The sequence below is a fragment of the Pseudoalteromonas ulvae UL12 genome (assembly GCF_014925405.1).
In the GTDB taxonomy this organism is placed as follows: domain Bacteria; phylum Pseudomonadota; class Gammaproteobacteria; order Enterobacterales; family Alteromonadaceae; genus Pseudoalteromonas; species Pseudoalteromonas ulvae.
Window position 1 is genome coordinate 115,343 of the sequence record NZ_AQHJ01000028.1, and the last position, 347,636, is coordinate 462,978.

Consider the following 347,636-nt stretch of genomic DNA (forward strand, 5'->3'; position numbering starts at 1 on the left):
GGTCGGTTAACGGCCAAAGAAAACATCGAGTACTTTGCGCGACTGCATGGCATGAGTAAAAAAGATGTCAAAGCACGCTGTGCTGATTTGTTCGATATGCTGGATATGCACAGCTTCATTGATAAACGCGCAGAACATTTATCAACAGGCATGAAACAAAAAACCAATATTGCCCGCGCCGTGGTGCACTTTCCAGAAGTGGTTGTGTTAGATGAGCCAACAACAGGCCTTGATATTATGACTACACAAACGGTGATTAAATTTATTCAAGGGCTTAAAGAGCAGGGCACCCCGGTTATTTTCTCTACTCATCATTTAGATGAAGTTGCGCTGTTATGTGAACGAGTGACTGTGATTAATCAAGGCGAAAGTTGCTTCAGTGGTTCACTCGCTGAATTTAAACAACAAGGGCAAAGTGACACTTTGAACCAAGCGTTTTTAAATATTTTGCAGGAGCCAAGTCATGTTTGAAGTCTTTCTGAAGGAACTGCGCGAACTACTTCGTGATAAAAAAACCTTACTGTTTGTTGTGGCGCTGCCAGTCCTCGTTTTTCCAATAATATTTGGTTTAATGGGCTTTTTAATGAGTCAAGCGACCTTAGAAGCCGAACAAAAAGTCCATACCTATGCCATTGCTAATGAAGCGTATGCACCTGAATTTGCAAAAGAGCTGTTTTATCACAAGAGCTTTGAACAAAGTAAAGAACAATTCGAAACCATCGAGCAAATGAAACAGGCTGTGCGCGATGGAAAAATTGATGTGGGTATCATGATCCCCATCGAACCACGTGAAAAGCTTGCAAGTGGCGAACAAAGCACTTGGCAGGTTATTTACAATGATGCCTCTTCGATCAATTTTATTTTTTCAAGGATAAAAGAAGCTATTGAGAATTTTTCTGGCACATTACAGGCCGAACAGTTTTCGTTGCTTGGTGTGCAAGAGCAGGCTCAAGTTGCGCTACTTAAACCGATTGAAATAGAAAAAGTCGATACCGCCAATAAACGAGAGAATTTAGGTGAAAAACTGGGGGCGTTAATCCCATATCTACTGATCCCCTTGGTGCTTGCCGGTGCAAGCTATCCTGCCATTGATTTGGGCGCGGGTGAAAAAGAGCGCGGTACACTCGAAACGCTCTTACTGACACCTGTCACTCGTACCGAATTAGTACTTGGTAAATTTCTCACCGTATTGACTAGCTCTTTAGCAACGGCGTCCATTACTGTGATCAGTATGGGAGTTTGGATGAGTGTGATCAGCCATTTTGTTGAGCTCAAAGCCCTTAAAGAAGCGGTGGGTAATATCGGTGTGGTTGATTTAAGTTTAATTTTACTGTTACTCATTCCATTGGCGGCGGTGTTTTCATCTATTGTGTTGGCTATTTCTATTTATGCGCGTACCTTTAAAGAAGCCCAAAATTACATGGGACCTCTATCGATGTTAGCCTTTATGCCACTGATTGTTGCCATGATGCCTAATATGGAATTAACGTTTAAAACCGCGATGATCCCAGTAACCAACGTGGCTTTGGCAATTAAAGAGCTGCTTAAAGGAACGGTAGATTACTCATTAGTTGGAATGATTTTCTTAGCAACACTGGTGTTAGCAGGCGCATTAATGGCGTTTTGTGTGCATTGGTTTAAGAAAGAGTCAGTGCTGTTTAGATAAGCTTATTCGGTTATGAATATTAAGGGCAATAATTGTATTGCCCTTTTTTGTACCCATAATTTACAAAGTGATAGTAACTTGTTATGTTGTTGTTCCCAATAAGTGTTCAATATACGAAAGGATACACATGAAATTATCACTCATTGCAGCTGTTGCATTGACTTTACTTGGTTCTACACACGTAACGGCGGAGCAAATCACACCATCATTTAATAATTTGACCTATCAAGTTCATTGCTTTAATGCTCAAGGTGCTCTCTGGACGAGCGTTGCTTATAGTGAAAGAGCTAAAAGCAGATTGGTGAGCAGATGTACTCGTAGTGGTGCCTGGTATATCGTTACTGTCGACGGTGCGATTATTCCAGACTAGGATCAGTTCGCACAGTAAAAACCAGTTCATTTTTGAGCTGGTTTTTTTGTGTCTAAATTTTATTAAGGCGTAATAAATGATAAGCTAACTGCTATGTATATAAGGCCTTGAATCATGACTAAAACCGATAAAAAACGTGACACTCAAATAATAAAACAACTTAAATCAGTCTGTAATGAATTTAAACATTCAATCAATGAATTTGAATATATCAGTCATGAGGTAAATTTTAAGCAGCTTAATCAATCACTGAATATCAGTATTTATTTAAGCAACGATTCGGCAATTTCAGCACTTAATTTATCGGAGCAGAAACACGCTGTTTCTATGGTTGTCTCATCACTTAAAGAAATTGCAATTACATTAACAGATCCTGCCAAACAAATTCATTGGCGGGTTAAATCGGAGCGATGATGAAACAATTTTTATCTCAACCTTGGGCGGGTTGTTTCAGCTTAATGCTACTAGTTACTGCTTCTGGTTGCAAAACCTTGCTGCCTTCACAGGTTACGCCTATTTATGTTGCTGGCCTAACCTTTCAAAATGTCGCCAATAGCGATGCACTGAACGTAAAACTCCGTGTTTTAACAACAAATGGCCAAGTAGCTTGCAATAAAATTGAAGTGAACTCAACTTGTGGGACTGGTTTTCCTGCCAAATATTATCAAGCAGGCGAACTAGAGTTAAGCTGGCAAATGGCAGGGCGCAGTTACGCCGAACACTTTGTGATCCCAATCCCAACTGATGCAGAGAAAAACCAACGATATACTGCTGTGGTGCTATTCACCAATAATGGTCAATATGATGTACGTTTGACAAAAAACAACATTCTTTAACCGTTTAACCACAATAAATCGAGTGAAAAACATGCAGTGACTCCTAATAGTTGGACAAACTACTAGGGGTCTTTAATAGTTGGACAAGCCACATCAACCCAGTTAATTCCCCTATTTTAGCAAGACTGAATATTGCGCCAGAAAACTGGTTAACGCTTACGACCCAATTTACCAAAGTATTTCATGGTGCAGTGGGTCGGCCTAAAAAGCTTTATAACTATTGTGCGAACTTAGAATTAAAGCGTCGAGCTAATTATCACCAATGTGAAAAGTTACTGGCTTAACATTTAGAGCACCTAGCTACCCCCTTTAATAAGCCTTAATAACGTAAAAACCTTAACACGGTGGGTTAGCTGTGTCTTTTTGGCACTGTTTAGGTCAAATCCCCTATGCTTTGCAGTGCAAAGCCCATATTATCCATTCGACTTTGTGAACTAAGCGGTATCTCAGAGGTGTTTTTTTAATGGCTGGAAATAATTTAAAATGGGTGTAATTTAAAATGGGTGTCACTGTTCGTTCACTTATTTTAGAACAGGTTTTGGGGGATTAGATAATGGGAGTGAATAGGTATTTAGTTAACATCGTTCTAGGAAGTTCATTGCTATCGGGGTGTGCTCCGCAAGATCACAGTTTGCATTTGGAAACACTGTCGAACATAAACTCTGAAACTCATTATTATTTACACCGTCAACTTAGAAACATTGGAACTGAAAGTTACATCGCTACTGGAAAAATAGATAAAGGCTTTATTAATTGCTTGGAAAATGTGGTTGATGAAAGGAATGCCTGTGGTACAGATAAGGAGTACTTTTTAGTTCTACATAGTTCCAGTATATATTACTACAGCATTCGAACTATTAAGGATAAAATAGTAAGGATATCACCAATGAGAAAAGCTGATGTTGGTTTTAAAGGTGGTGGTGCAATGTACAGAGCTTCTTGTGATTTGAAGTTACTGCTTCAAACATCTAGTGAGTAGTTTAGGTGATTTCGGCTAGCTCAAAACGCTAGCCTATGCCTTTGGCAATGCGTTGGGGAATAGTATTGTTGGGAAATTAAGTCAGCCTAAGCAGCAAAACCCAGCTGAGCAGCAGCGTGCTCAAGAACAACAAAATATCAGAAAACAAGGTGCAACAGCATTTGAGCCAGATATCGGTAAATTCTCACCAATTACAGATCCTGATGCCTCTAGATAAAGCAAAACCAAAAATACATGACACCCATCAATATCTCATTGAAAAACCACAATAGTGGGTCTAATTTTTATTAATCACTTCATTTTTTGGTGGCTACTTTTTGCAAAAAAAAAGGGGCACAAGCATACCTGCAGGCCTGTGGTAATGCATGTTTAATAACAAAAAAGCCGAGTGAAAACACTCGGCTTTTTAATGTCAGTCTGTGCGATTAACCACGAATTTTAGCGATTAATTCAGCAACGACAGTGTCGATATCAAATAACTCTGCAGTCTGGCCATCACGGCTCTTATATTCGACCTGATTGTTATCAAGATTACGCTCGCCAATGACTAACGTATGCGGAATACCAACTAACTCCATGTCATTGAACATCACACCTGGGCGCTCTTTGCGATCGTCAAATAATACGTCGATGCCTGCAGCGGTCAATTCTTGATAAATGCGCTCAGCAATGTCTGGAATACGATGAGATTTGTGCATGTTCATTGGCACAATAGCAAGCTGGAATGGCGCAATACTCTGTGGCCATACAATACCGTTGCTATCGTTATGTTGCTCAATGGTCGCTGCGACAATACGCGATACACCAATACCATAACAACCCATAGTCATAATTTGGTTTTTACCTTCTTCGTTTAGCACTCCGGCTTTCATTGCTTCTGAGTACTTAGTGCCTAACTGGAAGATATGACCCACTTCAATGCCACGTTTGATTGACAAAGTCCCTTGACCACATGGGCTAAGATCACCCTCGACCACGTTACGTAAGTCGGCGACTTCATACTGAGTCACATCGCGGTCAAAGTTAATCCCTGAGTAGTGCTCACCATCTTTATTGGCACCTGCGACAAAGTCAGCCAAAATGCTGGCTGAACGGTCAACGATCACAGGAATTGATAATCCAACCGGTCCTAATGAACCCGGTGCGGCACCTAGTTGTGCAATGATGTCTTCATCTTTTGCAAATTCAAGCGGGCTATCACAAAGCGCGTGTTTTTCAGCTTTAAGTTCGTTTAATTCATGATCGCCACGCACAACAAGTGCCACTAAACCACGCTGACCGTCTTCATTGGGTGTACCGTACACAATCAATGTTTTGACGCAGCGGTGTGGTTTTACACCATGTTTCTTTTTCAGTTCATCAATTGTTTTTGCTTCTGGTGTTGCAAAAGTATTGAGATCTTTACTTGGCTCTGGACGCGCCTCAGTAGGCATCACAGCTTCAGCTTTTTCGATATTTGCAGCGTAATCGCTGCCGGAACTAAATGCGATTGCATCTTCGCCCGATTCCGCCAATACGTGGAATTCGTGAGAGACACTGCCACCAATTGAACCTGTGTCGGCAATAACAGGGCGGTACTCTAAACCAATTCGCTCGAAGATATTGCAATATGCTTGGTGCATAACACGATAAGTCGCATCTAAACACGCATCACTTAAATGGAAAGAGTAAGCGTCTTTCATGGTAAATTCGCGCGCGCGCATCACACCAAAACGTGGACGTACTTCATCACGTACTTTTGTTTGAACTTGGAATAAATTTAGAGGTAATTGTTTGTAACTACTGATTTCTTTACGAACAAACTCAGTGATCACTTCTTCATGGGTTGGACCTAAAGCAAACTCACGATTGTGGCGATCTTTGATGCGTAGTAGCTCAGGTCCAAATTGCTCCCAGCGCCCCGATTCAACCCATAAGTCAGCAGGTTGGATCACTGGCATCAGCATTTCAATGGCGCCGGCTTTTTCCATTTCATCACGCACAATGGCTTCTACTTTACGTAATACGCGTAAGCCTGATGGTAGCCACGTATATAAACCTGACGCTAAACGACGGATCATACCCGCACGTAACATAAGTTGATGGCTGACTATTTCAGCATCGGAAGGAGTTTCTTTTAAAGTGGCGAGTATATATTGGCTAGTACGCATTGTTATTCCGTATTGTTATTGCTGGACAATGTTTAATTTAATGGCGCTAGTGTAGCAGCGCTTTTAGTTGCAAAAAAGCTTAACTATCGCTTTGCTTGCTAATTTCTATCACAGTGTTGAGATTGCCTTCAATTTCCCATTTGATATTGAAGCAATGCAAGCTCATACCGTATTGCTGCATACCTTGTTTGCTTTTTTTATAAGCAGGGCGCGGATCTTGTTTAAGGACACTGGTAATAAATCCTTGCAGCTCAGGAAAGTCATGTTGATGCTGACAAAACGCGAGTGCTTGTTGACTGAATTCGACGTTTAACTCAGTTTCAGGGCGATCGTCGGCAAAGCCACCTTGCGCATCTGGCAGGCTATCTGAATAAGGTAAATAGGGCTTAATATCGACAATAGGTGTGCCATCGAGTAAATCGATGCCTGATAGTAGCAATACTAATTGACCGTTTTTATATTCAATCCCTTCGAGTTTAACCGCACTCATGCCAATGGCATTGGGACGAAAAGTCGCACGTGTTGCAAACACACCTTTTTTTTCATTGCCGCCTAGGCGGGGCGGGCGCACAAGCGGTGACCAGCCTTTATCAGCAGTTTCGTGAAAACGAAATAACAGCCAAACATGGCTAAATTCATCCAACCCGCGGACAAATTCTTCGCGATTGAAATTAGGCGCAAAAATGAGTTTGGCCTGTGCTTGTGGGATTAAGCGCGGTTGACGAGGAATGGCAAATTTTTGTTTGTAGGGAGATTGGATATAACCAATCGGTTCAATCTGATACTGCGTCATTGCTCGGCCTTGCGTTGAAATAAGCCGAGCATTTTAAACCGTGCATTTAACAAAGGCTATCTTTTTACAATGGGTTGCTGCAAATCACCCCAGTTCTTGTAACAAGGACTCTGCTTGAATAGAAATTTCTTTCATTTTAATCGCATAGGCTTCAAGGCGCTTTTCTTCGTCGGTTTTGGCAACAAAAGAAGGCACTTCTACCGGATAACCGGCTTGATCGGTGGCAACAAAGTTAATAATACAGTGGTTTGTTTCGTTCATGCTTTGTGTTTTAGGATCACCGCATTTCACACTGATAAAAATCTGCATACTGGTTTTGCCTGTATGGGCTATTTTAGCGGACACCTCAACAATTTGACCCACTAATATTGGGCGATGAAAGCGAATGGTGCCCGTTGAAATGGTGACGCAGTAATGACCACTCCAACCCGCTGCACAGGCATAACCGGCTTGGTCAATCCACTTCATAACCACGCCACCGTGAACCTTACCACCAAAATTAACATCGGTTGGTTCGGCTAAAAATCGAAATACCATCGAAGACTGTTTCATATACATTGCTCATTATTGGTTTTGTCCGCTCAAACTAACACAGAAAGCGAAAAATGATGTGACATTGATTAGTTAGAGTATTGAACACATTACTAAAAAAGTAAAAAGGGGCGTTCGCCCCCTGCAATTTAGGATTCTTTTAGTATGAAGGTGTCTTCACACCTTTACCTTACATATTCGGGTAGTTTGGTCCACCAGCTCCTTCTGGGGTGACCCAAGTAATATTTTGACTAGGATCTTTGATATCACAGGTTTTACAGTGAATGCAGTTTTGACTGTTTATCACAAACTCAGATTGACCTTCGACTTCTTGAATTTCGTACACGCCAGCTGGGCAGTAGCGCTGTGCTGGTTCATCAAACTGGGCTAAGTTAACACTTAGTGGGATCTCGGCATTAGCAAGTTGCAAGTGACAAGGTTGTGACTCTTCGTGATTGGTATTAGATAAAAACACTGATGATAATTTATCGAAACTGATCACACCATCTGGTTTTGGGTAGCTAATGGATCTGGCTTGCTCTTTATTGAGTAATGTATCGTGATCGGCCACATTATCTTTAAAATTGAAAGGCAGTTTTCCAGCAAAAATGTTTTGATCAAGAGTGTTGTAAGCCCCACCAACAAATTTACCTAACTTATGCATTACCGGGCCAAAATTACGTGAGCTGTGGAGCTCTTCAAATAACCAAGATGATTTAAAAGCAGCAGTAAACTCAATTAAATCAGTATTCGCTTGGTTGTTTTTAAGTGCGTTCAATACGGTATCTGCGGCGATGATCCCAGATTTCATTGCGGTGTGATTGCCTTTAATTTTGGCAAAGTTCAGCGTACCAGCATCACAGCCGATTAACAGCCCACCAGGAAAGTGCATTTTAGGCAGCGAGTTTAAACCACCTTTGGCAATAGCACGCGCGCCATAAGCGATACGCTTACCGTTTTGTAGTACTGATTTAAATACTGGGTGATGTTTCATTCGTTGGAATTCATCAAACGGGCTTAAGTAAGGATTGCTGTAATTTAAATCAACAATCAGGCCGACGACCACTTGATTATCCTCAGCATGGTACATAAACGCACCGCCATTGGTGTCGTTATCTAAAGGCCAGCCTGTCCCATGGACCACTTTTCCTTCTTGATGTTGCTCGCTTGGCACTTGCCAAATTTCTTTAAAGCCTAAGCCGTAGTGCTGAGGAGATTGCCCTGCATCAAGTTTGAATTGATTGATTAATTGTTTGCCTAAGTGACCGCGACAGCCTTCAGCAAATAAGGTGTATTTTGCGCGCAGCTCCATACCAGGCATGTAACCGTCTTTTTCTTTGCCGTCTTTATCTAGCCCCATATCGCCGGTAATGATGCCTTTGAGCACGTTGTCTTCAATAATTAACGAATGCGCAGAAAAGCCTGGAAAAATTTCAACCCCTAAAGCTTCAGCTTGTTCTGCCAGCCAGCGACACACATTACCCATAGAGACAATGTAATTCCCCTTATTGTGGAAAGTCTTTGGAATCGCATAGTTGGGAATACGGGTGGCTTTGTGATCGTTATTAAACCAATAAATGTCATCTTCAGAGACAGACGTAGTAATTGGCGCATTGAGAGATTGCCAATCAGGCAGGAGTTCGTCGAGTGCCCGAGTTTCAAATACCGCTCCTGATAAAATATGGGCGCCGACTTCAGAGCCTTTTTCGACCACACAAATCATTAACTCTTGTTGTTGCTCTTTTGCTTGTTGGGCTAATCGGATAGCCGCACTTAGCCCAGCTGGGCCAGCGCCTACTATGACGACATCAAACTCCATGGTTTCGCGCTCAACCATAACTACCTCTTATTATTCTGTGACGGTGACGTAAATAACTATGAACAGCTATTAATGTGTAAATATAGCAGTAAGACTATTTTAGGTTGACGTTTACGTCAACAGGAAGTACGCTAATCCCATAAAAAATGTTAATAACTTTATAACTGATTGTTGATTTAGCCTATTGTAACAGTCAGTAACGGAGCGAATATGAAAATTCTCGTGCCAATCAAGCGAGTCATCGATTACAACGTCAAAGCAAGAGTCAAAGCCGATAAGTCAGACATCGATTTAGCCAATGTTAAAATGGCCATGAACCCTTTTTGTGAAATTGCAGTAGAAGAAGCAATTCGAATTAAAGAAGCAGGTAACGCGACAGAAGTCGTGGTTGTGTCAATTGGAGATAAAGCATGTCATGAGCAATTGCGCACTGCGCTGGCTCTGGGGGCTGATCGCGCTATTCATATCGATACTGATCAAAAGCTCGACTCGCTGCATATCGCTAAGTTGCTCAATAAACTGGTTGAGCAAGAAAATCCAGAATTAGTTATTTTGGGTAAACAGTCTATTGATTCAGATAATAACCAAACAGGTCAAATGCTGGCCGCATTAAGCAAACGCCCTCAAGGGACATTTGCTTCTGAGGTTGTAATCAGCGAGGGCAAAGTAAATGTTACTCGTGAAGTCGACGGCGGATTACAAACCGTGTCATTAAGCCTGCCTGCAATTGTCACCACAGATTTACGCTTAAACGAACCTCGTTATGCTTCATTACCGAACATTATGAAAGCTAAGCGTAAGCCACTTGAAACGGTCGCAGCAGACAGCTTTGGTGTTGATTTAAGCCCACGTTTTGAGTTGCTACAAGTTGAAGAGCCCGCTCAGCGTCAAGGGGGAGTAATCGTTGACGATGTGGCTCAGTTAGTTGAAAAATTAAAAAATGAGGCGAAGGTAATCTCATGAAATCATTAGTGATCGCAGAGCATGAAAATGCCATTTTAAAACCTGAAACGTCTAAAACCATTCATGCGGCTTTAAAAGTCGGCCACAGTGTTGATGTACTTGTTGTCGGCGACGGTGTGCCAGCTTTAGCTCAGCAAGTGGCCGCCATTGCCGGGGTAAACCGTGTACTTTTAGCTGATAATAGCGTGTATGCGCATCAATTAGCAGAAAATACGGCTGATTTAGTCGTGTCACTTGCCAGTGACTATAGCCACATATTTGCAGCTGCGACGACAACAGGTAAAAATACGTTGCCACGTGTTGCAGCTTTACTTGATAAAAGCCAGCTCTCTGAAATTATTGATGTGGTTGATGCAGATACATTCAAACGCCCAATTTATGCAGGTAATGGCATTGCAACGGTTAAATCATTGGAAGACGTAAAAGTGATTTCAGTGCGTGCCAGTGCTTTTGAATTGCAAGGCGAGCAGGCCCCTTGTGAAGTACAGACAATCGATGCAGCCATCGAATCGAGTAACAGCGCGTTTGTCTCAATTAGCCAAACCGAATCGGTTCGTCCTGAGCTTACTGCTGCACCTGTGATTATCTCAGGCGGTCGTGGCATGCAAAATGGTGAAAACTTTGCACTGCTAGAAGGCATTGCTGATAAACTCGGAGCTGCCATTGGGGCATCACGTGCCGCAGTTGACGCTGGTTTTGTGCCTAACGACATGCAAGTAGGTCAAACAGGTAAAATAGTGGCGCCGGATTTATATATTGCGGTTGGGATCAGTGGGGCAATTCAGCATTTAGCTGGGATGAAAGATTCAAAAGTGATTGTTGCAATCAATAAAGATCCTGACGCACCTATTTTCCAAGTGGCTGATTACGGGTTAGTTGCCGATTTATTTGAAGTGCTGCCAGCGCTCGAACAAGCGTTATAAAAATAATAACAATTTCTGGTTGTAAAGCCGCGTTTCAGTAATGATCGCGGCTTTTTTTATCCCAATAGTCCACCGCATAGCTGCAGATAAAAAATTCAACACACCCTATATTTTGTTTACTGCTGATAGGTTTTTATTCTTCGGTATAAATACGGCATAATCCCACTTTGTTATACATATAAAAATACAAGCAACAAATAGTCACCTCACAGCTTATAGGCACACAAAAAGGTTTAATTATGAAGAACCAGGCGCGATTGAATCTAAATACCATGGTGTTCAAAAATGGTCATTAATCCACATCTACCACTGGTGTACCATCATGATTACTCCTTTGATTTTGATGTGGCGCATCGCTTTGTGATGAGTAAATTTGCAGATTTATACCAGAATTTGCTTCATAGCGGCCATATACAGCAAAACCTATTTACGCCAGAGCGGGCAACCCTTGCTTGTCTTGAGGCGGTTCATTGCCCGCAATATCTCCATGATTTAACCCACAACTTACTTGATGCCAAAGCGCAGCGGCGCATTGGGTTACCTTGGTCAGCAGAACTCATGGCTCGCACGTTTACCGAAGCGCAAGGTACTTTGCACACCGCCCAATTGGCCCTTAAACATGGGGTAGCTTGTCATTTAGCGGGTGGGACGCACCATGCACATAGTGATTTTGGTTCTGGGTACTGCATGGTTAACGACTTAGCCTATACCGCCACCGCTTTGATAGAGCAAAAGTTAGCGACGAATGTGCTGATATTCGATCTCGATGTCCATCAAGGGGATGGTACCGCAGCTATTTTGCAGCACAATCCGTATGTGTTTACCTGCTCAATTCATTGCGAAAAGAATTTCCCATTTCGAAAAATCAGCAGTGACTGTGATATTGGCTTGCCCATTGGCCTGCAGGATCGCCAATATATCGAAATAGTCGCAAGCACCTTAACGAGTTTAATTCGCGATTTAAACCCAAGCATTGTGCTTTACGATGCCGGAGTCGATATTTGGCAACATGATAGCTTAGGTAAGCTGGACATCTCTTGGCAGGGGATTGAGCAACGGGATCGAACCGTACTTACTCTTTGCCAGCAGTTTGGCGTGCCTGTTGCGACTGTGATCGGCGGCGGTTATGACAAAGATCATGCACGTTTAGCAGAGCGTCACAGTATCGTGATTAAACAAGCTGCAATAATATAATGATGAATTATTGCAGCGAAGTGGCGGTGCGTTAAAGGTTATTCCGTATCTGCGTCTGATTTTTTTTCTGTGCGTAAACGGTTACGATAATTACCTCTGGCATAAGCTTGTAGATCGGTCACAGTATCACTCTCATCGATGATTTCACGACCAATTAACGTCTCTATGGCATCTTCTAATGAAACAATCCCTGATGTCTGTCCATATTGATCTTCAACTAAAAATAAGTGCATGTTGTTTTTGATAAACATGTCGAGCAACTTTTGTACGGGCACCTTTTCTGATACACGCATTAGCGGATCGAGGTATTCTTTAATTGGGGTCTCGCCAAGCCCTGAGCGTTCAGCCTCGAATAAATGTGTACGCAAGACTTTTCCTTTAATATCATCGATACTCTCGCCATAAACAGGAATACGCGAAAACTGACGGGTTTTATCTAAATTCAAGGCTTCAGTAATGGTGAGATCTTGATGAAGCATATGTACCACGGTTCTCGGGGTGAGAATGTGCTCGGTTTTAATGTCTCTAAGTGATAGTAAGTTAGAAATATATTCATTTTCTTGTGAAAACAAAGTGCCGCCTTTGTGACTCAAAGAAGCTAGGGCAATAATCTCTTCACGGGTCACTTCGTTGCCTTTATTTTGACTAAATAACCGAGTAATTCCCGTTGCAAGCCAAACCAAAGGGTAAACCAGTTTAATTAACCAAGAGATGATATAAGACGCAGGTGTCGCTAATGTACGCCAAAAAGTCGCACCTAATGTTTTAGGGATAATCTCAGAAAAATATAAAATCACGAGGGTAAGTAATACCGCAATGAGGGTTTCCCATTGTTCGCCAAAAATACGAATGGCTTGGGCACCAACGCCGGCTGCGCCCATGGTATGGGCGAACGTATTGAGGATCAGAATGCTCGATAATGACTCATCTAAATTATCTCTTACTTTGCTGATCACTTTACCCGAGCGTGGGTTGGACGCTGAAACTTGTTCGACGTAGCTCGGTGTAATGGAAAGTAAGACCGCTTCTAAAATTGAGCATAAGAATGAGATGCCAATTGCGATTGATAAATATAAAAACAACAGTGTCATGTAATGCGCCGTTAAAGGTAATTTACTGATGTCATTACAACATAGTCAACACGCTTAATCTAATGCTTTAGCAAGGAATAAATGGGGGGCTGTTTGTATTATGAGCACATACTCTGCAACGAATTAAAATGGTAATGAAATGGGAGAGGATACAGAGTCGTGTCATGTCAAATTTGGATAATAGATCATCTTTTTTTGAGATAGAATGCAAATTATTGTGTTTATTTCAGTATTTTAACACCTGTTGTCACTATATACTCTTAATCGCAAGCGTGATGATCCATCACATACCAGCAAGTAAGCTTATTAATGGAATTAACTATGTATCTGATTGTTAAACATACCCATCTGACCCTCATTGCTTTGACCTTTATCTTTTTTCTGATCAACTTTGCGCTGACATTAAAAGGCTCTGACAAAGTAAATAACAAAATCCTCAAGATAGGGCCTCATATTTTATATACGCTGTTTGTATGTACCTTTATTTATTTAGTGATGGTAAACCCTTTAAATTTATACCCAATTACAAATGGTTGGGCGAGCTCAAAACTGGCAGGCTTCGTTTTTTATGTGTTATCGATTACGTTGGCATTAAAATGGGCCAAAAAAACAATTTGGCGGATTGTCGGCTTTGTCAGTGCGGTGTTTTGGTTAGCTATGACTGGGCGTTTAGCGTTTGCTCATCATTTAAAAGTAAAAGGTGCTAATGAGCACACAACCAGCTTAATTGAATATGGTCAAACGGTACTCAGTGCCATTTGTTAATACAATTAGCTGTAACTGAAAACAGTTATGATTAAGATGACAAATAAAGATTAATAGCGCGCGTAGGAATATGCGCGCTTTTTTGTTGTAACGCCCTTATGTTTTGCAAAATGGGAGTCGATGTAAGAGCCAAGACAATTAACCTTTCCTCAAAATTACCAGAGCAGTCGGGTTTGATACTCATTGAGCAGTGACTAACTTTATTTCAATAAAATAGGCTGCAACCAGCTTTCGCCTATGCCTAAGCATGGCTTGCTCGACTTCCTGTCGCGCATTATTCATCAAATGGATTTTTTCAGGTTTGATTTAAGGGAAAATTTATTGGCATCGGTGTTCTTTCTTTATATAGCGACAGAGTCTGTTTGTGATTCGTACAATCAATGATTTCTAAACAGAAGTTACTCAATTCCTCACTAATTTTGGTACCGACTTTGTATTATTTATAATATAAGCTATTGAAAATTAACAGTGTATTTATATTTTTTTAAGTATTTTTCTATGTATGCGTGTATATACAGTGTTGGTGAGTTTCTCGTATAGTCAAGAAAACGAGCGATTGGGTCGTTTTCATCCCAAAGCAATTTCAGCTTTAAAGGCAGAAAACTTTTTGTATCAATATGTTATCCAATATGATAAAAATTCCTAAAGTAGAAACTCGAGACGGTTCACGGCAGAAAAACGACCCAATCGCTCGATATTAAATTGTTCTGATGGAATTGGAAACCCTAGATATTATAGCGTACACAGGATTTTTTACTGTATATTTAATCAGTATAAAATGGCTTGTTTTAAGTGCTATAAAATCTAACAAAGAAACTTGACGGGACTATACTTTATTTCAATCCCTAAAGCTTAGCACTAATGCTGTTGAAACCAGCGGGGTTTACAAACAGACATTAGTGCTAAGCTTTAGGATATGAAGTCTCGCTCAAGTGCCATTTTCCTTCGAGTTTTCCAATCTACGCAGCCAAAACGACTAAAGTCTGGCTGCCACAGAACAAGTCAATGAAATACGACTCCGCAAGTTTTTCATTTTCTTTTGCAAACAACGCAAAGAAACTGCCAAACTTGCTGCACGTATTATTGAAGCGTTATGTTGCAAAGCAAGTATGGAGTAAATGGCATTTATTTAGTGCCTTAAAATCGATATGGAATTGATTGGAACAATATTTGGATTTTGGCTTTTTATCTTCAGCAAAATGTACCGTGAGGCATGGATTCACGAGTATCAAAAATCTAACGTTATTTTCAAATTTCTTCAAATACTCTCTGCTGTTGTTTCAACAATCATAGGTTTGTTGGTGCCAATTTATATTATATCTTTGATCTTGTGGTGGTAGTGTTGCAACATAACAAGCTAATAAACAAGGACAAAAAACAGTTTGCTGTTTTCGTACCTCAACATTTTAGCAATCAATTTTTTGCCTGTTATTAGGGCGTTAAGTGCCTCATCAGGCTTGGTCACAAACTCTAGGAATTCATATAGAAATGAAAAATAATGAACGGATTATCCAATACTTTGATCTTGGCTTAAGTGGTAAAACCTTAGCAAGAGATATTCCTCATTCAATGGCTTCTCCTAGAACATTAGATGAATTAATGAATGAACTTTCTCAGTTACGTGAACTTAATAAAGCGAGAAAGAAAGTGACTGCAGGGTCTAAATTAGAGTTCAGACTTGAAGATATGGAAGAATTGGATAATTGTTGGATTCTACTTATTAACGTTGTTGATACAGAAGCTGCTCACCCTGTAACTCAGTTGCTAGGGGGAGATGATAGTGACAGAGAAGTAACTGAATTAAGTGAAGATCGTGGACTAGAGTCTTCGTCTCACTTAATTATATTAAAAGACCAAACGGCTGCTAATAAGCATTTGGCTCTATTTGAAAAAAGCTCCTCTTTGCCTTTTGCAAAAGCAGGTTCTTTCCTTAATCATTTATTTAAAGTTTCTGCTAGGCATAATAATAACGATTATAAAAAACCTCATCCGTCTGGTGAGGAAGGTAAAACAATTAACGTATTTTGCAACATTAGTTTTCTCGCTCATCCATCAGATGAATTCCGTCAAGAACTAGATAGCGGTCAAATAAACGGTATTAAAATCACGAGTGATATGGATGTGATTCGAGGGTATGACTCAAATACACATTCTGAGTTAATTGGAGCCGACATCAAAATGAAAGTAGGACGTTTAGATGTTTTACTTAATGGCGGTAATTGGGGGCACTTACAAAAAGCGCTGCAACATGCAGATACTTTAAACTCTCCATTTGTAAGAGTTTCATTTACTGACGAATCAGGTTCAGGGCATACTGCTACACTTAGTACTGATACAGGAAATCTTTGGCAAGCAGATAAATATGTCAAAAAATGTAAAATAGAAGGGTTCGGAAATGCACTTAGAACGTCTTTTCCTAATATCCATGATGGTATTAAAAACAAAATGATAGAGTTAATACAATGAGAATCTTAGCTCAGTTTAAACTTATTGCTTATCAGTTCACTAGACCGTTTTCATATCTTAAAATAAAGCATGAAGACAAATGGGTTTATGATTGGGCTGCTCCTTTAATATTTACCATTTTAACACTCGTAGTTTCGTACTTTTATATTCCACTTGAAGATATCATCGGAGATGGTGGGTTAATTAGCGAATTAACTTCTTTTATTGCTAATCTTCCCGGTTTCTTCATTGCCGCACTAGCTGCTGTCGCTACCTTTAATAAACATGATATTGACCAGTTAATGGCAAACCCGCCAAAAATAGAAATAATGCATCACGGTAGTTCGTTGATGGTTGATATGACTAGACGACGCTTCCTTTGTGTTCTTTTTTCATATTTAACTGCTATCAGTATATTTTTGGTTATTGGTGCAAAGATAGGTTTGGCTTTGACAATTACAAGTGAATATCATCTTGTAATGTCATGGGTTGGTTTTACATTGTTTACTTTTATACTTTGGCAAATGATATTAGCAACGATTCTAGGCTTATATTACCTAGGTGAAAGATTACATACACCGCAATAAAAGGCACTTAACAAGAGACTATGGCGTCAATAGCTAATTTTAAACTTTTGGCGCTTCCCACATAACTCCGTCTCTGAGCATCGAATTTAAGATCACAATCATCTTCCTGACACACGCAATAAGCGCTACTTTTTTCGGTTTCCCAGCAGCAACTAATCGCTGATAAGTTGATTTAAAAACAGGGTTTGATTGGATGGCTGACATCATCGCCATGTATAAAACGGTGCGTACTTGATGCCGCCCACCTTGAATTTTTCGAAGCCCTTTATAGCGGCCACTTTCGCGATTCATAGGCGCAACGCCAACCAATGCACCGGCTTCTTTATTCGACATATAGCCAAGCTCAGGTAAGTTACTGATGATGGAGGCAGCGGCAATTTTACCAATGCCTTTCATGCTTTGTAGGATCGTGTTTTTGGCTGAATATTCAGGGCATGATTCAATGAGTTTTAGAATTTTATTTTCAATTTTTTCAATCTGATTTTTAAAGGCTGTTAAAATAGGTTTGATGGTTGAAATCAGCTCTTTTGGTAAAATTTGCAGGCGGTTTTTTTCCATCGTTTGCATGACTAACAGCTGATTTCTTCTGGCAACCAAATCACTCATAATCTGCATGATGTCAGGCTTTAGGGTGGAGAGTGTGGGTTTAATTGCTTCGCCATAATGTGCAATCAACTGTGCATCTAGCTTGTCGGTTTTAGCGCGTTGACCAATGGCGCCAGCAAAGCGTTTTATGTGTATTGGGTTGGCAATGACAAAGGGTAAATTGGCCTTTGCACATGCAATAATAAAGGGCATTTCAAGGCGGCCAGTGGCTTCAATAATGATGCGGTTTGGAGAGTGTATTTTGATTTTTTTAATAGCCTCTGCAATCCCTTTTTCATCGTTCTTAACGGTGAAATAGATATCAAGAGGGCGAATATAAATATCGAGTTGAAATTTGCCGGTATCGACACCGACATTAATGTTTTGATTAGTATTTGTTTTCATAATAAGCTAACTCTTGCTTGCATAATGCGGGTTCGAGACCCAGTAGACTATTCGAGTGTGATGCTTGGAGTCTTTTGTGGCGTTCATTCTTGTTATCGGTCTCTCAACAGAGGATCCATCGCTTAATCGAACTACCACAAAAGAGAGCTTTAGTTGCAGCTAAAGCCTGGGTCTCACAATACCCGAACTCGGTTTAAAAGAATAATTTGATGGGTTTATTATCCATACAAGCCAATTAAGCGGGACTAAAAACAGTTTGCTCGGTTTCGCTTCGCTACACATTTTAGCAAACAATTTTTAGCCCCTTATTGGGGCGTTATGTGTAAAGAGAGTATCGAGAATGGATTTTCAAACTATACCAATAATTAGAATATTTGATGAAGAGAGGGCCAAAGAATTTTATTTGGGTTTTTTGGGTATGACCTTAGATTGGGAGCACCGATTTGAGCAGGACTACCCAATTTATATTCAGGCTTCAAAAGGAAATCTCGTTCTTCATCTTAGTGAGCATTCTGGTGATTGTACGCCGGGCAGCAAAGTCTTTGTAAATGTCAGCGATCTTGATGCATTGTTCCAAGAAATAACTTCACGGCCTTATAAATACAGCAAGCCCTCAATTGAGCAGGCACCTTGGGGTGGTCGTTGTTTTACGGTCATTGATCCATTTTCAAACAAAGTATTGTTCAATGAGCAGAAAAACACATAACGCCTCGTTAAGAGGCAAATAACAGTTGGCTTTTGCTCCTGCGTCGCTTATTTTAGCCAACATATTATTTGCCTCTTAACGAGGCGTTATATGCAAAGGAAGTAACTGTGTTTGATTGGTTTACCCAGCTTTTAGTTCGAGTATTCATCGAATTCTTTATCAACACAGTTTGTTACTACATTGGATGGCCAATTTGTCGTATTTTTACGTTGGGTAAATACCCAAAAGAGTACCCTCATGAAGAGGGATTGTTTAAGGGCTTCGTTTTTTACAATGATGTAGTTATTGTTGGTTTTATAACTTTACTTGTATGCGTTGGTATTTTCATTTCTTAGCCAATTTGCATATAACAAGTCATTAAAGAAAGACTCGTCACGGCTTGCTCGAGTTCCTTCGTCACAAAAGTTTAGCAAGCCTAAACTCGCTTCTTAATGAAGCGTTACATGCCTATTTGCCCTCACAATGTGCCTCAATCCTCATTGTATAATTGGTTGGTAAAGTGAAAGGAATCTTTGACTTTGTTGTCAATTTATTAGATTTACGGGAATAAGAATGAGCAAAGATGTTAAACAACAAAGTAATCCATTTTCCACTGGAGGTGGTGGAGTTAATTTTGAAACTAGGGTTCAAGCAGCTTTTGCTATTTCATTATTAACGCATTCTTGCGTACCTTGCTTATCACAAAACATGAGAGCTAAAGAACTAAAATTTCAAAATAAATATGATGGTTCTAACACGGATGACTTTGTCTTAGTTGCGTCAGATAAATTAAGTAATGAAAGCAGACTTTATGCTCAGATTAAGCACGAAATAACTATAAGTGAATCTCAGGAGTCAATGTTCGCAGAAGTTATTAACAGTGCATGGAAAGACTTTAAAGATACTGAATTTAACCCTGAAAGTGACTCGATTGCATTGATAACTGGACCACTTTCCAAACTGGATATTAACAATACACTTCCAATATTGGAGTGGGCTAAATACTCATCAAGCTCTGCGGACTTTATAAAAAAATCGAAAACTAAAGGTTTCACGAGTGAAGCAAAAGTTAAAAGGTTAAACATCTTCAGGTCCCAATTAATCAATGCTAATGAAGGAAAGGAAGTTAATGATGATGAATTGTGGAAATTTCTGCGAGTCTTTTATTTAGTCTCCTTTGATTTAGATGCTAAATACTCAATAGTTGCCAATTTACTTTGTTCACTAATTCAATGTTATTCAGATAAATCTCCATCACTTGTTTTATCTAAAGTAGTTACTTGCGTTCAAGAATTTAACCAGAATGCTGGAGTTTTAACTCTTGAGAATACTCCGAAGGACGTAACCGAATTGTTTCAAGTTTTGGTCAATGTGGATTTTGAAAATGACTTCTTGAAATTCAAGGAGCGTGGCAGCTACATTTATGGAGGCATATCGAACACAATTAATGGCTTCCATATTGATAGGTATGAAGATTTAGTAAAATTATCAGAAGCTTTTAATGATAGTGATTTTCTATTTGTAACAGGTGTTAGAGGTGCCGGAAAGTCAGGTATTGTAAAAGATTTTATTTCAACTAAAGGCAAGGATGTGCCTGTTTTTTACCTAAGAGCTGAAGATTTAGATCGAAGCCACCTTAATGACGTTTTTGCATCTATCGGCATGAATTCAACTTTAGGGCAAATTGAAGGGTATTTTTCATTACTTCAAGAAAAGATTCTGGTAATTGAGTCTTTAGAAAAAGTTCTGGAGCTTAATTATCAAGACGCATTCATTGATTTACTTCAGTTTATAAGACAACAAACCGGTTGGACTATTATTGCTACAGGACGTGATTATGCCTATCAACAACTCACCTTTAACTTTTTACAACCTAGTGGCCTCAAATTTAGTAGCGTAAACATAGAAGGACTCACGCAAGAGCAAGTTGAACAGGTTTGTAAAAATATTCCAGAATTCAATGAATTAATATCAAATAGCTCTTTAGTAGACATACTCAAGATCCCTTTTTTCATTGAAATTGCAGTAAGAGCAATTGGTAATGGCGCACAATTTAAATCAGGCGATACAGAGGTAGAGTTTAGAAACACCGTATGGTCTACGGTTATTTCTAGAGAGCAAGATCGCAAGTCGGGTATGCCAGTAAAGCGTAAAACGACATTCATTGATATCGCCAAGCAGAGAGCGAAAAAAATGGTGTTTGGAATCTCTGCTAATGAATTCGATCCTGAAGTTATCTCTAAGCTGGAAGAGGATAACCTGATTTACCGAGATCAAAGATCTTCAACTATAAGCTTGCCCCACGATGTGTTGGAAGATTGGGCATTAGAAGAGTTCATTGAGGCTGAATATATAACTAATTTTCATGATGTCGCAAGTTTCTTATCGGCTATAGGTAGCGAACCAGCAATAAGTAGGGCGTTTAGATTATGGTTATATAGAAGATTAAAATTTGATGAGTCAACTAATGAATTTGTAGCAAATATATTAGGTGCCGATGATGTCGAAAGCTTTTGGAAAGATGAAACCATCGCAGCGATCTTACAGCATGATGCACCAGAAACATTTTTATATTTGATGAGGTTTCAACTACTTAAAGATGATTGCGCTTTATTGATTCGCTTTTGCTTTATCCTAAGGATAACTTGCCAAAGACCAAATTCTCGCTTTACTAATTTACTGAAACAGGATGAAAAGTCTGGAATATTACAATCTTTGTTTCTTCTCCCATATGGTCAAGGTTGGGGAGCACTATTTAAGTTTATTTTTGAAGTCAGAACAGATTTAAGCAAATCCACTCTCAATCATATCGCTGAATTAATCAACGAATGGTGCGGCATAATTAACATCTACGACGACTTTCCTGAAGATTCAAGAACGGTTGGCTTGTTGGCTATATGGCTATTGAAACCTTTAAAAGATGCCTATCGAAGCAAAGAACAAAGAAAAAATATACTCAGCGCTTTATTAAAAGTTTCCCCAGCAATTGAAGTAGAATTTGATGAATTAATGGCGCAAGATGTTTTCATCTCTAAAATCAAACCTCGAAGACTGAGTTATGTTGATGAGTTAACAAGGTTAGCGCTTGTAGGGACAAATGTTCCGATGCTATGTAAGTTTCGCCCTGACTTCATCGTTAAGTTATCAATGCATGAATGGTTGTTGCAAAAGCCAGAGGAAGATGACTATGGCTATGCAGGATATGGGCGCATAGATGTAGAAGAATCATTCGGACTAGATCGAGAGAGGGAATTTTTTCCAGCCAGCGGAGCGAAGGGGCCGTTTACGTACCTACTTCAACACCACCCGAGAAAAGCTTTAGATTTTATAATTGAGTTGTGTAACGTAACAGCGCAGAAATATGCAGAATCTGAGTTTGGTGCACCTTCGGATAATGAGCAAGATCAGTTTTTCACTAATGAAGTAGCTGTTAGAGAAGTGGAACTGAAGCTTAATGATGGAGCAACAATTAAGCAATATGCCTCTCCTCATTTATGGAAAGGATACAGGGGGCAATCTACATTACCTTACTTGCTACAGTGTGCGCTAATGGCATTGGAGAACTGGTTAGTAGAGTATGTAAGTGGAAGTGGTGAAAATAACCAAATTGATTGGATATATGATTACTTATTGCGAAATAGCAACTCTGTGATGATTACATCTGTTTTATCATCAGTGGCAACAGGTTTCCCTAGTAAAATAAATAAAGCAGCCTTTCCCTTACTAAATACTGCTGATTTGTATTATCTAGACTTGATTCGTATGACGGCTGAAATGGGTGGGAGTACGCCGAACTGGTTTGGTTTAGATAGAGGTGTAATGTCTAAAACTTATAACGAGGAAAGAAGAGAGGCAGCACTCAGACCTTGGAGGAAGGAATCATTAGAGACTTTATTAACTAGATTACAGTTTGATGCAGAACTAAGGGAAGATGTTCTTGAAATTGTTGATGGATTAATAAGTGAAGCAACTGTTCGCAATGAGAAAAGTCTTCGATATCTTGTGCATCGAGTTGATACAAGAACCTGGGAGGCTGTTGAAGATAAGGATAACAATCGAGTTTTGCTTCAAAGTTCGACTGAACTCCCTGAAGATTTAAAGCAAGATCAACAGGAATTCAATAAGAGGCATGCTGTTGACAACTCCGTAACTAGCTTACATTTATGGGCAAGGAAATTATTTGAAGAAAAGCTATTTAAAGAAGAATATTTTGCTTCGTATCAGGATGCATTAAACACTGCAAAAAACTTACTGGACTCTCTTCAAAATAACAAAATTCCTAATTTTGCTGAAATGGCGGTTGGGACAATTACAACTGTAGCTGCGGTTTGTATTCGTGATGATCTTTACAATTTAAGCGATGAAAACAAAGAATGGTGTTTAGGAGTCATCCTTGAAGCAATATTTATGCATGCCGATATTATGGAAGGGACAACAGCTCATGATAAGACGGATTATTATGGCTCTGGTGCTTGTGCTTTTGTGTTACCGAAGTTACTTGAACTAGATCTGGATTTAGAGCAAAAAGAACATTTGAAATACGCTTTAGCCACAGCGTTAACACATGAAAACCTCAATGTTTGTGCTTATGCCGCTAAAGGTGTGAGAGATTTTCTCTGGTCAATAGATTATGAGTTGGCGTCCTATTGTTTAAATGGAGTTGTCGAGTATGCTAGGTTTCGTAAAGAAGAGAGTATGGCTCGAAGGTTTTTCCATTTACAGGAAGATGAACTGGATGAGGCACACCAACATTGGATTACCCTGATTACAAACTTTAGAAATAATCTGATAAATGGGAATTTTAACCTCAATGTTGACGAAATTTCTTTAATAAGCCACTCACCATGGTTTATACACCTTTCTACTTTAATGATTCCGTTTGGTAATGAAGATGATAAACAAATAGCTCTTTTTAAGAAGATAGTTGAACTTGCTTTTGAATCGGAGTACGCCGACTACAGAACAGATGACGACCAAAAAATACAACACGAAATAATAAAAGAGATACAGGATTGTTTGACGGAACATATTGTTCAATTAAGAAATCGCAACTTTGAACCATTTAAAGACCTTTTAATTTCAGGCTGTTCTAAGGCTCCTAGCTTTATATATTCCTTGAAATTATCTTTTGATGTGGCAATGGAAAAGGAAGGTGACTTTGATTCAGTTTGGTCACTATGGAATATCCTCGCGCCAGAAGCTCACATCATAGCTTTAAAAGATGTGAATGATCCATACATTGGTTTGCAAAATGATTTAAATAAGCTGTTACGGGGAATGTTGTATGCAGACTCCCTGTGGCAAGGCCACCCAAGCGAGCAAACAGATATGGAAAGAGGGGCTGGTCATTTGCTCGAGTTTGCAAGGCAATCGGCAAGCAATAGCCATGTATTTGAAGCCCTATCTTCCTTAATTTACAACTTTCATGATATCTTTTTTGATAAAGGCATTCAGGTATTAGCTGAAAAGTTTTCCAATAATTCACAACTAATAGTTAAGCAAATCAATACTGCATACTATTTGGAAATGTCAATTGGAAGGTATTTACAGATTGAGAACAGGGGAGCACTTAGTCGTAAAATGTATGATATTTGCCTGCTCTTATTGACTGGTATTGTTGAAACAGGTTCAGCAAGAGCTTATTACTTAAGAGAGCACTTGATAAGATCGAGAAAAATACATGTTTGATGGTATATACCTGGCATGTAACAAGCGGCTGCACCGGACAAATTTCCGCTGTCACCTTTTGTGCAAAAACGCGCACAAAAGCCGCCATCAAAAATTTGCTCGGTGAGCCGGGCGTTAGCAGTTTTATGCTGAATTTGGTTTTGACTGTTTACGGTTATAGGAGATTAAAATGATTGAAAAAGATTCTATATTGATGATTGCAGGTGATTTAGTAAATGAAATTTGCCCTGAAGAATCAATTGTATTTGAAGGGATTAAGGAGTCTTTGTTGGAAGATATTTTAAATGATAAGGATAATTCTGATATTGGAAATACTGGCTTTGGTGATTTCTCTGAAGCAATTTCAACAGTGTTGACTGTGTTCATAACAGCTGCTGCAATTCAGCTAGCTAAAGAAGGAATAAAGTTAACTAAGCACTCATTAAAATTATGGATTAAACAAAACCAAAATAAAATTATTGTTGATGAAAGAAAGAAAGATGGGGTGTTACTACAAGCAATAAAAAATTACCTTAATGAAAAGTAACCAGGTTAGTTTGTTTTTACTTTTTCATAATTTTTTATCTTTGATATTGAAAACACTATTTATCATTATATTCATTATGAGTAATTTAGTTGGTTTGTTTGTTGAAAGTGAAATAAAACTTGGTGATGGTTATATTCAAAAACTAACTGAAGCAGGAGGTGAGATGATTCTTAAGTTTTTTAAAGAATCGCCAAATGAAGCCGTTCTTTATTTTACTTTATATACATTAGTTACAACTTTCTTAATATCCATTGTTATTTTGTGGGTTTCAAAGGTTAGTTCATTTCAAGTTAATACGTTAGAACTAAAAAATTTAATAAATAAATTTAAATATGAATTCGAAATTTCTAGCTGGATTTCAGTAAAAGTAAGTAGAAATAATACATGTAGTAAATTTTATACCCTGTTTGTATCGTTGAAGGACTTAGCTGCTCCTCAATATGAGCTGATAAACTTTAAGATATACCATGAAAAATGCCATTTAGTGAGCTTTGATAGCTTCCTCAGTGTTTTTGATAAATCGTTATGTTTGATCGTAACTTGTATTTTTTCAATGCTAACGTCTGGTTATGTTGAAGTCTTATTTGGTTTACAAGAAACGTTGTGGAACCCTATTATAATTATTGTGTCCTTTGCTGTTGCTGCTGCATTTATATCACATTTTGTTTTTTATCCTACAAGATTTAAGGAATTTCTCTGCGATTTATATGCTTTTATTTGTACTGGGAGATATGCATCAAACTCCTATGAAAAAGGTAGATTAGACAAACTTTTACATCCAAGTTCAGTGAAACGATCGAAGTTTATTCTAGGGAGCAGGGGCGGATTCATTTTGTTTTTAATATGTATCGAAATCTTTTATTGGACATTGATTTATTCTTTGGTTTTTAGCCATTTGGAGTTTTTTAATTTTATTTTACCTCCTCTTTATTTTTTTAGTTTTTTATATTTTATCAGTTGGCTTTGGCTTTTTAATATCTGCAGGAGTTAGATGTGAAAAAAATATTTATTACAACTTTTCGAATGTTCTCTGGTTTTTTTTCATTTATATCATTGATAATGTTGTCTTTGTTGGTGCTCAATTCATTTGATTTGTTTATTACCTTTTTTTTCTTGATCTTTTTCTTAACTTCACTTGGAAATGTTTTCATAAACAGGTGGTATTACTTAGCTATAGAGTATTGCTTCATGATTTATTTATTACTCTCAATGTCTTGGGCCTATAATGTTTTAAAAGACTTTGATGATGATAACTTTAATGATGAAATGCTAATTAATATTATAAAACGATTTACATCCACTGATGATATGCTTTCTTATTTATCTAGCTCATGGGGAATATTTATGATCGCTATCGTAATTCTTTCATCTCTATATTTTATGAGATATAAGTATTTCATTAATTGACTCGGCTATATTTGACTAATTCAAACTGCTAACAAGTTGCTTAAACGGACAAAAAACAGCTGGCTTTTGCTCGTTCCTCGCTAATTTTAGCCAGCTATTTTATTGCCGCTTAAGGTGGTGTTAGGCATACAAGGAGAGTTCTGTTGTACATCAAAATTTCTTTAATAACTTCCATATTAATTCTTTCAGGCTGTGCAATGATGAAAGATTACGTAGCATCAACGGAACCTAACTCCCCACAAGTTATAATTAAAAGGCAGCTAGAAACTCCTATGTTAGGTTCAACTACCTATATTTATGAGGTTAGTAATGACAGAAAGTGCAATGGAGACTCTTCTACACCAGATACTCGTTTCATGGTTTTAGATGAAGGTAATCCGTTGGTGTCAGAATTCAATTCAAAAGGTGTTAATGTTAAAGCTAATGAACCAATATCTTTGCTTTTACACTCTATTGCAGGAATAGCTAAACAATGCTCAGTAATCGTAAAATTTACTCCCGAGACTAATTTTGATTATCAAATTCAATTATCTGGAGTTTTACAATCTCCAAGACCTACAGTGTGTAAAGCCGAGATATTCGGTATAAGTAAAACTACTAATTTGGTTAAGCCGCTTCCATTGGAATATCATAAGGTATGTAATGGTTAAACGGTATGCCTAACAAGCTAATAAATAAGGACAAAAAACAGTTGGCTGTTTTCGTTCCTCAACATTTTAGCCAACAGTTTTTTGCCCATTATTAGGGCGTTATATTAAAAAACCAACAACGGTACATCACGCAGGTGAAGTGTTTAGTGATATATGGTTTATTAAAAGTGGTTTAGCCAGATCATGTTTTAGTGATATGAATGGCAAAGATCATACTTGGCAGCTATATTTTCGCGGAAAAAGTAAACATGGTTTAAACCACTTTATGGACGATAGTATAAGCTTTTCTGAAAAAACAGGGTCAATGCTTAACTTTGAAATTCTTGAAGATTCGGTTTTTTATGTAGCGTCTCTGGAAGAGCTTGATAAGTTTATATCACAAGAAAAAAAATGGGAGCGTTTAGCGAGAATATGGATACATGACACCTATTATTCCGCAACATACAAACGTGTCCTTTCTCTCATGTCAGAGACTGCTGCCGAAAGATATGATCGTTTACTTGACGAATACCCTCTTATATTTAATGAAGTTAAGTCATATCATATAGCCTCTTATCTCGGTGTCGCTCCCCAGACATTGAGTAAATTAAAAAATGAATCTAAGTGAATGAATTTTAGTATTCAGTTGTTTACCATGTGTTTTTCAATGGAGATTAACAATGAATACCTTACAAAAATTTAAAAGCCAACATGAACAAAGCTCCCTGTTTTACATTGGCAACATCTGGAGTGTAATTAGCGCCACTGAGCCTAACGTTATGCATACATGGGGAACATCATGATAGAACTTACGCAGATAGGTGCACAACTCATCTTTATTGGAATTGTCTTTTTCCTTGCCGGTTTAATACAAGGAGCATTGATACCAACTGTAAAAAATTCCCGTATGGCTCTTTCTGGTCACTTGACTGCTGTTCAGTGCGGAATGGCCCTGGCGATCTTTGGTGTTATCTGGTCGCTGATTGAGCTGCCTTTATCTTTAGAAATTTTTGTGGCTTATGGTTCAGCATTGGGGTTCATACTTATTTGGCTGGGAATAACTATTGCGTCGGTAACAGGTGCAAGTAAAGCGCTTCCAATCGCTGGCGTTGGATTTTCAGCAACCGTCACTACCGAATTTACGGTTAAGATTATGGTACGTACTGGGTCACTACTATCACTAATCGCCTGTACTTTGTTGGCTTTTGGATTACTGCCAATACTTCGGTAATCGTAATGGATGTATAACAACGCCATCCAAACGACCTCCTTCCGTCTCGCTTTTTGGGATTGGTGTAAATTTAATATAACAAGAGACTATGGCGTCAATAGCTAATTTTAAACTTTTGGCGCTTCCCACATCACCCCGTCTCTGAGCATCGAATTTAAGATCACAATCATCTTCCTGACACACGCAATAAGCGCTACTTTTTTTGGTTTCCCAGCAGCAACTAATCGCTGATAAGTTGATTTAAAAACAGGGTTTGATTGGATGGCTGACATCATCGCCATGTATAAAACGGTGCGCACTTGATGTCGCCCACCTTGAATTTTCCGAAGCCCTTTATAGCGGCCACTTTCACGATTCATAGGTGCAACGCCAACCAATGCACCGGCTTCTTTATTCGACATATAGCCAAGCTCAGGTAAGTTGCTGATGATGGAAGCAGCGGCAATTTTACCAATGCCTTTCATGCTTTGCAGAATCGTGTTTTTGGCTGAATATTCAGGGCATGATTCAATGAGTTTTAGAATTTTATTTTCAATTTTTTCAATCTGATTTTTAAAGGCTGCTAAAATAGGCTTGATGGTTGAAATCAGCTCTTTTGGTAAAATTTGCAGGCGGTTTTTTTCCATCGTTTGCATGACTAACAGCTGATTTCTTCTGGCAACCAAATCACTCATAATCTGCATGATGTCAGGCTTTAGGGTGGAGAGTGTGGGTTTAATTGCTTCGCCATAATGTGCAATCAACTGTGCATCTAGCTTGTCGGTTTTAGCGCGTTGACCAATGGCACCAGCAAAGCGTTTTATGTGTATTGGGTTGGCAATGACAAAGGGTAAATTGGCCTTTGCACATGCAATAATAAAGGGCATTTCAAGGCGGCCAGTGGCTTCAATAATGATACGTTTTGGAGAGTGAATTTTGATTTTTTTAATTGCCTCAGCAATCCCTTTTTCATCGTTCTTAACGGTGAAATAGATATCAAGAGGGCGAATATAAATATCGAGTTGAAATTTGCCGGTATCGACACCGACATTAATGTTTTGATTAGTATTTGTTTTCATAATAAGCTAACTCTTGCTTGCATAATGCGGGTTCGAGACCCAGTAGACTATTCGAGTGTGATGCTTGGAGTCTTTTGTGGCGTTCATTCTTGTTATCGGTCTCTCAACAGAGGATCCATCGCTTAATCGAACTACCACAAAAGAGAGCTTTAGTTGCAGCTAAAGCCTGGGTCTCACATTACCCGAACTTGGTTTAAAAGAATAATTAGATGGGTTTATTATCCATACAAGTTGCTTAAACGGAATAAAAACAGTTGGTTATCGCTGCGCGATTTTAACCAACCATTTTTATCCGCTTAGCAAGGCGTTAGCTACCTAAAGGAGTCTTACCTTGCTCTTCGCTGTTTTATTTATTCCTTGTTTAATTTGGGTATTGATAGATCAAAGAATAAAGAGAAAGCTTTGGAACAATCGTGGTGGCGATAAACTTAGAGTTTTTAAAACACGCTATAGCTCATATAAGGAATTCAATAGCACCTTTAATCTACTGTTATATTTTAACCTTTTCGATTCTAAAGTTATGGCTCAAGTTCGAAACCCAGAGCAAAAGAGGTTACTGAAAAAGTTAAAGGTAAATACCGTTATAGCATTGGTAAATATGGTTATAGTATTCGCAGCCATCGACATTGCTCGTGCATACGGTAGCTAACAAGGAGTTTACATGAATACTTGGATTTTCATTGCAGGAATAATCGCTTTGTTTACATCCTGCGTACATATCTTCGCGGGACAAATTGATCCTGTTAGACCTTTTCTTAAATCAGATTTGGCAGACATCCCTAAAGCAACGCTGCTAGCCTGTTGGCATATGGTATCAGCTATTCTTGTTCTTTGTGGGCTTGTATTAACTTTCGTTGGTTGGTTTAACTTAGACTCATTTCAAAATGTGGTCATCGGAATATCTGTATCCTTCATCACGTTTTCATTTGTATTTATTGGTGTCGGTTGGTACTTTTTCAAACTTAAATCGTTTATAAAATTACCTCAATGGATGTTACTTTTACCTATTGGCGTTTTAGGCGTAATCGGGGTCATGTCATCATAACAATAGCAAAAGACTAGGCATCAATACCTTTTTGAAAAACCACAATAGAGGCTCTAATTTTAATTAATCACTTCATGTTTTGTTGGCTCACATGGCAGCTTTTGATCACATAGCACCTCGGCCAAATAATACTGCTGGAATGGTTTTTAGCAGTATTTTGATGTCGAGCCATAAAGAAAGGTTATTAATATAAAATAAGTCCAGTCGTATCCAATGATCAAAGTTTGCATTGTCTCGAGCACTGATCTGCCAAAGCCCTGTGATCCCTGGTTTTAGTTCTCGGCGGATCACATGCCATTGACTCATGTTTTTATCTTCATAAACAGGTAAGGGGCGTGGGCCAACTAAACTCATATCGCCAATCAGTACGTTAATCAACTGGGGGAGTTCATCCAAACTGCTTTTACGAATAAAATGGCCAAAAGGGGTGATCCTTGGGTCATCATTCATTTTAAACGCAGGGCCATCTCGCTCATTTTGAATGAGTAAAGCCGCTTTTAATTGCTCTGCATCAACCACCATAGAGCGGAATTTATACATTTTAAATGGCACACCGCCTTTACCTGCTCTAATTTGCGTAAACATAACAGGACCTGGCATTAACAACTTAATGCCAATAGCAGCCAAAATAAACAATGGCGATAATAGGATGATTAAAAAACCAGCACCAAGAAAATCCATTGTTTGTTTCCACCAAGGAGATTTAATTGTGAAATGAGGCTGTAAATTTTGTACCACATAGGGTTTATTATCTTTCATAAATTGTCTTTATTGTGGCGCAAACGTGACGGCAAAACCTTGCCCAATACTGCGGATCACATGACCTTTGGCCAAGATTTTTATATCTAAACTCGAACCTGAGTTCAGCTCGGTTAATGGCAGGGTAAACTCAAATTCAATCTCTGTTTCGTCATCTATTTGTCTATCGCTGATAATAAAAGCACCTGAAGAAGAGATATTCAATGTTTGGGCACTGAGCGTGTGCATTTCATCGGCTTGTTTGATTGATAGCTGTGCATTGAGTAACAAAGGTAGTCTTTCTTGTACGCGTTTATTGGCTATCTTGTTCATTGCTGGGGGGCGAGGCAAGCTGTCTGGATAGACGTTGATACTATGCTTAAACTCAGATAATAGCTCAAATTCTTGAGCAATACGGGTTAAGAAAGATTTCGCCCCTTCAAGTGGTGTATTAAATAAATAGATGGCCAAATGAGTCTCGTCAAAAAAGCCAATTTCATCAATGACACGGTTGAGCTTGGTCAGGTGTTTGACGAGAGCTTCACATAATGGGCAATAAATACCCGTTGGCAGCGCAAATAATACTAAAGAAAACGGGTTACTCAGTCGATCGGCTCTGATTTTTTCTTTATTCAACATGTGCTGGAACTCTGCAACAGATAACACGCTAGGGATATTGTTTCGGATATGTTCCTTTTTTGAGGCAAAAAACTGTTGCAGCAATAACCCTAATGACCCCGTTGTTTGCATTGAAGCTAGCCTATAAATATATAATTTTCATAGCAAGTATAGCCAAACATTCGTTTCACGGATGTATTCATACATTTTTCATGTATAAAAAAACGCTATGTAAAAAACGGTCTTTTCCTTTTAAATTATTGATTGTTAGTTTTTTCAGTTAAGCAAAGTAAAGTGCATATGGACTTGAGCCACTTTCACTTTGTAAGCATGAATGGTTTTATTTTGTAGAGATTTTCGCGGGGGATTAATAAATACGCTGCAATTGATATTGCAGCGTATGCTGTGAACCAAAAATTACTTTTTAAAGACTTATCCTATTAAGCGCAGCTAATCGAGTTTACAGTGTCTAATCGGTTCAATAGGCTAGACAGAAAAAGCTTTTACAGCGCCAATCAAATCACGGGATTCAGTGGATGCGTGTTTTGCTTTGTTTTTCACGCCAACTAAGGAGTCGCTTAACTCCATCGCATTGCCATTAATTGAAGTGATACTGCTTGAGATCCTTTCAGATAGGTTTGTTTGAATGTTGGCAGAATTGGCAATCATTCTAATTTGAGAATCAAGGTTATTGATTGCCTCATTGAGGTTTTCAAAGCTATTGAGCATGGAACTGGCGTTTGTTTCAACCTCATTGACAGTGGTGTGACTGTCGCTTACCAATGTATTGGCTTCTAATACGGCCGATTGTATATCGTTGATAGTCGCTTGAATACTGGTTGTGGAGTCAGCGGTGCGCTGGGATAGATTTCTGACTTCATCAGCAACCACGGCAAAACCTCTACCAGCTTCACCAGCACGAGCGGCTTCGATTGCAGCGTTAAGTGCAAGTAAGTTTGTTTGCTCTGAAATAGCGCGTATTTCACCACTAATATTGTCAATCGATTTAGCCATTTCATTCAATGATTGTACGTTTTTTAATGCGTTATCTAACGAACGTTTTAAATTCAAAATCGAGGAATTACTTGATTTTAATCGTTCTTCATTTTCTTTGCTGACTGAATTGGCCGCTTTGCTCATATCAACGCAAAACTGTGCATTTGTTTGAATATCATTCGAGCTTGAAATTAGCTCAGTCACTGCTGAGGCGACTTCATTGACTGCATGGGCATTTGCACTTACTAATTCACTTGATGAGTCAATCACACCCTCAATATTTTGTACGTCGGTATTTAATGCATTGCTTAAAGTGCCGGTTTTGACTGCAAGTAGATTGAGAGCACTGACTGCGTCTGTGAGGTTTTTAGCCAAGGTATTAAAACACCAGCAAAAACTGTCTTGTGAGAAATTAATCCGTAAATCCCCTTGCTCTAACTTTTTAGCGGTCGCGATATAGGCAAGCGTGTATTTTTGCAGGTTTTTACCAATTCTATACATAGTAATTAAAGGAATAGATAAAACAACAAGTAGTACCAGCATATCACCAAGGGTAATGTCTGTTTTAAAAACAAATTTTTCGATAAAAATATACAAGCCAACAGAAAGCAGCGTTGCTAAACCACAACTAGCGAGCATTAATTCTGGTAGTTTTAAAGAAAAAGGCTCTTTAATATTGGAATTCATAGTACTAATCCTATTATGGTTCTTTGCAAAAACTGGTTAGAGTCCGAATGTGATGTAGTGATGGATAATCAATGGACACAAGTTTGTTAATTGAAATGTTATTCAAGTTAAAAATTATATTAGATTTTAGGAATTTGCCACTTCCTTGGTGTGTTTAAATTTATTTAAGTTGCGAGTAGTTCTCAAATTTGACCATTTTGAAATTCATATTCGCTTCTTATTTGTGATTTCATCAATTTGGTTACACGAATGCTTGAAGTTATTGATTGGTGCAAATTTAATTGGATAGAGCAAAGATAGCCTATATGGATGATAGTTATATCTTTAAGAGAGGCGAATAGTAATCTAACTAATCAGGTGTATTGTGGATAATGTTATTCACATGGATTAAGAAGTTGGCTGTACCGCTTCTGTACTGTTCGAAGTACAAATCGAATCACAATAAAAAGGCAAATAGTCGAGATCAGCTTAAATAGGCATCAATGGTTGTTGACTGCCTATTATTTGCTGTTTAGTAAGATATTTTGTGTGACTTCAGAGCAACACGGTTGCCCACTTTACCTGTGGCGCGTCAAAATCAATCAAACAACCATGTCAGGGCCGAATTTTTATCGTCAAAATATTTAGCTTCACCACTGATAAACCAATTAGCAATTTTAGCCATGACTTCTTGCCAAGATTTATGACCATAAATGGCGATTTTACCAAAATCATTATTGTGTTTGAGTCCGAGCTTTAAATCATCCCAAGCAGCGCGTAGTTCCCAGCCTGTTAGTTCATGGGCATCAATCAGTACATTGACTTTTGGGTGATCTAAGCCGCAAATGGCACTTTCAAGGATGGGAGTAATTCTCTGATAATCTTGAAGGGTGAGGGTACCGATTATTTTCAACGATAAAAAGATGTCTTCACCGTGGCGCTCTAAACCGATATTTAAACCGTGGGTTATTTTCGACATAACAGATCTTGCTCTAATTGAATTTTTGTTTGTGAAGCTTAGCAGAGCAAATATTCGCGGCGTTGATCTGACGCAAGATCCTTTAACTACAGGCAAAAAAAATCGGCATTAAAGCCGATTTTTCATGTGTTATGTGGGGTTTAGTAAGTTGCACTGCCTTTGGTACGTGGGAATGCAATGACATCACGAACGTTACCCATACCCGTTACATACGCTACTAAACGCTCGAAGCCTAGGCCAAAACCTGAGTGAGGCACAGTGCCGTATTTACGTAAATCGCGGTACCAAGAGTAATCTTCTTTATCCAGACCCATTTCTTCAAGACGTGCATCTAATACATCCAAACGCTCTTCACGTTGTGAACCACCGATGATTTCGCCAATGCCTGGGGCAACAACGTCCATGGCCGCAACCGTTTTACCGTCTTCATTTTGACGCATGTAGAAAGCTTTAATGTCTTTCGGATAGTTTTTGATTACAACAGGTGCTTCAAAGTGAACTTCTGCTAAGTAGCGTTCGTGTTCAGATTGTAAGTCAACACCCCATTCAACTGGGAACTCAAATTTCTTACCACAGTTTTTAAGGATTTCGATGGCATCAGTATAATCAACTTGCGCAAAATCTTTTTCTACAAAGCTTTCAAGACGTGAAATAGCTGTTTTTTCGATACGCTGCGCAAAAAACTCCATGTCATCACGACGTTCAGTCAATACAGCATTAAATACATACTTCAGCATGTCTTCAGCTAATTTAGCGATGTCGTTTAAGTCAGCAAAGGCGACTTCTGGTTCAACCATCCAAAATTCCGCTAAATGACGCGATGTATTTGAGTTTTCTGCACGGAATGTTGGGCCAAAGGTGTAAATGTTTGACATAGCAGAACAGTAAGTTTCACCATTTAATTGACCTGATACCGTTAAGAATGCTTCTTTACCGAAGAAATCTTCGCTGTAATCAACATTGCCTTTGTCATCACGAGGCAGGTTTTGCATGTCTAACGTTGATACTCGGAACATTTCACCTGCACCTTCACAGTCACTGGCTGTGATGATAGGGGTGCTTATCCAGAAAAATCCACGCTCGTGATAAAAACGATGGATAGCTTGCGATAAACAGTTACGTACGCGGGTAACTGCACCAATCATGTTAGTGCGTGGGCGTAAGTGGGCATGTTCACGTAAGTATTCAATACTGTGACGTTTTGCTGCCATCGGGTAAGTATCTGGATTTTCGACCATGCCGACGATTTTAACTTCATCAGCTTGGATCTCAAATGATTGACCTTGCCCTTCTGATGGAACTAATTTACCGGTTACTTCAACAGAGCAACCAGCAGTCAACGTCGTTACTTCATTGTAATTATTGAGCGAATTAGGCACTACAGCTTGAATAGGATCAAAACAAGAACCGTCATGAACGGCTAAGAAAGAAATACCTGCTTTTGAGTCGCGACGAGTGCGGATCCAGCCTTTTACTGTGACCTGACTATCGACTGCAACTGCGCCTTTTAATAGCTGTGCTATTGCGAAATGGCTCATTTTCACTCCAATGATTAACGTTGCCTGTAAAATAATGCAAATTGAAAAAAATGACATACCAAAGGCATGTCAATAAAAAGGTATCTTACCCTCGAACGGTTGAGAAAAAAACATTTAAAGTGCATTTTAACTATTAATGCTTGAATTTTAAACAGTTATAAGCTGATATATGCCTTAGAAGCTGAAAATCATCGATGTGCATATTTTAAGGGGTCAACGTGCAAGAACGCCGTAAGATAAAACTCGACCCACTCAAGATAACCATCAGATGGTTAACTTTGTTATGCTGGTTGGTTTTTTTGGCTGCGCTGGTGGCTTTTCATTATGCGCGACCAGAAATTGAATACGGTCTTATTCGTTACTTTGATTTAAGTGTTCGTAGTACCTGGTTAGGCACTCCCAGAGATGTGTTAATTTTGCTGTTATATGTGTGCAGTGGCTTAAGTCTGGTGACCATTTTCTTGAATCGCTTTCGTGCGAGGCGACAAAGTGATAATCTGCGGATTAATTTGATCAGTTTATTGATTATTTCTATTTCATTTCTTTTAGTTGTCATTTTATAACATGAAACAAGTTTTTATATTACGTGGGCTACCTGGTAGTGGCAAAAGCTTTTACGCAGAGCAATTAACAGATGAGCTAGTTAAGGGAGATGAGAATCAATTCTTAATTTGTTCTACGGATGATTATTTTTATCAAGAGGGAAGCTATCAGTTTGATAAATTTAAATTACCTGAGTATCACAGCCTCAATCTAGCGCGCTTTATCCGTGGATTGGCCCAAGAAATTCCTCTGGTGATTTTAGATAATACCAATATCAAAAAATGGGAATTTTTACCCTACTTAGAAGTCGCCCATGCGATGGGTTATCAGGTTAAAGAAGTCATTGTTGGTGATATAAAAGATAAATCATTACAGCACCTTTATAGCCAGCGAAACAGCCACGGTGTGGCACTTAAAACCATTAGTAAAATGGCCTATATGTTTGAATGGTAAAAAGAATGCATCAATAATAAACTGATGCATTCCTCTGTCATTTAACGCGTTATGAGGCTAACACGGTATAAATGGCCTGACTGAGCTTTTCTATATCTGGTTGTTTACTGATATAGGGAGGCATTAAATAAATTAGCTTGCCAAAAGGGCGGATCCAAACGCCTAATTCGATAAATCGTTTTTGGATGTCAGCAACATCAACGATATGATCCACCTCAACAACCCCAATAGCACCTAAAACACGCACATTAGTGACGCACTTTAACTCACGACAAGGCGCAAGAGCCACATTCAGCCAGTCATTGATCTGTGATACTTGCTTTAAGCAATCGGTACTTTGCAATAATTGGATACTGGCACACGCAACAGCGCAAGCCAGTGGATTACCCATAAATGTTGGGCCATGCATTAACACTCCGGCTTCGCCTTCGCTGATCCCTATGGCGATTTTGTCTGTGGTTAACGTGGCCGATAACGTCATGTAGCCACCTGTTAATGCTTTGCCGATACATAAAATATCTGGTTCGATTTGCGCATGCTCAACAGCAAACCATTTTCCTGTCCGGCCAAAGCCTGTGGCAATTTCGTCGCAAATCAATAAGATATGATACTGATCACACAAATGTCGAACGGCTTTTAAATATTCAGGGTGATAAAAGTTCATGCCACCTGCATTTTGCACGATAGGTTCAATAATGAAGGCAGCAATGTCTTGATGGTGCTGGTTAAAATACGTTTCAAGAATAGAGACTTCATTGTGATCAAATTCTTCACCAAATTGACTCTGTGGAGCAGGTACAAAGACGTGTTGAGGTAAAAAACCTTGATAAAGGCTATGCATCGAGTTAACAGGATCGCAGACACTCATCGCTGCAAAGGTATCGCCGTGATAGCCTTTGTGGGGCGTCATCAGTTGATTTTTTCCGGTGATCCCTTGGCTTAACCAATATTGTAAGGCCATTTTTATCGCCACCTCAACACTGACTGAGCCACTGTCAGCTAAGAATACCTTGTTGAGTGAGGGAGGGGTGATCGCCACTAATTTTTTGCAAAGCTCGACAGCCGGTGCGTGAGTAATGCCACCAAACATGATATGGCTCATATCTTTTAGCTGTTCGTTCACTGCGGCGTTCAAAACTGGGTGGTTATAACCATGGACTGCGCTCCACCAAGAGGCCATTCCATCAATGAGTTTTTCACCTGATTCGAGGTATATAAAATTTTGCTCTGCATGGGTGACCGGGTAAACAGGTAAGGGCGCGGTCATAGACGTATACGGGTGCCAAATATGATTTTTATCAAAATTGAGGTCGATAGGTTGTTTTTTGCTCATATGTAAACTTGGTTTGCTGCGTAAATGTTGACAATCAAAGGTTGCTCCGTAGACTAACCCAATAAGTGCGATAGAGACAAACTAAAAGAGAACACTATGCAACCTGCCGTTATTCGTCATGACTGGACTGTCAGCCAAGTTAAAGAATTATTCGAACAACCTTTTAACGATTTATTATTTCAAGCTGCATCAATTCATCGTCAAAATTTCAAGCCAAACGAAGTTCAAATTTCGACCTTATTGTCTATTAAAACAGGAGCTTGCCCTGAAGACTGTAAATACTGTCCACAATCGGGTCATTATAAAACAGATCTTGAACGTGAACGTTTAATGGAAGTTGAAAAAGTCATCGAGCAAGCCAAGCTTGCCAAAAGCAAAGGTGCAACCCGTTTTTGTATGGGCGCAGCTTGGTCAGATCCTAAAGATCGTGACATGCCATATATTGAACAAATGGTTAAAGGTGTCAAAGAGCTCGGTTTAGAGACGTGTATGACGCTTGGCATGCTTGATAACCAAAAAGCACACAACTTAAAACAAGCAGGGCTCGATTACTACAATCATAATCTTGATACATCAGCTGAATATTATGAGCAAATTATCACGACCCGTACTTATCAAGATCGTCTCGATACGATTGATCATGTTCGTGACGCCGGTATGAAAGTATGTTCAGGTGGTATTGTCGGGATGGGCGAAGAAGCTAAAGACCGATTTGGTCTGTTAATGAGCTTGGCAAATTTACCGCAACAACCTGAAAGTGTGCCTATTAACATGTTGGTAAAAGTCAAAGGGACGCCACTTGAAAATGTAGAAGATTTAGAGCACTTTGATTTTATCCGCACGATAGCTGTGGCGCGTATTATGATGCCAAAAAGCTATGTGCGATTATCAGCAGGGCGAACCGCAATGAATGAGCAAATGCAGTCAATGTGTTTTTTTGCGGGTGCAAATTCGATTTTTTATGGTGATAAACTCCTCACAACCGAAAACCCAGAAGCTGATGCGGATATGCAATTGCTTAAAAAGCTCGGCATGAAACCTGAAGAGCGCCAAGATTATTCTGATGAAGCCTATGAGGCGTCTTTATCGTCAGCCATTGCTGATAAAGAAACCGCTGGTCTTTTTTACGAAGCGCAGTAAATGGCTTTTGATTATATTGCTGAGCAATTGTGCGAACGCAAATCACAAGCGCTCTTTCGTGAGCGCTTTTTAATAAGCAACACACAAGATTGTCGGATGACGGTTGATGGTGTCAGTTATTTAAATTTTGCCAGTAACAATTATTTAGGCTTAAGCAGTGCCTTGCCAAACACCAGCCAAGCAGGTAGCCACAGTTCTCCATTAGTGACAGGCTATGTGCAAGCGCATGCGGATTTAGAAACATACTTAGCCAGTGAGCTAGGTTTTGAAGCGTGTTTGTTATTTAGCTCAGGTTTTAGTGCCAATAGTAGTGTGCTTAAAACCTTGATGTCTCATGCTGAGAGTGAAATTTTTCAAGATAAACTCAACCATGCAAGTTTAATTGACGGAGGCTTAGCTGCAAAAGCGGCTATGACTCGCTTTAATCACAACGATCTATCCCATCTTTCGCGGCGTTTATTAAAATCAAAAGCCAAGCATAAACTCATTGTTTCAGAAGGTGTCTTTTCGATGGACGGTGATACCGCACCTATCGAAGCGTTATCGGCACTTGCAAAACAACATGATGCATGGCTAATGATTGATGATGCACATGGCTTTGGTGTACTCGGACAGCATGGTAAAGGCAGTTGTTATCTTGATGAAGGTATTAAACCAGATCTGTTGATTCTAACTTTTGGCAAGGCGGTCGCAAGCAGCGGTGCTTGTGTACTTTGTAGCCGCGAAGTGCGCGATTATTTGATTCAATTTAATCGAGATTATATTTATTCAACAGCTATGTCCCCTATGGTGGCTGAGATCACCTTGCAGCACATTCAACGCCTGTTTCACGCAGATGATTTACGTCATAAACTGACAAGTAATATTCGCTATTTTAAACAACTGTGTAATGAGCACAATATTGCTTTAATGTCCTCTTCGACGGCGATTCAACCTGTTGTCATTGGTGATGCGGATACAACCTTAACGGTTGCCAATGAATTAAAAAAGCGAGGTTTTTGGGTCGGGGCGATTCGCCCGCCAACCGTTGCTTATAATACCGCACGTTTACGGATCACTTTAACAGCGTCGCACAGCCAAGCCGATATTATGTCATTAGTTAATCAGTTGAAGCAGTTATTATGAGCGCTGTTGTTATAAACACCCAAAAGCTAAAAGCTCAGACGCAACTTAAGTTTTCTAACGCTGCAGCCAATTATGCACACAATGCCCAAGTCCAGCAGCAAAGTTCACAGCAGTTATTTGAATTTGTGCAATCGCACCCAACGGGGATTTGTCTCGACTTAGGATCGGGGCCAGGTGTCAATTGTGATATGTTACGAACGTATTTTCCTCATGTCATCGCGATGGATTTAAGTTTTAATATGTTAAGTACCTTCGAACAAGGCATTGAGGTAACACGTTGCTGTGCTGATATGGATAGCTTACCGTTCCAGTCATCCTCTTTAGAGGCGGTGTTTAGTAACTTTGCGAGCCAGTGGTCGAGTGATTTTTCATCATTAATCAATGAACTGTATCGAGTATTAAAACCAGGTGGACGAGTATATTTAACAAATGTACTGTCGGGTTCATTAGATGAAATTCGCATGGCGTGGCAAGCGATTGATTCAGAGCCTCATATCAATGAATTTTTATCGGTCGAGCATTTCTATGCTATTGCAGAGCAATCTGCTTTTAACGTTAAGCATTTGGATCATCAGGTTCATCAGCAGTATTTTGTCCGACCCATTGATGCATTGCGTTCGATTAAAGCCATTGGCGCAAACACTAAGCTGAGTCACGCATCCTCGGGTCTAATGGGCAAACAGCAGTATCAGAATTTATTACAGGCTTACCCTGCAACGGATCGCGGGTGTGCGGTCAGTTATCATGTCGGATATATGGTATTAGAGAAATGAAACAATTTTTTATTACAGGCACAGATACAGAAGTAGGCAAAACACACATCAGTTGTTTATTACTTAAATTTATTCAAAATTACGGCCATCGTGCCTTGGGGTTTAAACCGATTGCAGCCGGTGCTGAAGAAGCCTTTGGGCAATGGGTTAATGATGATGCGCTGTCGTTACTCGAAAGCAGTAATGTTAATGTGCCATACAATACCGTTAATCCATTTGTTTTTGCTGAGCCCATCGCGCCCCATATAGCGGCAAAAAATACTGGTAAAACAATCACGCTGGCAAGTTTGTCGGCAAGTTATCGTGCAATTAAAGCCACAGATGCTGATTATTTACTTACAGAAGGCGCGGGGGGCTGGGCATTACCCATCAATGATACTGATTATTTGTACGATTGGGTTAAAGCCGAGAACTTACCAGTTATATTAGTGGTGGGGTTAAAACTCGGGTGTTTAAACCATGCGTTATTGACGCAGGCTCATATGCAGCAATTAGGCATTAATTGTGTGGGTTGGATTGCCAATCATATTGATAACACTATGCTCGAGCAACAAGCCAATATCGCGTCACTAAAAGAGCGCCTAACCATGCCATTATTAGCCATCGCCCCTTATGCTGATGAGCAAGCGAAATTGCAAGTTCATGATGTTTTATTAGATGCCCTCAAACTGCGCTAACGCCACCTAAAATAAGCATTTATTTACTGTGTGTTTAGTTTAAATTTATTTATTTGAATGCTTTCGATTGTGCTTGAGTCTCTGTAAAGACTGAGGCACACTCACGCAAAATTCCCGGGGTTATTCATCGCCAGTCATGACATTTTGTAACACAAATCTGTCTAAACTGACTTGGCTTTACTGTTTACACCCCAATATCAAAGTTAATCGATGTTGCGAAAGTGCACGTATCGATTACTAGGTATATTGCTTAACTATGAGGTTACTATGAAACGCGTTGTTCTTTTTTTAATTACTAACTTAGCTGTAATGCTAGTGTTAGGAATTGTGTTATCGATATTAATGAGCGTCTTTGGTATTGATAACCGTAGTCTGGGTGGGATCTTAATGATTTCAACTGTGTTTGGTTTTGGTGGTTCGTTTATTTCTTTGTTTATGTCAAAGTGGATGGCGAAAAAATCAACTGGGGCGTTGGTGATTGAACAACCGCGTAATGAAACAGAGAAGTGGTTAATTGATACAGTGGCAGCGCAGGCAAAAAAAGCAAACATTGCGATGCCAGAAGTAGCCATTTATGACAGCCCTGAAATGAATGCTTTTGCTACCGGTCCAAGCAAAAATAATTCGTTGGTCGCGGTGAGCACTGGCTTGCTCCACAGTATGAATGCCGATGAGGCAGAAGCCGTTTTAGCCCATGAAGTATCGCATATTGCCAATGGTGATATGGTGACGTTGACGCTTATTCAAGGTGTTGTTAATACCTTTGTTATCTTTATTTCAAAAGTGTTAGCGGGCATAGTCGATAATTTCTTAAATAGTTCTGAAGAAGAGAATTCAGGCCCATCATGGACTTATTTTATATTCGATATGATTTTCCAAATTGTATTTGGTATTTTAGCATCGGTGGTCGTGGCTTACTTTAGTCGTAAACGTGAATTTGCCGCAGATAAAGGCGCGGCTGATTTAGTGGGCGCTCATAAAATGCGTGCAGCGCTTGAGCGTTTACAAGCAAATCATCCTTCGCAGTTACAGGGTTCGATGATGGCATTTGGTATTGCATCAGGCAAAGGCGTTGCGGATTTCTTCTCATCTCACCCGCCGCTTGAAGAGCGAATCAACGCATTACGCTAATTTTTGAATAGTTGATAAATGAAAAGCGCTGTAAAAACAGCGCTTTTTTTTGTTTCAGAAACTGATCCATTTGGTTATAGGTGATCACCTATCATCTAGTTATAGTGGATAATTACATTTGTTCCAGTTAATTCTACAATTAATCTGATTATTTATTTTCTGACTGCGTACGTGCGAGTGCATTGGGTAACAAAACCTCTACTACTTCACGGGCGTCTAAGGTATAGCGAATACCATCAAACATTACTGAGGTTTTTTCGTTGATACTGGTGATGCCAGTGAGTGTCCAACCTTCACCTCTTTTTGGGCAATAAACAGTGGTAGTTGGTTGAATTACTTTAAATGTATCAGTCATTTAAAACTCCATAAACACTAAATTGGTGTGTGAATTACTTGGGTATTTTGCTACTCAGCGGCGGATTAAAATGTTAGGCTTATATTTGAATTTACCAACCATAATACCACGCATAAATAGGGAAGGTTGCATTAATGATTAAACAACCTGACTTTGTGACCAAACGCTTAAAACTGTTGCCAATTTCACATCGCCATGCAGCCTCTTTATGGCCAATATTATCACACCCCATGGTTCGTCAGTACAACGATATTCCTGAGTTTGTGGATAAAACGGAGTTTCGTGATTATTTACAAACAGATATTGAACTTTGGTATCAAGGCCACGGAGGACGTTGGGTGATTGATTTCCAAGGGCTGATTATTGGGAGTTGTGGCTTGTATCCATTAAATGATGAATGTAGCCATTTACAGCTGAGTTTTGAATTATCACCTGATTATTGGCGACAAGGTTTAATGTACGAAGCCTGTAGCAGACTGTTAGAAGTATCTTTTTCTGAGTTAAATATCCCTAACAGACCCATTTTTGCACGCTGTAAAGCGCAAAATGTGCAAAGTATTACTTTACTTGAAAAGCTAGGGTTTAAATATGCAACTCAGACAGAGCAATATCATGAATACACAAAGTAAACAGAGAGAACACATCATACTTATATTTATTAATAAATATATCGCATCGATAGAGTAAAAAATAAAGAAGGCTTATCAAAATAGGTGGGAATAGATAGTCGAATAAGGTCACTCGTCGCGAAAGTTCACCACGAGTAACCAAGTCGTTTATTTATACAAACGCGGTATTTGTGTTAACCAATTATATGGATCGTCACAGCGACCGTTTTGAATATCAGAATACAATTGATAGAGCTTTTTCGTAACTGGGCCAACCTGTCCATCGGCGACTTGAATAATAGTATTATCTTCAAAGATGTATTCACCTACAGCAGACACAACAGCCGCAGTACCAAAACCGCCAGCTTCGACAATTTCACCTGAGCGCACATCGGCAATAAAATCATCAATCATGATGGTTTCTTGCTTGATTTCACAGCCTAAATGTTCGCCTAGCGCTAACACCGATTGCGACGTAATTGATTTTAAGATTGTATCAGTAAATGTTGGGATGATCAGCGTGCCATCTTTTCGGACATGAAAGTGATTCATGGCGCCAGCTTCTTCAATTTGTTGATTATTGGCATCTAAATACAACACCTGCGCAGCACCAAATTCTTTCGCTGCGGTGGCGGCTCTCAGCGATGCCGCGTAATTTCCTGATGCTTTGGCTGCACCTGTGCCACCACTGACGGCGCGGTGATATTTTTTAGACACTAATAATCGAATTGCACTATTGTTGCCATCTGGGTAGTACGCGCCACTTGGACTTATTACGACACAATAGGTGTATGCATTGGCACTGCGCACAGATAAATTATCTTCAGTCGCGAACATAAATGGGCGAATATAAAAACATGCTCCCTCTTGGCGAGGAAACCAAAGGCGTTCAACATCAATTAACGCTTCAATCGCTTGTTTTTGCATCTCAGCTGGAACATGAGGCATGCATAAAATACTGGCTGAGGTATTTAAGCGTTCGATGTTTTTATCGAGTCGAAACGTATAGATTTCATCGTTTGGGTGAAGAAATGCTTTTGCTCCTTCAAAAATGGATTGACCATAATGTAGCGCCATTGCACCCGGTGATATCGGTAACGGGCCAAAAGATGTGACCCGAGGATTTTGCCATTGTCCATCAGCGTAATCCATTACAAACATATGATCGGTTCTGATGCGACCGAAGCCGATGTTTTCTGTTGGTTGATAGGGCGTTGAACGGCGCTGTGAGGCTGATTTTAGTTGATATTTTATTTCCACTGGGGCTACCTAGACTGTCTGATGATGCTTTTTTATTGACGATAAATATATCGCTGAAGACTCAATTGACACAAAAAGCATGTTGTAAACGTTAATATGCATGCATAATGTATTTGTTTTATACAAAATGCAAACCTTCTATGTTTTATCCTTTTAACGGTGTGATTTGCGCTGATTGCTCACTAAAGCTAAGCCTGTTAAACGCGTATTAATAGTCGCAAATACCGCCTAGTTACGCTAAAATCCCAGCAATTTAAAAATACAGTAATAAGTCCACATAGTTTATGCGGCGGGGGATACACCTATCTTAAGTACAGCAAATATCACCATGCAATTTGGTGCTAAGCCTTTATTCGAAAATATCTCAGTTAAATTTGGTGAAGGGAATCGTTACGGTTTAATTGGCGCCAATGGTTGCGGTAAATCAACGTTTATGAAGATATTAAGTGGTGAACTTGAGCCTTCTGCTGGTAATGTCAGTGCCGATCCCAACGAACGTGTCGCTAAACTAAATCAGGATCAATTTGCTTATGAGCAATATTCTGTCATCGATACCGTGATTATGGGTCATAAAGAGTTATGGGACGTTAAACAAGAACGTGACCGTATTTATTCACTTCCTGAAATGACTGAAGAAGATGGCATGCGAGTCGCCGATCTCGAAACTGAGTTTGCTGAAATGGACGGTTACTCAGCTGAAGCCAAAGCAGGTGAGTTGCTCTTAGGTGTTGGTATCGATGTTGCCCAGCATTATGGTTTGATGTCAGAGATCGCACCAGGATGGAAATTACGAGTGTTACTCGCGCAAGTACTGTTTGCTGAACCCGATATTATGCTGCTTGATGAGCCAACCAATAACTTGGATATCTATGCAATCAAATGGTTAGAAGATATTTTGAACCAGCGTAATTGCACTATGATTATTATTTCTCATGACCGTCACTTTTTAAACTCAGTGTGTACACATATGGCGGATATCGATTACGGTGAGTTACGCTTGTATCCGGGTAATTATGATGAGTATATGTTTGCAGCGACACAAGCACGCGAGCGTTTATTATCTGATAATGCGAAGAAAAAAGCTCAAATATCTGAACTTCAGCAGTTTGTTTCACGTTTCTCTGCTAATGCATCAAAAGCAAAACAAGCAACCTCTCGAGCGAAACAAATTGATAAGATTCAATTAGCAGAAGTCAAAGCGTCAAGCCGTCAAAATCCGTTTATTCGTTTTGTTCAAGAAAAGCAGTTATTTCGTAATGCATTAGAACTTGATAATTTAACTCAAGGATTTGAAGGCACATTGTTCGATAACTTGACCGGGTTAGTCGAAGTTGGCGAGCGAATCGCAATTATTGGTGAAAATGGTGCGGGTAAAACCACATTGCTAAATACCTTAGCGGGTGTATTACCGCCTAAAGCTGGGGCATTTAAATGGTCAGAAAATTCAAATATTGGTTATTATGCGCAAGATCATGCTCATGATTTTGAAAAAGACCAAACATTGTTTGAATGGATGGAGCAATGGCAACAACCTGGTGATGACGAACAAGTTGTCCGTAGTTATTTAGGTCGTTTACTGTTTTCTCAAAATGATATCACTAAGTCAGTGAAAGTCATTTCAGGGGGAGAACAAGGTCGCATGTTATTTGGTAAGTTAATGATGCACAAACCAAATATTTTGCTAATGGATGAACCTACCAATCATATGGATATGGAATCAATCGAGTCTCTAAATACAGCCCTAGAAAACTATGAAGGCACACTGCTGTTTGTCTCTCATGACCGTCAATTTGTCTCGTCATTGGCAACCCGTATCTGGGAAATCAAAGACGGCAAAATAATTGACTTCCAAGGTACTTATGATGAATACCTTGCGACAAAAGAAGCGTAATGTATAACTGATATTCAAAAAGCCATGCAATAAGCATGGCTTTTTTGTTTCAGAGTCTTCGCCTTAACAAAGGGGGTGTGTATAATGCGCGCTTACCCTTTACAGTATCGTTTTAAAAATTTTTTCATGAGGAGTCGTTATGAAAGTTGGCATTATTATGGGTTCAAAATCGGATTGGCCGACCATGCAGCACGCTGCAGATATGTTAGACCGTTTTGGCATCGATTATGAAACTAAAGTTGTTTCAGCTCACCGTACTCCTCAATTATTAGCTGATTACGCATCATCTGCCGCAGAGCGCGGTATCAAAGTGATTATTGCCGGTGCCGGTGGCGCAGCGCATTTACCGGGTATGGCTGCCGCGTTTACTAGTTTGCCAGTGCTTGGTGTACCAGTAAAATCAAAAGCCCTAAACGGGGTTGATTCTTTACTATCTATCTGTCAAATGCCAAAAGGCGTGGCTGTTGGAACATTGGCTATTGGCGATCCTGGAGCTGCCAATGCAGGTTTACTTGCTGCGCAAATTTTGGGTTGTCAGCAACCTGAAATTTTTGCCAAGATTGAAGCGTTCCGTAAAGAACAAACTGAGACTGTCCTAGCTAATCCTGATCCTGCGATTTAATCATGAATGTTTTAATTTTAGGGGCCGGTCAGTTGGCTCGAATGATGAGCTTAGAAGGTGCACCCCTTGATCTGAATGTGCGTGCCTTTGATGTTGGCTCAAACCGAATTATTCATCCTGTCACACTCGATGAATATGAATTAACCCTTGAACAAGCGATTGCTGATGCGGATGTGATTACTGCTGAGTTTGAGCATATTCCTGATCCTGTGCTCGCGCTTTGCTGTCAAAGTGGCAAGTTTTACCCAGGTAAAGCTGCAATTAAAGCGGGCGGCGATCGTGCAATCGAAAAAGCATTGCTTGATAAAGGGAACGTACCATGTGCCCCTTATCAATTGATCACCGAAAAACAGCACCTCATTCATGCTGTTACAAAGCTTGGGAAACCATTAGTGATTAAAACTTGCCAAGCCGGTTACGATGGCAAAGGGCAATGGCGTTTAAAATCAGAAGACGAGATAACACAAATTTGGTCAGAAATGGCTGATTTTATTGCATCTGGCACTGAGCAGTTTCCACATACGATTATTGCTGAACAAATGATCCCTTTTGATCGTGAAGTATCAGTGATTGGTGCGCGTGACAAAGACGGTCGTTTTGCAATTTATCCTGTGACTGAAAATCAGCACACTAATGGCGTGCTAACCTTGTCTTTAGCTGGTTTCGTTGAGGCGTCTATCCAGCAACAAGCGGTCAGCGCATTCAAAAACTTAACCACTGAAATGGATTATGTGGGTGTCATGGCGATTGAGTTTTTTGATGTTGACGGCACCTTAATGGTCAATGAAATTGCGCCGCGAGTCCATAACTCTGGACACTGGACACAACAAGGCACGCCATGCAGTCAGTTCGAAAACCATATGCGAGCTGTTGCTGGACTTCCTTTAGGGGATGTGAGTTTGCAAAAACCAAGTGTGATGATTAATGTGCTCGGTCAGCCGAATATTCCACATCAAGTGCTGGCGATTGCTGATGTGAAAAGCCATTGGTACGGGAAAAGTCAAAAACCGGGCCGTAAAATGGGCCATATCAATGTTTCAGGTCACAATGCAGCTGAATTAGCCGATAAATTAATGCAGTTAACTGAGTTCTTGCCGGAGCAAGATTACCCAGGAGTGCGAGCCACTGCAGAGCGGTTAAAAACACTTTAATACTAGGACAACCTCTAAGCCGAACATAATTGTTCGGCTTTTTTATGAGTCATTCAATGGTCAATCATCGTATTACAATTCATAAAGCGAGTTATGTTTTATTGCTGGCTGTGTGTTTAACGCCAGTGATAGGATCGGGCACTGCATTAATGTTAGGGTTCTTATTCACCGCATTGTTTGGTAATCCTTTACGTGAACATGCCGCGAAACTGAGTAAATGGACATTAAAGTGCGCTGTCATTGGCTTGGGCTTTTCAGTGGATGTCAATCAAGTACTGCAAGTCGGACGTGACTCGATTGTCCTCACGCTAGTCAGTATTACCGCGATTATTGGTTTGGGCGAAATACTGACCCAATGGCTGAGAGTTGCACGAAATACTGGATTGTTAATCTCGTTTGGAACTGCGATTTGTGGCGGCTCAGCCATTGCCGCAATGGCGCCCGTTATTAAAGCAAAAGATGATGAAATTGCTGTAGCATTAGCCATTGTTTTTGCACTTAATGCGCTGGCTTTATTTATTTTTCCTGTTGTAGGTCATTATTTTAACTTGACTGAGCAACAATTTGCTTATTGGGCGGCGCTTGCCATACACGATACCAGCTCTGTTGTTGCAGCCTCTGCTTCATTTGGCGCGGCATCAGTGGCGCTCGCAACCACGATTAAATTAACACGTGCCATGTGGATTATTCCTTATACCGCTATCGCAGGGGTATTTTGGAAATCAGAAGAGCGGGCGAGTATTCCGCTATTTATTGTTGGATTTGTGCTTGCTGCTTTGATCAATAGCGAGTTTCCACAGTATCAGTCAGTGTGGTCGGCACTCAGTGCTGGTGCTAAACACATCTTAATTATGACGTTGTTTTTAATTGGTTCTGGCATGTCTTTACAGACCTTAAAGCAAGTCGGGCCAAAACCATTCCTAATGGCGATTATTTTATGGATAATAGTCAGCAGCTTAATGTTGTTGATGATTATCGATGGAGTCATTTAATGACGATGAAAAACAATAAAAGTGAATTAGAAAAAGTCACTCTTGAGCATCAAGCAGCGAAGCTGTTTATGACATTATACGAGGCACAATACGCCATCCCAATGCGCCATATTTGGCATAATCAACCGGCAAAGCCGGATGTCAGCTGTTATCGAAATGGCCACAAGTTGGACTTAGAAATTGCACATTTATATGGCTCAGAAACTGAGGCAATGGCGGTACTTGGTCGGTCGCTTTCAATAGAAATGGAGCAAGCTATTGCACAAATGGCAGAATCTGATTCTGCCATTCGCCTTAAAAACGCATTAGGAAGATTGCTCAATAATAAGGCAAATAAGAGATACGACAGTCAGCAAGTATGGTTGGTGATCCGCAATGCAAGTAGCTGCTGGACGCAAGACGACTTACAAAGTGCGCTTAGTGATATTCCCATAGCAGAACAGCATCCATTTAAAGAAATTTGGTTAATTGCTGATTTTTATGGCAACAATGGTTTAATAAAAATATTTTGAATAAAAATTGAACTTAGCTTGAATATCAGACTCTATATTATTGAAGCAATCATCCCCGATTGTTTTACCCTAAATTGCTAGCGCAGAGTATTCGGTCAGCCTTGAGCTGACCTTTTTTTATCTGAAACTCGACCAATTGACAGTTTTGCTTGCCCAATTCAATTGCTATTTGCTGTTTATATTTGTTTAATAAAGGCAATTTTAGCTGAGTATGAAGAAGCAATATGAAAAACAAATCGTTAGTCGCATTGGCCATCACCGCAAGTCTCACCCTCACCGCATGCCAAACAACACAGATCACACAAGCGACAGTGGCGCCAAGCGTCGAAGTCATTAATCAAGCCAATCCTAATCAAACAGCTGAGAAGAACATCACGTTAGAGCAAGCCATGGCGCATCCTGATTGGATTGCACGCTCGGCGGAGCGTAGCTATTGGGCGGCTGATTCAAGCTCGGTATTTTACGCTCAAAAACAAGCAGGCTCTGAGCTTCGAGATATTTTCCATCAACCTATTTCTGGTGAACAAGCGCATTTAGTTTCAGATGAAAAACGCCATCAGATTGGTAGTCGCAGTGCCGTATTCAACCAAGATAAGTCGCTTCAAGCATATGTGTTTAAGGGCAATGTATTTGTTAACAACATCAAAAAATCAACACTTACACAACTTACACGCAGTAATGAACGTGCCTCTGATTTACAGTTTTTAACTACGGGTGAGTTAGTTTATCGCCAAGGTAATGGCTTTTTTGCGGTGAATTTGACCAGTGGTTTTACCCAGCAATTAGTCCAATTAAATTTAGCTGATGAACCAAAAGGTGTCACAGAGCCCACGTCTTATATCGCCAAAGAGCAACACAAGCTGATTGATTTTGTGGCCTTAACTCATAAAAATAAAAAACAGCGTGCAGAGCAAGATAAGCAATTATCGGACACTAATTCGTCGGTATTTACCAATCAATTTTACTTAGGCAAAGGCCAAGAGCTGGTTTCTGCAAGTTTATCTCCAAACGGTCAACAAATGATTGTGGTGATCAAAGCTAAAAGTAGCTGGCGTGATGATTCAGATATTATGCCAAATTACATCACTCAAGATGCTGGGATTGAGTCTGTCCCTGCCAGACGCCGTGTTGCGGATGAAAAATCATCTGGTTCAACAGTGTTAATGCTGGATCTAGATAAAAAAACACAAACAGCACTTACTTTTGATACATTACCAGGTTTTGATGAAGACGTGCTGGCCAGTGTTAAATCTGAAAACTATGCGCGAGATGGCAAAACCTATAAAAGTGAGCGTAAAGCTCGCGATATTAATTTGATGATGGACTGGGGATGGAGCCAAACAGCCATTCAATGGAATGCTGCTGGTGATCAAGTCGCGCTGATGCTCGAAGCATGGGATAATAAAGACCGCTGGATAGCGACGGTTGATTTTGAAAACGCACGTTTTGTCTCACAACATCGTTTGCATGACACCGCATGGGTTAATTATACCTATAACGATTATGGCTGGTTAGCTGATAACTCAACTCTGTACTTCTTATCTGAAGAATCTGGATACAGCCATATTTACACCAAACAGTTAAATGGCAAACCACAACAGCATACACAAGGACAATTTGTAGTCTCTAATCTTACGTTAGATACGAAAAACAATCGTCTGATTTATAAAGCCAATAAAAAACACCCAGGTATCTATGAGGTGTATCAATTGGATTTAGCAAATAAAACGAGTACAGCACTGACCGAACTCAATGGTATGACAGATTATCAATTAAGCCCTGATAGTCAAAAACTGCTGTTAACCCATTCAAAACTTGTTTCACCTCCTGAGTTATTTGTGGCTAATGCAGAGCCTAATGCGCCGATAACACAATTAACAGACACAGTCACAGAGCAATTTAAACAAACCCAGTTAATTGCGCCAAAAATTGTTGCAGTACCATCGAGCCACACTAGCCAACCGATTTATGCAAAAGTGTACTACCCAGCAGACTATGTCCCTGGTGAGCAAGGTAAAAATCGAAAAGCTGTGATTTTTAATCATGGTGCGGGTTATTTGCAAAACTCTCATTTAGGGTGGTCTGGCTATTTTAGAGAGTTTATGTTCCATTCATTGCTCGCAAGTGAAGGGTATGTCGTAATGGACATGGATTACCGTGCATCGAAAGGTTACGGACGTGATTGGCGCACCGCTATTTATCGTCATATGGGTAAACCTGAAATTGAAGATTTAGCTGATGGTATTACGTGGATGGTTGATAACGTTAATGTCAACAAAGACGCGGTCGGCACCTATGGCGGATCTTATGGCGGGTTTATGACGTTTATGGCCTTAATGACACGTCCGGAACTCTTTCAAGCGGGGGCTGCGTTACGTCCTGTGAGTGACTGGGCCCATTACAATGCCCCTTATACCTCGAATATTTTGAATCACCCAGATGTTGATCCAATCGCGTATGAGCGAAGTTCACCTATTTATTTTGCACAAGGGCTAGAGGATCCATTATTAATTAACGCGCCTATGGTCGATGACAATGTATTCTTCCAAGATGTGGTTCGTCTTGTTCAGCGTTTTATCGAGCTTGAAAAAGAAGACTTCGAAACAGCTATTTATCCCGTTGAACCACACGGATTTCGTCAACCTTCAGGTTGGTTAGATGAATACCGTCGTATTTATAAATTGTTCAAAGAAAATCTATAGTAAAAACACCGCAACAACAAAAACGCCACATTAATTGTGGCGTTTTTGTTTCTTTAATAGAACAACCAGCCAATAACAGCTGCCAGCAAATGCTCCTAACAAATGGGATTCAATCGCCACTCGCGCATCAATTAAATCACTTAACTCTAAATTAGGTCCTTGTAAATGTTCAAACACGATTTTGCCCCATACGCCAAAAAATAGCAGATACCCCGAGCGATGACCTTTTTGTGTGTCTATGATAGCGCCAACGATAATCATGCCATGCAATACACCACTTAACCCGATATAAATGGCTGTTTGCGGATAAAACAAAAATAACCCTAAACTAATGCAAAGAGATAAACCGAATAATAATTGAGCATAAAAAGAGGGGCGATAGTATTCACCGTGCAATGCCCAAATTAAAGCGATGCCAGCACTGTTTAAAAGTAGGTGGTTGATATTTGAATGGACAAAGTGGCCAGTAATCATCCGCCACAATTGCCCTTGTTCAATTTGGTTGGTGTTGTATTGCAACAAAGTACCCAGATCAAGCAGCTGAAAAATCGCTGCAATAAGCAGTAATAACAACGGGCTGATTAGGTAGTGGCGCTGTATCGGGAGGTTCAACATTTTACTTATATACTTATAATTATTTTGCTTATTGTGCCAAGTTAGTTTTAATATGCCAACAAGATTAAAAACCGACAGACACCACATGCTTAGATTGACAGCTTTATTCATTACGACCCTAATGCCTTTTATCGCGCTTTCGGCGCCAAACTTGCCCAGAGAAGATCGTGAGCCAGAGGCCAAAACCGGTTTTGAACAAAAAACAACGGTTTCAGGAAAGAAGTATATGGTGGTCGCTGCCAACCCGTATGCGGCAAAAGCAGGCCAAGCCATACTAGCCAAAGGGGGCAGTGCGATTGATGCTGCGGTTGCTATTCAAGCCGTACTTACATTAGTTGAACCTCAGTCGTCTGGTATAGGTGGTGGCGCGTTCTTGATGCACTTTGATAAGGCAAAAAATCAACTGATCACTTACGATGGCAGAGAAACAGCCCCAAGCGCCGCGACATCATCATTGTTTTTAGATGCCAAAACCGGTCAAGCTGTTCCTTGGATAAAAGCGGTCGTAGGCGGGCGCTCGGTGGGAGTGCCCGGTGTGGTGGCTGCCATGAGCAAAGCCCATCAACAGCATGGTACTTTGTCTTGGGCTGAGTTATTTGAGCCGGCCATACAATTATCACAACAAGGGTTTACCGTTTCGCCGCGATTAGAGAAATTACTCAGTAAGAAATTCAACCCTGGTGTTCATCAAATAGCAGGCACAAAAGACTATTTTTTCCCAAATGGTGAAGCACTAAAAGCAGGAAGTTTGAAGAAAAACCCGCAATTAGCCGCTTTTTATCAACGTTTAGCCAAAGAAGGCGCAAAGGCTTTTTATCATGGAGATAATGCAGAAAAAATAGCTCACACTGTTCAGAATTCTGCGATTGCACCCGGTGTATTAACGGTGAGCGATATTAATCAGTATCAAGCGAAAACCCGCGAAGCGGTCTGTGCGCCATATCATCAATATAAAATTTGCTCTATGGGGCCGCCAAGCTCTGGTGGGGTTGCAGTCTTACAAATATTGAAACTCCTTGAACATAAGAACATCGGGCAATATCAACCAAATTCAAAAGAGGCATTACATTATTTTACTCAAGCATCGCGTCTTGCGTTTGCTGACAGAGATGTGTTTTTAGCGGATCCTGATTTTAACTCTATTGATGTGACACAACTTTTAACTCCAGAATATTTAAATACCCGTTCTAAACTGATTAAAGAACGGGATATGGGGCTTGCTGTAGCAGGGGATCCGGCTATCAAATTGACTAAAGTCACTGATGATGCCTATGAATTGCCTTCGACCAGTCATTTTTCAATTGTCGATGCGCAAGGTAATGCTGCTTCGATGACAACATCGATTGAGATGGCCTTTGGTTCAACGTTAATGGTCAATGGGTATCTATTAAATAATCAGTTAACCGATTTTGCGCTAAGCCCCGAAAAAAATGGCCAGCCATTAATTAATCGTGTTGAACCTAACAAGCGCCCGAGAAGTTCTATGTCTCCTGTGATTGTATTTAATCAAGACGGCAGCCTGCGTTTGATTATTGGCTCGCCTGGCGGCAGCCGAATTATCAATTACGTTGCCCATACGATGATTGCGGTACTTGATTGGCAATTACCGGTTCAAGAGGCAATTAACTTAGCCAAAATTACCAACAGAAATAAAGTCACCACCCTAGAAAAAGACACCGAGCTTGCAGAGTTAAGTGAATGGTTCAGCGAGAAAGGGCATACAGTACGCGTTGCAGATTTAAATTCTGGTTTACACGCAATTGAGCTCATAGACGGGCAATTACTTGGTGGAGCCGACCCTCGACGTGAAGGGGTGGCTTTATCAGAAATGAGCCATTAAATACAAAGCGGCATTGGCCGCTTTTTAATGAGCTGTTATGGCTGTAATGAGAATGTTAAAAAGCAGATTAAATTAATTTTCAGTGGTCAGCTTAGACGCTTTTTGCTTGTAATTTTATGATTAACAGCAATAATCATCGGTTATACTTTATAGTCGCAAATTAACTTGCTTGAGATCAAATGAATAATAAAGATACCAATAATTTTCTATATATCCCGCATTCAGGTCCTAAACTGATCGAAACGCCTTTATTGAACAAAGGCAGTGCATTTACTAAACGCGAGCGTGAAAGCTTCAACTTAGCGGGTCTGTTACCACCACGTTTTGAAACAATTGAAGAACAAGTTAAACGTTGTTATCAGCAGTATTCAAGTTTTACTGATAATCTAAATAAACATATCTATTTGCGTGCCATTCAAGATAACAATGAAACCTTGTATTACCGCTTAGTCCGCGATCATTTAGAAGAAATGATGCCAATTATTTATACGCCTACCGTGGGAGATGCGTGTGAGCAATTCTCTGATATCTACCGTAGCGCACGTGGCTTGTTTATTTCTTATGAAGATCGTCACAATATCGATGATATTTTACGTAATGCCACAAAAGGCAAAGTAAAAGTCATAGTAGTCACTGATGGTGAGCGGATCTTAGGTCTTGGCGACCAAGGGATCGGTGGAATGGGGATCCCAATTGGTAAGTTAGCGCTTTATACTGTGTGTGGTGGGATCAGCCCAGCCTATACCTTGCCTATGATGTTAGATGTCGGAACCAACAATGAAAAACTGTTGAACGACCCAATGTACATGGGCGCTCGTCATAAACGAATTAGCCAAGAAGAATATGATGAATTTTTAGATTTATTCATCAATGCAGTAAAACGTCGCTGGCCTAATGTATTACTTCAATTTGAAGACTTTGCTCAGCCTAATGCAATGCCACTGTTAAAACGTTACCGCAATGATATTTGTAGTTTTAATGATGACATTCAAGGCACTGCAGCGATAACTGTTGGTTCTTTACTTGCGGCGTGTCGCGTCAAAGGACAAAAACTCTCTGATCAAAAAGTCGTGTTTGTTGGCGCAGGCTCAGCAGGGTGTGGTATTGCGGAGCAGATCATCAGTCAAATGGTGTTTGAGGGAGCATCTGATGAACAAGCGCGTAGCCAAATTTTTATGGTTGACCGCTTTGGTTTATTAACCGATGGCATGGAAGGGCTGAGAGATTTCCAACAAGCGTTAACTCATACACCTGAGCAGCTTAGTGATTGGAGTTATAGTGGTGAATATGCGTCATTACTTGATGTTATGCACTGTGCAAAACCACAGATTTTAATTGGTGTATCTGGTCAGCCGGGTTTATTTACTGAGCAAGTCATTCGTGCCATGCACCAAGGCTGTGAAAAACCGATTATTTTCCCTTTAAGTAATCCTTCTAAACAAGTTGAAGCAGTCCCTCAAGACGTCATTACTTGGACACAAGGACAAGCGATTGTCGCAACGGGCAGTCCTTTTGAACCCGCTGAGTACGAAGGAAAAACATACCCAATTCCACAATGTAACAATAGTTATATTTTCCCAGGTATTGGTTTAGGGGTTATTGCATCTAAAGCAAAAATAATAACCGATGAAATGCTGATGGTATCAAGTGAAACATTAGCGTCATCATCACCTCTTGCCAATACAGGAAAAGGAAGTCTTTTGCCGGCTCTGACTAAAATTGAAGAATTAAGTAAAGAGATTGCTTTTGCGGTAGCGAAAAAAGCAATTGAGCAGGGGGTTGCACTGGAAATATCCGATGATGCAATTTGGGCTGCGATTAATCGTAACTACTGGATGCCGACTTACCGTGATTACAAACGAGTCAGCATTTAAGAGTTAAGATGTAAAAACGCCGCGTTAAGCGGCGTTTTTGTATTTTTTATAACACTAACGGATTTGTTTGGCGTTAAATTTTCACTTCAGTGACTTTTTTGTAGCCTTCTGATGTCAACTCGTCATTAACGCAATTTAGCACGTATGCTTTTAATTCTTCAGTCGCTGTGTCGTCTTCTTTTGCCCAGTTTAAACACATTTCAGTAAAATCTTTAACAAGCTCTTTTGGTGCTTCTGGTAATGTATCTTCAGCATAAACAGATGAAGATAAAGCAAGTAAGATGGCTAAAATAGAGTGTTTCATTCTTGTTCCTAAAAGTTAATTGAGCAAACACACTGTGTGTCTGTAAGACATTTTTAAAATAAATAGTCAGTGATTAACAGCAAATTAAATTTATCGTCAAGGTGAAAAATGAAACAATATTGCTAATCGCGACGTATAACAGAGTGTCTAGTTTGTAAATGACGGGTCTATGTTCTAAACATAAAGAGTGACTTTAAAAAGGAGCATCTTATATGCCTACAACAAATGCGTTAGATAAACACACCGAATTTGCACGTTGTTTAGCGTGTAACAAAGTTAATACGTTCTCTGCTTTTCACTGGCTTGCACTTGCGTTTAAAGATATGACACAAGCTCCCATTCTTAGCCTTGTCTACGGATTAATTTTTACTATCATCCCTGTTATTATCGTTTATTCCGTAGTTTTTACAGGTACTTACCTTGTAATTTTACCCGCAACAGTCGCGTTTGCATTGATTGGACCTGCTTTCGCTGTTGGTTTATATGATGTAGCCTGGGAACTTGAAAAAGGCCACACACCGACATTATCCCATTCCCTGAAGTCAATGTTTCGTAATCCAGTAGGAGAGTGGGGTTTTGCAATTGTGCTGATGGTGATAATGATCATTTGGATGAGGCTTGCTGCATTAGTGCATGCGCTTTATCCCAGTTACGCCAATCCGACTTTTGAAGAGCTCTCCGCATTTTTAACCTTAGGTTCAATTATTGGCGGCATTCTATTGGTGTCTGTTTTTGCAATTTCAGCGTTTACTCCACAAATAATGATGGAGCGGCGCGTCGATATAATGACAGCCGTTGTGTCTTCAATTCACGCAGTGAAAGTCAATTTTTCAGCCATGCTTGTATGGTCAATCTGCATCTTTGTCTTTATTGCTTTAGGGTTTGCGACCGGGGCTGCAGGTTTTATTGTTATTATGCCTTTGCTGAGTTATGCCAGCTGGCATGCATATATCGCAATTATAAAAACGAAAAAACCCCGTGGATACGAATAATCACTTGTAAGTAACTTATTCAAAGGCCTACATATTTGTAGGCCTTTTTTATGGCTTAGATATATACAATAAAATGGCAGGATATATAGAGTGGTCGATATGAATGAACTCTTAAACAGTTAAAAAGCGTTAAGTAAATTATCTAAAAAGGTTTTAGGATCTAGATTGCAACACAAGCGCAAGGTTATGAAACATAGCGACATAACAACGTAACTTAGTACAACAAGATGGCATAAATAAGTGAGAGAAAAAAACTTGTTTATTTTGTAATGGTTAAACCTCATATATGTATTTTCAACTGTGACGCAAACAGAGAAATCAAAAGTATCTAACCGATGAGTAAAAGTGAAGCTGTTTGAATTAGCAATAAACTATTGCTACACAAAGAATGCAGTGCATATAATAACTTTTGTTTAAATGAGATCCGAGTAGTGAGCAAACAATTTGGCGCGGCCGCTAATTACTCAGATACGAAGGACATTTAAATTTAAAACCGTTCCAGTTGTTATAATTTTTGACGGTCAAATGACTGGCTATTGAAAAGGCTGTTATATAGCAAATTTAAACAGAAATATTCGATAGCAGAGATCTCTTCAAATACTTTAACACTCTATTTAACATAACATTAATTATCAGCCATTAAGTGTAGGTTCTTTTCTATCCTCAAATACTGCGAATAAAACATATTCAGTATTACATGTTATGTCCAATACTAGACGGTATCGGACATTTTGTATGGTTACACAGCTTATTTTATCTTGTCGTAGGTTTTGATGCTTCAAAGCAGCTGTCAGTGTCATTAAAAACTAAATTAACCCCATTTGGTGATTGGCAAATACCGTTTAACTCTTTATTCTAATTTACAAATAATATGATGGTACTTAGGAATTTCATGAGCTCATTGATTGATAACGTGATTAGTAATCTATCTCAAGTGATAATTGGTAAAGAACAACAAATAAAATTGGCATTAACCTGTTTGCTTGCTCGGGGTCATTTATTAATAGAAGATTTACCTGGCATGGGCAAAACCACGTTATCACATGCATTAGCGTCGTCTTTAAATTTGAGTTATCAGCGTATCCAATTCACTAGCGATTTATTACCAGCTGATATTATTGGTTCGTCGATTTTTGATTTAAATGATAAAACATTTAGCTTTCATCAAGGCCCCTTGTTTAATCAAGTTATTTTAGCGGATGAAATAAATCGTGCGGGTCCAAAAACCCAAAGTGCTTTACTCGAAGCTATGGAAGAACAGCAAGTCAGTATTGATGGCCACAGTTACCCATTACCCAGTCCGTTTTTTGTTATTGCGACACAAAATCCCATTTATCAAGCCGGTACCTACCCATTACCTGAATCTCAACTTGATCGGTTTTTAATGAAAATATCATTGGGTTATCCTGACGTTGAAGCCGAAAGAAAAATTTTGCTTGGCCAAAATGTTGCTATAGAGCAATTAGCCAATATTTTAGAACACGATCAGTTTGAACAAATACAAGCGCAAATATCGCACATGACTGTTTCAAGTCCAGTCATCGATTATATTCTTGCGATTGTTAACTATACGCGTGAGCCCGGCCGATTTGCGATGCCACTGTCGCCACGAGCGAGCCTTGCGTTAATTAATGCAGCTAAAGCTTGGGCGTTTATTCACAATCGTGATTTTGTAACTCCTGATGATATTCAGGCTATTTTGCCAAGTGTGGTGCAGCATCGTTTAAGTTTAAATAGTCATCAACACGATTTGCAGCTGATAGAGCAAATCATGACTGAAGTCCCTGTTCCTTTATAATATGTTTGAGCATGTTAAGAGCAAGATTGATGCTCGAGTCAATCAACAATTAATTAAAAGACAGCACCACCTTAAAAAGTTAATGCTTAAACATAAAAATGTTTACGTACTCCCTTCCCGTCTAGGTTTGGCTTTTTTGTGTTTTGCTATCTTAGTCTTTTTACTGGGCAGTAATTATCAAAATAATATGATTATTATGACCAGCTACCTTCTTCTATCTTTATTGTTAGTCTCTGTCATACAAGGTTATTTGAATTTATCCAATACCGAAATCGAATATATTCAATGTCGCCCTGGAGATGTGCAATCTGGTTTTGAATTGTTACTATCGTTCAAAAACTTACGTACAGCTCAACAAATCAAGTTAGCAGCGCAGTGGTTAAATCCGGTTGACGCTTTTGATTGTTCTCATAGCGCAAAGACAATAAAGCTACAATTCACACCTTCAAAAAGAGGGATATACGCCCTACCGAGAATCAAAATAAGCAGCTCGTACCCTTTTGGTTTAATCACTATTTGGAGTTACCTTGTTTATCAAGATTCCACCTTTGTTTACCCCAATCAACGAACTCTATTAAATTATTCTCATACTCATGAACAACCGGATGAAGGCGATCACAGCAATCAAGCACAAGGTAGTGATGATTTCGACGGGATCAGAACGTATCAAAAAGGTGATAGTTTTTCGCGTATCTCTTGGAAACACTATGCCAAGCAACATGAACTGGTGAGCAAACAATTTAATCAACTAGGCAATGGGCATGTTATTTTTGATTTTGCTTTGTTGCCAGATGATTTTGAAACACGCCTTGAGTATTTGGCTTATTTGCTGCAACAAGCACAGCACGATGAATTAATCTATGGGTTAACACTTCCTCAACGTCATATTGGCGCAAATCATGGCCCCGAACATTTAGCTGAATGTTTAAAAGCACTCAGTGAGGTGTAAGATGAAGTTTAATACTGCGGTTTTACAATCAATAATTGTCTTTATTATCAGTCTAATATTGGCCAATTATTTATCTTCGATGTTGATAGCCCTTATATTGCTCATCACACTTTGGGGGTTTGCGTCGGCACTAGAACAAATCCCTAGGCCCAATACCACAGTGGGCAATTTGTTGGCTGTGGCCACGAGTTTTGTATTATTTGTCGATGTTGGACTCAGTGATACAGTCAATTTATTTGTCTCTATGCTGTTGGTTTCTGTCGCATTAAAACAGCTTATTGCTACAAGTAATAAACACCTTAAAATAATTGCTTTAGTTCATACATTTGTTATAGCAAGTGTCTTTTTATATCAGCAAAACCTCATGTTTTCATTGGTTAGCTTAGTTCTGATTACATTAGAGCTCACTGCGTTAAATATGCTAGGCCAAACAAAGAATATTCATTTGGTGAAATCATTAAAACTTGCTGCGGTAAGTGTTATATCCTGTTTGCCAATCACTTTGTTATGTTTTTTATTGATCCCAAAACTGCCGTCTTTTTGGGCGTTACCGGGCCCAAGCACTGCATCTACAGGCTTAAATGAAACGGTCAATCCGTTTGATATTGCAAAATTATCGCAATCCTCTGATCTGGTATTTCGCGCGACCTTTAATGACTCCCCGCCTACGACTCCAATGTATTGGCGTGCAATGATCCATGAACAATATTCTGATCGAGGTTGGACGTTAATGGAGCATACCGCTTCAAAACAGATTCCTACAACTCCAGCTGAGGCTCAAGCTCTGGGGTATGAAATTATTGCTGAAAAGTCCTCTTTACCTTGGCTTTATGCCCTAGATTATGGGCATTCATCGACATCTGGGATTATAAATCGCTACGACGGAATTCTGGCCAGAACGAGCAATCTATCGCAAACCATTAAATATCAGGCCCAAAGCAGCCCCCTATTTGACTCAGTACCTTCTTTAAATACATGGAGTCAAACGATTAATTTATCAATTAATCGTTTGGACAATAATCAAAGTCAATTACTGGCTAAACAATTAAAACGACAAGCCCGCACGGATGCCCATTTTTTTCAGATGTTGATGGACTACTTCGCATCACAGGGCTTTGTGTATACCCTAAGCCCGCCAGCTTTAAGAGGCTTAAATACCATCGATCAGTTTATGGTTGATTCTAAACAAGGGTTTTGTGGACACTATGCTAGCAGTGCGGCGTTCATATTTCGCAGCGCAGGGATCCCAGCTCGTGTTGTTTCTGGCTATTTAGGGGGTGAAAAAGTCGCAGGTGGTTACTTTAATATTTATCAATATGATGCACATGCGTGGACTGAGGTGTGGTTAGCAGGTAAAGGATGGACAATTTTTGATGCAACCGCTGTCGTTGCCCCAGACCGTTTGCTAGGTTCACTCTCTGAAAGTGACAGTCAACGCGACGCATTTATGAATAACCTTGAATTAAGTTGGCTTAGTTTACAACACTACCCGATGATCAACTGGCTGAGAACGAACATTGATCAACTTGATTTTATGTGGACGACTTGGGTACTCGGCTACGATAACTCAACACAAGCCTCTTTTTTACAAGATACATTGGGAGATATTTCCCCGTTTACCATCGCGATAACAGTTTTGGGGACTATAGGTTTGGTTTTTTTATCTTATTTTGGCTTAGTTTATTGGCAAAATCGGCCTGTCTATTTGACACCATTGGCCAAAGAATACCAACAACTACAACAGTGGGCTTTTGCCAATGCAACCCCCATTGAAGCCAATGATTTAACCCTTAAAGGCACCACTCCTTTGAAAATATTATCTTTGGTCAGTGAACAACATCCAACCAAGGGTCAGTATATCAAGGAGTTTGCTGCGATTTATTCGTCTGTTCGGTATCAAGATAAGACGTTGAGTAAATCACAGCGGCACCATATAACTAAATTAATTAAAACAATAACTAAAAAATAAGAGACTTTTATGAATGCTGTAATTATTGGCGTTATGCTAATGCTGACTTTAAGCCTACTTAGGATCAACGTCATCGTGGCAATGACCCTCAGTGCGCTCACTGCTGGACTTATTTCTGGAATGAGTTTGGTTGACACTTTAAACGCTTTTAATAGTGGTTTATCTGGTGGGGCTGAGATAGCACTGAGCTATGCGATGCTCGGCGCATTTGCAGTGGCGATTTCAAAGTCCGGTTTAACGCAAATCTTGGCCGAAAAACTCCTCGCCAATGTTGATAGGCACGATAACGCTGATGAAAAACGCAGTTTAAGTTACGTAATTTTAACGGTTATTTTATTATGCTCGATAGCGTCACAAAATATTATTCCAGTCCATATCGCATTTATCCCAATTTTAATCCCCCCTATTTTGGTGATCTTAAATACATTGGCGCTAGATCGCCGAGCCATAGCGTGTGTACTGACTTTTGGTTTAGCCACTTCGTATATGGTGCTACCGTATGGTTTTGGTGGTATTTACTTATACAGTATCTTGCACAAGAACTTGGCCGATAATGGTCTGGAAATTGTCAACACCGCGGTACCGCAAGCCATGATTATTCCAGCCATTGGCATGGTAGTTGGTTTATTAATTGCACTTTTATTTACTTATCGGCATAAAAGATATTATAAACAAAGCCTTATAACAGAACCGACACAGAAAAAAGTCGAAAATAAACAAAAAGTACTGTTTGTGGGTTTTATGGCGATTGGTCTGTCATTAGTTGCACAAAATTTAAGTGGTTCGATGATTTTAGGCGGCTTGACTGGCGTCGTTGTGTTTACTCTCTTTGGTGCAGTAAAATGGCACGAGAGCAATGATCTGTTCAGTAAAGGTGTCTCTATGATGGCGCTGATTGGTTTTATTATGATTTCTGCTCAGGGATTCTCAGAAGTCATCAAACAAACTGGCGATGTCGCCTCGCTGGTTGATGGTGCTGTGGCAATCATCGGAGACAACAAACCGCTAGCTGCGGCACTTATTCTATTGGTTGGACTATTAATTACCATGGGAATTGGCAGCTCATTCTCAACAGTGCCAATCATCGCCACCTTGTTTGTCCCTTTATGTATTGAACTAAACTTTTCTGTAATGGCGACCGCAGCACTTGTGGGTACGGCGGGTGCCCTTGGCGATGCAGGCTCCCCTGCTTCAGACTCAACCTTAGGGCCCACATCCGGCTTAAATGCAGATGGACAACATGACCATATTTGGGATTCAGTCGTGCCAACCTTTATTCACTTTAATATCCCTTTATTAGTGTTTGGTTGGATTGCAGCTATGGTGCTTTAAACTGTGATATATAAAAATGCCGCTTAATTAAGCGGCCTTTTTTCACTTGAACTTAGGTTATTTGAATCCGTTAAACATTCGCTCACAAACGACAGGAGTCGGTTTATGGTCGTCATCAACGGCAACAAAGGTAAAGCTGCCTGAAATAGCTTGGTGCTTGTCGTCTTTGTGCATTGTTTCAAGATAGATGTCGACTTGAATACGCAAACTCGTATTCCCAACATGAATGACCTTTGCGATTAATTCAGCAAACGTCCCCGCAGGAATTGCTTCTTTAAAATCGACCCGATCTGAGGATATTGTCACTAATGGTTTGCGGCAAAATCGCGTAGCAGCAATAAATGCGGCTTCATCCATCCAAGCTAATGCATCACCACCAAATAAAGTATTGTGATGATTGGTGCGGCTTGGAAAAACTGTTTTGGTAATTTTCGTTAATGATTCTTCAATGCGTTGTGCAATGATTAAATCTCTCTGTGCTTGAGTTTGTTCTGTCATTTATGGTTTATTCGCTAAGGTATCAATCATTAAAAGTTGTGGATCAAGGCGTTCTTGTAGCCAGTTAAATCGCCAGTCTAAATGTGGGCCGGTGACTCGGCCAGTTGCGCCGATTTCTGCAATCTTAGTGCCTTGGTTTACTTCTTGGCCTTTTTTAACATCCAGTGTATGTAAATGAATATAGGTCGACGTAATTCCATGACCATGGTCAAGAATTAACGTGCCGCCAGAATAGTACAAATCAGGATCAGCAAAGACGACTTTACCAGGAAGCGGTGCATACACAGGCGTGCCCGTTTTATTGGCGATATCTAAGCCATAATGGGGTCGCTTTGGTTCGCCATTGAAAAATCGTTGGCTGCCATACACGCCCGATATTCGACCTTGTGCTGGTTTAAGTACCGGACTTAAAAAATCAGTCCGATTTGATATGGTATTACGCGCTTCACGCACTGCACGGGCTTCTTGTGAAATCCGTTTTGAGACTGACTCTGGTGGAGAGACATATTTTTTAGCCACACCGGTTATTTTATCAATATTATATGAGCGGGCAGTAATCAAAAATGACTCGCTGTGAGACTTTCCTGCTTCATCTTGCCATTGTAAGGTATGTTGAAGGCTGCTATCTCGACCAAAACCAAATACAAAGGTGCCATCTTGGGTGAGTTTGAGTTCGTTGCCATTGAATTTGACTTGTTTGGCTCCGGGCAATTGCCCTGTGACTAACCCACCTTGTGTGAGCTGGCCTTTTAGCTCTAGTGCGTTACTCGATAACGCACAGCAAAGTAAGCTGGCAAACAAAACGCCGCGCTTAAGCATAGGCAATCGACCCTTTAGCGACACCTTCATAGGCCACAACTTTAAAATCACTGTTTGGATTTGCTTGTTTAAGTGCCGTTGCAAGATAATCAGCGATGCATTCAACGGTCGTATCACAGGGTAAAGTATGTGTGACAGACTGTTCAATCGAAAGCTCAAAATAACCTTGTGGCGCGGTGTAAGCACAACATAGATGTGAAGGTGACGAGTCAATGAACTTGAGCGCATCAGGCTCGATGATGTCTTCTTGGCTGACTAAATAAATATCTTCAAATGCTTCTGCCCACTGTTTTTGTAAACGAGGGCTTTTCATGCCATTTTCAAAAATTTCTATTTTCGAGCGGTGTCCATGCACGATGCGTTGGCAGTTGCCATCGTGTTTCTTTAATCCATGACTGTAATGATAATAAAAACTATCGATATTCTCTGGACGCAGGTTTATTTCTATTTTGTCGATGTTATTTGGTAACAGGGGCAAAATCGTATTGATTAAAAAAGCAGTCACAGTTTGCTGATTGATTTCATCAGCATCAATTGGGCAATAAGCTTGTGCAGGGCAACTCATGGCTAAGCGTTTGTTATCCGCATACATGAATGTCACGTTCGTTTGTTCGCCTTGTTGTTCAAGGCAAACATTTTTTGCCATGGGTAAAGCCAACTTATGATCTATATGCTCATCAATAATTTTTTTAACTTGTTTTTTTACTAACGCAAAATCTAATACCATCGATTCTTCGTTTAGGCTGCCGTGTAAGGTTAAATCAACAATCCAACTTTCACCTACCGCACCTCGTTGATGACAAAGATAAGAAAAATCAATTACCGTGAGATCGTTCACAAAAAGGATCATATTTATGCGTTATCCTATAAAAAAAATACTCGCATATTATAAAGATTTATTAGTAAAAAAGCACAATAAGCCTGTAGGTTTGTGATTTTTTACTAAAAAAGAATGATTAATTAACTGTTCGGAGTTGTTTAGCTTACATCTGTTCGCTAAAGTAACGGCAATTTTTACGCAAAGTAGAAGAATATGACTCAGAAAAATAGTTTTACAAAAGAAGAATTGGTCGCATGTGGACGCGGTGAGATGTTTGGTGAGGGAAACTGTCGCTTACCAAGTGATAACATGTTGATGATGGATCGCATCATTTCTATCACCGAAGATGGTGGCGAGCATGGCAAAGGTCAAATCGTTGCTGAACTCGATATCAATCCAGATTTATGGTTTTTCGATTGTCACTTTAAAGGTGATCCTGTGATGCCGGGTTGTTTAGGGCTCGATGCGATGTGGCAATTAGTTGGGTTCTTCCTAGGTTGGTCTGGCGGCCCAGGTTTAGGCCGTGCACTGGGTGTGGGTGAAGTAAAATTCACAGGGCAAATCTTACCTACAGCTAAAAAAGTAACATACCGTCTTGATATGAAACGTGTTATTAAGCGTAAATTATTCATGGGTATGGCGGACGGCACTGTTGAAGTCGATGGTCGCGTTATTTATGAAGCTAAAGATTTAAAAGTGGGTTTATTTCAAGATACAAGCAGCTTCTGATCAAGCCCACTGCTAGAACACTAAAAAACGCCCAACTGGGCGTTTTTGCTTTAAATTTTATACATGTTTCGATTTTCGATGGCTTCTCGCCATCCCCCGAGCCAATGAGATCTAGGATCTAAATTTTCGTAAGGGCACATTTCTTTTGAGCGCCCAGCTAATCCTGCTTTAAAACCTTGAGCATGTGCTCTTTCAAGACGATCTCTTTTTTGTCTCTTCATAGGTAACGTCCTCACCTTATTATTAATTTTGAACAGTGTGACTTAAGTCACGTTTTAACAAATAATTAATTGAATCGTTAAATTACTGTCAAAAAACAGGGTTAAAATAACGATAAATAAATAAGAAATACGTTTAAGCTTGTGTAGCATTAGCTACAAAATATTTAGAGCTCCACTTTGAGTTTAAAGTTCACAGGCAGATGAAAACTCCCCCTGCCTCACTCAAAGATAACGAGCCCGATATCAGAGATCAATAGTCTTTTTTGAGTTATTTTTAGACAAAATGCATGTTCTATTCAATTTCAGTCAATTAGAAAAATTCAAAACTAAAATAATCTAAAAAGCATTTTTTCATGCATATTTAGTCTTTAAAGCTGGCTAAGTAATTGCTTTGGATTTCGGGGGTAAAAGTGATCAGCTTGTTTACTGATTAAATCAAACTGTCGGGTGTTTTTATAAGGTAATTTCATAAATCCGGCGACGCCATAGTCAGTAATCGTTGCAATACTGGCCATTATTTTTTGTAAAATTGCATTAAATAGTTGCTCTTTACTTGGATCTAAAAGCCGATAGTAATGGTGTACTTTTAATCTATCAGGCAAAGATTCAACGATAATACAGCCGGTATGATGTATTTGGTTTAGTGCAAAAACCCCTTTTAATACCTCTTTGGGCAATGTCAGTTGTTCATCTGGATCTTTACCATCTTCAAAGTATGAATGAGGTCGAGTGAGTTCTGTCGCGGTTACATTCATTACCTGATAATGGATTTTCGGAAGCACCTCGAACTCTAACTGCCCTTGCTTGTTTCTTGGTAGTTGAATCGTTGTACGCGCATCAAATAAACAACACTTAAATAGGCCTTTTTGTACAATGCCTTGTGCAATTTTTACGGTATTATTAACCGCATCGGTAAAGGCTTTTTTTAAAGTTATATCATGTAAAATCAGGCTAGATTCAATAAACAGTTGCTCTTCTTTCCAGTGAAAACTTAATCCCCCTACGACTGGATATTTCGCTAACCGACTGATGGAGGCTAAAAACGCTTTTTCTGTGTCGCCCATGTCAATTAAAAATTCGCGGTAATAGCGCTCCAGTTGGGCGTCATTCACATCTTTTAGCACTAAGCCAGCATCTGCTTGGCGTAAAAATGACTTTCTGGAGCTATACACCACTGTATCAGGTCGGTTTGCGCTCTCTGCATGCCAAAATGGAACTGCGCTTTTGATATCGACTTGTGGTAATTGCGGCATATATGCTTTAGCCATGTTAGGCATGTTACGTAAAAAATAATCCCCAGCACCATCACGGATTGATTTGTCTTTTGAGAGCATGCCATCAATCACATTGGCTAACTCTTGTGGTAAACCTAAACTGGCTGCAGGGATAACCACATTACCAAAACGGCACGATTGCGCAGAAGCAAGTGCATATAGAGTTGACGCGACGCCTTGTTCATCAAAGCGAGGGGAAGATTTTAATCCGGCCATTTGCTCATCCCCGATGAAATAAACATCCCCCATCCTCGCGTTACTATGCTGAAGATCATGGGACATTAAATCCATAATATTCGATGCGATTGGATTGCCATGGCCATCTTCTTGAGCGTACACAGATGAGCCCCAATCAACCAGTGACAATTGTCGCTGTTGGTCATCCCAGACTAAATTTGACGGTTTGATATCACCATGCACCATAGGTGATAACGACATCCCGACTTTATGGTTACGTAAATCAAGTAATACACTGTGTAGTTTTAAAGCTAATGCAGTAATAAACTGTGGTGATAACCGACCATGTTTGAGCGAAAATTTTTCGAGATCTTCACCCGGCGCTCGGGCCATCATCAAAATCCCTTGTTTTTTGATCCGTTCAAACGCGTAAAAGCGTGGCACCAGTGGATTATCGATTTGCGATAACATATAGGCTTCATCTTCGAGCCTATCGCGCACTGCTTGCGCGAGGGTGATACGAGAGAATTTAAAGACCCATTGTTCACCTTTATGATCGCTGCCTGAAAAAACAAAACCAAATGCGCCAGAGCCAATCATTTCGACATGATCATACCCAAGTAAGCTAAGCTGCTTTTGACAAATTTTAAGCCATTGTTTGTGTTTTTTTGCATCATGGTGGGATAACAAATAGATAGATTGTTCTTCATTAATATAAAAATTATGAATTGTTTTGTTATCGGTCATGGTTTACTCGTTACAAATCAATAAAAAAGGCAGCTAAGCTGCCTGATTGTATAACACTTTTTATTGAGGATTCACCTTATAAACGAATGCCACCGTCTATTTCGACCACTCGGCCAGTGAAAAAATCGTTTTCAAAAATGTATTGTGCAGTATGAGCAATTTCATCTGCCTCACCAAAGCGCCCGACAGGCTTCATTGCAATCATGCGCTCTTTGGCTTCAGGTTTCATGGCATCGGTCATGGCGGTGCGAATAACACCTGGTGCGATAGCGCCTACTCGGATCCCATAGCGACCGAGTTCGCGCGCCCATGTCGTTGTCATTGCAACCACACCCGCTTTGGATGCAGAGTAATTTGTTTGCCCCATATTGCCAGAACGAGCGACACTCGACATATTAATAATGACGCCACCTTGGCCATTTTCAATCATGTGATGGGCTGCTTCACGCCCACACAAAAACACACCCGTTAAGTTAACATCAATGACAGACTGAAATTGTTCAAGGGACATTTTGCCAACAACTTTGCCTTCTTTCGCTTTAATAAACATACCATCGCGTAAAATACCTGCGTTGTTAATTAATCCATCGAGACTATTGAAGTCGGCATTAATTTTGGCGAAGGTTGCTTCAACCTCAGCTTCTTGACTGACATTTGCGACATACGTTTCAACGCGTGTATTAAATTGTGCTAAGAACTGCTTGGCTGCGGTTAATGCCGATTGTTGCATATCAACTAAGGCTAAGTTCGCCCCTAAATTAGCCAGACGTTCAGCCATGGCTAAACCTAGCCCTTGAGCACCCCCAGTTATCACGATGGTTTTGTTTTTTAGTTCCATAGTGAATTACCCTTGTTTAGAAAATAATTTAAAAATAGCTGAGAAATCTTGTCCGCCCATGCCTTGATTTTGCATGAGGTTATACATATTTTTTGCCAATGATCCCATCGGTGTGACTGATTGACTTTGCACAGCCGCCTCAATGGCTAAGCCCAAATCTTTCGCCATTAAGTCAACCATAAAGCCACCTTGGTAATTATTCGATGAAGGCACATTAGGGAGTACATCAGGGCATGGATTGTAAAGTTCTAATGTCCAGTTTCGACCTGAGCTTTGCAGCATAATTTCCGATAACACTTTTGGATCAAGGCCATTATCTATGCCCATTTGTAGTGCTTCACTGGTGCCAGCCATTAAGATGCTCAGCAACATGTTATTGCATATTTTTGCAACTTGCCCGGCGCCTGTCTCCCCTGCATGGAAGATATTTTTACCCATATCAGCGAGGATCACTTGTGCGCGTTCAAAATCGTCTGCAGAGCCGCCGACGATAAACGTTAATGTACCGTTTGTTGCACCGGCGACACCACCTGATACTGGCGCATCTACAAAGCAAATACCGGCTGCTGATAATTCTGATCCCACAGCTTTTGCTGTTGCTGCATCTATGGTACTACAGTCAATCACTAAACTCGCCTTAGACAAGTGATTGATGAGGCCTGTTTCACCAAGATACACGCTTTTTACATGCTTGCCCGCTGGCAGCATGCTGATAGTAATATCTTGATCGATAGCACATTGACTGATGTCTTGAGCAACGTGTGCGCCCAATTGACTAAGTGTATTTAATGCCACTTCAGACAAATCAAAGACTGTGACTTGGTGCCCTGCTTTGATCAGGTTGGCTGCCATTGGGCCGCCCATATTGCCTAAACCAATAAAACCTATCTTTGCCATAATATTTATTCCTTACCAAGCAACGCTAATGGGTGTGTGTCAGGTGTCCATGGCGACTGGAAAAAGTCTTCAATGACCTGAAGTGGAACCGCTGAACTATCAGGGTAGCGCCAATTGGGTTGACCGTCTTTATCAATTAATAACGCGCGCACGCCTTCTTGAAACTCACCGAATTGACCACATTTGACCGATAAACCCAGCTCCATTTTGAAACAATCAACCAAGGACATGTTTTTAGCACGTAGAAGCTGTTGTTCGATAAGACGAATGCTCAAAGGGCTGCCATGTTTAAGGCCTTTGATTGCTTTAGCTAACCAGGCATTTTGAGTATCTAAATTTCTCAATGCTTCTAGTTGCTCTTCAAGTTGGGTGAGCTCAAACACGGTTTTAAGCGTGGGCAAATTGGCTTTGATATTTGATGCAGGTGGTTTACCTGATTGCTTTTGTATTTTTAATAATACAGCGTCCAACTTTTGATGATTAAGTGGGATCGTTTGGCCCCATTTCGTCACAATCAATTCATCTAACAAGGTTTGTTTGAGGTCCGCTTTTACATAATAATCAGCCAGATTCACATACTTTGCGTCTTCAGCATTAATCGATGCACCTGTTAAACCCAAAAATAAACCTAAATGGTCTGGCATTTTGTTGAGGAAATAACTGCCACCAACATCAGGATACAAACCTATGGTAATTTCTGGCATGGCGATTCTGGATGTGTCTGTAACAACGCGATGGCTCGCACCCGCCATCAGCCCTAAACCACCGCCCATAATAATGCCATGTCCCCAAAGTAAAATTGGTTTTTCAAAGCGATGAATTAAATAATCAAGCTGATACTCAGCTGTAAAAAACTCTTCAACATAGTGCGCATTTTGTTGACTGCTCATGGCGTTGTATAAACTCACCACATCACCACCGGCACAAAACGCTTTGTCACCTGCACCTTCGAGGATCACCATCGAAATAGATTTATCTTCTTGCCAAGCAAGGAGCTGCGGCGTGAGTAACGCCACCATCTCTTTATTTAATGCATTGAGCGCTTTTTCACAGTTAAGAGTAGCGATACCTATTTTTTGATCTGTGATGGTATCGAGCTCACGAAATAATACCGCACTCATTAGCCGTTAACCCACTGTGGCGCACGCTTTTCTAAAAACGCGTTGACGCCTTCTTTTTGATCTTGGCTATCAAATAATGTCACAAACAGTTCACGCTCGAGTGGCAGTGCGCTGTTAATAGTACCATCACGGCCCTTTTGAATAAGGGCTTTACATGCAGTCACAGCAACAGGACTTTGTTGTTCAACATTTTTTGCCAGCTCTAATGCTTTTTCTAACGCTTGACCTGTTTCAACTACTTCCTCAACAAGACCAATCGCATGGGCTTTGTCTGCTTTTAAACGCTCACCACATAAAATCATGCGTTTTGCCCAGCCTTCGCCGACTAACCACGCTAAATTTTGCGTGCCGCCAGCACAGGGTAGCAAGCCAACTTTAGCTTCAGGCAATGCCATTTGTGCTTGTTGTTCAGCGATTCGAATATCACAAGCCAGTGCAACTTCAAGGCCTCCGCCCATCGCAAAACCATTTATGGCGGCAATCGACACCCCTCTAAAATTAGATAGCGTTTCAAATGCTTCACCAAACACCCGAGACATATCGGCGGCAATGCCTTTATCACCAGAAGCAAAGACATTTAAATCAGCACCAGCAGAGAAAAACTTTTCTCCTTCCCCAGTGATGATCAGTGAGTAAATTGATTTATCAGCATTAAGGGACAAAACGATTTCTTTAAGGCTTGCTAAAGTGTCTCGAGTCCAAGTATTTGCTGGCGGATTTGACATTGTTAACAATGCAATTGAACCACGTTTTTCTACTTTAATTTGAGCTGTCATCTTCTTTTCCTTATAAAATATCGCCTGCGCCTTGCGCAAGGAGTCTGCGGCCAACAATCAAGCGCATGATTTCGTTGGTCCCTTCTAAGATCTGGTGAACACGGACATCACGTAAATGTCTTTCAAGTGGATACTCTTTAATGTAACCATAGCCACCATGGATTTGCAGTGCATCATCACACACTTTAAAGCCAACATCGGTCGCAAACCGTTTAGCCATTGCACAGTAGGCCGTTTTCTCTGGATCGTTATTATCCAGTTTAAACGCTGCTAGCCTGACCATTTGACGGGCAGCTACTAATTCAGTGTTCATATCTGCCAGTTTAAATTGTAATGCTTGAAATGCAGCCAAGGGTTTACCGAATTGCTCACGCTCTTGCATGTAATTTTTAGCGGTATTGAGTGCTTGTTGCGCCGTGCCGATTGAGCAGGTTGCAATGTTAATACGGCCACCATCAAGGCCTTGCATGGCAAACTTAAAGCCTTCGCCTTCTTGTCCAAGTAAGTTTTCTTTAGCAACTTTGACATTTTCAAAGGTAATGAGACGGGTTGGTTGCGCGTTCCAGCCCATTTTTTCTTCCGCTTTACCGTAAATAACGCCCGGTGCATCTGCTGGCACAACAAAGGCAGAAATACCCGCTGCGCCTTCTCCACCAGTGCGGGCCATCACAACAAGGACTTCAGTTTCACCGGCGCCGGAAATAAACATTTTAGAACCATTGATCACGTAATGATCATCGGTGAGTTGTGCTTTTGTTTTTAACGAAGCTGCATCAGAGCCAGAGCCTGGCTCAGTTAAACAATACGAAGCTAATAGCTGGCCCATAACAAGTTGGTCGACATACTGCGCTTTAATCGCATCAGTGCCAAAGCTTGCAATCATCCAAGTGGCCATATTGTGAATCGTAAGCATTGCGGTGGTGGCGGTACAGCCCATGGATAGTTGTTCAAAAATGATGCTTGAATCTAGGCGAGATAACCCTAAGCCACCTGCATCTTCAGGGGTATAAAGACCACAAAAACCGAGCTCACCGGCTGCTTGAATAACAGATTTTGGAAAAATGTGTTCTTTATCCCAACGTGCAGCGTTTGGGGCGAGTTCTGTTTCTGCAAATTGTCGGGCGGTGTCTGCAAATGCAAGTTGATCGTCTGTTAAATTAAAGTCCATATCGACCTCTTTTTTATTCGGGTAATACAAAGGAGCAGTAAACTGCTCCTATCTTTTATTATTTCAAGTTAATGCTCATATTCGGGCCTGTGGCAATGTCGTCTTCAAACCAACGAGCGGTGACCGTTTTAGTCTCAGTGTAAAAACGGATCCCTTGTTTTCCATAAGTATGTTGATCGCCATAAAATGAGCCTTTCCAACCAGTAAACGAGAAGAAAGGAAGTGGCACAGGAATTGGCACATTAATTCCAACCTGACCGACTTCGATTTCGTGTTGGAATTTGCGTGCAGCGGCACCACAAGCGGTGAATAACGACGTGCCATTCCCATAAGGACTATTGTTGATAAGCGCGATGGCTTCATCGAGCGTATCCACACAAATACACGCCAACACAGGGCCAAATATTTCTTCTTTATACAAATCCATATCGGTTGTGACGTCAGTAAACAAAGTTGGTCCAACCCAATTTCCCTGCTCAAATCCTGCAACGGTAAAATCAGATCCATCTAGTAAACAGGTTGCACCTTGCGCTTTACCTGTTTCGATTAATGATAAAATGCGCGCTTTTGCTTGTGGCGTAGTTTGCGGACCATATGCGGCTTGCGGATCGTCCCAAACACCCGGTCGAACTTGCGTAAAGGCTTCTTTTAAATCATTGATCCATTCTTTGGTTTGGCCAACAAACACAGCCACTGAGATCCCCATACAACGCTGGCCTGCAGCGCCGACAGATGCGCCAACTAGATTGCTAATCAAACGCTCTTTTTTGGCATCCGGCATAATGACCATATGGTTTTTAGCGCCCACACACGCTTGAACTCGTTTTAAGTGCTCAGTGCCTTTTGAATAAATATAAGCACCCACACCACAAGAACCGACAAAAGAAATCGCTCGGATAGCAGGATGCTCTAAAATTTTGTCTACTTGCGGTTTGGTACCGTGCACAACTTGCAACACACCTTTTGGTGCGCCCGCTTCTTCAAACAATTCGACTAAGCGCATTGGCGTCAGTGGATCTTGTTCAGATGGTTTCAGAATAAAGGTATTACCACACACAATCGCGAGCGGGAACATCCAAAGCGGGATCATGGCTGGAAAGTTGAATGGCGTAATACCCGCGCACACACCTAAAGGTTGAGTGTATGAATAAGTGTCAATACCACGAGCAACATTTTCGACCGTTTCACCCATCATCATGGCGGGTGCATTAGCTGCTTGTTCAACAACTTCAATGCCGCGCCAAACATCGCCTTTTGCGTCTTCAAATGTTTTGCCTAATTCATGACAAATAATGGTGGCAATTTCATCATGATGTTCTTTTAATAACGCAGCGTAACGCATCATAATGCGCGCACGTTCTGAGACAGGGACATCTTTCCATGTCTTAAATGTTTCTTGTGCAGAAGCAATCGCGCGCTCCATTTCAGCGTCAGTGGTAGATGGCACTTGCGCTATCACTTCTTGTGTTGCTGGGTTCACCACATCAATCCACTGCTCTGATGTTGATTGAACCATTTGCCCTTCAATAAATAATGGAACTTTATGCATGTTAATCTTCTCCCCAAATAAAAAAGGCGCTTCTATTTTTAAATTATCGCGCCTTAGATTTGTTAAATTGTTTCAATCGCCATCGCAACCGCTTCACCACCACCAATACACAGTGAGGCAACGCCTGTTTTTAACCCTCTGTTTTTCAGAGCATGGATTAATGTCACTAAGATACGCGCACCACTGGCTCCAATTGGGTGACCCAACGCACACGCCCCGCCATTTACATTAACTTTGGCACTGTCGAGTCCCATTTCATTAATTGCGAGCATAGTGACCATGGCAAATGCTTCATTAATTTCCCACAAATCAACACTGTCTTTTGACCAACCTGCTTTTTCTAATACTGAGTTCATTGCGCCTACTGGTGCGATAGTAAATTCAGCTGGTTTTTGCGAGTGAGTAGCATGAGCAACAATGCGACACAGCGGCGTTAAGCCTTTTGCAGTCGCTTCAGATTCTTTCATTAATGTCAGCGCTGCTGCACCATCTGAAATTGAAGATGAATTGGCGGCTGTGATCGTTCCATCTTTTGCAAATGCAGGTCGTAATGCAGGGATCTTATCGATTTTTGCATTGCCTGGTTGCTCATCAATCGAAAATTCAACATCGCCTTTTCGTGTTTTAACGATAACTGGCGTTATTTCAGCGTGAAACGCGCCCGTTTCTATAGCTGATTGTGCTTTTTGCAGAGAGTTAATTGCAAATGCATCCATTTGCTCACGCGTAATAGCATAGTCGTTAGCTGTGGCCTGAGCAAAACAACCCATCGCTTTGTTTTCGTAAGCATCTTCTAAGCCATCGGCCATCATATGATCTTTTATTTCACCGTGGCCCATTCGAAAGCCACCACGTGCTTTGGGTAAAAAATAAGGGGCTGCCGACATATTTTCCATCCCACCGGCGATGGCAACATTAATCGAACCTGATTTGATTAAATCATGAGCAAACATCGCCGCCTTTAAGCCAGAGCCACATACTTTATTAATAGTCGTAGCACCTGTGCCAAGATTTAAGCCTGCTTTTAGCATCGCTTGGCGCGCTGGCGCTTGGCCGAGTCCCGCTGGTAAAACACAGCCCATAATGACTTCATCAATTGAATTAACAGCTAAACCAGATTTTTTTACGGCATCAGCAATGGCTGTGGCACCAAGCTCTGTTGCATGGGTCTCACTGAACATCCCCATAAAGCCACCCATTGGGGTGCGAGATGCGCTTACAATTACAATCGGATCGTGTACTGACATGAAAATATTCTCCTCGACATTAATGACATGAGAATACATAAAATTTACGTTTACGCCAACGTAAATGTAAAAAAGCAGTGAATTGGATGTAATGGATTACAGACTAAAGTGCCAATATATCTTGCCAGATAGCGACTTTATACAGGATACAAGACATTGGTCTAACCTGTGATGGTAAACTTAAATAAGAATGTTAATACGGTTTTAACACTCAAGCTTTACCTTTACGTAAACTTCACATATATTAGTTTCGTAATTTGAGGTGAACACATGAATCAAGATAACACAGAACAAACATTTAGCATTAGTGACTTGGCAAAAGAATTTGATATTACGACCCGTAGTATCCGCTTTTATGAAGACCAAGGACTGATTACACCACAGCGTAATGGTCAAACTCGTATCTATAGCAAACGCGATAAAGTCAGATTAAAACTGATTTTACGCGGAAAACGTTTAGGTTTTACCTTAGCTGAAACTGGCCGACTTTTTGAGCTGTATGACGCGGACAAGTCAAGTGCCAAACAGCTCGTCACTATGCTTGCTCTCATCGAAGATAAAAAAGCCCACTTAAGCCAACAAATGGACGATATTAAAGTCGTTTTAATGGAATTGGTCACTGCAGAGCGTCGCTGCCACGATACGCTTAAAAGTCTAGAAGATTAATACAAAGAGGTTCCCAAAATGAGCACTATCTCACTATATAAAGAAATGAATTTTGGCCTTGGTGAAACAGCCGACATGATCCGTGATCACGTAAATGGTTTTGCAACGGCAGAAATCGCCCCGTTAGCTGAGCAAACCGATATCGATAATAGTTTTCCAAATCAGTTGTGGCCAAAACTTGGTGAGATGGGATTACTTGGCTTAACCGTCAGTGAAGAATTTGGTGGTTCAGGTTTAGGTTATCTCGAACACGTTTTAGCAATGGAAGAGATTAGCCGCGCCAGTGCGTCGATTGGTTTAAGTTATGGTGCCCATTCAAATTTATGTGTTAACCAAATTTACCGAAACGGCAATCAAGCACAAAAAGAAAAGTACCTTCCTAAACTTATTTCGGGTGAGCACATTGGTGCTTTAGCGATGAGCGAACCCAATGCCGGCTCTGATGTGGTTTCGATGAAACTCAAAGCGGAAAAGCGCGGTGATAAGTACATATTAAATGGTAATAAAATGTGGATCACCAATGGTCCAGATGCCCATACTTATGTCATTTATGCCAAAACAGATTTAGAAGCAGGTCATAAAGGCATCACTGCATTTATTGTTGAGCGTGATTTCCCAGGGTTCACCCAAGCTCAAAAACTCGACAAATTAGGGATGCGCGGCTCAAATACCTGCGAATTAGTCTTCATTGATTGTGAAGTACCTGAAGAAAATATCTTAGGTGGCTTGAACAATGGCGTAAAAGTATTAATGAGTGGCTTGGATTACGAGCGCGTGGTGTTATCAGGTGGCTCTCTTGGCATTATGCAAGCGTGTATGGACATCGTGGTTCCTTATATTCACGAGCGCAAACAATTTGATACGCCTATCGGCCAATTTCAATTAATCCAAGGCAAAATCGCAGATATGTACACGCAAATGAATGCGGCGCGCTCGTATGTGTACACAGTTGCAAAATCTTGTGACCGCGGTGAAACAACTCGTAAAGATGCGGCGGGTGCGATTTTATATGCCGCAGAACTGGCCACTAAAATGGCCCTCGATGCCATTCAAATTTTAGGCGGTAATGGTTATATCAATGAATATGCGACTGGCCGATTACTGCGTGATGCAAAATTATATGAAATTGGTGCGGGTACCTCTGAAATTCGCAGAATGCTAATAGGTCGTGAGCTTTTCAACGAAAGCCGTTAAGGGATCGCCATGACAATTCTTACATCAAAAATAAATCCACTTGACGCGCAATTTTTGCAAAATAAAGCAAACATGCAGTCATTGGTTGACGATCTTCATTCTAAAGCCCATACCTTGACACAAGGTGGCGGTGAAGCATTAATCGCACGTCACGAAGGTCGCGGCAAAATGTTTGTCCGTGATCGTATCGATACCTTGTTGGACGAGGGTTCGCCTTTTTTAGAAATCTCACAATTTGCAGCATATGGCGTTTATGAACAAGATATACCGTGCGCAGGTGTGGTTGCAGGCATTGGCCGAGTAAAAGGCATTGAATGTATGATCATCGGTAACGATGCAACCGTAAAAGGTGGCACCTATTTTCCGTTGACGGTAAAAAAACACTTACGTGCACAAGAAATTGCTGAACGTTGTCATCTGCCTTGTATTTATTTAGTTGATTCAGGTGGGGCAAATCTGCCTGAACAAGATGAAGTGTTTCCTGATAAATTGCATTTTGGCCGTATTTTTTATAATCAAGCCAGAATGTCAGCCAAAGGGATCCCACAAATTGCTGTGGTGATGGGCTTGTGTACCGCAGGCGGTGCCTATGTCCCCGCTATGGCAGATGAAAGTATCATAGTCAAAGAACAAGGAACTATCTTTTTAGCTGGACCGCCATTAGTTAAAGCGGCCACGGGCGAGGAAGTGAGCGCTGAAGATTTAGGCGGCGCCGATGTGCACTGTAAAATCTCAGGCGTGGCCGATCATTATGCTGATAATGACGCGCATGCTTTGTCTATCGCCCGTCAGTGCATCGCACGGACAAATCATAAACCCCCTACTCGACCATTATTAAACGATATTAAAGAGCCAAGATTTTCAGCACAAGAAATCTACGGCATCGTCGGCACCGATCTTAAAAAACCGTTTGATGTTCGTGAAGTGATTGCCCGTGTGGTTGATGATTCATCATTTGATGAATTTAAACGTTATTTTGGTGAGACACTGGTCACCGGTTTTGCTTCCATTTACGGTCATCCTGTTGGCATAGTCGCCAATAACGGGATTTTATTTTCAGAGTCTGCGCAAAAAGGGGCTCATTTTATTCAATTGTGCTGCCAACGTAATATTCCACTGGTGTTTTTACAAAACATTACTGGTTTTATGGTTGGACAAAAATATGAAGCCGAAGGCATTGCAAAGCATGGTGCTAAAATGGTTACAGCCGTATCCTGTGCGCAAGTTCCTAAGTTCACGGTGTTAATCGGTGGCTCTTATGGCGCGGGTAATTACGGCATGTGCGGTCGAGCATTTGAACCGACCATGATGTGGATGTGGCCAAACGCGCGAATTTCAGTAATGGGCGGTGAACAAGCCGCGGGAGTCTTAACTCAGGTTAAACAAGATGGCTTAGCACGAAAAGGGCAAAGCATGTCTGATGAAGAAATAATTGATTTCAAAAAACCAATTATTGAGCAGTATGAACAGCAAGGCCACCCTTATTACGCCAGTGCGCGATTATGGGATGATGGCATTATCGATCCTGCTCATACCCGCCATGTTTTAGGGCTCGCGCTTAGCGCTGCAAGCAATGCCCCCAAAGAAGACACGCAGTTTGGCGTGTTTAGAATGTAAGGAACGCGATATGTCAGTGACACTCTCTATAACAAAATCAAATGTGGCCACTATCGAACTTGATCGCCAAGCGGTTCATAACGCGTTTGACGACACCACAATTGGGCAACTCATCGAAACGATTGAATATGCCAAGACCTTAGATATTCGTGCATTAGTGCTCAAAAGTGCAGGAAAACACTTTTCTGCTGGGGCTGATCTGGCCTGGATGAAATCGATGGCCGACAATTCTTTTGAAGACAATTTAGCCGATTCAAAACAATTGGCTAAATTGATGTCGTCGCTGCACTCTGTTGCCGTGCCGACTCTTTGTTTGGTTCAAGGGGCGGCCTTTGGTGGCGCGATTGGACTTATTGCCTGCTGTGACATTGCTATTTGTACTGACGATGCAAAGTTCTGTTTGAGTGAAGTTAAATTGGGTTTAATTCCTGCCGTGATTAGCCCATACGTCATTCAAGCAATCGGTGAGCGCCAAGCTCGTCGTTATTTTTTAACCGCCGAAGTATTTAAAGCGCCGCAAGCGCAGCAAATGGGGCTAATACAGATAATCGATAATGATTTAGAGTCAGCTGCAAATACAATCTTGCAAGCGATTATTGATAATGGTCCAGCGGCTGTTCGTGCTGCAAAGCAGCTTATCAGCGCCGTCGCAGGACAAGTCATTGATGAATCATTGACTGACTATACTGCACAGCAAATTGCGTCTATTCGTGTATCAGAGGAAGGTCAAGAAGGGTTAAGTGCCTTTTTTGCTAAACGAGCCCCGAGTTGGCAACAATAATTACAGTGATGACAGGTCCCTACTATGTTAAATAAAATTTTGATTGCTAATCGTGGTGAAATTGCGTGCCGAATCATAAAAACAGCCAAGCGCTTAGGCCTCAAAACGGTGGCTGTTTACTCAGATGCTGATGCTAACGCGTTGCATGTTAAACACGCGGACGAGGCTTATCATATTGGTCCATCGCCGAGCAAAGATTCATATTTAGTTGCTGATAAAATTCTTGATGTCGCCAAACGTGCTGGAGCTGATTGTGTGCACCCAGGGTATGGATTTTTATCAGAAAACGATGGCTTTGCTAATGCCTGTTTAGCCAACAATATCGCGTTTATTGGCCCGCCTGCAGATGCAATCACGGCGATGGGATCAAAATCGCGTTCTAAAGAAATCATGGCTGCGGCCAATGTTCCTTTAGTGCCCGGTTACTACGGTCAAAATCAAGATATCGAATTTTTAAAACAAGAAGCGATTAATATTGGCTTTCCTGTCCTGATTAAAGCCGCTTACGGTGGTGGTGGTAAAGGCATGCGAGTGGTCAATCATATTGATGAATTCGAATCAGCCTTATCCGGCGCTCAGCGTGAAGCGCAAGCTGGGTTTGGTAATGATTTGGTGTTACTGGAACGTTATGTCAATCAGCCTCGTCATGTCGAAGTGCAAGTGTTTGCTGATCAGCATGGCAACTGTATTTACTTAGGTGATCGTGATTGCTCTTTGCAACGTCGCCATCAAAAAGTGATTGAAGAAGCCCCTGCCCCAACTCTTTCTGATACATTAAGAAAAGAGATGGGTGAAGCTGCTGTGCGTTGTGCAAAAGCCATCAATTATGTCGGTGCAGGCACAGTAGAGTTTCTATTGTGTGGTGATGAATTTTTCTTTATGGAAATGAACACCCGCCTGCAAGTTGAACACCCTGTCACAGAAATGGTCACGGGAATTGATTTAGTTGAATGGCAAATCCGTGTTGCTTCAGGGCAAGCTTTGCTCTTGACGCAACAGCAAGTCTTACTGACAGGTCACGCACTCGAAGCGCGAATTTACGCAGAAGATCCAAATCAAGACTTTATCCCTTGCTCAGGCACCATTAAAGCAATGTTAACCCCTGAGTTGTCTCAACATATCCGGATTGATACTGGGGTCGAAACAGGTGCTGAAATCAGCAGCTTTTATGATCCGATGATCGCTAAACTAATCGTTTGGGATGAGACTCGAAAATTAGCCATCACTCGATTACAGCATGCCCTTGAGCAATTTCACCTTGCTGGTTTTCATTGTAATGTCAGCTTTTTACATCAATTAGCTTCTCACAAGGGCTTTACTGATGCTCAACCTGATACTCACTTTATCGCCAACCATATTGATGATTTGATCAACGACAGCCTGCAAACGTGCAACATCAGTAAGGTGATGGCAAGCTTGGTGTATTTACATCAGATACGCAATGCCGATTCTGGCGATGCCTGGGACACACAAGCGGGCTTTCGATTAAATCAACAACAAAAAATTGCCATTCCATTTAGCGAAAGCGAAGATGTTTATGCAGTTCATTTTGAACAAGGCTATACCCTACACATCAATGGCTTCTCATTTACTGCTTCGGCCTCAATTGATCAGCAACAAATAACAGCTTCAATTAATGGCGAAAAATACAGCGCTGATTTTTATTATGATGCTGCCAATCACACGATCGATTTAATGTATTTAGCGTTTAATCATCAGTATGCGTTTAAGCAAAAGCATTATATCAGCGAAACAAATAATCAATCAGCGTCATTAGCCGCGCCTCTTAATGGCACAGTCGTCAAACACTTAGTCCCGCTTGGTCAAGATGTCAGTGAAGGTGATGGCGTTGTGATTATTGAGGCAATGAAAATGGAGTACACATTAGCCGCTCCATTTGATGGTGTATTAACGAGTTATTGTTTTGGTGAAGGTGAGCTCGTGACTCACGGCGCTATGTTGGCGGTGGTCGAGCCCCATGAAGGAAATGACTAAATGCTTCCTAATAAAGTAAAGATTGTTGAAGTCGGCGCTCGAGATGGCCTGCAAAATGAGCAAAAAGTGTCGACCCAAGACAAGGTCAACCTCATCAATCAGTTAGCGCAATCAGGTGTGAGTTATATTGAAGCCGGTGCCTTTGTATCACCTAAGTGGGTGCCGCAAATGGCCGATTCAGCAGAAGTCATCAATGCATTGTCGGTTGATTCTGTCGAATTATCGGCTTTAACACCCAATTTAAAGGGAGCGCAGGCTGCACTTGACGCTGGGATTAAAGAGTTTGCTATTTTTACTGCTGCCAGTGAAGCGTTTTGTCAAAAAAACATTAACTGCTCGATTGATGAGAGTATTGAACGATTTAAACCTGTGATGGCGCTTGCAAAAGCCCATAACATTAAAGTGCGCGGGTATGTCAGTTGCGTGTTAGGTTGCCCATATCAAGGACATGTAGAATACGCCGATGTGTTGCGTGTGAGTCAATCCTTGCTTGCTCTGGGTTGTTACGAAGTTAGCTTAGGCGATACCATAGGTGTTGGCACCCCAGGTAAAGTGACAGAGTTACTTAGTTTGCTCAAACAACATATCCCAACGCAGCAGCTTGCGGTTCATTTTCATGATACTTACGGTCAAGCGTTAGCAAATATTTACGCGGCGTTGATGCAAGGGATTTCAACTGTTGACAGTGCAGTGGCAGGTCTTGGGGGTTGCCCTTATGCACAAGGTGCGTCAGGAAATGTTGCCACTGAGGATGTTGTATACTTACTGCAAGGACTTGGCATTGAGTGCGGAATTGATTTAGAAAGACTAGCGCGCGCAGGATGGCTTATTTGCGACGCTTTAAATAAAGCGCCATTAAGTCGGGTATCCAATGCCTTGCGCAGCAAATTAGATGCTTAATAATTATGTGTTTTAAGGGAGTTGGCCATGGCCGGTTTTGATAAAGTAGTAACAAGCTACGAGCAAGCAATGCACGGGCTTAAAGATGGCGATACTGTGATTGCCGGTGGTTTTGGCTTATGTGGTATTCCAGAAGGGTTAATCGCAGAAATTAAGCGTAAACAAACCAAAGATCTGACGGTAGTGTCCAATAACTGTGGGGTTGATGATTTTGGTTTAGGGATTTTGTTGCAAGACAAACAAATCAAAAAAATGATTGCATCTTATGTAGGTGAAAACGCACTATTTGAACAACAACTTCTCAGTGGTGAACTTGAAGTGGAACTGACTCCACAAGGGACATTAGCTGAAAAAATGCGTGCCGGTGGTGCGGGGATCCCAGCATTTTATACCGCTACAGGCTATGGTACGCCAGTCGCTGAAGGCAAAGAAGTAAAAGAATTTAATGGACGCCCTTATATTCTTGAAGAATCTATCACTGGTGAGTTCGCTATTGTAAAAGCGTGGAAAGCAGATCGTTATGGCAATCTTGTCTTTAGACATACAGCGATGAACTTTAACCCTATGGCTGCAACAGCAGGTAAAATCACTGTGGTAGAGGTTGAAGAAATAGTCGAGCCAGGTGAACTCTCACCATCAGAAATACATACGCCTGGTATTTATGTAAACAGAGTCATCAAAGGCAACTTTGAAAAACGTATCGAACGCGTTACAACTCGCGGCTAACTTGGAGAATTGAAATGGCATTAACTCGTGAACAAGTCGCCATGCGAGTGGCGCAAGAACTTCAAGATGGCTTTTATGTCAATTTAGGCATTGGTATTCCGACACTGGTCGCAAATTATGTACCCAAAGGTATTGAAGTGATGTTGCAATCAGAAAATGGCTTGTTAGGTATGGGTCCCTATCCAACTGAACAAGATGTTGATGCGGATATGATCAACGCGGGTAAAGAAACCGTTACAGCGGCAATTGGTGCTGCCATATTTAACAGTGCTGAAAGCTTTGCTATGATCAGAGGTGGTCATGTTGACCTCACTGTACTAGGCGCTTTTGAAGTCGACCAAAATGGGTCAATCGCCTCTTGGATGATCCCTAAAAAGTTAATCAAAGGTATGGGTGGTGCAATGGATTTAGTCGCTGGCGCCCAAAATATCATTGTGACTATGATGCATGCCAATAAACATGGCGAATCAAAATTATTAGAAAGCTGCGAGCTACCGCTGACAGGTGTTAATTGCGTTAAAAAAATTGTCACTGATTTAGCCGTTCTCGAAGTTAAAAATGGTGCGTTCCACCTGTTAGAACGTGCCCCTGGTGTCACTGTTGATGAAATCATCAGTAAAACAGCAGGTAAGTTAATTGTTGCAGGTGATATTCCAGAAATGGTTTTCGAGCAATAATTAAGAGTACCGTCCTCATTCCCAGTGTCTAAGATACTGAGAAACCCTCAAAATCCCTCGCAAGAGGGATTTTTTTTGCCTAATTTATGACGATAAAACCCGTTGAAACAATGCCACTGCATTTTGATACATAGTCATCGCGAGTGCTGGATCGTAACGCTCTCCTTCATCACGCATAAAAGCATGCTCAGCATTGACTTCGAGCCATTGAAAATTAAGCTCATGTTGTTGCAGTGCTTGATATATCTTGATGCGGCCTTCTTTTGGCACATGAGGATCTTGCTTACCCCATACAAAATGGATCTCGCCTTTAATTTCTGATAAACGCCGAAATGTTTGTTGATTTTCATTTGCGGGTAATGTATCACTGTGAAGATCGGTGGCATATAAACAAAATGCCGCTTTGATACGAGAATGGATCGCCGCTCGACATGCCAAATGGCCACCGATGCACACGCCGATCACGCCAATTTTGTTATTGGTATGAACTAACGTATCGTTGAAATCAATCATTGCTTGTAAGTCAGAATCATAACTCGTTAAATTTTTCGTCCATTTATCCTGATTACCCTTGTTTTTACCCTCATCATCATAACCAAGTACGGTCCCTATCGGGTTTAATTCATGAAACACTTCTGGCACAATAACGACAAATCCATGACTGGCAATAATGGCGGCGCTGCGTGAGATAGGTGCTGTTAACTGAAAAATTTCAGAATAAAAAATCACACTTGGGTAAATTCCTTGCACGCTGGGTTCGTAAATATAACAGCGCATACTCCCTGTTGCGGTTGTTAAATCAACCTTAGATGTTTTAACTTGCATAAACCTGCCTTATTAATAATTGTAAACCGATTTTAAACTGAATTATCAATCTACAAAATAACATAACTAATTGAACATCCGTTTTTTTTGAACTAATTTTATAGGGTAATTCTTAACAAGGATCAGAAATGGATAGCGAAAAGATAGTAAGTCGCCGTGATGCTTTAAAAAAAATGCTCTCGACATCCATTGCCGTGACAACAGCGTTTAAAGTCCCCTATGTTTTCGCTAAACAAAAGACGTCATTGCGCATTTTAGGAACACACGTCACTTTGCAAGAGCCTATTCGGCGCCAAGCAATGGAAGATTTAGGAATTGATCTGATTTTTGAGCCTAAAGGGAGCGCACAAGTTTTACAAAAAGCATCGATGAAACCCTCATCCTTTGATTTATACGAGCAATGGTCAAACAGTATACAAATTTTATGGCAAAGCGGCGCGATCCAACCAATTGAAAAGAAAAGAATTCAGTATTGGGATGAGATCAATCCTCTGACGAAATCGGGGAAAATCACCCCTGATGCTAATGAAGGGGCTGGTGACGCACCCTATAAGATTTTACATATTCAACCTGATGGTTCATTAGGGATCCCCCATACCGACCACATTAGCTTTTTGCCCTACGTGCACAATGTTGATTCATTTGGGTATAACACACAGCAGATCCCTGCTGGCGTCCCCTATCAAACCGAGAGCTGGGGCTGGTTACTTGATGAAAGCAATAAAGGCAAAGTGGCCATTATTAATGCTCCAACCATAGGGATATTTGATTTAGCTCTCGCTGCAAAAGCAAATGGTTTAGTGAGCTTTAATAACATAGGTGCAATGACCAAATCAGAGCTTGATTCACTGTTTTCTGTGTTGTATGACCTGAAAAAGCAAAAGCACTTCAGCGGCTTTTGGACATCTGTACCAGAATCCGTTGATTTTATGCAAACAGGAAGAGTGTCCATTGAAAGTATGTTCTCCCCGGCGGTATCTGCATTGAATGCTCAAAATATTCCAGTGGTATTTGCAGCCCCAAAAGAAGGCTACCGCGGTTGGCATGGGGTGATGTGTTTGTCATCAAAAACGCATGGTCGTGTAAAAGATGTTGCCTATGAATACATGAATTGGTGGTTGTCGGGTTGGCCCGGTGCGTTCATTGCGCGCCAAGGTTATTACATTTCTAATCCACAACGCTCTCGTAGTTTATTATCAGCAAATGAATGGAATTACTGGTATGAAGGACTTGCGGCAAATGAACACCTAAAAGGCCCGGATGGTTTAATTTCAGTGAAAAAAGGGAGTATTCGTACTGGAGGGAGTTATGAAACACGATTAAGCAATGTCGCCGTGTGGAATACCGTAATGCCGACTTATGAATATAGCTTACAAAAATGGTATGAATTTATCAGCTCCTAAGGATACCTGTGTTTAACTCAATTAAACTGCAAATTTATTCAATATTGAGTGTGTTAGTCTTCGCTTTATTAATACAAGTGTATTTGTCTTATACGAATCAGGGCTCATTCATCGCGGGAATAGATTTGACCGAACAAGCGGTTCAAAAAGTAAGTTTGGTGAGAGAAGTAGAACTCGGGGTACTCGATTTGCAACGCAATGTGCTGATTTATAAAGAAACGGCCAGTGATTCGATCATCAGTCGATTTGCGATAATTTTAGAAGAAGTTAAACAAGGGCTAACACAACTAGAAAAGCTGTCTAAAAACGATGTTGACTCCGTTAAGTATCGAGATTATTTGTTCAGAATGAAGCAACACCTTGATGACTATAATGAAAACTTTACTGCGGTGATTGATGGGCGCCGACAACGGGAAGAAATATTCAGCTCCGGCTTGTTGTCCGAAATGAAAAAACTTAAAACGTTAATTGATTTTCATTTTTTTGAGCAACCTGAACTGAGAACCCAGTTAAATAACCATCTAGCTCAGAGTCAAAATATCGCCCTGCTATATTTGCTTTCACAAGATTATCAAAACATTACCGCTTTTAATGAACACATTACGATGTCACTTGCCTTAATCAATGATCAAGACCTAGTCGACGTTGAACAACAACTCGATTTGATAAAAGCAAATTTTTCTAAATTGAGCCAAGTAACAAGAGGCTATGTTTTTTTAACGAATGTTGTGATGACAGGCTCTGCAAATGAGTTTCTTTATCTAAGTCAGCAATTGAATAAGTATGTTGCCACGCAATTAAACGAAACAAACCTACAAGTAAAGCAGACGCTTAATCGCGCACGTTTACGAAACAATGTCATTGCTATTCTCGGAATCGTCGTTGCGCTGTGTTGCGCTGTGTTCCTTGTCTATAGAATAATAAAGCCAATCAATTCAATCACTAAAATTTTTAAAAAGCTGTCTCTTGCAGAAGATATCGATCGTATTCCTGGCCTCAAACGTCATGACGAGATTGGATCGCTTGCCAAGGCAGCAGATGTTTTTAAAAACAATAATAAAAATACCGTTAAATTACTCGAACAAGCGAATGAGCTTAATTCTGAACTGCAGTCAGCCCGATTAAAAGCAGAAAAAGCGACAGAATTTAAGAGCATTTTTTTAGCGAATATGAGCCATGAGATTCGGACACCCATAAATGGTATTTCTGGGTTAATCGAGCTTTGTATGGATACTGAACTCACATTTGAACAACGCGAATATTTAGAAAAAGCCATTTATTCCACCGAATTGCTCATGAATTTAGTGAACGATATTTTAGACTTTTCAAAGGTCGAAGCAGGTAAACTCACTCTTGAATCTATTGAGTTTTCAATAGAATCAACGTTGGAAAATTTAGTGGCCAATATCTCGCCAAAAACATATGAAAAAAAACTGCATATCAATTGTGAGATTGACCCGCGTTTGCCGAAGGTTATGCTGGGCGACTCCTTAAGAATCAACCAAATATTATTCAATTTATGTACCAATGCCGTTAAGTTTACTGCGCATGGCAGCATCAAAATATCGGCTAAATGGTTAGGGCCGACAAGCCGTAATACAACACATTTTTTATTGACGGTCAGTGATACCGGTGTTGGATTAACAAAGCAACAGTGTAGCGATATTTTTAATTCCTTTACCCAAGCGGATGGTTCCATTAGTCGTAAATATGGCGGTACCGGATTGGGATTGAGTATTGTAAAACAATTGACTGAGTTGATGGGTGGGAAAATTTTTGTTGAATCTGAACTTGGCGTTGGCAGCCATTTTAATATTGAGTTGGAGCTACACACTCCCGATGCAAATAAACCTATTTTTAGTTTGGAGCAAATCCCCGAGCAAACTATATATTACATTCAATCTGAAGAGCTACTCTTACCTAACTATTTGAGGAAAATTTTAACACCAAAATTAGTCATTTCAGACTTAGCGGCTTTGGCTAAAGGCGACCTTACTGAACATGTTATCTTATTAGAAATCGATGATGACACATTAACTGAAACATTTTTTGAACAGCTTATTGCTGTGAGTAATCCCAATTTGTACATCATCTTTTTATGTGAGAACAATCAAGCCAGCTTTATTAGCCAACAAGCGATTCCATTTGAACACGTATGTTTAACCGTCCCTATTTTCCCAAGTAAATTGAGTAAAGCGCTCAACAGGCAATTAACAAAGCCATTATCTTCGCCAGTTATAGATTCACGCAGCGCGATTAAACAACCATTGAATATCTTATTAGTGGACGACAATCAAATAAACCTCATTGTCGCCGGTGAAATGCTCAAACAAATTGGCGTCAATGTAATGACGGCCGAGAATGGACAAATTGCTGTTGAAACAATTCAAAGCGGTGCACAATTTGATTTAATCTTAATGGATATTCAAATGCCCATTATGGATGGATATAGTGCCACAGAAACATTAAGGGAGTTGGGGTATACAAAAGAATCTCTCTTTATTTGTGGGTTATCAGCAAATGCAATGCAAGTTGATTACGATAAAGCGTTCAGTGCTGGGATGAATGAATACTTAACGAAACCCATCGTCAAACAAACACTGCTTGATATGCTACTTAAATACTTTCCTGAGGATCCTAACAGTCATTAATTGTGTGTTTTTTATTCTAACGACGTGAACTGCATAAGTTATTCGAACATTTTTGTAAAACAGATGTGACTTGAGTTTATATATCTGTTAAAAACTTAAACTAAGAATATTTTTTGTCGTAGGAATGAGGAATTCATATGTGTTCAATCTTTGGGGTATTAGATATAAAATCTGACCCAATCCAGCTTCGTACTCAAGCTATCGAAATGAGTAAATTATTACGCCATAGAGGACCTGATTGGTCAGGTGTCTATTCATCAGATAAAGCCATTTTAGTACACGAACGACTTGCAATCGTTGGCGTCTCGAGTGGTGCACAGCCATTATATAATCCTGAAAGAACCCATGTATTAGCCGTCAACGGGGAAATTTATAATCATAAAGAGTTAGCAAAATCATTAGAAATTGATTTTGAATTTCAGACAGAATCCGATTGTGAAGTCATTTTAGCCTTGTATAAACAAAAAGGGGCACAGTTTTTAGATGACTTAAACGGTATTTTTGCTTTTTGCCTGTATGATGAAGAGACAGATTCCTATTTAATTGGCCGTGACCATATTGGGATTATTCCCCTTTACACTGGCACAGATGAACATGGTAACTTTTATGTTGCTTCAGAATTAAAAGCGTTATCGCCTATTTGTAATCAGATCCAAGAATTTCCTCCGGGCCATTATTTATCCAGCCTTGATGGCCCGCTGACTCCATATTACCGACGTGATTGGCAAAGTTATTCGGCAGTTGCGAACAACGATGCTAAACCAGAAACCGTAAAAATCGCTCTTGAAGCTGCTGTTAAACGCCAACTAATGTGTGATGTACCTTATGGCGTCCTTCTTTCTGGTGGGTTAGATTCTTCAGTTATCTCAGCAATTACTCAACGTTTCGCTGCAAAGCGCATTGAAGATGACGATAACTCCAATGCTTGGTGGCCTCAGCTTCATTCATTTTCTGTGGGCCTTGAAGGTTCGCCAGATTTAGCTGCTGCTCAAAAAGTTGCGGATATGATAGGTACCGTTCACCACCCTATTCACTTTACTGTTCAACAAGGTATCGATGCGCTAAAAGAAGTGATTTATCATCTTGAAACGTATGATGTCACCACCATTAGAGCTTCGACACCGATGTATTTAATGGCCAGACAAATAAAAGCCATGGGCATCAAAATGGTGCTCTCGGGTGAAGGCGCGGATGAGTTGTTTGGTGGCTACTTATATTTCCATAAAGCACCCAATGCTCAAGAATTTCATGAAGAACTAAATCGTAAGGTATCAAAATTACATATGTTCGACTGCTTAAGAGCCAATAAATCGATGGCCGCTTGGGGAGTTGAAGCACGTGTACCATTCTTAGATAAAGAATTTGTTGATACAGCAATGCGTATTAATCCTGAAGCTAAACTTTGTGGTGCAAACGGTAAAATTGAAAAACATATTTTACGTGAAGCATTTGATGGCTATTTACCAGATGAAGTGCTTTGGCGCCAGAAAGAGCAATTTTCAGACGGCGTGGGTTATAACTGGATTGATTCTTTAAAAGAGTATGTTGCAGCTCAAGTGACAGATCAAATGCTCGATAATGCGGCGTTTAAATTCCCAATTAATACACCTGATAGCAAAGAAGCCTATTTTTATCGCTGCATTTTTGCGGAACATTTTCCAGGAGACGCATCGTCACATTGCGTTCCTCATGGTAAGTCAGTGGCTTGTTCTACTCCTGAAGCGCTTGCTTGGGATGCATCATTTGCAACCAATGCAGATCCATCCGGTCGTGCCGCGGGTGTACATAACGCCGCCTACGAAAAGAAATAATAATATTAGGTTCATAAAAAAGGCTAGAATACAAATCTAGCCTTTTTAACACACACTGATTATTTATTTTGATTTTTGTCGTTGTAAATCTTTTTGTGTTTGCTTGGCAACTTTTCGTTGTTTCAAGACTTCCTGTGCCTCATGGCCGATATGACCTTCGCCGCGGGCTTGGGCGAGCTCAATCTGTTTTTGACGCTCAGCGAAACGAGCACGCTGCTCATCGGTCACTTCATTGTGACAATGATGGCATGATACCCCTTCCATGTACTCTGGCTTGAGTTTTTCATCTTCCGTAATAGGCATGCGACATGCGTGACATTGGTCGTAAGAACCTTTTTGCAAATCATGATCAACGGCTACACGATTATCAAACACAAAACATTCACCTTGCCACATGGTCTCTTCTTTTGGCACTTCTTCAAGGTATTTTAAGATCCCACCTTCAAGGTGGTAAACTTCTTCAAAACCCTGCTCTTTCATATAAGCCGTTGATTTTTCACAGCGGATCCCACCGGTACAAAACATGGCTACTTTTTTATGTTTAGCTGGGTCTAAATTTTCCTCAGCCCACTTTGGAAACTCTCGAAATGTCTTTGTGTTTGGATCAACCGCATGCTGGAAAGTGCCAATTTCGATTTCATAATCGTTACGAGTATCTATCAGGATAACATCAGGATCTGAAATAAGTGCATTCCAGTCTTTTGGTTTAACGTAACTCCCAACCACTTTCAATGGATCAACCCCATCCACTCCCATGGTGACAATTTCTTTTTTCAATTTTACTTTTGTTCGATAAAACGGGCATTCATCATCGTATGATTCTTTACTGACGATATTATCTAAATTTGGTTGCTTATCGAGCCACGCGAGTAACGCATCAATGCCTGCTCGTTTGGCTGAAACCGTACCATTAATGCCTTCTGCGGCAATTAATAATGTCCCTCGTACTTCATTTTGCTCCATTACGTTTAACAGTGGCTGACGTAATGACTCGAAGTTTGGCAATGTCACAAATTTATAAAGTGCACAAACAACAAAGTGTTCAGCGGTAGCATTGTCTTTATGAATAGCTGTCATGGGTTTTCCTATTTTGCTTTTAAGTGCCTAAGAGGCGTTTACCGAAACGTAAATCCGGCGCATTTGGGTGGCGTATTTTGCCTAAAAAGATAAAATAAATCAAATTGGCTGTGAGCTGTTAAGATGTTGGTATATAATATCGCGCTTTTTTAATTTATGTTTTGGAGTTTTATTTTGTTATTTGAAGAGTTTGGTATTGATAAACGTTTGCTAACTCAATTGGCGCATCAAGGGATCAAACACCCGACAGATGTACAGCAACAAGCAATTCCCATTGCCATCTCTGGACAAGATTTATTTGTACAATCCAAAACAGGCTCAGGTAAAACCTTGGCTTTTTTAGTGCCACTTTTGCAACGGTTAATCAAACAACGAGCATTAAGTAAGCGCGATCCTCGTGCATTAATTATCACACCCACTCGAGAGTTGGCGAACCAAGTATTTTCGCAGTTGCGTTTATTAATTGCTGGTTCAAATATAAGTGCGACAAAAGTACTTGGTGGAGATAATTTCAACGATCAAATTAAATCATTGAAAAAAGACCCTCATATCATTGTTGGTACACCTGGCCGACTTGCTGATCATCTGAAACAGAAGTCTTTTTTTCTATCTGGGCTTGAATTATTAATCATTGATGAAGCTGACCGCATAATGGATTTAGGTTTCAAAGATGAAATTGACCTCATTAACCAACAAGCTGATCACCGTTTAAGACAGACTCTTTTATTTTCTGCCACATTAGAGCACAGCCAAATAGACGCGATTAGCCGTAATTTATTAAAATCGCCCAAGAAAGTGACTTTGAGTGAATCAAATGAACAACATGATGATATTACACAAAATATGTTTTTTGCGGATCATTTATCACATAAAGAAGCACTATTAAGTCATTTTTTAACTAAACAAAATGTTGGTCAATGCATTGTTTTTACAGCAACACGACAGGACACCTATCGGTTGAGTCAACTACTTGAAGAATCAGGGTTAAAAGCACAACCTTTAGCAGGTGATATGACACAAGCAAAACGCTTATCTATCATGGATGCGTTTTCACGAGGTCAATTTCAGGTGCTAGTCACAACAGATATTGCCTCTCGAGGTCTTGATTTACTAAATGTGACTCATGTGATTAATTTCGATCTACCGAAGCAAGCTGAGGAATATGTTCACCGCATTGGTCGTACAGGCCGAGCAGGCTTTAAAGGATTTGCTTATTCATTGGTTGGCCCAAAAGATTGGGATAGTTATTTAGCGATAAAATCTTTTTTACAACACGAGTTAACGTTTTTAACAGTTGATGGTTTAGCAGCTAAATTTAAAGGCATAAAACCGATAGACAAAAAGCCTGTCGTTAAAAATAAAGCGAGCACCGCTAACAGTAAAAAAACAAAGCCTGTTGCAAAGAAAAAACCAGTTAAAAAAATAATTGTTCAACCAATCGACATTGATGGCTCAGCCCCTCTTCGTCGCAAACCAAAACCGGAGTAAATCATGCCTTCTTTAGGAAAATTCAACCAATTAACGATTGAAGAGATCTGCCATGAAGGTGCCTATTTAAATGGGGCTGAATTAGGTGAAGTCTTTATTTCAGCGCACGAATTAACACCCGATGATCATGAAGGGCAAAGCATATCTGTTTTTGTTTATTTAGATTCACAAGGTGTTGCAACGGCAACGCGCAAAAAACCGTATGCTCAATTGGGTGATTTCACTTTATTGCGTGTTAAAGAAATAAATAGCACCGGTGCCTTTGTTGATATTGGTTTAGATAAAGATTTACTCGTCCCTTTTAATGAACAAAGCCCTAAAATGGAGCAAGGTCGTTCTTATGTTATCCACTTTTACCTCGATAAGGCGAGTGGAAGAATGTGTGGTTCGAGTAAACTCAATAAATTTTTAGATAAAACGCCTGCAACTTATGAATCATTACAAGAAGTAGATTTGATTATTGCAGGAAAAACAGACTTAGGTTACAAAGCGATTGTTAATCAAGCTCATTGGGGCATAATTTATCACGATCAAGTTTTTAAGCCTCTTTTCCCTGGTCAAGTATTTAAAGGATTCGTGCGCAAAGTTCGTGAAGATAATAAGCTCGATTTATTATTAGAAAAACCAGGCATGGCCAAGATAGATACGTTAAGCAACCAGATCCTGAGTGAACTTGAAAAAAATAATGGCTTTTTAGCACTCGGAGATAAATCAGATCCTGTTCTAATCAAAAAAACCTTCTCAACGAGCAAGGCCAATTATAAGAAAGCGATTGGCGGTCTCTATAAACAAGGTTTAATTGATATTGAAGCTACAAGTATAAAATTAAAAAAGGCTCTTTAGAGCCTTTTATAAAAAGTTTGTTTCCATACTTGCAATATCTAGAGGTAAAACACAACGTTGATACCTCTTCGCATACTTCTCAAACTCCTCAGTTCCGCTAAATTCAAGAGGAGCTAATCGAAAAACTTTATCTTTACACTCATCGTGAAAACTAGAAATATAAGTTTGGCACTCATCTAACGATGAACCATTTTTTTCTAGTTGTAGCTTTGTTGTTTCACAGTTGATTTGTAACTTGATTTTTGCAGCATTTGCAGCTTCAAACGAAGTCACTTTAGAAGTACTTAATTGGTTTAAAAAAGAATTATATTGCTCGTATTTCGCAGAGGCTGAGTATTCATTATACCCAAACGTAATGACGACTAAAATTAAGATAAACGCAGGTAAAAATTTCATAAATATGGCACTTAAAAAAATAATTATTGTTATATAAGAAACAATAATTGTGCCATATTTAAATTATAAATAAAGGTTAACTTTCATTTAGTGAGCGGTTTATCTCATTTAATGTTTGTGCAGGGTTGCTTGACTGAGTGATTGGGCGGCCAATGACTAAATAGTCACTGCCACTTTCTATCGCTTGTCTAGGTGTCATTATTCTTTTTTGATCGCCAGCATCACTCCCCGCAGGTCGGATACCAGGCGTGATCAGTTTAAACTCTTGACCAAACTGCGCTTTTAACGTTTGAGATTCTTGTGCTGAACACACAACTCCATCTAATCCAGACTCTTTAGCTAAATTAGCGAGATAAATAACTTGCTCGGCTGGTGATTTGTTCACTCCAAGGCGCTTTAACTCAGCTTCGTCCATACTTGTTAAAACGGTAACGGCAATTAATAGCGGTGCATTGTCACCAAATTCTTCTAATGCAGCTTTAGCTTTTTGCATCATTTCTGGACCGCCACTTGCGTGGACATTCACCATCCAAACGCCCATTTTTGCCGCCGCAGTAACTGCTTTTGCAACTGTATTTGGAATATCATGAAACTTTAGATCTAAAAAAATATCGAAACCTAAATCAATCAATTGCTGCACAAATTGAGGACCGAAATACGTAAACATTTCTTTGCCTACTTTCAAGCGACATTCATTCGGTGAAAGCTGCTTTACAAATTCAATTGCTGCATTTTGATCATCATAGTCTAAAGCAATTAAAACTTTAGGATCGTGTATATCTGACATAATTTACCTATTAAAATCCATCTAGCCCACGGCTAGGAATAATTGACTCCCAATGTTTGCAAGATGGGCAAGACCAATACAAAGTATGACTTGTGAACCCACAATGCTTACATTGAAATTCTGATTTAGTGGCTATATAGCTTTTAACCAAAGAGTTAATTTCATCAATCAAAGGGCCTACATCGACATTTTTTATCGCAAGCAAGTCAAGTAATGAACTAAACCCTCTGATATTTGGTTGCTTCTCTAGACTTGCAGTAAGAAATGAAATCGCTTTATCAGTTTGATCAACACTCACTAAATACTTGCAGTATTTTAATTTAATGAGAATCCCACCTCTGGCCACTTCTTTTTCAATTAGCTTATTGAAATCGCTGGCTAGATTAAGCTTATGATAGCAAATCTCTAAGTCATCGATGAACACGGGAGTGTATTGAGGTGACTGGACTAATAAATCACGCCAATAGGAAATTGCTTTGAGGTAATCTTGTTTGATGAAAGAGGCTTTTCCTAACTCATACAAGGGGCGCACTACGTTTGTATCTATGTTAATTATTTTTTTTATTAATTTTAATTGTTGCTTTTCAATAGCAAGTTCACAATAAAAATTGGCCACACCTAACTTCAATTGCTGTTTAGTAAATAAAGTAGGGAATTGTTCGAATATAGAAATCCCTTTTTTCCAGTCACTAGTTTGTTGATAAATATTGAAGAGAATTTCAAGAGCTTGAAGATTTTTTTGCTTAACGAGTACTAATAACTGCTCTTCAGCACAATCAAACATTCCTGCCATGACATAATCTTCGGCAAGAGCTATCTGTATTAATTCTTTTGTTGGATTATCTAAGGCAGGCTGTTTCAGTAATAGCTCATGAATTTTAATGGCGCGATCGAGTTCCCCTCGTCGTCGAAACATGGCAGCTAGAGTGAGATAATGTTCTACGGAATCAGCTGATACTTCAAGTAAGTTGATTAAGTATTCAAGTCCTTGGTCTTCTTCACGATCAAGAAGGTACTTTAAGCCTTTGTTATATTGGGAGGTGATTTCGCGACTTTGTTGATCGGCTTGATTTCTGGCGCTATTCCTACCCATAATCCAACCATAAGCAGCTGCAACAGGTAGTAATAAAAATAACAGTTCTATCATTTATTAACTGTCTTTTAATACAGAAAGCTTATTTTTTCGTTTTAGACGATAGTTATGCCATTTAAGTGAGGTAAACACTTTAAAGCTAATTAAAATCCCAACGATTATTCCAACTGAAAAGGCGATGCTAATTACAACAGCTAATGGAATATTTGTGCTAGCAACAATATAGTTTAGCGTAACGACCTGTGGGTTTTGAGTCCCCAATAAAAAAGCCAATACTAATATAGTTGCTATACATAGTACTTTAGTGATTCTGAACAACAGATAACTCCAGTACCTAAAATTAGTTATTCAAACTTTCGTTAACACGATCACGAAGTTCTTTTCCTGGCTTGAAATGAGGTACGTATTTACCTTGTAACTCAACAGTATCGCCTGTTTTAGGATTACGGCCTACTCTAGGAGCACGATAGTGTAATGAAAAACTACCAAAACCACGGATTTCAATACGCTGCGATTCAGACAAAGAATCAGCCATTTGCTCTAGAATTTCTTTTACTGCATTTTCAACATCTTTAGTTGGCAAGTTTGTATGTTGTTCTGCTAATTGTTCTATCAATTCTGACTTGGTCATGAAATGTCCTCAATGATCATAATAAGAAGGGCTTTCGCCCTTCCTAGATATTAGACTAATTTAGTCTTTTTGTGCATTTTTAAATGCTGCAGCCATTGCGTTTTCAAACTCTGGCTCTTCTTTCTTAAGCTTTTCTAGAACTTCTTTTTCTTCAGCTTCGAATAATGCTTTAACAGATAGGCTTAATGTACGATTCTTACGATCAACACCTACATATTTAGCTTCTAATTCGTCACCAACAGAAACTACAGAAGTTGCATCTTCAACACGCTCTTGAGCGATATCAGATACACGGATGTAGCCTTCAACACCTTCAGCGATTTCAATTGTTGCACCTTTAGCATCAACTTCAGTCACTTTACCTTTAACAATAGCACCTTTTTTGTTGCCGTCTAGGTAGTTGTTGAATGGGTCGCTTTCGATTTGCTTAACGCCTAAAGAAATACGCTCACGCTCTGGATCTACTTGTAGAACGATAGCTGTGATTTCGTCGCCTTTCTTATATTCACGTACAGCTTCTTCACCTGGAGCATTCCAAGAAATGTCTGAAAGGTGAACTAAGCCGTCGATTCCGCCATCTAAGCCAATGAAGATACCGAAGTCAGTGATTGACTTGATCTTACCAGTAACTTGATCGCCTTTATTTTGAAGACGAGCAAATTCTTGCCAAGGATTAGCAATACACTGCTTAAGACCTAGAGAAATACGACGACGTTCTTCATCGATCTCTAATACCATTACTTCAACAGTATCGCCTAAGCTAACAACTTTAGATGGGTGGATGTTTTTGTTTGTCCAATCCATTTCAGAAACGTGAACTAAACCTTCAACGCCTTCTTCAATTTCAACGAAACAACCATAGTCAGTAAGGTTAGTTACACGACCAGTAAGCTTTGAGCTCTCTGGGTAACGGCCAGCGATTGCTGCCCATGGATCTTCGCCTAACTGCTTAAGACCTAAAGAAACACGCGTTTTCTCTTTGTCGAATTTTAATACTTTAACAGCGATTTCATCGCCAACGTTTACGATTTCAGATGGGTGCTTAACACGTTTCCAAGCCATATCAGTGATATGTAAAAGACCGTCTACGCCACCTAAATCTACGAACGCACCGTAATCTGTAAGGTTCTTAACGATACCTTTAACTTCTTGACCTTCAACAAGGTTAGCAAGTAATTCATCACGCTCTTGTGAGTTTTCAGATTCGATAACTGCACGACGAGATACAACAACGTTATTACGTTTTTGATCAAGCTTAATTACTTTGAACTCTAACTCTTTGCCTTCAAGGTGAGTTGTGTCACGTACTGGACGAACATCAACAAGTGAACCAGGCAAGAACGCACGGATAGTATCAACTTCAACAGTGAAACCACCTTTAACTTTACCGTTGATAACACCAGTAACAGTTTCTTGTTCTTCACAAGCTTTCTCTAGGCGGATCCAAGCTTCGTGACGCTTCGCTTTCTCACGAGAAAGGATAGTTTCACCAAAGCCATCTTCAATTGCGTCTAGCGCTACATCTACTTCATCGCCTACAGCAACTTCTAGTTCACCAGCAGCATTTTTGAATTGCTCGGCAGGAATTGCACTTTCAGACTTAAGACCAGCGTCTACTAGTACGATGTTATTTTCGATTGAAATAACTGTACCTTTAACGATTGACCCTTGTTGAGCTTCAAAACCTTTTAAGCTTTCTTCAAATAACTGCGCAAAATTTTCTGACATACGAGATACGTCTCTAAATATAATTCCAATTAGCAACCTTGCCGCATGGGGTTGTTTATTTAGCGGTTACCATCCATAGCATTCGCTGTAAAATTAAATCGATTTAGTATATAAATCAAATATTTGTGTAAATACTTCTTCTGCATTCATTTCAGTGGTATCAACAACAATTGCATCCTCTGCAGGTACAAGTGGAGCGACACTTCTGTTCATATCGCGATCATCACGCGCTTGAATATCGTGCAGCAAGTCTTCGATTTTAACATCAAGACCTGATTCCTTCAACTCATGATAGCGACGATTTGCTCGCTCTTGTGCTGAAGCGGTTAAATAAATCTTTAGCATGGCATCAGGAAAAACAACTGTGCCCATATCACGACCGTCTGCGATGAGACCATTTGTACTTCTAAACGCACGTTGACGACGCAGTAATGCTTCTCTTACTCTTGGGAGTGCTGCAACTTTTGACGCCACGCCTCCGACTTTTTCATTGCGGATACGTTTGGTGACATCTTCACCTTCGAGTACTATTCTGCTCATTCCTTTTTCTGAATCAATCAAAAACTGAACATCTAAATTAGCAGCTAAAGGGACTAATGCACTTTCGTCACTGTCGGTAATATTATGATGAATAGCTGCAAGGGCGAGCACACGATAAATTGCACCACTGTCTAGAACGTCCCAGCCTAATTTCTCGGCTAATAAACGACAAACAGTCCCTTTTCCTGAGCCACTTGGACCATCAACTGTGATCACCGGTTCAATTGCCTGCATTTAAACCTCCATCAATGCATACAAAAATTGTCGCGCGCATTATAAGCGATAAACAAAAATTTATCGCTTATATTCCGATGTTTTTATAAATAAAATTAATTACTAATTGTTTCTAAAGTATCGAAATAGGTCGGAAATGTTTTATGTGTGCATTTAGGATCGTTGATAACTATGTCGTATCCACCGACAGCAACCATTGAAAAACACATAGCAATCCGATGGTCATTGTAAGTGTCTATTTCAGCAAGTTTGATTGTATTGGGTGGCGTGATCTCAATGTAATCGTGCCCTTCAATTACCTCTGCCCCTACTTTTCGCAGTTCAGTCGCCATTGCAGCGAGTCTATCGGTTTCTTTTACCCGCCAATTATAAATATTCCTAATGGCCGTTTTGCCTTTTGCAAACAGCGCAACAGTGGCTAATGTCATCGCCGCATCAGGAATTGCATTCGCATCAATATCTACGCCTTTTAGTGAGCCTTTCTCGACAACTAGTTTATCGGGATACCATGTTACTTTTGCACCAACAGCTTCCATTACTTTAGCAAAATCAATATCACCTTGAACACTGTTAGTGCCAACACCATTGATCTCTATCTCACCACCATTAATGGCTGCCGCAGCAACAAAATAAGAAGCAGAAGATGCATCTCCTTCAACCATAATTTGTTTTGGAGACTGATAGCTTTGTCCTGATTGAACATAAAAACTTTGGTAATCAGAATTAATCACCTCAACCCCAAAACGCTTCATTATGTTGATGGTAATATCAATATAGGGTTTAGAGACTAATTCACCTTTAATCTTGATGTGGGTGTCTTCGCTAAATAATGGCGCAGCCATTAATAACGCGGTTAAAAATTGGCTCGAAATACTGCCATCGATGACCACTTCCCCGCCTTTAATTGGTAAGCCAGTAATTTTTAATGGTGGGTAATCAGTCTCTGCAAGGTATTTGATATCTGCACCTAAGTGCATTAAAGCATCAACTAAATGACCGATTGGGCGTTCATTCATGCGAGGCTCACCAGTGAGCTCTGTGTTAATCGCACTGGCCGCTAACACCGCCGTCAAAGGTCGAAATGCAGTTCCGGCATTCCCAAGAAATAGTGGCTCGGTAGGTTGAGTGAATCGCCCTCCAGTACCTTGAACCCACGCTGTGGTTCTGTCTGGGTTAAGTTTAACATCTACGCCTAATGCGGCTAATGCTTCAAGCATTCGTCGAATGTCATCACTGTCGAGTAAATTATCAACTTGAGTCTCACCTTCGCACAAGGCCGCTAAAAGCAAAATGCGATTAGATAAACTTTTAGAACCTGGCAAAGTAACACAACCCGATACACCTTTAATGGCTTTTAAAAATAACTGTTCCATTAACTGTGCTCCTGTGCAAAGCGTGCCATAAATTCAACTAACGCAACCACGCCTTCATAGGGCATCGCATTATAAATACTGGCACGCATCCCACCGACTGAACGGTGTCCTTCAAGGGCTAACAAACCAGATTCTGACGCTTTTGATAAAAATACGGAATTTAGTGATTCATCGTTGAGCCAAAACGGAACATTCATTAATGAGCGAGAGCCACTTGCTACTTTATTTGAATAGAAATCGCTGCTATCAATGAAATCATATAATAACTTAGCTTTCTTTTTATTGAGCTCTTCTACGGCTTTCACTCCTCCTTGGTCTTCTATCCATGCAAACACTTCATTTGCTAGATACCAAGCGAACGTAGGTGGAGTATTAAACATGCTGCCTTGTTTCGCTTCTAAGGCATAATCAAGGATCCCTGGACGGGGTAAGCCTTCTCTTTCTAGAAGTGTTTTTTTAACAATAACAATACACAGTCCAGATGGACCAATATTTTTTTGAGCACCCGCATAAATTAAATCAAAATCTGACACGTTAATTTCACGGGACAAAATATTTGAAGACATGTCAGCAATAATCGGCGCTGTAGGATGTGTAGGAGCATCAAATAATTCAATCCCATCAATTGTCTCATTAGGACAATAATGGATATAAGAAGCTGTGTCTGGTAATTCCCACTCAGCAACAGGGATCACCGAAAACTCGGATTCACTGTCATTACGAATATCAATAGACACTGCATTTGTGAACTTACACGCTTCATCAAACGCGCCTTGCGACCAAATGCCGCTGTGACAATACACTGCGGGTGCATTATCTTGATGTAAATTAAGAGGTACTGCCGAAAATTGCCCTCGTCCACCACCGTGCATAAAGAGTACAGCATACTCTTCTGGGATATTCATTAGGCGACGTAGCCGTTCTTCGCTTTGCTTTGCAAGTGCTAAAAAAGGATCGCTGCGATGGCTTATCTCCATCACCGAAACCCCAATCCCTTGCCAATCTAAAAATTCTTGTTGTGCTTTTTGCATTACAGCAGGCGGTAAAGTTGCAGGCCCCGCACAAAAATTATAAACACTCATTCCCATTCCCCTCATTGTTTATAAAAATTAATATGGTTCAAATTTGTCATAACCAAACGATTTTACTAGAAAAAATTCAGAGATAAACGAAGGTGAAATATACAAATTTGAGTGATATTAACTCGATTTAAATGTGAAAAAAGCGGCTTTCGCCGCTTTTTTATCTGAACAAACGTTTATTCGTCTGTTGCTGTTGTCTCAGTCGTTGTTTCTTCGCCTTGCGCGTCTTCAACGACATCTTCAATATCTGCGACTTCTATTTCATCAATACGTTGTAAACCAACTACCTGTTCTTCGTCAATAGTTCGAATCAAAATAACACCTTGTGTATTTCGACCGACTGTAGAGACTTCCTGAACACGAGTTCGTACTAACGTACCACGATTTGAAATCAGCATGATTTCGTCGTTTTCGTTAACTTGTACGGCACCGACTACTTTACCATTACGTTCACTGACTTTAATCGATACAACACCTTGTGTTGCACGCGATTTAGATGGGTAATCTTCTAATAGTGTCCGTTTACCATAACCATTTTCTGTGACCGTTAAGATAGAGCCATCAGATTTTGGTACAATCAACGATACGACACGTTGACCATCAGCAAGTTTTATCCCGCGAACACCCGTTGCTGTGCGACCCATAGGGCGCACACCTTTGAACTTAATTTCTGGTTGACCATTTTCATCAAGAACAGGGTTACCATTTTCATCAAGTACAGGGCTTTCTTCAGACTCTTTAAAGCGAACCACTTTACCAGCGTCTGAGAACAGCATAATTTCATTACTGCCATCAGTGATATCTACACCAATTAAGCTATCACCTTCGTTTAAGTTAACGGCAATAATACCACTTGAACGTTGGCGACTATAGGCTGTGAGTGGTGTTTTCTTAACCGTACCAAACGCTGTCGCCATAAAGATGTATTTGTTTTCTTCATATTCACGTACAGGCAAGATAGCCGTAATACGTTCATCTGCTTCAAGAGGCAATAAGTTAATGATTGGCTTACCACGTGCAGCACGACTGGCCAGCGGTAACTGATATACTTTCAGCCAGTACAAACGTCCCGACGTCGAGAAACATAAAATAGTATCGTGTGTATTAGCAACCAGTAAACGCTCGATGAAATCTTCATCTTTCATCTTTGTTGCTGACTTGCCTTTACCGCCACGTCGTTGCGCTTCATAATCACTTAAAGGCTGATATTTAACATAACCTTCGTGTGATAACGTCACTACTACATCTTCTTCATTGATCAAGTCTTCTAAGCTGATGTCATGTGCAGCGGCGGTGATTACCGTGCGTCGTTCATCACCGTATTGCTCTTTGGCTAATTCAAGCTCTTCGCGGATAACTTCGAGTAAGCGCTCCGGTGATGACAAAATATGAAGTAGTTCAGCAATAAGTTCGAGTAGCTCTTGGTATTCACCTAAGATTTTCTCGTGCTCTAAACCTGTTAAGCGGTGTAGACGAAGCTCTAAAATAGCTTGAGCTTGTTGCGCTGATAAATAATATTGGCCATCTCGAATACCCAGTTCAGCATCAAGCCACTCTGGACGAGCGACATTTTCTTCACCGGTACGCTCAAGCATTGCCTGCACGTTACCCATTTCCCACGCTCGAGAAATTAACGCTTCTTTGGCTTCAGCTGGCGTTGGCGAGCGACGGATCAATTCGATAATTGGGTCTATATTTGCCAGTGCAATTGCTAGCCCTTCAAGAATATGCGCGCGATCACGTGCTTTACGTAAATCAAATACGGTTCTGCGTGTCACCACTTCGCGGCGGTGAACCACAAACGCATGTAGCATTTCTTTCAGGTTTAAAAGTTTGGGTTGGCCATTATCCAACGCAACCATATTAATACCAAACACGGTTTGCATTGACGTTTGCGCATAAAGGTTATTTAAAACGACTTCGCCGACTTCACCACGTTTAATTTCAACGACAATACGCATCCCATCTTTATCAGATTCGTCACGTAGTGCACTGATCCCTTCGATTTTTTTGTCTTTTACCAGCTCAGCAATTTTTTCAATTAATCGCGCTTTATTAACTTGATAAGGGAGTTCATCAACGATGATGGTTTCTTTCCCTTTCTCATCGGTCTGAACTTCAGCATTGGCACGAATATAAACTTTACCACGACCTGTTTTATAGGCTTGTTCAATGCCTTTTTTACCACTAATAATCGCTGCAGTTGGAAAGTCTGGGCCTGGAATATACTCAAGTAACTCATCAATCGTAATCTCTGGGTTATTGATAAGCGCTAAACAGCCATTAATCACTTCATTCAAGTTATGCGGTGGGATATTGGTCGCCATACCAACAGCAATACCAGAGGAGCCATTCACTAATAGATTAGGAATTTTTGTTGGTAAAACTGCTGGGATTTTTTCAGTTCCGTCGTAGTTGTCTACATAATCTACCGTTTCTTTTTCAAGGTCGGCTAACAACTCATGAGATACGCGAGCCATTCGAATTTCGGTATAACGCATTGCAGCAGCGGAGTCGCCATCGACAGAACCAAAGTTACCTTGGCCATCTACTAGCATATAACGAAGCGAGAACGGCTGAGCCATACGAACGATGGTATCATAAACAGCAGAATCACCATGAGGGTGGTATTTACCGATTACATCACCGACGACACGGGCAGATTTTTTATAAGGTTTGTTCCAATCATTCTTGAGTTCATTCATCGCAAACAGTACGCGGCGATGAACAGGCTTTAAGCCATCACGAACATCAGGTAAGGCTCGACCAACAATTACGCTCATTGCATAATCGAGGTAAGAACTTTTGAGTTCGTCTTCAATATTAACTGGAAGGATTTCATTGGCGTGATCAGTCATGTTGATTTCACTTCCTTCAGTCGACTAAAAATTGTTAATCATTATTGTTGTCGGTACCATGCTACCACATAAATATAAATTTTACAGGGCGTAAACAGGTGTGTTTTTGTCTTTTCACCTTATATAATGCGCTCAGATTAACGAGGAACCTTTTTATGACCGAACATCAAAATGTAGATTTAAGCGAAATTGCCAAGTTTGAAGCTGTTGCACAACATTGGTGGGATCTCAATGGTGATTTTAAACCTTTGCACGATATCAACCCGCTTAGACTTGACTTTATCATGGACAAAACGAATGGTTTATTTGATTTAACAACGTTAGATGTCGGTTGTGGTGGTGGAATTTTAAGTGAAAGTATGGCAAGAATGGGCGCGAAGGTAACAGGCATCGATATGGGTTTAGAGCCATTAAATGTCGCCAAACTTCACGCTATCGAAGCCGGAGTAAAGCTCGATTATCAGCAAACGACGGCTGAAGAATTTGCCGCACAACACCCTGCTCGCTTTGATGTCGTCACCTGTATGGAAATGCTAGAACACGTTCCTGAGCCTGAATCTGTGATTGCTTCTGTAGCCAATTTGGTCAAACCTGGCGGCCATGTGTTTTTTTCTACTCTAAATAAAACCATAAAGTCTTACTTGTTTGCGATATTAGGTGCAGAGAAGATTTTAAAAATGGTGCCTGATGGAACTCACGATCACGATAAATTTATCAGACCTGCACAGCTTATTGCTTGGGCTGAAGCGTACGGCTTAAAAGTCAGAGCTAGCAATGGCCTCAGTTATAATCCATTATCTGGCCAATATATGCTGGGATCAGATGTAAGCGTCAATTATATCCTTCACTTCGAGAAGCTGTAATGGCCATTTCATCCATCTTATTCGATTTAGACGGTACCTTGCTAGATACTGCCGATGATTTAGGGGCTGCGCTGAATCACGTATTAGCAAAATACCAATTCAAGCCTTTGACAGCAGATGAATATAAACAGCACGCCTCTAACGGTAGTGTCGCTTTACTCAAAGCCGGCTTTGGTGAACATTGGGACACGTTACCTCAAGCCAATCTGAAAACTGAATTTCTTGATTATTACCAAAACAATATAGCGGTCTATACCCGTTATTACCCAAGTATTGAACGATTATTGCAAACGTTAAATGAACAAGGCATTCCATGGGGCATCGTCACAAATAAACCGACTTACCTCACCTTGCCTTTATTAACACACTTTGCGCTCCTTAAAGAATCTGTATCTGTGGTGTGTGGCGATACCCTTACGGTTGCTAAACCTTCAGCTGAACCCATTTTATTAGCTTGCGAACAAATAGGCATCATAGCGGATAAGTGTCTATACCTTGGTGATGCGCAACGTGATATCGAAGCGGGTCAAAATGCGGGTATGAAAACAGCCATAGCCTCTTGGGGATATATCCCAAAAAATCTCGATTTATCGACATGGAACGCTGATTTAGTATTCACCGATGCTCAACAACTAATCAACCATATATAGTGTTTTTTTGATATTTCCATCACTATATATAGTTTTTGAGGATGCAAAGTATTGATTCGAAAACATGGCACAGCATCAAAAATGATCAACTAAATAAAAAAAAATAAATATTTATAAATTAACGATCATTTGTTGATTTTTAATTATTTCTAATGAATCAAAAGGCAAAAGGTTAGTGTCAACTAACCTTTTAATTTTATCGCCAACTTATCCACAATCTTGCTGAGATCTGTCCCTTGCAAATAAAATCATACCACTCTATCTTGTGATCCTACATTGAGTTGCACCCATATATAGTGTTTAAAAGCTAAACAACTTTATGCGCTTAATAAGTACACAGGCCTACCGCCTAAAACTAAAACAATAAATTTCGCTAACACCCTAGGAAATGCAGGCATATATATGAACCAACAGCTATCTGTGAGCAAACGTGATGGAAGAAAGGAATCCCTCGATCTTGATAAAATCCATCGTGTCATTACATGGGCCGCAGAAGGACTTAATAACGTCTCGGTCTCACAAGTTGAATTAAAATCTCATATCCAGTTTTATGACGGTATCCGTACTGAAGACATTCATGAAACAATCATTAAAGCAGCTGCAGATCAAATTTCGAAAGAAACTCCTGATTATCAGTTTTTAGCCGCTCGTTTAGCCATTTTTCACCTTCGCAAGAAAGCCTATGGTCAATTTGAGCCTCCTAAGCTGTACTCTCATGTAGTTAAAATGGTTGAAGACAAACGGTATGATGCGCATTTGCTTGCTGATTATACTGAGTCAGAATTCGAAGAACTTGAAAACGTCTTAGATCATGATCGCGATTTAACCTTTAGTTATGCCGCTGTGAAGCAACTTGAAGGTAAATATTTAGTTCAAAACCGCGTGACGGGCGAAATATATGAAAGTGCACAGTTCTTATATATCTTAGTTGCGGCCAGTTTGTTTGCGAAGTATCCAAAATCAAATCGTTTGGATTATATCAAACGTTTTTATGATGCTGTTTCAACGTTCAAAATCTCATTACCAACACCAATTATGGCTGGCGTTCGTACACCGACACGTCAATTTAGCTCATGTGTATTAATTGAATGCGGTGATAGCTTAGATTCAATCAATGCAACGTCTTCTGCAATTGTAAAATACGTCAGTCAACGTGCTGGTATTGGTATCAATGCAGGTCGGATCCGTGCACTTGGTAGCCCTATACGTAATGGTGAAGCTTATCACACAGGCTGTATTCCTTTTTATAAGCATTTTCAAACAGCGGTCAAAAGTTGCTCACAAGGTGGCGTGCGAGGTGGTGCAGCCACCCTTTTCTACCCGCTTTGGCATCTAGAAGTTGAAAACCTTTTAGTGCTTAAAAACAACCGTGGTGTGGATGATAATCGTGTTCGCCACTTAGATTATGGTGTGCAGTTCAACAAATTGATGTACAGCCGTTTAATCAAAGACGAATATATTACTTTATTCAGCCCATCGGACGTACCAGGTCTTTATGATGCATTTTTTGAAGATCAAGCAGAGTTTGATCGTCTTTATGTTCAATACGAGCAAGATGAGAGCATTCGTAAAAAACGCATTAAAGCGATTGAATTGTTTTCTATGTTCGCTCAAGAACGTGCCAGCACGGGTCGTATATACCTTCAAAACGTTGATCACTGTAATACACATAGTCCGTTTGACTCAAAAGTCGCCCCTATTCGCCAATCAAATCTATGCCTTGAGATAGCTTTACCAACTAAGCCGCTTCAGCATGTCATGGATGAAGAAGGTGAAATCGCATTATGTACACTCTCTGCTTTTAATCTAGGCGCAATCGAAGACTTATCAGAACTCGAAGAGTTAGCGGAGTTAGCAGTACGTGCTTTAGATAACCTACTTGATTACCAAGATTACCCTGTGCCTGCAGCTAGAAATGCAACCATGAATCGCCGTACTTTAGGCATAGGTGTTATTAACTACGCGTATTATTTAGCGAAAAATGGTAAGAAATACTCAGATGGCAGCGCGAATGCGTTAACGCATCAAACCTTTGAAGCGATTCAGTATTATTTAATGAAAGCTTCGAATGAGTTAGCTAAAGAAAAAGGCGCGTGTCCTAAATTCCATGAGACGACTTACTCTCAAGGGATCATGCCAATTGATACATACAAAAAAGATCTCGATGCTGTGTGCGCTGAACCACTCAAGCTAGATTGGGATGGACTACGCGAAAGTATTCAAGCACATGGTATGCGTAATTCGACTTTATCTGCACTGATGCCTTCTGAGACATCATCACAGATTTCAAATGCTACTAATGGTATTGAACCGCCACGTGGTCATGTGAGTGTCAAAGCCAGTAAAGATGGGATCTTAAAACAAGTCGTACCTGAATATGACAGACTAAAAGATCAATATGAATTACTCTGGGACATACCTTCTAACGATGGCTACTTACAGTTAGTTGGGATCATGCAAAAATTTGTTGACCAAACAATTTCTGCGAACACTAACTATGATCCGGGTAAGTTTGAAGGTGGCAAGGTACCAATGAAATTGTTACTAAAAGACCTGCTCACCGCCTATAAGTATGGGGTTAAAACACTTTATTATCATAATACTCGTGATGGTGCGGCCGATGCGCAAAACGAGATCACACCAGATGCAGATGATGATTGTGCCGGTGGTGCGTGTAAAATTTAACTAATTTTCAGGGCAAGCTCTCTTGCCCTGTTTCTGTTTGTCTTTGAGAAAATTTATGTCTTATTCAACTTTCAGCCGTAATCATAACGATCAACTAAAAGAACCGATGTTTTTCGGTCAGTCAGTCAATGTGTCACGCTACGACCAGCAAAAACACCCTATTTTTGAAAAACTAATCGAAAAACAACTTTCCTTTTTCTGGCGTCCAGAAGAGGTCGATGTCAGTAAAGACCGACTTGATTTTCAAGGCTTACCAGAACATGAAAAGCACATATTTTTAAGTAACTTAAAATATCAGACTTTACTAGATAGTATCCAAGGGCGTTCGCCAAATATTGCCCTATTACCGATCGTTTCATTGCCAGAACTCGAAACATGGATTGAGACATGGTCATTTAGTGAAACTATCCACAGCCGATCTTACACACACATAATCCGCAATGTGACCAAACAACCTGAGCTTATCTTCGATGATATTGTTAATAATGACCGTATTATTGAACGCGCTGATGAAGTCACTCGCTACTATGATGATTTAATTGAGTTCACCTCAATTTATAATCTATACGGTGAAGGCAAACACACATTAAATGGTGAAACAGTTGTCATTAATTTATTTGAGTTAAAGAAAAAACTGTATCGTGCCATTATGTCAGTCAATATTCTTGAAGCGATCCGTTTTTACGTCAGTTTTGCGTGCTCGTTTGCATTTGCAGAGCGTGAATTAATGGAAGGAAATGCGAAGATTATTAAGCTGATTGCTCGTGATGAAGCACTACACCTTTCAGGCACGCAACATATACTCAATATCATGCAAGAAGGCAGTGATGACCCTGAAATGTCTATCATTGCAGCGCAATTACGTGAAGAATCAATTGAGATGTTTAAAACTGCCGCTGAACAAGAAAAAGAATGGGCTGAGTACCTGTTCAAAGACGGTTCAATGATAGGTTTAAATAAAGACATCTTGTGCCAATATGTTGAATACATCACGAACGTACGCATGTCGGCAATTGGTCTTCCTCAACAATACTCAATCACCAGCAATCCAATTCCTTGGATAAATTCATGGTTAGTATCAGACAATGTACAAGTTGCACCACAAGAAGCTGAAATTAGCTCTTATTTAGTTGGCCAAATTGATTCTCAAGTTGAGGCCTCTGATTTTGGTGACTTCGACTTGTAATGAAACAAGTTAAAATTAGTAATACCGATCAGACTCTAGAGTATGAGTCTGATCGATACACCCTGCTCGAATTCTTAGAAACACAAAAAATTCCTGTGCAATACCAATGTCGGGAAGGATATTGTGGTGCATGCCGTTGTAAATTAACGTGCGGTGAAGTCGAATATCAACAAGAGCCTCTGGCTTTTATCCGCAAAGGTGAAATCTTGTTGTGTTGTTCAAAACCACTCGATGATGTCGAGCTGACACTGCCATTTATTTAATAAACTATGTCGCAACCTTGGGGTAAAGACGTTTCGTAATAACCTAAATCATTGCTGATTGTGAGTTTATTATGTTCAATAATCACAGACCAATCGAGCCGTTTAGAAATCTCTATTTGTAACTGATTTAAAAACTTTATATCGATAGCGATAACTTTGATGGCTCGTTTACGTAAATAACTTTTCATATTATCAAGCCATTCAGACTCTTTAGGTGTAATCAGTACCACTTTTTTTGCTAATTGGCAGGCTTTATCTAACCTTTTTTGTGAAGGGAAACCCACCTCTATCCATAAAGTATAATCGCCAATCTCATCTTGCAATCCAAGATCGGGATGGATAGGTTGATCATTTGTTTTTGACCAAAACGCACTTTCAAGTGGAAGAAGACAATAACCGATTAACTTTAAGAGAAAATGTTCGATATCTTCTTTAGGTAATAATGAGATTGTCACATCTTTATGTTCATATCTATGGTGATTCATATCAGAGACATCTAAATGCGCTTTAAAAACGATTTGTTTATTAGCCATGATTATACCTCTCATCACTGACTCTTTTTACAGTATAGAACATGTAGCAATTATCGAGCCGTTTAAATCCAACCCTAGTTAAAATATGTTATACCATAACAATTGTTGCTTTCTATTTTTATGCGATGTTACAATATATCAACTGTCAAAAAATGAAGTAATCCAATGAAACATACCCTACTCTACGCCACAATTATCAGTGCTTTAGGTCTATCTCACGCGCAAGCTGCTCAAATCAACGGTCAAGTATTAAACGAAAATAAACAGCCGGTATCAGGTGCGAGCATTCATATTCATGGAAAAGACAAAGCTGTTTACAGTGATGAGAATGGTCACTTTACGCTTAATATTGATGCACAAGGGCAATTACATATCTCAAAAGATGATTATATTGACCAACGTATCGCTATAAATGAGACTCAAAACACGCTAGTCGTCGAATTATTAAAATCATCAATTGAAACGGTAACTGTCTATGCGTCTGGATTACACAAAACAAATATGGACATGGCCTCCCCTGTTACTGTTTTAAGTGGTGATACACTAAAAAACAGATCTCAAGCCACGCTAGGTGAAACATTAAAGGGTTTACCCGGTGTCAACTCAACGTATTTCGGCCCTGTTTCATCATCACCGATTATCCGTGGTTTAGATGGCCCGCGTGTAAAAGTATTACAAAATGGTTTGGATAGCAGCGATGCATCGCGCATTGGTGCCGATCATGCTACAACCAATGAATCACTCACCGCACAGCAGATAGAAGTCTTACGAGGTCCGGCCACACTGTTATATGGCTCAGGTGCGATAGGCGGTGTTGTCAATATTGTTGATCAACGGATCCCAACAGATCAACTTGATGAATTTCAGGGAGCTGGCGAAATTCGCTATGATACCGTCTCTGAAGGCAAAACGGCTACTATTAATCTTGCCACAGGCAAAAATGGTTTTAATGTAAATCTGAATGCCTTAAGACGCCAATCAGAAGACTATAAAATTCCTTCAATGCACGTAGACGAACATCATGACGACCATGAAGAAACGCAAGGCGGTGAACATGACTCACATGAAGAATCACACGAAATTGTTGATAAAATCGAAAATACATTCATCGATTCCACAATATTTGATTTTGGGGCAAGTTATGTTGCTGAGCATTTAACTGTCGGCGTCTCATACGGGAATATCAATACTGAATATGGTATCCCTGGCCATGAGCATGGACATGAAGAACATGCACACGAAGGTCATGAAGATGAAGAGCATGACGAAGGAGAAGAAGCAGAACACAATGTTTATGCATTATTAGAGCAAGATCGTTGGCAGGCCCTCGCGGTCTACACGCCACATAATGATATAGTAGAAAAAGTAGAAGCCAAACTCGGCTATACCCAGTACCAACATGCTGAGATCGAAGGCGGAATAATTGGCACTATATTCAAAAATGATACCAATGAAGCACGAATTTCGGTAGAGCATACATTGGGGCAATGGCACGGTGTGGCTGGTTACCATTTTTATCGTTCAGACTATGAGGCATTAGGAGATGAAGCGTTTAGCCCATCTTCAAAAACGTCACAAAATGCTTTATTTGTCTTACAAGAACGCAAAGTTGGTGACATAACGATTGAACTAGGCGCGCGTTACGAACAATTCAAACTCGACGCAACAGATATCGAATTAGAACATGGGCATGACACACACTCTGAACATGAAGAGCACGGTGAAGAAGAGCATCATGAAGAAAGTAGTTACAATGAGACATTCGATAATTTGAGCCTCTCTGCAGGGCTCGTTTGGAATTTCGCTCCGGGATATTCGAGCTCATTTAATGTCACACATTCTGAGCGTGCTCCATCTTCTGCTGAGTTATTATCTAACGGTCTTCATATCTCAACCGGCACGTATGACTTGGGTCTTGGGTATGAAATTGAAGATGGCGAAATCCATTTCGAACCTGAAGATATCAAGCAAGAAACCGCCAACAACTTTGATTTAACTTTCAGAAAATTCTCTGGCGACTTTGGCTTTACTGTTAATTTATATTACAACCAAGTCGACAACTTTTATTTTCAACAAGCCACAGAATATGCTTTTGATAGCCATGACCATGAACTCGTTCATATTAGTGAAGCCGATGAAGATGCCGCTGCTGTTTATCAATACGCAAGCCAAGATGCGACTTTATATGGGTTAGAATATGATTTGCATTATGCAATTTCACCAGATGTTGTCCTAAAAGTATTTGGTGATCACAGCCAAGTGCAGTTTGATGATGATAGTTACTTACCGCGATTACCAGCCAATAAACTCGGCAGCGCTGTTAATTGGAATATTCAAGATATCAAGCTTACAGCGAGCGTCACACATTACTTTGAGCAAGATAAAATTGCTTTTAACGAATCAGTGACAGACTCTTATAGCTTAATTGATTTAGGCGCAGACTATCAATTCAACATCAATAAAGTTGATGCTAATTTATACGTAAACATTAATAACCTGACTGATGAATTAGCTTTCTCTCACAGTTCATTTATTAAAGACATTGCGCCGTTACCAGGGCGTAATATCGCCTTAGGGATCAGAGCCTATTTCTAAGCCTGATTTTAGTTATAAAAAAAGCCGCGAAAGCGGCTTTTTTTTGCGTTTAGTTATTAGATGATTTCTAGTAACTCAACATCAAACACGAGTGTTGAATAAGGTGCGATTGATGCACCAGCACCACGCTCGCCATAAGCAAGGTCGTGAGGTACATATAAACGCCATTTTGAACCAACAGCCATCATTTGTAATGCTTCAGTCCAACCTTTGATTACGCCACCGACAGGGAATTCAGCAGGCTGACCACGATCGTAAGAACTATCAAAAACAGTACCGTTGATTAACGTTCCGTGATAATGCGTACGAACAGTCGACTCAGCAGTTGGCTTTTCACCTTCACCAGTTGTAATCACTTCATACTGTAAACCAGATGCTGTAACCGTTACTTCTGGACGAAGTGCATTCTCAGCTAGGAAAGACTCGCCCTCTGCCGCTAAAACTTTTGCTTCTTCTTCGCGGCGTGCTTGAATTTGAGTATTAATTTCTTCAAAAGCAGCTTGAATAGCTGGGATTTCTACTTGGAAATCAGCACCTGTAAAGGCATCTTTCATACCTTCAAATACCGAGTTTAGGTTTAAACCTTCAAAAGGGTTACCTTTTAATTGCTCACCCATTTGTAAACCAATACCGTAGCTTGCTTTTTCAGCATTATTTGTAAATTTTTCTGACATAATTTCCACTGATTTATCGTGTAGTTAAAAAACGTAATCTTATCATAAATTCTCATCGGATTTTGCTTTGTTTAGCTCTAAAGTCATTAAAAACCTAACCACTTCAAAAACAATTGGCAGTGCAATGATGGTAAAGACAAAAAAGGGGCGATCTAATAAAGCAAAAAAATCAAAGCCAACCTCACTTTGAACCCATGTAAACACACCACTGGCAACGAGTGTTGTAAACCAAACACACATCCGAGGGTGACGTGTCTCATGTTTGAGAATGAGGTGACTGAATAGCGCCATATAAAGGCATATAAAACCTGAGGCTTGAAAATGCATAAAATCTAGCGTTAACGCCTCTGGGTACGCATCAAAAATCAGGCGGGTTACTACACCATAACCAGTGAAATACAACGCACTGGCAGCCAACCATTTGAGTAATTTAAGTGGATAGCCGTTCATAAACTTAACTCTCCTAAACGAAAAAAACCGCCATATAGGCGGTTTTGGGAATGAGGTGGCGGAGAGATAGGGATTTGAACCCTAGATAGGCTACAAACCTATGCCGGTTTTCAAGACCGGTGCATTCGACCACTCTGCCATCTCTCCGTTATGGGGCGCATAATAATCAGTTACGCCTTATCTGTAAAGTAAAAATTTGATTAAAACCAGTAATTAATAATATTGAGGAGGTGTTCGCGCAAAAATCGCACTAATCAAACAAATAATCAAACCACTAACGATGAAAAAACCGAGCTGGATACCTAATTGTAAATCGCCAAACAATCCATCATTAACACTATTAATGAATAACAAAGGAGAGACGCTTAACGAAAAAACAGTGAAACACACTTTAAATGCACGATTAAAACTAAAACGTTTACTCGCGGCCATTCTCCAAGTCAGCAAGATGATGATCGTACTTATCGCGATAAGGCTCACTTGTGTACTTTTAGAGTAAATAGCCAAGCCTGCTGTGAAGCTAGCACCAAACACACCCCAAATAGCCCATAGCAACCAATTTTCTTTTTCACGATAAAAAAGATTATTCATCTTGTTAGCCTCTTTTTTTATTTTTATTACCCCACCATAACAAAAAATGTACAATTTAAAAACTGACAAATCATATTTTTTGTACTAGCACTTATTTTGCATCTTTCTTAGTACTGATTAAACCTCTCGTGAGCCGAGATGCTAGAGTGCAACGACACTTAAAATAACAGCGCCAAGCTAACACAGGAAATAATTACAGCTAAAAGAAGATTCAATAACACCCCCTCTTTGACCATGTCAGCAATTTTTAGTTCACCGCTTGCAAAAACAATCGAGTTAGGCGCTGTCGCTACAGGCAAACAAAATGCACACGAACAACTAATCACCACAGGGATCATTAATAATTCAATCGGTAAATTAAGTGCTAACGCGGCTGAGGCAATAATTGGCATCAGTAAGGTCGCAGTGGCTGTATTTGATGTTATTTCTGTTAAAAATGAGACACATAATGTCATACCTAACAACATGAAAAAGACAGGTAATGCCCCTAGCAAACTCAAGTAATCACCTATAAGTTGACTTAGACCGCTGCTAACAAACGCACTGGCAATACATATTCCGCCAGCAAATAACAACAACATCCCCCAAGGGATCGTTTTTGCATGCTGCCATTGTAGTAACTTACTGCCTTTGCCATTGGAAGTGATAGCCATCAACATGACACCAAATAAAGCAACGGTTGAGTCGCCAACCTGTGGTAAGTCTAATGCATTTGACCACCCTCCAAACGGCTCTTTACGAAACACCCATAACAACGCGACAATTGTAAAAATAACGAGCACCCGTATTTCGGCTTTTTGCCACGAGCCACTTTCTGGTAAACAGATCTCGCTTGATAATTTAATCCCTCTCGTTAACCAAAGTGCGCATAAAGGTATCGAAATAATTACAATCGGAACGGCTACTTTCATCCATGAAACAAAACCATACTCTTTGCCTGTGAACTGCTCATAAACAGATGCAAAAATGACATTCGGAGGTGTGCCAATGATAGTTCCCACTCCACCTATCGATGCCGAGTAAGCTAAACCAAGTAAAAGTGCAATTTTAAATCGTGTATTGTCAGTGGTGACGCAAATAGCAAGCACGACAGGTAACAGCGCTACAACAGTTGCAGTGTTCGATATCCACATAGACAACAACGCAGCCGTGACCATAATGGAAAAGACAATCCTCTGCGCACTTTGTCCGCCAATGAGTTTAATTATATTAAATGCAAGTCTCTTATGTACTTGTGACTGCTCAATGGCAATGGCCAACATAAAAGCACCCATAAGTAGAATTATGACATGGTTACCCAGCGCACTAGCCGCTGTTTTATGGGTTATCACCCCTGCAAGTGGAAAAAGAACAAATGGAAGTAATGACGTTAATGGGATCTCAATGGCTTCGGTGATCCACCAATAACCAGTTAACGCTGTAATCGCAAGCGTGAAAACAATGGGTTGTTCAAGCCCAGCCAAAGAGGCCCATAAACCGATCACTAACGAGAATAAAAGCCCATAACAGATGTGAGACTTTACATAGTGCATTGGTCATTCAACCTTGCAATAATCGATTGGCTTTGTTTCCACAGGGTATCTGTCTTGAGCTCACTCATCGTAAAGTGTGTTGAGGCAAGATAACTCAAAGCATTGTCACCATGATGTTGATAGTCACAAATAGGCAAACTATCGAGGACTTGATACAAACCATCGGGTTCATTACACAGTAATGCGATATCACACCCAGCATCGAGAGCGAGCTTAGTTCGTGTGAGATAATCACCCATCTGAACAGCGCCTTGCATACCAAGATCATCAGAAAAAACCAAGCCGTTAAACTGTAGTTGCTGCCTTAAGACTGATTGTAACCAGTAAGTAGAAAAACAAGCTGGTTTATCATCACACTGTGAATAAATAACATGCGCTGGCATCACACCATCACAAAGATTTTGAGCCATTAACTGCGAAAACACGCTTAGGTCGTGTGAAAAAATGAGCGCTTTGTCTCGCTCATCAATCGGCATAGCGATATGAGAATCAGGCCCCACTGATCCGTGACCTGGAAAATGTTTCACTACATTTTTCATCCCACAGCGTCTCATTCCTGAAATAAATTGCGCTGCATAAACAGCTGCTTTATCAGGCTCTGAGGAAAAAGCGCGGTTTGTAATGACTTCAGAAATACCATTGATATCCAGAACAGGCGCAAAACTAAAATCAATGCCATGGGCGCGTAATTCTGCACTTAAAGTAAACCCTAGAGGTAAAAGGATCTCTTGTGTGCTTTTTCCTTGGGCAATTCCAGCATCTGCCATCGATGGAATCGCCGAAAATCCATGCCTGAATCGTTGCACGCGCCCACCTTCGTGATCAACACTGATCAGCAATGTTGGCGAAATAGCTTTGATTTGCTGTGTCAGTGCAATTAATTGTTCGTTATCTTCATAATTACGCGAAAATAAAATCACTCCAGCAACTAACGGATGTTGTAGTACTTCGACTTCGTGCTGCTCTAATGAAAGGCCATTAATACCAGTTAAAATAGGACCCATGATCGCCTCAAAAATGTGTGAAGAATTGCTCAGGTGTCAAGCGACGTATTTTTTTATGCTGAATTTCGGGTGTGCCTAAATACAGGAAACCAACCAGTTCATCTTCGTTTGTTAACCCCAACTCTTCTTTCACTATAGGACATTGTGCATAGTGACCAGTTCGCCAAACACCGCCCAACCCTTGTGCAAAAGCTGCTTGTTGCATGGCAAAAACCGCACAACCTGCAGATTGTACTTGTTCGATGCGGGGGACTTTATTATTTTGAGTATGTTTAGCGATGCAAATAATCACAAGTGGGGCTCTAAGAGCGAGTGATTTCGCACGTTCTATGTTTCTTTCATCTAAATTTGATGCAATTGCTGAGCGGTAAAATAATTCACCAAGACGATCACGTCCTTCGCCTTCAACCAGTATAAATTGCCATGGAGTAAGGGCGCCATGATCAGGCGCTAATAGCGCGGCTTGTTGAATAATAGAAAGCTGTTCGGGAGACGGTCCAGGCTGCGTTAATCTGGCATCTGATTGGCGGTGTAGCAATAATTCGAGAGCATGCATAATTTGTTATTCATAAAATTTTTCTTAAGAATAACAAATTATGATCCGAAATACAGTGTTAGGCTTTGATGAGTAAGCGCTTTATATAATAATCAGCGCTGGTCCAGCGTCCGCCGCCCGTAAAAAATAAACTTAGCAGCATCACAAAGTACATCGCTGAAAATTCGATACCATTATTGAGGATAACTGGCTGCCCATTTTGGTATAAATAGTCAGTGTTACCATACTCTTCGGTTATCTCTTTGATTTTAGAAAGACGTTTTTGAGTTTCGATACTATTTTCTAAGCTTTCAGCTGCACCTGGGATGGTGAGCCAATCATACACTTTAGCAGCACTGGTACTCGGATTCAGAGGTGTAATAGAAAACCAGCCATGATTCCAATGCACTGTCGTGGCAGCAACAACCATCGTAATCATCAGAGGAATAGTCACTAAACGAGTCATCAAACCAATTAACAACAACCATCCACCTAAAAACTCACTCCATCCAGCCATAAATGCTAATAAATCAGGAAAAGGTAAACCTAAGCCCCACTCTGTATTACCAAACCAATTAATCACATTGGGATCAGCTAATAATGCTTGACTAAGAGAGTGCCAGTCCCCACTCAAACCAAGTTTGCTATAACCCGCAATAATCAGTACAGGTGCAAGTATTAAACGCAATAACAGCGGGGCGATGCCATCCAACTGTTTGGCGTGAGTGATTAAAGTTGAATAATACAACTGAGCAGTTCGAAACATATAAAGGGCCTTTGAGGTCTAATTAATTCACATTAATAGACCTCAGCATAGAAGAAAATATTTCAATTTACCGTTAAATAGATCGCGCCACCATTAATGCTTCGTAAATCGCACGTTTTGCATCAATGGCTGATGCGAGTTTTGCACCACCAATAACATGGCAGGTTGCCTGATCTTTGAGCGATTGATACAGTTCATCATTAGACACTTGACCAATACATGCAATCACAGTGTCCACGTCTAAGAATCGCTGCTGTCCATTTTGTTCAATTTCTAATCCTTTCGCAGAATAACTAACATAGTTCGCATCAGCAATTTGTTCGACATTCTGCTGCTTGGCAACAGCACGATGGATCCAGCCGGTTGTTTTACCTAGGTCTGAACCAAAGCGCCCTGCACTGCGTTTTAGCATATAAATTTTTTCTAATGCTTGATGTGCATGAACCTGACCTTCAATTCCCCACTGAGATTTAAATTGAGCAATTGATTTGTTTTTTTGTTCAGTTAGAAATGCCACCATATCAAAGCCAATTCCACCTGCGCCTAAAATAGCCACTTTTTGGCCAATCTCCACTTCTCCACGGATGACTTCATCATACGCAACGATCTGTTTGTCGTCGCTACATGGAATTGTGGCTAGTCGTGGGCGGACACCTGTGGCAAATACTACATCTTGATAATCACTTAACATCGACTCCTGATAAGGAGTGTTTAAAGTGACTGTTACATTCAGTTTCGATAATTCCGATTTAAAATAACCAAGTGTATAGTTAAAATCTTCTTTGCCAGGTACTCGCATCGCGAGTTTGAACTGCCCACCCATCTCACTGGCTTGATCAATTAGTGTAACTTTATGGCCTTTTTCTGCTAAATAACAAGCACAGGCCATCCCTGCTGGTCCAGCACCGACCACAAGCACTTCTTTTGCGACAGACGTTTTTTCTAATGAATACTCTAATTCAAATCCTGCGCGAGGATTAACTAAACATGTCGCACGTTTTCCTTTAAAGACATTATCTAAACATCCCTGATTACACGCGATACAGATATTAATATTGTCACTTTGTTTATTTGCATATTTATTAAAAAAAGCCGGATCTGCAAGTAAGGGCCTGGCCATTGAAATTAAATCTGCTTTTTGCTCATTGAGTATTTGATTGGCAAGCTCTGGGGTATTAATTCGATTAACTGCAATCACGGGCACAGTGATGGATTCTTTTAAAAATTTTGACGCATCCTGAAAAGCACCTTGTGGCACCATGCTCGCAATAGTCGGGACTCGTGCTTCGTGCCAACCGATTCCGGTATTAAATATATCGACTCCAGCGGCTTGTAATGCTTGCGCTTGTTCCTTCACTTCTTCAAGTGTTGAGCCATCATCAACTAAATCTTGCACTGATAAACGAAAAACGATGATGAACTCGTCTGAGACTTGAGCTCTGACCGCTTTGACAGTTTCAACAGCAAAGCGCATTCTATTTTCATTGCTACCACCGTATTCATCAGTTCGTTTGTTAGTCCTAGGAGCCATAAATTCATTGATCAGGTAACCTTCAGAGCCCATGATTTCGACCCCATCATAACCCGCTTTTTGTGCTAATCTAGCCGATTTAGCAAAGCCATTGATCGTACTTTTAATGGCGCTGGCTGACATCGCTTTAGGTTTATACGGATTGATAGGTGCTTTTACTGCACTTGGAGCCTGATTAAATGGATGGTAAGCGTACCGTCCTGCATGCAGTAACTGTAAACAAATTTTCCCACCCGCTTGATGAACAGTATCAGTCACAGAACGATGTTTTATGACATCTAACCAACTATTAAATGTCGATGAGAAAGGTGTTAATTTACCTCTGAGTGTCGGGCTATAACCGCCAGTAATGATGAGGCCAACGCCGCCTTCAGCGCGTTCTTTATAAAACGCATTGAGTTTTTTTCGGTTACCCCATCCTTCTTCAAGCCCCGTATGCATTGAGCCCATGACTAAACGGTTTTTTAATTGGTTATTTTTTAGTTTTAATTGTTGTTCTAACACAATATGCCTTATTTATACTGGTCGTACCTGTAGCCAACATTAGCTTTTTTTAACCTGAAGTACAAGATAAACACTTCGTAACTATTTAGATTTAAGTTTAAGAATAAAATCGGTTACTATAAAGTTATAGATATATAGTTGTATCAAATCTACTTTAAGGACATGATTTTGATTAAAAAATTCTTCTTACTTATTTGGAATACATTAAACTTCTCACGACGTTTGATTCTAAACCTACTGTTTTTGGTGATTATAGTCAGCATCATTGTTGGCATTAATTCTGACGAAGGCAAAGTTAATATTGCGCAAGGATCAGCACTTGTCTTAAATTTATCGGGACAAATAGTTGAACAGGAAACATATATCGATCCTCTAGAAGCGGCATTAAACGATTCAATGGGTCAAAATGATCAACCCCCTGAAGTGCTATTAGATGATGTCATTAACGTCATTAATGATGCGGCTCATAACCCTAAAATATCGGTTTTAGTGCTTTCTTTACAGAATATGCAAAATGCACATCTCAATAAACTAAAAGAAATCAGTCTCGCACTTGAAAACTTTAAAGCTCAAGATAAAAAAATTATCGCCACTGGTGATGCTTACAGCCAAGCACAATATTATCTAGCCTCATTTGCAGATGAAATCTCAATGCATCCTTACGGTTGGGTCGGTGTTGAAGGTTATGCGATGTACCCTCTTTATTTCAAAGAAGCATTGGAAAAGCTGTCAGTGTCACAACATATTTTTCGTGTCGGCACCTTTAAGTCAGCGGTTGAACCTTTTATTCGTAACGATATGTCTGATGCTGCCAAAACAGCGAACCAAGAGTGGTTAGGTGCTTTATGGCAACAATATAAAACTGATGTGGCTAAGCAGCGTGGTTTTGAATTGTCGAATTTCGACGAATCAATGGCTCAGTTTTTAGACAAATTTGCAAAAGCAAATGGCGACTCAGGAGAATTTGCTCTAGCTAATGGTTGGGTTGATTCACTCAAAACAAAAGAAGAAATCCGCCAAGACTTAATCGCTCTGGTTGGCCTCAATGAAGAAGGTAAGTCATTTAAACAAGTCTCTTTTCAAGATTATTTGTCAACTATCAAAATGCCTTTCCCATTTGAAAACCCAATTACTGAAAAAGTGGCCGTTGTTGTTGCCAAAGGAAACATTGTTGATGGTAAGCGCAAAGCAGGTGAAATCGGTGGAGATTCAACTGCAGCCTTACTACGTAAAGCACGCTTAGATGAAAAAGTGAAAGCCGTTGTATTACGCATTGATTCAGGTGGCGGTAGTATGTTTGCCTCTGAGGTGATCCGTGCAGAAGTGTTAGCACTTAAAGACGCAGGTAAGCCAGTTATCGCATCGATGAGCTCTGTTGCAGCTTCTGGTGGTTATTGGATAGCATCAGCAGCAAATGAAATTTGGGCTGCACCCAGTACAATTACGGGTTCTATCGGGATCTTTGGCACTATCATGACCTTTGAAGACTCAATGGCGCGCTTAGGGGTGTATTCTGACGGTGTTTCAACCACTGAAATGGCGGGGTTCTCTCCTCTTCGCGAACTAAACCCACAATTGGGCAATATGATTCAAATGAGCATTGAACGTGGTTACAACCGCTTTTTAACGATCGTCGGTGAAGCACGAGGTCTGAGCATTGAAGAAGTCGATAAAATAGCTCAAGGTCGTGTCTGGATTGCTACACAAGCAAAAGAACTAGGATTAATTGATAATCTAGGGACTAAAAATGATGCAATTGAAGCCGCAGCTAAATTAGCCAGTCTTGAGTTTTATGACGTGATCACTGTTGAGCAAACTCTCACCCCGCAAGAGCAGTTTATGAAACAGTTACTTTCAAATGCTCATGTTAAAACGATGCTGGGTCACTCTGATACAGATTTTGAATTTAATACCGGCTTGCAATCAAATTTGAGATCGGTGATGTTGCGTTTGCAACAAGAAGTTAAATCCTTTGAGCAATATAACGACCCTAATGGCGTTTACGCTCGCTGCTTGGTCTGTAATTTAGCGCAATAACCCTCTATACTAGCCCAGTTATTAAACTGGGCTAGTACTATGAAAAAGAAACGAATTTATATCGCCTATACTGGCGGTACGATAGGAATGAAAAAGTCAGCACAAGGCTATATTCCCGCTGAAGGCTACCTCACTCAAACCGTGCAAAACAGTGCAGAGTTTAATCGTGATGAAATGCCATATTTTGACATTCACGAATACAGTCCATTGATTGATTCTTCCGACATGTCCCCTGCTCACTGGCAACTTATCGCTGACGACATTAAAACCAAGTACCAAGACTATGATGGCTTTGTGGTGTTGCATGGTACAGATACCATGGCCTACACAGCTTCAGCACTGTCTTTCATGTTCGAAAACTTAACTAAACCCGTGATCGTTACAGGCTCTCAAATTCCCTTGTCTCAACTGCGTTCTGATGGGCAAGTTAATTTATTAAACGCGATGTTTTTAGCCGCAAATTACCCTATCGCTGAAGTGAGCCTCTTTTTTAACAATCAACTGTTTCGTGGTAATCGTGCAACAAAAGTCCATTCCGACGGCTTTAATGCATTCGGATCTCCCAATTTTGATCCCCTAGCCCTGTCTGGTATCAATATTGAACTGATCAATGGTAGTTTGAGCCCTTTTATTGAGAGTGAATTAGAAGTCAGCGAAATCACACCTCAGCCTATCAGTGTGCTTTATTTATATCCTGGCATCAATACTGAAATCGTTCGCAGTATGTTGAATGATCCAGTTAAAGCCCTGATTATCATGAGTTTTGGTGTAGGAAACGCACCCCAAACACCCAGTTTATTGGCTGAATTAGAAGCGGCATCAAAACGTGGCGTAGTGATTATTAATTTAACCCAGTGCTTAAAAGGCAGTGTCAATATGGGTGGATATGCCACCGGAAACGCACTCTTAAACGTGGGCGTAATTTCAGGATATGATATGACGCTGGAAGCTTGTTTAACAAAGCTGCATTATTTATTTAGTAAGCAGCTTGAAGTAGAAACAATCCGGCATTTAATGCAAGATAATTTACGTGGTGAACTTGAACGCTAAAAACGAGTTCATTTTTAATGAAAAAGGCCATGATAATCATGGCCTTTTTTTATTAGCGAACTTTCGCGTCTATCTCGGCTAAATCGGTCAAATGGCATAGCTCACCTGCGTGAGTAACTAAACCATGTTCACCAAAATAGTCACGCTGAGCTTGCACTAAATGCCCATTACTCGGTGTCGATAGCGTTGCATAGTACGTTTGGCTTGCAGCTAAAACAGGAAATGCTAAACCGGTCGATAACGCAATAGCAGACACATTACGAAGTGCTTTCACTTCAGAATCTAGGCCATCTATAAACTCATTCCCTTGTGCAACTTGATCTAAATAATCTGCACGAATAATACAGCCTGCACGCCATGTTTGTAGCGTTTTAGATAAATCCACCTTCCACTGATGTGTACGTGAGGCGCCTTTAATTAAGGCCAAGCCTTGGCGATAACATAACAGACTCGCAAAATGAAATGCTTGTTTGAGTTCATCTAAATCTAAGTTCGCGACATCTGTTTGACGTGGTTTATAAGTCATTTCTTTTGCTGCGTGCGTAGAATAAGTATTGGTTAAATGTCGCGCTTGAACCGCAGCCACTAACGATGGTACCGCGATACCAAGCTCTAATGCATTTTGCGCTGTCCATAGACCGGTTCCTTTAGCGCCGACTTTATTATCTATCAAATCGACCAGAGGTTCATTATTACTAGTTTGCAGCTTAAGGATATGGCTAGAAATCGACAATAGGTAGCTGTTCAAGGACGTCTCTGACCATGAATCAAAAATCGCTGCGATTTCTTGCGGAGTTTTACCTGCGCCAAGACGTAATAAATGGTAAGTTTCAGCAATAAGTTGCATCAGTGCGTATTCGATACCGTTATGCACCATTTTCACAAAATGGCCACTGGCTGACTGGCCAACACGAGCAAAACAAGACTCACCTCTAAAATTAGCGGCTACCTTTTCTAATGCAGGTTCTACACGCTCCCAACCCCCTTCTGAGCCACTGGCCATCATTGCCGGGCCGTGACGTGCGCCTTCTGCACCACCAGAAATACCCATAGTAGCGAACTCAAATTTATTCTGATATTTGAGTTTACGAGCAATCCCATCTTTGTAGTTACTATTACCGCAGTCAACAATCAAATCAGCTGATTCAACACCCGCTTCAATGAGCTCTTCACACACACGGTCAACCAACTCACCAGCTGGTACTAATAATAGAATCGAGCGAGGGGTATCTAAGCGTTTAGTCATATCGGCTAAATCAGATACAATATGAAGTCTTTCTGATAGGCCTTCAGATTTAGCAATACTGAGCAGATCTTCACCCGCGTCTGGGTTTTTATCATAAGCAACTAAGGTTATCCCTTTTTCGATTAAATTGAGTGCTAGGTTTTTACCCATCACACCTAAACCAACTAAAGCGACCTGCATGTAAACTCCTCATCGACACAGTTGTAAAACCAAACAGAGTTTGGCTAGAAAATATAAATACGCATACTCTAAAGGCGCGCATTATAGGTCATTATACCTAGCTTTCAATGGACTGTTTAAAAATAAAATAAAATTCTAATCTATTAGTGACATTTGTCCGTGACTTTTGTTTAAAAATTGATTAAAGGAAATTTTGTATCTACAAGCTACCTCTCACTACTCGAATGACAATTTAGTGACATTTGATTATCCGATTGACCGAAGCTGACACCGGTGTCATAATCAAATTATAAATTTTAGATAAGTATTCATTTTTCAAACATTAAATCGAAAACTGAATCAATTTCATATTTTGCAACGTATCAACTGGAGAACATGATGCCAAGACGTACCAAAATCGTCGCTACACTCGGACCTGCAACAGATAGAGACAATAACTTAGAAAAAATTATCGAAGCTGGTGTCAATGTCGTTCGTTTAAACTTCTCTCATGGTGTTGCCCAAGATCATAAAGACCGTGCGCAAGCGGTTCGTGATATCGCTCAAAAACTTAAAAAGCACGTTGCTATCCTTGCCGACTTACAAGGTCCAAAAATCCGCGTATCAACTTTCAAAGAAGGCAAAGTCGTTTTAGAAGTTGGCGCTACATTTGTGCTTGACGCTGAAATGGCAAAAGGCGAAGGTGATGTAAATGCTGTTGGTATTGATTACAAAGAGCTCCCACAAGATGTCGCTAGCGGCGATTTATTACTCCTCAATGATGGCCTAATTCAACTCACTGTTGAACGTGTTGAAGGACAACGTGTTATTTGTAGTGTCACCATTGGCGGTGTGTTATCGAACAACAAAGGTATTAACCGTTTAGGTGGTGGTCTTACTGCACCAGCTTTTACTGCTAAAGATGAAGAGGATTTAATTACAGCCTCTGAAATTGGTGTCGACTATATTGCTGTATCTTTCCCGCGCAGTGGCGATGACATGCGCCATGTCCGCGCACTTGCTGTTAAAGCAGGCAGCAATGCACAGTTATTAGCTAAAATTGAGCGTGCTGAAGCCGTTTCTTCTGTTGAAGCAATTGATGACATTGTATTAGCGTCAGATGCGGTGATGGTTGCTCGTGGTGATTTAGGTGTTGAAATTGGTGATGCTGAACTAGTGGGTAAACAAAAGCTGATTATTAGTCGTGCCCGTTCATTAAACCGTGTGGTAATTACAGCCACACAAATGATGGAATCAATGATTGATAATCCTATGCCAACCCGTGCAGAAGTCATGGACGTTGCTAATGCAGTCATCGATGGGACGGATGCCGTGATGCTTTCAGCCGAAACAGCTGCTGGTGATTACCCGCTTGAAACTGTGATGGCGATGGCACGAGTGTGTGTCGGTGCAGAATCACAACCAGAAACCCACATTTCTAAGCATCGTTTAGATAGCATGTTTGCTGACACTTCTGAGACATTAGCGTTATCTGCCATGTATGCTGCCAATCACCTAAGCAGCGTCAAAGCAATTGTTGCGTTGACTGAATCAGGTAACACAGCAAAACTAATGTCGCGCATCAGCTCTGGGTTACCTATTTACTCATTATCTCGCCATGCGTCGACTCTTGGCCAAACTGCATTATATCGTGGTGTTTACCCAGTGTTTTTCGATTCAACACATTGCCACGATGACACTGTCACACAAGCACTTAACACTTTAAAAGATCAAGGTGCATTAAGTGTTGGTGATCAAGTCATTCTGACACATGGTGACTCGATGGAAACAGTTGGTGCAACCAATACGTTAAAAATTGTCACTGTAAAATAACAGCGACAATTAAAATAAAAAAGCGAGCTTAGCTCGCTTTTTTATTGTCTTTTTCTTATTATTTCAATTCTTTATAGTACGGAAAAAGACATTATGAGCATAAAACGTATCGGCTTACTTACTTCTGGTGGCGATGCACCGGGTATGAATGCGGCTATCCGTGCGATTACTCTCAAATGTATTAATGCTGGTTGGGACGTGATCGGAATTGAAGCAGGTTATAATGGTCTCTTTTCATTATCATCACGCCCCCTCACCCACCAAGATGTTGATAATATAATTCAGCGTGGTGGCACAATTTTAAAAACAGCGCGATGCCAAACCTTGAAAGAGGATAATGGACCCGAGCTGGCTGCACAGCAACTCGACAAATTGGCCATCGATGCGCTTATCGTCATTGGCGGTGATGGCAGCTTTCGTGGCGCAACACAGATTAATAAATTCTGGCCTAAACCCATTATTGGGATCCCCGGCACTATCGACAATGATATAAACGGCACAGATCAAACCATCGGATTTTGGACCGCGATTGAGACAGCGTTAAGTTGTATTGATAAAATTCGCGATACCGCTGATGCATTTGAACGTATTTTTGTTGTTGAAGTCATGGGCAGAGATTGCGGCTTTATTGCCATGGAGTCAGGGATTGCATGTGCCGCTGAGCAAATTATTTGTAAAGAAATTATCGAAAATGAGTCTGATTTCTTATCTAAACTGTATTCGTCTATTCAACACGCTGTCACATGGCAGCAAACACAAAGTTATGTGATTGTTGTTGCTGAAAATGCGCTATCCATCAGTGCACAAACGCTCGCACAAAACATTCAATCCAACACTGGCGTCGATACAAAAAGTGCAATCTTAGGTTATGTACAACGTGGTGGCGCACCCGTCGCGATGGACAGAGTATTAGCCACACAGTTAGGGATTGCAGCTGTGGATGCATTAGTGCAAGGCAAATCAGGCGTGATGATAGGAACGTTGAATAACACGCTCGTTGAAATACCTTTAGCAGATACGGGCTTGAAAAATACAGCAAATCAAGCCCTTATTAAGCGGTTAAAACAATTTAACTTTGACTTAACCGACTAACTCGCCAATGCCGATTTTACTTTGTCACGGTAACTTCGGCTGACTTTTAATTCTTGCCCATTCTCAAGTACTAATTGGTATTCCCCACTTACTTGAGTGACGAGTTTAGTGATCTGTTTAGTATTGACGATCGCACTGCGGTGTACGCGAACAAACAAATTTGGGTCAAGCTCTTGTTCAAGCTCTTTCATTGTTTTACGTAAAATATGAGTTTTACCATCAGAGCAATGTAAGCACATATAATCGCCTGCGGCGTCAACCCATTGGATGGTTGCTGCAGGGACACGAATAATTTCGCCTTGCTCTTTTACTGCGATTGATTCTGGATAGCGTTTATCGTCAAGCTTTGCGCCTGTGGCAAGTTTCTTTAAAATATCTTCACAGTCATTGCCTGTGATCCCTGCTACAAAACTGGCTAACTTTCTTTTATGAACCTGGTCTTGCTGTGTTTTTATGTGAGAGTGCACTTTGTCTACCGCCTGTTTTAATCGATTTTCATCAACGGGTTTAAGAATATAGTCCAGAGCATGAACATCGAAGGCCTTCACGGCATATTGATCAAACGCAGTAACAAACACGATAGCAGGGAGAATCATGTCAAAGTTAAGCAACGTTTTAACCACTTCAAAACCATTCATACCTGGCATTTGAATATCTAAAAAAATAAGGTCCACTTTTTGGCTTTTACAGACGTCAATCGCCTCGTTACCATTTTTACATAATGCGATTACGTCTAATTCAGGGTAATCCGTTAATCGAACGGCTAGCCCTTTGCGAGCTAGTGGCTCGTCATCAACGATAATCGTTTTTATGTTAGTCATGCTTTTTTGCCCTTTCATAAGGAACACGAATGTTAATTTTTAGCCCTTGCGGCTCATTATCAGCGAGCACAAAAGAATAATTGTTATCATAGAGCGTTTTAAGTCTATCTTTGGTGTTTGCTAAACCCACACCTGATAATTTTGCCAGCTCACCTGAGATAATATCAGTCCCTGGGCCATTGTCACTGACTTCGAGCAATAGTTCATTTGCAAAAACTTGTGCGCTAATTTGTATTTGCCCGCCTGTCTCAAGTGAGGCTATTGCATATTTAATTGAATTTTCAATCAAGGGCTGCAAGATCAAACTCGGTACCAACGCCCTATTTGCTTGTACACTGATGTCGACATCAACCGATAGTCTGTCTTCAAATCGCACTTTCTCTATCTCAAGATACAGCATTAGTGCATGAATTTCTTGTTCTAATGGTACTTTTTTGATCGGATCAGTATTGAGTGTATAACGCAGGAAGTCACTTAAACGCGAAACCATTTGATTGGCATTTTTGTTTTCTTCAACCAAAATTAATGTTGAAATTGCATTGAGGGTATTAAATAAAAAATGAGGGTTTAATTGATACCGCAGCATTTTTAGTTGCGCCTCATGGGCCATAGTGTTGGCTTTTAGCGCTTTTTGTTTTTCACTTTGCAGCAATTGATAGTACTTAACACCAAAGTACAAACCACTCCAACATAACACGATATAGACCGAGTCTAAACCTTGTTGAAAGTAATAAAACCATTCTGTTGGGCGATAACCATGACGATAAATCTCCCATAAGTTAAACTTTTGTACAACTGACCAAAGCGTACCGACTACGTACGATGCACTAAACACCACACCTAATAAAACGACGGGCTTTGCATTCCAAATTCGACGATAAAGGTAGCGCAATGGGATCGTCATCAAACAACCTGCATACGCATTCAAAATGATGACAAAGATATAGATATCACGCATTTCAAATACTTTAGAACCGATATAATTTAATAACGCATAACCTAACCAGCCTGCGACCTGTAAGACCCAGAAAAATTTATGTCGGTTTTCTACCAGTTGTTGCCAATTCAAAATATAAGACGATCTTGTTGAATGTTTTAAGCATTATAAAATGTTCCGTTAATAAAACACTGTTAATCATCTTGCTTTTATTGCACCTTAACGCAAACAAAAAAGGCGCCGAAGCGCCTTTTTTAAACTTATTGGACGTAACCTTAACCCAGTTTATCCGACACGACTTTATAAGTCGGATCTTCGATTACGTTATACTCAACTAAGTCTGATGCTTTTTCTAATAGTTGTATACAGTCTTGACTTAAATGTCTTAAATGAAGTTTTTTGCCCGCTTTTGTATAGCGTTCGGCTAACGTATCAATCGCATCAATCGCACTGTGATCGGCCACTCGGCTATGTTTGAATTCGATAATGACATCATTTGGATCATTTTTAATATCAAACAACTCCAAAAAGTTTTTAACTGAACCAAAGAATAACGGGCCATGTAATTCATACACTTTAGAGCCTTCTGAATCGATATAAGCCGATGTATAAATGTGTTTTGCATGCTGCCAAGCAAAAACTAACGCCGATACTATGACCCCGACACACACAGCAATCGCTAAATCTGTCACTACTGTCACACCTGAAACCAATACAATCACAAACGCATCTGATTTAGGCACTTTGTTCATTATACGTAAACTTGACCACTCAAAGGTACCTAACACCACCATAAACATTACCCCCACTAACGCAGCCAGTGGGATCATCTCGATTAGACTTGAGGTAAAAACAATGAAAACCAGTAACATCAGGGCTGCAGTGATGCCAGATAAGCGGCTACGACCACCGGAGTTAATATTAATCATTGATTGACCAATCATCGCACAGCCACCCATGGCGCCAAACACACCACACGTTACGTTCGCCGCACCTTGGCCAATACACTCTTTGTTACCATTACCACGAGTTTCTGTTATTTCGTCAATAAGAGTAAGCGTTAATAAAGATTCGATTAATCCTATAGCCGCTAAAACCAACGCATATGGGAAGATAATTTGTAATGTTTCAAAATTAAATGGCACATTTGGAATATGGAAAGTTGGTAAACCGCCAGCAAGGGTTGCACTGGCATCGCCAGTCATCCCGCGTAAAAAGTCAACAACAGTGCGTGCTTCAAGATCAAAACCAATTACGATACCTGTCACGACGACAATTGCAGCCAATGATGATGGAATAGCCGTCGTCAATTTTGGTAAAAAATGAATAATAGCCATAGTTAAAGCAACAAGGCCTAACATGATATACATTGCTTCCCCTTGCATCCATTGCATGATTCCGCTTTCATCTGGCGTTTTGAATTGTGACAATTGTGCTAAGAAAATCACAATCGCAAGGCCATTCACAAAGCCAAGCATAACCGGATGAGGCACCATTCGAATGAATTTACCAAGTTTAAAAATGCCGGCCATAATTTGCAGAAAGCCCATTAACAACACAGTTGCAAACAAGTACTCGACACCGTGGTCAATGACTAAACTCACCATTACGACCGCAAGCGCACCCGTTGCACCGGAGATCATGCCAGGGCGTCCACCAAAGATAGCGGTGATTAAACCAACAATAAAAGCCGCATATAAACCGACTAACGGATCAACATGTGCCACAAATGCAAAGGCAACAGCTTCAGGGACAAGTGCTAATGCAACTGTTAAACCTGAAAGTACATCATTTTTGGCCGATTTAGGTGCTCGACTCAGCAAATTAAACATTAATTATCCCGTTCCTGTTGGTTTTATCTAAAAAAATGGTTGCAAATTCTAGCAAAAATTCACTTTAGCTACAATTAAACCCTTGGTTTTAAGCTTAAAACAAAAATGGCAGGACACAATTTTAAATCGTGGTTCCTGCCATTTAAATGATTTGAATATTAGTTACAGAGGAAGTGCTGTGCTGCGTTTCACACACGTCATGGTGACATTAGAATGCACTTCTTGCACATAATCTAAACTCAGTAACTTATCGCGCACAAAATGCTCATAGCCTTCAATTCCTTTTGAGATGATCCGCAACATAAAGTCCATTGTGCCTGCCATACTGTAACATTCAGTGACTTCATCATAACTCATGATCAGCTCTTCAAATTGCGCTAATTGTGCACGGCCATGGCTCGATAAACGGACGTGGGCATACACCAGCATATCAAAACCCAGTAATTTCGGATCCAGTAATGCGACTTTATTGGTGATATACCCTTCTTGCTCTAATCGTGCAATGCGACGCCAACAAGGAGATTGTGACAAGCCAACCTTATCCGCAATTTCTGCGGTTGATAAACTTGCATCTTTTTGTAGTAAAGCCAAAATCTGGCGATCAACTTGATTCAATGACATTATTAATTCTTTATTTAATCAATTGTTAGTAAAATTATACAGACCAATTCAGTATTTGTCTGTCATTTTGTTTAAATTAACCAAACCGACCACTTAGATACGGGTTGGTTTGCCTTTCTTCCCCAATCGTAGTACTTGGTCCATGTCCAGGATAAACAATAAACTCGCCCGGTAATGTAAACAGCTGTGTTTTTATTGAATCAATCAGCTGGGCTTGATCCCCTTTTGGAAAATCAGTACGACCTATGGAGCCTTTAAATAACACATCGCCGACTATTACACTTTGGCTGGCATGATTGATGAAGACCACATGGCCAGGTGTATGACCTGGGCAATGGCGCACTGCTAATTGCTGCTCACCAAATAAGATTTCATCACCATGAGCTAACCAAGCATCAGGCAAAAAAGCCTCTATAGGTGAAAATCCAAACATCTGTGCTTGCTGTGGCAAGGCATCAAACCAAAACTTATCGTCTATATGCGGGCCTATCATTGTTACACCAAAATGCTCAGCCAGCACCTTCGCCGCTCCAACATGATCTAAATGGCCATGTGTCAGCAATATCCGTTCTAAATTGCAGTCATTTTTATCGACAAGATCAATCAATATTTGTGGATCCCCACCCGGATCAACCAAAACAGCTTGTTGAGTGACTGGGCAAATTAATAAACTGCTATTTTGGGCAAAAGCCGTCACAGGCTGAATGTTAATTTTTAACATATTAATACTCAAATAAGATAGGGTATTTCAAATACCCCTGATCATAATAAGGTGTTTGCTGATACAACCATGCTGCACGCTCTTTTGCCGATGCTGCAAACTTGGCATCATTGGCTAATTTATTTTTGAATTCTTGATTGAGCGCGGGATTATCAGCAAGCATTTGTGTCGCATACGGAATTAAGGCGTAATTTTCGACATACTCAGTACGCTGAAAAACAGTATTAAAAAAGCCCCACTGAAAAAATGAATCCACTGCGCTTGGGTGAAGCAAATGAGTCGCCAACTTACCCAGTGCCTGATCAGCGTCAACTACAAACCAACTAGTATCTATTTCTGTGGTCATACTGGTTTGATTAAAATCAGCACTGACCCGCATCCGCCCTTCAAATGGCAACGGATCAAACTGATAATCTGAAATAACGAATTGCGTTAGTGATAACGTGCTCGGTTTCGATACTTGTGAAACCTTCACGCCTTGTAATGTTAATTTGGCAACTATATCTTGATAATGTGATGGAATATAAAAACGCCTTGGAACATCTAATACCACTGCAGGCTCTTTTTGCCAAAATATAGGCAATTGCTTAAATGTTTCCGCTTTTCCTGTGTATTTTACTTCTTTTTGACCTGTTAATGAGCTGTCAAAATGGCTAAAACTAATCCCTTTAAAATCAAGGTAATCCGGATTTTTGCTATAAGTTCGGCGTCCAACTAGCTGACGAGGTAGTTGATTCTGCTCGGTTAAAACAGCTGTTTTAAGGTTTTTTTTGTGCTTGGCTAACGCGTTAATGGTCGCTTCAAGAAAAACATAAGTCCCTAATACTCGCTGCTTGTAAGGCTTTAAAGAATGATTTTCGACCAATATAGTTGGCAGATTACGTAAATCTCCCCAGCCATTCGAGAATCGTGGTGTTGCCACCCAGCCAGCTAAGCCTTCTTTTATATTTTGCTTGTTCATAACAAATACGAGCGGCCCTGGTATATGCCCCATTTCCTCTAGTGCAGTATCGATTTCAGGTTTTAAATAATCATCGAGCACTTGGGAAATTTTTGGAGAATCACTCGCAAAAGAAGGCATATATCCATAAGTCACGTCGTATTGATAATCAGCGCCATCGGTCACATGGACATCTATGTATAAATCGGGTTGATAGTGGTTCACCACCTTGACTAAGGCTGCGACTTCGGGCGTCTCGAGTTTAGTATAATCGCGATTTAGATTTAAATTTTTGGAATTACTCCGAAAGCCCATTATTGCAGGGCCTCGTTGATTAATTCGGTTATAGGCTGAGCTACGTTCATGCCCATCAACATTTAAAATAGGGATAAACAATAAGTTAACTTTCTTTAATAACGCTCGCTTTGATGATGTGGCAATGTCTCGTAACAACATAAAACCGGCATCTTTACCATCTATTTCACCACTATGAATACCAGCCTGAATTAATAATGTGGGTTTATTAACAGAAGGATTCTCGGCTGCTCTGAGCATTAAAATATCGCGATTTTGATCGCTTGTACCAATGGTTTCTATGCTAAAAATATCAGGGTGTTCAGTTGCTATTTTATTTAGATAAGCCATGGTTGTTGAGTAATCAGGGCTGCTTTGACCTTCAGACAACTCAAACTCGGTGACTAAAGGATGTGACGGCTGTATTAAATGTGCACTTTTTCCATTCCAAGGTAAATTAGGCGGTAAGTGAAAATCTGCGCTTAATGCAACAGATAAGGCTAATATTGATAGCATGAGTTTTATTCTCTTATAATTTATTATCTGCTTTAAGCTGGCGCAATGATTGATTAAAAAGTGATATACCATGCGCGCAACCTGCATATTTTTGGCTGCACACTAAATAGATTGGTTGTCTTGATAGGTAATCAACATGCTGAAATTTTACGTTGTCCATTTCGCCTGAGAACCAGTCATTGAGCAAACTTTTTGCGACTAATGGTTCAACGAGTAAAATATCTATCTCTGAAGCTAACAATCGTTTTAACCCTTCATAATCCGATTGTGATTCTACAATTGATAAGTATTGCTTATATTCATCAAATTGTTTTCCGTAACTATAACCATGTGTGAGGCCAATCTTATATTTGCGCAGCTGATCTAGGCGCTGAAACTGAATAAGCTTATCTCGCTTAAAGACTAAATCAGTCTCTAGGTAATCAATCGGCTGTGAATAAATCCAATCAAGTGCACTGCCTTCAGATTTATACCACATAAATGTAAACCCTTGTCCTTGTTCTATCTTAAGTTGCGTTTCAGGCCAACTCATAAACTCGAACTTCACTTTACGATGATGATGAGAAAAAACCGTTTCGACGATTTTTCCAAGCGTTCCTTTGTCATAACGTCGCCCATCAATATAAGGCGGGTAATTATCAACACTCAAAATAACTGATTTTGGCTCTTCAGCGTTTAATCCACATACCACAAATAATATAAGCATACTAATAACCGCTTTTTGCATGGACAATCCTTCCTAATACATAAAACACATGGGCTGATGCTCTTAGGGTAACAAAAATTATGATAAGCTCAACTAAACCTCTAATAACAATGATTTTTAACTATGAGTAAATCAATATTAATTACTGGCTGCTCTTCTGGTATTGGCCTTTATTGCGCCCAAGAGCTACATGCTCGAGGTTATCTTGTGGTGGCAAGTTGTCGCCAACTCGATGATGTGGCGCGTTTAAAGTCCTTAGGTTTGCACTGCGTTCAACTTGATTTAGCTTGTACGCAAAGCATTCATAAAGGGCTAAAAGAAGCACTTAGCATCACGAATGGACAGTTAGATGCCCTATTTAATAATGGCGCATATGGGCAACCTGGCGCAGTCGAGGATTTACCCACTGATGCGTTAAGACAACAATTTGAAGTAAACCTATTTGGCTGGCATGAGTTAACTTGTCAGGTTATTAAAGTCATGCGAAAGCAACCAAGTGGACGGATTATTCAAAATTCGTCAGTACTGGGGCTGGTATGTTTACCGTATCGTGGGGCATACAATGCAAGTAAATTTGCCTTAGAAGGGTTAACAGATACGCTTAGGTTAGAGCTTAAAAATACTGAAATACAAATTAGCTTAATAGAGCCAGGGCCGATTGAATCAAAATTCAGGGCCAATGCACTCATCGCTTTTACGAAAAATATCGATATCGAATCAAGCAGCCATAAGCAAAACTACTTAGCACAACAACAGCGTTTAGAGAGCCAAACTAAACCTCAGCCATTTACATTAGGGCCTGAAGCAGTCCTTAAGTCGCTAATACATGCTTTAGAGAGTAAACGAGCTAAGCCTCGCTATTATGTGACGTTTCCGACTTACCTTTTTGGTTATTTAAAACGTATTTTATCGACGAGAATGCTTGATAGGTTACTTAACAAATCAAAATAGTCGAATTTCAAACACAAAAAAGGGAACCTAAGTTCCCTTTTAACGTTTGCTTTCAATCAAAAGCTTACGCTGATAGACCTTCTTTTGCTTTAGCAACTAATGCTGCGAAAGCGATTTGGTCATATACTGCGATATCTGCAAGGATCTTACGATCGATTTCTACAGAAGTCTTTTTAAGACCGTTAATGAAACGGCTGTAAGAAAGACCATTTTGACGTGCAGCTGCGTTGATACGTGCAATCCATAATTGACGGAAAGTACGTTTCTTCGCACGACGGTCACGGTAAGCATATTGACCTGCTTTAGTAACCGCTTGGAATGCTACGCGGTAAACACGTGAACGTGCTCCGTAGTAACCTTTAGCTTGCTTTAAAACTTTCTTGTGACGTTGACGTGCGATAACACCGCGTTTAACTCTTGCCATGATTAAAAACTCCTATTAAGCGAATGGTAACATACGTGAAACTAAACCAACGTCACGTTTGTGAACCATTGTCTTAGGACGTAAGTGTGACTTACGCTTAGAAGATTTCTTAGTCAAGATATGACGAAGATGCGATTGCTTACGCTTGAAACCGCCAGAAGCAGTCTTTTTGAAACGCTTTGCAGCGCCACTGTGGCTTTTTAATTTATAGCCCATTGCAATTACTCCATGAGATTGCATTAATATTAAGTAAGCAGGCGGCTGAATTACTTCAACACTTTTAAGGCCTTACTTACTCCCTTATCCGGCGAATGCAATAAAACATTACTTTTTTGCCGGTTAAATCAGGTGTAACATTTCAGTTCGCTTGTAAACCTGATTTAAATTCGTTCACTAACTTATTTTTTCGCTACCGGAGCCATCATCATCACCATTTGGCGACCTTCAACTCTGTTAGGGAAAGACTCTACAGATGAGATGTCTTCTAAATCAGTTTTAATTCGGTTCAATAAAGCAATACCAATTTCTTGGTGAGCCATTTCACGGCCACGGAAACGGATAGTGATCTTGGCTTTATCGCCGCCTTCAAGGAATTTACGTAAACTACGTAATTTCACATTGTAGTCACCATCATCAGTACCAGGACGGAATTTGATTTCCTTAATCTGGATCTGCTTTTGTTTCTTCTTTTGCTCTTTTAGTTCTTTGCTTTTTTCGAAAATGAACTTGCCGTAGTCCATAACCTTACAAACAGGTGGCTCAGCATTGGGGCTGATTTCAACCAGATCAACTCCGGCTTCATCTGCCATAGCTTGTGCGTCACGTAAGGACACAATACCAGCTTGCTCGCCATCTATATCAATTAGCCTGACTTCTTTGCCTGTAATGTCTTCATTGATCCGATTTTTCTGAGTCGTTTGTTGACCCTTCTTTCCGCCTCTAATGATGCGTTCCTCCAAGAGATACTAAATTAAACAAAGCGCGTAATTGTATATTAATTGCGCGCTTTGCACTATTAAATTCTATTATTTATTTCTTCAGATAATTTGCTAATGAAATCATCTACTTTGAATTTACCTAAGTCTTCACCAGTACGAGTACGAACTGCAATCTCATTCTGCTCAACTTCTTTATCCCCTACTACTAATAAGTACGGAATACGCTTCAAAGTATGCTCCCTGATTTTAAAGCCTATCTTCTCATTTCTCAAGTCAGCACAGGCTCTAAATCCAAGTTTATTCAAATTTTCTACAATTTCGTGACAATAATCAGCTTGTTTGTCAGTAATATTCATTACGACAACTTGTTTTGGTGCTAACCACGTCGGAAATTGACCCGCATACTCTTCCGTTAAGATACCGATGAATCGTTCGATCGAACCCAAAATTGCACGGTGGATCATCACAGGCGTACGTCGTTCGTTATTTTCTGCAACATACGTTGCACCTAAACGACCTGGTAATGCAAAGTCGAGCTGCACTGTACCACATTGCCATGCACGATCTAGACAATCATATAAAGTGAATTCGATTTTAGGGCCATAAAACGCCCCTTCACCTGGTAGGTAATCAAATTCAATCTCATTAGCGGTTAATGCTTCAGCTAAGGCTTTTTCGGCTTTATCCCACATTTCGTCGTCACCAATGCGTTTTTCAGGACGCGTCGATAACTTAACAACGATTTTTTCAAAACCGAATGTTTCGTATGTGTCGTATACCATTTGGATACATGATGAGACTTCAGCCATAATTTGTTCTTCTGTACAGAAGATATGTGCATCATCTTGAGTAAAACCACGCACTCGCATCAGCCCGTGTAATGCACCTGATGGCTCATTACGGTGACAACAGCCAAACTCAGCCATGCGAAGTGGTAAATCACGGTATGATTTAAGACCTTGATTAAAAATCTGAACATGGCCAGGGCAATTCATTGGTTTGATTGCATACTCGCGTTTTTCAGACTCAGTCGTGAACATGCCATCTTTATATTTATCCCAGTGGCCTGATTTTTCCCACAAAGCACGGTCCATCATCATCGGACCTTTCACTTCTTCGTATTTATATTCGCGTAACTTTTCACGAACAAACTCTTCAAGTTCGCGATAAATGCTCCAGCCATCGTTATGCCAGAAAACCATTCCTGGTGCTTCTTCTTGCCAGTGCCATAAATCGAGTGCTTTACCGATTTTACGGTGGTCGCGTTTTTCAGCTTCTTCAAGACGCTTTAAATAGGCTGCTAATTGTTTTTTATCAGCCCAAGCAGTCCCATAAACACGTTGCAACATTTTATTGTCTGAATCACCGCGCCAGTAAGCACCCGCGACTTTCATAATTTTGAAATGATGACAGAACTTCATGTTTGGTACATGTGGACCACGACACATATCGATATATTCTTCGTGGTGATATAAGCCAGGCTTGTCATCACGGCTGATGTTGTCATCAAGAATTTCTATTTTGTATTCTTCACCACGTGCAGCAAAGGCATCGCGGGCTTCTTGCCAACTTACTACTTTCTTAACAACATCATAATTAGTTTTAGCAAGCTTAAGCATGTGTTTTTCAAGCGCATCAAGATCGTCTTGAGTTAATGAATGCTCCATGTCGATGTCATAATAAAAGCCATTGTCAATCGTTGGACCAATCGCCATTTTAACATCAGGATATAGTTGCTTAATTGCGTGCCCTAATAAATGCGCACAAGAATGACGAATAATTTCTAAACCGTCATCGTCTTTTGCTGTGATAATTTGTAATTGACTGTCTTCAGTAATGAGTTGACATGCATCAACACGTTCACCGTTAATTCGACCAGCGATGGTGGCTTTGGCAAGACCTGGGCCGATATCTGAAGCGACATCCATTACAGAGACAGCGTGTTCGAATTGACGTTGACTACCGTCAGGAAGAGTAATAATTGGCATGATATTTCCTTTCTACAGTGGTGATCCCTACAATGCATCACGTGTAGCAATAAAAATGATAAAAAAATACAACGCATAAAACGCTTTTACGAGTAAGCATTTGGCTGCACGTGTAGTTTACAAAACTACAAAAAATGCATTTTGTCTTTTTTATTCGATAATTACAAGATTAAATAAGGCAATATCAACAGCCTATTTTGACATCTGTCTGATTACTCGCATACTTGGGAGATGAACAACAAAAGACAAACCAATGGCTGAACCGATCCCATCTCCCACAACCCTGCGTATTGCTTCACTAAATTTATTCAATTATGCAGCCCCCCCCTTTAGTTATTATCATCCTGATGATCATTACACAGCCTTGCAATGGCAAGAAAAAAACGACTGGTTAGCTAAGCAATTAACAGCGCTCAACCCTGATGTCATTGGATTTGAAGAAGTCTTTAGTATTGAGGAACTTAAAATAATCTGTTTGACCCATGGATTACCTTACTTCGCCACGGTTACTTCACCAAAAATAGATGAAGACGATCCTTTTTTGTTTTTTCGCCCTGTTGTAGCTATAGCATCGAAATACCCGTTTGTGTCCACACACGCAGTAACCGCCAATCAATCTTTGTTGAGCGCCTTGAATCTTCCTACTGAATTTAAATTTAATCGCTTACCGATAAAAGCGTTGATAAACATACCGGATATGGGACCTACCTGTTTTTATATTGTCCATTTGAAATCCAAGCGCCCGACCCCTTTATCTCACTACACTGACAACCAATTTGAACCACATTCATATGCTAATGCGCTGATAAATGAAACAATTGGCCGATATCACAGTGATATGCAACGCACCTTAGAGTTAGCACTGCTCTTTAATGATGTAATTACAACACAGGCCAACCAACACGTTCACACCATAGTGATGGGCGATTTCAATGATCAAATCAATGCTGAGGGTTTAGGGTTTATTTTTAATTCAGTGCCTGATGATCCGAACCCAGAAGAAGCGACACTCGGGTTAAACGATTCCTACCCATTAATGACTCCTCGAACGCCTACTCATTATTACCGCGATGAAGGTAAAGTGCTTGATTATATTCTCACCGATAAAATGCTCAGCCACACAGATTCAAAATTTGTAATGCAATATCACGCCTTAGATCAACATATAGTCAATACATCACCTCAAACACAAAAAATTAGCAGTGATCATGCTTTGGTGTATATCGACATCGTTAAAAAATAAAATCTTCACGACAGTAAAAAGCATTCGATGATATACTGAAAAAAATTTTTTAGATTACCGGAATATACAATGAGAACATGTGGTGTAGAAATCAAGGGCAGCGAAATCCTGCTTTGTTTATTAAGCAAAGAAGACGATGTTTTTGATATTCGCGACGTGCGCCAAACACGCTTTACGTTATCTAACTCAAACGATGCTGAACAAGTTAAGAAGTTTCAGTTTGATTTTAAAAAGTTACTTGAAGATTACCAGGTTGATACTGTTGCAATCAAACAACGCCCACACAATGGCAAGTTTGCAGGTAGCGCAGTCGGTTTTAAAATGGAAACTGCGATTCAGCTGATTGACACGATCAATGTTGTATTATTGTCGGCCACTGACATCAAAGATCAACTAAAGCGTAACCCTTTACCAATTGACTTCGAATCAACTGGTCTTAAAAAATTCCAAGAATCAGCCTTTGTTTCGGCGTATGTCGAAATTATGGAACGAACATATCCCCGTTCACAGTCAGAAATCTAATTTTCTGATACTGATTAACTAAAGGCCGACTGGCCTTTTTTTTGTATCTGTAGCCTGTCATTTCGACTTTTATTATCGTTAGGCAATGGCAAAAAGAGGCGTTTTCGACTGTCGTTTTTGGGATTTAAGTATCAGGATTTATGCTAGGTTTAGTTCATCTGATTCAACAATTAACGACTCACTATAGATTGACTTGATCAATGTTATTTATCGTCAGCTGTTTTATCACTATTCGCTATTTCACTGCTTATTATCTTTTCAAACAAGATCTCGAAAATATCTTACGTTAAATAAAAAAACCGCTTAAACAACTTAAGCGGTTTTTAATAGACATCGTACTTATGTCATTACACAGATATAAATTTATTATTTAGTGTAAGCACGAGGTAATGCAGATTCTTTTGTATAACGCTCGGCAAGTTTATCTTGGCGAGATTGCGTGCTGTATTGCTCACCACCAATCCACATTTTTTCTACTTTAGAGCTTATTTCAAACGGATCGGCACTCCAAAGGACTAAATCTGCAGCTTTACCAACAGCGATTTGTCCTGCGTTAATACCAAATACATCGGCCACATTCGCAGTTACAGCTTTTAAAGCACCTTCTGGGCTCATGCCATTGGCAACTGCAATACCAGCATCATAACGAAGTTGATACATGTTGTGACTGGCATCGCCCCCAATTGTTAACAGAACTTTCACACCAGCTTTTTCAAGCACGCCAGCAGTGGTGAGTGATGAATTTAAAGAGTCAAAACTGCCTGGTAAATTCGCAACAACACTGATAATAACCGGTATGTTAGCTTGCGCTAATTGTTCAGCAATCACAGATGCGTCATGTGCGCCAGCAAAAACCATCTTTAACTTTTTAAACTGAGTGTTCAGTTTAATCAATTCAAGCATATCTTGCGCCCGTGACACTTCAACAATCAGTGGCTTATCACCAGATAACAACTCAGTTAAGATTGTTTCTTTTTTAGATGGCTCTTTGTCATCTTTGTCATCTTTTTTTGATTTTTTAGCGGCTTTTTCAAGCTTTTTCGCTTGGCCGTCTAAAGTATCAATCAACTCTTGTAAGCTGTAAGCGCGAGAGCCTTTGCTGCGTTCACCCAATTCAACTAACACGGCATTACGGGGCGTCAATACGCTGTCGAATTCACCCGACAAATCCACAACAGAAGTTAATCCTGCAAAAATTTCGTCTCCACCTGAAGGCGCAATCACGTCACGGGTAATGCCACCTTTACGTGCATACGGGATCAAGCTTGAACGCGGATTAAACGCTAAACTCGGATCAAAGGTAATATCCGCTTTCTTATCGCCGGCATCACGAGAAGCCGCCACAGCACCCACTTCGACTAACCCTAGCTGATTAAGCGAACTGATAATACCAGGGCTTAATATTTTCCCTTCAGCATCAATTATTTGCGTTGCGTTATGTGATTCAGGATTAATCGCAATAATTTTTCCTTCATCCATCACGACTGTGGCACCTTCAAGGATGCCTTGCTCAGTCACTGTGTAGACAGTTGCATTAGTAATGGCGACAGGTGCCGCAAATGCTGAAAAACCAGACAATAAGGCAACAGCTAAAACAGACTTTTTAAAACCATTCATTTTTATCATCTCCTTATCGCTGACCTAACATAAAGTCACTTTTAGCTTGGTATTTTTCATCATAACGATCAAATACTTTCGCACCATCAATAAATACTTGTTCGGCATGGGCATAAACACTGAACGGGTTTTGATTCCAAATCACCACATCCGCTTGTTTACCTGACTCTAAAGTACCTGTTTTGTCTAAAATACCGAGCGATTTTGCAGGATTAGCCGTGATCCAAGTAATGGCATCTTGTTCTTTAATGTCATAACCAATGTGATTGCCACTTGTCATCGCTTTAGCCGCTTCTTGGTTTAAGCGCTGAATAGTGGTGTCTGAATCAGAATGCACAATTGCACACGAGTTTTTAACCGCATCAACGATGGCTATGTTCTCATGTACCATATCGTAGGCTTCCATTTTAAAGCCCCACCAATCTGGCCAAAGTGCCGCACAGTTTTTATTTTCAGCCAGCAAATCTGCAATTTTGTACGCTTCAATACCGTGGTGGAAAGTGCCGGCGTGGTAACCAAACTCTTTTGATAAATCAATCATCATGGCCATTTCTTCGGCTTTATAACAATGATTGTGGATCATCACTTCACCATCTAACACACCTTTGAGGGTATCAAGCATTAAGTCACGCTTCGGTGCTTCTGGATTTTTGCCCGCGGCATAATCACGGTCGTATTTTTCCCACGCCATTTTATATTCAGTCGCAAGTACAAATGCATCGCGGTAGCCGGCCATATTACCCATACGCGTTTGAGGCGCCACATGACGGCTGCCATAAACACGTTTTGGATTTTCACCACACGCCATTTTTAAACCATACGGTGCATCTGGAAATTTCATCGCTTGCATCGTGTGTGCAGGTACATTTTTAAGCGTCACACCACGGCCACCAATTAAGTTGGCAGAGCCTGGTAGAATTTGCATTGTGGTAATACCACCTGCACGTGCCGTATTAAAACCTGGGTCTTGTGGCCAAACAGAGTGCTCAACCCACACTTCTGCGGTCACTGGACTCGTCATTTCGTTGCCATCTTGGTGAGATTCAACACCCGGGTTCGGATACGCCCCTAAATGAGAATGAACATCAATAATACCAGGCGTGACCCATTTACCTTTTGCATCAATCACCGTTGCGCCATCAGCTATTAAGTCTTGGCCGATTTGACTAATTTTACCGTCAACCAGTAACACATCAGCATCATCCAAACGCTCACCTGTACCAGTCAGTACGACGGCATTTTGGATTAATGTCTGTGAACTGGGTAAAGCTTGATACGTACTTGGATATGGGTTTTTATTGATTGTAACTTTTGGATCTTGAGGACCAGACTCATTACAGCCTACTAACGCTGCGCTGAGAGCAATCATCATCACCGATGGGGCAAAGTGTCGCATTATTGTTGTTCTCCTTTTTATAGATAACAACACTTTAGCGAAGTCTATACGAGAATGCGATTCTTTGGCGGCAAAATCACAAAGAATAAGGGTGAAATTATCCCTTATTCGCATAATGCGTTTTAAAGAGATAACGTCAAGGTTAACTGATTGTCACTATTTGAAAAACATTCAAATAATATCAATGCGGCATGTTCAATTTTAACGGGCAAATATCCTGTGTTTTTATCAACGAAACCAAAGCCTAAGCACTGAGCCAACAGACTGCGGATCACCCCTGCATGTGTGACGATTAACATGCGTTGACCCAAATGCTGTTGCACGTGGGTATGTATTGCTGAGTAGACCCGATGGTCAAAATCACGGGTGAGTTCACCATTGGGGATCGAGTGTAAATACGGATTCGCAAAGTATTGCTCCGCAGGGCTATTTTTCTGATTGAAAAGGCTAGAATATGGCAGACCTTCCCAATCTCCAAAATTAATTTCTTCCAGTGCAGGCTCAACTATCAAAGGGAGGTTATGTGTGGCTGCATACTCAGTTGCAAACTGTGAACAACGCACTAGTGAAGAGGTAATCACGACATCAAATTCTTTGTTACATACCGCTTGCTGCATCTGCATTAAACCATGCTCAGTAACAGGGTCGTCGGTGACCCCTCTTAAGCATGGCTCTCCAGATACTTGCCCGTGCCGAAGTAAATACACAAAAGTGTTCATTGCGCTTCCTTTAATGTTAAAGGCAACCCAGCAACAACCAGCGTTACCGTATCACACACTTCGGCTAATGCTTGGTTGAGCCAGCCCTGATAATCAGCAAATACGCGCGACAAAGGATTATCAGGCGTAATAGAAAAACCGACTTCATTACTGACCAAAATCACAGTACCAGAAAAGCCCTGTAACGATTCGATAAACTGCTGTTTTACCACATCAAACTGGCGCTCAAAATCTTTACGAAAGTGAGAGCCGTATTCGGTACTCTGATGTTGCAGTGAGACACTGTACAGCCAATTATTTAGCCAAAGTGTCATGCAATCTATTAATAAGGTCTGATTTTGATAACTTGGATCAGTTAAAATATTAGTCAGTTCAAGTGGGCACTCAATCGTTAACCAAGCATGAGGGCGCTGTTGCTGGTGGCGCGCGATTCGGTGCGTCATTTCTGTATCAAACGATTCTGCGGTAGCCACATACACCACGGGTGCCTTTGATTCTTTAGCTAACTTTTCAGCGAAACGACTTTTACCAGAACGTACGCCACCCAAGATTAAGTGCTTCATGTTACTCTCGATTATTTTTGCTTAGGGGCAGTTAATCTTTCGTGGTTAAGTTTTGTTCGAGATAAAAGCGTTTTTATCGCGACGAGCAGTGTGTAGCCTAGTCATTCTAAGCAAATACTGCTCAACAAAGAGAAATACGCTTTTAGCCGAACCCTTCGGGCAGCGTTTGTTGGGTATTTCTACTGCGTTATCGCTTTTTCGTGTAACTCGCTACACCACAAAAGCGCTTCCTTGTATAAATACCCAACAATTCGCTGCAAAAATCATCACGAAAGATCAATAGCCCCTAGTGTAACAAATATTGGCGATAAGAAATGTGCTCTAACACGGCCACATCGGAATTTTTACTTCATTCAGCGTTGATTCTTGCTGGTATGGCAATCTAGATTTCCCTACAATAGGGCAAACAAAACTCTGAGCGTTTTAATGTCACGTTACCAATCTATAATTGATCAAAAGACTAAACCTCTTGGATCACTCGGCCAATTAGAAAGCATCGCTTTAAAAATTGCACACAATCAACAAGCAGATACACTCACCCTCACAGCCCCTCACATGCTGGTGTTTGCTGGCGATCACGGGATCAGCCAACACAATATCAGCATCGCCCCAAGTGATGTCACTGCATTGATGATGAATAATTTTTTACAAGGTGGCGCGGCCATCAATTGTTTTGCTCGCACTTTAGGTTGGCAACTGCAAGTCATCGATTGTGGTACTTTGACTGATATTGACCATCCACAATTGATCAAAAATCGCTTAGATCGCCGCTGTGGTGATATCAGTATTGAGCCTGCGCTTACCCAAAGCCAATGGCAACAAACAGAAGCTTTTACTGAAGACTATATTAAAAAACTGAGTCAAACAGGCTGTAATATCGTGGGCTTTGGTGAAATGGGCATTGGCAATACCAGTCCCGCAGCCGCAATTGCGGCCTCACTATTAAATCGCAGTGCAACCGAGACGGTTGGGATTGGTACGGGTATTAATGATTCACAACTGGCTAAAAAACAGCAATTAGTACAACGTGCACTTGAGCGTTTTAACAAAAGTTTTTCTCACTCACCACTTGATACTCTGTTGCAGCTAGGCAGTTTTGAAATTGCGCACTTAGTGGCCGCCATGCTAAGTGCCAAGCATCATAACATGTTAATGATCATCGATGGTTTTATTGTCACTGCTGCTGCAATGCTTGCAATCAAAATCAATCCTGACTGCCAAAAATGGATGATTTTTGCTCATTGTTCAAAAGAGCAAGCCCATAAAGCCATGCTCGAATCACTAAATGAACTTCCCCTACTCGACTTGGGTTTACGTCTAGGTGAAGGGACAGGTGCAGCCCTCGCGTTACCTCTGATCCAATCCGCAGTGAGTTTTTATAATGATATGGCAAGTTTTAGCGATTTAGGTATAGAACTGTGACAGTTATAAAGCAGCAGTGGAGTGTATTTTTAATTGCTTTAGGTTTTTTGACTCGTATTCCTATCGGAAAAGTTGACTTCAGCCCAGATAAACTCAATCAAGCCAGCCGATACTTTGCCCTCGTTGGTTGTCTTATTGGTGTGATGTGCGCCGCCGTACTCTGGCTGGTTAACCAAATAGTGGATCTCCCCACTGCAATCTTTGTCTCTATGATAGCTGGGTTTTATCTCACTGGTGGTTTTCACGAAGATGGCCTCGCTGATGTTTGCGATGGCTTTGGCGGAGGCTACACCACGGAGCGAAAGCTCAGTATTATGAAAGACTCACGCTTAGGAACGTACGGTACGTTAGGGTTAGTGAGTGTGTTAGGGTTGAAATTTTTATTACTCTGCCAATTAACCAATCCTATGCTAGCCCTTATTTTAATGCACACATTAAGCCGGGCCACGGCAACATCTATCATTTATTCAGCACCTTATGCTACAGCCGATTTAAACACTAAAACAAAGCCCTTAGCCAATAATATGGATACACTGTCGTTATGGGTGATCGTACTGTCAACCTTGCTGGTATTAATGGTGCTGAATATCGTCTACCTCAATATTTTACAACTATTGATCATCATAAGTGTCTGTTTAGTTGCACGGCAGTTGCTTATCAAATGGTTTGAACATCATATTGCCGGTTACACAGGGGATTGTTTAGGCTTTGCTCAACTAGTTATCGAAGTTTTAGGGTACATCACTCTTATTATTGTATTAGGAAATTCACATGTCTGATAAAAACGAACGCCATAAAGCACGACAAGAAAAACTCAAACAAGCGGTCGATGATAAAATAGCCAAAGCACAAACAGTCAAAGGCTTATTAATTGTTATCACAGGTAATGGTAAAGGAAAATCAACATCGGGTTTTGGCACCGTAGCGCGAGGTGTCGGCCATGGGCTTAAATGTGCCGTCGCACAGTTTATCAAAGGAAATTGGGAATGCGGCGAACGTGAATTATTAACCCGTAACGGCGTTGACTTTCATGTCATGGGCACAGGTTTTACTTGGAATACTCAAGACAGAGAATCCGATACCCAAGCTGCTGAAGAAATATGGCTCGAATGTGAAAAAATGCTCCAAGATGACACTCTCGATTTAGTGTTACTCGATGAGCTGACATACATGATCACTTATGACTATGTGTCGTTAGAGCGTGTTATTACGGCTCTTAATAATCGCCCGCCGATGCAAAGTGTGGTGATCACCGGTCGTGCAGCCCACCGCGAATTAATTGAACTCGCCGACACGGTTTCAGAAGTGCGTAACGTTAAACATGCGTTTGATTCAGGTGTGAAAGCGTTAAAAGGTGTCGATTGGTAAACAGTGATTCCTTTTTCACTTCTTCACTCTATCTGTCACCTGGTGCTCTAAATTAAAATGTTTAGGGCACCCACCTCAAATTAATTCAAGTACTTTGTAATATCTAACTGACTATTTTTACACATAAAGCTTTTTAAGTGTGTCACCTTTTCACACTTACTTACACCTTGTAGCGGACTGTTAACAGGAATTCTCATCGTTTAATGCATACTTAACTCGTCAACTTACAAAAAGGACGAGTATCATGAACACCATCACTAAAGTCATTTGTTTTACCGCCACCACAATTGCTTGCCTTGCAAGTTTTACCAGCGAAGCACACGCTAAGAAGTTTGTTGCCGCAGATAGCAGCCCAAGTACACAACTTTGCATGGCCGTTGCCTCAAATAAGCCAATCAACTTAATTAAACGCATCAACGACTACTCGATGACACGAAAATCAGTCAGCAAAGTCGTCAAATGTAATAGCATGCCAATTGCAAGTTTTGCCAAAGTGTATGAACTTGATCGCACAGGTCGTTTATTGAAATATGAAAACGCCCCTTCAATTTCAATTAAAGATATAGCCATGTTAGACAAAGACAATATCGTCATTGCAGGTTCGCGCTAAATGCATCACTGTAAAAAAACCACTTTGAATAATCAAAGTGGTTTTTCTTTATTCACTGTTATTTCTGTGACAATGACAATTAAATCAAACCAGCGACTAAGCCAAATAGACCACCAAATACCCCACCCCAAACAACTAACCATCCTAAGTGAGTTTTAATCATAGTCTGAACCATTTCTTTGACCATTTGCGGGGTCAACTCAGCTAATCGAGCATCAATAATGTTGGCCACTTTTACTTGTAAATCCCCCATTACTTCAGGCTTGACGAGTTGGCTTTTGAGCATTTCATTAAATTCATCCGTTTGAGACATATCAATGATGGATGTTTTCATTTTAGCGATGAAGGGCTCTTTCATCGGTTGTAATGCTTCTGAACCGCCAAACATCGCGAGCATGCTGCCAAATTGAGATTGCTCAACCACTGCAACTAAATTATCGAATGCTGGACCTAAATCAATCTGCTCAATAATAGGCGATAATTCAAAATGATGCGCTTGACCATTTTGTTCACTCATAAATTTATTGATGTTCTCTTGAGTAAAAAACTGCTCCATTATCAACGTTTTTATCGCTGTTTTAAATTCTTCGAACTTAGCTGGGATCACCCCAGAACCATATAAAAAAGGCACTTTTTCGAATAACATGTGCACAGCTAACCAATTGGTAAACGCGCCAGATAACGCAAACAACCCAACGGTTAATAGCACTTTATGATCAATCCCATAGCCAATAAAAACTAATACACTGGCTAACAGATTCGTTATAACGCTTTTATTCACAGCAGCCTCTCATTGTTACGTACAAAACGCCTGTATTGTACGCGTTGCATGCTTTTTATCTCAAGCAGTTAATCTATAAATAATTGTTTAATAATTACAAGATGCTAGTCATTTAAAAGCCTGTTTAAAAACTATCCGTTTTGATTATTTTTGCCATACTTAGCTGTGTCTCCTGCACACCAACTTGTTCTTAAACTAAATAGCGAATTGATTATGTGGCACGCAATTTCAAAACATATTAGCGAACAACGAAATATCTCATTTAGTATCACACATAAAGAGCAGCTAAATTTAAGCTCAAACAGCATGACATTTAAAATTGGTGATGATAAACATCAATTTTTTGTCAAAATAGATACACCACAAAAACTCGAACAATTCGAAGCTGAAGCTTACAACCTTAAAGAGCTCACCCTTCACAGTGCGCTATTTATCCCCGACTGTGTATGTTATGGCTTAACGCTTAACCATAGTTTTATTGTCTTAGAATGGCTGACATTAACTAATCAGGCAGAAAATGACTGGTTTGAAATGGGTAAATCAGTGGCACTCATGCACAAAAAACATGAACAAGCCATGTATGGCTGGCCAGACGATAACTATTTAGGTCAAACCGTACAGACGAACCGCTGGCATAAGCATTGGGATATTTTCTTTGCTGAACAACGAATTGGCTGGCAACTACAATTATTAGCCGAAAAAGACTTCCACTTTTGTGATATTGACGAATTTATTGAACTGACCAAAGCCACCCTTCATTCACACGTCGTACAACCTTCCTTGCTCCATGGCGATTTATGGCGTGGCAATGTAGGATTTGTTGACGGTACCCCCGCCTTATTTGATCCAGCCTGTTATTTTGGTGATCGCGAAGCCGACATTGCCATGAGCCAATTATTTGGTGAGTTCCCAGCAGATTTTTATGAGGGTTACCAACACTCTTACCCGTTGAGCGCTTCGTATGAGCAGCGCAAACCTTTTTATCAGCTTTACCATATTTTGCAGCATGCCAATGCTTTTCAAGGTCATTATTTAATCGAAGCGAAAGAGAAAATAGCACAGTTAATCCACACTGCAGCAAGGTAAAACATGACAGATAGGCTACACTTAGATTACTGCAAAATGCACAATTAAGTTGGCTTTATGAAAGACCATAAAATGCAATCAATTAGTTGTCCGCACTGTGGACACCACGTATTTGTTGAAATTGACACCACCTGTGGTGATCAAGATTATTTTGAAGATTGTTCAGCTTGTTGCAACCCCATCCACCTCAACATGCATATTAATGATCTCCACAACACCATTGAACTACATGTAGATAGCGACGACGAACAAGTCTTTTAATGATTGAAGCCAATCAACTTGCGATTGGCTTTTATTAACGTGTTTAGCTTGTTAACGATTTTTCATATAACGTTCGATGGTTTCGACTATCGTATAAGTTTGTTGGTCGACTTCAATATTGACCCTATCACCTTGTGATAATAAACCTAAATTGGTCACTTCGAGTGTTTCAGGGATTAAATGTAAGTAAAAACCTTCTTCGGTCACTTCACCCACCGTTAAGCTCGCACCGTTTACTGATACAAACCCTTTATGCAGAATATATTTTAACCAGCGCGGATCTAATGTCAGGTAAAAATAACAGTTATCACCTGTGTGACTCACAACTTGTAATTGCGCCGTAGTATGAATATGCCCAGAGACAATATGACCGCCGAGTTCCGTACCAAACGTCACTGAGCGCTCTAAATTAACTTGAGTACCTTGCTTTAGCTCACCTAAATTAGTTAAACGCAGCGTTTCGTCAATGACATCAAAGTGCACTTGCCCAACGACATCTTTCATACCCAATTCATAATGTACAACCGTCAAGCAACAGCCATTAATCGCAATACTGGCACCAATATCGAGTTGTTGTAAATATTTCCCTGAAACCGATAAAACTAAACGTTTAACTCCTTCACTTTGCGTGACAGATACCACCGACGCTTTGGTTTGTACAATACCGGTAAACATTTTATTTTCCTTCTCTAAACCAATTTAGATTACAATCACGTTTTATTTTTTTGAGCAGTTATTATCATCATGAGATTCAGCCCATGGGAAGCCAAATATTTACTGAAGCTTGCCTTACCCGTTTTTATAGCCCAAGTCGTTCAGGTACTAATGGGCGTGGTCGATACTATCATGGCCGGCCAAGTCAGTCCCACTGATTTAGCTGCTTTATCGATAGCAACAGGCTTGTGGATCCCTATCATGTTGACGCTGCAAGGTATTTTACTTGCCCTTACAGGCATTGTTGCACACCACCATGGAGCCAACGACCAACACAGCATCCGCGAGCAATTACACCAAGCAATTTATCTGGCCCTTGTTTTAACGTGCTTAGGGCTAATAGTGATCACTTGGATTAGCATTCCCATTAGCTACATCGACATGGAACCCGCTGTCGCAGCAATGAGTTTAGATTACATAAACTTCGTCAAATACGGTTTGCCTGCTTATCTTATATTCTGCACATTTCGAAATGTCTCCGAAGGTAAGACACTCACTAAACCGGCACTCTATATCAGTGTATTAGGACTCGCAGTTAATATTCCGGCTAATTATATTTTCATTCATGGTCATTTTGGCATGCCTGCACTAGGTGGTGCAGGCTGTGGCGTGGCCACCGCGTTGGTTTTTTGGGCAATGGCAATAGGCATGATTACCTATACTTATTTTAGTAAAAAAATTAATGGCCGCTTTTTATTAAAACACCCGATGAAACCCAATCTCAATGCAATGTGGGTGATGTTCAAAATGGGGATCCCTATTTCGCTTGCGACCTTTTTTGAAGTCACGCTATTTGCATGTATTCCACTCTTTATTGCCAGTATGGGGGCGGTCGTGGTCTCGGGCCACCAAGTCGCAGCCAGTGTTTCAACCGTTCTATTTATGATGCCACTGAGCCTTTCTATGGCGATTTGTATACGGGTTGGGAATTTAGCTGGCCAACAAAATTTCACTGAAATGAAGCAAACCATTTTTACTAGCTTTATGCTCGCTATCGGCATCTCTGCAATCGTAGCCTCTATCACCTATCTTGGCCGTGATTTTATCAGTAGCATTTATTCTGATGATGCTGAGGTTATCGTATTAGCTTCTTCTATATTAGTGCTCGCGTGTTTTTATCAATTACCCGATGCGCTGCAAGTCGCAGCAAATGGCGTATTAAGAGGGCTAAAATACACAAAACCCATTTCATACATCACCTTCATCTCCTACTGGCTGATCGGCTTCAGTTTAGGCTACGTATTAGGTAGAACAGACTTGATTGTGCCTGCGATGGGCCCTCACGGATTTTGGCTCGGGATTATATTAGGCCTAACCGTGGCCGCTGTATTAATGCTCGTCACCGTCAAAAAGCGGATTAACAATGAGATTTATAACTAGCCTATTAACCTGTTTACTACTCAGTGGGTGCTCTGATTCACCCACTGATACCTATCAAACGTATCAGTCACGCTTACAAAATGTGCATGAGTTTAAACTTGCGCCTTTGCAACCCTTAAAACCTATCCATGTAAAAAGTCAGTGGCAGTCAAAGCAAACTGTCACCTTTAGTTTACTAGAACTCGGGAAAATCAATCACTGTAAACTGAGTCAGTTTATCGCACACCATAACTCACAGCTTGGAAAAGTCGCCCCACAAAGCGAGCAAATTAAATATCAAATCAACTTTATCCAACATGCGCCAGAATGCATTCAACAACTAGCTACTAATCAGATTAAAACTGAGTTAATAGCAATTGAGCAACAAAAAAGGGCTGATTTATATGGCCAATTTAAACACATGTTATTGGCAGAGCCAGAAACTAGCTCCCTGTTTAAATTAGGCAAAACTCTTAATATTAACGAAGCGGCTGGATTAAACGACACTCTAGAAGCCTTAACAACTTTGGCAAACCTAGATAAACAAATAAAAAATCAGCTGTTTAATACCATCGAACCTGCTGAATTAACAAAAGCGTTAGCACAATTAAATCGTAGCCAGTTTACCAGTCAATTAATTACCAGCATGCAGCAGCAGGTACATTTAAATCAGCAACTCACAGCGTCACTAGATAAGATTGATCTCCAAACCTTGTGTCCAATCGGAAAAAATCATCAGCAAGCCACCATTTTTGCTAATGTTTTTAGCCAATTTTATTTAAAACAATTACAAGGTTACCAAGCTCAATTGACCAAACAATTTCGTCAGCTTGAACCTTACCTAACAAGGCTTTGGCGAAACGAGCACAATCAATTAATTTCACCTGCATTGGTCAGGTTAATCGGTTCCGAAACTGAGCCAAACCTAGAACAACGACTCAGCACCAGTGCCAAACAGCATGTTCAGTGGTGGCAAACGTTCTTTAAACAATGCAATATTTCACCGAAATGAATAAAAAAACGGCAAACAAATCAAATTATTAAATTCAAGCTTGATCCTGATAACAACTCGCTATATATTAGCGCCTGTTCACAACACACCTTGAACAAGATTAAATAGTACGACCGTAGCTCAGTTGGGTGAGGTTGAACCGAAGCACAGCTTCGCAGTCAAGCGAAGTGGAGGTATGGATACCGACAGGATGTTGCTTCAGGGATGAATGTTTTACTAATGACACTATTGTACGACCGTAGCTCAGTTGGTTAGAGCACTACCTTGACATGGTAGGGGTCGGTGGTTCGAATCCACTCGGTCGTACCAACTCTTCACGAGTTAAAACCTGCAATACAACCGTAGCTCAGTTGGTTAGAGCACTACCTTGACATGGTAGGGGTCGGTGGTTCGAATCCACTCGGTCGTACCAACTCTTCACGAGTTAAAACCTGCAATACAACCGTAGCTCAGTTGGTTAGAGCACTACCTTGACATGGTAGGGGTCGGTGGTTCGAATCCACTCGGTCGTACCAACTCTTCACGAGTTAAAACCTGCAATACAACCGTAGCTCAGTTGGTTAGAGCACTACCTTGACATGGTAGGGGTCGGTGGTTCGAATCCACTCGGTCGTACCAACTCTTCACGAGTTAAAACCTGCAATACAACCGTAGCTCAGTTGGTTAGAGCACTACCTTGACATGGTAGGGGTCGGTGGTTCGAATCCACTCGGTCGTACCAACTCTTCACGAGTTAAAACCTGCAATACAACCGTAGCTCAGTTGGTTAGAGCACTACCTTGACATGGTAGGGGTCGGTGGTTCGAATCCACTCGGTCGTACCAACTCTTCACGAGTTAAAACCTGCAATACAACCGTAGCTCAGTTGGTTAGAGCACTACCTTGACATGGTAGGGGTCGGTGGTTCGAATCCACTCGGTCGTACCAACTCTTCACGAGTTAAAACCTGCAATACAACCGTAGCTCAGTTGGTTAGAGCACTACCTTGACATGGTAGGGGTCGGTGGTTCGAATCCACTCGGTCGTACCAACTCTTCACGAGTTAAAACCTGCAATACAACCGTAGCTCAGTTGGTTAGAGCACTACCTTGACATGGTAGGGGTCGGTGGTTCGAATCCACTCGGTCGTACCAACTCTTCACGAGTTAAAACCTGCAATACAACCGTAGCTCAGTTGGTTAGAGCACTACCTTGACATGGTAGGGGTCGGTGGTTCGAATCCACTCGGTCGTACCAACTCTTCACGAGTTAAAACCTGCAATACAACCGTAGCTCAGTTGGTTAGAGCACTACCTTGACATGGTAGGGGTCGGTGGTTCGAATCCACTCGGTTGTACCAAAACTTAAATAAATTCATACCCTTATATAGTTATTACCCTCGTACTTTGCGCCCAAAATAATAACTACTCATTAAAATTTATTCAACTGCTAGCTCAAATTACATCAAAAAACCGAACACTTCCTTTTTGTTAAAAATAAGAAAATTTAGAACATCTTCTGATTGTGCCCAAATGTGTGTCTTCGTGCCAATCAACCTTGTCCCTTATTGAATTTAATGACTACTTTCTGAATGAAGTTTATTTTTAAGTAGGTTTTCTGTTCTATTTTGTTCGTAAACACCATTTTTCATACTAGGCGTGACCATTGTTTTTAAATTGGCTATATGGCATTTCTTCACAAATAAATTCAAAGTCAATTCGAAGATGAATTATGTGGGCCCTTTGGTATTTCAACCGAATGGTTTGATATCGGCAATATCTAGCTCAAATTACGAGGAACTTCATCTTTAGAATTTTATACTCATTACGTTGACTAAATTAAAGGGCTAGATCCGCATCTAGCCCTTTTTAAACAGCCTGAGTTGAAAGACCCAAACTTTTTTATAAATCAATAAGGCTATTAATCTAAATCATCTTCCTCACTATCTAAATATTGATCATTATTAGGATTGTGAGCATCTGCCCAGTCGTCCATGTCTGCCTCATTATTCGGATTGTTAATATCAGACCATAAATCTAATTCATCGTCTGTCATTGTTGATGTATCTGGCATGACTCACTCCTTATTATTTATCGCCCTGATAGCGTTGATTGTTAGGGTTCAACTGATTTGAATGATTATCCTGCGCTTTTTGATAAGCCGGATTAGTCCCAGCGCTACCCTTATTAGGATTAGCCTGATTGGCTTTATGATCATTCGCTTTTTGTTGATTATTTTTAGACATTTTAGTCTCCTTAAAAATTAAAATTAATTTCGACTCAGGGACTCTCGCGGCTGCTCGAGCCCCTGCAATCGGCGTATATCTAATTTAAAGTTTTTATAAGCTCTATAATCACTTGGGCTACTTGGTACAGTTATTTTTTTACCAATGGGCGAAACCAATATAGGATGGCGTCCATAACTTACAAGCCAGCCTTTCTTTTTAACTAAGGTCTTAACCAACACATTAATGTTTTTATCCTTACTATATTTTTTCATCATGCACCCGCGCTCATTGCTAGAGGTAAGTGAATTGATTGATAGCGTTTAGAAAATGCTTCAGCATTAAAATTAATATACTTAAGAGCTTCTTCAACCCCTACTTCCAATACCGATGGGCTATAAGTCAACCCCTTGCATGCCCCCGCATTTTGATAAAACCGACCTTCAGGGTTAATCATTAAATAGGATTGCCACATGTCGTCGTTATCTTCAACAACAATCACATCAGCATGAACTTGATGCTTATGAACATAAGACTCGTATTGCCATTGCAACACGGTCATTTCTTTTGAATACACAGGCAATACACGCAATAACTTCCATTTATCAGGCTTTAACTGTGTAATAGTTTGAGTCAAATTTTCGCGCCAATTGTAGGCATTAACAACAGTATTAATCTTTACCTTCCCTTTAGGGTTTAAAGCGCGATACTGAGTGACAACATCCAAAACACGTGCTGGTGAGAGCCACGATTTTTTGCGGTCAACCCGGCCAATACTTTGCGCTATTAAATAATCGCCAGTGTCAAAACTAATACCAAGCATATCTAGATGAACAGCAATCTTCTTCAACATCACAGTTGAGAGCAAATGGCCATTCGTTATGATTGAGGTAGCAAAGCCCAGTTGCTTGGCAAACAAAATGGCATCGATAAAACGGCTACCCAACATTACGGGCTCTCCGCCAGCAAAATTAATCCGCACAGATTGATACTTAAGTGTTTGACGAAGACTATTATCTGCAAAAAAATAGTCTGCAAGCTTTAATAATAAAGAGTGAATATTCTCTGAGGCATGGTGTAACTCGGTATCGGAGCTATTATCTTGCCAGGTTGCATAGCAATAGCCACAGCGATAATTGCAGGCTTCGGTCATGTGAAAGTTGATGACCAATTCTTGAATATTTGTCATGTGAATCTCCATTTGTTGCTGACAAATACAGATTCACCTAGTGCATTGCACTAACAAGCTTTTAATTAAAAAAAATTTAAATTTTTTGAAAAATATCTAACAAGTCATTAAATTCTAATGCTTCTTGCTGCTGTTTTTGAATATGTTGCACCAATAAAGCAACTTCTTTATTGTCAGAGGGGAGCTGTTCTGCAATGAGCATTGCTTTGTTTAAATCGCCGTTTATATATGCCAGTAATAAATTATCAACGGGATCCATTAAAGCCGCTTGTGACAATAGCGCAGACAGTAAATTTAAATTTTTACCCAATGCTAACTGTGGCAGCACCTGAAATGGGTTAGGGAGTTTAGTCGTGAAAAGGTCTACGTCGCTTTCGAGGGAGGATACAAACGCTTTAGCTGAAGGGTTACACAATGCAACGCCCACTAACGAATTACTTTGACCGAATAACTGTTTGCTAATGACTGCGGCTCGTTGTCGAAACGCTTTATCCTCAAAAATCTTTTTTACATCTTTAGGATCAGAAAAAATAGCATTTAATAATAATGCATTAAACAGTACTGTCTGCTGGCCAATATCTAAATAAGTTGGGCTGCGTTGCGGCTTTGTTTCCTTTATCACTTTTATCAAGCCATTTCTAACCATTGAATTCGCTTTATCTTTAATATGCGAACTTGAAGAGGCAACGTTTATTCCAAAAAGGTGGCGAATCGCATCCGGTATTGTCATACCACTAGCCATTACAATACGCCTCTTCCATTAAATCACTCGCTCTCACTCTGTCTGATTGTTCAGCCGTTAAAGACACTTTGACGATTGCTTGCGCCAAATCAAACCAACTCGATCGTCTATAACGCCTATCCTTACATGATGGAGAATGTTTAATATATTGCTGCAGTACACCAATGCAATATCCCGCTCGCATTGCCTCTGACATCGATGTATGTAAAGCCGCATATTTGCCAACTTCTTGCTTACGGCTATATATTTCAATCACTTCACGACATGATGACTGTAAAAACGCAGTATCTTCTGATTGAAATAGTTGCTCCTTTGCATTTAAATCACCAAAGTGAAATACACACACAACCGCTAAACTTATTATTCTTTTTTTCATGTTTAATGTTCTCAAATTGACTGTGGCAGCACTGGGGCGGGTGTTTGGGCTTGTTCATCATTAAACGAACTTTGAGGAGCATCAATTAGTTCAGGCTCTTTATCTTTAACTAATGATGGTAATGGTGTCGCTGCGTAAATAGCGACAATACTAAACAAAACCGAAGTAAAAATTTCTAAGTCAGTGTTTCGTTCAAAAAACGCAACCCCTATCTCACCCTGCTCACTGATAACAAAATGCACAATATGAAAATAGATAAAGGTATAAATTAATTCAGCAACAGCGACGGCTAATGCAAAACGTTTTAAGCCTTGCCACCAAGTAAGCGCGACGTGCTGACAACGATTATAAAAACGCCACACTGTAGCAAGCAGCAAAATAAACAGCCCTATTTCTGCCAAATCAAGGTCAGCAATACCCGAGTTATACTCGAAAAAAGAAATAGGAATTAACAACAAGCTAGCAGCGGCCAGCAAACCAATAAACACATATAAAAAAAAGGTGATCAGGCCACGAACAAAATGTCCGAGTATTATATCGAGCGTATTAAGAAGGGGTTTCATCTTCATCCTTGAAAGTTAAAGTACAACTAAATCTATAAACGGGGGTATTTTGTCTGGTTTTAAAAACAAAAGCCAGTTTTAAATGTTTTAAAACATGGGGTTAAATATATTAGGGCTATTGCTCTGCTTAACAAGCCAAAATAAAACGAGTTGCAAGCCAACAAATTAACAATACAACATTTCAGTTGTATTTCATTGCGGCCTTAAATCCGTTGCCCAGCGAGTGGGCCGAACCATGGTTCTTGAAGTCACAGGTAATAATGCTGGTAACTCTATCCAGTAAGATTGGTCATCACTGGCTTTCACCTTCGCAAATTGGGTGTTTTTGTACGTCACTTTTTCTAAAATCCCTTGCACTATCGTATTCTCCCTTAAATATTTACACTGTTTACCTATATGCTGAAATGGGCTCTCTGACTTAGCTTCTATTAAATCAATTGCTTCCTGCCAATAACTAACTGACGAGCATGCACTTCCACCCCATTTAAATGTAATGTAGGCAATGTCGGCTGTTAAGTCCGGAAAACGTTTAATATCACCAAGAGTTTTAACTGAACGATTATCTTGCTCTGACAAATCTCGCTCTTGTTTTGCAAGCTTTGCCATTTCAATAAAATTGTTATTCTTTTTGTTAAGCAAAATATCTTTACATGACGATGTTTTGCAACTAATTGGTGGCGGTTTACTTGTATTATGTTTTACACCTTGCCCATCCGTCCACACATACCTTTGCGCATATAACGAACAGCTAAAACTGAATAAAATAATAACGAGCAATATATATTTCGGACTAATCGGCTTTAAATACTTTCTCACGGCTAATTTCTTTGTAACCTTCTTCTTATCAAAACATGCACTTTATATATTCTCTCACTGCGGTTAAATAAAGTCTCAGCATGGCTAGGTAGGTATTTATAAAACTCTCGCCAATTTACATTATTAAAAGCCACAGTAAACACCGTATTACCATCATCTCTTAGTAGTACACATTCAAAATCTTCACTCAGCAAACACATGCAGCTTTACATAATTAAAATGCATCAGCACAACCCCCTCAATCACTTTTAATAAATTGTAGATTACTGTTCATTACGTCAATTCAGATTCAACGTCTAAACATATAAATTAACCACTTTAATAAGATTCAAAAACAATTTTAAACACCTGCTCCTTTCACTGTTTTAATTATCGCCTCTAGATCTTCATGCCACTGGTTACTCGCTGCTGTACTTGATTTTACTAGGTGATTTTTATGCTTCTCGAGCTGTGACTTAATTGTGGCGATCCACTTATCATCATTTGGTTTAGCTTCTAATAATTGTTCAAATGCAAATAACATGCTTGAGAAAAACCACGTATATTTCGCGTATTCAGGATCATTTTCTCCTTTAGCAACGTAGTCACCGCTTGCAAGTTTAGGATGAGCGATACATAGTGCTAAATACTGCTGATAAATTCCATGCGCTTGTGCTGAAGCCGAAGTATTGCGCCCTACCTTAACTTGCCAGAAAGCAATAGACAAAGCCCCTATTGCCACAAATAAACTAATAATTGGTACCCAATTTTTCCAAGTCTCAATATTTAATAAAACGGCAAAACTTGTTTCAAAACATGTCATCTGTTTACTCCTGCTGGTTTAGTTTTAACGGCTCTATATTTTTTTATTTTTCTTGTGAAAGCTGCTAAGTCAATGTCTGCAGTACTAATTGATATTTGTTTGCTTCCATGAGCATGAGAGATTAAACGATCATAACGTTCTTTATAAGGTGCTTGTATCGTTGAGCCTCCAAACTCACCAATATTAGAAATAACGATATGTTGATACATATGATATTGAAGAGCAGCAGCCATATTATCGAAGGTGTTTACATCTTGGTTATGAGCAACCACTACAAATAAATCTGTGGTATTTCTTAAATCCGCGGCCAGCTTTATATCTGTCGCGTCATAACAAATAGCCCCACTAATTCTGAAAGGCCCTTCATCATACCCATGTAATTCTAAAATGTGCTGACAAGGCCTATAACCAGTAATACCAAGACCAAGCTCATCCTGAGTCATGTTTTCTTTACCTTGATCTCTAATCACCCATTGCCTTCCGCTTTCTCTATAATCAGGTATAAACCACCTAGCTACATTAACTAACTTTCCTTCATGATTAGTAAATACCAATCCGGCAAAAATAATAGCACCAGTTGTATCAGCAAGTCGTTTAATGAGATCTTGATCATCAATATGTACAGCTAATTCTGCAAAAACAATTAAGTCAGCAAACGGTTTAGTTTTTTCACATTGAGCTTGTGCTTTACTTTCTAAAGTTTTTAACGTTAATTTACAAACCGAAGATAAGTGCTCACGGTGCTTAGTCCTATAGACTGGATTATTAAGTTCAGGATCGGAAACATTAAAGTCCGACGACATAGGCAAAAGCTGCTGAACTGTTGCAATCCTAAAGTAGTTACGTTTGCTGGGTCTTGCAACTCTCGTTGGTAATGCAGGTAAAGAAGAAGAGTGACAAATAAGACTATTTAAATAGCTCAACCTTTTTCTTAAGCAAAATTCAAATGTTTCTAAGCACTCTATAGAGCGTACATCTAAATCACTCACAAATGTTGATTCGAATCCTGGCCACTGTAAGCAACGAATTAGTAAATCTGAAAACCAGTCTGTGACTGTAGAATATTCCCCGGTTAAAGTCTCAGGCGAATGCATCATACCCATGCGCCTTTTGAACCAACTTGTTTTCACTCCTTTATAAGCGACGATATCACCTTGCTTCCACCTGTTAGTTGTAAAGTCTGCACTACCAATTACTGAGGCTCTTAATATAATACCTATCCAATAAATGACCTTTTTACTTTCACTATCTTTATCTATCCATTCTGGAAACTCATATCTAGGGTCCTTAAATGGTACAGTTTCTTTTCGCTTAGATTCAGCAATATTAACTGACGGTCTCCACAACTCAGACCAACTTGTAACCGTATCCAATTTAATTTCTATTTCAGCCGGTGTGGCACCCAGTATCGGTGTATTTACAAAGTTCTTTTGTTGAGTAGCTTGTAATAAACTTAATGCTAACTTTATTAGCGCATGCTCAAACTCAAACCCATTTGAGTCAGAATGAATAACCTTGGATAAAAGCTGCTTTTTAGCTCTAGGCTGGGCACTTGATTGAGGAGCTGCCCAGTCAAATTTCTTAGTAAGCGCTTGAAGAGTTTTTCTTTTTTTAAGCTGTTTCCATATCGCATTCCAAAAGAGGCCGCCTCTCTTTGCGAAAACGTCCAACACCTTAGTTTTATTTACATCGTCAAAATCACACATTGACTTAATAAGAGAAGCAGCATAAATATCAAACTTTCCCGTCATTTGTGCTGAGATTTCATATAAAGCGCAGTGTTGATACTTAAACTTTGATTGAGCGCCAGCTAAAATAATGTGCAGCTCATTTTGGAGAGTCGAATTTGCATTTTCTTTGATAACTGGTTTATTAGTAGCTGCAAGTAACATTAATGCTTGTCTTTCAACAAATTTAGAACTTTTATTAGCGCTTGCAATAACTGCTAATGCATAGTTTGCAATCAAATCAATCACAGAGTCTGGTTTAATTGAACTTGGGTAGATTAACTTCTGAAATGTCAATATAAAATCAAGTCCACATCTAAATATGTCTGCCAGCAAATAATCCATCATTTGCGCTGTAATAGTGTCATTTATTTTTGCGCTATATGCATAACTACTACGAGAAAAAATAGCCTCAACTACTGGCTCAAATAAATCAGCTTCTGGGTGAATTTCCATTGCCTTTCTCAACACTAATGCGAGCGAAGGATCTTTCATCCAAGCTGTAATCAACTTTTTAGCTAACAGTTCTTCTCCACAATCAGCGTTTCTGATTCTGCGTTTATTTCTTACAATGCTTTCTAACCTATTTGCTGCAAATCGCTTTAATGTATCTGGTCGAATGTCATGATCGTAATTAGCTATTTGTAACAACGCAGAGTCATCATGAGAACTTTTTAAAAGAGGTAAACCTATATCTTCAATATCTAAAAAGCTCTCTAAAAGACCTGTCACTGAATCTAAAACATCACGATCAGCTGGCCCACTGAGCTCTCCTTGAACCATTTCAATCCGATTCGACATACTGCCACTATCGTCTAAATCTGAAAAAAGAGTCACCTTTGTTTTATCATTATTCAGTTTAAGATCAGCGCCGCCATACTTTTTCAAAAGATTATTTATACTTCTATTTAAAGCACGCCTTATGAAGCCTACAGATACGTTTTTAGCACTTATAACTAAACGTACATCATCCACATAGCGACAATAATCATGGACAAAAATCGAACTTTGAGGGCTTAGTTTGCCACCAATTAATTCACCCACCTTTTCATCAAATTCGATTAAAAATGCATTGGCAAAAAAACCTGCAGATACTAACCCCTGCGGTAAACCTTGCTCAACATTGCCTAGCTTTAAATCGGCAGCTAGTTTTAAATCGCGCTTTTCCCACTTCCAATCTGAAATGCGGTTAAACGCGTCCCAAAATCTCGTGCACTCTGGATTACCAAATTTTTTAGATATTCTTTTTAATCTATCTTTTAGCAAGTCTCTACAGATTGTGTTGTAGAACTTTGCTAAATCCAAATTAACAACGTAAACCTCTTCTGAAGAAGAAGCTTGATTTGAAACACTTCGTCCTAACTCCATTGGTCTTTTTAAGAAATTTTGATAATCAGTAAAAAACTTTCTGTATGTATCGCTATTTCCCCAACGAAACCAAGCTTGATCTTTGTTTTTCCAATCACATACCAGTCTATTGCCGTAGCTATACACCTTGTTACTTCTTGCTTGTGCAAAACTCTGATTTTTATCGCTGCAATTACCTTGCTCTGATTCAACCGCATCAGCCAGGCACAACATAGCAGCACTAGCCCATGTTTGATCTCTAATGGATATGTGAGCTAATGGTCTTATGGGTGGGTTTTCTTCTCGTTTATCAATACTTTTAGGATGCCAACCATCCTGATCAATAACCCATGTTTCACTTTTTGCAGCAGGTACCAACTCTAAAGGTTTAAGCTTGTTCTTAGTGATCTGCCTTTTCCATTCACTTACATTGTCTTCAATATTTAACGCTGATACATCTAACTCCAATGTATCTGCATACCAGTTAAATGCACGAATGTAATTATGTGTTTTTTTCCAAGCTTGAGTGAGCACTACTTCATCAGCAAGATATTCAATCGTTGGTTTTAGAGTACGGTATTTTGGGTTAATTAATTTCATGGCATCCCTGCATCAATTCTAATTAATGCTTTTTCAATGATAGCGTCGGTTAGGTGAAGTTTAGTGGTTTGTGCGTCAGTTAAACGGGCTTTAAGTTGGTATCATAGTGACATTAGTTCATCAACTTTGGTTACTATGCGGTGCTGTTCTTCTACTGGAGATAACAACAATGCCATTTTGTTCAAAATACCATTGTTCAATTTTATCATAGTAGTAACGATTGACTCATCACCTAAATACCCGCGGCCAATGACTTTACCGTCACGTAGTTTTACCTCTTGGCGTATTTGGGTAATGTCACCCCACCCTGCGGTTTTAACTGCGGGTAAAATAAACTTACTGATTATATCGGTTTCACTAAGCTTTCTTTTGTCCATAAACAACCTATCCCTACACATCAAACACACACTTGAGTAACTACAAGAGGAAAAAGTGAGTTAAATCATCAATTTTAAAGTGATTTTACAATTTTAGATGTTATACAAAATTAAAAATAGAAGCAAAAGATATACGATAAAATGTAATGGTCTGTAACAAACAAGAATTTGGTTTTTGTGTTAGCAAAAAATGATTGTTGGGCAAGAGCTGCTCAGATCATGCTCCAGATCTTACCAAAAGCACAACAGTTGATGGCTCGTGTATTTATCGTATCCCAAAGTGGATTAAAGTGACCACTAACAGCAAGCCTAGCTTGCCTAAATCTTATCAAACAATACATTATACTCATTCAGACCAATAAATGTGCAAGCTAAATTCGTTAGCATTATAGATATATGCTTTTTATTTTGAACTGGCTGATAGTGATGTACAGACCCATAAGTAAGCAGTTCAAGCTCACCATCACCCGCATAAACTGAGATTTGAGTAATCTTATTGGGTAACATTTCTTCAGTCCTCCTCTAGAAACAAGCTTTCAATCTCATCCCAATCAGGTAGTGAGTGTTTTTTCGGGGCCATTTGGAACTGTAAACCAACAGCATCAATTAGCCGTTCAAATATATCAAATGGACCCGTGAAGCGACCATTTTCGATTTCAGAAATAGTGGTTTTATTGATTTGTGTGGTCTGAGCGAATATTAGCGGTGAAAAGCCTAATGACTTTCTACATGTCTTTATTTGCTGGCCTATTTCTTTTCTTGTAGCTATATCGATCACATTTTTGTTGGCTATATAGCTAACATTTGTATTTCTAAATATATATTCGAATACGATCAACACAACCACGAAAAGTATCAGGATAAAAGAAATGACTTGTTAAGATTGGGCTTACGTCTTGCTTTGACTTATCTAACCGCGAGTTTTCCCCGCGGCACAGTTTTCATTATGATTGGCAAAATTGTTTGATTAAATCCAGCAATTAATTGTCTAGAACACGTAAAACTACCTCTTGCCCTTTCGCTTTTGTGATTTACCTTTGCTGCGGCGTGGATCGGGAGTGGGTTCAAAGTTGCCGTACTCATCATCATCGAACTTACTGGTTTTTTTAGTCGGTGGTTTAGGTGCAAATTCTGGGATGATTTCACGGAGCAAAGTGCGATTTAACAAGCGCTCTATTGCATTCAGTTGCTTTGCTTCATCGCTACTGAATAATGAAATCGCTAAACCCGCAGTTCCAGCACGGCCGGTGCGGCCAATACGGTGCACATAGTCCTCAGCTACGTATGGCAAATCAACATTAATAACACATGGTAATTGATGAACATCGATACCACGAGAAGCAATATCGGTTGCAACTAACACTCTAAGCTCACCATTTTTAAATCCATCAAGGGCATGGGTGCGAGCATGTTGGGTTCGATTGGCATGAATTGATGCACTATTGATCCCTACTTGGTTCAGTTGCTCTACCAGCGTATCAGCGCCCTGTTTGGTTCGACTAAATACCAATACTTGACGCCATTTATACTTTTTAAGTAAGTATATTAACACGTCACCTTTTTTCGATTTATCAACCGTATAGAGTGTCTGTTTTACCGTATCAACGGTACTGTTTACAGGGCTGGCCTCAACCATCTGTGGGTCATTAAGCATGCCCTCGGTTAACATTTTGATTTCATCTGAAAACGTTGCAGAAAAGAGCAGTGTTTGCCGCTTTTTAGGCAATAAAGTTTGGATACGTTTTATGTCATCAATAAAACCTAAATCCAACATGCGATCGGCTTCATCTAACACCAACACGTCAAGTTCATCAAAACATAAGGCGTCTTGGTTATATAAATCAATCAGGCGGCCAGGAGTGGCCACTAATAAATCAATGCCTTCGGCTAGCTGGGCAATCTGGGGTTCAATTCTTACACCGCCAAACACAGCGGCCGAACGAATAGCCAAATGACAACTGTATTGCTCCACACTTTTCGCCACTTGTGCCGCCAGCTCTCGGGTTGGCGTGATAATTAGCGCGCGCACTGATTTGGTTTGGGCTGCTGTGCCGGTTGATAACAGCTGCAGCAAAGGTAATGTAAAAGCAGCTGTTTTTCCTGTGCCAGTATTGGCCACTGCCATGACATCTCGTTGACTCAATACAACTGGAATTGCTTCAGCCTGTATTGGTGTCGGAGTCATATAACCCTGCTCTGTCACCGCTTGAACTAACTCATTTCCTAAACCTAACGCGTCAAATGACATATCTTCACTTTAATTTTGTAACAATACTGAGCGCTATTATGCCTGTATGCGCACAACAAGCCCTAATAATTTCTGAAAAGGATGTTAATCCAAGCGGATAATCTCTGTCGCGACATAAAGTCGCTGCTACCAAGAGCTAGACGATAATAAACATCGGTTCCAAGCCATTAATCATTTGGAGGAGCGGGTTTACCCCTCGAATTATTTAATCTGCAACAGCGTCAAATTAATAAAGCCGAATAACAGTCGCGACAAAAAGTCGCTGCTACCAAGGGCTAGACGATAATAAACAGCGTTTCCATGCCATTAATCATTTGTAGGAACGGGTTTACCTCGCGAATTGTTTAATCTGGAACAGCGTCAAATTAATAAACCCGAATAGCAGTCGCGACACAAAGTCGCAGCTACTAGGAGCGATACAAAGATAAGCATCAATTTTCAAAACATTATTCGTATGGATCTGCGGCTTAATCGCGCAAATTGTCGGGGATATCTAAAAAGTGATGATTTAACCAATTTTTAAACTCAATTTCATAGTTTAAATAAAAGTCGATGACTAACGCTAACACTTCCTCTTCCTCTAGTAATGTACAGGTTTCTTTTCGTTCTTCTCGAAGCAACGCTCTGAGTAATAACAGCCCTTTTTCTTCCATAAAGAAAAAGGTCAGCCATAATTTGCCACTCATATAATAGCGCGAGGTATCGTTAGCATCCCATTGCTCTTTCGAGTTTACAATGGTTTGAAAACTTTCATGTTGCATCAGTTGCTCATTTGTTTCATCAAAATCAATAGTCGCTTGATTGGCACCACTTTTGACCATAGATGAAAACAACTCAGCTAACCCTTCATTGATTGCCAGAGGCATGACACCAATTAAATGAAAATTGAGGCCATGGATTGCTTCGTGGAGGGCTGTTTCTATTGCTTGTTGTTCATTTTGATACTTTATAAACGCAGAATCACTGCCGTGAAAGAACAGCCCTTGCGAAGTACCTGGCACATAGTTGTCGATAAACATCGAGCCAAACGTGTCATAACTTGCTTGATCTGGCAGCATAATCATTTTCAGGTTGAGTTTACGCACAGCTCTGATATGAAAATGACTCCCATATAACTCATACACGTAAAAAAGCCTTGCTTGCAGCTCCTTAACAAATTCAGCTGTTAAATTTTTTGCATAAAGGGTGACACTAACATCATCATTAATCACAATGTGATGTGGTTGAAAATCGCTATCTAACGCTTCAATTTGTTGCTGCCATTGGGTTTGTTGTTCCAGAGCAAAATCCGAAGTGTCGCAGCGATAACTTTCTTGCTGGTTGTCTGTTGGCTTTGATAGCTTTGCAGTTAGAGTTGCTTTTTCATAATGCACTTTTTCTAAATCAGTCTCATGTTCTTCTTGCTTGTACTCAACGACTTGTACTGGGCTTAACTCAAAAGATAACCCATTGAGTTTGTTCTTAAAATTAATATATTGAAAGCGTATTACCAATGCACATATGACCAACAAAGAAATCGCAAACACTAACCAAATAAGCCGAGATCTTTTACGAGTTTGGGCACTTTTAGAATTCGGCATCAAGTAAAATCCTTTTAAATAAAAATAGATAAAGTAATAACTCGCTATTGAGCAATACAAACATATCCATAAACCAATCGCGTAATAAAAAGAGATATTCAGAAAACAAAAAGATAGCGACCCTACCCGCTACTTTACGTGCTCATTATTACAGATACAAACCCGACCACAAATAGTGTAAATACGCATTCTGCCCTCCCTGCAAAGCCCAATTATTTGACTCCCGCTCGTTGCTACGAGTTTCTATACACATCCAATTAGTATGATGTGTTCTAGCTGGTGTTTCAGATAAACAGCTGTCTTTGTTAATCATCATTACTAATTTTTTGCCAATTCATATACTTTTCATCCGCAATGGCGAGCATCGCTAAATCTTCTTCTGTATCGCCGTACGCATAAATCGTATCAAAGTCGCTTAAATCTAATCGTTGTTTTACTTTGTTCACTTTTTCTTGGTTGCTGCAATCGGCTTGTTTAAATGTGCCTGTAACAAAGCCATGCTTAACTTTGACCTGATTGCACAATAAAAGTAAGTCATGTTGCTTACACCAATGTGATAGATACACATCAAGCGAGGCCGAAACCACCACAACCACATCCCCTTTTTGTTGATGCATACGGATTTGAGCTAATGCGTTTTCGCGCAGATATTGCGGGATCACATCGTGAGAAAAACGACACCCCATCTTATCAACGTCACTAAACCGCCGCCCTGCTAACCCCAGAAAAGCGGTCAGTTTTCGTAATTTAACCGGACTAAATAAGCCTCGTTGATACAATAAATAACAAGGTATCACAATCAAATTACCTAACCATTTACGGTACGTTGGAGCACTAAAACGCAAAAATACACTAAACATTTCACGTTCAGTAATGGTGCCATCAAAATCAAATAATGCGAGATTAGGCTTGTGTGACGTCGTTGTCATTATGTGTTGATTCAAATAAGAAAACACCATACTAACCGATACAATGCCCAGACTAAATCGGTTTGTGCACTCTTACGCACTGTCTATTTTTAAAAACAAAAAAAAAGCACGCGTATATTGCTCACGTGCTTTTTTATCAATACTTGTCTTTGGCCGTTATTCAATCACTGACGCTGCCCGGTTGAGCCTGTCGTGTACCGCTAACCAAGCTTCATCGTTTGGTGGGTTTTCTAACCAAATTTCACTGACACCGAGGGTATCTGCCGCAGCAAGCTCACGAAACATGCGTTGACCATATTCTTTAGCATCAGTTGGCATACTAATTACAGTCAGTAATGGCGAGTCGGAAGTGACATCGAGTAAGCTTAAAACAGCAACCGGGGCCGTTACTTTTGTTACAGCAATGTGTAATTGTTCGCGTGACATCACTCTTAATAATGTATTAGGCTGATAATGCGCTTTTACATTACCCGGAACCGCCACATTATGTTTTAGAGGTTGCGTCACTGGCTGGCCAATCACGGCACTAATCTGCTCAGCCGATATCGGCCCGGCTCTTAATACTTGAACGGTCTCTGATGTTAAATCGACGATGGTTGATTCAAGGCCATGCTCACAATCGCCGCCATCAAGAACTGCGGCCAACTTGCCATTTAAGCCGTTCATTACATGCTCTGCGCACGTTGGGCTGAGTTTTTTGTAAGGGTTAGCCGAAGGAGCTGCGACCGCCAAATTATGCTCGGTCAGTAATGCTAATAATGATGGGTGAGCAGGAACGCGCAACCCTACCGTCGACAACCCCCCCGTGACAACATCGTTTACATCATCGGCTTTGTTAAGCAATACCGTCAGCGGACCAGGCCAAAAAGCCTCGGCTAATTTAAGCGCCACTTCTGGCACTGATTTCCCCCACGCCGGCAGTTGCGAAGCATCGGCTAAATGCACAATAAGCGGATGATTTTTGGGGCGCCCTTTTGCTTCGAATATTTTTGCCACGGCGTCAGGATTACGCGCATCCGCAGCTAATCCATACACAGTCTCTGTTGGCACAGCAACCAACTCGCCCTGTTCAATTAAGCGAGCAGCTTTGTCTAAATCAGCAGGTTGCTGCGCAGATAATACAACGGTTTTCATGGGTTACACCTTGGGCAAAAATCGGGCTGAGCATAAGCTTCAGCCACGGGATTCATTTGTGTATGGTCACAGTGACCACACATTGCAATACGGGTTTTAATTTTATCGGTTGCAGTATGACACAACTCACACGGCAAACCAGTTTCAAAGCTATCAGGCCAAAAACCAGGCGCTTGGCACGACGGGCACAAACACAATAATCGCTCGGCTAAATTATGCGCAGCTTTACTAATATGCACTTGCCGCGCAGGGCATTGATGGGCACGCAAATCATAACTTAACTTTACAGCGCCAAGTTCAAGCCATTGCTTGAGCTCACTGTGCACTTCATCAACCGTGAGGCCTTTTTTAACTGTGCTTAACTCATCGGTTAATTGTAATACTAAGCCTTGATTGTGTGGCACATCGTTCAAAAACTCTTGGGCATCTTCAAGCTGCTTGACATCAATGGTTTTGACTAAAATTGGCCCAGTAAAATGCCCTATCACCTGATAGCCATTTTTGGCGTCAACATAGGCGATTAATTCACGATTAAAGGTGCCAAATCCATAAGGCCCTGGGCCAAAACTGCCTTCGCTGCCAAGCCCTGCGTTAAAGCCTGTTAATTGAATGGCTAAGTGGGCTTTTTCGAGCGCGCATTCTTCTGGGCTTTTTAGCCGTGGAGGCTCCCCCGTGAAAGTGCCTAACGAGTCGGTATCAAATTGGGTTGTTAATTCGACTTTGGCGGCTAACACATGCGCAAATACAGGGGCGATTTGTTCAAGCTTACCGTGCAAAGTTAACAATGCAATGGGATCAACGATGCTCATAATTGCCTCATCAAATCAAAACCGTCTTAAAATGATTACAAAACAAAGAGTGCAAGCAACCAGTATAAAAAGGCGGTATTGTGCTAATTCCTAGCCGTTATGTAAAGCAGAGATTCAGCGCTTTGCTGCAAGTGATTCATTCACGTTTTGAATCGGCTTAATAACCAGTTTAATTTTAAACCGCTCATCGTCATCATTAATATCAACCCATAATCACCGCGATTAACCACTCATCACTTAAGCAAAAACAACTCACGTATTGTGGCCTATTGTTATCTCAACGACACGGCAAACAGCCACGTTAAACAACTCACTTAAATAGTAAAAAGGACAATATTATGAACACTTCAACTTTAGACATTACGCTTGCAACTTCATTAACAGCATTAGTTATTGGCGGTTTAGTTATCTCAGGTATGGCAAGCGCCTTAGTGGTAGGAACAATCGTTGGCGGCATGGTGGTATTAGCGACTCGTTAATCGTTAAGTTTTAGCTAAAGGAGATCCGCAATTTAACGATTCAGCAGTTCCAACCATTAAAAAGGCCCTGCCTATGCCAAAGATCAACACGCATAAACGCGAATAAAAAAGCACTTACCCTCTCAGGTTAAGTGCTTTTTTAGTGTCAACTTAATCGCCGTTGCCAAAAACAAGCATCACCCCACCTCGTTTCTTGTTGATACACCTGTTTATGGGTTTGGCTGTATTGCTCAAAATTTCTCTCTATATCATTATGATATACAGCCAATGGCTGGTTAGACTCTTGCTCAATCGCCGCATGAATGGCTTTTGCAGCAAAACAACCAGAACTCATCGCAAAGCCAATACCCATAGAAGATATCGGATCAAAAGAGGCCGCAGCATCTCCAATAGCAACAAAGTTATCTATAGTCACATTATCACTTAATTGTGAACTGGCATTGCGCAGCCATAATTTGTCACTCAAACTTTGACTGCCAGCAACACGTTTACTCATATGGAATGTTTTTGCTAATGCTGCATTCCAATTTTCATGTTTGTTCAATTGGTATTTTTTCACCAAATCCATATCAGTAAAAAATGTCACCACAGCGGTTTGATTGGGTAAATTTGCGCTATACCACCAGCCAAACTCTGTTGTTTCTATCAATTGATCATGTGTTAATGACAAACCAGATACATCCAAAAAGCAGCCAACACCGATTAAATCATCTTTTTTAAAGCGCTTTAATCCAAGTGATTTACTCACAGGCGCATTGCGGCCACTGGCATCAACTAAAAATTGTGTCTTTATCTGAATAGACCCCCGCACACTATGAGTAAGCTGCACTACCCAATGATTATCGGGCTGTTGCTCAAATTTAATATCTGCGCAATCAAGTAATACATGGCCACCAGCTTCTACAAAGTTATACAACAGCTTGGTATCAAATTCGAGACGTTGTAATTGATATGTCTCACCTGCCGCAGTGAACAAACTGCTGTGTTCATTGGCGGATTGGCTGCCCCAATAACTGGTTGTGCCATAATTTTCGCTGATGAATTCACTTTGCTGATTAATATCAGCCACATTTAAGTAATCCATAAACTCAAAAATGCTGGCGGTCACATGCTCACCGACGCGAGTATGTTGCAAGTCACTGTTATCGATGATCAATACTTCTTTATTGGCATGATTTCGTAAAGATAAGCCGCAGGCGGCCCCCGCAGGGCCAGCCCCAACAATCAGTACATCGACTTCATGTTGTTCCATTATTAACGCCTTACCGTTGAACCAGAGCGGGGTAAACCTAGCCCTTCTGAGCACACTTTAATCGGCGAGAATGCCCGCTCAGAAAAGTACTGAACCATCAGTTTGCCTTTTTCGCTTTTTTGCTCAATCACGTGTCGATTGTCATTGATAAAAAACACAGGTACCGAGGTACCATCGTCACTGGGGTTGCCCGTCAACTGACTTGTGGTGACTTCTTTGTATTCAAACAGCTCGTTATTGCGCTCTTGCTCAGTAAAATAAGGAAAGCCCTCATTTTGCGCGTTTTTATTTTTAATAAACGCCAATGCCGACCAATGCTCAACCATTTGCGTAAAGCTATTAATGCCCCGTTGATAATTAACTTGCTGCCCAGCACTGAGATTATTTTGCGCCTGACCCAATTGAGTGGTTTCACCCGTTAACACATCCCAAGGGCTTTGCGGTGGCCACCAATAACTATAATAAGTTGGCGTAAGCGGCTGAGGTTTTGAAGTCGTATTAGTGAGTGTCACCTGCTCTATCGAACCAAGTTGCAGTGTTTCTTCATTTAACGAACTTTGATCTCCGTTTTCCACTTGAGTGGTTGGAGTATTTAAATTGGCTTTGACCTCGGTCGATTCACTCTCGCCTTTAGCAAGGCTCAGTTGCCATGTTTGCGTGGTTTGCGTTCTTTGTTCTGTTTTCAATGTCGCTTTGTTAATTGAAGGCTCAGTGAAATTAACAGACTGCACAGTGCATTGGAAAAAGTCTGCCTGCCAAGGGCACGCCATGCGCTTGGTTAAATCACCCGGTTGGCAACCTCCCCCTTCACATTCGTCTCGACTAGGTGTCAAACCACTTTGGTTATACCCATTCAGTCCACCATCATGGGCAATAACATACGCAGATTCATATAAATTTGGGTTTTGTAAACTCCACGTCACTTCAATGCCTGGGCACATAGGTAAACCCACACAGTTACCTACACTGGCTTTATCAAGTGGGTGCACGGCAAATTCGGCCGGCTCTGGCGTATCTTCAAATCGACCTAACGCCCATTGACCCAGTAAAAATAATTGCGTCTCATCAAGGGCCATAAATTTTTCGACCGTAGTGTTACTAACAGAATTACTGCCTGAGTTCATCGGCATCATAGGTAATTCGCCGCCATTAGCATGGCTAAAAAGTGTTTCTTGTGGTTTTTCTACAGCCCCTATTTTTGGATCGGGTTTTCTAAAATAATCAAAATACGCTTGGCGTTTAGCACGATTAGCCTCTGAATTATCAGCAAAATTAAATTGATAACTAAAAAAGCCACTCATAGATTGCACGTTTGCAACCCACTGATAATTACTAATGCGTTCAATAATCGGCAAGATATCGCGCTTGTAATTGGCAATATAATCAAAATTAAAGTGACCATTGGCATATAAATCAGGGACTAAATTTTTATACCGCACCCCGATATCAAAAAACGTGTCATCTAAGCTCGAAATATTGACAATTTCTGGCGCAAAATCAGGCGAGCCAACCACCACCCACGCTTTAAGTGTTTTTGTGCTGCCGTCTTTGTAGGTTACTTCGCAGTACACAGGGCCATCTGCGGTATCATCGTGCCATGTGTCTGAGCCCCCATAACTGGTGAGTGCTTCATCGCCCCCTGCATGACCGTAGCCACCAAACACAATTAACCGACCTTTATCGTCCGTTTTTAAAGTCCCTAAAGTTTTAATAGCCGAACCATACTTAGGTTGATCTGATGGAAAAGACGCATGCGGGTAGTCACTTGGTACTGAGTTTCGGTCAAAATCAATCGGTGTCGCATTGGCTCCAGAAATAGTGCGCGGGCCGGGATCTATAATTAAACTTTGGCGATCTGGTTCGTCTGCATTTCTAAGGGGGACATTTCGGGCTTGATAACTGTTTTGTGGGCCATAAAGCAAGTTACCTTGCAACTCATTGTATTGATACCACGCTGCTTTTTTATTGGCTAAATGTACTGTCCACACCATAGAGGCAATTTGCTCATTCTCTAATGTGATTTCTGATTCACCATCAAACACTTTAAACACTTGGCCTTGGCGCTTAATGCGACCTGCTTTGTCTTTAAAGTACGTAACAGGTAAAAGAGTCTCTGGCTCAAGAGGTAAGCCCCCTATCGTCTCTGGGCTTAAGCATTCACTGCTTTCGTTGTTTGTAAGCTGCTCGCTATTACCTAATCGGGCGACTCCCACTGATGGATGGATAGCTAAATTCATCGTCTTCTCCTTGCGTGATTAACTGGTTGCTTGGCACATGTAATTTCAGCGCCAATACAGGTACAAATTAATGTCATTCGAAGTGTAGTTCACTAAATAGAAACAGACGGTTTAATTTTTTATGACTGATAATGAAATAGACGTAAAACATCAAAACCTCACTCAACCCAACCATTAATCAATTGAATTTAAATAACTTTACAAGTAGAAAAATAACAGAGTCGGAGTACAGCTTGTAATAACATGTAATAAAAACGGCCACTAAAACCTTGTTTTGATGAGCACTTAACGATGAGCGCTTAATAGATGCTCTTAAAATAACATCCCCAATATTGCCCTTTAATCATCGCGATTAACCTCTCATCACTTAAGCTAAAACACACCGAATAATCTGGCCTATTGTTACCTCAACGACACGGCAAACAGCCACGTTAAACAACTCACTTAAACTGTAAAAAGGACAATATTATGAACACTTCAACTTTAGACATCACACTAGCAACATCTTTAACAGCATTAGTCATTGGCGGTTTAGTTATCTCTGGTATGGCAAGCGCACTGGTTGTTGGAACAATCGTTGGTGGCATGGTGGTATTAGCTACTCGTTAATCGTTAAGTTTTAGCTAAAGGAGGTTCGCAATTTAACAACTCAGCAAATCCAACCATTAAAAAGGCTCTGTCTATGCCAATGATTAACACGTATAAACGTGAATTAAAAAGCACTTACCCTCACAGGTTAAGTGCTTTTTTAATGTTTAGCATGCGCTAATGCTCTATTTATGCCCCACTGACACTCGACTCTTTTGTTTTCATGCCATCGAGTTTATTTTTTAAGTTCGAAAACTCATTCACGCCATTAGCCAACACGTCTTTGCTTTTTTCAGCAACACCAATGACAGCAAAACACGTCCCACACGAAAAAGACTGCCCAGCCGCTAAAAGCCGTGCATCAATCGGAATAGTCCCTACTTGGCAAGCCGGGCAAGCGATAGATGTAATCATCTCTTTTCCTTCTTATGATGAACTAAAAATTAGCTCGGTTGATTTGTTGACGTACCAGGAGGCACCATAATTGGCGACACATTTTTAGCATACGCATCAATAATCGTGGTGACACCTTTTGGTAAAGGCAGTTGCCCTGCATGCACTGCAACATGATATTTTGCCGAATTACTCGAACTATAATGGCTATCTTGCTTGGTACTACTTGATGAATCGTGCGAAACACTGCCCGAAATACTCACTTTAAACGGACCAAAACCCCCACTGCCGGTGAATTTTCCGCCAGCATGCGTACTACTCGCTGTTTCACTACTGTTGTTTTGACTTGAGCTCGACTTCACTTCCATATCAAAGGTGATATCGACACTGTCTACCGCTAGCGAATTAAGTGGCACTATGGTCAGCAAAGGTAATTCAAATACTGTACTGACTTCTTCAATTTTTGTAGGTTGCGCATCAACAGCTGGAGTATCGGGGATGGGAGGCGTGACCGTATTATCACCCGGTATCGCCGGAATCTCGGGCGTCGCCGGTGTAATCACCCCCCGTTTTAAAATCATACTGATCATCACCGGATGAAACGCTTTTTGATGAGTGGTCGGATCGTCTATTTCGTTAAAACACGTGGTCATTAAAAATTCGACTTGTGTCATCGCCATTTGCGAATTAGCTTGTGCAGCCGACATCAAAGGGCCACCAATTAGCGCGCCCATAGGTAAGCCCGAAAATTGCTGAGCCATCGATAAGAGTTGTTGTGCCATACATAAATTCCTCTTTGCTGGTATGGTATAGATTAATAATTGTTAGTTAGGTACTTGAGCACGAAGCACTTTTTCGTAACCTTCAATTATTGTGGTTACACCCGTAGGCTTGCCGCCAGGCGCAATTTTGATTTTAACTCGAGCATTATTGGCACTCTGGTGAGCACTACTCGAACCAAAAAGAGATTTTTTATGGCTAGGGAATCCAATTAAGATATCGCCGTCTTTCTCCATAATTTCCATATCAATATCGATTTCCATCTCAGATAGCTGGATATTATTAATCGGTGTCAATGCAATTAATGGCACATGGACATCGTGGGTCGAATTATCGTCTTTAGGAAATTGAATACACACAGATTTAGGAACCAACGCTTCAAAGTCATCTGGCGTCAAAGGTTGTTCATGCATGGTTGGTTCGTTGGATTCGGAGGCGTTGACACGTTTTTCTGTATGGAAATAACTAAGTAACGTTTTGAAGTTTTCTTGAGAAACAGAAAAAGCGGCTTCCTCTACCGAGTTTTGAATTGCTGATACCAACTGCGAAAATTTAATCACTGAGCCAACCTATATTTAGTACCTATTTAGTGAACTGAAAAGTTAGTACACATTTCAGGTAAAAAATATTACCGATTATTACAGCGACAACTAACTAAACGGATAGATCAACATTCACTAATTGAATTTAACTAATTGAACGTATCCATATTCTTAAATAAAATAAAAAAGCACTAACCCTCTCAGGTTAAGTGCTTTTTTATTTCAACCTAATCAGGCTGTCACTTCTTTTTATTACTACCTAACTTCTTTTTATTACCAGCTATTAGCCATGGCGCTGTTTTTTTCGGTACAATGGCGCAAAAATAACAAACAAGGAACCCCATGTTCAGATCCCTTTTAATGGCCACTGCTTTATTGTGTTTAGTGGCTTGCAGCGACCAAGACGAAACCGCGCAAATAGAAGCCAAACATATCTCCAGTTATACGGCGAACTTACATAATGTGATGATTAACCATTATAATTTAATGAGTCAAGTGCAGCACCCTGCGCAATCTCACGAGCAACAACAAAAAACCTTAGCCGATATAAAACGAGTCAAAACCCAGTTTGAGCAATATTCAGAACACACAACATTACAAACCATCGTGACGCTTTACGACACAGCACTTAATCAGTTGTTTATTCGTAACTTACAACTACTCGAACTCTCAGCCCCGCTGTGGGTATTGGATCCGAACCTGCGCTTTAACCTCACACAAGACGACTACTATTTTGCACACCAAAGCCGCCTCACTGATTTAATCAATATGGTGGATGAATTTGATAGCTTAATGCTCGAACACCTTGAATCGGTCAGACAAGATATGATGGCCAGTAACTTAACTAAACAACAGCGCATTCGTGTGTGGCCCGACATGCAATCGATTGTGGGTGGGTATTTAAGTTCAATTAAACCAACTATTCACAGTTTAAAAGGCTCTGCAAAAGTACAACGAGAACACGCAGAAAAACTGTATAACCAAGCTCAACAATTTTACAACCAAGTTGGCTCGCAATCTTAAATTTAACCACAGGGTTAGCCGCAAATGGCTAGCTCTGCTCTTCCTCTGTATTTGCCCTTAAACACCGCGATTCACCACTCATCACTTAAACAAAAACCAAACTACAGATGTGACCTATTGTTACCCCAACGACACGGCAAACGCCGCATCAAACATCAACAACACAAGGGATTAACCAGTATGAACACATCAAAATTAGATATCACCATTGTTACCGCATTAACAGGTTTAATCGTAGGTGGTTTAGTGGTCGCAGGCATGATCAGCGCGTTAATTTTAGGCACTTCAATTGCCGCTGCGATTATCATTGATGATAAATTACAACAAACAGCTTAAGGATGAGCAAAATGAAAGTGAACACATTAATGGCGGTAACCTTTGCGTTTATTGTGCTTGGCACCCTCGCCGAAGGCTACAACTTAGCTCACCACCAAGAAATGGCCAATACAGCGTGTAAAAGCAAAGAGCAGATTGAATACGTCGACAGCAAAGGATTTGAATGCAAACAAGATAAACACATCATATAAGGCTCAGCCTATGCCATTTGTAAAAACGCATACACGAGAATAAAAAAGCACTTAACCAAAATGGATTAAGTGCTTTTTTTATGCCCACTGAACAAGCGTCGTAACCGACTCAGTATTAGTGCATTGCACCACCTAACGCACATACTCTGCTAAGTGTAATATTTTGGTTGTCGGCCGTGTGTTTTGAAATATTTTTACCCACTTAGCAACTGAATTCAAACAGTAAAACACCCAGCCGTACCTACTTTGTAATATTGTGTAATAACACTTTGGATGAGGTCACTTAAGCTTCAATTCGTTAGCAAATGGAGCTAAAAGAGGAACAAATCAGCGCATGAAGCGCATCTATTTTGAAGGAATATAATTATGGCTATTTCAGCTTCGTTACAAATTTTAAATTCAACCAGCTACAACTTTAAAATCACTGGCGTATCAAAAGTAAATGATGATGCAACCTTTGCAGGGATCAACATTGGTGACATTATCAAACCAGATTGTTCTGAAACACTCGCAATGGGCAATTCATCCGTATTTATCGCACCGCGCGGCTGTGGTGCAGATATCAGTTTTGTCATCGCTGACGATAATATTGATATTGGTGACATTCATTTAGATATCCCCGCTGTAGGCAAACACCATTTTACATTTGCCAATGAAGAAGTGATTTCATACGAAGTCTCCAACCCAAGCGGCAATAACTACATTGTCCGTGTTTCATTAAAACAGTAATCAAACAGCATTACTGCAAATAGGCTTAGCAACAGCTAAGCCTTAAATCCCACCACAACAACACATGGCCTCCCCTGTTTACCCCAATATTTCGGTTTTTTGAAAACGACAAATCGGTGCATCGCTACAAGTGAGTGTTTTAGTGCGCTTAACAGCATCAACCTGCTCGACCACTTTTTCTAAACAAAACGGGCAGTTCATAGCAAGTTGAGTGTCAACTTGCGCTGCGGGTGGTATGCCTGACAGTTGATCTGTGGCTTGATGACCTACTTGCTGAGCGACTTGATGATCATTCATGCCGACAGGCATTGCACTTGTATCGGCAGGTTTAAGTTGAAATGGCACAACATTACTGCAAGCCAATTTACTACGACGCGCTTTAAGCAACAAAGCCATTACCACAGTAACTAAACACAACAAAATCAACCAGCCATATAACAACGCAAACTCAACAACAGAGCGCCAAAGAAGCGCTAAAGATTGTTTAGGCGGTAAATTGAGCCACCCAGACCAAGGGCTGGGCTCTGAAACTGTCGGTGTTTGCAATAACACTTGCCCATGGCCCACTTGCGGGCCGCTGGCAACCACATTTAGTGGATTAACTGGGATCGGCGGAAAACCAAGTGCGCCACTGTTCACTGCCCAAAAGGTTTCAAAGTTGGTTTTTTGTTGTTTTTTATCTTCGCTGCACCACACAAAGTCAGCATAACTAATATTTTTAACTCTGCATTTTGCAGGGATCACCAAAAAGCTCAGCCACGCATCGCCTTTACTGCCTTCATACAAAGCATTATTGGCCGACATATCTGGAAATTTTTGGCTTAAGATTTCCCATTCTTTTTGCGCTTGCAAAGCCAACTCCCGTTGGCGCTGGTTATAACTAAAAGTACGTGCCTGACTTGATGTACCATCAACACGCTGACCCGAGCAATACCGCGACAACTCGATAAACAAATAGTCGTCTCGTTTTCGTAACCGCTCACCTTCAAACGCACTATAACCTTGGCGCTGCTTAGCACGAATTTGCTCACGCTCGTTTTTAATTGACTCACAACGAGCTGTGGAATATTCAGCCAAAGCTGAAAAAGAACACAGCAGCCAAAACAGGCTAAAAGATAAAATCCATTTCATTTTTTATTCTACTTATTTACCGGTTAAACAACGCTGTACTGATTGATAGCTGAGATCGTTTTTTACAATAGGTTGATTTTGTTAAAGGCTTTGAATTCTGCGCTTCCATTGCAACTTCTTATTATTTATTTTAATGAAACATTTGATAATTTGGTTTAAAGTAATAAACCGAAAAAGATACTACCATATTGATTTTAAATGCAAAACAATAAAAGTGGCCAATGGCTGACAAGTGCCGAAACAAAGAAAAGGTTAAAAATATCAGACTGCGAACTCATGCACAGACGTCAAAGAGGTGAACTAATTTTTCAAAAAAAAGGAAATGCCTACTTATATTATTTTAAGGAACTGACCAAAAATGAATCTCTTTGATGTCACAATAAATTCAATGTTACGCGGTCAGTTTGAGATATCTGAACCAACTAGTTTTAAAGAGTATGCAAAACTGAATTACACAGGAAGTTATTCTACAGCTCCGTCAATCTCCGTTGACAGCCTAAAAAAGTTGCCAAACAATCTAACAAACAACAATACGATGGTTTTGCGATTGGGTAACCCCGACAACAAAGGCACACTTTTCAGTCTCGTAAAAGCAGCAAATTCGATTGATGACTTCTTTTTTAATGATCACAGGTTATTTGCAAGCTTAACCCCTGAACTATTTCTTCCAAACGTCTCAATACGATCATTATTTGCTTTTCAACTGTTACCAAAAGTGACTGAAACATCAATTGTGAACCTAGCGCTTGCATCAGGATTACTCGCTGAGGCACTCAGAATCGATACTGATAAACATGTAATGATTCCAGCTACAGGCCAAAGTACATTTACATTTTCATTTAAACCAAGAGCCGACATTGAAACAACACTTGATCATATTAACGGTCAAGTAGAGATTGATGCTGTATTTGTAGGAAAACGCGATGGTAAGGAGCATTTATTTATCGTAGAAGCTAAACATGGCGAAACATTTGATTCTTTGGCTAAGCATAAATTGTTTTATCCTCTGCTGAGCTTACTGCCAAAAATACCAAAGGCAATGCCTGTAGTACCTGTATATCTTCGAACCATTAAATCAGCAGAACACACAGGTATTGATTTTTACATTGCTGAATGCCCCGCTATACTCAACAATCACGATATAATACAATCACTTGATACATTAACACCCTTTAAAACGCATGCTTTGCACCTCGCAAACTATTAAAAAGTATAAATAATGAATGCTGAACAATTTAAAGAACTGGTAAAACAAGTCAAAATAGCTAAAAAATTACCTGATGCAATTTATTTCCATAAAGATGCATTTGATGATGTACCTAACGAATTAGCCAAGTTTATTAAAATTGTTGCTCAAGCACTCAAAATAGAAGAAAAAGACTACGAATTAGTAAAATTATTTAAAGCAGATTTTCGTTTATCGTTGCTTAGTTACCCAGATTTTTATACAGATTCTTACCCTGCCCTAAATCAAAGTGTAACCGTTGATTTAGCAAAACTTAGCCACCGCATTACCCAGTACCGTGACTCCGATAACCCGCCTATCTTACATCGTAAGGAAACCATGGTCCCACACACTAGTGATTATTATCAGCTATTTTGTGATATTACAGCAGAAGGTGAACAAGCTGGGTTATATGAAAATACCCGTATGATCGGTTTCAAAAACTCATGGTATAGGCTAATCGAAAGTAGAGGCTATCAATTAATAGAAGGTCGATTATTTCCCTTAGCACAAAGCGAAAAGTTAACCCATAACGAAACCACGATAGACCGTCATAAAACAGCCTTAGTCAGGCACGAACTTTCAGCACCGATGAAAACACTTGCAAAACATGGCTATTTGAACGGGGACTACTCTATTTTTGACTATGGTTGTGGCCGTGGTGATGATTTAAGAGAACTCGAAGCACACGGCATTGATGCGTTAGGCTGGGATTTAAATTATCGACCCGACGCTGACAAAGTAAGTTCCGATATCGTTAATTTAGGGTTTGTGATCAATGTTATAGAAGATAGAGACGAGCGTATAGAAACACTGCTTGGTGCCTGGGAGTTAACACAACAAATCCTTGTAGTGTCCGTAATGCTTGGTAATGAAACTTACGTATCACAATTTCAGCCCTATAAAGATGGCGTAATCACCAGCCGAAATACATTTCAAAAATACTTTACCCAAGCAGAGATAAAAGCCTTTATCGAAACAACACTTGATGAAAATGCAGTCGCGATTGCACCTGGTATTTTTTATGTTTTTAAAAATAAACAACAAGAGCAAAGCTACTTACAAAACCGAAATAAACGTTCATATAGCTGGCAACATTTAACCTCCCCCGAACCTGTGACTGAACAACAGGCACGCATTTTATTTACCCAACACCAGCAATTATTCGAAAACTTTTGGGTTACGTGTTTAACCTATGGCCGCTGCCCCGCTAATGACGAGTTTTCGCAAAGTGACAAAATAAAAGAAGTTATTGGCTCAAATAAAAAAGCACTGCAACTCGTTTTAAAATGGTTTGAAGAAGACGAGCTCAGAACCGCTGAAACCATGCGAAAAGAAGATTTACTCCTCTACTTTGCACTTGCCATGTTTGAAAAGCGTAAACCTTACACTCAACAGCCAGAAGACTTAAAGCGCGATATAAAAGCATTCTTCGATACGTACAAAATTGCACAACACCAAGCGACTGAGTTACTTTTTCAAATAGCAGATAGCGCATTAATTGAGTCTTTATGCCTAGAAGCAGAAAAAATATTACCCGCAGGTAAAATCGATTTTGAAAACGGCCAGCCTCATGCGCTAACGCTACATAAAGACTTTATCACCTTATTACCACTCGTACTGCGTGTGTATATAGGTGCAGCACTACAGATGTATGGTGAGCTTGATGATATTCAGCTTATTAAAATTCACATACATTCGGGTAAGGTAACACTACTTGGTTATGAAGGATTTTATGACTCACCTCTTCCGCAGCTTAAAGAACGCGTAAAAATAAAAATGGCAAAGCAAGACGTTGATTTTTTTGATTATGTAATCGAAGAAAAACGCCCTATACTTCTCAATAAAATTGACTATATTGATGATACGTTTGATGATTATAAAAAGCAAAAGGCGTTTAATAAACGCCTGAATAAGGAGGCATCTTACCTTAGAAAAGATAAAATAATATCTTATAAACATTTAAATGAGGAGCTATCAAAAAATAAACTTACCCTTAAGCAATATCGTTTCTATGGTATTTAAAAGTTAATCTAATTTTAGTGATTCATAAAACTTTTCTTTTAATAATGTTTTCCGTTTTGTGAAAAACTCTTGCTTCGGAACATTGCAATCATTATTTTCATCAAATATTTTTCGTGTTTTTTGAGTAATCCAATGTCCACCGAGTCCTGAACTTTCAAGGTATTTAAACGACTCGGAAAATGGTTTATTTGATTTATCTATATTCTGTGCCTGAGGTAATGGAAACATATTTCCTATTGAATTTACATGGTAGTCACGAGAGTCATCTGCAAAATAGGCTTTGATGTTAGATTGTTCCGGAGCCCTTGGTTCCATGTGATCTAAGTGCAACTTCGACACATCCTCTTCTGAAATTCCTATGTTGATACTTTTAATCGATAGCTTGTCAGCATCTAGAGAGGTTGATAATAGCTTAGCAAAAAGTACCCTAACTTTAATATCTGAAGAGTTATATTGCCAGCTATCTAGCCAAGAATAAAAGAGCTCTTTATTTTCATCATTCAAAGGAGTCAAATCTGAGTAGTATACGTTTGAAGAAGTTTTATTATTTTGACTTAACAAACGATTGCCCATTTCTCTAGCCCCTTTATAATCTTTATGAAGTAATGCTAAATGGGACAGTTTTATGGCTTGACTATTTAATTTTTCAAACTTTTCTCTATTCTTATTTTCAATAAGCTCATACAAAAAGGCTTGAACTTTATTAGGGCTGAAGCTAGAACAAATATGGTCTTGTATATATTTAAGGACGAGACAAAAATACCCAGCCATAACACCATTGTATTTAAGTGCACACAAAAGTGATATTAATTTAAAAGCAGGGCTTCTATCTTTATTGTATTCAGCCTTTAAAGCTAATTTTTCTCTTTCTCGATCTTTAAGGTCAAAAGTGTTAACTATTATCCTACAGGCTTGAAAAATATTAAAATCAATTGTTATATCTTGTGACTTATATGCATTTTGATTTTCTAAGTACTTTTTCACCTCTTCTCTATACTTATCATTTTGGTTATAACCTATAGATGTTGAACCGCTCATAAAAGCTGTGGCGAAGAACGTTATATACTTTTTACGATAGTCAGCAGTGTCACTGTATATTTCATCACCCCATTGGTTTTCTAAAGTTTCTATTTTTGAGTCAATGACACTATCGCATTCTTCACTTTTCAAGCAGTACTTCTTATAGAACTGATTTTTAATTAAATCTAAATCAGCCAGATCCATTGAGCGATCATTGAGCACTTCAAATAAAGTATACGCATCTTTCGGGTTACCAGTTTGTACTACACATAATTTTATCTCGTGCAAGAACGAAGATATCTTATCAATAAGAGACTTTGCAATTTCAAAAGGTTTATCTTTTGTGTTAAGTGCCATGAAAGAGTCGAATATTTGTTGGATTGCATTTGTATATTGTTTTTCAATTTTAGTTAAATCTTCCTCTACTATCCGAAACCTTGGCTTGTTTTGATCATTTAAAGTAATATATACGTTTGAAAGGGCTTTTGAGAATTGTGAATTAAATGACTTTCTATCATATGTTAAGAGCATTGAGTGCTTAGTTATAAAAGTAGTTAACTCTTCTCTGTGGACATTTTGAAAATCGCTGCTATCTTCCATTAACTCAGGTAGATGGACAAGGTTTCTATATTTAGTAGAGAAATTATTCCTACCATCTTCCTTATCTTCACCATCCATTTCTTCTATACTCTGAAATTCCTCAAGTAGAGCATTTCCGTCAAACTGTTCTATTTTATTAGTAAAAAGATATTCACTAGACTGTTGAAGTTGTTCGAAAAGTTTCGATAAATGCAGTATTTTTGATTGAGCAATAGCTTGCCTTGTAGTCACACGCAAAAGTAAGAAAAGAACATAATTAGTCAAAAAAATGGTAGTGAAGCGTTGCTGGCCATCTATTAGATCATGAGTTTTTCTTTCCATATCAGCAACTGTTACAACTGAGCCTGCAAAATATTCCGTCTCATCCTGACTATGCCAGTCTTCAATAAGTCTTTTTACCATCTCTTTATCCCAGCTATATGGCCTTTGATAATGAGGAATTTTAACTTTATTAACTGCTAATGCTTCAGATTGTACATCACCACTAATCTGATAAAAATTTACAATTTTTGCGCCTTTTAAATCCATTATTAGTCCTTTTTAATTCTCAAAACTTCACTTCGTCTACCCGGCATATAAACTTCTACTTCATCACTTGCATATAGCTTAAGGTAAGAATATAAATTTGCCTGGAGATCTTTTATTTCTTGGCGGTACGGTGCAGGGTCATCAGCTAATGCGTCATGCAGCAACCTTGAGATTTGCCCAAAACCTAAGTCACGTTCTGACTGGTTTTCAGTAATTTGTTTTTTTAGCCAGCAGTATGCTTTTGTTTGCTTGAGCAAAGTTGACGCTAATACAAAATCGCCTTTAGCATTCTCTATTTGAGCAAAGGGTAATGATGGGTTGAGTTGATATTCATTCAAACAAACGTCTGGTTTACCTAACGGGAAGTCTGAGACAAACAGCTCTGATGTTTGTGGCAGTATATCTTCAGGCCATATAGCAGATAACTCAGCTTCATGGGACGTATCAAGTTGTTCTAAAAATGCTTGCATTTTATCGAGCATACTTAAAGTCAAATCAGTGGCTGATTCAACAATTTTATTAATGAATGCTTTGGATTGTTCACAGGCATTTACTCTACTACAGGATTCTAAGTTACTGTTATTTACTAGGGCTAACCCTTTGCCCGTTAAATTAGCGCTACCATTGAAAATAGTGTCGTGATCTATTTGATAAATTTTTGCATGCAAATTTACGAGAGCTTTTACTTGGTAGCCATTGTTAATACAATCTCGCAGTGCATTTAAATCACTTGCACCTTTGACAAAATCATTTGGTGTAAAACGACCTACCAATTTAACTTTAGGCTTATTAGCTGTAATTAAATGGCTCAACCAGCTTGTAGCTGACTGAGTCATAAAAGCAGATATGATAGTTAAATCATTACAGCTAGGTAATAACTTCTCAAGTTGAAGCGTCAGCTCAGTATTTGAGATTAAGCTCGACATTAAAAGTCGTCCAACTCGTCACCTTCAGGGCCTTGTAGAAACTCACTAATGACTATCCCCCACTCTCGTCGAATAGTATTTAAATAAGCTAAACGTCGCTCATCTGTGGTTTCGTTCATCACCCGAGCAAAACCAGCGATTGTGGTTTGCATAATCTCAAGTTCATCACCATCAAGCTTGCTTACTAGCTTTTGATAAAAAACGTGGTTGGTATTGAATAATACGAGTGTTAACCCTTTACTTGTTGATACGTCAAAGAAGGCTTCAGAATCTCGTGCAACATCTTCAATTAAAAAGCGATTACCAGTGAGAATGAGTCGCTCGGCCTTTTCTTCAGCCTCTTCATCACTCATTCCACCTGCTTTTTTGAGATGTTCAACAACATCTTCCTTCTTTAGCTCTTTTGGTGTTTCTTCTTTAGTCTTATGACCATGAGTTTCACGGTGTGCAGAGCCTTGCGTTGCTTTAGATGCAGCACCTTCTGAAACAGTTTTAGGCTCCTCACCTTTTACAGCTTTACCTTCAACATTTATTGTATCTAAGGCTTTAGTTAAAGCTGATACATGCTTTTTAATTACTGCCACCACTTTAAGTACTTGAAGTAATGAATCAGAGTTTTCTTCTAGATCTCTTAAGTACTCTTGCTCAGAGTCGAATCCAGCTTGAGTAAAAATTGTTTTCATCTCGTAAGGAATTAAACGAATAGCATCTTGCTTATTATTCGTTACACCAAAAACAGCATCAAGCGTTGGTGGGAAGGATACTTCAATCCCGATAAAGCGCCCTTTACTCTCTCTTAAAGCAGAAGTTAAGAATGAATCTCTTAAAACTAGCTCTCTATTGGCTCGAACAATTGAAACTCCTACATTTTTGCTACAATGCTTACCCCAGGCTGTACCACCTAATTTACCAACAGTATCCTTCAAAATACGATTTGATATATTCTTTTTAACCATTGAGGTAGTAACGGTTACATCATCTCGTTTGGGCTCACCGTTTTCATCAATGTATTCAACTGAAATGACTTCTTCATCCATCTTCTCAAAGAAAGCTTCATTTTTATAACTACCAGGTAATTCTGGGAGTGAAGTATTCTTTTTGAGATACATTGGATCGTTTGCTTTAAAAGTTTCCTTATCATAAACATCAAGCCTGTCATCTGCTGATTTACGATACGTAATACTTTCTATTTTTATATTGTCATCACTAATGAAATTACGATACATCCTGCCTACTAAATGCTCACAATGTCGGTAGATTGACTTGCCGGTTTTCCAGCTTAAGCGATCAAGTTTAGACCAAATAATTAATGTGCCTGACTCTGGCTTTTTAGTAAAAAAAGCTTTTTCATACTTTGCAGGAATGGCTTTAGCTCTAGGCATTGGGACTTCTTCAAGCGCACCATTTTTCATTTCATCAACATCTAAGTAAGTATGATGAGGTTCCCCACCTGCCTGCCAACTCCATACATCAACGCGCTTACACTGTGAAATGGAAGAATTTGGTAAACCCATACCAAACTTACCCATACCGCCCGTATCTTTACGGTGCGTACCGCCACCAAATTGCATAGCAACTCTAAGAGTATCGATATCCATACCTACACCATTATCCCAAAGGGAGATTTCTGATACGGTATAATTTTTACGGGCTTTTAATTGTTCTTCTATAAAACCAACTTCTACACGGGTGGCCGTTGCTTGTAAGCTATTATCGATAAGTTCAGCTAAAGCGTATGCTGTATTGTTGTAACCATTATCCCTTAATGACTCAATAACGGTCTCAGCACTTAAAAATCTATTACTCATTATTTTATTTCCTTTTCTGCCCACATATCATTCCAATAACCAAATGCGAGGCTAATACTTTGAAACTCAGGTATGTTATCCATCACTGTGTATATATTGCATTCTTTGTTACCGCCGCTTTTATAACCCCTCATGGCACGGCCCGCCATTTGCAAATACTGTACTAATGAGTTCATTGGCTTTGCGATTACGGTAACATTTGTTTTTGGGGCATCAAAACCTGCGGTTAAGACATTAAAATTGACAAGGACTTGCAACGTCCCATTTTTATACTGAGCTATTTTTGCTCTGCGACTTTCTGTCGAATCATTTTTACTATCTATTGAAGCAGCTTTAATACCTTGATAAGCAAGAGCTGTTGCTAAGTTAATTCCGTGTTCCACTGTACAAGCGAAAACTATAATTTGAGACCCAAGCTTACATTCCTCAATAATAGTATTGAGGATCTGGCGATTACGTTCTATGTTATTAGCCAAAGTAGCCATTGTTTCAACGCCGCCTGCATCCCTTAATTCATATGCAGCAATGCCCGAATGGTCGTAATTTAATGATTTAAAATTAGCTTTAGCTAAGTATCCCTTCTCGACCAAGTAATCTATAGGTGATAGATAACCTGAAATTTGCATTGATACTTTATTTTCATAAAAAAAATTAGCTAAACGAGCATCTTCCTCAGATAGTCCATCCTCAGAATAACTTCTTCCCGGTGTTGCTGTTAAGCCAATCAAATCAGCGTGAAATGCTTTGTCATCAATAAAGTCTTGAACAACTTCTTGAAACTTAGGAGCTACTGCTTTATGGGCTTCATCAAATATTACTAATGTTACTTTTTCAGCAAGCTTGCTATATAAAAGTTGTAATTGTCTAGAATCACTTTTTCGTAAACTTAAAAACTTGTGTAAGCCCGCAACGACAAATCCAGAATCAATACCGCTTAGGCTCTCTGTGGAACTTGAATAAAAGCCGTAAAGTGAGGTTGATCGATTACCTAGTGACTGCCATGCTTTAGAAAATTCAACATAAGCTTGCGAACAAAGTTCCTCTCTATCTGCAAGCCAAAGAACCAAGTTATTTTCAGATTGCCTTAAGTGCTCCGCAGCTATGTTCATTGCTGTGCGTGTTTTCCCCGCCCCAGTTGGCAAATGAATTAAAACGCGTTTTTTATTCTCAACTAAGCATCTAAAAGTTTGTTTACTTATATCTTGTTGATAAGGGTAGAGTCCATAACTAGGTTCTACACAAGCGATACTTTCGAGCTGAGAGTCTTGATTTAATTCATCAACATAGAGTTCTTTTAACCCTAAAACAGCTGCAAAACTTTCAGGCTGCTCTTTTGACCAACTAATTACAGCATCATAAAACTGTGGCGTTACCTTTTTATTTTTCAAACCTAAACTAGGGAATAAATCAGCCAATAAAGTTGGTGGTATTCTTTCTATTAACTTTTGTCGTAGGAGGTCGTCAAATAAAAAGTCGATTTGCATAACACTAGCTACAACGCCTGCTAATTTATGCTTTTGATAATTAACTGAATCTCTTATTTCGTTTTCTTGAACATCAAGCGCTAAAGCGAACTGTATAGAATTTTTTGGAAGGAAACTGAGTAGTTCATCTTCGGAAAAGTTTGATAAAATATTGGTAAGCATTAGGTTCCTTTAGCTCAAAGCATATCATTCCTTCAAGTTACTGAGGCAGGCTTAAGTAGCAAAAACCCCTTATAACTTCTTTATATTCAGGACATTATAATATTATACAATTTAGTACAAGTATTTTGAGTTAAATGAGTAAACACTGTTTAAATAGACAGCCTTTGTATATAAAGTACTTTCGTCTACACGCATTTCAAGTTAGTATCGCCATTGGACAAATTCTCCAAGGGCACTCAATAAGCATGAAAGCTAAATTTACGGGGCATGATACTTTCCCTCTTCGCTATGGATGGTTATATAAAGCAACTAACTTTCTGAATAATAATGGTAAATTCACAAGTTCTGATGAAACTAAGCTGCGTCACGCAGTTGTGGAGCTTGGCGTTGGTAAAAATATGGTAAAAGCGATTCAGTATTGGGCTGAATCTACCTGCGTTGTTTCTTCAAACCGTATTGCAAATACTACAGAACACTTAGTCAGCCCTAAAGGAAGGTTTCTTTTTGGCGACTTTGAAAGTGAAGGTCACGACCCTTTTTTAGAACATATTACTTCTGTCTGGTTAGTTCACTTCTGGCTGAACTTTAATTTTAAAGACCTCACTGCATATCGTTATTTCTTTAATTATTCTCATGTGCAGCATTTTGAAAAATCTAAATTACTCGATGATTGCTTCAATGATGCAAAAAAACTCGTTACTAATGATATTGGTAACGAAACGACTTTAAAAAAAGACATCGACTGTTTCTTAAATATGTATGTGAAAAAATACAAAGGTGCAGGTAAAAAGAAAGGGGTCATTGATGAAGATCACTTTACGTCTCCCCTGTCTGAATTGCATTTGATACAAGATAATGGTGCCGGCTTTTATGTCAGTAACTTAGCTGAGCGCCCTGAATTACCGATAGCGGTTTTTATTTATGCATTAATAGAGTTTTTTAACGTGGAAACTTCAGATTCAAACGTCTCGACAATCGACTTTGATGCACTATTAACTAAACCTTGTTCTCCCGGCCGTATTTTTCGCTTGTCAGAAACAGGGCTTGGTCAAAAATTAGATGAGGCTCAAACCTTAACTCAAAATGGTATTTCTTGGGTGGATTCTCTTGGGTTAAGACAAGTCAAAGTTGATAAAACTGAGCTTACAAATTCGCTAGACTATTTAAAACAGTATTACGGTAAATGCTAAGATGACTCAGCCTCCTATTTCAATCAATCAACGTTACAAAAGCTCAACTAGAATTGACAGCAATAACAATAACCTAGAGTCCTTCATAGATGATTTTATTCTTCATGGAACAGCTGTTAATGTACTAGATACTATCAGCCGTGATTTTTTTGGTAATGAGCAACGCGCTTATACACTCACGGGCCCTTATGGTTCAGGTAAGTCTACTGTAGCGTTATTTTTATCTTGTTTGTTATCGTCTGATACAGTGACAAGAGAATACGCTTCAAATAAGCTCTCAACTTCAAATGGTGTACTTGATAACTTTGGTAAATATTTTCAAATCAACAAAGGTTGGAAAGTAATTAAGCATGTATGCGGATTAGAGTCACCCGCTAATGCGATTTTGATCAGTGTATATAAAGCTCTAGGTTTAGATTTTGATCTTGAGACAGCTTTGAGTATGAGTGATGAAAAATGTTTAAAAGAAATTAAACATGCCTTTTCTATTGTGCGTGAACACGATGGTGTTTTACTGCTTTTAGATGAAATGGGTAAAGCTCTCGATTATCAATCTCGTGCAAATAAAGACTTGCACTTATTTCAAGCACTTGCTGACATCGTGCAACAAGCTAAAGTGCCTGTATTAATGCTCGGCTTTTTACATCAATCATTCTCCGATTATGCTAAAAACAAAGATGTAAAAGCGCAAAAAGAATGGGCAAAAGTACAGGGGCGTTACCGCGATTTAAGCTTTAACCCATCTATTGATGAATCTTTAGTGCTTGTGGGTGATTCAATTACAAAGCACGCAAAAATAGACCAAGTTCTGACTGAGCACCAACAGCCTTTAATTGATCTTGTTGTTTCAACGTATTCGAATCAAAGTCGAAATGGTGCTGCACTTGCTAAGACTTTACCGCTTGATCCGCTTGTTAGCTTGTTATTAGGTCCTATTTCTCGTCGGCGTTTTTCTCAAAATGAACGTAGTTTATTCGGCTTTTTAGCCTCACATGAAAAACTGGGGTTTCGTGACTTTTTAGCGCAGAAATATTCTAGCCTTAATCCAAGCTTTCCTTTATATCGCCCAGAATTATTTTGGGATTATTTGCATCATAATCTACATCATTTAATTGTCACCTCGCACGATAGTAAAGCCTGGTTAGAAGGTTGTGATGCTATCTATAGAGCAGAACAAAAAGGTTCTGATTTACATGTAATACTAACTAAGACCATTGCCTTACTGACTATTTTTGGTTTCCACCATCATTTACATGCCAAACGCGACTTTATAACTCAATACGCTATCACCCGAGGTTTTAGTAAACATGAGGTAACAGTCGCTTTAGCTGAACTTGAAAGCTGGACAGTGATTATTTATCGTCAAAAACATGATGCATTGTTTGTTTTTCAAGGCAGTGATATCGACATAAATAATTTAGTACTTGAACGTGTCGAAGCCGTGAGCCAAGGTGTTGATTGGACAACAGTTTGCAATGTATCACAAAATATATTGGCGACTGCCCATTACCACAAAACGGGTACTATGCGCTGGGCTAACACTTTATTAGTCAATAAGTTTGATAATGCCCTTTTAGATCAACTAAAAGCGACTCCCCTTTCGGGCCAGTCTTTTATGACTTTTTTATTGCCCGCGAACCCGAAGGTCAACAAAGAATTAAAAGCCATAGCTGAACAACTACCTTATACAGCCATAGGTCAGTCGGACAATTTAGAGAACTTAAAATTAGTTGCTATTGAATTGATAGCTCTGCAACAAATTGCCAAAAGTGAAGAAAAGATTAATCATGATTTAATAGCTAAGAATGAACTTGAAAATCGCATTAAACAAGCATCACAACAAGTAGAAACAGAATTAGCAACAGCATTTCGTTTAGCCACGTGGACACATGAAAACACCAAACTTGATACGTTACCTCTTACGGTTAACGCATCACGTTTAGCTGATAAAATATTTCATGGTTCACCTAGTGTGATCAATGAATTAGTTAATCGTTCTAAGCCTTCTGGTAGCGCAAATAGCGCAATCCGAAAACTTATGGATATGATGTTTAAAAATGGTGATAAAGAAGATCTGAGTTTTGACAACGCTTCATTTCCTCCAGAAAAAGGCTTATATCTATCATGTTTAAAAAGTAAAGGTTGGCACTGTAAAACAGATGAAGGATTTTTATTTCCACAGCAATGGGATAGTTTAGCCATAAAGCAAAATCCTAAAATGCATGCATTATGGCAAGACGGTATAGAATTTATTAAGCGCGCTAACGGTAAAGTGACTCTTGCAGATCTTTATACTCATTGGATGAAACCCCCATTTGGTTTAACTGCTGGCCTCTGTCGAATTTATGGACTTGCTTTAATTAAATCTTTAGAGGGGCAAATTGCCTTCTATGATTTTGATTCATCAAAGCAGTTCATCTTTATTCCTGAACTCGACGAGGAGTTAGTTAATAAAATTTATAAGCATCCGTCAGAAGCGGCTGTTCAATACTTTGAAATATCAGAAATTCAAACCCATTTGATCGACACATTAGCTAAAGCGACCATTGGCAATGCTCCGAAAAACGATGCTATTTTAGGAATTGCTAAACATATCGTTAAAATTGTCCATACATTGCCACCATGGGTTAAAAAAACGAGTGGTGATAGCTTTAGTAACATTGAACAATCAAATGGTTTAACAAAAGAAGCTCGTGCATTCAGAAACAAAGTAATCGCCGCGACTGATCCGTACAAACTAATTTTGAATGATTTACCAGAAGTCTTTGGGCTTGATAATGAAGATAAATTATTAGATGAAAAATTAAGTCATCGCTTACGTACAGCTATAGAAGATTTGTCTGGTCAACATGAAATGTTACTGTCTGGCTTTAAACAAATTATTGCCAGTGGACTAGGTGCTAATTTCGATCAAATACTTTCTGCCCGTTGTGAGTTAGTTATTAATGCCGCACAACGCCCGAATATCAAAGAATTTGCTAATCGCCTCATTAAGTTCATTTCGGGAAAAAGTTCTTTTGAATTGATAATCAACCTTGGTACTGGTACTCCAGAACGAAACTGGACTGATAAGCACATTCGTAATGCATTAGATGAAATTCAAAACCTTTGCGTTCAATTTCGACGTATCGAGTCTTTCGGTAGTTTAATTAGTGATAATGTAGCAGACTCAAAACCACTCGCTTTTATGACTAAAAACAAAGCTGGTAATTTAGTTGAACTAGGTGGCTTTATAAACTTTGAACTTGAGCAAGATAAAGCGGTAAAATCTGCTCAACAAGTTATCGAGTCTTCTTTATCTGGGTTAAATAAAGATCAAAAATTAGCGGCTATCACTAATTTACTTGCAGGTTTAATGGACGAAATAAAAACGGAAACGAGTAATGGCTGAAAAAATTAAACATGTTTTAGGTTTGTCGGGTGGTAAAGACAGTAGTGCTCTAGCATTATTTGTTAAAGAAACATATCCAGACTTGGAGGTGGAGTATTTTTTCACCGACACCGGTTACGAACTACCCGAAACAAATGAGTTTATTGATCAGCTCGAAGAAAAGCTTGGTTATATTCATCGTTTGAATGCTCGTTCTTTAAATAATATTGAAGGTCGTGGTGAAAAAGATTTCGCTAACCTATTAAAAGAACATGGTAATTATCTTCCATCTCAACGAGATCGTTGGTGCACTGTACAGATGAAACTTAAGCCTTTTGAACAGTGGCTTGATGGATTCATTAAAGATGGTTATAAAATCAAAAACTATGTTGGTATCCGTGCTGATGAACCCGAGCGTTCGGGGTATATGACAATTGAAAAGCCTATTGAGTCTGTTTTTCCTTTTCGTGAACACGGTATAGTAAAAAGTGATATAGAAAATATTTTACAAAGGAATGGCTTAGAAATGCCCGCTTACTATCAGTGGCGTTCACGTTCTGGTTGTACTTTTTGTTTCTATCAAAGAAAAATTGAATGGGTCAAATTACTGGAAAAACACCCTGATTTATTTGAGGAAGCAAAAACATTTGAGAAAGGTGAAGGTAATACTGTAGTTGGTGAAAAATTCTATTGGATGGGTCAAGGCCAACCTTTAGAAACTTTAGAAGATCCTGAAGTTCAAATGCGAATTATTGAAAATCACGAAAAACAGGTTGCACGTTTCAAGAAGAAAAAACGCCGCAACGCACTTTTAGGTGATATTGAAGGTTATTGTGAGTTTAATGAACTCGACGAAATCTACGATGAAGCTGAAGGTGGTGGTGCTTGCGTAACCTGCTACAAATAAGATTTAAAAGCGGCTAGTATGCCGCTTTTTTTATTGCTGTAACTATTGTATCTATATTTTCATTTGTTAAGTCCAAGGGAAAGCTAATTCTAAATGTGCTTTGTGCTTGTTCTCTTGTTAAACCTAATGATGTCAAGACATGAGATGCTTCAATTTCTTTTGATGAACAAGCAGAACCTTGTGCGAGGCAAATTGTTTGCTCATTTTCTCTAAGTAAAACGCTCACGTTAATTTCAGGTAAAGATAAGGAAATGCAATGTGGTAAAACCTTTTCGGTTCCATTCACTTGAAAGTTAATACGCTCACACTCTAACTTTTTCAACAATAGTCCTTTGTAGTCCATCTCTTCAAAGTTCTTATAATACTTCGGAAAATATTCAATTGCAGTGCCAAATCCCACTATTAAAGGTGCCGCTACAGTGCCTCCCCTGATTCCTTGCTCTTGCCCTGCTCCGTGAATAACGGGTAAGAGCATTTTATGCCTAAGGTCTCTAATATAAACTGCACCGATCCCTTTAGGTCCACCTATTTTATGAGCTGAAAAGGACATAATATCGACATTCATATCATCAACATCAATTTCAGTTTTTCTATAACTTTGTGCTGCATCGCTGTGGAATAAAACTCCTTTTTCTACACAAATATCACCAATTTCTCCAATTGGGTTAATAGTGCCTAGTTCATTATTTACATGCATTACGGATACTAATGCCGTATCAGGCCTAATTTCTTTTTTGATATCGTTAGGGCAGATTAGTCCATTCTTTTGTGGCTTGATAAGTGTTATTTCATAACCTTGATTTTTCATATATTCACAAATCGAGAATATACATTTGTGCTCAATTTCTGTTGTGATGATGTGTTTTTTTTCAGGTGAAATCTCGCCTCCCAACAACATACTTTTAAATGCAATATTGTTTGATTCTGTCGCGCCGCTCGTAAAAATGATTTCACTAGAGTATGCACCTATTGAATCAGCTAACTTTTCTCTTACGTCGTCGATTTTTTTGTTAATTAGCTCACCTAATAAATGACTAGAAGCGGAGTTTGCAAACTCTTGTTCGAATGCTCTATAAAGTGTTGATTTAACTTCAGGTAATAGAGGGTAAGATGCTGCGGTATCAAGATATATCATCTAAAAAATCCGGCTTAAGTAATTTAGTTCTAGCTTAACATAAAGGCTTAATATGACACTCCCATAAACTTTGAAAAACTCTACCTTGGATCTAAAAATATACTTTGGCGTAATACTGTGTAATAACTCTGCTTTGTTTTTGTTCTATGTTAGTAAACGTTGTACCTGCTGCACGTTCAGTGTTTATTTTCTTTCGCTGCGGGTTAACTCTCTTTTTAGAAGGTGTGTTATGGGAACTGTTAATGTGCAATTGGGTGGGTGTCCTTTAACGTATCATGTGCGTGCTAATTCTAAGCACGCAGATCCATTGGCGATTAATGAGCTGTTGTTACATGTGTTGGTTGATATCTCCGAGCAGACGCTAAGCGGCGTTGGCCACCTTATGGGATTTGGTGCTCATTCTACTCTCAATTCGTCTTCGTTTATTTATGGTGATTGGTGTGTAAGCCAAGAGTTAAAAGCGACGCCTATTTTGGTGGTGGCCGATGGCGTGTTTCCTCAAGCTGTGTTTAGTGAACAAAGTTGTGCCGAGCGCGAAAACCTAAAGCTTACCTTGTCGCTGCGAGATGATTGGAAAACCGGTTTTGCCAATATTGTGTATTTTGAAGCAGGGCAATGGGTCGAGATGAATGCTGCCAATGTGACATTGTCGGCCTGTGGGGATGTTGAGCAGTTAAACGAGTTATGCCAACAGTTCCCTGCCCTTAAAATGATTGGCCATTAGATTTTTATTGTTTGTGCTTTGTGTTTGTAACGTCCCGCCATTTTTGAAGCCCTGTCGCGGGGTAAACCCGCTGCTACGGGTGGGTGTTCAGCCTTAAAAAATACAAACCTCGTGGATGTATCGATTGTTCATTGCGTTTGTAGCAGCGACTTTATGTCGCGATTCTTTTTTATTGATATTTTGTTGCGCTGCGTAATAGCGGTCGCGGGATGAATCCGCTGCTACGGGTGGGTGTTTAGCCTTAAAACATACGTACCTCGTGGATGTATCGATTGTTCATTACGTTTGTAGCAGCGACTTTATGTCGCGATTCTTTTTTATTGATATTTTGTTGCGCTGCGTAATAGCGGTCGCGGGATGAATCCGCTGCTACGGGTGGGTGTTTAGCCTTAAAACATACGTACCTCGTGGATGTATCGATTGTTCATTACGTTTGTAGCAGCGACTTTATGTCGCGATTCTTTTTTATTGATATTTTGTTGCGCTGCGTAATAGCGGTCGCGGGATGAATCCGCTGCTACGGGTGGGTGTTTAGCCTTAAAACATACGTACCTCGTGGATGTATCGATTGTTCATTACGTTTGTAGCAGCGACTTTATGTCGCGATTCTTTTTTATTGATATTTTGTTGCGCTGCGTAATAGCGGTCGCGGGATGAATCCGCTGCTACGGGTGGGTGTTTAGCCTTAAAACATACGTACCTCGTGGATGTATCGATTGTTCATTACGTTTGTAGCAGCGACTTTATGTCGCGATTCTTTTTTATTGATATTTTGTTGCGCTGCGTAATAGCGGTCGCGGGATGAATCCGCTGCTACGGGTGGGTGTTTAGCCTTAAAACATACGTACCTCGTGGATGTATCGATTGTTCATTACGTTTGTAGCAGCGACTTTATGTCGCAATTCTGTTTTATTGATATTTTGTTGCGCTGCGTGACAGCGGTCGCGGGGTAAACCCGCTGCTACGAGTGGGTGTTTAGCCTTAAAACATACGTACCTCGTGGATGTATCGATTGTTCATTACGTTTGTAGCAGCGACTTTATGTCGCGATTCTTTTTTATTGATATTTTGTTGCGCTGCGTAATAGCGGTCGCGGGGTAAACCCGCTGTTACGGGATGGTTCTTTGTTATTAGCAGCGGGTTGTTGGGTTATTTCGTTACGGTTAAGGTGTAGTTACCTGCCCCTGAATACGAATACACAATAAAGCGGTAATAACCTGAGCTTGCGCTGTAGTTTATTTGCTCTGTGGATGTCGGGGTTTCGGACACGGCGACTTGTTGCCATGCTCCGCCCTGCCAGCGTTCAATTTTCAAATCAAAATCGGCATTGCTTGGGCCTGTGAGGGTTAGGCTCATTGCGCCACCAGCATATTGAAACCAAGTGCCATTTGGTTCGATGGCTTGTTGTTTATCTTGCAAGCTGCCGTTGTAGGTTTCACCTGCAGGTGGTTCTATAACGTCACTGCCTATAGTAAAGCTTACTGTTTTGCCCGGCGCGCTAATATTGCTGATGCTCAGGCCTGAATCTTGGCCATTCCACCACAGGGCGTTGGTTCCACGTGATGTTTGCGCATTGGGCAAGGTGCTCGAAAACTCCCCTGCATACGCAAACAAATCAGTGGCATCGCCGCGGTTTCGTTTGTATTCCGGATCGCGGTTGCCATCTGCGTGTTCCATTTGAATGTATGGTTTCCATTCATTTGAGTTGCTGCCTTGGCTGTCTACATGCCAAATAGCCAAACCTTGATCCGGTTGCTCTGAACTTTGCCCTGACTGATGGATCGCTTCAATGTAAAACGCTTCGTTTGCATTGGCAGGATTCGTCCATTTATAGGCGGTGTTGCTGTCAGATGTATGGCTCAGTGTGCCAGTTGGCGCATTGCGATTAATCGCAGGGTTAAGCTCAGTGACCGTATCCCAGCCTGCCAATGCACGAAAATGTGCCACTGGTGGTGTTGGTTTAAAGCGGTTTGTTGTGCCAATGGCACCGTAACCCATGACGCCAAAGCTTGCGACTGAGCCTTCAGAGCTGCCATCGTAGTCGTATAAATCTGGCCAGTTAGTGATTAAATGTCCAGATTCGTGAATAAACGTGCCAATTGCTAGGCTACTGCGCATGTCGGTCACTTGGTAACGGTCGGTACACACGCCGTCAGCACAAAAACGTGGGCTAAGTCTGGCCATGTGCGGCCATAACCCTTTTGACCACGCACTGTCGGAATTGCCCGCATAAAGAATATTCAACCCTCTGATCCCGCCTGAGCTATTGGTTGTCAGCGATGCAAAGTTAAATCCTTCTTGGAATTCGAGCCAATTAAGCGCCTCGGTGATAAGCTCTTGCGAGCGAACCGTTGAACTTAAGCTCGAATCTGCATAATAAGCTTTGTTCTTTTTTGCGGTGTAATAACGGGTGACCGTATTGGTGTAGTCTAGCTTGTTACCCGATACACTTTGAAAATATCCCCGAACAGACTGTGCATTACCAAACTCGTTGTAGTTGGTGTCGTTTAAAAATCGCTCGACCTGCTGCTGGCTAATGGTGCCGCGCTCATCAGGAAAATCAATAATGATGGTCAAGCCTTTTACATTGCCGCTAATTTGCGCGCTGGCATCTGAGGTTTGCTCAAAAGTGTGACTGTGTGTGAGCTCGTCTGTTTGCTCTGCCACTGAGTCATCTTGTTGCAAGGCTAATCCGAGCATTGTTTGCATATTGGCTTGTACCAACGCGGCTTTTGCTTCGCTACTGAGGCCCTGCTGATTGGTTGTAGTTGCTGCTTGTTCGCGCTGTTGATGAGTCTGTCTACTGGCGCGATCGCTAACCAATATACCGGTTGATGCTAAATCTGTTCCTGCTTGATTTAACGTCGCGTAAACCATGCCTCCTAGTGCATCATCAAACATCACCAAGCGCCCGTCTTGACTTCGCTGCTCTGCATAATAATCGTTACCATTGAGCGTTAAGGTGATCTGTTCACCATTGGGTTGTGTGAATGAGTATTCAGTGTTGTTATATGGAATGGCCGCAAATGCATTGGCACAAACTAATGCCACCCCACAGAGTGTGAATTTTACCTTCATGTTGTTCCCTTAAAGTAATTACCCGTTTTAGGTATTTAATAACTTACATAAAATTCACAATTAATAAACTATTTTGTATACATTTTGGGTAACCATTTATTGAAGTTTGTAGTGATTTTGATACAAATTACGAAGGTGTGAGGTGTAATGTTGAAGCTTTTGTTAGAACAGTCGCGGGGTAAACCCGCTGCTACGGGTTGGTGTTTATTCTTAAGGTTTTTGGTGAGCAGACTTTATAGCAGCGACTTTTATGGTTTACACCATTTCTTTATTGACTTGATTCAAGTAAATGCAATCCCAGTAGGGATAATCTCCTACTTTGTCACACAGTCCTTTTCTTAATGGATTGGCAATAACATAACGCGCTTGTACTTTTAGCTCTCTTTCGTCTCTAATGCATCGATCATAATACCCTTTTTGCCAAATCTTTTTTGTCTGTGGTAACATTTTTCTCAAACGTGAAACACAGTTCCCTTTAAAACATCAAACAACTCTTGATCATGTTAATTTATCACCTAGTTGAAAAATCATATGCAAATGATCTGGCATAATGGTGAATGCAATGAGATTTATTGTCTTATCCCGCACCATTTGTTGTAAGCAATTTGCAAGGATCTGATTGATGTATAAATTGGTAAAAAATGGCGTTCTGTTTTCGGTATTGATCGTTATCGCATAATACGCCCAAGGTTGCGAGAGTCGTCCTTTACGCAAATTCGCAGTTTTAAACATAGTGATTTCCTTTTCTGTTCAGATAATCATAGTTTATAAGTTAGCGTATATGGTTAGTCGGACAATTGTTGTCGCGGGGTAAACCCGCTGCTACGGGTTGTGCTTAGCTGTAAAACTTTCTAACCACGCGAATGTATCGATTGTTCAGCTGCATTTGTAGCAGCGACTTTATGTCGCGATGCTCTTTAATTGAGATATTGCTGCAGTGTTTAAAACAGTCGCGGGGTGAACCCGCTGCTACGGGTAATTTTGAAACGAGTAGAACCCGCAGCAGCGATATTAATTATTGACTAGCTTGATAAACAACCTGCCCTCTGCTGATTGTTTGATGCACTTTGATGTGTTTAATTTCTTCTCGCGGCACTTTTACAGGATTTGCTGACAAAATAATTAAATCGGCCTGCATAGTGGGTTTAAGCATGCCTTTGTTATCTTGTTCAAAATATTGGTATGCCGCCCAACTAGTTAGCGCCTTTAGCGCTGTGTAAGGTTCGACTCGTTGGTCAGCGCCCAGTACTTGCTTAGTGCGAGTAGTACGATTAACCGTCGCGTCCAGCACTCTAAACGAATCAGGTAGGGCTACGGGTGCATCGTGATGACTGGTGAACATCAAGCCTTGGGCTAATACAGCTTGTGTTGGCGAAATAAAATCTGCTCGTGGGTGGCCAAGTACCGACTCAACATGCCAATCACCCCAATAAAAGGTGTGCATCGGGAATAATGACGGAAATATGCCTAAATCTTTTAGGCGCGCCACTTGGTCTTGACGGATTGTTTGACCATGAATGAGCACGGGTCGCCTATCGGCTTTGCCAAGTTTGTTTGTCGCGTGTTCAACTGCATCAATAAATTGCTCAATCGCTGCATCCCCGTTTGCATGGGTGAGTACTTGCCAGTTATTTTTAAACGCGGTTTCGACATAATTAAAAGCTGTTTGGTCATCAAATGTTGCATAACCTGCATATTGTTCGTCCTGACCTTCTGGGGCGATGTGATAAGGATGGGTCAGCCACGCTGTTTTACCTTGTGGTGAGCCATCAAAGTTGAGTTTTACACCGCCAATGCGAAATTGATTAGTGTATGTTGGGCTGTTGTAAGCAGAATCCATAAAATCAGTGCTTGTGGCCATATCAGCATAGGCAACCACATCAATCACAAAAGAACCCGCTTTAGATGCTCTATCCATAGCATCATATCCTTCTTGTGTTGCGCGTCCCTCTTGCGCCGTGGTGTAACCATATTTGGCATATAATTGCTGCGCTTGTTCAAGCATCATATCTTGTAGTTCAACATCAAAATTTTTCATTAGGGCAAATAACAAGGCAAAATGCGCATTTTCTTCAAGTACGCCATTGGGCTCATCGCTATTGGGCATTTTTCTGATCACGCCTCCTTTTGGATTTTCTGTGTTGGCGTTGATCCCCGCCATTTTCAGTGCGACCGAGTTGGCCACACTTAAATGACCAGAAGTATGAATGATAATCACAGGCTGGGTAGTGCTGACTTTATCGAGATCGGCTTTTGTTGGGTAACGATCAAGCTCGGCATCATCATAACCAAAACCCAAAATGGCGTTGGTTTTCGCAATAAAAGGCTGATATTTTGCATCGCTTGTTGCACTAATTAGGATTTGAACAAGTTGCTCAACACTGCTGGCTTGGCCATCTGGCGGGGGCAAAACATTGGCAACCATAGCTTGCAGCCCAACGCCGTAAACGTGGCTGTGGCTATCAATAAAACCAGGCATTAGGGTGCTGCCTTGTAAATCCACCAGCTGAGTGTCACTTTGTTGGTAAGTTAATGCGGTGTGTTTATCACCGACATAAATGATTTTTTCGCCTTTTGTTGCGATTGCTTCGACATAACTGGGCGCATCGGTGGTCATGGTTAAAATATCACCACCATAATAAATAACATCCGCGTGTTCAGCCAAAGAGGTACTACTTTGCGTTTGCGTCGTTGTTTTTGCTTGTTCACCACAGGCTGTGAGTAATAAGCTGGCCATCGCCACTGCAATAACACCGTGTTTCATCTTCATTCCTTGCTGGTTTTTTATTATTTATACGCTTTTTGTATCCTTTAGGCGAGCTTATCAAGAGTGTTTGTGCCTATTTTAGATGTAAATTTTCACGGGCTTGTCGCTGAGTTTGCCGCTGATTCAGCCCGCGGCGGCTGGCCCACCCGCTGCATTATCGACTTGCTAGCATGGTTGAGTCACAAGGTGCAGGCGTTAGATTGTGGCATAAGCGAGTGCGCCAAGGTGAATCTTTATGTTCAAGTGCTGCAAACTCGGTATATTGCTGCGCAGTCAACGGGCCTATCACTACTTGGTAGCGGCTCCCTTTTGTTAATAATTGCGCTTGATGCTGCCGATATTCAGCTTGTCTTGTTTGTGCGTAGCGTAATTGCTTGAATGTGCCCACTACAGCATAAAGCCTTGGAATTTCCTCAGCCGGAATTAGGCGTGCATAAAAGCTCTCGTTGTGTGAGTCGGCCACACTGTCATCGAGCGATTCAAGTAACTCATCACTGAAATCCATCGCGGTAAACGAGGTGATTTCTTCTAAAGTAATTGGCCGGTGCTGATGTTGCTGCAGACTTAAATTCGCTGGCTTATCTATTTTATGCGTGTCTAGATGCTGATTGTTTGTTGAATTTGCTTCGCTTAAGCGCCACTTGGCTTCTGCCTTTAATCCAGCAGAGTCAGGGGAATTTAATACTGCGATATAATCTTGCTGATTATCAAAACAAGCTTGTTGACCCAATATAAGTCGATGGAGCGCGCAATCTTGTGAAGTGACCTGTGAAATAACATGATCCGTGACTGACTTACCCGTAATAGAATAACTTAATGTACTGATCCCAATCGACACCATGTGTAATGTTGCACAGCTACAGAGTGTGATACACATCAAGGCAATTGCGCCTACTTTTAAGGTTTTCATATCTTACCTAAACGTCAGGGTTGAATGTATTTTAACCAGCAAGGTTTATTCCACTATTGCGTCAGCTTGTGCTTACATTTATTTAATTGTTTAACAGTGGCTTAGCTAAATGTATCTTGGCAATTTTTTGACAGTCTCGATTATTGTTATTTAAAATTCGCGCAAACAGCCTAAATAACCATAATTAAAGATTATTCATTGTGTTTTAGGCGGCTGATTTGTTCCGTTTGAAGACCCCAATACTTATTTCCCTATTTTTATTGAGTTTTTCTTCAAAAAGCAACACGTACACTGTGCTCAGTTATGATGGCGCAAATCCTCCTTACAGCTATTTTCAGCAGGGTCAAATTAAAGGTATTTTTCCAGATATATTTACCCGCATCAGTGAGCTTACTGGTCATGAGTTTAAATTTATTCCCGTTGCTGTTGGCCGTGGTCAACAAATGTTTGACCGAGGTTTAATTGACATTGAGCCTGGGATCAATCCTATTTGGCGGCAAACTACTCAGGTCCGAGGAATATACAGTCAGGAATATATGTTTTCGCGCGAAGTGGTTTTATCTCGCACCGCTGAAACAATCACTCAACCCGAGCAGTTATATGGCAAAATTATTGGTGCAGTGAGGGGGTATAGATACGGAGAATTCGAACGCCATTTTGCTTCCAACCGAATCGTGAAAGTCGACAATTTATCGGAATCGCTATTGTTAGCACAGCTTCATCATGGTTTTATCGATTATGTATTAATTGGTGATGTGACCGCTTATTATTTTATTAAGCAAAACCCCCAGTATCGTGATTTTCATCTTATTTACCAAGTCAGCAAGTTACCTGTCTCTATGCGAATGCAACCTAAATTAAAAACGCTGCATAAAGATATCAACCTCGCCCTTGAAACCATGATTCAAAACGATGAATTTACGACTATTTATAATCGATATATTTACTCGCCAAAATCTGAACCCACCATTGCAAATTAATGGCTTTGTCACTGCTGCCGCGTGATGAACTCATCACTACAGGCGCATACCTAGTTACGAACGTGTGAAGTCTGCTTGCTTTGTAACAAGGGCTTTATCTCACGATTACATTACTTGATTGTTTGCTTTACATAAAAAAGCCGCATCAATGCGGCTTAAACTTAGGGAACATCAAAGGGTGTTCGGTTAATTGAAGGTGTATCGCGCACCTATTGCATAACGAGGGCCGTATTGACGAGCAAATAAGAATTGCTCTTCATAGCGACCAAATCCTTGCTCAGTTTCGTTATTAATATTCACGCCTTCAAAAAAGACTGTCAGTTGTTCGTTTACATCATAATTTACGCTCATATCCCACTGACCGTAGCTTTTAGCAAACTGTGGGGGAGCATCTGCACTCCCTTGAGATTGGCCGACACCAATCAGGTATTCGTCGCGCCATGCATAGGTCAACTTAACCGACAAACCGTCTTTTTCGTAAAAGGTTTGAAAGTTCGCTGAGTCGCTAAGCCCAGTTAACGGTGCTTGCTGAACAAGGCTGTCGACATCAAATTCGACGTCTCCATCAACAAAAGTGGCATTAACACCAACCCCAAAACCCGACTCACCAAATAAGTGCTGAACCGCCATTTCGATGCCATCCACTGATTTCGTATCGGTATTGGTTGGCTGGCTGATATTCCACACGATCAGTGGATCATTTGAGTTGGGTTCTATCTTGCCGTCTGCATTTGCATGGCCATTGGCCAACATTTGATCAAAAATCGCCGAGCTGGTGGCTTGCTCGCCTCGCCCTTCTATATCTGAAATTGCTTGTTGATACCGCGGCCCATTGAAAATGTCATAGAGTCCGTCGATGGTGGTTTGCGTAATTGATGTTTGAATAAAGTTATCGACGTCTTTTTTGAAGTAACCAATCGCGGCATAGCTGCCTTCACCATAATAATATTCAACAGTGAAATCTAAGTTAGTTGATTCAAATGGTAGCAAGTTGGTATTGCCTTGCCCGCCGATACGAGAGCCTGGTTTTGGGCTACCCGTTAAGCTTCGCCCACCCGCTAAATCACCTAAAGGCGCACGCGAAATCGTTTTCCCCCAAGAGGCACGAGCGACAACGTCATCAGTGACATCCACTTTCACATCAATCATTGGCAGTAAGACATCGTGCTTACCGTCTTGTGCTAAGAAATTGTCTTTACCACCCGCTTCGTATTGCATTATCCATTCTGAGGCACTTTCCCAGTTCACTTGTTTTTCAACACGTTGGCGCACGGTACTGGTGACGTCGGTTTCTTCATAGCGAAGACCCGCATTCACTTGCACTGTGTAATCTGCGACATCAAATTCCCACTCTGTTTGGATATATACAGCGGTGGTATTTTCTTCGACATAACTTTCGCTATCAATGCCGTCAAAATATGGGTCGATTGAGTAATAATCAGGGCCCATGATGCTTTCGGTTAAAAAAGCGAGTTGGCGTGCAACGGCTTCATCAAAATCAAAACTGTAGTAATAGTTTGGATTAAGCGCGGCGCCTCCCCCTGCAAATTGATCAAGCAAATCCTTAGTATTATTGAGGGTAAACATGCCATCAGGGAAAATTTCTGGGTAAGACGGGTTAAAACCTGGGCCGCCCCGTAAACCACTCCAAGCAGTATATCCACCCATGGTTTGTTCGGTACGCGATGCACCAAATTTAACCGAGATCAACGGAATATCAATGATTTCGTTATACCAGCGCGCATCCAACTGCAACTGCTGGATATCTGACTCACCTGGGCTATGAATAAATTGACTGAAATTCGAGTCAATTTCTCCCGGGCTCAAAACAGTGGTGCCATTTCGCCAATTAATTAACGCACTGGGAACTTCGCCAGTTCGGTAGTCGTAGATTTTTGACACCAGTTGATCAGAGCCTAAAATTACTTGCCCTGCGGAACCGAGTCCGTCATCCGCTCCATTGTCGGTTTTGTTATTCGAGTCATGATAATCAAGGGCCACATGCCATATTGAGTTAATCTCCCAATCTAGATTAAAACCAATTGAGCGAGCTTCTACTTCTGTGGTGTTTTTACTGGCGGTAAATGAGCCGTCATTGCCTCCGATATCAGCAAAAACCGCCGTGCCGTTTTCATCAAGCTCGTAGGCATTAATGTTGGCACCAAATTCATTCCAGATACCCCAACCAGTAGTTTCTTGGCCTGTAATCGCACGCGAGCCGGTAAAGTCTAAGGTGGTCACTAGCCCATCAATCGGCTCAAATTGAAAGGTGACTTGTGCATTGGTGCGCTCGCGTTGTACATCATTGATGGAGTAATTCATATCTTTTGGGAAGAAATGATTGCCAATGCGGTTGCCTTCACTGTCTATCGCTCGAGGGTCAATCGCTAAGCTTTCGTCTAAGTCAGGTAACGCCACATTGGCTTGCCAGCCTTGAATATTGGCTTCTTGACGTTGGAAATCACGCGCTTGGTGCGACACAGAAACTGAGATACCAAAGCGATCATCAGCAAAAGTATTGCTATAAACAGCCGCTAATTCTGGGGTGATGTCACTGCCTTGCTCATTTGAGGTATCGTAAATCCCTTTTGCAGACACCGTGGCATGCTGACCCGGTTTTTGCAGCGGTTTTAAGGTCACAATATTGACCGTGGCTCCAAGTCCCCCAGTTGGCATTTCGGCGCGGGCTGTTTTGTACACTTCGAGCGTACTGACCCCTTCAGAAGATAAGTTTTCAAGGTTATATGAACGTGAATTGCCTGTCCCTGGCATTTGACGGCCATTGAGCGTGATCAAGTTAAAGCTTGGACCAAAACCACGCACTGTGATTTGACTGCCTTCGCCATTATTACGGCTCACCGACACGCCGGTGATCCGCTGCAATGACTCAGCTAAGTTTGTATCTGGAAATTTACCCATTTCTTCGGCTGAAATTGCGTCCATGACACCAAACGTTTCGCGTTTTAAATCCATCGATTTAATTAAACTTCCGCGCACGCCACTGACTTCAATGACTTCAACTTCTGGTTGTGTATCGGTTGTTGCTTCTTCAGCGTGGCCAACACCTATCCAACTTGTGCCCATTAGCAACGCCAATGACGTAGCCAGATGCGTCTTTTTAAATGTTATATTTTTCATGACTGTCATTCTTACCTTTAAAATTGTGTGCAAAGCAAAGGGGATGAGCCTCTGCTATTGAATGTCTGACTGTACGATTAAGGCGTCGCAATAATTGCGTTATCGATGCGATACACCGCCCCTTCCCCTGCGCCCCATGATGGAAAAACCATCACGACATCAATTGCGCTAATATCAAGGCCTGCGTCATATAAGCTTTGCAGTGTAAATGTGTAGGTTTGCCATACACCATTTTTGACTGCCTCACCTTCACTGCTTGCAGCGAGCGGTAATTCAACGGCGGTCGATGCATCACCCGATTCAATTTTAAATGTCCACACTGCATCTGGATTGCTCGGTGCATCGACCACTTTCATTTCAAAACGCACCACACCTGTTGCAAGATCAGCCGATGCATCGTGATAAACCCCATCTTGTGCAAAAAAGCCCATTACGGTTGGTTGTGCTCCAATTTTGTACTCGGCGACCATGCCATGGGCGTCATCGTCTTGCTCTTCGGTCGGCGTTGAGCCTCCACAACAATCCCAAATGTTCCATTGGTTAGCGACTTTGTCTTTAAATAATGTCAGGCCGCTAGTGGCTTTTGCATCTGGGTCGAGGATTTTCGCGTTATCAACACGGTACACTGCGCCTTCACCTGTCCCCCACGCTGGGAATATCATAATCACGTCAATGGCGCTAATATCTAACCCTGCCGCTGCTAATTCAGACACTTTAAAGCTATGGGTTTGCCATTGGCCGCTCACCGGTGTCACACCTTCAACGCTATTGGTAATGGGCCATTCTACTGCTGTAGCGCCATTATCTGATTCGAGTTTAATGAGCCAAGTTGAATCTGGGTTGCTTGGTGCATTGACGACTTTGAGATCAAATTGCAAAACGCCATTGTCGATAATCGCACTGGCATCAAACGGTTTATCTGCGCCACCATTGGCTGAGCGTGTGATAAAGCCCATTACTGTCGGTTGTGCACCAATGACAAACTCTGCCACTAAGCCATGCTCTGCATCATCCATTTCTTCGGTCGGAGTTGAACCGCCACAACAATCCCATAGCGGCCAATCTGGGTTCACTTCATTTTCAAATAAAACGAGTTTAGGGCTGCTCACTGGCTGACTGATTTGAACATCATCAACAAGATATTCAGCTCCGCTGCCTGTGCCCCAGGCTGGAAAAATCATAATCACATCAATTGAGCTGATATCTAAGCCCAAATCAGCAAGAGCTTGTAATGGGAATGTGTAAGTCTGCCATTGGCCTGTGATCGGTGTGCTGGCTTCTGTACTGGTTGAAAGTGGAATTTCGATAGCCGTCGCGCCACCGATGCTTTCAACTTTCATTAACCAAGTAGAGTCTGGGTTGCTTGGTGCAGAGACCACTTTTACAGCAAAGCTAATACTGCCATTATCAATAATTGGAGAGGCGTCAAAGGGTGACGCTTTTCCTTCTGGATCGGTAATGAACTCGCCCCGGCTAATAAATCCATTCACAGTCGGTTGTTCACCCACCGTAAAGCGCATGACATCGCCTTTTTCGGCATCGTTGACCACGCTCGGTGTTGAGCCGCCGCAACAATCCCAAGCAGGCCAATTTGGATTAACTGCACCATCAAAAATAGTAAGGTTTTGCGCAATGCCTGTTGATGGTGGCGCCGGCACTGGTGCAGCCCCTTCTACCAGTGCATCGTCTAATTTATCGTAACCTGCTCGTACAGTCTCACAACCTTTGCCTGTGTTGACGTCGATACTGCATTCATACACACGCACATAATCAATTGCAAAAGTTTGGCCGTTTTCAAACGCGCTGGCATCGATACCCAGCTCATTGACATTTTCTGGCCAGTTGCCACCCACGGCAAAGTTTAAAATCATGTAGAATTTTTGATCGTAAGGGGCGTCTGTCCAATAGGTTTTAAGTTCACCTGACGTTTGATCGAAATACTCTGTAAACCAGCCTTTATGAGCTAAGCCAACCGCTTCGTCTTTGCTGTTGTAACGCACTGTTGATTTTCGTTGCGTGGCATACAGGTAGTTATCGACATACCAACGGATTTCGCCTTCTTGCCACTCGATTGCATAAGTGTGGAAGTCATCTGCAGGATTGATAGAGTCTGGTAACTGATATGATTTTCCTGAACTGGCGTTATTTGGCCATTCCCGTCCATAGTGTAAGGTGCCGTGCACATTGCTTTCTGTGCCGCCTTCAGCTGTGGCTGCTTTTAAATTTACCGCTTCCACAATATCGATTTCGCCAGAACGTGGCCATCCTCCGTACACTTCATCAGTAGGCATCATCCAAAAAGCTGGCCAGCTGCCTTGCCCTGATGGCAGTTTAGCGCTGATCTCAAAACGACCATATTTAAAGTCTGCTTTGTATCGGCTATTTAAACGGGCCGAGGTATACGGTTTTGCCGAACCGTCTTCAGCAGGTTTGGCGACAATATTTAATATGCCATCAGCAATAAATGAGTTTTCGTCATTGTCTGTATAACATTGGGCTTCGTTATTACCGCCACCATCACAGTTGATTTCGTGGCTCCATTTTTTAGTGTCGATGTTTGATGTTTCAAACTCGTCATTCCAAACCATTTGCCAACTGCTGACAGGCTGTGCTGGGTCAACTTTGGTGAGATCTGTGCTGGTTTTTGCGCTGCCACCACATCCAGACAGCATGGCTGTGGATAAGAGTGCTGCAACTTGTGTTAAATGTATTGCTGGTTTGTTCATTACTTCAGCCCCGATACAGACAATTAAGTGAATTATAGTTATGAGAACAGGTGTTCTTTTGTTTAGTGATTGTAAGCGCTTTCAATTTTAGTTAAAAAACACACGCGAACAATGTAAGCGCTTTCATAAATCTAATCTAGCCTGCGGTAAATATCAAACCATTTAACAAAAAATACACAAAGCAAAATATAACCACTTGTTTAATATGGTTTTATTGTTTGTCTCGATTATAGTTAATTATTTCAAGGATACTGCTATTTATTGATGTAACGTTCCAAACGATAGGAGTTAATCTAAGGTAGCGAGTTGGGGCTAATATCAAACATTTTAAGTACTTCTCATTTTGCATGAGTAAGTCGACAACTAAATATACGGCTCTCTCGTTAAGAGGTTGCCCAGTTTATTGATGTCACGAATATAAAAGTTTCGGAACTCCCTTGTTGGAGATTTTGATGAAAAAAAGCACATCTTCGCGTCAACCGTTGTTCTATACCACGACAATTTGAGGCTGTGATTGTTGAACTAACCACCACAGATAGATTTATTACCCAGATTTCAGATTCATTACTATGCTTGTCAAAGATAATAATACCGTGTGTTTTTTATGCTTATTGAATTTATTTATACCAGCTATGCTTCTGAGCCCTTTTTATCGGAGCAACTGACAGCACTTCAAAAGCAATGCCAAGACCACAATAACCCAAACCAGATCACTGGTATGTTGCTATACGATAATCAACAATTTATGCAAGTGCTAGCAGGTGAACAAGCCGTTATCGAAGCGCTGTTTAAAAAAATTAAATCCGATCCGCGCCATCAACAGGTCAAAGCCTTAATTCACACCCCAATTACAGAGCGAAATTTTGCGAATTGGAGTATGGGATTGGTCGACATTTCTGATAGTCCTGATCGGCCCGAATGTATCGAATTTCCTTTGACACATCCTTCATCGCTCAGCCAACGGCTATTGATTGCATTTAGTCATCACTTTGAAGATGCGATTTAACCCGATCTTTAATTAATAGCTTTAATTAATAGCTTTAGATGAGTGAATCAAACTTTGTGAAAAAGGAAACTGCACCCGTTGATCTGTCTTATAAGTACAGCTCCCTTTATATCGATTTTGTCTGTTATACGATGAATTTTGCTAACATTCTTTCTTGTTCGCTTACTTCACTGACTAGCTGCTCACTTGTGGTATATTGTTGAGTTGAAAAGTCCCCTACTTCAATCGTTATATCATTGATATGCGTTGTATTTTTATTTATTTCTTCAATCACGACACTTTGTTCTTCAATCGCTGCTGCGATTTGAATATTCCGGTCCATGATGTCTTTTACCGCTATTGATATATCACTTAACGCTTCTTGAGCTTGCTGAGTTTGCTCGACACAATGCCCTGCTTTGCTGCGACTGAGGGTCATTGAACTTTGCACATCAGCCGATGATTTTTGGATCTGCTCTATCATTGATTTAATTTCAGTGGTTGATTGTTGGGTCCGCGAGGCCAATGTGCGAACTTCGTCGGCCACCACTGCAAAACCACGTCCTTGCTCTCCGGCACGGGCAGCTTCAATGGCAGCATTGAGTGCCAATAAATTAGTTTGTTCAGCAATGCCATTGATCACTGACAATATATTTTCAATGTTACTGCTGTATTCGGCCAACTGATTACTCATTTGCTGAGATTGCTCAATAACATCTGACAATTGCGCGATTTGTTCTGTCGTATCTGCAAATGTTTGCTGACTGATTTCGCTGCGGTTATTCACCGATGTAATTAAGCTTGCCGCTCCTTGAGCACTGGATGCGATTTCACTTGATGTGGCACTCATCTGATTCATTGCTGTTGCGAGACTTTCGATTAATGAGGTTTGAGAGACCAATTGTGTGCTTGATTTCTTCGATAACTGCTGACCACTTGTGCTCAAATGAACGACTTGTTCGCCAATACCTTTTACTTCTTTGACCAGTAATTGCAATGTCACCAGAAATTGATTGAACGCATCGGCCACAGCACCACATTCATCTCTATTTTGGATCACTAACCGTTTTGTGAGATCACCACCACCAGCGGCTATTTCTGTCATGGCTGTCAGTAGCTCACTTAACGGTTTAAGAAGCTGTTTAACTAGTTTTCTGAGTACCAAAATGCTTAATCCAATGCAGAAGATTGCGATAAACAAAGTGTTCCAGGTCATATTGGTTAATGAAGCATAAACTTGGCTTTTGTTAAGTAACACCGCTAGGTACCAATTTGTCCCTGACGCGGTATCAAGCTTTTTGTAATACAAAATATGTTGCTGACTGTCTAAGTCAATTTCTCGGTACTGTGATTGACCCGTCAGCGATTGTCCATAAATGTCTTGAATCTTTTTGCTGTTTAAACTGGCATTTGGATGGCTGACGATTAACCCGTCCTCATCCACTAAAAACGCAAATCCGGTATTATCAAAATTAATGGTATTGACACTTTGGGCAATATCTTTGAGGCTTAAATCCCCGCCAATCACCCCTTTAAAACCATTAGCGTTAATCGGTGCCACGACTGATAAGAGTAATTCTTTGGTTGCCGCATCAACATAAGGCGCGGTGATTAAGAGGGAGTTTTGTTTTTTTGCTGCTTGATACCAAGGGCGCGTTCTAAAATCGATGCCTTGAGGGTTTTGCCGTGTCGGATCATTCGAACGCAACTGTGTTTCATTGTCTAACGTGCCAAACATCAGTAAAAAGTCATTGCTAAAAGCCGGAATTTCTAATCCGCGCTGAACGGCTTCAGAGGAGTAATTTTGCTCTATTTGACTTTTTAGTAAGCGAATTTGATTGCTTTTATCCACAAGCCAATTGTTGATACTTTGTGCAAGTAAGGAGGTATTGTCTGTGACATACGCTGTCGTTTTTTCTTTTAAGCTATTGCGCACCAACACGTAGCTGCTGACTGAAATAATAATAATAACAATAAAGACAACCACGCCTGATGCAACCGAGAGTTTTGTTCTAATTTTCATATGGATCCAACTTTGTCAATAACATGCACGAGTCTCATATTGTGGTCTACAATGCTAAAGTCAGCAATTTTAAATGGTTAAAGACATGTGCAAATTTAAATATTTAATTGTTTTTTGTGTTTACTTAAACCCGCTGTGTTTAGCCTTTGCTAATGACACGTCTGCACAAGATGATATAGCAGTGTTAAAATCACAAATCGCAGCGTTACAGGCTGCACTAACCGCACTTGAAAAAAAAGTCTCCAAACAAGCAACTAATCTTGAGACTACCACTTCTATCACTGCCTCCTCCTCCCCATCTGTTACCGATGAAAAAAATGACCACACAGTGCGAGCGTATGCAACTGTGCGCCCTACTTTTGGATACATTGATAGCCAAGGACAGTCTGAATTCGATGTCCGCGATGCCTTATCTCATGCTGGAATTAAAGCGACCAAGCAATTTAATACTGATTGGCAAGCTATATTACATGGCGAATGGGGAATTGATTTGGCTAACCAAGGCAATTTTGGCAAATCACGCCAAGTGTATGTTGCACTTGATAGTCCATATGGCCGTATAGGCATAGGGAAACAAAGACCGACTCAATATCTTTTTATCGCTGAATATGTTGATATTTTCAATCACAGCAGCAGCCCGTTTGCTTATGATCCAGAAAGTCTATTTTTTGTTGATAACTTAATAACGTACCAAATCACAAAACATAATTTAACTTGGATGGCTGTGGCGCAATTTAATGGTCAACAAGGGGATGCATATAGTGATTTATTTAACGCTGGTGTCAGTTATGATCATAACGGCTTGCACAGTGCACTGACCTACCAACAACAAGACGTTTATGACAATCAAACCGAGCTAGGAGAAGATGAAATCTTTGCCGCTTCTTTGGCATATGAATTTTCATCGGGTCTGTATTTAGCGCTCAGTTATCAAGATAAGCAATATCAACGATTAAACCAAAATGATGACCGCAATGGCCATACACTCGATATTTCGTCAGCCTTCCCGATTGGCCATCATCATAAAATAAAACTCGGTTATTTTGATTTTTCGAGTGGGTTCGAAGGTGAACATAATCAAGATTACAATGGCCATAATATCACGCTTGAATGGCTTCCTACCGAAAGCCTTCGTTTGCATCTCGAATATTTAGCTAAAGACTTTGACGCCCAAGAAAACTTTTATTCATGGTCTGTCGGATTTAGATACGACTATTCGCAACAGTGGTCATATTAGCCATGCTTTTTTGGCCCAAACGATCATTGCTAAGTGTTTGCCTATGTCTCTTTTATTTTAGTTTTTCCTGTCGCAGTGCCCCTCAACCAGTCACTATTGTCACTGACGACAGCTACCCGCCCTATTCTTTTTACCACGATGGTGAATTACACGGAATGTATATTGAATTAGTGCGGGCAGCGGCGGAATATTTGAAAGATGACTATAAAATCGAGATTGTGGCAGAGCCTTGGAAACGAGCATTGGCTTCTATTGAGAATGGACAGGCGTTTGCGATTTTGCCACCGTATAAACATACCGAAAAACGACCCTATATTTGGCCTTATTCCATTCCTATTTTTAATGAAGTCGTGGTGGCATTTTGTCGAAACAACGTTGATTTATTTACTGCTGTGATCTCGTCCTTTGACCGTGAACACCCGCCTATCAATGTTGGAATTAATGCTGGTTTTTTGATTCTCAACGATGAATTAGAACGCGCTGCGGCACAAAAGCGCATCATCGTCTGGGAAAATAAAAGTACCCATGCAAACCTAGTAAAACTACTGCGCGGCCGTATTGACTGTTATGTGAATGATCGCCGCTCTACGCTTTGGGAAATGGATCAATTACGTTATACCGACCCCAGTATCAATATGAGCCACATCAGCGAAAACATGGTGGTCATTAGCCGTGCAGCGTATATTGGATATGCTAAAGATGAGTCCGGTCGATTTTCCTACAAAGATGATTTCGTTAAAAAAATGAATGCAGCACTCAATTTAGTACTGCAACATAAAGACTGGTCCCAGTACAAATAACAATTCTTTTGGTGATTTGCCACTTCATAGCGAACTATCAATATTATTTTCTATTCTTCACTATTATTATTGCCTCTTGTGCAATAAAGTACGCAGCAAGTAATTAAGCCACTCATAATACTAAGAAAGGCAACTATGTTTCGTTCAAAATACTGCACAACAGTACTACTGCTGTGTACCTTACTGCCGACATTGTGTTGGGCTGATGATATTAGCGTTTTTTTTAATCGGGCTGTGACTCCACCTGCACAGCAAGCCAATCTTGAAGACAAAATAATCGAGCTCATCGGTAGTGCTAAATCAAGCTTGTATATTGCCATCTATGATTTGGATCTAACAGCGATTGCTCATGCCATTGTTGCTGCCAAAAACCGCTCTGTTGATGTGAGGTTAATTACTGATAAAGACAATATCGGCCATGATAATAAGCTGGTGTTGTCTATTTTAGATCAAGGTGGCGTGCCCTGGATTGACGACACAGAAAATGGCTCAAAAGGCTCCGGGATCCAACACAATAAATTTATGATTATTGATATGCAAACCGTCCTCACTGGGAGCACGAACTTTACTCAATCAGGTATTCACGGTGATCGCAATAAAGATGGCGTGTTAATCAGTCAAGGAAATGATAATCATATTGTGATCATTGATTCTGTGCAGCTAGCAGATCAGTTTAAGCAACAGTTTTTATTCATGTGGGGAGATGGACCGGGTTTGTCCAACAATTCATTATTTGGGCTCGCTAAACCGGACCATCCACTGACCACTGTGTTTACCACTCACGAAAACATTAAGATTGATGTGCAGTTTACCCCGCAATCCCCTTCTCAATACAGTGGCTCTAGCCTAGATTCAATCGAAAAAGTGATCCTCACAGCGCAAAAACACATCTACCTTGCACAATTTGTAATAAGTAGCCAAAACATCGCAAACGCTATGTATGCACGCCATCAGCAAGGAGTAGCAGTCAAAGGTCTTGGCGATGCCTCGTTTTTTTCTCGCTATTATTCTGAGTTTATGGATATGAAAGGCATTGAAAAACGCAGCCCAAAAGGACTCGTCGAAAGTGATGGCTTCACCGGTTTGGCCAATAACGTGTGGCAAAAACCTGCTGACGTTCGTATCGCAAATATGACAAATGGTGATAAATGGCACCATAAATATATGGTTGTGGATAATACCGTCATTACAGGCTCACACAATTTAAGTGGTGCCGCTGCATTTAAGAATGATGAAAACATTGTTGTCATTTATGATCAACAAACCGCAGCGGAGTTTGCTGCACATTTTAATTATTCATTTTGCTTAGCAGGCAACGCTCAGCCTTGTATGCTTTAACTTGTAGCGCAATAACATCCCTTTGCTTGGTTAAGCACCAATGCAGAATTAAACCCTTTTTGTAAATTGTTGAGTACTGCTGACACGACACCGGTTTTCTCTGTACAAGCAAACCCTTGCCCATATGGCCCCAAATACGCTAATTCCCCTGCATTGTTGATGATTAACGTTGCAGGTGTGGAAGGGATAACTGACTTTAAATTGTTGGTTATTTCAAGATTAATAATCTGCATACCCAGTGCTTGGGCTTGAGTATTTAAGGTCTCAATGTGGGATTGACTAGTGACATTACAGTGACATTTAGCTTGGCTAAGATGAAACAAGGTGGCTCTTTGTGCTCGACTAAACTCAGGCTCTCTCGCATTTTGTTCTGCTAAGATTGCAGCCACAATTCCTTGATGAGATTGCAGTGCCAATATTCCCTGAGGATCAAATTCTACTACTTTTTTGCTCATAAAATAGGTAGCAGCACTTAAAGTCAGCAAAACCCATAAAACCACTAATCCGTAATGGTGTTTTGTTACATGACTCGTTGGGCTACTATTTGAAACTGGCAATATTACGTCCGAGTGTTTCTGTCGAGCTTTTTATTTTGTCCGTCTCCTTAGAAAGTAATTCAATTTGATTTAAGTCACCAAGACTTGCTTGTTTCATGTTATCTGTACTAGAGGCAATACTCGATGTTGTTGAAGATTGCTCATCCACTGCACTTGCCACCGAAGTCGCGATATCACTCGATAAATTCACTAAATGAGATGCTTCTTTCATTTGTTCGTTTGCTTCATTTGCCACTGACAACACCCCATCAACAATTGCGATACAATCCTGCATCGCATCTGTCGAACTTTTTGAGTAAGTGTTGAGTTCTGATATTGTTTTAGCAATTTTGGTGGTGCTGTCTTTAGTTCGATTTGCTAAAGCCCGTACTTCATCGGCCACGACTGCAAAACCCCTGCCTTGCTCCCCTGCTCGTGCTGCTTCAATAGCGGCATTAAGAGCCAAAAGGTTTGTTTGTTCTGCTATTCCGGTGATTTCTGATAATACTGATGTAATCACCTCACTGGCTTTTGCTAACTCTTGGATTTGACCACTGGTACTGTTTAGCGCCTCTAGTAACATATTATTTTTGTTATTAATTTCTTTAATATTGCGCTCAGTACCTTGTGTTAACTGATTAGCCTGATCCATTTGGCTACTCAGTTGATTGGTTTGGCTTGCAATCATATTAACCGTATCAAGTAGTTGCTCTACTGAGATTGCGATGTGTTCGTTTTCTTGCTTTCTAATCGACGCTGATGAGAATAAGGATTTTTTTAAATTTGCTAAATGGGTTGTATTTGTCACTAAATCATTGACTTGGTTTTTGGTGTCCGCGATTAATGTATTAAGTAATACCAGTAATTCATTAAATCCATCAAGGATTTGGTTGTTTTTTGCGTTGGCACGAATCGATAAATCAATGGCTTGTTTATTTTGTGTTAGTTGCTCGGTGACGAGCGATAATTCAATGCCTACGTAGCTATCATCTCGCATGGTTTTTGCAATGTATCCCGCAATAATCGACTCAACAATGGCATAAACGGCATGGATCAACACCGTTGAAAACTGTAAGCGGTCTTGATCAAAAATATACACGCCTACATCGTTCATTTGCATAAAATAAAATGATAGATGATGAACAGCAATGACTGTTATTGCTGTTATAAATACTTTCCAATCACTAAAGATAATTAAAAAAGCCATCAATATGAAAATCTCAAAGTGCACTTCTATAAGACCGTTCATTTGATGAATATGCAAACACGCAAAAATCATGGCACCCAGAGCAGCTGAATGTCGTGTTAATGCACTATTTGGCGCTGAGTTAATTAAATAAATTGGCACCAGTAAGGCAGGCAACCCGATGAGGATCATTTCTAAGTAGGTGCCATATACAAAAGACATAGCAACAGACTCTAAAAATAGCGCAATAAAAAGCACGATGAATAATTTACTTTGCGTCGTCATATTTGCATCCAAAAAGTCATAGTTTTGTGATTTAGGGGTTGTTTACTCAAAATGCGTTTTAATTCATCTCGCATAAACTATAGTGAAGCGAACAAAGACTACCAAATTGAATGCTCTGATTTACGCTGTTAATTTCTCATTCCTTCAATACGTTATTGTGAATAGCGCACGAATTTGCTGTAATAATCCCTCAGCTGATACAAAGTGATACATTTGCACAAGATGTGATACGTCTTTTTGTCTGGCATCTTCATAGACTAAGGGCAACTTAATAAAAAACGTTCACAGGGAATTTATGAGACATTTACCAAAAACATTGTTAGCAACACTTATTTCAAGCACATTTTTTCTGACTCCTTCTTTTTACAGTCTGGCCTCTGAGCCTGTCGATGTGGATCCGAAGACACCTGTTGCAAAAGAGCAATCATCACAAAATCCTTCTCTCACTCAGGATGATTATCGCCAAATACTGATTGATTTTGAGAATGAGCAAAACACCCAATGCACTATCAAGTGCAACAACAAAGATACACATAGTATTGAAATAAAACGCGATGATGAAGAACAAGCCAACGATGACGATGTGCATTTTCGGATTGAATCAAATCCAAGAGATGGCTTTTATCTTGGCCTAAGTGCAATCAGCACTTTTGGGGATGACTTTCGTTATTTATCAGCCGATGAGCCTAGTTCAGAATTTGATATCGACCTTAACTATCGGTTGCAATTACTCGGATTTTTTATTGAGTCACCGGGCCTTGCAACCCGAAGAATGCACGGCATGTACTCTTTACCAGCTTGGGGATTTAATTTAATTAATACACCCACTTGGTCGTTTGATGTTTTTTATCAACGGGATAACCAAGGCATTGAAGGGCTTGAAGGGTTAAACGTGCAAAGCCAGCACAAACGAGGCGGTTTTAGAGCCACGGGGTATTTTGACAATAGTCATTTAGAGCTTATTTACTCCCCTTTTAGCCGCAACGAAATCGGCAGTGACGGTGTTGAAACTTCGGTTTCGTATCGCTATGACGGACAGTTTAAAAATTGGAGTTATTATGCCAATGTCGGCATGCAATATCGTTCTCGAGAAGTCACGCCGCACTCGAATACCTTGTTTGAATACGACTCGCGCAGCGGTTTATCAAAAAGTGCAGGACTGAGTCACAGTGCAGAAATTGGCTTTGAGTATCCGCTTTCAACCGATTGGGTGTTCGGCACTTTCATTAATTACACTGAACTCTCAAATCGTGTCAGCCTCGAGCGCCCTGAAGTGGTCGAAGACGGTTACCGAGCAGGTTTAATTTTAAGTTTTGTTTTTTAAGGTGATCACCATGAAGCACATTTTAAAACAAACTCGAACAACACTTATTTGGCTATTAGCCAGTATTGTTGCATGGCTGTGTTTCACAACGCTCACTATGCAAAGTGCTTATGCACAACAAGATCAGCTCACATTATTGCCGGCCCAATGTGTGGCCATGCAACAAGGACAAGATTGTTATGTCACTGTTGAGCTTAATTGGTCGAGCAAAGTTGCTGATGATTATTGCCTTTTTGCAAACAACCGAGCCGCCCCCCTACAGTGCTGGAAAACGAGGCAAACAGGAATATTTAAGGGAGAAATTAAAACCAAACAATCAATTGATTTTCAATTGTCGACTCCTGATCGCACCGTGATCCTATCAACCGCACAATTAACGGTTGCTTGGGTTCATAAAAAGAAAGGCAAACCCAGAACTTCTTGGCGATTATTTTAATCGCCAAGCCATTTTAAGGCCCCTGTATGGACTCAAATCACAGCGCACATTTACTGTTAGTCGAAGATGATATCGAACTTGCACAGTGGATCAGTGAATACCTGACTGCTCGCCAATATACTGTCACCACATGTCATCGCGGTGATGACGCAGTTGAACTGATTAAAACCCTTAATCCTGATTGCGTGTTACTGGATGGCATGCTGCCAGGCATGGATGGTTTTGATGTATGTAAAACAGTCAGGCCTGATTTTATTAATCCGATCATCATGATCACGGCGCGAGATGAAGAAATAGATGAAATTTTAGGTCTCGAAATGGGCGCTGATGATTACATAACTAAGCCAGTTCGTGCCCGAGTCTTACTGGCTCGTATCAAAGGCTTATTGCGCCAACAAGAGCGACTAGTCTCACCGTCTCCCCAAGATAATCGCGGTAATGAACAGATCCTGCAATTTAATAGTTTATCCATCAATGAACTGAACCGCTCGGTGATCTTAAATGACGAGAGCATCAAGCTGTCCTCGAATGAATTTGATGTACTGTGGTTTCTCGCGCAACGCGCCGGTGAAGTCGTGCTTCGTGAAGCGCTCGTCAGCCATTTTAGAGGGTTTGAATACGATGGTTTTGATCGTTCAATTGATTTACGCATCTCACGTATTCGTAAAAAATTACACGATAACTCTGCGCAGCCATTTCGGATTAAAACCATTTGGGGCAAAGGGTATTTATTTGCCGCAGATCAGTGGTAACCACGATGCGTAATTTAACCATATCGTTATTATTCATGGTCCTAATCGCAACAATTGGTTTAGGTTGGGTGTTTGATAATGTCTATCAACAGTTTACTGATCACACCCAGCAGGCGAATGCTGAACCTATCGCCATTATTGAACAATTAGGGCAGCAGATTGCTCTCACCCTGAATCACATGCCGCAACCAGAAGCCTTTATTGAACAGTGGCAATCAGAGCAAGGTTACACCGTGTCTTTATCAGCCTTTGATGCCACTCCCTTACCTGAAATGCTCAAAACTCATCTCAAGCAAGGTCAACCCTTGTTACTTGAAACAGAACATGATTTAGCGTTTTATTATTACCTGCCGGCAAAACACAGTTTATTCATTCTTCGCGCACCGGCATTGCAAAGTGCGTCACAAAACAACATGGTTCAACTGAGTTTAACGGCCGCATTTTATCTGGCCGTACTGGCATTAATGGTTGTTTGGCTTTTTCCGTTAGGTAAACGCTTATTAGCCATTCGCCGAGCAGCCACGTTATTCGGACAAGGCAAACTTGATCAACGGATCGAAGTCAGTAGTATTTCGTATATTCGTGATATCGAAACTGAGTTTAATCACATGGCTGATCGCATCGAAGCCTTAGTGCAAGATGTCAAATTGCTCAGTAGCGCTGTCTCCCACGATTTACGTACCCCTTTGGCGCGCATTCGTTTTGGCATTGATACCTTACAAGAAGAAGACGATCCCGTGATGCGTAAGCGCTACGAACAACGGATCAGCAACAATGTTGATGAAATGGTTAATTTAGTCGAGACATTGCTCAACTATGCTCGCCTTGACCAAGCGATGCTCAAACTCAATAAATCGCCGTGTCAGTTAAATGAGCTCATTGAAGAATGCTTAAAGAACAAAACCTGTGATGGTATCGCGCTTTCATTTAGCTCAGCAACGAGTCCTGCAATTATTTACGGTGATCGTGCTTATTTATTAATTTTATTTAATAATTTAATCGAAAATGCACTCAGGTATGGCCACTCAAACGTGGCGATTCGAATTGAGCAAACTGATCATCACATAACAGTTTTTATTGACGATGACGGCCCTGGCATCGATCCTGTCGAGCTCAGTACCATTTTCAAACCGTTTATTCGCGGCGAGCGTCACCGTCAAACCACAAAAGGCTTTGGCATGGGATTAGCCATCGTATCTCGCGTGTGTGAATGGCACCAAGCAACGCTCAGTATCAATCAATCCACTAGATTAGCAGGTGCATCTTTTCAAGTGACATTTCAGCACTCGAATAAGAAGTATTGCTTATAAAAATGGCAGCCATCGCGCCAATAAAGTGAAAAGATAAAGTGTAAAAAGAAAGTCTCACATTAAAGGCTGATAAGTTCATCGCAAACTTATCAGCCTTTTTAATTGCTTATAACGATAAAGCAATGTGCTGAGATTGATGAGCATCAAACTCAAACACATTCAATTTACCACACTCTGCAAAGTGATTATTACTGGTATAAGGCGCATTGGCTTGTGTGATATCCCCTTCCCACCCTTGGCCATTTTTAACAAAGGCTTTTAGTTCAAACCAACCATTGACAGTATTACTGCAATCCATTTGCACATCAAACAACCAGTAATGCTGGCCGAATGTATTAAGCGATGTTTCACCGTAGCCGTGCTCTGATACTGTTTTTTTACTTCCCCAACTCGTTGGCCATAGATTAGTCGTCCAATCAAGCGGGCTGCCTTGCGCTTGGCTTGATTGCGACGTTTGCGCACCTTGCCAATCAAGCAAGGTATCGCCTTGTTTCCAAGGTGCTGTGGTTGGGTTAAGTAAATTATTGTGACGAATTGGCAATGAACAATCTGCCGGATTGGTATGGCAATCTCGTCCTATAGTGGCTGCAAATTGATGATCAATGCCACCGCGGATGAACATATCTTGCCCGCTTTGTGTTTGTGCCTTAATCAATACAGCTGTTCGCTGCCAGTTTGGTTCCACAACTGTCGTGGCTAACCGACTGTTTTTATGGATTGCAATTGCATTCATGCCACTCACATTTAAGGCTGTTAGCCCCTCATTGCTAACTGTGATCACCTCACCGCTACATTGTTGTTTATCACTTGAGAGACGACCTGAAAGTACATCACAATACTGTCCTGCTGCCAGCCCTGTTTGTACTGATGCTTGCATAGGACTCGATTCTCGATTGATCGCTACAAACCCTTCTGCACCACGAGCAAAAGCAATTTGATTATTGCCATTGTCCCACCAATGATTAACTTGCCATGCCGCTGAGGTGTTGTTTCTAAAATCTACCGCACCGGCAATCATGTCTTTGCGATGTTCACATTGCCAGCCATCTGCGGTGCAATTAATCAGACCGTTTTGGTGCACTGACTGAGTTGGGCCGCCCGCATCAGTATCGTGGTGAAAATTATAACTCGACATCACTTTTGGGTAACCGTACGGATAAGCCAACATAAATACATTAGCGAGTTCATATAGTTTACCATCGGCGAAAGTGACCACATTGCCAGCTCCACCATGACCCCGTTGATTATCATGGTTATCAACAAATACCACCGCGTTGTAGCTTGGCATCATGCCCCACGCTTCACCAAATTGACTTAACCAAGCCAGTTTGCCGGCCTTAAATGTGCGGCCTAATTCTGTGCTGTATTTAAATTCTGTCACTAATCCATTGTTAAAATATTCACTGGCAGATACCGCTTCGCTACCTTGGTCAATCACTTCTTGAAATATCAATGGCGAGCCATTAACTTTGGCTAAAATACTGGCGATGTCGCCGCTTGGCATATGCTTTGATGCATCTAAACGCATCCCTTTGACACCTAAGCTGACTAAGTCATTTAAAAAACCCGCTAAAGTGTCTTGAACATAATTTGATGCTGTATTTAAGTCAGCTAAGCCAACTAACTCACAATGCTGAACTCGCCATGGATTATTGCCATAATCTTCGCTATTAATTGCACAGGTTTCGTGGAAATCTTGAGGACTGTAAATCGGGAATTGTTTAGTGGTAAATGAGTTGCCCGCGACCCCAACGCCACTGCCTGCGGCCATGTGATTAATCACCGCATCGACATAAATGTCCACACCCACCGCCTGACAGCGATTAACCATATTGGCAAATGCTGCGCGATCACCGCCTCGGCTTTGGATTTGATAGCTGACCGGTTGATAACGCGTCCACCATTGACTGCCGACAATGTGTTCATTTGGGGGTGAAACTTGTACCGCAGCATAGCCTTTTGGGCCTAAAAACGTTTCGCATTCATTGGCGATATCCTGCCAGTTCCATTCGAATAAATGCACAAATGTTGTCGGTGCAGCATATGTTAAGGGACTTGCTAACAGCATTAAACTGCCAGCGACTGTAGAGATTGTGCTTGTTTTCATGGTGTGTTCTCATTGTTATTGTTTACATTTAAATAACAATAACGAACCTTAAACAGAAACACCCATTGAATACGTATGCATAAAGGGATCTCAAAACACGGCATAAAAAAACCAGCGTAAACGCTGGTTTCTATTGAATAAAAAGGTTTTCACCTATTTAGATATCAATTCAACACCGCCCATGTAAGGTTGTAGCACCTTTGGTACCACAATTGAGCCATCTGCTTGTTGATAGTTTTCAAGGATAGCAACCAAAGTACGACCCACGGCCAAACCTGAGCCATTCAAAGTGTGCAGTAATTCTGGTTTTTTCTCGCCTTTACGACGAAAACGCGCTTGCATACGACGGGCTTGGAAATCCCCCATGCTTGAACATGATGAGATTTCACGGTAGGTATCTTGTGCAGGTAACCATACTTCTAAATCGTACGTTTTGGTTGAACCAAATCCCATGTCGCCAGTACATAACACCACTTTACGATACGGTAACTCTAAGCCTTGTAGAATTTGCTCTGCGTGACCGGTGAGTTCTTCGAGCGCTGCCATTGAGTCTTCTGGCTTCACTAACTGCACTAATTCAACTTTGTCGAATTGATGCTGACGAATTAAGCCACGAGTATCACGGCCATAACTGCCCGCTTCACTTCTAAAACACGGTGTGTGGGCAGTCAGTTTAATCGGTAATTCAGACTCATCGTAAATTTCATCACGGGCGCAGTTTGTAAGGGGGACTTCAGCGGTTGGAATTAAGCTAAAACCGTCATGCTCAACCCCATCGTCATCCACTAAACCTTTAGTGTGGAATAAATCGGCCGCGAATTTTGGCAATTGGCCTGTACCAAATAAACTGTCTTTATTAACCAAATACGGTACGTACATTTCTGTATAACCATTTTGGTCTGTGTGGGTATCTAGCATGTACTGAACAAGTGCGCGATGCATACGGGCAATTTGACCACGCATCACCGTAAAGCGGGCACCACTTAATTTTACGCCAGCTTCAAAATCGAGCCCTTTGTTTAAGCTTTCACCTAAATCCACATGATCTTTAACTTCAAAATCATACTGCTTAGGCGTACCCCAAGTTAAGATTTCAACATTTTCTGATTCATCTTTACCTTGCGGCACAGATACATCTGGCAGATTTGGCAACGTCGCTGAAATAGCTTGTAACTCAGCAAGCACTTCATCTTGTGCTTTTTTAGCAGCATCAAGATCATCACCTAGTTTCCCAACTTCAGCTCGAAGTGGTTCAATGTCTTCGCCACGCGCTTTAGCTTGACCAATTGCTTTGGAGCGAGTGTTGCGTTCGTTTTGCAATTCTTGAGTTTTAACTTGTAGCGCTTTTCGTTGTTCTTCTAACGCATTAATTTGAGCTACATCAAGGGTAAAACCACGACCCGCAAGGCGAGTGGCTGCTTCTTCGATATCTTGACGTAAAAATTTTGAATCTAACATATTCTATTTTTTAACCTTTTTGCAAAACTAACTGTATGCCCAACCACGCAACAAAAACACAGCATACAACATTGAGTGTGACGTTAAGCGCCATTTTCAGCCATTGACCTTGTTGCATCAGCAATAAAGTGTCCAGTGAAAATGTCGAAAATGTGGTCAACGCACCTAAAAAACCGATCCCGATAAGACTTTTTGCAGGGCTAACTGTAATAACGCCTTTTTCTATTAGCCCAAATAACATGCCCATCAATAATGAACCAAGAATATTAACTGTCAGGGTACCAAAAGGGAATCCCTTTCCAAGAAGTTTTATGGCAATATCATTGATAAAATAACGTAAACACGCGCCACTCGCCCCACCTGTGGCAATAAATAAATAGAGTTTAATTGTGTCCATAACGTTTTTGGTCACTGTGTTGATTGAGTTGACTCAGGTAATCCAATTTCTCTTTAATTTGCTTTTCTAGGCCACGATCTGTTGGCTGGTAATATTGGGTATCTTTTATGGATTCTGGAAAGTAATTTTCGCCAGCAGCGTATGCGCCTATTTCATTGTGGGCATAACGATAATCCGCACCATAGCCGAGTTCTTTCATCATGCTAGTTGGCGCATTGCGTAAATGCTCAGGCACAGGGTAACTGGGTAAATTAGTTGCATCTTGCTTGGCTTGATTGAACGCCGTATATACCGCATTACTTTTGGCTGCACTGGCTAAGTATAAAGTCGCCTGCGCAATGGCCCGCTCTCCTTCACTTGGGCCCACACGCTGGAATATATCCCACGCATTAAGTGCCACTTGCATGGCTCTGGGATCAGCATTGCCGATGTCTTCGGTTGCAATCGCAAGCAAACGCCGTGCAACATACAGAGGATCGCCTCCTCCTGCTAAAATTCGGCAATACCAATACAAAGCAGCATCAGGGGCTGAGCCCCGAACAGATTTATGAAATGCAGAAATCAAATCATAAAATTCATCGCCGCCTTTATCATACTTGGCCAGATGTGTGGGTAAAACATGACTTAATACTTCGGCATCAATCAGAGTTTGACCGTGCTCCATTTTGGCTAAATCGGCAGCTTGTTCGAGTAAATTGAGTAACTTTCGCGCATCGCCATCGGCGGCGGTGCATAAAGCGAGTTTAGCCGGTTCGTTCATCGTGATATTGAGAGACTTTAAACCCATTTCTGCGTTTAAAGCCCGCTCTATCACTGTCATTAAATCTTCTGTCTCAAGTGATTTAAGGACATACACCCGTGTGCGAGATAAAATCGCGTTATTCAGTGCAAACGAAGGGTTTTCGGTCGTGGCCCCGACAAACAAAAACGTCCCATCTTCGATGTGAGGTAAAAATGCATCTTGTTGCGATTTGTTGAAACGATGAATTTCATCAACAAACAATAATGTTCGCCGACCTTGGCTTTGCAGCGTGTTTTTAGCTGCAGCCACACTGTCTCTAATATCTTTAATTCCCGCTGTGACCGCTGAAAGCTGAATAAACTCAGCAGTCGCATGATGAGCAATCAACTCCGCTAAGGTGGTTTTACCTGTGCCTGGTGGACCCCATAAAATCAACGAGTGGCATCGGCCTTGGATAATTGCTTGATGTAACGGTTTATCTGCGGCCAGTAAATGTTGTTGGCCGCAATAGTCAGATAAACTTTTTGGCCGCATGCGTGCAGCTAGGGGCCGCACATCTGGCGCAAAATTAAAATCGAAATTACTCACCTTGTGTTTGATCGTCCACTGCGACGCCCTCAGGTAACACAAATTCAAACAAACTCGATTGCAAAGGTTGGTTTAGTTTACTGTCTTTAAAGGTAAATTGAGTTTGCTGCCCTGTTGCATCTAAAATGCTGATCCGTGCAAACCCTTGTGCTTGTTTATCAAAAACAATATCCAAACGTTTCACTTGGCTTTGCTCATCCTCAATGGGCGTGAGTTCAAAAACGCCTTTGTTTTCAACCACTGAATAATTTAGCCATAACTGTTCATCTTGATGATGGGTTAATAATACAAATGGCGTGCTGTTAATTAAGCTTTGCGTATCCATGATAGTCACTTGCTCAGCAAAACTGTCAAAATAATAGGTTTGAGCACCCGAGGTAATTAATAAGGTTTCTTCTGGTGCGGTTTGTTGCCAGCGTAATTGATTAGGTTGCTGCAACTGTAATGAGCCTTTGGCTTCTTGCAGAGTATTATTTTGCTCGTCAGTGACAACTTGACTGAACTGAGCGTCAAAGCTGGTGATCTGGCGCAAATGCTGTTGTAAATCACTTTTCGCATCAGCCCAAACCATTGGGCTTAACAACAATAAAGAAGACAGAAAAAATCGTTTCATACATACACCTTTTATAATTAATGCGCGCCACTATTGGGCGATAACACTTCACGGGTACCATTGTGGCCAGGCGAGCTAACAATGCCCGCAGCTTCCATTTGTTCAACTAAACGCGCTGCTCGGTTATACCCAACACGTAATCGTCGTTGCACACTCGATACCGATGCACGGCGGCTTTCTATCACAAAGGCCACGGCCTCATCATAAAGAGGATCTTGCTCTGCGTCATCCGCGCCCTCAGGGGCTTCTCCTGGCAACAATACATCCTCGACTGCATCGCCATTTAAAATATCGTCAATGTAATTAGGTTTACCTCGGGCTTTCCAATCATTCACGACGGCGTGGACTTCATGGTCATCAACAAACGCACCATGTACACGCACAGGAACACTGGTTCCAGGTGGTAAATAGAGCATATCCCCCATTCCGAGTAAGTTTTCAGCACCTTGTTGATCTAAAATAGTGCGTGAGTCAATTTTTGATGACACCTGAAACGCCATTCGGGTCGGAATATTGGCTTTTATCAAACCCGTAATAACATCTACCGATGGACGCTGAGTTGCCAAGACTAAATGAATGCCAGCAGCACGTGCTTTTTGTGCAATTCGTGCGATCAGCTCTTCTACTTTTTTACCCACTATCATCATCATGTCGGCAAATTCATCAATCACGACCACGATAGCTGGTAATTTACCTAACTCTGAGGCTTGCTCGGCCATGCCATCACTTTGTTTAAAGAGCGGATCTAAAATTGGCTGACCTGCAGCAATAGCATCAGTCACCTTTTGGTTATAGCCTTTTAAGTTTCGCACCCCTAAAGCTGACATCAGTTTATAGCGCCGCTCCATTTCACCGACACACCAACGCAGTGCATTGGCCGCTTCTTTCATGTCTGTGACCACTTCACACAATAAGTGCGGGATCCCCTCATACACAGAGAGCTCCAACATTTTCGGGTCAATCATGATTAATCGCACATCTTCTGGCGTAGATTTATAGAGTAAACTAACAATCATTACATTAACGCCCACTGACTTTCCTGAACCCGTTGTACCAGCCACTAATAAATGAGGCATTTTTGCCAAATCAACCACCACTGGCACACCGGCAATATCTTTGCCAAGTACCATAGATAAAGCAGAATCATTGTCTGTAAATTTAGGAGCACTAATTACTTCTGATAAGCGAACGACTTCACGGTATTTATTTGGTAATTCGATGCCTATGTAAGTTTTTCCTGGGATAACTTCAACAACCCGCACGCTAATGGCCGATAACGAACGCGCTAAATCTTTTGCTAACCCTGTAATTTTTGACACTTTCACACCCGGTGCAAGGTCGAGCTCAAAACGGGTGACCACAGGCCCTGGATAAACCCCGACCACTTTGGCTTGTACGCCAAAATCGAGCAGTTTCACCTCAACTAACTCAGAAACAGCATCGAGTTCTTCTTGTGAAATCGGGTTTTTCTTTTTATCTGGGCGGTCGAGTAAATCAAGCGTTGGCATTGCCGTTGTGACAGGCGCATCTTCTAGCAAAGCTTCAAATTTTTCTTTGGCTGTTGGAGGCGGCACATAAGCGGGTTTAGCCGTCGTTGGCATCGGGGCAACATCTTGTTGCACAGTATGAGCCTGCTCAGGAAAACTACTATCAATGGGCTGCAACTCATCAAGGGCGTTCAACGCTGAACGTGTATCTATCGGCTCTTCTTCAAGTGCACTAAATGACAACTCGTTGTTTATCATGTCGTCAAGTTCATCAAAGGCAGGATGCGGTTGTAAATCGTGTGGTGATGCGGTGTTTTCGGCACGATTTTGATCTTGGGTCGAAGTCGGTGCTGATTCAGACTCGCGACTTGATTCTGCTAATTCTTGATTATCTGGCGCTAACTCAGGTAAGTCGAGCGGATCGTTCATCGGGCTAGCAGCGAGAACTGGGGCTGGACGCTTATCTTCAATCGCGGCTTGCTGTTCTTTTAAAGCTCTATTTTGTAGCCAAATTTGGGGCTGTTTATGCAACCAAAGCCCGACTTTAACGACTTGTGCACCGATAAAATCAACAAATTCAACCCACGACACACCGGTTAACAAAGTTAACCCAACAAAAAAGAAACATAACAGTAATAAACTAGTGCCAGTAAAATTAAAGGCCGGCAACATGGCGTTAGCAATTACATCCCCTACTACCCCACCAGATGAAAAATAAAAAATATCATCAAAGTTGATACTACTGATTGCAGATGCTGAGGTAACAAAAAACACTAAGCCTAGCACCCGTAAGCCCATGGTCATGTAATCGAGTTGCAGTAATTTGTGCGGACGTTTAAAACAAAAATAACCCAGCATCTGGATCATTGCCGGAACAAAAAAGGCTAACCAACCGAAGGTAAATAGCAAAATATCAGCAATCCAGGCACCCGCTGTCCCTGTTATATTTTTAACTTTGATAAATTCGCCAGTTTGCGACCATGAAGGATCGGCTGGATCAAAACTAATTAACGCACATAAAATAAACAACGCGAGCGTTGTGCTAATAATTAAACCTGTTTCGAGTAAGCGCTGAACACCATTTAGGCGCATAGTCCGTTTATCCTCAAGCATTTATAACCTTTTTTATTATCTCTATACCTTATCAGGAAATGTCTTATCGTGCACCGGGTTTTAGCGGAGACATGTCCTCGTTTTTAACCTCTTCCATCACCACATAAGTGCGACTTTCACTCACTCCGGGTAAGGTTAACAGTGTGTCCCCTAGCAGTTGTCGGTAAGCCGCCATATCGGCTACTCGAGTCTTTAATAAAAAATCAAACTTTCCTGAGACAAGGTGACATTCTAAAATCTCATCATACATTTTCACCGCTTCGTTAAAATCTTTAAACACATCAGGTGAAGTTTTAGTGAGAGTAATTTCAACATACACAAGCAAAGCAGCACCAATCTTAACCGGATCAATAATCGCTTTGTAACCCCGAATAAACTTCTCACGTTCGAGCTTTTTTACACGCTCTAAACAAGGAGTCGCACTTAAGCCAATTCGTTTTGCTAATTCGACGTTAGAAATTCGCCCGTCTTTTTGTAATTCAGCTAAAATCTTTTTATCGATGCGGTCTAGTTGATGTGCACTGGATGCTTTAACCATATAATTCACTACCAATTTAAAAAATACAGAGTTTTCCACTGCATTTTAACCTCAATATAGTGAACAGACAAAGTATTTAACGAATATACTAGTCGAATTATAAAACCATGTTCAAAGAGGCTTTTTATTATGATTATCGGTGTACCTAAAGAAATCAAAAACCATGAATACCGTGTAGGTATGGTACCTGGCAGTGTGCGTGAACTTATTAATCACGGCCACTCAGTATTTGTTGAGCACAATGCAGGTATTGGTATTGGTTTTACCGATGAAGACTATCAAGCAGCCGGTGCAGAAGTATTACCGACTGCTGCGGACGTTTTTGCTACTGCAGAAATGATTGTTAAGGTGAAAGAGCCTCAAGCTGTTGAGCGTGCAATGCTTCGTGAAGATCAAATCTTATTCACTTACTTACACCTTGCACCTGATTTACCGCAAACTGAAGACCTTGTTAAAAGTAAAGCAATCTGTATTGCTTACGAAACAGTCACTGATGCACGTGGTGGTTTACCATTACTTGCTCCTATGTCTGAAGTGGCAGGTCGTATGTCAATCCAAGCCGGTGCTCAAGCACTTGAGAAATCAAACAACGGCCGTGGTATGTTACTAGGTGGCGTCCCAGGTGTTGAGCCTGCAAAAGTTGTGGTTATTGGTGGCGGTATGGTTGGTGCAAATGCTGCACAAATGGCTGTTGGCATGGGCGCTGATGTGGTTATTCTTGACCGCAACATTGATGTGCTTCGTCGTTTAGATGCGCAATATGGTAACAAAATCAAAGCGGTTTACTCGACTGCAGATGCGTTAGAAAAACACGTATTAGAAGCTGATTTAGTGATTGGTGGTGTATTAATTCCAGGTGCAGCAGCGCCAAAATTAGTCACTGCAGAACACATCAAAAACATGAAGCCTGGTTCTGCGATTGTTGATGTTGCGATTGACCAAGGTGGTTGTATTGCGACTTCTAAAGCGACAACTCACGCTGATCCAACTTACATCGTTGATGATGTTGTTCACTACTGTGTTGCTAACATGCCAGGCGCTGTGCCTCTGACATCAACGTTTGCATTAAACAATGCAACGCTTCCTTTCATCATTAACCTTGCAAATAAAGGCTATAAGCAAGCGCTACTTGATGATGCTCACTTCCGTAACGGCTTAAACGTTTATAAAGGCCACGTTACATTTAAAGAAGTAGCTGAAGGTTTCGGTATGCCATATGTAACAGCACTTGATGCGTTAAATGGCTAATCGACCATAAAGTAAAAAAAGCAGCTGAGGCTGCTTTTTTTATGCGCTAAATTCCATGCTTGATGACTTTGTGATCCGTGATCCATTCAATTCAAACAAATAAAGGCGCAATATTGCGCCTTTATTTGGGGCTGTTGATCTTAAGAGTAAAACTTTATATAAAACGTTTAATGATAAAATCCACCTTAACACGCTTTGCTTGACCTAATATTTTACTCACCGGTTCAGGATAATGTTCAAGGGTTTCTATTTCAGCATAACTGTTAATTTCGGTGCAATGTGCCAAAATTTGTTGTTTTTCTTTCTCCAGATCTGCGGCCAGATGACCGGCAGGATCATTGAGTAAAATGCCGTTTTCGATATCTAAACCCCACGCGCGTGGATTAAGATTATGCCCCGTCATTAAGTGCATTTTGTTGTCGACACTAATTCCTTTGAGATGAAATGAGTTGGTATCATGCTTCCACAAAAACACCCGTAGCTGTTTAGATTCTACAAACTGATGTTTTCTCTCTAAAAAGCGCTGCAATATTGTCTCGTATAAATACGGTAATGCACCTATCTTGCTAAAACGCTCTTCTGGTGGAATATAAAAGTCATTGGCTGTTTTGTCCCCAACGACAATTGTAACTTTCACCCCTTTCTTTAATTGTTTGGCCAAAATGCGTAGCAAAGGCGCTGGAAAATTAAAATATGGGGTGTATAAGAGCAACTCGTTTTCTGCCGATTGGAACAGTTGCTTTATCACTTTGTTTAATTTGTTACCACGGCGCCCTAACCCTAAATAAAGTTGTGCTTGGAGATCGTGTTCAGATTGTTGGGTAGCAAGTGAGTAACTGGCCGTTTTAAGAAACCTAACTAACTTTCTGTGCTGGGCTTTAAGTTCTACAAATTTAGGCACAGGATGAATATCGAGTCGTGGTATTGCTTCACTTTGAATAAACGCTGCATTCAAAAACGCTATCATCGCATCAGCAAGCTGAGGCTGTTGAATAACAAAATAACGATCGAGACGATAACGCTCAGCATGCTGCAAATATACGTTGTTCAAACTCGCACCGCTATACAAGACAACATCATCAAATACGAAACCTTTGAGATGCAAAACACCAAACAGCTCTTTGGCTTTAACGGGCACCCCTAATATTTGAACATTTGATTGATATTGCTGATTAAATTTTTGATAGAAGGCCGCATTGCCGCCTTTTTCTTTGGCACCAATTAGCCCTCGTTGGGCGCGATGAAAATCAACAAACACTTTAATATCAAGCGTCGGGCGAGCCAATGAAGCTTGGTGTAATGCGGTCAATATTTCTTGACCCGCTTCATCGTCTTGCAAATAAAGTGCGGTGATGTAAATGCGTTGGGTGGCGCTGGCAATTAAAGACAATAAGCGCGATTTATATTGTTCAGCACTAAATAGGACATCGATGTCCGAAGCATTTAACCCATAACCGGGCTGTTGTTGCCATAAAACTTTTTGCACGTTTCAACACCTTTACTAACGTTACTGTTTTTTAAGCCGTAAGAACTTACGAACATATCAAAAAAAAATGGTGCGGTCATGAAATAACGTCAAATCCTTGTTTACTCGTATAAATAAAGCACAATTTACACTCTTAAGTACACTTTATTGAACAAGTTTACTTTTTTATAAAAAAAGAATTATCGAATTTATTTTACATCCTGCTTGTTTTTCTTAGAATCGGCGCAATAAATAAGCCAAAGGCAATTAGGAAAACTTTCATGAGCACCACAAAACACTGTAAATTACTTATCTTAGGTTCTGGCCCTGCTGGATACACGGCTGCAGTGTATGCTGCACGTGCAAATTTAAACCCTGTTTTAATCACAGGTATGCAACAAGGTGGTCAGCTAACGACAACCACAGAAGTAGAAAACTGGCCAGGTGATGCACACGGTTTAACAGGTCCTGCGCTAATGGATCGTATGAAAGAGCATGCTGAGCGTTTCGAAACAGAAATCGTGTTTGATCATATCCACACTGTTGATATTAAAACTCGCCCATTCACACTAACAGGCGATAACGGCGTTTACACCTGTGATGCGTTAATCATCGCAACAGGTGCATCAGCAACGTATTTAGGTCTTGAATCTGAAGAAAACTTTAAAGGTCGTGGTGTATCAGCTTGTGCAACATGTGATGGTTTCTTCTATCGTAACCAAAAAGTCGCGGTTGTCGGTGGCGGTAATACAGCTGTTGAAGAAGCATTGTACTTATCGAATATCGCCTCTGAAGTGCATGTTATTCACCGTCGTGATTCGTTCCGCAGTGAAAAGATTCTATCAGACCGTTTAAAAGATAAAGCAGCAAATGGCAACGTGACCATTCATTTTAACCGTACCCTTGATGAAGTACTTGGTGATGAAATGGGCGTGACTGGCATGCGTATTAAAGCGACGGATTCTGATGCAACTGAACAACTCGATGTTGCAGGTGTGTTCATTGCTATTGGTCATAAACCAAACACGGATATGTTTGTTGATCAGTTAGATATGAAAGATGGCTATCTGGTTGTGCAATCTGGTTTACACGGTAATGCAACCCAAACCAGTGTTGAAGGTGTGTTTGCTGCGGGTGATGTGAGCGACCATATTTACCGTCAAGCCATTACCTCTGCAGGTACTGGTTGTATGGCTGCTTTGGATGCTGAGCGCTACTTAGACAATCTATAACAGCAGCTCAAAATACCAACCCTTGTCGCGTCAGCACAAGGGTTTTTTTAGCTCGTTTTATTAGTGCGATTTGTTACTATAGTTAAGTATCTATATTCTATGGTTTTTCATGAACAATACCTTATTCCAGCTTTCAGAGCTGTCTTTTTCCTTTCCTGATCCTCGTCTTGCGTTAAATGATCCTGATGGGTTGTTGGCCATTGGTGGTGACTTGGCCCCCGAAAGATTGGTCAATGCGTATCAAAATGGCATTTTCCCTTGGTTTAATGAAGACGACCCTCTAATGTGGTGGTCACCAAAAGAGCGCGCTATTATTGAATTAGACGAGTTTCATATCAGCCGTTCGATGAAAAAATTCCAGCGAAAACATACGTTCACAGTCTCCGTAAACCAAGCCTTTTCAAAGGTGATGTTTGCATGTCAGCAGCAGCGCATTGATACACAAGGAACTTGGATCACCAATGAAATGGAAGAGGCCTATAATCGATTACATAAATTAGGCGTCGCGCACAGTGTTGAAATATGGTTTGAACAGCAATTAGTGGGCGGTTTATATGGTGTGATGCAACGCCATGTTTTTTGTGGTGAATCAATGTTTCATACCATGGCAAATACTTCAAAATTAGCGTCATGGGCATTAGTCAATTGGCTCAAACGCCACAACGGTGCATTCATCGATTGTCAAATAATGAACCCTTATCTCGAATCACTTGGCGCTAAAGCAATTTCTAGAAATGCATTTTTAAATAAATTACACCAGCCATGGCCCAAGATCGATTTAGCTACCATGTGGCAACCTCAAACCTTAGATGATATTTATGACTAACCGAATTCCAATCAAACTAGGATTGAGCCAACCGCTGCCCTGCAGTTACATTGATGGCGAACAAGAGCAGCTTTTAGTCACCATGGATGACGTGTGTGAAACCCCGACTTATTTTGAGCAATTGCTTGCCATGGGGTTTCGACGCAGTGGTGACCAAATTTATCGGCCACATTGCCCATCTTGTCAAAAATGCCAAGCGGTGCGCGTACTTGCAGATCAATTTGTGCCATCTAAATCGCAAAAGCGAAAACTTTCCTATCGCAATAAACACTTCAGCGTACAATTTAGTGATGTGATTAAACCGCTCTATTATGCTTTGTACGAGCGCTATATCAATCAGCGCCATCAAGATGGCGCTATGTTTCCCCCTAACCGCGCTCAATACGATAGTTTTATGATCTGTAGTTGGTTGCCAATTGTGTATATTGAGTTGTGGCATCAGGAGAAATTAATTGCCGTCGCTGTAACCGATCAACTGCCCAATGCCCTGTCAGCGATTTATACTTTTTTTGATCCTGATTATCACAAAGCTGGGATCGGCAGTATTATGATTATGGAGCAAATCAAACATGCTCAAGCATTAGCTAAGTCGTATGTCTATTTAGGCTTTCAAATTGATGAATGTGCTAAGATGAATTACAAAAACCAGTATAAAGCACAGCAAATTTTGCGTTTTGAGCATTGGCAAGACAATTAATTTACAAATATCGGCTCTGCCGCTTTACTTATGCGACTGTTTTGGGCAAAATCTGCAGCTTCAAACAGACTAAGAGGTGTTACGCTAAACATGGCGAAAGAAGACGTAATTGAAATGCAAGGTACGATCCTTGACACTTTACCAAATACTATGTTCCGAGTTGAGCTGGAAAACGGTCACGTGGTTACTGCTCATATTTCTGGAAAGATGCGCAAAAACTACATCCGCATCCTAACAGGTGATAAAGTGACAGTTGAAATGACACCTTATGACCTAAGTAAAGGTCGCATCGTTTTCCGTGCCCGTTAAGCACCAGAATACATAGGTTGGGCTACACTAGCGCAATCTCGTTTTGTTAAATTAAAACGAAAAATCTTGGGCCAGTTGTTTCAACTGGCTTTTTTATTGCCTGTCATTTAGAAATTTCCTGCAATCCCTGTAATCAAAATGGGCATTCTGCTTGTGCAGTTATAACCTGCCTCGTTTTCGGATGGCTAAATGTCAATTCAGTTGCATGCAACATTAAACGTTTTGCAGCTTGCTGGCTTTGCCCCTCACTATACAAATCACAACCTAAGATAGGATGCCCAATTGCCTGACTATGTACTCTCAATTGATGTGTCCGCCCAGTGACAGGGAAAAACTGTACCGTACTTTGATGTGTTTGCGAGCAATAATGGAGCACTTTATATTCACTCATGGCGTGTTTGCCTTGTTGATAGCAAACAACTTGCCTTGGAAATTCTCCTTTAGCAATTGGTAAGTCTATTACCCCTTCCTTTGGATTGAGTTCTCCTTGCAATATCGCTTTATATTGTTTTTTAATTTTTCGCGCTTGAAACTGTCGCATCAACAACGCGTTATATTCCTTCGATAATGCCACCAACATGATCCCTGAGGTACCAAAATCTAATCGATGTAACAGTGTCGCGGTTGGGAAATCTTGTTTGACTCTGTAATGCACCGAATCGAGATTGAGAGGATTTTTACCCGACAAACTTAACAACCCACTGGGTTTATTAATCAATAAGATGGCGTCATCTTGATACAAAATGTCAATGGCCTGCTCGCAAGGAGGGGCGATAAAAGGATCCGGTAATGTTAACACGCTCTGCACTCAATAATAAAACAGAGTGCAGTGTAACGACTTGCGGACTAATTAAAAAGATTGCATCACTAAAACGATTGCCAAAGTGAGTGTCGTCCACTGAAAAAGACGCACTTTACACTTTAAACCTTGAACTTGCTGCGTCTTTTTAATAATCCGTAACTCTAACGCTTTACAGTATTGTTGGCTGATCATCTCGCCTCCTCGTTTTAGGGAAAAACGCCTTTCATCTATGAAGAGCCTATGATCAGTTTATCGGCCTAGATAGCAATATCTTGATTGATTGTGATCTGATTTAACTCAGATGTATTTTCCAAAATTTCCAACAAGAAGGGGCTCTTTTGTGCATAAGGTGCAATTAAGTACACATGATGTTTGGCTCGAGTTAAAGCAACATAAAAAAGTCGTCGCTCTTCTGCAAATGCAAACTCATTTTCAGGAGCTAAAAAAGCATCAGCTAACCAATAATTTTTTTGTGTTGATGGAAAACCATGTCGCCCAGCATTTAATCCCATAATAATCACAGAGTCCGCTGTTTTTCCTTTGCTGGCATGCATAGTCATAAACTGAATATCGAGTTTTATAAACCGCCGCTGCAACGTATTTCGAAAAGGTAAATCCGGCAACATAAAGTGATTGCGAGCTAGGATAAAAATACGGGTATCACCTCGCTGACTCATTGTTTCTAAACAATGCAACAAAGCACTCTCGCTCGTAATAAGGGCATTGTCAGGTGTTAGCACTGTCACACTAGCTTGTTTAACTTGCGTGGCGCTATTAAGCTGTTTTTTTAGTTGATGAGGGTTCGCTAAAATAAATGGCTCTGCCACTTGTGAAATTTTATTATTAAAACGGAACGTAGTGGTTAACTGATGATGACTCGCTTGACCAAAATAATGCTCGAACTGAGTCGTCAAGCGCAGATCTGCACCATTAAATCGATAGATGGCTTGCCAATCATCGCCTACGACAAATAAGTTAGCATTAGGATGCTGATTGACTAAAGCCTTAACCAACAATGCTCGTGATGCAGAGATATCTTGAAACTCATCGACCATAATAAAGCGCCATGGACTCTTAAATTGACCTGAGTGAACATAATGTGTGGCCAAACTAATCATATCGTCAAAATCAATGGCTTGTTCTTGAGTTAACAATTGTTGATAGTCATCTCGTAACGGCTCTAGTAAAGATAAGACAACAGCTAAAGCTGGCTGTAACTGGGGCTCTATGCGTTCTGCTATTTGTTCTGGATTAACTAAGCTTTTATATAACGGCACCAGTTTACAGATGATCACCGCAAACTCGAGCACTTGCCCTTGCTCTGTAAGTCGCTTGATAAATTGGATGGCGCTTTCTTGTACTTGCTGCCTGCCTTTGACTGGCAAAGTAAGATTAAAGTACTTAACCAAGCTTGCTTGATAGCTTTCGTCTTCACTGAGGATGCGAATAAAGCGCTGCTTCAATTGATGAATGAGTGCCTCGCTGTTGTCAGCATATTTCGACAGTGTCGGCTGTTTACCCTCAACCTCAGCAACAATCGCTAATGCTAAGCTATGGAAGGTACGGCTGTTTACTTGCCTATGCGCAAGTGCACGGCTCAAACGTTGGTCCATTTCAGTGGCCGCTTGTTTTCCGTATGCGAGCAGTAGTAATTCTGAACTATTAGCCTGCTGGCTTTGCAACAAATACGCGACTCGCGCGATTAACACACTGGTTTTGCCTGTCCCTGCACCGGCCAAAATTAAGTTGGCATCATTATCCACAATGCACGCATGGGCTTGTTTAGGGGTCAATGGTGTCGATTCTATTGCATTAAAGATCGCGCTGTAGCGGCCTGTTTGATATCGGATATAGCGCTCTCGAATCGCGGTAATCGCTGCATTATCTAATTGGGTATAGGTTACAAGCTTGTCGATTAATGAAGTCGTGTCAGAATCGAGTCGATGGCTTTTAGCCCAAGGAAGCCAACGATGCACCTGTTCATCAATTATTTTTTGTATCTGCTCCACGTGTGAGTCACGCACAAACCGACCTTGCACCATTTTAGCGATCACAGTAAATGCTGTTTCTAATCCTTGGCGATGATGTGTAACCCAATGGGATAATGCGACTTCTTGAATAGTGGAGATGCCAGTTACAGACATGCCCCGCAATACGTGACTCTGCCCTTGGGTTTTAATCACGATTTGATAACCAAACCAACCCAGTTTGAACTCTACAGGCTGCTGTATATCCCGCCATGCAACACTGCTACTCTGCCCGTTTTGGTAAACATGCACGGTGTGGTGATCAATGCTTAACTTGTTATCAAAGCCAAAAAGGCGGGCAAAAAAATGGGCCTGTAATATAAATACGTTCAAATCGGTTCTCTACAACTAGTCGCGCCGGGATTATAGCGAGATGCTCAGCAACACACGAAGGCTTTTGACATAAGCGCACTAAAAGAAGCAATTGTTGCTGTTTTATCAGCCAATTTGAGATTGTTAGCTGGTCAATGATTAAAAATTCACTGTTTGATAATTAATTCATCTCTTGGCTTGTACTAAAAGTGTTCTATCTTAGTCGTCAGTGATAATATTCATTTAATAAATTTTAAAGGATTGATATTCATGGTATTTACCCTGCGCTGTATTGTTACACTACTGTTGACTTTGAGCTTGTCGCTTCACGCAACTTTAGCGAGTGTATCTTCTCTTCCCACTGTCGATGCAAATGCTGATGAACCTAGTGTACAAGTATATGCGTATCAGGATATTCTTCGCCGTGATACACCCAGAGGCACATTACAAGGATTTTTAGAGGCCGCGTATAATCAAGATTTCATAACCGCTGCAAAATACCTCGATGTCCGCTATTTACCCGAAAACATGGTCAAAGAAGATGCCTCGCTTTACGCCAAACAATTACAAGCAATTATTGAGCGTAATATCTGGATCAATTTTAGCGAAGTGAATGATACCCCATCAGGCATGGCCAATGACGGCTTGCCTGACTACCGAGATACATTCGGAGCCATTGCAATCAATGGGCAAGAAATCAATCTCTATCTTCAAAAAGTACCGGATCAAGACATTGGTTTCATCTGGAAAATCTCCAATGCAACCTTAGCCAAAGTACCAAAACTCTATCAAGATCTCGGTTATGGCCCCCTTGTTGAATGGTTTATTGAAAATACGCCAGATGGCTATTTATTCAAGCTAAACCTGTGGGAGTGGGCGCTATTACTGTCTTACCTGACTCTTGCATTTGTAATTGTCATGCCAATTACATGGCTGATTAAATGGTTTGTTCTTCGGACAAATAACCAATTTAAACTAGAAATCAGTGCCATTATTACGGGTCCGTTTCGCCTATTTTTGGCACTCGCACTTGATCGTGCCTGGCTTGCAAATACCACTCTTTCTGCGTTAGCTACTGAAATTATTGATAACGCCATATTGTTTGTACTTTCTATTATGTGGTTGGTGTGGTCACTCATTGGCTTGTGCCAATGTATTTTCCGTGAATATTTAATTAAGAAAGGCAATAAACAAGGCGCTTCTCTGCTGCGCCCTTTAGTCAATTTTGTGCGCGTTATTTTATTAATATTGGCCGTGCTTATTTGGCTTGAATCACTTGGTTTTAATGCGGGTGCGATTTTAGCGGGTATGGGCATTGGCGGTATTGCGATTGCGTTAGCGTCTAAGCAATCAATTGAGAATTTAATTGGTACCATGACACTCTATTCTGCAGCCCCTATTAAAGTGGGCCATTTATGTAATTTTGGAGGTATGCGAGGTACAGTCGAAGAAATAGGTTTACGCTGTACACGTATTCGAACCGTTGATCGCTCAGTCATTCACGTACCTAATGCAAAACTCGCAGAAATGGAAATCGAAAATATTTCTGAGCGGGAAAAAATCCGTTTTAAAACCGATCTTCGTCTTGATTACTCGACCACAGCCGAGCAGCTTAAAGCCATTACTACCGACATAAAAGCATTATTTGAAAGGCATGAGTTAGTAGACGAAAGCCCATTACGCGTCACCTTTAAAGGGTTTGGCCTACATGGCTTAGAAATAAATATATTTGCTTACCTCGGCACCACTAGCCTACCTAAGTACCAATTTGCCGCTGAAGAACTTCAGTTTAGTATTATGGATATTGTTGCTCAGCATGGCTCTAAAATAGTGCCCGTGATGCCCTATGTTTCCCCTTCAGCATAATCAGTACGGTATTTACACGTAAAGAAAAACCACAGCCTAAACTGTGGTTTTTTATTAGGCGAGAGTTGATTCAGCGCTAAAAGTACGCTGCGTTCGCGTTAATTTGGCATCAAACCACATCAAAAGCACAGCGGTGATCCCACCTATGGCAGCAAATATGCACCACATCATCATTGGCATATTTGCTTTTTTGGCCAACTCTGAATACAACCAGCCCGACAATAACCCGGCAAACAAATTACCTAACGCCATAGAAACAAAATAATACCCCATATACATGGCCGTATTTTCTTTAGGTGCGATTGCGGCCACGTATTCTTGGCTTTTTGGAGATGCCACCATTTCACCGACAGCAAACACTAAAATTGAGGTCACCATTAACGTACCACCTAATAACATACCATGAGCTAAGCCGCCAATAATATAACCAACAGCGACAAGGAGTGTGCCACTGACAATGACTGGAATGGCTTTTAACTGATTACATAATTTGCTGATTGCGATTTGCACTATCACGATTAAAGCAAAGTCTAAGTTAATTAAGTATTCTGGGTTGATTTGACGATGCTGGTTAATCCAATTAGAGGTGAGCTCTGAGGCGCTAATAGTTTGCTTTAATACATTATTAAGACCCTCTTTGATCAACTCAGGTGGAACCATTACTTTATAATTAACCAAATCAAAATACAGCGCCTGAGTAAACATTGGGTCATTAACATCGCCTTTTAGAATAGAATGTTCAATAAATTCAGTCAGTTTTTCTGGATTGACAGCCGCGAGGAAATCCAACCAACTGGGCACAAAACGCTCAATTATCATGACTAAATCTTGGGTGTTTACAAAGTCGCGAATATACAAAGGAGTGGTAATAAATAACTGTAAATACATGGTCCAAAATCCATTTAAAATCAGTAAATAAGTGACAAAATTTTTATTTCCGACTCTAATTGTTTCTTGATACCACACTCCCCCCACCGAGCCCTTAATTAATCGGCTCCAAATGACATTAATTAATAGCCATATAAGACTTAACTGAATGAACACTGTGAAGCTGATTGACCCTTTTGCAGCAATCATAATTGCGATAATAAGCGGAATGACAACCACAGCTAAACGCGCATTTCCTAACACTTGTTGTGCTTGTGATAAGACTGTTTTCAGGCTCTCTGTACGGGTTGTTTTTTGCGGTTCATGGTAGAAAAAAATAACGGGGATAAAATTTAGCACTATCCATAATGATGACATGATAAACACCATATCCCAGCCAATTACCCGCATATATCCCGCGATAAGTGGCCCTAAAAAGCCACCGACATTGACCATAGTATAAAAAATTCCAAACCCTAAGCCACGATTTGTATCATCAGTGACACGAGCAACTGTGCCTACAACTATCGGTTTAAAACAAGCGGCGCCTATTGCTACCCCTAAGAAAACTGCACAAAATGACCAAAATTCAGTAACCTGACCCAGCATATAATAACTAGGGGCCATAATTATGAACGAAATAATAAACATCTTTTTATAACCGTATCGGTCGGCCAGTGCACCAGTAATCACCGGAAATAGGTAGAGTAAAAATGGGATCATCCCTTGCAAAAAACCCCGTTCTTTATCTGAAAAACCAAGGCCTCCCTGTGCGATTGGGCTAGTCATATATAAAGACGATAAGGTAAAAAAGCCATACCAAGCTAATCGTTCAAAAATCTCCATAGCGTTAGCGATATAAAAATTCGAACCAAAAGGGGTACGTTGCGTCATAATCAGTACACTTGTTATTATTGAATATAATATACAAAATACTTTTTTTACTTAGGCCTTGCAAGGATTATTACGCTAAGCACAAATTAAGAAGACAAAATGGTCATGCATAAAAAGACCCCCAGTAGTTTGTCCAACTATTGGGGTCACTTTAATCAACTGATCAAGCCTTTTTGCGCACTTCAGAAAGAGATAAACAGTTGCAATCTAATATTTAATAAATTTAACTTATTGATTTTTAAATGAATTAAACAGATTTAAATTATGTACTGACAGATTGATTATATACAACGAAGGGAACTCTTTGTCGGATTGTCGAAGGTTTTAACGGACAATTAGGCGAGCTGATCTGTAAAGAGCAATTTTATTGTTAGTCTATTTAACGCAGCTATCGCTGCAAATAGCCGCTCTAGATAGGTCTATTACTCAGAGTTTAGAGGCGTTATATCTTCCATTATCCTTGATAAAAGTATGAACCTAAGCAGCCACCGTTTGTTTTCCTGAATAAAGATGGAGTAAAGCACTCTCCATCTTAAAGAAAAAGGATTAATTTTGCGCAGTGTAACTAAACTTTTGTCCTCCAATGCTCGCTTCGTACATTAACCCACCTTTGGCTAATGTAAATACAGCCATACCTTTATAATATGGGCTTGCAGTGCGGGCGTTGCCGGCAGTAGCTTCTGCGCCCGTAGTGCCTGCTTGCGCATTTGCACTGATTGTTAAAGCTACGGCGCTTGCTTGCGCGCCAAACTCGAAATTGCCACTGGTAAAGTCTGTAAATGCACGTTTATCTTCAAAAAAGATAATTTGACTGAATGCTTGACCACCGAGTTGAAAGCCGACCGTCACTTGTGCAAGAGTGGTATTTCCGACATGGCTAGATTTTTCATAAACTCGCCCTTCCCCATAAGCGCCACCTATCCCAAACCCACCTTTACCTATTGTTGGAAAAACAGCATAACCATACGCATTGTTGAAAAACGGTGCGGTTTGCTTAATTTCTTTGAATGATGACTCAGTGGCAGAATATTCATCTGCTTTGCTAGGGTGACAAAACATCAAAAGACCTAACCATGCTGCAAATATTAGTTTTTTCATTTCTGACCTTTCTTACTAAGGGAGTGATGCCCTATTACCTAAGTGTAAAGGACCTTTACATTTAATTATCGAGTAACCAAGGCAACCCAAATTGCTGTTGGTATATTTGCAACAAAATACGTGCATCATCTGCAGGAAAATGCGTATAGTGATAATCTTTTATCCATTGTTGAAATGCTTTGCTTAAAAATAAATTATTTATTTTTTCAATAACAGCTCGGCCTTCATCAGTTGGACTGCAAACAAAGTATCCCATTTCATTGCCTTGAGAATCCTCAAGACGCCGACTGTATACCTTTTTATCTGAATCACTGATGAATGCATCGACGATAGATTGATATTCGATAATGAAATCTAACCGTCCTTTTATTAGCATCTGTACAAGCTGTTGATGCTTATTCATCCCATTTATTAAAATGAAATTATCTTTGTTGAGACTCGGATCTTTGCTAAGCACACTAAAGTAAGCTTTTGAGACCAATCCGATTCTAGCGTTTTTCGAAATCGCTGCGACTGTATTATCAACAGGTATATCTGATAAAGAAGGATCGATGTAAAACAGTTTGCGCTTTGGGTATATTGACGATGGAAACTTCGAAAAAACCATTGCCTGACTCCGCGCTTCATTTTTCACTATATTATACGAGCAGTAATTGGGCTCAGATTCGATTAACTCTAGCCCTCGTGCTAAGGTCGTTTTAAACATATCAAGGTCAATCTGAGGAGCGACCGCGGAATACAAGATATTCAACAGTGACCGTTCTATGGGAGCATATTCAAACTCATTGTCATTAATGGAGCGAGAAATAAAATAAACAGTTTTCACCCTATGATCACTTTTTTGGCGCTCTTGAGGATGTGACATGACTTGTAAAGGCCATAACGCCAAAACAACGAGCAGTATCATTGCTTTTAACAATATCCGTTCTCGATGGTTCGTCATCACTTAATTTTCAGCCCTTCTTTCAGCACAAAAATAGATTTTAGTCGTTCAAACCAAAATGGTGAACCAAGAGATATCAACACCACTGAGCACAATAAGCCAAACAAGCGACTTATCAAAGTAAATACATCAAGTTGTCCATGCGAGATTGGCACATAATATTCAATCCCATCAGGAAGCACAGTGAAGCTAATCATATTGCTTTGCATAAGTGCATTAGCCAAACACAATAGTTGTTGATCTTCGGAGCTCGCAATAGAGCATGTCTCTTGAATGGCTTGACTTAAAACTTGCTGTTGGGGTGCTGTTAAATTCATCCCTTTTTCAATAATTTCAATTGCATCCAATTGAAAGACCACAACCAACATAACGGTGAAAAATAAAGCACTTATGTGGGTAAGACGACGAAAACGAAACCGCATCTCGACTTCAATACGAGAAAAATAGTGTCCTGCTTTTTGACACAGCTCAGCAATCCCCTGCTTATTGTTGACACCATTGTGTAACAACACAGCTTCGATTTGCGAAGTAAGCTCTGCCACTGTTATTTCGCTTCGTCGATAACTGAGCCAGCGATGGGAGCCACCAATCACAGGGGTTAATTGCTGCAAAAATGCACCTTGAAGTGATTGATGCAAATTAGAAAGAGAGTGTGCTTTTTCATCCTCCCACTCATGTACTTGTGTCTCAACATATTGACTGAGGGATTGTAAACCTAGGATTAAATTTTTCTGTCGCCAATTTGCAAGTTTTTGTATTAATTGTACGCAACTGCTCACGATTAAACTCATTAATAACATAACCGCGCAAAAAACAATTAACATCCCTATTATTTGAAAAATCATTTAAAATCATCATTGTAATCATTTTCAATAGTTGACCATGTTTTAAGTAGAAACTCAACATACCCGAAGATATAAGCCAGTGTTTCATTAAACAATTTTTACAATTAATGTGTATGATCTTTGCGTCTGTTTTGGCACACTCACAGATGAATTCCTGAGGTATTAAAGGGCTGGCACGTTTAAGTCATCCCTTTACTACTTTTGAGGAAATATCATGTCAATAATACGTCCAAAAATTGTCATTGTCGGTGGTGGAGCTGGCGGGCTAGCACTGGCAACACAATTAGGTCACAGTTTAGGGAAAAAAGAACACGCTGAGATTTTTTTAGTTGATAAAAATCGTAGTCACATATGGAAACCGCTACTTCATGAGGTCGCGACAGGCTCACTTGACGCCGATCTAGATGGTGTTATTTATAGTGCCCATGCCGCAAAACATTCCTACCGCTTTGTATTAGGCACCTTTGTTGACTTAGATCAGCAACAAAAAACGCTCACATTAGGTGCATTATCTGATGAAGACGGCCATGAGATTTTACCGCAACGAACGTTAGATTATGATTATTTAGTGTTGGCTATTGGTAGCGTGAGTAACGATTTCAATACGCCCGGTATAAAAGATCATTGTTATTTTCTCGATTCAAATCAACAGGCTGAGCGGTTTCAACATGCGCTTTTAGATAACTTTACCCGTGTACATCAAAGCAATGACTCTGATACTCCGCTTAAAATTGCCATCGTTGGCGGTGGGGCTACAGGAGTCGAACTATCAGCTGAGCTTTATCATGTGACTGATTTGCTAAAAATGTATGGTTTAACCAATATGACCGCGAATAAATTACACATTAGCTTGATTGAAGCCGGTCCACGTATTTTGCCCGCATTATCAGAACGCATTGCACTATCAGCTAAACGCGAATTGAGCCAATTAGGCGTGCATATCACTGAAAATACCCAAGTAAAGGCGGCGACAAGCAAAGGCTTTATTATCCAAGATGAACAACAAATTGATGCAGATATCATGGTGTGGGCTGCTGGTGTCAAAGCACCTGATTTTATTAAAGAATTAGGGTTATTTGAGTTAACTCGCAATAACCAAATAAAAGTCAATGACTTTCTACAATCAACCGCTGATGATGCGATATTTGTTATCGGGGACTGTTGCGCTTTTACACAAGCTGATGGCTCCCTAGTCCCTCCTCGGGCTCAGTCTGCCCATCAAATGGCTAAAACGGTGAAAGCCAACCTCATAGCATGTGTTAAAGGAAGAGAGCTGCAACCATTTCGTTATCAAGATCATGGCTCATTAGTTAACTTATCTCGATTTAGTACTGTTGGTAGTTTAATGGGTAATTTAACTAAGAATAGTTTTTTTATTGAAGGGAAAATTGCACGCATCATGTATATCTCTTTATATCGCATGCATCAACGCGCTATTCACGGTACTTGGCGCACCATAGGTTTATGGCTCAGTGAAAAAATGATGCGTATTGTTCGTCCAAAAATGAAATTACACTAAATTAACCTGCTCTCTATTTAATAGATAATTCACATGATGAGTTAATCAAGAGGCTGTTGATCTTTCGTGAAAGTTTTGACAGTGAATTGTTAGGTAGTTAATGCTGGATGCTTGCTTTTGCGTGTAATCAGTTTCGATGGTTTAAATTTCAGTCAACATAAAGCCAGTAGAGCGACTCTACTGGCTTTTAAAAACATCGAGTTTCTTAGTAACTGAACCTATTAAACCGTGGCTAGGTTACCTTCAAAGGTAAAATCGAGTTTATTATCTATCAAGTTAATTTTAACCGTGCCACCTTCGGTAAGTGCACCAAACAAAATTTCATTGGCTAAAGGCTTTTTCAACCTCTCTTGAATGACCCGAGCCATCGGGCGAGCGCCCATTGCTTGATCATATCCTTCATTAGCAAGCCATTGACGTGCTTTATCTGTCAACTCAAGACACACCGACTTCTTATCTAATTGTGCTTGTAATTCAACAATAAACTTATCAACCACTTGTAAAATCACTTCTTCATTAAGGTGATTAAACCAAATAATGTTATCAAGGCGATTTCTAAACTCAGGAGTAAATGTTTTATTAATTTCAGACAGCGCATCATGAGAATGATCTTGCTGTTTAAAACCAATTGATTTACGTATTGTTTCTTGTACACCGGCATTGGTGGTCATCACTAAAATAATATTTCTAAAATCAGCTTTACGACCATTGTTGTCTGTCAATGTTCCATGATCCATGACCTGAAGCAGGATATTAAAAATATCGGAATGTGCTTTTTCAATCTCATCAAGCAAGACGACCGCGTGCGGTTGTTTAATCACAGCCTCAGTGAGTAACCCCCCTTGTTCAAAACCAACATATCCTGGTGGTGCCCCAATCAAACGACTAATTGCATGGCGCTCCATATATTCAGACATATCAAATCTGATTAAATCAACACCCATACACTTAGCTAGTTGCTTTGTGACTTCAGTTTTACCGACCCCGGTTGGACCGGCAAACAAGAAAGAGCCGATTGGTTTGTCTTCACTCGATAACCCTGAGCGTGAGAGCCTAATCGCCGCAGTAAGTGCATCGATTGATTCATCTTGCCCAAACACCACCATTTTAAGATTACGGTCAATATTCTTTAAGGTTTCTTTATCAGACGAAGACACGCTTTGTTGAGGGATCCGCGCCATTTTGGCGATGATTTGTTCAATATCAGCCACACCTATGGTTTTTTTGCGTTTAGACGCAGTAAGCAAACGTTGGTTGGCTCCAGCTTCATCAATTACATCGATTGCTTTATCAGGTAAATGACGTTCATTGATGTATTTTGCACTAAGCTCTGCAGCAGCGCGCAGCGCTTTTTGTGTATAACGAATACCATGGTGTTGCTCATAGCGCTCTTTTAAGCCGTTTAATATTTTTGTGGTATCTTCGACGGATGGCTCTGCCACATCAATCTTTTGAAAACGACGCACTAAAGCACGATCTTTTTCAAAGATATTTTTAAACTCGCCATATGTGGTCGACCCCATACAACGAAGTTTTCCGCTTGAGAGCAAAGGCTTAATTAAATTAGACGCATCCATCACACCACCCGACGCAGCGCCCGCCCCAATGATGGTATGAATTTCGTCAATAAACAAAATGGCATCTGGTTCTTTTTGAAGCTGTTTTAACAATGATTTGAAGCGTTTTTCGAAGTCACCACGGTATTTAGTCCCTGCAAGCAAAGCGCCCATATCAAGAGAATAAACAACCGCGTCTTTAATCACTTCTGGTACATCATCATTAACAATACGATAAGCAAGCCCTTCTGCGATAGCTGTTTTACCAACACCCGCTTCACCCACTAATAATGGATTGTTCTTTTTACGACGACATAATACCTGTACCGCACGTTCAACTTCAGCATCGCGTCCAATTAATGGATCTATGTGACCTTGCTCAGCTTGCTGATTTAAGTTTGAAGTAAAATTAGTCAGCTGATTCGACTCTTCCTGAGGGGTTTCGAGAATTTCATCGGACATCTCCTCATGTTCTTCGTCGTCATGATGCGAGTCTAATTTTGAAATTCCATGAGAGATGTAATTGACGATATCAAGTCTGGTGACATCGTTCTTTTTAAGTAAATATACAGCCTGACTTTCTTGTTCGCTAAAAATAGCGACCAAAACATTAGCCCCTGTTACTTCGTTTTTACCCGAAGATTGCACATGAAAAACAGCACGTTGTAATACACGCTGAAAACCAAGTGTCGGTTGTGTTTCTCTGTCTTGCTCAAGTTCAGGGATTAACGGCGTTGTTTCATCAATAAAGTCAGACAAGGATGTTTTTAATGAAGACAAGTCGGTGCCGCAGCCCGTTAACGCTTCAATGGCGGCTGGGTTATCAAGTAAAGCTAATAGTAAATGTTCAACCGTCATAAACTCATGGCGACGGGTTCTCGCTTCACGAAAAGCTGAGTTTAGGGTAATTTCAAGATCTTTGTTTAGCATAGGCAACTCCTAACAGCTCAGAATGTATCTGGTTATACCTGCTCATAACTACATAGCAGTGGATGCTCATTATCACGTGCGTATTGATTAACTTGAGCCGCTTTGGTTTCAGCAATTTCTGCAGAATAAACACCGCACACTGCTCGCCCCTCGTAATGAACTTTAAGCATAATCTCTGCCGCTTGTTCATTTGTTTTATTAAAAAATGTCATGATTACTTCTATGACAAAGTCCATAGGGGTGTAATCATCATTATTTAGGATTACTTGATACTGTCTTGGAGGCTTAAGCTTTTGCTTTTCAGTGTCCTTAACGGTATCAATTACATCAGACTCTTTATAACCACTCATAATATTAATATAGTCATCTCATGGGTTCTCAAGCAAACTTGAGAAGTAAAATAATAAAAAAATATTTGATTAAAAAAACAACCAAAAACACTTGACTGATTGCTCATTTAAACTACAGTCGTTTATGAACATGGTTAGTCACTAACCAGTTTACCAATTTATAGTTGTTTAGAATAACTAAATTAGTCAACTTATAGAAGGATGTAGAAGTATGGCTTGCGGAAAAGTCAAATGGTTCAATAACGCAAAAGGGTTTGGTTTCATTGTTGCTGATGGTCGTGAAGAAGACATCTTTGCACACTTTTCAACAATCACAATGGATGGTTACAAAACGCTTAAAGCTGGCCAAGACGTTACATTTGAATTGCAAGAAGGTCCAAAAGGGCTCCACGCAACCAATATAGAACCGAGTGGAGAAATGCTCTAACCAGTATTTCTCAAGCAATAAAAGCGGGTTAACCCGCTTTTTGTTTATCTATCCCTTTATTGCCCTTTTCTTTCTGTTTTGTGTTTCAACTTATACTATTCGGTAATAAGCCCCCCCTGTTTTATTTACTAACTCACTGATATACTAATGCGCGAAAACTTGACTGGATTAATTTGCAATCTTCTTATTTGCTGTTTAAATTCAGTTTCAAATTATTCAAATAATCATGGTACTGCTGCCGTCATTATTGGATATCTCTAATTGACTTACTCTATCAATATTGAGTAGCAATGAAATGCATTGTTGATTAAGGCGTTTACGCCCACACTTTAGGAAGAATGATGACTACAAAAACATCAAAGATCATATATACCAAGACCGACGAAGCGCCGGCTTTAGCAACGTATTCACTTTTACCCATTATCCAAGCATTCACCAAAGTTTCCGGTGTTGAAGTTGAAACGCGCGATATTTCTTTAGCTGGTCGTGTTATTGCAAACTTCCCTGAGTACCTTACCGAAGAACAACGTATCGGTGATGCGTTAGCTGAATTGGGTGATCTTGCAAAAACACCTGAAGCAAACATCATTAAACTTCCTAATATCAGTGCTTCTGTCCCTCAATTACAAGCTGTTGTCAAAGAGTTACAAGCACAAGGATATGCACTACCAAACTACCCAGAAGAAGCGAAAACTGACGAAGAAAAAGCAGTTAAAGCGACTTACGATAAAATCAAAGGCAGTGCGGTAAACCCTGTACTTCGTGAAGGTAATTCAGATCGTCGTGCACCTGGTTCTGTAAAGCAATATGCAAAAACAAATCCTCATTCAATGGGTGCATGGGATAAAAACTCAAAATCTCACGTAGCAAGCATGACACAAGGTGATTTTTTCGCGTCAGAGCAATCTGTAACTGTTGAGCAAGCAACAGATGTTCGTATTGAACACGTTGCTGCAAATGGTGAGATTACAGTGCTAAAAGCAAGCACACCGTTATTAGCCGGTGAAGTCATTGACTCTTCAGTGTTAAGTGCTGCTGCATTGCGTGAATTCTTAGAGCTTGAGATTAATAAAGCAAAACAAGAAGATGTGCTTTTATCTGTCCACTTAAAAGCCACCATGATGAAAGTGTCAGACCCAATTATCTTTGGTCATGCTGTCACTGTATTCTTTAAAGACGTTTTTGCGAAACACGCAGCATTATTTGCTGAATTAGGTGTTGATGTAAATAACGGCTTAGGTGATGTATATAGCAAGATCCAAACATTACCAACAGAAAAACGTCAAGAAATAGAAGCTGACATTGCCGCTGTTTATGCCGAGCGCCCTGCACTTGCCATGGTTGACTCTGACAAAGGCATCACTAATCTTCATGTTCCTAGTGATGTTATCATCGATGCTTCAATGCCTGCTTGTATTCGTTCTTCAGGTCAAATGTGGGGCCCGGATGGTCAATTAAAAGATACTAAAGCGATTATCCCTGATCGTAGCTATGCTGGCGTTTATCAAGCCACTATCGATTTCTGTAAAGAACATGGCGCATTTGATCCTACAACTATGGGTAGCGTACCGAATGTTGGTTTGATGGCTCAAAAAGCTGAAGAATACGGCTCGCACGACAAAACGTTTGAAGTCGCAGCGGCAGGTGAAATACGCGTAGTTGACACTAACGGTACTGTATTGCTGCAACACACTGTTGCACAAGGTGATATTTGGCGCATGTGTCAGGTGAAAGATGCACCAATCCAAGATTGGGTTAAGCTTGCTGTGAATCGTGCTCGTTTATCTGATACGCCTGCTGTATTTTGGTTAGATGAAAACCGTGCACACGATGCCCAGTTAATCAAAAAAGTAAATGCATATTTACCACAGCATGACACCGCAGGATTAGAGATCCACATTCTTTCTCCTATCGACGCGACAAAATTCTCATTAGAGCGTATCAAGCAAGGTCTGGATACTATTTCTGTTACAGGTAACGTACTTCGTGATTACCTAACAGATTTATTCCCAATTCTTGAGCTTGGTACGAGCGCAAAAATGCTCTCTATCGTACCACTAATGAATGGTGGTGGTTTATTCGAAACGGGTGCAGGTGGTTCAGCACCTAAGCACGTTCAACAGTTCGAAAAAGAAAACCACTTACGTTGGGATTCTCTTGGTGAATTCTTAGCACTTGCTGCGTCTTTAGAGCACTTAAGTGTGACAGCTGATAATGCTAAAGCAAAAGTGTTAGCGGATACTCTAGACGAAGCGACAGCTAAGTTCTTGCAAGAAAATAAATCGCCTTCACGCCGCGTAAATGAGCTAGACAACCGTGGTAGCCACTTCTACTTGACTCTTTACTGGGCTCAAGCGTTAGCTGCACAAACAGCAAATGCTGAACTAGCAGCAATTTTTGCAACGCCAGCTGCAGAGCTTGCTGAAAACGAAATGACAATCGTAAACGAGCTAAACTCTGCTCAAGGTGTCAGCGTTGATGTGAACGGTTATTACTTCCCAAGCGATGAGCTTGCCAGTAAAGCAATGCGCCCAAGTGCGACCCTTAATACAATTATCGACAAAATCTAATTGATAATTTATTAAAACAATCAGGGCACTTCGGTGCCCTTTTTTGTTTATCTCAGTATAATTAACCCATTAATCGAACTCAGAGTGATCTTATGCCTTCACCGCAGGGTAAGCGCCCATCTATTCAACGTAAAAAACCAACTCAAAAATCCATCAAACCACGGCCAAGTGAACAAAAAATTGTGCTGTTCAATAAACCTTTTGATGTGTTGTGCCAATTTACGGATCAAGAAGGACGCCAAACATTAGCCGATTTTGTCTCCATTAAAGATATCTATGCCGCCGGGCGACTCGATCGCGATAGTGAAGGATTACTGGTGTTGACCAATGACGGACAACTGCAAAATAAACTGGCTTCCCCCAAACATAAAACCAGTAAAACCTACTGGGTACAAGTGGAGGGTGTCCCGACCCAACACGCAATTACACAACTGTGTGAAGGCGTTGAGCTCAAAGACGGTATGACCTTGCCCGCAAAAGTTGAAATGATTGATGAACCTAATATCTGGCCACGAACCCCACCTATTCGCGAGCGCCAAAATATTCCTACCACTTGGTTATCTGTCACTCTCACTGAAGGACGAAATAGACAAGTAAGACGAATGACCGCGCACATTGGCCATCCTACTTTGCGCTTGATCCGTTACCGTGTTGGGCAATGGACGATAGAGGGTATCGAAAATGGTCAATTTAAAGATGTATCTAAGGTCCAATAATGCACAAACCTCATGTGACTGTTGCAGCCGTTGTTCAACATCAAGATAAGTATCTTTTTGTACTAGAAAAAGACAAAACAACTAATCAGCGGGTCATCAATCAACCTGCTGGGCACTTAGAGCAAAATGAGACCTTAATTGAAGCCTGCCAAAGAGAACTGCTCGAAGAAACAGGCTTACATTTACAGCCAGAAAGCTTCATTGGTACTTATCGATATCGTGCGCCCAATGGCATTGACTATCTAAGATTTTGTTTTTATTTTCAAGTTGATACCTTAGATCATCCTCTAGCACCACAAGACAGCGACATCGAACAAGCTCTCTGGTTAACAAAAAATGAGCTTCATCACTACACTTTGCGAAGTCCATTAGTGCTGCAATGCCTTACTGACTCGGAACAACGACCGAGAATGAGTTTAGAGTATATTTGTGGTTAATTAGCATTAAGTTACCATTTAGCCATCCGCAATTGCGTGCTACAATATGCGCCTTTAAAATCTTTAGTTAGTATCACTATGAGCGACAACAGTAACATCAAAGTCATCGTCGGTATGTCCGGTGGTGTCGATTCTTCCGTTTCTGCCTACTTGTTAATGCAACAAGGGTATCAGGTTGAAGGCCTTTTCATGAAAAACTGGGAAGAAGATGATACTGATGAATACTGCGCTGCAGCGGACGATCTCAAAGACGCTCAGGCTGTCTGTGAAAAATTAGGCATCCCTCTTCATACCGTCAATTTTGCTTCAGAATATTGGGATAACGTGTTCGAGTATTTCCTTGAGGAATACAAAGCGGGTCGTACCCCCAATCCAGATATCATGTGTAATAAGGAAATTAAATTTAAAGCCTTTTTACAATTTGCGGCAGAAGCTCTCAATGCTGATTTTATTGCTACAGGCCATTACGTTCGCCGTGCGCTGCGTGATGATCAATATGTCATGCTGCGTGGTGATGACAACAACAAAGATCAAAGCTATTTCTTATACACTCTCAGTCACGAACACTTAGCTCAAACCTTATTTCCTGTCGGCGAAATAGAAAAGCCAGAAGTAAGACGTATTGCAGAAGAGCAAAACCTGATCACACACGATAAAAAAGACAGCACCGGGATTTGCTTTATTGGTGAGCGTAAATTTAAAGATTTCTTACAAAAGTTTTTACCGGCACAACCTGGGAAAATTGAAGACACCGATGGTCAAGTTGTCGGCGATCACGAAGGTCTTATGTACCATACGTTAGGCCAGCGAAAAGGTCTGCTGATCGGTGGCATGAAAGAAGGCTCTGGCGAGCCATGGTATGTAGTCGATAAAGATCTCGAGCGTAATGTACTCGTTGTTGGTCAAGGAAAAGATCACCCGCGCCTTTATGCCAATGGTTTGATGGCAAATCAGTTGCATTGGGTCGACCGAGTCGGTCCAAAAACCACCTTACGCTGTACTGTTAAAACCCGTTATCGTCAAACCGATGTAGCTTGTACTTTGTTGGTTGGCGATGATGGCTATGCCCGCGTATTATTTGACCAACCCGAAAAAGCAGTCACTCCGGGTCAGTCAGCAGTATTTTATTCTGACGATGTATGTCTAGGCGGCGGCATTATCGATTCGGTTATCAAATGAGTATGCAAAACCAAGTAATGGCGCTGGCTGCAATGTGCCAAGTCGCTAAGTATGTGCAAAAAGTTGCTCAATACGGTCAACTAAATGACCATGATCTGGATATTATGCTGCTGAGTTTAATCCAAACCGATCCTGATAGCCCTGAAGAAATATACGGCTCGCATGGCAATTTGCGTGACGGTTATCGCCTGGTTGTTCAGCAGCTAGAAAGCGGCTCAGAAAAAGATATTGAAATGGTCAAATATGTCGGGGGGCTGATTCAACTCGAACGCGCTCTCAATGCTAAGCCACAAAACATGGCACTTCTTGGCAGTCGTCTTGATGACATCAAACGACGTTTGAATCATTTTGATATCCATGACGAAACAATCATCGCTAGTTTTGCTGATATTTACGCAGAAGTAGTCAGTCCTCTTGGCCAACGTATTCAGGTCTTTGGCAAACCGACTTTACTTTCTCACAAGCCTGTACAGAATAAAATCCGAGCCTTATTACTTGCCGGGATCCGTGCTGCGGTTCTTTGGCGTCAGATGGGTGGCAAGCGTCGTCACTTCTTTTTGGCAAAAGGTAAAATTGTTACAACTGCAAAATCAATGTATTAACTTAAGATCTTACATTATTATTAGGAGCTATTATGGAGCTTTCAGCGTTAACCGCTATCTCCCCTGTTGACGGTCGTTACGGCAGCAAAACATCAGAACTTCGCAGCATTTTCAGCGAATTTGGCTTGATAAAATACCGAGTGACGGTAGAAGTTCGTTGGTTACAAGCACTTTCACGTGCACAAGCGATTGCAGAAGTACCTGCATTCAGTGACCAAGCAAATGCGATTTTAGATGCCATCGTGACAGACTTTTCTGAAGCAGATGCGGCGCGTGTTAAGGAAATCGAACGCACCACTAATCACGATGTTAAAGCGGTTGAATACCTTCTAAAAGAAAAAGTAGCGAATAATCCAGAACTTAATGCTGTAAACGAGTTTATTCATTTTGCATGTACGTCTGAAGATATTAACAATCTATCTCACGCATTAATGTTATCTGAAGCCCGCAGTGCTGTTTTATTACCATACTGTGATCAGCTTTTAGACGCGATTAAAGGCTTAGCTCACCAATATCAAGCCATTCCAATGATGACTCGTACACACGGTCAGCCTGCTTCACCTTCGACTATGGGTAAAGAAATGGCTAACGTGTATGCACGTTTAAAACGTCAACGTGATCAAATCGCCAATATTGAAATGCTAGGTAAAGCAAACGGCGCTGTTGGTAACTACAACGCTCACCTAAGTGCTTACCCTGATTACGATTGGCATGCCCACGCAGAAGCCTTTATTACTGGTTTAGGTATTACATTCAATCCGTTTACTACACAAATAGAACCCCATGACTACATTGCGGAATTATTTGATGCAGTTGCACGTTTTAATACCATTCTTATCGATTTCGATCGTGATGTTTGGGGTTATATTGCCCTTGGCCATTTCAAGCAAAAAACCGTTGCAGGTGAAATCGGCTCATCTACTATGCCGCATAAAGTTAACCCTATCGACTTTGAAAACTCGGAAGGTAACTTAGGCTTAGCAAATGCGATATTTGGTCATTTAGCTCAAAAATTACCTATCTCTCGTTGGCAACGTGACTTAACAGATTCTACCGTGCTGCGTAATTTAGGTGTCGGTATGGGTTATGCTGTGATTGCTTACCAATCGACCCTAAAAGGGATCAGCAAACTAGAAGTCAATGAAGCAAAGTTGCTAGAAGAACTTGACCAAAACTGGGAATTACTTGCTGAACCAATTCAAACAGTGATGCGTAAATATGGCATCGAAAAGCCATATGAAAAACTCAAAGAGCTAACCCGTGGTAAGCGTGTTAATCAACAAATCATGGCTGACTTTATCGATGGCCTTGAGTTGCCTGAAGAAGCTAAAGTTGAAATGAAAAAATTAACACCAGCTAACTACATTGGCCGTGCTATTGAGTTAACGAATACTCTATAATAGCGCCATAGGCACTGTTTAATAAAAGCGAAAGGTCAGCCTTTCGCTTTTTTTTTCCCAAAAATGTGGATATCTGTAATATGTATGAATTAACCATCAATGGTTTAAGCAAGCAGCAATTTCTTGACCAATATTGGCAAAAAAAACCCTTGTTAATCAAAAAGGGATTCAATGATTTTATTGATCCGCTCAGTGCTGAAGAATTGGCCGGATTAGCGATGGAAGAATGCGTCGAGTCACGCATCGTCACCAACCACCAAGAAAAATGGCAAGCGCATCATGGGCCATTCGAAGACTTTTCATTACTCACAGATCACCATGCCACTCTTTTAGTACAGGCCGTCGATCATTGGCACCCAGAAGCCGCAGAGCTGCTCGCGCCATTTCGCTTTATCCCTAATTGGCGAATCGATGATTTAATGATTTCGTACTCAACTCCAGGTGGAGGTGTTGGCCCTCATCTTGATCAATACGACGTCTTCATCATTCAAGGAGCCGGTAAACGTCATTGGCGTGTCGGTGTGGCAGAACAAACACTCAATGAAGTGATCCCATGTAAAGATTTATTGCAAATCACACAATTTGAGGCAGTGATTGATACTGTGCTGGAGCCTGGTGATATTTTATATATTCCACCTGGTTGCCCTCATGAAGGCTATGCGACAGAAAATGCACTCAACTACTCTGTCGGTTTTCGTGCACCAAATCAAATCGATATGCTTTCATCATTTAGTGACTACTTAATTGATAACGAACTCGGTAAACAGCGTTATAGCGATCCCGATTTATTACTCACTGAGTCAATAGGCGAACTGACTCAAGCAGAATTTACACGTATTCAAAGCTTATTAATGAGTCAAATTCAACATACAGAGCAATTACAAAATTGGTTAGGACAATTTTTATCGACTGCCAAACATGACATGGATTTAGCGGCTCCTGATGAACCTTATACAGTAGAAGAAATCAAAGAGCTGTGCCAAGCGGATGACATCGTTTTGTATCGCGTTGGCGGCCTGCGTGCTATTTATCAACTTCAGCCTGATACACTCTTATTAAGCATTAATGGTACTAATTATAATTTACCATTAAATCAATTAGATGATGCAAAATTGTTAACAGAACAGACGCAAATCACATCCGACCAGTTAAAAAGTTCAATAAACAATCAAATTTTCATGCAAACCTTAACTACACTTATAAACGAGGGCTACTGGTATATTGAGTAAATGAGGGGTGTATATGTCTTACCACGTTCATCAAGTTAATTGGCTAAATAGTCAAAAAGAACTTAAGGCGATACGTGAAAAAGTCTTTGTGTGTGAATACCACATTCCCAAAAATGTTGAATTCGATACTCTCGATAGCTTAGCAAGACATATTATTTTAAAAAATGAACATGAAGCGGTCATAGCAACCGGCCGCTTAAGTGATGACGGTTTAATGAGCCGCGTCGCTGTGTTGGCCAGCCACAGAAATCAACAAGTGTACAAGATGGTCTTTAGTTTTTTGGTTGAATTAGCTAAAAAACAAGGAATTGAAAAAGTGTCGTTTAATTGTATTTTGCAAGAAACCGATAAATTTTTAAATGCGGGGTTTGAGGCGCAAGGCCATGTGTTTATGGAAGCCGGGATCCCAAGGCTACGCTTGAGTTGTCCCGTTTCCAATTTTAACCCTGAACCATTTACGCTGGTTCATTAGTCCACAGTTCATCTTTTTCAAAAAATTCATACAAACCGTGTGCACGATTGACCAATAAGTTTGCAAAATCGAGCTGTGTTTGCTCTTTTATTCCGCTTTGAACAATTTCATCTGCTTTTAACTGCCATTGAAAAGAAAAATGACGAATTGCGTCGCGCGCTGTTGCAGCAACAGATGCTTCAACATGGTCAGTTGGTAAGCGGCCCGAAATTACCCAGTAAGACTTGCCATTTTGCGATTTAATTTTCCACACTGCAAAAAATGGTGCTAAATAACGGCTTTCTTTGTCAAACACTGATTGAGGAATGATCCCCTTCGATGCTAAGTGTTTTTGTGAATTTTCGAATGTGTCACGTTGCCACTGGGCAATTTGTTGCTCTGTTGGCTCGGTAGTTGTATTTGTTTGTTCCATTATTACTTCTCCAAATGGTTTGCGCTTACTCTATGATGTTATCAGGCTGTTATCAAGTATTTACCCCGAATCTCAGCCGCAAAGCATTGTAACGCTTAAAATTTACCCTACTTTAACTAAAAGCTGCTATTTTCTTGCTCTAAAAAGCGTAATTCATCCGAGGTCGATACCCTTGCGAGTGCTTCATTACGGTGAGGATAGCGGTTAAATCGTAGCAAGATATCTCGATGGGCATGTTCGAATGATGCCTGTTCGCTCCCCTGAAATAAACGCAATGCAATATCATGAATGAGCAAACTTTCACTGTGCATAAATGGCAAGTACATAAAGGTACGCTCAGAATCATTTAATCTTTTATCAAAGCCTTTTTCAATCGCAAAATGGCTTAACGTCAATGCCTGTGGATCGCAGGCAAACGCCTCAGCTTTGCCACGAAAAATATTACGGCTGAACTGATCAAGGATGATGATTTCACATAAACTACCTAGTGCACTATCACGCCAGTGGTGCAGCTCGCCATTTCTAGCCGCTTGATGGTATGAATAAAAACGCTCTGTAATCATTTGATCGAATTCATCTGATTTTTGAAACCAGTCCGAGGGCTGACACTCTTCAAACCAAAACCTATAAATAGGATGATAATCCATGGGTGTCTCCTTTTATTGCCCAAGTACTTTGGCAGGATCTATTCGGCTTGCCTGCCAAGCCGGATAAATGGTCGCAATGCACGTCATACATGTTGTCACCGCTAAGGTGACAAACACATCACCCACTACCAATTTTGAAGGTAAAAACTCCACAAAGTACGCACCAGCCAAAACATTAGTGCCACTAAACTGATTCCACCACAAAAATAAATCAGGGATCCAAATAGCCAACACCACCCCGAAAATTGTACCAAAACCCATCCCGATCAGTGCCTGCGATAACCCTTGATAAATAAAGGTACTGATAATCACGCTATCTGTGGCGCCCATGGTTTTTAAAATAGCAATATTGGCCTGTTTCTCTTTCACTTCCATCACTAACGTCGAGACAATATTGAAACTCGCGACCGCAATAATCAAAAACACCACTAGATAAATAATGGTCCGAACCATTTGAATATCTTGATACAGGTTTCCTTGACTTCGAAACCACGTATTGACATAAACATAGTCGCTTAACTTTGCTCCCGCTGACATCGCAATTTTATTTGCCGAAAACACATCCAAAACGGCCATGCGTAAACCACTCACCTCATCAGCTTGATAACCCAGTATCTGTTGTGCCTGCGATAAATGGATCAGTGCGCTGCTGTGATCAACCGGTCCGCCCATTTCGATTAAACCAACGAGGGTTAAGCGCTGTTTTTTGGCCGCCGATAAACTGTTATCTTTGGTCAAATCAGGCAGTAAAAAGGTGACGGTTTCCCCTATTTCAACGCCAAGTTGTTTGGCTACTTGCTGACCTAGAATCACCTGCCCATCGGAGAGTTCATTGAGCGCAGCAGCAGAGATAAAATCAGATATTTTCGAGACCTTGATTTCGTGCTCTGGCATAATGGCGCGGATTTCGACCGCTTTGAGTTGCGTTTTAAACTGCGCCATCCCGTTTAATTTAATCACTGGCGCTGCAGCACTGACCCCAGGTTGCGTTTCTAATAATGCCACTTTTTGCGGCCAATGCTTGATTGGTTGCTCCGGTGCATCATATTCAACATGGGGGATCACAGACAATAAACGCTCCTCAAGTTGCTGCTGAAAACCATTGAAAACCGAAAGCGCCACAATTAAGACAGTGATCCCTAATGCAATACCTGTACTGGATGCTTTACCAATAAATCCGATAAACCCGTTTGCATGTTTGGCTTGTCTAAAACGACGACTGAGAAAATAACTGAGTCTCACGCTGACCTCACCTGCTGATGAAATTTCAGCTTTCCTTCATCTAAATAAGCACTTTTATTTAATTTTGCCGCTAATTCAAGATCATGTGTAACAACAATAAAACTTGTTTTTAATGTCTGATTCAACTCATGGATCAGCTGGTAAATATTAAGGGCATTTTGCTTATCAAGGTTTCCTGTAGGTTCATCAGCAAGCACTAAGGCAGGCTCATTGACTAGTGCACGGGCAATGGCCACTCGCTGTCGCTCTCCACCTGATAATTCCCAAGGTTTATGATTGAGCCGATGACTTAACCCCACTTTTTCTAACATCGCAGCGGCTTTTTGATGTGCTTGTTTAGCAGCCATTCCAGCGATTAAAAGTGGCATTGCGGTATTCTCTAAAGCGGTGAATTCCATCAATAAATGATGGAATTGATAAATAAAGCCCAAATGCTGGTTACGAAACATCGCCTGTTCTTTACGAGATAACGCAGCGATGTCTTGTTCTAAAATCATCATTTTACCGCTGCTCGCCTGATCAAGCGTCCCCAAGATATGAAGTAAGGTACTTTTACCAGAGCCTGAGCTGCCAACAATCGCTAACATCTCACCTTGCTCTAGCTGTAAATCGACCCCATTGAGCACATCAGTACTGAGTGCCCCATCTTGATAGACTTTGCCTATTTGTTGGCAATTAACGACTAATTTATTCATATCTTAATACCTCTGCTGGGCGAATTGCGGCGGCTTTTGCTGCGGGATATAATGTGGCGATAAAACTCATCGCGATGCTACTGGTGAAAATGAGTGTTAATTGCATCGGTTCAAAAAGGACAGGTAACGCCGCCCCTCCTAAAAAATGTAAGCCGACCGCAGCTAAAATCTCATTGATATTGGCGGCAAATAATACACCTAAACTGGCCCCAATGACGGTGCCAAGCACCCCATTATATAAACCTTGTACAATAAACACCTGCTGGATTTTAGCGGGAGTTAACCCTAATGTTTGTAAGATTGCCACTTCTGATTGTTTTTCCCCCACCATCATGATGAGTGCTGAAACAATATTAAATACAGCCACTAAGATAATTAATCCCAATAACAGCGACATAATGCGTTTTTCCATTGCGACAGCGCTAAACAAAGTGCCTTGTGTTGCCCGCCAATCCGTTGTTGTAAATTGGCTAAAGTGAATGTGGTAATCGTTTAATATTTCATCGATTAAAAACGCATCATTAAGCTCAAAGGCTATTTCAGGGACTTTCTCTGGTGATGTTTTCAGTAACCGAGATACAAATTCCCCCCGTGTAAAAGCTAGTGCTGTATCCACTTCAGAGCCTGTCGAAAATGTAGCAACTAAGGTGAAAAGCCGTTGGCTGGGCACACGTCCAACTGGGGTAAAACTCGAGGCTGCAGGCACAATCACTCGAACTTGATCGCCAACTCTCAGTTGTAATTTATTTGCCAAGTATTGGCTCATCGCAATGCTATAACGAGTGGAAAACAAGCGTTGCCACTGCCCTTGAGTCATTTTATCTTGCAGCGCGGTGAACTGTTCAGTCAAAAACACACCTTGCAATAGAATTGGCCTAATTTCAGCGCTGGTTTGTAATAGCGCTTCGGCTTTTACATAAGGCGTAATATGGTTAATGCGCGGATCGGACTGAAACTGAAGTGCAAATTGCTCAACATCTTCAAGTGTATGGTTTTGATTTTCTAAACTAATGTGAGGGATATACCCTAACATACTTTTTTTGAGCTTATCTTCAAAGCCATTCATAACAGAAATGACTGTAATCAATGCAATCAAACCCAGTGTGATACCCGTTATCGAGAAGAAAGAAATAAACGAAATAAACGCATTGCCTTTGGCTGCTCGACTGTAACGAAGCCCAATAAACAAACTAACCGGTTGATACATCAATAAGTTCCTGCATGACACACTGCCAACAAATGTATTGGGATTCTAACACTAAAATCATTCATGTCTGTGCGACCGAGCAACATATTTATGTAAATATTTGTTAGGTTTAGCAGCTTTTAGCGTCAATTGGGCGACTCATCGCCTAGAATGTGCTTAACAGATCTGATCAGTGAAAAAAAAGCCCCTTATTCCCGCCCAAGGCTACCATCACACTGATAGGGTGTTAAAATGCGCCAGATTTTATCTTTCGAGGTTTTAACATTGTCTTTTCAACGCTTTGCTCATATGAATGTTAAAGGGGATTTATTTGGCGGTGTCACCACTGCAATCATCTCGTTGCCATTAGCCCTTGCATTTGGTGTCGCCTCGGGCGCAGGAGCCGAAGCAGGTATTTGGGGTGCCATTCTTGTTGGCTTGTTTGCAGCATTGTTTGGTGGCTCGACCTCGTTGATTTCTGAACCCACCGGTCCGATGACGGTCATTATGACTGCCGTGTTAACCACTATGGTCGCAAAATACCCCGAACAAGGCGCAGCTATTGCTTTTACTGTCGTCATGTTGGCTGGTGCGTTTCAAATGTTGCTTGGCGCATTAAAGCTTGGGAAATATGTCACCTTGATGCCGTACAGTGTTATTTCAGGGTTTATGTCAGGCATTGGTGTTATTTTAATTATTCTCCAATTAGCGCCATTGTTAGGCCATGCCGCACCAAACGGCGGTGTAATCGGTACCATTTCTCATCTGCCTGAGCTCATTTTAGACCTTCATTTTGCTGAGCTATTCCTAGGCATTCTAACCCTAGGTATTTTATTTTATTTACCTGAAAAATATCGTCGCTTTGCCCCGCCCCAGCTGGTTGCTTTAGTGGCTGTGACCTTAATTTCTATCGTGTTATTTGATCAAGACAGTATTCGCCGAATTGGTGAAATCCCAAGCAGCCTGCCCGCATTAGTTTTACCTACTTTTTCTTGGGATTTACTCACCAGTATGCTAATCGATGCTTTGGTGTTAGGCACCCTTGGCTGCATTGATACTTTGTTAACGGCTGTGATTGCCGACAGCTTGACCCGTACAGAGCATGACTCCAATAAAGAATTAATTGGCCAAGGGGCTGCGAATATGATTTCGGGGCTATTTGGTGCGCTGCCTGGTGCAGGTGCAACAATGGGTACTGTGGTCAATATTCAAGTAGGTGCTCGCTCGCCTCTATCCGGTATCATTCGCGCCCTGATCTTAATGCTTGTGGTATTTGTTGCGGGTAATTTGACCCAACCTATTCCGATGGCAGCGTTAGCAGGTATTGCGGTTTATGTCGGTTTTAATATTTTGGATTGGAGCTTTTTACATCGCGCCCACAAAGTCAGTCTGCAGCAAACGTTCATTATGTACGGTGTGATGTTATTGACTGTTTTTATCGACTTAATTGTTGCGGTAGGTTTAGGGGTCTTTATTTCTAATATACTGGTGATTGAGCGCCTAAGCCGAGAACAAGCTAAAAATGTCCGCGCCATCAGTGATGCCGATGACGATGATGTGCCATTAACCAAGCAAGAACGGCAATTACTCGACCAAGCCAATGGGCAAGTGCTGTTTTTCTATTTGTCTGGCCCGATGATCTTTAGTGTATCAAAAGCGATTTCTCGTCAACATACCTCTGTCAGTCAATACCAAGTCATGATTTTAGACCTAAGTGATGTACCAATGATCGACGTGACGGTTGGCTTAGCCCTTGAAAATGCCATCAAAGATGCCATCGATGCTGATTGTGATGTCATCATCTATTCGCCCAATACCGATGCAAACGATAAATTGGCACGCCTTGGAATTAATGAATTAATACCGGATAATCAATTTGCTAAAGATCGAGTATCCGCGCTTAATCATGCGCTTGCCATCATTGAAATCCACAATGAATCAGAAGAAAGCCGAGGGGATGTTGATCTTTCGTGATGATTTTTGCAGCGAATTGTTGAGCAGTATTTGCTTAGAATGCTAGGCTACACACTACTCGCCGCGATAAATACGCTTTTATCTCGAACAAAATTTAACCACGAAAGATCAACTGCCCCTAAGCAAACAGATAGACTAAACACATCCATCAGGTGGGATTTTCACTTGATTTATCGACACATTGCGCGTTAATGTGACGACAATTAAATGTTGTGAGTAAACGAATATGAAGTTGTTCTGTCTTTGCTTATTGTTATATTCAGCTGTGTGCTCAAGTCAAACTGTGACCTTTGTTGCAGAGGAGCTGCCAACATTTCATTATTTTAATCAAAATAATCAGCCAGAGGGTGCGTTAGTCGATGTCATACATGCTATCGCGCAGCGGACTGATCTCACTATTCGTATCGAACTAATGCCATTTGCACGGGCATACCACCAAACTCAAATTCAACCCGAAACCTTAATGTTTTCCTTATTACGTACACCCGGCAGAGAGCAGCAATTTAAATGGCTTGGACAAACCTACCAAACCACCGCATTTTTAGTTGGCTTGAAAACAAACACTGAAAAACTGGATTCACTTGATCACGCAAAAAAAAGAACCGTGGGTACTATTCGTGGGTATTACAGTGAGACATTTTTAAAACAACAAGGCTTTACAGAAGAACACAACCTAGTATTGAGTGTTAATTTTGATCAGATGTGGCACTTATTGTTTAAAGAACGCATCGATTATGTATTAACGAATAATATAGCCCTAAAGCGCGAGCTCGCCAGTGCTAACTTGCCACCTGAAGCCGTGGAGCAAAAATTAGCAATCCAAGACTTTCCGCATGATTTGTATATCGCAGCTCACGCAGATATCGACCCCAAGGTTGCAGAACAAATTATTAACGCACTGGCACTCATTAAACAAAATGGTGAATACCAGCGGATTTTGACTCGCTGGGGCTTAGCCTACCCAACGTTTACAGTTGCACATTAACCGCCGCTCTACCTCTTAAAATCATCACAATCAAAGAATGCCTAGGGGCTGTTGATCTTTCATGGTTAAATTTTGTTCGGGATAAAAGCGTATTTATCGCGACGAGCAGTGTGTAGCCTAGTCATTCTAAGCAAATACTGCTCAACAAAGAGAAATACGCTTTTAGTCGAACCCTTCGGGCAGCGTTTGTTGGGTATTTCTACTGCGTTATCGCTTTTTCGTGTAGCTCGCTACACCACAAAAGCGCTGCCTTGTATAAATACCCAACAATTCGCTGCAAAAATAATCACGAAAGATCAGCAGCCCCTAGTGATTGTTAGCGTTAATTGATTAATATTCCCCCATCCACTGTTACTCTCCCGCTTTTTTGTGCTGATTTATCGAGAATGATTTTGATTTTTTCCTAATAAAGGTAGTATCTAGACCCAAACACAGTAAATGGATTGAAACATGGATAAAACAAACAACGTAAAGCCAAGTTTAGTCAATCGTTTTTTAAACTCGATTGAACGTTTGGGCAACGCATTGCCTGATCCGGCAATGATATTTTTAATGGCGATGCTGCTCATTTGGGTGTTGTCAGCGCTATTTGCAAACACACAATTCGATGCTATCGACCCGCGTACTGGTGCACCGATTGTGATTCATAATTTACTCAGTGGTGATGCACTCGCCGGATTTTTAGCCTCACTGGTTAAAACCTTTACTACCTTCGCGCCTTTAGGTGTAGTGTTGGTCGCGATGTTAGGTGTCGGTGTGGCAGAGCATTCTGGCTTTATCAATACTGGCTTAAAACTGATGCTTAAGCGCACGCCAAAGTTTTTACTTACGCCTTCAATCATTTTAATTGCCATTGTCAGCCATACAGCCACCGATGCGGGCTATGTTTTGGTTATTCCACTTGCGGGCGTGATTTTTTATGCCATGGGCCGTCACCCTCTTGCGGGGATCGCGGCGGCTTTTGCTGGGGTCAGTGGTGGTTTTGGGGCAAACTTTATTCCTTCAGGGATTGATCCGTTATTACAAAGCTTTACCCAAAGTGCTGCACGAATTATTGATCCAGAAATCGTGGTGAATCCACTTAATAACTGGTTTTTTGCTTCTGCGTCGAGCTTATTTATCGTATTACTCGGTTGGTACATTACCGATAAAATTATTGAGCCACGCCTGGCCAATACCAAAGTGGATGGTGATACCAATGAGCTGCCCTCTTTTGATGAAGCCACACCTAAAGAGAAAAAAGGCTTTGTAATAGCAGCCTCTGTGATGCTCGCTGGGGTGGCGTTACTCGCTTATACCTCATCATTACCAAATTCACCTTTGCGGAGTCCATCGGGTTCGCTAACAGAATTCACCGCTCCATTGATGCAATCGATTGTGCCGCTCATCTTCCTTCTATTTTGGATCCCAGGTGCTGTATATGGTTTTGTTACAGGCACTTTCACCTCCAGTAAAGACATGATTGATGCGATGAGTAAGTCAATGTCTTCAATGGCTTATTACATTGTAATGGCTTTTTTCTGTGCTTTATTTATTGCTGCTTTTTCAAGTTCTAACTTGGGAGCGTTAATGGCCATTGAAGGAGCTGAAGTGTTAAAAGCGCTTGCTTTACCAAGTACAGTCACCATAGTGGGCATTATTTTCTTAACCGCTTTTGTGAACCTATTTGTCGGCTCAAGCTCTGCCAAATGGGCTTTACTAGGGCCAATTTTTGTTCCAATGCTGATGCAATTGGGTATATCCCCTGATTTGTCACAAGCGGCTTACCGTGTCGGTGACTCAAGCTCAAACATCATTACGCCATTGATGCCATATTTCCCATTAGTCGTGGTGTATTGTCAAAAATACGTTAAAGACACTGGGATTGGCACGCTTATCGCGTTAATGCTGCCCTTCTCTATCGCCTTTTTGATTGGCTGGACGTGTTTCTTATTAGCATATTGGGCAATAGGCGCACCACTTGGTCTGCAAGCGAGTTACACTTATTAAAAGCGTTTAAGATATTAAACAGGCTGTCCCTGCTGACAGCCTGTTTATTGCCTAGCATCGAGTGTTCATTTCAACTATCCACCAACCCGATTGATTTTTCACCTGCCATATTTACATTGTGTTACAGTCGAATATTGCTTCTATCACGCTTTAACGATACCGTTTAGCGACTCCATTATTTAGGTTCATCTGGATGCCGTTTTTTATCCGTCTGATCAGTATCATTATTAGTGTAAGTGCCCTCACGCCCGCATATGCAATCGATTCAGCGTTCAAACGTTTTGAATTTGTCTGCGAATCAAACGCATCTGATTGTTTAGTTGAGCAGCAAAATTTCTTAAGCACCTTAGAGCCGCTGAGCCCCAAATGGTATGAAACTAAACTCACGATGTTAGAGTTATTATTTCAATTGCATCAATACGAGGCGCTCTATAATGAGGTGAGCGAGATTGTCAAACAACCCGAGTTACCAAAGGCATTTTTAACTCAAGTCGAAATTTATTTAGCCAAATGCCTTTATCAGATGGGAAAAAACGCTGAAGCATCAAACATTTTGAATCACGCGATAATGCAGTTAGAAGGGCTGAATAATCAATTACCTGATCCGACTCGTTTAATTGATATTGCCAATTTACTACACGTAAACGGTGAACCCCAGCGTGCATTTCGAATTCTAATCCGTTTAGAAACTCAGTTAGGAAAACGTTACGAGCCGGTGTTTAACCGCGAGTTGTACGCTAATTTAGCGCAAGCAGTTACGCAGTTACAAGATCGAGAGCTTGCGGTTGATTATTATACGCAAGCCTTATATTGGGCAAAGTTGGCAGGTGATAAACAACAGGTTGCCGTTATTCAAGCGAACATTGGTATGATGTATTTACATTTACAGGCTTATCGCTCCGCTGCTGATGCATTTTATATTGCAGTTAAAATTGCTAACGACGCGCAAGATTTGCCCAATCGCGCCGTCTATCAATTACGTCTGGTAGAATCGCTGCTTGCACAGTCAGAGTTTGAACAAGCCCACTCACAGTTTGCCTTGATTAATGCTGAGCACCTGCCCACATTTAGGCATGAGTTATATCGCACTTTAAAACAAGACATTGCCAAGCAGTCGCGTCTGATAAATTAATTCGACTTAGTGCCAAAAATTTTATCGCCTGCATCACCCAGCCCAGGAATAATATATCCTTGCTCATTCAAGTGGCTATCAATGGCGGCGCAATAAATACTCACATCGGGATGAGTGTGCTGCATATTCTTCAAGCCTTCTGGTGCTGCCACTAACACGAGCGCTTTAATATCTGTACATCCGGCCTCTTTTAAAAGCTGCACTGTGGCAATCATCGAGCCTGCGGTTGCGAGCATCGGATCGATAATCAATGCGCTACGATTAGCCATATTGGAAACAATACGGTCGAAATAAGGAACTGGTGTTAGTGTTTCTTCATCACGGTAGAGCCCAACGACACTGATTTTGGCTGCAGGAACCATAGACAAGACACCATCAAGCATCCCCACTCCTGCACGCAATATTGGCACCACGGTGAGCTTTTTGCCTGCAATTCTTTGCCCATTCATTTGACCATTCCAGCCACTGAATGAATAACGCTCTAAAGGCAGAGATTTTGTCGCTTCATAAGTCAGCAGAGCAGCGATTTCATTACTGAGCTGGCGAAATTCACGCGAGCTCAGTTTAGCTTGGCGCAGCAATGCCATTTTGTGATGAATTAACGGATGGTCAATTGCTTCAATAGTCATAATTTTTTCCTTGAACGGATCGTTAGCGGGGTGATAATAAACCAAACACCAGTAATGTTTGGGCTAAATAATAACTGCCAAGTACAATACTGTGGCTGATAGGCCATGCTTTTACAAAGCGAGAAAAGCCCAGTACCGAGTCCGAAAATATAAAGTACAGCGCACCAATCAAACATAAATATTGAGATGATGAATGGCCCTCAGCCATGGCAAAGCTGCCTGCACTGAGCACCATAAGTTGTAAAACGAGTCCATATGCAACAACCGGAATTTGTAATTGCCCCGCTTTTGGTAAAACGACATATAAATAACCTGAGCCCACCAGCATTAGGCCAATTAATAGTCCTAAATGAATTGTGAGCGGGGCTGCGTACAAAAATGCACTGATATACAAGACATGAGCAATAAAAAAACTAATTAAACCGGCCAAAAAACGATCTGAGCGCAGCATTAAAAAAATATCGCCCAATAAGCTAAAAACTAAAGCAAAAATCACCAATGCGGTAAACATATCAAACGCTGGCCAAGTTAAGTATTGAGCGAGGAAAATTATACTCATAGTGGTGGCAGGTTTGAGCAGATAACTGGCCTGCCAGACGCGATAATAGTCTGCAATAATATGGGCGAGCGCAAGTGCGGTAATAATGTAAAGTATCGTGGTCATAGTGGCTGTTTATTTTTATAAAAAACAATCATACCAAACTTTGTCGATGACCCAATAAAAAAGCGGCCTAGTCGGCCGCTTTTTCATCTTTTATGCGTTTTTATTAAAAACGATACGAGACTGAGCTGTAATAGAAACGACCTAAATTGTCATAACTGGCACTACCCGCCCCAGTGCCAGTTGTAACACCTGGCAAATCGCGATCAAAAACATTATCAACGCCAACAGACACACTTACCCCAGAATCAAATGCGTACGCAACACTGATATCTGAGACAAAATAACTGCCGTAATACATGATGTCGGAAGGATCTGGGTTCGTTATTAAGTCTTGTTGATTATATAAATCCACATCACTTAGGTAACGGGTTTTCCAATTGGCTGTCCATTCATCTTGTTGATATTCCACACTGAAGTTTTGCTGCCACTTGGCTTCGCCTACAGTGCCGGCATTTTCTTCAAAATCATGTGGATTATCTTGGAATGAATACGTTTTACGTGATTTTAAATACGTACCTACCAATTTAGTTTTAAAATTACCAGCCAGAGCTTCAAAATCATAACCTATCTCAAAGTCTATCCCGCTGGCATTTTGTGCTGCGACATTTTGGCTAATGGAAGTAATTAGTTTTAGCTCATGATTGTTAGGATCACGCTCAATCAACTGACAAAATTGATTGTCGATACCCGTTGATGAATCAACACAACGATCAAGAATATTTTGCGCTGATACACTTGAAATAGCATCGTCAATTTCGATTGACCAGTAATCAAGCGTGAGCACAAAACCATCAACCATTTGTGGCTCGTATACCAAACCAACAGTAAAGCTAGTTGACTCTTCAGGTTGCAAGTCTGGATTGCCTCCGCTTAATCCTTCAATGCTCGACGCAGTGGCGGTCGGATCAAAATCCGCAGGGATCCCAAGCGCGGCACAGTTTTGTACACGAATCGCAGATTGTGCATATTGCGCACTACACGGATCGTCCACACGGAAATACGTTTGGTTTTGCGGGCCAAATAACTCACCAATATTAGGCGCTCTGAGTGCGATTGAATACGTGCTTCTTACACGCACTTCTTCATCAATCGTCCAGTCAAGACCTGTCTTCCAGCTTGTTGCATCACCAATTGAACTGTAATCAGCATAGCGAATTGCAAAATCAAAAACTAAATCTTGAATCAAAAACTGATCAGCAATCAAAGGCACAGTAAATTCTGCGAAAATTTCTTTGACATTAAACTTGCCGTGCTCTTCTTGTAAAGAGTTTAAGAATGTAGCACCTGTCGCTGCAAATTCATCTGGCACACTGTCGCTTTGCTCTTTACGATATTCGATACCCGCGGCAAAACCTACTACACCAGCAGGTAAATCAAACAAGGCACTGTTAGAAACACTGGCATTGAATACTTGCTGCGTAATGGTTGATTCAGAGATTGAAGTAGTATTAAACCATTGCTTCGCTTGCTCATTGACGGCACCGTGACCAAAAATACTCGTTGGTACACAGCCCGCGGCACGTGCTTGCTCATCACGGCAAACCGCTTGACCGTCCACTAAAATAGCATCAATGCTTTGTGCAAAGTTTTTACGGATTAAATTATTGTAATTTGTTTGCTCAAGGGTCGTTTCACCGTGCACAAAATAAGTATCAAATCCCCAATCGTCATTTAAATAACCATCAAAGCCGCTCACGAATCGCACTGTTTCGCGCTCATTTTTTTCTAAGCGACGCCCTGCATCTTTATTAAAACGATGTACATAAATGGCTTCTTGCTGATTTTGTTGCATCAGGGTGCGTAAGCTGTCATCAATATAAGCATTATCCGCAGTAATGGTCAGTGCTGAGCCGTATTCAAAAAATGATGGTTGACCTTCACTGTTTGCTTGGCTATTGACGTATTTTGCATCTGCATAAAATTGCACATCATCGTTGATGTCGTAATTTGTTTTAATGCTAATGTTGTAGCGGTCAAAATCAGGCTGAAGATCGTTATACTCTTTTAAGTTCAACAATTCACAGTTAGTACAACGACCCCATTCACCGTATGTCGTGCCTAAATTTTGTGGTCGGACAGATCCATCAGGATTAAAGATGTACCAATTAATCCCATCTTCTTGTGAAAGATAAAAATTACCTGCAATTGAGCTATCAAACCAACCAGTATTGGCCACAGTGATGCGATCTGGAATACCATCATGAATGGTTTGGCCATTTTCATCTTTAGTATCGCCATCTGCTGGGTTTCTGACTGCCATATAAGGCGTACGAGTCAAATCACGCTCTGTCGCATTGAGTGCATTTTGGCTCGATAGCTCAAACGCAATGGCCGCATTACCACGCCCTTCGGCATAATCGGCTCCATAAGAAAAGCTCAATTTGCTATTCTTGTACGGGTTATCTTCTGCCTTGCCAGCTGTAAGGCTAACATCAAGTCCTGTGATGTCTTTTTTAAGCCTAAAGTTCACCACACCCGTTACCGCATCGGCACCGTATACTGCCGATGCTCCACCCGTAATGATTTCAACTGAATCAACCCAAGCTGTCGGAATGGTATTGGTATCGACCGATGCAGAACCTGCACTACTTGATACATGGCGTTTGCCATCAATCAAAACCAGTGTTCTATTTGCACCCATACCACGCAAATCGAGTAAATTAAGCCCTGCTGTGCCAATATAATTGCCAGAGTTAGCCAGTGAATAGGTATTTGCTAATGAAGGCAGTTCATTTAGAGCCTCACCAATATTCATCGCTCCGGTTGATAATAGTTCTTTACCACTGATTGATGTGACTGGAGATGGCGCAATTGCACCTTCACGAAGAATGCGTGATCCTGTGACTTGAACTCGCTCAATAGTAGCCTCGGCTTCAGCCGCGATGACCTGTGTGCTGAATGTAGAAATAATGGCACTTGAAGCCAAACCCAAAGTGACAGCGCGCGCCAGTAAATTAACTTGCAACATATTACCTCATAAAAATTACAATAGTTAACAAATATGAATGAAAGCGTTAAGCTTTTAACTCATTAGATATCAGTTAGATAGTATTTAAATACCAACCAATTACCTTACATGAAAATGCAATTTAGCTAGATAAAAATGCAACTTTTTTTACGCTTGTCACATCGGTTCGAATAAAAAAAGATCAAGTGGCGTAATAAACAATCAGTTTCATCTGCGAGCGTCGCCTAATATAGGATTATTAATACCTTGCTCAATGGCAACATTTGACTGTGAGGCCAGCCATCTAAGTCACCTAATTTTTAACAATTCAATATTATTGATGGCTGACAAGAGCAAAAATAGCCGCGAAATAAGCGGCTATTTTGAATAAAAAGGAGGCAATAAAGCGCAGGAACAGCAACAGGACAGGTTATTTATTAACAATTGCTCCTATAACAGTACAGGTTAATTCAAACCTGTTCAGCCCTTCAAACCTGAGCTAAATAACTGACATGTTTGTGAAATGAATTGTTCTAACTCATCCTCTGGCAATGCTGGCTGCCAACGGATCGCTTGATCCCAAAAAGTGAGTTTCTTAATGCCACCGAAAAATAAGGAGGCAATAAAACGCGGATCATAGTCTCCAAGTGCACCGGCTTCTTTAGCCTGAGTGAACCATACTTGTAAGCCCACTTCACAATTTTTGAATTGTTCATCTAATTTTTTTGCACGGCTTTGGCTGCGCATTGATTCAATGATGACAATTTTTGATAAGCGCAGGTAATCTTGATCAGCACTCAATGAGACTGACAAGTGTGCCAATTGTTTTAGTTGCACCCCAATATCAAGCTCAGCGTCATACGCCACGCAACATAAACTCTCAATCCGTGCTAATAATAGTGACACCACCGCATCAAAGAGTGCATCTTTAGATGAATAATGCTTATATAGTGTTCGTTTTGATACGTTTGCCCGTTTGGCGATAGCTTCCATCGTAGTTGCTACCATGCCTTTTTGTGCAAACTCAGTGATTGCAGCACATAACACATCGTTATGTTTATCTATACTTCTAACCATTATCGCCCCCAGATGAACTACGGGAGAAGTATAACTAATTTTATAAAAATAAGTCAGTAAAAAGTACACGCTATCGTTTACCTTATTAAATAATAGGTATACACTTGCGTTTACTTTTAAATTATCAACGATCCTTTGTAAGCTGGAGCTTTTAAAAATGACACGTTTTTCGTCCCTTTGGCCCACCTCTTTATTAGCTGTTTCAGTCTTGAGCCTGCTGACAGCTTGTTCTGAAAAACAACCTGATGCAGCCGCACACGCGATGCCACCGGCCATGGTCTCTGTGTTGTCAGTTCAACCAACGACTGCTGAGTTTTCGATTGAACTTCCGGCCACCTTGTCTGGTTCAAAAGAAGTCGAAGTCAGAGCCCGTGTAGCTGGCATTTTAGAGTCACGTAACTTCTCAGAAGGTGAAAAAGTCCAAAAGGGGCAATCGCTTTTCACCCTTGATTTGCAACCTTTTTTACTAGACGAATCCCTGAATGAAGCACAACTTCAGGCTGCGCAAGCTCGTCTTGATCAAGCCAATCGTGAAGTAAACCGCCTACAAACATTACGTAAAGAGCGCTCAGTTTCACAAAGAGATTACGATAATGCCGTCTCCGAACGTGAGATAGCACAAGCCGAGCTAAAATCGAGTCAGACACGCTTAAAAGAAGCGCAACTGAATTTACAATATGCCCGCGTTGAATCCCCTGTCAGTGGAGTGCTGGGCAGAGAGTTTGTCTCTGAAGGGACATACGTGCCCGGCCCCGAATTATTACTCACGCAAATTACGCAACTTGACCCGATCCGTTTACGCTTTGGTTTATCTGAGCGAGAACAACTCGGTATGCGAGAAGATGTCGCTGCTGGGCAGTTAATTTTGCCAGAAAATGGCCATTGGACCACGCACATTAAACTACAAAGTGGCCGCATGTACCCGCTTGCAGGTTCAGTCAACTTTAGTGACGTGCGCATTAATCCTTCGACTGGTACCAGTGAAATGCAAGCCATTATGCCGAATCCTGATTACCAATTACGCCCAGGACAGTTTGTGACTGTCATTTTAAGTGGCGCTAAACGCGACAATGCGATTGTGGTGCCGCAACGTGCCGTTTTAGATAATGGCATGGGAAAATTTGTTTACCGTATGCTTAAAAATGATCAAGGACACACAATTGCCAGCCCCACTCCTGTGGAGATTGGTGAGTGGACAGCACAAAGCCAAACGGGCGATAGTGGCAATTTCTGGATTATTCGAAAAGGACTAAACGCAGGTGATCAGGTCATCGTTGATGGGATGGCTCGAATCTTTTTCCCTGGTATGCCAGTAGCATTAGCTGCTGACACCGCAGCGAAGGAATAATCATGTTTTCTCGATTTTTTATTGATAGACCTATTTTTGCCTTTGTTATTTCAATCGTCATTGTATTAGCAGGCTTAGCGGCTATGCGCGCGCTCCCCATCGCGCAATACCCTGAAATTGCTCCACCTGTGGTGCAGGTTACAGCTGTATATCCGGGCGCGTCTGCATCAGTACTTGAACAAACGGTTGCCGCCCCGATAGAAAATGCCATTACTGGCGTTGAGGGCATGATGTATATGTCATCAAATTCAACCAGTTCGGGTGTGACAACAGTAGAAGTCACCTTTGAAATTGGCACGGATATCGACCAAGCGGCTGTGAACGTCAATAACCGAGTCAAACAAGTTGAAGCGCGTTTACCCGAAGAAACCCGTCGCCAAGGCGTGATTGTGCAAAAAGGTTCCTCGAGCTTTTTACAAGTTCATGCTTTTTATTCTCCTGATGGCACCCGCGATTCATTGTGGACGTCAAACTTTGTCACCATGAATGTGCTTGATCGTATTAAACGCATTCCTGGCACAACCAATGTACAAATATTTGGTGCCAAAGATTACGCGATGCGTATTTGGTTACGTCCTGATTTAATGAGCCAGTTGAAAGTCACGGTAGAAGAAATCACCCAAGCTGTTCGCAGTCAAAACTCTCAATATGCCGCGGGTAAAATAGGCTCAACCCCAACATCGAGCTCGGCACAAGAAATCGTTTACAGTGTCACAGCTCAAGGACGCCTCTCGACTCCTGAAGAGTTTGCGAACATCATTATTCGCGCCAATTCTGATGGCAGTAACTTACGCTTGAAAGACATAGCACGAGTTGAATTAGGCTCAAAAGATTATGATTTCAACGGTACGATTAATGGTAAACAAGCGGTTTTATTAGGGATATTTTTACAACCAGGTGCGAATGCATTAGATGTCGCTGCGCAAGTGAACCAAACTGTCGATGAAATCAAATCACAGTTTCCAACTGGTTTAGCTCATTTAACTCCCTACGATACCACCCGTTTTGTTGAAGTCTCTATTCGTGAAGTGCTGATTACCTTAGTTGAAGCGATGGTGCTGGTGTTTTTGGTGGTGTATTTATTCCTACAAAATTGGCGAGCGACGTTAATCCCGACTCTCGCCGTGCCAGTCTCTTTACTTGGTACGTTTGCTGGTTTGTACATGCTTGGTTATTCCATCAATACTTTAACCCTCTTTGGCATGGTGCTGTCGATAGGGATTGTCGTCGATGACGCCATCGTGGTACTTGAAAATGTTGAACGCTTAATGCATGAAGAAAAGCTCAACCCCCGTGAGGCTGCCATTAAAGCGATGCAAGAAGTCAGTGGCCCAGTTGTGGCGATTGTATTAGTACTGTGTTCTGTGTTTGTGCCTATCGCCTTTTTAGGTGGGTTAACAGGTGAGCTATTCCGCCAATTTGCGATTACTATTTCAATTGCTGTGAGTTTATCTGGTGTGGTTGCCCTGACCATGACCCCTGCTTTGTGTGTACTGATCCTCAAACCTGAGCACAAACAAACAGCTAAGTTTTTCTTATGGTTTAATGATTGGTTTCACCGTGTGACAGGTCATTATGTCAACGCGGTCAGCTTTTTTGTCCGCCGTGGGGTACTTGGTTTTGTACTGGTTGCCGGTATGATTGCGCTCACTGTGGGTATTTGGCAAAAAACGCCCGGATCGCTGGTACCTGATGAAGATCAAGGTTTTTATATTTCGGCTATTTTCTTACCAGATGGTGCCTCTTTAGAGCGCACTGAAGAAGTCGTCCAACAAGTGATTGCTGCGGCAAAATCAAATCCGGCTAACGAAAATGTGATTGCATTTACTGGTTTTGATTTTATTGGTGGCGGTTATAAAAACAGTGCCGCGACATTGTTTGTCACTCAAAAGCATTGGGATCAACGTGAAATCACCAGCAAACAATTAGTTGGTGAGTTATTTATGAAAACCGCTGGTATTAAAGAAGCGCTAGTGTTGGCTTTTAATCCTCCACCCATTTTTGGTTTAGGCAGCACCGGGGGTTTTGAATTTTATATTCAAAATAAAGGCGCAGGTGGGCCAGAAAAATTACAGCAAGCCATGGGCATGATGATGGGTGCGGTACAACAAAGCCCCGTTATTGCGGGCATTCAAACACTTTGGCGCCCTAATACACCTCAGCTGAACGTTGATGTAGACCGTGAACAAGCACGTGCAATGGGCATAGAGATTAACGATGCTTTTAGTGCACTGTCTGGCACATTGGGCACCGCGTATATCAATGACTTCAATAAATTTGGTCGTGCTTGGCAAGTACTGATGTCTGCTGAGGCAAGCTTTAGAATGTCACCAGAAGACATAGGCCGGATTTACGTCAAAAATAATCAAGGTGAAATGGTACCCATTTCTGCCTTTGCCAACATTGAGCATAGCCGAGGGCCCGATAGCCTCAACCGTTATAATAATTTACCTGCAGTTAAAATGTTGGGTAACGCGGCGCCGGGTTACAGTTCGGGTCAAGCAATTGCAGAGCTTGAGCGCATTGCCAAAGAAGTATTGCCTCCTGATATGACATATGACTGGACTGGCACAGCGTTTCAAGAAAAACGAAGCTCTGGTACCACTGGCCTTGCCTTGGCGATGGCCGCCATTATGGTCTTTTTAATTTTAGCGGCTTTATATGAGCGCTGGTCATTACCACTTTCTGTGATGCTGGCATTGCCATTTGGCACCTTTGGCGCGTTAATTTCAGTGTGGATTGCAGGCCTAACTAATGACGTTTATTTCCAAATTGGCTTGGTGACATTATTAGGACTGGCCAGTAAAAACGCTATTTTGATTGTTGAGTATGCATTGATGAAATACCAACAAGGCTGGTCTGCTAGCGCTGCAGCACTTGAAGCTGCTCGCCTGCGTTTTCGCCCGATCATTATGACTTCTTTGGCCTTTATTTTAGGGGTTGTCCCGCTAGTAATTAGTTCTGGTGCGGGTGCTGGCGCTCGCCACAGTGTCGGAACAGGGGTCATGGGGGGCATGATGGCTGCAACCTTCTTGGCTATTTTCTTTGTTCCGCTGTTTTTCTATTGGCTCACTGAACGCCGCTTCTTTGAGTCTCGTGATAAACAAGCCTTGCAAGATGAAATAGCACATCATCACCAACAAGAGCACACACATGCTGATTAAGCTGATATGATTAAAGTGAAAAGCAAGCTTAGGCTTGCTTTTCACTTTATGGCCATTTCATAAGGATTGCTTAATATGCGTGGGATAATGTGTTTACTGTGTGTTTTATTCTCTGGATGCGCGCAATACCAGAGTGTCACTCCAACTGTGATTGCTTTATTTGCCCACCCCGACGATGAAACCTGGGTTGCGGGGACGTTAATGCATGTTCAGCAGCATCACATTAATGTTGTGCCTGTCTATGTCACCTCTGGCGACCGAGGTTCAGATCGCTCTGGGCGCGGCCTATCAGGTGACAAACTTGCTAACGTTCGAGAGCATGAAACAAAGCAAGCTCTTCAGCACTTAACACTTCCACCTCCAGTGTTTTTACGTTACAAAGATGGCCAAACATCAGCTCAACTCTCACAGATTGCTGCGGATATCGATACAATCGCCAAGCAATACGCTGCACCTGTGATGTTATGTTTTAGCCAAGGAGGGATCACAGCAAACAGTGATCATGTTGCCCTTGCTGAGCTTTGTCAGTCTCGCTATTTTGCACACCAACTGGTATTTAGCATCTCAAATACCCGTGCTGAACGTCTCGAAGCGACCGCTAAAGCCCATCAATTTGAGTATCCTATCAAATCCGCGGTGACCGATACGCTCATTAGCCACCGTGTTGATGTTACCCACTTTAAAGCACAAAAAATCCTAGCGGTTGATAGCCATAGCACGCAATTTCCTGCTGTAATCGTCAACGCTTTTAGTGCGTTTGTTGACCAAGCACCCTATGAAGAATTAATCGCAACCGCTCCTTCTTCTCGCGTGCAACAAGTGCTCAATGTATTGCCGCACTACAACAAAAAATCAAACATAGATAAACATGTTCGTCATTGAACAATTCTTTTAAACTAGTCGTATACGTCTACTCTCACTTGCAAGGACACCAGAATGGAAAACCAATTTATCAAATCAAAAGCGGCCATCGCTTGGGGGCCAAATCAACCACTTTCAATCGAAGAAGTCGATGTGATGCTCCCCAAAGCTGGCGAAGTATTAGTAAAAATTATCGCATCGGGTGTGTGTCATACTGATGCATTTACCTTATCAGGCCAAGATCCTGAAGGTGTTTTCCCTGCCATTATGGGCCATGAAGGTGCTGGAGTTGTTCAAGCGATTGGTGAAGGTGTTACATCTGTTGCTATTGGCGATCATGTGATCCCTTTATACACACCCGAATGTGGTGAGTGTAAATTCTGCACATCGGGCAAAACTAACTTATGCCAAAAAATTCGCACCACTCAAGGGCAAGGATTAATGCCCGATGGCACAACTCGTTTTTACAAAGATGGCCAACCTATTTATCACTATATGGGTACTTCGACATTTTCTGAGTACACAGTATTACCTGAAATTTCATTGGCCAAAGTCAATAAAGAAGCGCCGCTTGAAGAAATTTGTCTGCTTGGCTGTGGTGTGACCACAGGCATGGGCGCAGTGATGAATACAGCAAAAGTACAAGCTGGCGACACTGTGGCTATTTTTGGTCTTGGTGGCATTGGGCTCTCTGCCATTATCGGAGCGCAAATGGCTGGCGCAAAACGGATTATTGGTGTGGATATCAACACCAGCAAGTTTGAGCTCGCGACTAAACTTGGCGCAACTGAGTGCATCAACCCACAAGATTTTGATAAACCAATTCAAGAAGTCATTGTCGAGATGACTGATGGTGGTGTCGACTTTTCGTTTGAATGTATTGGCAATGTTGATGTTATGCGTTCAGCCCTAGAGTGTTGTCACAAAGGTTGGGGTGAATCAATCATTATTGGTGTGGCCGGGGCCGGCCAAGAGATTTCAACTCGCCCTTTCCAACTTGTGACCGGTCGAGTATGGCGTGGCAGCGCGTTTGGCGGCGTTAAAGGGCGCTCAGAATTACCTGAGATTGTCGAACGTTATATGGCTGGTGAATTTAAGCTTGATGATTTTATTACTCATACTATGGCACTTGATGAGATCAACTCAGCATTCGATTTAATGCACAGCGGTGAAAGTATCCGCTCTGTCATTCATTTTGATAAATAACCCTCTTAATGTTCAGCATCTTATAAAGATGCTGAAAAAGGTATGTTATGACCATACAATTAATCAGTGAAAATAAAGTTGCTGGCGGCCTTCATCAGCAATTTGAATTTGATTCAGTGGCATTAAAAAGTACAACTCGCTTTGCTATTTTTTTGCCGCCTCAGGCGATACAAGGTCAATCGGTGCCCGTTATTTACTGGCTATCTGGCTTAACTTGTAGCGATGAGAATTTTATGCAAAAAGCAGGAGCATTTAAAACTGCGGCCAAACTCGGTCTATGTATTGTCGCTCCTGATACCAGTCCTCGCGGCGAAAACATTCCTGATGATACTGAAAAAAGCTATGACTTTGGTGTTGGTGCAGGTTTTTATGTAAACGCGACACAAAAACCATGGGCGACTCATTATCACATGTATGACTTTATTGTGGATGAGTTACCTAATGTGATTGAAAACCACTTTAATGTCACTGCACAACGCGCGTTAGCGGGCCACTCGATGGGCGGGCATGGTGCGATGATGATCGGTCTTCGCAATCCAGATTGTTACTCATCAATTAGCGCATTTAGTCCGATTTGCCAGCCCAGCCAATGTCCATGGGGTATCAAAGCCTTTAGCGGATATTTAGGCGCCGATCCTGAAGAGTGGCGTGCGTATGACTCAACTGAGCTCATCAAAGCAATCGATTCTAACCAGTTTGTGCCAATGTTAGTTGACCAAGGTGATAAAGATAACTTTTTAGCGGAACAATTAACGCCAGAACCATTCATTGACGTTGCGACACAACGGGACTATCCGCTGACCTTTCGTATGCAAGAAGGATATGATCACAGCTATTACTTTATTAGTAGCTTTATTGATGATCATTTACATTTTCATCATCAACACTTTTAGTTTTGGCAGTATTAATTTGCCATAAAAAAAGGTTTACCTCAGGTAAACCTTTTTTATTACGCAAGCATTTTATCTCTCATCAGACACTTGTTCTGATGCTTGTCCTTGCTGTTTGTTATGCTTGGCAATCACTGACCATGCTTCGAGCATCACCATTACACAGACTACCAATACCACCGCATCAATCGTGACCAGCAGCCAATTTCCTTGCTCATAATACTCTGCAAGCTTAATCAGACCCGCTAAAAACGCCATGGTTAAAACAAACACCATAGGGATCAAGGTATACCGTGCAGGTTTACCCATTTTGATTAACATCACAGAAATCACTAACAGCGTTAAACTAGCAAGAATTTGATTGGTCGAACCAAATAAAGGCCAAATAATCATCCCACCTGAACCCGATGAGCCACCCGCACCAAATGCAAGTAACAAACAACACGCCACTGCTAACAACGTCGCTATAACGCCATTTTTAATCAGCTTAATATTATAAATATCACCCCATTCTTGGATGATATAACGCTGAAGACGTACGCCAGAATCCATGGTTGTACCAGCAAATAACACCACCATGACAGCCAACAAGGTTGAAGCCAGTTCTTTTGGGATCCCCCAGCCACTTTGAATTAAGTTTGCTCCGCCCGTAATAAAGGCTCCCACACTGCCCGCTCCTAAGTGGCTGTAAACTTCATGCCATTCTGCCGGAGATAGAGCGAGTGTCACCCCACTCACTGCAACGATGGTGATCAATGCTAAGCACCCTTCACCAACCGCTCCAAGGTAACCAACAAAGCGCGCATCGGTATCTTTGTCTAACTGCTTTGAGCTGGTTCCTGATGACACGATGCCATGAAAGCCAGAAACTGCCCCACAAGCGATTGTCACAAATAGCAGCGGAATAATACTTGGGGTATCAACCGCTACTTGCGTATTAAACGCTGGCGCTGTGATATCAGGCATAAATAAAAAGACTGCGCCATAGAGCAAGAATAAACCAACCAATAATTGTACCCCATTAATAAAATCTCGTGGCTGCAATAACACCCAAACCGGCAACAAAGAGGCAATCGCTGCGTAGACAAATAAAATGATAATCCAATTGGCTTTATCGCTTAAACCAAACATTTCAGTTGGTAACGCAAGTGGCATGATACTGCCAGCATAAACACTCAAATACAGTGCTATCACACCAAAAACACACAGCATAATAATATTAAAATTACGGTGTAATAACTGCCCTATCACTAAAGCAAAAACAATGGCTGCCCAAGCAGGCAGTACCGCTGTCGGTTGGCTCACAAATGAATTGGCAATCACCACACCAAACACGGCATTGACCATCAGCAGCACTAAAAAGACCACCACCATAAACAACGCCCGAGTGCGCTTACCAATCACAGACTCAGATAATGCCCCCATTGATTTGCCTTTATGGCGACTACTTGCCCACAATGCGCCCATATCGTGGACACCCGCAAAAAAAATCGTGCCCAGTACAACCCACAGCACCGCAGGGACCCAGCCCCAATAAACCGCAATAGCAGGGCCGACTATCGGTGCCGCACCCGCAACAGATGTGAAGTGATGTCCCCATAAAACGAGTTTATTGGTTGGCACATAATCAACACCATCATTGAGTTGATGAGCGGGTGTTATGAACTTATCGTCCATTTGGAAAATTTTGCTGGCGATAAATTTCGAGTAAACAAACCAACCAAACAGCATTCCGATTATTCCGAAAATAACAATTGCTATGGATTGCACGTTAATATTCCTTTTTATTTTTGTTAGTGGGTAAAAATTGCGTCTTACACGACTGTACCAGTAAATTAAGAAACTGACTGTAAACCTATAGTCTAATAACAAAAAAAGGAATGAAAACAGCATCTTCATTCCTTTTGATTATCATTTTGTGCGATTAGCGAACTTTGAACTCCTGAGCAATTAATGCTAACTCATTTCCATTCTTTCGCTGGACTGCGCCGCTTGCTGCGCACTTTGAGCAGAAGTTTCCGATGCTTGAGCAATGCCGGTGATATTTTGGTTAATGTCTTCGCACACACTCGATTGTTCTTCGACAGCAACAGCCACTTGATTATTCATATCATTAATTGAGCTGATCATAGCCAATATTTGTGTCAAGGCGTCCCGTGTATCTGCAGATAACTGCACAGAGTTGCGGGCTTCTTGACTACTGCTTGACATGCTACTCACCGCAGCCTGACTCCCTGTTTGCAGTGCTTCGATCATTGTTTGGATTTCATTGGTCGATTCTTGAGTTCGCTGGGCTAAACTTCTCACTTCGTCTGCAACAACTGAAAAACCGCGACCTTGCTCGCCTGCTCGTGCAGCTTCAATGGCGGCATTCAAAGCAAGTAAATTGGTCTGCTCAGATATTTTTCTGATCACTTCGACGACAGCACCAATCGAATCGCTGCTTTGCGCTAAGTCGTTCATGTCACTCATCGCCCTTTCAATTGTCTCTGCAAGATGATTGTTTACCGAGACCGTTTTATCGATTAATTGCAATCCATTATCTGCTGTTGTTTTTGCTTCATTGGCTGACTCGGCTGAGTTTGTAGATAGTTTGACGACTTCTTGAATACTATACGCCATTTGATTGATTGCCGTGGCTATTTGCGCGGTTCGTTCTCTTTGAATATTGACCGCTTCGTTCGTACTTCATGCGACTTCATTTGCATTGAGCGCGGCATCCTTAATTTCGTCTCCATTGCCAATAATTCGCAGCACAACGGCTTTTAAACTTTGCGACATGCTAGTTATGGATTTAAGAATACCCGTTGATTCAGAGTCATTACTAAATTCTTGAGATAAATCACCTTTGGCAATTTTAGCTGTAATTGCGGCGATTTCTGCCGGCTCACCACCGATTGGTTTGCAAATGATATTAGGTAATATCACCGCCATAACCAAACCAAATATTAAAGCCGCAAGAGACACCCCTTTAACTAAATAAACCATAAATTCAACATCAGCTATTACTTGCAGGCCTAGTTCATCTTGCTCTGCTTTGATGCTCAATTTAATATCTTCTAAGTCATTCGCTATTTGCGGACCAATCACATTTAATTGATCATTAATTATCGTGTTGCGTTCAATAATGATTTTTTCGATTGCATCTAACGCATTAAGGTATTGCGTTTTGAGGGTCATGAACTGTTGTAATTTAGTTTGATCCACCGAAGATGTTAAAACATCCTGCGCTTGTTGATACATTTTAGTGGTGTTCACCCCCAACTCATCATGGGCACGCTTTGCATCATCAATTTGATTTGTTACTAAAAACTTAACAACATACAGCCGACCTAATAATAAAGACTCTTGTAATTTTGCTAAGGTATAGACTTGTTCGTTCGAAGCGTTTTGATTTGCATCAAGCAACTCTGTCACTAATACACGCATCGCTTTTCCTGCAGGATCAAGCTCTGTACTCACAATTTCATTGCGCTTAGCGATTAAGCTCACCACCGTTTCAAAGTGATTTTCGTACAGTGATATATTATTGATACTTTGTTCGATTAAACCTAAGCGGATTGGATTGCTAATCGAATCTTGCGCTTCAGTGACAAACTCTTTGGAGCTTAATATTCGTTGTTTAAAATCCGCTAAAGCTTCTGGATCATTTTCATTGATGTATTTTAATGACATTAAGGCGGGAGTACAGCAAATTTGCTTGCAGTCTCCCCGCCAAGTTTGTATTGATTGCTAAGTTTCTATATTGCTTAAAGTTATTCTCCGATGACAACAAACCTACGTAGCTTGAGATAGACACAACTATCAGTAAAGTAACCAAAAGTAAGAACGACATTCTCAATTGGTTAGCGAGTTTCATTTTTTCTATAAAGCTGATCATAAATTATCCCAAACAGTCCACCTACCCTAAGAATAGACAAATCTGTTTTTATTAGGAAAAAATATAAACACTTTTTTAAACAGTGAATTGGCGCGTTAAGTACGCGGTCTAAACTCAAGAACTGTAGCATTAATGCAAAAGCGTCGTTGACCATTAGGGCCATCGTCAAAAACATGTCCTAAATGGATCCCAGATGATTTAGAGCGGATTTCAGTTCTGCGCATACCATAGCGGTTATCCGCTTTTTCAATCACACTATCGGGTAAAGCGCGTGTAAAGGATAACCATCCTGTCCCCGAGTTAAAGCGGTGCCGAGTATCAAACAAAGGAGCTCCGCTTAATTTATCAATGAAAACACCATCTGGGGTATTTTTGAAAATCTCATATTCCTTACAAAATCGCCCGTCTGTTCCTTCATCGAATGCAACATTAAACGCTTCACTCTTACCGAGTTTAAATTGACCTAACATGAGGTAAAACTCTTCTGGATTCAAATACCCTTGGCGACCAAATACTTCTTTCCCATCTTCAATAAACAAAATAGTGGGTGTCGCCCAAGTGGGGGTACTGATAGTTAATCCATCAAGCTGGCTGGCTAAACGTGTAGTGACTGGAATGCTTCCTTGGTAATCATTTAACACGTCTTTTTTAAATTTCTCACAGTAAGGACAATAGCCTTGTGACTCAATGACCACAATATGTTTTCCTTGGAACAAAAGAGTATTGTCTGTTTTATCGGCAACGGTCTTAGCTTGGGTAAATGTCACTCCGGTTCTCAAATCTGGGCAATACCCATTTGGATTTTTGGCTAAATAGTCTTGGTGATAGCTTTCTGCCTTATAAAATGTATCCAATGGTTTTATAATTGTGGCGATTTCACCAAAACCTTGCTGGGTTAATAATGGTTGAAATTGTGTTTTTAATTCTTCAGCCGTCTTTAACTGTTGCTCTGTGGTGGTCAGGATGATTGAGCGATATTGAGTGCCAATATCATTTCCTTGACGATTTAACTGTGTCGGATCATGATGCTCGAAAAAGTGCATCAACAATGTTTTTGCACTGACACGATTGCTGTTGTAAGTGACTTCCACTACCTCGGCATGATTGTTTGGATTGTGCTTATTGCTTCGTTTAGTGATTGCTCTGTAGGTAGGTGAGACTCCTTGTCCGTCTGCATATCCCGATACCGCATTGATCACACCGTCTATTTGTTGATAACGCTTTTCTGCTCCCCAAAAGCAACCAGAGCCAAGCACAATCTTTTCAATATGTTCTGTTGCTCGTTTTTTTTCACTGCTTGGTGCTGCATGCCCACTATTTGTATATGCTGTAATACATAAACTAAGCAACACATAACCTAATAAATACATTGGTTTACTCTTCATACTTCACCTGTTGATCTTTCATCATATTCACTAACAAGACCTTAGAAGCCTGTGGTTAATTTCAAATAAAAGAAATAAGGCTGTTTCCTTGGTTATTGTCTAATCTATATACATGACCAGTAAATGAAGTGATCACTTGTGAAATACCTCTTATTTATACTCTATGTGTATTCAGCGTCCTTATTTGCTGTTGATAACTCCATCAACTTACTTTTTTGTTATGAAGACAAAGAGCTGCCCCCTTATTTTTTAGGTAAAGGCCCTGCCACTCCACCCCAAGAGCCAGGCGCAACAATAGAAGTACTTCAGCAAGTTGTATCAGAAATACCGCAATTATCACTTACATTTATCCGCCAACCATGGAAACGTTGTTTAAATGATTTAAAACACAACAAAGTCGACGCGATTATTGCCAGTTATCAACTGAAAAGAGAAACCCTCGGTGTCTACCCAAAAGTGAATAATCAGATCGACTCTACCCGCGCGATTAGTGAGCATGGTACGTGTTTTATCCGCCGTTCAGAAACCGAAATAACTTGGGATGGTTTATCATTAAGTGGAATAAGCGAGCCAACCATCGCCTTACCTGCAGGGTATTCGAGTTTAGAGCAATTAGAACAATTGCCACTCAAAGTTGTACAAACTGACTCAGCCAATACTGCACAACGTTTACTAAAAGAAAAACGTGTCGATTTGGCACTCACTCTGTGCCAAATTAGTGAAACCTCTCCTCACCTGCCTCAATCTGAATATCCTAATCTTATCCATATGTTTCCGCCGTTGGTGGTCAAGCATGGGTATCTCGTTTTTTCATATCAGTTTTATGAGTCCCAACATCAGTTAGCCCAAACACTGTGGCAAAAAATTGGTGCTTTTAATACAATCCCAATTTTCACACGTTACCTTAACCCTGAATTTAACGATTTAAAAAAATAATATCGCTGTGATGCTTTTGGATACTCACTCATTACAAATGCCTCTTGGTAGCCATGACTCAGATAAAAATCAGGCGCCTGAAACTCAAGGGTATCTACCATTACTTTTTTACACCCCCTGAGCACCGCTTGATGCTCTAACTCTTCAAGTAATCGACTGCCTATTTTCTGGCCTCGTAACGCACTGTCAACCCATAACCAATCAATCAGCAGCCAATTACCAAAGGTATTGCCGCTTATCCCCGCCATTAATTCACCTTGGTCATTACAAGCCTTGATGGCAATCGGAAAACGCTCTTTCACTTCAAAATGCTGTTGATTGAATGCAATTATTTTTGCGCGCAATTGTGCGCTAATTGCCCCATCAGCGTCATCTGAGTGACTGAAATGGATCATAATTCATCCTCTCATCATGTTGTTTTGCTTTATGATTGATTATAAAGCCGTTAAAGTGAACTAGCTATTTTATCGGTTGCTCGCTAACATAAGCATAATCAATGGATTAGTTAATTTTAAGTGGCTATTTTATGTCTAACCAACAACTTGACGTGTTTAATCAATATTTTCAAATCCAAGAAGTGATTAAAGTCAACCTAAAGGCTGTGTCTCCTCATCTAGTGCCAGGAGATGTTCACACCCTCGAAATGACTATTCCACCTTTATTTAAACTGGCCAACGAAGTCAATACACTAGAGCAAAATGCCCTGCGACCTTTAAGAGGATTAGGTGACCTTGCAGATGAACTGGCACAATTTTTAAAACTGCAATCTCGTAAAATCGACTTAATCATGGCGCATATCCTTGCCACTGAGCATCAAGATGAACAACAGTCTCAAACGATTTCCTATGGCGGTGGTGGCGTCGTCGTCTTTGATGAGACAGATTTCCCTTTAGGGCAGCATTTTTGTACTAAGTTGTTTCTTCATCACGAAGCGGCGGCTGTTTTTTGTTATAGCCAAATCATTTTAAAACAACCTCACGAAACAGGTTGCCACTATACCTTGGCTTTTTGTCAAATTCGCCCAGAAGATCAAGAGCTCATGGTCAGAGCGAGCTTACATGCACAATCAAGACAGTTACGTGACCGTAATCGTTCACCTCTTTAAATACACGATTTATTTGGACAAAGTTGCTGACAGCGTGTGACTTAATGCTAAAATATCGGCCTATTTACCCTAGCTAACCAATATTATGGCTTACACACTTCCCGCTGAATGGGCATCACAAGATGCCATTATGTTTACTTGGCCACATGCAGATACAGACTGGGCACCCATTTTATCGGATGTTGAACCTGTTTATCTTGCGCTGTGCCGCCATATTCTTGCGTTTCAATCGTTGGTCTTAGTGGTTCATAATGAACAGTTAAAACAACATGTTAGTCAGTTACTCACGACTCATCAAATTGACTTAACTAACGTTAAGTTTGTCGTCACACCTATTGATGATACCTGGGCACGTGATCACGGCCCAATTAGCGTTTATCAAGAAGATGGTTCAGTTCGAGCGCTTGATTTTACCTTTAATGGTTGGGGCAACAAGTTTGACGCCAAACGTGATAACGCCATTAATCAAGCAGTGTTTGAAGCTGTGTTGCATCAAGATGCCCATCACGAAACAATTAATATGGTGCTTGAAGGAGGTGGAATTGAATCCGACGGTCAAGGAACGTTACTCACAACCTCGATTTGTTTACTCAATGACAATCGTAACCCGAATATGACGCAAGCTGAGATTGAAGCTCTGCTCAGTGACAAACTGGGTATTGAACACTTTTTATGGTTGCACCATGGTCACCTAGAAGGTGATGATACAGACAGCCATATCGACACATTAGTACGACTGGCTCCTAATAACACCTTGGTTTATGTACAATGCGATGATCCGCAAGATAGCCATTATACAGAACTAAACTTGATGCAAAACGAGCTACGGGCACTTCGCAACAAAGATAATCACGCCTTTAATTTAGTGCCTTTGCCTTGGCCAAGTGCAAAATACGATGTCAATGGGGATCGTCTTCCTGCAACTTATGCAAACTTTTTAATCATCAATGGTGCCGTATTAGTGCCTACTTATCGCGATGAACACGATCAACTCGCCCTTGAACAAGTCGCTAAAGCTTACCCAGAACATACAGTGATAGGTGTTGATTGTTTACCATTGATCCATCAATTTGGCAGCTTGCATTGTATCTCGATGCAATTGCCTACCGGTTTTTTGAGGTAACCTTATGACTAAACCATTACATGTTGCGTTAGTGCAACACAGCAACAGCGCCGATTTGGCGCATAATTTCGCAAAAACTCAAGATGGGATCAGAAAGGCTGCGGCCAAAGGGGCACAATTGGTTGTCCTGCAAGAATTACATCGCAGCCTGTATTTTTGTCAAACAGAAGACACTGACCTGTTTGATTTAGCCGAAACAATCCCTGGCCCAAGCACAGATACGTTAGGTGCGCTAGCCAAAGAGCTGAATATCGTCATTGTCGCTTCATTGTTTGAAAAGCGTGCCACCGGTTTATATCATAACACCGCGGTGGTTTTAGAATCTGACGGCACTATCGCTGGAAAATACCGCAAAATGCATATTCCAGACGATCCGGGCTTTTATGAAAAGTTCTATTTCACCCCTGGAGATCTGGGTTTTGAACCTATTCAAACTTCTGTGGGCAAACTGGGTGTATTAGTCTGTTGGGATCAATGGTTCCCTGAAGCAGCGCGACTTATGGCCATGGCTGGGGCTGAAATGCTTATCTATCCAACGGCTATTGGTTGGGATACTCGTGATGATATTGACGAGCAAACTCGCCAATGTGACGCTTGGGTTATCTCACAACGCGCTCATGCTGTGGCCAATGGTATTCCAGTGATCAGTTGTAATCGCGTGGGCCATGAAAGTGATCCAAGTAATAGCTCTGAAGGTATTTTGTTCTGGGGTAATTCTTTCATTGCTGGGCCACAAGGTGAGATCCTCGCTCATGCAGGAGCCAAAGATGACGAAATTTTATCTGTTGAGCTTGATATGCAACGCAGTGAAGATATACGACGCATCTGGCCATACCTTCGTGATCGACGCATTGATCACTACCAAGATTTATTAAAGATTTACCGCGATTAACCTGTATTTGGCCATGTTTTTCATGGCCTTTTCATATAAAAAATAACAAAACGCACCGACGTTACTTTACTTTGCTACGGAGTTTTTAATGGCACTTACACACTGGGCACAATTACCTTGGATTAAATCAAAAAAAGATAAAATCCACTGGGGACAATTAACAGGCAGCGCGCTCAGTATTGCCATTGCACAAGGTGTAAAAAGCCATGATTCCTTAGTTGTGTTAATTACCCCCGATACGCCCAGCGCCTTAAAGCTAGAAGCTGAACTGGAATATTTACTGCCCGAACACAGTGTTATGGTTTTTCCTGATTGGGAAACCCTTCCCTATGATCATTTTTCGCCCCATCAAGACATTATTTCACAACGTTTAGCGACCCTTAATCGTTTAAAACAAAGTAAAACGGGCATTTTACTGTTACCGGTGTCGAATTTAATGCTGCGCACCGCGCCAGCCGAATTTATTTATGGCAATACCCTTGTGTTTAAGCAAGGCGATAAAATTGACCCGCAACAACTGCGCTTAAATCTTGATGGTGCAGGTTACCTCAATGTACAACAAGTGATGGAACATGGTGAATTTGCAATACGCGGTTCGCTGGTTGATATTTATCCGATGGGCAGTAAAGAGCCAATACGCCTCGATTTGTTTGATGATGAAATTGACAGCATTCGCTTATTTGATGTTGAAACCCAACGTTCAAGCAAGCCCATTGCCAAAATCGATTTAATGCCCGCCCATGAGTTTCCGACCCAAGATAAAGACATTGAGACTTTTCGTATCGCATACCGAGAGCACTTTGGCGCGACCAGTGATCAAGACTCAATTTATATGCAAGTCTCCAAAGGTGCCTGGCCTGCAGGCATCGAATATTACTTACCCTTATTTTTCGACAAACTAGCGACCTTGTTTGACTACTTACCTGATGATGCCGTCATGATGACGCTGGGTGATATCGAGCACAGCGCACAAGGCTTTTGGCAAGATGTCGAAAAACGCTACGAAAACCGCAAAGTTGACCCACTGCGACCCCTGCTTGCGCCTGTTGCACTGTATCAGCCCATTGAAGAATTGTTTGCCAATATTGGCCGTTTTTCGCGGATTGCGTTATCACAAGCCACCCTTGGTACCAAAGCAGGTCATCACAATTTAAATGCTGCACTGATTGAAGACATTCGGGTTGATCACCAAGCAAAAGCGCCGTTTGCTGCCATTTCAGATTATTTAGTCAAGCAGAAAAAGGCCAAAAACCGCGTCTTGTTTTGTGTTGAAAGTGAAGGTCGCAGAGAATCTTTATTAAGCTTGTTCAAACCAACAGGCATTAAAGTAACCACCTTTGACAGCTTTGAGCTGTTTACTAATAGTGACGCTGACACAGGTTTAATCGTTTGTCCTCTTGAGCAAAGTGTCTTTTTACCTGGCAAACCGGGCCTCACGCTTATTACGGAACAAGAGCTACTGGGTGTCAAAGTCTCACAGCGCCGTCGTCGTAAACACAAATACGAAGCAAGCCAAGATGCCATTATCCGTAATCTCGCAGAGCTTAAGGTAGGCCAACCTATTGTCCATTTAGATCATGGTGTAGGGCGTTATCAAGGATTACAGACCCTCGATGCCGCGGGTGTTCAGACTGAATTTGTTACCATCACTTATAATGGCGAAGCTAAGTTATACGTCCCCGTTTCAGCGTTACATATGCTGACCCGCTACTCGGGAGGCGAAGAAAGTAGCGCTCCGTTGCACAAACTCGGATCAGATGTCTGGGAAAAAGCAAAACGTAAAGCGGCCGAAAAAGTACGTGATGTCGCGGCCGAATTACTCGATATTTATGCTAAACGCAAAGTGAAACTCGGCAATGCCTTTAAACATGATAAACAGGCTTACCGACAGTTTGTTGATACCTTCCCATTTGAAGAAACTGACGATCAAAAAAATGCCATTTCTGCCGTCTTGACTGACATGCAAAGCAATCAAGCAATGGACCGCTTAGTCTGTGGCGATGTGGGCTTTGGTAAAACAGAAGTGGCCATGCGTGCTGCATTTGTTGCGGTCAACGAAGGCAAGCAAGTCGCGGTATTAGTGCCAACCACTTTGTTAGCACAGCAGCATTACGAAAACTTTAAAGATAGGTTTGCAAATTTGGCCGTTGAAGTCGATGTCCTGTCACGTTTTAAAAGTACCAAAGAGCAAAACGAAGTCCTCAAAAAGCTTGAATCTGGTCAGGTTGATATTGTTATTGGTACCCATAAACTTATTCAGTCAGGCATTAATTTCAAAGATCTCGGTTTACTTATCGTCGATGAAGAGCACCGTTTTGGTGTCAGACAAAAAGAAAAAATCAAATCATTACGCGCTGATGTCGATATTCTGACCTTAACGGCCACACCTATTCCACGGACATTAAATATGGCCATGAGTGGCATGCGTGATCTGTCCATTATCGCTACGCCCCCTGCCAAACGCTTAGCAGTGAAAACGTTTGTCCGTAAAGGTGAAGCCGATTTAAAACGCGAAGCCATATTGCGCGAAATTAAACGCGGTGGTCAGGTATATTATTTACACAATAATGTTGAAACGATTGAAAAAACGGCCGCAGATCTGGCTGAGCTCGTCCCAGAAGCCAGCATCACTACAGCCCATGGGCAAATGCGTGAGAGTGAACTTGAGCACTTAATGGCTGAGTTTTATCATAAAAAATACAATGTCTTGGTCTGTACAACGATTATTGAAACAGGCATCGATGTACCCACAGCTAATACGATTATCATCGATCGCGCCGATAAACTCGGTTTAGCACAATTGCATCAGCTACGTGGTCGTGTTGGGCGCAGCCATCACCAAGCGTATGCCTATTTATTGATTCCAGATCCAAAAGCTATTTCAAAAGATGCGGCGAAACGACTCGATGCCATCGAATCACTTGAAGACTTAGGTGCAGGTTTTGCTCTGGCCACTCACGATTTAGAAATTCGCGGTGCCGGTGAATTACTCGGTGATGATCAAAGTGGCCAAATTCAATCAATTGGCTTCACCTTATACATGGAAATGCTTGAACAAGCCGTTGAAGCACTTAAACAAGGTAAAGAGCCTACTCTTGAGAACTTATTGCAGCAACAAACTGAAGTGGATTTAAAAATCCCAGCCTTGCTGCCTGATGATTATATTTACGATGTCAACACACGCTTAAGTTTGTACAAACGTGTCGCCAGCTGCCAAGACAATGAACAAATCGATGAGTTACAAGTTGAGTTAATTGACCGTTTTGGTTTATTACCCACACCAGCTAAAAATTTGTTTGCTGTTCAGCAGCTCAAATTTCGTGCTCAACAACTGGGGATCAGTAAAATTGAAGCCAACATTAAAGGCGGCTTTATTGAATTTGGTGCACAAACAAAGGTTGACCCTCGTTTTATAATTGCCCTTTTACAAACTAATCCAAAGGTTTATAGAATGGAAGGCGCAAATAAGTTACGATTTAATATCGAAGAACCCGACAGTGCAGCGCGTTTAACGTTAATCAGCAATATGCTGAATGATTTTGCACACAAGGTGAGTGAGTAAATATGAAAAATCGTTTAGTGTCTGCCCTTTGGTGCCTACCATTGATGATCGGTTCAACATGGGCCGAAGCCACTCGTTGGTTTGAGGCCGAGATCATTATTTTTGAACAAAAATCAGATCCGCTATTGCGCGAAGACTTTTCGTTTGAGCTAAAACCTATTAATAACACCCAGAGCCAACAGCTGCTTATCAATCAGATTGAGCAACAGCAATTAAACGCATGCCTAAATAATGCACGCCCTGTCCTCGCTGGCGATGCGTTAATTAGTGACCGTCAAGTGATCCAATCGGTTGATTGCCCGGAACAAGGGGAATATCTATCCGGCCTTGATCGCATTCCTGTGGTGCTTTCTGCTGAGCCTTTTGACCATATGGATTCGGTTTATTTATTGGCACCAGAGCAATTACAATTTAACGATGTAATGCAACGCTTAAAAAATCAAGGGCTGAAACCTCTGCTTCATACTGGCTGGCGATTTCCTGAAGAGCCAGAGAAACGTGCACCTTATTACCGCGTATTAGCGGGAAAAAAACTCGAAAACGCCGCGCAAATGAGCTTTATCGAGGCGACTCGCCCAAGTAATCAAGCGCCGAGTAACGATCTACTTGCGCTTTTACTCGTTGATAATCAAACAGAAGCACTGCCGCCAGCTTCTACCCTTTGGCAAATCGATGGGCAAATTCAGATTTATGTTCAGCATTATCTGTTTATCAACGCGCAGTTTAATTATTTAGAAAATAACGCTGTCTCTGGTGAGATCCAAAGCGCTTATTTCGAACAGTTTCGCCGAGTCTATAGTGGCGATGTCCACTATTTAGACCACCCAAAGTTTGGCTTAATTATTCAAATCCGAAAATTTAAACACTAAAGGAATCGCTATGAAAAAATTATTGGCTATTACCGCTTTTTCTGCGGCACTTGTTGGCTGTAGCAAAGTTGATATCGAACATTACCAACAAATCACTGTAGGCATGGACAAGACTGAAATTGAAGCATTACTAGGCTCTGCAGACCAATGTGAAGAAAAAACGCTCCATACAAACTGTACATGGGGCGGCGAAAGTAAAAATATTTCTGTGACGCTGGTATCAGATAAAGTCACTCTATACAGTAAAAAAGGCTTCTAAATTTAGTGCCGTATTCCCTTTGCGGCCACTTCAATAGATATGCAATCAAATTGAATTTATATTTATTTATGAAAATTTAAGAAAAAGGTTGCATCATCATTTTATTTCAATATTATTGCGCTGCTTCTTGTTGATAGCCAATCCGAGTACATCGCATTTAATTGCGACCAGGCGATAGAGCAACTATCCAAGAGTGAAATTAACGCTTAAGAGTTATTCAAAATGAATAATTCAAACCAGCAAGGTTTTGTTAGTAATTTTACTTTAATCGGAGAGTTGGCATGACAGTCACCCCAGTAAAAAACGCCGTTGAATTTACCTCTTTTTCTGCCAAAGATGAGTCTGAAATCGAATTAATCGAATCATTAGTTGAGCGTATGGGTGCGCCGTTAATGATTTTAGATTGTGACGTGGTGCGTAACCAATATCGCGCGCTTGCGGCCGCTCTGCCAAACGTTATTTTACACTTTGCTCTTAAACCACTGCCTCACCCTGCGGTTGTGAGCACACTATTAGCTGAAGGCGCCTATTTTGACTTAGCTACCAATGGCGAAGTCGATTTAGTTGCCAGTCAGGGTGTGCCTGCCAATAAAACAATTCATACTCACCCAATTAAACGTGACAGCGATATTAAAGTAGCCCTTGAATATGGCTGTACAACATTTGTGGTTGATAATATCAATGAACTTGAAAAATTTATTCCGTATGCAGATAAGGCAGAAATTTTAGTTCGCTTAAGCTTTCCAAATGCACAAGCGTTTGCTGATCTCTCTAAAAAGTTTGGCTGCAGTCCTGATAAAGCGATTGAGATTATTGCTTATGCCCATCAGTTAAACATTACTGTGCGCGGGTTGTCTTTTCATGTTGGTTCACAAACAGCTAACCCTGAGAAATATGTACACGCTATCGGCCGCTGCGTTGAGCTGTTTTCACAAGTTGAAGCGCTTGGGTTACCGACTCTTCACACCCTCGATATTGGTGGAGGCTTCCCTGTGACTTATTCCCAAGAAGTGATGCCAATTGATGAGTTTTGTGCACCTATTCGCCACGCACTCACGGCATTGCCTGCGTATGCACAAGTGATTGCTGAACCGGGTCGTTTTATTGTGGCTCCTTCTGTGACCAGTGTTGCTTCTGTAATGGGTCAAGCTGAACGAGATGGTAAAACTTGGTATTACTTAGATGATGGAATTTATGGTTCTTTCAGCGGCATTATGTTTGATGAAGGTAATTACCCTGTTGATGCACTGTATTGGCAAGGTGAACGTTTTGAAAGTGTCCTTGCAGGGCCGACATGTGACAGCATTGATGTAATTGCAGAAAGTATCATGCTACCAAAATTAAACAATGGTGATTTAATCATAGGTCGCATGATGGGCGCATACACTAGTGCCACCGCAACAGAGTTCAACTTCTTCAAAAAGGCGCAATTTGTGATCCTAAATGAATATCATGCTGTCGACTCATTAAGCCAAGTTATCTAAGGTCATAAACGCTTTTATACTCGCGTTGGTGACATCAGTTGATGGCTATTTTAAATGGGGTTTAAATGGGGATTCTTGAGGTAAAGTGAGATCCCCATTTGAGCAATTGAAGACTGTCCAATTCTCACTTCGTATAAAAATCTATAAAGCTAATGGCTGGTTACTTTTGTTTTGTGGCCGGGTCAGCAAGTGTCACACTATACTCAACAGCAAAAAATTCGCCATGCTCATCTTTATGAATGTAGTCACTGACTTTGTTCATACCTAGTTTTTTCATTATGGCAATAGAGGCAATGTTATCGACCAAAGCGGTGGCCGAATACTGCTTAATTGCGCGCTGTTGCAAAAGTGTTTCCATCACCGTTTTGGCTGCTTCTGTCGCAATCCCTTTACCCCAATGCTTTTTGAAAAAACGCCAACCTAGTTCCAGGTTATTTCGTTGCGGAGAATCAGAAAAAAAGCACATAGGTCGCACTAATACCCACCCATACGGTTCATTATTGATTACATCACTCACCAGCCATAATCCATGCCCTAGGGTTTGATCGGCATATCGAGCCAAGCGAGGTAAAAACTCATTTATTACTTGCTCTTTGCTGGAGGTGCGACCTGAGGTTAAATACTTCATGACTTCTGGATCGTGATCAACTTGATAAAGCAGCTCAGCATCGCGCTCAGTAATGAATGAAAACTGTAAACGTTCAGTTGCAGTGATTTGTATCATATATTAAAGGTCAGTCCATTTTGGCTGTGATATTGATTTCGTTCTACATTGTAGATTACAGATTGTTTAAAGATAAAAAGCCTTATTTGAACACAACTTAGTTAAGCAGCGTTTAAATAAGACTCTTGGCCTTTATGTTTTTGAGTACGTTTAAACGCGCCCTTGCCTTTTTTAGCCGCCACAACTTGTACTCTAAATACTTTTGAGGTCACTAAAGCAGCTAATGCGTTATCTTTGATCACACCGCGGCCGATTTCGCATTTAATATTTTGATTAGATTTACTTTTTTTATTCGCCATTTTATTTCCTATCTTTATTGTGGACTGATTAAGTCATAGATACCTTCACGATGAAAGGAACACGGCTACTATAATCGGGGTGTTAAATTTTACTAGTGCTTTGCAAAAATATTTTTAATTATTAATTGATCGCAACCATAAAACACTGCGTATAGAGTGATGAAGGGCATAAAACGCAACACTATGTTTTTATCTGACCCCTTCGCGATATTAAACCCACAGCCTTTGTACAATGAAGGCTGTGGGTTTTAACGTTTAATCTGACCATTGGGATCACCAGGTTACTGTGTTGTCATAATACAATTAAGTGAGTTAAATTGCCTAATTGCTTTATTTTATTAAGATAAGTCATACCAATGTGAATTCTTGCCATTATAATGCCACTGTATTTGAGTCATAAGCAAAGGAGCTTCATGTGTCACGCTTTTCAGCCATTACTGATAATCCCCATGAACAACGTTTTAACCAAAAAACCGGGATTTTACTGACAAATTTAGGCAGCCCAGATGCGCCGACGACCAAAGCGGTGCGCACCTATTTAGCTGAATTTTTGTCTGATCCCCGCATTGTAGAAATCCCACGTTTGATTTGGCTGATGATACTGCATGGTATTATTTTACGGATCAGGCCAAAACGTTCTGCCAAGCTTTATCAAGGTATTTGGACTGATAATGGCTCTCCCTTAATCCATATCACCCAATTACAGCAACAAAAACTACAAGATAAACTTCATTCGTTGGATCTCAATCATGTCGATGTAGTGATGGCGATGCGTTATGGTAATCCCTCTATTGAAGCTGGCCTTGAAGCCTTACGGGATAAAGGCATTACTAAAATTATTGTTTTTCCTTTATATCCACAGTACAGCAGCCCAACCACAGGGTCGACTTTTGATGCTGTGGCCAATGTATTGAAAAAATGGCGCTGGGTGCCTGAACTTCATTTTATCAATGGCTATCATAAACAGCCGTCGTACATTGATTCGTTAGCCAACAGTATTGCTGAAGATATTGCTGCACATGGTCAACCACAAAAAATCGTATTTTCATATCATGGCATGCCAAAACGTTTTCTCGATCATGGCGACCCTTATCATTGCCTTTGCCAGCAAACAACACGTCTGGTAATTGAAAAGCTCAACCTTGATAAAGAAGCTGTAATTACTACCTTCCAAAGCCGTTTTGGAAAAGCCGAGTGGTTAAAACCTTATACAGATGAAACGTTAGCAAGCCTTCCGGCACAAGGCATCAAAAATATCGCCATTGTCAGCCCTGCTTTTAGCGCAGATTGCTTAGAAACTCTTGAAGAGTTAGAAGAAGAAAATCGAGAAATATTCATCAACGCAGGGGGTGAGCAATATCGATACATTGCAGCCCTTAACGATAGAGATGATCACATCGATGCCCTGTTTGATGTGCTCAAGCCTATGCTTTAATAAGTGTTCATTTTCGGCCTCTGATGAGGCCGGTTTGTTAACCCAATCGAACGTTTAACGCTGCTTTACAACGCAATCAAACAAATGAGTTATTGGCCAACACAGCTCATCTAATCTTACTCACCTAGCCAATGGTAAGCTGATACAGCCGCTTTTTTAGCCGTTGTGTCGGTTAAATTAGAGCTTGATGACTTCGATACTGCCACGCTTTTGCATCGTGACATACAACGTATCTTCACTCGGGTTGAGTGCCACATTTGTCGGATGCTGACCCTTTAACTGATAAGTTTTAAGCACTTTGCCTGCTTTTGATAGCTTTACAACCGTACCACTGCCATAACGGGCAATATACAAGTGACCAGCAGAGTCAGTGCGCATGCCATCGAGTCCAAAATCGTCAAAACGTATAAATTGGCGTTTATTACTAATCTGGTAATCTGAATCTAAGTCATACGCCCACACGACCCGTTGCACACTTTCATTAACAAATAATGTTGTTTGATCGGCGCTAACCGCCACTCCATTGGTCGTACCCATATTTTTTTCTAACAGCAGTGAGGTGCTATCCGGGCTCACCCGCCATAATTGTCCAGATGAGTCGGCCCAATTAGGATCGCTGGCAAAAATGAATCCGCCATTAGTGACAGCGATGTCATTTGGTTGGTTAAAATTGGGGTTATGGGCTAAAACGGACACCTCTTTTGTTTGGGTATCTACTTTCAATACATTGTGGCCGGTGTAATCGGCCACCAGCAAGTCCCCATTAGCATCAAATTGCAAACCATTGCCGGTACTGCCTTTTGGCAAAGTGACATACAAAGAAGCCTCTCCCGAGGGGGTGACGATACCGATGGTGCCTTCTTTAGCAAAATTAACAGCAAAAAGCTGCCCCTGTTTTGACACAACCGGCCCTTCAACACCTTGGGTAAAGATATTATCCATAACAAAATCTTGGCTATCAGTTGCAGCTGCATCAAGGGTGCCACACGCTGATGCCATGAATAGTAATGATAAAAATGTTGCTCTCATAATGTTTTCACTGGTTATTATTTTAGTGATAGATAAACAGCTTTATCACTATGGGTCAACTAGCTATAGGTCGCATCTAACAGGCTGCAACCTATGTTGAGTTGACTTCATTTACTTAAAGTAACGTTTTTTTAAAGTCACACTTTGGATATGAGGAGCAAGTAAAGGTTGTGCCGCCACTTTCATCTGTTGATTGCTCAACTGTAGATAAACATTGTGGACAAAATGCAACAGCCTGACTAATAAATTGCTGTTCGCCTTCATCACAATTATGTTTTTCGTCTAGCTCTTCGCTTTGCGCTTGTATCACTGCGTGAATAGCTATCGGTGCTGTTTGCTCTGTTTGCTCTGTTTGCTCTGTTTGCTCTGTTTGCTCTGTTTGCTCTGTTTGCTCTGTTTGCTCTGTTTGCTCTGTTTGCTCTGTTTGCTCTGTTTGCTCTGTTTGCTCTGTTTGCTCTGTTTGCTCTGTTTGCTCTGTTTGCTCTGTTTGCTCTGTTTGCTCTGTTTGCTCTGTTTGCTCTGTTTGCTCTGTTTGCTCTGTTTGCTCTGTTTGCTCTGTTTGCTCTGTTTGCTCTGTTTGCTCTGTTTGCTCTGTTTGCTCTGTTTGCTCTGTTTGCTCTGTTTGCTCTGTTTGCTCTGTTTGCTCTGTTTGCTCTGTTTGCTCTGTTTGCTCTGTTTGCTCTGTTTGCTCTGTTTGCTCTGTTTGCTCTGTTTGCTCTGTTTGCTCTGTTTGCTCTGTTTGCTCTGTTTGCTCTGTTTGCTCTGTTTGCTCTGTTTGCTCTGTTTGCTCTGTTTGCTCTGTTTGCTCTGTTTGCTCTGTTTGCTCTGTTTGCTCTGTTTGCTCTGTTTGCTCTGTTTGCTCTGTTTGCTCTGTTTGCTCTGTTTGCTCTGTTTGCTCTGTTTGCTCTGTTTGCTCTGTTTGCTCTGTTTGCTCTGTTTGCTCTGTTTGCTCTGTTTGCTCTGTTTGCTCTGTTTGCTCTGTTTGCTCTGTTTGCTCTGTTTGCTCTGTTTGCTCTGTTTGCTCTGTTTGCTCTGTTTGCTCTGTTTGCTCAAGATTAGTTGTGTTGCCCCAATCCGGATCAAGAGATAAATTAGCAAATAAGTTTTTCTTTTCAACTACTTCCTCTGGATCCACAAGGGTTTTAGGATCGTTGCGAATTTCAGGTTTCAACCCTTTAGCGGCCTCTTGAGGCTTAAACTCCATTAAATGTGGATCAGTCGAGTCAACGCCATCGAGTTGTAATGATGGTTCAGAATCGCTCTGTTCATCTGTTTTATGATGACTTGACTGTGCCTGCATATCATCTGAGCTGAGATTTTGTGCCTCTTTACTTTGATAAGAAGGTTTATTTTGGCGCTCTTTGATTTCATCAACAACTGATTCAGGCTCTGGAACATATTCACGCACCACAGGCTCTTTAAATTGGTGCTCAGTATATTGATGGGTTCGTTTAGCCTCTTTAGCCAATTCCATCGCATCGATGTGTGCAATGGTATCGACATCAAGACCGTCTTCCTGAGCTTCTGGTTCAGACACTAAGGCGTGCTCGTTTGCTTCATCGATTTTTTCTTCGAATGATGGTTGCTGTGCTTTGTCATCCTCGATTGTTTTGTTCACCGTTATTTCATCTGTCTGGAAGGATGGCTCTTCAATTGGCTGCTGAGCAGTTGCCTTTTCTTCTTGGCTTTTATCGTCTGAATCGACTGTTTTATCCTTTGCAGCCGTTGAGTTGATATCATCGATAAATGCTGCTGGGCTGACAAACTCACCGATATCTTGATCTACCTCTTCATTATGGATTGAGGGTTTTTCTAGATCAGCTTGAGTGATATGCCCTAAAGGCGATTGATCATCGCTCGGTTTCGCTGTTGTATTCGTTGCTACATTCGTTGAGATGCGCGCCGAAGATTGTTCATTCTGAGGGTTATTATCAGACTCTGTGTCTTTCTCCTCAGCTGGGCTTGCAGAGGCAATAAAACCATATTGATCGACAGGTGTTTGATCTTGTTGATGATATTGTTCATTAAAGCGCTCAGTCAATACCTGTGTAAAATGTTCGACCTGTTCATCCATGTATTCAAGTTGCTTTATTCCTTTAATGGTGTCTATAAGTGCATGACGATGAATAATATTTTCTGGCATCGGTGATTTAAACGTCACGGAGTCATGAAACATCACTATCGGCTTTATCCCTTGTGAAATATCAAGCAATCGACCTAGAGCCATTGATAATTGATTCGCCAACTGTAATGGATTATCGAATGGGACCGTTTTGTCATCAAGCTGCTCTGACCATTGTGCAGCATTAGTTCCACCAAAAACTGCTCCTTTGACTTCTGGGGCGACAACAACAAAAATACCAAAAGCAGAGACAATCACACGTTCAATACTTTTGCTTTTATCTCCATCTATAGTGATGGCCAGCTGTTTAAATGACGAATAAAGTTCTGGATCGAGTCCTTTTGATAAACGCTTCTTTTTACTTTTATCACGTTTAACAGCTTGAGATTTTTCAGTTACTTTGTCCGTTACTTTAGCAGCCAAAACAGACGTTTTGTTTTTAATCGTGGCCATGCGCCCTTTTACCAACCAAATCCCTCCCACTACAATTAACAATAAGGCGATGATTGCGAATGTTGGAATAAGTAAATCTGCAAATAATGATTGCTCTTTTTTTACGGGTGCTGCGGGTAAGTCAGGCGCTGATTTTATCGCGGTTTTCGCTTGCTCTTCCACAGTCGATACAGCACTCACTGACGGATTCGTTTGCTGTTCTTGTTCATATAACGCCTTTAACTGTGCTTGTTTTTCGTGTGTATCTTGATCTTGTTCAGCCAAGCTTTCTTTAGGCGTTGAATCGTTTAACTGGCTAGTGGCCTCTCGAGCTTGAGTTGAGTCTTGCTCATTTTGTATAGGCTGTTCGGCGGGCTGACTGATTGACTTTGCGTGTGTTTGTTGTTCAATTGGCGCAAAGGTACTCACTGCAGATTTATCTTCTGTAACGTGCGCTTTTACCTCAGGTGTCGTGATAGCTGGTGTTGATTTTTTTTTGGGTAAATCTCGGCAATCACGATCATAGCTTCTTTTCGCATCTCGATATTGTCGACTATTTGGTACATGACTAAATTGCGACACCTGCTGATTTAATAACAGACAAAGCGCCTCTTGATTAGGTGCAGCAGACAACGCAGAACTAACAAATAGCGAGAAAAATAAAAGTGAGAGTGAACCAGAGCTAGACATAAAAATAAGTGTTTGTATTGATTTATATTTAGCTTACTTGTTTAGTGCCCATTTTTCCATTACAACTTATTGCAAAAATCAGGATGCTAGGCTTATTTGTCCTTATTTTTAGATTAAATTTTCGGATCAGAAACTGAGTTTTTCTATTTGTGTCAGTCCAATTCGCCCGTTTAAGTCTTCAAATACTGACACTATGGCTGGATATGGGGAGGAATGAGGGGCCACTTGGATTGCATTACATAAAAATGCGTAGTTAGTACCTTGATTATTTTCCGTCGATACAGCGACAGGCTCATATAATACAGCGTCAATGCCCGTTAAAGCACTGGTAAATACCAGCCGCGCTTGGGGGCTAATCTCATGGCTGAATTCTTTAGGCCCATTGTTGAAATGGTTTGACATTACTGATTCCCTGTAACTTTTTATTAAATAGTGTGTGCATTAAATTTGTATTAAAACACTATAGTCAATTTACTCAGTTTGTCAGTGTAGCTCGTTGCATTAAAAACATTATTACACTCTATTACAATCGGTTCAGTCTAACAGCTGCTTAATCCGACTAAAGGTGTCTTGCCATTGTTTGTAATTAATTTTTATTGCAGTGACATGGCCTTCGTGCATTAAAATCAATGAAGGAAAACCCGTTATTGGCCATTGATGTACCCTTTCTATTTCTGTCAGTAATTCATCTTGTATTTGAGGACTGTTTAATAACGTTGCAAACTCGTCTGAGGGAATGCCAATATCGTGTGCTAATGATATTAAGGTTTCATCATCTGAAGGGTTTTGCGCATTGAGGTAATAAGCCTGTTGAATGGCAAAATACATCTGGGCTTCTTTATCAAATTTACGTGCGATAAGCGCCGCCCGACAGGCCGGATAAGTTGACCTCCTAGGGTGACATTTGAGCCAAAAATCAAAATTAAAATCAACATTTAACTGCTTACTTATTGTGCGCCATGTTTGCTGTAAATGACTCTTCATTTGTTGGCTCATCGGTTGATGGCAATCGGGAGCGAGCCCACCTAATCGATATTTAACTGTGACAAAAGGCTTCAATGCCTGTTCTAACATTAACCACGTTTTTCGGTATCCCCAGCACCAACTGCACATTGGATCATAAATGTAATAGAGGGTTGTATTTTGCATGACGCTTCCTTCAAGTGAGCTTAAAGATTAGCGCAAACATCACGAATGCTCCAACAAACCGTGCGTCATGGTAATGTTAAGTATTTTTAAAGGGGTATCTAAATAAAAGCACAGCCTTGGTTGGAGGCTGTGCTGAGTTGGGAAAATCAATTGCAAAAATAGTGGATAATAAGCTTCCCCATTCTTCTATCCATTGCTGCGACGAAGTGTGTGTGGGTAAACTGTGAGATGGACAATACAGCCGACTGTACGTTCATTTTTCAATAAAATGATGAAAGGTCAATTTTAAGGATGAATGGCCAAACTGAGCTTTTAGCCGTTACATACCTCAGCTAATATTATTTACAACCGATATTCAAAGTTGATATAGGTTTTATCAATCGACATATAACTAAAATGGCTGTAACCCGCTTTTAATCCCCAATCATCACTGAAGTCATATTGGATCCCCACTCCTAGTTTTGCACCCGCTTCTAACTCTGTTGACCGAGCAACATTCACCCGCGTATAAGGTGTTGATTGTGTACTTCGGTTATAAATAGTGGCATCTATTTTATGAATTGCGATCCCCCCTAGCATGTAAGCGGATAATTTAGGCGTGAAATGGACTGGATAATAGGTGGCATCAAACTCAAAAATATCCATATTTATAGTATAATAATCTCGTTGCTTTGCTTGCGAGGGTTCGCAACCAAGCCAGCAGACATCGGTAAACACATCACCTAAAAAATCAATTTCGATATCAGCGACATAATTAAATCGCAGCGCTAAATCATCATAAAGATAATAGCCAATCGCTAGGTTGTAATTAACAATATCTGACTCATCTCCTTCAACTTGGTACTTTTCAAGTCGATCCGTTATTTTGCTTGGTAGCGCATCTTTTACATCTTGGTTTTCATACTCATAAAAACTACTCAGCGCCCCGCCATTAAAGAAAAACCGCCCTTCTTTTGGCAATGAGTGTGATACTTGCGTATCGGATGTTTCTGCGACTGAATGCAAACTAATGGTCGCGAAGAGTAAACCGATGAGATTGCTTGAATGTAGATTCATATCTTAACCTTGGTACGTTCCTAATTTGGCGCAATCATACCTGCTGGATATCGATAAATAACTAAGTAATTTGTTAGAAAATGTATCGATTTTTTATACTAGGATAGGGTGTTTAAAAGGTAAGCTAAAAATAACTAGGCTGTGAAACAACATCTAATAAATCTAACATTTTCTGAACGTCGTTTACGAGAGAGTCCTCTGCATCTTTATGAAAAGCGAGACAAATAGGTAAGTTTTCCATGACAGTTAATTCCATCACTTTTTGAATGGAGTCATAACTACGGTTAATTTTTTTAAGCTGCTCAAGCAATGCTATTTCCGAATAAATGACAAAATCTATCCGCTTTGCAAACAATTTTTTGATGCTTACTTGCCCATTAGCAGCTAAATCTAAGTTCACCCCTAATTCAAATCCTGCTTTAGTTAATACATCTTGAGCAAGATCGCCACGGGTCACGCTTACTTGATAACGCTTTGCATCTTCAAAGGATGTTACATTCAGATCTGTTCTATCTTTTAACTTATACATAAATGTGGGGACAGGTGAAATCAATGGGCATACCCATTTAAATGTGTGCTCTCTTACTTGTGTACGGTAGACAGAAAAAATAGCGACATTTTTATTATTCGCGGCTAAATCAATCGCGCGAGCCCATGGGTAGCTCTCTAAGGTATAGTCAATCCCTGCTTGATCTAAAATCCAACGAACCTTCGCCGTCGCAGTCCCCACCACTTTACCGTTGTCATTGGTATAATTATAAGGAGGCCACTCTTCGGTCACAACTCGTAAAGTACTTTTTGCAACGAGTGAATAACTCGTCAAACAAAGTACAAATGACATGCAATAACAAACTGTTTTTCGCATCTATCGTTACAACAACATAAATTCACTCAAAGTGATTATAGTTAATTGATAGACATTCACCCTAGTCTATTTGTGATTAACTAAACAATTATGTGAACTCTTTCACACATGGTCTATTAGGGGTGACTGATTTTATTGAGCAACCGACATACAATGCCTGTCTATCACACCCTCACGATATTTATCCATTAATGCCCACAGTACCGCGAGTGTTTTAGGATTCACTTCACCAGTCACTTGCCAAGGCAAAAAATGCAACTGAAAAGCTTTAACAGTATTAAATGTTTGCTGATCAAATTCACCTGTGACCTCGACGCCATAACCATATCGCTGCAACGCACATTGAACGACCTGATAATCAGGTAAGCCTTCATCTTTAAACTGCTGCCAAAATTTAAACACCGTATCATCGTCATACCAGGCACCGATACCGTGCTGATATAAGGTATACCAAGGGAAATTTGGGCCAGGATCTTGTTTGTTGCCCAATTGAATATCAGAGTGCCCGACAATTGCTGTGGGCTCAATATTTGGGTAACGAGTTAAGATATCTGTGGCCAACTCGATTAATAATGAAATCTGCTGCTGATCAAAACTTGGATACAAACAAAATGATTGCGCGTCGAGTTGTGAGGCGCTTAAAGCTTGCTCTTCCCAATTGAGCGGTTCATAAACACAACGAGCACGATTGACAAGTTCAATCCCAATTGATTGGTCATTAATGTTTTCTCTGCCCTGCCAATGACTCACACCCGCATGCCAAGCGCGCTGTTGCTCCTCGACCAATCGATAAACCGCTAAATCCCCTTCTACAAAGGAAGAGTCGTGTTTTTCGGGGATTAAATAATGGGCGCTCACTTGTCCTTTAGTTAATGCTTCGAGTGAATCATTCCAATTACCCGTCGTATAATGAATCACTAAAAATCTCACTCGGCTGTCAAAATTATCGGACTGATAGGTCTGCTTTACCCCATGACTGCAGCCTTGCAGCAAACCAAATAGACAAACCAGCAGTGCTCCTTTGTTCATTTCTGATCCTTTAATGAATTTTTCAAATGATAAGGCTAGCACTTACGAACTAAAGCCCCTAAAATCAGTGCTCTAATGACTTGAATCAGAGCAACGTTGTGACGCCCCATTATTACATTGGCATTATGTCAGGAACAAGTTTAGATGGCATTGATGTCGCTTTAGTCGATTTTCGCGACCAAACCATCAGCTTAATCGCTGCCAGTGAAACCCCGTTCGAGCCTGAATTACGCAGCCAATTACTACATTTATGTCAAAACCCTACTGTTGAGTTAAAACAATTAGGGACGCTATCAGTCAAGCTCAGCCTAGCTTATGCACAAGCGGTTAACCAGTTACTTGATCACACTCATCTGGAACCTTCTGATATTCAAGCCATTGGCTGTCATGGTCAAACTATTTTCCATCAACCAGAAGGTGCATGGCCTTTTTCAATGCAGTTAATCAACAGCAGTGTTTTAGCCAGTCAGTGCCGTATTACCACCGTGAGCGATTTTAGAAGTATGGATATCGCCCTTGGCGGTCAAGGCGCTCCATTAGTGCCCCCTTTTCATCAGCAGCTCTGCGCGCATTTAATCGCCAAACACCCATCATTGGTGTTACTTAACATTGGCGGCATCGCTAACGTTTCTATTTTAAAACCAGCACCTTTGCGAGGCTTTGATACAGGCCCAGGTAACGTGCTTATGGACAGTTATTTACAACAACAAAATGGATCTCTTTTTGATGATGGTGGCAGTGTTGCAGCCAGTGGTGCTGTTAACTCACGCCTTTTAGCACGTTTTTTGTCAGACGATTACTTTGCGATTACAGGCCCAAAAAGCACTGGAAGAGAGTATTTTAATCTGCAATGGCTCAACCAGATTTTGTCCCAATTTGATCCTTTGCCACTTGAAGATGTCTTGGCAACCCTCAGTCTGTTTGTTGCTAAATCCATTGCTGCAACACTACAAGCGTTACCCGCAGGGCAGTTATTGGTGTGTGGCGGCGGAGCGAAAAACACCCACTTACTGCAAAATTTAGCGCAACAGTTGCCTAAATGGCACGTCGATATCACCAATCAACACGGTATTGATGCAGACTCAATGGAAGCGATGGCCTTTGCCTGGTTAACAAAACAGTGCCTTGAACGAAATACTGCCAATGATCCACACGTGACGGGTGCAAAACAAGCTGAGATCCTCGGTCAAATTACCCAAGTTCACAACCATCACCCCACGCCAAAAACAGGAGCAACACAATGAAATTAAACTGTGACTTAGGTGAAAGTTTTGGGCAGTGGCAAATGGGGCTCGATGACGCTGTCATGCCTCACATTGATATGGCCAATATTGCCTGTGGATTCCATGCAGGTGATCCGCTAGTCATAAACAAGACTCTGGCATTGGCCAAACAACACAAGGTCACCATAGGTGCGCACCCTAGTTATCCTGATCTGGTTGGTTTTGGTCGGCGTAGTATGAAGTGCTCGCCAGATGAATTAATTGCCCTACTCCATTATCAAATTGGTGCAATTGACAGCATGGCAAAAAACCATGGGCTGCAATTAACATACGTCAAACCACATGGGGCACTTTATAATGACATGATGGCTGATCCCGCCATTTTTACCACTGTCTTAACTGCACTCTCGCAATATCATACACCGTTAAAATTGATGGTCTTAGCAGGAGCCTTAAGTGATGAAAGTCGAGCGCTTAGCCAGCAATATGGTGTTGAGCTGCTATTCGAAGCGTTTGCAGACAGACGATACCTAGACTCCGGAGCGCTAACACCGCGAAGCGTACAAGGCGCTGTTTTATCTGAGCAAGCCATGTTGGCACAAGTTGAGCAACTCCTTAAACACCATACCGTAATCACCCATAGCGGCAACACACTCGCCATTGTCGCCGATACCCTTTGCGTACATGGTGATAACTTAGCTGCCATCGCTGTGATTGAAAAAATTAACGCTCTGTGTCAACTTGCACGGTCATAATCGGATGCTGAATCAAGCAAAAATCGCCCTTGCAGGTGAAAACTCACTAATTGTCTATCTCGCGGAGCATCCAAGCCAGCAAAGCTGCAATGAAATAGCCGCACTTAGCGTGAGAATCAAACATCTTTTTGGCGAGCATTTAATCGATATCATCCCTTCTTATGTCTCGTTGTTAATCACTTACAACGCGCTTGAAATCGATCATTTTCACGCCCTGAGTTTGATAAAGTTGTCGCTAAACAACCCTCAATCAACAGAAAATTTACCTGTCAAACATATCCGATTACCTGTTTTTTACGATGCACCCTCGACCCCTGATTTAGGCCGTATCGCGGAGCATCAAGGGCTAAGCAAAGAGCAAGTCATTTCAATTCATCTTGCCGAGCAATATGATGTGTTTGCCATTGGCTTTGCGCCAGGGTTTGCATTTTTAGGCGAAGTCGATCAGCGCATTGCCATGCCAAGGCTGAGCACACCGCGCAAAAGCGTTCCAGCTGGCGCAGTCGCCATTGCCGATCGTCAAACAGCAGTCTATCCGAGTATTTCCCCCGGAGGTTGGAATTTAATTGGCCTTTGCCCTCAACTTTTATTTAACCCGCAATCTGAACCCTATCTACCATTTAAAGTCGGCGATAAAGTGCAATTTTATCGTATTGATGAAGCCGAGTTTTTAAATCTAGGGGGTAAAATATGAAACAAGCCTTATATGTCAACCACCCCGGTTTCTTAAGCCAACTCCAAGATTTAGGACGTTTTGGCCAAGCAAACCTTGGATTAACCACATCTGGACCTGCAGACAGATTTGCCTTTATCGTGGCCAACAAGCTGTTAAACAATCCTGATAACGCAGCTCAAATCGAGCTCAGTTATGGGGGAGCCAGTTTTACAGCCTTAACTGATTGTTGTATTTCAATCACCGGCGCGATGTGCGAAGTGTTAATTAATCAACGCCCGCAAGCACGTTGGCGCTCTTTGCAATTACAGCAAGGGGATATTCTCGAGATTGGCTATTGCCAACAAGGAGTACGCTGCTACCTTGCAATTGCTGGCGGATTTTTAGGCACACCATCCTTTGGCTCTATGGCAACCACAATTCGTGAAAAAATTGGCGGATTCGACGGTCATGCGTTAACGGCTAAACGCGTGCTTATTTGCCAAAGTGCCTCAACGTGCGTCAATCAGATGCTTGATATTAGTCAACTACCACATTATGACCAAGACACAGTCCTGCGTATAATTGCGGGTTACCAGCATGACTTATTTCCGAGCAGCGAAATAGCGCGGTTTTTTCATCATGATTTTCAGGTCGACCCACTCAGTGATCGAATGGGCTATCGCCTCAGCGGGCCTCGTATCGAAAGCAAGGTATCTCAGCTCTATTCAGAAGGGATCAGTTTTGGTGCAGTACAGATCCCACCAGATGGTCAACCTATCGTTCTTATGAATGATCGGCAAACCATTGGCGGGTACCCCAAAATAGGGACTGTATTGTCTCTTGATTGCCATAAACTGAGCCAGATGGTCGCAGGCAGCAAAGTTCGTTTTGAAGCCATCAGTATTGAGCAAGCCCAAAATGCACTGCATTTACATCAGTATCAATTAGCGCATTTAAAGTTTAACCCTTGTTAAAAAAGCTTATTTGACTATCGCTTTTTTCAGAGCATCCGTGCCATCAATGGGTCCCAATAACTTAAGGCCTAACAAATGCGCCACCAGCGGATAAATATCTAAATTACTGGCTGTCTCAAATTCAAATCCTTGTTTTAACATTGGACCTTGGGCCACAAATAGTCCGGCCATATCCTGTGTGTAAGCAAAGCCATGCGTTCCAAGGTAATCACTCTGTCCGTGATCTGAAAATGTGCTCGGCGCAGTGGTTTCAATAATAATATCGGCAATGCGTACACTCTTTACATACCCTCGTTGTGCTAACACATCCTCTGAGAGCACAGTAAAGCGTCCCATCGCTTTGTTTTGTAATTGTTTCTTCACCTCTGTCAAATCTGCCTGACTGTCAGGTTTTTGATACAGCTGAACGCGCGTACCGCTATTTTTAATCATAAAATCAGTTTCATTGATGCCAAGGCTTGCTATTGCAATGGACTTGTTGGGTTCAATAGCTGACATACCATGATCGGACACCAAAATCAGCGTCACAGGGTGATTGACCTCACTTGCGATCCGCTTTGCTAATTGTCCGACTAATTGATCGACCTTTTGCACAGCAAGAAATGTTTCCTTCGCATCAGGACCAAATTCATGGCCTTGGGTATCAACCAATGAAAAATAACCCGCAATAAATCCAGGTCGCTGCGCGGGTGGTAATTTGAGCCAAAAAATCATCTGATCAATACGAGCTTGATAATCACTGTGTTTAGAATAGTGGTAATAATAATCCGGTTTTACACCATTAAATAACGCATCGGATTCTGGCCAAAAATACGTCGCTGACTTCACTCCTTGTAACGTGGCTAAGTTCCAAAGCGGGATCCCTGATAACCATGAGCTATCTTTTCCACCATCCCCCATTTTATAACACTGCTGGCGTGTTTTATCACAAAAACTATTATCAACAATGCCATGATTAACAGGCAATAAACCAGTTATAATTGATAAATGATTTGGGAAGGTTTTTGTTGGATAGACAGGAGTTAATTGCTTCGCTCTGACTCCTTGCTTGGCGATATGAGCAATGTGGTTTGCCTGATGTTTTTCAATATAATCCCACCTAAAACCATCAATTGATAGCAACACGACACTCGGTGAAGTCGCGGCTTGCGGGTTCGCTTTAGCTGATTCATTGAAACAAAGTAAGCTGATCAGGCTAGTTACAATCAAAAATAAATTATGGTTTTTCATAGCATTAATTCAAAAATCAATAAAAAACCAGTCTAACAAACTTAAGTCAAAAAAAAATCCATCTTACGATGGATTTTTTTTATGGTGTTACTTTTTTGGGTTTATTGCGCCAAACCCGTTTTTTCGCGGGTTTGTTTGTATCACTCCCCGCGGTATTTTTATTTGGTTGTGAACGTCGTGGCTTTTTCGCGCCACTGTGCTCTGAACGACCACTTTGCCCGTTGTTAGGTTTCTTAGGCTTTTTCGGTTTTTTAATCTTCACATTCAAGTCAGTTTGAGGCACAGGTGAATTAGGCTCGAACCCTTTTACAACTTCACGGCTAATCAGCGTCTGAATTAAACGTTCGATATCTGATAACTCTGCGACATCTTCAACAGTCACAAACGAAATCGCATGACCTGATGCACCAGCACGCCCTGTACGACCAATTCGGTGGACATAATCTTCAGCTATGTTAGGTAAATCAAAATTAACTACTTGCGGTAATTGGTCAATATCTAAACCTCGCGCCACAATGTCAGTGGCAACTAAAACTCGTACTTCACCATTTTTAAATCCGGCAAGGGCTTTCATCCTCGCCCCTTGGCTTTTATTTCCGTGGATGGCCGCAGCGTTAATTTTTTCTTTTTCTAAATGCTTAACTAATCGGTTAGCACCATGCTTGGTTCGGGTAAAAACGAGTACTTGCTGCCAATCATGCTGTTTAATTAAATGGGTCAACAATGCCGATTTTCTTGATTTATCAACTGGGTGAACCGATTGTTCAACCGTGGCCGCCGTAGTATTCGCCGGCGCAACAGATACTTCTACAGGATCATGGATCAAACCTTTGGCAAGCGCTCGAATATCATCTGAAAAAGTCGCAGAAAACATTAAGTTTTGACGTTTTGCCGGCAGTACCTTAATGATTTTTTTAATATCATGGATAAAACCCATGTCTAACATGCGATCGGCTTCATCGAGTACCAGCACTTCTAAGTGATCAAACTTAATCGCACCTTGATTGAATAAATCGAGCAAGCGACCCGGTGTCGCAACCAAAATATCAGCACCACGACGCAAGCGCATCATTTGAGGATTGATTTTAACCCCACCGTACACAACAAACGAGCTTAAGGGTAAATTTTTACCATAAAGTTCGACACTTTCAGCGACTTGCGCTGCAAGTTCACGTGTTGGTGTCAACACTAAAGCTCGCACTTGGTTATGATTAGCAGGCTTGCCTTTTACTAAGCGTTCAAGAAGCGGTAAGGTAAAGCCAGCTGTTTTGCCCGTTCCCGTTTGGGCTGCAGCCATCATATCTCGCCCTTCAATAATGGCCGGAATGGCAGCTAATTGAATTGGAGTTGGCGTGTCGTAACCTTGCGCTTTGACGGCGTCAAGTATCGGTGCGGATAAACCCAGGCGGGCAAAACTCATAAGTGCTCTCTTTCATACATATCAGACCGCCAAATGCGGCGCGCCAGAGTACAGGAATTACCCCATGAACGCAATCAACGCCTGAAAAGAAGCCATGCAAAGGTAAGCCAACCATGTTTTTGACTCTGGATGTCAAAAACAGCTTGCCTTCAAGGTGACAAAACGTACAATCCCGCCTCAGATCGATAGCTGGAGCACGCCATGAACCGCAAAAAGAAAATTAATGATATTTTAAAGAAGAAACTTAAAAAAGCTAAATCAAAATTACACACCAGTAACAAGCCTGCTTACGTGTCTAAAGCCGAGCGAGAAAGGCTGGCACAAAGCTCAGAGCAACTTGACGACACTCAAGGTTAGTTGAGCTGCTGTTGAAGTTGCAAATAAAGTGCCTGACGAAGAGGCGGTAACACCTCGATATTATCTAATTGCTTAAACCATTCTTTACCTTGCGAGTGTTGCCCAAGAGCAAGACTTTCTTTTGCAAGATAAAGAATGGCTAAGTTCGCACCGATTTGATCATCCGCCAAACGTGCTGCTTCGAGCGAATCAGCAAAGGCCTGATACGCTTGCTGATGATCTTGATGATTACTATAGCTGCGCGCTAAATTAAATAAACTTTCACCTAGCTTAAATTGACTGTTCAGCAAGTGCGCGAAATGCACCGCTTGGGCACGGTAGTTAATCGCCTGTTTGGTTTCTCCTACTCGCTCAGCAAAATGCCCTAAATTTAAAAATAACTCATACTTAAACTCAGGTAACTGCCTGCGCTGGAATTTTTGTGCTAATCCTTTGAGCATTCGATACGGAATACGTGGGTCGATGTCACTATAAAGCTGCAAGTTCAATAGCTTTACAAGCGAAATGGGATCTGAAAAATTTTTATTAACTTCGTTGAGCAGTTGTTCTGCTTCGACTCTAAAACGCTTTGATTCTTCTTCTTTTTTAAGTACTTGCAACATTTTAGTATGATAAATGTAGGCGTGTATTTTAAAGTAAGGTGGCAGTGACTCTTGAGCAACAAACTGGCTAGTCAACTCATATAAAGTCTCAAACTGTGCCAACGAAAACAATGTATCCATATGAATAACTTGGTATTCATAATACTGAAATGATTGCGGTGCGACTTGAGTTAAAAGAGTCTGAATTTCCACAAGGCATAGAGCTGGCTCTAAATTGCATTGCGTTCTCACATCAAACTCTTGTGCAATGGATGGTATCGAGCACAGCAACATTGCGCTCACAATGCATACGTGTCGATTTATCATCACAAGTTATTTAACCTCATTTAATTGAGACCCATTTGCCAATATTTTTGATAAAGCTTCGGGTAGGTTTTTTTCAATTCTTTTGCTTTATCTTTAAATCGTTTGCCTTTAGGCTCCGATAGCCCAGATGGCACAAACGGTAACTCATCTTCTGTGCGCTCTTCGTACAGCAGACCCGCTATCAAATCATATTCGTCTAAAAATGGATAAGGCAATTGAGCTTTCATCGGTACGACATCAAAATCAGCCAAATCATCAGGCTGTGCGACTGTCGAAGTGAAGACTTTTTCACCTCGAGAAATGAGCCAACAACGAAATTCAGAAAAGCTATATTCAGAGTTACAGCCAGCGATCACAAATGCAGCTCCCCAAAGAGGCCAAATATACGTTTCACGCATTTTTTGATTGAAGTGCTTATCAAATGCCGCTAATTGTTCATCCGTTAAATCGGTTAAACGTTTCTTTAACTCTTCGGCGATTTGCTCAGGCTCAGCAAAGGGATCGGTTGCAGTCACTAACTGCCAAAATTCATGTTCGGTCATAATCTAACACTGTTATCGGTTTATTAGCATTATACTGTATCTTTTCTTGAAAAGCGTGCGGTTTGCTTATACGGGAACACGTCGGCAATCGCTCCTTGGTTGATGCTATGTTGGATGTTAATCCAAAATTCAGGTGTATATAAATCAGCATGATAGCGCTCAAATAATTGCTTTGCCGCCGGATGCCCAGTGAAGAATACCGGGAATTGTTCGGGGAAAATATCGTTGTCATCAATCAAAAACCACGGGGCTTCGGCTAAGCGTTGATATTGATTATTCGGCACGGGCAAGGTTCTAAAGTGGCATTCGGTCAGCGGGCAAATTTCATCATAATCATAAAAGACCACTCTGCCCCAACGTGTGACACCAAAGTTTTTCATCAACATATCTCCAGGGAAGATATTGGCTGCCGCTAACTCTTTAATTGCAAGACCATACTCATACATCACTTGCGCTAGTTCGAGGTTTGACGCCCATTGAATATAGAGATTCAATGGGGTCATTTTGCGCTCAACATAGACGTGTTTCAGGATCAATGCATTACCCGAAATCACCACACTCTGCCCAGCATCGTGTTGTAATTGTGCTAACAATGATGGTGAAAATCGAGATAAATCAAACGCTAAATATCTAAATTCATGAGTATCAACCAGCCGCCCGACGCGATCGGCATTTTTAACAAAGTCATATTTTTCCATGACCTGTTGTCGAGTGATTTGCTTTGGGGCCACAAACTTATCTCTAATCACTTTATACACATAATCAGAATGTTCGGTGGTGAACACTGTCATCACCATGCCTTTGATCCCTGCTGCATTGCAATAATATTCATCGGCGGGCATTTTTCGCGTCGAATCGACTTTAAAGCGATAAAACTCAGTTTTGGCATGTTTGATAAAGCCGATTGCATTAAACAGTTCAAACCGTTCTTTATTTGGTAATAACCGCGATAAATACTCGACATACGCCTGTGGTTTATCGGTATCGACCATAAAGTAGGTTCGTGCAAAGCCAAACAACATACTCAATTGCGCATCCCCTAACATGATGCTGTCGATAAAGATTTCCCCCTCTTCATTATTTAAAAGCGCTATCGCAAAGGGGATTGGCGCACCGTCCAAATATTGTAAAGTACCAATGATGTACGCGGCTTTATTCCTAAAAAAAAGTGAATTGCCATATTGCATACACCAATGCGGTGTCACTTCTGAGAAATAAGCATGCTGGAAATGTTCAATCACCGCGTCGTTGAGTAAATGGATGTCTCGAACCGAGTCTTCATAGGGTAAACGAAAATGAAATTGCTGGAGTAATAACGTCAATGTTTGTGTTAGGTTTGACGATGCAGGGAGTGTGCTTTCTATCGCATCTCGGCTGCGATTCAATGGCCGATATTGGCGTTTTAAGATAAATAAATGAACGTCACGGATTTTATTATGGCCACGAATTGAGCCAAATACTGAGTTAAAAAAAGTTTGGCTAATCGCATCATTATCATGCTCACTGACCAACTGAGCATAATACCGCTTGGCTTGGTGCCACATTTTACTATCATCAAGGCAATCAAATGCAATGGTACTGACCGCTATTTTAGCCACAGCCACTTTTGCTTCGTACACTTTTAGCCTATCGCGCATTGCTTGTTGCACACCTTGCCACTGCGCTTGTTCAAAACGCGCTTGAGCGCCTAAGGTAATATTGAGAAATTCAGCAAACATGGCTTCAAAACTCGCCAGAATAGAACGAGCCACCTTGGCTGATACACCTTGTTCGAGCGATGTGATCTGTAATTGAGTCATAACATCCTCAGCTATCACCACAAACTATAGTGGTTATAGTTATAAACTTATTTACACACCTTAGCAGGCCCGCTTAAATAGAATTAATTTATAAATGAAATAGGTAGCATTGATTTAATGAATATTCGTAACGTCGATTTGAATTTATTAGTCTATCTAAACGTACTACTCGAAGAGCGCAACGTTTCAAAAGCTGCCAATAAATTAGCCCTCACACAACCGGCCATGAGCAATGCCTTGAAGCGTTTACGGGATTTATTTGACGATCCGTTACTCGTCAGAACCGCTGATGGCATGACGCCCACAGAAAAAGCCACCCAATTAAAACCCGAAATAACTCGATTATTAGTGCTGGCCGAAACCATCACTCAGCCCGATGGTGAGTTTAACCCAACCACAAGTAAGCATACTTTTCGGATAGTCAGCAACGATTACCTCGAAACCACCTTAATTTGGCCATTTATTCATTCGATTATGACGCGCTGCCCACATTTACATTTTGATATTTTAACCCCAGGAGACATCAATCTCGCCGATATGGAACAAGGCAACATTGATTTAGCCATTAACCGTTTTTCTGTCTTACCTAAGTCATTTCATCAAGCCAGTGTTTGGCGCGACAACTTTTGTTGCTTGAGCCATCCAGAGCACCCAATAGTTAACAATAACACACTGCAATGTTACTTAGCGTCAGAACATATTTGGCTTAACCGACCCGGTTGGCAATCAGAAACAACCACAGCGAATAAATCCGGCCACCAGCATTTAGGTTGGGTAGATGAAGCGCTTTGGCAATTGGATCACACTCGCAAAATCAGAATTTACTCTCGTCATTTGACCGCAGCGCAAAGTTTGACTCAATGCAGTGAGCTCCTTGCTACTGTGCCCCGTCGCCTTGCAATGCATTTATGCCAACAGCATGCATTAACTATGTCTGCGGTGCCTTTTCAAATAGTGCCCATCGAGATAAAAATGATATGGAGCCCTTTGCTTCACCACAGTAAACCTCATCAATGGTTAAGAAGACAGTTGCTTGAATTTTCTAAAAAAATAAATGATCGCTAAGGAGTATTGATATTATCAATAGCAGTTATTGAAAAGTTAAATTTCAAAAATAGTCATTTCACACATAGTGTTAAGTCAGAGCCAAACGGGTAAGCCGTTAACTACTTTTAATGCGAATGGGGAAACAACTATGACAACACATAACCAAGATCAACAAGGATTTATGCATATTTCAGCGTTTTACTTTAAACGCCCATTAGTAGAGTTACTTGAAGACTTACTTGCCCGCGCTCACATTGATAAAACTGACTTTTATTGTGTACTTGAAGAAATCAACGTGCGTTTTTCACCTAAACAGCGCCTGTTAGCAAAACAAATGCAACAACATCAACAAATACACACTGTTGACTATCACTCATGGGCACAATCTCAACAAACGCTCACAATCAAGGAGTTTGCGGCAACATGTGCGCATACTCTTGACCAGCACCGCTGCCCATTACCCCTGATTGTTCTGCAATTGGCTGTCGCACAATTAGCGGCGATAACAACGGATCTGAGTCTAGATTTAACCCTCGAAATGCCACAAGAGCAACAGGATTTTTGTCATCAACTGTCTGTGACTTTGCAACAAGAGTTTTCACACTTAGTCGATTCTAGCTATACGGTTGTGGAATTAAAAACGCCGCCATCACCTCAATTACTACGAGCTTAATGGCTTACGCGCGATTCACATTCAATCGCGCGCTTTAATATTTTTTCTCAGTGCCTGCATCACATGTTGAGTAAACGCATGACACCCGACTATTTCAGCATCGCGGGCGTTCAAAGACACATTTTCTGTCACCACATTGCTGTGCAAAGTGTCCGAGATCGCTTGAATAATATTTTTCGCGGCTAGCTCCCAACCCAAATGGGACAGCATCATCGCACCAGATAAAAAACTCGAAATAGGATTCATTGAATCTTGGCCGACTAATAAATCACACGTGCCATGTGTTGGTTCAAATAAAGCGAGTTGTTCGCCAAAATGGGCCGCTGGCGACATGGATACTTGGCCGATTTGGGCGCATAACGAGTCGACAAGTAAATCACCATGATGATTTGCAACCGCGATAACATCGTATTGCTCCGGCGCGAGTAAACTATTTTGCAACATCACATCCATCAGCTCAGTATTGATCACGATTTGATGCTCGCTCTCAGGACAGGTAATAACCATTTGCATGGCGTGTTCGTCCATAGTGGCATTAAATTCATCCCTTGCCAGCTCCAAGGCCCACTTCACAAAGGCGCCTTCGGTGAATTTCATCACATCGCCTTTATGGACCAAAGTAACACTGCGTCGTTTATGTGTTAATGCATACTGAATGGCTGCTTTAGCCACCCGTTGACTGGCTTGTTTTGAAATATGCTTAATGCCTACGCCACAATGCTCGGTAAAACGAAAACGGTTAACACCTAATTCTTGCTGCAAATAATCCAGCAAATGTTGCGCTTGAATCGAGTCAGCCTTAAATTCAATGCCTGAATACACGTCTTCACTGTTATCACGAAACACCACCATGTCTATTTTCTCGGGTGCTTTAACTGGGCTATCTAGTGGAGGTAAATAACAAATAGGCCGACATTGCACAAATAAGTCCATCTCATGACGTAATGCGACATTTAAAGAGCGAAACCCCGCTCCCATTGCCGTGGTAAGTGGTCCTTTCATCACCACTAAATATTCAGAAATAGCGGCGAGCGTTTCTTGTGGAAACCAATCACCATCGTACAGTTGCGCTGCTTTCTCACCATTAAAGATTTCCATCCAGTGGATTTTTTTCTGACCTGCATAACTCAAGTCAACAGCCAAATCGACTAATTGGCACATTAAAGGCGTGACTTGCTCCCCGACTCCATCTCCCTGAATAAAGGTGACAATTGGCTGATTAGGTACTATCAGTTGTCCATTAGCATCAACTGATATTTTCTCTGCGCACTGAGGGGGTACTTGGATATATTGATACATCACTTTGCCCTTTTTATTGTTATGTTGTAAGCAGTGGCAACTGCACGTATTTCTTATTCATGACTTCCATACTACCCACAACACGGCGAAAACTCGACCATAATTGTGCCTCTAACAATGAGGCAACTTTACGACTTCGTCTGTCAGCTACATCATTTTATTCGTTATTTTGGCCGCAAGTTCAGTCCTAATTAATTGGCAGCTCGTCCCAATCGACACTGAGTGTATCAGTGACTCTCGTCACTTTAAGCAGCTTCCCCCCCTGATTGTGAGCGTTTATTTAAGTAAAACTCGATATCGACTGCGTCTATTTGGGCAGGAGAAAGATAACGCTTTGCATAGTCTTGATAAATGCCTGACGACAAGAACAATTTAAAGATGTCCATATCGACATGTTGGTCTTGGGCCATTTTATATAAAATATCGATAGCGACACTTAACGGTTTAGCCTTTTTGTAAGGGCGGTCAGCTGCCGTCAAGGCTTCAAAAATATCGGCTAACACTAACACTCTTTCAGGGATAGATAACTGCTCTGCTGTGAGCTTACGTGGATAGCCAGTGCCAATTAATGTCTCATGATGAGTGGATGCATAACGTGGCACGTTTGCCAGCTCTTGCGGGAATGGCATTTTATCTAACATTCTAATGGTACTGATGATATGTTCGTTGACCTTAAAACGATCTTCCGCAGTCAGTGTGCCTCGAGCAATCACTAAGTTATGTAACTCTCCAAGGTTTGCTCTAAATTCAGGAATAGTCATATTGATGCCAAGTTTTTTGTCATATTCAATGGAGTGATCATGGGCAATAATATGCTCAGGTTTATTGGCTAATAATTGCTCAGTGACTGGCAATGGCTGCTCAGCTTTATTGGTGCGCAGCTCTTCAACAGGCGATAAACCGAGTGTGTCATCAAAAAAGCGTTGCCAAGTTTTCGTTGATAATTGATGTAAGCGTTCAATATGTTTTTCTGACATAAATTCACCGCCAATATTGGCATTAGCAATAAACGCAAAGTCATCGCGTAACTGTTGTTGGTGTAAGTCCTTTTGTGCTAGCCAGTCGTCTTGCTGTTCTGGTTGCGCCTGCACTTTTTGCCAATAGTCGATCTCTTCATCACGCCACAACACTTCAAAGCGCATGCGAATTTCGTGGATCCGATTATAAATTGCTTCTAATTTAGTTCCTTTATCAACAATATGTTCAGGTGTGGTGATTTTCCCGCAGTCATGCAACCACGCCGCAATTTTAAATTCTCGTATCTCATCATCGTTATTAAATTTAAATTGTTTGAACGGCGTTGCATCTGAATTCGAAGCAACTTCAGCGAGCATCATGCCAAGCTCAGGGACACGTTCACAATGACCAGCAGTGTATGGTGACTTATCATCAATTGCTTGACCTATTAATTCAATAAACGAGTCCATTAAGTCCGTTTGATTTTGCTGATAGGTTTTAATCGATGCTGTCATGCCTGCCATTGAATCTGTAAGCTCTTGTATCTCAATAATATTGGAGTCGTGAAATTCAATGTGATCATATTGCCGCTCTTTTATTCGCTCAGCGTGTTCTGCTAAACGCTTGATGGGCTCGACTATCGGCTTGGCGAACAGCCAACATAACGGAAGTAAAATCAATAACAACCCTGCAGTGACCATAATGGCGATTCTGAGTTTTTTTAATGCATTTTGTAATAATTTACTTTTAGGAATTAACAACGCTAAATATTCATCATGACCATTTAGCTGACTTATAAACAGATACATGTTTTGTTTATTAATTTCTTTTTGCAGTAAATGGTTAAAATTTTGCGGATTACTTGTCAGACTTAGCACTTCTTTGTAAGGAACCACCCCAACATGTTTAAGCTCATTCAATTGCTGTTCGTTAAATAGCCACTTTTGTTTCAGTGCCTCTTTTTGCTCATCACTGATGTTATCAATTGCCAGGTTGATTATTTCGAGCAAACCTGTCTCAGCCTTAGGCAGTAAAAAATGTAAATCGGCTAATAATGGCGGCTTATTTTGTGCCAAATCAAAGTGATATTGCACCTTATCAATGAAAAACTGCTTAGCGGTATATTGCAAAACAAAACGATTATCAATGCCTGCATAATATCGCCCTTGTTGAATACTTTTTAGCACCTCAAGTGTGCTTGGCACTTCAACAACCTTTATTTGTGGATGAAAGGCTTTGATTTCCTCAATGATTGACCAATCAGCTGAAATCGCGAGGGTTTTCCCATACAGTTGACTTAAACGCGTGATATCCGCTTCACCTGGCTGAGTGATGATCGCAAAAGGCGTCTGCAAAAAAGATTGACTCAATATGCCCAAAGCGCGGTTAGGTTGATTATCATAAGATGCGTTCAGTAGCTGCAGTTTTTCTTCTTTAAATAAGTTGACGAGCTCAGCCCAACTAAATCCGTTGATATAACTAAGCTCAAGTCCGGTCATGTCGCTGATCAGATTAAGAACATCAACACTATAACCTGCAGGTCGCCCCGAAATTGCAAAGTCTAACGGGGCCCAATCTGACTCATTTGATACCGATATTTTCCCCATGCTGTTAATCAGCGCTTGCTGTTTGGCAGTCAGTGGTAATGGTTTTGATGCTGGAATGGTAATTGTCGATAAACGTTGCTCAGTATTAGAAGCAATTAACTGACCTTCTTTTTCGAATAAAAACATCTCAACGTTAAACTCTTGTTGTCCTTTATTATCAAGATTAAGTAAATATTCAGAGACCGAAGACAACGCTATATCAATGGCGATAACGCTATTTTCACCCGCAAGTTTAAGCGAGTAAGTTTGGCCTGGTGCCTGTAAGTGCTGAAATAAATATGGAGAGCTTTTATATATTGTGTCTTCCTCTGCGCGCGAGAACCACATTCGTTCAACTGGATCATAGTCTGTCGGCTGGCTAATGGTATGACGTAAGGCATGATCCTTGGTGTAAAAGTGCGTTATTTTTTTCTTTTCCCCATCGACCATTTTTATTTCAATCACCGCCCAGCGGTCATTTGCTTTGGCTTTTATTTGCGAGCGCACTAAAGGACTGGCGTCTAAATTGATCACTTCATAAAACTCACCATTGTCTAACCCAATGTAAATAGCGTAAAAGTGTTGACTTAACTCCAATATTTTAAAAATATCCTTTCTATTGTGCTCTTCGATTAACTGACTTTTGATATCTGGATTTTGTGACAATATCTCTAGAGTATTTTCGACTTGTTGGTTGAGTTTAGTGAGATCAGATGCGGTGTTCTCTGTGGCCATTTTGAAAATCCGCGATGTATATTCCTCTGCCATTTTAGCATTAAAATAATATTGCAATGAGATAGCAACAGTTGCAGTCAGTAATACTGAGAAAATAAAAATACTAACAACCGTCGACTTAATCGAGAATAACAGACGATTCTTAACCACTTTAAAGACTTCCATGTTTCCACTCTTAAATTTTTCGCAACATTGCTGCGTTAATGTTTATAAATCAATGGTTTTATTACTATTTGATACTAGTCACTATTTAATAAAAGCTCAAAAAATTATATCTGACCTAACGAAGTAATTCGTATCGAGTATTTTATTTGTGAATACGTTACACTTACTTTTTTACAACGAGAATTGCTGTGATCCCAATCAGTCAAGTGCCCCCTGCTTCCCTCTCCTGCAGCACATGTGAAGCCTGTTGTTGTCGATTAGAAGTGTTGTTAATTACCGATACAGGGGTTCCAAGCCAGTACATTAAAAAAAATCCACATGAAATATCGACCATGTTACGTTTAGCCGATGGTTGGTGTGCAGCGTTAGATCGTAATACGATGCGCTGCTCTATCTACGAAGTACGTCCGTTGATTTGCCGTGAATTTGAATTAGGTGAAGCAGACTGTCGCAGTGAACGAGCCAAATTCGGCTATTAATCCTCAGGATTGTTACAAGAAAATAGCAGTTAACGATTGTTTTGATATCAAAAAAACTCATTTAACGTTAACATTTGACGAGAAAATTTTAATAGAAAATCAGCAAGGCGAATTAAAGATGGGCAGAGCGTATCAGAATAAAAAAGACTCAATGGCAAAAACAGCCGGAGCAAAAACAAAAGTTTATTCGAAATACGGTAAAGAAATTTACGTATGTGCAAAAAATGGTGGTATTGATCCGGATGGTAACCTTTCCTTGCGCCGCCTTATAGAACGAGCGAAAAAGGATCAAGTGCCTGCACACGTTATCGAACGTGCAATTGAAAAAGCGCAAGGCTCAGGTGGCGAAGACTATAGCACTGCTCGCTATGAAGGATTTGGCCCAGGTGGATGTATGATTATTGTTGATTGTTTAACCGACAATAACAATCGCACTTTTTCAGATGTGCGGGTTTGTTTTACCAAAGCCAATTCAAAAATTGGTGCCCAAGGCTCTGTGGCGCATTTGTTTGATCATTTAGCTATCTTTGCATTTGATGGTGACGATGATGAAGCCGTACTTGAAGCACTATTAATGGAAGACATTGATGTCTCAGATGTCGAGAATGAAGGCGGTAAAATTACGGTATTTACCCCACATACCGAGTTTTTTAAAGCAAAAACCGTATTAGACAGCCTAGATGGAGTCAAACTCGATGTCGAAGAAATCGCGTTTGTGCCGCAAAACACCACACCTATTTCTGGCGACGATGTAGAAGTATTTGAACGTTTCTTGGCGATGCTTGAAGATTGTGATGATGTTCAAGAGGTTTACCATAACGCAGAAATTACACAATAATTTCACTTTGTACCAATACAACTCTGCTCAGCTGTAAACGAACAGATTAAAAATAATGATTCAGGCGCTTTTTGCGCCTTTTTTTGGAGCTTTTATGAGCTTGGATGATTTTTTATATACCCTTAGAAATACTCCCGAAGAAATAACGTTTTCCCTCTCTATTAGCATCATTGATACTTATTATCAATTTACGCCCACAGCTTTTCAGAATGCAGGACTCGACAATCCAGCTGGTACAAATAATGGTTCGTGTAAAATATTTTCGTTTGGGTTATTACATAAACTCAGCGAGCAGCAAACTCTGGCTTTATTCGCTCAGTATTATCAAGATGTGCTCAATACACCTGATGGAGACGATCATCAGAATATTCGCCACTTTATGCGCCATCGGTGGTCTGGGATTGACTTTCCTACGGCTGCTTTAACATTACGTTAAAAAGTAATCGAGTTATTCAATCTTGAGTGGCATTTTCGGTATTGACTGTAATACTTGTATTGCTAGTTAATTTACTCAAGGATAAGAAAATGTTTAAAAAAGTAGCTCCATTTGTTGCTCTGGGTGTATTGGTTTCATTAAGCGGTTGTAGTAATACGAGTGGTTTGGAAGAACAAGTTAAATCGTTAAATGCTAAAGTTGACTCATTAACCATGAAAGTTGATGGCTTATCATCTGATGTTGCTTCTGCCAATTCGATGGCATCGCAAAATAACAGTGATATTAAAATGCTTAAGTCGTCTATTGATTCAGCGCAAGCTGACGCCAGTAAAGCCAATGATCGTTTAGATAACTTAGTGTCTTCTTATAAGAAATAACATCGCCAATTGATGAACTCATAATAAAAAACCTGCCAAAAATGGCAGGTTTTTTATTGAATAAAGTCAGCTGCTTTATTGAATATATAACGGCTTAATGAAAGCAAGTTGATGTTTATCGTCATCAGTCAATGGTCCACAATTAACCCATAAGACTAGCAACGCATCTAGCTGAGTGTCCTCGCCAGACATTTTTTCAGCTAACAAGGCAACTTGCTCTGTCATTCGAATTGCAGGATCCCCTTTTGGTTCTGCAACTTGCGATAAAATTTCCATTCTGACAAACACCTGTTCACGGGTAAGGCTTGATGGCTGTGATGTTTGCCAATGCTGCGGTATTGCAGTACCGTGTTCAAGCGCAGCAAACAACTGATCATAATTAGCGTTCAATTGTTGCTCATCAATTGTCGATATGGCTTGATTAACGGCGGCTAAAAGTTGCTTCACTTTGCCTTGCAGCGGTTTATCCTGAGTATCAATACGCTGCTGTAACAGGTTGAGTGTATCGGTTAGCTCGAGGAGCGACCCTTTATCATTCACCTTGCTTTCGAACACATTTATCAGCGTTTCTAATTCACGTTCAAGTTCAGCGCTCTGCTTAGCCACTTGTTGATCGTGCTGTGCTTTTGATTCATCACGTCTGGCAAATAAAGCATCGTTATATTGACGAAATTTTTGCCAAAGTTCAGGCTCTTGTTTATTACCTGCAAAACCTAAGGTTTTCCACTTTTGTTGCAAAGATTTTATTTCCTGACAAGCAGCAAACACATCTTCACTTTCACTTAATAGTTTAGCCTGTGAAACAACCTGCGCTTTGAGTTCTGCATTACTGCGGTGCATGGTTCTGATCGCAGTCGAAATAGGTCTCTCTGCACTCTTATAGGCATCTAATAAGTTTTTGTAAGCTTTTGCATCGACGCTACCCGCTGTTCGCCACTGTTTAAGTAATTTATTAAATTGTGACTCTACGTGTTTGATATCAAATTCAGGTTGTTCGATTTCAACAGTTAACGCCTGTAATTTGTCAATAATAGCTTGACGAGCTGCAAAGTTAACCGAGCGTTCTTTTTCTTGCTCAGCAAAAAATTCTCTACAGGGTGTAAACGCCGATTCGACCAACTGATTGAAAATTTCTGCATTTTGCTTATCTTGATCCGAGACAATTTTGCCTAAATCATTCCATTGACGGCGAAAGGTTTTTACTTCTTCTGCGCGTACTTTTGGATCATGGCAAGCTGTTTGGACCAATAATTTAAGTTCTTCAATCAGGGCTTCACGTTTTGGTGCCCCTACGTACTCTTGCCAATCTTTTGCTTTACTGAGCTCATCAGCAACATGTTGATAATCTTTTTCAAGTTGCTGCTGGTAGTTAGGCGTCAATGTTTGGTAAATCTCATGCATGCCTTTAAATACACCAAAGGCAACGTTGAAACGGCCTTGGTTAATTAACCGGCGCAAATCTTTAAGCTTTTTATGACACTGATTTTTGCTCTGCTCAAGGGGGCCTTTTAACGGTTCAATAGCCGTGTGCCATTGTTGCTCTAACATTTTTAGCTGCTTTTTGGCTGAAGCGTTAAACGTGCGAGGTAATTGCTTTAACAATACTTTACTTTGCTTATGCCAACTTTGATATGCCAGTGTCGCGTCGTCATACTGCGCCACATCATTGGGTATCTCAACAGTACTGAATTTGGCCAATTGTTGGTTGAAAGCCTCAAGCGTCGCCATGGTTTCTGGTAACTCAGCTAATATTGCTGCTAACTGCTCAAAGCGAGTCTGACTCTGTGCATCCACTTGTGGTGTCATTTTTAGTAACGCTTCTGTATGGCGGGCCATATCGTTAAGCGCTGAGACATTGTGTGATAAAAGATCATCTAACACGGTACTCATTTTATCTTCAAACTGGCTCAGCGCCTGTGCTAATACCTGTTGCTGCGCGGCAATTTCACGCAGCTCTGCAGCCTTTTGTTCAGCTAAGTGATAAGCTTCGCCAAGCGTGGTAATTTTCTTTTCTAATTTTTGTTCAAGTGTTCTGAATTTGTTTTTGAATTGCTCTTTTGATTCATTATCAAGCCAGACTAATTCTAATTGGTTCCATTGCTCATATAATGCAATAGCTTCATCTTTGACTTGTAGATAGTCATTTTTGTCACGCAGTGCATTCAACTTAGCTAAAATTAATGTCACCTCTTTGGTGATTTTCACCGGCATTTCTTTAGCTAGTTTTGCCTCAGCTACTTTTTCTTCTATCAATTTAAGAGCAGCCGGTTTCGCTTTATTTTTTACACTTTTTATTAATTGATATTGTTCAATTAAATCTAATAACTTTACTTGAAATTGCTCGTTCGCCTGTTGAAAAGCGGTTTCAATTAAGCTGGGCTTTGCCAGACGTTTAAGTAATTTCAAGCGCAGTAGGTCATCTTGGTCATTTAATGCAAGCTTTTCGAGAACCGTATTTTTATTACAACGGTCGATATAATCAATTCGGTGCTCTGCTGGCAATGATTGATCTGCATTCAATACCGCTGACATTATTTGTTTTTCTGCTAACTCTTTTATGGATTGCTCTTGCTCTTGCTTAAACGCTTGCCACCACGAAGTCATATTATTGAGCTTAGTAAGGGCTTTTTTGCGCACTTCAACCGCTTCATCACTAAAGGCTAACTGATTTAAAATGTCGTGATCTTTACTTTGCTTACAATCGAGCTTTTCTAAAGCACCTAAACGAATCGCTAGCTTTGGGTGTTTCCATTTAGGCGTGAAAAGGGTCTTAAATATCATTTTGGTTAAACCTTGCTATGTCGTTGCTAGAGGCAAATTGGCGTTTCAATTCTTGTTTTGACTTTTGTACGATGTGACCATCTGCACCAACAGTAAATTGCTGTTCAGACTTTTCAATTTTTGCTTGATACAACATGACGGCTTGAATAGCTTGATCTCTTTGCTCAGGCATCAGTGGTGTTCCATCTGGCCACTTACCTGTTGCTGCGCCATATTGCAAACGCTCATATAACTCTGGGGTAATGTTGTTTACGAGTTGTTCAATATTCATAGGTATTATTTCTTTTTCAAAAAAACGATGCGAATACGATTAATTAAGTACCATAAAAACCCTACGGCAATCGCCCCTTGGCAGATCATCATTTCGGTTGATTGGGGTTCAGGTGTACGAGAATACAGATATAAAAAGCCCGAAAGAAATAAAATCAACGCTAAAAATGAATGATTCATCAGCTTTTGCTTTTGTTCGTAATAATGCTGTGTTGCTATCACTTGGCGACTTTGCTCGGTCAAACCTTGCAAAGCGAACTGACAATGTGGACATTGTTTGTGTTTACTGGATGCCGGCTTTTTACAGTTGGGGCAATCGATTCGTGCCATACTCGCTCCTACATACTACTTAACGACACCGTCAAGGGACAAGAATAAAAAAGGCGCCCTATTGGACGCCGCATATTCTACTCTTTTTCATCGTCCTTGTCTTTTTTAAACTTCACCCAATAATCATCCACAGACTGCTTCATTTCTTTATGGAGGATCATAATACCCAGTAAGTTTGGTAAGGTCATAACAACAATAGCCACTGCTGCTAATTTCCAAACAAGTGTAGTATCAGCAAACGAAGCCCAAAAGAACCCTGCAACGTAAAAAACGCGATATGGCATGACTGAGCGACTACCTAATAAATAAGTCATGGCACGGTCACCATAATAAGACCAAGCAATTGCAGTTGAAAAAGCAAACAATAATAAACCAATCGAAACAATGTATTTACCGTTTTCCCCAAAGAAACCGCGTGTAAATGCTATTGTTGTCAGTTCAGCTGAGTGAACCAATGATTTGCCTTTGACTAAGATTGCAGTGTCGTCAATAACACCATCAACAATGTCAATTGTACCTGTGTAAACATGGCGTTCAGTTAAACCAAACCGAATATCTTCACCAATTGAGCGCGAATGAAGAACAGTAAAATCTTGGTTGACCGCTTTACCCTCAATGACATTGATTTGGCCATTGTAGAGTTCTACGTTATTGGCTTCATCATTTAGGTAATCAAATAAGACCTTACGATCGGCATCGTCTGACTCAGTGTAATTACCTTTTAGGAAGGTCATACTCGAACGTTCAAAACTGGTTTCAAATTTTTCGTTCCATGCACCTGACGATAAAATCACTAAGCCAGTTAAGGTACAAATAATGATAGTGTCAATGAATGGCTCTAAAATAGACACCATACCTTCAGACACTGGCTCATCCGCCTTCGCTGAAGCATGCGCGATAGGTGCAGAACCTTGACCAGCTTCATTTGAGAATAAACCACGGTTTACACCACGGTTAAACGCATAAGCAAACGACGCGCCTAAGAAACCGCCCGCTGCAGATGAACCAGTAAATGCATTACTGAATACAGCCGCAAAAGAAGGGCCGATATTTTCGATATTATAAAAAATAACCGCAAGCGCACCGATGATATACACAGCAGCCATTAATGGCACGACGCGAGAAGTGATCGCCGCAATCCGTTTAATACCACCTAAAATGACCAAAGCAAGCAGTACAGATAACACCGCACCTGTCGCTATTGGTGCGAACCCAAACGTTGCCTCCATGCCTTGAGCTATATTGTTAATTTGCGGCAAGCTACCTGTTCCAAATGAACTGATCACAGTTGCGATAGCAAATAATACCGCAAGCCATTTCATATTCAGTCGTTTGTCCATGTAGTACATCGGACCACCGGCCATGGTGCCGTCTTCTGTTTTTTCACGGTATTTATGTGACAAGGTCACTTCAACAAATTTGGTCGTCATACCAAAAAATGCTGTCATCCACATCCAAAATAATGCCGCTGGACCACCGATTGAAATTGCCAGCGCAACACCACCAATGTTACCGGTACCCACAGTACCCGATAACGCGGTAGCAAGAGCTTGGAAATGCGTTGTATCCCCTTCAGCTGATTTCTTCTCATGCTTACCACTGACAATTTGAAGAGCATGTCTGAAGTAACGCACCTGAGGGAACTTAAGGTAGATCGTAAAAAATAAACCGACCCCTAACAAAACATATGGGAACCAAGCAGCTCCCCCTAACATGCCATCTAGGCTGTCTAATAAATTACCAAACTCTTGCACGTGTTGTTCCTCTTGTTATTATTTTTATCTGCTTTATTAAAGCTTATCGACCACATTTAAAACCGCGACTAAGGTATCTTGACCAAATGAATATGAACGACGGTCTGACCATCCATAATCTGGATCAGGTAAGCCGATATTATCTTTAAATGGCATTTCAACGGTATAGGATAATGTCTTAAACTGCTCACCAACCCATGCAGCGCCGACTGTCAAATTAGCTTGACCCGGTTCATCTTTATCATAACCATGTACATCTTGAAACTCTGGCGTTGCAGCATGCATAGCCGCTTTAAATGCTTCTTCAAGTGCTTGATGACGAGCATCGTAACTTGGTACACCTTCACAACCTGCAACAAAGTTATATGGAATCGCTTCGTCACCATGGATATCTAAGAACATATCAAGTCCCACTTCGAGCATTTTCTCTCGAACATAAAACACTTCTGGGCTATTTGTTTGACACGGTGATTGCCATTCGCGGTTTAGGTTGCGACCTACCGCATTTGTGCGAAGGTGCCCACGTGCACTGCCATCAGGGTTCATGTTAGGAACAATGTAAAACACAGCTTTATTTAGCAACGCAGCAGCATGCGCATCTTCATCGTCAAGTAGCTTATGAAGTACACCTTCCACAAACCATTCAGCCATTGTTTCACCTGGGTGCTGACGAGCGGTAATCCAAATTTTCTTTTTACCTTCGGCTGGCTCTCCAACACGAATTAATGTCATATCACGTTGATCGACTGTCTGGCCTAATGTCTCAACCTGGCAAATGTCATGGCATTGAGCCAAAGAAATTAAGTCTAAGTGACGTTCATAACTGTAAGGTGCAAAATAGGCGATGTAAATCTGATCACATTCCATTTCACATTCAATACTTAATACACCGTTAGCATATGTTGTCGGCAGACGTAACCATGTTTGGCGATCATACGATGCAACGGCTTGGTAATTTTCCCATCCATCAGGGTAAGCAGAAGCTTCCAAACCACCGATATGCAAATTGTGTAATTGACCACGACGAGAATCTAAACGAAAGTGAAACCACTGGAAAAAATCAGAATTGTTGTCTTTGTGGATTGAGAGTTGAATATCGTTTGGATTTTCAATGCTATTTACAACGATATTGCCTGAGTCAAACTGACTAGAAATTTTCATTTAATTAACCTTTTTTGCACATTGGCGCCAAGACTACCACACTTATTTCGGTGGTAAAATCGCTCCGGAATAAAAGAAATAAAAAAACCAGCACATGGCTGGTTTTTATTCGTTACAACGATTAACGCGGCAAGCTTGGGTGCGTTACTTCAGCCATATCGCGCATAACACGAACAACCTGACAGCTATAACCGAACTCATTATCGTACCAAACATACAGTACAACACGATTACCATCAACGATGGTCGCTTGAGAATCAACAACACCGGCATAACGACTGCCGACTAAGTCAGTCGATACTATTTCTGTCGAAGCTGTGTAGTCGATTTGATCACGTAAATCTGAATAAAGCGCAGTATCACGTAAGAATTCATTGAGCTCTTCACGTTCGGTGCTGCTATTAAGATTTAAATTAATAATAGCCATAGAAACATTCGGTGTTGGAACACGGATTGCGTTGCCAGTTAATTTACCCGCAAGTTCAGGTAGCGCTTTAGCGACTGCCTTTGCTGCACCTGTTGACGTGATAACCATATTAAGCGCAGCACTGCGACCACGACGCTCTGATTTGTGGTAGTTATCAATTAAGTTTTGGTCATTCGTATATGAATGCACTGTCTCAACATGGCCGTTTAAAATACCATATTTATCATTAATGGCTTTTAGCACTGGTGTAATTGCATTGGTTGTACAACTTGCAGCAGAGATAATTTTATCTTCTTTTAAAATCACATCATTGTTCACACCATAGACGATGTTTTTGATGTCACCTTTTGCTGGAGCCGTCAGTAGCACTTTTGCAGCACCTTTTGATTGCAAGTGCTGCCCTAAGCCTTCTTCATCACTCCAAATACCTGTATTATCAACAATTAATGCATCGTCAATGCCATAGGCTGTGTAGTCAATTTCTGCCGGAGAGTTAGCATAAATAACTTGAATATAAGTGCCATTTGCTTTAATTGCATTGCGCTCATGATCAACTGTAATTGAACCATTAAATGGACCATGAATTGAATCACGACGTAATAAGCTGGCACGCTTTTCTAAGTCACCATCACGTCCACCACGTACCACGATTGCACGTAAGCTTAAATCGGCGTGAGAGCCACCGCGTTCAATTAATAAACGTGCCAATAAACGACCAATACGTCCAAAACCATATAAAACAACATCACGCGGTTTAGTGTCATCTTTCACATTAACGATTTCAGCTAACTCATCATTTAAGTACGCTTCAATAGTGCGACCTTCGCCTGCATTTTTATAAATATATGCATAGGCAAGTTTACCTAAATCGATACGCGCTGAGGCTAAATCCATTTTGCTAATTGCTTCTAAGAAAGGGAAGCTTTCACGTAAACGTAATTTACTTTCTTCAAACTGCGCCACTGTTTTATGTGCTTTAATCACATCAATCGTGCTCGCACTAACTAAAGGTCGGCCATAAATTGCGATTTCAATACCTGCATTACGGTATAATTTACCGATAATCGGTTGCATACTTTCTGCGTAATCTTGGCGTTCCTGCCAACTTTTTTGATATTCTTGCTCGTGAGATAAGGTCATTTTTTCTGCCTAATAAACAAATTTTGAACGGATAGCCCTCTATGGGCGTGCCTATTCTAATTTAATATTGCTTTTTTCTCTACTGTTAGGATTCAGAACATTGGGCTAGACTAATAAATGCTAAAAAACTAAAGGAAAATCAATGAAACGAGTGGCATTCATAATTGCACCATTTTTACTGATACAGGGCTGTGGTGACGAAGTGTCAGTCCGAGATGTGTGTGATAACACCCCCGGCATGTGTAGCGACCTCAATACTGACGGCCATTGCAATGTTGAACGTTCGCAAGTAATTGTTGCGCGTCATTATGAAAAAGCACAACCGACGGATGAAAATAAATACACATTGCTTGATAATTTCGAGCAATATTCGCGCTGTATTTACCGAGCGGCAGGTATTGAACACATAAAATTAAAAGATAAAAAGACATCCCGCGTTAATGGCTACTTGACCAGTTTGGCTGAAATCAAGCGCCTTTCGAACGAAACGGTCAATTCTACTTATCCAAAGTTGTTATATTATCATTGGTCTCGTAATGGCTCAGAAGAAGCGATGGAGAAACTACTGCAACAAGAACAACAAGCAGCAATGCAAACTTCTGAAATGCAGTTTCTACTTGCCACATATTTTATTAAATTCGATTTAGAAAAAACGTTAGACTTGCTCTATTTAGCTTTGCAACTCAATCCGGCTGGAGAAACAGTCAATACTGAAATTTATACATCATTGGTTAATATTTTTTATAAACAAAAAAATTATAAACATGCGTATATCTGGGGATTGATAGCGCAAGAGTCTGGTGTTAAAAAAATTGATTTGGCACCGCTTGAAAATCTTCTGCAAGGAGAAGGAAAATCTTTAGATGCATTACAAGATTTAGCCGATAAGACCTACGATGAAATCAATAATGGTGAATTTATCTCACCTCGTGGTTTTTAATACTTATTTCTATGCATTAAGCAATCAACAAAAATAAAGGCAGCCTAAGCTGCCTTTATTTCTAATTTGACTTCGTCGTACCGACTTCAACTCTTGTTTTGAGTTTTTGGCCTGGTCTGAAAGTCACCACGCGACGTGCAGAGATAGGAATATCTTCACCTGTTTTAGGGTTGCGTCCCGGTCTCTGGTTTTTATCACGTAAATCGAAGTTACCAAAGCCAGAAAGCTTGATCTGTTCGCCGCTTTCGAGAGCTGCACGAATGTTTTCAAAAAAACTTTCTACTAGTTCTTTGGCATCTTTTTTATTAATACCCAATTTAACAAATAGGTGTTCAGCTATGTCGGCTTTAGTAAGCGCCATATCTAGTCCCTCAACGATGCATTAAACTCTTCAGCCAAAACGGCCACTACTTGATCTACAACCAATTTGATGTCCTGCTCTTCGAGCGTTCGGTCACCATTTTGCAGTGTTAGTGCAATAGCCAAACTCTTATGATCTGACTCAATACCATTGCCCTTATACACATCAAACAAGTTTAGGTCAACCAATTGATTTCCGCCAACTTTTTCTATAACTGAAAGAATATCGCCTAATTTTACATCATCTTTCACTACAATCGCGATGTCACGGCGGTTTGCAGGGAATTTAGACACTTCTTTAGCCAAAGGTAATTGACGTTTTTCTAAACCTAACATTTCGATTTCAAAGACAAAAGTCTGACTATTAATAGACAGTTTAGCTTGAATTTCAGGATGTAAAGTACCGAAAAAGCCAATTTTTTCATTATTACGATAAATTACTGCAGATTGACCAGGATGCAAGCCTTCAACGACTTCACTTTTGATTTCAAAAGAAGAGCAATCAGCCGTCAATGCAAGTAATGCTTCGACATCCCCTTTTAAGTCAAAAAAGTCCACCGAGCGGGCTTTTTCTGCCCAATGCTCACCCATCACACTGCCTGTAATCACACCACCTAAAACAGCCTGTTGAGCAATGCCATTTTCTGCTGAGTCATCTTTAATAAACTTAAGGCCGTGCTCAAATAATCGAATGCGAGATTGCTGACGATTTTGGTTGTACACCAATGAACTTAATAATCCAGGCATTAAGCTTACGCGCATCGCTGACATTTCACTTGAAATCGGGTGCGGTAAAATGAGTGCATCAGCAGAAGGATGAATAACGTTTTGAGTTTTAGGATCAACAAAACTATAAGTAATCGCTTCTTGATAACCACGAGTGACCAAAGTATTACGAAACGCTTTAAGACCCAATAATGATTCATTGTGGTCGGTCATTTTCAATGACGCTTTTGGTGCCTCATTTGGAATATTATTGTATCCAAATACGCGAGCGACTTCTTCAATCAGATCTTCTTCAATGCTGATATCAAAGCGGAAACTTGGTACTTGTGCTGTCCATTGACCGTTTTCATACACTGCAGCTAAACCAAGACGGTTTAAAATATCAGTGACTGTTTCAGCGGCTATTGAATAACCAATCACTTTATCTAAGCGGGATTGACGTAATGATACTTCTTTCTTTGCAGGTAAGTGCTTTTCGCTTAGTGCTTCAATCACTGGCCCTGCTTCACCACCGACTATTTCAAGTAATAGCTGTGTTGCTCTAGCCATTGCATCGTGTTGTAGTTGGTAATCTACACCACGCTCATATCGGTGTGAAGCATCTGTATGCAAGCCATAACTGCGCGCTTGACCTGCAATAGCCAGAGGGCTAAAAAATGCACTTTCAAGTAAGATATCCGAGGTTGATTCAGTTACCCCAGACTCTTGTCCACCGAAAATTCCAGCAATGGCTAATGCTTTAGTTTCATCAGCAATCACTAAAGTTGTCGGTTTTAATTTAGCTGTATTGCCATCAAGTAATACAAGTTCTTCGTTTTCACGTGCATTACGAACTTTAATTCCACCCTCGATTTTAGCTAAATCAAAGGCATGCATTGGGTGCCCAAGCTCTAACAATACGTAGTTAGTCACATCAACGACGGGATCAATAGAGCGGACACCACTACGACGTAATTTCTCAACCATCCACAGCGGTGTCACTGCATCTAGATTGATACCTTTAATCACACGTCCTAAGTAACGTGGACATGACTCTGGGTTGACTAATTCAATCTCAATGGTGTCATTAATCGTTGCAGCAACAGGGGCAATACTCAATGCATTCACATCGATAGCATTTAACACACCGACTTCGCGAGCTAAGCCTTTAATTCCCAAACAATCACTGCGATTAGCTGTCAGATCAACGTCAACAATTGTGTCATCTAAGCCCAAGTACTCTCTAATATCCTGACCAACAGGTGCATCTAATGGTAATTCTAAAATGCCATCTGAATTATCGCTCATGCCTAGTTCTTCAAATGCACACAACATCCCGTGAGATGGTTGGCCACGAAGCTTAGCTTTTTTAATTTTAAAATCGCCAGGTAGCACTGCACCTACTTTTGCAACAGCGACTTTTAAACCTTGACGACAATTTGCTGCACCACAGACAATATCAAGGAGTTCGTCTTCGCCAACATTTACTTTAGTTACGCGTAACTTATCAGCATCAGGATGTTGTCCACATTCAACAACCTCACCTACGACAACACCTGAAAAATTACCTGCAACCGGATCCAGGCCATCAACTTCTAAACCCGCCATTGATAATTGTTCCGATAGAGCCTCGGTGTCAATTGCTGGGTTAACCCACTCTCTTAACCACTTTTCACTAAATTTCATTTAAATCTTCACTCTTATCGGAACTGGTTTAGGAATTTCAAATCATTTTCAAAAAATGCACGCAAATCGTTTACACCATAACGAAGCATTGTAAGACGTTCAACGCCCATACCAAATGCAAAACCGGTGTATTTTTCAGGATCAATCCCGACTGATTTAAGAACATTAGGGTGAACCATGCCGCAGCCTAACACTTCAAGCCATTTGCCATTTTTACCCATAACATCCACTTCAGCTGAAGGCTCAGTAAATGGGAAATATGAGGGGCGGAAACGAATTTCCATGTCTTCTTCAAAAAAGTTACGCAAGAAATCGTGTAAAATTCCTTTTAGTTCCGTAAAACTGACATCGGTATCGACCATCAAACCTTCAACTTGATGGAACATCGGCGTATGCGTTTGGTCATAATCATTACGATAAACACGCCCTGGTGATATAATTCGCAAAGGTGGTTGTTCTGTTTCCATCGTCCGAATTTGAACGCCACTTGTCTGAGTGCGCAAAACTAATTTTGGATTAAAATAGAATGTATCATGATCAGCGCGAGCAGGATGATGCTCTGGAATATTAAGGGCATCAAAGTTATGAAAGTCATCTTCTACTTCAGGTCCTGCTTTAACTGCAAAACCAAGTTCACCAAAAAAGCTTTCAATACGTTCAATTGTGCGCGTAACTGGGTGTAAACCGCCAGAAGGTAATACACGGCCAGGTAGAGTAACATCAATTGTCTCAGCAGCTAATTTTTTAGCTAATGCTTCAGAGACAAGCGTTTCTCGCTTAATATTAATCTGCTCTTGAACTGACTGTTTTGCTTGGTTGATAACTTGGCCAGCCGTTTTACGTTCTTGCGGATCCATTTTACCTAGTGTTTTTAGCAAATCAGTTATTTGCCCTTTTTTACCTAGGTAATTTACTCGCACATCTTCAAGTTGTGCGATTTCACTTGCATTTTCAACCGCTGCGAGTGCTTGCGATACAATATTTTCTAAATTCATTAGATTTCTGATCCCTCTAGTGAGGTAGATTTGCCGATTTTTAAGGATTGTTACAATCCCTAATGATAACTGAAAGTTGCGACTAGATGCTAGTCGCGAGGACTATAAGTTTAAAGTAACTTTAATAAAGGGGATGGTGAGTTTTCGCTGTTGAACCATAGAAGCGTGATCGAGCTTATCTAACACATCAAGAAGTGCGCGCATATCTCGACTTAAACGCGTTAATAAAAATCGCGCACACTCATCAGTCAGCTCAAGGCCGCGCATATGAGCTCGTTTGACCAAAGCTTCAGCTTTATCATCATCGCTCATCGATCGGATCTGAAAAGTTGTGCCCCACTTCAAGCGTGACTCTAAATCAGGAAGTTCGATATTGAGCATGTCAGGTAACAAATCTGCCGTGACGACTAAACACTTACCGGGTTCATTAAAACGATTAAATAAATTAAATACCGCTTTTTCCCATGCATCATTACCCGCAATTAAATGTAAGTCATCAATACACAGTACATCGAGTGAATCAAGGCCATCAAGCACCAAAGGACCATACTCAAATACTTCTCTCATTGATAAAAGCATTGTTGATAAGCCTTTTTCTTGTGCGTGCACACATGTTGCATAAAGTAAGTGAGATTTTCCAGAATCTCCTAATCCACAAAGATAGGTATATTGAAATGCGTGCTGCAAATTATTAAATGAATCTTTTAAATGACTGACCTCTAATGAGTCTTCGCCGCCAAAATAGCTAGCAAATGTTTCATCGTCAGGTAATGTAACAGCCAGAGCAAGTTGCATTGGTTCAGACTTGCTCATTTATCGAAGACCCAACCACTGATAATGTTCGATCGTATTTTCATCAACGGGTGCAAATGGATCAAAAATACGCTTGAAACCTTTATCAAGGCTAAGAGTATTAACGAGGTCTTGTGTTGAGCCATTTAGGATTAATTTAAGTGTGACTTTTGAGTCTGCTATCGATTCTATTTTGATATCTTGCACGACATTTAACGTTAATAATCGTCTTTTAGCGTGTTCTAGTTCAATGTAACTATCAACACTAGACAGCATAAATAATTCACCACGTTGATTATTTTCTTGGCTTTTATTGACCCCATAGCGTCCAGCTAAAGCGGAAGATATATCATCAATCATTTGCGATATTACTTGTTGTTGATCGCCAATGATTGATTCTATTGCCAATTCAGAATCATGAGTAAATCGCCAATCTAAATGCCAAGATGTCTGCTGATGGGGTTTATATAACCTTGCGGTAACAATTCGTTCCGGATTATAGCGCTTCGAAGCCAAGTTGACTGGCTCAGAAAAATTCGCCCAAACATCACTCACTGTAATATTCACGCGATCTTCAAGATCCAATAATGGTAGAACAATCGGCAAAGCTCTTTTTTGTGATTGATCTGATAACACTTGTTCTATTTGTGGAAAGCCTTCACGTGTTACTAAGTCACGCTGGAATGCGTCTTCAAACGCCAGCCATATCAGTACCAATGGTCGTCGATTTCCCCATATTGGATAACCTGTTTCATTAAGTAATGAATCAACTTTATTATTATCAAAACGAATAATTAAATATTGTTCTCCATATTCTGCGTCTTGATATTGGTATTTTCGCATAAATTGAGAAATATTATTAAAAGCATCTTTTATTTCTGGTAGTTCTGAATCGACGGTACTGCCACTAACTTTAGTTAATACGCCAAGTAACGCAGCTTTGCTCGCTTGATCTCGCGAATACGTTGATTTATCAGACACTAAGACTTTGAATTGATATAAATCAGAAACCTCAGCCGATTGAATGCATTTTGAAGATAACAATAAGAAAATCAGGAATATAATTCTATACACAAACAAATCATCTAACAGTGAAAGTGCTACGATCCTAAAGCAAAGCAGCAAACAAATCAAAACTATCTTAAGCTTAAACTAGCAAGAAAGACTTCTATAATCCGTGTTTAATATCAAACAAGCGCAACCCTATATTTTTAAAGTCAGTAGATAAAATGTAGAGCTGATTTATAATCAATTTCTAGTACAGCAGACAGCAAAAAGCCCGACTCAATGAGTCGGGCTTTTCTTAATAGGAGCCTGGCGATG

Annotated in this window: 307 protein-coding genes, 12 tRNA genes and 2 pseudogenes (1 of these 321 cut by a window edge); 156 read left to right on the forward strand and 165 right to left on the reverse strand. The window is 40.8% G+C overall.

Annotated features, from left to right (window positions below):
- The 8 genes and pseudogenes from PULV_RS10825 to PULV_RS10860 form a co-directional block, all read left to right on the forward strand.
- Positions 1 to 471 carry the 3' portion of an ABC transporter ATP-binding protein gene (locus tag PULV_RS10825; RefSeq protein ID WP_086744987.1) on the forward strand. It extends 318 nt beyond the left edge of the window, so only the last 471 of its 789 coding nucleotides appear in the window; its start codon lies off the left edge, out of view; the stop codon is at positions 469 to 471.
- Complete coding sequence (locus PULV_RS10830; RefSeq protein WP_193331702.1) at positions 464 to 1,666, forward strand: ABC transporter permease; 1,203 nt, start codon at positions 464 to 466, stop codon at positions 1,664 to 1,666. Before PULV_RS10825 ends, PULV_RS10830 begins: the two co-directional genes overlap by 8 nt.
- 127 nt (positions 1,667 to 1,793) lie before the next feature.
- Positions 1,794 to 2,036 (forward strand): hypothetical protein, encoded by a 243-nt coding sequence (locus PULV_RS10835; RefSeq protein WP_193331703.1) that lies wholly within the window; start codon positions 1,794 to 1,796, stop codon positions 2,034 to 2,036.
- A 114-nt stretch (positions 2,037 to 2,150) separates the two neighbouring features.
- Positions 2,151 to 2,450, forward strand: coding sequence for a hypothetical protein (locus PULV_RS10840; RefSeq protein ID WP_193331704.1), 300 nt, complete (start codon positions 2,151 to 2,153; stop codon positions 2,448 to 2,450).
- Positions 2,450 to 2,872, forward strand: coding sequence for a hypothetical protein (locus PULV_RS10845; RefSeq protein WP_193331705.1), 423 nt, complete (start codon positions 2,450 to 2,452; stop codon positions 2,870 to 2,872). Before PULV_RS10840 ends, PULV_RS10845 begins: the two co-directional genes overlap by 1 nt.
- A gap of 104 nt (positions 2,873 to 2,976) precedes the next feature.
- A pseudogene (locus PULV_RS10850) lies at positions 2,977 to 3,156 on the forward strand (transposase); the annotation flags it as partial.
- A 347-nt stretch (positions 3,157 to 3,503) separates the two neighbouring features.
- On the forward strand, positions 3,504 to 3,851 hold the full coding sequence (locus tag PULV_RS10855) for a hypothetical protein (RefSeq protein WP_193331706.1): 348 nt from the start codon (positions 3,504 to 3,506) through the stop codon (positions 3,849 to 3,851).
- Positions 3,852 to 3,903: 52 nt separating this feature from the next.
- Positions 3,904 to 4,068, forward strand: a complete 165-nt coding sequence (locus tag PULV_RS10860) for a hypothetical protein (protein ID WP_193331707.1) — start codon at positions 3,904 to 3,906, stop codon at positions 4,066 to 4,068.
- Positions 4,069 to 4,276: 208 nt separating this feature from the next.
- On the opposite strand, the gene PULV_RS10865 is transcribed toward PULV_RS10860, so the two are convergent.
- The 4 genes from PULV_RS10865 to PULV_RS10880 form a co-directional block, all read right to left on the reverse strand.
- Complete coding sequence (locus PULV_RS10865; RefSeq protein WP_193331708.1) at positions 4,277 to 6,001, reverse strand: proline--tRNA ligase; 1,725 nt, start codon at positions 5,999 to 6,001, stop codon at positions 4,277 to 4,279.
- Positions 6,002 to 6,080: 79 nt separating this feature from the next.
- Positions 6,081 to 6,794: a tRNA (N6-threonylcarbamoyladenosine(37)-N6)-methyltransferase TrmO gene (tsaA, locus tag PULV_RS10870; RefSeq protein ID WP_193331709.1), complete on the reverse strand. Its 714-nt coding sequence runs from the start codon at positions 6,792 to 6,794 to the stop codon at positions 6,081 to 6,083.
- 84 nt (positions 6,795 to 6,878) lie between these two features.
- Positions 6,879 to 7,346 carry an acyl-CoA thioesterase gene (locus tag PULV_RS10875; protein WP_086744996.1) on the reverse strand — a complete coding sequence of 156 codons (468 nt, stop codon included), beginning with the start codon at positions 7,344 to 7,346 and terminating at the stop codon, positions 6,879 to 6,881.
- Between the two features lie 169 nt (positions 7,347 to 7,515).
- Entirely contained in the window at positions 7,516 to 9,162 is a 1,647-nt protein-coding gene (locus PULV_RS10880) for an electron transfer flavoprotein-ubiquinone oxidoreductase (RefSeq protein WP_193331710.1), read from the reverse strand.
- A gap of 192 nt (positions 9,163 to 9,354) precedes the next feature.
- On the opposite strand from PULV_RS10880, the gene PULV_RS10885 reads away from it, so the two are divergent.
- From PULV_RS10885 to PULV_RS10895, 3 genes are all read left to right on the forward strand, one after another.
- Positions 9,355 to 10,107 carry an electron transfer flavoprotein subunit beta/FixA family protein gene (locus PULV_RS10885; protein ID WP_086744998.1) on the forward strand — a complete coding sequence of 251 codons (753 nt, stop codon included), beginning with the start codon at positions 9,355 to 9,357 and terminating at the stop codon, positions 10,105 to 10,107.
- Entirely contained in the window at positions 10,104 to 11,030 is a 927-nt protein-coding gene (locus PULV_RS10890; RefSeq protein ID WP_193331711.1) for an electron transfer flavoprotein subunit alpha/FixB family protein, read from the forward strand. Before PULV_RS10885 ends, PULV_RS10890 begins: the two co-directional genes overlap by 4 nt.
- Before the next feature lie 285 nt (positions 11,031 to 11,315).
- Positions 11,316 to 12,224, forward strand: a complete 909-nt coding sequence (locus tag PULV_RS10895) for a histone deacetylase family protein (protein WP_193331712.1) — start codon at positions 11,316 to 11,318, stop codon at positions 12,222 to 12,224.
- A 38-nt stretch (positions 12,225 to 12,262) separates the two neighbouring features.
- Here PULV_RS10895 and PULV_RS10900 read toward each other — a convergent pair whose 3' ends face one another.
- On the reverse strand, positions 12,263 to 13,315 hold the full coding sequence (locus tag PULV_RS10900; protein WP_193331713.1) for a CNNM domain-containing protein: 1,053 nt from the start codon (positions 13,313 to 13,315) through the stop codon (positions 12,263 to 12,265).
- Between the two features lie 321 nt (positions 13,316 to 13,636).
- Between PULV_RS10900 and PULV_RS10905 the strand changes: the two genes are divergently transcribed.
- From PULV_RS10905 to PULV_RS10915, 3 genes are all read left to right on the forward strand, one after another.
- Positions 13,637 to 14,080 carry a SirB2 family protein gene (locus tag PULV_RS10905; RefSeq protein WP_193331714.1) on the forward strand — a complete coding sequence of 148 codons (444 nt, stop codon included), beginning with the start codon at positions 13,637 to 13,639 and terminating at the stop codon, positions 14,078 to 14,080.
- A 1,488-nt stretch (positions 14,081 to 15,568) separates the two neighbouring features.
- Entirely contained in the window at positions 15,569 to 16,546 is a 978-nt protein-coding gene (locus PULV_RS10910; protein ID WP_193331715.1) for a hypothetical protein, read from the forward strand.
- Positions 16,543 to 17,112, forward strand: coding sequence for a hypothetical protein (locus PULV_RS10915; protein ID WP_193331716.1), 570 nt, complete (start codon positions 16,543 to 16,545; stop codon positions 17,110 to 17,112). The genes PULV_RS10910 and PULV_RS10915 overlap by 4 nt, the downstream gene beginning before the upstream one ends.
- Before the next feature lie 39 nt (positions 17,113 to 17,151).
- Here the strand turns inward: PULV_RS10915 and PULV_RS10920 are convergent, their stop codons facing one another.
- Positions 17,152 to 18,102 (reverse strand): IS110-like element ISPtu2 family transposase, encoded by a 951-nt coding sequence (locus PULV_RS10920; RefSeq protein WP_193331717.1) that lies wholly within the window; start codon positions 18,100 to 18,102, stop codon positions 17,152 to 17,154.
- Positions 18,103 to 18,442: 340 nt separating this feature from the next.
- On the opposite strand from PULV_RS10920, the gene PULV_RS10925 reads away from it, so the two are divergent.
- The 7 genes from PULV_RS10925 to PULV_RS10955 all read left to right on the forward strand — a co-directional run bounded on the left by PULV_RS10925 (position 18,443) and on the right by PULV_RS10955 (position 28,268).
- Positions 18,443 to 18,808 (forward strand): glyoxalase superfamily protein, encoded by a 366-nt coding sequence (locus PULV_RS10925; RefSeq protein ID WP_086745576.1) that lies wholly within the window; start codon positions 18,443 to 18,445, stop codon positions 18,806 to 18,808.
- Between the two features lie 552 nt (positions 18,809 to 19,360).
- Positions 19,361 to 24,475 (forward strand): hypothetical protein, encoded by a 5,115-nt coding sequence (locus PULV_RS10930; RefSeq protein WP_193331718.1) that lies wholly within the window; start codon positions 19,361 to 19,363, stop codon positions 24,473 to 24,475.
- A gap of 169 nt (positions 24,476 to 24,644) precedes the next feature.
- Positions 24,645 to 25,001: a hypothetical protein gene (locus PULV_RS10935; RefSeq protein WP_193331719.1), complete on the forward strand. Its 357-nt coding sequence runs from the start codon at positions 24,645 to 24,647 to the stop codon at positions 24,999 to 25,001.
- 76 nt (positions 25,002 to 25,077) lie between these two features.
- Positions 25,078 to 25,992, forward strand: a complete 915-nt coding sequence (locus tag PULV_RS10940) for a hypothetical protein (protein WP_193331720.1) — start codon at positions 25,078 to 25,080, stop codon at positions 25,990 to 25,992.
- Positions 25,993 to 26,605: 613 nt separating this feature from the next.
- On the forward strand, positions 26,606 to 27,058 hold the full coding sequence (locus PULV_RS10945; RefSeq protein ID WP_193331721.1) for a hypothetical protein: 453 nt from the start codon (positions 26,606 to 26,608) through the stop codon (positions 27,056 to 27,058).
- A gap of 139 nt (positions 27,059 to 27,197) precedes the next feature.
- Complete coding sequence (locus PULV_RS10950) at positions 27,198 to 27,665, forward strand: Crp/Fnr family transcriptional regulator (RefSeq protein WP_227009395.1); 468 nt, start codon at positions 27,198 to 27,200, stop codon at positions 27,663 to 27,665.
- Between the two features lie 171 nt (positions 27,666 to 27,836).
- The gene (locus PULV_RS10955) at positions 27,837 to 28,268 is read left to right on the forward strand and encodes a hydrogenase (RefSeq protein ID WP_086742102.1); all 432 of its coding nucleotides are present in this window, start codon (positions 27,837 to 27,839) and stop codon (positions 28,266 to 28,268) included.
- A gap of 107 nt (positions 28,269 to 28,375) precedes the next feature.
- On the opposite strand, the gene PULV_RS10960 is transcribed toward PULV_RS10955, so the two are convergent.
- The gene (locus PULV_RS10960) at positions 28,376 to 29,326 is read right to left on the reverse strand and encodes an IS110-like element ISPtu2 family transposase (RefSeq protein WP_193331722.1); all 951 of its coding nucleotides are present in this window, start codon (positions 29,324 to 29,326) and stop codon (positions 28,376 to 28,378) included.
- A gap of 661 nt (positions 29,327 to 29,987) precedes the next feature.
- Here PULV_RS10960 and PULV_RS10965 point away from each other — a divergent pair.
- On the forward strand, positions 29,988 to 30,371 hold the full coding sequence (locus PULV_RS10965; RefSeq protein ID WP_193331723.1) for a hypothetical protein: 384 nt from the start codon (positions 29,988 to 29,990) through the stop codon (positions 30,369 to 30,371).
- Between the two features lie 105 nt (positions 30,372 to 30,476).
- On the opposite strand, the gene PULV_RS10970 is transcribed toward PULV_RS10965, so the two are convergent.
- From PULV_RS10970 to asnS, 5 genes are all read right to left on the reverse strand, one after another.
- Positions 30,477 to 31,130 (reverse strand): sugar transferase, encoded by a 654-nt coding sequence (locus PULV_RS10970; RefSeq protein ID WP_193331724.1) that lies wholly within the window; start codon positions 31,128 to 31,130, stop codon positions 30,477 to 30,479.
- Positions 31,131 to 31,139: 9 nt separating this feature from the next.
- Entirely contained in the window at positions 31,140 to 31,859 is a 720-nt protein-coding gene (locus PULV_RS10975) for a PilZ domain-containing protein (RefSeq protein WP_193331725.1), read from the reverse strand.
- 354 nt (positions 31,860 to 32,213) lie between these two features.
- On the reverse strand, positions 32,214 to 33,410 hold the full coding sequence (locus PULV_RS10980) for a methyl-accepting chemotaxis protein (protein ID WP_086745008.1): 1,197 nt from the start codon (positions 33,408 to 33,410) through the stop codon (positions 32,214 to 32,216).
- A 577-nt stretch (positions 33,411 to 33,987) separates the two neighbouring features.
- Positions 33,988 to 34,368 carry a SpoIIAA family protein gene (locus tag PULV_RS10985; protein WP_193331726.1) on the reverse strand — a complete coding sequence of 127 codons (381 nt, stop codon included), beginning with the start codon at positions 34,366 to 34,368 and terminating at the stop codon, positions 33,988 to 33,990.
- Between the two features lie 140 nt (positions 34,369 to 34,508).
- Positions 34,509 to 35,906, reverse strand: a complete 1,398-nt coding sequence (asnS, locus tag PULV_RS10990; protein WP_086745274.1) for an asparagine--tRNA ligase — start codon at positions 35,904 to 35,906, stop codon at positions 34,509 to 34,511.
- Positions 35,907 to 36,124: 218 nt separating this feature from the next.
- Here asnS and PULV_RS10995 point away from each other — a divergent pair, with 218 nt between their 5' ends.
- Complete coding sequence (locus PULV_RS10995) at positions 36,125 to 36,469, forward strand: hypothetical protein (RefSeq protein ID WP_086745010.1); 345 nt, start codon at positions 36,125 to 36,127, stop codon at positions 36,467 to 36,469.
- Between the two features lies 1 nt (position 36,470).
- On the forward strand, positions 36,471 to 36,902 hold the full coding sequence (locus PULV_RS11000) for an AAA family ATPase (protein WP_086745011.1): 432 nt from the start codon (positions 36,471 to 36,473) through the stop codon (positions 36,900 to 36,902).
- Between the two features lie 49 nt (positions 36,903 to 36,951).
- Here the strand turns inward: PULV_RS11000 and bioA are convergent, their stop codons facing one another.
- Positions 36,952 to 38,235, reverse strand: coding sequence for an adenosylmethionine--8-amino-7-oxononanoate transaminase (gene bioA / locus PULV_RS11005; protein WP_193331727.1), 1,284 nt, complete (start codon positions 38,233 to 38,235; stop codon positions 36,952 to 36,954).
- 96 nt (positions 38,236 to 38,331) lie between these two features.
- Between bioA and bioB the strand changes: the two genes are divergently transcribed.
- The 5 genes from bioB (at position 38,332) to htpX (ending at position 43,081) form a co-directional block, all read left to right on the forward strand.
- Entirely contained in the window at positions 38,332 to 39,375 is a 1,044-nt protein-coding gene (bioB, locus tag PULV_RS11010; RefSeq protein ID WP_086745013.1) for a biotin synthase BioB, read from the forward strand.
- A complete protein-coding gene (locus PULV_RS11015; protein ID WP_193331728.1) occupies positions 39,376 to 40,500 on the forward strand; it encodes an 8-amino-7-oxononanoate synthase in 1,125 nt (374 codons plus the stop codon).
- Positions 40,497 to 41,273, forward strand: coding sequence for a methyltransferase domain-containing protein (locus tag PULV_RS11020; RefSeq protein ID WP_086745015.1), 777 nt, complete (start codon positions 40,497 to 40,499; stop codon positions 41,271 to 41,273). Before PULV_RS11015 ends, PULV_RS11020 begins: the two co-directional genes overlap by 4 nt.
- A complete protein-coding gene (bioD, locus tag PULV_RS11025; protein ID WP_086745016.1) occupies positions 41,270 to 41,950 on the forward strand; it encodes a dethiobiotin synthase in 681 nt (226 codons plus the stop codon). The genes PULV_RS11020 and bioD overlap by 4 nt, the downstream gene beginning before the upstream one ends.
- A gap of 267 nt (positions 41,951 to 42,217) precedes the next feature.
- Positions 42,218 to 43,081 (forward strand): protease HtpX, encoded by an 864-nt coding sequence (htpX, locus tag PULV_RS11030; protein WP_086745017.1) that lies wholly within the window; start codon positions 42,218 to 42,220, stop codon positions 43,079 to 43,081.
- 148 nt (positions 43,082 to 43,229) lie between these two features.
- On the opposite strand, the gene PULV_RS11035 is transcribed toward htpX, so the two are convergent.
- Positions 43,230 to 43,436 carry a hypothetical protein gene (locus PULV_RS11035; RefSeq protein ID WP_086745018.1) on the reverse strand — a complete coding sequence of 69 codons (207 nt, stop codon included), beginning with the start codon at positions 43,434 to 43,436 and terminating at the stop codon, positions 43,230 to 43,232.
- 134 nt (positions 43,437 to 43,570) lie between these two features.
- Here PULV_RS11035 and PULV_RS11040 point away from each other — a divergent pair, with 134 nt between their 5' ends.
- The gene (locus tag PULV_RS11040) at positions 43,571 to 44,065 is read left to right on the forward strand and encodes a GNAT family N-acetyltransferase (protein ID WP_086745019.1); all 495 of its coding nucleotides are present in this window, start codon (positions 43,571 to 43,573) and stop codon (positions 44,063 to 44,065) included.
- A gap of 147 nt (positions 44,066 to 44,212) precedes the next feature.
- Here PULV_RS11040 and PULV_RS11045 read toward each other — a convergent pair whose 3' ends face one another.
- Positions 44,213 to 45,304, reverse strand: a complete 1,092-nt coding sequence (locus tag PULV_RS11045) for a branched-chain amino acid aminotransferase (protein ID WP_086745020.1) — start codon at positions 45,302 to 45,304, stop codon at positions 44,213 to 44,215.
- Between the two features lie 304 nt (positions 45,305 to 45,608).
- Between PULV_RS11045 and PULV_RS11050 the strand changes: the two genes are divergently transcribed.
- The 6 genes from PULV_RS11050 to PULV_RS11075 all read left to right on the forward strand — a co-directional run bounded on the left by PULV_RS11050 (position 45,609) and on the right by PULV_RS11075 (position 53,174).
- Positions 45,609 to 47,195: an ABC-F family ATPase gene (locus tag PULV_RS11050; RefSeq protein ID WP_086745021.1), complete on the forward strand. Its 1,587-nt coding sequence runs from the start codon at positions 45,609 to 45,611 to the stop codon at positions 47,193 to 47,195.
- Positions 47,196 to 47,334: 139 nt separating this feature from the next.
- Positions 47,335 to 47,817 (forward strand): 5-(carboxyamino)imidazole ribonucleotide mutase, encoded by a 483-nt coding sequence (gene purE / locus PULV_RS11055; protein WP_086745022.1) that lies wholly within the window; start codon positions 47,335 to 47,337, stop codon positions 47,815 to 47,817.
- Positions 47,818 to 47,819: 2 nt separating this feature from the next.
- The gene (locus PULV_RS11060) at positions 47,820 to 48,968 is read left to right on the forward strand and encodes a 5-(carboxyamino)imidazole ribonucleotide synthase (protein ID WP_193331729.1); all 1,149 of its coding nucleotides are present in this window, start codon (positions 47,820 to 47,822) and stop codon (positions 48,966 to 48,968) included.
- Between the two features lie 44 nt (positions 48,969 to 49,012).
- Positions 49,013 to 49,960: a YeiH family protein gene (locus tag PULV_RS11065; protein ID WP_405127488.1), complete on the forward strand. Its 948-nt coding sequence runs from the start codon at positions 49,013 to 49,015 to the stop codon at positions 49,958 to 49,960.
- A gap of 5 nt (positions 49,961 to 49,965) precedes the next feature.
- Complete coding sequence (locus PULV_RS11070) at positions 49,966 to 50,472, forward strand: hypothetical protein (RefSeq protein WP_193331869.1); 507 nt, start codon at positions 49,966 to 49,968, stop codon at positions 50,470 to 50,472.
- Between the two features lie 224 nt (positions 50,473 to 50,696).
- Positions 50,697 to 53,174 (forward strand): S9 family peptidase, encoded by a 2,478-nt coding sequence (locus PULV_RS11075; RefSeq protein WP_193331730.1) that lies wholly within the window; start codon positions 50,697 to 50,699, stop codon positions 53,172 to 53,174.
- A gap of 30 nt (positions 53,175 to 53,204) precedes the next feature.
- Here the strand turns inward: PULV_RS11075 and rrtA are convergent, their stop codons facing one another.
- Positions 53,205 to 53,789 carry a rhombosortase gene (gene rrtA, locus PULV_RS11080; RefSeq protein WP_193331731.1) on the reverse strand — a complete coding sequence of 195 codons (585 nt, stop codon included), beginning with the start codon at positions 53,787 to 53,789 and terminating at the stop codon, positions 53,205 to 53,207.
- Between the two features lie 121 nt (positions 53,790 to 53,910).
- Between rrtA and ggt the strand changes: the two genes are divergently transcribed.
- Together ggt and PULV_RS11090 are read left to right on the forward strand one after the other, a co-directional pair.
- Positions 53,911 to 55,629: a gamma-glutamyltransferase gene (gene ggt / locus PULV_RS11085; RefSeq protein ID WP_227009401.1), complete on the forward strand. Its 1,719-nt coding sequence runs from the start codon at positions 53,911 to 53,913 to the stop codon at positions 55,627 to 55,629.
- Positions 55,630 to 55,808: 179 nt separating this feature from the next.
- A complete protein-coding gene (locus PULV_RS11090; protein WP_086745027.1) occupies positions 55,809 to 57,503 on the forward strand; it encodes an NAD-dependent malic enzyme in 1,695 nt (564 codons plus the stop codon).
- A 73-nt stretch (positions 57,504 to 57,576) separates the two neighbouring features.
- Here PULV_RS11090 and PULV_RS11095 read toward each other — a convergent pair whose 3' ends face one another.
- Positions 57,577 to 57,807: a hypothetical protein gene (locus PULV_RS11095; RefSeq protein ID WP_086745028.1), complete on the reverse strand. Its 231-nt coding sequence runs from the start codon at positions 57,805 to 57,807 to the stop codon at positions 57,577 to 57,579.
- Between the two features lie 212 nt (positions 57,808 to 58,019).
- On the opposite strand from PULV_RS11095, the gene PULV_RS11100 reads away from it, so the two are divergent.
- The 5 genes from PULV_RS11100 (at position 58,020) to PULV_RS11120 (ending at position 64,847) form a co-directional block, all read left to right on the forward strand.
- Positions 58,020 to 58,799 (forward strand): DUF2189 domain-containing protein, encoded by a 780-nt coding sequence (locus tag PULV_RS11100; RefSeq protein WP_086745029.1) that lies wholly within the window; start codon positions 58,020 to 58,022, stop codon positions 58,797 to 58,799.
- Between the two features lie 892 nt (positions 58,800 to 59,691).
- The gene (locus PULV_RS11105) at positions 59,692 to 60,597 is read left to right on the forward strand and encodes an AAA family ATPase (protein ID WP_193331733.1); all 906 of its coding nucleotides are present in this window, start codon (positions 59,692 to 59,694) and stop codon (positions 60,595 to 60,597) included.
- Positions 60,598 to 60,679: 82 nt separating this feature from the next.
- Entirely contained in the window at positions 60,680 to 61,546 is an 867-nt protein-coding gene (locus PULV_RS11110; protein WP_176365206.1) for a DUF58 domain-containing protein, read from the forward strand.
- A 1-nt stretch (position 61,547) separates the two neighbouring features.
- A complete protein-coding gene (locus PULV_RS11115; RefSeq protein WP_193331734.1) occupies positions 61,548 to 63,515 on the forward strand; it encodes a transglutaminase family protein in 1,968 nt (655 codons plus the stop codon).
- A gap of 9 nt (positions 63,516 to 63,524) precedes the next feature.
- On the forward strand, positions 63,525 to 64,847 hold the full coding sequence (locus PULV_RS11120) for a Na+/H+ antiporter family protein (RefSeq protein ID WP_193331735.1): 1,323 nt from the start codon (positions 63,525 to 63,527) through the stop codon (positions 64,845 to 64,847).
- Between the two features lie 57 nt (positions 64,848 to 64,904).
- On the opposite strand, the gene PULV_RS11125 is transcribed toward PULV_RS11120, so the two are convergent.
- From PULV_RS11125 to PULV_RS11135, 3 genes are read right to left on the reverse strand one after another with little or no spacing between them, the layout of a single operon-like run.
- The gene (locus tag PULV_RS11125) at positions 64,905 to 65,345 is read right to left on the reverse strand and encodes an acyl-CoA thioesterase (RefSeq protein WP_086745034.1); all 441 of its coding nucleotides are present in this window, start codon (positions 65,343 to 65,345) and stop codon (positions 64,905 to 64,907) included.
- Complete coding sequence (locus PULV_RS11130) at positions 65,346 to 66,164, reverse strand: M23 family metallopeptidase (RefSeq protein ID WP_193331736.1); 819 nt, start codon at positions 66,162 to 66,164, stop codon at positions 65,346 to 65,348. It abuts the gene before it with no gap.
- The gene (locus PULV_RS11135) at positions 66,157 to 67,014 is read right to left on the reverse strand and encodes a 6-carboxytetrahydropterin synthase (RefSeq protein ID WP_193331737.1); all 858 of its coding nucleotides are present in this window, start codon (positions 67,012 to 67,014) and stop codon (positions 66,157 to 66,159) included. The genes PULV_RS11130 and PULV_RS11135 overlap by 8 nt, the downstream gene beginning before the upstream one ends.
- Before the next feature lie 183 nt (positions 67,015 to 67,197).
- On the opposite strand from PULV_RS11135, the gene fabA reads away from it, so the two are divergent.
- The gene (gene fabA, locus PULV_RS11140; protein ID WP_086745037.1) at positions 67,198 to 67,713 is read left to right on the forward strand and encodes a bifunctional 3-hydroxydecanoyl-ACP dehydratase/trans-2-decenoyl-ACP isomerase; all 516 of its coding nucleotides are present in this window, start codon (positions 67,198 to 67,200) and stop codon (positions 67,711 to 67,713) included.
- A gap of 50 nt (positions 67,714 to 67,763) precedes the next feature.
- Here the strand turns inward: fabA and rmf are convergent, their stop codons facing one another.
- From rmf to PULV_RS11185, 9 genes are all read right to left on the reverse strand, one after another.
- Entirely contained in the window at positions 67,764 to 67,934 is a 171-nt protein-coding gene (gene rmf / locus PULV_RS11145) for a ribosome modulation factor (RefSeq protein ID WP_086745038.1), read from the reverse strand.
- A gap of 368 nt (positions 67,935 to 68,302) precedes the next feature.
- Complete coding sequence (locus tag PULV_RS11150) at positions 68,303 to 70,132, reverse strand: protein kinase domain-containing protein (RefSeq protein ID WP_086745039.1); 1,830 nt, start codon at positions 70,130 to 70,132, stop codon at positions 68,303 to 68,305.
- Between the two features lie 76 nt (positions 70,133 to 70,208).
- Positions 70,209 to 70,970 (reverse strand): SDR family oxidoreductase, encoded by a 762-nt coding sequence (locus PULV_RS11155; RefSeq protein WP_193331738.1) that lies wholly within the window; start codon positions 70,968 to 70,970, stop codon positions 70,209 to 70,211.
- Between the two features lie 6 nt (positions 70,971 to 70,976).
- On the reverse strand, positions 70,977 to 71,867 hold the full coding sequence (gene mmsB, locus PULV_RS11160; protein WP_193331739.1) for a 3-hydroxyisobutyrate dehydrogenase: 891 nt from the start codon (positions 71,865 to 71,867) through the stop codon (positions 70,977 to 70,979).
- Between the two features lie 5 nt (positions 71,868 to 71,872).
- Positions 71,873 to 72,988 (reverse strand): enoyl-CoA hydratase/isomerase family protein, encoded by a 1,116-nt coding sequence (locus PULV_RS11165; RefSeq protein WP_086745042.1) that lies wholly within the window; start codon positions 72,986 to 72,988, stop codon positions 71,873 to 71,875.
- Entirely contained in the window at positions 72,988 to 73,764 is a 777-nt protein-coding gene (locus PULV_RS11170) for an enoyl-CoA hydratase (RefSeq protein WP_086745043.1), read from the reverse strand. The genes PULV_RS11165 and PULV_RS11170 overlap by 1 nt, the downstream gene beginning before the upstream one ends.
- A gap of 10 nt (positions 73,765 to 73,774) precedes the next feature.
- Positions 73,775 to 74,932 carry an acyl-CoA dehydrogenase family protein gene (locus PULV_RS11175; protein WP_086745044.1) on the reverse strand — a complete coding sequence of 386 codons (1,158 nt, stop codon included), beginning with the start codon at positions 74,930 to 74,932 and terminating at the stop codon, positions 73,775 to 73,777.
- Between the two features lie 58 nt (positions 74,933 to 74,990).
- Positions 74,991 to 76,481 carry a CoA-acylating methylmalonate-semialdehyde dehydrogenase gene (locus PULV_RS11180; RefSeq protein WP_086745045.1) on the reverse strand — a complete coding sequence of 497 codons (1,491 nt, stop codon included), beginning with the start codon at positions 76,479 to 76,481 and terminating at the stop codon, positions 74,991 to 74,993.
- Positions 76,482 to 76,543: 62 nt separating this feature from the next.
- On the reverse strand, positions 76,544 to 77,728 hold the full coding sequence (locus tag PULV_RS11185) for an acetyl-CoA C-acyltransferase (RefSeq protein WP_193331740.1): 1,185 nt from the start codon (positions 77,726 to 77,728) through the stop codon (positions 76,544 to 76,546).
- Between the two features lie 270 nt (positions 77,729 to 77,998).
- Here PULV_RS11185 and PULV_RS11190 point away from each other — a divergent pair, with 270 nt between their 5' ends.
- From PULV_RS11190 to PULV_RS11225, 8 genes are read left to right on the forward strand one after another with little or no spacing between them, the layout of a single operon-like run.
- Positions 77,999 to 78,394 carry a MerR family transcriptional regulator gene (locus tag PULV_RS11190; RefSeq protein WP_086745047.1) on the forward strand — a complete coding sequence of 132 codons (396 nt, stop codon included), beginning with the start codon at positions 77,999 to 78,001 and terminating at the stop codon, positions 78,392 to 78,394.
- 18 nt (positions 78,395 to 78,412) lie between these two features.
- Entirely contained in the window at positions 78,413 to 79,588 is a 1,176-nt protein-coding gene (locus tag PULV_RS11195; protein WP_086745048.1) for an isovaleryl-CoA dehydrogenase, read from the forward strand.
- 9 nt (positions 79,589 to 79,597) lie between these two features.
- Complete coding sequence (locus PULV_RS11200; protein WP_086745049.1) at positions 79,598 to 81,205, forward strand: carboxyl transferase domain-containing protein; 1,608 nt, start codon at positions 79,598 to 79,600, stop codon at positions 81,203 to 81,205.
- A gap of 10 nt (positions 81,206 to 81,215) precedes the next feature.
- Positions 81,216 to 81,986 (forward strand): enoyl-CoA hydratase-related protein, encoded by a 771-nt coding sequence (locus PULV_RS11205; RefSeq protein ID WP_086745050.1) that lies wholly within the window; start codon positions 81,216 to 81,218, stop codon positions 81,984 to 81,986.
- Positions 81,987 to 82,010: 24 nt separating this feature from the next.
- Entirely contained in the window at positions 82,011 to 83,981 is a 1,971-nt protein-coding gene (locus PULV_RS11210) for an acetyl/propionyl/methylcrotonyl-CoA carboxylase subunit alpha (RefSeq protein ID WP_193331741.1), read from the forward strand.
- The gene (locus PULV_RS11215) at positions 83,982 to 84,881 is read left to right on the forward strand and encodes a hydroxymethylglutaryl-CoA lyase (protein ID WP_193331742.1); all 900 of its coding nucleotides are present in this window, start codon (positions 83,982 to 83,984) and stop codon (positions 84,879 to 84,881) included.
- A gap of 27 nt (positions 84,882 to 84,908) precedes the next feature.
- Positions 84,909 to 85,607, forward strand: coding sequence for a CoA transferase subunit A (locus tag PULV_RS11220; RefSeq protein WP_193331743.1), 699 nt, complete (start codon positions 84,909 to 84,911; stop codon positions 85,605 to 85,607).
- A 14-nt stretch (positions 85,608 to 85,621) separates the two neighbouring features.
- Positions 85,622 to 86,284, forward strand: coding sequence for a 3-oxoacid CoA-transferase subunit B (locus PULV_RS11225; protein ID WP_086745054.1), 663 nt, complete (start codon positions 85,622 to 85,624; stop codon positions 86,282 to 86,284).
- 84 nt (positions 86,285 to 86,368) lie between these two features.
- On the opposite strand, the gene PULV_RS11230 is transcribed toward PULV_RS11225, so the two are convergent.
- Positions 86,369 to 87,109, reverse strand: coding sequence for a dienelactone hydrolase family protein (locus tag PULV_RS11230; protein WP_086745055.1), 741 nt, complete (start codon positions 87,107 to 87,109; stop codon positions 86,369 to 86,371).
- A gap of 128 nt (positions 87,110 to 87,237) precedes the next feature.
- Here PULV_RS11230 and PULV_RS11235 point away from each other — a divergent pair, with 128 nt between their 5' ends.
- The 3 genes from PULV_RS11235 to asnB all read left to right on the forward strand — a co-directional run bounded on the left by PULV_RS11235 (position 87,238) and on the right by asnB (position 92,974).
- Complete coding sequence (locus PULV_RS11235; protein WP_193331744.1) at positions 87,238 to 88,512, forward strand: ABC transporter substrate-binding protein; 1,275 nt, start codon at positions 87,238 to 87,240, stop codon at positions 88,510 to 88,512.
- Positions 88,513 to 88,520: 8 nt separating this feature from the next.
- On the forward strand, positions 88,521 to 91,163 hold the full coding sequence (locus tag PULV_RS11240; RefSeq protein ID WP_193331745.1) for an ATP-binding protein: 2,643 nt from the start codon (positions 88,521 to 88,523) through the stop codon (positions 91,161 to 91,163).
- 137 nt (positions 91,164 to 91,300) lie between these two features.
- Positions 91,301 to 92,974: an asparagine synthase B gene (gene asnB, locus PULV_RS11245; protein WP_193331746.1), complete on the forward strand. Its 1,674-nt coding sequence runs from the start codon at positions 91,301 to 91,303 to the stop codon at positions 92,972 to 92,974.
- A 63-nt stretch (positions 92,975 to 93,037) separates the two neighbouring features.
- On the opposite strand, the gene trhO is transcribed toward asnB, so the two are convergent.
- On the reverse strand, positions 93,038 to 94,051 hold the full coding sequence (trhO, locus tag PULV_RS11250; protein ID WP_086745059.1) for an oxygen-dependent tRNA uridine(34) hydroxylase TrhO: 1,014 nt from the start codon (positions 94,049 to 94,051) through the stop codon (positions 93,038 to 93,040).
- A gap of 156 nt (positions 94,052 to 94,207) precedes the next feature.
- Here trhO and PULV_RS11255 point away from each other — a divergent pair, with 156 nt between their 5' ends.
- Together PULV_RS11255 and PULV_RS11260 are read left to right on the forward strand one after the other, a co-directional pair.
- Positions 94,208 to 95,539, forward strand: coding sequence for a DEAD/DEAH box helicase (locus PULV_RS11255; protein WP_405127489.1), 1,332 nt, complete (start codon positions 94,208 to 94,210; stop codon positions 95,537 to 95,539).
- Positions 95,540 to 95,542: 3 nt separating this feature from the next.
- Positions 95,543 to 96,382 (forward strand): CvfB family protein, encoded by an 840-nt coding sequence (locus tag PULV_RS11260; protein WP_193331747.1) that lies wholly within the window; start codon positions 95,543 to 95,545, stop codon positions 96,380 to 96,382.
- A 6-nt stretch (positions 96,383 to 96,388) separates the two neighbouring features.
- Here the strand turns inward: PULV_RS11260 and PULV_RS11265 are convergent, their stop codons facing one another.
- From PULV_RS11265 to gyrA, 10 genes are all read right to left on the reverse strand, one after another.
- The gene (locus PULV_RS11265; protein ID WP_193331748.1) at positions 96,389 to 96,778 is read right to left on the reverse strand and encodes a hypothetical protein; all 390 of its coding nucleotides are present in this window, start codon (positions 96,776 to 96,778) and stop codon (positions 96,389 to 96,391) included.
- Between the two features lie 76 nt (positions 96,779 to 96,854).
- A complete protein-coding gene (gene pyrF, locus PULV_RS11270; protein ID WP_086745062.1) occupies positions 96,855 to 97,565 on the reverse strand; it encodes an orotidine-5'-phosphate decarboxylase in 711 nt (236 codons plus the stop codon).
- 10 nt (positions 97,566 to 97,575) lie between these two features.
- A complete protein-coding gene (gene lapB / locus PULV_RS11275) occupies positions 97,576 to 98,712 on the reverse strand; it encodes a lipopolysaccharide assembly protein LapB (protein ID WP_086745063.1) in 1,137 nt (378 codons plus the stop codon).
- 3 nt (positions 98,713 to 98,715) lie between these two features.
- Positions 98,716 to 98,976, reverse strand: a complete 261-nt coding sequence (locus PULV_RS11280; RefSeq protein ID WP_086745064.1) for a lipopolysaccharide assembly protein LapA domain-containing protein — start codon at positions 98,974 to 98,976, stop codon at positions 98,716 to 98,718.
- 22 nt (positions 98,977 to 98,998) lie between these two features.
- Positions 98,999 to 99,289 carry an integration host factor subunit beta gene (ihfB, locus tag PULV_RS11285; protein ID WP_086745065.1) on the reverse strand — a complete coding sequence of 97 codons (291 nt, stop codon included), beginning with the start codon at positions 99,287 to 99,289 and terminating at the stop codon, positions 98,999 to 99,001.
- Positions 99,290 to 99,349: 60 nt separating this feature from the next.
- Positions 99,350 to 101,017 (reverse strand): 30S ribosomal protein S1, encoded by a 1,668-nt coding sequence (gene rpsA / locus PULV_RS11290; RefSeq protein ID WP_086745066.1) that lies wholly within the window; start codon positions 101,015 to 101,017, stop codon positions 99,350 to 99,352.
- Positions 101,018 to 101,110: 93 nt separating this feature from the next.
- Positions 101,111 to 101,791 carry a (d)CMP kinase gene (cmk, locus tag PULV_RS11295; protein ID WP_193331749.1) on the reverse strand — a complete coding sequence of 227 codons (681 nt, stop codon included), beginning with the start codon at positions 101,789 to 101,791 and terminating at the stop codon, positions 101,111 to 101,113.
- A 95-nt stretch (positions 101,792 to 101,886) separates the two neighbouring features.
- On the reverse strand, positions 101,887 to 103,164 hold the full coding sequence (aroA, locus tag PULV_RS11300; protein ID WP_193331750.1) for a 3-phosphoshikimate 1-carboxyvinyltransferase: 1,278 nt from the start codon (positions 103,162 to 103,164) through the stop codon (positions 101,887 to 101,889).
- A complete protein-coding gene (serC, locus tag PULV_RS11305; RefSeq protein WP_193331751.1) occupies positions 103,164 to 104,246 on the reverse strand; it encodes a 3-phosphoserine/phosphohydroxythreonine transaminase in 1,083 nt (360 codons plus the stop codon). The genes aroA and serC overlap by 1 nt, the downstream gene beginning before the upstream one ends.
- 176 nt (positions 104,247 to 104,422) lie before the next feature.
- Complete coding sequence (gyrA, locus tag PULV_RS11310) at positions 104,423 to 107,104, reverse strand: DNA topoisomerase (ATP-hydrolyzing) subunit A (protein ID WP_193331752.1); 2,682 nt, start codon at positions 107,102 to 107,104, stop codon at positions 104,423 to 104,425.
- A gap of 155 nt (positions 107,105 to 107,259) precedes the next feature.
- On the opposite strand from gyrA, the gene ubiG reads away from it, so the two are divergent.
- From ubiG to yfaE, 5 genes are all read left to right on the forward strand, one after another.
- Positions 107,260 to 107,967 (forward strand): bifunctional 2-polyprenyl-6-hydroxyphenol methylase/3-demethylubiquinol 3-O-methyltransferase UbiG, encoded by a 708-nt coding sequence (ubiG, locus tag PULV_RS11315; protein WP_193331753.1) that lies wholly within the window; start codon positions 107,260 to 107,262, stop codon positions 107,965 to 107,967.
- On the forward strand, positions 107,967 to 108,617 hold the full coding sequence (locus tag PULV_RS11320) for an HAD family hydrolase (protein WP_086745072.1): 651 nt from the start codon (positions 107,967 to 107,969) through the stop codon (positions 108,615 to 108,617). Before ubiG ends, PULV_RS11320 begins: the two co-directional genes overlap by 1 nt.
- Positions 108,618 to 109,019: 402 nt before the next feature.
- Positions 109,020 to 111,302 carry a class 1a ribonucleoside-diphosphate reductase subunit alpha gene (gene nrdA / locus PULV_RS11325; RefSeq protein ID WP_086745073.1) on the forward strand — a complete coding sequence of 761 codons (2,283 nt, stop codon included), beginning with the start codon at positions 109,020 to 109,022 and terminating at the stop codon, positions 111,300 to 111,302.
- A gap of 55 nt (positions 111,303 to 111,357) precedes the next feature.
- On the forward strand, positions 111,358 to 112,488 hold the full coding sequence (nrdB, locus tag PULV_RS11330) for a class Ia ribonucleoside-diphosphate reductase subunit beta (RefSeq protein WP_086745074.1): 1,131 nt from the start codon (positions 111,358 to 111,360) through the stop codon (positions 112,486 to 112,488).
- Positions 112,488 to 112,751 (forward strand): class I ribonucleotide reductase maintenance protein YfaE, encoded by a 264-nt coding sequence (yfaE, locus tag PULV_RS11335; RefSeq protein WP_193331754.1) that lies wholly within the window; start codon positions 112,488 to 112,490, stop codon positions 112,749 to 112,751. Before nrdB ends, yfaE begins: the two co-directional genes overlap by 1 nt.
- Here the strand turns inward: yfaE and PULV_RS11340 are convergent.
- Positions 112,748 to 113,284, reverse strand: coding sequence for a YaeQ family protein (locus PULV_RS11340; RefSeq protein WP_193331755.1), 537 nt, complete (start codon positions 113,282 to 113,284; stop codon positions 112,748 to 112,750). The genes yfaE and PULV_RS11340 overlap by 4 nt on opposite strands.
- A gap of 165 nt (positions 113,285 to 113,449) precedes the next feature.
- On the opposite strand from PULV_RS11340, the gene PULV_RS11345 reads away from it, so the two are divergent.
- Positions 113,450 to 115,879 (forward strand): TonB-dependent receptor, encoded by a 2,430-nt coding sequence (locus PULV_RS11345; protein ID WP_193331756.1) that lies wholly within the window; start codon positions 113,450 to 113,452, stop codon positions 115,877 to 115,879.
- Positions 115,880 to 115,935: 56 nt separating this feature from the next.
- On the opposite strand, the gene PULV_RS11350 is transcribed toward PULV_RS11345, so the two are convergent.
- The 9 genes from PULV_RS11350 to PULV_RS11390 form a co-directional block, all read right to left on the reverse strand.
- Positions 115,936 to 116,553 (reverse strand): FKBP-type peptidyl-prolyl cis-trans isomerase, encoded by a 618-nt coding sequence (locus PULV_RS11350; protein ID WP_086745078.1) that lies wholly within the window; start codon positions 116,551 to 116,553, stop codon positions 115,936 to 115,938.
- A gap of 42 nt (positions 116,554 to 116,595) precedes the next feature.
- The gene (locus PULV_RS11355) at positions 116,596 to 117,003 is read right to left on the reverse strand and encodes a hypothetical protein (RefSeq protein WP_193331757.1); all 408 of its coding nucleotides are present in this window, start codon (positions 117,001 to 117,003) and stop codon (positions 116,596 to 116,598) included.
- 56 nt (positions 117,004 to 117,059) lie between these two features.
- A tRNA-Ser gene (locus PULV_RS11360) sits at positions 117,060 to 117,150 on the reverse strand.
- Positions 117,151 to 117,216: 66 nt separating this feature from the next.
- Positions 117,217 to 117,594, reverse strand: coding sequence for a hypothetical protein (locus PULV_RS11365; RefSeq protein WP_086745080.1), 378 nt, complete (start codon positions 117,592 to 117,594; stop codon positions 117,217 to 117,219).
- A 158-nt stretch (positions 117,595 to 117,752) separates the two neighbouring features.
- Entirely contained in the window at positions 117,753 to 119,126 is a 1,374-nt protein-coding gene (locus tag PULV_RS11370) for an SLC13 family permease (protein ID WP_193331758.1), read from the reverse strand.
- Positions 119,114 to 120,130, reverse strand: coding sequence for a beta-N-acetylhexosaminidase (nagZ, locus tag PULV_RS11375; RefSeq protein WP_193331759.1), 1,017 nt, complete (start codon positions 120,128 to 120,130; stop codon positions 119,114 to 119,116). The genes PULV_RS11370 and nagZ overlap by 13 nt, the downstream gene beginning before the upstream one ends.
- 7 nt (positions 120,131 to 120,137) lie before the next feature.
- Positions 120,138 to 120,686 carry an NAD(P)H nitroreductase gene (locus PULV_RS11380; RefSeq protein WP_193331760.1) on the reverse strand — a complete coding sequence of 183 codons (549 nt, stop codon included), beginning with the start codon at positions 120,684 to 120,686 and terminating at the stop codon, positions 120,138 to 120,140.
- Positions 120,687 to 120,744: 58 nt separating this feature from the next.
- Positions 120,745 to 121,431, reverse strand: a complete 687-nt coding sequence (locus PULV_RS11385; RefSeq protein WP_193331761.1) for an HvfX family Cu-binding RiPP maturation protein — start codon at positions 121,429 to 121,431, stop codon at positions 120,745 to 120,747.
- A 73-nt stretch (positions 121,432 to 121,504) separates the two neighbouring features.
- The gene (locus PULV_RS11390; RefSeq protein WP_086745085.1) at positions 121,505 to 123,466 is read right to left on the reverse strand and encodes an FAD-dependent oxidoreductase; all 1,962 of its coding nucleotides are present in this window, start codon (positions 123,464 to 123,466) and stop codon (positions 121,505 to 121,507) included.
- Positions 123,467 to 123,634: 168 nt separating this feature from the next.
- Between PULV_RS11390 and sppA the strand changes: the two genes are divergently transcribed.
- Together sppA and ansA are read left to right on the forward strand one after the other, a co-directional pair.
- Positions 123,635 to 125,503: a signal peptide peptidase SppA gene (gene sppA / locus PULV_RS11395; RefSeq protein WP_086745278.1), complete on the forward strand. Its 1,869-nt coding sequence runs from the start codon at positions 123,635 to 123,637 to the stop codon at positions 125,501 to 125,503.
- Positions 125,504 to 125,542: 39 nt separating this feature from the next.
- On the forward strand, positions 125,543 to 126,553 hold the full coding sequence (gene ansA / locus PULV_RS11400; RefSeq protein ID WP_086745086.1) for an asparaginase: 1,011 nt from the start codon (positions 125,543 to 125,545) through the stop codon (positions 126,551 to 126,553).
- Positions 126,554 to 126,605: 52 nt separating this feature from the next.
- Here ansA and gndA read toward each other — a convergent pair whose 3' ends face one another.
- On the reverse strand, positions 126,606 to 127,979 hold the full coding sequence (gndA, locus tag PULV_RS11405) for an NADP-dependent phosphogluconate dehydrogenase (protein ID WP_086745087.1): 1,374 nt from the start codon (positions 127,977 to 127,979) through the stop codon (positions 126,606 to 126,608).
- Between the two features lie 378 nt (positions 127,980 to 128,357).
- Here gndA and pyk point away from each other — a divergent pair, with 378 nt between their 5' ends.
- Complete coding sequence (gene pyk / locus PULV_RS11410; protein WP_086745088.1) at positions 128,358 to 129,791, forward strand: pyruvate kinase; 1,434 nt, start codon at positions 128,358 to 128,360, stop codon at positions 129,789 to 129,791.
- A 93-nt stretch (positions 129,792 to 129,884) separates the two neighbouring features.
- On the forward strand, positions 129,885 to 130,883 hold the full coding sequence (locus PULV_RS11415) for an ATP-dependent 6-phosphofructokinase (protein WP_193331762.1): 999 nt from the start codon (positions 129,885 to 129,887) through the stop codon (positions 130,881 to 130,883).
- Here PULV_RS11415 and PULV_RS11420 read toward each other — a convergent pair.
- The 7 genes from PULV_RS11420 to PULV_RS11450 form a co-directional block, all read right to left on the reverse strand.
- Positions 130,880 to 131,704, reverse strand: a complete 825-nt coding sequence (locus tag PULV_RS11420; protein ID WP_086745090.1) for a LytR/AlgR family response regulator transcription factor — start codon at positions 131,702 to 131,704, stop codon at positions 130,880 to 130,882. The two genes, PULV_RS11415 and PULV_RS11420, sit on opposite strands and share 4 nt — an antisense overlap.
- Positions 131,697 to 132,773, reverse strand: a complete 1,077-nt coding sequence (locus PULV_RS11425; protein ID WP_193331763.1) for a sensor histidine kinase — start codon at positions 132,771 to 132,773, stop codon at positions 131,697 to 131,699. The genes PULV_RS11420 and PULV_RS11425 overlap by 8 nt, the downstream gene beginning before the upstream one ends.
- A gap of 143 nt (positions 132,774 to 132,916) precedes the next feature.
- Positions 132,917 to 134,473 carry a SulP family inorganic anion transporter gene (locus PULV_RS11430; RefSeq protein WP_086745092.1) on the reverse strand — a complete coding sequence of 519 codons (1,557 nt, stop codon included), beginning with the start codon at positions 134,471 to 134,473 and terminating at the stop codon, positions 132,917 to 132,919.
- 162 nt (positions 134,474 to 134,635) lie between these two features.
- The gene (locus PULV_RS11435; RefSeq protein ID WP_086745093.1) at positions 134,636 to 135,094 is read right to left on the reverse strand and encodes an Lrp/AsnC family transcriptional regulator; all 459 of its coding nucleotides are present in this window, start codon (positions 135,092 to 135,094) and stop codon (positions 134,636 to 134,638) included.
- A 76-nt stretch (positions 135,095 to 135,170) separates the two neighbouring features.
- Positions 135,171 to 135,815 carry an MBL fold metallo-hydrolase gene (locus tag PULV_RS11440; RefSeq protein ID WP_086745094.1) on the reverse strand — a complete coding sequence of 215 codons (645 nt, stop codon included), beginning with the start codon at positions 135,813 to 135,815 and terminating at the stop codon, positions 135,171 to 135,173.
- A gap of 1 nt (position 135,816) precedes the next feature.
- Entirely contained in the window at positions 135,817 to 137,565 is a 1,749-nt protein-coding gene (locus PULV_RS11445; protein ID WP_193331764.1) for a M14 family metallopeptidase, read from the reverse strand.
- A gap of 13 nt (positions 137,566 to 137,578) precedes the next feature.
- Positions 137,579 to 138,292 carry a substrate-binding periplasmic protein gene (locus PULV_RS11450; RefSeq protein ID WP_193331765.1) on the reverse strand — a complete coding sequence of 238 codons (714 nt, stop codon included), beginning with the start codon at positions 138,290 to 138,292 and terminating at the stop codon, positions 137,579 to 137,581.
- A gap of 102 nt (positions 138,293 to 138,394) precedes the next feature.
- Between PULV_RS11450 and PULV_RS11455 the strand changes: the two genes are divergently transcribed.
- Complete coding sequence (locus PULV_RS11455) at positions 138,395 to 139,222, forward strand: SDR family oxidoreductase (protein ID WP_086745097.1); 828 nt, start codon at positions 138,395 to 138,397, stop codon at positions 139,220 to 139,222.
- A 64-nt stretch (positions 139,223 to 139,286) separates the two neighbouring features.
- On the opposite strand, the gene rplT is transcribed toward PULV_RS11455, so the two are convergent.
- From rplT to thrS, 4 genes are all read right to left on the reverse strand, one after another.
- Positions 139,287 to 139,646, reverse strand: coding sequence for a 50S ribosomal protein L20 (gene rplT / locus PULV_RS11460; RefSeq protein ID WP_086745098.1), 360 nt, complete (start codon positions 139,644 to 139,646; stop codon positions 139,287 to 139,289).
- Positions 139,647 to 139,661: 15 nt separating this feature from the next.
- Positions 139,662 to 139,862, reverse strand: coding sequence for a 50S ribosomal protein L35 (gene rpmI, locus PULV_RS11465; RefSeq protein WP_086745099.1), 201 nt, complete (start codon positions 139,860 to 139,862; stop codon positions 139,662 to 139,664).
- 182 nt (positions 139,863 to 140,044) lie between these two features.
- Positions 140,045 to 140,605 carry a translation initiation factor IF-3 gene (infC, locus tag PULV_RS11470; protein ID WP_086745100.1) on the reverse strand — a complete coding sequence of 187 codons (561 nt, stop codon included), beginning with the start codon at positions 140,603 to 140,605 and terminating at the stop codon, positions 140,045 to 140,047.
- Positions 140,606 to 140,661: 56 nt separating this feature from the next.
- Positions 140,662 to 142,572: a threonine--tRNA ligase gene (gene thrS, locus PULV_RS11475; RefSeq protein WP_193331766.1), complete on the reverse strand. Its 1,911-nt coding sequence runs from the start codon at positions 142,570 to 142,572 to the stop codon at positions 140,662 to 140,664.
- Between the two features lie 253 nt (positions 142,573 to 142,825).
- Between thrS and PULV_RS11480 the strand changes: the two genes are divergently transcribed.
- Complete coding sequence (locus tag PULV_RS11480) at positions 142,826 to 143,815, forward strand: endonuclease/exonuclease/phosphatase family protein (protein ID WP_193331767.1); 990 nt, start codon at positions 142,826 to 142,828, stop codon at positions 143,813 to 143,815.
- Positions 143,816 to 143,884: 69 nt separating this feature from the next.
- Positions 143,885 to 144,337 carry a DUF3010 family protein gene (locus PULV_RS11485; RefSeq protein ID WP_086745103.1) on the forward strand — a complete coding sequence of 151 codons (453 nt, stop codon included), beginning with the start codon at positions 143,885 to 143,887 and terminating at the stop codon, positions 144,335 to 144,337.
- Positions 144,338 to 144,703: 366 nt separating this feature from the next.
- Here the strand turns inward: PULV_RS11485 and PULV_RS11490 are convergent, their stop codons facing one another.
- From PULV_RS11490 to cobU, 4 genes are all read right to left on the reverse strand, one after another.
- Complete coding sequence (locus PULV_RS11490) at positions 144,704 to 145,963, reverse strand: amidohydrolase family protein (RefSeq protein ID WP_193331768.1); 1,260 nt, start codon at positions 145,961 to 145,963, stop codon at positions 144,704 to 144,706.
- 4 nt (positions 145,964 to 145,967) lie between these two features.
- On the reverse strand, positions 145,968 to 147,350 hold the full coding sequence (locus tag PULV_RS11495) for an amidohydrolase (protein WP_193331769.1): 1,383 nt from the start codon (positions 147,348 to 147,350) through the stop codon (positions 145,968 to 145,970).
- Between the two features lie 122 nt (positions 147,351 to 147,472).
- Complete coding sequence (locus PULV_RS11500) at positions 147,473 to 148,069, reverse strand: histidine phosphatase family protein (RefSeq protein WP_193331770.1); 597 nt, start codon at positions 148,067 to 148,069, stop codon at positions 147,473 to 147,475.
- The gene (cobU, locus tag PULV_RS11505) at positions 148,066 to 148,632 is read right to left on the reverse strand and encodes a bifunctional adenosylcobinamide kinase/adenosylcobinamide-phosphate guanylyltransferase (RefSeq protein ID WP_086745107.1); all 567 of its coding nucleotides are present in this window, start codon (positions 148,630 to 148,632) and stop codon (positions 148,066 to 148,068) included. Before cobU ends, PULV_RS11500 begins: the two co-directional genes overlap by 4 nt.
- 426 nt (positions 148,633 to 149,058) lie before the next feature.
- Here cobU and cobT point away from each other — a divergent pair, with 426 nt between their 5' ends.
- The 4 genes from cobT to PULV_RS11525 all read left to right on the forward strand — a co-directional run bounded on the left by cobT (position 149,059) and on the right by PULV_RS11525 (position 152,032).
- Positions 149,059 to 150,054 (forward strand): nicotinate-nucleotide--dimethylbenzimidazole phosphoribosyltransferase, encoded by a 996-nt coding sequence (gene cobT / locus PULV_RS11510; RefSeq protein ID WP_193331771.1) that lies wholly within the window; start codon positions 149,059 to 149,061, stop codon positions 150,052 to 150,054.
- The gene (locus tag PULV_RS11515) at positions 150,051 to 150,833 is read left to right on the forward strand and encodes an adenosylcobinamide-GDP ribazoletransferase (RefSeq protein WP_193331772.1); all 783 of its coding nucleotides are present in this window, start codon (positions 150,051 to 150,053) and stop codon (positions 150,831 to 150,833) included. The genes cobT and PULV_RS11515 overlap by 4 nt, the downstream gene beginning before the upstream one ends.
- Positions 150,826 to 151,422, forward strand: coding sequence for a cob(I)yrinic acid a,c-diamide adenosyltransferase (gene cobO / locus PULV_RS11520; protein ID WP_193331773.1), 597 nt, complete (start codon positions 150,826 to 150,828; stop codon positions 151,420 to 151,422). The genes PULV_RS11515 and cobO overlap by 8 nt, the downstream gene beginning before the upstream one ends.
- 244 nt (positions 151,423 to 151,666) lie before the next feature.
- The gene (locus PULV_RS11525; protein ID WP_086745111.1) at positions 151,667 to 152,032 is read left to right on the forward strand and encodes a DUF3718 domain-containing protein; all 366 of its coding nucleotides are present in this window, start codon (positions 151,667 to 151,669) and stop codon (positions 152,030 to 152,032) included.
- 79 nt (positions 152,033 to 152,111) lie between these two features.
- Here the strand turns inward: PULV_RS11525 and PULV_RS11530 are convergent, their stop codons facing one another.
- Positions 152,112 to 152,813, reverse strand: coding sequence for a DUF445 family protein (locus PULV_RS11530; RefSeq protein WP_086745112.1), 702 nt, complete (start codon positions 152,811 to 152,813; stop codon positions 152,112 to 152,114).
- 213 nt (positions 152,814 to 153,026) lie between these two features.
- Here PULV_RS11530 and PULV_RS11535 point away from each other — a divergent pair, with 213 nt between their 5' ends.
- Positions 153,027 to 153,899 (forward strand): fructosamine kinase family protein, encoded by an 873-nt coding sequence (locus PULV_RS11535; protein ID WP_193331774.1) that lies wholly within the window; start codon positions 153,027 to 153,029, stop codon positions 153,897 to 153,899.
- 57 nt (positions 153,900 to 153,956) lie between these two features.
- Entirely contained in the window at positions 153,957 to 154,160 is a 204-nt protein-coding gene (locus PULV_RS11540) for a CPXCG motif-containing cysteine-rich protein (RefSeq protein WP_086745114.1), read from the forward strand.
- A 51-nt stretch (positions 154,161 to 154,211) separates the two neighbouring features.
- Here PULV_RS11540 and PULV_RS11545 read toward each other — a convergent pair whose 3' ends face one another.
- Complete coding sequence (locus tag PULV_RS11545) at positions 154,212 to 154,835, reverse strand: riboflavin synthase subunit alpha (RefSeq protein ID WP_193331775.1); 624 nt, start codon at positions 154,833 to 154,835, stop codon at positions 154,212 to 154,214.
- 69 nt (positions 154,836 to 154,904) lie between these two features.
- On the opposite strand from PULV_RS11545, the gene PULV_RS11550 reads away from it, so the two are divergent.
- From PULV_RS11550 to PULV_RS11610, 13 genes are all read left to right on the forward strand, one after another.
- The gene (locus PULV_RS11550; RefSeq protein WP_193331776.1) at positions 154,905 to 156,254 is read left to right on the forward strand and encodes an MATE family efflux transporter; all 1,350 of its coding nucleotides are present in this window, start codon (positions 154,905 to 154,907) and stop codon (positions 156,252 to 156,254) included.
- Complete coding sequence (locus tag PULV_RS11555) at positions 156,238 to 157,245, forward strand: DUF3080 family protein (RefSeq protein WP_193331777.1); 1,008 nt, start codon at positions 156,238 to 156,240, stop codon at positions 157,243 to 157,245. Before PULV_RS11550 ends, PULV_RS11555 begins: the two co-directional genes overlap by 17 nt.
- Positions 157,246 to 157,477: 232 nt before the next feature.
- Positions 157,478 to 157,554 (forward strand) — tRNA-Val (locus PULV_RS11560).
- 26 nt (positions 157,555 to 157,580) lie between these two features.
- Positions 157,581 to 157,657, forward strand: a tRNA-Val gene (locus PULV_RS11565).
- Between the two features lie 26 nt (positions 157,658 to 157,683).
- A tRNA-Val gene (locus tag PULV_RS11570) sits at positions 157,684 to 157,760 on the forward strand.
- 26 nt (positions 157,761 to 157,786) lie between these two features.
- Positions 157,787 to 157,863 (forward strand) — tRNA-Val (locus tag PULV_RS11575).
- 26 nt (positions 157,864 to 157,889) lie between these two features.
- Positions 157,890 to 157,966, forward strand: a tRNA-Val gene (locus tag PULV_RS11580).
- A gap of 26 nt (positions 157,967 to 157,992) precedes the next feature.
- Positions 157,993 to 158,069 (forward strand) — tRNA-Val (locus tag PULV_RS11585).
- A 26-nt stretch (positions 158,070 to 158,095) separates the two neighbouring features.
- A tRNA-Val gene (locus PULV_RS11590) sits at positions 158,096 to 158,172 on the forward strand.
- Positions 158,173 to 158,198: 26 nt separating this feature from the next.
- A tRNA-Val gene (locus tag PULV_RS11595) sits at positions 158,199 to 158,275 on the forward strand.
- Positions 158,276 to 158,301: 26 nt separating this feature from the next.
- Positions 158,302 to 158,378 (forward strand) — tRNA-Val (locus tag PULV_RS11600).
- Between the two features lie 26 nt (positions 158,379 to 158,404).
- Positions 158,405 to 158,481, forward strand: a tRNA-Val gene (locus PULV_RS11605).
- A gap of 26 nt (positions 158,482 to 158,507) precedes the next feature.
- Positions 158,508 to 158,584 (forward strand) — tRNA-Val (locus PULV_RS11610).
- A gap of 560 nt (positions 158,585 to 159,144) precedes the next feature.
- Here PULV_RS11610 and PULV_RS11615 read toward each other — a convergent pair.
- The 17 genes and pseudogenes from PULV_RS11615 to PULV_RS11695 form a co-directional block, all read right to left on the reverse strand.
- Positions 159,145 to 159,297: a hypothetical protein gene (locus PULV_RS11615; RefSeq protein WP_176365208.1), complete on the reverse strand. Its 153-nt coding sequence runs from the start codon at positions 159,295 to 159,297 to the stop codon at positions 159,145 to 159,147.
- 13 nt (positions 159,298 to 159,310) lie between these two features.
- Complete coding sequence (locus PULV_RS11620; protein WP_086745118.1) at positions 159,311 to 159,469, reverse strand: alpha-amylase; 159 nt, start codon at positions 159,467 to 159,469, stop codon at positions 159,311 to 159,313.
- A 23-nt stretch (positions 159,470 to 159,492) separates the two neighbouring features.
- On the reverse strand, positions 159,493 to 159,726 hold the full coding sequence (locus tag PULV_RS11625) for a hypothetical protein (protein ID WP_227009396.1): 234 nt from the start codon (positions 159,724 to 159,726) through the stop codon (positions 159,493 to 159,495).
- Entirely contained in the window at positions 159,723 to 160,637 is a 915-nt protein-coding gene (locus PULV_RS11630) for a viperin family antiviral radical SAM protein (RefSeq protein ID WP_193331778.1), read from the reverse strand. Before PULV_RS11630 ends, PULV_RS11625 begins: the two co-directional genes overlap by 4 nt.
- A gap of 76 nt (positions 160,638 to 160,713) precedes the next feature.
- Entirely contained in the window at positions 160,714 to 161,379 is a 666-nt protein-coding gene (locus PULV_RS11635; protein ID WP_193331779.1) for a hypothetical protein, read from the reverse strand.
- Positions 161,372 to 161,755 carry a hypothetical protein gene (locus tag PULV_RS11640; protein WP_086745121.1) on the reverse strand — a complete coding sequence of 128 codons (384 nt, stop codon included), beginning with the start codon at positions 161,753 to 161,755 and terminating at the stop codon, positions 161,372 to 161,374. The genes PULV_RS11635 and PULV_RS11640 overlap by 8 nt, the downstream gene beginning before the upstream one ends.
- A gap of 11 nt (positions 161,756 to 161,766) precedes the next feature.
- Positions 161,767 to 162,318 (reverse strand): hypothetical protein, encoded by a 552-nt coding sequence (locus tag PULV_RS11645; RefSeq protein ID WP_086745122.1) that lies wholly within the window; start codon positions 162,316 to 162,318, stop codon positions 161,767 to 161,769.
- Between the two features lie 192 nt (positions 162,319 to 162,510).
- Positions 162,511 to 163,134, reverse strand: coding sequence for a hypothetical protein (locus PULV_RS11650; RefSeq protein ID WP_193331780.1), 624 nt, complete (start codon positions 163,132 to 163,134; stop codon positions 162,511 to 162,513).
- Between the two features lie 340 nt (positions 163,135 to 163,474).
- Positions 163,475 to 163,936 (reverse strand): hypothetical protein, encoded by a 462-nt coding sequence (locus tag PULV_RS11655; RefSeq protein ID WP_193331781.1) that lies wholly within the window; start codon positions 163,934 to 163,936, stop codon positions 163,475 to 163,477.
- The gene (locus PULV_RS11660) at positions 163,933 to 167,610 is read right to left on the reverse strand and encodes a reverse transcriptase domain-containing protein (protein ID WP_193331782.1); all 3,678 of its coding nucleotides are present in this window, start codon (positions 167,608 to 167,610) and stop codon (positions 163,933 to 163,935) included. The genes PULV_RS11655 and PULV_RS11660 overlap by 4 nt, the downstream gene beginning before the upstream one ends.
- A gap of 230 nt (positions 167,611 to 167,840) precedes the next feature.
- Positions 167,841 to 167,987: pseudogene (locus PULV_RS22150) on the reverse strand (type I restriction endonuclease); the annotation flags it as partial.
- Between the two features lie 511 nt (positions 167,988 to 168,498).
- Positions 168,499 to 168,765: a helix-turn-helix domain-containing protein gene (locus tag PULV_RS11670; protein ID WP_227009397.1), complete on the reverse strand. Its 267-nt coding sequence runs from the start codon at positions 168,763 to 168,765 to the stop codon at positions 168,499 to 168,501.
- Positions 168,766 to 168,990: 225 nt separating this feature from the next.
- The gene (locus PULV_RS11675) at positions 168,991 to 170,235 is read right to left on the reverse strand and encodes a DEAD/DEAH box helicase (protein ID WP_193331783.1); all 1,245 of its coding nucleotides are present in this window, start codon (positions 170,233 to 170,235) and stop codon (positions 168,991 to 168,993) included.
- Between the two features lie 467 nt (positions 170,236 to 170,702).
- Positions 170,703 to 171,815 (reverse strand): hypothetical protein, encoded by a 1,113-nt coding sequence (locus PULV_RS11680; protein ID WP_193331784.1) that lies wholly within the window; start codon positions 171,813 to 171,815, stop codon positions 170,703 to 170,705.
- Between the two features lie 305 nt (positions 171,816 to 172,120).
- Positions 172,121 to 172,744 (reverse strand): HAD-IB family hydrolase, encoded by a 624-nt coding sequence (locus tag PULV_RS11685; RefSeq protein WP_193331785.1) that lies wholly within the window; start codon positions 172,742 to 172,744, stop codon positions 172,121 to 172,123.
- Positions 172,745 to 172,900: 156 nt separating this feature from the next.
- Positions 172,901 to 173,878 (reverse strand): L-threonylcarbamoyladenylate synthase, encoded by a 978-nt coding sequence (locus PULV_RS11690; RefSeq protein ID WP_193331786.1) that lies wholly within the window; start codon positions 173,876 to 173,878, stop codon positions 172,901 to 172,903.
- Positions 173,875 to 174,687 carry a DUF6671 family protein gene (locus PULV_RS11695; protein ID WP_193331787.1) on the reverse strand — a complete coding sequence of 271 codons (813 nt, stop codon included), beginning with the start codon at positions 174,685 to 174,687 and terminating at the stop codon, positions 173,875 to 173,877. The genes PULV_RS11690 and PULV_RS11695 overlap by 4 nt, the downstream gene beginning before the upstream one ends.
- Positions 174,688 to 175,025: 338 nt before the next feature.
- Here PULV_RS11695 and PULV_RS11700 point away from each other — a divergent pair, with 338 nt between their 5' ends.
- Positions 175,026 to 175,166 (forward strand): hypothetical protein, encoded by a 141-nt coding sequence (locus tag PULV_RS11700; RefSeq protein WP_176365210.1) that lies wholly within the window; start codon positions 175,026 to 175,028, stop codon positions 175,164 to 175,166.
- A 145-nt stretch (positions 175,167 to 175,311) separates the two neighbouring features.
- Here the strand turns inward: PULV_RS11700 and lodB are convergent, their stop codons facing one another.
- Entirely contained in the window at positions 175,312 to 176,418 is a 1,107-nt protein-coding gene (gene lodB, locus PULV_RS11705; protein WP_193331788.1) for a lysine-epsilon-oxidase maturase LodB, read from the reverse strand.
- 2 nt (positions 176,419 to 176,420) lie between these two features.
- Positions 176,421 to 178,655, reverse strand: coding sequence for a CTQ-dependent lysine 6-oxidase LodA (lodA, locus tag PULV_RS11710; protein ID WP_193331789.1), 2,235 nt, complete (start codon positions 178,653 to 178,655; stop codon positions 176,421 to 176,423).
- A gap of 468 nt (positions 178,656 to 179,123) precedes the next feature.
- Between lodA and PULV_RS11715 the strand changes: the two genes are divergently transcribed.
- On the forward strand, positions 179,124 to 179,264 hold the full coding sequence (locus PULV_RS11715) for a hypothetical protein (RefSeq protein ID WP_176365210.1): 141 nt from the start codon (positions 179,124 to 179,126) through the stop codon (positions 179,262 to 179,264).
- A gap of 168 nt (positions 179,265 to 179,432) precedes the next feature.
- Here PULV_RS11715 and PULV_RS11720 read toward each other — a convergent pair whose 3' ends face one another.
- The 3 genes from PULV_RS11720 to PULV_RS11730 are packed head-to-tail and all read right to left on the reverse strand — an operon-like array spanning position 179,433 to position 180,976.
- Positions 179,433 to 179,657, reverse strand: coding sequence for a hypothetical protein (locus tag PULV_RS11720; RefSeq protein WP_193331790.1), 225 nt, complete (start codon positions 179,655 to 179,657; stop codon positions 179,433 to 179,435).
- Between the two features lie 29 nt (positions 179,658 to 179,686).
- Positions 179,687 to 180,418, reverse strand: a complete 732-nt coding sequence (locus tag PULV_RS11725; protein WP_086745136.1) for a DUF2589 domain-containing protein — start codon at positions 180,416 to 180,418, stop codon at positions 179,687 to 179,689.
- A gap of 42 nt (positions 180,419 to 180,460) precedes the next feature.
- Positions 180,461 to 180,976, reverse strand: a complete 516-nt coding sequence (locus PULV_RS11730) for a DUF2589 domain-containing protein (RefSeq protein ID WP_193331791.1) — start codon at positions 180,974 to 180,976, stop codon at positions 180,461 to 180,463.
- A gap of 324 nt (positions 180,977 to 181,300) precedes the next feature.
- On the opposite strand from PULV_RS11730, the gene PULV_RS11735 reads away from it, so the two are divergent.
- From PULV_RS11735 to PULV_RS11750, 4 genes are all read left to right on the forward strand, one after another.
- The gene (locus tag PULV_RS11735) at positions 181,301 to 181,981 is read left to right on the forward strand and encodes a hypothetical protein (protein ID WP_193331792.1); all 681 of its coding nucleotides are present in this window, start codon (positions 181,301 to 181,303) and stop codon (positions 181,979 to 181,981) included.
- Positions 181,982 to 182,161: 180 nt separating this feature from the next.
- Entirely contained in the window at positions 182,162 to 182,317 is a 156-nt protein-coding gene (locus PULV_RS11740) for a hypothetical protein (protein ID WP_176365211.1), read from the forward strand.
- A gap of 11 nt (positions 182,318 to 182,328) precedes the next feature.
- Positions 182,329 to 182,508, forward strand: a complete 180-nt coding sequence (locus tag PULV_RS11745) for a hypothetical protein (RefSeq protein ID WP_086745140.1) — start codon at positions 182,329 to 182,331, stop codon at positions 182,506 to 182,508.
- 366 nt (positions 182,509 to 182,874) lie between these two features.
- The gene (locus PULV_RS11750; RefSeq protein WP_086745141.1) at positions 182,875 to 183,237 is read left to right on the forward strand and encodes a hypothetical protein; all 363 of its coding nucleotides are present in this window, start codon (positions 182,875 to 182,877) and stop codon (positions 183,235 to 183,237) included.
- A 78-nt stretch (positions 183,238 to 183,315) separates the two neighbouring features.
- Here the strand turns inward: PULV_RS11750 and PULV_RS11755 are convergent, their stop codons facing one another.
- Positions 183,316 to 184,368: a hypothetical protein gene (locus PULV_RS11755; RefSeq protein ID WP_193331793.1), complete on the reverse strand. Its 1,053-nt coding sequence runs from the start codon at positions 184,366 to 184,368 to the stop codon at positions 183,316 to 183,318.
- A 358-nt stretch (positions 184,369 to 184,726) separates the two neighbouring features.
- Here PULV_RS11755 and PULV_RS11760 point away from each other — a divergent pair, with 358 nt between their 5' ends.
- Together PULV_RS11760 and PULV_RS11765 are read left to right on the forward strand one after the other, a co-directional pair.
- Positions 184,727 to 185,575, forward strand: coding sequence for a DUF6997 domain-containing protein (locus PULV_RS11760; RefSeq protein ID WP_227009398.1), 849 nt, complete (start codon positions 184,727 to 184,729; stop codon positions 185,573 to 185,575).
- A 12-nt stretch (positions 185,576 to 185,587) separates the two neighbouring features.
- On the forward strand, positions 185,588 to 187,618 hold the full coding sequence (locus tag PULV_RS11765) for a DNA phosphorothioation-associated putative methyltransferase (RefSeq protein WP_193331794.1): 2,031 nt from the start codon (positions 185,588 to 185,590) through the stop codon (positions 187,616 to 187,618).
- 3 nt (positions 187,619 to 187,621) lie between these two features.
- Here PULV_RS11765 and PULV_RS11770 read toward each other — a convergent pair whose 3' ends face one another.
- From PULV_RS11770 to PULV_RS11785, 4 genes are read right to left on the reverse strand one after another with little or no spacing between them, the layout of a single operon-like run.
- Complete coding sequence (locus PULV_RS11770) at positions 187,622 to 189,766, reverse strand: DUF262 domain-containing protein (RefSeq protein ID WP_193331795.1); 2,145 nt, start codon at positions 189,764 to 189,766, stop codon at positions 187,622 to 187,624.
- A gap of 2 nt (positions 189,767 to 189,768) precedes the next feature.
- Positions 189,769 to 190,692, reverse strand: coding sequence for a phospholipase D-like domain-containing protein (locus tag PULV_RS11775; protein ID WP_193331796.1), 924 nt, complete (start codon positions 190,690 to 190,692; stop codon positions 189,769 to 189,771).
- Entirely contained in the window at positions 190,692 to 192,500 is a 1,809-nt protein-coding gene (locus tag PULV_RS11780; protein WP_193331797.1) for an ATP-binding protein, read from the reverse strand. Before PULV_RS11780 ends, PULV_RS11775 begins: the two co-directional genes overlap by 1 nt.
- On the reverse strand, positions 192,500 to 194,146 hold the full coding sequence (locus PULV_RS11785; RefSeq protein WP_193331798.1) for a DEAD/DEAH box helicase: 1,647 nt from the start codon (positions 194,144 to 194,146) through the stop codon (positions 192,500 to 192,502). The genes PULV_RS11780 and PULV_RS11785 overlap by 1 nt, the downstream gene beginning before the upstream one ends.
- Positions 194,147 to 194,391: 245 nt before the next feature.
- On the opposite strand from PULV_RS11785, the gene PULV_RS11790 reads away from it, so the two are divergent.
- The 3 genes from PULV_RS11790 to PULV_RS11800 are packed head-to-tail and all read left to right on the forward strand — an operon-like array spanning position 194,392 to position 199,613.
- Complete coding sequence (locus PULV_RS11790; RefSeq protein ID WP_193331799.1) at positions 194,392 to 195,336, forward strand: DUF4007 family protein; 945 nt, start codon at positions 194,392 to 194,394, stop codon at positions 195,334 to 195,336.
- A gap of 1 nt (position 195,337) precedes the next feature.
- Positions 195,338 to 198,727, forward strand: coding sequence for a hypothetical protein (locus PULV_RS11795; RefSeq protein ID WP_193331800.1), 3,390 nt, complete (start codon positions 195,338 to 195,340; stop codon positions 198,725 to 198,727).
- Positions 198,720 to 199,613, forward strand: coding sequence for a phosphoadenosine phosphosulfate reductase family protein (locus PULV_RS11800; RefSeq protein WP_193331801.1), 894 nt, complete (start codon positions 198,720 to 198,722; stop codon positions 199,611 to 199,613). Before PULV_RS11795 ends, PULV_RS11800 begins: the two co-directional genes overlap by 8 nt.
- 13 nt (positions 199,614 to 199,626) lie before the next feature.
- Here the strand turns inward: PULV_RS11800 and PULV_RS11805 are convergent, their stop codons facing one another.
- Positions 199,627 to 200,748, reverse strand: coding sequence for a cysteine desulfurase family protein (locus tag PULV_RS11805; RefSeq protein ID WP_193331802.1), 1,122 nt, complete (start codon positions 200,746 to 200,748; stop codon positions 199,627 to 199,629).
- 229 nt (positions 200,749 to 200,977) lie between these two features.
- Between PULV_RS11805 and PULV_RS11810 the strand changes: the two genes are divergently transcribed.
- Positions 200,978 to 201,472 carry a DUF1842 domain-containing protein gene (locus tag PULV_RS11810; RefSeq protein ID WP_193331803.1) on the forward strand — a complete coding sequence of 165 codons (495 nt, stop codon included), beginning with the start codon at positions 200,978 to 200,980 and terminating at the stop codon, positions 201,470 to 201,472.
- A gap of 1,149 nt (positions 201,473 to 202,621) precedes the next feature.
- On the opposite strand, the gene PULV_RS11815 is transcribed toward PULV_RS11810, so the two are convergent.
- The 5 genes from PULV_RS11815 to PULV_RS11835 form a co-directional block, all read right to left on the reverse strand.
- Positions 202,622 to 204,550, reverse strand: a complete 1,929-nt coding sequence (locus PULV_RS11815; RefSeq protein ID WP_193331804.1) for a M6 family metalloprotease domain-containing protein — start codon at positions 204,548 to 204,550, stop codon at positions 202,622 to 202,624.
- Positions 204,551 to 204,805: 255 nt separating this feature from the next.
- Positions 204,806 to 204,997, reverse strand: coding sequence for a hypothetical protein (locus PULV_RS11820; RefSeq protein WP_086745159.1), 192 nt, complete (start codon positions 204,995 to 204,997; stop codon positions 204,806 to 204,808).
- Positions 204,998 to 205,048: 51 nt separating this feature from the next.
- Complete coding sequence (locus PULV_RS11825; RefSeq protein ID WP_086745160.1) at positions 205,049 to 205,282, reverse strand: transposase; 234 nt, start codon at positions 205,280 to 205,282, stop codon at positions 205,049 to 205,051.
- A gap of 283 nt (positions 205,283 to 205,565) precedes the next feature.
- Positions 205,566 to 207,314, reverse strand: coding sequence for an amidohydrolase (locus PULV_RS11830; RefSeq protein ID WP_193331805.1), 1,749 nt, complete (start codon positions 207,312 to 207,314; stop codon positions 205,566 to 205,568).
- Positions 207,315 to 207,471: 157 nt separating this feature from the next.
- Positions 207,472 to 208,227, reverse strand: coding sequence for a hypothetical protein (locus PULV_RS11835; RefSeq protein ID WP_086745162.1), 756 nt, complete (start codon positions 208,225 to 208,227; stop codon positions 207,472 to 207,474).
- 218 nt (positions 208,228 to 208,445) lie between these two features.
- Here PULV_RS11835 and PULV_RS11840 point away from each other — a divergent pair, with 218 nt between their 5' ends.
- The gene (locus tag PULV_RS11840) at positions 208,446 to 209,207 is read left to right on the forward strand and encodes a substrate-binding periplasmic protein (RefSeq protein ID WP_193331806.1); all 762 of its coding nucleotides are present in this window, start codon (positions 208,446 to 208,448) and stop codon (positions 209,205 to 209,207) included.
- A gap of 186 nt (positions 209,208 to 209,393) precedes the next feature.
- Here the strand turns inward: PULV_RS11840 and PULV_RS11845 are convergent, their stop codons facing one another.
- Together PULV_RS11845 and PULV_RS11850 are read right to left on the reverse strand one after the other, a co-directional pair.
- Positions 209,394 to 212,345 (reverse strand): TonB-dependent receptor, encoded by a 2,952-nt coding sequence (locus PULV_RS11845; protein ID WP_193331807.1) that lies wholly within the window; start codon positions 212,343 to 212,345, stop codon positions 209,394 to 209,396.
- Positions 212,346 to 212,422: 77 nt separating this feature from the next.
- Positions 212,423 to 215,071: a glycoside hydrolase family 16 protein gene (locus PULV_RS11850; protein ID WP_193331808.1), complete on the reverse strand. Its 2,649-nt coding sequence runs from the start codon at positions 215,069 to 215,071 to the stop codon at positions 212,423 to 212,425.
- Positions 215,072 to 215,675: 604 nt separating this feature from the next.
- On the opposite strand from PULV_RS11850, the gene PULV_RS11855 reads away from it, so the two are divergent.
- On the forward strand, positions 215,676 to 216,077 hold the full coding sequence (locus PULV_RS11855; protein ID WP_193331809.1) for a BLUF domain-containing protein: 402 nt from the start codon (positions 215,676 to 215,678) through the stop codon (positions 216,075 to 216,077).
- A gap of 124 nt (positions 216,078 to 216,201) precedes the next feature.
- Here PULV_RS11855 and PULV_RS11860 read toward each other — a convergent pair whose 3' ends face one another.
- On the reverse strand, positions 216,202 to 218,079 hold the full coding sequence (locus PULV_RS11860) for a methyl-accepting chemotaxis protein (RefSeq protein ID WP_193331810.1): 1,878 nt from the start codon (positions 218,077 to 218,079) through the stop codon (positions 216,202 to 216,204).
- Between the two features lie 85 nt (positions 218,080 to 218,164).
- On the opposite strand from PULV_RS11860, the gene PULV_RS11865 reads away from it, so the two are divergent.
- The 3 genes from PULV_RS11865 to PULV_RS11875 all read left to right on the forward strand — a co-directional run bounded on the left by PULV_RS11865 (position 218,165) and on the right by PULV_RS11875 (position 221,454).
- Positions 218,165 to 219,316, forward strand: coding sequence for a porin (locus PULV_RS11865; RefSeq protein ID WP_193331811.1), 1,152 nt, complete (start codon positions 218,165 to 218,167; stop codon positions 219,314 to 219,316).
- Positions 219,317 to 219,318: 2 nt separating this feature from the next.
- A complete protein-coding gene (locus PULV_RS11870) occupies positions 219,319 to 220,116 on the forward strand; it encodes a substrate-binding periplasmic protein (protein ID WP_193331812.1) in 798 nt (265 codons plus the stop codon).
- 135 nt (positions 220,117 to 220,251) lie between these two features.
- Positions 220,252 to 221,454 carry a phospholipase D-like domain-containing protein gene (locus PULV_RS11875; protein WP_193331813.1) on the forward strand — a complete coding sequence of 401 codons (1,203 nt, stop codon included), beginning with the start codon at positions 220,252 to 220,254 and terminating at the stop codon, positions 221,452 to 221,454.
- Here PULV_RS11875 and PULV_RS11880 read toward each other — a convergent pair.
- Complete coding sequence (locus tag PULV_RS11880; RefSeq protein ID WP_193331874.1) at positions 221,451 to 222,011, reverse strand: DUF6436 domain-containing protein; 561 nt, start codon at positions 222,009 to 222,011, stop codon at positions 221,451 to 221,453. The genes PULV_RS11875 and PULV_RS11880 overlap by 4 nt on opposite strands.
- Positions 221,995 to 223,461, reverse strand: coding sequence for a methyl-accepting chemotaxis protein (locus tag PULV_RS11885; RefSeq protein ID WP_193331814.1), 1,467 nt, complete (start codon positions 223,459 to 223,461; stop codon positions 221,995 to 221,997). Before PULV_RS11885 ends, PULV_RS11880 begins: the two co-directional genes overlap by 17 nt.
- Before the next feature lie 295 nt (positions 223,462 to 223,756).
- Here PULV_RS11885 and PULV_RS11890 point away from each other — a divergent pair, with 295 nt between their 5' ends.
- From PULV_RS11890 to PULV_RS11905, 4 genes are read left to right on the forward strand one after another with little or no spacing between them, the layout of a single operon-like run.
- Positions 223,757 to 224,785, forward strand: coding sequence for a MipA/OmpV family protein (locus PULV_RS11890; RefSeq protein ID WP_193331815.1), 1,029 nt, complete (start codon positions 223,757 to 223,759; stop codon positions 224,783 to 224,785).
- A 10-nt stretch (positions 224,786 to 224,795) separates the two neighbouring features.
- Positions 224,796 to 225,221 (forward strand): DUF3019 domain-containing protein, encoded by a 426-nt coding sequence (locus PULV_RS11895; protein WP_193331816.1) that lies wholly within the window; start codon positions 224,796 to 224,798, stop codon positions 225,219 to 225,221.
- 26 nt (positions 225,222 to 225,247) lie between these two features.
- On the forward strand, positions 225,248 to 225,973 hold the full coding sequence (locus PULV_RS11900; RefSeq protein WP_193331817.1) for a response regulator: 726 nt from the start codon (positions 225,248 to 225,250) through the stop codon (positions 225,971 to 225,973).
- Between the two features lie 5 nt (positions 225,974 to 225,978).
- Positions 225,979 to 227,283: a sensor histidine kinase gene (locus PULV_RS11905; RefSeq protein WP_193331818.1), complete on the forward strand. Its 1,305-nt coding sequence runs from the start codon at positions 225,979 to 225,981 to the stop codon at positions 227,281 to 227,283.
- A 106-nt stretch (positions 227,284 to 227,389) separates the two neighbouring features.
- Here the strand turns inward: PULV_RS11905 and PULV_RS11910 are convergent, their stop codons facing one another.
- From PULV_RS11910 to lrp, 7 genes are all read right to left on the reverse strand, one after another.
- Positions 227,390 to 229,390: an alpha-amylase gene (locus PULV_RS11910; RefSeq protein ID WP_193331819.1), complete on the reverse strand. Its 2,001-nt coding sequence runs from the start codon at positions 229,388 to 229,390 to the stop codon at positions 227,390 to 227,392.
- 153 nt (positions 229,391 to 229,543) lie between these two features.
- Positions 229,544 to 230,848 (reverse strand): serine--tRNA ligase, encoded by a 1,305-nt coding sequence (gene serS, locus PULV_RS11915; protein WP_086745175.1) that lies wholly within the window; start codon positions 230,846 to 230,848, stop codon positions 229,544 to 229,546.
- 10 nt (positions 230,849 to 230,858) lie between these two features.
- The gene (gene crcB, locus PULV_RS11920; protein ID WP_086745176.1) at positions 230,859 to 231,245 is read right to left on the reverse strand and encodes a fluoride efflux transporter CrcB; all 387 of its coding nucleotides are present in this window, start codon (positions 231,243 to 231,245) and stop codon (positions 230,859 to 230,861) included.
- Positions 231,232 to 232,575 (reverse strand): replication-associated recombination protein A, encoded by a 1,344-nt coding sequence (locus PULV_RS11925; protein ID WP_193331820.1) that lies wholly within the window; start codon positions 232,573 to 232,575, stop codon positions 231,232 to 231,234. Before PULV_RS11925 ends, crcB begins: the two co-directional genes overlap by 14 nt.
- Entirely contained in the window at positions 232,568 to 233,188 is a 621-nt protein-coding gene (gene lolA / locus PULV_RS11930; protein WP_193331821.1) for an outer membrane lipoprotein chaperone LolA, read from the reverse strand. Before lolA ends, PULV_RS11925 begins: the two co-directional genes overlap by 8 nt.
- A 17-nt stretch (positions 233,189 to 233,205) precedes the next feature.
- On the reverse strand, positions 233,206 to 235,767 hold the full coding sequence (locus PULV_RS11935) for a DNA translocase FtsK (protein ID WP_193331872.1): 2,562 nt from the start codon (positions 235,765 to 235,767) through the stop codon (positions 233,206 to 233,208).
- Between the two features lie 64 nt (positions 235,768 to 235,831).
- A complete protein-coding gene (gene lrp, locus PULV_RS11940) occupies positions 235,832 to 236,326 on the reverse strand; it encodes a leucine-responsive transcriptional regulator Lrp (RefSeq protein WP_086745285.1) in 495 nt (164 codons plus the stop codon).
- Between the two features lie 129 nt (positions 236,327 to 236,455).
- Between lrp and ald the strand changes: the two genes are divergently transcribed.
- Positions 236,456 to 237,574: an alanine dehydrogenase gene (gene ald, locus PULV_RS11945; protein ID WP_086745180.1), complete on the forward strand. Its 1,119-nt coding sequence runs from the start codon at positions 236,456 to 236,458 to the stop codon at positions 237,572 to 237,574.
- Between the two features lie 154 nt (positions 237,575 to 237,728).
- On the opposite strand, the gene pssA is transcribed toward ald, so the two are convergent.
- Positions 237,729 to 239,060 carry a CDP-diacylglycerol--serine O-phosphatidyltransferase gene (gene pssA, locus PULV_RS11950; protein WP_193331822.1) on the reverse strand — a complete coding sequence of 444 codons (1,332 nt, stop codon included), beginning with the start codon at positions 239,058 to 239,060 and terminating at the stop codon, positions 237,729 to 237,731.
- Positions 239,061 to 239,320: 260 nt separating this feature from the next.
- On the opposite strand from pssA, the gene trxB reads away from it, so the two are divergent.
- The 4 genes from trxB (at position 239,321) to infA (ending at position 242,103) form a co-directional block, all read left to right on the forward strand.
- Positions 239,321 to 240,271 carry a thioredoxin-disulfide reductase gene (trxB, locus tag PULV_RS11955; protein ID WP_193331823.1) on the forward strand — a complete coding sequence of 317 codons (951 nt, stop codon included), beginning with the start codon at positions 239,321 to 239,323 and terminating at the stop codon, positions 240,269 to 240,271.
- Positions 240,272 to 240,380: 109 nt separating this feature from the next.
- Positions 240,381 to 241,097 (forward strand): leucyl/phenylalanyl-tRNA--protein transferase, encoded by a 717-nt coding sequence (gene aat / locus PULV_RS11960; RefSeq protein WP_193331824.1) that lies wholly within the window; start codon positions 240,381 to 240,383, stop codon positions 241,095 to 241,097.
- Entirely contained in the window at positions 241,090 to 241,794 is a 705-nt protein-coding gene (locus PULV_RS11965; RefSeq protein ID WP_193331825.1) for an arginyltransferase, read from the forward strand. The genes aat and PULV_RS11965 overlap by 8 nt, the downstream gene beginning before the upstream one ends.
- Before the next feature lie 90 nt (positions 241,795 to 241,884).
- A complete protein-coding gene (gene infA, locus PULV_RS11970; protein WP_009839780.1) occupies positions 241,885 to 242,103 on the forward strand; it encodes a translation initiation factor IF-1 in 219 nt (72 codons plus the stop codon).
- 133 nt (positions 242,104 to 242,236) lie between these two features.
- On the opposite strand, the gene PULV_RS11975 is transcribed toward infA, so the two are convergent.
- The 3 genes from PULV_RS11975 to PULV_RS11985 all read right to left on the reverse strand — a co-directional run bounded on the left by PULV_RS11975 (position 242,237) and on the right by PULV_RS11985 (position 245,265).
- Positions 242,237 to 242,902 (reverse strand): RluA family pseudouridine synthase, encoded by a 666-nt coding sequence (locus PULV_RS11975; RefSeq protein WP_086745185.1) that lies wholly within the window; start codon positions 242,900 to 242,902, stop codon positions 242,237 to 242,239.
- A 51-nt stretch (positions 242,903 to 242,953) separates the two neighbouring features.
- Positions 242,954 to 243,097: a hypothetical protein gene (locus PULV_RS11980; protein ID WP_176365213.1), complete on the reverse strand. Its 144-nt coding sequence runs from the start codon at positions 243,095 to 243,097 to the stop codon at positions 242,954 to 242,956.
- A 65-nt stretch (positions 243,098 to 243,162) separates the two neighbouring features.
- On the reverse strand, positions 243,163 to 245,265 hold the full coding sequence (locus PULV_RS11985) for a UvrD-helicase domain-containing protein (RefSeq protein ID WP_193331826.1): 2,103 nt from the start codon (positions 245,263 to 245,265) through the stop codon (positions 243,163 to 243,165).
- Positions 245,266 to 245,514: 249 nt separating this feature from the next.
- Between PULV_RS11985 and PULV_RS11990 the strand changes: the two genes are divergently transcribed.
- Complete coding sequence (locus PULV_RS11990) at positions 245,515 to 247,110, forward strand: mechanosensitive ion channel family protein (protein WP_193331827.1); 1,596 nt, start codon at positions 245,515 to 245,517, stop codon at positions 247,108 to 247,110.
- A gap of 54 nt (positions 247,111 to 247,164) precedes the next feature.
- Here the strand turns inward: PULV_RS11990 and PULV_RS11995 are convergent, their stop codons facing one another.
- The 4 genes from PULV_RS11995 to PULV_RS12010 all read right to left on the reverse strand — a co-directional run bounded on the left by PULV_RS11995 (position 247,165) and on the right by PULV_RS12010 (position 251,691).
- Entirely contained in the window at positions 247,165 to 248,871 is a 1,707-nt protein-coding gene (locus tag PULV_RS11995) for an MFS transporter (protein WP_193331828.1), read from the reverse strand.
- Between the two features lie 546 nt (positions 248,872 to 249,417).
- Positions 249,418 to 249,969: a lipid-binding SYLF domain-containing protein gene (locus tag PULV_RS12000; RefSeq protein WP_193331829.1), complete on the reverse strand. Its 552-nt coding sequence runs from the start codon at positions 249,967 to 249,969 to the stop codon at positions 249,418 to 249,420.
- A gap of 61 nt (positions 249,970 to 250,030) precedes the next feature.
- Positions 250,031 to 250,795 carry a hypothetical protein gene (locus PULV_RS12005; RefSeq protein WP_193331830.1) on the reverse strand — a complete coding sequence of 255 codons (765 nt, stop codon included), beginning with the start codon at positions 250,793 to 250,795 and terminating at the stop codon, positions 250,031 to 250,033.
- A gap of 116 nt (positions 250,796 to 250,911) precedes the next feature.
- Positions 250,912 to 251,691, reverse strand: coding sequence for a hypothetical protein (locus PULV_RS12010; RefSeq protein WP_140372866.1), 780 nt, complete (start codon positions 251,689 to 251,691; stop codon positions 250,912 to 250,914).
- A gap of 280 nt (positions 251,692 to 251,971) precedes the next feature.
- On the opposite strand from PULV_RS12010, the gene PULV_RS12015 reads away from it, so the two are divergent.
- A complete protein-coding gene (locus tag PULV_RS12015; protein WP_193331831.1) occupies positions 251,972 to 253,276 on the forward strand; it encodes an NAD(P)/FAD-dependent oxidoreductase in 1,305 nt (434 codons plus the stop codon).
- Positions 253,277 to 253,497: 221 nt separating this feature from the next.
- On the opposite strand, the gene clpA is transcribed toward PULV_RS12015, so the two are convergent.
- A complete protein-coding gene (gene clpA / locus PULV_RS12020) occupies positions 253,498 to 255,762 on the reverse strand; it encodes an ATP-dependent Clp protease ATP-binding subunit ClpA (protein ID WP_086745193.1) in 2,265 nt (754 codons plus the stop codon).
- A gap of 32 nt (positions 255,763 to 255,794) precedes the next feature.
- Positions 255,795 to 256,112: an ATP-dependent Clp protease adapter ClpS gene (clpS, locus tag PULV_RS12025; RefSeq protein ID WP_086745194.1), complete on the reverse strand. Its 318-nt coding sequence runs from the start codon at positions 256,110 to 256,112 to the stop codon at positions 255,795 to 255,797.
- 211 nt (positions 256,113 to 256,323) lie between these two features.
- On the opposite strand from clpS, the gene cspD reads away from it, so the two are divergent.
- From cspD to PULV_RS12070, 9 genes are all read left to right on the forward strand, one after another.
- Positions 256,324 to 256,539: a cold shock domain-containing protein CspD gene (cspD, locus tag PULV_RS12030; protein WP_086745195.1), complete on the forward strand. Its 216-nt coding sequence runs from the start codon at positions 256,324 to 256,326 to the stop codon at positions 256,537 to 256,539.
- 341 nt (positions 256,540 to 256,880) lie between these two features.
- Positions 256,881 to 259,109, forward strand: coding sequence for an NADP-dependent isocitrate dehydrogenase (locus PULV_RS12035; protein ID WP_193331832.1), 2,229 nt, complete (start codon positions 256,881 to 256,883; stop codon positions 259,107 to 259,109).
- 92 nt (positions 259,110 to 259,201) lie between these two features.
- Positions 259,202 to 259,825: a pseudouridine synthase gene (locus PULV_RS12040; RefSeq protein WP_086745197.1), complete on the forward strand. Its 624-nt coding sequence runs from the start codon at positions 259,202 to 259,204 to the stop codon at positions 259,823 to 259,825.
- On the forward strand, positions 259,825 to 260,262 hold the full coding sequence (locus PULV_RS12045; protein ID WP_086745198.1) for an NUDIX domain-containing protein: 438 nt from the start codon (positions 259,825 to 259,827) through the stop codon (positions 260,260 to 260,262). The genes PULV_RS12040 and PULV_RS12045 overlap by 1 nt, the downstream gene beginning before the upstream one ends.
- A gap of 78 nt (positions 260,263 to 260,340) precedes the next feature.
- Entirely contained in the window at positions 260,341 to 261,441 is a 1,101-nt protein-coding gene (mnmA, locus tag PULV_RS12050; protein ID WP_086745199.1) for a tRNA 2-thiouridine(34) synthase MnmA, read from the forward strand.
- Positions 261,438 to 262,043, forward strand: a complete 606-nt coding sequence (gene hflD, locus PULV_RS12055) for a high frequency lysogenization protein HflD (protein WP_086745200.1) — start codon at positions 261,438 to 261,440, stop codon at positions 262,041 to 262,043. Before mnmA ends, hflD begins: the two co-directional genes overlap by 4 nt.
- A gap of 32 nt (positions 262,044 to 262,075) precedes the next feature.
- Positions 262,076 to 263,443 (forward strand): adenylosuccinate lyase, encoded by a 1,368-nt coding sequence (gene purB, locus PULV_RS12060; protein WP_086745201.1) that lies wholly within the window; start codon positions 262,076 to 262,078, stop codon positions 263,441 to 263,443.
- A gap of 80 nt (positions 263,444 to 263,523) precedes the next feature.
- Positions 263,524 to 264,672 carry a cupin domain-containing protein gene (locus tag PULV_RS12065; RefSeq protein ID WP_193331833.1) on the forward strand — a complete coding sequence of 383 codons (1,149 nt, stop codon included), beginning with the start codon at positions 263,524 to 263,526 and terminating at the stop codon, positions 264,670 to 264,672.
- A 13-nt stretch (positions 264,673 to 264,685) separates the two neighbouring features.
- Positions 264,686 to 265,144 (forward strand): GNAT family N-acetyltransferase, encoded by a 459-nt coding sequence (locus PULV_RS12070; protein ID WP_086745203.1) that lies wholly within the window; start codon positions 264,686 to 264,688, stop codon positions 265,142 to 265,144.
- Here the strand turns inward: PULV_RS12070 and PULV_RS12075 are convergent.
- From PULV_RS12075 to PULV_RS12095, 5 genes are all read right to left on the reverse strand, one after another.
- Positions 265,128 to 265,556, reverse strand: coding sequence for a DUF4826 family protein (locus PULV_RS12075; protein WP_193331834.1), 429 nt, complete (start codon positions 265,554 to 265,556; stop codon positions 265,128 to 265,130). The two genes, PULV_RS12070 and PULV_RS12075, sit on opposite strands and share 17 nt — an antisense overlap.
- A 116-nt stretch (positions 265,557 to 265,672) precedes the next feature.
- Complete coding sequence (locus PULV_RS12080) at positions 265,673 to 266,203, reverse strand: DUF924 family protein (protein ID WP_193331835.1); 531 nt, start codon at positions 266,201 to 266,203, stop codon at positions 265,673 to 265,675.
- A 12-nt stretch (positions 266,204 to 266,215) separates the two neighbouring features.
- On the reverse strand, positions 266,216 to 267,445 hold the full coding sequence (locus tag PULV_RS12085; RefSeq protein WP_193331836.1) for a lipoprotein-releasing ABC transporter permease subunit: 1,230 nt from the start codon (positions 267,443 to 267,445) through the stop codon (positions 266,216 to 266,218).
- Complete coding sequence (lolD, locus tag PULV_RS12090) at positions 267,442 to 268,140, reverse strand: lipoprotein-releasing ABC transporter ATP-binding protein LolD (protein ID WP_193331837.1); 699 nt, start codon at positions 268,138 to 268,140, stop codon at positions 267,442 to 267,444. The genes PULV_RS12085 and lolD overlap by 4 nt, the downstream gene beginning before the upstream one ends.
- On the reverse strand, positions 268,133 to 269,347 hold the full coding sequence (locus tag PULV_RS12095) for a lipoprotein-releasing ABC transporter permease subunit (protein ID WP_193331838.1): 1,215 nt from the start codon (positions 269,345 to 269,347) through the stop codon (positions 268,133 to 268,135). The genes lolD and PULV_RS12095 overlap by 8 nt, the downstream gene beginning before the upstream one ends.
- A gap of 288 nt (positions 269,348 to 269,635) precedes the next feature.
- Between PULV_RS12095 and PULV_RS12100 the strand changes: the two genes are divergently transcribed.
- The 4 genes from PULV_RS12100 (at position 269,636) to PULV_RS12115 (ending at position 275,406) form a co-directional block, all read left to right on the forward strand.
- Positions 269,636 to 271,300, forward strand: coding sequence for a SulP family inorganic anion transporter (locus PULV_RS12100; RefSeq protein WP_405127491.1), 1,665 nt, complete (start codon positions 269,636 to 269,638; stop codon positions 271,298 to 271,300).
- A gap of 226 nt (positions 271,301 to 271,526) precedes the next feature.
- On the forward strand, positions 271,527 to 272,285 hold the full coding sequence (locus PULV_RS12105) for a substrate-binding periplasmic protein (protein ID WP_193331840.1): 759 nt from the start codon (positions 271,527 to 271,529) through the stop codon (positions 272,283 to 272,285).
- 450 nt (positions 272,286 to 272,735) lie between these two features.
- Complete coding sequence (locus tag PULV_RS12110) at positions 272,736 to 274,274, forward strand: AbgT family transporter (RefSeq protein ID WP_193331841.1); 1,539 nt, start codon at positions 272,736 to 272,738, stop codon at positions 274,272 to 274,274.
- A 193-nt stretch (positions 274,275 to 274,467) separates the two neighbouring features.
- On the forward strand, positions 274,468 to 275,406 hold the full coding sequence (locus tag PULV_RS12115; RefSeq protein WP_193331842.1) for a tetratricopeptide repeat protein: 939 nt from the start codon (positions 274,468 to 274,470) through the stop codon (positions 275,404 to 275,406).
- On the opposite strand, the gene upp is transcribed toward PULV_RS12115, so the two are convergent.
- The 4 genes from upp to PULV_RS12135 all read right to left on the reverse strand — a co-directional run bounded on the left by upp (position 275,403) and on the right by PULV_RS12135 (position 280,723).
- Positions 275,403 to 276,035, reverse strand: coding sequence for a uracil phosphoribosyltransferase (upp, locus tag PULV_RS12120; RefSeq protein WP_086745213.1), 633 nt, complete (start codon positions 276,033 to 276,035; stop codon positions 275,403 to 275,405). The two genes, PULV_RS12115 and upp, sit on opposite strands and share 4 nt — an antisense overlap.
- A 22-nt stretch (positions 276,036 to 276,057) precedes the next feature.
- Positions 276,058 to 276,699 (reverse strand): lysoplasmalogenase, encoded by a 642-nt coding sequence (locus PULV_RS12125; protein ID WP_193331843.1) that lies wholly within the window; start codon positions 276,697 to 276,699, stop codon positions 276,058 to 276,060.
- Positions 276,700 to 276,802: 103 nt separating this feature from the next.
- Positions 276,803 to 279,667 carry a TonB-dependent receptor gene (locus PULV_RS12130; protein ID WP_193331844.1) on the reverse strand — a complete coding sequence of 955 codons (2,865 nt, stop codon included), beginning with the start codon at positions 279,665 to 279,667 and terminating at the stop codon, positions 276,803 to 276,805.
- A gap of 459 nt (positions 279,668 to 280,126) precedes the next feature.
- Positions 280,127 to 280,723: a TetR/AcrR family transcriptional regulator gene (locus tag PULV_RS12135; RefSeq protein WP_086745216.1), complete on the reverse strand. Its 597-nt coding sequence runs from the start codon at positions 280,721 to 280,723 to the stop codon at positions 280,127 to 280,129.
- Positions 280,724 to 280,880: 157 nt separating this feature from the next.
- On the opposite strand from PULV_RS12135, the gene PULV_RS12140 reads away from it, so the two are divergent.
- The 5 genes from PULV_RS12140 (at position 280,881) to fghA (ending at position 288,195) form a co-directional block, all read left to right on the forward strand.
- A complete protein-coding gene (locus PULV_RS12140) occupies positions 280,881 to 282,071 on the forward strand; it encodes an efflux RND transporter periplasmic adaptor subunit (RefSeq protein WP_086745217.1) in 1,191 nt (396 codons plus the stop codon).
- A gap of 2 nt (positions 282,072 to 282,073) precedes the next feature.
- Complete coding sequence (locus PULV_RS12145) at positions 282,074 to 285,235, forward strand: efflux RND transporter permease subunit (RefSeq protein WP_193331845.1); 3,162 nt, start codon at positions 282,074 to 282,076, stop codon at positions 285,233 to 285,235.
- A 75-nt stretch (positions 285,236 to 285,310) separates the two neighbouring features.
- Positions 285,311 to 286,117 (forward strand): PIG-L deacetylase family protein, encoded by an 807-nt coding sequence (locus PULV_RS12150; RefSeq protein WP_193331846.1) that lies wholly within the window; start codon positions 285,311 to 285,313, stop codon positions 286,115 to 286,117.
- A gap of 54 nt (positions 286,118 to 286,171) precedes the next feature.
- The gene (locus PULV_RS12155; RefSeq protein WP_086745220.1) at positions 286,172 to 287,302 is read left to right on the forward strand and encodes an S-(hydroxymethyl)glutathione dehydrogenase/class III alcohol dehydrogenase; all 1,131 of its coding nucleotides are present in this window, start codon (positions 286,172 to 286,174) and stop codon (positions 287,300 to 287,302) included.
- Between the two features lie 47 nt (positions 287,303 to 287,349).
- Positions 287,350 to 288,195: an S-formylglutathione hydrolase gene (gene fghA / locus PULV_RS12160; RefSeq protein ID WP_193331847.1), complete on the forward strand. Its 846-nt coding sequence runs from the start codon at positions 287,350 to 287,352 to the stop codon at positions 288,193 to 288,195.
- Between the two features lie 69 nt (positions 288,196 to 288,264).
- Here the strand turns inward: fghA and PULV_RS12165 are convergent, their stop codons facing one another.
- The 4 genes from PULV_RS12165 to msrA all read right to left on the reverse strand — a co-directional run bounded on the left by PULV_RS12165 (position 288,265) and on the right by msrA (position 293,457).
- Entirely contained in the window at positions 288,265 to 289,962 is a 1,698-nt protein-coding gene (locus PULV_RS12165; protein WP_193331848.1) for a carbon starvation CstA family protein, read from the reverse strand.
- A 186-nt stretch (positions 289,963 to 290,148) separates the two neighbouring features.
- Complete coding sequence (locus PULV_RS12170) at positions 290,149 to 290,814, reverse strand: methyl-accepting chemotaxis protein (RefSeq protein WP_193331849.1); 666 nt, start codon at positions 290,812 to 290,814, stop codon at positions 290,149 to 290,151.
- A gap of 66 nt (positions 290,815 to 290,880) precedes the next feature.
- Positions 290,881 to 291,867: a hypothetical protein gene (locus PULV_RS12175; protein WP_193331850.1), complete on the reverse strand. Its 987-nt coding sequence runs from the start codon at positions 291,865 to 291,867 to the stop codon at positions 290,881 to 290,883.
- A gap of 300 nt (positions 291,868 to 292,167) precedes the next feature.
- Positions 292,168 to 293,457 (reverse strand): peptide-methionine (S)-S-oxide reductase MsrA, encoded by a 1,290-nt coding sequence (gene msrA, locus PULV_RS12180; RefSeq protein WP_227009399.1) that lies wholly within the window; start codon positions 293,455 to 293,457, stop codon positions 292,168 to 292,170.
- Positions 293,458 to 293,595: 138 nt separating this feature from the next.
- Here msrA and PULV_RS12185 point away from each other — a divergent pair, with 138 nt between their 5' ends.
- Positions 293,596 to 294,393, forward strand: a complete 798-nt coding sequence (locus PULV_RS12185) for a substrate-binding periplasmic protein (RefSeq protein ID WP_086745227.1) — start codon at positions 293,596 to 293,598, stop codon at positions 294,391 to 294,393.
- Here the strand turns inward: PULV_RS12185 and PULV_RS12190 are convergent.
- Positions 294,357 to 294,788 carry a GNAT family N-acetyltransferase gene (locus PULV_RS12190; protein WP_086745228.1) on the reverse strand — a complete coding sequence of 144 codons (432 nt, stop codon included), beginning with the start codon at positions 294,786 to 294,788 and terminating at the stop codon, positions 294,357 to 294,359. The genes PULV_RS12185 and PULV_RS12190 overlap by 37 nt on opposite strands.
- A 131-nt stretch (positions 294,789 to 294,919) precedes the next feature.
- On the opposite strand from PULV_RS12190, the gene PULV_RS12195 reads away from it, so the two are divergent.
- The 7 genes from PULV_RS12195 (at position 294,920) to PULV_RS12225 (ending at position 303,687) form a co-directional block, all read left to right on the forward strand.
- Positions 294,920 to 295,498, forward strand: a complete 579-nt coding sequence (locus PULV_RS12195) for a PilZ domain-containing protein (protein ID WP_086745229.1) — start codon at positions 294,920 to 294,922, stop codon at positions 295,496 to 295,498.
- Between the two features lie 85 nt (positions 295,499 to 295,583).
- Positions 295,584 to 296,621, forward strand: coding sequence for an agmatine deiminase family protein (locus PULV_RS12200; protein ID WP_086745230.1), 1,038 nt, complete (start codon positions 295,584 to 295,586; stop codon positions 296,619 to 296,621).
- A gap of 4 nt (positions 296,622 to 296,625) precedes the next feature.
- On the forward strand, positions 296,626 to 297,513 hold the full coding sequence (locus tag PULV_RS12205) for a carbon-nitrogen hydrolase (protein ID WP_193331851.1): 888 nt from the start codon (positions 296,626 to 296,628) through the stop codon (positions 297,511 to 297,513).
- A gap of 88 nt (positions 297,514 to 297,601) precedes the next feature.
- Positions 297,602 to 301,075, forward strand: coding sequence for a transcription-repair coupling factor (gene mfd, locus PULV_RS12210; protein WP_193331852.1), 3,474 nt, complete (start codon positions 297,602 to 297,604; stop codon positions 301,073 to 301,075).
- Positions 301,076 to 301,077: 2 nt separating this feature from the next.
- A complete protein-coding gene (locus tag PULV_RS12215) occupies positions 301,078 to 301,944 on the forward strand; it encodes a CsiV family protein (protein ID WP_086745233.1) in 867 nt (288 codons plus the stop codon).
- A 10-nt stretch (positions 301,945 to 301,954) separates the two neighbouring features.
- A complete protein-coding gene (locus PULV_RS12220; protein ID WP_086745234.1) occupies positions 301,955 to 302,203 on the forward strand; it encodes a DUF3862 domain-containing protein in 249 nt (82 codons plus the stop codon).
- 281 nt (positions 302,204 to 302,484) lie between these two features.
- Positions 302,485 to 303,687, forward strand: coding sequence for a type III PLP-dependent enzyme (locus PULV_RS12225; RefSeq protein ID WP_086745235.1), 1,203 nt, complete (start codon positions 302,485 to 302,487; stop codon positions 303,685 to 303,687).
- 160 nt (positions 303,688 to 303,847) lie between these two features.
- On the opposite strand, the gene PULV_RS12230 is transcribed toward PULV_RS12225, so the two are convergent.
- Positions 303,848 to 304,411, reverse strand: a complete 564-nt coding sequence (locus tag PULV_RS12230) for a GNAT family N-acetyltransferase (protein ID WP_193331853.1) — start codon at positions 304,409 to 304,411, stop codon at positions 303,848 to 303,850.
- A 101-nt stretch (positions 304,412 to 304,512) separates the two neighbouring features.
- Positions 304,513 to 304,710, reverse strand: a complete 198-nt coding sequence (gene arfA, locus PULV_RS12235; RefSeq protein ID WP_086745237.1) for an alternative ribosome rescue factor ArfA — start codon at positions 304,708 to 304,710, stop codon at positions 304,513 to 304,515.
- Positions 304,711 to 305,125: 415 nt separating this feature from the next.
- Between arfA and hemH the strand changes: the two genes are divergently transcribed.
- Positions 305,126 to 306,145: a ferrochelatase gene (gene hemH, locus PULV_RS12240; RefSeq protein ID WP_086745238.1), complete on the forward strand. Its 1,020-nt coding sequence runs from the start codon at positions 305,126 to 305,128 to the stop codon at positions 306,143 to 306,145.
- 177 nt (positions 306,146 to 306,322) lie between these two features.
- Here the strand turns inward: hemH and PULV_RS12245 are convergent, their stop codons facing one another.
- From PULV_RS12245 to PULV_RS12275, 7 genes are all read right to left on the reverse strand, one after another.
- Entirely contained in the window at positions 306,323 to 307,174 is an 852-nt protein-coding gene (locus PULV_RS12245; protein ID WP_193331854.1) for an SMP-30/gluconolactonase/LRE family protein, read from the reverse strand.
- Between the two features lie 115 nt (positions 307,175 to 307,289).
- Positions 307,290 to 310,418 (reverse strand): nuclease-related domain-containing protein, encoded by a 3,129-nt coding sequence (locus PULV_RS12250; protein ID WP_193331855.1) that lies wholly within the window; start codon positions 310,416 to 310,418, stop codon positions 307,290 to 307,292.
- A gap of 126 nt (positions 310,419 to 310,544) precedes the next feature.
- Positions 310,545 to 310,820: a hypothetical protein gene (locus tag PULV_RS12255; RefSeq protein ID WP_086745241.1), complete on the reverse strand. Its 276-nt coding sequence runs from the start codon at positions 310,818 to 310,820 to the stop codon at positions 310,545 to 310,547.
- Between the two features lie 132 nt (positions 310,821 to 310,952).
- Positions 310,953 to 311,567 carry a DsbA family protein gene (locus PULV_RS12260; RefSeq protein WP_086745242.1) on the reverse strand — a complete coding sequence of 205 codons (615 nt, stop codon included), beginning with the start codon at positions 311,565 to 311,567 and terminating at the stop codon, positions 310,953 to 310,955.
- 342 nt (positions 311,568 to 311,909) lie between these two features.
- The gene (locus PULV_RS12265) at positions 311,910 to 312,623 is read right to left on the reverse strand and encodes an outer membrane protein (protein WP_086745243.1); all 714 of its coding nucleotides are present in this window, start codon (positions 312,621 to 312,623) and stop codon (positions 311,910 to 311,912) included.
- A 124-nt stretch (positions 312,624 to 312,747) separates the two neighbouring features.
- Positions 312,748 to 313,464, reverse strand: a complete 717-nt coding sequence (locus PULV_RS12270) for a substrate-binding periplasmic protein (RefSeq protein WP_193331856.1) — start codon at positions 313,462 to 313,464, stop codon at positions 312,748 to 312,750.
- A gap of 156 nt (positions 313,465 to 313,620) precedes the next feature.
- Positions 313,621 to 314,517 carry an N-acetylmuramoyl-L-alanine amidase gene (locus PULV_RS12275; protein WP_086745245.1) on the reverse strand — a complete coding sequence of 299 codons (897 nt, stop codon included), beginning with the start codon at positions 314,515 to 314,517 and terminating at the stop codon, positions 313,621 to 313,623.
- A gap of 98 nt (positions 314,518 to 314,615) precedes the next feature.
- Between PULV_RS12275 and PULV_RS12280 the strand changes: the two genes are divergently transcribed.
- Genes PULV_RS12280 through PULV_RS12295 form a run of 4 tightly spaced genes read left to right on the forward strand, consistent with a single transcriptional unit; the run spans position 314,616 to position 318,124 of the window.
- Positions 314,616 to 315,761, forward strand: coding sequence for an anhydro-N-acetylmuramic acid kinase (locus tag PULV_RS12280; RefSeq protein WP_227009400.1), 1,146 nt, complete (start codon positions 314,616 to 314,618; stop codon positions 315,759 to 315,761).
- Positions 315,758 to 316,495, forward strand: coding sequence for a 5-oxoprolinase subunit PxpA (locus PULV_RS12285; protein ID WP_193331857.1), 738 nt, complete (start codon positions 315,758 to 315,760; stop codon positions 316,493 to 316,495). The genes PULV_RS12280 and PULV_RS12285 overlap by 4 nt, the downstream gene beginning before the upstream one ends.
- Positions 316,496 to 316,499: 4 nt before the next feature.
- Positions 316,500 to 317,189 (forward strand): 5-oxoprolinase subunit PxpB, encoded by a 690-nt coding sequence (pxpB, locus tag PULV_RS12290; protein WP_193331858.1) that lies wholly within the window; start codon positions 316,500 to 316,502, stop codon positions 317,187 to 317,189.
- Complete coding sequence (locus tag PULV_RS12295; RefSeq protein ID WP_193331859.1) at positions 317,186 to 318,124, forward strand: 5-oxoprolinase subunit C family protein; 939 nt, start codon at positions 317,186 to 317,188, stop codon at positions 318,122 to 318,124. The genes pxpB and PULV_RS12295 overlap by 4 nt, the downstream gene beginning before the upstream one ends.
- A 6-nt stretch (positions 318,125 to 318,130) precedes the next feature.
- On the opposite strand, the gene PULV_RS12300 is transcribed toward PULV_RS12295, so the two are convergent.
- Complete coding sequence (locus PULV_RS12300) at positions 318,131 to 319,354, reverse strand: alkaline phosphatase family protein (RefSeq protein ID WP_193331860.1); 1,224 nt, start codon at positions 319,352 to 319,354, stop codon at positions 318,131 to 318,133.
- A gap of 79 nt (positions 319,355 to 319,433) precedes the next feature.
- Positions 319,434 to 320,774, reverse strand: a complete 1,341-nt coding sequence (locus PULV_RS12305; RefSeq protein WP_193331861.1) for a DEAD/DEAH box helicase — start codon at positions 320,772 to 320,774, stop codon at positions 319,434 to 319,436.
- 201 nt (positions 320,775 to 320,975) lie between these two features.
- Between PULV_RS12305 and PULV_RS12310 the strand changes: the two genes are divergently transcribed.
- Entirely contained in the window at positions 320,976 to 321,131 is a 156-nt protein-coding gene (locus PULV_RS12310; RefSeq protein WP_086745252.1) for a DUF2986 domain-containing protein, read from the forward strand.
- Here PULV_RS12310 and PULV_RS12315 read toward each other — a convergent pair.
- From PULV_RS12315 to aceK, 3 genes are all read right to left on the reverse strand, one after another.
- A complete protein-coding gene (locus tag PULV_RS12315) occupies positions 321,128 to 321,964 on the reverse strand; it encodes a hypothetical protein (protein ID WP_176365216.1) in 837 nt (278 codons plus the stop codon). The two genes, PULV_RS12310 and PULV_RS12315, sit on opposite strands and share 4 nt — an antisense overlap.
- A 95-nt stretch (positions 321,965 to 322,059) precedes the next feature.
- Positions 322,060 to 322,581: a DUF4240 domain-containing protein gene (locus PULV_RS12320; RefSeq protein WP_086745254.1), complete on the reverse strand. Its 522-nt coding sequence runs from the start codon at positions 322,579 to 322,581 to the stop codon at positions 322,060 to 322,062.
- Positions 322,582 to 322,610: 29 nt separating this feature from the next.
- On the reverse strand, positions 322,611 to 324,380 hold the full coding sequence (gene aceK / locus PULV_RS12325; protein ID WP_193331862.1) for a bifunctional isocitrate dehydrogenase kinase/phosphatase: 1,770 nt from the start codon (positions 324,378 to 324,380) through the stop codon (positions 322,611 to 322,613).
- Between the two features lie 117 nt (positions 324,381 to 324,497).
- On the opposite strand from aceK, the gene PULV_RS12330 reads away from it, so the two are divergent.
- Complete coding sequence (locus tag PULV_RS12330) at positions 324,498 to 325,445, forward strand: LysR family transcriptional regulator (RefSeq protein ID WP_086745256.1); 948 nt, start codon at positions 324,498 to 324,500, stop codon at positions 325,443 to 325,445.
- A gap of 130 nt (positions 325,446 to 325,575) precedes the next feature.
- Entirely contained in the window at positions 325,576 to 326,100 is a 525-nt protein-coding gene (locus PULV_RS12335; RefSeq protein WP_086745257.1) for a hypothetical protein, read from the forward strand.
- A 21-nt stretch (positions 326,101 to 326,121) separates the two neighbouring features.
- On the opposite strand, the gene PULV_RS12340 is transcribed toward PULV_RS12335, so the two are convergent.
- Entirely contained in the window at positions 326,122 to 327,399 is a 1,278-nt protein-coding gene (locus tag PULV_RS12340) for an isocitrate/isopropylmalate family dehydrogenase (protein WP_086745258.1), read from the reverse strand.
- Positions 327,400 to 327,644: 245 nt separating this feature from the next.
- Positions 327,645 to 330,842, reverse strand: a complete 3,198-nt coding sequence (locus PULV_RS12345) for an HD domain-containing phosphohydrolase (protein WP_086745259.1) — start codon at positions 330,840 to 330,842, stop codon at positions 327,645 to 327,647.
- A 188-nt stretch (positions 330,843 to 331,030) separates the two neighbouring features.
- Here PULV_RS12345 and PULV_RS12350 point away from each other — a divergent pair, with 188 nt between their 5' ends.
- The 4 genes from PULV_RS12350 (at position 331,031) to PULV_RS12365 (ending at position 332,972) form a co-directional block, all read left to right on the forward strand.
- On the forward strand, positions 331,031 to 331,321 hold the full coding sequence (locus tag PULV_RS12350) for a YkgJ family cysteine cluster protein (RefSeq protein ID WP_217895809.1): 291 nt from the start codon (positions 331,031 to 331,033) through the stop codon (positions 331,319 to 331,321).
- Positions 331,322 to 331,439: 118 nt separating this feature from the next.
- A complete protein-coding gene (locus PULV_RS12355; RefSeq protein ID WP_193331863.1) occupies positions 331,440 to 332,159 on the forward strand; it encodes a YebC/PmpR family DNA-binding transcriptional regulator in 720 nt (239 codons plus the stop codon).
- A gap of 94 nt (positions 332,160 to 332,253) precedes the next feature.
- Positions 332,254 to 332,595, forward strand: a complete 342-nt coding sequence (locus PULV_RS12360; protein ID WP_193331864.1) for a HopJ type III effector protein — start codon at positions 332,254 to 332,256, stop codon at positions 332,593 to 332,595.
- 89 nt (positions 332,596 to 332,684) lie between these two features.
- Complete coding sequence (locus PULV_RS12365; protein ID WP_086745260.1) at positions 332,685 to 332,972, forward strand: Lpp/OprI family alanine-zipper lipoprotein; 288 nt, start codon at positions 332,685 to 332,687, stop codon at positions 332,970 to 332,972.
- Between the two features lie 75 nt (positions 332,973 to 333,047).
- Here PULV_RS12365 and PULV_RS12370 read toward each other — a convergent pair whose 3' ends face one another.
- The 6 genes from PULV_RS12370 to PULV_RS12395 form a co-directional block, all read right to left on the reverse strand.
- Positions 333,048 to 335,753 carry a DUF349 domain-containing protein gene (locus PULV_RS12370; RefSeq protein WP_193331865.1) on the reverse strand — a complete coding sequence of 902 codons (2,706 nt, stop codon included), beginning with the start codon at positions 335,751 to 335,753 and terminating at the stop codon, positions 333,048 to 333,050.
- Positions 335,743 to 336,024 (reverse strand): YeaC family protein, encoded by a 282-nt coding sequence (locus tag PULV_RS12375; RefSeq protein ID WP_086745262.1) that lies wholly within the window; start codon positions 336,022 to 336,024, stop codon positions 335,743 to 335,745. Before PULV_RS12375 ends, PULV_RS12370 begins: the two co-directional genes overlap by 11 nt.
- A 5-nt stretch (positions 336,025 to 336,029) precedes the next feature.
- Entirely contained in the window at positions 336,030 to 336,353 is a 324-nt protein-coding gene (locus tag PULV_RS12380; RefSeq protein ID WP_086745263.1) for a hypothetical protein, read from the reverse strand.
- Between the two features lie 77 nt (positions 336,354 to 336,430).
- Positions 336,431 to 338,107 (reverse strand): alanine/glycine:cation symporter family protein, encoded by a 1,677-nt coding sequence (locus PULV_RS12385; RefSeq protein WP_086745264.1) that lies wholly within the window; start codon positions 338,105 to 338,107, stop codon positions 336,431 to 336,433.
- A gap of 36 nt (positions 338,108 to 338,143) precedes the next feature.
- Positions 338,144 to 339,268, reverse strand: coding sequence for a M14 family metallopeptidase (locus PULV_RS12390; protein ID WP_086745265.1), 1,125 nt, complete (start codon positions 339,266 to 339,268; stop codon positions 338,144 to 338,146).
- Between the two features lie 121 nt (positions 339,269 to 339,389).
- The gene (locus PULV_RS12395) at positions 339,390 to 340,835 is read right to left on the reverse strand and encodes a glyceraldehyde-3-phosphate dehydrogenase (RefSeq protein ID WP_086745266.1); all 1,446 of its coding nucleotides are present in this window, start codon (positions 340,833 to 340,835) and stop codon (positions 339,390 to 339,392) included.
- A gap of 142 nt (positions 340,836 to 340,977) precedes the next feature.
- On the opposite strand from PULV_RS12395, the gene PULV_RS12400 reads away from it, so the two are divergent.
- On the forward strand, positions 340,978 to 341,775 hold the full coding sequence (locus PULV_RS12400) for a DUF2989 domain-containing protein (protein ID WP_086745267.1): 798 nt from the start codon (positions 340,978 to 340,980) through the stop codon (positions 341,773 to 341,775).
- A 61-nt stretch (positions 341,776 to 341,836) separates the two neighbouring features.
- Here the strand turns inward: PULV_RS12400 and ihfA are convergent, their stop codons facing one another.
- The 5 genes from ihfA to PULV_RS12425 form a co-directional block, all read right to left on the reverse strand.
- Positions 341,837 to 342,136 carry an integration host factor subunit alpha gene (gene ihfA, locus PULV_RS12405; RefSeq protein ID WP_009840442.1) on the reverse strand — a complete coding sequence of 100 codons (300 nt, stop codon included), beginning with the start codon at positions 342,134 to 342,136 and terminating at the stop codon, positions 341,837 to 341,839.
- A gap of 2 nt (positions 342,137 to 342,138) precedes the next feature.
- Positions 342,139 to 344,526 (reverse strand): phenylalanine--tRNA ligase subunit beta, encoded by a 2,388-nt coding sequence (gene pheT / locus PULV_RS12410; RefSeq protein ID WP_193331866.1) that lies wholly within the window; start codon positions 344,524 to 344,526, stop codon positions 342,139 to 342,141.
- Between the two features lie 14 nt (positions 344,527 to 344,540).
- The gene (pheS, locus tag PULV_RS12415) at positions 344,541 to 345,521 is read right to left on the reverse strand and encodes a phenylalanine--tRNA ligase subunit alpha (RefSeq protein ID WP_086745269.1); all 981 of its coding nucleotides are present in this window, start codon (positions 345,519 to 345,521) and stop codon (positions 344,541 to 344,543) included.
- Between the two features lie 102 nt (positions 345,522 to 345,623).
- Positions 345,624 to 346,334, reverse strand: a complete 711-nt coding sequence (gene hda / locus PULV_RS12420; protein WP_086745270.1) for a DnaA regulatory inactivator Hda — start codon at positions 346,332 to 346,334, stop codon at positions 345,624 to 345,626.
- On the reverse strand, positions 346,335 to 347,387 hold the full coding sequence (locus PULV_RS12425; RefSeq protein WP_176365217.1) for a DUF2066 domain-containing protein: 1,053 nt from the start codon (positions 347,385 to 347,387) through the stop codon (positions 346,335 to 346,337).
- Positions 347,388 to 347,636: the final 249 nt, after the last annotated feature.

Bases quoted from the DNA above. Each gene is read 5' to 3' on its own strand.
- PULV_RS10830 (WP_193331702.1), top strand. From the start codon at position 464: ATGTTTGAAGTCTTTCTGAAGGAACTGCGCGAACTACTTCGTGATAAA.
- PULV_RS10835 (WP_193331703.1), top strand. From the start codon at position 1,794: ATGAAATTATCACTCATTGCAGCTGTTGCATTGACTTTACTTGGTTCT.
- PULV_RS10840 (WP_193331704.1), top strand. From the start codon at position 2,151: ATGACTAAAACCGATAAAAAACGTGACACTCAAATAATAAAACAACTT.
- PULV_RS10845 (WP_193331705.1), top strand. From the start codon at position 2,450: ATGAAACAATTTTTATCTCAACCTTGGGCGGGTTGTTTCAGCTTAATG.
- PULV_RS10865 (WP_193331708.1), bottom strand. From the start codon at position 6,001: ATGCGTACTAGCCAATATATACTCGCCACTTTAAAAGAAACTCCTTCC.
- tsaA (WP_193331709.1), bottom strand. From the start codon at position 6,794: ATGACGCAGTATCAGATTGAACCGATTGGTTATATCCAATCTCCCTAC.
- PULV_RS10875 (WP_086744996.1), bottom strand. From the start codon at position 7,346: ATGAAACAGTCTTCGATGGTATTTCGATTTTTAGCCGAACCAACCGAT.
- PULV_RS10880 (WP_193331710.1), bottom strand. From the start codon at position 9,162: ATGGTTGAGCGCGAAACCATGGAGTTTGATGTCGTCATAGTAGGCGCT.
- PULV_RS10885 (WP_086744998.1), top strand. From the start codon at position 9,355: ATGAAAATTCTCGTGCCAATCAAGCGAGTCATCGATTACAACGTCAAA.
- PULV_RS10890 (WP_193331711.1), top strand. From the start codon at position 10,104: ATGAAATCATTAGTGATCGCAGAGCATGAAAATGCCATTTTAAAACCT.
- PULV_RS10895 (WP_193331712.1), top strand. From the start codon at position 11,316: ATGGTCATTAATCCACATCTACCACTGGTGTACCATCATGATTACTCC.
- PULV_RS10900 (WP_193331713.1), bottom strand. From the start codon at position 13,315: ATGACACTGTTGTTTTTATATTTATCAATCGCAATTGGCATCTCATTC.
- PULV_RS10905 (WP_193331714.1), top strand. From the start codon at position 13,637: ATGTATCTGATTGTTAAACATACCCATCTGACCCTCATTGCTTTGACC.
- PULV_RS10910 (WP_193331715.1), top strand. From the start codon at position 15,569: ATGAAAAATAATGAACGGATTATCCAATACTTTGATCTTGGCTTAAGT.
- PULV_RS10915 (WP_193331716.1), top strand. From the start codon at position 16,543: ATGAGAATCTTAGCTCAGTTTAAACTTATTGCTTATCAGTTCACTAGA.
- PULV_RS10920 (WP_193331717.1), bottom strand. From the start codon at position 18,102: ATGAAAACAAATACTAATCAAAACATTAATGTCGGTGTCGATACCGGC.
- PULV_RS10925 (WP_086745576.1), top strand. From the start codon at position 18,443: ATGGATTTTCAAACTATACCAATAATTAGAATATTTGATGAAGAGAGG.
- PULV_RS10930 (WP_193331718.1), top strand. From the start codon at position 19,361: ATGAGCAAAGATGTTAAACAACAAAGTAATCCATTTTCCACTGGAGGT.
- PULV_RS10935 (WP_193331719.1), top strand. From the start codon at position 24,645: ATGATTGAAAAAGATTCTATATTGATGATTGCAGGTGATTTAGTAAAT.
- PULV_RS10940 (WP_193331720.1), top strand. From the start codon at position 25,078: ATGAGTAATTTAGTTGGTTTGTTTGTTGAAAGTGAAATAAAACTTGGT.
- PULV_RS10945 (WP_193331721.1), top strand. From the start codon at position 26,606: ATGATGAAAGATTACGTAGCATCAACGGAACCTAACTCCCCACAAGTT.
- PULV_RS10955 (WP_086742102.1), top strand. From the start codon at position 27,837: ATGATAGAACTTACGCAGATAGGTGCACAACTCATCTTTATTGGAATT.
- PULV_RS10960 (WP_193331722.1), bottom strand. From the start codon at position 29,326: ATGAAAACAAATACTAATCAAAACATTAATGTCGGTGTCGATACCGGC.
- PULV_RS10965 (WP_193331723.1), top strand. From the start codon at position 29,988: ATGAATACTTGGATTTTCATTGCAGGAATAATCGCTTTGTTTACATCC.
- PULV_RS10970 (WP_193331724.1), bottom strand. From the start codon at position 31,130: ATGAAAGATAATAAACCCTATGTGGTACAAAATTTACAGCCTCATTTC.
- PULV_RS10975 (WP_193331725.1), bottom strand. From the start codon at position 31,859: ATGCAAACAACGGGGTCATTAGGGTTATTGCTGCAACAGTTTTTTGCC.
- PULV_RS10980 (WP_086745008.1), bottom strand. From the start codon at position 33,410: ATGAATTCCAATATTAAAGAGCCTTTTTCTTTAAAACTACCAGAATTA.
- PULV_RS10985 (WP_193331726.1), bottom strand. From the start codon at position 34,368: ATGTCGAAAATAACCCACGGTTTAAATATCGGTTTAGAGCGCCACGGT.
- asnS (WP_086745274.1), bottom strand. From the start codon at position 35,906: ATGAGCCATTTCGCAATAGCACAGCTATTAAAAGGCGCAGTTGCAGTC.
- PULV_RS11000 (WP_086745011.1), top strand. From the start codon at position 36,471: ATGAAACAAGTTTTTATATTACGTGGGCTACCTGGTAGTGGCAAAAGC.
- bioA (WP_193331727.1), bottom strand. From the start codon at position 38,235: ATGAGCAAAAAACAACCTATCGACCTCAATTTTGATAAAAATCATATT.
- bioB (WP_086745013.1), top strand. From the start codon at position 38,332: ATGCAACCTGCCGTTATTCGTCATGACTGGACTGTCAGCCAAGTTAAA.
- PULV_RS11015 (WP_193331728.1), top strand. From the start codon at position 39,376: ATGGCTTTTGATTATATTGCTGAGCAATTGTGCGAACGCAAATCACAA.
- PULV_RS11020 (WP_086745015.1), top strand. From the start codon at position 40,497: ATGAGCGCTGTTGTTATAAACACCCAAAAGCTAAAAGCTCAGACGCAA.
- bioD (WP_086745016.1), top strand. From the start codon at position 41,270: ATGAAACAATTTTTTATTACAGGCACAGATACAGAAGTAGGCAAAACA.
- htpX (WP_086745017.1), top strand. From the start codon at position 42,218: ATGAAACGCGTTGTTCTTTTTTTAATTACTAACTTAGCTGTAATGCTA.
- PULV_RS11035 (WP_086745018.1), bottom strand. From the start codon at position 43,436: ATGACTGATACATTTAAAGTAATTCAACCAACTACCACTGTTTATTGC.
- PULV_RS11040 (WP_086745019.1), top strand. From the start codon at position 43,571: ATGATTAAACAACCTGACTTTGTGACCAAACGCTTAAAACTGTTGCCA.
- purE (WP_086745022.1), top strand. From the start codon at position 47,335: ATGAAAGTTGGCATTATTATGGGTTCAAAATCGGATTGGCCGACCATG.
- PULV_RS11060 (WP_193331729.1), top strand. From the start codon at position 47,820: ATGAATGTTTTAATTTTAGGGGCCGGTCAGTTGGCTCGAATGATGAGC.
- PULV_RS11065 (WP_405127488.1), top strand. From the start codon at position 49,013: ATGAGTCATTCAATGGTCAATCATCGTATTACAATTCATAAAGCGAGT.
- PULV_RS11070 (WP_193331869.1), top strand. From the start codon at position 49,966: ATGAAAAACAATAAAAGTGAATTAGAAAAAGTCACTCTTGAGCATCAA.
- PULV_RS11075 (WP_193331730.1), top strand. From the start codon at position 50,697: ATGAAAAACAAATCGTTAGTCGCATTGGCCATCACCGCAAGTCTCACC.
- rrtA (WP_193331731.1), bottom strand. From the start codon at position 53,789: ATGTTGAACCTCCCGATACAGCGCCACTACCTAATCAGCCCGTTGTTA.
- ggt (WP_227009401.1), top strand. From the start codon at position 53,911: ATGCCTTTTATCGCGCTTTCGGCGCCAAACTTGCCCAGAGAAGATCGT.
- PULV_RS11090 (WP_086745027.1), top strand. From the start codon at position 55,809: ATGAATAATAAAGATACCAATAATTTTCTATATATCCCGCATTCAGGT.
- PULV_RS11095 (WP_086745028.1), bottom strand. From the start codon at position 57,807: ATGAAACACTCTATTTTAGCCATCTTACTTGCTTTATCTTCATCTGTT.
- PULV_RS11100 (WP_086745029.1), top strand. From the start codon at position 58,020: ATGCCTACAACAAATGCGTTAGATAAACACACCGAATTTGCACGTTGT.
- PULV_RS11105 (WP_193331733.1), top strand. From the start codon at position 59,692: ATGAGCTCATTGATTGATAACGTGATTAGTAATCTATCTCAAGTGATA.
- PULV_RS11110 (WP_176365206.1), top strand. From the start codon at position 60,680: ATGCTTAAACATAAAAATGTTTACGTACTCCCTTCCCGTCTAGGTTTG.
- PULV_RS11115 (WP_193331734.1), top strand. From the start codon at position 61,548: ATGAAGTTTAATACTGCGGTTTTACAATCAATAATTGTCTTTATTATC.
- PULV_RS11120 (WP_193331735.1), top strand. From the start codon at position 63,525: ATGAATGCTGTAATTATTGGCGTTATGCTAATGCTGACTTTAAGCCTA.
- PULV_RS11125 (WP_086745034.1), bottom strand. From the start codon at position 65,345: ATGACAGAACAAACTCAAGCACAGAGAGATTTAATCATTGCACAACGC.
- PULV_RS11130 (WP_193331736.1), bottom strand. From the start codon at position 66,164: ATGCTTAAGCGCGGCGTTTTGTTTGCCAGCTTACTTTGCTGTGCGTTA.
- PULV_RS11135 (WP_193331737.1), bottom strand. From the start codon at position 67,014: ATGATCCTTTTTGTGAACGATCTCACGGTAATTGATTTTTCTTATCTT.
- fabA (WP_086745037.1), top strand. From the start codon at position 67,198: ATGACTCAGAAAAATAGTTTTACAAAAGAAGAATTGGTCGCATGTGGA.
- rmf (WP_086745038.1), bottom strand. From the start codon at position 67,934: ATGAAGAGACAAAAAAGAGATCGTCTTGAAAGAGCACATGCTCAAGGT.
- PULV_RS11150 (WP_086745039.1), bottom strand. From the start codon at position 70,132: ATGACCGATAACAAAACAATTCATAATTTTTATATTAATGAAGAACAA.
- PULV_RS11155 (WP_193331738.1), bottom strand. From the start codon at position 70,970: ATGGAACTAAAAAACAAAACCATCGTGATAACTGGGGGTGCTCAAGGG.
- mmsB (WP_193331739.1), bottom strand. From the start codon at position 71,867: ATGGCAAAGATAGGTTTTATTGGTTTAGGCAATATGGGCGGCCCAATG.
- PULV_RS11165 (WP_086745042.1), bottom strand. From the start codon at position 72,988: ATGAGTGCGGTATTATTTCGTGAGCTCGATACCATCACAGATCAAAAA.
- PULV_RS11170 (WP_086745043.1), bottom strand. From the start codon at position 73,764: ATGACAGCTCAAATTAAAGTAGAAAAACGTGGTTCAATTGCATTGTTA.
- PULV_RS11175 (WP_086745044.1), bottom strand. From the start codon at position 74,932: ATGGACTTTAATTTAACAGACGATCAACTTGCATTTGCAGACACCGCC.
- PULV_RS11180 (WP_086745045.1), bottom strand. From the start codon at position 76,481: ATGCATAAAGTTCCATTATTTATTGAAGGGCAAATGGTTCAATCAACA.
- PULV_RS11185 (WP_193331740.1), bottom strand. From the start codon at position 77,728: ATGTCAGTACACGATCCGATTGTAATTGTAAGCGCATCTCGCACCCCA.
- PULV_RS11190 (WP_086745047.1), top strand. From the start codon at position 77,999: ATGAATCAAGATAACACAGAACAAACATTTAGCATTAGTGACTTGGCA.
- PULV_RS11195 (WP_086745048.1), top strand. From the start codon at position 78,413: ATGAGCACTATCTCACTATATAAAGAAATGAATTTTGGCCTTGGTGAA.
- PULV_RS11200 (WP_086745049.1), top strand. From the start codon at position 79,598: ATGACAATTCTTACATCAAAAATAAATCCACTTGACGCGCAATTTTTG.
- PULV_RS11205 (WP_086745050.1), top strand. From the start codon at position 81,216: ATGTCAGTGACACTCTCTATAACAAAATCAAATGTGGCCACTATCGAA.
- PULV_RS11210 (WP_193331741.1), top strand. From the start codon at position 82,011: ATGTTAAATAAAATTTTGATTGCTAATCGTGGTGAAATTGCGTGCCGA.
- PULV_RS11215 (WP_193331742.1), top strand. From the start codon at position 83,982: ATGCTTCCTAATAAAGTAAAGATTGTTGAAGTCGGCGCTCGAGATGGC.
- PULV_RS11220 (WP_193331743.1), top strand. From the start codon at position 84,909: ATGGCCGGTTTTGATAAAGTAGTAACAAGCTACGAGCAAGCAATGCAC.
- PULV_RS11225 (WP_086745054.1), top strand. From the start codon at position 85,622: ATGGCATTAACTCGTGAACAAGTCGCCATGCGAGTGGCGCAAGAACTT.
- PULV_RS11230 (WP_086745055.1), bottom strand. From the start codon at position 87,109: ATGCAAGTTAAAACATCTAAGGTTGATTTAACAACCGCAACAGGGAGT.
- PULV_RS11235 (WP_193331744.1), top strand. From the start codon at position 87,238: ATGGATAGCGAAAAGATAGTAAGTCGCCGTGATGCTTTAAAAAAAATG.
- asnB (WP_193331746.1), top strand. From the start codon at position 91,301: ATGTGTTCAATCTTTGGGGTATTAGATATAAAATCTGACCCAATCCAG.
- trhO (WP_086745059.1), bottom strand. From the start codon at position 94,051: ATGACAGCTATTCATAAAGACAATGCTACCGCTGAACACTTTGTTGTT.
- PULV_RS11255 (WP_405127489.1), top strand. From the start codon at position 94,208: ATGTTTTGGAGTTTTATTTTGTTATTTGAAGAGTTTGGTATTGATAAA.
- PULV_RS11260 (WP_193331747.1), top strand. From the start codon at position 95,543: ATGCCTTCTTTAGGAAAATTCAACCAATTAACGATTGAAGAGATCTGC.
- PULV_RS11265 (WP_193331748.1), bottom strand. From the start codon at position 96,778: ATGAAATTTTTACCTGCGTTTATCTTAATTTTAGTCGTCATTACGTTT.
- pyrF (WP_086745062.1), bottom strand. From the start codon at position 97,565: ATGTCAGATATACACGATCCTAAAGTTTTAATTGCTTTAGACTATGAT.
- lapB (WP_086745063.1), bottom strand. From the start codon at position 98,712: ATGATAGAACTGTTATTTTTATTACTACCTGTTGCAGCTGCTTATGGT.
- ihfB (WP_086745065.1), bottom strand. From the start codon at position 99,289: ATGACCAAGTCAGAATTGATAGAACAATTAGCAGAACAACATACAAAC.
- rpsA (WP_086745066.1), bottom strand. From the start codon at position 101,017: ATGTCAGAAAATTTTGCGCAGTTATTTGAAGAAAGCTTAAAAGGTTTT.
- cmk (WP_193331749.1), bottom strand. From the start codon at position 101,791: ATGCAGGCAATTGAACCGGTGATCACAGTTGATGGTCCAAGTGGCTCA.
- aroA (WP_193331750.1), bottom strand. From the start codon at position 103,164: ATGGAACAGTTATTTTTAAAAGCCATTAAAGGTGTATCGGGTTGTGTT.
- serC (WP_193331751.1), bottom strand. From the start codon at position 104,246: ATGAGTGTTTATAATTTTTGTGCGGGGCCTGCAACTTTACCGCCTGCT.
- gyrA (WP_193331752.1), bottom strand. From the start codon at position 107,104: ATGACTGATCACGCCAATGAAATCCTTCCAGTTAATATTGAAGACGAA.
- ubiG (WP_193331753.1), top strand. From the start codon at position 107,260: ATGACCGAACATCAAAATGTAGATTTAAGCGAAATTGCCAAGTTTGAA.
- PULV_RS11320 (WP_086745072.1), top strand. From the start codon at position 107,967: ATGGCCATTTCATCCATCTTATTCGATTTAGACGGTACCTTGCTAGAT.
- nrdA (WP_086745073.1), top strand. From the start codon at position 109,020: ATGAACCAACAGCTATCTGTGAGCAAACGTGATGGAAGAAAGGAATCC.
- nrdB (WP_086745074.1), top strand. From the start codon at position 111,358: ATGTCTTATTCAACTTTCAGCCGTAATCATAACGATCAACTAAAAGAA.
- yfaE (WP_193331754.1), top strand. From the start codon at position 112,488: ATGAAACAAGTTAAAATTAGTAATACCGATCAGACTCTAGAGTATGAG.
- PULV_RS11340 (WP_193331755.1), bottom strand. From the start codon at position 113,284: ATGGCTAATAAACAAATCGTTTTTAAAGCGCATTTAGATGTCTCTGAT.
- PULV_RS11345 (WP_193331756.1), top strand. From the start codon at position 113,450: ATGAAACATACCCTACTCTACGCCACAATTATCAGTGCTTTAGGTCTA.
- PULV_RS11350 (WP_086745078.1), bottom strand. From the start codon at position 116,553: ATGTCAGAAAAATTTACAAATAATGCTGAAAAAGCAAGCTACGGTATT.
- PULV_RS11355 (WP_193331757.1), bottom strand. From the start codon at position 117,003: ATGAACGGCTATCCACTTAAATTACTCAAATGGTTGGCTGCCAGTGCG.
- PULV_RS11365 (WP_086745080.1), bottom strand. From the start codon at position 117,594: ATGAATAATCTTTTTTATCGTGAAAAAGAAAATTGGTTGCTATGGGCT.
- PULV_RS11370 (WP_193331758.1), bottom strand. From the start codon at position 119,126: ATGCACTATGTAAAGTCTCACATCTGTTATGGGCTTTTATTCTCGTTA.
- nagZ (WP_193331759.1), bottom strand. From the start codon at position 120,130: ATGGGTCCTATTTTAACTGGTATTAATGGCCTTTCATTAGAGCAGCAC.
- PULV_RS11380 (WP_193331760.1), bottom strand. From the start codon at position 120,686: ATGCATGCTCTCGAATTATTGCTACACCGCCAATCAGATGCCAGATTA.
- PULV_RS11385 (WP_193331761.1), bottom strand. From the start codon at position 121,431: ATGTTTCGAACTGCTCAGTTGTATTATTCAACTTTAATCACTCACGCC.
- ansA (WP_086745086.1), top strand. From the start codon at position 125,543: ATGAAAAAGAAACGAATTTATATCGCCTATACTGGCGGTACGATAGGA.
- gndA (WP_086745087.1), bottom strand. From the start codon at position 127,979: ATGCAGGTCGCTTTAGTTGGTTTAGGTGTGATGGGTAAAAACCTAGCA.
- pyk (WP_086745088.1), top strand. From the start codon at position 128,358: ATGCCAAGACGTACCAAAATCGTCGCTACACTCGGACCTGCAACAGAT.
- PULV_RS11415 (WP_193331762.1), top strand. From the start codon at position 129,885: ATGAGCATAAAACGTATCGGCTTACTTACTTCTGGTGGCGATGCACCG.
- PULV_RS11420 (WP_086745090.1), bottom strand. From the start codon at position 131,704: ATGACTAACATAAAAACGATTATCGTTGATGACGAGCCACTAGCTCGC.
- PULV_RS11430 (WP_086745092.1), bottom strand. From the start codon at position 134,473: ATGTTTAATTTGCTGAGTCGAGCACCTAAATCGGCCAAAAATGATGTA.
- PULV_RS11435 (WP_086745093.1), bottom strand. From the start codon at position 135,094: ATGTCATTGAATCAAGTTGATCGCCAGATTTTGGCTTTACTACAAAAA.
- PULV_RS11440 (WP_086745094.1), bottom strand. From the start codon at position 135,815: ATGTTAAAAATTAACATTCAGCCTGTGACGGCTTTTGCCCAAAATAGC.
- PULV_RS11445 (WP_193331764.1), bottom strand. From the start codon at position 137,565: ATGCTATCAATATTAGCCTTATCTGTTGCATTAAGCGCAGATTTTCAC.
- PULV_RS11450 (WP_193331765.1), bottom strand. From the start codon at position 138,292: ATGCAAAAAGCGGTTATTAGTATGCTTATATTATTTGTGGTATGTGGA.
- PULV_RS11455 (WP_086745097.1), top strand. From the start codon at position 138,395: ATGAGTAAATCAATATTAATTACTGGCTGCTCTTCTGGTATTGGCCTT.
- rplT (WP_086745098.1), bottom strand. From the start codon at position 139,646: ATGGCAAGAGTTAAACGCGGTGTTATCGCACGTCAACGTCACAAGAAA.
- rpmI (WP_086745099.1), bottom strand. From the start codon at position 139,862: ATGGGCTATAAATTAAAAAGCCACAGTGGCGCTGCAAAGCGTTTCAAA.
- thrS (WP_193331766.1), bottom strand. From the start codon at position 142,572: ATGCCAATTATTACTCTTCCTGACGGTAGTCAACGTCAATTCGAACAC.
- PULV_RS11480 (WP_193331767.1), top strand. From the start codon at position 142,826: ATGGCTGAACCGATCCCATCTCCCACAACCCTGCGTATTGCTTCACTA.
- PULV_RS11485 (WP_086745103.1), top strand. From the start codon at position 143,885: ATGAGAACATGTGGTGTAGAAATCAAGGGCAGCGAAATCCTGCTTTGT.
- PULV_RS11490 (WP_193331768.1), bottom strand. From the start codon at position 145,963: ATGATAAAAATGAATGGTTTTAAAAAGTCTGTTTTAGCTGTTGCCTTA.
- PULV_RS11495 (WP_193331769.1), bottom strand. From the start codon at position 147,350: ATGCGACACTTTGCCCCATCGGTGATGATGATTGCTCTCAGCGCAGCG.
- PULV_RS11500 (WP_193331770.1), bottom strand. From the start codon at position 148,069: ATGAACACTTTTGTGTATTTACTTCGGCACGGGCAAGTATCTGGAGAG.
- cobU (WP_086745107.1), bottom strand. From the start codon at position 148,632: ATGAAGCACTTAATCTTGGGTGGCGTACGTTCTGGTAAAAGTCGTTTC.
- cobT (WP_193331771.1), top strand. From the start codon at position 149,059: ATGTCACGTTACCAATCTATAATTGATCAAAAGACTAAACCTCTTGGA.
- cobO (WP_193331773.1), top strand. From the start codon at position 150,826: ATGTCTGATAAAAACGAACGCCATAAAGCACGACAAGAAAAACTCAAA.
- PULV_RS11525 (WP_086745111.1), top strand. From the start codon at position 151,667: ATGAACACCATCACTAAAGTCATTTGTTTTACCGCCACCACAATTGCT.
- PULV_RS11535 (WP_193331774.1), top strand. From the start codon at position 153,027: ATGTGGCACGCAATTTCAAAACATATTAGCGAACAACGAAATATCTCA.
- PULV_RS11540 (WP_086745114.1), top strand. From the start codon at position 153,957: ATGAAAGACCATAAAATGCAATCAATTAGTTGTCCGCACTGTGGACAC.
- PULV_RS11545 (WP_193331775.1), bottom strand. From the start codon at position 154,835: ATGTTTACCGGTATTGTACAAACCAAAGCGTCGGTGGTATCTGTCACG.
- PULV_RS11550 (WP_193331776.1), top strand. From the start codon at position 154,905: ATGAGATTCAGCCCATGGGAAGCCAAATATTTACTGAAGCTTGCCTTA.
- PULV_RS11555 (WP_193331777.1), top strand. From the start codon at position 156,238: ATGAGATTTATAACTAGCCTATTAACCTGTTTACTACTCAGTGGGTGC.
- PULV_RS11615 (WP_176365208.1), bottom strand. From the start codon at position 159,297: ATGCCAGATACATCAACAATGACAGACGATGAATTAGATTTATGGTCT.
- PULV_RS11620 (WP_086745118.1), bottom strand. From the start codon at position 159,469: ATGTCTAAAAATAATCAACAAAAAGCGAATGATCATAAAGCCAATCAG.
- PULV_RS11625 (WP_227009396.1), bottom strand. From the start codon at position 159,726: ATGATGAAAAAATATAGTAAGGATAAAAACATTAATGTGTTGGTTAAG.
- PULV_RS11630 (WP_193331778.1), bottom strand. From the start codon at position 160,637: ATGACAAATATTCAAGAATTGGTCATCAACTTTCACATGACCGAAGCC.
- PULV_RS11635 (WP_193331779.1), bottom strand. From the start codon at position 161,379: ATGGCTAGTGGTATGACAATACCGGATGCGATTCGCCACCTTTTTGGA.
- PULV_RS11640 (WP_086745121.1), bottom strand. From the start codon at position 161,755: ATGAAAAAAAGAATAATAAGTTTAGCGGTTGTGTGTGTATTTCACTTT.
- PULV_RS11645 (WP_086745122.1), bottom strand. From the start codon at position 162,318: ATGAAACCCCTTCTTAATACGCTCGATATAATACTCGGACATTTTGTT.
- PULV_RS11655 (WP_193331781.1), bottom strand. From the start codon at position 163,936: ATGACATGTTTTGAAACAAGTTTTGCCGTTTTATTAAATATTGAGACT.
- PULV_RS11660 (WP_193331782.1), bottom strand. From the start codon at position 167,610: ATGAAATTAATTAACCCAAAATACCGTACTCTAAAACCAACGATTGAA.
- PULV_RS11675 (WP_193331783.1), bottom strand. From the start codon at position 170,235: ATGTCATTTGACGCGTTAGGTTTAGGAAATGAGTTAGTTCAAGCGGTG.
- PULV_RS11680 (WP_193331784.1), bottom strand. From the start codon at position 171,815: ATGCCGAATTCTAAAAGTGCCCAAACTCGTAAAAGATCTCGGCTTATT.
- PULV_RS11685 (WP_193331785.1), bottom strand. From the start codon at position 172,744: ATGACAACGACGTCACACAAGCCTAATCTCGCATTATTTGATTTTGAT.
- PULV_RS11690 (WP_193331786.1), bottom strand. From the start codon at position 173,878: ATGAAAACCGTTGTATTATCTGCGCAGCAACCTGCTGATTTAGACAAA.
- PULV_RS11695 (WP_193331787.1), bottom strand. From the start codon at position 174,687: ATGAGCATCGTTGATCCCATTGCATTGTTAACTTTGCACGGTAAGCTT.
- PULV_RS11700 (WP_176365210.1), top strand. From the start codon at position 175,026: ATGAACACTTCAACTTTAGACATTACGCTTGCAACTTCATTAACAGCA.
- lodB (WP_193331788.1), bottom strand. From the start codon at position 176,418: ATGGAACAACATGAAGTCGATGTACTGATTGTTGGGGCTGGCCCTGCG.
- lodA (WP_193331789.1), bottom strand. From the start codon at position 178,655: ATGAATTTAGCTATCCATCCATCAGTGGGAGTCGCCCGATTAGGTAAT.
- PULV_RS11715 (WP_176365210.1), top strand. From the start codon at position 179,124: ATGAACACTTCAACTTTAGACATCACACTAGCAACATCTTTAACAGCA.
- PULV_RS11720 (WP_193331790.1), bottom strand. From the start codon at position 179,657: ATGATTACATCTATCGCTTGCCCGGCTTGCCAAGTAGGGACTATTCCG.
- PULV_RS11725 (WP_086745136.1), bottom strand. From the start codon at position 180,418: ATGGCACAACAACTCTTATCGATGGCTCAGCAATTTTCGGGCTTACCT.
- PULV_RS11735 (WP_193331792.1), top strand. From the start codon at position 181,301: ATGTTCAGATCCCTTTTAATGGCCACTGCTTTATTGTGTTTAGTGGCT.
- PULV_RS11740 (WP_176365211.1), top strand. From the start codon at position 182,162: ATGAACACATCAAAATTAGATATCACCATTGTTACCGCATTAACAGGT.
- PULV_RS11745 (WP_086745140.1), top strand. From the start codon at position 182,329: ATGAAAGTGAACACATTAATGGCGGTAACCTTTGCGTTTATTGTGCTT.
- PULV_RS11750 (WP_086745141.1), top strand. From the start codon at position 182,875: ATGGCTATTTCAGCTTCGTTACAAATTTTAAATTCAACCAGCTACAAC.
- PULV_RS11755 (WP_193331793.1), bottom strand. From the start codon at position 184,368: ATGAAATGGATTTTATCTTTTAGCCTGTTTTGGCTGCTGTGTTCTTTT.
- PULV_RS11760 (WP_227009398.1), top strand. From the start codon at position 184,727: ATGAATCTCTTTGATGTCACAATAAATTCAATGTTACGCGGTCAGTTT.
- PULV_RS11765 (WP_193331794.1), top strand. From the start codon at position 185,588: ATGAATGCTGAACAATTTAAAGAACTGGTAAAACAAGTCAAAATAGCT.
- PULV_RS11770 (WP_193331795.1), bottom strand. From the start codon at position 189,766: ATGGATTTAAAAGGCGCAAAAATTGTAAATTTTTATCAGATTAGTGGT.
- PULV_RS11775 (WP_193331796.1), bottom strand. From the start codon at position 190,692: ATGTCGAGCTTAATCTCAAATACTGAGCTGACGCTTCAACTTGAGAAG.
- PULV_RS11780 (WP_193331797.1), bottom strand. From the start codon at position 192,500: ATGAGTAATAGATTTTTAAGTGCTGAGACCGTTATTGAGTCATTAAGG.
- PULV_RS11785 (WP_193331798.1), bottom strand. From the start codon at position 194,146: ATGCTTACCAATATTTTATCAAACTTTTCCGAAGATGAACTACTCAGT.
- PULV_RS11790 (WP_193331799.1), top strand. From the start codon at position 194,392: ATGAAAGCTAAATTTACGGGGCATGATACTTTCCCTCTTCGCTATGGA.
- PULV_RS11795 (WP_193331800.1), top strand. From the start codon at position 195,338: ATGACTCAGCCTCCTATTTCAATCAATCAACGTTACAAAAGCTCAACT.
- PULV_RS11800 (WP_193331801.1), top strand. From the start codon at position 198,720: ATGGCTGAAAAAATTAAACATGTTTTAGGTTTGTCGGGTGGTAAAGAC.
- PULV_RS11805 (WP_193331802.1), bottom strand. From the start codon at position 200,748: ATGATATATCTTGATACCGCAGCATCTTACCCTCTATTACCTGAAGTT.
- PULV_RS11810 (WP_193331803.1), top strand. From the start codon at position 200,978: ATGGGAACTGTTAATGTGCAATTGGGTGGGTGTCCTTTAACGTATCAT.
- PULV_RS11815 (WP_193331804.1), bottom strand. From the start codon at position 204,550: ATGAAGGTAAAATTCACACTCTGTGGGGTGGCATTAGTTTGTGCCAAT.
- PULV_RS11820 (WP_086745159.1), bottom strand. From the start codon at position 204,997: ATGTTACCACAGACAAAAAAGATTTGGCAAAAAGGGTATTATGATCGA.
- PULV_RS11825 (WP_086745160.1), bottom strand. From the start codon at position 205,282: ATGTTTAAAACTGCGAATTTGCGTAAAGGACGACTCTCGCAACCTTGG.
- PULV_RS11830 (WP_193331805.1), bottom strand. From the start codon at position 207,314: ATGAAACACGGTGTTATTGCAGTGGCGATGGCCAGCTTATTACTCACA.
- PULV_RS11835 (WP_086745162.1), bottom strand. From the start codon at position 208,227: ATGAAAACCTTAAAAGTAGGCGCAATTGCCTTGATGTGTATCACACTC.
- PULV_RS11845 (WP_193331807.1), bottom strand. From the start codon at position 212,345: ATGAAAAATATAACATTTAAAAAGACGCATCTGGCTACGTCATTGGCG.
- PULV_RS11850 (WP_193331808.1), bottom strand. From the start codon at position 215,071: ATGAACAAACCAGCAATACATTTAACACAAGTTGCAGCACTCTTATCC.
- PULV_RS11855 (WP_193331809.1), top strand. From the start codon at position 215,676: ATGCTTATTGAATTTATTTATACCAGCTATGCTTCTGAGCCCTTTTTA.
- PULV_RS11860 (WP_193331810.1), bottom strand. From the start codon at position 218,079: ATGAAAATTAGAACAAAACTCTCGGTTGCATCAGGCGTGGTTGTCTTT.
- PULV_RS11865 (WP_193331811.1), top strand. From the start codon at position 218,165: ATGTGCAAATTTAAATATTTAATTGTTTTTTGTGTTTACTTAAACCCG.
- PULV_RS11870 (WP_193331812.1), top strand. From the start codon at position 219,319: ATGCTTTTTTGGCCCAAACGATCATTGCTAAGTGTTTGCCTATGTCTC.
- PULV_RS11875 (WP_193331813.1), top strand. From the start codon at position 220,252: ATGTTTCGTTCAAAATACTGCACAACAGTACTACTGCTGTGTACCTTA.
- PULV_RS11885 (WP_193331814.1), bottom strand. From the start codon at position 223,461: ATGACGACGCAAAGTAAATTATTCATCGTGCTTTTTATTGCGCTATTT.
- PULV_RS11890 (WP_193331815.1), top strand. From the start codon at position 223,757: ATGAGACATTTACCAAAAACATTGTTAGCAACACTTATTTCAAGCACA.
- PULV_RS11895 (WP_193331816.1), top strand. From the start codon at position 224,796: ATGAAGCACATTTTAAAACAAACTCGAACAACACTTATTTGGCTATTA.
- PULV_RS11900 (WP_193331817.1), top strand. From the start codon at position 225,248: ATGGACTCAAATCACAGCGCACATTTACTGTTAGTCGAAGATGATATC.
- PULV_RS11905 (WP_193331818.1), top strand. From the start codon at position 225,979: ATGCGTAATTTAACCATATCGTTATTATTCATGGTCCTAATCGCAACA.
- PULV_RS11910 (WP_193331819.1), bottom strand. From the start codon at position 229,390: ATGAAAACAAGCACAATCTCTACAGTCGCTGGCAGTTTAATGCTGTTA.
- serS (WP_086745175.1), bottom strand. From the start codon at position 230,848: ATGTTAGATTCAAAATTTTTACGTCAAGATATCGAAGAAGCAGCCACT.
- crcB (WP_086745176.1), bottom strand. From the start codon at position 231,245: ATGGACACAATTAAACTCTATTTATTTATTGCCACAGGTGGGGCGAGT.
- lolA (WP_193331821.1), bottom strand. From the start codon at position 233,188: ATGAAACGATTTTTTCTGTCTTCTTTATTGTTGTTAAGCCCAATGGTT.
- PULV_RS11935 (WP_193331872.1), bottom strand. From the start codon at position 235,767: ATGCGCCTAAATGGTGTTCAGCGCTTACTCGAAACAGGTTTAATTATT.
- lrp (WP_086745285.1), bottom strand. From the start codon at position 236,326: ATGGTTAAAGCATCCAGTGCACATCAACTAGACCGCATCGATAAAAAG.
- ald (WP_086745180.1), top strand. From the start codon at position 236,456: ATGATTATCGGTGTACCTAAAGAAATCAAAAACCATGAATACCGTGTA.
- trxB (WP_193331823.1), top strand. From the start codon at position 239,321: ATGAGCACCACAAAACACTGTAAATTACTTATCTTAGGTTCTGGCCCT.
- aat (WP_193331824.1), top strand. From the start codon at position 240,381: ATGAACAATACCTTATTCCAGCTTTCAGAGCTGTCTTTTTCCTTTCCT.
- PULV_RS11965 (WP_193331825.1), top strand. From the start codon at position 241,090: ATGACTAACCGAATTCCAATCAAACTAGGATTGAGCCAACCGCTGCCC.
- infA (WP_009839780.1), top strand. From the start codon at position 241,885: ATGGCGAAAGAAGACGTAATTGAAATGCAAGGTACGATCCTTGACACT.
- PULV_RS11980 (WP_176365213.1), bottom strand. From the start codon at position 243,097: ATGATCAGCCAACAATACTGTAAAGCGTTAGAGTTACGGATTATTAAA.
- PULV_RS11990 (WP_193331827.1), top strand. From the start codon at position 245,515: ATGGTATTTACCCTGCGCTGTATTGTTACACTACTGTTGACTTTGAGC.
- PULV_RS11995 (WP_193331828.1), bottom strand. From the start codon at position 248,871: ATGACGCAACGTACCCCTTTTGGTTCGAATTTTTATATCGCTAACGCT.
- PULV_RS12000 (WP_193331829.1), bottom strand. From the start codon at position 249,969: ATGAAAAAACTAATATTTGCAGCATGGTTAGGTCTTTTGATGTTTTGT.
- PULV_RS12015 (WP_193331831.1), top strand. From the start codon at position 251,972: ATGTCAATAATACGTCCAAAAATTGTCATTGTCGGTGGTGGAGCTGGC.
- clpA (WP_086745193.1), bottom strand. From the start codon at position 255,762: ATGCTAAACAAAGATCTTGAAATTACCCTAAACTCAGCTTTTCGTGAA.
- clpS (WP_086745194.1), bottom strand. From the start codon at position 256,112: ATGAGTGGTTATAAAGAGTCTGATGTAATTGATACCGTTAAGGACACT.
- cspD (WP_086745195.1), top strand. From the start codon at position 256,324: ATGGCTTGCGGAAAAGTCAAATGGTTCAATAACGCAAAAGGGTTTGGT.
- PULV_RS12035 (WP_193331832.1), top strand. From the start codon at position 256,881: ATGACTACAAAAACATCAAAGATCATATATACCAAGACCGACGAAGCG.
- PULV_RS12040 (WP_086745197.1), top strand. From the start codon at position 259,202: ATGCCTTCACCGCAGGGTAAGCGCCCATCTATTCAACGTAAAAAACCA.
- PULV_RS12045 (WP_086745198.1), top strand. From the start codon at position 259,825: ATGCACAAACCTCATGTGACTGTTGCAGCCGTTGTTCAACATCAAGAT.
- mnmA (WP_086745199.1), top strand. From the start codon at position 260,341: ATGAGCGACAACAGTAACATCAAAGTCATCGTCGGTATGTCCGGTGGT.
- hflD (WP_086745200.1), top strand. From the start codon at position 261,438: ATGAGTATGCAAAACCAAGTAATGGCGCTGGCTGCAATGTGCCAAGTC.
- purB (WP_086745201.1), top strand. From the start codon at position 262,076: ATGGAGCTTTCAGCGTTAACCGCTATCTCCCCTGTTGACGGTCGTTAC.
- PULV_RS12065 (WP_193331833.1), top strand. From the start codon at position 263,524: ATGTATGAATTAACCATCAATGGTTTAAGCAAGCAGCAATTTCTTGAC.
- PULV_RS12070 (WP_086745203.1), top strand. From the start codon at position 264,686: ATGTCTTACCACGTTCATCAAGTTAATTGGCTAAATAGTCAAAAAGAA.
- PULV_RS12075 (WP_193331834.1), bottom strand. From the start codon at position 265,556: ATGGAACAAACAAATACAACTACCGAGCCAACAGAGCAACAAATTGCC.
- PULV_RS12080 (WP_193331835.1), bottom strand. From the start codon at position 266,203: ATGGATTATCATCCTATTTATAGGTTTTGGTTTGAAGAGTGTCAGCCC.
- lolD (WP_193331837.1), bottom strand. From the start codon at position 268,140: ATGAATAAATTAGTCGTTAATTGCCAACAAATAGGCAAAGTCTATCAA.
- PULV_RS12095 (WP_193331838.1), bottom strand. From the start codon at position 269,347: ATGTATCAACCGGTTAGTTTGTTTATTGGGCTTCGTTACAGTCGAGCA.
- PULV_RS12100 (WP_405127491.1), top strand. From the start codon at position 269,636: ATGAATGTTAAAGGGGATTTATTTGGCGGTGTCACCACTGCAATCATC.
- PULV_RS12105 (WP_193331840.1), top strand. From the start codon at position 271,527: ATGAAGTTGTTCTGTCTTTGCTTATTGTTATATTCAGCTGTGTGCTCA.
- PULV_RS12110 (WP_193331841.1), top strand. From the start codon at position 272,736: ATGGATAAAACAAACAACGTAAAGCCAAGTTTAGTCAATCGTTTTTTA.
- PULV_RS12115 (WP_193331842.1), top strand. From the start codon at position 274,468: ATGCCGTTTTTTATCCGTCTGATCAGTATCATTATTAGTGTAAGTGCC.
- upp (WP_086745213.1), bottom strand. From the start codon at position 276,035: ATGACTATTGAAGCAATTGACCATCCGTTAATTCATCACAAAATGGCA.
- PULV_RS12125 (WP_193331843.1), bottom strand. From the start codon at position 276,699: ATGACCACGATACTTTACATTATTACCGCACTTGCGCTCGCCCATATT.
- PULV_RS12130 (WP_193331844.1), bottom strand. From the start codon at position 279,667: ATGTTGCAAGTTAATTTACTGGCGCGCGCTGTCACTTTGGGTTTGGCT.
- PULV_RS12135 (WP_086745216.1), bottom strand. From the start codon at position 280,723: ATGGTTAGAAGTATAGATAAACATAACGATGTGTTATGTGCTGCAATC.
- PULV_RS12140 (WP_086745217.1), top strand. From the start codon at position 280,881: ATGACACGTTTTTCGTCCCTTTGGCCCACCTCTTTATTAGCTGTTTCA.
- PULV_RS12145 (WP_193331845.1), top strand. From the start codon at position 282,074: ATGTTTTCTCGATTTTTTATTGATAGACCTATTTTTGCCTTTGTTATT.
- PULV_RS12150 (WP_193331846.1), top strand. From the start codon at position 285,311: ATGCGTGGGATAATGTGTTTACTGTGTGTTTTATTCTCTGGATGCGCG.
- PULV_RS12155 (WP_086745220.1), top strand. From the start codon at position 286,172: ATGGAAAACCAATTTATCAAATCAAAAGCGGCCATCGCTTGGGGGCCA.
- fghA (WP_193331847.1), top strand. From the start codon at position 287,350: ATGACCATACAATTAATCAGTGAAAATAAAGTTGCTGGCGGCCTTCAT.
- PULV_RS12170 (WP_193331849.1), bottom strand. From the start codon at position 290,814: ATGGCGTATAGTATTCAAGAAGTCGTCAAACTATCTACAAACTCAGCC.
- PULV_RS12175 (WP_193331850.1), bottom strand. From the start codon at position 291,867: ATGTCATTAAAATACATCAATGAAAATGATCCAGAAGCTTTAGCGGAT.
- msrA (WP_227009399.1), bottom strand. From the start codon at position 293,457: ATGAAGAGTAAACCAATGTATTTATTAGGTTATGTGTTGCTTAGTTTA.
- PULV_RS12190 (WP_086745228.1), bottom strand. From the start codon at position 294,788: ATGATCCATTTCAGTCACTCAGATGACGCTGATGGGGCAATTAGCGCA.
- PULV_RS12195 (WP_086745229.1), top strand. From the start codon at position 294,920: ATGTCTAACCAACAACTTGACGTGTTTAATCAATATTTTCAAATCCAA.
- PULV_RS12200 (WP_086745230.1), top strand. From the start codon at position 295,584: ATGGCTTACACACTTCCCGCTGAATGGGCATCACAAGATGCCATTATG.
- PULV_RS12205 (WP_193331851.1), top strand. From the start codon at position 296,626: ATGACTAAACCATTACATGTTGCGTTAGTGCAACACAGCAACAGCGCC.
- mfd (WP_193331852.1), top strand. From the start codon at position 297,602: ATGGCACTTACACACTGGGCACAATTACCTTGGATTAAATCAAAAAAA.
- PULV_RS12215 (WP_086745233.1), top strand. From the start codon at position 301,078: ATGAAAAATCGTTTAGTGTCTGCCCTTTGGTGCCTACCATTGATGATC.
- PULV_RS12220 (WP_086745234.1), top strand. From the start codon at position 301,955: ATGAAAAAATTATTGGCTATTACCGCTTTTTCTGCGGCACTTGTTGGC.
- PULV_RS12225 (WP_086745235.1), top strand. From the start codon at position 302,485: ATGACAGTCACCCCAGTAAAAAACGCCGTTGAATTTACCTCTTTTTCT.
- PULV_RS12230 (WP_193331853.1), bottom strand. From the start codon at position 304,411: ATGATACAAATCACTGCAACTGAACGTTTACAGTTTTCATTCATTACT.
- arfA (WP_086745237.1), bottom strand. From the start codon at position 304,710: ATGGCGAATAAAAAAAGTAAATCTAATCAAAATATTAAATGCGAAATC.
- PULV_RS12245 (WP_193331854.1), bottom strand. From the start codon at position 307,174: ATGAGAGCAACATTTTTATCATTACTATTCATGGCATCAGCGTGTGGC.
- PULV_RS12250 (WP_193331855.1), bottom strand. From the start codon at position 310,418: ATGTCTAGCTCTGGTTCACTCTCACTTTTATTTTTCTCGCTATTTGTT.
- PULV_RS12255 (WP_086745241.1), bottom strand. From the start codon at position 310,820: ATGTCAAACCATTTCAACAATGGGCCTAAAGAATTCAGCCATGAGATT.
- PULV_RS12260 (WP_086745242.1), bottom strand. From the start codon at position 311,567: ATGCAAAATACAACCCTCTATTACATTTATGATCCAATGTGCAGTTGG.
- PULV_RS12265 (WP_086745243.1), bottom strand. From the start codon at position 312,623: ATGAATCTACATTCAAGCAATCTCATCGGTTTACTCTTCGCGACCATT.
- PULV_RS12270 (WP_193331856.1), bottom strand. From the start codon at position 313,464: ATGTCATTTGTACTTTGTTTGACGAGTTATTCACTCGTTGCAAAAAGT.
- PULV_RS12275 (WP_086745245.1), bottom strand. From the start codon at position 314,517: ATGAACAAAGGAGCACTGCTGGTTTGTCTATTTGGTTTGCTGCAAGGC.
- PULV_RS12285 (WP_193331857.1), top strand. From the start codon at position 315,758: ATGAAATTAAACTGTGACTTAGGTGAAAGTTTTGGGCAGTGGCAAATG.
- pxpB (WP_193331858.1), top strand. From the start codon at position 316,500: ATGCTGAATCAAGCAAAAATCGCCCTTGCAGGTGAAAACTCACTAATT.
- PULV_RS12295 (WP_193331859.1), top strand. From the start codon at position 317,186: ATGAAACAAGCCTTATATGTCAACCACCCCGGTTTCTTAAGCCAACTC.
- PULV_RS12300 (WP_193331860.1), bottom strand. From the start codon at position 319,354: ATGAAAAACCATAATTTATTTTTGATTGTAACTAGCCTGATCAGCTTA.
- PULV_RS12305 (WP_193331861.1), bottom strand. From the start codon at position 320,774: ATGAGTTTTGCCCGCCTGGGTTTATCCGCACCGATACTTGACGCCGTC.
- PULV_RS12310 (WP_086745252.1), top strand. From the start codon at position 320,976: ATGAACCGCAAAAAGAAAATTAATGATATTTTAAAGAAGAAACTTAAA.
- PULV_RS12320 (WP_086745254.1), bottom strand. From the start codon at position 322,581: ATGACCGAACATGAATTTTGGCAGTTAGTGACTGCAACCGATCCCTTT.
- aceK (WP_193331862.1), bottom strand. From the start codon at position 324,380: ATGACTCAATTACAGATCACATCGCTCGAACAAGGTGTATCAGCCAAG.
- PULV_RS12330 (WP_086745256.1), top strand. From the start codon at position 324,498: ATGAATATTCGTAACGTCGATTTGAATTTATTAGTCTATCTAAACGTA.
- PULV_RS12335 (WP_086745257.1), top strand. From the start codon at position 325,576: ATGACAACACATAACCAAGATCAACAAGGATTTATGCATATTTCAGCG.
- PULV_RS12340 (WP_086745258.1), bottom strand. From the start codon at position 327,399: ATGTATCAATATATCCAAGTACCCCCTCAGTGCGCAGAGAAAATATCA.
- PULV_RS12345 (WP_086745259.1), bottom strand. From the start codon at position 330,842: ATGGAAGTCTTTAAAGTGGTTAAGAATCGTCTGTTATTCTCGATTAAG.
- PULV_RS12355 (WP_193331863.1), top strand. From the start codon at position 331,440: ATGGGCAGAGCGTATCAGAATAAAAAAGACTCAATGGCAAAAACAGCC.
- PULV_RS12360 (WP_193331864.1), top strand. From the start codon at position 332,254: ATGAGCTTGGATGATTTTTTATATACCCTTAGAAATACTCCCGAAGAA.
- PULV_RS12365 (WP_086745260.1), top strand. From the start codon at position 332,685: ATGTTTAAAAAAGTAGCTCCATTTGTTGCTCTGGGTGTATTGGTTTCA.
- PULV_RS12370 (WP_193331865.1), bottom strand. From the start codon at position 335,753: ATGATATTTAAGACCCTTTTCACGCCTAAATGGAAACACCCAAAGCTA.
- PULV_RS12375 (WP_086745262.1), bottom strand. From the start codon at position 336,024: ATGAATATTGAACAACTCGTAAACAACATTACCCCAGAGTTATATGAG.
- PULV_RS12380 (WP_086745263.1), bottom strand. From the start codon at position 336,353: ATGGCACGAATCGATTGCCCCAACTGTAAAAAGCCGGCATCCAGTAAA.
- PULV_RS12390 (WP_086745265.1), bottom strand. From the start codon at position 339,268: ATGAAAATTTCTAGTCAGTTTGACTCAGGCAATATCGTTGTAAATAGC.
- PULV_RS12395 (WP_086745266.1), bottom strand. From the start codon at position 340,835: ATGACCTTATCTCACGAGCAAGAATATCAAAAAAGTTGGCAGGAACGC.
- PULV_RS12400 (WP_086745267.1), top strand. From the start codon at position 340,978: ATGAAACGAGTGGCATTCATAATTGCACCATTTTTACTGATACAGGGC.
- ihfA (WP_009840442.1), bottom strand. From the start codon at position 342,136: ATGGCGCTTACTAAAGCCGACATAGCTGAACACCTATTTGTTAAATTG.
- pheT (WP_193331866.1), bottom strand. From the start codon at position 344,526: ATGAAATTTAGTGAAAAGTGGTTAAGAGAGTGGGTTAACCCAGCAATT.
- pheS (WP_086745269.1), bottom strand. From the start codon at position 345,521: ATGAATTTAGAAAATATTGTATCGCAAGCACTCGCAGCGGTTGAAAAT.
- hda (WP_086745270.1), bottom strand. From the start codon at position 346,334: ATGAGCAAGTCTGAACCAATGCAACTTGCTCTGGCTGTTACATTACCT.